The following is a 461,373-nucleotide window of genomic DNA, read 5'->3' as shown; positions in this document are numbered from 1 at the left end:
GATCGCATACGTAGTGCGTAGAAGCGACTGCCATCGGTGTGAAATTCGCGCCAAAGAGATAAGCTTCTCCCCCTTTCAGAATAACGTAGCTATCACCGATGTTAGCCTTACCAGCACGCAGGGATTTCACTTCCCAGCCTTGTAAGGCCAGCCCAGCCTCGTATTCATCTTCAATAAAATATTCATGGCGAGCGCGTTTATTCAGCGCGATAGTGGCAGATCCAGGTTTGTGAGCTTTTTTTTTGGTCATAATGTCCTGAAGTCATTGCTAAACGGGAATACAGTACCTCAATATTCTGCGAGGCGTGATACCCTATCTTATCATGAGTTGTGGCACTGCGTTTTTTTAGTATCAGATAAATGATATTATTTTTGCAATCGTGAGATATGGAATTTGCTATGCCTAAAATTAGCCGTACTGTGTTGGTGCCTTTCAGTGTGGAACAGATGTATCAGCTCGTCAATGATGTGCTGTCATATCCTGAATTCCTGTCTGGTTGTATTGGTAGTCGTATCATTGAGTCAACACCTACGCAAATGATAGCAGCGATCGATGTTTCCAAAGCTGGCATTAGCAAAACATTTACCACCCGGAACACCCTTATTCCTCATCAGAGTATCTTAGTCAATCTGGTCGATGGCCCGTTTAAAAAACTGACCGGTAGCTGGCAATTTACTGCCCTGAGTCCGGATGCCTGTAAAATTGAATTTCATCTCGATTTTGAATTCAGTAATAAATGGATTGAAATGGCGTTTGGTCGCATCTTCAAAGAGCTGGCGGTCAATATGGTGCAGGCTTTTACCATCAGAGCGAAAAAGATTTACCATGCTAGCTAAAAAATTAATGGTTGAAGTCGCTTATGCGTTATCACAAAAACAGTATCTGTTGCCTGTTTGCCTGGAGGAAGGCGCAACCGTCGAGCAAGCGATTATTGCCAGTGGTCTCCTGCGGCTGCGTGATGATATCGATTTGACAAAAAATAAAACAGGCATCTACGGGCGGCTGGTGAAGCTCAGCGATCCGGTGCGCGAGGGAGATCGGATAGAAATATATCGCTCACTAATCGCTGACCCCAGAGAGTTACGTCGTCAAAGAGCGAATCAGCTTATCCGGAACCGCAAGCAGTAATGTATAAACATCAACCAGGCAGGGTTCTCTTTGACGTCTGTTTTATTGATTCGTTCCCCCATTAATGTTTGGTTAACGCCGGTTTGTTATCAATATGTGTTAATACGCCATCACCATTGAACGTCAGCGTCAGGGTCTGTTGCGTGATTTCTTCATGTCCGGGTTGCTGACGGAAAACATAAAACCAGGTGTTCGTACCAAACGGATCTGACATCATTGGCGTCCCCAGCGCATAAACCACCTGCTGCTGTGTCATACCCGTATGTATCTTAGCGACATCGCCTGAGACTAAGTAATTACCCTGGTTGATATCAGGACGATAGACCACCCGCTCCAGAGTAGAACAGCCAGCGGTTAACATGAGAAGAACCGCTACGGCGGCAGTCAGCGTTTTACAGCACATAGTGATTTTATTCCTTGTTCGAACCAAACAGTGTATGACACATCTGTAATATGCCGATAATAATAGACCTTTAATCACTTGGAAACCTTCGGCTGCGCTTCTGACAATAATTTATTGTTTGCAATAATACGATGATACCTGAACCGGTTATGCAGCAAGCAACTCTTTTGCACTTGCCAGCGTATTGCGTGTTACCTCGCTCCCCCCCAGAAGACGCGCCAGCTCCTGTAATCTTGCACGTTTATCGAGAGGATACATATGGGTTTGTGTCATTTCCCCATCCGTTTCTTTGCAGACAAAATAGTGTTGATGCCCACAACCTGCTACCTGCGGTAAATGAGTCACACACATCACCTGGGTGGATTCACCCAGCTGACGAAGCAGCTTACCGACGATAACGGCCGTTGAACCACTGATTCCGGTATCCACCTCATCAAAAATTAACGCTGCGGATTTCATCTTTTGCGCTGTGATCACCTGAATAGCTAAAGCGATACGCGATAATTCCCCCCCGGACGCGACCTTAGCAACAGGCTGAATCGGTTGCCCGGGATTTGTGGAGACAAGAAACTCAACACGATCTGCACCGTCAACAGTGAGATAGCGTGGATCAAAAATAACCTCAATCGCGAATACACCATGGGGCATGGCAAGCGAATGCATGCTTTCAGTAATGCGTTGCGCTAATTCATGAGCGCTATGCTGGCGTACAGCGTGCAGTTGCTGAGCGGTTTCCAGTGCCCGCTGATGATACTCCACCGTCTGTTGACTGAGGGTTTCCAGGATATCAACGCTATCTTCTAACCGTTGTTGCTCTTCCAGCAGCGACTGATAAAAAGCAGGAAGTTCTTCCGGAGAAATTTGGTGCTTACGTGCCAGAGCAACCTGGCGGGAAATACGCTGTTCCAGTTCGAATAACCGATTAGGATCAAGATCCAGATGATCACTGAAATGGCGTAACTCATCACTGGCTTCATTGATCTGAATGGTGGCCTCTTCGAGCATATTCAGAACACCCGCCAGTTTGTTATCCATACCGGCCAGTTCAGCGACTAATTGCCGGGTGCCGTAAAGCTGACGCTGTAAATTGGTCTCTTCGCCATCGGCCAGTATCGTCAAGGCATGCTGACAAACAGAGAGTAACTGACCGCTATTGGCCAGCCGTTTATATTCTTCATCAATTTGCTCGAATTCGCCCGGCTGGGGGTTAAATTCATGCAACTCTTTCAACTGGTATTGCAATAACTCAGCACGGGCGGCACGTTCCTGATTCTGCTGCTGGCACTGCGCCAATTCATAACAGCTTTGATGCCATTGCTGATAATGCTCCGCCATGCGTTGAGTCATGGCGTGCTCTCCCATATAGCCGTCCAGTAATATTTTTTGCTGCTCAGACTGTGTCAATAACTGGTGCGTATGCTGTCCGTGAATCTGAATAAGGTATTGACCCAGTTCGCGTAGCTGAGAAAGCGGAACTGCCGTACCATTGATGAAGCCACGAGAGCGGCCATCGGCGTTGATCGTGCGGCGAAGCAGACACTCCTGCCCATTTTCCAGTTGGTTTTCCTCCAGCCAGCGCTGGGCGGCGGGGGTATCTTTTAAGATAAAACGTGTGCACAGATCCGCGCGCTTCGCCCCCTGACGTACCATGTCTGACTCTGCCCTGCCCCCCAGGCACAGGCTTAGCGCATCAATAGCAATGGATTTACCTGCCCCGGTTTCACCGGTGATGGCCGTCATTCCAGGGTGAAAATCAATTTCCAGTTCACGAACGATAGCAAAATTATTAATAGTGAGTTGCGCTAGCATAATCGCATTCCTGTATGAAAAAACATTACTGTGTTTTAATACAGTATAAGCAAGTTTTTTATTCAGTAAAGCAATACCGCGTAAATTCAAAACAATTTTTTCGACCAGCCTAATTTTGTACTCAATGTATTAAAATAACTGTAATCTTTTGGATGAATCAGCTGCAGATGATAGTCGCTGCGACGGATAATCACCTCTTCCCCATCCTCGACTGGCAGCGCTATCTGACTGTCACAGCTGATCTCCAGATTGCGACATTGCAAAGAGAAACGCAGGCAAATCGTGCTATCGCCATTAATCACCAGGGGACGAGCCGATAAGGTATGCGGAAACATCGGGACCAGTGTAATCGCATCTAATGAAGGCGATACAATGGGGCCGCCCGCCGACAGTGAATAGGCGGTAGATCCGGTAGGCGTTGAAATGATCAGGCCATCTGAACGTTGAGAGAAAGCAAAAGTATCATCAATATAGACTTCAAACTCTATCATATGAGCAATTTTGCCAGGGTGTAAAACCACTTCATTTATCGCTGTGCCAATGCGTTTCTGACTATTTTGCTGGCATACCTGAGCCTCCAGCAAAAAACGTTGTTCGGTGATATAATTACCTGTCAGAACATCAGCGAGTTGCTGGCGTGCATTGTCAGGATCAAGATCGGTCAGAAAACCAAGGTTCCCGCGGTTAATACCGATAACGTTAATATCATATCGTGCCAGCGTTCGTGCAGCGCCAAGCATATTGCCATCTCCGCCAACGACAACCGCAAGATCAGCCTGCTGACCAATTTCGGCTAACGTTCCGGTTCTGGCATTGCTAAACTGAAGTTCATGGGCGATTTGCTGTTCGACTATAACTTCATAACCCTGGCTGCATAACCAGTGCCAGAGCATTTCATGTGTGGTCAGCGCAGTTGGGTGGCGAGGATGTCCCACAAGGCCTATACACTTGAAATGATTTTTCATGTTATGAATGTCCTTGCATTAAATGTGTGGTGAGAATACTTCCCTTGAAACCAGGAAGTGAATCCCCATAATAATCCAGGTTAGCGAAATGAATGTAAAAAAACGCGGAGAAATTGATGAGTAGTGAAAAACAGAAAACAGCTGACGGGCAAGACCCGAAAGAGAGTATCGCTGAACATCACGAGGATATTGAGGCAGTAGAGCCTGACGTTTCTGTTGAGCAGGTTGATCCGCGCGATGAAAAGATTGTGAATCTGGAAGCACAGTTAGCCGAAGCGCAAACCCGTGAACGCGAAGGTGTTCTGCGTATTAAAGCAGAAATGGAAAACCTGCGACGTCGTACCGAGCAGGATGTCGAGAAGGCACATAAATTCGCTCTTGAGAAATTCGTCAATGAGCTGTTGCCGGTTCTCGATAGTCTGGATCGGGCTCTGGAGGTCGCGAATAAGGATAATCCCGATATGTCATCGATGGTTGAAGGGATTGAGTTAACGCGGAAATCGATGCTGGATGTGGTGCATAAATTTGGCGTTGACGTTATCGACAAGGTCAATGTTCCTCTGGATCCTAACATCCATCAGGCTATCGCAATGGTTGAGTCTGACGATGTTCCGGCGGGTAACGTCCTGAATGTCATGCAAAAAGGCTATACCCTGAATGGCCGTACCATTCGTGCAGCAATGGTAACCGTAGCGAAAGCGAAGTAACATCGCGAAAAGAAATCCGATAAACCCCATGCTTCTGGCATGGGGTTTTGTTTTTCCGTGCAACACCTCGTAGCAATAAAAGAATCCATCGCCACTCGCGCGAAAGAAAATCAGAACACGGGAATAAATACTGATATCGCAATAGCAACCTGCTATTTCGTCAGCCATTAATAGCGCAGATAGTTTGGCCACGGACCGTGCAGAGAAATCGTCATGGACAACTTCAGGCACTCTCCGTGGCCAGATGGCCTGAGACAGGCGTAAAATAACCTTATAACTGCATCCTATTTTTTAGACTGCACATACTCTTTATGGTATTGCTCCGCCAGGCCACGTAAAGCTTTACCAATAGCGACATACTGATATTCATACAAGTTAGCCAAAGAGGCACGCGCAGAAGGATGCAGGACACCAAATCCTTTGCCCGGCAGTAAAACAATACCCGTTTCACTGGCAATATGGAAAAGAATATCAAGGGGGTCCTGAGTTTTCATAATCCATTTAGCAAAGTCCTGACCATAAAGCTGCTGGCAGATCTTTTCCAGATCGAGCAGCGTATAGTAGTCGACGCTGTTTTCATTATCCGGTTGTGGGATCCCCAGATGATTATAGAGCGCCGCATGCCGCCGCCGGATTAAGGATTTGATCATCGCTTTATAGCTATTCTGGACATCCATCATTTCAAATAACGCAAATAAAACCATTTGAGCTTGCTGTGGTGTCGAGAGACCAGCGGTATGGTTCAGTCCCACTGCCCGGCTGTCAGCGACCATTCGATCAATCAATTTGATTTTTTCTGGTTCCAGCGTCAGGGAAGAGTAACGCTGATTGAGCACTTTAATTTCTTTCGCCGGTAAATGTGCGATTTTGTCATCGAGAATATTATCTTTGGTCAATGCAATAACGCCTAACCGCCAGCCTGTGGCACCAAAATATTTCGAAAATGAATAGACCAGAATCGTATTTTTCGGGCAGATAGAAAACAGCGAACGGAAATCATCTGCGAAAGTACCATACACATCGTCGGTCAGAACAATCAACTCAGGATGTTTTTTGATAATATCGACAAGAATATCCAGACTACGATCATCAATCTTCACGGAAGGCGGGTTGGATGGGTTAACCAGGAAGAATGCTTTAATTGCAGGATCTTCGAGTTTCCGCAATTCAGCTTCCGGATATTGCCAGCCCTTATTAGGGTCAGCTTCGATCATGATTTCAACCAGCTCATAATCATTCAATTCTGGAATTTCCAGATAAGGGGTGAAAATAGGTGCGCCTAGCGCAATTTTATCACCCGCTTTAATCAGATCATTTTCTTTCAGCGAATTAAATATGTAGGCGATCGCGGCAGTGCCCCCTTCGACAGCGAAGAGATCAAAATCGTGGGTACTGATACCGCGCATTCCCATTTCCTGCACCAGATAGGTTTTAATGATCTGTTCGCTCATTTCCAGCATACGATCCGGGGTCGGATAATTACAGCCGAGAATCGCCTCACTCATTTCCTTAATAAACAGATGGCCATCCAGTCCCATCTGATCACGTACGTAAGATAAGGCTTTGCCTAAAAATGTCACACCCGGTTTATCATGATTGCGACGAATAAAACCGGAAAAACGTTCCAGCAAGTCATGTTGTAACGGATATCCCCCCAATCCTTCGGGAATGAAAGAGAAAGACATTTCCGATTCTTCCAGCGCAAACAGGCCAAACTGAAAGAAAGCCTGTCGTGGTATCGTCGCCAGGAAATTAGGGTTACCACGCCCGGCATTCAGCATGCCACGATCAGTGACCGATTGTGCAAGACTAATCAGTTTATTCTTGAGTTCAAAGGGGCTTAGTTTGCTGTAAGTCACTTCGTCATTTTTTTTTGCCATGATATTTTGTTCCAGATTGATGAGTAATAACGTTTTTGCTATTTACGCCAGCGCGACAACCATTGGTCCTAGCAAAGTAAGGAAAACATTAGCCAAAGCATAAGTAATGGCAAATGGCGTAGTGGGTACTGAATTACCGGCTTTATCCAGAACGCTACCAAAAGCAGGATTAGCACTGCGTGAACCGGCTAATGCACCGGCGAAAATAGCCGTGTTTTTATAGCGTAAAATATATTTCCCGAAAGGAATGGCCAGTAATAAAGGAACGATGGTAACCACGACACCAATTAAAAATAGCGAGATGCCACTTTTTTCAATCGTGGTGATGGCCTGTAAACCCGTTTGTAACCCCACTGCGGCAACAAAACCAGAAAGACCAAAATCTTTCAGTAAATCAGAAGCGGCAATGGGCATATTGCCAATTAACTGATGGCGGCTACGGAACCAGCCAAAGATCAGACCCGATAATAACGCGCCCCCGCCTGCGCCGAGGGTAATGGGAATACCACTGATATTGATAACGATAAGTCCAATAATCAGTCCACAAACAATCCCGAAGCCGTGATAAATCCAGTCTGTTTTCGCGCTGATCGGAATCAGATCCCCTACTTCGTGAATAATGCTGCGTAAATCACGTTCCGAACCATAAAGTGACAGGATATCTTTGGGTTCCAGTACCGTATCGCTATCCAGAGGAAGTGAATTACCATCACGCTGGATCGCCGTCAGATATACCCCGTGGGCAAGATTGATGGCGGCTCCGATATGACGGAATTGACCCAGTTTGCAATGAGCATATTTCTGGTTGTGTAGCACCACTTCCCGTGAATCCATGATCACATCCATACCGGATTCATTTTCCAGCTCGGTCCCTAATTGCGGTGCGGCAGAGACGATGGCGGCACGAGAACCAACAACCAGAATAGTATCGTTATGGATCAGTTGAGTGTCTGGCGTAATATTGATAAGGCTATTGCGCCGTTTGATACGTTCCACCGTAATACCCGGTAGTAACTGTTCCAGGTCGCCCACGGTTTGTGGGGTGGTCATATTAAGCCGGTAAACCCTGCCCACCATTTCGGGTAAGCTGCTTACCTGACCATCATGAAGAACAATCGCACCTTTCAATTGCTCCATTTCAGCTTTTACCGCATCATCGCGAATACCGTTTTTCATAAAATAAGGCAGTATATTGACACAGATAATAATGGTGCCTAACGAGCCAAATATATATGTCACGGCGTAGCCAACCGCCACGTTACCTTGTAAAGTTTTAACTTCATCCGCTGATAATCCCAGGTGAGTCAGCGCATCGCTGGCCGTTCCGATAATCGCAGATTGTGTTAATCCTCCTGCGGCCAGCCCAGCGGCTAACCCTTTATCAATATGGAACCATTTCGCCATTACGATGACAGTAATCAGGCCAGCAATCGCGATAAACAGTGCCAGAAATATTTCGCGCAGAGTTTTGACGCCCAGCGATCGGAAAAATTGAGGCCCACTTTGAAAACCGACAGCATAAATAAATAGCGCAAAGAGTAAGGCTTCAATGCCGCTATCCAGCGATACGCCGAAGAGGCTGAATACCACCGCCGCTATCAATGATCCCGCGACTCCCCCCAGCTGAAATTTACCAAACTTAATTCTGCCTAATAAATAGCCACATGCAACTGAGAGGAAGAGTAATATTTCAGGGGAGTGCTGTAGTTCTTTTTGAATCCAGCTCAACATATCAATACCCCTCTGAGAACATCAGCAACTCATCCGCTGTGATGCTGGTTATTTTTGTTGTCATACGATATGTATCAAAGGGATAGATACTATTGGTCGTGCAACTCATAAACCGTCTCCTTTACAATTTATCGCGTTATCGCGGGTGATAGCCGTTTCCGCTCATCAATGTATTGATGACAAAACAAGCAACTTCATGGCGAAACAGATTCGATGAACATCACAAATCATTAATATCAACACCCGGTATCGATCGCTTAAATGTTTGTTTTTTGTTAAAAATAACTAACAATACATCTGATTATCTCACCGGCTTAGCCGGGAATAACCCTCATTACGTTATTGAATTACTGGCTCCTGAGAAGTGAAATTACAGGCTGAGTAACGCGGAAATCGTACGAATTACCAGATAGGGTATAGTACATGACGGGAAAAGAGACAAATTTACCCCTGAGCGATTTGGCGACAATAAAAGGTGATTTATCGGCGGAGACAAAAGAAACAAATTGATAACATTAACAAAACAAATAGTCAGTGGATGTTGCTTTCTGGCGTCATCTGCCTGTGGTCAATATCACGATACCTGAACGCATTCTGGTTGCGAATCCCGAAAGGCTGTGATGTTATAGCGCAGCTAACCATCACCACCAACAGACAGCGTACCCATTACAGCTGTTTTACTAAGAATGCGGAGCAGGAGGCAATGAAATATTTTCTGATGGGCGTTTCTTTTATTCTTATTATTTGGCTGGGAACGTTTGTTATGATGATTGAATAAAAGCGGGCTTCATCCGGTGACTGAGGTAGCGCTTCTGATGTCAGTCAGCGCAATGAAACCACGGTATACAGGGAGAGATGAACGCTTCTGGCGTCCGCCTGCGTCAGAATGTGAGAACAGCTGACCGCAGACAGGTTACCCGACACGTTCCATCACCGGAAAGGACATTAAAGACGCTGGCCCAGCAGCTGTCGCAGATAGGCGCCGGCACCTAACAGACCGGGGTTATCGTGAATGATCAGATAGACCGGAATATCCCTGACAAAGGATTTGAAACGCCCTTTATCCTCAAAACCATAGCGGAAATCAGAAGATTTAAAAAATTCAAGAAAGCGAGGAATAATCCCGCCAGCAATATACACACCGCCAAAGGTCGCCAGATTCAGCGCAAGATTACCACCAAAGCGTCCCATTATCACACAGAACAGGGAGAGTGCCCGGCGGCAATCCGCACAACGATTTGCCAGCGCACGTGCGGTAATATCTTTGGGCTGAAGTTTTTCTGGCACACGGTTCTCTGACTGCACGATAGCCCGATACAGATTCACTAATCCAGGCCCCGATAATATCCGTTCGGCGGAGACGTGTCCTAATTCTGCACGCAACGTGTTGAGGATGATGCACTCTTCTTCGCTATTCGCGGCGAAATCAACATGTCCCCCCTCCCCCGGCAAACTAATCCAGCGTTGATTAACCGACACCAGATGGGCAACACCCAGGCCGGTTCCGGCACCATAGACCGCTACCGGCTTGCCCGGCACGGGCTCCTTGCCGCCTAGCTGAATCAGATCCTCAGCTTGTAACATCGGAACAGCCATTGAAACAGCGGTAAAGTCATTGATAACTTCAAGATGAGAAAAGCCAAGATTTTTTTTCATCGTGGCAATAGAAAAGGCCCAGCTATGATTAGTCATCGCCACCCAGTCATCGGCAATCGGACAGGCAATCGCAATACATGCCGCTTTAATTTCGACATGCTGCTCCTGCAGATAGACCTCAATCACCGCTTCCAGACTGGGATAATCGAGTCCGTAATAGGTTTTGACAGCGGAGATTTTACCACTGGTCATTTCACATAATGCCAGTCGGGCATGGGTTCCGCCAACGTCTCCCACTAACGCAAATTTTGTCATTTCGCTATGGCTCCAGTAAAAGGCACACGGTCAATATAGAGAGTTACGCAAAAACAGTCGTTACCTGACAAGTTATATCATGTTTTATGGCAGCACCGTGTGGTAATCGCCAGACAGCAAATCAACGGATAAATTCATCTATCATTCCCATAGCGTACCGATCAGCAGCCAGCCATTCAGTGCAATCACAATAACCACGATCACCCATCCGGTGCGTTTTATCCATCGCGTATTGACTAAATCTCCCATCAGTCGGGCATCGCTGGTAAAGAGGAGTAACGGCACCAGTGCCAGCGCAATACCAAAACTCAGCAACACCTGACTCATCACCAGAATACGGGTGGGTTCCAGTCCCATCATGATGACGATAAACGATGGCAACATGGTCACCAGACGCCGTACCCAGAGGGGGATATGAAAATGAATAAATCCCTGCATCACCACCTGTCCCGCCAGTGTCCCGACAACGGTTGATGATAAACCGGCGGCGACCAGGCTGAGGCCAAATATCACGGCGGCGGCCTGACCTAATAATGGTTCCAGGGTGACATACGCTTCATCGAGATCGGCGATACCGGTATGGCCATGAAAATGAAAAGCGGCAGCCGCAGTGGCCATCATCGCCAGATTAACAAAGCCCGCAATCGTCATCGCAATGGAGACATCCCAGCGAGTCGCATGGTAGCGCTCTTTCCGTGTGCCATGAGGCAGGCTCTGTGTCAGTGATGAGTGTAAATAGATAACATGCGGCATAATGGTGGCGCCGAGCACGCCAGCCGCCAGAAACACCGCCTCACCATTGGGTAAAACGGGAACAATCATCCCTTCTGTCAACGGCAGTAAGGCCGGTTGCGAAAAAACCAGTTCTGCAATATAAGCGGCTGCCACAAATAACAATAATCCGCCGATCACTTTTTCCAGTAGTTTTTGTTTTCTTAGCTGCAACATCAAGATGAGATAAGTGGCTATCGCGGTTAATACCGTTCCCTGAAGCAGGGACACGCCGAGGATCAGTTTGAAGCCTATCGCTGCACCAATAAATTCAGCAAGATCGGTCGCCATCGCGATAATTTCTGCCTGTACCCAGTAAAACCATACTACGGGGCGCGGATAATGATCACGGATCTGCTCAGCAAGATTTTTACCGGTTGCGATCCCCAGTTTGGCAGAGAGTAGCTGAATCAACATTGCCATCAGATTGGCCCATACCACCACCCACAATAGCTGATATCCGAAGCTGGCACCGGCCTGAATATTAGTAGCAAAGTTACCGGGATCGATATAACCGATAGCCGCAATGAATGCAGGCCCGATCAAAGCGAGTTTTACTTTACGTGCCGCACGAGCACCACTTTTGTCGATGCCACTACTTGTCATATTCCGCCCCTAAATATAGCCTTTGCTATGTCTCATATTAGCAAAATGAGAATTATTATCAAGTATGTTTAGCGCTGATAATCATCATTGCTTTAACATACGGTTCGATAACGGTTAACAATAAAACATATATCAATTATGAAATAATTTATTAATATTAAATTATCATATGCGGTGATAGATTCATCCGATGATGAGTGATTAACAAAATGACATTACGCAATAATATTATTTGTTCTCGTTTTCTCTGCTTTTGTTACATAGAATATGCACAGATGTTTAACCCGCCTCATTTCTGGAGCAAATATGGACCGCGTCCTGCATTTTATTCTCGCGCTCGTCGTCATCACTGTCCTCGCCCTTTTGGTCAGTAAAAATCGTAGAAAAATTCGTATTCGCTATATTATTCAACTCGTTGTGATAGAGATATTCTTAGCATGGTTCTTCCTCAACTCTGACACTGGCGAGGGTTTTGTGAAAGGCTTTGCCGCTATGTTCGGGAAGCTGCTCAGTTTTGCCAATGTGGGAACCGACTTTGTATTCGGCAATATGAATGCTCAGGGGCTGGCATCCTTTTTCCTGAAAGTGCTCTGCCCGATCATTTTTATCTCCGCCTTGATTGGTATTTTGCAATATATCCGCATTCTGCCGCTCATTATTCGCGCTATTGGTACTGTGCTGTCTAAAGTGAATGGGATGGGTAAACTGGAGTCCTTTAATGCGGTCAGCTCGCTGATCCTCGGACAGTCAGAAAACTTTATCGCCTATAAAGATTTCCTTGGAAAAATGTCGCGTGATCGGATCTACACCCTGTCAGCCACCGCCATGTCAACGGTTTCGATGTCAATCGTCGGCGCGTATATGGAGATGCTGCAACCGAAATACGTCGTCGCAGCGCTGATTCTGAATATGTTCAGCACCTTTATTATTCTGTCACTGATCAACCCGTATCAGGTGGATGAAAGCAAAGACAATATGCATATGTCTAACCCGCATGAGGGACAAAGCTTCTTTGAAATGCTGGGAGAATACATTCTGGCTGGCTTTAAAGTGGCTGTGATTGTCTCGGCGATGCTGATCGGTTTTATCGCCTTGATCGCCGCACTTAATGCACTATTTGCGACTGTTACTGGCTGGTTTGGCTACAGTCTCTCCTTCCAGGGAATGCTGGGATATATCTTCTATCCTGTTGCCTGGGTGATGGGAATACCCGCCAGTGAAGCATTACAGGTGGGCAGTATTATGGCCACTAAGCTGGTTTCCAATGAATTTGTCGCCATGCTGGATCTGCAAAAAACGGCCGATATGCTCTCACCACGTTCAGTCGGTATTCTTTCCATCTTTCTGGTCTCCTTTGCTAATTTCTCCTCTATCGGGATTATTGCTGGTGCACTGAAAGGACTGAATGAAGAACAGGGCAATGTGGTATCGCGTTTTGGCTTAAAACTGGTCTATGGTTCGACACTGGTCAGTATTCTTTCTGCTTCTATCGCTGCCTTAGTGCTGTAAATCAGAGAGATGATACGGCCCGGTTATCCGGGCCGTCAGTGTTACTCTTTCAGGCTACCGCCATTGGTGGCGATAACTTGTTTGTACCAGTCAAAACTCTTCTTCTTTTTGCGTGCCAGCGTGCCTTTTCCCTGATCATCACGATCAACATAAATAAAGCCGTAACGTTTAGACATTTCCGCTTTTGAAGCGCTCACCAGGTCAATAGGCCCCCAGGTGGTAAAGCCCCATAGTTCCACGCCGTCATCAATGGCTTCCCGCACCTGAACCAGGTGATCATTGAGGTAGCTGATCCGGTAATCATCGTTAATCGTTCCGTCCGCTTCTACTTTATCTTTTGCCCCGAGGCCATTTTCGACAATAAACAACGGTTTTTGATAACGATCCCATAGCTCATTAAGCAGTGTACGCAGACCTAATGGATCGATCTGCCAGCCCCATTCCGAACTGGCCAGATGAGGATTAGGCACCATGCTGAGAATATTCGCTCGCGCTTGTTGATTCAGCTTTTCATCGGCGGTGACACAGCCGGTCATATAATAGCTAAAGGAGACAAAATCTACCGTCTCTTTCAGCGCCGCGCGATCAGCGTCAGTTATTTTTATCTCAATGCCCTGATCGCGGAAATAACGCAGCATATAGCCTGGATAGTTACCACGGCACTGTACGTCGCCAAAGAATAACCAGCTGCGGTTTTGCTGCAGGGTTTCAAACACATCTTCCGGTTTACAGCTGAGTGGATACATCAAGCCGCCGAGCAGCATATTACCGATTTTACCTTCCGGAACAATCTCATGGCAGGCTTTTACTGCCATTGCGCTGGCCACCAGCTGATGGTGTATGGCCTGATAAATCTCCGCTTTACTGCTCCCTTCCGACAGACCAACCCCGGTCAACGGCGCATGTAAAGACATATTGATTTCATTAAAAGTCAGCCATAATTTGACCTGATCTTTATAACGTTCGAACACCGTTCTGGCATACCGATCAAAGAAATCAATCACCTGACGGTTACCCCATCCGCCATAACGTTTTACCAGCGACCACGGCATTTCATAATGCGAAAGCGTGACCAGCGGGGTAATGTTATAACGCGCCATTTCAGCAAACAGTCGATCATAAAACTGCAATCCTGCTTCATTCGGCTGATCATTATCACCATCAGGAAAGATGCGTGTCCAGGCAATGGACACCCGCAGGCAACGAAACCCCATTTCTGCAAACAAGCGGATATCTTCGGGATAACGATGATAAAAATCGATAGCAATATCTTTAATGCCACTATCGCCCGCTACACGCTCAACGACACCGCCAAAAATACCTTGCGGTTGCACGTCGGAGGTTGATAAACCTTTGCCATCTTCCAGGTAAGCGCCTTCCACCTGGTTTGCCGCCACTGCGCCACCCCATAAAAACTTCTCCGGGAATCTCTTCATCTTTCTCTCCTGTGATTAATGGCTAACAGACAATAGCAACTGACCCGCGTCGACCCGATCCGTCGGGACAATATCGACCGCCTGATAATCATCGCTATTGCTAATAATAATGGGCGTTACCAGCTGATAACCGGCATCCAGAATAGCCTGCCGATCAAACTCAAGCAGTAAATCACCCGCCTTGATCTTATCGCCTTCTTTGACATAGGCAGTAAACGGAGCACCATCAAGCTTCACGGTATCAATTCCCACATGAATCAATAGCTCTATACCGCTATCGCTAAGCAGGGCAATCGCATGTTTCGTCGGGAATAATGATGCCACTTCGCCAGAGAAGGGGGCAATAACCTTGCCAACAGCAGGAACTATCGCCACCCCTTTGCCTAAAATACCGCTGGCAAAGGTATTATCAGGAACCTGATCCAGCGCCAGTACACTACCGCTCATCGGTGCCAGAATCTCACCTTCTGATGGCGGAGTCACCGGCTCGTCCGATACCACTTTCTGTTTTGTTGAGGATAATCCGACAAAAAAAGTTAATGTGCAGGAGATGACCAGTGCCACAATCATCCCGATGACCGCACCCCATACTGTGATATCAATGCCATGCTCTGGACTGATCATTTGAGCCAGGGTGAAGATATTGGCAAAACCAAAAGAGTAAACACGGCTCTTACACCAGCCGACAATAGCACCGCCTATCGCCCCAGCCAGACAGCCGAAGATAAAAGGACGGCGTAAAGGCAGATTCAAACCATAAATAGCCGGTTCTGTAATACCAAAAATCCCGGCAGATATCGCTGATCCCGCCAGCACTTTCTGCTGTGGATCGCGGGTGCGTAGAAAGATCCCCAGCGCCGCCCCCACCTGCCCCGTGACTGCGGGTAACAGCATGGGCAGCATCGTGTCATAGCCCAGCACGGATATGTTGTTTACCATCAATGGCACCAGTCCCCAGTGCAGACCAAAAATAACACATACCTGCCATAATGCGCCCATAGCAGCCCCCGCTAACCACGGTGCCACTGAATAAATCAGTTGATAACCATTCGCCAGCAACTGACTTAACCACGTTGCCACCGGACCAATCACCAGAAAGGTCAATGGTACGACGATCATCAGGCAAAATAGTGGGGTAAAGAAGTTTTTCATTGCCGAAGGCAACAGTGCATTACTCTTTCTTTCCAGCCAGCAGCTGGCCCATGAGGCAAGAATAATCGGGATGACAGAGGAGCTGTAATTGATAAAAGTCAGCGGGATCCCGAGAAAATACGCTACCGGTGCGCCTGGCACCTGGCTGGCTTCAAAGGCGCTAATCATCGTCGGATAGGTTAACGCCCCACCAATCACCATCGTGATAAAGGGATTACCGCCAAATTTTTTGCCGGCGGTATAACCCAAAAATATGGGGAAAAAATAGAACAGGGCATCACTGGCCGCAAACCAGATTTTATAAGTCGCCTGGTTGTCGCTCAGCCAGCCACAAACCAGCGCCAGCGCCAGCAATCCTTTAAGGATCCCCGATGCGGCCAGCACGCCAATAAACGGAGTAAAAATGGCGGATAAAATATCAATCAGTTTGCTAAACAAGGGGACTTTTTCCGCTTTTTCAGCCATCGGCGGTGGTTCGTCATCGCTCAAGCCCGCTTCATGGCACACAGCTAGCCAGACATCATGAACATGGTTGCCAATCACTACCTGAAACTGGCCACCACTTTCCACCACCATGATGACACCGGGATTCGCTTTCAGCCCTTCAGCATCGGCTTTTTTATTATTTTTAAGATTAAAACGAAGTCGTGTTGCGCAGTGAACCAGGCTCACAATATTTTCTTTTCCGCCAACCCGACGAATAATATCCTGCGCGAGTGCGTTATATTCCATACTTTCCTCTACTCCCGCTGCTCATGGCAACTGTGTGACAAGGTGTAAAAATAAAAAAACCCGAGAACAACACCGACTGGCGTTTTTCTCAGGTTTTGCCTGCTTGATGCAGTAACAATCCCGGATTGATTTATCAGGGATGAGAGTCCGACCCATCAGGCCCTGGGCAGTGCCCGAAATCCTCATGTATTCCAGCTACGCTGCCATTTTACCACGCTGTCCGTCCGGACTGGCTGGGTGAGATGGACTCTTAATCTCCCTCTTTTCTCACCCGTTCAATATGGATAGCGAGAAACATAATTTCTTCTGTCGTCAGCAATCGCTGATAATTTTTCTGCAGGTAACAGGCAACACTCTCTGCACAATCCCATGCCTGAGGATAGTTGTCTTTGACAACACTGTGCATCGTTGTATCGTCATCCTTAACCACTGTACGGGTTAGCATGCGCTGAGCAAAAAACTTCAGATGCGTGACAAATCGCTGGTAACTCAGTGAGTCCTCATCATACTCCAGCCGTAACCGATACTTCACCAGTTGCAGGATCTCCTGCATCACCCGTGTTATATGCATGACTTCCGGCATTTCACTATTAAGTTGTGCCGTCACCAGATGCAGCGCAATAAATCCGGCTTCATCTTCAGCGAGCTCAACCCCCAGTCGATGGGCAATGATCTCACGCGCGGCCTGCCCCAGCGAAAACTCCTTAGGATAGAGTCGTTTAATTTCCCACAATAATACGTTACGGATCATCATGCCGTTTTTTTGCCGTTCAATGGCAAAATGACAGTGATCCGTCAGGGTAATGTACAGGCTCTCCTGGAGTTTACCTAACCGCTCACGCGCCAGAACAATAATCTGATCACAGGTTGTCATCACTTCCAGTGGTATTTGATCGAGTAACTCCCCTAAACGCCTCACCAGTTCATCGCTCTGCAGCGCAAAAATTTTTTCAATTTTGCTGCTATCGAGTAAATCGCCGACACGTTTCTGAAAAGCGAGCCCTCTCCCCATCACTACCTGTTCACGCCGCTGTTCATCCAGAACAACCACCACATTATTATTAAGAACTTTGGCGATTTGCATATGCGCCCCAAAACAAAAAACCTGATCTCCGACAAACGCCGATAAATCAGGTTTTGCCTGCCGATACAGTCGCAATCCAGTATTAGCACTGTAACAATTTCATTCGCTACCTCAACCGGGTAAGCGGGAAAATGTGATGAAGATCGCAGCTAACCGATGATTTGTATAACACAAACCAAAAGCATTGCCGAATCGCACCGACTGAAAGTTGGGTTTTATCCCGGTAAAGCAGGGGATTGACTGTCATGCCACAAAGCGCAACACGGTAATAAAAAGGGAAAATAAAAGATGCGACAGGGATTGGTGGAGCTAAGCGGGATCGAACCGCTGACCTCTTGCATGCCATGCAAGCGCTCTCCCAGCTGAGCTATAGCCCCACGAAATGAACCTGCAAACCAACTCTGATGGGAACAGAGTTTGGTGGAGCTAAGCGGGATCGAACCGCTGACCTCTTGCATGCCATGCAAGCGCTCTCCCAGCTGAGCTATAGCCCCGAATTACAGGCGTACCTTAATTGGACGGGCGGCATAATATGAATTCCGCCATCAGGTGTCAACGGCAAAATCCATCACCAGTCATTAAGCGGCGAAAAAGAAAGCAATATCTATAGATTGCGAACTTTATCGCAATCAGGTATTAAACATATCACGCTTTCCTGTAAAAGGATGCTATAACATAGAAAACTAATTCCAGTAAAATGACTCAGGAAATTGTCTGTATGCTCAAGGAACGAATGACACCTGAAGAAATTGCACATCTTACCGGCTTCAGTCGGCAAACGATCAATAAATGGGCGCGTAAGGAGGGGTGGAAAACCTCACTGCGGCCTGGTGTGCAGGGTGGTAAGGCTCACCTTATCCATATCAATGAACAGGTCAGGGAATTTATCCGTAACGCACAACATGTCGCTGAATCCATGCCTGTTTATCAGGCTACTCAGGCTGATCTGCCGCCTTTGCTCACAACGCTGATAAAAGAGCTCACAGCTGATGAGCAAAAACAGTTAATTTCACTGCTTCTGCGTGAAGGTATTCGCGGAGTACTTCAGCGTCTTGGCATTAGAAATCAATAATAATATGATGAAATTAAAAGATAAAATGACTGCTGTCGAGCTGGCAAAATGTCTTGGCGTGACCAGACAAACCATTAACCGTTGGATCCGGGAGCAGGCATGGCGTACTGAAAAGATCCCCGGAGTAAAAGGAGGTCGTGCCAGATATATCATTATTGATAAATCGGTACGCGATTATCTCGCCAATGCGCCGAAGATCGACCTGTTACCCACTGATTCACAATTAGCGGAGCCGACGGCTCACTATTTTGTTAATGACGCAGATATCATCTGGCGAAAGATTACCGCAATCCTGCATGCTATGAACGCAGAGGAGCTACAGGGATTATGGGATTTTCTGGCGCGCGAAGGACTGAAAGGCTTTTTATCACGGCTGGATATTCATCAGTAAACAATCATAAAAGGGCAGGCTCCCCTGCCCTGAAGTGAAAGCGCTCAATCAGGATGCCTGACCTTCACGCTGTGTAATAAATGCCAGTGCTTTATTAATGCGATCTATGCTTCGGGATTGCCCTATCGCCTGCACAGTCACATCCAGCGCCGGTGACTGCCCTGTTCCTGTTACGGCAACCCGTAGTGGCATCCCTACTTTTCCCATTCCCACACTGAGTTCATCCGCAGTGGACTGAATAGCCTGATGAATATTTTCCGCACTCCAGTCACTGAGCGCCGCCAGTTTATCACGCACAAGCTCCAGTGGCTGACGCGCTACCGGGCGCAGATGTTTCTTTGCTGCCTCCGGTTCAAAGTCCGCGAACTCTTCATAAAAATAACGACAGTTTGCCGCCATCTCTTTTAGCGTTTTACACCGTTCGCCTAGCAAAGTGACCAGTTCAGGTAGTGACGGCCCCTGGCGGGTATCAATATTCGCCTGCTCAATGTGCCATTGCAGGTAGCTGGCAACATATTCCGGTGCCAGTGAATTAATGTATTGATGATTCAGCCACAGCAATTTATCGGTGTTAAACGCACTGGCTGATTTACTTACCGCAGACAGTGAAAACAGCTCAATCATCTCTTCACGACTAAAGATCTCCTTATCGCCGCTTGACCAGCCCAGGCGCACAAGGTAGTTCAGCAACGCATCCGGCAGATAACCATCGTCACGGTACTGCATCACACTTACGGCACCATGACGCTTTGACAGTTTTTTGCCATCATCGCCATTAATCATCGAAACATGTGCATACACCGGAACAGGGGCATTCAGCGCCCGCAGAATGTTAATCTGGCGCGGCGTGTTATTAATATGATCTTCACCACGAATAACATGGGTGATCGCCATATCCCAGTCATCCACCACCACGCAGAAGTTATAGGTGGGCGAGCCATCCGTACGACGAATAATCAGATCATCCAGCTCCTGATTGCTGAATTCAATGAGCCCACGGATCTGATCATCAAAAATCACCGAGCCTTCCTGTGGATTAGCAAAACGAACCACGCAGGGCTCATTATCGTCATGATGGCGATGATCATGACGGCAGCACCCGTCATAGCGCGGCTTCTCACCTCGCGCCATCTGCTCTTCACGCAGGGCATCCAGTCGCTCTTTAGAGCAGTAACATTTATAAGCGGTGCCCGCTTTCAGCATGTCATCAATGATCGCGTTATAGCGCGCAAACCGTTTCGTCTGGAAGTAAGGGCCTTCATCCCACCCGAGATCGAGCCAGTTCATACTCTCCATGATAGCGTCAATGGCTTCCGGCGTTGAACGCTCAAGATCAGTATCTTCAATACGTAATACAAACTCACCATCATTATGACGCGCAAAAAGCCAGGAATAGAGAGCGGTACGCGCGCCGCCAACGTGCAGATAACCTGTTGGGCTAGGCGCAAAGCGAGTTTTGATTTTCATGAAATGGCCTTACATTTAATAGCAGAGATGCCGATGGTCGGCAGAGTCCGTGGATTTTTATCAGCAAATATTCTAACACCCCCGACCGATTCCTCAACGTTGTTCAGATCTGAAAGCTATACCGCCCCTTTCTGCTTATCACAGCCTGGCCCATCAGGCGTTATTGAGGCACACGGACAGCGCGGAAAAACCGCAGCGTACAGGTATTTCGGGTACGGCCGAGGGCAAAAATGGCCAGTAAATTAGCCGGGTGGGCCAGGCGCTAAATCATGTATTGTGGACAATCGGCCATCGCTTTGCCCAATTTCACAACGAACAAACAAATTATTCCGAAAAGGCGTTGACTCATTTTCAACTCACCCTATAATGCGACTCCACACAGCGAGGGTGATTAGCTCAGCTGGGAGAGCACCTCCCTTACAAGGAGGGGGTCGGCGGTTCGATCCCGTCATCACCCACCACGACTGATGTCGTCGCCGTGTCACAAGAAATAAAGCTGTGGGTGATTAGCTCAGCCGGGAGAGCACCTCCCTTACAAGGAGGGGGTCGGCGGTTCGATCCCGTCATCACCCACCACTTTCTCACCAGTCGGTTTTCTTGTCGCAGCATACCATCACGCAATGGGTGATTAGCTCAGCCGGGAGAGCATCTCCCTTACAAGGAGAGGGTCGGTGGTTCGATCCCGTCATCACCCACCATCGTGGGTCGTTAGCTCAGTCGGTAGAGCAGTTGACTTTTAATCAATTGGTCGCAGGTTCGAATCCTGCACGACCCACCACAATATTCTTCCTGCACAGAGACTTAGAGCCTATCCCACCAGGCGTTATTGACGCAGCCAGTTTGGACACGGACAGCGCGGAGAAACCGCAGCGTACACGGAGTACGTGAGGATTTCGAGCACTGCCCAGGGCCAAAATGGCAAGTAAAATAGCCTAATGGGATAGGCTCTTAGTCATATTGAATTCCTGCGGCTTTCAGTCGGTATTATCAGCAATTCACCGCATACCGGACATAACAGCTGATCGTTTCTTTTAAACTGTGCTTCTGTCACCGGCGGTCAACGGGTAAAATCATCGTCCCGCTTAACCGGTGTGGCCATTGCATCATCTTTCTGTTGATGGAGAGATAACAAATCCATTTAATTCCACTGCACAAAAAAGCACAATAGCCCTATCGATTTTCAGGAGCCGCTATGAAACTTTTCCGTATTCTTGATCCCTTTACGCTTACTCTCGTTACTGTGGTTCTGCTGGCCTCTTTCTTTCCAGCACGGGGGGATTTTGTTCCGTTTTTTAATTACTTAACTACCGCAGCGATTGCCCTGCTCTTTTTTATGCATGGTGCCAAACTGTCCCGCGAGGCGATCATCGCGGGCGGCAGCCACTGGCGTTTACACTTATGGGTCATGTGCAGCACTTTTATCGTTTTTCCGGCTTTGGGGATACTGCTGGCCTGGTGGGCACCGGTGCCGGTCGCACCGGCGCTATATGCCGGTTTCGTCTATCTTTGTATCTTACCCGCTACCGTACAATCCGCCATTGCGTTTACTTCACTGGCTGGGGGGAATGTCGCGGCGGCGGTGTGTTCAGCATCGGCCTCCAGCTTGCTCGGTATCTTCATATCTCCCCTGCTCGTCGGTCTGTTGATGCATCTGCATGGTGCCGATGGCAGCAGCATGGAGCAAGTCGGCAAGATTATGCTGCAACTGCTATTGCCTTTTGTTCTCGGGCATCTGTCACGTCCCTGGACGGGGGAATGGATCACCCGCAATAAAAAGTGGATTGCCAAAACCGATCAGGCTTCAATTTTGCTGGTGGTATACTCTGCATTTAGCGAAGCGGTCGTTAATGGTATCTGGCATAAAGTCGGCTGGGGTTCGCTGCTTTTTATCGTCGTCGTCAGCATCGTACTACTGGCTATTGTTATCGTTATCAATACGGTCGTTGCACGAATATGTGGCTTCAGCAAAGCAGATGAAATTACGATTGTCTTTTGTGGTTCGAAAAAAAGCCTCGCCAACGGTATTCCTATGGCTAATATCCTTTTTCCCCCTGCGAGCCTGGGGATCATGGTACTGCCGCTGATGATCTTCCATCAGATCCAGTTAATGGTCTGTGCTGTGCTGGCTCGTCGCTACAAACGGCAAGCAGAAGCGACGGATAGCGGACAGAAAAAAGCGTAATAACGTCTGTATTACGGGCTGTATCAGAAGATTCAGCCCTTACAGTTCATCAACAGTGCGCCGGGTTATTCGCCAAGGCAACGCATCATTTCTGCTTCATCGATCACTTTTATACCAAGTTCCTGGGCTTTAGCCAGCTTGGAACCCGCGGCCTCCCCGGCAATAACCAGATCCGTCTTTTTCGATACGCTACCGGTTACTTTCGCCCCCAGCGCGGTCAGCCGTGCTTTTGCGTCATCGCGGGAAAGCTGACTGAGACTGCCGGTCAGAACGACGGTTTTTCCGGCAAAGGGACTGTCGATTTTCTCCGCGTTAATCATCACCGGTTGTGGCCAGTTGATGCCTTCAGCACGGAGTTGTGCGATCACATCACGATTGCGCTTTTCAGCAAAGAAATTAACGATATGTGTGGCCACCACAATGCCGACATCCGGCACTTCCTGCAGCGCGTCAATCGATGCCTGTTCCAGTGCTTCAGGATGAGTAAAATGAGTCGCCAGCGCTGCCGCCGTCGTTTCCCCGACCTCACGAATACCCAGCGCATACAGGAAACGGGCAAACGTGGTTTGTTTAGCCTTTTCCAGCGCGTTGACGATGTTTTGCGCTGACTTTGCTCCCATTCGTTCCAGTCCGCTTAATTGCGCGACAGTTAAGCGAAACAGATCAGCCGGGGTATCGACATACTCTTTCTCTACCAGTTGATCGATAATTTTATCACCCATCCCTTCGACATCTAAGGCACGGCGGGAAACAAAATGTTTTAACGCCTCTTTCCGTTGCGCCGCACAAATGAGCCCCCCGGTACAACGCGCGACGGCCTCTCCCTCTACGCGCTCAACATCAGAGTGACATACCGGGCAATGCCGGGGAAAAATAATTTCGCGCGTTTCCTGTGGCCGCTCGGATAACACGACATTGACCACCTGCGGGATAACATCTCCCGCGCGCCGGATAACGACTTTGTCGCCAATGCGCAGTCCGAGACGGGCGATCTCATCCGCATTGTGTAAAGTGGCATTGCTGACCTGCACCCCTGCCACATAGACCGGTTCCAGGCGTGCCACCGGCGTGATAGCACCGGTACGGCCAACCTGAAACTCAACATCACGCACAAAGGTCATCTGCTCCTGGGCCGGAAATTTAAACGCGATCGCCCAGCGTGGCGCTCTGGCGACAAAACCAAGCTGCTCCTGCTGTGCCAGTGAGTCTACTTTGATCACCACGCCATCGATATCAAAACCCAGATCGGGACGTGCTTTAGCAATCTGATGATAGTAGTCCAGCACCTCTTCCGGGCTATGACAGAGCTTAATGTGATCACTCACCGGCAATCCCCACGCCTTAAATTGTTGCAGGCGGCCTGAATGGCTGTCCGGTAACTGTCCCCCTTCCAGCACGCCGATGCCATAACAAAAGAACGTCAGCGGTCGTTTCGCCGTAATCCGTGGATCGAGCTGACGCAGCGAGCCTGCCGCCGCATTACGTGGATTAGCAAAGACTTTACTGCCATTGTGGCGCGCTTGCTGGTTGATCTTTTCAAAACCCGCCTGTGGTAAAAAGACTTCGCCACGGATTTCCAGGCGCGCAGGAATATCGTTACCCTGTAATTTCAGCGGAATGGCACGAATGGTTCTGACATTGGCGGTGATATCTTCTCCGGTTGTGCCGTCTCCCCGCGTTGCCGCCTGCACCAGTACGCCATTTTCATACAAAAGGCTGACTGCCAGGCCATCCAGTTTTAATTCGCAGCACCAGGTGACTTCAGCATCCGCCAGACGATCTTTCACTCGCTTATTGAAGGCCAGAAAACCCTCTTCATCGAAGACGTTATCCAGTGATAGCATCGGAACCTGATGGTGCACCTGGCTGAAAGCCGTCAATGGCGTAGCACCGACCCGCTGAGTCGGCGAATCGGGAGTAATAAGCTGAGGATACCGGGTTTCCAGGTCACGCAGTTCACACATCAGGCGATCATATTCGACATCAGGTATTTCCGGTGTATCCATGACATGATACAGATACTCATGATGACGAAGCATGGTTCGTAATTCAGTCAGTCGTTGTTCAATCGCTTCCATATCACACACTATCAATGATAAAAAACCCCGACAAAGCGGGGATTTAAGAGGCCAGAAGACACTGTATGGAATAATAGATCAGCGGCTTTCTTTTTGCAGTTTACGAATATCATCCTGATACTGACGTAACTTTTGTGGCGTCATCATCCGACGCTGATCATCCAGCACCACACCGCCGACTTCATCGGCGATGTACTGGGCAGATTGTAGCATCAGTTTGAAGTTTTGCAGATCGTCACCAAACGACGGCACCTGCATAAAGATAGTCACACCCGGTGTGACCATCTCTGCCATACTCTCCGGCCTGAAAGTACCCGGTTTAACCATGTTCGCCAGGCTGAATAATATTTTACCGCTACCATCCGGACGGAGATAACGATGGAATATTTCCATATCACCAAATTTAAATCCGGCCTGTTGTATGCTCTCCAGAAGCTGTGCGCCATGAAGTTGTGAACCATGATGCGCCGCAACATTCATCACAATGACCGCCTCATTACGCACGCTATCCTGTGATGATCGCTCACGCTGTACCGGTTGCTGAGCCTCTGTCGATGGTGTCGGGGCGGGCTGCGCCTGCTGAGGCGGCACAGGTTCATCGTATTGCGCTTCAGGCAGTGGCGTCTGGCGCGCCGGTTGTGGCACTTGACGCTCATAAGGCGGCTGGTACTGGTGCGGGGGCACCTGACAAGAAGACTCCGGCCTCTCCTGAGTGCCATTGACAGTATGGTTAGCCCGATGAACGCGAACTTCACCGACACCTTCAGCAACATCATCAAACTCTTCCTGCTCAGATTCTGAGTCATTGCCAGGCTTCATACGTTTTAATGGGCGATCGCGAAACATCGAAGAACGTTCTTTACGGCTGGTCCAGAAACCATGCACCAGTAAAGCCAGTATCGCGATCGCGCCAACAATAATTAATATCAGACGCAAATCCTGCATCATTATATTCTCTGTTGTTCTAACACTCTGCCACTACGGCAACATTTATTTATTCACTAAGAGTATTGGTCGATTACATCAAGTGCAAGTCCATCTGTGATTTTCACCGCACAAAGATGAATGCAGATGGATTTTTTGCTGCTTTTTCGAACATTTCGAGGCTGATTATTATCTGTCAAACCGATAAAATAAGCCAGTATTGACACTAAAGGTTAAAAAAGGAGCATGATTCATCTATGGGTTCAACATCCACCCCCCTCAGCCGTAGCGGTGCTGACTATTTCTGGCAAGGCTGGAAACTGATTACGATGCCGGGAATTCGTCGTTATGTTTTCCTGCCATTATTTATTAATACTTTACTGATGGGCGGTGCTTTCTGGTGGTTGTTCACCTGCATTGATAGCTGGCTCTCTTCTTTGATGCGCCACGTTCCGGACTGGTTACAGTGGCTAAACTATCTGCTCTGGCCGCTGGCGATCATTTCAATTCTGCTGGTGTTCGGCTACTTTTTTTCTACTTTCGCTAACTGGATTGCGGCGCCTTTTAGTGGTCTGCTGGCAGAACAGCTGGAGGCCCGCCTGACAGGCGCGATCCCACCGGATGTCAGCATCAGCGATATCATTAAAGATATTCCCCGGATTATGAAGCGTGAATGGCAGAAATTTATCTGGTATCTGCCACGGGCTCTCTTGTTGTTAGCGCTCTATTTTATTCCCGGTATTGGGCAGACCCTGGCACCGATATTATGGTTCCTGTTTAGTGCGTGGATGCTGGCGATTCAGTATTGTGATTACCCCTTCGACAATCACAAAGTCCCGTTCAAAAATATGCACACCGCATTACGTTCTCACAAAATGGATAATATGCAGTTTGGCGCACTGACTAGCCTTTTTACCCTGATCCCGGTGTTAAATCTGGTCATTCTGCCTGTTGCTACTTGCGGTGCCACTGCGATGTGGGTGGATTACTATCGCGACAAACACGCCATGTGGAAATAACGTTTCAATACCTGTCATAATGCATCACACCATCGACAGATGCATTATGATGATTCTTATCATTTTAATATCCTTATTATTATCACTCTTGCGCATATCGATATGCGAAATCTTTACTTCAGTCGCTCGCGAAAGCAGGTATGCTGAAGATATAATCTAAAATTACATACAGTAAGGATGTGCTATGAGTAAAATTTTTGAAGATAACTCGCTGACTATCGGCCATACCCCCCTTGTCCGGCTAAACCGGATTGGCAATGGCCGTATCCTGGCAAAAGTGGAATCACGTAACCCTAGCTTCAGTGTCAAGTGCCGCATCGGTGCCAATATGATTTGGGACGCCGAGAAACGTGGCTTATTGCAAGCCGGTATTGAGCTGGTAGAACCCACCAGCGGTAATACCGGTATTGCGCTGGCTTTTGTCGCGGCGGCACGTGGCTACAAACTGACGCTGACCATGCCAGAAACAATGAGCATTGAACGCCGTAAACTTTTAAAAGCGCTGGGCGCTAATCTGGTGTTGACCGAAGGAGCAAAAGGGATGAAAGGCGCGATCCAGAAAGCCGAGGAAATCGTCGCCAGCGCACCGGAAAAATATCTGATGTTGCAGCAATTCAGTAATCCGGCCAACCCGGCGATTCATGAAAAAACCACCGGCCCGGAAATATGGGAGGATACCGACGGACAGATTGATGTTTTCATTGCCGGTGTCGGGACAGGCGGGACACTGAGCGGTGTCAGTCGTTATATCAAAGAGACTAAAGGCAAGAAAGATCTGATCACCGTCGCCGTCGAACCCACCGGCTCCCCGGTTATCGCCCAGGCGCTGGCAGGTGAAGAGATTAAACCGGGGCCACACAAAATTCAGGGCATCGGTGCCGGATTTATCCCCGCTAATCTTGATCTGACACTGATTGATAAAGTGATCGGCATTACCGATGAAGAAGCCATGTCGACGGCACGTCAGCTGATGGAAGAAGAGGGTATTCTAGCGGGTATCTCTTCTGGCGCGGCTGTCGCTGCGGCATTAAAACTCCAGCAAGACGAAGCTTTTCATAATAAAAATATAGTGGTGATTCTTCCCTCTTCAGGTGAACGTTATTTAAGCACCGCGCTGTTCACCGACCTCTTTACTGAAAAAGAACTACGCCAGTAATATCAACAAAAATATAACAAAAAGCACTTTTTCAGGTGCTTTTTGTGGTATAGCTCAAAGTTTTACTTCTTCGCATTGATTGATCTGACAAGGTCTGGTATTTAACCAACTCATTTATTTCGATGCGCGAAATTATTCGTAACAGAATCAACATAAGCTGAATCGATTTTATGATTCAGTTCACTTTTTACTCTTACGGTATAAGGTGTAATGACTTATCAGATGATAGCAATCTGGTCGTCGGTATATCACCAGCGTCAGCACATAACACCCGCGCTAATAATACAAGCTAAAGGCTGTCCCGTGGGCTAGACTTTAGATTTACAACACTAAATTGATAAGTTGGAGAAACAAAATGTTCCAGCAAGAAGTCACTATTACCGCACCCAATGGCCTGCATACCCGTCCCGCTGCTCAGTTTGTCAAACAAGCGAAAGACTTCACTTCTGAAATCACCGTAACGGCCAGTGGCAAAAGCGCCAGCGCCAAAAGTCTGTTTAAATTGCAGACGCTGGGGTTGACTCAGGGCACGGTGGTGACGATTTCCGCTGAAGGCGATGACGAACAACAAGCCGTTGAGCATCTGGTAAAACTGATGGCTGAACTCGAATAAGTTGCCGGGTTTTTTTATATCAGTCACAAGTAAGGTAGGGTTATGATTTCAGGTATTTTAGCATCCCCTGGTATTGCTTTCGGCAAGGCTCTCCTGCTGAAAGAAGATGAAATTATTATTGATCGAAAGAAAATTTCTGCTGACAGGGTTGATCAGGAAATTGAGCGTTTTCTGAATGGTCGTGCCCAGGCCTCCGCCCAGCTAGAGATTATCAAAACCAAAGCGGGCGAAACTTTTGGTGAAGAGAAAGAGGCTATCTTCGAAGGGCATATCATGCTGCTGGAAGATGAGGAGCTGGAGCAGGAAATCGTCGCCCTGATTAAAGATAAACATATGACTGCCGAAGCGGCCGTGAGTGAGGTCATTGAAGGGCAAGCCACAGCGCTGGAAGAACTGGATGATGAATATCTCAAAGAGCGTGCCGCTGATGTGCGTGATATCGGCAAACGTCTGCTGCGTAATATTCTTGGTCTGACGATTATCGATCTAAGCGCAATCAATGATGAAGTTATCCTCGTGGCGGCCGATCTGACGCCATCAGAAACCGCGCAACTGAATCTGGACAAGGTGCTGGGTTTTATCACCGATGCGGGGGGACGCACCTCTCATACTTCTATTATGGCGCGCTCACTGGAGCTCCCTGCGATCGTCGGCACAGGAAATGTCACCTCGCAGATAACCAATGGCGATTACCTGATTCTTGATGCGATCAACAACCAGGTGCTGGTTAACCCGACTGCCGAAGAAATTGACACTTTACGCGCATTGCAGGCTCTGGTTGCGGAAGAGAAAACAGAACTGGCAAAATTAAAAGATCTGCCCGCTATCACGCTCGACGGCCACCAGGTGGAAGTCTGCGCCAACATCGGTACCGTTCGCGATGTGGAAGGCGCAGAACGTAATGGCGCAGAAGGAGTCGGGCTGTACCGTACCGAATTTCTGTTTATGGATCGTGATTCATTGCCGACTGAAGAAGAGCAATTTGAGGCCTATAAAGCAGTGGCTGAAGCCTGTGGCTCACAGGCAGTGATTGTGCGCACCATGGATATTGGTGGCGATAAAGAGCTGCCATATATGCATTTTCCCAAAGAAGAGAACCCTTTCCTTGGCTGGCGTGCAATACGTATTGCGATGGATCGTAAAGAGATTTTGCGCGATCAGATCCGTGCTATCTTGCGTGCTTCTGCTTTCGGTAAATTACGTATCATGTTTCCGATGATCATTTCCGTTGAAGAAGTGCGGTCGTTAAAGAAAGAGATTGATATCTACAAGCAGGAATTACGTAACGAAAACATCGCTTTTGATGAATCAATTGAGATCGGTGTGATGGTGGAAACTCCGGCCGCCGCGATGATTGCCCGCCATTTAGCTAAAGAAGTGGATTTTTTTAGTATTGGTACAAATGATTTAACACAATATACTCTGGCAGTTGACCGTGGTAATGATATGATTTCACATCTTTACCAGCCAATGTCGCCCTCTGTCCTTAATCTGATCAAGCGAGTGATCGATGCTTCTCATGCCGAGGGTAAATGGACGGGCATGTGTGGTGAGCTTGCTGGCGATGAACGTGCTACAATTCTATTGCTCGGAATGGGACTGGACGAATTCTCGATGAGCGCCATTTCCATCCCGCGCATCAAGAAGATTATTCGTAACACGAACTTCGAAGATGCAAAAATATTAGCAGAGCAGGCCCTGGCTCAACCGACAACAGATGAACTCATGACGCTGGTCAACAAGTTCATTGAAGAAAAAACAATCTGCTAATTGACAAGATGCGCGGCCCAAATTACTGCTTAGGAGAAGATCATGGGTTTGTTCGATAAATTGAAATCTCTGGTTTCTGACGACAAAAAAGAGGCGGGAACGATTGAGATTATTGCCCCACTATCAGGTGAAATCGTTAATATCGAAGATGTCCCCGATGTGGTTTTCGCAGAAAAAATTGTCGGTGATGGTATTGCTATCAAACCGACAGGCAACAAGATGGTGGCACCGGTAGAAGGTACCATTGGTAAAATTTTTGAAACTAACCATGCATTTTCTATTGAGTCTGATAACGGTATTGAGCTGTTTGTCCACTTTGGCATTGATACCGTTGAACTCAAAAGTGAAGGATTTAAACGCATTGCTGAAGAGGGTCAGCATGTGAAAGTCGGTGATACTATCATTGAGTTCGATCTCCCTTTACTGGAAGAAAAAGCCAAGTCAACCCTGACTCCGGTTGTTATCTCCAATATGGATGAGATCAAAGAGCTGGAAAAACTCTCTGGTAATGTCGTTGTGGGTGAAACACCGATTATTCGCATCAAGAAATAATACTCACCACAAAAAATGGCGTCATACTATCAAGACGCCATTTTTTGTCTTTTACCGATGAGTTGAATTCTGTCTCCCTTACCCGGCGATAACTTTTTAAGCTTTTTTCTCCCCGGCTGGCAGGATCAGTTCATCACAGCCCCGCTCCTGCGTCGAGATAATAACAGCCAGTACCCGCTGTGCCGCAGCACGTACTGCCTCCACCAGTGGCAGGCCAGAAACCAGACCACTCACTAACTCGGCACAAAACAGATCACCGGTTCCCTTCAGTTCGGTTTCTATTCGTCGATGTACCACCACATCCGCTGAATCGGCGGTGACAGCAATAACATTCATGGCATCAGGATCTGTTCCCGGAGCACTGGTAATCACTACCCACTTCAGTGAATCAGAGAGCAGACTCCGCGCCGCTATAATCGCCTGTTGTTGATTATGACAAGACATGCCACTGAGTTTTTCCAGTTCGAAAAGATTGGGCGTGATCCCCTGGGCCAGCGGTAACAGATGAGTGCGGCAGGCCTCCGGGATTTCTGCCGTGACATAAATACCGCTATCGACATCTCCCATCACGGGATCGACCAGAATACAGAGATCAGGGTGACTCTCGCGAACCGTTTGCAGCCACTGAGCCAGCAAGACAATCTGCCGCGCGTTACCCATATAACCGGTAATGACCGCACGAAGTTCACCTAACGCGCCACGCTCTTGCAGTGCCTGCAGATAACCACGAAACCACTTGTCCGGGATCACACCACCATAGAAGGTATCGTAATGCGGGGTATTGCTGAATAGCACTGTCGGCACCGCGATGACATGCAAACCATGCTGTTTTATCGCGGACACGGCAATACTGTTACCTACACTGCCATAAACAACCTGTGATTGTACGCTAACGATATCAACCTGTAATGCCCGATGCTTATCATTAAAAAGCACAGACTGTATTTCATCCGGGTGGCACATTCTTCTATCCTCTCGTAACGCCGTAGCCATCAAACTGGTTATTATTTATCCCATGCTAAAATTCATTCAGCCACAGGTCAATGTATAATAACCGGGAAAGTCATGGTAAAGTACGTTGATAATATCGGTTATACAGATAAAAAATAATCCATTAAAATCGGCGAGGCAGGGGCAGAATGTGACTACAAAGCAGACAACACCCTGTTTTATCCTCCCGCTCGCAAATTCAGAGCTGGTACACAGCAAAAACGATAAAGAGAATAAGACGATGCGACTCCATTTTATTATGCATGAATATTTTGAAACCGCTGGCGCCTGTTTGCGCTGGGCGCAGGAGCGTGGTTATACCACAAGCTGGTCACGCCTTTATGCGGGTGACCCGCTACCGGCGAATGCCGATGATTTTACCATGTTGATCGTGCTCGGTGGCCCACAGTCGCCGCGCACAACGGTCGCGGAATGTGCCTGGTTTGATAGCCATGCAGAGCAAAAACTCATTGCTCAGGCGATTGACGCTGGTCGTATTGTCATCGGTATCTGTCTGGGCGCGCAGCTGATTGGCGAGGCACTCGGTGCACCGGTGCTCAGCAGCCCGGAAAAAGAGATAGGCCACTACCCTATCACCCTGACCGATGCCGGTTTGCAGGATCGCTACCTTGCCCATTTTGGTCAGTCACTCATTACCGGGCACTGGCATAACGACATGCCGGGGCTGACCCCCTCCGCCAGCGTGCTGGCTACCAGTGCAGGATGCCCGCAGCAGATTGTAAAATACAGCGACCGGGTTTATGGCTTTCAATGCCATCTGGAGTTTGATCCAGAAACGATCAATCTACTGATCTCCCACGCCCAGGCGGAGCTAAATGCGGCCAAAGGTCAACGTTTCGTGCGTACTGAACAGGAGATGCTCGACTGGGATTATCGCGAAATGAACCAAAAACTCTGGACATTTCTTGATAATCTGGTAGCGGATTATCAGCCATAATCCGCCCAGTATACCCTTCTGATCAGGGGCGGTGAGAGGGTTGATCGAAAACACCGGTCGACAGATAGCGATCGCCGCGATCACAGATTATCGCCACTATCACAGCACCGGGATTGTCATGGGCAATACGTAATGCTCCGGCGACCGCCCCCCCGGAGCTGACACCACAAAAAATCCCCTCCTCTGTCGCCAGCCGTCGCATACTGTTTTCTGCCTCCTGTTGATCGATATCGAGTATGCTGTCAACCAGCGTTGAATCGAATATGCCCGGCATATATGCTGCGCTCCAGCGGCGAATGCCGGGAATACTGCTACCGATTTGTGGCTGTAACCCGACAATCGATACCGGCTGAGCCTGTTGGCGTAAATAACGGGATACGCCCATGACCGTTCCGGTGGTTCCCATACTGGAGACAAAATGAGTGAGCCGTCCTGCGGTTTGCTGCCAGATTTCCGGCCCGGTGGTCATATAGTGCGCATAAGCGTTATCCGGATTATTAAATTGATCCAGCCATTTTCCCTCACCACGCTGTGCCATTGCTTTGGCCTGATCACGCGCCCCTTCCATGCCTTGTTCCGGAGGAGTCAGGATCAGTTCAGCTCCATAAGCACACATGGCGGCCTTGCGCTCCTGGCTCATATTATCGGGCATCAGTAGCTTCATCCGGTAACCTTTCAGCGCCGCTATCATTGCCAGCGCAATACCGGTATTACCACTGGTTGCTTCCAGCAACACATCACCGGGTTTTATTTCACCCCGCTTTTCAGCCTCACTGATCATCGAACAGGCCGCCCGATCTTTCACCGAGCCTGCCGGATTATTTCCCTCCAGCTTAAGCCAGATTTCACTGCCGTTATCCGGCGTCATACGCTGTAATTTCACTAACGGAGTATGACCTATAGTTTGGACTAATGTATTCACAATATTGACCTGGTAAATTCTGCCATTATCCGTTCTGATTTGACCGGAAATAAAACCATCAGACTGACTCAGCAACCGTCCATTGTTTAACGGCTTCGATCCGCTGATCACCGTTGTATAATCGGGCATGCTGTAAACCGATGAACAGCCGCTGCCCCCGTGCCGGAACATGGTTGCCGGGGATCACCACGGTTAACACGCCGTCACTCCAGCCTGACGGCTGTACCACTAACTGGATATAGTGTCCTTTGGGACTGGCTTCGATAACCTGCACAGGCAACGGCGTCTCAAGGCTGGTCTGGTGACTGATATCTATCTCCCACGGACGCAGAAACAGATCGACGCTGCCCTGATAACAGGGGGTATAACCTAATGACCAACAATGCGCACCAACATGGACATAACTACCGCGCAGCATGCCGGACAGACAATTCACCTCCCCCATAAAGGACAGCACAAACCGCGAGGCGGGTTCGCGCCAGACCTGCTGTGGCACATCGGCCTGCTCAATATGCCCGTGACTCATAATCACGACTCGATCCGCCACCTCCATGGCTTCTTCCTGATCATGGGTGACAAAGACACTGGTAAACTTCAGCTCTTCATGCAGCTGACGTAGCCAGCGGCGCAGCTCCTTACGCACCTGAGCATCCAGTGCGCCGAAAGGCTCATCCAGTAACAGAATCTGAGGCTCCACTGCCAGCGCCCGCGCCAGTGCTACCCGCTGTTTCTGCCCGCCGGATAGCTGCGCCGGATAACGCTCAGCCAGCGGTGCCAGCTGCACCATCTCCAGCAGTTGATTCACTTTCGCTTTCAGAGCTGCCGCATTCGGCCGCTGGCGACGTGGCAGCACGGTGAGGCCAAAAGCGATATTGTCAAATACGCTCATATGGCGAAACAGGGCATAATGCTGAAAAACAAAACCCACTTTGCGGTCACGAGCATGCAGACGACTGACATCAGCGCCATGAAAACGAATGTCGCCGCCGGACTGGCTCTCCAGACCGGCGATGATCCGTAATAAGGTTGTTTTACCGGAACCTGATGGCCCCAGTAACGCCACCATTTGCCCGGAAGGAATATCCAGCGAGATATCATTCAGCACGGCAGTATGACCAAATGATTTATAAACACCGGCAATTTCAATGCTCATGATATCCCCGTCTGTGGTAGGTTTTTTTGCTGGCGCGCCAGACGCCATTGTAAAAGACTCTTTAATAACAGCGTCAGAATCGCCATCAAGGTCAGCAAAGCGGCGGCGGTAAAAGAACCGACCGTATTGTAATCCTGCTCAAGTAACTCCACCTGCAGTGGCAGAGACAGCGTTTTACCACGGATGGCACCCGAAACAACCGATACCGCACCAAATTCGCCGATCGCGCGGGCATTAGTCAGCACCACGCCATACAATAACGCCCAGCGAATATCTGGTAATGTCACGCGCCAGAACATCTGCCAGCCAGAGGCGCCGAGTAAAATCGCCGCTTCATCTTCCTGGCTTCCCTGGCTCATCATCACGGGCACCAGTTCCCGCGCCACAAAAGGACAGGTGACGAAAATAGTGACCAGCACCATTCCCGGCCAGGCAAACATGATATGCAGGTTCCAGCTTTCCAGCCAGCCCGCCAGCGGGCCATTGGCACCGTAGAACAACAGATACACCAGACCAGCAACAACCGGTGAAACGGCAAAGGGAATATCCAGTAACGTTAGCAGCAGCTGACGGCCTGGAAAGGTAAACCGTGTCACCAGCCATGCCAGCAGTATCCCGAATACCATATTCACCGGCACGGTGATTAACGCGATCATCACCGTCAGCCAGATAGCATGTAACATATCCGGATCAGCGAGATTACGCAGTACTGGCATTACCCCCTGGCTGAAAGCCTGCACAAAGATATATGTCAGCGGCACAATCAGGATAAACAGAGACACCAGCATTCCAGTGCTGATTAATAACCATTTCCCCGCATTAAAACGGAAAAATTTATCGTTGCGCAATGAAGTCACCCCGACCATTAGTCACCTGCTACACGTCGGCCAAAGCGGCTTTGCAGGGTGTTAATAGAAAACAGCAATAACAGGGAAGCTACCAGAATAACCGAGGCAATGGCGCTTGCTGCCGGATAATCAAACTCCTGTAAACGTATAAAGATCATCAGTGATGTCACTTCCGTTTTCCATGCAATATTACCGGCAATAAAAATCACTGCGCCAAACTCACCTAAACTGCGGGTAAAAGAGAGTGCCACACCGGCCAGCAGTGCCGGGGATATCTCTGGCAATACCACTTTACGAAAGCTCTGCAAGCGCGTCGCACCGAGGGTTTGCGCCGCTTCTTCATACTCCGGGCCCAGCTCCTCCAGTACCGGCTGAACGGTACGCACCACAAACGGAATACTGGTAAACGCCATCGCAACCGCGATGCCATACCAGGTATAAGTGACCTGGATATCAAACTTTGCCAGCCATGCGCCATACCAGCCATTGGCTGAAAACAGAGAAGCCAGGGTCAACCCCGCCACCGCGGTCGGTAACGCAAAGGGCAGATCCATCAGCGCATCAAGCAGTGTATGTCCAGGAAAGCGATAGCGCGTCAGGATCCACGCCATCAGTAAGCCAAAGAGACCATTAAATAGCGCCGCAGCAAACGCCGATAACAGGGTGACTTTATAAGCCGCCACCACCTGGGGATGCGAGATAACCTGCCAGTACTGCGCAAGGCTCATCTGCGCCAGTTGCATCAATAATGCGCTCAGAGGTAACAATAAAATCAAACAGATAAATAATAAGCTGGTGCCAAGACTCAACGTAAATCCCGGCAGCACCCGCTGAGATTTCCTCGTCAACATTACTGACGCCCTGCCGCCAGCAGCTTATCCAGCTCACCGCCGCTAACAAAATGTGTCGCCATCACTTGCGACCACGGGCCAAACTGTTGTGTCACCTCGAACAACGTCACTGACGGAAATTTATTCTCTAACTGAGCCATCATAGTCGGATTATTGACCCGATAGTAATAATCGGTGATGATCGTCTGCGCCTGTGGACTGTAAAGCCAGTTGAGATAGGCTTTTGCGGCCTTTTCGCTGCCATTCGCATTAACATTTTTATCCAGCCACGCCACCGGAAATTCCGCCAGGATATTGATCTGCGGCACCACCACTTCGAACTCCTGCGCCGGATACTGCTGGCGAATTTGATTCACTTCCGATTCAAAACTGATCAGCACATCACCCAGCCCATGATCGGCAAAAGTCGTGGTCGCACCCCGGCCTCCGATATCAAATACAGCGACATTTTTCAGCAACTGGATCATAAACTGCTCTGTTTTGATCTTATCGCCCCCGGCAGATTGACTGGCGGCCACCCACGCCGCCAGATAGGTATAGCGCCCATTACCGGATGTTTTCGGATTAGGAAAGATCAGCCTGACATCAGAACGCACCAGATCATGCCAGTGATGAATGCCTTTTGGATTTCCTTTACGCACCAGGAAGGCCATTGTCGAGTAGAAGGGGGAACTTTTATGCGGCAAACGGTCTTGCCAGTCAGCCGGAAGCAGATTGCCTTTGTCGTGCAGAATTTGCACATCGGTGACCTGATTGTAAGTCACCACATCCGCTTTTAAGCCCTGCAATATCGCCAGTGCCTGTTTCGACGAACCGGCATGCGATTGTTTAATAATCAGCTTATCGCCCGCATTGTCTTTTGCCCACTGCTGTTCAAAGACAGGATTGAGCGTCGCAAAAAGCTCACGGGAAACATCATAAGAGCTGTTGAGCAATTCACTCGCCTGCAGCTGGGCTGTCAGCAGCATTATCACTGCCAGCCATCCGTATGGTTTTTTCCCTATCTTTACGGTCATCATTCACCCTTATCAATAAGATGATTTTAACGCCTGGCCATCAGGCTAATTTACTTGCATTACGGCGGTCTGTTCGCGGAGGCCCGGCATACGACCCGCAAAGCGGTAATCTGAAAGAGGACAGATATCCTCATCATATTTATAACCGGTGTAAAAGGAGTAACGCTTTTATATACCGTTTGGTGATTGACAAGCAGAAAAGGGAATAAGTCATTATCAGCCAACGGGTTGGCTCTTTCGCTAACCGGAGAGAGCCAACCATCAGCGGGGGGTTATAGCGCCTGGAGCCGATCGAGAGAAGGGACAAAGTAGTAGCCACCACTCAGCGGTTTGGTAAATCGCAAAATGGCATCACATTTGCCGTCAGTATCGCCAAACATACTCAGTAGCTGTTGTTCAATATTATAGAGACTGGCGCAATAGGCACAGAAATAGAGGCCATGAACCCCACTGGCAGTCCCATAAGGCAGGCTCTGACGGACAATCTTCAGCGATTTGCCATCCACCGTTAAGTCCACCCGGCTGACATGCGATGTCGCCGGACGTTTATCGGCCGGGATCTCTTCACTGGTCGCTTTCGTTCTGCCAATCATCATCTCCTGATCCTTCAGATCAATATGGCTTAACAGCGACAGATCATGTTGCCAGCGCTGTACGAAGACGTAGCTGCCACCGGCATCGACACCATCTTTAATGATGGTGACTTCACGACGATTCTCAATCCCCGCCGGGTTTTCGGTGCCATCAATAAACCCACTCAGGTCACGCTCTTCAATCCAGCGAAAGCCGTGTATCTCATGTTGCACCTCGATACAGTCACCAAAAGCAGCCACCGCCGCCAGCGCAACAGAAAAATTGACCGCATGACTTGCCGAAAGAATATGAATCAACACATCATGCTGGCTGGCAGGTGCCATCCCGTGACCATAACCGGGAAAGTTTTTCAGCTCCTGGGCGCCGATACCGCCACTTAACTGACGCCAGACATCATGGCCAAACGCCACCACCGCACCCAGTTGCGCTTGCGGAAAACGTTGCTGCATGGCGATTAATTTGCTGACGAATACCCGACTGGCATCACGCAGGGCGTTAACATCGCCTTTAACATTGGCTTCTATCCAGATTGCCGCATGACAATGTTCCGGCAAAATGGCAGTTTGAATCTGAGACATCGCTCCTCCTGGAATACAAAAGCCACAACATGTGACGTTATAATTGCTGTTATTTTATCTATTGATATCTGGCAAAACCGAGTTTCCAGCCGCCACTAGCGCTGCCAGATGATTTGGCTGACCGGCCAGTTTTGCAGGCTATCATCCGGCGGTAGCAATCCTTGTGGGCCGTGCCACTCACCACTAAACACATAACTGATATGCTGACTCCCCTCAGCCTGACAAACAATGGCCATTGTCGTGCTGTGGTTTTCTTTCCGGCAGTGGCCAAACGCCCGGCGATATAATGTGCTAAATGGCGTGCCGATCCGCACACCTCCGGCGGTTTTAACGGCACTATCGGTTGTCGTAATCCGTGTTATCGTACCGCTGTGCCCTTCAATAGTCATCATGACCTGCCCCTCTTTCAGCGCCTCATAATAGGGCTCAATGTTACCGTTTACTGATTTCATGCCACGGCGTAAGCGATAATTGCCAGGCAAAGCATCACGGATAGCCTGTTCGCTCAGTGGGGTCGTCGCCGTGAGTTGGCCGACTCCCTGATCGCTCACTACTACCGAAGAAGTAAACCAGTTCCACGGCCAGAAAGCTGACACATTGATTGCACTCAGGGTTGAGCACCCGGTCAACAGCAGTAATAGAGGACAACACAGTAAATAGCGTAATGACATGGCGCGCTCTCAGGTTATTAATTGATAATCAGACTTGACTGGCACGGGTGACACAAAGAAGCCACCACTCAGTACCCCTCATCTTCAATAAGACGTTTCCCCATACAGAGGAGATCATCATTTTCGTAATCCAGGCGCTCATACATGCCCTGCAACAGGTCATTATCACTATCAATCATAATGTTAATTTTCGGACAACCACGGGCTATCAATTTTTTCTCCAGCCGGGTCAGTAAGGCATTGGCAATCCCACGACAACGATACTCCGGATCAACAGCCAGATAACAGGCGGAACCACGGTGACCGTCATAGCCCCCCATCACCGTGCCGACAATTTCGCCGTTAATTTCAGCGACCAGGAACAGGCTGACATCGTGGTTCATCTTACGCTCAATATCCATTTCGGGATCATCCCACGGATGTAAAAGCGCACAACGCTCCCATAGCGTAATGACTTCATCAAAATCCTGATGGCGAAAAACGCGGATCTCCATGATATTTCCTGTTGTTCAGCTGAAAGAGGCGATTATGACGTGATTTGATCAGATAGCCAATATCAGGCGCAATCAGCGAATAAAGATGACATAATAGCAACTTGTCATGTATTGAAATAAAAAGTAAAACAATTCTTTTTCCGCCTGTCCGGCACAAAAGACACGATACGATATAACATTAAACATCCTTTTTTATCACTCAGGCTGAATGAACACTTTTAATCTTTTAAAAATACGTGTATCACGTCGCCAGGTACTGAGAGCGGGACTGGCTATTCTCACGCTTTATACAACCGCGGCTCCCGTCACGGCGAAAGAGCCGCCGTTGAAAAAATCCGCTGAGCACAGTCGCACCGGGACTAAAAAGACGAAAGCCCGACGGATAGTGATGCTTGATCCAGGCCACGGTGGGATTGATACCGGCGCTATCGGCCCAGGGGGCGAAAAGGAAAAACACGTCGTTCTTGCGATTGCTAAAAATGTGCGCAGTATCCTGCGTGCCAGCGGTATCGAAGCTCGACTGACACGTAACAATGATACGTTTGTTCCACTCTACGATCGGGTTGAAATCGCTCATCAGCAGAAGGCGGATCTGTTTATATCGATTCACGCCGACGGCTTTACCAATCCTGATGTTGCTGGCTGCTCTGTCTTTGCCCTCTCTAATCGTGGCGCGAGCAGCGCGATGGCAAAGTATTTGTCGGATCGCGAAAACCGCGCCGATGAGGTGGCCGGTAAGAAATTCACTAAAAAGGATCTTCTGCTGCAACAGGTTGTGTTTGATCTGGTTCAGACGAATACGATTAAAAACAGCCTGACCCTCGGCTCGCATGTACTGAAAAAACTTAAGCCGGTGCATACGTTACACAGTCACGATACAGAACAGGCAGCATTCGTGGTGTTAAAATCCCCCTCGATCCCCTCCGTGCTGGTAGAAACCTCTTTTATTACCAATCCGCGTGAAGAAAAACTATTAGGCACGCCCGCATTCCGGCAGAAAATCGCCCAGGCGATCGCGGAAGGCATTATCAGTTACTTTCACTGGTTTGATAACAAGAAAACCCATGCGGTAAAGCGCAAATAAGCCCTCCCTGAACAACAAAAGGCAACCCGCAGGTTGCCTTAACGCAGTGACTACATGATGACTATGCCTGCATTTGTGCTTCAGCCACGGCCAGCGCGACCATATTGACAATACGGCGTACCGAAGCCTGCGGGGTCAGAATATGCACGGGTTTTGCTATTCCCATCAGCACGGGCCCTACGGTGACACCTTCCGACCCGGAAACCCGCAACAGGTTGTAGCTGATGCGCGCCGCTTCCATATTCGGCATGACGAGGATGTTGGCAGCGCCTTTCAGCGGACTATCCGGCATCCGTTCCTGACGAATACTCTCCACCAGCGCCGCATCACCCTGCATTTCACCATCGATCATCAATTCCGGTGCCTGCTCCTGCACCAGCGCCAGCACCTGACGCATTTTCACCGCCGCCGGGCAGTCCGAAGAACCAAAACTGGAGTGTGAAAGCAGCGCCACCCGGGGTTCGATGCCGAAACGACGAACACTTTCCGCTGCCATTAGCGTAATTTCGGTTAACTGTTCTGCCGTCGGATCATCATTAACATAAGTATCGGTAATAAAGGTATTTCCCCCTGGCAGCAATAACGCATTCATCGCACCAGCAGTATAAACCCCTTTACGATAGCCCAGTAATGACTGCACGATGGCGTAGTGTTCATGGTATTCACCGACCGTACCGCAGATCATCGCGTCGGCTTCGCCACGCAATACCATCAGCGCACCAATAACCGTCGTATTGCTCATCACAGTGTAGCGCGCCTGTTGCTGGGTGACCCCACGCCGTTTCATTAACTGATAATATTCATTCCAGTATGTTTTATAACGCGGATCGGATTCGTTATTGACGATCTCAAAATCGACACCGGCTTTGATCTGCAATCCCAGCTTACGAATACGCTGTTCAATTACTGCCGGACGGCCAATCAGGATCGGCTTCGCCACCCCTGATGAGACCAGCTCCTGAGTCGCATGCAGAATGCGCGTCTCTTCCCCTTCGACCAGCACGACAGATCGCGGATCTTTACGTGCCTGTGAGAAAACCGGCTTCATAAACAAATTCGTTTTGTCGATAAACGCCCGCAGTTTCTCAACATAAGCGTCAAAATCGGTGATCGGGCGGGTGGCTACGCCAGAGTCCATCGCGGCTTTCGCGACCGCCGGGGCAATTTTAACAATCAGCCGTGGATCGAACGGTTTGGGAATAATATATTCCGGGCCAAAGCTCAGGTCCTGATCACCATAGGCAGACGCCACCACCTCACTCTGCTCTGCATGCGCCAGCTCAGCAATCGCATGCACCGCCGCCAGTTTCATCTGTTCATTAATGGTTGTCGCGCCGACATCAAGCGCACCACGGAAAATAAACGGAAAGCAAAGAACATTATTCACCTGGTTGGGGTAGTCAGAACGCCCGGTACAGATAATCGCATCTTCACGCGCCTGTTTTGCCAGCGGTGGCAGGATCTCCGGCTCCGGATTCGCCAGCGCGAGGATCAGCGGCGCGCGCGCCATTCTTTTTACCATCTCAGCGGTTAATACCTTCGGCCCGGAACAACCGAGGAAAATATCGGCGCCATCAATAACATCATTCAGGGTACGTTTACCGTCATCTTTCACCGCATAAGCGGCTTTGGTCTCCGCCATATTGGCTTCACGACCCTGGTAAATCACCCCTTTGGAGTCACAGACCACGATATTGTGCTTATTCATGCCCAGCGCGACTAACAGGTTCATACAGGCGATCGCTGCCGCACCGGCACCCGATACCACCATTCGCACGTCAGCAAGCTTTTTACCGACTACGCGCAGGCCATTCAGAATGGCGGCGGTACTGATAATCGCGGTGCCGTGTTGATCATCATGAAACACCGGAATATTCATGCGCTCACGCAATTTTTGCTCAATATAGAAGCACTCGGGCGCTTTGATATCTTCCAGATTAATACCGCCAAACGTCGGCTCCAGCGCCGCCACGACATCGATAAACTTATCCGGATCACGTTCAGCGACTTCAATATCAAATACATCAATACCGGCAAATTTCTTAAATAATACCCCTTTGCCTTCCATCACCGGCTTACCCGCCAGTGGGCCGATATTACCTAATCCTAATACCGCAGTACCGTTAGAGATAACCGCCACCAGGTTACCTTTCGCGGTGTATTTATAGGCTGCTTGCGGATCTTTTTCGATTTCAAGGCAGGGGGCGGCAACACCGGGTGAATAGGCCAGCGCCAGATCATGCTGTGTAACAAGGGGTTTAGTCGGTACTACCTGGATTTTACCAGGCACAGGAAATTCATGGAAATCTAAAGCACTCTGTTTTAATTGTTCGTCCATCTCATTATTCCTTATTTCGTATCAGCCATGAGGCGGCGCGTAATGACCCGCCCAGCCGCTATATAAGCGTGGGGAGGTCATCATCAGATGTCGGCATGTTTTCGCCAGACGCAGGTTATTATAAAGATAAGCCATGAGCGAAGTTATAACATTACGCTTAATGATTATTCTCTCAGATTATTACAACTGGCCTGAAATCAGGTTATCAGGGCTGATCATGACAGATATCGCAACAAAATAACGGCTTTACCATCACAGTTCTCGTCACTGGCGACCATTTTTATCCCCTGGCGAAAAGCGCGCGCCAGCAACGCGTTATCATCGCCACCGCCAGGTGGCGCACCCTGCCTGATGACCCGTACCATAAAAAACAGCTAATCAACGGTACTATCACATTAATTTTTAAACGATTATTTATCGTATTTTCTATTTACATTGTGGCGATATATCGCATAACGCAAATAGATACAATGAGGTTTCAGTTCTGATGGCGAAATTTTTTATTGATCGCCCTGTTTTTGCATGGGTGCTGGCCATCCTGGTTTGTCTGACCGGGATACTGGCGATATTATCACTGCCGGTGGAACAATATCCCAGCCTCGCGCCGCCCAATGTGCGTATCAGCGCCAGCTATCCAGGCGCCTCGGCGCAAACTGTCGAGAATACCGTCACGCAGATCATCGAACAAAACATGAATGGCCTCGACAATCTGATGTATATGTCATCGCAAAGCAGCGCAACCGGACAGGCGGCGATCACCCTGAGCTTTAGCGCCGGAACCAACCCGGATGAGGCGATGCAACAGGTACATAATCAGCTACAGACGGTACTGCGCAAACTGCCACAAGCGGTACAGCAACAAGGGGTGACGGTACGTAAAACCGGCGAAAGCGATATTCTGACGCTCGCCTTTATCTCTACCGATGGCAGTATGGATCAACAGGATATCGCCGACTATATCGCCAGCCACATCCAGGACCCGATTAGCCGGATCAATGGGGTCGGCAATGTGGATGTTTACGGCTCACAATATGCGATGCGTATCTGGCTGGAGCCCGCCAAACTGAATAGTTATCAGTTAACCACCCGCGATATCATTAACGCGATCACCACCCAAAACGCCCAGATTGCGGTGGGGCAACTGGGCGGCACACCCGCCGTCGCGCAGCAAAGACTGAACGCCACCATCACCGCACAATCACTACTACAAACACCAGAGCAATTTCGCCGTATCACGCTGCGCGTCAATCAGGACGGTTCAGAAGTGACACTCGGCGATGTCGCCACCATCGCCATCGGTGCCGAAAAATATGACTATCTGAGTCGTTACAACCGCCAGCCAGCCTCCGGCCTGGGGGTAAAACTGGCCTCCGGTGCCAATGAGATCACCACATCCCAGCGGGTTATTGAGCGTCTGAATGAGCTGGCACAGTACTTTCCTCCGGGGCTGGAATATAAAGTAGCTTATGAAACCACCTCGTTTGTCAAAACCTCGATCTTCGATGTGGTGAAAACATTGCTGGAAGCGATTGTCCTCGTATTCCTGGTGATGTATCTGTTTTTGCAAAATTTCCGTGCCACGCTCATCCCCACCCTGGCGGTTCCGGTGGTATTACTGGGCACATTTACCGTGCTGTTGCTCTGCGGTTACAGCATCAATACACTGACCCTGTTTGCGATGGTGCTGGCGATAGGCTTACTGGTGGATGACGCCATTATCGTTGTCGAGAATGTCGAACGTATCATGCACGAAGAAGGGCTTTCACCACGGGAAGCCACCCGCAAATCGATGGGACAAATTCAGGGAGCCCTGCTGGGGATCGCGATAGTGCTCTCTGCGGTCTTTGTTCCGATGGCATTCTTTGGTGGCACCACCGGCGCGATTTATCGCCAGTTCTCGGTGACGATTGTCTCGGCGATGGGATTATCGGTGCTGGTCGCCATGATCTTCACCCCTGCGCTCTGTGCAACACTGTTAGTCCCTGTCTCACCAGCGGCCCGACAGCGACAGAGGGGTTTCTTTCACTGGTTTAATCACACCTTTGCCCGCGCTGCAGGGGGTTATGAAACCATTATCGCTAAACTCCTCCACCGCTCACTGCGCTGGATACTCATCTACCTGCTGCTTATCGCGGGGATAGTGTTACTGTTTATGCACTTACCGACCTCGTTTTTGCCACAGGAAGATCGGGGGATTTTTATCACTTCGATACAACTTCCGGCGAGCTCCACGCAACAGCAAACTCAGCAAGTCGTCAGGAAAGTAGAGGACTATCTACTGGAGCATGAGCAGGAGAACGTGGCTTCGGTATTCTCAACCGTCGGAACCGGGCCAGGGGGCAGTGGCCAAAATGTAGCGCGTCTGTTTATTCGTCTCAAAGACTGGGGTCAACGCCACCCGACAAGCGGTTCATCGTTTGCCATTATTGAACGATCGACTCAGGCGTTACACACAATAAAAGAAGCACGTATCTACAGTAGTAACCCTGCCGCGATCAGCGGACTGGGGAATGCGGCAGGTTTTGATATGATCCTCGAAGACCACGCCGGGCACGGCCATGATGCGCTGATGGCGGCCAGGGATAGCCTGCTGAATCTGGCAGCACGCCATCACAAGGTCACACGTGTGCGCCACAATGGTCTCGACGATAGCCCCCAATTGCACATTGATATTGATCAACATAAAGCCCAGGCGTTAGGCATTACGCTTGATGAAATTAATGCGACGCTGCAAACCACCTGGGGATCGAGCTACGTGAATGACTTTATCGATCGTGAGCGGGTGAAAAAGGTCTATGTCCAGGCCGCAGCCCCGTATCGTATGCTGCCAGACGATATTCATCAGTGGTATGTCCGCAATAAGAGCGGCACGATGGTGCCTTTCTCCGCTTTTGCCTCCTCATACTGGAAAAGCGGATCACCGCGTCTGGAACGTTACAACGGTTACTCCTCTGTTGCTATCGTCGGCGATGCGGCACCCGGCATCAGCACCGGCAGCGCTATGGATACGATGGCGACGCTGGTGCAGCAATTACCACGCGGTTTTGCGCTCGAATGGACCGGAATGTCTTATCAACAAAAACTGTCGGGTGCCCAGACCCCGGCGCTGTATGCGCTGTCGTTGCTGGTCATCTTCCTCTGCCTGGCGGCGCTGTATGAAAGCTGGTCGGTGCCGTTCTCTGTCATGCTGGTGGTGCCGCTGGGGGTTATCGGCACCCTGCTGGCGACCTGGATGCGTGGTCTGGAAAACGATATCTACTTTCAGGTGGGATTACTGACGGTTATCGGTTTATCAGCAAAAAACGCGATTCTGATCATTGAGTTTGCCAGCGAACTGAACGCCAGAGGGGAAGATTTACTCACCGCGACGCTGACCGCCTGCCGCCAGCGTCTGCGCCCCATTCTGATGACTTCACTGGCCTTTATCTTCGGAGTCCTGCCGATGACCCTCAGTACCGGTGCTGGCTCTGCCAGCCAGCATGCGGTCGGGACCGGGGTGATGGGCGGGATGATCTCCGCCACCCTGCTGGCGATTTTCTTTATTCCACTGTTTTTTGTCCTGATACGCCGCCATTTCCCGGCGCGCATAAAACCCCAATAACCGGGCAACCCGATGATCAAAAAAAGCGACCCACCCGGTCGCTTTTTTGCTTTGAGAATGCCATTCAGTCGCCTGATCTTATGCCTGACAGAAAACAAATTTATCCGCCTGCTGTGATTGGATCGAGACACTATTTGATGCAGACTGAGCGTTATCTGAAATCATTGATCAGGATATCATTATGCTGACACTTTACGGGATAAAAAACTGCGATACCATCAGGAAAGCGCGACGCTGGCTGGACGCTCATCAGATTGCCTACCGCTTTCATGATTACCGGCTTGATGGTCTGGACAGGGAATTATTAGATACATTTATCGCCGAACTGGGATGGCAGGCGTTACTCAACACCCGGGGGACGACCTGGCGCAAACTGGATGCCCACGTGCGGGACAGTATCGATAATGCCGATGCTGCGGCGACCTTAATGCTGGAAATGCCCGCGATCATCAAACGCCCATTGCTCTGCATCCCAGGACAGCCTATGCTGTTGGGCTTTAATGAACTCACTTATAACACGCTGATTAACGAGGTATAGTTATGTCTTGCCCGGTTATTGAGCTGGCTCAGCAGCTTATTCGCCGCCCTTCCCTCAGCCCCGATGACGCAGGCTGTCAGGCATTACTGATCGAACGTCTGCGTGCGATGGATTTTACCGTTGAAGAGATGAATTGGGGCGATACCCGGAACTTCTGGGCCTGGCGTGGCGAGGGAGAAACCCTCGCTTTCGCCGGTCATACCGATGTGGTGCCGACCGGTGATGCCACGCAATGGCTCAATCCCCCCTTTGCGCCGACCATTCGCGATGGCATGTTGTTTGGTCGCGGAGCGGCAGATATGAAAGGATCGCTGGCGGCGATGGTGGTTGCCGCTGAACGTTTTGTCGCCCGCTACCCGACGCATAAAGGCCGCCTGGCTTTTTTAATCACTTCGGATGAAGAAGCCAGTGGGCAACATGGCACGGTAAAAGTGGTTGACGCGTTGATGGCGCGTCATGAGCGTCTGGATTACTGTCTGGTGGGAGAACCCTCAAGCAGTGAAACCGTCGGCGATGTTGTCAAAAACGGGCGTCGTGGATCATTAACCGGCAATCTGATCATTCATGGCGTACAGGGACACGTCGCGTATCCGCAACTGGCCGACAATCCGGTGCATCGCGCAGCACCGATGCTGGCAGAGCTGGTCAGCATCCAGTGGGATAAAGGCAATGAATTTTTCCCCCCCACCAGTTTGCAAATTGCCAATATCCAGGCGGGTACGGGCAGCAATAACGTTATCCCCGGTGAACTGTCTGTACAGTTTAATCTTCGCTTTAGCAGCGAATTAACCGACGAAATCATTAAGGCACGCATCGTGGCATTGCTGGAAAAGTATCATCTGCACTACAGCATTGACTGGTGGCTGTCCGGTCAGCCTTTCCTCACCCGGCGGGGCAAACTGGTGGACGCGGTGGTCAACGCGGTGAAACGCTATAATGAGATAACACCGCAGCTGCTCACCAATGGTGGCACTTCTGATGGTCGCTTTATCGCCCGCATGGGTGCGCAGGTGGTTGAGCTGGGGCCAGTCAATAAAACCATTCATAAAATTAATGAGTGTGTTAACGCCGCTGAACTGCAACTACTGGCAAGAATGTATCAATGTATCATCGAACAATTGCTCCTCTGACGGGCACGGCACACAGGAAAACAAGATGGAATGGCTGATAAACCACATATGGATTGTTGTACCATTATTTTTAGTCGGTGTTATTATCAATGCCATTAAGGATCTGAATCGTCTTGATTATAAAAAATTTCTGCGCCATAAACCGAAACTTCCTCCTCATCGTGACTGTAACGATAAGTGGGATGACGACGACGATCAGCGACACGATACGCCGCGGAAATAGACTTAGCGCCTTTTAGTTACCGATAGCAAGCGAGATAATCTGCTGACATAATAAGGCAGCACGTGCAGCATCCAGCGCGGATAATGCCTGTTGTGCTTCATAACGCATGGCTGTCAGTAAGGCCTTTCTCCCGTTCAGCTGTAACCGGGTGCATATTTCTGCTTCACTCTGCCGTTGCAGACGCGCGCGTAAAGCGGGCAACGGCAGAGGGCTCAGCAATAACAGGCGGTTGAGGCTGCCCATTGTTGTCAGCAAAGGTCGATGGGCATAAGCAAATCCGGCCACCTCCTGCCAGTCTTGATCACTCAAGGTGTGATCAGCTGCCACGGTCAGCGGTAACGACAGCTCACGCCACTCACGCAGCCAGTATTCATCACGCATCAGGCGTTGTGACTGCTGCCGGGTCAACTCATGACCTGCTGCTGTCACCGGATATAACGCTATCGCACTGTAACAACCACTGCTTGCCTCACGATGCGTCCCTAAACGTACCAGCGTAAAGCCGCAGCGCTGCCAGAAATGCCAGAGATCGGCGGTATAACCAAAACTGACTGAAAAATAATCACAGCCGGCATCCTGCGCGATGGCCTGAGTCACCAGCGCCCGCCCCAATCCCTGACGCTGACGTGTCGGATGGACAGCGATGCGGCTGATCCGTTTGCCCGTTAACGTTGCCGCCAGAGGATCTCCCCCATGAGCGGCCAGCGACTGCGCCACCAGATTACCACGCGGGCGACGAAACCCGGCCCAGACCGCCTGACTGAGTCGCGCTGACAACCCACCCTCGGCCACCAACCATAATGCGCCCGCCATTCGCGAGTGACTCTCTGCACAGATAAAAGACTGTCCCGGCGCATCCATCATCCGCCGCAAATCCACGGGCGATGTACGATAGTGGGCGCCAGAGAGCAGTTGATACATCGCCACCATTTGCTCACGATGCTGCGCCCTCTGTTGCGGGTTGATGGTGGTCAGAGTGACGGCACCTGTCGGTGACTGACTAAACGTTTCATCGGTCAATAACAGTAACTGATTAATCCGGGCTTCGAGAGGACACCCCGCCGCCCAGCGGATCGGCCTGATCAGGCTGAATGAGAACAGATGCGGAAAGTGAGCGCAGAACTTAAACAAAAATCCTCGTCCCGTACCTTCATAACCCTGCACCGTGGTCATTAATAACGTATGTGGAAAACGCGCAACCAGTTGCTGAAGCACGGGCAGCGGGATCGCTGCCGCTTCATCGATAATCAGCCACTTCGCCTGAACCGCTGCGGTCAGTAAAGCATCCGGTGCCATAAAGTGAAAATCATCACCAGCGAAAGCGGCCATCACGGCTGTTGCCCGCCGGGCAGGCGCGGTCACGATCGCATCGCCAGCGAGCTGACGGATTAGCATCCCTGCCAGGGCAGACTTTCCCCGCCCACGTTCAGCGGTCACTACTGCGATACCGGGCGGAAGCGCTGTCAGACGATGAAGGATCGCCGCCTGCTGCTGTTGTGGTGATCCATCCGCCGGACGCCAGCGCACTCGCGGCGTGAAATCGGGCAAATACAACGGCTTATCCTGTTGCCAGATCACAACATTGTTATCGGTGAGGATCTGCTGGCAAAAATGATCAATAAAATGAGGTGTCGCTATCGGCTCCGGTGTATCACTCCAGCGCAGAGAATCCGCATCGGCTAATGTTGGCCAGCGCATCAACGGAGGAACCATCAGAATCAACCAGCTTCCCGCCCGCAGGGTGCCGCTCAATACCGCCAGTGCACTAACATCAAAGCCATAACGGGCATCAAAGAAGGCATGAAGATACTCCTGGCCCAGCAACGATTTGAGTGCATCGGGTGCTATCGAAGGCGGCGCAACAGCCGACTGCGTCCCAACCCACAACCTGTCCCCTGCCAGCCACTCACGCAACCGCTGAGCCTGTTCCAGACACCAGTCATCATCGCCACTGATCACCAGCAGGCGGCGGATACCTTCCTGCGCCATTTGTGCTGTCAGCCGCAACAGTTTTTGTTCAATCTCCACAGTGCGTTGCCTGTAACACCATCCAGACCCTCCGGCTGATTCATATAGCGGGAGATCGTAGGCAGATAACGAGGGAATTACCACTGGAAATAACAATGGCGATCAGCGTTTATCAGCCTGGATTGAGAAAAAATAGCATTGCGTTTTTGGCTAAAAATGATGATGAGGAACATCGGTTTTCTGTTGCTACATTAACAGGTTGGTGAAGTGTCTGATGTCTGAAATGGCCCCTCAGTGTCAGGATAGTTGTCACCCCCTCTGAAAAATCAGTCTGAGGGCATGGAGTGACAAATGAAACGTATTTCCTCTGAACGTAAAGCAGCGATACTGGCTAAATTATTGCCCCCCTACAACATGTCGGTTTCCACCGTTGCACAAATGGAAGGAATATCCGAAGCTACCCTCTGTAACTGGCGTAATCAGGCCAAATCAGAGGGGAAGCCCGTGCCCGGCGCAGAGAAAACAACCGACCAGTGGTCAGCAGAAGCACGCTTCGCCGTGATAGTCGAAACCGCCACACTCAGTGAGGCTGAAGTGGCAGAATACTGCCGTAAAAAAGGTCTTTATCCGGAACAGATTATTCAGTGGAAGCAGGCTTTTTTACAGATTTCCGCACCGGAAGATAAAGCGGCCCTGAAGCAGAGCCAGAAAGAGATTAAACAGCTGAAGAGAGAGCTGGTGCGTAAGGAGAAAGCTCTGGCGGAGGCGGCAGCGATACTGGTACTGCGAAAAAAGCTCAGGGATTACTACGGGGAAACGGACGGGGACGACTGACGCCTGCACATGAGCGTCAGCTGTTCATCCGGTGGATTAATGAGGCCGTCGCCGCAGGAGCCCGGCGCAGGGTTGCCTGCCGTGAAGTGAACCTGAGCCTTCGCACCTGGCAGCGCTGGCAAAAGCATCATGAAGATGGCCGTCTGACAGCCGTCAGGCCGGTGCCGGTTAACCGCCTGAGCGCTAAGGAAGAGCAGCAGATACGGGAGATATGTCATCAGCCTGAATATGCCAGTCTGCCGCCGTCGCAAATCGTGCCGCGTCTGGCAGACAAAGGCATTTATCTGGCGAGTGAATCGACCTTTTACCGCATACTGCGTCGTTCAGGCGAGGTTCACCGGCGGGGACGTCAGGCCCGGCGGCAGAAGGTGGCCGCCCCGACGACCTTTACGGCGACAGGTCCCTGCCAGGTGTGGACATGGGACATCACCTGGCTGCCCTCTGTGGTGAGTGGCCGCTGGTATTATCTGTATCTGATAACCGACCTGTACAGCCGAAAAATTACGGGTTACGAAGTGCATGAGACAGAAAGCGGTGAACAGGCAGCCGCCCTGATGCAGCGCAGTGTGATGCGGGAAGGCTGCTGGCGACAGCCGCTGGTCCTGCGGCTCAGGGGCTGACCATCGCCGGCATACTGCCACCGGGTGACCTGGCCCTGCGGGTCGCGCCAGGCGGTGAGCCTTTGCCAGCGGTCATAACTGAAGGTTTCCGTGCCGCCGTCAGGGTGAGTGATTTTCACCAGCAGGCCATCCTGACGGTGAAGCATCTGTGTGCGGTTGCCTGCGGCGTCAGTCTGCTCCCTCAGCCAGCCATAACGGTCATAGTCATACGTGGTGGTGCGACCACTGCAGTCAGTGTGGCGGGTGACCAGCCCGGCACTGTTGTAAGTGAGACGCTGAATACCGGAAGCAGCATCGCAAATCCTGGTCAGGTTGCCCTGGTCATCGTGGTTGTATTCGGTTATCCGTCCCGCTTCGTCCATCATGCGGATAAGATTACCGACAACATCATAGGTGAACTCCTGTCTGCTGCCGTGCATGTCAGTAATACTGCGCGGCAGGTTCCAGCGCGGGTGCCAGTCGAAGTCGGTGGTTTCACCGTCCGGGGCGATGATTTTCATCAGGTTGCCGCGTTCATCATAATAACAGCGGGTCAGCCGTCCGGCCGGGTCGGTCAGGCGCATTATCTGGCCGCGGGCGCTGCGCTGTATTCGTGTGCAGCCACCGCACGCATCGGTCAGGGCCAGCAGTTCATGGTTATCATCGAACTCATAGCGGGTGACTCTTCCCGGGGCATCGGTGACCGTGGTACTGGAGGTGTCGTAACGGAAGCGCCACTCGCCACCCTGGCTGTCGTAATGACGCAGTACCTTTCCCTGCGGGGTGTATTTATCATACTCATAGAAACAGGCCAGCTCGCCTGCCAGCCGGTGGGCCACCAGCATATGCTGCTGATAGCGAAACTCGCGCAGTACTGCTCCCTGGCCATTGCGCACCGCGATAAGGTCACCTTCCGGCGAGTAGTCATACTGGCACAGCTTTTCAGCACTGAGCGGGTCGGAGGGGTGGCAGACGCTAACCCCGGTGATGCGCTCAACAGTGCCACCACCGGTCAGCGACAGGGAGGAAAATTCAATCAAAAAGCGCCGTCTGGCGCTGTCGGTTATCTGCTCTGGCTGATTGCGGCTGTTGTAGTCAATGGTCAGGCGGTTTTCATTGCGGTCAGTGATTGCGGACAGCAGCCAGTGGCCTGGCCGGGGCTGATGGCTGAAGTGCCAGTGGCGGGATTCATCGGCGGCGGAGATGCAGACCGTGTCTTCCTCAGGTCGGCTGACCTTCAGCTGTTCATAACGATTCATCACCGGCAGTTCGCCGGGTGGCGGACAGGGGAAGCGGATATCCCAGCCCTGTTCGTCAGTGAATATCAGCATATCATCCTGCTGGCGCACACTCAGCGACAGTGGCAGAAACCAGCCCTGACCCAGCCAGCCGTTGCTGATTTCATCCGAGAAGTAGTAACGCTGCCATGTCAGGGGTATCGCGGCCGGAAAGTCAAAGTCGTTATCCTCATCGCCATACAACACCTTGATGCCCAGAATCGCGTTAACCGGGTGGCCAGTCAGTGGCGACAGTGGCTCGGCCGGGATTTTGCAGGGCTCGCTCTTGCGGCTGTTGCGACTCTGATGGCTGCCGCCCTTTTCACTGCCTGCTTTTTTGGCGCTGAGGGTATGACTGGCACTTTTTCCGGCTGCCCGGCTTTCAGCTTTTACCGCCGTCTTTTCTGCCTGGAGTGCGGTTTTCTCCACCGCTTTCACCGCACTGGTTTTACCGAGCGCCTTATTAATCCGGGCGGCCATTTTGCCAGCTTTAAATATGCCGCCCGCGCCGGGAACAAAGTTGACCACGGCCGAGCTGGCTGACAGCGCCGCCTGGTCATATTCCCCTTCAGCGGTATAGATAACCGCGTTCACACCATCGGCGAGAATACCCACCACCGGCACCGCGCCGATGATATCGAGCCCGCTGTGCACCATCTCACCCCGCTCGGTCCACCAGTCGTTCTTCACTGGCGGATTAGCGCTGCCGCCATCGACCGTGCCGAGCGGCGGCGGCACATACTGCAGTTTACCGATGGTGTTGCCTTTGCGCATGACCGTTCCCTGTGCTGAAGTAAGGCGTGGATGATTGATTCATAGGGTCTGAGTCTGCCACAGAGGAAGGTACATTACTATATGATTAAATAATAAGCGTGATAATGGTGATTTATTTTTACGCATAACAGGGATGGTTGGCGATGACCCTATTATCGTCAGCCCCCGCTTAACGGGGGCCCATTATCTGTTGACATCACCTGGCGGGTTAACTGGCGTTAATCACTACCCACATCGGCCCCTGGCCGACGGCGTAACGCCCTCTCTCCTGCAGTAAGCCCTGTTCAGCGCTAATCTCATAGACAGCAATATGGTGTGATTTCTGTCCGGCTGCGATCAGGTAGCGACCACGGGCATCAATACAGAAGCCACGTGGCTGTGTCTCTGTCGGCTGATAACCGCTCAGCGACAATTCGCTGCCATCCGCCGATACAGTGAAAATCGTGATGATGCTGGCTGTGCGATCACAGGTATAAAGATGACGACCATCCGGGGTCAGATGAATATCGGCTGCCCAACGCACGCCGTTAAAATCTGCGGGCATCATATCCAGCGTCTGGACAAGGGTCATTTTGCCATCAGCCCCGGGTAGCGCCCAGACATCCACCGTGCTATTTAATTCATTCAGGCAGTAAGCATAGGGCTGTCGGGGATGGAATACCATATGCCGTGGCCCTGCTCCCGTGGCGGTAGTGACAGCCGGAGGATCCTGTGCTATCAGCGTGCCATTGTCACGAAGATGAAATAAACAGATCCGATCCTGTTTCAAAGCGGGTACCCACAAGGTACGATTATCCGGAGAGATGTTCGCCGAATGGCAACCCGCTACTCCTTCGACAACTTCGACTGTCTCAGTGGGCAGGCCATTCATCAAGGGGGTGACGCTGACGCAGCCCGCATTATAAGAGGCACTGAAGATAAAACGTCCCTGATGATCGGTTGAAATATGGGTCGGACTACCCGGTAGTGCTGCCTCGCCCGCCAGAGTCAGTGCGCCGCTATCGGCAGCGATACGGTAAGCCAGCAGGCGAAATTCAGGGCGCACGCCGACATAGAGATACGCTTTATCGACGCTGATCACCATCGGCTGAACCTGGCCGGGGACATCAACCACCTGCACAGGCACCAGATTGCCGCTCTGCTCCAGTCGCCAGACATGGATTTGCCGACTTTCCGGACTGGCGGTATAAACGATTTGTTTCATTCACTGCTCCTTACGACTGCATATGGATTTCATTTATCCCTCTGAGCGGCAGGCAATTTTATTGGCTGCAGAGAGACAGCGGTGTACCATCAATGTCAGACGACTTTGTTATTTTATTAACCGGGGGTACTTCTCATGCGTTCACGTGTTATTGCGCTTGATTTAGACGGCACCTTACTGACCAGCGATAAAACTATCCTCCCTGCTTCACTGACGGCACTGTCTCGTGCCAGAGCGGCCGGTTTTCAGGTGATTATCGTCACCGGGCGGCATCATATCGCGATTCATCCTTTTTATCAGGAACTGGCGCCTGGGACACCTGTCATTTGCTGTAATGGTACTTATCTCTATGATTATCAGGAAAAAAAGGTACTACAAGCCGATCCTGTGTCGATAGAGGAAGCGCGCTGCCTGACTGACTGGCTGGCCGGTAGTGATATTCAGGCGCTGATGTACGTTGACGACGCGATACTCTACCAGCATCTCACCAGCAAAATAACCACGACTATCGAATGGGCACAACAGTTTCCTGTAGCACAACGCCCGGTTTTTACCCAGGTGAAATCACTGGCGCAAGCGATTCCCACCGTACAGTCAATATGGAAGTTTGCTCTGGCTGATCAGGATATTACGCGATTACAACAATTTTCTCAGCAGATTGCTCGCCTGCCCGGACTGACCTGTGAGTGGTCATGGTACGATCAGATAGACGTCACCCATGCCGGTAACAGCAAGGGGCGACGTCTGGCACAGTGGCTGGCCACTCAGGGATTATCAATGGATGATGTCGTTGCCTTTGGCGATAACCACAATGACCTTAGTATGCTGGAAGCGGCCGGTATCGGTGTCGCTATGGGCAATGCGGTCGAGGCGGTCAAAGCGCGTGCCGATGTCGTGATTGGCGATAATAACAGTAACAGCATCGCTGATTTTATTCAGCAAACGCTGTTGTCATCAGGCGATAATTGACACGCTTTTAATCTGCGCATACAACCACTGGCCAGCGGTGATCGCCAGCTCATCTCTGGCCCACGGACTGATGCGCGCCCACAGGATATGACCACTGACATTCAGCTGAACTTCAACCTGCCCCTTCACCTCGATGGTTTCAATGACCTGCGCAGCCAGAATATTACGCACACTGGTATGCTGAGGTTGTTGCAGCATCAGCGATACATCAGACGATGGTATCCGAATACGCACTGTTTCACCCGGTAGCCGATCAAGGTAATTGACCCATAACGGTTGTTCACCCAGTGCTAGCGCCGTCATCGCATAGTGTGGATGCTGGGCGATAACCGTCGCATTGAGGATGGTGCTTTGTTGCTCTTGCGGTAGCCAGGGATGCATCACGCTGCTTGCCCAGACTTGCTCCAGATTGCCATAGGCTTTGACTTTCCCTGCTTCCAGCACCAGGATGTCATCCGCCAGATGCTGAATTTCATCCAGCGAGTGGCTGACATATAACATCGGGATACGAATTTCCCGTGCTAATCGCTGCAGATAAGGAATAAGTTCTCGTTTGCGTGGAATATCAAGTGAGGCCAACGGCTCATCCATCAGTAGCAGTTCCGGTGCAGTTAATATGGCCCGGCCGATTGCCACCCGCTGTTTTTCTCCTCCGGACAAGTTCCCCGGAAAGCGTCCCAGTAAGGGTTCTATCCCCAGCAGGGTAACCAGTTTATCAAATTGATCGACCATGCCTTTCGCCATGCCGTACTGTAAGTTACCGCGAACGCTGTAATGGGGAAACAGACGCGCATCCTGAAAAACATAACCGATATGCCGCTTTTCCGGTGGCAGACAGATATGTTTCGCCACATCATTGAGCACCCGATCATTAAGAACAATCCGCCCGGTATGGGGACGGGTCAGGCCACTAATCACATTGATGAGCGAAGTTTTTCCGGCACCCGAGATACCAAATATGGCAGTGATACCACGGCCAGGTAACGTCACATCAATAGACATGTTATAGTTGCCCAGCGGCTGAGTGAAATTGAGCTCCAGCATGTTATTACCCCCGCCGTGCCCGGCTAAGACGCACCAGCCATTCCGAGATCAGCAGTGACAACAGCGCCAGAGCAATCGAGATCAGGCATAAACGCGCTGCCGCGTTTTCACCATCTACAGTTTGGATCAGCGTATACATGGCTGACGGAATAGTGCGTGTTTCGCCAGGGATATTGGAGACAAACGTAATTGTCGCACCAAATTCACCCAATGACCGGGCAAAAGCCAGCACCACACCGACAATAATACCCGGTAACATCAGCGGCAATGTGATGGTAAAAAACACCCGCCAGCGTCCAGCTCCCAGCGTGCGAGCCGCCTGTTCCAGCTTGATATCGACCTCTTCCAGCGCCAGACGAATGGCGCGTACCATCAGCGGGAATGACATCACTGCCGCCGCCAGTACCGCGCCACGCCAGCTAAAGGCGAAGCTCAGGCCAAACCAGCGATACAACGCGCTGCCGATAACACCATGCTGCCCCATAACAACTAAAAGCAGATATCCCACCACCACGGGCGGTAATACCAGCGGTAAGTGGATAAGACTATCGAGCAGTGCTTTACCCGGGAACTGGCGTCGTACCAGCAACCATGAGACAACGATGCCAAAGGGCAGGTTTAACACTACCGCAAGGGAAGAAACTTTCAGACTCAGCAGTACCGCCTGCCATTCGGGATCACTTAAAAACATTAGCGTGTGGTAAATCCATATTGTTTAAAGATAGTGGCAGCTTGCGGTCCTTTCAGATAGTCATAGAACGCTGTCACCGTCGCATTTTTATGTCCATCAATAATCGCCAGCGGATACTCCACTTGTTGGTGCGTGTCATCCGGAAAAACCCCGACAACTTTTACTTTTTTACTGGCCACGGCATCAGAGCCGTAAACAATGCCTAAGGGCGTTTCACGACGTTCAACCAGCGCCAGTGCGCTACGCACATCTTCCGCTGGTGCCAGTCTGGAGGTTAACGTATCCCATGCCCCCAGTTTTTTCAGTGCCTGTTCGGCATAGATCCCGACCGGAACATGTTCGGGGTTACCTACCGCCAGGCGTCCCCCTTTTAACAAACTGAGCCAGTTGGTGTGGTTGTTAATCGTGATTTCACCCTGTTCACTCTCTTTCGGCGCGACCACCACAAGGCGATTGCCCAGTAAGGTTTCACGTGTAGAGGTATCGATAACTTTTTTATCGACCGTATAGTCCATCCATTTCTGATCGGCCGAGATAAATAAATCCGCCGGTGCGCCAGCGGTAATTTGGCGGGCGAGAGTCGAAGAGGAGGCAAAAGAGGAGACAACATCAACATTAGTTTCTTTTTTATACTCTTTGGCGATCTCCTGTAACGCATTTGTTAATGATGCCGCAGCAAATACCATAATTTTCCCCTCTTCTGCCCGTACCGGGCTTGCCAGGGTGAATGTTAATACCGTTGCTGTCAGTAAACGTGACCATTGATATGTCATAGGTAACTCCTGTAGGTGCGTTATTTACGAAACAACATAACGATACAACAAAATTTTTCCCAATATCAATAAGGGGATAGATGCAGAGGAACATCAAAAACGAGAGGAATATAACAACAAATCTCACCTGACAGCAAATGAACATAATTAGTAAAATAAATGTTCATGTTATCAGGTAACGACTTAAGTTTATTCATATTTATCGATTCCGGCATCGGGAGCGCTCAGCGCTTTGTTATCATGCGGATGCTGAGCCGTTAATGAATGCCCCCAGCGGCGGCTTTGGGAGGTGTTATGGCGGTTGAAATAGCCAGTAAAATCAGCTAATAAGTCAGACGGTGAATCAGGAAACAACGACCAGAGGGTATCGCTGCGCTACGTTTTCGTTAACCACAGCAAAAACACACAGGGTTTCCCTGTGTGTCTGCAATCGGTTATCGGCTCAGGCTGGGGATGGCAGAGCGTTAATCAGTGGGTACGTTGACGATTATTACTGCGACCCACGCTGGACAACAGATTAAAGGCTTCGCCAAGACCATAAATTAACCCGAGGATGATACCCATCACCACCGGAACCATGACACAGGCAAAAACCAGACTTTCCAATAGCTGTAACATAGCGGACTCCATAACACTGACAGATCTTATTGTAATTCATTAAACGGCAAAAATACGTTCCATTTGTGCGGTCATCGATGAACGGAAATGACAGATGTATCTTGCAAGATAATCACTATCGGTCACAATACACTTTTTGCCAGGATCTCACTATGACGGCCGAAATTCTTCTGACCCTTAAATTACAACAACGTTTGTTCGCTGATCCGCGACGTATTGCCCTGCTAAAACAAATCGATAAAACCGGTTCGATTAGTCAGGGGGCGAAAAATGCGGCGATCAGTTATAAAAGCGCCTGGGATGCGATTAATGAAATGAATCAGCTCAGCGAACAAACCCTGGTTGAGCGGGCCAAGGGGGGAAAAGGGGGCGGTGGCGCGATCTTGACCCGCTACGGGCAGCGGCTGATTCAGCTTTACGACCTGCTGGCTCAGATCCAGCAAAAAGCGTTTGATGTGCTCAGTGACGATGATCGGCTACCGCTTGACAGCCTGCTGGCCGCTATCTCACGTTTTTCATTACAAACCAGCGCACGTAATCAGTGGTTTGGTACGATCACCGGTCGTAATCATCAACAGATACAACAACATGTCGAGGTTTTGCTCGCTGACGAGCAGACCCGTTTGAAAGTCGCCATTACTGCGCAAAGTGCCGATCGTCTCGGCCTGAACGAAGGTCAGGAGGTGCTGGTGTTGCTCAAAGCGCCGTGGGTGAGTATGACCCAGGATCGCGCTATCGCAGCGCAAGCGGATAATCAACTGGCTGGCAAAATCAGTCATATCGAATATGGGCCACAACAGTGTGAAGTGTTAATGTCGCTGCCCGACGGGCAAACGCTGTGTGCCACCCTGCCCCGCGATCAAGCTGATCAACTGAGCGAAGGCAGTGATGCCATCGCCTGTTTTAATGCCGATCATGTCATTCTCGCCACCTTGCGTTAATCACATTGACATCATGTCGCTGGCGTCGTATTCCTGTCATCACTGACAGGAATAAATGGAACAGATGATGTTATCGTTGCAGATTTCGCAAGGCGTATTTTACCTGAGCGCAAACAAAACATTAACTATCGCCCATCTGGCGATTGCCGCAGGCGAAAGCTGGGCTTTTGTTGGCAGTAATGGCAGTGGTAAATCGGCGCTGGCTCGCGTGTTATCGCGGGAGATTACCCGCTTTAGCGGCCAGTATGAAAATCATTTTTCCCGTATCGCTCGTCTTTCTTTTGAACAATTACAGAAGCTGGTGGGTGACGAATGGCAGCGCAACAATACTGACTTACTCAGCCCTGGCGAAGAGGATAGCGGACGGACGACGGCGGAGATCATTGAGCTTGAGCATCAGGATCCGGCCCGCTGTGCCACTCTCGCTGAGCTGTTTGGTATCACTCACCTGCTCCCTCGTCGCTTTAAATATCTCTCCACCGGTGAAACACGTAAAACGCTGCTCTGTCAGACGTTAATGACTCAGCCGGATTTGCTGATCCTCGATGAACCTTTTGACGGACTTGATGTAGCGTCTCGTCAGCAGCTTGCCGGCATACTGGCAACGCTAAACGAACAGGGTATCACCGTGATCCTGGTACTGAATCGTTTTAGTGACATTCCCGACTTTGTCCGTTTTGCCGGAGTGCTGGCGGATTGTACCCTGAGTGAGTACGGTGAAAAAAATAGCCTGCTCAACCAGGCACTGATCGCTCAACTGGCGCACAGTGAAAAGCTGGAGGGCATCACCTTACCGGAGCCGGATCTCCCCGCAGCCGGTCAGGTGCTGGCCGATGATACACCACGGGTCATTCTGCGCGATGGCATGGTGTCATACAACGATAAACCGGTTATTCAGCATCTCAACTGGACGGTTAATCCAGGCGAACACTGGCAAATTGTCGGCCCTAATGGGGCCGGAAAATCAACCTTGCTGAGTCTCATTACCGGCGATCATCCACAGGGGTACAGTAATGATCTCACCCTGTTTGGCCGCCGTCGCGGCAGCGGTGAAACAATCTGGGATATCAAAAAGCACATCGGTTACGTCAGCAGCCTTCTGCACCTCGAATATCGCGTCAGCACCACCGTGCGCAATGTGATCCTGTCGGGATATTTCGACTCTATCGGTATTTATCAGGCGGTTTCTGATCGGCAACGCCAGCTGGTACAGCGCTGGCTGGATATTCTGGGCATCGATGCCACTACCGCTGATGCGCCATTTCATACTCTTTCCTGGGGTCAGCAACGGCTGGCGTTGATCGTCAGAGCGCTGGTAAAACATCCGACCCTGTTGATTCTTGACGAACCGCTACAGGGACTGGACCCACTCAATCGCCAGCTGGTACGTCGTTTTATTGACGTGCTGATCCAGCAGGGCAATACCCAACTGCTGTTTGTTTCCCATCACCGGGAAGATGCGCCTGCCTGCATCACGCATCGCCTGATCTTCATTCCGGATGAAAACGGTTACAGTTATCAGTTCGAACGATGCGCTGAATAATATGCTGGCCTGGCAGCAATTTCAGATGTGGCTTGCCCGCAGATCAACGGTATAACACAGATCCGTCATCAGGGAAGATATCGCTCCCTGATGACGGGCTGATATCAGGGATAATGGCGTCGATATAAAAGAACGTCTTCTTGATTTTTCACCATAATAGAAATATTTTCATTAAACTCAATGAGCGAATAATAATTGCACATGTTGGTGACGTTTTCATTGTAAACGATTCCATACATTTGCGTTTAATCACACTTTTCTCCTCATGGTCATGCTATTTTTTTCAGGTAATAGCAGCCTTACGGAGTCCATTATGAAGGTATTAGTTACAGGTGGTAGCGGTTACATCGGAAGTCATACCTGTGTACAATTATTACGGCAAGGACATGACGTTGTTATCCTGGATAATCTCTGTAACAGTAAACGCAGCGTCGTGCCGGTTATTGAACAGCTGGGCGGGTCAAACATCACTTTTATTGCTGGTGATATTCGCGATGAAGCATTGATCACAGAAATCCTTCATGATCACGCCATTGAAGCGGTGATCCATTTTGCTGGCCTGAAAGCGGTCGGGGAATCGGTGGTCAAACCGCTGGAATATTATGACAATAATGTTACCGGCACCCTGAAATTAGTCTCTGCGATGCAGACGGCCAGGGTCAAAAACCTGATTTTCAGCTCCTCGGCCACCGTTTATGGCGATCAGCCACAAATCCCCTATGTTGAAAGTTTTCCGACCGGATTGCCGCAAAGCCCTTATGGCAAAAGTAAATTGATGATTGAGCAAATCCTGAGCGATGTACAGGCAGCGCAGCCCGAGTGGAGTATTGCATTATTGCGTTACTTTAATCCGGTCGGCGCCCATCCATCAGGGGAAATGGGAGAAGATCCACAAGGTATTCCCAATAATCTGATGCCTTATCTCGCTCAGGTGGCGGTGGGACGTCGCGAATCACTGGCTATTTTTGGTAACGATTATCCAACACCGGACGGTACAGGGGTGCGTGATTATATTCACGTCATGGATCTCGCGGATGGCCACGTAGTGGCGATGGAAAAATTAGCCCATCGTGCGGGCGTACATATCTATAACCTCGGTGCAGGGGTTGGCAGCAGTGTTCTTGATGTAGTCAATGCTTTCAGCCAGGCCTGTGGTCAGTCGCTCAATTATCACTTCGCCCCCCGCCGCGCAGGTGACCTTCCTGCTTACTGGGCTGATGCGCAAAAGGCTGAGCGAGAGCTCAACTGGCGTGTGACCCGAACACTTAATCAGATGGCTGAGGATACCTGGCGCTGGCAATCCCGCCATCCCTACGGTTATCCCGACTAAAGGAACGCTTATGGCGCAATTTAACCCTGTCGATCACCCCCATCGTCGTTATAATCCGTTAACCGGAGAGTGGGTTTTAGTTTCACCTCATCGCGGCAAACGTCCCTGGCAGGGGGCACAGGAGTCCCCTGCCTGCCTGACCCTGCCCGCCCATGATCCGCACTGCTTTCTGTGTCCTGGCAATACCCGCATCACCGGGGATGTCAATCCGCGTTATACGGGTACTTATGTCTTTACTAATGATTTTGCGGCATTAATGACTGATACCCCCGATGCACCAGCGAGTGACGATCCGCTGATGCGTTGTCAAAGTGCGCGCGGAACCAGCCGGGTTATCTGTTTTTCACCGGATCATAGCAAGACGCTGCCGGAATTAAGCATCACCGCCCTGGAGGGGGTAGTAAAAACATGGCAGCAACAGATGGCCGAACTGGGGAAAAGCTATCCGTGGGTACAGATTTTTGAAAATAAGGGTGCCACAATGGGGTGTTCCAACCCACACCCGCATGGCCAAATCTGGGCTAATAGCTTCCTGCCTAACGAGGCAGAACGGGAAGATCGTCTGCAAAAAGCCTTTTTCTCCCGCCAGGGTACGCCGATGCTGCGCGATTATGTTGAGCGTGAATTAAACGATGGCAGCCGTACGGTTGTCGAAACGACACACTGGCTGGCGGTCGTGCCCTACTGGGCAGCATGGCCCTTTGAAACCCTTCTGCTGCCGAAAGCGCATGTGTTGCGACTCACTGATTTAACCGCTCCACAAAGTCATGATCTTGCCATAGCACTGAAAAAGCTGACCAGCCGTTACGATAATTTATTCCAGTGCGCCTTTCCCTATACCATGGGCTGGCATGGCGCGCCTTTTAATGGGGCTGATAATGATCACTGGCAGCTCCATGCCCATTTTTATCCCCCTTTATTGCGTTCCGCCAACGTGCGTAAATTTATGGTCGGCTATGAGATGCTGGCCGAGACGCAGCGCGATTTGACCGCCGAGCAGGCCGCCAGACACCTGCAGGCGGTCAGTGATAGCCATTTTCGTGATTCCGGAGAGTTATCATGAATCTGCAAGAGAAAACTCGCACTCTGTTTGCTGAAAAATTCGGCTATCCTGCCAGTCATTTTATCCAGGCGCCTGGCCGGGTTAACTTAATCGGCGAACACACCGACTACAATGACGGTTTTGTCTTACCCTGTGCCATTGACTACCAGACAGTGATCGCCTGTGCCCGCCGTCATGACCAGTGTGTGCAGGTGATCGCTGCTGATTATGATAATCAGCGTGATCAGTTCTTTCTTGACCGGCCGATTGAGCCACATCCAGCCCAACCGTGGGCAAACTATATTCGTGGGGTGGTGACACAGTTACAGCGGCATCATCAGATGGGTGGCGCAGATTTGGTGATCAGCGGCAATGTGCCACAGGGGGCAGGACTGAGTTCCTCCGCCTCACTGGAGGTTGCTGTGGGGACAGCATTTCAGCAATTATACCATCTGCCACTGGATGGCAGACAAATCGCGCTGCAGGGTCAGCAGGCAGAAAATCAGTTTGTTGGCTGTCAATGCGGCATTATGGATCAGCTTATCTCGGCGCTGGGAAAGAAAGAGCATGCATTACTGATTGACTGTCGCACCCTTGAGACCCGCGCGGTATCGATGCCACAAGGTGTCGCGGTGGTCATTATCAATAGTAATTTTAAACGCACGCTGGTCGGCAGTGAATATAATACCCGCCGTAAGCAGTGCGAAGCAGGCGCTCACTTCTTCGGAAAATCATCACTGCGCGATGTCAGTCTTCGCGATTTTCACGCCGCTGCCCATCAGCTGGACCCACTGGTGGCGCACCGCGTTCGTCATGTGCTGACCGAAAATGCCCGCACTCTTGAAGCCGCAGAAGCGCTCGAAAAAGGCGATCTGCAACGGATGGGGCAACTGATGGCCGAATCCCACGCTTCGATGCGTGATGATTTTGCCATCACGGTGGCCCCCATTGATCACCTGGTCGATATTGTCAGCAATACTCTGGGTGACCAGGGAGGGGTGCGCATGACCGGTGGAGGATTTGGCGGTTGCGTCGTGGCGCTGGTGCCTGAACAGCGGGTTGATCCACTGCGACAAGCCGTTGCTGCTCAGTATGAAGCACTGACCGGTATCAAAGAGACATTCTATGTCTGCAAGGCTTCCGCAGGCGCGGGATCATATTAAATTTGGGTTTTGCGATAACTATGTCATCAGGCGGTAAATTTCGCTATGGTTAGGGATAACCATTGCCGTGGTGCAAATCACCGCAATATAATGAGAACAGTTATCAATCAATAGTAATGCATACACGCGGCTATCGGAATTAGCTCAGCAATATATCAGTGCGTTGCCGGGATAATCCGAAAGAGTATGTGTATCGAGGAGCGAAAGAATGGCTGTAACTAAGCTGGTACTGGTTCGTCATGGCGAAAGTCAGTGGAATAATGAAAACCGTTTCACCGGTTGGTACGATGTGGATCTCTCTGCAAAGGGGGTCAGTGAAGCTAAAGCGGCAGGGAAATTGCTAAAACAGGAAGGTTTCGTCTTCGATTTTGCTTATACCTCTGTGCTGAAACGTGCCATCCATACCCTGTGGCATATGCTGGATGAACTGGACCAGGTCTGGTTGCCCGATGAAAAATCATGGAAGCTGAATGAACGTCACTACGGCGCATTACAGGGACTGAATAAAGCAGAGACCGCAGAAAAATATGGTGATGAGCAAGTGAAACAGTGGCGTCGTGGCTTTGCCGTCACCCCTCCTGAGCTGAGCAAAGAGGATGAGCGCTATCCTGGTCACGATCCCCGCTACGCGGCACTGAGTGATAAAGAGCTGCCGGTCACCGAGAGTCTGGCACTGACTATCGAACGTGTTGTCCCTTACTGGAAAGACACCATTCTGCCACGGATGAAAAAAGGTGAGCGTATCCTGATTGCTGCGCACGGTAACTCACTGCGTGCGCTGGTAAAATATCTCGATAATATGAGTGAACAGGAGATCCTCGAACTCAATATTCCAACCGGTGTTCCGCTGGTGTATGAATTCGACGAAAACTTCAAACCGATTAAGCATTACTATCTGGGCAACCCCGATGAAATTGCGGCAAAAGCGGCTGCCGTAGCCAATCAGGGAAAGGCGAAGTAATTTTCAGCTGATCAAAACAAGCGTGGGTGATCCACGCTTGTTTGCTGAGGCGCTACGATTAACAGGCGTCCTGCGCCGGAATCCCAGAAAATTCTGCAGCTAAAAAATAAATATTTTCATAGTAAAATCAGGTAATGACTGATTTAGAGCCTGGCCCACCAGGCGTTATTGACGCAGCCAGTCAGGACACGGACAGCGCGGAGAAACCGCAGCGTACACGGTGCTCAGGGCCAAAATGACCAGTAAAATAGCCTTTTTCCAGCCTTCTGATTAAGTCATAATATCCATCATACTGATACTGAGAGACTCCGCGGCGCCGTCGGACAGGCCTGATGGTGCGCAGTACAGCAGGCGGACATCAAACTGATAGTTCAGCTGACTGTCGGCAAAAAAGTCCACACTCAGTTCGATTCCGGCCGGCAGCTTCGCCCGCGCTCGCACACAATCAGGAGTGGGTTATGGCGCATGATTCCAACCGAAAAATGTTGATCACCGCACTTGCCAGGTTCACGCTGGCGAACATATCCCTGGTGGCAGCTGCTACCGGAAACGCAAATGTGCAGGGTAAAAGTCGAATTCTGGTAGCGTACTTTTCCCGCAGCGAAAACACACGAGTGATTGCGGACGTCATTCACCGCAGCCTGAATACCGTTCTGTTTGAAATTGAACCGGCGACACCTTATCCGGAAAACTATTTTCAGACCGTTGAACAGGCGAAAAATAAGCGAGAGCAAGGCGTAAAACCCGCATTGAAATTTAGCAGGAACTTACGATTCACATTTCCAGCCAGGGTCGAAAGCGTCAGGCTGGTCAGTACCGCCAGTGCGCCGGAGACAGCAATCCCCTGCCCTGCCAGCCCCACCGTCACACCTGAATCACGGGCAATCGGCGTGAGCAGGCTGACGGGCATAAATTCAGAGGCAATCAGCATAAAAACGCACAAGGTTATGGCAAAAATGCCTCCCCATTATGCGTGCTGATGTTGAGATGATGGTGTTTGGCTCAGTGTCGACATAGTGATTCACAAAGATCAGGATAAAAGCCATCGGCCATAGATCGGTAGTTTTTGATCAATTCAGGAGAGGGGGTATTTCAGTTTGGTTTGAAAAAATTGTTCGAACTTCGCGAAAGGTATTTTTCCGGCAACGTTATCGTATAGATCCACATGATTTGCCCCAGGCACCACCACCAGCTCTTTATCTTTACTGCCGACCGCCTTGTAAGCATCTTCAGCAAAATAGCGTGAATGCGCTTTTTCACCGGTCACGATAAGCGTCGGAATGGTGATCTCACTGGCGTAGCTCAGTAACGGCATATTCATAAACGACAGCGGCATCGTTGCCGTCCACGCCCCAGTCGAGTTCACGGAACGCGCGTGGAAACCGCGCGGCATACGGTAGTAGTCAAAGAACTCTTTCAGTACCGGATGCGGATTTGCCGGGAGCGTTTCTGGCAGAATGCGCCCGCCCGCGCTGGCTTTGCCGTTGCTGTCGACGTTAATATCATGACCGCCGTGAGCGAACGTTCCGCTCTGTGCATCCTTCCAGCGCTGTTCATTCAGATACTGCAGAACAGCTCGACGGTCGACGGTTGAATAACGGTCTTTGCCATTTCCCACGCCATGCCCCATCGCCCGGCTCATATCGTACATCACGCTGGTGGCCACCGCTTTAACGCGGGTATCCATCGCGGCGTCGTTCAACGCCATGCCACCCCAGCCGCAAATACCGAGCAGCCCGATACGGTTGCGATCCACCTCTTTTTGCAGCCCTAAGAAATCCACCGCCGCACTGAAATCTTCCGTGTTAATATCCGGTGAGGCGACGTTTCGCGGATAGCCGCCGCTTTCCCCCGTGTAAGAAGGATCGAATGCCAGAGTAATAAATCCTTGTTCCGCCAGCGTCTGGGCATACAGACCGCTGGATTGTTCTTTCACCGCGCCAAAAGGCCCACTGACCGCAATCGCCGCCAGTTTGCGATCGCCACGATCTTTGGGCAGATAAAGATCGCCCACTAAGGTGATGCCATATCGATTCGGGAACGAGACTTTACGATGGTCGACTTTCTGGCTCTCAGCAAAGGTCTTGTCCCATTTATCTGTCATGGAAACAGGAGTATTCGGATGGGTTGAATCAGCATAACTCATTGTCGTGACTCCACTTAATGATGCGAATAACAGCATGGCCGGTATCGTAGTTTTTAGCGTTCGGGTGAAAGCTTTCATAAAAATCCCCATGAAAATCAACAGAGAGATACAAGTTTCCTACGGACAACGCTGCAGTGCTTTGTTTTGATGGGATCATTATAGTGAGCAGGATTAGTGCTGATTAGAGGGTGATTACTGCTAAGATTAATACCATATTGTTATAAATTAATACTGAGTTTGCTGTCATTCAGGGGGGATTATGCATGGCAAAAAGGGAGAACTACAACGAGTTGTATCTGTTTATGCAGGTGGTTCGGGAAGGTAGTTTTACCGCTGCAGCTCAGCGGCTGGGACTTGCTCAGTCAGGGGTCAGCCGTTCTGTTCGTGAGCTTGAAGAAAGGCTGGGCGTCCAGCTGCTGGTGCGCACCACGCGTAAACTGTCACTGACGCAAGCAGGCGAGCAGCTCTACCAAAAGACGGCGTCTGGATTTGATACGTTAGATCTTGGGCTTGCCACGCTGGCGCATTATCGTGAGACGCCCTCCGGCACGGTGCGAATCAATGCCAGTCAGCACGCGATTGATAAATGCTTGCTGCCAAAGCTAGCGGTATTTAAACAGCGCTATCCTGATATCAGGCTTGAACTGATGAATGAGAGCCGATTCGTCGATATCATCAAGGAAAGATTCGATGCCGGCGTCCGTCTGGGACCTGAAGTCGGCCAGGGCATGGTCGCGGTGCGCATCACGTCCGATATGGAGATGGCGATTGTGGGTACTCCGGGACATTTTCGACGCTACGGTTTTCCACAAACCCCGGCGGATTTAAAGGTGCATCCCTGTATCGCCTATCAGTTTGCCGACGGCAGCGTATACCAGTGGGAACTCAATCAGGATGATAAAATAATTACCCATCGACCTGAAGGACAATGGGCCTTATCTGACAGCTATATGGAAGCAGAAGCCGCCCGGCTGAGCCTCGGGTTAGCCTATGTCCCTGTTGAACTGGTCGCCGATGATTTAGAACACGGTAAGCTTATCAGAGTATTGCAGCGTTACAGTCTGCGAATGGAAGGATTATTTCTCTATTATCCTCATCGCAACGTCTCCCCCGCCCTACGGATGGTCATTGATACGTTAAAAATCTGAGAAACAGGTCGCTTAAATTAACCAGGGGTGACAACTGTCTTGACACTTACCGGCCGGAGCCCGGCGCAGGGTTGCCTGCCGGGAGGTCAGTCTGAGTCTGCGGACATGGAGAAGATGGCAAAAAAGTCCGGAAGATGGCCGTCAGACCGGTGCCGGTTAACCGCCTGAGTCCTGAGGAAGAGCAGCAGATACGGGAGGCCTGTCATCAGCCTGAATATGCCAGTCTGCCGCCGTCGCAAATCGTGCCGCGTCTGGCAGATAAAGGCATTTATCTGGCGAGTGAATCGACCTTTTACCGCATACTGCGTCGTTCCGGTGAGGTTCACCGGCGGGGACGTCAGGTCCGGCGGCAGAAGGTGGCCGCCCCGACGACCTTTACGGCGACAGGGCCCTGCCAGGTGTGGACATGGAACATCACCTGGCTGCCCTCTGTGGTGAGTGGCCGCTGGTATTATCTGTATCTGATAACCGACCTGTACAGCCGAAAAATCACGGGTTACGAAGTGCATGAGACAGAAAGCGGTGAACAGGCAGCCGCCCTGATGCAGCGCAGTGTGATGCGGGAAGGCTGCTGGCGACAGCCGCTGGTCCTGCACGCCGATAACGGTCCGGCGATGAAATCGCAGACGCTGCAGGTGAAGCTGCTGATAGCGAAACTCGCGCAGTACTGCTCCCTGGCCATTGCGCACCGCGATAAGGTCGCCCTCTGACGAGTAGTCATACTGGCACAGCCTGTCGGCGCTGAGCGGGTCGGAGGGATGAAAGACGCTAACCCCGGTGATACGTTCCACAGTGTCACCATTCGTCAGCGGCAGGGAGGAAAATTCGACCAGGAAGCGTCGCCCGGCGCTGTCGGTTATCTGCTCTGGCTGATTGCGGCTGTTATAGTCAATGGTCAGGCGGTTTTCATTGCGGTCAGTGATTGCGGACAGCAGCCAGTGGCCTGGCCGGGGCTGATGGCTGAAGTGCCAGTGGCGGGATTCATCAGCAGCGGAGATACAGACGGTATTATCGTCCGGACGACTGACCTTCAGCTGTTCATAGCGGTTCATCACCGGCAGTTCGCCGGGTGGCGGGCAGGGGAAGCGGATATCCCGGCCCTGTTCGTCAGTGAATATCAGCACATCATCCTGCTGGCGCACGCTCAGCGACAGCGGCAGAAACCAGCCCTGGCCCAGCCAGCCGTTACTGATTTCATCAGAGAAGTAGTAACGCTGCCATGTCAGGGGTACGGCTGCCGGAAAGTCAAAGTCGTTACATGTGGCAACTACTGAAACAGGTAAAGCAGTTTATGAAAGTTGCCTCCCCATTTCCCGGTAGCTGTCTGGGGCTGGCGAAAGTGGAGCGTTAATATGAGAAGTTATTTATTCATTACCTGGTTTAAAAATGGCGATTTTGACTGTCCTTGCTGGCATATCAGACAGCCGTGCCTTGATTCCAGGCCCTATATGGCGCAATGTCATGACTATTTCTGAATCAGCTAACAGTCAAACAATGACAATGTATAATGGATTAATGGTTTCCAGACCGGGCGCTATTATTGACTGGCGATATGTTGTGTCAGGCACAGGAAGTATGCCGGAGAAGGACGAGTTGAAAGTAGAGCACTATTCCGTACCGCTCATTAGCATTAAGATCGTGACTATGACTCACAACACGAATGGCATGTAAGCTTATTCAAAACTATATATCAAGGATTCGTCACTATTATGAACCTACTGCTCCGTCTGTTACCACTGGCTGCGTTGTTCCTGACTGCCTGTAACCTTAATCACGCCGAAGACCCGACTAAAACAGCGGATTCCCCCCAATGGCGTCAGCACCAGCAAGCTATCCACAATCTGACGCAATTTCAGACCCGTGGTGCTTTTGCTTATTTTAACAGCGATCAAAAAGTTTATGCCCGCTTCTTCTGGCAACAAAGCGGAGAAAATAACTATCGCCTATTACTGACCAACCCGCTGGGCGGTACGGAGTTGTCGCTGGTTGCTCAGTCCGATCATGTGACCCTGACGGATAATCAGGGGCAGACCTACACCGCTACGGATGGAGAAGAGATCGTCAGTCGTCTGACCGGAATCGCGATCCCACTCAATAACCTGCGTCAGTGGATTGTCGGTCTGCCGGGTAAAGCCAGCGATTATTCACTTGACGATGACTATCGTCTGCATAAGCTGACTTACCGCCAGAATGGCAAGACCTGGCATCTTATCTATAACGGCTATAGCCATAAAAGCCAGCCGCCGCTGCCAGATAATATTGAGCTGCGTAATGGTCAACAGCGTATCAAGCTAAAAATGGATAACTGGATAGTAAAATGATCACTCACTGGCCCTCTCCGGCGAAGCTAAATCTGTTCCTGTACATCACCGGACAACGCGCTGATGGTTACCATACCCTGCAAACGTTGTTTCAGTTTCTCGATTATGGCGACATGTTGATCATCGAGCCACGTTCTGACGGGATACTGCGCCTGCTGACGCCGGTCGCAGGTGTTGCCACTGAAGATAATTTGATTATCCGTGCTGCCCGCTTATTGCTGCAAGAGATGACCGCGCGTGGAGCGTTATCGGCTGGTCGCGGCGCAGATATTCATCTCGATAAACGGCTGCCAATGGGCGGCGGACTGGGCGGCGGTTCATCCAATGCCGCTACCACCCTGGTGGCTCTGAACCACTTGTGGCACTGTGGATTATCAGAGGATGAGCTGGCAATCCTGGGATTACAACTGGGGGCGGATGTCCCGGTTTTCGTGCGGGGTCATGCCGCTTTCGCGGAAGGTATTGGTGAGCTTTTGACCGCTGCGACACCACCGGAAAAATGGTATCTGGTCGCGCATCCCGGTGTCAGTATTGCCACACCACTGATTTTCCGTGATGCTAATTTACCGCGCAATACACCGGTCAGATCAATAGACAGGTTGCTGGACAGCCCATTTCATAATGATTGTGAAGCGATCGCAAGAAAACGTTTTCCTGAGGTTGATGTTGCACTTTCATGGCTGTTAGAATACGCGCCATCACGCCTGACCGGAACAGGTGCCTGTGTCTTCGCTGAATTTGATACTGAGGCTGCCGCTCGCCAGGTGCTGAAAAAAGCCCCGGAATGGTTACAATGCTTTGTGGCGCAAGGTGTTAATCGCTCGCCACTTAAGTTAGCCTTGTCACAAAATTCTGCCTGTTAGTCTGAATGATGTGACACACCGGACAAAATGAGTCACGCTGACAACGCCATATTTTGCCGACGTTGCCTCGTTCTCTTTAAACATATTATCTGGATAGAATAGCCCTCATCCCTGTCTTAATTATTCTGGTGCTATTTATCCACTACTGGACGCATGCCTGAGGTTCTTCTCGTGCCTGATATGAAGCTTTTTGCTGGTAACGCTACGCCGGAACTAGCACAACGTATTGCCGACCGTCTGTATACCTCTCTCGGCGACGCCGCTGTAGGTCGCTTTAGCGATGGTGAAGTCAGCGTACAAATCAATGAAAATGTACGTGGTGGTGATATTTTCATCATCCAGTCTACTTGTGCGCCTACCAATGACAATCTGATGGAGCTGGTTGTTATGGTGGATGCGCTGCGTCGCGCTTCGGCGGGTCGTATTACGGCCGTTATCCCTTACTTCGGTTACGCGCGTCAGGATCGCCGGGTTCGTTCTGCGCGGGTGCCAATCACCGCAAAAGTAGTCGCCGATTTCCTGTCCAGCGTTGGAGTCGATCGGGTTCTGACCGTTGACCTGCATGCTGAACAGATCCAGGGCTTCTTTGATGTTCCGGTCGATAACGTATTCGGTAGCCCCATTCTGCTGGAAGATATTCTGCAACGAAACCTCGACAACCCGGTGGTTGTGTCTCCTGATATCGGTGGTGTGGTACGTGCCCGAGCCATTGCCAAACTGCTTAACGATACCGAGATGGCCATCATCGATAAACGTCGCCCGCGCGCTAATGTTTCCCAGGTTATGCACGTCATCGGTGATGTTGCTGGCCGTGATTGCATCGTGGTCGATGATATGATCGATACCGGTGGCACACTGTGTAAAGCAGCAGAAGCACTGAAAGAGCGGGGAGCTAATCGCGTATTCGCCTACGCGACCCACCCGATATTCTCCGGCAATGCCCCCCAGAATATTAAAAATTCAGTGATTGATGAATTTGTTGTCTGTGACACTATTCCACTGACACCAGAAATCAAAGCACTCAATAAAGTCCGGATGCTGACACTGTCTGGTATGCTGGCAGAGGCGATTCGTCGTATCAGCAACGAAGAGTCTATCTCCGCGATGTTTGAGCATTAATCACGTCTGTTGACACAACCCGCCACGGCGGGTTTTTTTATTTTTGCGATATATTTGTCTGGCTTAGCAATACCGCGCCTGTGCTATTCATCTGGCAAATATTTCACCTGGGATGAAACGCTATTGTGAACCGTTTGCTTTCTTTACACGTCATGCCGTGCAGCGCGTTTATTGATGCCTGCTGGAAAGAAAAATATACCTTTGGCCGTCTGATACGTGATGCGATCGCCGGAATTACGGTAGGCATTATTGCGATCCCGCTGGCAATGGCTTTAGCGATTGCCAGCGGTGTTCCCCCCCAATACGGACTTTATACCTCCGCTATCGCCGGTATTGTTATTGCGCTGACCGGCGGTTCACGTTTCAGTGTCTCCGGCCCTACCGCCGCGTTCGTGGTAATCCTCTATCCGGTATCACAGCAATTCGGTTTATCAGGATTACTGGTTGCCACCTTATTGTCCGGGATATTCTTAATTCTTTTCGGTCTGGCGCGATTGGGTCGCCTGATTGAATATATTCCTCTGCCAGTCACGCTCGGTTTTACTTCCGGTATCGGTATCACGATTGCGACAATGCAAATTAAAGACTTTTTAGGTCTGCAGATATCACATATGCCGGAACACTACCTGCAAAAACTCGGCGCGCTGATAATGGCACTGCCAACAATCAATCCTTGCGATACGGCAATTGGCATCGTCACTCTCGGAACATTGATAATATGGCCGCGTCTGGGAATTCGCCTGCCAGGCCACCTCCCCGCCTTACTGATGGGCTGTGCCACGATGCTGATATGCCATCTGTTGGGAGGTCATGCCGCCACGATTGGCTCACAGTTCCACTATCTGTTAGCCGATGGCAGTCAGGGGAACGGTATTCCACCTTTGCTGCCACAACTGATGCTACCGTGGCAAATCCCCGGTGCTGATTTTACCCTTAACTGGCACTCGCTGAAGGCCCTGCTGCCGGTCGCCTTTTCGATGGCGATGCTGGGTGCCATAGAGTCCCTACTGTGTGCCGTGGTGCTGGATGGCATGACCGGCACAAAATATAAAGCAAATAGCGAGCTGGTTGGCCAGGGGATTGGTAACATCATCGCCCCTTTCTTTGGCGGCATCACCGCAACGGCCGCCATTGCGCGATCCGCAGCGAATGTTCGCGCTGGTGCCACATCACCGATTGCTGCGGTGATCCACTCACTTCTGGTGATCATGGCGCTCCTCGTGCTGGCGCCCCTGCTCTCATGGCTGCCTCTTTCGGCTATGGCGGCATTGCTACTGATGGTCGCATGGAATATGAGTGATGCACGTAACATCATTAATTTGCTGCGCCATGCACCGAAAGATGACATTGTGGTGATGCTGATGTGCATGTCTTTAACCATTCTGTTTGATATGGTTATCGCTATCGGTGTCGGGATTGTTCTGGCCTCACTGCTGTTTATGCGCCGCATTGCACGGATGACCCATCTGGCACCCGTCAATGTTAATCTTCCTGATGATGTTCTGGTCTTGCGAGTCATTGGGCCGCTGTTTTTCGCCGCTGCTGAAGGGCTGTTTAACGATCTGCAAAAGCGAATTAGCGGTAAGCGCATCGTGCTGCTGGAGTGGGATGCGGTTCCGGTACTGGATGCCGGAGGTCTGGATGCCCTTCAGCGTTTTGTTAGCAAGTTGCCTGAGGGCTGTGAACTGCGGATCGCCAGTCTTGAATTTCAGCCATTACGCACTTTTGCCCGCGCGGGCGTACAACCGATCCCAGGACGCCTGCGCTTTTATGCTGATCGTCATGCTGCTTTAGCGGATATTTTATCCTGATACGGTTTCAGCTATTGCGGCGTGGATCATGGCGACAGCGCTTATCATAATGACGTACCCACCAGTACCTGTCGTCAATCTGCTCATGCCCGCCAATGCGGGCTCCCACCAGCCAAAGGATCGCACCAACAAAGATGCCCAGTATCGCGCTATGTGAAAAAAGCTGCGGCATTTCAAGCTGGGGGAGCTGATTTAAAATGGCGCAGCCAATGCCGATGGACATAACCACTAACCCAGTGATTATCAATATATTACCGATAAACGAAGCCTGTTTGCGCGTCATATATTACCTCCGTAGTGCCCGATGCCATGGCGAGATTGATATCAGTTTACAGAATCAGTATAGACAAACCGCTAACATTGATTGCGTTATCGATCACATTCGTAAACATAAGACAAATGAATAATTACAAATAAAAAACAAAATGACATCAGACTATTTTCATCACTGGCGGGATAATCCTTTCCACGGGGCAATCTCAGCGCCTGAATTTTGCCAGCCAAATCGACACACAGTACACTATGGGCCATAAAATGTTTCCCGCAGGAAAATAATGTGACCATAAAACTGATTGTAGGACTGGCCAATCCTGGTGCTGAATATGCGGCAACAAGGCACAATGCCGGTGCCTGGTATGTTGATTTACTGGCTGAACGCTATCGGGCGCCGCTACGCGAAGAGAGTAAATTCTTCGGCTATACCGCACGGATTAATCTTGCCGATAATGATCTTCGCCTGCTGGTTCCGACCACCTTTATGAATCTGAGCGGTAAGGCCGTGGCAGCAATGGCGACATTCTACCGCATTAAGCCAGATGAAATTCTGGTGGCGCATGACGAGCTGGATTTACCGCCAGGAGTAGCCAGATTTAAATCCGGCGGCGGTCACGGAGGTCATAATGGCCTAAAAGATATCATCAGCAAGCTGGGAAATACCTCTGACTTTCACCGCTTACGTCTCGGTATTGGCCATCCTGGTGATAAAAATAAAGTGGTGGGCTTTGTTTTAGGTAAACCGACTGCCCGTGAACAGCCGCTGATTGACGAAGCGATCGATGAAGCAACACGCTGCACTGAGATCTGGCTAAAAGAGGGGCTGAGTAAAGCCACCCAACGTTTACATGCTTTTAAAGCCGCATAGCGGGCAGGATGCGGAATTTTTACCACACACTGTGTATAATAGGCGGACTATTTTACTTTTATGCAACCGGTGCATGTAACAGGTTGATTAGCAAAAGATTAAGGTAACTTAAATCATGGGATTCAAATGCGGTATCGTCGGTTTGCCTAACGTTGGCAAATCCACCTTGTTCAATGCGCTCACCAAAGCGGGTATTGAAGCAGCTAATTTTCCCTTCTGTACTATTGAGCCGAACACCGGTGTCGTGCCGATGCCTGATCCGCGTCTGGATAAGCTGGCCGAAATCGTCAAACCACAACGTATTCTGCCGACCACAATGGAATTTGTCGATATCGCCGGCCTGGTCAAAGGGGCGTCAAAAGGTGAAGGTCTGGGGAATCAGTTTCTGACAAATATCCGTGAAACCGAAGCTATCGGCCATGTTGTACGTTGCTTTGAGAATGACAACATTATTCATGTCAATAACAAAGTCGACCCGGCTGACGATATCGATGTTATCAATACCGAACTGGCCTTGTCCGATCTTGATACCTGTGAACGGGCTATCCATCGTGTACAGAAAAAAGCTAAAGGGGGGGATAAAGAGGCTAAAGCAGAACTGGCTGCCCTGGAAAAATGCCTGCCACAGCTTGAAAATGCCGGCATGTTACGCGCATTAAAAAGCCTGACCGCGGAAGATAAAGCGGCGATAAAATACCTGAGCTTCCTGACGTTAAAACCGACAATGTATATTGCCAATGTCAATGAAGACGGTTTCGAAAATAACCCTTATCTGGATAAAGTGCGGGAAATTGCTGCCGCTGAAGGTGCCGTCGTGGTTGCGGTATGCGCCGCCATTGAGGCAGATATTGCCGAACTGGATGATGCCGAACGTGATGAATTTATGGCCGATCTCGGGCTGAGCGAGCCGGGGCTGAATCGCGTCATTCGCGCCGGTTATGAGCTGCTGAATCTGCAAACCTATTTTACCGCTGGCGTCAAAGAGGTGCGGGCATGGACAATTCCGGTCGGTGCCACAGCACCGCAAGCCGCCGGTAAAATTCATACCGATTTCGAAAAAGGCTTTATTCGCGCCCAGACAGTCTCTTATGAAGACTTTATCGCCTGTAAGGGTGAACAGGGCGCAAAAGAGGCCGGTAAAATGCGTGCCGAAGGTAAAGACTATATCGTTAAAGATGGCGATGTGATGAACTTCCTGTTCAATGTCTGAATGAAATTTGTTGGTTTATGCGCTTTCATCCGATCTGGTGAAAGGCAAAAAACAGTTGGCTTAAATTAACCGCAGGTGCCAACTGTTTTGACACTTACCGCTTACGATAACTGTAAAACATATCGCGAAAGACATCTATTATGATTTTTCAGGTTTTCGATACGTTACTGAGTTCTTCAGACAGATTGAGCAAGCTGGTTTTGTGTTTGATGGCAGGATTGGTAGTATGAATCACGAGAGTTACCTCAGATTTTGTTTAAAAATTAAACGCCCATATCAAAACTGGTAACTCTCAACCTTTCAAGGCTTAGTGTCAGCTTAAGTCGCAACTAATACATATAAAACAAAAACTATCACTTTTTTAAAGTGATAACATGCTCGGATGTATTGCCTGCATCGTCAATATATTGCAGTGCCATTTTCAACGGTGCTACGGCATCTTTAAAATGGTAAAGATTTTTACCAAATGGCTTGATGAGATACTCTTCATTCGTTGCTTTAACTGAAGCCGCTTCGGACAGCCAGAGCTGAACATCGGTAACTGAAATATGAACAGGGGTCGGGTTATAACACGAAACAGACGCCTTATCGTATAAGCTGCACACGATTTTCTGTATTGCCTGATCAGAAGTCATGGTTAGGCCGTGGGGGCGATAAAATAATTTAATCTGTGTATTCATGGTCACCAGAACACTGTTATCCGCTGTCAGTTCCTTATGCTCAGGGGGTATTTCATACATATTAAACCAGAAAAGAGACTCTTTATCCTGCGGGAGTGCTGCCTTATTGTATAACACCCGAACCGCCTTGATGGCAGCGGGCTCAAGATAAAACAGCGGTGGAATACTGACAAAAGGCATATCCTGTATATCAGGCGAGCCCTCGCCATTATCAATCCAGGTCTGTACAACCACCGGATAATCATTGGTATTAACCAGCATGATGCTCGCATCTTTATTGTCAGAACTGTATATAATTCGTGACCGGGAGGGCATGATTCCGCCATGAGCACTGATCGACAAAATACCTAAAACCGCCAGAAGATATCGTGCTACGCTCATTGTACTTTTACCAGTACGGTGACGGTAGAACGAACTTTACCGGCGGTGACTGTCTGCCCCTCTATTTTTTTCAGTGATGCAATAAAATGGTAATTATAATCGGTATAGCCCGCAACTGTGCTGGCCGCTGCTTCGGCATTCTCCAGTACCGGATACCAGCCCGCCGCACGGCCCATATAAGCGCTGTTCAAAGGATTGGTTCCGAACTGACCAATGAAGGTCAAAGGCGTCGCTGGCGCATTGCTATAGGCAATGTTTATTCCTACACCATGCGCTGCCGTTGAAGCATTATAATTATCGGACAATAGCATACTCACCCCACCACTGTTATTCACGAGTCCTAATGTCTGGGCTGCACTGTAGGCACCAGCAGAAACCTGAAAACCTAGCGCGGTCTGAGAACTTGCCGTGCCCGAAGCTACATTATTACTGCACTCAACGCTAACAGAAAAGGAGGCGGTGCTGGTTTGTCCATTATTTAAATCATTAATCGAAATAGTGGGCAGTAATACAAGCGAGGTAGCGCTTTTTGCCACACAAGTAGGCGTGTTATACAGGCGATTGACTGAACGCATCCCATACCCAAAGCCATTATCCGCCCCCCAAAAAGAAAAGTTATCCTTACTATCTTCCCCCGCTTGATCATGAGTCAGGCCGGGGCCAACCAGTTGTATATAGGCATTCGGTTGAGCACAACTATAACCCGCACCGGTGGTGGTGCCATAGACAATACCGGAACCGGCATTATTATTATTACCACAATAACTTGAGGCAGCACTGGTACCCGGTAAAGTCGATACCCGATATAATTCAGCCTGAAGCGGGGGGATATCCTGTAATCTGATCTGAATTTTAGTCCCCGATGTGGCGTAACTCCTCACGGGTACTTTTTTCCAGTTTCGGCTGATAACAACGCTGTCCATGGTTTGTTTCAACCCAACGTATGCGAAATAGGTTGCGTAAACATCAGGGTTCCCGTCGGCTGCGCCAAGATCATAATAGCCCCCCACCCGATCGTCACCATTGGTCGCAACCAGAAAATAGATATCAGGCAGATCGGTGCTGTCACATGTCCATAATACACTCGAGGCTGTCGCGCCGCCATAAGTATAATTGGTGGGCGGTACCACCACGCTACTGATAAGAGCACCAACCGGCAAAAAATGAGTATCGAATAAATTGACTTTACCAAACGGAATTAATGCTGATCGGCCATCCTCTGTCTGGCTGACGCCTGATGAGGTACAGGTGGCCCATAAGGGGGATGAAAGCCCGCATAATACCAGCGCAGACAGACGTTTTAATAAAGAGAAATAGTGACTCATTGCGCATTCTCACTTTTCGGATCGATACAATCTAAAGTCAGATTAATCAGCGGGGATTTAGTATCCTTATTAGTCAAATCATAAGGGATCACACACTGATTATGCCCATGACGAACCCATAGTTTTCCTTTTGTTTGCTCGACGCGGACATAGACCTGCCCCCCCTGGCCGGTAATACCGACGACTTCATTTTTAGCGTTGTAAACTTCGGCGCCCATAGGAAGACTACTCCCATTTTTCATCAGGGTTTTTATCAGCAAGGCAGCGCCTGACCGGGTACGGAATTTAACTTTAACGCCCGCTCCGGCAACAGGTGCAACCCGTTTCTGGCTATCCAGCACTTCCGCATTACCCTCAATACCTTGTGGATCAAGCGAAACATTGTTGTAACGATATGCCGTTACTGTGGGAATCAGCGCATAACCTCTGCTGTCAATGGTTGTTTGCGTGGAGTTAAAAAGTTTTGCCCCTGCGGCGCCCTGCGCTTCAACCAGCGCAAAAGTATCGCCCAGGTAAGGCCCGAAGGTCACGCCGCCTGAATGAACAGCAAGTGCGCCTTGCGCATTGCCGCTGGCCTGCCAGTAATTCTTACCGCTGGATGCATTAAGACCCAGTGTGACTCGGGACAGACGCTGCTGAAGATTGGCACTAAAAACCGTCTGGTTATATTCCTGATCGCGCATGGCGCTAAGGTTATAACTGGCTGTCTGCGCTTCATCGATCATACCCGAAGCTGTCAGCTGATACTGGTCACCCCCGTTACTACTATGGTTATAAGAAGTGCTCAGGTTGACTCCGCGTGGGTTGCTGGTAAATAAGGGGATAGAAAATGCCAGCGCGGTGGCTGTTTCCATTGTCCCGCTATCATAAGAACTTCCTGTACGTTGCCGCGTCACCGATAAGTTCATATTAATATCGTAAGCAAAACTCTGGTTGTAACCAAACTGTAACTGCGTATCCCTTGAACGTCCGTTACGATAATTCTGTGTTGCGCCGGTAATAAAAAGATTACCGAACTCCTGCATGTTCTGGCTCACCGTGATGTCAAAACGTGAACGCTGTGAGTTGGCATAGCTCATCCAGTTAAGGCTTTCTGGATCGTTATCACGCGCTCCGGCAATATCAGTCAGCTCACGGTATCCGCTGGTTGAATAACGATAACCAGCAAGCGAAACCGTCGTTCCGGTAGGCTGAAATGATTTACTCCATGAGAGGTGTCCCATCCATCCTTCATGACGATTTTGCAATATTTTTGCGTGAGAAAACGTGGCATCCATCCCCACTGCCCCTATGCGGCTGGTATATACTGATCCTAATACCGCCGCAAAATAATCCTGTGCAATACGAATGCCGCTATTCGCTGTGATGGCGTTAGTCAGACCGCGTTGATAAATACCATCGGCAAAGGTTATTTTTTTTCGCGTATTGCGGGTACGACCTGTTGTCAGGTCATAATGAGATACGCCGGGTCGCATCGATTCAAGAACCGCAGAAAACGGCACCATAAATGTTTTTACTGTACCATCCGCCTCCGTCACCTGAATCTGCAAATCACCGCTATTGCTTGTCGGATACAGGTCGTTAATTTCAAATGCACCGGGCGGTACTGTGGTTTGATATATATTTTGTCCATTTTGACTGATGGTGACCCTGGCATTACTGGTTGCTATTCCTCTGACAATCGGAGCATAACCACGCATCGACTCAGGAAGCATCGCATCTGCCGTGGACAAATTAACGCCATTATAATTCATCCCTGAAAAGAAACGACCATTGGTAATCAGCTGACCAGCCATAAACTGACTGTTTATCATCGGGATGGGGCGTTGCACATAGCTTCTGATATTATCCCAGTTATGACCATTTTTCTCACGCCATGTGGCCGTACTTAACTGCCGGTATTGCCAGGTAGCAATATTTAACCCGCCATTAATCGAGAGCCACGCCGAGTTCTGATCACTGATATTATTACCTGAATAGGATACATGATAATAGTTTGTAATGTAATTAATGAATCCTATATTCGCACCGGTATCATAATTATCAGGATTAACATACCCCTGTGGTTTGTTTTTTAACAGTGCCTGCGGAACGATAATCGACAGCTTAAAGATGGACAAATCCGTTTTCAACCGCGCCTGTGGTGATATGGCAGACATAAAATAACATTTCTTCTCACTCCCCTCAGTGGTGATGTTGGTTTCTTTGAAATCAATATCACGAATTAATCCCGCACTAAAACAGGGAATCACCTTGTCATTATCATCAACGAAAGCAATCGTGTAGTTACCAATAAAAACCTGGTTAACATAAACATCTAATTTATACTCACCAGGCGCAATAGCATCCGGATGAGTCAGTTTCTCAAGCACCGATTGATCAAAATCACCGCCTTTAAACAGTGAGGGATCAAAAATATAATCATGATCCTTATCCGATAACTTCTTGCTCTCTTCATTGGCAAGAACACAGATGACTGGATTCAACACCAGAATAAACAGGATAAAACATCGTATATATAATCTTTCTGATACTAGTACGGGTTCTTCATAAAACTCTTTCTCTTTTGATGTCACCGCCATAGTCATTCACCAATATCAATTGCAATCGAGCGCCAGTTAATATCGTAATTTTTTCAGATAACGGCCATAATGTTTTTGATTTAGGAGAAAGCATAACACTGTCAGCAAGCTTTATGCTTTGACCATTTATTGATAATTTAGCTTCTCTTATCGACATATAAAAACCGGTCGGATTGTCGACATTGAATTTTCCATTGACGACACTGAAATTCAACGCCTGATAAGCATCATCCTGCATTCCTTCAAGCGAAACCGGACGATAAAATATTTTTACTCTGTTACGGACCGCAATGACCAGTTGATTTTGATCTTTTTGATCTTTTTGCAGAGCAGGCAACTGAGTGAAATCAAAATAGAAAACAGATTCTTTATCCTCAGGAAGCCCTCTGCCGGTGAAAATTAACCTCACTGACTGCCCGGTATTGGGTTCCATACGGAATACCGGCGGTAGCGGAGAGAATATTGAATTTTTATCTGCTTTACCATTCTCATCGGTCATCTGTAACTGGACGACATAAGGTTGTGGGTCCGGATTTTTCAACTGGATAGTTTTTTCCATGACCGATGATGGAAAAATAACTCTTGTTCCGGTCATCACCACGCTTGCATTAGCCATATCGGTCACAACGGCAATAAAAAAAAACCATAAAAAATTATATTTCATTGTTCTCTACCGGAATAAAACTGGCTGTAATTAATACAGCCAGTTTAATATTACAGATAACTTACCGCATATTCAGTAACAGCCGTAATTTTCCCTGTAGTACCGTTGGTACCTAAAGAATAATACTGCACAGCAAATTCATGGCTGGCAGAGGTTTGGTTTGCAGGTAATACCAGACCAGCAACCTCAGTGATACCATTTAAATGCACCACCGAACCACTGGTACCCGAAAGTAACTGGAGCGCAAATCCGCTGGCGGCGTCGCTTCCGGTTCTTGTGTTACCGAGAACACCTAATGTCGAATCCACATTATGACCATTGAACTTGGTTTTAATAGCCAGACTGGTTGATGCCGCTGTGCAACCCGTGACTGAAATAGTGAACGGAGTCAGCCCAGCAGTCTGACCCGCTGCAAGTGGCGATCCAAAATCACTCATCGCCACTGTAGGCAATAGGATCGAGGTATAATTATCTTGACCGTTAATCTGTACTGCACAAGTTTGAGAGGTGACTTCCCCCTCAAAAGTGATGGTTGGGGTTGCCATGACCGAATATGGTAGTGCGGCCATTGCAGTTATGGCGAACATCTTTGTCAATTTACTGTTCATACTTAATTTTCTCTCTCTTCATTAAACGCTATACGCATAACACAATATGACGAGTTATTCGCATATATGGATGACACGGCTTACAGAAAAGTAAGCATTTAGACAGGTAAATCCAGGCTTTAGAATATCGATCTGATTATTAAAAATACTCAATGTTAAATCAAAGGGATAACAGCAGATAACCATTTCATATCCCTCAAAGTATCACCCACACATTAAGTATATTTATCAGCTAGCTACTGTCACATATTTACTATCATGTTCCAGAAAGACCAGAAAAAAATCACATCAGCTCAATATCCTGCCTGTAATGATATACACGTTCTAAATAAGATATCAATACCTGGTATACCATGACGGGCTTGTAATATAGGGTCGCAGGGTAGAATAAAATCCTTATTAAATATGAAATATTGATTGTAACCAATTGTTAATGTTGATTATTAAGCTATCTTAGTTTTATTTTTTAACATTGTATAGAAGATTAAAAAAGTTAAAAAAAAGATAGTCAGTTGATCTCAATCAATACCATTAAATTTATCTGAGCAGCCCTGATTTAAATTTCATCTTATTTATAACCATTTTCTCATGGTGAAATCTGACGATCTATATTACTGATATGATGATGATAATTGATATAATGACCCGCGTTTTCAGCTGATTTGATTAAAAAGTTAAGACACAGAATTTTATCGGCAGGATTTTCAGTTGATTTTTTGCTGGTGTCAGTATTTCCATGAAGTTATCAGGGAGATTTCATTCCTTTTAGGTTTGTTTAAATAGATAACAAACTTCGAATAAGTTTATCTAAATATCTTTGCAGAATAAGAACCTGGCCCACCTGGTTATTGGCGCAGCCAGTCTGAACACCGATAGCATGGAAAAACCGCAGCGTACAGTTCGTATGTGAGGGTTCAGGGCACTGATGAGGAGCAAAAGGGCCAGTAAAATAGCCTGATGAAACCGCTCATTGCATCTGCTTGCTTTCCAGTGGCATGAGTAAAACGACCCGCTTTTGCCAGTCACCGGAGAAACAGTCGTTGATTAAAAATTTTTCAGCATGCCGTCTTCCGCTATGCCTGATAGATAGCAATGCTGCGCTGCATTGCAGGAAAATCCTTAGCGATGACCACGATCTGAGCCAATTAATCGCTGCCAGCACCGCAAATGCAGTAGCAAAAATAGCTGTTCTGAAGGTAGAGTGGGGACTTTGTATCGAGAATTTTTACCTTTATTCTGTCAGAGTGTGCATAATAAAAATATTCGGTCAGGAGAGACTATGTCACTGAAAAATTTAGCACGCTTCCCGCGTCTGTCATTAACGGGGGCACCAACACCACTGGAGTATCTGCCACGTCTGTCCAGCCATCTGAAACGTGAGATTTTTATTAAACGTGATGATTTAACGCCGCTGGCCATGGGCGGAAACAAACTCCGCAAGCTGGCATTTCTTGCCGCAGATGCCTTAAATAAAGGCGCAGATACGCTTATCACTGCGGGGGCGATTCAGTCAAACCATGTCCGGCAAACAGCTGCCGTCGCGGCGAAACTGGGGCTGCATTGTGTCGCATTACTGGAAAATCCGACAGCGACTCATGCCGCCAACTATCTGACTAACGGTAATCGGTTACTGCTGGATCTGTTTAACACCGAGGTTGAAATATGCGATGCCCTGACCTGCCCTGACAGCCAACTGCAGGAGCTGGCAATACGTATTGAAGCGCAAGGCTATCGCCCCTATATTATCCCGGTTGGCGGCTCCAGTGCCCTCGGCGCCTTAGGCTATGTTGAAAGTACGCTGGAGATCGCGCAACAATGTGCCGGGATGACACCGTTTTCCGCCGTCGTCGTCGCATCCGGCAGTGCGGGCACACATGCAGGGCTCGCGGTAGGTCTGGAACAACTGATGCCAGAAACGGATGTTATCGGCGTCACTGTCTCACGAACCGTTGCCGACCAGTTACCCAAAGTGGTCACCCTGCAGCAAGCGATAGCAGAGATGCTTGATCTGTCAGCAACCGCTGACATTCAGTTATGGGATGACTATTTTGCCCCCGCTTATGGTGTACCCAATGATGCCGGAACCGCTGCGCTAAAATTAGTGGCACAACTGGAAGGCATTCTGCTGGATCCGGTGTATACCGGAAAAGCGATGGCCGGGCTGATTGATGGCATTAATCAGCAACGCTTTAAGGATCAAGGCCCCATTTTATTTATTCATACCGGTGGCGCACCCGCGTTATTTGCTTATCATCCTCATATATAAAGCAGAACAGAGAATGCAACAGAGTATCCAACTGATTATCGAATCGGCACCCTCTTTATTCAAAGGTGCTATGTTCACATTACAACTCAGCATCGGTGGCATGTTTTTTGGCCTGATACTGGGTTTTATTCTGGCCCTGATGCGTATGTCATCCCACTGGCCAGTCAAATGGCTGGCAAGGATGTATATCTCTGTCTTTCGCGGCACCCCCCTGATCGCCCAGTTATTTATGATTTACTACGGCCTGCCACAGTTTAATATTGAGCTGGACCCCATCCCCGCCGCCATGATTGGTCTGTCGCTGAATACGGCCGCTTATACCGCAGAAACGCTGCGTGCCGCCATTGCCGCGATTGATAAAGGGCAATGGGAGGCCGCCGCCAGTATTGGCATGACCCCCTGGCAAACATTACATCGCGCCATCCTGCCCCAGGCGGCGCGTATCGCATTACCTCCACTCTCCAATAGTTTTATTAGCCTGATTAAAGATACTTCTCTGGCGGCAACGATTCAGGTGCCTGAGTTATTCCGTCAGGCCCAGCTGATTACTTCACGAACCCTCGAAGTATTTACCATGTATCTGGCCGCTTCGTTGATTTACTGGGTCATGGCGACACTACTCTCTGCATTGCAGAACTATTGTGAAAACAAACTGAATAGCCAGGAGCGAGATGCTAAATGAATGCGATTGACATAAAAGGTCTGGTAAAAAATTTTCATGGCCAGACAGTGCTGCATGGCATCGATCTTAGTGTGAAAAAAGGCGAAATCGTCGCGATTATCGGCCCCAGCGGTTCTGGTAAAACAACGCTTTTGCGCAGCATTAATCTGCTGGAGTCGCCGGAGAGTGGCACGATTCAGGTCGCTGATATCACTATCGATATTGCTCACATCGGCCAGCAAAAAAAGCTGATCCGCCATTTACGCCAGCATGTCGGATTTGTCTTCCAGAATTTCAATTTGTTTCCACATCGTACCGTGGTGGAAAACATTATAGAGGGCCCGGTGATTGTTAAAGGGGAAGATAAAAACGAAGCGATAATTCGTGCCAGAGAATTACTGGCCAAAGTCGGGCTGAGCGGTAAGGAAAACAGCTATCCTCGCCGTCTTTCCGGTGGTCAGCAACAGCGGGTGGCGATCGCCCGCGCGCTGGCCATGCGTCCGGATATTATCCTGTTTGATGAGCCGACATCCGCACTGGACCCGGAGCTGGTAGGAGAGGTACTGAGCACCATTCGTCAGTTAGCCGAGGAGAAGCGCACGATGCTGATTGTCACCCATGAAATGAGTTTCGCTCGCGATGTCGCAGACCGCGTTATCTTTATGGATCAGGGACGTATTATTGAACAAGGTGAGGCCAAAACGCTTTTTGCTCATCCGCAACAACTGCGGACACGTCAGTTTCTGGAAAAGTTCCTGGTGTCATAATCCCGCTCAGATCAGCAAAACAGTTCCCTGTCGCAAGGGAACTGTCTTTTTGCTGCCCGCGATGTCACTACCAGGGCCAATCTGAGCAGATATTGCCCATCGCCGATAAATTTACTGACGGTAATCGTGTTTAATTTGCTTAACCATATCGGTAAATATCGCCGCCTGAGCCTCATCATCCATTTGAGCGATCTGTTTTTCCATTTTAAGGATGACCCGCCCGGCATCAGCCTGCCCCATTGCCTGAAGTATCAGTGTGATCAGTGCTTGCAGACAAGCCACCTGCTGGGTCAATTTTTGATGACTTTCTGCGCTGGAAAAATCTGGCATACTCATGGATATCCTCGTTTGCTATTGCCACTTTACGTAACATGTACTGCCCAGGTGGCGCAGCATATCATAATCAATGACAAAAAGAATCGCCTGATTTATTAACAAAACAACAAATAATTTTTAATAAAATGATATTATTTTTGCATTTTTTGGTTAAAAAACATCTCACTTGTGTGCTAAAAACGGCCCGAACAATAAAAAATATTCTGAACCTATACTGGAACATAGTCATGATACAACTTATTGTTATATATAAAACTGTTATCATCACATACACAAATTGAGATCGCGAAAATGATGCCTTTTGCCAGACATTATTTTGTTTTTTAATGTGGCAATAAATCCCGATAATATGTATAAGATAAGGTATTAGTTATACGGTAGTTTACTGTGGAGATTATTCCTTTGATTAATGTTCTTCTTGTCGACGACCATGAGCTTGTACGCGCAGGGATACGCCGTATTCTGGAAGATATAAAAGGAATTAAGGTTGTCGGCGAATCCTGTTGTGGTGAAGATGCCGTAAAGTGGTGCCGCACTCATCCTGTTGATGTTGTCCTGATGGATATGAATATGCCGGGTATTGGTGGTCTGGAAGCGACACGGAAAATTGTCCGTTTTTTTACCGATACCAAAGTGATCATGCTCACTATTCATACTGAGAACCCTTTGCCGGCAAAAGTGATGCAGGCGGGTGCTGCAGGCTATCTGAGTAAGGGCGCTGCGCCACAGGAAGTCATCAATGCCATTCGTTATGTTGCCTCCGGTCAACGTTATATTGCCTCCGATATCGCACAACAAATGGCACTAAGTCAGATTGAACCCGAAAAAAGCCATTCACCGTTTGCCAGCCTGTCTGATCGTGAACTGCAGATCATGCTGATGATTACCAAAGGTCAGAAAGTCAACGAAATATCTGAACAGTTACATCTGAGCCCTAAAACGGTTAACAGCTATCGGTATCGTATGTTTAGCAAGTTAAACATTCATGGCGATGTTGAATTGACACATCTGGCCATCCGTCATGGTCTGTGTAATACGGAGTCTCTGGCAAATCAGTGAGTCATATTTTTGATGCTAAAGCTTTTCTAAAAACGATAACCAACCAGCCAGGCGTTTATCGCATGTATGATGCGACAAATACCGTTATCTATGTCGGCAAAGCAAAAGATCTGAAAAAGCGGCTAAGCAGTTATTTCCGGCCGAATCTGGCTTCGCGCAAAACGGAAGCCTTGGTGGCTCAGATTGCACAAATCGATGTGACTGTCACACACACAGAAACGGAAGCGCTGCTTCTTGAACATAACTACATTAAGTTATATCAGCCACGCTACAACGTCCTGCTACGTGATGATAAGTCCTATCCTTATATCTTTCTGAGTCGCGATCCTCATCCCAGACTGTCGATGCACCGTGGTGCGAAACATGCGAAAGGCGAATATTTCGGCCCCTTCCCTAACGGTTACGCGGTGCGGGAAACGCTCGCGCTGTTGCAGAAAATTTTTCCTGTTCGTCAGTGTGAAAATAACGTCTATCGCAATCGTTCACGCCCCTGCCTGCAATACCAGATTGGCCGTTGTCTTGGCCCCTGTGTCGCAGGGCTGGTCAGCGCAGAAGAGTATGCACAACAAGTGGAATATGTCCGTCTTTTCCTCTCGGGGAAAGATGATCAAGTTCTGACGCAACTGATTGCCCGGATGGAGAAAGCCAGCCAGGCATTAGCATTTGAAGAAGCGGCGCATATTCGCGATCAAATTCAGGCGGTTCGCCGGGTTACTGAAAAACAATTCGTCTCGAACACCGGTGAGGATCTGGATGTTATCGGTGTTGCATTCGATGCCGGAATGGCCTGTGTTCATGTCCTGTTCATTCGCCAGGGTAAGGTATTAGGCAGCCGCAGTTATTTTCCGAAGATACCAGGCGGTACAGCGCTGGGGGAAGTGGTCGAAACCTTTGTTGGCCAGTTTTATCTGCAGGGTAGCCAGAATCGTACCCTGCCTGGCGAAATCCTGCTCGACTTTAATCTTGATGATAAAACATTGTTAGCCGACTCGCTTTCCGCAATAGCAGGGCGCAGAATCAACGTCCAGACGAAGCCACGCGGTGATCGTGCTCGCTATCTCAAACTGGCACGGACTAATGCCACCACAGCGCTGAGCAGTAAGCTTTCTCAGCAATCGACGATCCATCAACGTTTACAAGCGCTAGCGACCCTGTTCAAGCTTCCAGCGATAAGGCGAATGGAGTGTTTCGATATCAGCCATACAATGGGTGAACAGACTGTTGCTTCCTGTGTCGTCTTCGATAATAACGGACCATTACGGGCAGAATACCGGCGCTACAATATCACTGGCATTACACCCGGTGATGATTATGCCGCAATGGATCAGGTATTGCGCCGCCGCTACGGTAAAGCGCTGGAAGAGAGCAAAATACCTGATATCATTCTGATAGATGGTGGCAAAGGTCAGCTAAGACAGGCAAAAAACGTCTTTGCGACCCTTGATGTCCCGTGGAATAAACACCATCCCCTCTTATTAGGTGTGGCCAAAGGAAGCGACCGTAAAGCGGGGCTGGAAACGCTCTTTTTTGAACCCGAAGGCGAGGGTTTTAGCCTCCCCTCCGACTCACCCGCACTGCATGTGATCCAGCATATTCGGGATGAATCGCATGATCACGCCATTAGCGGACATCGTAAAAAACGGGCAAAAGTGAAAAATACCAGCATGCTGGAGGCGATCACCGGAATAGGTCCCAAACGCCGTCAGATGCTATTAAAATATATGGGTGGATTACAGGGATTACAGAATGCAAGTATCGAAGAGATAGCCAAAGTACCAGGAATATCGACCGGCCTTGCAGAAAAAATCTTCTACTCATTGAAACATTAGAGGCTCTGTAGCAACATAGAGCTTATTTATATCTAACAAAAATCGTTATCTGTCATTATGCAATTAAATATCCCTACATTGCTGACTTTTTTTCGTATCATCCTGATACCTTTTTTCGTGCTGGCATTTTATCTTCCCTTCTCCTGGGCACCCTTCGTCTGCGCGCTGATTTTTTTTATCGCCGCGATCACTGACTGGTTTGATGGCTATCTGGCACGCCGCTGGAATCAAAGCACACGTTTTGGCGCTTTTCTTGATCCGGTGGCAGATAAAGTTATGGTCGCTATCGCGATGGTGCTGGTTGCCGAACATTATCATTCATGGTGGGTAACCCTCCCGGCGGCCACGATGATCGCCAGAGAGATCATTATTTCTGCCTTACGTGAATGGATGGCCGAACTGGGCAAACGTAGCCGTGTCTCTGTTTCCTGGGTGGGTAAAGTCAAAACCACCGCACAGATGACAGCACTGATATGGATGCTATGGCGTCCTGATATCTGGGTCGAATGGATCGGAATTACGCTGTTTCTCGTCGCGGCAGTGCTCACCTTGTGGTCGATGTTTCAATATCTCAATGCAGCACGTAGCGATTTGCTGGAGCAGTGATCGTTTCGGCGCAAATTTCAGCAAACAGTACAGAATTTTAAAAAATAACGTTGACTCACTGCGTCAGGTCAGTAGAATGCACCGCATCGGACAAGATGCCGGTTTTGATATACGATAGTAAATTCAAGTCATTGTAGAATTTATATCACTATTGCGGGAATAGCTCAGTTGGTAGAGCACGACCTTGCCAAGGTCGGGGTCGCGAGTTCGAGTCTCGTTTCCCGCTCCAGTTTAAGTAGTCAGTTGTTGCAGATACTCAGGTATTAAGGCGCGTTAGCAAAGCGGTTATGTAGCGGATTGCAAATCCGTCTAGTCCGGTTCGACTCCGGAACGCGCCTCCAGTTTATATGTCTGGCCCGGGTGGTGGAATCGGTAGACACAAGGGATTTAAAATCCCTCGGCGTTCGCGCTGTGCGGGTTCAAGTCCCGCCCCGGGCACCATACAAAAGATGATAAAAAATCAAAGAGAAGCAGTGTTATAAAACCGCCAGTCCAGGCGGTTTTTTTATGAGTTAAATTTGAGTTGTACAACCAAAGGGGCACATCCGTTTTTTATCTTTCCCCCGCACAGATATCGTTATTCGGTTACATCCACGCCAAACCATTTTTCTGATAAGGCTTTCAGACTACCATCTTTTCGCATATCCAGAATCGCACTGTCTATCACTTTTAATAGATCTTCATTGCCTTTACGTAAAGCCACCGCAGACTCCTGGCGGGAGAATGGCTCTCCAGTGACGGCCAGTGTATTACCTGTTTTTTTAACCAGATCCAACGCCGCCAGGCGATCAACCAGAATGACATCTATGCGGCCGACGCGCAGATCCTGATATTTTGTCGGATCATCATCATAAGTACGAATATCGACCCCTTCAACATTCTGACGCAGCCACTCTTCATAATTAGTGCCCAGACCTACACCCACTTTTTTGCCTTTCAAATCAGCCACTGTTTTAATCGTGTCTTCGTTGCCCTTTTTCACCAGCGCCTGAATACCCGATACCGTATAGGGCAGCGAAAAATCATACTTTTTCTTACGTTGCTCAGAAATAGTGACTTGATTGATGATGACATCAGCACGCTTAGCATCGAGAGAAGCCAGCATACCGTCCCATTTTGTCGGTTTTAGATCGGCTTTTACACCAGAACGTTGTGCCAGCATTCGGGCAAAATCGACTTCAAAACCAGTCAGATTGCCATCATCACCCTGATAGCTAAATGGTGGATATGTGCCTTCCAGACCGATGCGTAGCGTACCGCGTTCTTTAATCTGATCCAGCAAATGATCTGCTGCCAACGCTTTTGCACTTATACCAACAGCCAGAACTATCGCCAGAACCCCTGATAGTAGTCGCTGATGACGGCTAAATTTTAGTTTCATAAATTCTCCAGAAGATACATTTTCCCTTTAGTATAAGCAAGTTATGTCATATTGACTAACACCGACACACTACATCTTATGCAAATTTGTTATAAATAGCACGGCATTAATGAAATTTAACAATATAATAACAGTGATAAATATTATCAAAATAACTGAAAAGCTGAGTTGGCAACAACGAAACAGACAGGCACGTTCGGTAGCACAATAGCCATCAAAAAGCGTTACCTCTGCGGTCACGACTGATCGTTAATTCATGACTCTGCTTTCTCAACAAAAATGCCATCCGGATGGTTCTTTTCATTAAAAAACCAGATCCCCAATGGATAGTCCTGCAATGAAACCAGGTACATCGTCCCTTCATTAAAAGGCTCAACCGCCAGCACAACACCGATTCGGCGTGGACCATCACCGGTTTTCACTGTCACGCGATCATTGACCTGCATATCTTATCTCCTCTTTTTTCAGCCAGTGTAGAACAAAACCAGCTTCAGCACAGCCCCGGCTGTGACGCCCGGATCGCCGTCACACAGACCAAAAAAATCCCGGCTGATACCCCGCCGGGAAAATATAAAAAGCATTTGAAAATCACTACATCAGGGATCTGATGCAGATAAAACATTACTTTTAATTATCTTACGTGGCAAGTTATATTCACGATACCAATGATTAAACAGACAAAAGTTAACAGGACGTTATCTGATACTCGCCAATACCCTGAGTATCGATCTGCGCACAGCCATCACCACTACAAATCCATTCTTCCAGACGTTCAGCCAATGCCTTGTCACTGAGCTTAAGGCGTCCACGTAATGCACATTCCCACACGATCAGCACCCGCCACCCTGCCGTCCGTAATAATGCAATATTACGATTATCGCGGATAACATTACTGCCGATTTTATCTAACCAGAAACGAGTGCGGGTTGCTGGCACTTTAAATAAATAGCAATGGTGATGATGCCAGAAGCAACCGTGGGCAAAAATGATACAGCGGTACTGTGGTACAACAAAATCAGGGCGACCAGGCAACGTACTCTCCTGGGTAGTAAACAAAAATCCGGCTTGCGTGAGCAGCATTGCAAGACGTTTTTCAATCGCTGTATCACGATGGCCAATAGCACGCATATTTTTACTACGAGTGGTATTGTCATGGACATCCATCATAACTCCAGCGTCTTAAATTATCGGTGTGAATTAGAGCCTGGCTGTTAGTATACGCTATTTTTCACACTGTGGACTGACATCACTGGCATTCCCTGTGTACAGGCAGGGTAGATAAATCATAGCTGATAACTGGCGTATAAGTAATTGCCCTGCTCTGAAATAACCAGCAAAATAGTCCTGGTGAATCAGGTATTAAAGATAAAACTGTTTATTTATGGCAAAAGAACGGGTTTGTCAGTGCCAGATAAAATAGTCCCTTGTGACAGTAAAAACTCTCCTTTATTTTCATTACGTCCCTGTAACAATATTTTTGCCGTATCCTTTTTATAATCATGAACAGCCTGAGCGGAAAGTTTACCAATAATGCTTTGCGGTGACTGCAATCGATTTATAATCAAAACCAGACGGGTATCATCAAAATCTGACATCATATTCTGGTCGCCTTCGCTATCACCACAAACTAGTCCGGGGCCTTTGTTGTTATAATTTATTCGGATAAATTTATTGATGGTTTCTGTTTTACCCTTACCCTGAGTCTGGGGATAGAAAGAATCAAGACTGGAAGTCAATTTTCCCTCTTGATCATACAAAGGATGCATCGCATAGATATGAGAAGCCGGGATAGAGAAACCATATTTTTCCTGCATCATTATCGCCTTGATAACATCTAATGCTGAAGCGGAAACCACATACACATCGACACCAGCTTGTTGTAGTTTTTTATACAGATCCTGCATTTCAGGGATTAGTCTGAAACCATTTTTCCATACTGTTTTCACCACACCAGCCTGCCCCGCGAGACTATCCGGACTTTGCCATACGACCTTCTCAATCGGCTGCTGGCTTTGCCACTGAATGGTATCTTCAGCCAGCTTAGCCACTTCGTCTTTCGACATGCCGCAGAAAAGATATGTTACCCACGGATAGGATACCCTATGCTCGAAAGAGCCTCCAATGGCATCATACAAATAGCGCATCTTGACAATAAAGTTTTTATAATGGGCGGTTTGTTTTATTTCACTCAACGAGAGTCCACCCTGAAAGCCTTCATAATTATTATATAACCACGTATAGCTATCAAGAATATCCGCGCCAACTGCATCTATATTGACAGCGTGGTTTTCAAGATTATTATATTTTGATTTAAAACTGATTTTTGGTATATCTTTATAAATTACCGTGCGGAATACATCCGGGGTCATAGAGAATCGAAGATTCTCAAGCTGGTAAACCAATATCGCCTCTTCTATATCAAGAAAAGCCGTCGTGTTGTCGAAATCAAAAATAGCATAGCTTGAGTGTTCAGGACGATTTTGTGCCTCAAGCAAAAAATTATCCAGTTTCTTTTTGTTAAAATTATCCCAGTTCCCGTCGGCTAATATGACTGATGTTTGTTGTTCCTGACTTTTTTCACTGGCGATCACAACTTTCCCATACACCCCAATGAATAAAAAGGCAAGAGCACATAATGCTACTTTTCTCATAGTTAATACCCTTTTTATTGAAAGACTGGCATTCTAGAAAAATCAAATCTTAAAAACCAATATATTTATCTGAAATGTGATGAATGGCAGATTTTATTTAATTGTTACTTTGCGATAACATTAGAATAATATTCTAATAAACAGGCACGATTTCAGTATATTAAACTAAAAATTTAAATAACTCATATTTATATCACAAGAGTGATTTTTCTACGCCGACGTTTAAATTAGCGCTATTCCAGCAGGTGTTATTGCCGCAGCCCATCTGGACACCGACTGCACGAAGAAACCGCAGCGTAATGCAGTGGATAAGGATTTTGGGGACGGTCCAGGGCCAGAATGGCCAGTAAAATGATATGACGGGCGAGGCGCTTAGTAACTGTTTTAGAAATAACCTTATACAACCTACAACCACGGTTCATCAGCTTTACAGCAGCTAACGACCCCAATACTAAACATAATGGGTAGGACAGGTTTTTAAATGGCGGAGAGAGGGGGATTTGAACCCCCGGTAGAGTTGCCCCTACTCCGGTTTTCGAGACCGGTCCGTTCAGCCGCTCCGGCATCTCTCCGTAACAGGGTTGCTATAATGTCAGTTTTTTTCGCAGCTTCACAGTCCTGATGACTGATTTTTTTCCGTATGATTATTTTACGAGCAATATGCGCGTTTCCGATCTTGATAAACTGTTAACACCATACACGTATAGCTGTATCACCAGACGTTATTGGCGCAGCTAGTCTGGGCACGGGCAGCGCGGAACAGCCGCAGCGTACAGGTAATACGTGAGGATTTCGGGTACGGCCCAGGGCCAAAATGGCAACTAAAATAGCTTACTGGGCCAGGTGTTTAGCATCATCGTCAGGTAATAGTACATAAAAATAACGAAATGGCTTAATTTTAAACGTTCAGATCAGTAAGTTAATTTTAGTATTGACACAAAATTATAAGGCCAGTAGTATGCGCCTCGTCGAAACGATTCCTCTGTAGTTCAGTCGGTAGAACGGCGGACTGTTAATCCGTATGTCACTGGTTCGAGTCCAGTCAGAGGAGCCAGATTAAAGAAAGCAGACGTCATTGACGTCTGCTTTTTGCATTTATGTCAATGGGTTATTCCTCTTCAGTCGTTTACCCTCGTTCATTAAAAACCACTCGAAGCCATACTCTTCTGCTGGTAAAGCTGGTTCGATTTTCTTTTTACTAACAATCAGAGGTTCTTTCTGACTCTGTTTCACAGCCACCCTATCACCTGGCGAGGAGGTCAGTAAAAGCCCTGCTTCCACTGCGTCAGTTGCTCTGGATAAAGGCCTTTTTTACGCAGTATGCTACCTGGAAAGTGTCATGTGGTAAGAGGGCAGCAAATCACTCCATAGTCCGCAGACTAATTTTTCACAGGGTGATAACCAGGTGATGTATCCAATGTATTTATCTCGTCTCAAACATAATATTCGCGCTCAATAAAAGTACCAATGATCCTGTCATGCATTTCAAAAGATTTTGAGTACCCCAGAGTCTTACGATTCAGTCGCTTTAATCGGTTACGCAAATTCAGGTTTTCCCGTTCAATCCGCTGTGTATAAAGCTTACCCCTGATATGTTTTTCATCCGGCAGCAGATCATAAGCACTGAAGTTATCTGTACACCAGAAGGCAACATTAAAACCTGACAATAATTTCAGTAACCTGCGCAGTGTCTTTTTGCTTCTGCGTCCAAAAGTATGAGCAATAATTCGTGTGAGGCGAGGCTCCCATGCATACCACAGCCAGCGTTGCTGCTTTTTACTGCCGACAAAAGACCACATCTCATCCACTTCACAGATAAGCTGGATTTGCTGATTATCCAGCGGAAACGTGGTTACACATCGTGGGGCGAGTTTTTTAAAGTGCGGACAACGGCATTAATGCTGATATGCAGAGTCCTTGCGGTATCGCGGATACCGGCATTATTCATGGCAAGGTCAACAATTTGTTCTTTCATGCCGGGCAGGCAGGCACGGTAAGCGTAATCGACCTGGAAAGTACGGCAGCATGACTGACAGCGATAGCGCTGAAATCCAGCTTTGCCCAGACCATGCTTTTTAACGGGTTCAGTTTGTTGACAAAACGGGCATGTTACATCAATTTTAGCCATCTGGCGCACCTGTTAAAAAGAGTGATTATACAACATGATAAACACGTTGAATACATGACCCTTTTTCTTTTGCTGGTGCTGACATACCCCCCCCCCAGAATATTTTGATGATGAGTATATAGCATATTTTTTAAACATCAAGACAGACACGGGGTTTACGCAAAAGCTCCTGAAATCACCTCCTGTAAAAAATTATCCGCGCCTGCGAGCGCGGATAATCTTCGAACTCTTACTGATCAATGCGACGATTTTGATTGCTGCAAAAACTGCACCGCTTTATCCGGAAAATCACTGAATAAGCCATCGACATCAGCCTGATTGTATAGCAGATCGAAAAGCTGATTAACGTCGGTGACATACGCTGGCAACTTATCAGCGCGCACGGTATAAGGATGTACCATCAGATGCTGCTGATGCGCCTCTTTTACCATCGATGTCAGCGTCACCTGACCGGGTTTGGCTCCTTTCACCACCAGCATATGGTAATCTGGCCCGATGCCATCGGCATACTGCGCAATCTGCTTCATTGCTCCGGGCTGCAACATCCAGTCATAGCTGTAATTCACCCATGTACCATCCGCCTGACGCTGCTGAGTTTCATTCCATTTAGTATAAGCGATAAGCTGCACCAGATTCAGATCCATCCCCATTTTAGGTTCCAGTTCATTACGGATGCGCTTCAGCTCATCGGCATCAAAGCATTGCAGATAAACTTTATCCTGCTTCGTGGTATAACCGTACTTTTTCAACACCTGTAATACCTGAGTGCTGATATCTTTGCCCTCCTGATGGTGAAACCACGGCGCTTTGATTTCCGGGTAGATACCGATATTTTTCCCGGTGGAATGATTCAGCCCCTGAATAAACTCCAGCTCTTCTTCAAAAGTGTGAATACGAAAATCTGATTTTCCCATTGGAAAACGGCCGGGAAAAATCTGCTCATTATGACCCGCTTTTGGCTCAAACCCTTCGCTGAATTTCAGCGACTTCATCTCGGCAAGGGTAAAATCAATCGCGTAATAGCGACCATCGGCACGGGCGCGTTGCGGAAAACGTTGCGCCACATCAGTGACGCGATCAAGGTAGTGATCATGTAACACCACCAGATGATCGTCCTTGCTCATCACCAGATCCTGCTCAAGATAATCCGCCCCCTGCGCATAGGCCATCGCTTTCGCCGGTAAGGTATGTTCCGGCAAATAACCGCTGGCGCCACGATGGGCAATCACAATCTTATCGGCGGCGAAAGCCGTCGCACTCCATACCGAACCTGCCAGTAAAACGCTACTCATCAGAGCTGTTAAGGTCGTTTTCATATTCCTTCCTTATACATGTTTCACTTGCTGATGGCGTCGTTCGCCGATCATGACCACAATCAATAGCAATACCGACAGAACGCTACCACCCACCATGATCATAAAGCCGCCATCCCAGCCAAAAAGATCGACGGTATATCCCACTATTGCACTGGCTGCTACCGATCCTCCCAGATAACCAAACAGACCGGTAAAACCTGCCGCTGTCCCTGCCGCCTTCTTCGGTGCCAGCTCCAGCGCATGCAAACCAATCAGCATGACGGGGCCATAAATCAGGAAACCGATCACAATCATACAGACCATATCCACGGTCGGATTACCCGGCGGATTGAACCAGAAAACAATGGTGGCGATAGTCACCAGGGTCATAAAGAACACCCCGGTGGCACCCCGGTTTCCCTTAAAGACTTTATCTGACATCCAGCCGCAAATCAGTGTTCCGGGTATCCCGGCATATTCGTACAGAAAATAGGCCCATGAGGAGGTATCCAGCGAGAAATGCTTCACCTCTTTCAGGTAAGTCGGTGACCAGTCGAGGATGCCGTAGCGCAGGAGGTAGACAAACACATTCGCCAGTGCGATATACCACAGCAGCTTGTTCGGTAAAATATACTGATAGAAGATCTGTCTGGCGGTCAGCTCCTGTTCATCTTTTTCGCTATAGTCGCTGGGATAATCATTTTTATACTCTTCAATCGGTGGCAGACCGCAGGATTGCGGAGTATCGCGCATCATAAAGAAAGCGAATATCGCCAGTAAAATCGCCCCAAAAGCCGGCATATACAGTGCCGCATGCCAGTCATGGAACCAGGCCATTCCCAGCAGGAACAGCAATGGCGGAATACCACCGCCCACATTATGGGCGCAGTTCCATACCGACACGATGCCACCACGCTCTTTCTGCGACCACCAGTGAACCATCGTCCGTCCACAAGGCGGCCAGCCCATCCCCTGGAACCAGCCACAGAGAAACAACAGCACAAACATCACGGAGATACTGGATGTCGCCCACGGCACAAAGCCCATTATCAGCATCACTGACGCCGCGAGGATTAATCCGGCAGGCAGGAAAACACGCGGATTCGAGCGATCAGAGATCGAGCCCATAACAAATTTCGAGATGCCATAAGCAATCGAGATAGCCGAAAGCGCAAAACCGAGATCACCACGCGAAAACCCCTGCTCTATCAGGTAAGGGATTGCGAGGGCAAAATTCTTGCGTACCAGATAGTACGCCGCATAACCAAAAAAGATACCGATAAAGATTTGCCAGCGAAGACGTCGATATAACGGATCGATTTTCTCTTCCGCTAAACGTGCTTTATGTGGCTCAGGTTTAAAAATTGTTAGCATTACAGCCTCCGGGGCCTCTTCTGTTGGCAGACTAAAAATATCATTTCACTGCTCACTACTGATGCCGCGCAATCCTAAAGAAGCCTCTCGGTTAATACTGTGAATTAATGCAAAATTTGTAACAAAAACAAGACAATTAATCTATTTTGCGCGCAAAATCACATAAAGCAGCTAAAAATTACTGAAAAATATTCGTAATCAAACAAAATCACCAACTTCTGTGTTCAAATGATGGAAAACGAAAATGGGGAGAACAGCAGATGACAGGTAGCCATCAATGTGATGTCATCGTTATCGGCGGGGGGGCAACCGGTGCCGGGATCGCGCGCGACTGCGCATTACGCGGACTGCGTGTCACCCTGCTGGAACGTCATGATATCGCGACAGGCGCAACCGGGCGTAATCATGGCTTGTTACATAGCGGTGCCCGTTATGCGGTAACAGACAGCGAATCAGCACGGGAGTGTATCAGCGAAAATCAAATCCTGCGTCGCATTGCCCGTCACTGTGTGGAGCCAACCAACGGCCTGTTTATTACCCTGCCTGAAGATGATCTCGCCTGGCAGCAAAAATTTATCACCGCCTGCCAGCAAGCCGGGATCAGCACCCGTCAGCTCTCCCCCGATGAAGCGCGGCAGCTGGAACCGGCCGTCAATCCGACTCTGACGGGGGCGGTTCAGGTTCCCGATGGCACGATCGACCCTTTTCGTCTGACCTCTGCTAACATCCTCGATGCCAGAGAGCATGGCGCAACCCTGCTGACCGGCTGCGAAGTGACAGGTCTGATCCGCCAGGGCGATCGGGTCTGTGGCGTCCGTTTTTACCACCATCAACAAGGCGAAAGCCGTGAAATATATGCTAGCGTGGTGGTCAACGCGGCCGGGATCTGGGGGCAACGCATCGCCGAATACGCTGATTTACGGGTCGCCATGTTCCCGGCCAAGGGATCGCTCCTGATCCTTGAACACCGGATTAATCGTCAGGTGATCAACCGCTGCCGTAAACCGGCCGATGCCGACATTCTTGTCCCTGGCGATACCATCTCCCTGATTGGCACCACTTCCCTGCATATTGACGACAACGAAATTGATGATAATCGGGTAACACCGGAGGAAGTCGATATTTTGCTACGGGAGGGTGAAAAGCTGGCGCCGGTACTGGGCCGCACGCGGATACTGCGGGCTTACTCCGGTGTCCGGCCGCTGGTTGCCAGCGATAATGACCCCACCGGGCGTAGTGTCAGCCGGGGGATTGTGCTGCTCGATCACGCTGAACGTGATGGTATGGAGGGATTTATTACTATTACTGGCGGAAAATTAATGACTTATCGATTAATGGCCGAATGGGCAACCGACGCTATCTGCCGCAAACTGGCGATCACCGCCCCCTGTACTACCGCTGAGAGACCGCTGCCCGGCTCCGCAGATTCGCCGGAAGCGACAATAAAAAAAATCATCTCATTACCTGCTTCACTGCGTGGCTCTGCAGTCTATCGCCACGGCGACCGCACGCCCGCATGGCTGGGGGATAACCGTTTACATCGCAGTCTGATTTGCGAATGCGAAGCGGTCACGGCCGGGGAAGTTCAATATGCGGTGGAAAACCTGGCGGCCACTAATCTGCTCGATCTGCGTCGCCGGACACGCATCGGTATGGGCACCTGCCAGGGCGAACTCTGCGCCTGCCGTGCCGCCGGGTTGCTGCAACGCCTCAATGTCACCACCCCGGCTCAGTCACGCCATCAACTGGCGACCTTTCTTAACGAACGCTGGAAAGGGATACAACCTGTCGCCTGGGGCGATGCACTGCGTGAAAGCGAACTCACCCGCTGGGTCTATCTTGCGTTGTGTGGATTACAAAAGGAGGATCAGGATGAAATTTGATTGCGCCATTATCGGCGGTGGCTTCGCGGGACTCTTATGCGGCATCTCGCTCAACCAGGCGGGACGGCGTTGCGTGATAATCAGTCGTGGTGAAAGTGCATTACATTTCTCTTCAGGCTCGCTGGATCTGCTGACAACCCTGCCTGATGGCGAGCCGGTCACGGATGTCGCTGATGCGATCAGCCGCCTGATCAGCGCCTGTCCGGATCACCCCTACGCGAAACTGGGCACCGATAACGTGCTCAATTATGCGCTGCAAACCGAAGCGCTGCTGGCCAGCTGCGGCATCATGATGCAGGGACACGCCTATCAACCCCATGCTCGCATGACTCCCTTAGGCACCCTGCGCCCAGCCTGGCTCTCCCCGCTGGAAGTGCCGGTAATGCCGTTATCTGCGCGCAGCATTAGTGTTATCGGCATCAGCGGCTTTGCCGACTTCCAGCCTGCAATGGTGGCGGATTCGCTCAGGCAGCAAGGTTATGATGCGCAGGCGGAAGAGATAAGTCTGCCGGTACTGGACAGACTGCGCGAAAATCCGAGTGAGTTTCGTTCAGTCAATATCGCCAGGCTACTTGATCAGCAAGAACACTGGCCCGCCCTGCTGACCGCCCTTCAGCTGCTGGCGCAAAACCGTGATCTGCTGATCGTCCCTGCCTGCTTCGGCCTGGCGGATAACAGCTTATACAACTGGTTACAAGAGCGCTTACCGTGCCCGTTACGCCTGCTCCCCACTCTGCCACCGTCAGTGCCTGGAATACGCCAGCACAACCAGCTGCGACGTTACTTTATCGCCGGTGGCGGTACCTGGCTGATGGGCGATGAGGTCACCCAAATCAGTCATCAGGAGGGTGCAGTGACTGCGATCCATACCCTGCTGCAGGGTGATATTCCGCTCTGTCCCCGTTTTACCGTGCTGGCCAGCGGCCGTTTCTTCAGCAATGGGCTGATCGCCAGTCAGGATGATATTCGCGAACCGATCCTCGATCTCGAACTGATCGATCACACCCCACGTCGCGAGTGGTATCAGAACGACTTTTTTGCTTCGCAACCCTGGCAACATTTCGGTCTGAAAACCGACGCCTGCCTGCGCCCGCTGCACAAGGGGCAACCGTTAAATAATCTGTATGCCATCGGTTCGCTGCTGGGCGGCTATGACGCGATTCAGTCAGGATGCGGTGGGGGAGTATGTGCGGTCACCGCACGTCATGTCGCACAACAGATCCATAAACTTATCGGGGATGCGTAATGAGCGAGAACCATTTTGAAAACTGCATCAAATGTACGGTCTGTACCACCTGCTGCCCGGTCAGCCGGGTTAATCCGCTCTATCCGGGGCCGAAGCAGGCGGGCCCGGATGGCGAACGCCTGCGCCTGAAAGACGCAACCTTGTATGATGATGCCCTGAAGTACTGTATTAACTGCAAACGTTGCGAAGTGGCCTGCCCCTCAGATGTCAAAATTGGTGATATCATTCAGCGTGCGCGTATCCAGTACAGTCAGAAAAAACCGACACTACGCGATGCCCTGCTCAGTCACACCGATCTGATGGGGACGCTCTCGGTTCCGTTCGCCCCGCTGGTCAATACCATCACCGGACTCCAGCCGGTGCGCCGGTTGCTTGACAAGACACTCCATATCGATCATCGGCGCACTTTGCCAAAATACAGCGCGGGAACATTTCGCCAGCTTTACCGCCGTCAGCTTCCCAGCCAGGCACAATTTGCTGAACAGGTCGCCTTTTTTCATGGCTGCTATGTCAATTACAATAACCCGTCCCTGGGTCTGCACCTGGTTCGTGTACTCAATGCCCTCGGGGTTGGCGTACAACTGTTAAGCAAGGAAAAATGTTGTGGTGTACCGCTGATAGCCAACGGCTTCGCCCGCCGGGCACGTCGCCAGGCAGAGCATAATATCACCACGATGCGCGATAGCGGGTTACCGATCATTACCACCTCATCCACCTGTACCTTTACACTGCGTGATGAATATCCGGATGTGCTGGATGTCGATAACGGCGATGTCCGTGATCGTATTGAGCTGGCTACCCGCTGGATCTGGCGTCTGCTGAATAGTGGACGTCAACTGCCCTTGCGATCACTGCCGCTGAAGGTGGCCTATCATACCCCCTGTCATATGGAAAAAATGGGCTGGTCACTGTATACCCTCGAATTGCTACGACAAATTCCCGGATTACAGCTGACAGTGCTCGATTCGCAGTGTTGTGGCATCGCCGGGACTTATGGCTTTAAATCGGAAAACTACGCCACCTCACAGGCGATAGGTGCGCCGCTATTCCAGCAGATTGAAGAGAGCGGCGTCGATCTTGTCGTCACCGACTGTGAAACCTGTAAATGGCAAATTGAGATGTCCACCAGTAAAAGCTGTCAGCATCCGATAACCCTGCTGGCACAGGCACTGGATGCCGATACCGCCGTTTAAGTGATAAAACAGGATGCCGTGTTTTCATAACCTCGCGACGACATCAACCCAGCGGCATCCGCAGGTTACCGGCAAGCCCTGTAGCCAGCGACGCAACATATCCAGCGCCATCATCACACAAATCGCCTGGCGCACCGCGCAAGGGTAGTGGCTGGCGCGCAACTGCACCTGCATGCCCTGGGTGCCGTCAGCGGTAGCGAGGATAAAATTGAGGGCATCGCTCTCCTGCCCGCTGATGGTCAGGGCCAGGGCAGCCTTATGGTTAGCGCGCCGTGCCGCTGTCTGATCAGCGGAATCACTCAGTGACTGTTGCGTGCCGGGAAGTACCTCACTGGCCAGCAACGGTGCATGCGCCCGTGACAGCTCCAGCGCCAGCAAACCACCGGTAAACTGTTCGCTGACCGTCAGGCTGAGCTGACGTTGCGACAAATGGCGGGCCAGCTGCGCCGCTAAGCCTTCCGTCCCTTCAAAAATCAGGCTCTCACCGGCGACCTTTTTCACTTCTGACCACAGTGCTGACATCGCCTCACCTTGTGCCGCAGGCCCGGTCAGCTTGAGTTCGATCAGCGGTGTCGCTGAGCGATAGCCCATCACCACCCCCGGCGGTAACGGTAACCGATCAAGCGATTGTGCTAATTCGCTCTCCGAACGGCCAAACGTGGTCAGTCGCAGGCATAACGGCGGTTCTGGCAGCGAAAAATGCGCCCGCAGCTGGGGTAATATCGCCTGCTCGACCATCGCTTTAAACTCTGATGGCACGCCAGGAGTAAAAAACATCAGGCAGCGATTAAACGGCAACACAAAACCGCAGGCGGTGCCCAGCGGATTATCGATTATCGTGGCGCTGGCGGGAATAAGCGCCTGTTTGCGGTTGCTCTCCGCCATCGGCTGTCCGCGTTGGACAAACAGACGGCGCATGGTGGAAAGCCAGCCCTCATGCAGCACCAGGGGTTCTCCTTTCGCCAGCGCCGCCGCCTGGGCAGTCAGATCATCGCCGGTCGGCCCCAGCCCACCATTGACAATCAGCACATCGGCCTGCTCACTGCGTTCGCGCAAAATCGCCACCAGCGCGTTCAGATCATCGCCGATGGTATCGCGCCGGGTGAGCGGTAGCCCCTGATGAAAGAAAAAATCGGCCAGCCATGCGGCGTTGGTATCGACAATTTGCCCATACAACACTTCATCGCCGGTGGACAACATTTCTATCTTTAACATCCCCGACCTCCCCTTTACCCGCCAGTCTGCAAATGGGCACAATGACAGCTAACATCGCCCTGATAATCCCGATCTTAGCCCTCTGACAGCGCGCTTATCCGGATAAAACCCGCCGATCAGAAATGGGCGCTTACCCCAAGATACGCGCCATCGGCAATGGTGTTATCTTTATGACCATCCTTTCCCTGCAACGTCAGATAGCGATAACCGGCTCTGATACTCACTGGCGGTATCACCGTCCAGCTGCCCCCGGCCCAGGCTTCCTGATAACTGTCGATGCCACTGGAGAGCGAATCCGGCGAGTAGTAAAGCTCACCCGACAGGCGGATGTCGTCGCTGATGGGCCACTGTAATCCGCCGCCCGCTGCCAGCGCATAGCCTTCATTATTACTCTTCGGATTGGTGTAAATCCCTTTGCCACCGACCGTCGCCAGAAAAGGCCCCAGCGGGATATTCATGCCTACCGCTACACCGGCGGCATCACCATCATTATCACTGTGCGCCCAGTTACCGCTGACCGCCAGTCCGGAAGACTCGGTGCCAAAACCGACACCCAGATTAGTATAATGTTGTGCCACCTCACCGCTCACACTCACGGCATGTGCGGCGGCAGAATAGAACATTGCGCTGACAACACCCAAAAGACTGTATTTTTTCATGAAAACGCTATCCCTTAAGCTAAAAGCCAAATAATTCCTCTGATTGCAAAATTGTACTGTTAAATACTAAAGAATCAATAAGCTGAAGCTTCATTGACCCATTTCTGCAACTGGCGACGGGAGATTTTAATTCCGCCATTTTTCAGCCATGGCGGCAACGCCAGCCAGCGCACCGGCTGCTGAAAACGCGCCAGCTTATCCTGCGCCCAGCCCGCCAGGCTGGCGATATCACACTGCGCATCGCACTCCACCACTGCCACCGGACGCTGACCAAATTCACTGTCCTCCAGCGGCACCACAAAGACCTGACGAACCTGAGGATGACGGGCGATCACCCGCTCAACCTCTTCCGGCTGGACACCCTCACCGCCACTAAAAAAGAGATTGTCCATCCGGCCGAGGATCATCAGTTTGCCTTCACGCCACTCACCGCGATCACGGGTGGCAAACCATCCCTGTGCATTGACCAGCGGCTGTAATCTGCCATCATGCCAGTAGCCTGCGGCCATACTCTCACCGCGCAACCAGATCTCACCATCGACAATTTTGACATGGCGCCCAGGCAGCGGCAGGCCAACATCCGGCGCACTGTCCGCCGCTTTCGCACACACTGTCGAGGCAAATTCGGTCAGGCCATAGCCACACCAGCAGGCGATTCCCCTGGCGCGCGCCTGCGCCGTCAGCGCCAGCGGGATCGCCGCGCCCCCCAGCAACACCGCCCGTAATGTCACATCAGCATCATCCCTGAGCAAACGCCACAGCTGGGTAGGCACCAGCGAGGCGTGAGTACAGCCCTGTAATGCCTGCGCCAGTGGCTGTTTATCGCGTACTGTCAGACGCGATCCGGCCAGTAACCAGCGCCAGAGTATCCCCTGACCAGAGACATGAAACAGCGGCAGCGACAGTAACCAGTCATCGTCAGCGGTGAGCACTATCATCGTCAGTACCCCCTGCGCACTGGCCAGATGGGCATGACAGCTATGTACAGCAGCTTTCGGTAAACCGGTAGAGCCGGAAGTCAGGGTCATTGATGCCAGGCGCGCCGCATCCCACGGTACTGCATGGCTGCCGTTCGCCATTTGCAGACTCAGCGCAGGATAAGCGAGATCCAGCGCGTCCGGCTCAAGATCCAGCGCATAACGCAAATCCAGCTGCGGCAACAAGGTCGATAAAAGTGCGGGAGGAAGTTGTGGATTGATCGGCAATATGCGGGCACCACACTGCAATAACGCCAGCCACGCCAGTAAAGTAGCTGGTTGATTGCTGGCGCGTAATAGCACACCCTCGCCGATCGCCACCCCTTGTGCACAAAAGCCCTGCGCTAGCCCATCAACCCGCGTGCAGAGCTGTTGCCAGCTCAGGATCTGATTATTCAGACGCAAGGCGGCAGCATCACCACGTTGCTGGCACCAGACGCGCCACGGCCAGTCACTGAATACCATTACTGCGCCTCCAGAGCATCATGACCGAGACAAGGCAGCGTGCTATCCGGCCAGCGGCGCAACAACTGCGCACACATCAGATCGAGGGTATCCAGGCCCGGGATGGTCTCAGGGGTCAGCCAGCTGGCAAGGCGCGCCAGTTGTGTCAGGCCAAGGCTCGACTCCAGCGACGAACTGATCACCGCCGTCAACCCCAGCCGATGCGCCTCAGCCACCTGTTGCTGCACTTTTTGCAAACTGCCGGTCAGGGTGGGCTTAATCACCAGCGCACGAACACCGGGCTGTGGCTGCCAGCAAAAGTTGTCTTCACGCAGGCTCTCATCCCAGGCAATGGCGATCCCGGTCATTCTGGCAAACTTCAGCGACTGTTCGGCGGTTTGACACGGCTCTTCGATAAAGGCGATCCGCGAGCGATGATTGGGATGAACATAGCGCGCAAACTGCAGGGCTTTATGGGGTGTCCAGGCGCGATTAGCATCAAGGCGTAATGTCAGATCAGGGATACAGTCCAGCAACAGATTGACCATCATGCCATCACGGACAGCTTCATATAATCCGACTTTCACCTTTGCCACTTTTTCCCCCGGCATCGCCGCCAGCCGTACCAGCAAAGCGTCAGGATCGCCATTACACAAGGGGACCGCCTGATAATTGGCCTGAATCGGCAACAGGCCATCGCGCTCCGCCAGAGCACAACTGATGCCGAATGCGACGGATGGCAGCGCGGGATAAGGCACCTCCTGCCCCTGTGACCAGGCCGTTGTCCACTGCTGGAGCGCCTCCTGCGCTTCGTCCAGTGTCTCGTGACTAAACCCCGGTAGCGGGGCGATTTCCCCCCACCCCTCGCGGTCGTCTTCTTTGAGATGTAAAAACAGCCCTTCGCGCGTTTTTAACCGCTGGTTGCGCAGCACCACCCCGGCATCCATCGGGAGTTGCCAGCGATATACCTGTGCCTGGCGCATCAGGGATTCCGTTTAAATTTGCTGAAGTCTGGCTGACGCTTCTGATTAAATGCGTTACGCCCTTCCTGACCCTCTTCCGACATATAGAATAACATGGTGGCATTGCCTGCCAGCTCCTGTAGCCCGGCCTGACCATCGCAGTCGGCATTGAGTGCCGCTTTCAGGCAACGCAATGCCATCGGGCTGTTTTGCAGCATTTCACGACACCAGCGCACAGTCTCTTTTTCCAGATCTGCCAGCGCCACCACCGTATTGACCAGCCCCATCTCCAGCGCCTGTTGGGCATCGTACTGGCGACAGAGGAACCAGATCTCACGCGCTTTTTTCTGTCCCACGATGCGCGCCATATAAGAAGCGCCCCAGCCACCATCAAACGACCCCACTTTCGGGCCGGTCTGACCGAAAATGGCATTATCAGCGGCGAGGGTCAGATCACACATCATATGCAAAACGTGACCGCCACCGATGGCATAGCCCGCCACCATCGCCACCACCGGTTTTGGACAGGTGCGGATCTGGCGCTGAAAATCAAGCACATTAAGGTGATGGACCCCGGAGTCATCCTGATAGCCGCCATAATCACCACGCACTTTCTGATCGCCTCCGGCACAGAACGCTTTCTCTCCTTCGCCGGTCAGGATGATCACGCCGATCGTTTCGTCATAACGCGCATCGGCCAGCGCCTGGATCATCTCTTTGACGGTCTGGGGACGAAAAGCGTTACGTACCTGTGGCCGGTTAATCGTAATCTTCGCTATTCCGTCAGCGGACTTATGGTAACGAATATCGGTATAGTCTGCGGAACAGTCCTGCCACGCTACCGGGGCGTAAAGCAGCGTTTGATCAACGGTTTTCATAGGGTATCCTTGAAGTTAAATTGACGAAAAACTGCGCCAGGCATCCGGCGACCATCGCCGGATTATCGCGATGTGCATTATGCCCGGCATTATCAATAAGCTGTATCGTTGCGGTGGTTTCAGCGGCCAGCGCGCGAAATTTGTCATCATTTTCGCCGCAAAGATAGTAAAAAGGGAAAGGAAAGCTCTCTGCTGTCGCCCGTAAATCGGGCTGTGCCGCCAGTGATGTCGCTTCCAGCATCGCCGCCAGCGTGTGGCCTTGATTGTGGCGACGCAGGTCAACCAGCGCCTGGCGCTGGGCGGGGGTCAGGGAAGCGAAAACCGGCTGCTGATACCAGTCAGTAAACACCTCGCTCAGTGGCTGATGGCGGAATCGCGCTGCCCAGCGGGCATCATTCTGACGGCGCAACTGCCGTTGTGCCAGCTCCTGCAAGCCGGGGTGGGCTCCCTCCACCACCAGTCCACACAACCCCACCGGCTGCTGACTGGCGAAGTACCATGCCAGACGCCCCCCCAGCGAATAACCGATCAATCCGTACTCACTGATCGCCCAGGCAGCGAGGGTTTGCGTCAATTGCTGGCTGAACTCATCAAAACCCTGTGTGGCAATATTCGACGATCCACCATGGCCTGGCAAATCAACATACAACCGGGGATACGCTGCCAATTGCTGACCTATCGGCAGCCATTCCCGGTGATCACCGGAAAAGCCATGCAGAAAAACCAGCCAGGGATACCCCGGTTGCCCCGGCTGAGACAGCGCATGCAGGATCATAACTGGCTGACTTCGGTCAGTAATTGTTGTAACACCGCGGCACCTTCTGTTTCCTCAACCACCAGTTCGATGACGGTTGTCTGAGGTAAACGCCAGCTCTCCGCCAGCACGGTTTCCAGTGACGACCAGTCCGCCGGGCAGGCATAGCGCAGGTCAAACATCGCCGCCGCATGGGCAAAGCTGACATTCTGAGGCAACAGATAAAATTGTCGGCGCTGCGCCTCTGGCGTCGGCAACAAGGAGAAAATTTGTCCGCCATTGTTATTGACCACCACCAGCACCAGCGGCGCGCTCACCTGACGTAACAGCGCCAGTGAGTTCAGATCATATAACGCAGAGAGATCGCCGACTATCGCCAGGGTCGGGCGGTTATTGGCTCGCTGCACACCGGCGGCGGTTGCCAGAAGGCCATCAATCCCGCTGGCACCGCGATTACTGTAAACCGGATATCCCACCGGCAAGCGGGCCAGGGCATCAATCAAGCGCACCACCAGACTGTTACCGACAAACAGTTGCCCTTCAGGGGGCAGATAACGGGCAAGATGGTGGGCAAATCCCGCCTCACCAAATGACTGACAGCGTTTCACCACGCTCTGCCAGGCTTGCTGTGACAACGCTGGCAGGGTCATCGCCCACGGCTGATGATGCTCCGCCGGATGCTGTATCAGCCACTGTTCCGGCGCACAGACCAGCCGCCGCCCGCGATGATGCGCCGGGTCGAGACGCCCCGCGAGCGAATCCACCAGCCAGTACTCCTGCGGTGTACAGGCCGCCTGCCACTGCAGCAACCGCTTTCCGGTCAGGCTGCTTCCCAGTTGCACCACAATCTGTGCCTGCTGCAACTCCGCCAGCGCTTTCTCGTTGCCCAGCCACAGATCGGCACACGGCAGCGGTTGCCCGGTTTGCGATAACACATCACTGATCAGTGGCCAGCCCAGTGTCTGCGCCCACTGAGCCACTTTTTCCCCAGCCCCGGCAGGCATCCGTCCCGCCACCACCACACCGCGTTGTTGTCGCCAGTATGACCAGTCAGGCTGTGGCTCGCTCGCCAGATGCAGGGACTGACGTAACCAGGGCATATCACTTTGTCTCCAGTCACCCAGCGCCTGCTGCCACGCCTTGCCATGCTCACTCTGTTCGCCATACAGCGGTTCAGCGAACGGGCAGTTAATATGGACACCCCCTCCCTGTAGCGTTTCCAGCGCCTGATCAATCGCCGACACCAGCCAGCGAGCGGGCACATCAGGTGAGGGACGCGGCAATGACAGAGTGTGCGTCGGATGGCTGGCAAACATTCCCGGCTGGCGAATGGCCTGATTGGCGCCACAATCGATTAATTCCGGCGGCCGATCCGCGGTCAGCAAAATCAGTTTCTCACCGGTCAACCCGGCTTCAATCAGCGCCGGATAGAGATTGGCGGCGGCCGTTCCCGAAGTCACAATCACCGCCACGGGCTGGCCGCTGGCTTTCGCCACGCCCAGCGCCAGATAACCCAGCCCCCGTTCATCAAAATGGGTATGGGTAAGCAGCCGGTGATCCTCGGCCGCGGCCAGCGTTAAAGGGGTTGAACGTGAACCTGGCGCAATACAGACATGCCGTACACCGTGGCGAGTTAAGGCTTCCAGAATCACCGCCGCCCAGCGTCGGTTAAATGCGCTTACTGACATGAAATTATCCGGTATCTACTATTGCGGCATAAAAGTCTGCAGCATAAAGGCTGCGATTATACGAGGTACTGCCATCAAATTGCAGTACCTGTAACCAAAATCATACCCGCAATAGCACAGCAATTCATTTGTTTACCTGTGGTTAATATTACCCATGCGACCACGAGGAACCAGTCGTGATAAGCAAATAATTAGCTTCTTTCTTCTTTTTTATCTGCCTCTGGCTGATAAATCATCCTGATATGGGCAATTCCATCTTCCAGATAGCACTCCCCCACGGACTGAAAGCCCAATCGGCGATAAAAAGGTTGCAGATGCGCCTGAGCAGAAAGGGCAATATTCTTTTGCGGCCAGTGTTGCTGGCAACAGGCCAGTGCCTGTTCCAGTAACGCATACCCCAGCTTCTCACCGCGTGCGGTCGGCGCAACGATAACCCGGCCAATCATCAGCGGCTGATCCGCTTTATCGCTATGCAGAATCCGGGCACAGGCCACCAGCTGCTGATCACGCCAGGCGAGAATATGCCGGTTTTCACCACGTAAATCTTCACCGTCGATATCCTGGTAAAGACAGGATTGCTCGACAATAAACACCGCGCAACGTAACTGTAATAAGGCATACAGTTGCTGAACACTCAACGCCTGATGGTGAAGATCCTGCCATGTGATCATCAACGACTCCTGTATACTCTGTTTTTTTCCTGCCTGAAGGAGGCAAAAACGTGGAACTACTCTTTTTAGGCACATCGGCCGGTGTGCCTACCCGCAGGCGTAATGTCAGCGCACTGCTGCTCAACTTGCCGTCACACACGGTAGCACAAATGTGGCTCTTTGACTGCGGCGAAGGCACCCAGCAACAGTTTCTCCACACCCCTTACCATCCCGGCAAACTCAACAAGATTTTTATCAGCCATTTGCATGGTGATCATCTGTTTGGCCTGCCGGGTTTACTGTGCAGTCGTTCGATGCAGGGCAATTCGCTGCCACTGACCCTGTACGGGCCTACCGGATTGCAGGACTTCGTTGATACCACCCTGCGTCTGAGCGGTTCGTGGACCGATTATCCGCTGACTATTGTCGAAGTGACGCCCGGCCTCCTGTTTGACGAACAGGGATACCGGGTAAGCGCCTGGCCGCTGAATCATCCGTTAACCTGTTATGGCTACCGTATTGAGCAGCATGACACTCCCGGCGCACTGGATGCGGCGCGGCTGAGGGCGGAAGGTATTCCCGCCGGCCCGCTATATCAACGCTTAAAACAGGGGGAGACCCTGCGCCTGGCCGACGGCCGGATCATCAACGGTCAGGACTATCTTGCGCCTGCCACCGCGGGAAAAAAACTGGCGATATTTGGTGACACCGCCCCTTGTGCGACAGCACAGGCGCTGGCGCAGGACGTCGATGTGATGATCCATGAAACCACCCTCGAACATGCGATGGCGGAAAAAGCCAACAGTCGTGGCCACTCCACCACCCGACAAACCGCGATGCTGGCACGAGACGCCGGAGTGGGTACGCTGATCGCCACTCATATCAGTTCACGTTATGACCACCAGGCCTGCCAGCGGCTGCTGGCGGAGTGCCGGGAAATTTTCCCCCCCACCCTGTTAGCTGAGGATTTTATGCGTTATCCACTGTAGTGGATCACAAAACCGGTTTTCCAGACAATACCGTTCAGCCACTGCTATTTCGCTTTCAGCCCTGGGATGAGTGCACAGATTTGACGGAAATGTTGCTCATCCACAAGGGTGCAGTTTGCGTATTTCTTTCCCTGTTGCCAGCGGAGAGATAGCGGCTCACCGTCTGGCTACTCTTCACCCACCCTGCTCAATCATCAACCGATCAAAATTGCATCTCTTGCCCGTTTTTGATATACAAAAAAGCGCTATTTTTTATGCCTTATTCTGCGGATAAAAAATCTTTTAAATCATTTTGTTTTATGCTTCAGCAAGCCAGCTTTCTGATACGGATATGAAACAAAAATAAAAACAATATTTCACAAACAACATCAGCACTACCCGCAATCTGGCGGCCATATAAAAATAAAATGGATATCACAGGGAGCAATATCACAATGGCATTTCGGTATTCACCATTAACCGAAAGGATTATTTTTTCTGTCACCAGTCTGCTGATCAGCGGCACTGTTTTCGCCGCCGCGAATGACGAGCAATTTATCCTGCAACAAAAACGTCAGCAGATACTGGAACAGCAACTCACGCCGTCCACCCCGGACGTTAATCTCGGCACCCCACTCCCCACCAGTGACCGGCTGGTCTTTCCTGAAGAACAGCCCTGCTTTCCCCTCCAGGATGTCATCCTGAGCGGTCAGCAGGATCTGCCGCGCTGGCTGCCGTTACAGCGCCTGGCTGATCAGGCGGCAGGCCACTGCCTCGGAAGCCGGGGCATCAATCTGCTGATGAGCAACCTGCAAAACCGCATTATCGACCACGGCTGGGTCACCACCCGGGTGCTGGCACCGCCGCAGGATTTGAAAAGCGGCCATCTGCAGCTGGTGGTGGTGGCCGGGAAAATTAACCAGGTGACCCTGACGCCAGAAAGCAGCGACTATCTCTGGCTATACAGCAGCTTTCCGGCGCATGCGGGTAATGTGCTGGATCTGCGGGATATTGAGCAGGGGCTGGAGAACCTGCAACGCCTGCCCACCGTGCAGGCGCAAATGGAGATCCTGCCCGCCGCAAACGCGGGCGAGAGTGATATTGTCATCCAGCGTCAGCAGAGCAAATTCTGGCGCCTGGGGCTGGCGCTTGACGACTCCGGCAGTGAAGCCACCGGGCGATATATGGGCACCATGACCCTGTCGCTGGATAATCCGCTGGCCCTCAGTGACCTGCTGTGGTTCTCCATCAGTCACGATCTACAGCCAGGGTCGGAGAAGAGCAACCAGAACCTCAGCGGCCACTGGTCGGTGCCGGTGGGATACTGGTCGTTTGGCATCACCGGCAGCGACTACCACTACCATCAGACCATTGCGGGCAATACCAGCGACTATCGCTACAGTGGCAAAAGCCAGACCCTCACCGGCCAGCTCAGCCGGGTGCTCCATCGCAGCGGCGCGCAGAAAACCACCGCCTCGCTTGAGATCCAGGGGCGCACCACCCGCAACTATATCAATGACACCGAAATCGAGGTCCAGCGCCGCCATACCGCCTCATGGAAAGCGGGTCTGCAACACCGGCACTATCTTGGCCCGGCGACCCTCGATGCCGGGATCAGCTATCAGCGCGGCACCCGCTGGTTTGGTGCCCAGCCTGCGCCGGAAGAGCTTTTTGATGAAGGCACCGCGCTGAGCCGCATTCTGCGCGAAGAGGCACGACTGAGTCTGCCCTTCAGCCTTTACCAGCAGGGACTGCGCTATGACGTCGCCTGGCAGCACCAGAGCAGCAATACCCCGCTGACCACCCTTGATCAGTTCTCGATCGGCGGGCGCTACACGGTGCGCGGGTTTGACGGCGAACGGACACTCAATGCCGATCGTGGCTGGTATGTGCGCAACGATCTGTCATGGCAGACCCCGGTGCCCGGTGCTGAACTCTATCTGGCGGTGGATTATGGCGAGGTGGCGGGCAAAGGCAGTGAATATCTCGTCGGTAACCATCTGGCCGGTGGCGCGCTGGGGCTGCGCGGCAGTGTGTGGAAAATCGGCTATGACGCCTTTGCCGGTATCCCCTTCTCGCGGCCTGACGGTTTCAAAACCAGCCCGGTCACCCTCGGTTTTAGTCTCAATATGGATCTGTGATGATGCGCGACGGTAACTATTTTATCCAGGCTCCCCTGTTGCTGGGGGGTGAAGTGTCACAGGCGGAAATCTTCGGCGCGGCGGTCTGGCTGTGGATGCACTCGGTCAGGCATCGCGATGCGCCGCTGTATGTGCTGCCTGCGGTGCTGCTGCCGATTGTAAAACGCCAGCAATATGTGCTGGTGTCCGAAGGCACCCGCCCGGTGTTCTTCCTGAGCTGGATGTGGCTCAACCCGCAGAGCGAGCAACACTACCTGACTGATTCAGTCCTCTCGATAACAGAAGAGGAGTGGTGCAGCGGCAACCGGATGTGGTTTCGTGACTTTATCGCTCCCTTTGGTCATACCCGGGCGATGAGCCGTCTGCTGCGCAGGGTTATTATGCCGGAAACCTGCGCCCGCTACCTGTGGCACCGGGGCCTGGCTCATGGCGGAAAAATCCGCGCGTTTCGTGGCGATCAGGTCAGCCTGGCCGACTTCCGCGCCTGGCAGGCTGCCACCGCGCCCGACCTGACTAACAATAATCAAAAATAATAAGGATTAAGCTCATGAACAGGCTGTTTTACCGGATTATCTTTAATAAAACCCGTGGCATGCTGATGGTGGTGGCGGATATCGCGCACCCGCGCCGGGGTCTTTCTCCCGCCGGAAAGGGCACCCCGCTGCTTTCTCAGCAGCTCAGCCGGCTCAGCGCCCTCACCTTCAGTCTGTGGCTGGCGCTTGGGGTGGTCAGTCCCGCCGGGGCGGCGATTGTCGCCGATAACCATGCGCCCGCGCAGCAGCAACCCACCGTCATCACCAGTGCTAATGGCCTGCCACAGGTCAATATTCAGACGCCTTCTGCCGCTGGCGTGTCGCATAATACCTATCAGCAGTTCGATGTTGATCACCACGGCGTGATCCTGAACAACTCCCATGCCCCGGTTAACACCCAGCTGGCGGGCATGGTGGCAGGCAACCCGTGGCTGACACACGGCGAAGCCACCATTATCCTCAACGAAGTTAACAGCCGCGATCCCAGCAGGCTTCATGGCTATATCGAAGTGGCCGGGCGGCAGGCGCAGGTGATCATTGCCAACCCCTCCGGCATCACCTGTAACGGTTGTGGTTTCATCAACGCGAACCGCGCCACCCTCACCAGCGGCACGCCGCAGCTGCAGAATGGCGCCCTCACCGGCTACCGGGTCAATGATGGCCGGATTGTGGTGGAAGGGAACGGCATGGACAGCTCACGCACTTCTCATACCGATATTATCGCCCGCGCGGTACAGATCAACGCCGCCATCCATGCGCAGGATTTACAGATAACCGCCGGGCGCAACCAGGTGGACGCCGCCCATCAGCAGGTCAGCGCGCTCGCCGGGGATGGCTCTCCTGCGCCACAGCTGGCGATCGATGTTGCCCAGGTGGGCGGGATGTACGCCGGTAAAATCCGCCTGCTGAGCACCGAAAAAGGGGTCGGGGTCAGCCATGCCGGGCAGAGTGGCAGCGAAGCCGGGCTGGTGACCATCACCGCCGATGGCCGGATTGACAACAGCGGCCATCTCAGCAGCCGCGACGGGCTGCAGCTCAGCGCCAGCGGTGATATCCACAACAGTGGTCAGATCCAGGCCCGGGAGGCCGTCACGCTACACAGTGACGGCACCATCAGCAACAGCGGTAGCCTGTGGGCAGCGAAGGACACCCGCGTGCAGGCGGCAGACGCAGTGACAAACAACGGAGCGCTGCTGGCCGGAGAGCACCTGGCGATCAGTGGCCAGCAGATAACCAGTAACCAGGGCAGTATCCTTGCCGCTGGTGTGCAGAACGATGGCCGGGTCGGCACCCGTGGTAACCTGACACTCAGTGCCGGTGATAATCTCGCGATCCACGGCCTCGCACTCGCCGGGGGCGATATCGACGCCCGCGGACAGGGGCTGGATGCCAGCGGCAGCCAGATCGAGGCGAACAATATTACCCTCGACAGTGGTCAGCAAAACCTGAGCACCGCCGGGGGAAAAGTGACCGCAGCACAGCAGCTCGCGGTCACGACTGCCGGAACCCTTAACAACCATGGCGGGTTGCTGGCGGGCGATAAACTGACCCTCCGTGCCCCGCGACTGGACAACTCCGCCGGGCAGATCATTCAGAGTGGTGGTGATCCGCTGACACTCCACCACCAGCAGGGCATTGATAACCACGGTGGCACCATTGCCACTAACGCCCGCGATATGACGCTGACCACCGACTGGCTGGATAACCGTGAAGGCACCCTGACCCACGCCGGTAACGGCACCCTGACCCTCGCGGCCACCTCTGTCAGCGGCGCCCGGGGACATATCACCTCCGGCGGCGCGCTGACCCTGCGCGGTGAAGATATCGTTCTTGATGATGGCGCACTGAACGCCAGCCAGCTGGATATCGACGCTACTAATCTCTCTAACCGCCACGGCCAGCTGACCCAGAGCGGTCACGGCACGATGACCCTGAATGTGCGCCAGCATACCGACAACAGCGGCGGCACCCTGGCGGCAAATGGCAGTGTGGCACTGCATACCGCCACCCTCGACAATCAGCAGGGGCAGATTCAGGCGGCCGCGGGTGGCAGCCTGACGGTGGATGCGCACCAGACCAGTAACCAGCACGGCCTGCTGGCAGGCGCAGAACATCTCACCCTGCACAGTGATGCGCTGAATAATGATAACGGGCAGATTATCGCTGATCGCGGCAACGTCACCCTGACCAGTAGCCAACCCCTGAGCAGCCAGGAGGGGCTGATCGCCGCCGCCGGTGATCTCCATATCACGGCCCAGGGACTGAATAATCTGCAGGGCCGACTGCTGGCTCAGCAGATGACCCTGGCGCTGCATCAGGGGGCGCTGAATAACCAGAACGGGATTATCGCCGCGCAGCACGCCCTGACGCTGGACAGCGGTGCGCTCAGTAATGATCGTGGATTACTGCAGTCGGGGGGAAATATGCGGCTGGACACTCACGGCCAGCGCCTGAGCAACCGCGACAGCACCAGCGATGGCGGCATCGATGCCCGTGGCATGCTGCAGCTGAGCAGTGGCGTGCTGGATAACACCGGGGGGCACCTGACCGCCGCCGGTGACGCCACTCTCACCAGTGAAGCGCTGGACAACCAGCACGGCCAGATAGTGAGTGCCGCCACGCTGAACCTCAGCACTCAGGGCGAGGTGAATAATGACCAGGGGCTGATCCAGGCCGGTGGCAATATGCAGCTGAACAGCCACGGCCACAGAGTCAGTAACCGCGATACCCGTGACAGCGGCGGTCTGCTGGCGGGCGGTGCGCTGACCCTCTCCGGCGGTGAGCTGGATAACCGCCACGGGTTGCTGCTGGCAGCGCACGGCGACCTGTCGGTGACCAGTGCGGCACTGCACAGTGCGGGAGGCGCGCTGGTCAGCAGTAGCGCACTGCAGCTGACGGCCAGCGGCGAGCTCGATAACAGCGAGGGGCTGATCCAGGCGGCACAGGATATGACGGTCAGCGCGGGCGCGCTGGATAACCATGACGGCAAAATCATCGCCAGCGGTGCCGCACGCCTGACCAGCGACGGGCTGAACAACCAGCGCGGGCGGATACAGTCAGCCGGTGATCTGATCCTCAACACCCGGAGTCAGGCGCTCGATAACCACGATACCCGCACCAGCGGTGGCCTGATAAGCCTCGGCAGCATGACCCTCAGCAGTGGTGCGCTGGACAACAGCAATGGCCAGACTCTCGCTGCCGGTAACAGTCAGATCGACGCGCAGTCGCTGGATAACCGCAGCGGGATACTCTCCAGCGAAGGGCAACTGACGCTGACCCTCGCCGATACGCTTGATAATCAGCACGGCAGCGTCAGCAGTGGTCATACCCTGGCGCTGACCGCAGCGGCGCTCGATAACCGTCAGGGGGTGATGGCGGGCGATGGTGCCGCCGTGCTGAACGTCACCCGCACCGATAACCGCGCGGGGCAGCTTGCCGCCCGTGGCCCGCTCTCCCTTTACGGCCAGAGCGTGGACAACAGCAACGGTGGTCTGCTGCAGAGCGGCGGTGACCTGCTGATGCTGCTCGACACCCTGCGTAACCAGGACAGCGGCGATCACGGGGGGATCACCAGCCAGGGGAAAATGACCCTCGCGCTCACCCAACTGAACAATGACCGTGGCCTGCTGCTCAGCCAGCATCAGGCGACGCTGACGACGAATGATTTCAGCAATGTCAGCGGCACCCTGGTGTCCCGGGAGGGTCTGCAGCTCACCAGCCACCGCGACAGCGATAACCACGGCGGGCTGATCCAGGGCAGCGGCGTGGTGATTGACACCGATGGTCAGTCACTGAACAATCAGGGCGGCACCATCAACAGCCTCGCCGCCCTGCAGCTGAGCGGCGGCGCACTGAACAATCAGCAGGGCACCCTGGGGGCAAAAGGCGATGTCACCCTTACCGTCAGTGCGCTGGACAACCGCGATGGTGGCCGGGTGGTGAGTGAACAGCGCACCACCCTGACCACCGGCCAGCTCTCTAACCAGCACGGACAAATCCAGAGTGTCGGCGATCTGCGCATTGATGCCCTGCAGGGGATCATTGATAACACCCTCGGCCTGCTGCGCAGCGGCGCAAGGGTGATCCTCAGTGCCGCCTCCCTGTACAATAGCGACACCCGCCAGGCGGACAAGGGGATTGAGGGGCAGCAGCTGGTGATCAACAGCGGTGCGCTGGATAACCATAACGGCTCGCTGCTGGCGGCAGAAGACCTCAGCCTGACCAGCGAAGGCACCCTCGATAACCGCGATGGCGCCCTCAGCGCCGGTCATGCCCTGCAGCTGCAGGGAACGGCGCTGGATCTGCGCAACAGCGGCGGCACCGTGGGAGCGGGCCAGCAGCTGACCCTCAGCGCTGACCGGATCAGTGGCGACGGCCGCTTACTCTCAGTCGGCAGCCTTACCCTGAACAGCCGCCAGCGGCTCGACAACCAGGGGGAGATCATCGCGGGCGACGCACTGAGCCTCACCAGCCAGGCACAGATCACCAACAGCGGTAAACTGCTGGCGGGCGGCCTGCTGACCCTCAGCGCAGACAGCCTCAGCAATCAGGCCAGCGGCGAGATCAGCGGTGATAACACCCGCCTGACGGTCAGCGACACCCTGAACAATCAGGGCATCATTGACGGCCACAACACCCGTTTACAGGCCTCCACCCTGACCAACAGTGGCAGCGGGCGGATTTACGGCGACAACCTGGCGACGTTCACCACCACCCTTAACAATCTGGCAGAAAACGGCACCGCCGCCACCCTCGCTGCCCGTGAGCGGCTGGATATCGCCACCACCACGCTCAGTAACCGTGATCACGCGCTGATTTACAGCGGCGGCGCACTGGCACTGGGCGGCAGCCTCGATAACTACGATCACGCCAGCGGTCAGGCCAGCGTGCTGAATAACCACAGCGCCACCATCGAGTCTGCCGGAGAGATGGCGCTCGGCGTCAATACCCTCAACAACATCAACGACCATTTCAGCACCGAAATCGTCACCGTCTCTCAGGAGACGCATCACGAATACCGCCACCGGGGCTCCTCCATCCGCTGGGATGCCGACACGGACGGCGTGTATGTTGACCATAACTCCTCTGACGGGCTGCTCAACCTCAACACCCCGGATAAACATGGCTCCGGCCATGATAACTTCTACGAATATCAGTACACCCGCACCATCGAAGAGGAGCAGATTAAAGAGAGCGATCCCGGCAAAATCCTCGCCGGTGGCCGTCTCGCCATTCAGGCCATGCAGGTGCTGAATGACAAGAGCCAGATTGTCGCCGGCAGTGCGCTCGATATCGTGGCCACCACCATCGACAATATCATGCCCGAAGGCCAGCGCCGGATCACCGACAGCGGCACCGTCACCCACTTCTGGCGTAAGCAGCAAAAAGGCCATGATCAGCAGAAGCGCGATCGCGAGCGTTATCAGCCACCGGTGGTCATCGACAGCATCACCCTCCACCCCGGACGGCTGGAGGGCAACAGCACCGCCACTGGCAGCGGCCTGCAGCTCACGGCATTAACCCAGACTGACGCGCCTTCCGTCAGTGCGCTCACTGGCGCAGTCAGTGCCGGGCTGACGGTCGCTGACCCGGCCACCCTCGCCCGTCCGATAGCGGATATCCCGCGGCCTGAGCTCAGCACGGCCACCGCTGCCGCTGAGAGGCCGCCAGAGCAGCCGGTGGTGCTACTCCCCGGCCAGACCTTCGAGGTGGCGCTCAGCAGTGGCGGCGTCAGCAGTGACACGGTGACGGTGATTAAGGTCAGCGGTGCCAGCACGCAGCTGCCGGACAACAGCCTGTTTGTCACGCATCCGGATGTCCAGGCGCCGTACCTGGTAGAGACCGACCCGCGCTTTACCGACCGTAAAAAATGGCTCGGCACCGATTATATGCAGAACGCCTTTGCCCAGGACCCGGCAAACATCCATAAACGCCTCGGCGACGGCTTTTATGAACAGCGGCTGGTGCGCGAGCAGGTTATCGCCCTTACCGGCGGGCGCTATCTCGGCGACTACCGCAGTGATGAGGCCCAGTTTAAGGGGCTGATGGATGCCGGTATCGCCTTTGGCCAGCAGTATGACCTGATACCTGGCGTGGCGCTCAGCCCGGCCCAGATGCGGCTGCTGACCCACGATATCCTCTGGCTGGTCGACACCCCGGTGCAGCTCCCCGACGGCAGCTGGCAGACCGTTCAGGTGCCCCAGGTCTATGCCCGGGTGAACCCCGATGCCCCTGACGGTGCCGGGGCACTGCTGGCAGGCCGCGAGGTGACCCTCAATCTCTCCGGCGACCTGCTTAACCACGGCACGATTTCCGGCCAGCAGGTGCGCCTGACGGCCGATAACCTGATAAATCAGGCGGGCACGGTGCACGGCGCGGATGTCAGCCTGCAGGCGCGCACCGATATCATCAGCACCGGTGGCCTGCTCAGCGCCACCCACAGCCTGCTGGCGGCGGCCGGACGTGACATCACCCTCACCTCGCCCACCGTCAGCGCCTCGCGCCAGGACGGCAGCAACAGTTACGACCGTACCACCATTCAGCGCACCAGCGGCATCCAGGTTACCGGTGATGGCGGATGGCTGCAGCTCGCCGCCGGGCGCGATATCACCCTGACCGCCGCTGAGGTGAACAACCAGGCCAGCAACAGCCAGAGCTGGCTGACTGCCGGTCATGACCTTATCCTCAACACCGTCACCACCTCTGCCCGTGACCATCTGGTATGGGACAAGGATAACTGGCTGAGCAGTACCGACACGCAGCAGAACGGCAGTACCATCAGTGGCGGCGGACGTCTCACCCTGCAGGCCGGACATGACATCAGTGCCACGGCGGCCACGGTCAGTGCCGGACAAAACCTCGGTATTGCGGCGGGCAATGATATCCGCCTTGAGGCCGGTATTAATACCACCGACTATGAAGAGCATCAGCGCCACAGCGGCAGCAACGGCGCTTTCTCGTCCACCACCACCACTACCGTCGACCTTCTGCATCAGCAGCAGGCTCAGGGCACCCTGCTCTCCGGCGACACCGTTACCGTCCAGGCCGGACATGACCTGACCTTTACCGGCAGTGACGCGGTCGCTGAACATCAGCTGTACCTCAGCGCCGGGCATGACCTGACGCTGACCACGACTGCGGAGCACGGCAGTGAATTTCACCAGACCGAAGAGAAGCACTCCGGCCTCTCCGGCAGTGGCGGCATCGGCCTGACCTACGGCAGCCAGAGCCAGAAAGTCACCGACAGCGCCCAGACCCTCACTCAGCACGGCAGCACCGCCGGAGCCACTCAGGGCGATGTTATTCTCCATGCCGGGGATGTGCTGACAGTTAACGGCTCAGAGCTGATTGCCGGGCACGATATGGTGCTCAGCGGGCAGAGTGTCGCCCTCACTGCCGCCACCGAACACAGCCAGCAGACCCACAGCGTTGAACAGCGCACCTCCGGCCTGACCCTCGCCCTCTCCGGCAGCGCGGGCACTGCCCTCAGTAACACTGTGCAGTCGGTCAATCAGGCAAAGGGGCGGGATAATGACCGTCTCCAGGCGCTGTATGCCGTCAAAGGCGGCCTCTCTGCCATTCAGGCCAGTCAGGCGGTGCGCCTTGATGAAGCTCAGGGGGCGGCAGCCGAAAACGACAATACTATCGGCATCAGCCTCTCTTATGGCAGCCAGTCATCCAAATCAACCCAGCAGCAGACGCAGTATTCGGCCGCCACCAGCAGCCTCACGGCCGGGCATGACCTGACAGTGATTGCCAGTGGTCAGGACGGAAAAGGCAATATTCTGGCTGAAGGCAGCCAGCTGCAGGCCGCCCACGATATCACCCTCGACGCACAGCACGACATCACCCTGCTGTCAGCACAGAACGCCTCCTCGCTCACCGGCAGTAACCACAGCAGCGGCGGCAACCTCGGGATTGGTATCGGTGTCGGCTCCGGCGGCTGGGGTATCCACATCTCCGCCGGGGTCAACGCGGGCAAAGGCAGTGAGCGCGGCAACGGCACCACCCATGATGAGACCATTATCGGTGCTGGTCATCAGCTCTCGCTGCACAGCGGTAACGACACCACCCTGCAGGGGGCGCAGCTCAGCGGTGACCGCCTGCTGGCGGATATCGGCCATAACCTGACCATCTCCAGCGAACAGGACAGCGACCACTATCACAGCCAGCAGCAGAACATCAGCGCCAGCGGCTCCTTCACCTGGGGCTCAATGTCCGGTTCCGGCAGCATCAGTGCCAGCAGGGATAAGATGAACAGTGATTTTCTGTCGGTGAATGAACAGAGTGGCCTGTTTGCCGGAAACGGTGGTTATGACATTACTGTCGGCAGCCACAGCCAGCTCAATGGTGCGGTGATTGCTTCCACCACAGACAAAAACCGTCTCGACACCGGCACCCTCGGCTGGGGCAGCCTGCACAACAGCGCAGAGTATGATGTCGAGCACAGCAGTGCCGGAATGAGCTCCGGCGGCAGCATTGGCAGTCAGTTTTCTGGCAACATGGCCAGCAGCCTGCTGAACGGCCTCAGTGACCACGGCAAGGCGGACGGCACCACCCAGTCTGCGGTCAGTAACGGAACACTGATTATCCGGGATAAAGACCACCAGCAGCAGGATATTGCCGGCCTCTCCCACGACACGGAGAAAGCCAACGGCAGCATTCGTCCTATCTTTGATAAAGAGAAAGAACAGGATAAAATCGAACAGGCGCAGGTTATCGGCGATATCGGGAATCAGCTGGCTGATATCGGCCGCACGGAAGGCAATATCCGCGCCACTCAGGCCGGTAAGCTGGAGCTGGCGGGAAAAGGCATTTATGAGCCGGAACCGGGAGCCAGTGCTGAAGACCGGGAGAGGTACAACACCCTGCTTGCGAACACAGAAGGCTATAAAGCCGAACAGCAGAAATGGGGCACCGGCGGCAGTTATCAGCAGGCCATCCAGGCCACTACCGCAGCCCTGCAGGGGCTGAATGGCGGTAGCGTGACCGCAGCGATTGCCGGGGCAGCTGCGCCCTACATTGCTGAAATCATCGGCCACCATGCCGGGATTGATAACAATGACGAGGCAAAAGTCGCCGCCCATGCGGTGGCGAATGCGGTACTGGCCTCGCTCCAGGGACAGAGTGCGCTGGCCGGGGCTGCGGGTGCCGCAACCGGCGAACTCGCCGGTATACTGGCGATGCAGATGTACGACAAACCAGTCAGTGAACTGAGCGAAACCGACAAACAGACCATCAGCGCGATGGCGACTCTGGCGGCAGGGATTGCGGGCGGGATAGCCGGAGACAGCACCGCTGCCGCAGTAGTCGGGGCGCAGGCCGGGAAGACGACGGTTGAGAATAATGCGCTGGGAGCAATGGCCGGTGGAGGCTTAGGCTTGTTGCTGGGGAACACACCGGACTGTGATGAAACCTGTAAGGCTAAACTTGCCGGGGATGTTGCTAAGGGAAATCTGGTTGTGTCCGTAGATATTGCAGGAACCACAGGCCTCGCAACCCTGCCATCCGGTGCCATTGTTACTGCCGTTATTGGTGGCGGTGCCAATTCTCTGATTCAGTATGTTGCCAATGGTGAAATAAATTATACCGATGTAGTCATAGCAAGCTGGGTAGGAGCGGCTACCAGTGAGACTGGCTTTATAGGAACAATAGGCTGGAATGCAGCAGGAGGGGCTACTTCAAGCTACATTAAAGGGGATGATCCTTTATGGGGAGCATTAATAAGTGGTGGCTCTGCTGGCATTGGATATGGATTGGGACAGGCTGTAAAAACTCCTCTTAATAATGTACTTAATCCGAACTGGAAAAACTGGGAGTGGGTGGATATAGGTTTAGGAATAAGTAAACCAATGCCTTTAGACCCTCGCCCTGCAGTAATAGGAAATATTATCGCCTCTGGGGTAACGGAGAGCATTGGCCAGGAGGGGCCTAAACTTATTGATTCACAAAAAAATGAGGTGAAATAATGAATAACCTCATTAGATTAATGATTACCATATTAATAGTTATTTTTGTTGTTACTATCGGGGTTTTTATTAGCCGTATTCTAATTTATTCTCTTGAGTTCAGAAGTTTCAATATACCTTTTATTGAAATTATGAAGATTAGTATTAAAGTAGGATTAGCAGGAGGCAGTGTTGGTGGGATCGGGATCTATTTGATCCCCTATTTTTCCAGAAAAAGATACAAATGATAAACATGGCATAATGGTGTAATTTTTGACTGGGAAAGCCAGTACCGCTCCCATACTGGCTTCCCTACAGGAACAGAATGCACTAGCCGGTACGTCTGGTGCAGCGACGGGAGAACTCACCGGTATACTGGTGATAATTCAAGAACAGATTAAAACTCACAAGGAGAAGGAATGATGAATTATCAATCACTTCTTCTGCGTTTTTTAATAAGTTTATTGATATGGTTCTTTACCATATTCTTTATGGCGATAGTGATGTTTTTTATTGCGAGGGTTTTTGCTTTTTATTTAATTGGAGGTGATTTCCTGTTTTCTTATATGGATATTGTAAAGTCTTTTAAAATAGGTGTCTGTTGTTCTCTGTTATGTAACACAGGAATATGGGTTTTATTCTGGTGTAATAAAAGAAATTAAAGATTTTAAATCCCGCACTCAAGTGCGGGAAAATTTTAATGATCCCGTGCAGCTATAAGTTCCCTGGCGGGTGGCGTATTTGGAAAATATGCACCAGGCATTATACATTCAGCAACGGGTAAAGTTTTGCCTGGATTTATTATTGATTATACAGGTTCTTTTGGTAGTGCAGTTCTTGGTGGACAGATTAAAGATGGGATCAATGATAAACAACTCCCCTACAATAACTCGCAACAAAAGGATAAAAAATGATTTCCTATATTAAATTGTTAATATATTCATGCATTTTTTGTGCCTTGCTTGGATTTATTCTTCTAGGTATTGGGTCTTTGTTTATCTTTTTCACAAAAGATTATTTGTTTTTCCCACTTTATCATGTGAAAAGGATGTTGGTATTTAGCTGTATATCAGGCACGGCTATCACATTAGCCACAATAGTATTTAATTTAATAGATAAGTTCAGGACTAAAAAATCACCGCCACCTAATTCTAAATAAGTCTCTCTCCCGGTTCAGCTCGAACCGGGAGTTCTTTGGATTGTAACCATCCGGCAAACTCATATTTTCTTAATTATTTCATCAGGTAATATCATCCCCAATACTTCATCTCCTGACGAAGGTTTTCCATAATCCTGGCGATCTGTCAATGTGAGTTTACCGGATGGTTACAATAAATCCACGATCTTTTCTGTTTTTGCGTACCCGCTCGTAATTCTGCAATTATTTTCCCCTGCCACATCAGTTCTGGCCTAATATTCATTCTGAAACATGTTTCATATCTGTGTCAGCTATTTATGTATCCATTCATTATCTAAAGGAAAAAATCTATTTATATGAAAGTTAACCCTTCATTGAATATAATATTCACTGAAAAAAAACGTGACATAAATACGCCAGCAATGAAACTTAACATAACCATCGACATCAACAAACCGGTTTGCATCCTGATCGCTTTAATAAGCAGCTTAGCTGGTTATGTGCTCATAACAATTTGAATAAATTGATGAATATACACTTTTCCCGGAAAGTTCACTTTCCGGGAGTTTCCGCTTCTGACAGATGATTTTCAGTAATATCAGTAGCCACGCTTTATTTTCGGAATATCTCCGGTATCATTCAGCGCGCCGGGAAAGTTTTTCAGCCACTGCTTCACTTTTTCCTGATTAATACTGACCACACTCAGCCCTTCTGCGCAGCCCCATAATTCCCGGCTGTTCTGGGTGGTGATAACAATACAGTCCGGCATCACCCTGATTTTTACCGGCATATTGGGAATAAATCCCGCCCGTGAAAACCACTCACCCGACAGTGGTAAATAATTGACCCGCATCCGGTCATAAAACTCCATCCGTGCCAGCGGGGAGGATAATTCTGATTCAGGACAGTTTTGCAATGTTTCTGTTTCAATTTTGCGTGCCTGCCCGCGCTTTTGCGGTTTACTGCTTTCTGTCGCAAATTTCGTTTTGGCAACAGCGGATTCTGGCTTAACATCTCTCTTAGCCATATTCAACTCCTGGTTAGTTGTTTGTGGTCAGCGGTGTGAAGGTGGTGGTACACCTTCACACCGCGCTAATTTAACAGAACAGTTTTCTTTATAACTCATGCTCCGGTTAACGGGTTGCTCTGTGCGCTATTATACCGCACTGAATAAAAACACAGGGCTGTTTTTATCGTGGAAGTTTATTAATGCGATACAGCTCCGGAAATTAATACAACACCATGTAACGTTATCGTGTTAATTCTCATGTTGAATACTTTATCAATACAGCGGAAGTTTATAACAACGGACAGCTACGATAACCACGATGGCACCATCAGCGCCGGGCATGACCTGACGCTGACCACGACTGCGGAGCACGGCAGTGAATTTCACCAGACCGAAGAGAAGCACTCCGGCCTCTCCGGCAGTGGCGGCATCGGCCTGACCTACGGCAGCCAGAGCCAGAAAGTCACCGACAGCGCCCAGACCCTTACCCAGCACGGCAGCACCGCCGGAGCCACTCAGGGCGATGTTATTCTCCATGCCGGGAATGTGCTGACGGTGAACGGCTCAGAGCTGATTGCCGGTCACGATATGGTGCTCAGCGGGCAGAGTGTCGCCCTCACTGCGGCCACCGAACACAGCCAGCAGACCCACAGCGTCGAGCAGCGCACCTCCGGCCTGACCCTCGCCCTCTCCGGCAGCGCGGGCACTGCCCTCAGTAACACTGTGCAGTCGGTCAATCAGGCAAAGGGGCGGGATAATGACCGTCTCCAGGCGCTGTATGCCGTCAAAGGCGGGCTCTCTGCCATTCAGGCCAGTCAGGCGGTGCGCCTTGATGAAGCTCAGGGCGCTGCGCCCGAAAACGATAACACTGTCGGCATCAGCCTCTCTTATGGCAGCCAGTCATCCAAATCAACCCAGCAGCAGACGCAGTATTCGGCGGCCACCAGCAGCCTCACGGCCGGGCATGACCTGACAGTGATTGCCAGTGGAAAGGACGGAAAAGGCAATATTCTGGCCGAAGGCAGCCAGCTGCAGGCCACCCACGATATCACCCTCGACGCACAGCACGACATCACCCTGCTGTCAGCACAGAACGCCTCCTCGCTCACCGGCAGTAACCACAGCAGCGGCGGCAACCTCGGGATTGGTATCGGTGTCGGCTCCGGCGGCTGGGGTATCCACATCTCCGCCGGGGTCAACGCGGGCAAAGGCAGTGAGCGCGGCAACGGCACCACCCATGATGAGACCATTATCGGAGCCGGTCATCAGCTCTCGCTGCACAGCGGCAACGACACCACCCTGCAGGGGGCGCAGCTCAGCGGTGACCGCCTGCTGGCGGATATCGGCCATAACCTGACCATCTCCAGTGAGCAGGACAGCGACCACTATCACAGCCAGCAGCAGAACATCAGCGCCAGCGGCTCCTTCACCTGGGGCTCAATGTCCGGCTCCGGCAGCATCAGTGCCAGCAGGGATAAGATGAACAGTGATTTTCTGTCGGTGAATGAACAGAGTGGCCTGTTTGCCGGAAACGGTGGTTATGACATTACTGTCGGCAGCCACAGCCAGCTCAATGGTGCGGTGATAGCCTCCACGGCCTCCGCTGATAAAAACCGCCTCGACACCGGCACTCTCGGCTGGGGCAGCCTGCACAACAGCGCAGAGTATGATGTCGAGCACAGCAGTGCCGGAATGAGCTCCGGCGGCAGCATTGGCAGTCAGTTTACTGGCAACATGGCCAGCAGCCTGCTGAACGGCCTCAGTGACCACGGCAAGGCGGACGGCACCACCCAGTCTGCGGTCAGTAACGGAACACTGATTATCCGGGACAAAGAGAACCAGCGGCAGGACATTGCCACTATCTCCCACGACACGGAGAAAGCCAACGGCAGCATTCGTCCTATCTTTGATAAAGAGAAAGAACAGGATAAAATCGAACAGGCGCAGGTTATCGGCGATATCGGTAATCAGCTGGCGGATATTGGTCGCACGGAAGGTAATATCCGCGCCACTCAGGCCGGTAAGCTTGAGCTGGCGGGAAAAGGCATTCATGAGCCGGAACCGGGGGCCAGTGCTGAAGACCGGGAGAGGTACAACACCCTGCTTGCGAACACAGAAGGCTATAAAGCCGAACAGCAGAAATGGGGCACCGGCGGCAGTTATCAGCAGGCCATCCAGGCCACCACAGCAGCCCTGCAGGGGCTGAATGGCGGTAGCGTGACCGCAGCGATTGCCGGAGCGGCCGCGCCCTACATTGCTGAAATCATCGGCCACCATTCCGGGATTGATAACAATGACGAGGCAAAAGTCGCCGCCCATGCGGTGGCGAATGCGGTACTGGCCTCGCTGCAGGGACAGAGTGCGCTGGCCGGGGCTGCGGGTGCCGCAACCGGCGAACTCGCCGGTATACTGGCGATGCAGATGTACGACAAACCAGTCAGTGAACTGAGCGAAACTGATAAGCAGACCATCAGTGCGATGGCGACTCTGGCGGCAGGTATTGCAGGCGGGATAGCTGGGGACAGCACTGCTGCCGCAGTAGCCGGGGCGCAGGCCGGGAAGACCACGGTTGAGAATAATAATCTGGGTCTGATTGCCAGAGGGTGTGCCATAGCAGCCCCCTGCCGGACAAAAGTTGCAGAGCAACTTTTAGAGATCGGTGCTAAAGCCGGAATAGCAGGACTTGCTGGTGTTGCGGTTAAAGACATTGCTGACAAAATGACCTCAGAGGAACTGGATCATCTGATTACTCTGGAAATGGTAGGTAATGATGAGATTACCCGGAACTACCTGAATTCACTACAGGATAAGTATGCACCTTCGCATACAGGAAACAATGATATTCAGATTAATACCGGGCCTAATCATACGGGAGGCAACCAGACTGCAACGGGCAATGCGCCTAATCATACGGGGAACACCGACAATTTAACTGATACCGGACCGAATCATACTGGTAGTAATAATCCATTGCCTGTCTCTCAATCCCCTAATCACACCGGGAATACAGATGACACTCCGGCATTACCAACACATATGGATAGCGCAGGATATGACTCCAGATTACCAATACCAGAGGTCACTACGGCCAGTAATGGACTAAAGGTAGAATCGAATTCTAAACATACCCCTGGCGCACAAGGTTTCAGACCTAATGCAGGTATTGAGCCAAGAAATTCCTTGGATCTTTTTGGAAATTCAGTATCAATTGATGGTAACAAAGCACGTTATAGTATGGGAAATGACGGTTCTATCCATCGATTCTTCCCCGATAATACAGGGGTATATCATTGGTCAGGTAGCACAGGAGATTTAAGAAATCCTATGCAATTAGATAATAAAACTAAAGCTCAACTACACAAGCAAGAAGGATGGAAAATAAAATGATAATAGGTAATCCTTATCAAATTGCCATACAAATTGAACAGATTGATACTTTGTGTTCACCTAGTGGATTATTTAACTTCATTATTAATGATGTGCTTATCCCCGGAAAAGGAGTGACTATAGATCTTTACATTGTAATATCTTCGTTAAAAGAAAGTTTAGAGGAGGGTCTAAAAAAGACAACCCAAGATATTGGTAATATTTCCATAGAAAATATGGATTTTTCAGAAGGGGAGCCTCAAAATTTAATACCATTGAATGTTGCTGAGTTATATGATTATGGTTGTAATTTTTGGTTGGGTTTTGATTATAATGAAGAACGTTTGATTTATACTTTAGACTTTGAAAATAGCTTCATAGAAAATCGCTTCCCTAAAGGCACAATAGAGAAATTAATTAAAACATTACCTCCAGCAGATATGTTAATTATGAATAAAATTAATAATATTATAATTACAGAGGTAAGTTAATTTATCTTCGGAAGATCAGTGCCGGGCTGATGGGCACTGTAAACATTAATGTAGTGAGTGACGGCATATCCAGTACGATTAAAGGAGATGACCCACTGAAAGGGGGCTTACTTAGCGGCGCTGCGGCTGGTTTTGGTTATGGAGCAGGCAAACTGGTACAGTACCCGCTTGATCTACACTATAACCCAATGAAGCCCTGGAAAGACTGGCTCTGGACTGATATAGGGATGGGGATATCTAAGCCTTTGCCGATTGATTCATTACCTGGAGTTGTTGGCAATATGTTCGGCTCTGGTACAACTGAACTTACAAACGATCAGGCTGGGAAATGGACATCAGAACATAAGGAAATAAAGAAATGAAAAACAGGTTCTATTTTTTGATAGTGTTTTTATATCTTAATATAGCTCTTATGATCATTTTTCCATTATGGTTCATGCTTGTTCAGATTATAACCGAATTCTTTTGTTCATTATATTATGATGGTCAATTTAACCTTTCGAACATTCATTTTATGAAAGCAATAAAAACAGGTCTTTTTTGTGGAGTCCTTTCAGGATCTGGTTATTTTTGGTTATATTATAAACATCAAAGGAAGAAAATATGATCACTCTATAATATAATATTCTGCTTTATAATCCTACATTAAGTAAAGTCCCGATTCAGCCCGAATCGGGGATTCTTTGTCATGATTACATACAGCATAGTAATAAGGCATGAGATCAAAAAATTTACTATTCATCCTTTTTTATTTACTAATATCCTGTATTCAAATATTATGATTGTAATTGTATTTATAGCCACCGGATTGTTTTTTCTTATTTTTTACAATGTGCCATTTGAAATGGATTCTCATGATTTAATAAAATATATTAAGGCGGCTTCTTTTACTGGATGCATAGTTGCAGTCGGTAACTGGTGGATTTACTTTAAACACTACAGGAAATACGGATGATCCGTCTGTAAAAGCCAGAATAATCAGGATTGTTAACTACAATCCTGCGTTAAATAAAACCCCGATTTAGTCTGAGTCGGGGTTTCTCTTTTATTATCGTAACCATCCGGTAAATTCATATTTTCTTAATTATTTCATCAGGTAATATCATCTTCCAACGAACGTCCTCCATAATCCTGGCGATCTGTCAATTATCGGTGTCGGCTCCGGAGGCTGGGGTATCCACATCTCCGCCGGGGTCAACGCGGGCAAAGGCAGTGAGCGCGGCAATGGCACCACCCATGATGAGACTATTATCGGTGCCGGTCATCAGCTCAGCCTGCACAGCGGCAACGACACCACCCTGCAGGGGGCGCAGCTCAGCGGTGACCGCCTGCTGGCGGATATCGGCCATAACCTGACCATCTCCAGCGAGCAGGACAGCGACCACTATCACAGTCAGCAGCAGAACATCAGCGCCAGCGGCTCCTTCACCTGGGGCTCAATGTCCGGCTCCGGCAGCATCAGTGCCAGCAGGGACAAGATGAACAGTGATTTTCTGTCGGTGAATGAACAGAGTGGCCTGTTTGCCGGTAATGGTGGTTATGACATCACTGTCGGCAGCCACAGCCAGCTTAATGGTGCGGTGGTAGCCTCCACCGCCCCTGCCGACAAAAACCGTCTTGACACCGGCACCCTTGGCTGGGGCAGCCTGCACAACAGCGCAGAGTATGATGTCGAGCACAGCAGTGCCGGAATGAGCTCCGGCGGCAGCATTGGCAGTCAGTTTACTGGCAACATGGCCAGCAGCCTGCTGAACGGCCTCAGTGACCACGGCAAGGCGGACGGCACCACCCAGTCGGCGGTCAGTAACGGCAGTATTATCATCCGCGACAAAGAGAACCAGCGGCAGGACATTGCCACTATCTCCCGCGACACGGAGAAAGCCAACGGCAGTATTCGTCCTATCTTTGATAAAGAGAAAGAACAGGATAAAATCGAACAGGCGCAGGTTATTGGTGATATCGGGAATCAGCTGGCGGATATTGGTCGCGTGGAAGGTAATATCCGCGCCACTCAGGCCGGTAAGCTGGAGCTGGAGGGAAAAGGCATTCATGAGCCGGGGCCGGGGGCCAGTGCTGAAGACCGGGAGAAGTACAACACCCTGCTTGCGAACACAGAAGGCTATAAAACCGAACAGCAGAAATGGGGCACCGGCGGCAGTTATCAGCAGGCCATCCAGGCCACTACCGCAGCCCTGCAGGGGCTGAATGGCGGTAGCGTGACCGCAGCCATTGCCGGAGCGGCCGCGCCTTACATTGCTGAAATCATCGGCCACCATGCCGGAATTGATAACAACGATGAGGCAAAAGTCGCTGCTCATGCGGTAGCCAATGCAGTGCTCGCCTCGCTTCAGGGACAGAGTGCATTAGCGGGGGCTGCAGGTGCCGCGACGGGCGAACTCACCGGTATACTGGCGATGCAGATGTACGGCAAACCAGTCAGTGAACTGAGCGAAACTGATAAGCAGACCATCAGCGCAATGGCAACCCTGGCGGCAGGAATTGCGGGCGGGATAGCCGGGGACAGCACCGCTGCCGCAGTAGTCGGTGCGCAGGCCGGGAAGACGACGGTTGAGAATAACTTCCTGAACAGCACAGAAGCCAGAGCGCTTGATAAAGAGCTATCTGACTGTAAAGCCTCGGGCGGTGATTGTCAGAAGGTTGTTGAGAAATACCTTGAAATCAGTAACAAGAAAAGTAAAGAGCTGACTGAGGCCTGTACTGGTGGTGGTGTTACCTGTGTGAGCTGGGAGGAGTTAATCCAGGGGGCAACGAATGTTGCAAATGATGCAAATCCATTACAAATAAGGCTGGATGAAAAACTGAAAGATCCTGATGCAGCCGCATTGGTAAACTATCTCAATAGCACTGATCTGAAATTTCTGAATGATAATATAACACAAGGAGATCGTGTATTATCTGTTGTTAGCGATCCGACATCATGGCCGGTGCTGGTCATGGGTGGAAAAGCGATCCTTACTAATGCGGTCAATAATACCAAAGAGCAGCTTATTGCGGTTGGTGTAGGTGCCGGATTAAGTGCAGGTATACAGTATGGTACAACCGGAGAAGTAAAACTTTCAGACCTAATCGGGTCTGTAGTTGTCGGAGGAATAACAGCAGGTAAAGGTTATAATCCAACGGTGACATGGAATGCCGCAGGTGGTTATTACCAGGCAGAAATCAGCGGTAATGATCCATTTATGGCGGCATTAGTGGGCAAGGCTGGTGCTTCTGCTGGTTATGCAGTAGGTAACGTTATCAAAGTACCAATGGATAAGGTTCTTAATCCAGTATCAAAGCAATATGAATGGGTTCCTACTGGCGTATGGACAATAACCAAACCAGCCCCCCAAAGCTCTGTACCATCAATCATGGGGAATTTAGGAGATACTTTTGTTTCAGGGTTAACCGGTGATGTTTTACAGAAACCTAAATCTGGGGATAAAAATGAAACTAAATAGTCCCCAAAAACCGATATGGACATTGTTTTTTATATGTTTCCTAATGTGTATGGCATTAATTTTTTTAGGTTTTTTTTCATATCTCCTAAAGGGATGGTTTATTTGGGATTTTAATAAACCGTTTCCTTTTGGAAAAACAGAGATCGTTACGATCCTAAAAATCAGTCTGCTGGGTATTCCCACCGGTTTGGTCTTTTGGATATTCGATATTCGTTAATCTGTACCACTACTGAAATATCCCGGTCACCGAATCGGGATATTTTTACCTGACGGTTGCCAGTACGGCCTGACAGTGGTAGTCAGGGGTAACCATCCGGTAAACTCATATTTTCTTAATTATTTCATCAGGTAATATCATCCCCAATACTTCATCTCCTGACGAAGGTTTTCCATAATCCTGGCGATCTGTTAATGTGAGTTTACCGGATGGTTACGATAATTTCACGATCTCCTCTGTTTTTGCGTACCCGCTCGTAAATCTGTAATTATTTTCCCCTGCCACATCAGTTCTGGCCTAATATTCATTCTGAAACATGTTTCATATCTGTGTCAGCTATTTATGTATCCATTCACTATCTAAAGGAAAAAATCTATTTATATGAAAGTTAACCCTTCATTGAATATCATATTCACTGAAAAAAAACGTGACATAAATACGCCAGCAATGAAACTTAACATAACCATCGACATCAACAAACCGGTTTGCATCCTGATCGCTTTAATAAGCAGCTTAGCTGGTTATGTGCTCATAACAATTTGAATAAATTGATGAATATACACTTTTCCCGGAAAGTTCACTTTCCGGGAGTTTCCGCTTCTGACAGATGATTTTCAGTAATATCAGTAGCCACGCTTTATTTTCGGAATATCTCCGGTATCATTCAGCGCGCCGGGAAAATTTTTCAGCCACTGCTTCACTTTTTCCTGATTAATACTGACCACACTCAGCCCTTCTGCGCAGCCCCATAATTCCCGGCTGTTCTGCGTGGTGATAACAATACAGTCCGGCATCACCCTGATTTTTACCGGCATATTGGGAATAAATCCCGCCCGTGAAAACCACTCACCCGACAGTGGTAAATAATTGACCCGCATCCGGTCATAAAACTCCATCCGTGCCAGCGGGGAGGATAATTCTGATTCAGGACAGTTTTGCAATGTTTCTGTTTCAATTTTGCGTGCCTGCCCGCGCTTTTGCGGTTTACTGCTTTCTGTCGCAAATTTCGTTTTGGCAACAGCGGATTCTGGCTTAACATCTCTCTTAGCCATATTCAACTCCTGGTTAGTTGTTTGTGGTCAGCGGTGTGAAGGTGGTGGTACACCTTCACACCGCGCTAATTTAACAGAACAGTTTTCTTTATAACTCATGCTCCGGTTAACGGGTTACTCTGTGCGCTATTATACCGTACTGAATAAAAACACAGGGCTGTTTTTATCGTGGAAGTTTATTAATGCGATACAGCTCCGGAAATTAATACAACACCATGTAACGTTATCGTGTTAATTCTCATGTTGAATACTTTATCAATACAGCGGAAGTTTATAACAACGGACAGCTACGATAACCACGATGGCACCATCAGCGCCGGGCATGACCTGACGCTGACCACGACTGCGGAGCACGGCAGTGAATTTCACCAGACCGAAGAGAAACACTCCGGCCTCTCCGGCAGTGGCGGCATCGGCCTGACCTACGGCAGCCAGAGCCAGAAAGTCACCGACAGCGCCCAGACCCTCACTCAGCACGGCAGCACCGCCGGAGCCACTCAGGGCGATGTTATTCTCCATGCCGGGGATGTGCTGACGGTGAACGGCTCAGAGCTGATTGCCGGTCACGATATGGTGCTCAGCGGGCAGAGTGTCGCCCTCACTGCGGCCACCGAACACAGCCAGCAGACCCACACCGTTGAACAGCGCACCTCCGGCCTGACCCTCGCCCTCTCCGGCAGCGCGGGCACTGCCCTCAGTAACACTGTGCAGTCGGTCAATCAGGCAAAGGGGCGGGATAATGACCGTCTCCAGGCGCTGTATGCCGTCAAAGGCGGGCTCTCTGCCATTCAGGCCAGTCAGGCGGTGCGCCTTGATGAAGCTCAGGGGGCGGCAGCCGAAAACGACAACACTATCGGCATCAGCCTCTCTTATGGCAGCCAGTCATCCAAATCAACCCAGCAGCAGACGCAGTATTCCGCTGCCACCAGCAGCCTCACGGCCGGGCATGACCTGACAGTGATTGCCAGCGGAAAGGACGGAAAAGGCAATATTCTGGCTGAAGGCAGCCAGCTGCAGGCTGCTCATGACATCACCCTCGACGCACAGCACGACATCACCCTGCTGTCGGCACAGAACGCCTCCTCGCTCACCGGCAGTAACCACAGCAGCGGCGGCAACCTCGGGATTGGTATCGGTGTCGGCTCCGGCGGCTGGGGTATCCACATCTCCGCCGGGGTCAACGCGGGCAAAGGCAGTGAGCACGGCAACGGCACCACCCATGATGAGACCATTATCGGTGCCGGTCATCAGCTCTCGCTGCACAGTGGTAACGACACCACCCTGCAGGGGGCGCAGCTCAGCGGTGACCGCCTGCTGGCGGATATCGGCCATAACCTGACCATCAGCAGTGAGCAGGACAGCGACCACTATCACAGCCAGCAGCAGAACATCAGCGCCAGCGGCTCCTTTACCTGGGGCTCGATGTCCGGCTCCGGCAGCATCAGTGCCAGCAGGGATAAGATGAACAGTGATTTTCTGTCGGTGAATGAGCAGAGTGGCCTGTTTGCCGGTAACGGTGGTTATGACATCACTGTCGGCAGCCACACCCAGCTCAATGGTGCGGTGATTGCTTCCACCACAGACAAAAACCGTCTTGACACCGGCACCCTTGGCTGGGGCAGCCTGCACAACAGCGCAGAGTATGATGTCGAGCACAGCAGTGCCGGAATGAGCTCCGGCGGCAGCATTGGCAGTCAGTTTACTGGCAACATGGCCAGCAGCCTGCTGAACGGCCTCAGTGACCACGGCAAGGCGGACGGCACCACCCAGTCGGCGGTCAGTAACGGCAGTATTATCATCCGCGACAAAGAGAACCAGCGGCAGGACATTGCCGCTATCTCCCACGACACGGAGAAAGCCAACGGCAGTATTCGTCCCATCTTTGATAAAGAGAAAGAACAGGATAAAATCGAACAGGCGCAGGTTATCGGTGATATCGGGAATCAGCTGGCGGATATTGGTCGCGTGGAAGGTAATATCCGCGCCACTCAGGCCGGTAAGCTGGAGCTGGCGGGGAAAGGCATTTATGAGCCGGAACCGGGAGCCAGTGCTGAAGACCGGGAGAGGTACAACACCCTGCTTGCGAACACAGAAGGCTATAAAGCCGAACAGCAGAAATGGGGCACCGGCGGCAGTTATCAGCGGGCCATCCAGGCCACCACAGCAGCCCTGCAGGGGCTGAATGGCGGTAGCGTGACCGCAGCGATTGCCGGGGCGGCCGCGCCCTACATTGCTGAAATCATCGGCCACCATGCCGGAATTGATAACAACGATGAGGCAAAAGTCGCTGCTCATGCGGTAGCCAATGCAGTGCTCGCCTCGCTTCAGGGACAGAGTGCATTAGCGGGGGCTGCAGGTGCCGCGACGGGCGAACTCACCGGTATACTGGCGATGCAGATGTACGGCAAACCAGTCAGTGAACTGAGCGAAACCGACAAACAGACCATCAGCGCGATGGCAACCCTGGCGGCAGGTATTGCTGGCGGGATTGCTGGTGACAGCACCGCTGCCGCGGTAGTCGGGGCGCAGGCCGGGAAGACGACGGTTGAGAATAATAATCTGGGTCTGATTGCCAGAGGGTGTGCCATAGCAGCCCCCTGCCGGACAAAAGTTGCAGAGCAACTTTTAGAGATCGGTGCTAAAGCCGGAATAGCAGGACTTGCTGGTGTTGCGGTTAAAGACATTGCTGACAAAATGACCTCAGAGGAACTGGATCATCTGATTACTCTGGAAATGGTAGGTAATGATGAGATTACCCGGAACTACCTGAATTCACTACAGGATAAGTATGCACCTTCGCATACAGGAAACAATGATATTCAGATTAATACCGGGCCTAATCATACGGGAGGCAACCAGACTGCAACGGGCAATGCGCCTAATCATACGGGAAATGATCAAGCTCCTGTTCCAGGAGTGACAAACACCGGAAATACAGATAGTGTACCCGTTAGCGGTGGTACTACCACTGTAACTCCAGCTCCTGATGGACATAATAAAGATGATTTTATTTATTTATCAGAAGGTGATAGACCAGCAAATATGGCTCCTGAGGGTTCTGCCAGAGCTGGTGCTTTTAAAGAAGCCAAGCGAAAATCAGGCATCCCTGCAAGCCAAAGCCCGAGTAAAGTTTATCCGAATGTAGATAAACGTGGCAACCCGCAACCAGGTTATATTTATGAATTTGATATTCCCAAATCTGGTGGAGGAACTCAAAAAGTCTATATTCGTGACGATGCTAGCGGTCATTTTTTTGGAGAGGGAAATTCCCAAAATCGTGGGCCACACTTCAATGATGCTAAAGGGAATCATTATGATTACTAACATTGTTAAAAGATATGCAGAAGACATTTCATATAATAATGAAATTGCAAATTTCAGTTCCAGATATTTTATATCTGGAACAGGAATCTCTGCTTTAAGCTGGGAGTTACCAGGATGCTCAAGAAATCTATATGGAGAAAAACTTTTAAAAGAAATGATATTAAATGTATCATCGCTTAATAAGATTACCTATATAGGCGTAATGGTTGAATTATCATCCGAGCAACCAGATTCAGCAATTGTCAATTATAAAAAAACATGGGGATTACTTAAAGAGCGCGGAGTAAATAGTGAAAAGATTGTTGATAAGATAAACTTTATAGAGAAAAGACAAAATGGACTTAAACTTTCTGGCATTGGATTTATACACATAAATCAAGATAATATATTTCAGGAGTTAATCAATTCAGGGGAAAATATATATTTCTTCTTACTTGATTCCATGCATAATGATTTGAGTTCAATTAATCCACCTCGAAATGTAAATGATGTTATAGATCGCGAAGGAATAATATTTATGTTGCTTGGCTATATTGATGAACCATCATGTGAAGTTGTTGCCTTGGGTCTTAACAAGATTTTGCGTGAAAAAAATTATAGCTAGGCTGTGTCCCTTAACCTAACAACCGCCTTAAAAACAACCTGATTGCCCCCAGTTTTAGCATGCTCAGATAGTTTCTGGCTGTTTTTTCTGAGCGCGTGGCTATTCGACGGTTTTCTTTCAGTATTGCAAAGCAGCGTTCCACCACATTGCGCTTTTTATATAACTGACGATCCAGTGTTCGACGACCATCACGGCTTGCTTTTTCGTTTGATTTGAAAGGAATAACTGCCTTTATTCCCTTCGTTTTTAAATAAATACGAAGATTACCGCCTGAGTATCCTTTATCCGCCAGCACAGCTTTGGGGCGCGACTTCAGACAACCACTTTTTCGAATAACACCGATTTGTCTGAGTAAGGGTTTTGCGTACTGACTTTCGTGAGCCTGCCCACCGCTCAGGCAGAAACTTAAGGGTAATCCTGTACCATCTGTTGCCAGATGGATTTTGGTGCCAAAGCCGCCGCGTGAGCGACCCAGCCCATGGTCATCTGAGTCATCGGGATATTTTTTTTTGCACCCGCAGCCGCTTTCAGGGCCCTGATGTTACTTCCGTCAAGTGCGATGACATCCCAGTCAATTAACGATTTTTCATCAAGTATCTGAAGTAATTTATTGAAAATACTGTTCATTACGCCACTTTTTGACCACCGGTTAAAACGGTTATATATCGTTTTCCAGCAGCCGTAACGTTCAGGTAAATCCCGCCATGGGGCACCGGAACAAAGGATCCAGAATATGCCATTCATGACGTGTCTGTGAGAAAAATAAGGGCGTCCCCCTCTGGAAGAGGCTTTTTCAGGTGGTAGCATGGGAGAAATCAGTGCCCACGCCTCATCCGGGAAATCGTAGCGAGCCATATCTAAAGGACTTTCTATAGTGAGACAGATACCAGATTGTACAAAAAATAGTTACGGGACACACCCTAATATTAGCGACTCAATAAATCCTGGTCACGCAACTCAGGGACAGAGTGCGCTGGCCGGGAAGACGACGGTTGAGAATAATAATCTGGGTCTGATTGCCAGAGGGTGTGCCATAGCAGCCCCCTGCCGGACAAAAGTTGCAGAGCAACTTTTAGAGATCGGTGCTAAAGCCGGAATAGCAGGACTTGCTGGTGTTGCGGTTAAAGACATTGCTGACAAAATGACCTCAGAGGAACTGGATCATCTGATTACTCTGGAAATGGTAGGTAATGATGAGATTACCCGGAACTACCTGAATTCACTGCAGGATAAGTATGCACCTTTGCATACAGGAAACAATGATATTCAGATTAATACCGGGCCTAATCATACGGGAGGCAACCAGACTGCAACGGGCAATGCGCCTAATCATACGGGAAATGATCAAGCTCCTGTTCCAGGAGTGACAAACACCGGAAATACAGATAGTGTACCCGTTAGCGGTGGTACTACCACTGTAACTCCAGCTCCTGATGGACATAATAAAGATAATTTTATCTATATGTCCGATGGACATATGTTAGGCGCAAATGGAGTTAAAGTCCCAAGTCAAACTATTTGGAAAGGCGAAGGAAAAGAGCGAATCGATGTAGAAAACCCAAACCCAGGACAAAGACCGGGACAAATACATTATCAAGACAATAAAAATAATAAATATTATTATGACCCAAATAATAATAATTTTTATAGCTTTGACTCATCAAAAAATAAGATTCCAGCGCCAGCATCAATAAACAACATGCTTGACAATCCAAAATTTAAGCAAGCCATAGATAAAGGTATGAAACAGTACCTCGGAGAAAAATGATTATTTTTAATAAATATTTTGAAACGAACATATTAAACAAGGTATCTCCTTCATGTTCTATACCTATCAATCTTTTAACATTGATTAATCATGGGTTTGTTCTTCACTCTAATGGTTGTGTATTTTTTAAGCTTAAACAGCCTGTTGATATGGGGATTGATAAAGGCGATTTTTTTGATAAAACCGATCAAGAGTGTTTATATAATGAATTAAGAATTAGTGATTACACCAAAGATAACATTATATCTGTTGCTGTTAATGCATCAGAAATGATTGCCAATAAGTTGCATGAGGCAATGCCATCAGAACACTTTGAAGTGATTACTTCTTTTGATGATTTTAATAACGAAATTGATGCGGTAATTAAATTTCATACACTAAGAAAAGAAGAAGTACCATATATTGATCTGGAGTCTATAGAAGAATACCAACAACCTATTTTTATATGTCGAACAGATAAATAAGAGTATTGATTTATCATCGGTGGCCGTTACCAGCTGGCCACCATAATAGAGGATCTTTGTGACGATGTTAAATAACTTCGCAAAATAATAGATCACTTTGAGGGAACTCAGCCCGGATTTTGCGATCTGATCAATCGCCAGACATCACAAATCACAAACCGGACTGAGCGATGCCGATCATAGCAGCTATTTCTCCTGAAGAACGACGTTTTATGCGTAAAGAAGCACAGCAGACTCGCGATAAAAACGATGCACGGCGGCTAATCGCTATGCTTATGTTGCATCAGGGAATGACTGTTACCGATGTCGCCCGGCTGCTCTGTGCCGCCCGTTCATCTGTGGGCCGCTGGATAAACGGGTTCACGTTATAGGGTACTGAAGGCCTCAGAAGCCTCAGACCCGGACGAGAGCAGCACTGGCCTGTTACCGATATCTTACGGGTTCTGCCATTGCTGATTCAGCGTACCCCGAAAGATTATGGCTGGTTACGTTCACGGTGGAGTACAGAATTGCTGGCCCGTATCGTCAACCAGGTTTTTAATATAACGCTTCATCGTTCAACGCTGCACCGCTACCTGAAACAGGCGGGAATAGTCTGGAGAAGAGCAGCACCCACGCTGAAAATCAGAGACCCGCATTATGATGAAAAACAGTCCGCTATAGAGCAGGCTCTGGCTCAGGATCAGGCAGAAAATCCGGTGTTTTATCAGGATGAAGTTGATATTGACCTGAACCCAAAAATCGGCGCTGACTGGATGCTCAGAGGACAACAGAAACGAGTTGCCACGCCGGGACAGAATCAGAAGCATTACCTGGCCGGGGCGCTGCATGCAGATACAGGAAAAGTTCATTACGTCAGTGGCAGCAATAAGAACTCTGATTTATTTATCCGTTTGCTGGAAACACTCCGCCGCACATACCGTCGGGCAAAGACCATCACGGTGATAGCAGATAACTACGTTATTCATAAAAGCCGGAAAGTGGAGCACTGGCTGGACGGGAATAAAAAATTCAGGGTGTTGTTCCTGCCGGTATATTCACCATGGCTGAATCCAGTAGAACGGTTGTGGCTGTCCTTACATGAAACGGTCACACGGAATCATTCGTGCCGGTACATGTGGCAGCTACTGAAACAGGTAAAGCAGTTTATGAAAGTTGCCTCCCCATTTCCCGGTAGCTGCCCGGGGCTGGCGAAAGTGGAGCGTTAATATGAGAAGTTATTTATAACCATCGACATCAAAAAACCGGTTTACATCCTGATCGCTTTAATAAGCAGCCTGGCTGGTCATATGATCATAACGATTTGAATCAATTGATGAATAAATACTTTTCCCGGAAAGATTACTTTCCGGGAGTTTCCGCTTCTGACAGATGATTTTCAGTAATATCAGTAGCCACGCTTTATTTTCGGAATATCTCCGGTATCATTCAGCGCGCCGGGAAAATTTTTCAGCCACTGCTTCACTTTTTCCTGATTAATACTGACCACACTCAGCCCTTCTGCGCAGCCCCATAATTCCCGGCTGTTCTGGGTGGTGATAACAATACAGTCCGGCATCACCCTGATTTTTACCGGCATATTGGGAATAAATCCCGCCCGTGAAAACCACTCACCCGACAGTGGTAAATAATTGACCCGCATCCGGTCATAAAACTCCATCCGTGCCAGCGGGGAGGATAATTCTGATTCAGGACAGTTTTGCAATGTTTCTGTTTCAATTTTGCGTGCCTGCCCGCGCTTTTGTGGTTTACTGCTTTCTGTCGCAAATTTCGTTTTGGCAACAGCAGATTCTGGCTTAACATCTCTCTTAGCCATATTCAACTCCTCGGTAGTTGTTTGTGGTCAGCGACATGACGGTGGTGGTACACCTTCATGTCGCGCTAATTTAACAGAACACTTTTATTTATAACTCATGCTCCGGTTAACAGGTTGCTCTGTGCGCTATTATACCGTACTGAATAAAAACACAGGGCTGTTTTTATCGTGGAAGTTTATTAATGCGATGCAGCTCCGGAAATTAATACAACACCATGTAACGTTATCGCGTTAATTCTCATGTTGAATACTTTATCAATTCAGCGGAAGTTTATGACAACAGGCAGCTTCAATCCCCACGGTCAGGCCAGCGTACTGAATAACCACAGCGCCACCATTGAGTCTGCCGGAGAGATGGCGCTCGCCGTCGATACCCTTAACAACATCAACGACCATTTCAGCACCGAAATCGTCACCGTCTCTCAGGAGACGCACCACGAATACCGCCACCGCGGCTCCTCCATCCGCTGGGATGCCGACACGGACGGCGTGTATGTTGACCATAACTCCTCTGACGGGCTGCTCAACCTCAATACCCCGGATAAACATGGCTCCGGCCATGATAACTTCTACGAATATCAGTACACCCGCACCATCGAAGAGGAGCAGATTAAAGAGAGCGATCCCGGCAAAATCCTCGCCGGTGGCCGTCTCGCCATTCAGGCCGGACAGGTGCTGAATGACAAGAGCCAGATTGTCGCCGGCAGTGCGCTCGATATCGTGGCCACCACCATCGACAATATCATGCCCGAAGGCCAGCGCCGGATCACCGACAGCGGCACCGTCACCCACTTCTGGCGTCAGCAGCAAAAAGGCCATGATCAGCAGAAGCGCGATCGCGAGCGTTACCAGCCACCGGTGGTCATCGACAGCATCACCCTCCACCCCGGACGGCTGGAGGGCAACAGCACCGCCACTGGCAGCGGCCTGCAGCTCACGGCATTAACCCAGACTGACGCGCCTTCGGTCAGTGCCGGGCTGACGGTCACTGACCCGGCCACCCTCGCCCGCCCGATAGCGGATATCCCGCGGCCTGAGCTCAGCACGGCCACCACTGCCACTGAGACACCGCCAGAGCAGCCGGTGGTGCTGCTCCCCGGCCAGACCTTCGAGGTGGCGCTCAGCAGTGGCGGCGTCAGCAGTGACACGGTGACGGTGATTAAGGTCAGCGGTGCCAGCACGCAGCTGCCGGACAACAGCCTGTTTGTCACGCATCCGGATGTTCAGGCGCCGTACCTGGTGGAGACCGACCCGCGCTTTACCGACCGTAAAAAATGGCTCGGCACCGATTATATGCAGAACGCCTTTGCCCAGGACCCGGCAAACATCCATAAACGCCTCGGCGACGGCTTTTATGAACAGCGGCTGGTGCGCGAGCAGGTTATCGCCCTTACCGGCGGGCGCTATCTCGGCGACTACCGCAGTGATGAGGCCCAGTTTAAGGGGCTGATGGATGCCGGGATCGCCTTTGGCCAGCAGTATGACCTGATACCTGGCGTGGCGCTCAGCCCCGCCCAGATGCGGCTGCTGACCCACGATATCCTCTGGCTGGTCGACACCCCGGTGCAGCTCCCCGACGGCAGCTGGCAGACCGTTCAGGTGCCCCAGGTCTATGCCCGGGTGAACCCCGATGCCCCTGACGGTGCCGGAGCACTGCTGGCAGGCCGCGAGGTGACCCTCAATCTCTCCGGCGACCTGCTTAACCACGGCACGATTTCCGGCCAGCAGGTGCGCCTGACCGCCGATAACCTGATAAATCAGGCCGGTACGGTGCACGGCGCGGATGTCAGCCTGCAGGCGCGCACCGATATCATCAGCACCGGTGGCCTGCTCAGCGCCACCCACAGCCTGCTGGCGGCGGCCGGACGTGACATCACCCTCACCTCGCCCACCGTCAGCGCCTCGCGCCAGGACGGCAGCAACAGTTACGACCGCACCACCATTCAGCGCACCAGTGGCATCCAGGTTACCGGTGATGGCGGATGGCTGCAGCTCGCCGCCGGGCGCGATATCACCCTGACCGCCGCTGAGGTGAACAACCAGGCCAGCAACAGCCAGAGCTGGCTGACTGCCGGTCATGACCTTATCCTCAACACCGTCACCACCTCTGCCCGTGACCATCTGGTATGGGACAAGGACAACTGGCTGACCAGTGCCGACACGCAGCAGAACGGCAGTACCGTCAGCGGCGGCGGACGCCTCACCCTGCAGGCCGGTCATGACCTCAGTGCCACGGCGGCCACGGTCAGTGCCGGACAAAACCTCGGTATCGCGGCGGGCAATGATATTCGCCTCGACGCCGGTATTAATACCACCGACTATGAAGAGCATCAGCGCCACAGCGGCGGCAACGGCGCTTTCTCGTCCACCACCACCGTCGACCTTCTGCATCAGCAGCAGGCTCAGGGCACCCTGCTCTCCGGCGACACCGTCACGGTTCAGGCCGGACACGACCTGACCTTTACCGGCAGTGACGCGGTCGCTGAACATCAGCTGTACCTCAGCGCCGGGCATGACCTGACGCTGACCACGACTGCGGAGCACGGCAGTGAATTTCACCAGACCGAAGAGAAGCACTCCGGCCTCTCCGGCAGTGGCGGCATCGGCCTGACCTACGGCAGCCAGAGCCAGAAAGTCACCGACAGCGCCCAGACCCTTACCCAGCACGGCAGCACCGCCGGAGCCACTCAGGGCGATGTTATTCTCCATGCCGGGGATGTGCTGACGGTGAACGGCTCAGAGCTGATTGCCGGTCACGATATGGTGCTCAGCGGGCAGAGTGTCGCCCTCACTGCGGCCACCGAACACAGCCAGCAGACCCACAGCGTTGAACAGCGCACCTCCGGCCTGACCCTCGCCCTCTCCGGCAGCGCGGGCACTGCCCTCAGTAACACTGTGCAGTCGGTCAATCAGGCAAAGGGGCGGGATAATGACCGTCTCCAGGCGCTGTATGCCGTCAAAGGCGGGCTCTCTGCCATTCAGGCCAGTCAGGCGGTGCGCCTTGATGAAGCTCAGGGGGCGGCAGCCGAAAACGACAACACTATCGGCATCAGCCTCTCTTATGGCAGCCAGTCATCCAAATCAACCCAGCAGCAGACGCAGTATTCGGCGGCCACCAGCAGCCTCACGGCCGGAAATAACCTGACGGTGGTGGCCAGTGGAAAGGACGGAAAAGGCAATATTCTGGCTGAAGGCAGCCAGCTGCAGGCCACCCACGATATCACCCTCGACGCACAGCACGACATCACCCTGCTGTCAGCACAGAACGCCTCCTCGCTCACCGGCAGTAACCACAGCAGCGGCGGCAACCTCGGGATTGGTATCGGTGTCGGCTCCGGCGGCTGGGGTATCCACATCTCCGCCGGGGTCAACGCGGGCAAAGGCAGTGAGCGCGGCAACGGCACCACCCATGATGAGACCATTATCGGTGCCGGTCATCAGCTCTCGCTGCACAGTGGTAACGACACCACCCTGCAGGGGGCGCAGCTCAGCGGTGACCGCCTGCTGGCGGATATCGGCCATAACCTGACCATCAGCAGTGAGCAGGACAGCGACCACTATCACAGCCAGCAGCAGAACATCAGCGCCAGCGGCTCCTTTACCTGGGGCTCGATGTCCGGCTCCGGCAGCATCAGTGCCAGCAGGGATAAGATGAACAGTGATTTTCTGTCGGTGAATGAGCAGAGTGGCCTGTTTGCCGGTAACGGTGGTTATGACATTACTGTCGGCAGCCACACCCAGCTCAATGGTGCGGTGATTGCTTCCACCACAGACAAAAACCGCCTCGACACCGGCACCCTCGGCTGGGGCAGCCTGCACAACAGTGCAGAGTATGATGTCGAGCACAGCAGTGCCGGAATGAGCTCCGGCGGCAGCATTGGCAGTCAGTTTACTGGCAACATGGCCAGCAGCCTGCTGAACGGTCTCAGTGACCACGGCAAGGCGGACGGCACCACCCAGTCTGCGGTCAGCAACGGAACACTGATTATCCGCGATAAAGACCACCAGCAGCAGGATATTGCCGGCCTCTCCCACGACACGGAGAAAGCCAACGGCAGTATTCGTCCCATCTTTGATAAAGAGAAAGAACAGGATAAAATCGAACAGGCGCAGGTTATCGGCGATATCGGTAATCAGCTGGCTGATATCGGCCGCACGGAAGGCAATATCCGCGCCACTCAGGCCGGTAAGCTGGAGCTGGCGGGAAAAGGCATTTATGAGCCGGAACCGGGAGCCAGTGCTGAAGACCGGGAGAGGTACAACACCCTGCTTGCGAACACAGAAGGCTATAAAGCCGAACAGCAGAAATGGGGCACCGGCGGCAGTTATCAGCAGGCCATCCAGGCCACTACCGCAGCCCTGCAGGGGCTGAATGGCGGTAGCGTGACCGCAGCGATTGCCGGAGCGGCCGAGCCCTACATTGCTGAAATCATCGGCCACCATGCCGGAATTGATAACAATGACGAGGCAAAAGTCGCCGCCCATGCGGTGGCCAATGCGGTACTGGCCTCGCTTCAGGGACAGAGTGCGCTGGCCGGGGCTGCGGGTGCCGCCACGGGAGAACTCACCGGTATACTGGCGATGCAGATATACGACAAACCAGTCAGTGAGCTGAGCGAAACCGACAAACAGAACATCAGCGCGATGGCAACCCTGGCAGCGGGTATTGCGGGCGGGATAGCCGGAGACAGCACCGCTGCCGCGGTAGTCGGGGCGCAGGCCGGGAAGACGACGGTTGAGAATAACTTCCTGAACAGCACAGAAACCAGAGCGCTTGATAAAGAGCTATCTGACTGTAAAGCCTCGGGCGGTGATTGTCAGAAGGTTGTTGAGAAATACCTTGAAATCAGTAACAAGAAAAGTAAAGAGCTGACTGAGGCCTGTACTGGTGGTGGTGTTACCTGTGTGAGCTGGGAGGAGTTAATCCAGGGGGCAACGAATGTTGCAAATGATGCAAATCCATTACAAATAAGACTGGATGAAAAACTGAAAGATCCTGATGCAGCCGCATTGGTAAACTATCTCAATGGCACTGATCTGAAATTTCTGAATGATAATATAACACAAGGAGATCGTGTATTATCTGTTGTTAGCGATCCGACATCATGGCCAGTGCTGGTCATGGGTGGAAAAGCGATCCTTACTAATGCGGTCAATAATACCAAAGAGCAGCTTATTGCGGTTGGTGTAGGTGCCGGATTAAGTGCAGGTATACAGTATGGTACAACCGGAGAAGTAAAACTTTCAGACCTAATCGGGTCTGTAGTTGTCGGAGGAATAACAGCAGGTAAAGGTTATAATCCAACGGTGACATGGAATGCCGCAGGTGGTTATTACCAGGCAGAAATCAGCGGTAATGATCCATTTATGGCAGCATTATTGAGTAAGGCCGGTGCTTCGGCTGGTTATGCTGCGGGTAATGTTATAAAAGTCCCATTTGATAAAAAATTAAACCCAATATCAAAACAGTATGAATGGGTTCCTACTGGTATTTGGACAATAACAAAACCTGCTCCACAGCATCCGTTGCCATCAATAATGGGTAATATTGGCGATTCTGCTGTATCAGGTATGATTCAGGATAAGCTGAAAGATAGCGGAGGTAAGTGATGAAGGATAGCACTAAGTCATTACTTAACCTTTTATTCTTATGTTGTTATATGAGCCTGGCATTGTTTGTACTGACTATGTTTGGTCGCTTATTAGGAGCATGGTTAGCCTGGGATGTAAATGGAAGTTTTCCATTTTCATTAAAAGATTTCATTGATTGTCTCAAACTAACCTGGATGGGCGTACCTGCTGGATTTGTTTTTTGGTATTTTTATTATCGATGAGTCGGGTACGTTTATATGATCGTAGCTCGGTAGGCCTGATGTCACCGTCGGGCGGTAGCGTGACCGCAGCGATTGCCGGAGCTGCCGCCCCCTGCATTGCTGAAATCATCGGCCACCATGCCGGGATTGATAACAACGATGAGGCAAAAGTCGCTGCCCATGCAGTAGCCAATGCGGTACTGGCCTCGCTTCAGGGACAAAGTGCGCTGGCCGGGGCTGCGGGTGCCGCGACGGGGGAACTCACGGGTATACTGGCGATGCAGATATACGGCAAACCAGCCAGTGAGCTGAGCGAAACCGACAAACAGACCATCAGCGCAATGGCAACCCTGGCGGCAGGTATTGCAGGCGGGATTGCTGGTGACAGCACCGCCGCTGCGGTAGTCGGGGCACAGGCCGGGAAGACCACGGTTGATAACAACAACCTGGGTAGTGCGGCTGGTTCAGGTCTGGGGTTCTGGTTAGGTAAGACGCCGGACTGTGATGCCGCCTGTAAGGCTGATATCGCTAAAGGCGTCGCTGAAGGAAATCTGGTGGTTTCAGCAGGCGTCGCCACCGTTGCCGGGGGCGCAGTTATAGTTGGCGCTACACCGGAAATCACGGCAGCAGCGAAAGCCGCCCGGCTTTGTTGAATAAATAGATATTATGCTGCGTGCCTACAAAAACATCGGTCTTCCTCAACGTAAAATCAGAAGGTTAAGGTCAGGGTCGGAAGCTTCTCGCAGTAGAGACCAGCATTTATGACCAAAACAGGTGTGATAAAACAGCATGGTTCACTATTATTCAACAAAGCTAAGCCGCCCTTGAAGGTTGTGCTGCTTCGCCGGTAATATGCCTCAACAACGCTGGCTTGCAGGTGGCAGAAGCGGTAACACCAGGTGGTATTGGTGCGACAGGTGCTATCGGGGTTGGTAAAACGGCTGCTGAAGCGGCAGCGGCTAAAGCGGAAGCGACAGCAGTCAGTGCAGCGAAGAATAGCCAAATAATTAATGGCTCCAAACCGCTAAATATTGCAGAACAAATAGGAATACTACGTGATGCAGCTAAAGGTAATAAAGGGTACTTTGGCTTAGGAAGTGCCACTGCTAATGAGGCTAATGTATTAGGAGAAGCATGGGTTGGTCCAGGTTATAGAATATCTAAAGATGGGACATCGTGGGTAAGCGCTGATGGGCTGAGAGTTTATCGGCCACCTTCAGCCAAGCCAAATAGTACGCATGCAACGACAGGTATTCAGGCTAACTTTGAGCAAAAATTAACGCCTGGGGGAAGACCAATTAGTAACGGACACTTGGATATAACTAAATGAAAGCTTTATTAAAAAAATTATGGTCGTTAGAAATAGAGGATGAACTAATCAATTATTGGCCTGAAGATCCTGAAATTTTCGGGAGTTGGATTAGGGCAATGATTGGGCCTGATGATGAAGAGGGGGCTGAATGTTTCGACATGCTAATTTGCACTCCCAAATGGTTACAGAATGAAGCTGTAAAAAATAATATCTTCTTGGGTACAGGGATGATCATTATTAATGAGTATGATTACGATAAGATCATCGCCTTTGTAAAAAAGCAGATTGCTGATTGTCACGCTGATACCTGGCCAAAAATAGCCCAAAAGTTAAGTCGTTTTAGTTTTTGGGAATATGAGGATTATCAGCCTCGCTAGAATGAATTCCAGCCCTCAGCGGCTGGGATTTTCACTTTAACGTGAAGGTTGCGCAGCTTCACCGGTAATATGCCTCAACAATGCTGGCTTGCAGGTGGTAGAAGCTGTGACATCGGGTGGTATTGGTGCGGCTATAGGTTCCCTGGCGGGTGGCGTTTTACCGAAGGTGTTAATGATTCCTTGAAGAATAAAAAGGAGCAGAAATAATGAAACGCAAATACAGGGGTGTTATTGTGTTAATTTATTTATGCACATGCCTTTTTCTTGCATTTTTTATTATGTCCATATCATTTAGTCTTCTTGGATATTGGGTGGGCGGTGGTAAAGACATAATTGACTTTTTTACTACAAAACTTATTACTTATTGCAAGGTGGCTTTAACTGGCCCACTTATAGGAGTAATTACATGGTTTTTTTATTATCGCTAACCCGACAGCATTGATAGTCAGTTTGCCAGGAAAAAAGCAAAACTCGCCACCCATGCGGTGGCGAATGCGGTACTGGCCTCGCTTCAGGGACAGAGTGCATTAGCGGGCGCGGCAGGTGCTGCAACCGGCGAACTCGCCGGTATACTGGCGATGCAGATGTACGACAAACCAGTCAGTGAACTGAGCGAAACCGACAAACAGACCATCAGCGCGATAGCAACCCTGGCGGCAGGAATTGCGGGCGGGATAGCCGGAGACAGCACCGCTGCCGCAGTAGTCGGGGCGCAGGCCGGGAAGACCACGGTGGAGAATAATAATCTGGGTCTGCCATCAGGGCTGACGAGTTATGGTCAGGCTGTCGCCTCCTGGAATCAGTATGCCCAGGATAACAACCTTTCACCAGAACAAACCCAGGAAGGCATAGATAAACTGGCAACAGGAGAGTTGCCGGAAGGAGCCAATATTGCTCAGACCATCGTCAATGGCTATAAAGATGGCGCATTGATAGCCGGAGCCTGGTATTTAGGGCCTGCGGCTTCGGTGGGGAAAGTGGTTAGTGGTGTAGGGTGTGTCCCGTAACTATTTTTTGTACAATCTGGTATCTGTCTCACTATAGAAAGTCCTTTAGATATGGCTCGCTACGATTTCCCGGATGAGGCGTGGGCACTGATTTCTCCCATGCTACCACCTGAAAAAGCCTCTTCCAGAGGGGGACGCCCTTATTTTTCTCACAGACACGTCATGAATGGCATATTCTGGATCCTTTGTTCCGGTGCCCCATGGCGGGATTTACCTGAACGTTACGGCTGCTGGAAAACGATATATAACCGTTTTAACCGGTGGTCAAAAAGTGGCGTAATGAACAGTATTTTCAATAAATTACTTCAGATACTTGATGAAAAATCGTTGATTGACTGGGATGTCATCGCACTTGACGGAAGTAACATCAGGGCCCTGAAAGCGGCTGCGGGTGCAAAAAAAAATATCCCGATGACTCAGATGACCATGGGCTGGGTCGCTCACGCGGCGGCTTTGGCACCAAAATCCATCTGGCAACAGATGGTACAGGATTACCCTTAAGTTTCTGCCTGAGCGGTGGGCAGGCTCACGAAAGTCAGTACGCAAAACCCTTACTCAGACAAATCGGTGTTATTCGAAAAAGTGGTTGTCTGAAGTCGCGCCCCAAAGCTGTGCTGGCGGATAAAGGATACTCAGGCGGTAATCTTCGTATTTATTTAAAAACGAAGGGAATAAAGGCAGTTATTCCTTTCAAATCAAACGAAAAAGCAAGTCGTGATGGTCGTCGAACACTGGATCGTCAGTTATATAAAAAGCGCAATGTGGTGGAACGCTGCTTTGCAATACTGAAAGAAAACCGTCGAATAGCCACGCGCTCAGAAAAAACAGCCAGAAACTATCTGAGCATGCTAAAACTGGGGGCAATCAGGTTGTTTTTAAGGCGGTTGTTAGGTTAAGGGACACAGCCTAGTTATTTCAGAAATCGCTAATGGTACATATCAGTGGTTCGATTTGAGTAGGCCCGGTAATGAAAATAAAACATGGGATTACTGGGGGAGTGTGTCAGCAGGTGTTACTGGTGGACTGGCACCGGGTCGTGATGTATGGCAGAACGCAGGCATTGCAGTAGGAGGGACACTGTTCACCGATGGCCCTGATAAAGGTGCCATGATTGGTACTGGTGCTAAATAGCTGCGCCAAATAGTAGATCACTTTGAGGGAACTCAGCCCGGATTTTGCGATCTGATCAATCGCCAAATATCTCACATCACCTACCGGACTGAGCGATGACAATCATAGCACCAATACCCCGTGACGAACGACGCCTGATGCAGAAAACTATCCATAAAACACGCGATAAAAACCATGCCCGCAGGCTGACCGCCATGCTGATGTTGAGCCGCGGGTTCAGTGTCAGCGATGTTGCCCGAACTCTCTGCTGTGCCCGTTCATCCGTCGGGCGCTGGATTAACTGGTTTACCCTGTATGGCGCGGAAGGCCTGATATCACTGAGTCCGGGCCGTGAACGCAAATGGCCATTTGAACAAATCTGCAAACTGCTGGTTCTGCTCGTCAGCCGCTCTCCCGGTGATTTCGGTTATCAGCGCTCCCGCTGGAGCACCGAACTGTTAGCAATAAAAATCAACGAGATAACCGGATGTAAACTTCATCCCGGTACAGTCCGCCGCTGGCTGCCTTCCGCGGGGCTGGTGTGGCGCAGAGCAGCACCCACTCTGCATATACGCGATCCGCATAAAGAAGAGAAAATGGCGGCAATCCATAACGCGCTGGAGCAATGCAGCGCAGAAAACCCGGTGTTTTACGAAGATGAGGTGGATATTCATCTCAACCCGAAAATCGGTGCTGACTGGCAGTTACGCGGGCAGCAAAAACGGGTGGTCACACCCGGTCAGAATGAAAAATATTATCTGGCAGGTGCATTGCATAGTGATACAGGAAAGGTCAGCTATGTAGGCGGCAGTAGCAAATCCTCATCTTTATTTATCAGTCTGTTAGAGCATCTGAAAGCGACGTATCGCCGTGCAAAAACGATAACGCTCATCGTGGATAACTACATTATTCACAAGAGTGAGAAAACACGAAACTGGCTGAAAGCGAACCCGAAGTTCAGAGTAATTTATCAACCTGTATACTCGCCATGGGTGAATCATGTTGAGCGGTTATGGCTGGCGCTTCACGATACGATAACCCGAAACCACCAGTGCCGTTCGATGTGGCAACTGTTGAAAAAGGTTCGCCATTTTATGGAAACCGTCAGCCCATTCCCCGGAGGTAAACATGGGCTGGCGAAAGTGTAGCGGTATTAGGCGCAGCTATTTAGTTGGGCATTTGGTACAGTAGTTGGAGTAGTCGCACCGTCTGCATTGAGTCCCGTTTTAGGCTCAAGCTCTGGTTTTGTTGGTGATGTCATTGGCTCTACTGGTGGTCAATTTATTGGTAATAAAGTTAAAGATAAAATAAACAAAAAGGGTTCTAATGATGCAGAAAAATAAGAATATAAAGCTGAGACTTTTATTTTTAAGTATTGCATATCTTGTTTTTTGCTGTTTCATTCTTTTCTTTATGGCCAGTATTGTTATTGACTTAATTTTTGATGGTAAGGTTAATTTAACGCGAGAAGTAATTATAGATATCATCGTTGTAAGCACTATCGCAGGTACTGCGGGAGGGCTGGGTTCATGGATTTTTGCCAAAATAGATGAACGTAAAGCTCGAAAATCGCCTCCATCAGATTCTGACTAATGATCAGTGATGGCGGTAGCGTGACCGCAGCGATTGCCGGAGCGGCCGCGCCCTACATTGCTGAAATCATCGGCCACCATGCCGGAATTGATAACAATGACGAGGCAAAAGTCGCTGCCCATGCAGTAGCCAATGCGGTACTGGCCTCGCTTCAGGGACAGAGTACGCTGGCCGGGGCTGCGGGTGCCGCAACCGGCGAACTCACGGGTATACTGGCGATGCAGATATACGGCAAACCAGTCAGTGAACTGAGCGAAACCGACAAACAGAACATCAGCGCGATGGCGACTCTGGCGGCAGGAATTGCGGGCGGGATAGCCGGAGACAGCACTGCTGCCGCGGTAGTCGGGGCACAGGCCGGAAAGACGACGGTTGAGAATAATGCGCTGGGTAATGTGCTGGCTGCGGCTAACAAGCAGAAACCCGGTACGATAGAGAATTATCAGACGGTGACACAGGAAGCAATCAGGGAAGCCTATAGTGGCGGAACACCGGTTTCCTGTGAAACTCTTGTTGCCGCAATGGGCAGTGTCATGGTCTGGCCTTTATTACCTGAAGCGGCGATGACGACCAGCCTGATCGGTGCCGGAGCTAATGCGGGCGTAGGTCTTCTGGTTAATGGTGAGGTCAACCCTAATGATGTTATTCTGGCTTACTGGACGGGTGCACTCACGGCCAATACCGGACTGATGGGTACTGTCGGCATTAATGCAGTGAATGGCGGCATATCCAGTGCGATTAAAGGGGATGATCCACTGAAAGGAGGCTTCCTTAGCGGGGCTGCGGCTGGTGTGGGTTATGGTGCAGGCAAACTTACTCAAAACCAACTCAATTATATTATTAATCCGAACTGGAAAAACTGGGAGTGGGTGGATATTGGAATGGGAATATCAAAACCAATGCCTTTAGATCCATTACCCGGTGTTATTGGAAATATGGGAGGATCAGCCTCTACCGAATATATAAACAATCACATAAGTAACTCCTTGAGCAGTAACCAAGGAGAGAAAAAATGAGATATTCTGAACATAGAAGGATATGGATACTCTTAATATATATGATAGGTGGTACAGCCATTAGTATTTTTATAACGATATTTTTCATGTCTTTATTAGTTGATCTATATCTTTATTTCACAGCGGGAATAAAAATAAGAATATTTTTTTGTGATCTTTATAAGATTCTAAAGATAAGTGTGTGCTGTGGAGTTATAGGTGGCGGAGGGTGCTGGTCACTTTATTATCGGAAATATAGAAAAATATACGGTAAGAAATAGTAATCTAAAATAGGGAGCCAGTGCTGAAGAGTGGGCACAGTACAACGCCCTGCTCATGGACATAGAAAAATATAAAGCCGGACAGCAGAAATGGGGCACCGGCGGCAGTTATCAGCAGGCCATCCAGGCCACCACAGCAGCCCTGCAGGGGCTGAATGGCGGTAGCGTGACCGCAGCGATTGCCGGGGCGGCCGCGCCCTACATTGCTGAAATCATCGGCCACCATGCCGGAATTGATAACAACGATGAGGCAAAAGTCGCTGCTCATGCGGTAGCCAATGCAGTGCTCGCCTCGCTTCAGGGACAGAGTGCGCTGGCCGGGGCTGCAGGTGCAGCAACGGGAGAACTCACCGGTATACTGGCGATGCAGATGTACGGCAAGCCGGTCAGTGAACTGAGCGAAACTGATAAGCAGACCATCAGCGCAATGGCAACCCTGGCGGCAGGGATTGCGGGCGGAATAGCCGGAGACAGCACCGCTGCCGCGGTAGTCGGGGCGCAGGCCGGGAAGACCACGGTTGATAACAACAACCTGGGTAGTGCGGCTGGTTCAGGTCTGGGGTTCTGGTTAGGTAAGACGCCGGACTGTGATGCCGCCTGTAAGGCTGATATCGCTAAAGGCGTCGCTGAAGGAAATCTGGTGGTTTCAGCGGGTGTTGCCACTGTTGCCGGGGGCGCAGTTATAGTCGGTGCCACACCGGAAATCACAGCAGCAGCGAAAGCCGCGCTTGAAGGTTGTGCTGCTTCACCGGTAATATGCCTCAACAACGCTGGCTTGCAGGTGGCAGAAGCGGTAACACCAGGTGGTATTGGTGCGGCAGGTGCTATCGGGGTTGGAAAGACAGCGGCAGAGGCTGCGGCGGCTAAAGCCGGGGCAGTTAACGTAACAAAGAGTGGCGGACTAAATGTAATTAAAAATACCGCCGAAACACAAGCAAGTATTGAAAATAAATTATCTAATTATTTATTAGCAAAAGAACATCCTGTTGGGGGGAGTAAGGCTGACTGGTTCGATAGCGCTCTTGGTTTTAATAAAGCAAATTCAAGCGATCTTGCAAAGCAAATTATTTTCGATCCCAATAAAGCTATCAAGACAACAGAAACACAGTTTGGCACTAAGTATGATCAAGTAATTCCAATAACTGGTGCTAATGGTCGTGTTATTAGTGTTAAATTTGGATGGATAAAAAATAATGATGGTGTTGTTAGACTTGTAACAGCCATTCCGGCCAAGAAATGAACTATCGGTGTTTATTATGATTAAAGAATATGATGTAGTTAGAGCAACAAAAACTTTATCAAATAAAGTGCTAAAAGGATGTGTAGGAACAATTTTGATGATATATAACAATCCCACTTTAGGGTATGAGATTGAATTTGTTGATGAAAATTGTAATACCTTAGATGTTCTAACGGTTTCTCCAAAAGATATTGAACCATTAGACAATTTGTGCTCGCGTGATATTAACTGTTAACATCGTTAGCGGAATAGTCGATGGCAGCACTGCTGCCACCGTGGCAGGGGCACAGGCCGGGAAGACCACGGTTGAGAATAATAATCTGGGTCTGCCATCAGGGCTAATGAGTTACGGTCAGTCGATACAGTCTTACGAAAAATATGCCCAGGATAAGAATCTGCCACCGGAGCAAATACAGGCCGATTTGGCTCAAATGGTGAAAGGTGATTTGCCAGAAAGCGCGGATATTATTAAAGCTATACTGAGTAATAACCCCGGTTCTGATACTGTAATGGCAGTATTGTCAGCACAGGACGCAAAAGATTATGCTCTGGCACTATTGACATCGATCCCGGCAGAAAAGGTGCTGTCACTGGTTGGTAAAGGCCTTAATGTCATTGATAATAAAATTCTGATCAGTGCTGCTGAGAAGATATCAACGGCGAAGCCGGGCCAACAGTTTACAGCACCAAGAGATCTGAATGAGCAACTTTTGTGGAATCAAGTTAAGGATAACCCGGCAGCAGGTCAACCACTTAGAGGTATGAATAATGACCCTCGTTTCCCCACAAGTGCAGGCTTCCAAAAAATGCAGGTAGTCCAGAAAAATTCCAAAGGGGAATCGATCACTATTCATTACCAATACAATGTGAATACTGGTAAGGCTTATGATGTGAAAATCACGACTCCGCAGAGAGTTAACTCTAATCCAGCGGAAGTGATCAATTCAATAAAGGATAAAGTGAAGTGAAAATAAGAGATGGTTATGAAAACATTAAAGTTTATGCGATCTATTGGATGAATAATAAAACGTACTTCTATGGAATGTCTAAAGGTTATGAGGGTCTTTTATCCTACGATTCTTCAGAGGTGCAAATTACCGATCCAATATTATCTGGCAACTTTATCTATTTAAAAGATGGTATTTTTTATAAACCACTGATAGATGAAAATCTGCTAGATAACTTAGTTGAAGGGTTGCCTGATTCCTATAACCGTTTTCTTGAGATCCTGAAAGCAGAAGGTCAGGTAGATCCTGACTTCTATTAACCATTAAAGCTCCCGTCCATCGAGCCGGGAGCTTTTTATCTGCCTCTCACGCTTCAGCCAGCCGGATAATCAGCTGCCCCGCTTTCGGGAACACTTCGATCTTCTGGCCGGTGCTGAAGCCAAAATCCGCCATCCAGTGCCCCTTCAGGGTGATGGATGGCGATGGCTGAAACTTACGCTGATCCCGGATATATCCCACGGTATAACGCCGGGCTTTGGTTAAAACCTGTTCTGGCTTATGATGTTGTGCAGCCATAATAACTACCTCTCTTAGTTGTTGTGGTCAGCGGTTAAGGCAGGTTGCCGCCTGTCTTAACTGCGTTCAGTTATCTGTTTAGCCTGATACTTCAGTATCATCCCGTCCAGTAATGCCTTGATAATCCGGCGTTCTTCTTCCGGCATCCCACTGATGGCCTCAAACTGCAGTGCCATATCGTCAGAGGGGCCGCGCTCATGCTCCTCAAATACCAGTTCATCCAGTGAAACATGCAGCACCTTAGCCAGCCGGATCAGGGCGTCTAAGGTCGGTTGTGCCGACCCCGCCTCATATGGACGTCAGGGCGTGGCCGCCGCCCGGCCATTAAACATAATGTGTGGGTATTATGCGCAGTCGCCCCGCTCCCCTTCTCAGCCTGCCCTGCCCTTAATGTGCGGGCCGTCTTCGCACAATACACATTATGTCTTGCGCCCCCGCATTATCGTCCGGGTGCGGCCGCCATCCCTGGCGGCTTCCTGCGCCTTCACCGTGTTCAGCCAACAGCAACAAGGCAGGTCGGCCTGACGGCCTCCGCTTAACAACTTCATGCCCGCCCGGCTGCGTCTGTCTGCGGCGGCTCGCACTGCGTTGCTCGTTCCCGCCTCGCCAGCTTCCGCTCCCGCCCCGGTTCAGTGTGGTCATGCAAAATCAAACCCCGGTCATACAAAGTGCCACAGAGTGCCGTACCGGCCCTTGCGGGCTTCGCCAGCCCGCACCCGGCAGACGGTTCGCCAGGCCACAGCAAGCTGTGACCTGGCTCCCGCCGCGATGAATAACAGGTAATGACAACCGGAGTGATGTTGTTAAAATGCGCGTGTGCAGGCGGGATGCCAGGGTATAGCGGTAGCGTGTCCGGAGCGAAAAAGCGCGTCGGGAAAAAAATGGTAGTCCTGAAAATACACCAGAGAAAATACAGCTCGCTGGCCGGGTGTGCAGCAGGAAAAGTTGTTGTTGATAACAACAACCTGGGTAGTGCGGCTGGTTCAGGTCTGGGGTTCTGGTTAGGTAAGACGCCGGACTGTGATGCCGCCTGTAAGGCTGATATCGCTGAAGGAAATCTGGTGGTTTCAGCAGGCGTCGCCACCGTTGCCGGGGGCGCAGTTATAGTTGGCGCTACACCGGAAATCACGGCAGAAGCGGTAACACCAGGTGGTATTGGTGCGACAGGTGCTATCGGGGTTGGTAAGACAGCAGCAGAGGCTGCGGCGGCTAAAGCGGAAGCGACAGCAGTCAGTGCAGCGAAGAATGGCGGAAGGGGAACTTCTGTAAGTTCTGGTGCAGAAAACATCGCAACTTATCCTAAGTTGAAAGATGAGCTGATACAGCAGAATCTGAATAACATTGCTAAGCATGATCCAAGGCTGGAGATTGCCATTAAAGGTGATGGTTCAGGTAAAATAGATTTTTCTATGGGGAAAGGATCAAGGGCTGAAGCTGACAGGTTAGGCCAGATATGGCTCGGTGAAGGTGCAAAGCAGACTAGTGGGGGTGGCTGGATCAGTGCTGATGGTACGCGTGGGTATCGCTCTCCTTTTGCAGCAACAGGTATACAAGCAAATTTTGAAACTTATAAAATCAATCCGATGGGTAAGCCAGTCAAAGTTGGTAATGGCCATCTGAATATTTTGGATTAAAAATGAAAGCAATACTGAAAAATATTGATTGTCTTCATCATGAACTTAATAGTTACAATCAGGAGCTTGATGATATTGCTATAACATTAACTCTAACGATAGGTATTCCTGATTTACCTGGTGGAGATAATTTTGATGTTTTCATCTGCACTCCAGAGTGGCTCTGTAAGAATCAGTGGCTACCAGAACTGATGCGGCATACTCTTCTGGTACGTAAATACGATCTGAATGAGATCAAAAAAATCATCGCAGATTATATAGATCAATGTGAAGGTAATGACTGGATGGAAATAGCGCAAAAACTCTCTCGCGTTTTTGCCTGGGAATTTGAAGATTACCAGCCATAGTGAACTGAGTTGTACTAAGGACGAACAGAAATGGGGGTATCGGTGGCAGTTATTACCTGGTCATCTAGGCCGCCACCGCGGTCCTACAGAGACAGAGGCTGAATAGCGGTAGAGTGAACAGCCATTGCCAGGGCGGCCGTGCCCTACATCGCTGAAATCATCGGCCACCATGCCGGAATTGATAACAATGACGAGTAACCATCCGGTAAACTCACATTGACAGATCGCCAGGATTATGGAGGACGTTTATAAGGAGGTGAAGTATTGTGGATGGTTACGATCAGGCAGGAAAAATTTCGAGAGTAATAAAAAATGAAAAAAATCACCTTAAAATGGCTATTTATTTTCATTTACCTCATGATATCTATCCCGGCTGGAATATTTATTTCAGCTGTAATTACACAGATAGCTATTAGAGTATTTTACTGTCTATTTTCTGATGTTGCTTTAGATATATCTACCATAGACTATATAAAAATCCTGAAAGGGAGTGTAGCTGGAGGTTCCATAGGAGCAATAGGCTGCTGGTGGATTTACTTTAAACACCACAGGAAATACAGATAATCCTCCTGTAAAAATCAGCATAATCAGGATCGTTAACTACAATCCTGCGTTAAATAAAACCCCGGTTTAGTCTGAGTCGGGGTTTCTCTTTTGCCATCACTCAGTAACGTGTAACCATCCGGTAAACTCATATTTTCTTGATTATTTCATCAGGTAATATCGCCCCCAATACTTCATCTCCTGACGAAGGTTTTCCATAATCCTGGCGATCTGTTAATGTGAGTTTACCGGATGGTTACGATAATTTCACGATCTCCTCTGTTTTTGCGTACCCGCTCGTAAATCTGTAATTATTTTCCCCTGCCACATCAGTTCTGGCCTAATATTCATTCTGAAACATGTTTCATATCTGTGTCAGCTATTTATGTATCCATTCACTATCTAAAGGAAAAAATCTATTTATATGAAAGTTAACCCTTCATTGAATATAATATTCACTGAAAAAGAACGTGATATAAATACGCCAGCAATGAAACTTAACATAACCATCAACAAACCGGTTTACATCCTGATCGCTTTAATAAGCAGCCTGGCTGGTCATATGATCATAACGATTTGAATCAATTGATGAATAAATACTTTTCCCGGAAAGTTCACTTTCCGGGAGTTTACGCTTCTGACAGATGACTTTCAGTAATATCAGTAGCCACGCTTAATTTTCGGGATATCTCCGGTATCATTCAGCGCGCCGGGAAAGTTTTTCAGCCACTGCTTCACTTTTTCCTGATTAATACTGACCACACTCAGCCCTTCTGCGCAGCCCCATAATTCCCGGCTGTTCTGGGTAGTGATAACAATACAGTCCGGCATCACCCTGATTTTTACCGGCATATTGGGAATAAATCCCGCCCGTGAAAACCACTCACCCGACAGTGGTAAATAATTGACCCGCATCCGGTCATAAAACTCCATCCGTGCCAGCGGGGAGGATAATTCTGATTCAGGACAGTTTTGCAATGTTTCTGTTTCAATTTTGCGTGCCTGCCCGCGCTTTTGCGGTTTACTGCTTTCTGTCGCAAATTTCGTTTTGGCAACAGCGGATTCTGGCTTAACATCTCTCTTAGCCATATTCAACTCCTGGTTAGTTGTTTGTGGTCAGCGGTGTGAAGGTGGTGGTACACCTTCACACCGCGCTAGGCTGTGTCCTTTAACCTAACAAGCGCCTTAAAAACAACCTGATTGCCCCCAGTTTTAGCATGCTCAGATAGTTTCTGGCTGTTTTTTCTGAGCGCGTGGCTATTCGACGGTTTTCTTTCAGTATTGCAAAGCAGCGTTCCACCACATTGCGCTTTTTATATAACTGACGATCCAGCGCTCGACGACCATCACGGCTTGCTTTTTCGTTTGATTTGAAAGGAATAACTGCCTTTATTCCCTTCGTTTTTAAATAAATACGAAGATTACCGCCTGAGTATCCTTTATCCGCCAGCACAGCTTTGGGGCGCGACTTCAGACAACCACTTTTTCGAATAACACCGATTTGTCTGAGTAAGAGTTTTGCGTACTGACTTTCGTGAGCCTGCCCACCGCTCAGGCAGAAACTTAAGGGTAATCCTGTACCATCTGTTGCCAGATGGATTTTGGTGCCAAAGCCGCCGCGTGAGCGACCCAGCCCATGGTCATCTGAGTCATCGGGATATTTTTTTTTGCACCCGCAGCCGCTTTCAGGGCCCTGATGTTACTTCCGTCAAGTGCGATGACATCCCAGTCAATCAACGATTTTTCATCAAGTATCTGAAGTAATTTATTGAAAATACTGTTCATTACGCCACTTTTTGACCACCGGTTAAAACGGTTATATATCGTTTTCCAGCAGCCGTAACGTTCAGGTAAATCCCGCCATGGGGCACCGGAACAAAGGATCCAGAATATGCCATTCATGACGTGTCTGTGAGAAAAATAAGGGCGTCCCCCTCTGGAAGAGGCTTTTTCAGGTGGCAGCATGGGAGAGATCAGTGCCCACGCCTCATCCGGGAAATCGTAGCGAGCCATATCTAAAGGACTTCCTGTAGTGAGACAGATACCAGATTGTACAAAAAATAGTTACGGGACACACCCTAATTTAACAGAACAGTTTTCTTTATAACTCATGCTCCGGTTAACGGGTTACTCTGTGCGCTATTATACAGTACTGAATAAAAACACAGGGCTGTTTTTATCGTGGAAGTTTATTAATGCGATACAGCTCCGGAAATTAATACAACACCATGTAACGTTATCGTGTTAATTCTCATGTTGGATACTTTATCAATTCAGCGGAAGTTTATAACAACGGACAGCTACGATAACCACGATGGCACCATCAGCGCCGGGCATGACCTGACGCTGACCAGCACTGCGGAGCACGGCAGTGAATTTCACCAGACCGAAGAGAAGCACTCCGGCCTCTCCGGCAGTGGCGGCATCGGCCTGACCTACGGCAGCCAGAGCCAGAAAGTCACCGACAGCGCCCAGACCCTCACTCAGCACGGCAGCACCGCCGGAGCCACTCAGGGCGATGTTATTCTCCATGCCGGGGATGTGCTGACGGTGAACGGCTCAGAGCTGATTGCCGGTCACGATATGGTGCTCAGCGGGCAGAGTGTCGCCCTCACCGCCGCCACCGAACACAGCCAGCAGACCCACAGCGTTGAACAGCGCACCTCCGGACTGACCCTCGCCCTCTCCGGCAGCGCGGGCACTGCCCTCAGTAACACTGTGCAGTCGATTAATCAGGCAAAGGGGCGGGATAATGACCGTCTCCAGGCGCTGTATGCCGTCAAAGGCGGGCTCTCTGCCATTCAGGCCAGTCAGGCGGTGCGCCTTGATGAAGCTCAGGGGGCGGCAGCCGAAAACGACAACACTATCGGCATCAGCCTCTCTTATGGCAGCCAGTCATCCAAATCAACCCAGCAGCAGACGCAGTATTCGGCCGCCACCAGCAACCTCACGGCCGGAAATAACCTGACGGTGGTTGCCAGTGGTCAGGACGGAAAAGGAAACATCCTGTCACAAGGCAGTCAGCTGCAGGCCACCCACGATATCACCCTCGACGCACAGCATGACATCACCCTGCTGTCAGCACAGAACGCCTCCTCGCTCACCGGCAGTAACCACAGCAGCGGCGGCACCCTCGGCTGGGGCAGCCTGCACAACAGCGCAGAGTATGATGTCGAGCACAGCAGTGCCGGAATGAGCTCCGGTGGCAGTATTGGCAGTCAGTTTACTGGCAACATGGCCAGCAGCCTGCTGAACGGCCTCAGTGACCACGGCAAGGCGGACGGCACCACCCAGTCTGCGGTCAGTAACGGAACACTGATTATCCGGGATAAAGACCACCAGCAGCAGGATATTGCCGGCCTCTCCCACGACACGGAGAAAGCCAACGGCAGTATTCGTCCCATCTTTGATAAAGAGAAAGAACAGGATAAAATCGAACAGGCGCAGGTTATCGGCGATATCGGGAATCAGCTGGCGGATATTGGTCGCGTGGAAGGTAATATCCGCGCCACTCAGGCCGGTAAGCTGGAGCTGGCGGGAAAAGGCATTTATGAGCCGGAACCGGGAGCCAGTGCTGAAGACCGGGAGAAGTACAACACCCTGCTTGCGAACACAGAAGGCTATAAAGCCGAACAGCAGAAATGGGGCACCGGCGGCAGTTATCAGCAGGCCATCCAGGCCACTACCGCAGCCCTGCAGGGGCTGAATGGTGGTAGCGTGACCCGCAGCCAGTGCCGGGGCGGCTGCGCCTTACATTGCTGAAATCATCGGCCACCATGCCGGGATTGATAACAATGATGAGGCAAAAGTCGCTGCCCATGCTGTAGCCAATGCAGTACTGGCCTCGCTTCAGGGACAGAGTGCGCTGGCCGGGGCTGCAGGTGCCGCCACGGGAGAACTTACCGGTATACTGGCGATGCAGATATACGGCAAGCCAGTCAGTGAGCTGAGCGAAACCGACAAACAGAACATCAGCGCGATGGCAACCCTGGCAGCGGGTATTGCGGGCGGGATAGCCGGAGACAGCACCGCTGCCGCGGTAGTCGGGGCACAGGCCGGGAAGACGACTGTTGAGAATAATGCGCTGGCTAATGTGCTGGCTGCGGCTAACAAGCAGAAACCCGGCACGATAGAGAATTATCAGACGATAACACAGGAAGCAATGTAACCATCCAGTAAACTCATATTTTCTTAATTATTTCATCAGGTACTATCAGCCTCTCTTTTAACTGACGAGAGGCGTTTACCAATGAAAAGAAAATGGTGCATTGAACAAAAAAAGCAACATGTCGCTGACTGGCGCGCCAGCGGTCTTACCCGCAGACAATACTGCGTGCTTAACGACATTTCCTTTGCTTCCTTTCGTGACTGGCCCCGGGATGTCGCCCGGGCTGAACAACCTGCCAGGGCTCCCGCTGTACTGCCTGTTCATCTCTCCGGCTCATCATCCCCTGTGGCTGGAACCGTGACATTCTTTCTGCATGGCGGAATTCAGCTGCGCTGTCTTCCTTCACAATTTAAACATCGGTTCCGTTAGCGGGAGAATTGTCTGGCAGTGAAACTGCCAGACAAAACCACTCACTACCGTCGTTACATTAAAGGTTGTGCCAGTTGTACCAGGTTGATTAATGGCTGCGGCCAGAGACCGAGGAGCAGCACCAGCAAGGCAGAGACCAGCACCACGATACCCCCCACACTGATCGGTCCCGGCGCAGCAATCTCAAGCTGCGGCGCTGACGGTGCTTTCAGGAACAGGCTGACCGCGACACGCAGATAGTAGTACAGGCCGATAGCCGATCCCAGCACCACTGCGGCCACCAGCCACCACAGATGCGCATTAAGCCCGACCGCCAGTAAATAGAATTTACCGATAAAGCCCAGGGTCATCGGCACCCCGGCCAGTGACATCATCGCCACCGCCATCACTACCGCCAGACAGGGACGCTGCCAGAACAGGCCGCGATAAGCAGAGAGCGCGTCGACATCCGGCCCCTGACAGGGGCTGGAGATCAGGCTGACCACACCGAACGCCGCCAGACTACTGAACAGATACCCCGTCAGATAGATAGCCACCGCTTCTGTCGACAGCGTGCCACTTTGTAACGCCACCAGCGCCACCAGTAAATAGCCCAGGTGCGAGACAGAAGAGTAACCCAGCAGGCGCTTGATACTGTGCTGGCTAAGCGCCATCAGGTTGCCGAAGAGAATAGAGGCGCAGGCCATCAACGTCAGCACCACCTGTACCGCTTCACTACTGGCGATCGGGACATACAGGAACAGGCGCATTTCAACCGCGAAAATAGCGATTTTGCTGGCGGTGGCCAGTAACACCGATACCGGCGCAGGTGCCCCCTGGTAGACATCCGGCGTCCACAAGTGGAACGGCACCAGCGATAGCTTAAAGCCGAGGCCGACGATCATCATCCCGGCTCCGGCCAGTAACAACGGCGACCGCAAAGCCTCATCGCTCAGGTTCTGACCTAATGTCAGGAAAGCGAGGCTACCGCAATCGGCGTAGATCAATGCCATGCCAAATAACAGAAACGAGGAGGCCGCCGCAGAGAGCAGCATATATTTAATGCTGGCCTCCAGTGAGCGTTGCTGTCGCCAGGCATACCCCACCAGGCCAAACAGCGGGAGCGAAATTAATTCGATACCGAGGAACAGCGCCGCCAGATGGTTCGCGCCAGCGAGAAGAAGACCGCCAAGAGTGGTGATTAAGACCAGCAGGTAGAACTCTTCTTTATTATCCTGATAGCCGACAAGCCATGGATAAGCCAGGCAGCAGGTCGCGAGGCTCGCCAGCAAGACCAGCCCGCTATAGAACAGCGTGTAACCGTCTACCCGAATCAGTGGCGTGACATCAATCGCCCCGTTTTGTCCGGCGCAGAACAGCGAAATCAGCGCAGCGCTCAGCCCGATAACCGATAGCGTGGCAGTCAGAAAATGATTACGTCGCCACGCAATGGAAAGCATCACAACGACTACCGTCAGGCCGACGATCAGCAACGGTAGCAGTGCGTTCAGTTGTTGTGGAGTGATGGTCATGGCGAATTACAGCCCTGTAGTAGAAACAGAATGAATAACCCACTGCTGGATGTTGCTCATCGCAGCACTGGACGTGTCGAGCACCGGCTGTGGGAAGACACCAAGCAGCACCAGCAGCACCGCCAGCAGCAGGACGATAACGCATTCACGCACCGACAGTCCCGCTAATTGCTGGCTGGCGACGTCGCTTTTCGGCTGACCAAAAAAGACGCGACGAATCATTGACAGTGAATAAATCGAGGCGAACACCAGCCCCAACGTGGCTATCACCGTGATCAGCGGCACTACCTGATAGCTGCCGAACAACAGCATAAATTCACCGACAAAGTTACCGGTTCCCGGCATCCCCAATGTCGCGACCGCAAAGAACAGGGTCAGCCCCGGTAGCCAGGCGATTTTATTCCATAATCCCCCCATCTGACGCATATCGCGGGTATGCAGGCGTTCATAGAGCTGGCCGCAGAGCATAAACAGCCCGCCCGCCGATAGCGCATTGGTAATCATCTGGATCACCGTTCCCTGATACGCCAGCAGGTTGCCACTGTAGATAGCGATCATCAGAAAACCCATATGCGAAATAGAGGAGTAAGCCACCAGCCGTTTGATATCGGTTTGCACAAAGGCCATCCATGCGCCGTAAAAAATACCGACGACGCCGAGCCACATCGCCACCGGCGCGAACTCTGCCGAAGCATTGGGGAATAGCGGCAGTGAAAAACGCAACAGACCATAGGCGGCAGTTTTCAGTAAGATGCCCGAAAGATCGACCGAGCCCGCCGTTGGCGCAGCCGCATGGGCATCCGGCAGCCAGCCATGCAGCGGTACTACCGGCATTTTCACCGCGAAAGCGATGAAGAAGCCCAGCATCAGCCAGTATTCCATACTGCGCGACATCGGGGTGTTGAGCAGCTGGTTATAGTTGAACGTCCAGCTGCCGGTGGCATGGAAACAGGTAAGTACCAGTCCAAGGATCGCCACCAGCATCACCAGACCACTGGCCTGGGTATAGATGAAGAATTTGGTGGCCGCCGCGATACGTGTCTGGTGGTCATCTCCTTTATGTCCCCACAGGGCGATCAGGAAATACATCGGCACCAGCATCATTTCCCAGAAGAAGAAGAACAGGAACAGATCGATGGCGATAAATAAGCCAATAACGCTGCCGAGGATCCACATCAGGTTGAGATGAAACAGCCCCTGTTTTTGACTGATTTCGTTCCATGAACTGAGCACCGCCAGCAGACTGAGCAGCGCGGTCAGCACCACCATCAGTAATGACAGGCCATCCAGCGCCAGATGAATACTGATACCGAATTGCGGTATCCACGCGCGGATATATTCCACCTGCCACTGCGGCAGACCGACAGCAGAGGTCTGGGAATAATCGCCCTGTAACCAGAGTTGCAGCGCCAGTATCAGCGTGAACCCCGCCGTGAGCAGGGCCACTGCGCGTGGCATCCTGGTGCCAAAGCGTTCACTCTGCCAGCAGAGAAACCCACCGATCAAGGGGATGAGTATTAACCAGGGTAATAGCATAGCTACGTATGTCCCTTATCTTAATTTCCGACTCACCGTCAGAAATAACTTTCTAAAATATGATTTCATCCGGAGCAAACCCGCTGCTCCGGTAAACCGACAATCTCAACGCAAGACCATGAGCAACATCAGCACGATAATCGCACCGATGCCCATCGATGCCGCATACCAGCGCACATAACCGTTCTCGCTAAGCAGCAACCCTTTTCCGGCAACACGGGCGAGGATCGCCGGGATATTCAGCAAGGCATTCAGCGGATCGCACTTCAGCAAGCGGGCGATCGCGAGGAATGGCTGCACAAAGACTTTGTCATAGAGCCAGTCAAATCCCCAGCCACTGAGCCACCAGCGATCGAGCAGACGACCCGGCGCACTGTGGGCTATCGCCGTCACTAGCTGGCGTTTACCGAGCCATAATGCCGCCGCGAGGGCAATGCCGAGGATCGCCACCGTTGCGGAGAGCACCTCCAGCATCAGCAGCGTGCTATGTGACAGTTCGCTGGTCGCGGGCAGCACATTGCGCAGTGGCGGGGTGATCAGTGCGCCGACGAAAGTCGATAATATCATCAACACGATCAGCGGCAGATTGTGGGCGATCCCCTTCCCGGCATGAGCCTGAATCTGGGCTTTACCGAAGAAGACGATAAAGATCATCCGGAAGGTATACAGGGAGGTCATAAACGCCCCGAACAGACCGGCGATCACCAGATTAAAGTGACCATTCGCCAGTGCCCCGGCCAGAATTTCATCTTTACTGAAGAAACCGGCGGTGATCAGCGGCAGTGCCGACAGCGCCCCACCGCCCACCAGGAAGCAGAGATAGGTCAGCGGGATAGACTTACGCAGGCCACCCATTTTGAAGATATTCTGTTCGTGATGACAGGCGAGGATCACCGAACCGGAAGCCAGGAACAGCAACGCTTTGAAGAAAGCATGGGTCATCAGATGGAAAATCGCCGCATCCCAGGCCTGCACCCCCAGCGCGAGGAACATATAGCCTATCTGGCTCATCGTCGAGTAGGCCAGCACCCGTTTGATATCGGTCTGTACCAGCGCCGCAAAGCCAGCCAGCACCAGAGTGACCGCACCGATAACGCCTACCAGCTGGAGGATCTCCGGGGTCAGCAGGAACAAGCCGTGGGTGCGGGCAATCAGGTACACCCCGGCGGTGACCATTGTCGCGGCGTGGATCAGGGCCGAGACCGGCGTCGGCCCGGCCATCGCATCGGCAAGCCAGGTCTGCAATGGCAACTGCGCAGACTTACCGACCGCGCCACCCAGCAACATTAGGGTGGCCCAGCATAGCATCTGATTGCCTGCGGCAAAGTGCTGCGGTGCCAGCGCGACCATTTCACGAAAGTTGAGGGTTCCCAGCTCGTTGTAGAGAATAAATAAGCCAATCGCGAGGAACACATCACCGATGCGGGTCACGATAAAGGCTTTCATCGCCGCCGCACCGTTTTTAGCCTCGCTATAGTAGAAACCGATCAGCAGATAGGAGCACAGCCCTACCCCTTCCCAGCCGAGGTACATCAGCAGCAGGTTATCCGCCAGCACCAGCACCACCATGCTGGCGATAAACAGGTTAGTGCAGGCGAAGAAACGGGCGTAGCCCGCTTCACCACGCATATACCATGAGGCGAACAGGTGGATCAGAAAACCCACCCCGGTGACTATCAGCAGCATGGTCAGCGAGAGGCCATCGACGATCAGGTTAACGTCGATATGAAATTTGCCGACCGATATCCACGTCCACAGCGGAACACTGACCGCCTGTTGCTGGACGGTGAAGAAATCGATCGCGACAAACAAGCTCACCAGCGCGGCCAGCCCGACACTGCCGACACCAATAGTCGCCGAGAGATTTTCTGACCAGCGATCACGGGAAAAGGCCAGTAAGAGAAAGCTCAGTAATGGCAGAAGAACCGTTAATGGCAACATATTCATCCGTGCAACTCACTTACTGAATCGATATTCAGATTCTGACGGCGGCGATGGAGCTGTAGCAGCAACGCGAGACCAATACTCGCTTCCGCCGCCGCAAGGCTGATGGTGAGAATGTACATAATCTGTCCATCGGCCTGGCCCCAGTAGCTGCCAGCGACGACGAACGCCAGCGCCACTGCGTTGATCATGATCTCAAGGCTAATCAGCATAAACAGCAGATTACGCCGGATAATCAGCCCGCAGAGACCGAGGACAAACAGGACAGCGGCGAGGATCAGTCCGTGGGTTAAGGGGATCATAGATGTTCCTCCGTTTTGGTGATATCGCTGTCGTTCTGACGCGGGTTTGACGCTTCAGCGGTGCGTTCTTCGCGGCCAATATGGAACGCGACAACCAGCCCGGCCAGCAGCAGCATCGAGGCCAGCTCCACCGCCAGGACATAGGGCCCGAACAGGGTCATCCCCACCGTTTTCGCGCTGATGACGCCATTGCCAATGCCCTGATCAGGCAGCGAGCCAATCGCATAAATCATCACCGCAAGGAGTATCGCGGCAAGCACCGCGGGCCCCATCCAGCTTGCTGGCTGTAGCCATTGACGCTCCTGGGCGATTTCACTGCCACCGAGATTGAGCATCATCACCACGAAGACAAACAACACCATAATCGCCCCGGCATAGACAATAATTTCCAGCGCCCCGGCAAAGTAAGCCCCCAGCGCGAAAAACACTCCGGCGATCGCCAGCAGCGAAATAATCAGATACAGCAAGGCATGCACCGGATTGGTATGGGTTACCACCCGCAGGGTAGCGAGGATGGCGATCAGGCCACAAAGATAAAATGTAAATTCCATTGCCCCTCCCTACGGTAACAGGCTCTTGACATCGACCGGCTTCGCTTCATGTTCTGCGTCGCCTTTATCTTTGCCATCGATGGCCATACCCGCCATCCGGTAGAAGTTATATTCCGGGTACTTACCCGGCCCGGAAATGAGCAGGTCCTGTTTCTCATACACCAGGTCCTTGCGTTTGTACTCGCCCATTTCAAAGTCGGGCGTTAACTGGATCGCGGTGGTCGGGCACGCCTCTTCACACATGCCGCAGAAGATGCAGCGTGAAAAGTTGACGCGGAAAAATTCCGGATACCAGCGGCCATCCTGCAACTCCGCTTTTTGCAGAGAGATACAGCCAACCGGACAGGCGACTGCACAGAGGTTACAGGCGACACAGCGCTCTTTACCGTCCGGATCACGGGTAAGCACAATGCGTCCGCGATAACGGGGAGCCAGATAAACCGGCTCTTCCGGATACATTCGGGTTTCACGTTTATCGAACGCGTGTAGCCCGGTGAGCCAGATACTACGAAGCTGGGTGCCAACCCCCACCAGTAATTCTTTTAAGGTCATGGTCAATTCACCCCTTATTGCGCCTGCCAGAGAATGACAGCCGCCGTTACCAACAAGTTGATCAGCGTTAACGGCAGGCATATCTTCCAGCCAAAAGACATCACCTGGTCATAACGCGGGCGCGGTAATGACGCGCGGATCAAAATGAACATCATCATAAAGAACGCTGTTTTCAGCGCGAACCAGATGAAAGGCGGTAACCACGGGCCATGCCAGCCACCGAAGAACAGCGTGACGATCAGTGCCGAGATGGTCACAATCCCGACATATTCGCCGACGAAGAATAAACCAAACTTCATCCCGGAATATTCGATGTGATAACCATCGGCCAGCTCCTGTTCCGCCTCCGGCTGATCGAAGGGATGACGGTGACATACCGCCACTCCAGCGATAGCAAACGTGATAAAGCCGAAGAACTGCGGGATCACATTCCACAAATGCGCCTGGTTGTTGACGATATCGAGCATATTGAACGATCCGGCTTTCGCCACTACCCCCATCAGCGACAGACCGAGAAATACTTCATAACTGAGGGTTTGCGCCGAAGCACGCATCGCCCCCAGCAGGGAGTATTTGTTATTGCTTGACCAGCCTGCAAATAGCACCGCATAGACCGCGAGGCCAGCCATCATCAGAAAGAATAAGATCCCGATGTTCAGATTAGCGACGCCCCATGTCGGGGTGATCGGCACAATGGCAAAGGTCAGCAATAACGAAGTAAAAGCAATAACCGGGGCAATGGTAAAGATCACCCGATCGGTAAAGCTCGGTATCCAGTCCTCTTTAAAGAACATCTTGATCATATCGGCGACCAGCTGCAGCGAGCCGCCCCAGCCGACACGATTCGGCCCGTAACGATTCTGGAATAATCCCAGCAGGCGACGTTCAAAGAAGCTCATGAACGCGCCACAGGTAACCACTACTAACAGGATCACCACCGCCTTCAGGACGCTGACGACAATATCGATGAGATCCGGTGTTAACCAACTCATACCCTCGCCTCCTGCAGAGAATCAATATATTTCCCGGCTAAGACCGGTGCGATACCTGGCATCCCTAGCGGTAAACCGACCTGCCCGGCCGTCAGCCCCGGCGAAATCACCAGTGGCAGGGTGAATGTCTGCCCTTCGAGCTGAAAGACCAGCGACGTTCCCGGCTGCCATCCCAGCCGACTGGCATCTGCCGGATTGAGCGTGATGCAGGATGACGACATCCGTTGCTGGAATACCGGCGAACGCTGGGATAACTCTTCGCTGCCAAACAGGCGATAGTAAGGGGCGATACGCCATTTTCCTTCCCCGGCTTCAAAAGCGGGGGGAATGGTGGTGAAATAATCCATCCGCTGATCCGCCGCTTCAAACAGACGCACCCCCGGATCACCGAAGCGCAGCGAACCGCCGACTTCGGCCTGGAATTTATTCCACGCCTGGGGTGAGTTCCAGCCCGGTGCCCAGGCAAACGGAATTTGCGAGCGCGGTGCGGTCGGCTGGTTGTTTCCTTCCATCGAGAACGCAAACATGGTGTCTTTATCCTGCGGCTGACGCGGTTCACTGACCGTGATATTGGCAAGGATAGAGGTACGGCCACTGTAACGCTGCGGCTCACGCGCCAGCTTCTGACCATGAATACGGAAAGCCGCATCCGGCGCAGCCTGTTTGATCGCCGCCAGTTGTGGCAGCTCAGCGACCACCGCGTCGATCACATGATCCAGTTGCGTCCAGTCCAGCAGATTATCGTTGACCAGACTGTACAGTGCGCGCAGCCAGCGCCAGCTTTCCAGCATCTCGATCTGCGGGTCGTAGTAGGTGGGATCATAAACCTGGAAGAAACGCTGGGCGCGACCTTCACAGCTAATCACCGTACCATCTGCTTCGGCAAAGCTGGCGGCAGAGAGGATCAGGCTGGCGTGCTCCATCACAGCGCTGCGCTGATGGTCAACCACGATCACCTGCGTGGCTTTCTTCAGCGCGGCATTAACCCGCGTCGCGCTGGCGTGACGGTATAAGTCGTTTTCCATCACGATCACCACATCCGCTGCCCCGCTTTCCAGCTGGTCAAGCGCCGCCTCCAGCGAGCCTCCGCCGATCAGACCGACACCGACGCTGTTCACCTCCGGGGCGATCAGCGTGATACCGACATCCTGACCGCGATTTTTCAGCGCGCTGGCGACATTCGCCGCCGCCTGCAACATTTCATCGCTGCCTGACTGGGTGCCGGAGATAATCAGCGGTTTCTTCGCCCCGAGCAGCGCCTGGACAATAACATCGATTTTCGCTTGCAGATCATCGCTTAGCCCTTCGACCACGGGCGCGCCGCTATCAATGGCGTGGGCGATCGCAAATCCCAGCCGGGCCTGATCCGCCACCGGCGCGCGATAAGTCCATGCCGCGATATCATCAAGACGGGTATCATCAATATGGGTGACGAACAGCGGATGTTTCGCGTGCTGACCGATATTGAGGATCGCCGCTATCTGCCAGTCAGCCACTTTCTGCGCGGCGGCCATCTCCCGCGCTTTGCCTTTGACCGCCTGACGCACCGCCAGTGCCACCCGCGCACCGGTCTGGGTAATGTCTTCGCCCAGCACCAGGACCGCATCGTAAGATTCCATTTCGCGCAGGGTCGGGGTGTGAACTCCCCCTTCGCGCAGGATGTGCAGCATGGTTTGCAGGCGCTCCTGCTCACTCAGTGCAAGACCGCTATAGAAGTTGTCGACACCCACCAGTTGCCGCAAGGCAAAGTTGCTTTCAATGCTGGCGCGTGGCGAACCAATCGCAATGGTTTTTTTCGCCTGGCGTAGTATGTCTGCCGCCGCCTGTTGTGCCTGACCGGCGCTGAGGGTGATCAGCTGATCGCCACGACGCTGCATCGGCTGGCGTGGGCGATCTTTGAGGTTGACATAACCATAGCCAAAACGGCCGCGATCACAGAGGAAATAGCGATTGACGGTGCCGTTATAGCGGTTTTCTATCCGCCGGATTTCGCCATAACGTTCACCGGGGCTGACGTTGCAGCCGACCGAACATTGCTGGCAAATACCGGGCGCAAACTGCATGTCCCATTTGCGGTTAAAGTGGGCAGAGTAGGTTTTATCGGTGAAGACCCCGGTCGGACACACTTCCACCAGATTACCGGAAAATTCACTTTCCAGTACCCCATCTTCGGTACGACCAAAGTAGACGTTGTCATGGGCACCATAGACACCGAGATCGCCGCCATCGGCATAATCTTTGTAGTAACGCACGCAGCGGTAGCAGGCGATACAACGGTTCATTTCATGGGCAACAAACGGCCCCAGATCCTGATTGCGGTGGGTGCGTTTGGTAAACCGGTAGCGGCGGAAACGGTGACCGGTCATCACCGTCATATCCTGCAGGTGGCAGTTGCCCCCTTCTTCGCAAACCGGACAATCATGAGGGTGGTTGGTCATCAGCCACTCCACCACGCTCTCACGGAATTGCTTTGCTTCTTCGTCTTCAATCGAGATATACGTGCCGTCAGCGGCGGGTGTCATACAGGACATCACCAGCCGGCCACGGGTATCGTCTGCGTTCTGATATTGCTTCACCGCACACTGGCGGCAGGCCCCGACGCTACCGAGTGCCGGGTGCCAGCAAAAGTAAGGAATATCAAGCCCCAGGGAGAGACAAGCCTCAAGCAGGTTGTCGGCTCCGTTAACTTCATACTCTTTGCCGTCTACATGAATCGTAGCCATTAGCGTGCTTCCAGATAAGTCATTCTTATAATATTACCAGCGGGTATTCAGCAGATTGGGCTGTATCCCATTGATAGTATGGGTATTGCCAGACGGTTGCTTAATGCCTGCGGCAAATTCGTCGCGGAAATATTTAATCGCGCTTTGTAACGGTTCTACCGCCCCAGGCGCATGGGCACAGAAGGTTCTTCCCGGTGCCAGCGAACGACACAGATGCTCAAGGGTTTCGATATCCCCCGGCTGCCCTTCGCCCCGTTCCAGCGCGCGTAAAATTTTGACACTCCACGGTAAACCATCGCGACACGGCGTACACCAGCCGCAGGATTCACGGGCGAAGAACTCTTCGAGGTTACGTACCAGCGAGACCATATTGATTTGGTCATCGACCGCCATCGCCAGCGCCGTGCCCAGACGACTGCCCGCTTTGCCGATACTTTCAAACTCCATCGGCAAATCGAGGTGGGCTTCGGTAAGAAAGTCAGTCCCGGCCCCCCCCGGCTGCCAGGCTTTGAATTTCAGGCCATCGCGCATGCCACCGGCGTAGTCTTCCAGAATTTCACGCGCGGTGATGCCGAAGGGCAACTCCCACAGACCGGGGTTATTGACCCGCCCGGAGAAACCCATCAGCTTGGTTCCGGCATCTTTGCTTTTCGAGAGGTTCTGATACCACGCTACCCCGTGCGCGAGGATCGCGGGCACATTGCATAACGTTTCCACGTTATTGACGCAGGTCGGTTTGCCCCATGCCCCGGAGGTCGCCGGGAAGGGCGGTTTGGATCGCGGATTGGCTCGTCGTCCTTCGAGGGAGTTAATCAGTGCCGTTTCTTCACCACAGATATAGCGCCCGGCCCCGGTGTGCACAAACAGCTCGAAGTCAAAACCGCTGCCGAGAATGTTTTTACCCAGCCAGCCCGCTTCCGTGGCTTCGACAATCGCCCGCCGCAGATGCCGGGCGGCATCGACATATTCACCGCGCAGGAAGATATAACCGCGATAGGCTTTCAGGGCAAACGCCGAAATCAGCATGCCCTCGATCAGCAGGTGCGGCAACTGCTCCATCAGCAGACGGTCCTTATAGGTGCCCGGCTCCATTTCATCGGCGTTACACAACAGGTAACGGATGTTCATCGATTCATCTTTCGGCATCAGGCTCCACTTCAGCCCGGTAGAGAAGCCCGCCCCGCCCCGCCCTTTCAGGCCAGAGGCTTTCACCTCGCTGATGATCTCGTCCGGCGATAGCTCACTGAGCGCTTTACGCGCCCCCTGGTAGCCGTTTTTGCTGCAGTATTCATCCAGCCAGACCGGTTGCTGGTCGTCACGCAGACGCCAGGTCAGCGGGTGGGTTTCGGGAGCACGAATGATATTTTTCATTTATAACGCTCCAGTAAGTCAGGGATCTGTTCCGGGGTCAGATGAGCGTGGGTATCTTCATCAATCATCATATTCGGCCCTTTATCGCAGTTACCGAGGCAGCAGGTGGGCAACAGCGTAAAGCGGCCATCAAAGGTGGTCTGTCCCGGTTTGATATTCAGTTTTTTCTCCAGCGCCGCCTGAATGCCCTGATAGCCATTGATATGGCACACGACACTGTCGCAATAGCGGATCACATGACGGCCTACCGGCTGGCGGAAGATCTGGCTGTAGAATGTCGCCACCCCTTCGACATCGCTGGCCGGGATACCCAGCACATCAGCAATCGCGATGATCGCGCCATCCGGTACCCAGCCACGCTGTTTCTGCACTATCTTCAGCGCTTCAATGGACGCCGCACGCGGATCTTCGTAATGGTGCATTTCGTGTTCGATAGCCTCACGCTCTGCCGCACTTAGCTCAAACGCCTCAGCTTGTGGTTGTTGATTCTGGTGCATAATTAGCGATCCACATCTGACATAACAAAATCAATACTACCCAGGTATACGATCAGGTCAGAGACCAGGCTACCGCGGATCACCGAGGGGATCTGTTGCAGGTGCGCATAGCTCGGTGTACGAATACGGGTGCGATAACTCATGGTGCTGCCATCACTGGTCAGGTAGTAACTGTTAATTCCCTTGGTGGCTTCCACCATCTGGAAGGACTCGTTAGCAGGCATCACCGGCCCCCAGGAAACCTGTAAGAAGTGGGTGATCAGGGTTTCGATATGCTGCAGAGTGCGCTCTTTCGGAGGTGGCGTGGTCAAGGGATGGTCAGCCTTGAAGGGACCCGCGGGCATATTATCCAGACACTGCTGCAGAATACGCAGGCTCTGACGCAGCTCTTCAACTTTGAGCATCAACCGGGTGTAGCAGTCCGATACCCCGCCACCGACCGGCACCTCAAAGTCAAAGTTTTCATAACCTGAGTAGGGACGCCATTTGCGCACGTCAAATTCAATCCCTGTCGCACGCAGCCCGGCTCCGGTGGTGCCCCAGGCCAGCGCGTCTGCAGCACGATAGGAGGCCACCCCCACCGAACGCCCTTTCAGAATGGTGTTCTGCAGCGCCGCTTTTTCGTAAGCTTTCAGTCGTTGCGGCATCCATTCGAGAAACTCACGCAACAGGCGATCCCAGCCCTGCGGCAGATCGTGCGCTACACCGCCAATACGATACCAGGCCGGATGCATCCGGAAGCCGGTAATCGCCTCCACCAGATCGTAGATCTTCTGCCGATCGGTAAAGGCAAAGAACACCGGCGTCATCGCCCCGACGTCCTGAATAAAGGTCGAGATATACAGCAGATGGCTGTTAATCCGGAACAACTCTGAGAGCATCACCCGGATCACCTTGACGCGATCCGGCACCGTGATCCCCGCCAGCTTTTCGACCGCCAGCACATAAGGCATCTCATTGACGCAGCCGCCAAGATACTCAACGCGATCGGTATAGGGAATGTAGCTATGCCAGGATTGCCGCTCGCCCATTTTTTCAGCACCACGGTGGTGATAGCCGATATCCGGGACACAGTCGATAATCTCTTCCCCATCAAGCTGTAAGATAATGCGGAAAGCACCGTGCGCCGAGGGATGGTTGGGGCCGAGATTAAGGAACATAAAATCTTCGTTTTCCGTTCCCCGCTTCATCCCCCACTCATCAGGCTTGAAGGTTAAGGCTTCCATTTCCAGATCCTGCCGCGCTTTGGTCAGCTCAAACGGGTCAAATTCCGTCGCCCGCGCCGGGTAATCCTTGCGCAGCGGATGGCCTTTCCAGGTCGGCGGCATCATGATCCGCCGCAGGTTCGGGTGACCGTCAAAGACGACACCAAACATCTCCCAGGTTTCCCGTTCATACCAGTTGGCGTTAGGAAACAGACCGGTGAAAGTGGGAATATGTAGATCATCTTCGCTGACCGCCACTTTGAGCATGATATCGCGGTTACGCTCGATGGAGATCAGATGATAAAAAACAGAAAAATCGGCCGCAGGCAGGCCATTGCGGTGAGTACGCAGGCGCTCATCCATGCCGTGCAGATCGAACAGCATGACGTAAGGTTTAGCTAACTTTTTCAGGAAGTCGCCCACCGCCAGCAGCTGTTCACGTCTGAGCCATACCACCGGAACGCCCGTGCGGGTAGGCTGAACGGTAAAGGCATCAGGGCCAAAACGGTTGCGCAATTCGCTAATCACCGGATCATCAAGGTGATCGCAGGTTTGCCAGCCAGCGGTGGCATTATGCGCGCTTAATTCGGTCATATTGTTCACCATTGCAAAAAGTCGGTGGTGGCTGTCGGGTGGCACTTCACTGTTGTCGTCAATAGACGGGTGAAGCCGGTTTGCCACCCACAGGCAATCAATTAAATCTGGTCAGGGGTGCGCAAGTTGGTGACGGCAATGCGTTCACCCCGTTTGCGCTCACGTTCTGATGGCATATTGGCGCGATAGACCCCCTGATCGCCCACCACCCATGACAATGGCCGACGCTCTTTACCAATGGACTCTTTCAATAGCATCAGCGCCTGCATATAGGCTTCCGGGCGCGGCGGACAACCGGGAATGTAGACATCGACCGGCAGAAACTTATCCACCCCCTGAACCACAGAGTAGATATCGTACATGCCACCGGAGTTGGCGCAGGCGCCCATCGAGATGACCCATTTTGGCTCCAGCATCTGGTCATACAGACGCTGGATCACCGGCACCATTTTGGTAAAACAGGTGCCGGCGATCACCATCAGATCAGCCTGACGGGGCGAGGCGCGCAGCACTTCAGCACCAAATCGGGCGACATCATGCACCGCGGTAAACGAGGTCACCATTTCGACATAGCAACATGACAGACCGAAGTTATAAGGCCAGATGGAGTTCTTGCGTCCCCAGTTCACCATGTTATGTAGCGCGTGTTCCAGTTTGCCCATATACACGCTTTTATTAATTTCCTGCTCCAGCGGATCGTTAACAGTCACCTGCTGTTGCAGGGGATAACGGTCATTCTCACCATTAGGATCGATGCGGGTGAGCGTATAATCCATGTTGTTGCCTCGCTTTTACTGCAAATGACGATGAGTGTAACTGTCGGTTTCGGGATTAGCTTGTGTGCGACGAGAGCGGGCTGGCGTCCAGTCCAGTGCGCCAATCCGAACGAGATAAACCAGGCCGGCCAGTAACACTGAAATAAAAATGGTTGCTTCCACGAACCCCAGCCAGCCGCTTTCACGGATAGAAACTGACCATGCGTAGAGATACAGCGCTTCGACGTCAAAGATGACGAAGAACATCGCAACCAGGTAAAATTTCGCCGACAAGCGTAAGCGAGCCGAACCAACGGAGTCGATTCCCGATTCGAAGGGGGTGTTTTTGCTGCGTGCGCGTGCGCGACCGCCGAGATACCAGCCACCCAGCAACATCAGGCCACACAGGCTGATAGCAACAATGATGAATACAGCGAATGCCCAATGATGAGCGATAACTTCAGTGGATATTGACATACGCATTGCTTAACCAAAAAAGTGTAACGTTAACGACTCTGCTCTTTCTGGCAGATAAACGCCACGGCGTTAATATTAATAAGGTGGCGTTCAGGTTGCGAAATCGGGCTGTTTTCCAGCATAACCTGAATGCTCCGTCGGTATTACCCATCTATTTTGACAGGATTTAACGGCGATTCCTCCCCCTAATGGTACGTATTTTTTGATCCATAGCAATTTTCTACTCTCAGGTACGATGAAATAAAAAGTTACAAAGGATAGATTTAACATTTTTATATCATATTTTAAACGCTGATCTCTGGCGATAAACTGGTGATAAAACAGGCGTAAATCGATAAAAAATATGATAAATATAACCTAATCATCCAGGAACAAATCACCACCAGCATGATCTTATTTTCAACATTTTTCCGCTTTACATTTTGTTACCAGTTTTTTTAGCCGCTGGCAAATAGTCGCCTTGATATCCACGTCATCCATCACACTTTTGCGTCGTTATGGCAATGATCGTCATCCCCCATTCTCGCGGCGAAATTTAGTGCAAAAATTTAGCACAATCCTCTACCCGACTCCCTTCAAAATACTGAAAATCAAGAGTACATTAATTTCTTTGACTGCCAGTGCAGCCAGTGGCGATTACAGCTAAAAGGTTAACGACTCATGCCATCTATCGAAAAATCCAGCAAGTTAGATAATGTCTGTTACGACATTCGCGGCCCGGTTCTGAAAGAAGCTAAACGTCTTGAGGAGGAAGGTCATAAGATCCTGAAGCTGAATATTGGTAATCCCGCCCCTTTCGGCTTTGAGGCCCCCGATGAGATCGTCGTCGATGTTCTTCGTAATCTGCCGACAGCGCAAGGATATTGCGACTCGAAGGGTCTCTATTCCGCACGTAAAGCGATTATGCAGCACTATCAGGCGCGTAATATGCGCGACGTCACCGTCGAAGATATCTATATCGGTAATGGTGTTTCAGAGCTGATTGTCCAGTCGATGCAGGCGTTGCTGAACAGCGGCGATGAAATGCTGGTGCCCGCCCCCGATTACCCGTTGTGGACGGCGGCGGTATCGCTGTCAGGGGGCAAAGCGGTTCACTATTTGTGTGATGAAAGTGCTGACTGGTTCCCGGATCTCGACGATATTCGCGCTAAAATCACCCCACGCACCCGTGGCATCGTGATCATCAACCCCAATAACCCTACTGGTGCGGTCTACCCGAAAGCACTGCTGATGGAAATCGTCGAAATAGCCCGTCAGCATAACCTGATCATTTTTGCTGACGAAATCTACGATAAAATTCTCTATGACGGTGCCCAGCATCACTCTATTGCCGCGCTGGCCCCCGATCTGCTGACCGTGACGTTCAATGGCTTGTCGAAAACCTATCGGGTGGCGGGGTTCCGCCAGGGCTGGATGGTGCTGAACGGGCCGAAAAAGCATGCCAAAGGCTATATCGAGGGGTTGGAGATGCTCTCCTCAATGCGTCTGTGTGCTAATGTTCCAACCCAACACGCTATTCAGACGGCGCTGGGTGGCTACCAGAGTATCAATGAGTTTATCGGCCCCGGTGGCCGACTCTACGAGCAGCGCAATCGAGCCTGGGAGCTGATCAACGAGATCCCTGGTGTCTCCTGTGTGAAGCCACAAGGTGCGCTGTATATGTTTCCCAAAATCGATGCCAAACGCTTTAATATTCATGATGACCAGAAAATGGTACTCGACTTTCTGTTACAACAGAAAGTGCTGCTGGTTCAGGGGTCAGCCTTTAACTGGCCGTGGCCGGATCATGTGCGTATCGTCACCCTGCCACGAGAAGATGATTTGCAAACCGCGATTTCGCGCTTTGGCAATTTTCTCGCCACTTATCATCAGCGCTGATTACGTTTCACTTGCCGCCAGTCTCTGCCGCTGGCGGTACGCTTTTTTCTGATCAAAGGTATTTATGAATCAAAGCCATTTTTTTGCCTATCTCTCCCGTCTGAAATTGATTAACCGCTGGCCGTTGATGCGTAACGTGCGTGCTGAAAACGTCTCGGAACACAGCCTGCAGGTGGCGATGGTGGCGCATGTGCTGGCCGTCATTAAGAACCGCAAGTTTGCAGGCCAGCTGAATGCGGAACATATTGCGCTATTAGCGCTGTATCACGACGCTTCAGAAGTCTTAACCGGCGATCTGCCCACCCCGGTAAAATATTTCAATTCACAAATTGCGCACGAATATAAAGCGATCGAAAAAATTGCCCAGCAAAAGCTGATCGCCATGCTGCCCGATGAACTGCAGGATATCTTTACGCCACTGATCGACGAGCAATACGCCAGTGACGAGGAGCATGCGATCGTCAAACAGGCTGATACGCTTTGCGCCTACCTGAAGTGTCTGGAAGAGCTGGCGGCCGGCAATAATGAGTTTTTACTGGCGAAAAGTCGGCTTGAAAAAACACTGGCGGAACGTCGTAGCGAAGAGATGGACTATTTTATGCAGGTGTTTGTCCCCAGCTTTCAGCTCTCACTGGATGAAATTAACGCCGATCCGCTGTGAGCCGCCAACTCTGGCGGCTCACGGTTGATATCCGCTACTGAAATGGAAACAGCAGCGGAATTAACACGATACAAACGCCCATCACCAGTATGGTAAAAGGAACACCCATTTTGACAAAATCACTGAAGGTGTATTTTCCCGGTGCCAGCACCAGGGTATTGACCGGTGAAGAGACCGGTGTCATAAAAGCGGCGGAGGCGGCGATCGCCACCGCCATGACAAAGGGATAAGGAGAGACATGCATCGACTCTGCCGTTGCCATCGCAATTGGCGCCATCAGTACCGCTGTCGCGGTATTGGAGATAAACAGCCCGATTGTCGCACACATCACAAACAGACAGCCCAGCATGACATAGGGGCCTTTACTGCCCGCCACATCCATTAATCCTTTGACCACTAAATCGACACCACCGGTTTTTTGTAACGCCAGCGCAAAGGGCATCATGCCGACAATTAAAATGATGCTCGGCCAGTGAATCGCCTTATAGGCGCTTTCGGCATCGATACAGCGAAATTTCCCCATCAGCAAACAGGCGAGGATCGCGGCGATCGCATTGGGGATCTCATCGGTGAGCATCAGTGTCACCATCAATACCAGACAGAAGATGGCGTGCGGTGCCTGGCTGTGTGCCGGTGAGGCATCCTCAACTTCAACGGGCATATTGAGTACCACCAGATCACGCCCGCGTTTTGCCAGCATACTGATCTGGCGCCAGATCCCCACCACCAGCAGAATATCACCTAGCTGGAACGGTTGATCAATCACCGCGCCTTCCAGCGCCTGCCCGTTGCGTTTTATTCCGACAATATTGAGGCCAAAGCGGGTACGAAATCCGACATCCCGGGCAGTTTTACCCATGAGTTCTGAGTCCGGGATCAGTGTCACCTCTGCCATACCGACGTCCAGTGCCTGGTCAGAGAAATATTCGCCACGCAGCACCATCGGTTCGAGCATTTGCTCACCACAGAACTCGCGCAAGTCAACATCCGAAGCGGACATGTCGATCAGCAAAACATCACGGGGACGAAATTCAGAGACACCATTGACGTTGACAATCACCCGGCGAAAGTGCCGCCAGCGCTCGACGCCGATGATATTGGCGCTGTATCTTTCGCGTAATTTGAGATCGTCCAGCCGTCGGCCAATCAATGGCGAACCGGTACGGATCGCCAGACGACGGGCGCGGCCGGTTAAATGGTATTCCCGGATTAAATCACGAAAGGTGCTTTTTTTACTGCTATCACGCTGCTGTTCGCTTTCTCGCCCGCGCAGCATTCCACGCGCCATCAGCATATAAATGATGCCAAGAACCAGTACCACCATACCTATCGGTGTTACGCTAAAGAAACTAAATCCGTTGAGCCCTTCCCGTAACAGTTCGCTGTTGATCACCAGATTGGGCGGGGTGGCCACCAGAGTCATCATGCCACTGATCAAACCGGCGAAACTGAGTGGCATCATCAGGCGCGAGGGCGAGATATTCATACGAGCCGAGACGTTGAGTACCACCGGAATAAAGATCGCAACCACACCGGATGAACTCATAAACGCGCCCAGGCCGGCCACAGTAAACATCAGAAAAACCAGCATTTTTATTTCGCTGTTGCCCGCCACCTGCACCAGGTAGTTACCCATATTGATGGCGACGCCGGTGCGCACCAGCCCTTCACCGATGATGAATAGTGCCGCGATCAGGATCACGTTCGGATCGCTAAAACCGGAAAGCGCCTCGCTCAGGGTTAAGGTGTGACTGAGCACAAAAGCAACAATAACCAGCAGTGCGATCGCATCCATACGCACTCGCCCACTGGCAAAGAGGGCAACCGCAACGGCCAGCAAAGAAAGTACCCAAATCAGTTCACCGTTCACAACCTGTCCTTGTCTGAAAATAGCAGCAAAATTTTTATCCAGTCTTGATATCAGTTTGATGCAGTATATCTGCAATATCTATGCAACGCTGTGATAACAAACAATAAAATGACATTATTATGATATCAGCAAGCAACACATGGAGCACAATAATCAGCGGCGGAACAGCAAGAGTAGCCGGTATCCGCCAGCCAGGGTGATCGGTCAGGCATTAATGATCTGGTTAATTTCATTGCTGCTTAAATGATACTGCCGCGGGCAGCCATGCCAGCAGCTCAGCATCCGCTGGTATTTATCCCACATTGGCGTCTGGGAGTTGAAGCCATGGGTCCCGGCATCAAAGTCTTTATAACGCCCTTCGACATTAACCAGAAAACGAACATATGCCAGAAAACGCGCTTCGGTGGCGACATCAAAACCAGGAAAAGTGATCCGCCGCAGGTCAATATCGTCAGCGTTATTCAGATTGGCGCGGGAAACCGACAGCGCATGGTACATTTCCAGAATATCAATGATTGTCCGGCAGGTTTCTTCGCTCAGCTCACCAAATTCATGATCCAGTTCGTGCATTTGTAAGCCATAACCGCGTTCAATGATGGTTTGTAAACGTCGGTAACGTTCAGCGTTACCAGGATCAAGCAGCGTCATTATCCTGTACTGATTAGATAAAATCAGGCGCTGTGCGTTAGTCATTTCCATTATGGGCTCCTGTAGAAAGTCTGGTGACAGCATAAAAAAACAGTCAGGGAGGTACTTTTGTCCGCTGACTGGGCTATGCCGATTGTGCTGATAGCCTATCCTGTTTGCGTGATCGCTGCCAGCCCCTCTATCAGCATGCGCTACCGATAGCGTGACGATGCGATTCATGTCAGCATGGGTTGTGTATTCAACATGGTCAACATATTGAATACACAACCAACGCATAGAAAAACTATATTTTCAGTAGCAACGCTTTATGGGTCATGTATTCAACGTGTTTATCATGTTGTATAATCACTCTTTTTAACCGGTGCGCCAGATGGCTAAAATTGATGTAACATGCCCGTTTTGTCAACAAACTGAACCCGTTAAAAAGCATGGTCTGGGCAAAGCTGGATTTCAGCGCTATCGCTGTCAGTCATGCTGCCGTACTTTCCAGGTCGATTACGCTTACCGTGCCTGCCAGCCCGGCATGAAAGAACAAATTGTTGACCTTGCCATGAATAATGCCGGTATCCGCGATACCGCAAGGACTCTGCATATCAGCATTAATGCCGTTGTCCGCACTTTAAAAAACTCGCCCCACGATGTGTAACCACGTTTCCGCTGGATAATCAGCAAATCCAGCTTATCTGTGAAGTGGATGAGATGTGGTCTTTTGCTGGCAGTAAAAAGCAGCAACGCTGGCTGTGGTATGCGTGGGAGCCTCGTCTCAAACGTATTATTGCGCCTACTTTTGGGCGCAGGAGCAAAAAGACACTGCGCAGGTTACTGAGATTACTGTCAGGTTTTCATGTCGCCTTCTGGTGTACCGATAACTTCAGCGCATATGACATACTGCCGGATAAAAAACATATCAGGGGTAAGCTTTACACGCAGCGGATTGAACGGGAAAACCTGAATCTGCGTAACCGGTTAAAGCGACTGAATCGTAAGACACTGGGGTACTCTAAATCTTTTGAAATGCATGACAGGATCATTGGTACTTTTATTGAGCGCGAATATTATGTTTGAGACGAAATAAACACATTGAATACATCACCCGGGATCAGGTAACTTTTAGTCTGACTGCTATTGTCCGGAGCAGAGAATAAACTTGCTTTTTTATTAATTAATGACTCCTCTTTGCAATTGTATAAGAATGATAATATTGCATTCTGGACAATTTTTCTGTTATCTTTATTTTCCCGCGCTAATTGCTGATATTTATTTATATTTTCTCTGGAGGGAGCATCACAACGAAGCATATTTCTTGCTTCTGTGGTATCAAGCAAAGAAAGTTTACTTATCATTTTATTGATTGCAGGTCGCGCAGATTTAAAATCAAAAATATCAGCATCAGCTTCTTCAGAACTGGCCAGCACATCTTTCCCTCCAGTCCAGGTATACGAGCATGCCCATCCATCCCAGTCGCTTACAATACACCCATTACTCATATCAACAACACTACAATAAGCTCTGTCTTTATATTCCGAAGTTCCATCTCCGAACTCAACAAATCCACCTGATACACTAATAACAATCAGATATCTCCCGGAAGGCGAGAGTTCTGAAGAACCATTTTCGACGTAATACCGGTCATCCCAACTGAGATCAGCAGAGTAATTTTTACTGGAAAAAACAATTTTACCCCATGCATTACCGTGTGAATTCTCATCATAATGTCCACCACTTTTTTTCTGTGAAAAGATTAAGCTCCCTCCAGTTGCTGATCGAATTATAATATCAGCATCGTATTTTTTATGTGCTGAGGATTCTTTTACTGAGACTTGCACTGACTTTTTAAATAATATTACTTCAGATACAAACATGTTAGCATTTACAAATGGGGTGGAATTAGTAATAGTATATTTAAGCATATCCCTTTCAATTGATATGGTTGCCTGACCAATACCCCCAAATGTACTTTCAAAGTCTACAACTCCAATATTATTTTTTATTATACCATTAATATTCCTGTCATTACCCTCAGAACAGTCAATTCTATTCCCGTTGTTAGTTATAAAGCAATAATTTCCAGTAAGATGAGCACCATCTTCGACTAAATCCAGTGTTAGCGATTGTGAGTCGTTCTCATTTACCCAATGACCGGAAAAATTAGCCATTGAATAAAATGAAATGAAAGCTAAAAAAATAATATCTTTTTCATATCTCACCCCTCAAACAATCATTAACTCTATTTATTCAGCCATCAAGGAATCTAATCTGTGTATTAGGTTCACCGTTAGTTATGGTTAAAGAACGGTAGTAGTCCTTTCTGGTTTCTGCAATACGTGACAGCAACTGTTCCTGATCTTCAACCGCGTTTATACAATGGATCATGTCATCATCCATTATATTATTCACTATTAGATGATTATTGTATTCATCATGAAGCATTTTTCGTATTTGTTTAATGGCTCGACCTGATGTAATTGTCCAATCATAAACCATCAAGGCTATCTTGATATTTTCAAGCTTACAGAATCCTTTAGGTTCCCAATAATGATTATAATAAATGATTTCTGCTTGTTCCCTGGTAATATTTCTGAGAGTGTCAGAAGTAGCTTCGATTCCCAGATCAATAGGGGCGTACGCCCTCCAGGTCGCAATAGTGATTCCCATATTTGTCTCACCACCACGATCATTTGGATCATTAATATATCCCCCTTCATGTCGAAGTATGACTCTGGATATTTTAGAGAATAGCTCTCTACATCTTTCTTTTACACGAAGCGCCTCCAGAAACACCACCGGATGCATATGCCAGACTTCCGGGCCCAGTCTTCCCCCTTTGTCAGACAAAGCCTTCATCCACGTCATCCTGTCCAGAAACGTTTCCAGATATTTTTTCCGCAGCGCGTCACCCTTGTCGTAATACCATTCACTGGCATGCCTGACGATTATCCGGTACAGATGGTCGCGGTAAGAAATATTATGTATCGCCTGAAGGTACTCCTGCTCCGAATAATAACCGTCCCGGTTACTGTCAATCATCTCCAGCAGCCACCGGTAGTTGTACTTATTGAGTACATGGATAGTGTCTTACGGTATATATTCAATATTACTTATTAACAATATTGTAGCGTGAATTTTTCTTATTAAAGCGATAATTGACACTCACTTCCGGTCTAATACTATAACAATTTAGACTAATTTGGGAACCATCCTTCTCTATATTTTGAAAAATAGTTGTCATATAAAAACCAAAGTTACAGTTATTTAACTGCGGGTTGATAACCTGAATTATCTCACCATTTTTCTTATCAACAACATTCACTTTATTAATTACAATACCTTTAATACCCATCTCATAAATACCAATAAAACTATGTCGCTTAGTCTGTCCCCAGAATGGAATATCAAGCTCTTCAGACGCTCCAGTTACCACATCATCACTCAACCTGACCATTTCCTTTAAATTCACTTGCAATACTGACCGTTCATTACGCCACTCACCCGATAAACCCGAAGTGTTCCGCGTTAATCTGAAAGGGCATTTTGAAATATCATACTCCTCCCCCCTGAGCATATATTTATAAACATTTTCATCGTTAACAGCCTCACACAATATAATTGAATTCGATTCATTTATACCATATAAAGCAATAGGAGACCTGTGATTATCATAATAATAACTCCCCTCAACGTTTATATATTTACCGAAATCATAATACTGGAGTGACATATGCACAGGATATTTTTCAATATGACCTTTATAATTACTTACAACATATGGCATGCCTGTAGCATAAGCACTCAGACATAACGTAACAACACCAAAAACCGCCTTTATTGTAGTCATCTATTAACCTCGATTTTTAATTAAAAAGCATCTTTAAAAATGTCATTTAATTTAATTCGTCTAAAATGATTCCGTCGTTTTGCATAACTGTTTGTATTCAGATTCACTTTTGCTGTAATTTTATCTACTATTGCATCTGTATCTCCCTGATCGGCAAGCTCATAAAGTTTTTCACGAAGCCAGAAGTAAATGGCCGAACGTACACAGTAGATTCCTTCTTCAAGTAAAGAAGGATTATTTATAAAATCAACATTATCACCCCAGTATTCTTTATAGTAATCAGTGAACCCCTGATAATTATTTTTTCCAGTAAGATGAATACCTCCCCTGCCTCTGTAGGTACTGCCATCACCTGACGAAATATCTCTATTCCCTAATCTATTTGCATACACCCTATCAGCGATCGCAGTTTCATTTGCATGTTTTGTAATTCTTCCATTAACTTTTGTATATGAGTATTCTTTTGCTTCTACAGGATTAATTTTAAAATATCTGAAATTAGCCTTTAAACCTTCTTCGCTATAATTAAGACTTTCAACAGGACTGGCTGTACCACCCATTTCTTCTCTTATTTGCGCGAAGAAATGATTAACTCTTAATATGTTATCTAATTTATATTCACTTGCATGATTATTAATTTCATCTGCAATTTCCTGAAGAAAAAGACGTTTTGCAGGTGAATTTAACTCATTGAAGACGTAATAAAGCATGTCCAGAGTTATATGGATAGTACCTTTTTTATCCCTAAGCGCCTCCAGAAACACCACCGGATGCATATGCCAGACTTCCGGCCCCAGGCTCACTCCCTTGCCAGACAAGGCTTTCATCCACGTCATCCTGTCCAGAAACGTTTCCAGATATTTTTTCCATAACGGGGCGTCCCGGGTTAAGGTATCCAGATAATTTTTCCGCAGCGCATCACCCTTGTCGTAATACCATTCACTGGCATGCCTGACGATGATACGGTACAGATGGTCGCGGTAAGAGATATTATGTATCGCCTGAAGGTACTCCTGCTCCGAATAATAACCATCCCGGTTACTGTCAATCCTTTCCAGCAGCCACTGGTAGTTGTACTTGTTCAGGATGTGTGTGATGCGCGTTTCCTCCTGTGCTGCCTGGTATAAATGCTCCAGTATCCCCTTTACCATATTATCCGGCCGCCTGAAGCCATCAATCAGGTCAAAGTTCTCCGGCGCCTGATTCAGCGTCACAAATCCCAGTTCGCCCGGCGCATACTGCGCCACTTTCTGTACACTGGCCGCCGCTAACCAGCCCCCTTCCTGACGTATCTGAAAATAAGCCGCATCATGGTTATCCGGCAGTATCTTTCCCTGCACATCCGCACCCGGCACTTTTGTCAGAGTCACCACGCCCGATGTCCGGGTTTTCCGGCTGCCCGCAGCCATTCCCTGCTCGCCCTTTTCATACAGCGGCGCTTCTCTTTGCCAGGTCAGATACACCGGCGTATCCACCCCCACTCCGCCGGGGTTAGTGAGGAACTTTTCCATATCATCCATGCTCAGGCACTCGATATGCACCTGGTAGCGCGAAAGTTTGCCGTTTTCTTCCGGAAGCTGATAAAAGCCCATATGCCCGAGACCGTCTCCGGCACTGACCGGGACAGGTTGCGGTGGTACACACACGGTATTAAATCCCTGTTCACCACCCGATGCCGCTGGCACAACCGGGGTCAGGCTGTCGCCGTCTGATACCACCCACACCCGGTCGCCCTTCTTCAGTTTGTCCTTATCGCGACCGAGAGTCACCAGACTGAATGTCCGCGCCTCTTCATTCGGGTTCCCGCCCGGACGGGTAACCTGTTGGGCCGTGTTGCCAGGTTCGTAAGAGAGCGGAAAACCTGCCGCCAGTTTGCCCGCTTTGTTATTCTGCAGTACATCATCACGGCTCAGATAGTATGCCCAGTCCGTCCGTGAGGTACAGTTCACCACACCTTCCGGCTGAGCGGTACAGGCAGGTGCGCATTTTGCCCACCATGACGGAACAGGAACAGAATCCATTGCTTTCAGACTTCCCCGGTCTGACACCGTCCAGACTCTGGTTCCCGCCGGGAGTTCCTCTCCTTCTGCATTTCTCACCGCGGCTTTCAGCGTCACTTCGCTAAACTGGCGCTGGTCCCTGCTGCGGCTCACTGTATTGTCACCCAGCGTGACAGGGGTATCCTGTTCCAGTTTTCCCGCCACCCGCTTTGCCTGCACATCATCCGCACTGAGGTAATAACGCTGGACTCCCGCCACCTTTCTGTCTGAACTGCCGCCCGGCTGTTTATAAGCACTGTACGGTGCCAGGTGCATATACAGCGTGTAAAACGTCAGCCCGCTTGCTGTACTCTCTCCCGGCTGGAGATAGTGTTTTATCAGCACAAAGGAGTCTGAAAGCAGCAGTTTTTCATTACGCCAGTCAATCCCGGCACGTTCATAGCTCTCACATATCCGCCAGGCAACAATCTCACCATCCGCCATACAGCGAATAAACTGCTCGCCCTTATAAAGCTCACGGCAGTATTTACGCTCCTCTTCGCTGTCCGTGCTCAGGGCACACCAGGGCACCGTCGCATTGGTGATGTGAATACCCCCGTGCCACATCCCCTGACAGCCCACCAGATACAGGCCTGAGCTTTCCCCGGCGAGTACCGCCAGCAGCTCTTCCGCTGAGGAAAAGGGATGACCGTTTTTATTCGCGGGGACGGGAAAGCTGATTCCGGGCATCCTGGCAGTCATAATGGACCCTCCCTTTTATTCACTGCCCCATCCACTGGCTGGCACCAGACAGCCTGATATCTTCATGATGAAATTACCGGCGGAATCGTGTTTAATTTTGACCATCGTATTACGGGTGTGGTAAGTGTCAAGACATCACCCATGGTTAATTTAAGCCACCTGTTTTTCCCGTAGGTTTTTAGCGAAAACGCTATACAACAGGGAGTAGAAAAACTTCGCCAGCGCCCGGCAGGAGCACCTATAGCAGCCCTGCAGCGACCCGTTGCTGAAAACTTTGGCTAAAGGTCAACATGCCTGCTTGCTGGCTGGTTTGCATCACCCCCGTTAACTGATGGCTTTTCCCCTCACGGATCAGGTTGGCGACGGCGGGCGTGTTAATCAGCAGTTCATAGAGGGCCACGCGTCCTCCTGAGGTTGCTGGCAGTAATTTTTGTGCCACCACGGCACATAAACTACCCGCCAGCTGAGTACGGATCAGTGCCCGCTCCTGACTGGGGAAGACATCGGCCAGCCGTTCAACCGCCTGAGCCGCACCCCGGGTATGCAGTGTCGCCATCACCAGATGACCGGTCTCGGCGGCCGTCAGTGCCAGACGGATCGTTTCGCTATCACGTAACTCACCCAACAGGATAACATCGGGGTCCTGACGCAACGCGCCCCGCAGTGCAGAGGCAAAAGAGGGAGCATGTCCCCCGATTTCCCGCTGCTGGATCAGACAGCGATCGCTTTGGTGGATAAACTCGACTGGATCTTCCAGCGTCAGAATATGGCCATCCGTATGCCGATTAAGATGATCGACCATCGCCGCCAGTGTCGTTGATTTACCACTGCCAGTCGCCCCGGTCACCAGAATTAAGCCGCTCTCTTCATTTAACAGCTCCGGTAATGCCTGGGGCACGCCGAGTTCTGCCAGCCGGGGACAGTTTTCTGGCAGAATACGTAACACCAGCGAAATGCCCCGGGTATGAGAAAATGCGCTGACTCGCAAACGCTGTCCTCCAGCAAGCGTTAAGGCAAAATCCACCTGCCGGTTAGCCTGCCAGCATGCTAACTGTTGCTCATTGAGCCAGTGAGTTAGCCACTGCGCGAGATCGGGAGTATCAAAAGGCGCGGCTTCCAGTTTGCCTTGCCGACGCCAGCGTGCAGCTGTCGCATTGCACAGGTGTAGATCAGAGGCATTATGCTTTACACTAAGGGTTACGATTTCTTCCAGATCCATAACTTATCCTCAGAATATGAACGATATTGCATACAACCTGGCACAAATCAGGGACAAAATCTCAACAACCGCTGTACAGTGCGGCCGTGATCCAAAAGAAGTGACACTGCTTGCAGTCAGCAAAACGAAACCTGCGAGCATGATTGCAGAGGCTATTGCTGCCGGGCAACAGGCTTTTGGCGAAAACTATGTACAGGAGGGCATAGAAAAAATCCGCCATTTTCAGGCGCTCGGCGTCGGACATCTGCAGTGGCACTTTATTGGCCCGCTGCAATCCAACAAGAGTCGTCTGGTGGCAGAACATTTTGACTGGTGTCATACCGTCGATCGGCTGAAAATTGCCACCCGACTGAGTGAGCAGCGCCCGCAACATCTCTCAGCGCTTAATATTCTGATCCAGATAAATATTAGCGATGAACAGAGCAAATCGGGCATTCTGTTATCACAACTGGATACGCTGGCAGCCGCCGTTTCTGAACTACCCCATCTGCGGTTACGCGGGTTGATGGCCATCCCGGAACCCGAAGTAACCTATGATCGGCAGTTTGCCGTCGCGCAGAAAATGGCTCAGGCCTTTGCACGCCTGAAAACAGATTACCCACAGATCGACACGCTATCTCTGGGAATGTCAAATGATATGGCAGCGGCCATTGCCGCAGGCAGCACGATGGTACGTATTGGTACTGCGATCTTTGGTGCACGCGACTACAGCAAACCGAAAGGAATTTAAGGAAAACCATGAAGACGTTGACTTTTTTACTGCTAACCGTGATTGAGATTTACACCATGATCACGTTACTGCGGGTCTGGATGCAGTGGGCTCGCTGCGATTTTTATAACCCCTTTTCTCAGTTTGTTGTTAAAGCGACACAACCGATCGTCGGGCCACTGCGACGTTTCATTCCGGCGATAGGCCCTATTGATAGCGCCTCATTATTAATATCCTTTGTGTTATGTATCATAAAAGCGATCCTGCTATTTATGGTCATCACCCTGCAACCCCTGATCTGGATCTCGGCGCTGCTGATCCTGTTTAAGACTATCGGATTGCTGATATTCTGGGTTCTGCTGTTAATGGCACTAATGAGCTGGGTAAGCCAGGGACGCAGCCCGGTTGAGGTGGTATTTATTCAGTTAACTGAACCCTTGTTACGCCCTATCCGCAATCGGCTGCCAGCAACTGGTGGCCTCGATTTCTCACCGATGGTGCTGGTGTTGCTGTTGTATGTGCTGAATATGGGGATCACGGAATTATTACAGACCACCGGCGTTCTGCTACCCGGTATATGGCTGACCTCATGAGTGCGGTTGAAGTCTGTGATGACGGGCTCAGATTGCGCTTATATATCCAGCCCAAAGCCAGCCGTGACACGATCGTCGGACAACATGGTGATGAGATCAAAATCGCCATTACCGCTCCGCCGGTGGACGGTCAGGCCAATGCTCATCTGGTAAAATTCCTCGCCAGGCAGTTCCGGGTCGCCAGAAGTCAGGTACAAATAGAAAGAGGGGAAAACGGGCGTCACAAGCAGCTAAAAATCATTCAGCCGCAACAAATTCCGACACTCATCGCAACACTGATAAAATAGACAAGGTCGATCATGCAAAAAGTTGTTCTCGCCACCAGTAATCCGGGAAAAATTCGTGAGCTGGACTCACTGCTTGCCGCAGTGGGTATTGATATTGTTGCGCAAAGCGATCTCGGCGTCGATTCCGCCGAAGAGAACGGGCTGACCTTTATCGAAAATGCCCTTCTGAAAGCACGCCATGCGGCAGAAATCACCGGGTTGCCCGCCATTGCGGATGATTCCGGCCTGGCAGTCGCGGCATTAGGCGGCGCACCGGGGATCTATTCCGCGCGTTACGCCGGAGAAAACGCCAGCGACCAGCAAAATGTACAAAAACTGCTGACCGCCTTGCAGGATGTCCCGGACAACCAGCGTCAGGCACAATTTCACTGTGTTCTGGTCTATCTGCGCCATGCGTCTGATCCGGTTCCCATCGTCTGTCATGGCGTCTGGCAGGGCAGTATTACCCGTCAAATGAGCGGTAACGGTGGCTTTGGTTATGACCCGATTTTCTTCGTTCCCAGCGCCGGGAAAACAGCCGCCGAACTTAGCCGTGAAGAGAAAAGCGCCATCTCCCACCGTGGGCAGGCACTAAAACAGTTACTGGAAGCACTACGTCATGGCTGATTTGCCGCCGATCAGTCTCTATATTCATATTCCCTGGTGCGTACAGAAATGCCCCTACTGTGATTTCAACTCACATGGGCTAAAAGGCGAAATACCTGGCGATGAGTATGTTCAGCACCTGCTGAATGATCTGCGTGCGGATGTCGACTGGCTACAGGGGCGGCAAGTCAGCTCCATTTTTATCGGCGGCGGCACGCCGAGTCTGCTCACCGATATAGCGATCCAGACTTTGCTTGATGGTGTGCGCGCTACGCTCCCCCTTGCCGCCGATGCCGAGATCACGATGGAGGCCAATCCCGGCACCCTCGAGGCAGAGCGGTTTGTCGGCTATCAGCATGCAGGGGTGAATCGCCTCTCTATCGGGGTACAAAGTTTTAACGACAAAAAACTGCAACGTCTTGGCCGTATTCATGATGCTGCCGAAGCGAAACGGGCAGCATCGCTGGCCAGCCGTCTGGGATTGCGCAGTTTTAACCTCGATCTGATGCATGGTTTACCGGATCAATCTTGCGCTGAGGCACTGGATGATCTGCGTCAGGCGATCGATCTTCGTCCTCCCCACCTTTCGTGGTATCAGCTCACGATCGAACCGAATACCCTGTTCGGCTCACGACCGCCCCGATTGCCGGATGAAGATGAATTATGGGATATTTTTGCCCAGGGGCACCAATTGCTGATCACCGCAGGTTATCAGCAATATGAAACTTCTGCTTACGCCAGAGCGGGGTATCAGTGCCAGCACAATCTGAACTACTGGCGTTTTGGTGACTACCTCGGCATCGGCTGCGGCGCACATGCTAAGGTGACATTTGCCGATGGACAGATCCTGCGGGTCGCCAAAACGCGCCATCCCAGGGGCTATATGCGCGGAAATTATCGCCAGCGCCAGCACTATGTGACCACAGCAGATAAACCATTCGAATATTTTATGAATCGTTTTCGTTTGCTGGAAGCGGCACCGCGCGATGAATTTAGCCGCTATACCGGTCTTGATGAAAGCACCATCCGCCAGCAAATCGATACCGCTATCGCCCAGGGATATCTGACGGAACAGCCCCAGTCCTGGCAGATAACCGAGCAGGGTAAACTGTTTTTAAACACATTACTGACCCTGTTTCTGGCTGACGATGAGCCACGGAATCAATAGCAGACGACTATTTTAACGAGTTAACCAGCGCCTCACGGCGCTTTTCCAGCCGCGCGATACGCTGACAGACATCCTGACCAAACTGGCGAACATCAGCTTGCTGCTGATGCCACCCATTCTGAATCGCGGTTTGCAGATGAGCGAAGCGGCTAAGCATGCTCTTTAGCCCATTGCCCTCCCCTGTACCAGCAGCCTTGATTCCGGCGTCGTTAATGCTGTCCTGCAGCAGTCCGCCCATCGCCTGGTTAATCAATTGCTGACCATCGGCACGTATCTTATCAATAGCCTGATAGTGAAATGCCAGCCCCTCATGGCGATGTTCAATCACACGGTTAATTTGCATTTTAAGCTGGCTATCAAGCCGGGACAGGCGATCCTGCATCGTGCTGCTGTTACCTGCCTGTTGAGCTATGATCTCACTCAGCATCTGACGTCCCTTCTCCACCCGGCTGTGTATCCCGTCATCAACCCAGCGCAGGTTATGACGCAGTTCGCTCTGGTAATTTTGCGCCAGGGCATGTTGTGTGGCTGTCAGCGGGTATTGTTTGCCATTCCAGCTCAGATTGCCGTCCGGCATAATCAGCAGATCGCCATGTTCACCTTTCACCTGTACATGCTGCGGCGTCAGGATGATATCGTCACGTAACATGACCGGACACGGATAACGCGCCCAGGCGGGCAACAGGGTAAGAAAAAGAGATAGTGCCAGTAACCCACGGCAATACTTGCTGACCATTATTTGACCCTCTCAAACATTAAATCCCATACACCATGACCAAGACGATGGCCGCGCTGTTCAAATTTAGTTATCGGACGTGAGGGGGGACGCGGGACATAATCGTGGCTGACCGACTGATTACGGTATCCCTCCAGGGATGACATCACTGCCAGCATATGCACAGCATAAGCTTCCCAGTCTGTCGCCATATGGAAAATCCCTCCCAGCTTTAATTTACTTTTCACCAGTTCGGCAAACGGCGCCTGCACGATCCGCCGTTTATTATGCCGCGCTTTATGCCACGGATCAGGGAAAAAGAGCTGCACACAATTCAGCGAATTATCCGGGATCATCCTCTGCAAGACTTCGACCGCATCATGACACATCACGCGCAGATTCTGTACACTTTCCTGCTCAGCCAGCGCCAGGCATCCGCCGACGCCAGGTGAGTGAACCTCAATACCGAGAAAATTTTGTTCCGGCGCGGCTTTCGCCATTGTCACCAGCGAAGTCCCCATGCCAAAGCCGATCTCCAGTGTCACTGGCGCTTCACGACCAAACAGCGCCGGAAGATCGATAAAGGCATCGTTAAAGTCAACGCCGATCACAGGCCAAAGGGTCTCCAGCGCATATTGTTGTCCTTTCGTCAGGCGGCCCTGGCGACGGACAAAGCTACGAATACGGCGCAACGGGCGACCGTTTTGATCAAATTTGGCAGATATGACGTCGTTTTTCATAATCATTCAGTCTGTTAGTGAAAGTGGGCATTATCCAAAGTTACTTAAGGGATGCAAGGGTTTACACACCTGTTGTCATATGCTGCAATAACCACTCTATTATCGTTATTGCGGAGTTGTTGCGTTGACCTTTCCCGCCGTACAATTTTCAGCCCAGGTACTGGAGTGGTATGACAAATATGGGCGTAAAACCCTGCCCTGGCAAATCGACAAAACCCCTTATAAAGTCTGGCTCTCTGAAGTCATGTTGCAACAAACCCAGGTCGCCACGGTAATCCCCTATTTTGAGCGTTTTATCGCCCGTTTTCCGACGATCGCTGATCTCGCCGCCGCACCGCTTGATCACGTTCTGCACCTGTGGACTGGCCTCGGTTATTACGCCCGCGCCCGTAATTTACATCAGGCCGCCATCGAGATGGTGACCCTGCACAATGGTGAATTTCCACATGATTTCGCTGCCGTTGCCGCATTGCCCGGTATCGGTCGTTCCACCGCCGGGGCTATCTTATCGCTCTCGCTTGATCAGCACTACCCGATTCTTGATGGTAACGTCAAACGTGTGTTAGCCCGTTGCTATGCCATCGGCGGCTGGCCGGGGAAAAAAGAGGTCGAAAACCGCTTGTGGCAACTGAGCGAAGCCGTCACCCCGGTGCAGGGCGTGGCGCGCTTTAACCAGGCGATGATGGATCTCGGCGCGATGGTCTGTAGCCGCACCAGGCCGCAGTGTGAGATTTGCCCGTTAAAGCAGGAATGTATCGCCTGTGCCAGCGCTACCTGGTCTCAATATCCTGGCAAAAAACCGGCGCAGTCGATTCCACAACGCACAAGCTATTTTCTGTTAATACAACAGGGTAATGAGGTATTACTCTACCAGCGGCCACCCGCCGGTTTATGGGGTGGATTATTCTGTTTTCCACAGTTCAGCACTGAGCGTGAACTTGATCACTGGTTGCTTAGCCACCAGATAGAACGCCATAATTTACAGCAACTTACCGCCTTTCGTCATACTTTCAGCCATTTTCATCTGGATATTATTCCCGTATGGATAACCGTAAATTCATTTCGCACATGTATGGATGAAAACGGCGCGCTCTGGTATAACTTAGCCCAGCCACCGTCGGTGGGATTAGCGGCACCTGTAGAACGCCTGTTGCAACAGTTGCAGACCGGTCAGCCTGCATAGCGCGGAGTGAAAAAGAAGGCAATCCATGAGCAGAACCATTTTTTGTACTTTCCTGCAACGCGAAGCGAAGGGGCAGGATTTTCAGCTATATCCCGGTGAGCTGGGAAAACGAATCTATAATGAAATATCGCAAGAGGCGTGGGCCCAATGGCAGCATAAGCAAACGATGCTGATTAACGAGAAAAAGCTCAATATGATCAATAGCGAACACCGCAAACTGCTGGAGCAGGAGATGATTAACTTCCTGTTCGAAGGTAAAGATGTGCATATCGAAGGTTATACACCGCCAGAAAAATAGTCACCATCAGATAATTTTTTAGTATCAAGAAACAACGCACTGTTCTGGAATGATGAAAAAATATTTAGCGTTCGCGCTGATTGCGATTTTACTTGCCTCGTGTTCCAGCTCCAATAAACAAGATGTCGTGGATACGGTAGCCGAAGAAAAAGATACCAATGCCTTTGATATCCTGATGGGGCAGTTCGCCCATAACATTGAAAACATCTGGGGCTATAACGAGCTACTGCTCGCAGGGCCGAAAGACTACGTTAAATACATCGATCAGTACCAGACCCGCAGCCATATTAATTTTGTCAAAGGCACCATCACGGTTGAGACCATCGCCGGCATCAACCCGATGGGTCAGTTACGTCAGGCGATTATCAAAACCCTGATGATGGGCGATGATCCCGGTTCGATTGATCTCTACTCTGACGTTGATGATATTCAGATTTCCAAAGAACCCTTCCTCTATGGCCAGGTGGTGGATAATACCGGCCAACCCATCCGCTGGGAGGGGCGTGCGGCAAACTTTGCCGATTATCTGCTGAGAACACACCTGCAACGCCGCAAAAGTGGCCTGCGGATTATCTATAGTATTACCATCAAACTGGTCCCGAACCACCTTGATAAGCGCGCGCATAAATATCTCGCGATGGTGCGCCAGGCTTCCAGTAAATACAGGATCGATGAATCGCTTATTCTTGCCATCATGCAAACGGAATCTTCGTTTAATCCTTATGCCGTCAGCCGTGCTGATGCGCTGGGGTTGATGCAGATTGTCCAGCATAGCGCCGGGAAAGATGTTTTCCGCGCCCAGGGGAAAGCCGGATTGCCGGATCGCAGCTATCTGTTCGATCCCGAAAAAAATATTGATACCGGCACCGCCTACCTGGCGATACTGAATGACACTTATCTCTCGGCGATCAATAACCCGACCTCGCGTCGCTATGCGATCATCACCGCTTATAATGGCGGTGCCGGTAGTGTATTGCGGGTTTTTTCTCAGGATAAAGCAAAAGCGGCGGAGATCATTAACAGCATGGAGCCAGGCGATGTTTACACCAAGCTTATCAACCAGCACCCTTCAGAAGAGTCGCGTCGCTATCTTTATAAGGTGAATACCGCCCAAAAATCGTATCGCCGGAAATAACGGTGAGGTATTCAATATGTTGATCATCTCAAACATCATATTCGCGCTCAATAAAAGTACCGATGATCCTGTCATGCGTCTCAACAGATTTTGAGTACTCCAGCGTCTTACGATTCTGTCGCTGCAAATTCAGGTTTTCCCGTTCAATCCGCTGCGTGTAAAGCTTACCCCTGATATGTTTTTTATCCGGCAGTATGACATATACCCTGAAGTTATCGGTACACCAGAAGGCTACACATCGCGGTGCGATTTTTTTAAAGTGCGAACCACGGTATTGATGCTGATATGCAGAGTCCATGACCAAAATGGTAAGTAAAATAGCTTCATGAGCCAGACGTTAAATCTGGCCGCCAACGCCTTTAAACTTTTCAATAAAGGCACTTATCTTTTGAAAAACGGCCTGTTTTTTGGTTTTGTACTGCGGATTTAATGGACTCAGTTTCGGCAGCGCATCATTCAGTGCGGTGCCATTTTCCGTGGCATATTCTCGTTTCAGCGAGGTTCTGATATAGCGTCTGGCAGCCTCATCATTCAGGTTTTCTTCCCTGATTAAGGTATCCGCTTCATGCCGCTGGACCTGCTGGGCAAAGGTGTAGAACGCTTCAATAATCCCCTCTTTATCCGCCATCTCATCAAGGTTACTCTGCTCGATAAAATTGACGATCAACCCCTCTTTTGCCCGGTTGTCGACACTGGCACGGATTAACCGCTTCACTTCATCCTGCAGAGTGGCTTTATCGGTATGCTTTTGATGGTAGTCGTAAATCAGTCCCAGAATATAATCGAGGTTAATCTCCTGTGATTTCAGTAAATCTACCTCAAAGACCACGTCATCCCAGTCAACGGTATGGCTCTCTTTTTTACTGGCTTCACGTTCACGGTGCTGCCATTCGCGGATATCGTGGTAGCAGGAACGATAGTCCTGAATTTTACGCTCAGCCGGTAAGCGGATGACCTGTAACCGGGCAAATTGTTGATCGTCCAGATAGTGTTCGGCTTTAAACGCGGCCGTGGCGACAGGATCGCTGAGGTCAACGGTTTGCAGGGCTTTTAGGGTGGTAAATTCATCGTAGTTTTGCAGTATGTTCTCTGCCCGCAGGTATTCGCCAAACAGTTTGACAAAGGCTTTTTTCTCTTTTTCGGATTGAATCTCTGCAGGATCAGGAAAGCGGGTCTCCAGTTCACTCACAATATCGATAAAACCGCGTCTTGCCTCGCCGGTCAGGGTGTCGGTAAAGCCGTTCATGTATTCGCTGTAGCTTTTTTCCATCACCACACTGCGGGTATTGCTTTTTCCGAACAGCGTGATGGCATCGATGGTGTCCTGCTCTAAGTCACGGAAGGTGACAATATTACCGAAGGTCTTGGTGGCATTGTAAATCCGGTTAGTGCGGGAAAAAGCCTGCATCAGCCCGTGGTAGCGCAGGTTCTTGTCGACAAATAGCGTATTGAGTGTCGGGGCATCAAAGCCGGTCAGGAACATACCGACCACGATCAGCAAATCAACTTGTTGCTCCTTAACTCGTTTCGCCAGGTCGCGGTAGTAGTTTTGAAAACTGTTGCCATCGGTACTGAAATTGGTTTTAAAGATAGCGTTATAATCGCTAATCGCTGAGGCGAGAAACTCCTTTGCACTGCTGTTCATCGCCGTCACATCAAAGCTTTCGTCACGGATATCGCCGACCGCATCCTGCTCTTCATTGGCAGCAAAAGAGAAGATGGTGGCTACCGTCAATGGCCTGTAACGGCTATCCTGCGCCACCATTTCCTGCTGGATATCGCGAAAAGCTTCATAATAGGCTTTTGCTGCCTCGACACTGCTGACGGCAAACATCGCATTGAAACCGGTGGTAGCGGAAAAGGCACGGTGGGTTTTCTGGCGGAAGTTTTTCAGGATATAGTGCGTGACTTCGCTAATCCGCATCGGGTGCAGCAGGGCCTGTCTGTTTTCAGCGGCATTGAGCTTTTTCTCATCACTTTCTCTTTCCAGTGCTTTAAACTGCGGACGGACATCATTGTAATCGACCTTAAATTTCAGCACTTTTTCATCACGAATGGCGTCGGTGATGATATAAGCGTGCAGCTCAGTGCCGAAAACCGTTGACGTATCTTCAGTCCCCAGCGCATTTTTACCGGCAAAAATAGGGGTGCCAGTAAAACCGAACTGATAAAAATATCTGAATTTCTTTGTCAGGTTCTTCTGTGCTTCACCGAACTGACTGCGGTGGCACTCATCGAAAATAAAGACCACCTGTTGCTGATAGACCGGTAAATCAGCTTCCGCTTTGATCAGATTGTTCAGCTTCTGAATGGTGGTGACAATAATTTTGTTATCGTTTTTCTCCAGGTTTCTTTTCAGGGCTGTCGTATTGTCAGAACCATTAACGCTGTCCGGCGAGAAGCGCTGGTACTCTTTCATGGTCTGGTAATCAAGGTCTTTCCGGTCTACGACAAAAAAGACTTTATCGATGAAGTCCAGTTCGGTTGCCAGACGAGCAGCCTTAAAGCTGGTCAGGGTTTTACCTGATCCAGTGGTGTGCCAGATATATCCCCCGCTTTCCGGTTTTGACCAGTTCTTTGCTTTAAAGGAGCTATTAATTTTCCAGATGATCCGCTCAGTGGCGGCGATCTGATAGGGGCGCATCACCAGCAGTGTCTGATTACTGTCAAACACGCTGTAATTAAACAGCACATTGAGCAGGGTATGCTTCTGCAAAAACGTGGCCGTAAAATCCTTGAGGTCTTTAATCAGCGTGTTATCAGACTTCGCCCAGTTCATGGTGAAATCGAAACTGTTCTTATCCCTTTTGGTGGTATTGGCAAAATAGCGGCTATCGGTGCCGTTAGAAATGACAAACAGTTGCAGATATTTATAAAGAGAGTGGTCACTGTTAAAGCTCTCCTTGCTGTAACGGTGTATCTGATTAAAGGCTTCACGTATCGCAACACCGCGCTTTTTCAACTCGATTTGCACCAGCGGCAGACCATTCACCAGCAGGGTGACATCGTAGCGATTGGCATGGCTACCCGTTTGTTCAAACTGCCTGATCACCTGCAATTTATTGCGAAAAATATTTTTTTTGTCCAGCAGATAGATGTTCTGAATACGGCCATCGTCAAAGACGAAATCATGCACATAATCGTCATGAATTTTACGCGCTTTCTCGACAACACCTTCGCTGGCGTTGTCCATCCAGCTGTCAACAAAGCGATGCCATTCAGCATCGAGAAAGGTGACATTGTTAAGGGTTTGCAACTGTTGCCTGACATTCGCAAGCATCGCGCTGCTGTTGTTCAGGACGGGCAGGTATTCATAGCCCTGGTTAACCAGATCCTGGATCAGCTCACGTTCCAGATCACTTTCGCTTTGATAGCTCGCGCTGAGCTGCCATTGCGGGCTGTATTTATCCAGCACGATGAAATGATTGGTTTCCGCAATCGGTGTGGTGATCTCACTCATTTTTTTGTCCTTGTTGCCAGAAGCCACAGTTGCTCTTCAGGTGATCGAGTAACAGTTTGACCGTCGCCTTCTCCGCTGGCGTTGGCGTGGCAACCGCTTCATTCGATAGCGTGCTGTGACTGGTGAAATTGATGATTCTGCTCAGATAAAGCTGCTTGTCGTCAGGCAACAGTTCAGACCATTTCGGGTAACCAAGAAAACTGGCTGTTTTCTCATAAAGATTGCGCAGTAACATAAAGTGATATCTTTCAATATGGTTGTCCGCAATCGCCTGTTCGATTGTCTGCTTCAGATGGAGATGGTAGGAAAAACGTTTGTTAGCATCCCCCTTTTTTTCGCTCAGGGTAAATGTGCCATCTTCACATTGCTCCAGCATGTAGCAGGTTTTACTGTTCAGCTCATTGAACAGGACATTATAAAATGCCGGGCTATGGGTGGTGATAATGAACTTCAGATCAGATTCGCTCGATTTGATCAGTTCGGCAAGATTAACCGCCAGCTCAATCAAATGGTTATCATCAAGAGAGCTGACGGGATCATCAATGAATACATATTGCAGTTGATCAAATGCGCGGGTTTCGCGCGCATCCGGCTCGGCAACATTGAGAATGGTGACCACTTGATCCAGCAAGGTGTAAAAGAGACTCCAGATAAAGTTGCTTTCTTCACCTTTGGATAGCTTGATATGGGCGGAACGCTCATCGTTGCCGCGCGCGAGGGAAAAAGTGATTTCGCTAAAATCGGCATTGAAGTGTGGCGTTAGCTTGTCGTTGGTATAGCGCTGGAAATAACGAGCAATATTGCCATCCTGGCCCAAATCTTTAAGCAATGTCAGCAACCAGTTGGTATAGGAATTAGGCTGCACCTTTAGCTTCGGCTCGGCATCTTGCTGCAGATCGTTATCCCAGTAAAACAGATCCTCGGTAAAAGCATTGTAATAGATGATTTTTTTATGCGATACGTCAGCCTGATGCGTACCCTGGGAGTGATTCCCTTTAGGCGCAATCAGTTGCGTGAAATAGCGCGAAAGGCGTGTCTTCCCTGTGCCATTAAAAGCGTAGATGAGCTGCACTTTTGGCACCGCCTTGATCTCTTCCACCTGGCTGGTTTTTCCAGCAACCGTTTTTCTGACTTTTTCAGGAGTGCTTAGCTGCCGGGCGATTTCCTCAAGTGTCTTGCTCATATTATGCCTCTGCCACTTCCGGCTTCGGGAAGCTAAATAACATATCCCGGTAATATTCGTACTGTTTCTGGCGTAGCTCGATTTCGCGGGGCAGACCTTCGGTGATGGAGTGGGTCAGGGTGTCGAATTTGTCGAGGATACTAACAATTCTATCTTGTTCTGTTAATGACTTTTTCGGGTTTTCTGGATAAGGCACAGGAATTGATATTTTTGAAAAACCACTAATTAATAATGTATTCACTTTTGTTCTGGCAACATATTTTGCTTTTTCGGTAATAAATGATGAAGTTTGCATGCAATAGGAAACAAACTTTGGATTCATTGAATGTCGGAAAGCATAACAGTGATCGTGAATAGCAACTTTTTCATCTCCAATCCATGCAACCGCTTTACCAACATCTTCAACAGTCTCTCCCACGTCAGTTATAACAACATCACCTGGCTCAGCGTAACGTAGTGACTTTTCCATATCAGCCCTAACTTGCGAGAACGAAGCGGCAGCATAGACACCGAAACGAGTATATATTTCACCATAGTGAATGACACCGATGCCTTTTTTCACATAGTCAGCTTTAGTAAAGCGCTTTCCACGAATAAACTTACCAATGTCACCTAATGCCTTCCACTCAACCGCCCCTTCATCAAAACTCAGCAACTGATCGCGATAGTAGTTGTACTGTTTTTTACGCATGATAAGCTCAGCGGTAAGCTCAGCGGTAAGCTCAGCGGTAAGGGCGCTAAATGTATCCAGAATCCGAACAATTTCAGACTGGATGGCAAGGGATTTTTCCGTATCGTCCGGACAGGGGATTGGGACTTTATATGCTGAAATCATTTGTAAATTCAGTCCACCACGACCACTGTTTCCAGATGATATTTGACGCAGGCTCTCATACTGGATTTCTAAAAAATAGAATATATAATCAGAATTAATTTTTTTTTCATCAAATGTAAGTGCTGCAAGTGATTGATTAGTAGCTAATGTAATGCGGATTCTTGCTACTTTACCACGAGTTTTTCCCTGCCCTGCTAAGGCCATAACAATAGAGTTTTTAGGGACTAACTTAGCACTTGAGTTATTTAATCCGACCTCAGTAATGTATTTCTCAGTTTCTTTAATGGTTTTTAAATTCACCTCTCCTGAACTCATCCAAGGGACTGTTCCGCCTTCCCAATATTCTGTTTTTTTAGTATCAGGTGTACCGCCAGAGTAAATTTTTTCTGCAACCTCACCGAGGGTTTTCCACTCAACCTCAACCCCATCCAGCAATTTATCCAGATAACTCAACGTGCTCATTGCTGCCCCTTACTACTATCTTTACTTTCACTACCTTCAATCTCTGCCACAATCGCATCAATCTCTTTACGTAACTGGTCGATTTTGCTGACGGTGGTTTTCAGCTCCGCATTCAGCTCACCGATATCGATGATTTCACGGTTATCTTTCGCTTCTACATAGCTGCTGACAGACAGGTTGTAATCACTGGCGGCAATCTTTTCAAAGGCCACGGATTTCGCCAGATGATCAACATCGGCTTTGCTGCTGAACAGCTGCATAATCTGAGCGATATGCTCATCGGTCAGAATGTTGTTATTGGTCTCTTTCTTAAACAGCTCGCTGGCATCAATAAACTGAATGTGGCTATCGGTCTTATGTTTTGACAGCACCAGAATGTTAACCGCAATGGTGGTGCCAAAGAACAGATTCGGTGCCAGTGATATCACCGTTTCAATATAATTGTTATCAACCAGATACTGACGGATTTTCTGCTCCGCTCCCCCGCGGTAGAAAATACCGGGAAAGCAGACTATCGCCGCGCGGCCTTTAGCAGAGAGATAGCTCAGCGCATGCAGCACAAAAGCAAAATCGGCTTTCGACTTCGGCGCCAGTATCCCCGCCGGGGCAAAACGCTCATCGTTAATCAGTGTCGGGTCGTCACTGCCGGTCCATTTCACGGAATAAGGCGGGTTCGAAACAATAGCATCAAAGGGTCTTTCATCACCGAAATAGGGGTCAGTCAGGGTATTGCCAAGCCGGATATCAAATTTGTCGTAGTTGATATTGTGCAGAAACATGTTCATCCGCGCCAGGTTGAAGGTGGTATGGTTAATCTCCTGACCGAAAAAACCCTCCTCAATCAGATGGTCATCAAACTGCTTTTTGGCCTGCAGCAGCAGTGAGCCCGAGCCTGCCGCCGGATCATAGATTTTGTTGACATGCGTCTGTCCGTGGATGGCCAGTTGCGCAATCAGCTTCGAGACGTGCTGTGGCGTAAAGAACTCGCCGCCAGATTTACCGGCATTCGCTGCATAATTAGAGATCAGGAACTCATAGGCATCGCCAAACAGGTCAATCTGATGATCGTCAAAGTTGCCTAGTTTTAAGCCTTCGACACCTTTCAATACGGCGGTAAGACGGCTGTTTTTATCTTTAACCGTATTCCCCAGACGGTTACTGGTGGTATCAAAATCAGCAAACAGACCTTTGATATCCGCTTCCGATGGATAACCATACGCAGAACTTTCAATGGCGACAAAGATGCTGTTTAAATCCGCGTTCAGCCTGTCGTTGGTATGCGCTTTAGCGACGACATTGCAGAAAAGCTGGCTCGGATAAATAAAATAGCCTTTGGTTTTGATGGCATCATCTTTGATTTCGTCGGTAATGATACTGTCATCCAACGCAGCATAGTGGACGCTGTCATCACCGGCTTCGATGTAGCTGGAGAAGTTTTCACTGATAAAGCGGTAAAAAAGCGCACCGAGGACATACTGTTTGAAATCCCATCCATCTACCGAGCCTCTGACTTCATTGGCGATTTGCCAGATTTGGCGGTGTAGTTCTGCACGCTGTTGAAAGCTTGTCATTCTTTATCCTGTGTTCGGTTCTTAGCAACGGCTGTTAACAGGATTTTATCGCAATTTATTCATCATGGCTGTAGCTGTATTCACATCGCGGGGTAAATCGCTTCATGGTGGAAGATAAGCGATTAACAGCAGAACAGACCATTGTGCCGTTTTGGTTTTGATCTCAAGGAAGGCATGATGAAAAAGCCGTTTAGCGCCTGAATCGCCCGGCGGATACGGATAAGCGCCGGGCAACCGCAGCGCAGATGTAACCGTCCGTAAGGATTCCGGCCACAGCGGAGGCAGCCGAAAAAGATCAGCCGCAGTGTACCAACACCCACGCTACAGACAGCAGATCGGCACTTCCTCCTGGGCTTAAATGGCGAGCGTTCAGATCATCGTCCATCTGCGCCAGGCGGTTATCATCCCAGCCGGTTTTTAGCAGTTTCTGTGCATACGATTGCACATATCTTAATCCGTTCATGCCACCGCGTGAAACCAGGTTACTGTCGGGATTTACCGCCATCAAGCGCAACAGCGCATGATGCAAACGCCTTTCGATCGGCACCTGATACCAGTACGGTAAGACGTCGCGCCGGAGGGTGCTAAATCCCTGCTCTGCTTCTCCCCGCGCGCCGGTGAGGCGATACTGACGGTATTGCTTTTCGCCTGCGGTCATCGCCTGGCGACAGGCCATCAGCTCTTTCGCCACCAGCCCGTGGCACAGTTCGCTGACGGTCAGACACAGATTATCAGCCGATACACACCTGCCCTGCCGCTGCAGCCGTCCGGCGGCAAAACAGAGCAACCCCAGCGAAAATATGCCCCCTTTGTGCGTGTTAACCCCCTGGGTCGCGTGATACATCGCCTGTTCACAGGCGATGCCCATTGGCCGCAGGTGGCATAACTGCCCTTCTGCCGGTTGTTCGCCCTGGGTAAAACCCAGTTCGGTAAAACGCGCAAACCACGGTGCTATCGCCCTGATACTACGACTAAACAACGCATAGTCCATGTCGCTGTGCGCACCGCTATTTCGCTTATCTACCAGTCCGGGTTTCGGTGTCAGCCTCAGTTCCTGCCACAACGCTTCCTCGGCCAGTTGTGGCACAGTCAGCCTGTTTTGCTGCATCGCCAGCAAACCACTCATCGATCATTTTCTCCACACGTTCTGTCACCTGTTCTGTCGGGTGCCGACGTGAACGGGAACAGGCATGAGCGGGCTCATGACATAACAGACAACGACGTCCAGCCCAGCCCAGCGACTGACGACTCAGTGACCCGCTCTCCAGGCAGATGACATCAAAGTCCCACAGCCGCCCCAGCGGATGCAGCTCCTCCAGGGTGATACAGCCTCTTTTGATCCCTTGCGCCGGATGTGCCACACACCAAAGGGCTTCGGGGCCGGTCTCCAGCCATAAAACCTGCTGTGCTTTGACCGGCCAGTGATATTCCCGCAGCATCTGTTCACACTGTTGCAACGCAACCTGCATGGTATTGCGGTACCTGGCCGTGTCTTTTACTGCCCCCGGCGTAACCAGCGTCAGAGAGATAACGGGCTGTTGATAACGTGTCAGCCACGCCTGCTGTCGTGCGGCACGAGCCTCTTTCGCTGCCAGCCATACCGCCAGACTTATCTCTGTTGCTGCAGGTACCGTTTCTGTCATGAGATTACGCCTTCACCTGATGTACCTTGTCGATCACCCGACCGTCACGATAACGGATCACGCCAACCACTTTATCGGTAAACTCAATCGGTTTCGGTTCACCGGTCAGCGAGATTGCCCGCTGATACAGCGCTTCAATATCGACGATCTTCATTCCTGCCGCTTCCAGCCGGGCGCGAACTTCCGGCCGCGCCGGATTGACCGCGATACCGTGGTCAGTCACCAGCACATCAATGCTTTCACCGGGAGTCAGTCGCGTGGTCACCCGTTTTACCACGGTCGGGATACGACTGCGCAACAGCGGTGCGACCACGATGGTCAGATTGGCGGCGGCGGCCACATCACAGTGTCCCCCTGAAGCGCCACGCATCACGCCATCAGAACCGGTTATCACGTTGACATTAAAATCGACATCGATTTCCAGCGCACTCAGGATCACCACATCCAGCAAGTCACAACTGGCGGCTTTACTGCCAGGATTGGCATACACATTGGTGGAGATCTCGACATGATCCGGGTTGCGTGCCAGCGATGCTGCGGCCTGACCGTCAAAACACTGCGTATCGAGCAACTTCTCAACCAGTCCTTTCTCATGGAGATCCACCAGACTGCCGGTGATCCCGCCCAGCGCGAAACGGGCTTTTATCCCCTGACGCGCCATCTTTTCCCCGAGGAAGCGGGTACAGGCGGTGGCAGCTGCACCGGAGCCGGTCTGCATCGAGAAGCCCGGTTTGAAGTAACCCGAATGTTCGATCACATCCGCCGCATAACGCGCGATCATCAGTTCGCGCGGGTTACTGGTCACCCGAGCCGCACCGACGCTGATTTTCGCCGGATCGCCGACGCTCTCGACCTGCACGATATAATCGACCTGATCCTGGACGATACTGGCTGGCATATTGGGGAATGGCACCAGTTCTTCACTCAGCAGAACCACTTTGCGGGCAAAGTGAGCATCGACCATCGCATATCCCAGCGAACCGCAGCAGGACTTGCCGTGAGTGCCGTTGGCATTACCAAATTCGTCACTGCATGGCACCCCGAGGAAAGCGACATCGATCTTCAGTTCACCATCCTGAAGCAACTTCACCCGTCCGCCGTGCGAATGGATCTGTACCGGCTCATCCATCAGGCCATGTGAAATGGCATCGGCGAGTTTACCGCGCATACCGGAGGTGTAAATCCGGCTGATAACGCCATTTTTAATATGTTCGATCAGCGCATCGTTACAGGTCATCAGCGAGCTGGAAGCCAGCGTCAGGTTCTTAAAGCCCATCTCTGCCAGCTTGGCGACCACACTGTTAATCACCTTATCCCCTTCACGGAAGGCGTGATGAAAGGAGATGGTCATCCCGTCCTGCAAACCACTGCGTTTTATTGCCTCTTCAAGGCTGGCACACAGCTTGCGATGACGTTTTTGCTCTGCATCCGCCAGCCAGGGGGTGGCAGTGAAAGCCGACTCAAAAGGTTTTAATGCCGGAGTCTGAGATTTGTCTTTATCGGAAAGCACTTTCTTATTCATCATTTTTATCCTTCACGACGTACACCGGAGGCAGCCGCACGCTCCAGCACTCTCTTCGCGTGGTTAATAATCGGGGCATCGACCATTTTGCCATTCAGTGAAATCACACCCAGGCCTTTACGTTCCCCTTCCTCGGCCGCTTCAGTCACTAATTTCGCGTGATCGACCTCTTTTTGTGTCGGCGCATAAGCGTTATGCAGCAGGTCAATTTGCCGTGGATTAATCAGCGACTTGCCGTTAAAGCCCATCTTACGGATCAGCTCAACTTCCCGCAGGAAACCGGCCTCGTCGTTGACGTCTGACCACACCACGTCAAAAGCGTCGATCCCGGCCGCACGGGCCGCGTGTAAAACTGCGCAGCGGGCATAAAACAGCTCGGTGCCATCACCGCGTTCTGTCTGCATGTCCATCACGTAATCAAAGGCCGCCAGCGCAATCCCCACCAGCCGTGGTGAACGGCGAGCGATGGCAACCGCGTTAATCACACCGGTGGCCGATTCAATCGCCGCCATGATGCGGGTCGATCCAACTTCACGTCCGCATTCCCGTTCGATGCGAACCAGATGGCCTTCCAGTTCGTCAATATCCTCCGGGGTATCGGTTTTCGGCAAACGCACCACATCCACCCCACCCCGCACCGCGGCTTCCAGATCTGCGAGACCAAAGGGAGTATTGAGCGGATTAATCCGCACCACCGTTTCGATGTCCTGATACATCGGATGTTGTAAAGCATGCCAGACCAGCAGACGAGCGGTATCTTTTTCACGCAACGATACCGCATCTTCGAGATCAAACATGATAGAGTCAGGACGATAGATAAACGCGGTGGAGAGCATGGCCGCGTTTGAACCTGGCAGAAACAGCATGCTGCGACGCAGTGAACTTAACATAATTTCCTCCAGTCAATCTGCGATTCATCCGCCGCACGCAATACGGCACTTTGCAGACGTGCGCGGATCACACAATCCAGCGCACCTTTATCATCAATCACAATCAATCCTTCCTTAACCTCCATAGCACGCAGAGTTTCTTCTGCCACCTGGCGGATCTGATCGCCAAACTGTTTAATGACTTCACTTTGGATGACAATCTCCAGCTCGCCTTCGGCGGGAGAGATTTTCACCATCAGGTCGCTGGATTCCCGGGTTCCGGCCAGCGCCTCCCTGACTATTTTCATCATATTTTTTCCTGATAGTTATACGGGTTGTTTGCAATAATGCGCCTCGAGATACGCAAAAGTCGTTTCTGGTACTCTCTTGCGAATAAGAGAGAACTGCTGGGCAGCAAGCAAACGGCGAACTTCCGAAGCGGATATGGCGACGCCGTCCGCACTGATGCGCGGGATCTCGACGACCGCAATATCTCCGCCCAGCAAGGTATGTAACGTCTGGTTATACTGTCGGGTGGTATCACAAAAGGGTTCCGCGCCAACAAAGCGATGGGTGATCCCCAGCGCAGGTACGATAAAGTCACGAAAGATAAGCACATCCGTTTCGCTCCATGCCTGTTGCACCTTAGCGCGCTCTTTAAGAAAGTAGGCCGGAAAGGTGGCGCAGGAGAGGATATACGGCGATCCTTCATGCACAATGACATTTTTCAGATCTGCCACCCCCTCACGCACCATTTTCAGCCGGGCGCGAAATGGAAAATATGAGGCGTCTTCACGCACGACAAACAAATGCAACCATTGACAAGACTTCGCCGCCTGTTCCACCAGATAGCGGTGCCCGAGGGTAAAGGGGTTAGCATTCATCACAATCGACCCGATGCGTTCACCGGGCCGACGCTGCTGGCTCAGAGTACGGCAGTAACGTGTGATCCCTTGCGGCGTGTTTTCCATCAGTACCGTATGCTGGCTGCTGCGAACCACAGGCCAGAAACCACACTGGGCAAAACGCTCTGCGTTAGCTTCTCCGGTACACAGAAACAGATGAAAATGGCCACGCGCCAGCGCGATATTTTCCACTTCCGCCAGTAACCGGGCACTGAGATTGAGGCCACGTTGCTGCTCATCCACCGCCACACATTTGATGATATTGCCAGCCAGCCCGGCACAGCCCACCAGCCGGGCCCCGGCCCATGCTTCGACAAACAGTGTGATATCGTCATCCATTCCCAGCTTATTATCCGCCAGTAACTGGCGGATCGCGGCCAGGCGTTCCGGATGCTGTTTTACATCCGTCAACCGGAAGTCGGGTTCGGGTAGCAAATCCATCGGGTGATCTCGCTTTAGTGCGTCGCGCTCAGTTCGGGAACGGGTGCTTGTGCAATAACATTACTGAGGCGACCAATACGCTCAATTTCGACCTCAATACGATCACCGGCCTGCATAAACAGTGGTGGATTACGTTTTTTACCTACGCCCCCCGGCGAGCCGGTGATGATCACATCACCCGGACTTAATCGCGTGAAGGTGCTGATGTATTCAATCAGTTCCGCCACCGGGTGGATCATGTGGCGGGTATTGTCATCCTGCACCATCCGGCCATTCAGCCATGTGCGGATCATCAGTTGATTGGGATCGGGGATCTCATCGGTGGTCACCAGCCACGGCCCGAAGGCTCCGGTCTGTGGCCAGTTTTTTCCAGCGGTGAACCAGCTATGCTGCCAGTCGCGCGCTGAACCATCCATGTAGCAGCTATAACCAGCCACATGACTCAACGCCTGGTCACGGGAGATATTTTCGCCGCCAGTGCCGATGATCACCGCCAGCTCGCCTTCATAGTCAAACTCGCTGGAGTGGCGGGGTTTGATAACCGGCGCGTTATGCGCGGTCTGCGAATCAGGAAAACGAATAAACAGCGTCGGAGCCGGATCATGCTGATCAAACTCCTGGCGTTTTTCGGCATAGTTCATCCCGACACAGAGAATTTTTTCTGGCTGGACAATCACCGGCAGAAACGTGACGGCCGCCAGTGGAATATCTGTAGCCTCATTCAGGTAGTGACGAGCTTCTTCCAGTCCTTTGCCATGCAACAACGCTTTCAGGTCGCCGTGACAGTCGCCGAAACGGCGACCGAGATCAATGATTCCTTCCGCTTTGACAATCCCAAAGCTACGGACACCCTTATTGATAAAACTTACAACTTTCATGATGTTTTCCTGAAAACCTAAACGAGGAAGTTACCCAAAATCAGTAATGAGACAGAAACATTAATCGCCCCCCCGATGCGCGTTGCAATCTGGGCAAATGGCATCAGCACCATACGATTACCTGCTGTCAGAATAGCGACGTCCCCGGTTCCACCCTGTCCACTCTGGCAGCATGAAATAATAGCGACATCAATGGGATACATGCCAATCTTTTTGCCAACAAGGAAACCTGTTGCCACCAGAGTCACAACGGTACTAATAATGACCAGCAGATTGGTGAGCGTGAAAGCGTTAACCAGTTCTTCCCACGGGGTAATCGCCACACCGACAGCGAAAAGAATGGGATAAGTGACTGATGTCTGGAAGAATTTATACACTACTTGCGAACCTTCGAGCACCCGTGGTGAAACGCCGTAACACAGTTTCACCAGCACTGCGGCGAACAGCATACCCACCGGCGCAGGCAAGCCGATAAGTTTATGACCCAACATGCCGACCATATAGAGCAATACTGCCAGCAATACCCCGGAGGCCAGTGTGGTAACGTCTAATTTACCTGAAGAAGCGGTTTGCGTGAGACTTCCGCCACTATTCTGATGATTAGGCATCAACTGACCTTCGCCTGTCAGCTGCGGATAACGCTTGCCAAGCTGATTCAGACAACCGGAAATAATAATGGCGGTGAGACTACCCAGCATGACCATCGGCAGTAAACGGCCTAATGCTACCCCTTGCTCGATATTCAGTATGGCTGCATACCCCATCGACAGCGGAATCGCCCCTTCACCGACACCACCCGCCATAATGGGCAGAATAATAAAGAAGAAAATCTGGAACGGTTCAAGACCCAGCGCCATGCCGACGCCCATACCCACTACCATGCCAGCGATTTCACCACACAGCATCGGGAAGAAAATACGCAGAAATCCCTGAATCAGTACTTCACGATTCATACTCATGATACTGCCAACAATAATGCAGCAGATATAGAGGTACAGAATATGCGTTGATTTATAGAATTTGGTCGTGGAGACAACCACAACATCCGGCAACCAATGATAATAAACCAGTGCCGAAGGAATAAAGGTGGCACAAATCGCTGCCGCACCCAGTTTACCGACTATCGGTAAACGCTTGCCAAACTCACCACAGGCAAAGCCAAAAAATGCCAGCGTGGCGACCATCACGACAATGTCACTAGGCAATTCGCCGTATAAACACTCAATCCCAATCAGCACACCCGCCAGAACAAAGAGTGGCAAAGGAATAATACCAATCTTCCAGTTATCCATAATATACCACCAACGCTCTTTGAGCGAAGATTTGGCTAGCCGAGCGGATTTCTGGTCAATAGAAAATGAATTGTCATTCGCACTCATAAATCAAACCTCTTGGTTATTTTATGGTGATTAGCCTAAATGACAGATCAGACAGTGAGTGTGAGGACTGGCATATTAAAAATGAAAACTTTATGGGTTGTATGGTTTTAATGGGTTGTATGGTTTTAATGGTTTATATAGTTTTAATGGTTTGTATGGTTTTAATGGTTTGTATGGTTTTAATGGTTTATTTTATTGAGTGCGTTCATGTCGTTTTTTATTAATTTGATTTTCATTAAAATGGGAGTAAACATCCGCCATAGATCCCCCTGCTGGCGACAGGCCACGGGTAAAGTATCGTGGTAGATTGATCACAAGTTTCGCAGCCAAAAAACTCCCGGCCAGAGAAAAATGATACATTAACGCTCCCGAAGCCATCCTGTGCAACCATTATGAAAGTATCATTTCAGATAAAATTATTTATCTCGCTGGCTGTCTTTTTTTCCGGGCTATTCATACTGCTCAGTGGCTACTATTATATTGATATCGAAAAACAGCTCTATCAGGAAATGAGCATCCGGGCAAAATTACAGGCACAATACATTGCCAGTATCCCGTCATTGCAGCAAAGCACCAGCCAAAAAGATATTACGGCTATCGCTAATTTTATGCATAAAATAACCTCCTACAGCGATGCCAGCTTTATTGTTATTGGCGATAATCAGGGACGTCATTTGTTTCATTCCGCATCCGCTGACCGGGTTGGTACCCTGCTGATTGGCGGCGATAACGAAGACGTTCTGCTGGGTAAAACCACCACTTCCATTCGCCAGGGGGGGTTGGGGGTTTCCCTGCGCAGTAAAGCACCCATAATGGATAGTCATAACCAGGTCGTCGGTATTGTTTCGGTGGGTTATCTGATCAGCTATCTTGACAGCATTACCGTGAGTAAAGTGGTGAATATCCTGATTGCCACCTTACTGTTACTGATCGCACTGTTCATCTTTTCATGGTTTTTTACCCGCAGCATTAAAAAACAGATATTTTCACTGGAACCACGTGAAATTGGCCTGCTGGTGCGTCAGCAAAAAGCGATGATGGAATCGATTTATGAGGGCGTGATCGCCATTAATAATCACTCACAAATTGAAGTGATCAACCAGGCGGCGCGAAAATTACTGGATCTCAATTTACCCGCCCGTGAGATACGCAGCCAGCCGATTAACCAGGTGATAGCCAGCGTGCCTTTTTTCGCGCCGTCGGTGATGTTGCAACAGGATACACATGATGAGATATGTCGTTTCAATGATCTGACCGTGATCGCCAGCCGTGTACGGATCATGCTGGAAAACAGCTTACAGGGTTGGGTGATTACTTTTCGTGATCGTAAAGAGATAGATACCCTTAGCGCCCAGCTTAGCCAGGTAAAACGCTATGTCGATAATCTGCGGATCATGCGCCACGAACAGCTTAATCGTATGGCGACACTCTCCGGGCTGCTGCATATGGGACGCTACGAAGAAGCCATCCATTATCTGCAAGCGCAATCGGAATATGCCCAGGAGCTGCTGGATTTTATCTCCTCGCGTTTCAGTTCACCGACACTTTGCGGTTTACTGCTGGGCAAAGTGGCGCGGGCGCGGGAAAAAGGCGTCGAAATAAACTTTGACCCGGCCTGCACCATGACGCGAGCTATTACCTCCCTGAGCGAAGCAGAGCTGATCTCCATCATTGGTAATTTACTGGATAACGCCATTGAAGCAACCCAACGCGCGCCTTTACCTCATCAACCGATCGAAGTGCTGATTAAGCTGAATAGCCACGAACTACTGATTGAGGTGGCCGATTGTGGCGTGGGCATCCCCCCCGACTTGCGGGAACACATCTTCGAACGTAATGTCACCACCAAAACACACGGTGATCATGGTATTGGATTATATCTGATCGAGAATTATGTCACTCAGGCCGGTGGTACTATCGAAGTGACAGATAACATCCCCCAGGGCACGATTTTCTCACTTTTCATTCCCATCACGGGAGCTATCCAGCACCCGATACAAACACCTACGGGAGCGGACTATGCAACATCAACCGATTAATGTGCTGATTATAGAAGACGAGCACAAGCTGGCACAACTGATTGCCGAGTTTGTCAGTAAACAACCAGGGCTGCGGCTGGCGGGGATCGCCGCAACCCTGACCGAAGCGCAGGTACAAATAGCCAGTAAAAATGTGCAGCTTGTCCTGCTGGATAACTACCTGCCAGATGGCAAAGGCATCACCCTGATCGGCAGCACACTGCTGGCACAGGCGCACTGTTCAGTCATTTTTATCACCGCGGCCAGTGATATGGATACCTGTAGCCAGGCGATCCGTAACGGTGCCTTTGATTATATCCTCAAACCCGTTTCATGGCGTCGCCTGAGCCAGTCGCTGGAACGTTTCATTCAGTTTGCTGAACAACAACGGGTCTGGAAAATTGTGGATCAGCAAAACGTCGATACGTTATATCAGCTACAGGCGAAAAATTATCGCCAGGATAACGGCAGCAAAGGGATTGAAGAAAACACGCTGGCCCGGGTACAGCAACTCTTTACCGTCAATACCACACACTGCTTTTCTGTCGATGAGGTGGTCAACGCCACCGGATTAAGTAAAACAACCGCACGCCGTTATCTGGAACACTGTGTCGGCACCGGTTTTCTGAGTGTCGAAATACTGTATGGCAAAATTGGCCATCCACGACGACTGTATAAGCGTAACGCGGTATAAGCGCCTGGTGCTAAGTCTGGCTGTAGCACGCCATTTCTCATAACCAGCCCGAAGCGATAATATAAATAATTGATATTTATCAATGTATTATTCCATGAAGGCTATTCAGGTGCATAATAAACTTCTGTCAGTTGCTATCAACAGGAGTTGTATTGTGGTTACCGGGCCTTTTATTAATGCCAGCGCACTCTTTCTCGGCGGTGTACTGGGCGTGTTATTAAGCGAGAGACTCCCCGAACGCATTCGCACCGCGATGGTCTCTATTTTTGGCCTGTGCTCTATGAGCATTGGTATTTTACTGGTCATCAAATGCGCTAATCTGCCCGCGATTGTCTTCGCGGTACTGGCTGGCACCTTGCTGGGTGAGGCCTGTAACCTGGAGAAAGGTGTTAATACCCTGATTAGCAAGTTGCAGCGTATGCTGTCACCTAAAAGCAAAACCAGAGAGCCTGCCAGCAATACCTTTATTCAGAATTATGTTGTGGTGATTGTCCTGTTCTGCCTGAGTGGTACCGGGATCTTCGGTGCGATGCATGAAGGGATGACCGGAGATGCCAGTATTCTGATTGCTAAATCTTTCCTCGACTTTTTCGCAGCGATTATTTTCGCCTGTAGCCTCGGATTTGCCGTTTCGGTTATTTGTATCCCGATGCTGATAATCCAGCTGACGCTGGCGGCCTGTGCATCATTAATTATGCCCTTAACCACACCGGTGATGATGGGAGATTTCAGCGCTACAGGTGGCATGTTACTGCTGGCAACCAGTATGCGAGTCAGCGGAATTAAAATGTTCGCCGTGGTTAATATGCTGCCTGCACTGGTGTTAGCGATGCCGGTCTCGGCATGCTGGACGGCGTTTTTTTCCTGAAACGGGCTGTTTTCCAGCAAATCTGCTGACAGAGCATACAGTCTGTCACATTTTAAATAAATTTCATTGACGCCATACAGCGAATCAGCTTTAATGCGCCCCATTGCCCGGATAGCTCAGTCGGTAGAGCAGAGGATTGAAAATCCTCGTGTCCTTGGTTCGATTCCGAGTCCGGGCACCACTTTCACTTCTATGTACGTCTCCCAAACTCCACAAAACTCAAGTATAATCACTGCCATACATCACTTTCTGACATTTCGAACTCCACTGACCTCAACCCAACTCTCTCTAAATCAAGTTGCATCTGGGGGCTTTTCAGGGGGCTCTTTGTGTTCAATGAAAATTGAGGCCCCCATATGGCACTGACAGCCCGGCAGGTCGAGACTGCCAAACCCAAAGAGAAGGACTATAAACTCTCTGACGAACGTGGCCTTTTTCTCCTGGTAACCACCACAGGAAAACGATACTGGCGAATGAAATACCGTATCGCCGGCAAAGAGAAAAAGTTATCTATCGGCGTTTATCCTGACGTCTCTCTGGCTGATGCGCGTGTAAAACGCGATGAAGCCAGAAAAGTGATTGCTGATGGCGGCGATCCGGGTGAGAAAAAGCAGCTCGAAAAACTCGCCAAAAAAATATCCGTCGTAAATACCTTCAGGGCGCTCGCCATGGAGTGGCATAAGCATAAGTGTATCTCATGGTCGGAAAGCTACGCAGAGAGCGTTCAGGAGGCTCTGGAGAAGGATATTTTCCCGTATGTGGGCAAACGCCCTGTCGCGGAGATCCTGCCTCTGGAGATGCTGGAAGTTTTACGGCTGATTGAAAAGCGAGGTTCGCTGGAAAAACTCCGTAAGGTCAGGCAGTACTGCAATCAGATCTTCCGCTACGCCATCGCAACCGGGCGTGCGACGATTAATCCGACTGCGGAACTAACCGGTACGCTGACTGCGCCAAAAACAGAACACTTTCCTCACCTTCAGGCATCGGAATTACCCGCATTCCTTTCCTGCCTTGCCGATTACCACGGCAGTTGTATTACGCGTATGGCAACCACTCTGCTTCTATTAACGGGAGTGCGTACGATTGAACTTCGTGCTGCAGAGTGGCAAGAGTTCGATCTGGAAAATGCGTTGTGGACAATTCCTGAAAGCCGCATGAAGAAGCGCCGTAAACATCTGGTGCCTTTGTCAGACCAGGTTCTGGCGATACTGCAGGAGCTCCGTACCTACACCGGCCAGTACCAACTGGTATTTCCGGGGCGTTGCAATATCGACAAACCAATGAGTGAAGCCAGTATTAACATGGTGATCAAACGTATCGGCTACGATGGTAAAGCTACCGGCCACGGCTTTCGGCACACCATGAGCACCATTCTGCATGAGCAGGGATTTAATACAGCCTGGATCGAAATGCAACTCGCGCATGTGGATAAAAACAGCATTCGTGGCACATACAACCATGCACAGTATCTGGATGGGCGGCGGGAAATGATGCAGTGGTACGCTGATTATATTGGTAAATTGGAAGGTACAAATACCGCAGCATAAAAGCTCAGCCCCTTAATGGGCTGAGTTCCAGTGTGTTTTTTCTTTTTGTAAGCCAATGTTTTTCTATCAGATGCAGATGTCAGGGTAGCATAATTCCATTGAATTCTTCCTTATCAAAGTCAAGAACAGGCTGAATAGGATCACTACCGTAAATAGATGGCAAGGTTTTGGTTATGGTGAGCGAGGCACAATGCAGATCTGGAATGCGCCTCGCAAAACACGCCGGGGATTATTTGACCGTGACCTGACCGTTCATAAGCAGGGGGAGGAGCCAGTCACGAAGTTTTATTAGAGATTGATTTTCAAGGCTACGCGTGAAAATCATTTTATTGTATTCTGAGACGATAGCGTCATATCGTTCCAGTAATTCGAGTTCAGGGCAAACGACTTGCAGCGAATGTAAATCATCTTTTGTAATAGAACCAAATGTTGTCCCTTCCGCATTGCGACGATCAAATACCTGTTTGAAATACTTCATCACGTAGAATAAAAAACCATCGGAGCGACTTTTGCTGTTTAATGCCGCGAGCCCTCGTCCAATACAACAATCGTCATTGGCAATATTCATATCACCGACAGGTGCACGAACACTAAGTAAAATATCCCCTTTCCTCGCCATTCTCGCAGGTGATGTTGTGTACTTGCGGGGAGTTGGGAAAAGCCAGCCAAAGTCTGTTGAACCTTGGAAAAATAGCGTTCCAATCCCATCTTCGTTATAAGACGTCCCTGCTGGAGATTGCCCCATTGTGATATTCGCTATTTGAGACAGCGTTTGGACTGTCCATCCCGCCGGGATTTCTCGTTTCAGCGTGGCATTATACTCCATCTTACCGCCGGAGGCTTTATACGGCTTTCCGTTGCCATCAGGGAAATCAAACTGTACAAACCAGTAGTCGTACAGCGTTTTCGCCATCGCTTCCAGTTCGGCGTTGATGCGGTTATTGAGGGCTATTTTCTGGTTTAATAAATATAAAAAATTACCTGCTTTTTTTTGTTCTGAATATGCAGGTAATAAAAGTTCAAGATAAGAGAATATTGCTTCGTTCAGACTAGCTCTCAGCGTCATGACTGCATTGTTAGTCATTGTTTTACGGAACATAGGGCTTCTTAAATAAAAAGCCATAAACTTAGGGTAAGTAATATGATCTTGGGTTGGCCGTAACCGTTTAAGAAAACCGCTAAAAGTTGCATTAGGATAATCTTTGACAGCCACACAACTCATCGCTAGTTCGTCAACAACCTCACTGGTTCTGGTTAAAAAAATATCACCAGATTTAATGGAGTATGTTTCTTTTTCCTTTTCTGATGTGTCCATCAGATCATTAAGGACATCAGGAACAAAATAATTATTGAATACTACTGAGAAAGACAGAAATGGACTTCCATGACCAGATTGTTCTTTAGTCGAAGATATTCCAGAGGCTATGCTATACAAGTCGCTAAACTTATATTTAGTTAACTTACTCATACTTCAGCCCTGCCATCTGCTTTTTAATCTCCGCTTCCATTTCGCGCGACTGGCTAAACAAACCTTCCAGATTCTCCGTAAATCCTTTCATCTTCGCGGCAAGCTGTTCCGGCGTCATATCGGTGTATTCAATTTTTACATCAAAATACTGCCCGGCACTGAACGAGTAATTTTTCGCGGCGATGTCGTCATAGCTGACCACCACCGAGAAATCCTCTTCGCTCCACTTATTGTTGAACACTTCGCAGATACGCTGCTCTTCTTCTTCGGTCAGTACCGTTTTCTGGTTTTTGCCGTCTTTGACTTTTTCACCTAAATTCGAGGCGTCGATCAGCACAACTTTCTCTTTGTTGCTGGCATCAATAAACAGGATCGACACGTTGGTGCCTGTGGTGGCGAAGATATTCGATGGCATGGAGACCACGCCCGCCAGCATTTTGTTTTTTACCAGATGCTCGCGAATACCTTTATCAATGCCGGACTGGGCGGTGATAAAGCCGGTCGGCACCACCACTGCTGCCTTGCCACCCGGTTTCAGTGAGAAAATGATGTGCTGCAGGAACAACTGGTAAATCTCCATTTTATCCCTGGTTTTAGGTTTAATTTTCGGGATCCCGGCAAAGAAGCGTTGCTGATTTTCCTTGCTGTCCAGCGAGTCACGGAAGTCGCTGAAATCCATCTTAAACGGCGGATTAGAGACGATGTAGTCAAAGCGTTTCAGCGCACTGCCGTCCTTATGGAACGGATGCAGAATGGTGTTGCCCTGGATAACGTTGGGAATCGAATGCACCAGATTATTGAGGATCAGGTTCAGGCGCAGCAGGCTGGAGGATTTCTGCGAAATATCCTGCGCAAAGATGCTGCAACGATCTTCCCCGATGGCGTGCGCCACGTTCATCAGCAGCGTACCGGAACCGGCGGACGGGTCGTAACAGCTTACATCGCGTACCACGCCCTGCTGCGCTTTCGGCACCAGGATTTCCGCCATGATGCGTGCCACGGCGTGGGGCGTGTAGTATTCAGCGTATTTGCCACCGGAGTTGCTGTTGTAGTCTTTAATCAGGTACTCAAAGATGGTGGCATAGAAGTCGAATTTCTGCGTGAAGATACGTTCGAAGCTGAAATCGGCCAGTTTGTTGATGATGGCGCGGCAGAAGTCATCGCGCTTTGATTCATCGGCGATATACTGGCTGAGGCGTTCAAACAGCACCACTTTAGCGCCACCGTCGGTTTTGACCGCGAAGACGTCGTTGTTGGTGGCGGCGATGTCCATCAGGGTGTCGTCAAAGGTGGTGGCGAAATTGGCCTCATTTTGACGATTGTATAAATACTGAATGAAGTGATGCGGCTTCAGCCGCGCGGTGTCGGCGCTCATCTTCAGTTGCAGTTTATCCCGCTGTTCTTCACTCATCTGATTGAGCGCGACTTCCCATTTTTTGGCGTTGGCGATGCTTATATCCACCTTTTTGGCTTCAAAGGCGAATTTGTCGTTCAGGAATTTGTACAGGAATGCCTGAGTGATGATTTTGAATTCGTTACCGTCGTTGCCCAGACCGTAGTTAGCACAAATGCTTTTCAGGCTGTCGATCAGGGTTTTGGTTTTATCTCTAAATTCCAGTTCTACCACGTACGTGCTCCGGTATTAAATTCGTTCAGGTATTCCGCCACAATCAGGCGGTTGATGTCGCCAGCCGCTTTTGCACTGAGGGTGATCTTCTGCTGATTTTCAAAGTGTTCCAGCACGCATGACACGATCTGGCGTTCAAAGTAGCTTTCATTGTTCAGTATCTGGCTATTATTAAGCACTTTTCCATCCGCATCCTGCTTGACACCGAGCAGTGCTTCGAAGATTTTACGCTCCGGCTCGCTAAGGCCGCCGTGTTCGCGCAGGCGTTTGTGGGTACGCGCGTATTTCACATCGCCCCGGTATTTCTGGCGTAGCAGGTTGTTCTGACGGTTCAGCTCTTTGATGCGGTCATGAATTTTATTGAGTGTGCCAATATTCGCAACCATTTCTTGCTGGGTGACTTCGCTGAGTTTCTTTTTCCTGAACAGGCGCTCCAGTTCGTCTTTCAGACTGACGAACTGCGGGTCCTGCTGGTCGAAGTTGGCTGCCAGCGCCTCACGGGTTCGGCGCAGCGTCTCTTTGAGTTCGTCGGCCAGTATCAGCTCTTCTTCACCCACTTTATGAAATTCAAAGATCACCTCTTCCAGCGCCCGATTCAGCAGGCCGGAGAGGTCAACGCCCTGTTCCAGATCCGCTTTCAGGTTGAGTAAGTCGAGTCGGCGGCTGGCTTCGCGGTAAAGGATGTTGAGTTTGTTGAAGTCCAGCGCCTGGAGAAACTCAGTGTTGCCCTGGAGGCGGATCAGGTTGTACAGGCTGCGGGCATCGGCCAGCGCGTTTTTCAGCGCCAGTGCGGTTTCCCGGTCCTGGATCTGGTTTATCTGGTCAGTGAAAATTTCCGCGTTTTCCGTATCGAAGCTGAACAGAACGTCTTTGATATGCTCAATTTCTTCACGGATCTCTTCCGCCGATTTGAACAGGCGGGAGTAGTGCTCCATTTCGTCGCCCAGTTCGGCCTGTAACTCTTCAAAGTAGGCTTTGTTGGTGGCATCAAATTCCTGGCGGATGTCAGCAAAGTCCACCACGTAGCCGTAGCGGAAGTGGTTGTAGGTTCGGTTGACGCGAGTGAGCGCCTGAAGCAAGTTGTGCCTTCGGATCACGCGACCAAGATAAAGTTTTTTCAGCCGTTTGGCGTCAAAGCCGGTGAGCAGCATGTTGTAGACGAACAGCAGGTCAATCTCGCCCGCCTTGAATTGCTCCACCCACTCTTTGCGTTCCTGCTTGCTGCCGATGTCGTGCAGGATCAGGGCGGCGCGTTTGATTTTCCGTGTTTCTCTGGCGTGGATCTGGTAAACGGCAGCGGGTTCTGTGGCCTGTAATACAGGCATTTCATCGGTGACGGTGAGCGATTCGGCGTAGTCAGCATTGAACAATTCAAACATCTGTTTTGCCTGTTCAGCGCTGTCGCAAATCACCATGCCGCCGATGGTGTCATCATTCAGCACGCCCCGGCTTTTGGCAAAGTCGGTGACGATGTAGTTCAGCATCGGTTTGACGAAGCTGGGATGAGCGTAAATGTATTTGCGATCCACATCGCCCATTCTGACTTCCACATCTTTTAGCGCCTGTTGCAGGAGCATCCGGTAGTTGGTGGCGATCTCCTCGCGGATTAGGCGCAGCGTGTAGCCATCGGCAATGGAGGCGTTGTAGTAGTATTTGTGGATGTAATCGCCGAAGAGATCGCGGGAATTGTAATCCGTTCCCAGCAAAGGCGTACCGGTCAGGCCAATTTTGATGGCATTGGTGTCCGACTGGCTTAAGTTTGCCAGGAAACTCCCTTTGGGATTGTAGCTGCGGTGTACTTCATCGAGGAAGTACACACGCTGAATATTGATGTCGTAGTCTTTGGTGGTGACGACGTCCGGGTCATCGCGGAATTTCTGGATATTGACGACGGTGATTTCCGCTTTGCCGTGGTGGTTGTGCAGTGCCTGCGTCGCTTTGATGTCACGGGCGAAAGCTTCGCGAGAGTCGATAAGGTGAACGATTAATCCACGGGCGGTAAATTCGCGCTGCGCTTGCTGGAGCAGATCCAGACGATCAACAATAAAGTAGAACTTGGGGATCACCTGCTGATTCTGGAAGTAATCCGTCAGGAAGCGCACGTTGTAATAAGCCAGCGCGGTTTTTCCGCTGCCCTGGGTGTGCCAGATGATGCCTTTTTTCACGCCAGCGTTGAATTTGCGCTCGATTGCTTTGGTGGCAAAGAGCTGCGGGTAACGCATGATGTGTTTCTGAATGCCGCCTAGTTCGGCGACGTACACCAGCGCATAGCGCAGGATAAATGCCAGCCGATCCCGACTCAACAGCGCGGTACACAGGCGGTTGGTCGGGCGGTTGTGATCTTTGTTGGTCTGAAATTCCGGGTTGGTGCGGATCACTTCCAGGTTGTTATCTTTCAGGACGGCGATTTCGGTTTCTTCTGACAGCGGTTTCAGTATCGCGGTCAGGTTGAAGAGTTCTTCTTCGCGGAAGTAGTTGAATACCGGGTTGCTGTAAGAACTGCTGGCGTAGAATGCCCCCTGAATCGGTTCTGGATCACTGTCGTCATACTCCATGTTGTTGGAGAAGATCATGAACTGGGTGATGTTGGCGAAACGTTTGAATTTGGGGTTCTTAAAGCGCTCGTTGATGCGGTTGCGTTCTGCGACGATGCCTTCACGGTTGTTGGGCTTTTTCACTTCAATAAAGATCAGCGGCATACCGTTGATCAGGAGCGTGATATCCGGACGGAATTCTTCATCGCCGTTTTCGCAGGTCAGTTCAGTGACGACATGGAAGCTGTTGTTGTTGAAGTTGTCGAAGTCGATCAGTTTGATGCCGGAACGGTCGCTGAGTTTTTCGAAGAAGGCGCGACCCAGGTCGTCGTTGTCGAGAAGCAGCGTGAGGTCTTTTAACAGGCGTACGATGTCGTCAGGCACAATTCCGGGGTTAATTCTGCTAACTGCGGCAGTGAAAAGGTCAGGAAAGATGTTGGTTTCTTTGTCCCAGCGTTGTTCTTTCAAGGACAGGTAGTGGTATCCCAACCGTATCAGGTGGAGGATGACGGGGATTTTTACCCGGGTGTCTTCGGTGAATTTCATCGTATACCCTGTTTTGATTTTTATCACGTCTCAGGCCATGCAGCGCCCCATAACCCCGGACCTGCCCCTACCCGCGTAATGTGGGCACGCCCCTAAGCGAGTAAATTGTTCCGGACTGAGCCCGCCACAGGCACTGTGACGTCGCCATTGATTGTAATCGCACTCGATATAATTAAATACCGTCGCCCGCATCATTTCTCGCCTGTTAAAGCGTTCACCATGGATATCATCTAATACATCACAGCGTAGTATCCCTGGAAAGGTCACGTTTTTTTGAGTAAACGTTCGCGTGCCTTTTCCACCGCTCTTTTGGTCCTGTCTGGAAACAAAGTAGCCTGTTGCTCAGCCACACTCAGATGCATATTCTTTTCCAGAAGAGTCCATTCTTCATCGCTCCAGGGACGAAAACCGGCTTCGCTGCTATGGGATTTCTTCAGCCCCAGCCTCCTGGCCATTATTCTGACGGATACTGCATTTCTTCCCGGAAGACGTTCAGTTACCGCCGTCCCCACCCTCGGGTAGTTTGCTTTAAGAATTTCGAGCTCGGCATCCCCCCAGAAACGACCACTTTGCACCCTCAAGGTCTCCGCCATCGAAAAGATAGCATTGACACTTCTGCCTGGAAGTAACCGTATAAGGGACCTGGCTTCGGTCCCCCGGGCATAGTAGCCACGAATAATATCCATTTCAGCCTCACTCCACCGTACATTTTTCTTTCTACGGCACCCGAGCTTATCAGCCATCAATCCCACCGCACCTGGCGTCCGCCCCAGCCGGTCTGCAATATCAGCAACTGACATGGAAGAATAGTTATTCTCCAGAAAGGTTAAATCCCCGACGGTCCATCTGGCACGGTTATTACGGTAACGAACTGAATCACCCATAATTTTTATCACCGTTTCTATTCTGACGCATTCTGTTTGATTTCAGCATAGCGGGCTGTCAGTTGCTTCAGATGCATTTCCAGTTGAGCCCTGCCAGCAGCAGGTAAGGGGACTCCCGCAGGAGCTTGTGACAATACCCGCAGTTGCTCCTCAACCGGTATGGACTGATTAAATGACTGTATGGTAGAAAAGACCACTGATTTCAGTTCACTGACCGTCATATATCTGCCCTTCTGCTCATCAAGCCCGTTCAGACGGTCACTCAGTTTTTGTAACGTTGTCATCCCCTGAGACCAGCCATTGAGTTGTTCTGTCGGTAATGCAGCAGCATTAAGTTGTTGTTGCCACTGTTGTACCAAAGTCTTTGCCTGCTCCGGCCACAATGCCTGAGCCTGTTCTGTAAGTTGTCGACTGTAGTCAATATTCCAGTCAGGAGGTAATTTATCCAGCCGGGCAAGCTGTTGCTGCGTTTGTGTAATTACCGTTTGTGGTAACGGGGATTGCTGGCGCAACATAACCAGTTGTTCAGGTGTGAGAGGTGCAGGTAACGGTGCCAGGGAGGCTGCAAGCTGAGTCTGTAACGGGTCTGGCCGGTGAAGAAGATGCCAGCTCCATACCGTTGCTGCACTTATCACCAGCATGGTACACATCCCGGCGACGAAGGATTTCCACTTTTTAACCGGAGCAGGCATTGCCGCCAGTACTTCCACGCTCGGCTGCTGTTCCTGTTGCGCGACATATACCCACTTCACTGCACTGCCTGGTACCTGGAAATCTTCATCTAGACCACCAGCAAGGTCTCTCGTGGATGCTGTCGCAGCATTCATCACGGTGGCAGGCAACACAATACCAGGCTGAATGTTCGGCCCGGCGCTGGTTGTGTTATCACTGTTTTCCAGCCGGACAGCACTGTTGTGCATCATAGTACGCAACGTATCGAGCTGGCTGAGATGCTTAAGCTCCAGACGCTGCAGCACCTCTCCCAGACCCGTAAGCAGTTGCTCCGCCCGGTACAGCTGGCTGAGGTCGCTGTAATTCAGCGGGAGCGAACGCATCCGTTGCTGCAGACGCTGACTCAGACTGCTGAGGATTTCCATGCGGGCATGGACGGGCTGCGGCCACAGAGCCCCCCACTGATGGCTTATCAGAGCCTCGAGTATCGTCAGCCCTTCATTGAGCCCGAATAAACCGGCCAGCTGCGTACGCGCAAGCGTATACCAGGCTGCTGTTTGTAATTCCACGCCGTTCTGCTCAAACAGTGAGAGGCAGAGTTTTTCGGCATAACGCCAGTTCACATCTGGGCGAGCCGGATGTGTCAGCTTACTCAGCTCATCACGCAGGGCGGCATAATCTGGCAGCAGTCGCGGGTCGCCGCCGGTTTTTAACGTTTTATGCATAGTCATCCTGTTGCTCCTGCAGATCCACCCCGGCAAATTTTGTCAGTTGACGACTGATGCTGTTTTCTTTGTAGCAGGTCACCAGCAGCGAACGCGTCGCACGGGTAAACGCCACATAAAGCGCCGGGATGGCTTCCGACTCATCCTCAGCAGCTTTATGAACAAAAGACGCATTGATGACGGCAACATAAGGAAACTCAAGACCTTTACTGCTCTGAAAGGTCATAAGGTGTACAACATTGTCGCGATGTGAATAAGCTTTTTTATCCCCGGGGGTAAAACTAAAGGCGGTGGGTATCTTATGCTGCTCCAGCAATACGGTGAGCCTGTCTGCTGAATAACGCGTCGGGCACAGTACCGCCATATCTCCCCAGCGGCCTGCAACCGCCTGCTGCTCCTTAAGCCATGCCACAACACGGCGGGCCTCCTCCGCTTCCGACTGGCATAATTCAATATCAGGAATATCCCCTTCCTCTCCGCAGGCTTCCGGCAGCACCAGAGGGAGCTCCTGATTATGATGGCTGTCAAAATAGTCACGAGAGAAGGCATAAGCGAAATTGAGAATGCGGCAGGGATTACGATAGTTAACCCGAAGGACAGACGTGCGCCCCTGGGCCTGGATACCCACACTCGCCAGCGAAAAGTTAAGTGCTCTCTCACGTCGGTACAGTGACTGGGCATCATCGTACATCAGCAACAGCGAGCGGGATGTGTTATCAAACAGTCGGGCGATTAATGCAAGCCAGCGCTGGTCGAAATCATGTCCCTCGTCAATCAACACTGCATCATAACCACTGTCTGTTACGGCTCCGCTGTTAACCGCATTTTCCAGCGCGGCAAAACAGTTATCAAAGAACAACCCTTCCCGGCTCACAGTGAGTTTAAATTTTCGGGCAGCACTCGCACACCAGTCGTGGAAATGATACACGTGCACTTTATCCGACAGCCCTCTTTCGGCAATGCATTCACGGATATAGTTTGCCAGAATAATATTAAAGCAGAGCACTAATACAGGACGCGCTGTCGTTTCTGAAAGATACAGACAACGGTAGAGTAAAATCAGCGTTTTGCCGGAACCCGCCACACCATGTATGACGCGGTGCCCTTCCATCTGCTCCTGAAGCTGCGTTATTCTCAGGCGAAATTCTGCGATATCGGCCTGAGTCTTGCAGGTAAACGAGACCGGGGCAGACTGTCTGGCCTGCAGTTTTTTGAGGAACTGTGATTTTACTGACATGGTGTTCTCTGGCCTTACAGACGGGTTGTTGTGTCAAGATACTGCTGTTGCTTAAGATGTCGCAGGAGAACCCGCCCTTCCGGCACAAACTCGGTGCCATAGCGAACCAGTCCGATGTCCCTTAGTTCGGCATCGATGGCATAGCGCAGTTCCCCGGGGATGTGCTGATCGAGCAGTACGACATCAATGGATTTCAGGCGGGGCTCATATTTCAACAGAACCGCTGACAGGGCCGACATCAGTTTATGTGCGGTGCCGGGAAGCCCCTGCAGTATAGTGGTCATCTCCGGCAGACCGTAGTCCGGCAGATGTGCCAGCGTGCCGGCACGGCAGTTAAGGATCCGTTGCATATTATCCAGCACCGACAGGATGACCTGATTTTCTTCACTGATATGCTGAAGGTCGAGATCGCCAACAAAATTACCGTAAAGCATCTCGCATAATGAGGGCGAATTACGCGACATGAATCAATCTCCCTCATCTGGAGTCACAGCAAATACGCTGCCACCATCATCTCTTTCCAGCAGCGACCAACGGGCCGGGTGCTTCTTACCATGCTTATCTTCAAACTCCGGCATAATCTGCCCGTCGCGGGTTTGGGTGTACTGCGTCGTCCCGTTAACAATGGTGGCCCATCGACCTTCAAACTGAGATTTTTCACCACTCCAGCAGGTGATCCTGACCGGCACCCAGGACTTACCTTCATCTTCTTTATCCAGCGCAGCACTGGCTCCATCGAAGCGAGCAAACCATGCCATGGAGGATTCTTCCTCAAACTGGAAATTTTCATGTTCGGAGTAGAAATGCAGGCCGTTATGCCCGTCGTATCTAATAGGTTTAATTAACTGATTCACTTTTACCAGTAATGGCGGTAAAGCTTCGGTTTTAGTTTCTCCGAGCGCTGGCGGCATTGCTCCAGCCTTAAGGATAATGCCGCCGTTATAGGACAGCAGTTCAATCTCAGGAGTCTTCTTCAGACGGTGAGCCAACGTGTCTGTACCACCGAGCTTTTCCTGCCAGGGATTACCGAGAATGGTGTACCAACAAGGGCCTTTTACTCCCTCCACTGCCTCACCGCCTTCCAGGGTTCCCAGAGAATCCACCATCACGCCCGGAAAGCGCTGAGCCAGTTTGTATTCGTATGGAAACATTCGCTCAAAAGCGTAAGGAAGAATAAATGACAACCCCGCATAACCGCTTTCAACGTTGAAGGTATTACAAAGCCACATCAACCAAGATTGATAACGTTCCTTACCCTCAGGCTCTTTCAGCAGTGTTAACGGGAACACCAGCTTAATGACAGAGCGGTCATTATCGTTATGGAAAATCCGAGTGTTCATAACCAAGATGCTGTAATCAGGAGACAAATAATCTTTCTCAGCACTGCCCAGATACCACGAATCGGTCTCTTCTTCTGTCAGTTCTAAAAATTCCAGGCGATTTCTTTTGTAATTTTTGTCTGTTATAGATACCCATTTAGGGGCAAGTGTTTTTTTGAGATGTGGCTTAAATTCATCGTAATAGCGATCTACGCACTCCACCATTTTACGACGAACCTCGGCTGTATGACCGTCTTTAAAAAAAACGGTGATAATCAACCCCAGATTCACCGCCTGGCTACCATCCTTGTATTTTACCGATGCTTCCGGCAGCCACTTCTCTATATAACTCAGATCAAAATCCTGCTGTTCCATTATCTTTCCTTATTGGATTGCCAGTGTACCAACAGCGGTACCACTGAGAACCAACGCCAGCGCTTCCCAGGCAGTGATTGCCAGACGCACAATTAGTAAAAATGCCGCCAGTAAGGCTTCCGGGATACCGAGTGTGACCACCAGAACACCCACGCCGACAGCAACCAGCACCACACCGACAGTTATTGCCACATCCGTCAGTACCTGCACCCAGTCGACCTGTCTCAGCATATCCAGCGTCATATCGGTGGCTTTCTGGATTTTAAGCCATGCAGCCCGAAGCTGTTCATCCGTCCAAGAAGCCACTGCGCGTCCTGTCTGACTGACCCAGCGCCATGCCTGGCTCCCCTGAGAATATACCCATTCCCCACTGTCGTTCAGCCAGCCCGCAGCCTGACTTAGCTTTTGCTGCATCTCTTCTGACAGCGCATGCCAGCCGGCGGCGATATTGTTGACAGCTCCTTCGCTGAGGCCAGCTACGGCTTTCCCGGCCCAGGTCCACGGCTCTACTCTCGCTGGCGCAGGTGTCGCCGGTGGACGAGGAGTGAATATCGGCGGGTAGAGGAATAGAGGCCAGTACTTAGCTCCGCTGGTCTTCCAAGCTTTCATCGTCACGTTCACCACCTGATCGCTCCACTGTTGTTCTTCCGTGCGACAGTCATGGATCTCTAGGATAGTCATGCGATTACGATCTCTACCCACGATGATCATGTAATCTCTATATTGGCTGTCCTTAAGTACATCCCCCGGAAACTTCACCTCTACCAGGCGCTCCAGATTATCAGCGTGCATCAGTCCTTCCGTATCCGGTCCAGCAAGCCCCGGCCAGCGATCATTCATGTTTTTTACAATAATGACATCCGGACGACGGTAAATCCCCTTGCCCGGCACCGGGAAGGGGTTGCTGGTGTGCCGCCTGCCGGCACCTTCGTCCAGTAACGTGCTGCTGAGAAACGGGCGTGGCGGAGTGGTGCGCATATCAAATGGGACTTCGGCTTTGTACCACCACCGGTAATCACGGGCGATTTCATCCACGCGGATAAGCCCGCTCATCATGAGCTGCTTGAGGCTCATCTGGTAGCTTTTCCCGTTACGTCGAATTTCCGTGGACAACCGGGGAAAGCGCATGGCGTACTCCACCTTGATATGCAGGTACTGCCGACTGTTAGTTGTTGGCAGACGGGACTGCTTCTCCACCATTTCAACGCCGCTGGTCGTACAATCCCACGGTTGATTATTGGTGGCGGTGGGAATATCAGCAGTCGGGGTATCGGGTAAATCAGGCAGTTCCATTACACATTCTCCCTGAATTCGGTTGTCAGTTGCTGTTGGTCACCATCACCGATAAACCACATGGATTCTTCCGGCTGCGGCTTGTCCGGTACGACATGCAAATCCACCGCTTCCTGTTCGCGGGTATAAACTGCAACAGTCCGGCCTTCTGCGTCACTGTACCCAGTAGCGTCCTGTCCGGACGGCGTTTTCAGACGATAAGGCATTCCTGCGAGAGGTTTGCCCTGCTCATCCTGCAGCTGGTAAACCGCAGAATAAATATGTGAGGTTCCCATGAGAGGGAACGAGATGTTCTGACTCGCCGGACGGAGCTTCTGCGTACGCTTGATGTTGCGGGTATAGGAGTGCGGCGTTCCGTACTCAATGCCCCCCGCTTCTATCTTCACGTAACTACCACCGCCAATCAGCGTCACCTTCTTCTTACCGGCAAACAGGATGTCGCTCATACTGCTGATGCTGAGCTTCTGCGCCGCACTCAGATGCAGGGCACCGTTCTGTGCCTGCACCTGTACCGGCCCCTGGTCGGAGATAAGACTCAGCTTACCGTTTTGTGCAAACAGCCCGAGGGTCTGCCCTGCCAGCAGTGCTGTATTGCCCAGCGAACCGGTACTGATATCGCCCCCGGCATTGATGCCGATATTGTCGGTTGCGGCCAGTTGCAGATGTTCATCACTGGTAAACGCCATGCCTTCCGGGGCCGTGAAGTGAATCACCTCGTTCAGCGGTTTCAGTCGTTCACTGAACATCGCTATCTGGCTGGCCACATCCGCTTCCAGCGCCAGTGCCTGTCGTTCTGCATCTGCCAGTTGGGCCAAACGCTGACGGCCCATATCGATTTCTCTCAGGGCTTCATCCATGCTCAGCACATCGCCTTCGGCTTTGGTCTGACCCGTCGCCGTTACCAGCAGCCCTTTCGCCACACGGATAACCCCGAATTCATCAGTACGCAGCTCAAACCCGGTACCGCGGAGTTCATTCTGTGCATCCACGACGTGACCCTGGTTCAGCGCCGTGGCCCCAAACGGCGTATTCAGCGCGATATGCTCTGCCTGACGCTGGTCTTCCATTCGCAGTTCATTATCCCCGGCGGTGCGCAGGATGTTCTGGCTACGGTTGTCGCGGGTGACCACATCGGCATGCTCTGAGTCATGGAAGGCATGGGCGATATACGGGCGGTCCGGGTCACCACCGTCAAAGGCGATACCGACTTCCGTACCGGTGATAAGCGGGGTATGCCAGCCGTACGTATCCCCGGCATAGGGTTTGGCCTGGCGTACCCAGAGGTAGTTATAACCGGACTCTGCGTCTTCGCGGCTGAAATCCAGTTTCACCCGATAGCGGCCCTGGCTGTCCAGGTGCGCATATGGGTCATTCTTCTCTTCACTCTCCACGCGAGCCATCAGCGTTCCGGCAATCACCGGGCGTGACGCCGTTTTCGGGCGGAAGCAGAACTGCTCGCTGTAAGGCATACCCCACACTGAGACATGAAGACGGGTGTCACGGGCCGCGCGGAAGGTGGCAAGCGTTATCACCATCCCCTCTTTCAGCTCCGGTACCTCACTGTCACCGGTCTCCAGCACCATGCCCGGCGTCAGGTGGCTGGCATTGCTGAACAGATGCAGGCGAATGGCCCTGTTCAGTTCACGTTCATGATGAATACGGGCATAAAACGCCCCGCTTTCGGTTTCCGGTTCAGAGGAGGTGTCATCCCCGGCTTCGCGGTACGGGGCCGCATAACGGTAGTGTTCTCCAGTGGTGGCCGCCTCGTTTCTGACGCTGACGACGGCATCCATTGGCGTGCTGGCGGTGCGATAGTTGTAATCCCGGGTGGCCACGCGACCGGTCACCGTGTGGTGCCACACCCGCGCATCCCATACGGCCTCGACCGCACCGTCATGCAGCGCCGACGGCTCCCGGTACGGAAGATGAACATGAAACTGGTACTGCAGCTGGCTGTCGCCAAAGGTCACCGTGTCCAGCCCGGTGGTGGTGTTCACCCCGGTGCGGAACCAGATACCGTCTTCGGCAAGGATGCGCAGGATAAACTGCAGGTCGGTCTCCCGCCACTGGGTAATAAGTTCCCTCTGTGGGTAGGTGCGTTCCAGCCGGAACGCAAAGTCTGAGCCCTCCAGACCGTGGGCGCACAGTATCTGCTCTACCAGTTCCGGTACCGAAACATTCTGCCAGACCGCACAGCGGCGAGTGTGGCTGAGTAACGCCAGGCGCGAGGAGAGCGTTACCGTAAAATGCGTCTGGTCTGCGGTTTCTTTCAGATGCTTAAAGCCGGTAATGATGCCCTGCACCACACGGCCAGAGCGCATGCTGAGCGTGGCATACTTCAGCATCACATCCTGGCGGGTAATGCCTTTCTGGGGTGTGGTGAACTCAATCCGCCATTCGGACGGCGCATTCAGCGCTTCGCGCCCGTGGAAGTTCAGCACATCCGGCTTCAGGATGCTGTCGTTAATCTCAAGCGTATAGCGGGTCTGCCCGTCAAACAGGGCCAGCCAGTTATCCTGCAGGGTGTCCATGAACTTACTCCTTCACCGGCACCAGGGTCAGCCCGGTGCTGTTCAGCTGAATGGTACGCGGTTTATCCGGGTCGAGGTCATCGCGGCTCAGCACCAGACGCCAGCTGTTGTTGCTGATATCCGGGCGGTTGAACAATCCCACCACAGCCACGAACTTTGCCTCTTCGTTCATTGGCATATTGAGCGTCACGCTGCCTTTGGGCATTACCAGTAATGACTTGCTGGTGACGATGTCTTCTTTCAGTGTGGTGTCCGCATCGCGCAGCAGTTTCTGATAGTCAGCGGCGTCCACCTTCTGGCGATCTTTAAGCTGATACACCTGCACCATGGTGGCCAGCGGCGTCTGGCTTTCATCGGCATTGGCAGCGGCACGTGGCTCGAAGTCCAGGTGCAGCACCTTTATTTTTTTGTAGAAAATGGCTCTGGTTGCGCTGACGGTGCCGTCCGATACGGCCTGAGTCAGGCCACATGCCGTAAGCAGGGAGCAGAGCAGCATCAGTGCAGCGCTGCGCGACAGGGAAGCGAAAGTCATTCGTGGAGTCCTTTTCAGCCTTCAGAAACAGGGGTGTGTTGAATGTGTCTGGTGTTAGGTATTGCGTTCCGGAATATCAGTCGAAACGGTAGCCACCGGACTCTGCCGGTCGCAGGGTCTCACAGGTCAGGCCTTCATAAGTGCCCAGACTCACGGTGAGGTGCGTGCGGGTTGCCGGACGGTCCCGCTTCAGGCCCAGCACGCCGGTGCGGCCCAGCTGTACCCGGCTTGTCTTGCCCAGACGGGGTTCAGGCAGACAGCTTACCGGTACCGTGAGGCGAAGGCGTACATCGGAGCGATAACCCATGTACACCCGCAGCAGCACCATCATATCAGTGTGCAACTGACCACCGGGCAACCAGCCCTGCGCCTCGTCCGGATTGTCAGTCGCCAGCATCAGCAGGATACGGCTGCAGGCCTCTTTGCCGGTTTTGCCGAGCGTGGCCCGCTGTGACAGCGACACGCGACTGGCTTTGCCGAGTCCACTCCGGCTCTCCACGGGGACTTTCACCGGGTCCGGGCTGATAACCGTGCTCAGGGTGTCCGGGGCCAGCAGACTCACCAGCTGGCGGATGCCTTCGGCGTTTCGGGTTGGCAACCGCATGGTCCCCAGTAGCGCCAGGAAGCGGGAGACCGGCGTGGCAATCTGCTCCGCCGTACCCGGGATACCCAGCCCAACCAGACCCAGCAGGCACTGCGAGGTCTCATCCATGCCGCCAGCTTCGAAGGTTGCCGGGTAAGCGTATTTGCGCCAGATGCGGTAGTACTGGGTGTGGATACGGTGGCTGAAGATATCGAGAAACGCGGTGGTGGCTTCATACCCCTCCCGGCGCTGCGCAATATCATCGAGGTACGCCGTCGGCAGCGGGGAGTCTACCCCGTACAGCCCGAGAAAGGTCGTGCGCACCGTCGGCGACAGGTCCGGGTGGTCCTCATCGGTTTCAACCGCTTTGAGTTCGCTGACCGGGAAGCCCATTCCCGGCCACGGGCGAAAACGCACCGGGTCAGCAGAGAGCTTTTCGGTGCTGCCGAGCTTCGGCGCATCCGGGTTTTCCTGTTCAAGCAGCTGACAGTAGCGGTAGAAATTAACCCGCCAGATGTCACTGGCAAGCCGCTCCGTCAGCCCGGAATGTGCTGGCTGTGATTTTCTTTCCATCGCAGTCGTTTCCCTGTGGGTTGCAGGACCAGTGTGAGCTGGTTGAAGAGGTGGACATCGGCATAGAGGGCAAAAAAGCGGTGCAGCATTTCACCAAACAGGGTGACATCCCCTTCCCCGGCAAAATTGTCGGCATTCAGGGTGATTTCGATATCGACCCCACGCAGCATAAAGCCCCGTTCGAAACGGCGGATAAGCGTGTGCTTCACAGCCACAATCGCTTCCAGCCGGCGGCGGTTCATCTCATCATCAGTCCAGTCATACAGCGCCAGCGTGCCACGCAGCACTTCCGGGTTATCCATCATGCTTAAGAAACTGGAGCCCAGATGGCTCATGACCCGCCAGTGGAAGCGGTCGTTCGCCGGTGGGTAAAGCGGCAAAGTCGGCACCTTCAGGTTCATGACCCGAACCGGCACCTTGCCGGCTTTCACCACCCGGTCCAGCAGGGTGCTTTCAAGCGACCGGCGCGGCAGCTGACCGTTGGTACCGGTAATGCGGATGGAAAGCGACTCCGGGCTTTGTGACAACTGCTCAAGCTCGAAGGACTTCCCGCCAAGGATAAGCCAGGTGTCATACAACCCCGAAGGGCCGCGCTTTACACGGGTGTGGAAGTAACGCTCCGGCGCGTCATGGCGCATCATGCCGCCACGGTGGCGGAAACTGGTGAACGGTACGTACGGATGTTTGCCGTTTTTCACCGCCCCGTGAATGGCATCCACACTGTAGATTTCCGTATGGCCGTCCTGCACGCGCATCGGCCGCAGCAGGTATTCGTTCTGCAGCGGGTCAGGCGTCAGCGGGTCCGCTTCCAGTGAGAACAGGTTAATGACCGGCGCGCAATGCAGACGGAAGTTTTCGGTCTCAAACGGCAGGTCTGACGGCCAGCCGCCGTCGAGCACAATATCAGTTTCAAACCAGGTGGTTTTCTGACTCAGCCCGGCAAACTCCAGCCCCTTAAGCTCCACAAACATAAACTTCTCGCGGAAGCTGAAATACTCCAGCAGCAACTGGTAGCCGCTGAACGCAGAATCGCCCTTTGGCCACAGGCGGTCACTATCGTCAAAGCCCATTGGTTTACACCAGCCGTCGAAGCGGACCCGTTCCGTGTGGGTTTCAGCATGGCGGACATACATTGCCTGCACCCGGCGTGTCAGCGCCAGGTGCAGGGCCGAGGCCACCGGGCTGTCAGCATCGAGGTAGATAGCGACCTTATCGATACCGGCTTTTGACCAGTCCACTTTGTCCGGGCAGTCGAAACGCAGACGAATGGCAGCACGGCCATCCGGTTCGGTCTGCAGGCGGGCCTCACTCAGATGCAGCGGCTGCAGCGGCACCTCGCGGGTGGTGCGGTACTGACAGACCGTCTTCTCCGGCCCGATCGGGCGCGACAGCACGGAGAAGCCTTCTTCCAGCATTTCCATTTTGCGCAGTTGCTGCCACTCCGGGCTAAAGGCCACCACGGAGAGCGAAGGAATGGTACGCATGTAATGTGGCCACAGCAGGCTGACCAGCCCTTCGGTCAGTTCCGGCAGGTCATCATCGAGCTTTTCGCGCAGGCGCCCCATAAGGAAGGCAAAGCCTTCAAACAGACGCTCCACATACGGGTCGCGTGCCCCGGTTTTGTCCAGATTGAGCATCGCCGCACGGTCCGGGTGGGCGCGGGCAAATTCTTTACCGGCTTCGCGCAGATAGCGCATTTCGGCTTCGTAATAACGCAGGGTTAAATCATCCATGTACGGACATCCTGAGTGGAAAAATCATCAAAAGAAAGACGTCATCAAGAGGACAATCGTTAACTGAAGCACAGTGGCGAACGGGGATTTACCCGCACAGCACCATCGCACGGGCCGGGTCGAGGGCAATCAGCCCCGCCAGCAGTGACTCCATTTCCGGGGTGAGTCGGGTTTTGTCGCTTTCGCTCCGTCCGGCCTTCAGGCGCAACAAGCGAAGTCGACGGGCCTGCACGTCAAACAACAATCCTGGCTCCCAGTCGCTGAGGGTCAGCTGCGGCGCACTGGCGGTGAGTTCACCGAGCAGGTGCAATGCAAGTTCGTTGCGCCCATACTGCTCGGCCACCCGTGCCATGAGTAAACGGAGTAACCAGCGGCTACGGGGGGAGTCCATGCCCGGACGACTCTGAAGCCAGCTTAGCGCCGCTTCCGGGCCTTCGCTGTCACCCTTTTCCATCGCCTCTGCTTCCAGCGCAAATATGTCATCGGTCTGAGTTCCCTGCAGGACGGCGGGCTCTTCATTGAACCCGGGCATGTCGTTGTTAACCTTTTCAGCAATCCAGCCAAGCGTCACCTCATCAGCCAGCGGCGTACCGTCATTCCAGGCGAGAGTTTCCAGTCCTGGCAGGCGTTTTAGCATCAGCTTCAGGTCGCTGAGCACGTAATCGGCCCAGTGCTCCCAGGGGGCACCCGCGCGACTCAGGCTCTGCCACAGGTACCACTGCAAATCGAGCCAGAAGCGGTTGCCGCCTTCGGTGAACATCACATCCACCTGTTCAATCAGTTCGGTCCAGCTCTGCTGCAGGTACAGGCGTTTCAGTTGCGCACGGTAGTCCGGTTTCGGGGGCAGTAAACGAGTCCGGCCGCTGGCATCAAGCGCCGGTAACTGTGTCACCAGGTCCCAGCGGGCGGCTTTCATCATCCGGTGAGCCGCAAGCCAGCCCTGCGGCTGCTCCACCACCCAGCCGGACAACACGCGCAACTGGCGGACCAGCTCCACTTCCGATTTAACGGCGGTCGTAGCCGGTACGGCACTGCCTGAGGTCGCGAAGGTTCCGACGTCGGTGGTTTCCTCCTGATGTGAGGTAGCCACCGGAGTATCAAGTCCGCCAACGCCGGCCAGGCGGGTTTCAAGAGTACGCAGCAGGCCGGTAAATGAGGGTTGATCGCTGTCTGACATCTTTGCCACAGCCTCTTCCAGCAGACACAGTGCGGCTGCCGTTCGGGCGGTATCTTCCCGCGTCACATCCGGCCAGCGCGAGAACGCGTCCAGCACCTTGTCACTGTTCAGCCATTCCAGTGCCGCCAGCCGGGCATTGCTGCGCAGGGGGTGACAGTGCTGCCCTGCCTGTTTCAGCATGGCGGTAAGCAGCATCAGGCCATCAGCCAGCCCGCTGTCGCCATCACGCTGCAGACGGGCAAAGACATACCAGGTAACCACGCGGATATCACGGGCCTGGCAGGTCACAACCTGTTCAGCCAGACGGCAAAGCGTATCGGTATCGGTACCTGAGAGTTTGTTGATTTCCTCACGCATCAGCTGGAAATCATCCTCATAGGTCGGATCGTCTCCTGCCCCGTTACCGGTTGAAAGCGGTATCAGCCAGTTGTTCCAGAGCGAAAGACTCTCCCGGGAATGTGCGAGCAACGCAGCGCGCTGAGTAGCATCCGGGAGACACAGGGTCAGTAACGTTTCTGCCGTTGCCATTTATTCGTCTCCCGCCAGTGTCAGTGTGCTGTCGGCAACACCAACGGCAAAAATGTTCTGCGGCAGGCTGAAACCCTGCAGTTTGAGCAGCGCCAGCGGCCCGTCACCGAGCTCGCTGCGCAGGATAAATTTCAGCGGATTACCGTCCGGGGTGATCCACACCAGCTGGGTGCGGCTGCTGTCGAGCGGAGTGAGCAGCGCCTTATCCAGCAGGCGGATAAAGCCCCAGTTCCCCTGGTTGCTTTCATACAGGCGCATTTCGGTGTTCACTGAACGCCAGCTCAGGTCCACACCGGGGTAATACGTGTTACCCGGCCAGGTGAAACTCTGCCAGCTTTCCATCTGGTTGAAGTAATCCAGCTTCTGGCCATCCAGCGTCAGCTGGGTGCGGGCCACATCACGCGATGGTCGGGCCATCAGTTCAAAATGCACCCCCGCATCGCCCTGGGCGAAAACGATATCGGAAATGTCGGCCAGCTTGTTGATAGCCGAAAGGAACGCCGGATTGACGGTCATCCCCTGGCTCGCCGCAGGATCCACCACCCAGTGACTACCTTCCTGATGGAGGATGCCGCCGAGGTTAGTTTTGATAAATGCTGCGATACGCCCGGAATCGCTGCGCAGGAACTGGGCCAGCAGCGGCAGTGAGGCATCGCTGCCGGTGGCCTTAAACGGATAGCGTCCGGAGAAGGCGGTGTTCCACTGTGACACAATGGTGCTCTGCCAGCGGGCGTTAAGGCTACCTGCAGCTGGCGCCAGCACCTGACGCCAGGCCAGATCGAGTGGCTGCACAAACAGCGCCTGCCCGAAGCCGTTCCACTCCTGCCCGAGGCTTGCCGCCACCAGAGAGCCATAATCACGGGTGTCGGTCAGGTCAATGGCTTTGCCCTGGAAGACGGTCTGGGCCAGCATCTGCGCCATCGCCTGCGGATCAGGGGCACTGGTCACCTGCTGAAGCTTGAGACGTACCTGAGTCACGCGGGCAAGCCAGGACTGGAAGCTGAGGTTACCGTTTGAGCCGGTACCGTCCTTGCCGGCCATCAGACCCGTGAGCGGGCCAAACACGCCGTCCAGCGGGCCTTTGGGGCCCTGCGCCTGTTCGATAAACTGTTTTGCGTTCTTATTACGGCCCACCAGTTTTTTAGCTGAGTCCACCAGTGAATCGGCAAGCCGCTCGCCTTTAGCCCCGGTCTGGCCCTGCCAGGCAAGGGTGTTCATCAGCGCCACCAGAGGGGACTGACGCACATCGGCCAGCAGGTTCAGCTGGGCGATAGCTTCAGAGAGCGAGGTCGCTTCCTGCCACTGAATACTGTTGGCCATGTTCAGCCACGCATTACCAAAATCAGTAAAGTAACGCTCAGTGAGTCGCTGCTTCAGGGCTTCCGGTGAGATGTCACTGCCGGCCTGCTGCTTTTTGTCCGTCAGCACCCAGTCAATTTCATCACGGCGGGTTTTCACCACCTCATCAATGGCCTCCTGCACCTGTTCTTCCCATGCCTGACGGGTGAACATGCCCGGCACCACTTCTTCAGAGAAAAACAGCGTCGACGCATCCGTATCACCGGTCATGTCGGCCAGCGTTAAATCCGGCCAGTTGCGGGCGATGCGCCCCAGCATTTCCTGATACAGGCCAGACTCGGCATTACGCTGACCAATCTGCTTGAGCAAAATCTGGCGTACGGTGCCCACCAGTTCACGGTCGGGAGTGATTTTCCACTCCGGGTGCGCCGGTAAGTTCTGGGCATAAAACCCGAGCAGCTTCGGTGCCTGTATCTGCCATACAGTGTCCGATACGCCGGAGCGTGACGGCCAGGCTTTGACCATATTACCGGCCAGCCAGTTCGCATCCGCTTTGTCCGGACGCGCCAGCATCAGATACCCTTTCAGCAGGTTATAGGTCTTCTGGGTGGCGGAGGTACGCGCATCACTTGCCGGCGGCAGCTGCACAAAATCATTTAGCTGGCGGTGAAGCTCACTGACCAGCGCATCGCGCATCAGCGTCTGGTTGTTTCGGGCGTACAGTGGCCACAGCATCTTCAGCGTGTCGCTGTCCTGATTCAGACCAAACCGGGTGTACCAGGGCGCACCATGAGCTTCCCGGTTCTGTAGACGGGCAATGGTCTGCTGCAGGAGAAGCTGATTACGCAGACGTTCGGGCAGTGGCTGGCGGGTATCGGCGGCGGTGCGCGCGGTATCCTGCGCCAGCCAGATTTGTGTACGATTGACAGAAAGTGACAGCAACGTACCCGCGCCCCACAACAGAATCAGTCCCAGCAGGACCAGGCGCAGGATTTTCTGCCAGTGGACACCGATTTTACGGGCATGCACCTGCAGGCTGTCTTCTTCCAGCGCCTGCCAGACCGGCGGCGACAGACGCGCATGAGGAACCGTAGTGGCACCCGGCAATGCCGGGCTGAACATCACCCCGCGCAGGCGGTACGGTGCCGGGCCGGACATCAGCACGTTGAGTAATGACAGCAGAGAGCGACGAAGACGACCCCGCAGTGCGTCAGAAAGGTTTAACAGCCAGTGGTGCTGCGAATCGTCAAGCAGGGCTGCCACGCCAGCCCCCTGCAATTCGGACGACAGGGCCGCAAGCGTGGTACGGGTCTCATCTGCTGTGACACCCGGGCCAAACAGAGCTCCCGTTGGTGGAACGCCTTCACCATCATGCGCCCATGCACCTTCACGGACGACCCACAGCCAGACCGGCAACTGCCAGCCCAGCAGGGCATCGGTTTTCTGGCGTACACGCGTCAGCGTATCCTGTTTTGCGGTATCCGGCAGTGCTGCAGCATTCATCACCTGCACCACCCCATCGATTGGACGCTGCGGGTGAACCTGTTTCAGTACCGACAGAAACTCGTCATCCGGCACGCTATCAGACAGGCCGCCGTGGATCAGCACAATCCCGTCACTTTCCTGCCAGTGGTCACGTTTCAGCCCTGGCACCACCTTCTCAATATCGTTATCGCTACCCTGCACCAGCAGCAGACGGACTTTTACTTTCCAGCGGCGACGGTAGCGCAGCTGCAGGTGATCGATCAGAGCTTCAGCACTGAAACTTTTCTCCGCCCGCTCTTTTTCGTCAACAAAGGTATTCGCGGCGTTAATGTCCGGGAGGGGGACCGGAGAGGCTTTGTTGCGCCCCCAGGTTCGTCTCGCCCCTTTCCTTCCGGAGATGAAGAACAGTTGTTCCAGCCCCCAGAGCAGGGTCAACAGGAAGACGCTGACGATCGCACAGAGCGTCACGATCCATTCAAGCGGATACGGACCAAGTCCAAACGTCCTGGCGATAAAGTCACTGCCGATTGTCAGCGTAAAAACAATTATCACGGAGACAAATATCAGCGCCAGAACAGCGAGTCCAAGCAAGGATTTTGGTTTGGTTTTGGTCTTGTCTTTTTTATCGCTGCTCATTCCCTGTTAACGTCCTTTTCTCGTTCTTCTGCCGTCATTGATGTCAGCCAGATATCGTCACATCCGGGATCCGGTTGCGCAGCAACCAGCTGCGCGCCCTGCTCCGAAACTTTGCCCGCAGCCAGCGCCACCGCTATCCACGGCGAGGCCTGTCCGGCGTACCCGAGCGTGGCGTCGATATTTTTGATGCCGTCCGTCAGGCTCAGTGTTAATTTATTGTCTTCACAGGATTGATTCAGACCCGGCCTGTCAGTGACGACCTCGCCGGTGATCCAGATACCTTTGATCTCATCTGGGGATAATTCAGCCCAGCGTAGAGCATGTGCCATGTTGTGAGTCAGTGTTTCCGGGCTGCTCTTTTGCGGGCGATGCAGCCGGACCGCATCCGGAAACCGGTGACTCTTTCGGTTACACAGCACCATTGCCGCTATGGCTTCCGCATCATTTTCCTGCGGTGATGGCCGAAGCGAGAGTGTCAGAACAACCAGTGCAGCGGGTTTGTCCCAGCGATGGTCCAGCCAGTAATCCAGCGCATTCATGCCCTGCCCCGGTATCTGGCGCAGCGCTCTGCCGGATTTATTGGTGACCAGCTGTAGCAGCCCGGCTTCATGCTCCACCGTGACGTCAGCGTCACATTCGAACATCAGCCAGCACGGCAGCTTCTCCGGCAGGCGGGCCAGCGTTTTACTGATGCGAAGTGCCGCTTTTTCGACGGCTTTTGTCAGGGCCTCCGGATCGCCATCAAACTCCGTTATCCGGGCATGCCTGACAGGCTCTCCACCGGCTCGCGGTTTGGCCGTTTTCAGGAGCAACGTGCCTGATGCCATTGCCGCACTCAGACTTCCTGTCCCCCGGCCAGCCGGGGTCTGCACCCAGGTATCAAGAACCCAGGCAAAGCGCCTGCCGCGCAAGATTTCGGTGTCTTCAAGATCATCACACTCGTAGTTCCAACCGGCTTCACCATTGAGCTCAAGGCGGTACCCGATATGCCGAAAAACAGCCAGAATGCCCCACAGGCAAAAAGGCAGACCCAGCGCCGTAAACCAGAATGAAATCCCGCGCCGCTCACCGGTCCATTGCCACAGGGTCAACACCACACCTGCCAGCAAGATGACGACCAGAAAAATCACCCAACGTATCGTCACCGGACGTGAAATACCGTCAACGCTATCAGGAACTTCATCCAGATAAATCGGCATTGTCAGCCAACCTTTGCCGCAGAAAACGAACTGATGAGCGTACACCCACAGCCACATTTGTGGCCTTCGAATGCCACAGGGAGACCATCTTCATCCAGATAGTTTGGGTTGCCCTCAACAATGGTCGTTTCCCCGTGTTCAGGGCAGGAGACTTTATCGCCTTTACGAGCTGCGCCAATGCCACCGTACTTCATTGTCGTGGACGCAGTTAATACCGAACCACCGTGGGTCGTTTTATCCCCTTTACGAATAATCTTTAACATTTCCGTTCCAATTTTTACTCAGCGATTAATTTTCACAACCTCACGCAGATAATACCCACTGCGTCTTAACCCATGGTCATTTAAGATCGAAATCATCTGATTTGACCCAATACACCTTACTCTTCCCGCTGGCTGGTTTGTAATTAATTTTATAAAAGGAGCCATCCTCAGACATATCAACAAGTGAGAAAGCATCCCCTTTAATTAGATACGCTTTCGTTTTTTTTGATTCATCAGGAGCAGAATATAAAAATGCTTTATCAACAGAGATGCCACCATTTAATGGTTTTCTATTTTTATAATCGTCACCTCCAGTCATTAACTCCTCATAATCTTTAACACCATTTTTGTAGTGTATTCTTTTTACTTGCTGGCAATCGGCACAAGAATCTGTAAAAAGCAATGACCACTCATCATCAGAGGAAACCCGATAAACATCGTTGAACCAAACACCCTGGTCCCTTCTGGAGCTAATTACACGCCCATCATTTCCCGTTATATTACAGAGTTTCCCATCCGCGCCCGCAGACGGAGTATTTTCTATACTGTCATTATTCACCTTAAAAACCACTGAGCATTTATTGACATCGCTCTCACTACTCAGATATAGATATTTAGTATTATTCAAAAGGTTCACGGAAACATTCGAGTAACCTTTAGATACAAAATCCTTCGCAGCTTCAGTCAATGTCAGTCCATCGTATGTTGTAGGCACTCTTCCTGCTGAGTTAGCAAACACACTGAAAGTTGAAAGGCTCAGCAAGGCTATCAAACTAATTTTACTTAATGTCATTATTTTAAGCCCCATTCCTTTTTAATTGATTCGAAATATGATTTTCTTTCATCTAAGCCATTTTGCCCGCCATTGACGGCAAGAGTAACTAACTCTACATTATCCTTCTCATTATCGATTAGTATGTTAATATCGCCCTTAGCATTATATTTTTTATGAACGCCGCCATTATTCCGCCAAAACCAACAAGATGCTTTAATCGCATTAACCATTACTGATGCAACCAAATCAGAATTGCTAACACAATCGATGCCGGCATATTGAGAAAAGTGTTGGTAATTCTTCTTCCAAGTTAGTTGGATTAGTCCCCTCCCTTTATATCGAGGTCCATCTCCAACAACTGTATTACCATTCTTGATCGCATCTTTATGTTGCCCAGGGTCATAGTTATGTCCAGAGCCGAACTCAATGGTTGTATCTAAATGTGCAGACTCATGGAGGCATTGTGACAAAAAGTGAGCCTTGTGATAAGGACCAGTAATTCCGTATTCAGCCAGTTGCTCGTTAAGAAGATTAACAAAGTTTTGCTTGTCGAACTCATAAACCGCAGGATAGGTATTCTTAAAATGAGTAGCGAAAGCTTTCCCTCCTCTCTTTCCTGTAAACCACGGATTTGCATGTTGCAATAGTTTCTCTATCAGTTCGACTGTGATTTCATGTTCTGGAACACCTTTCATTGCCCCTAAAAACTCCACCGGATGCATATGCCACAAAGAAGAACCAAGCTTTAATTTACTGGCATCTTGCATCCACACCATCTTATCAAGATAGCCTTCACAGTATTCTCTCCACTCCGGTGCATCACTCGTCAGCTTGTTCAAAAACGACTGCCAAATCGACGTATCCTTTTTGTGGTACCACTCACTGGGGTGCTTCACGATCATCTTATTCTTAACATCACGATAAGACGGGTTATGGATAGCGCTCAGATATTCCTGTGATGAATATGGGCTGACGCTACTGTCGATCCGATTCAAAAGCCGTTGATAATTGTACGGGACAGTACGATGAGTTAACCGCGTGTCAGCGCTTGATGCCTCCAGCAATCGATTCAGAATACTGCGAACCACCCCTTTGGGCGATGTTGTACCATCAAGGTGATCAAAGCTCGGTGCCTCGTCCACAGTGGTTGTGAATCCGAGTTTACCGAGATCGTACTGAGATAGGGTTTCAACCGACGTGTTACTTTTCGGCACATAGCCGTTCGCCCAGGGTAAAAACCAGTATTCCAGCCCCTGCGCATCTTTTTCTGTTTTCACCTGACCCAGTTTAAGGACCGACTCGCCCTGTGAAGTTCTCCCACTGCTGACCATGGCTTTTATCTTCAGATCTTTCGAGAACAACGGCAGACCGGACGGGCATTTCAGGTAAACAGGCGTGTTCTCCCCTACCTTCTCAGGATTTTTCAGGAAAGCGGGTAACGTGTCATCATCACTCAGGCATTCGATGTGTACCTGATAGCGGACATCATACCCACCCTCTTTCGGGATCTGGAAATAACCCAGGTGGCCGATACTCTCACCGGCACTGATTGGGTACGGTGTGGGGCAGACAACAGCGTCAAACTGCATCGGCTCTGCATAAGGTGGCAACAGATGCGACCACCACGACGGACGCGTAGCCGCACCGGATGACGGGACAAGATTATCTCTGTCCGTCAGGATCCAGTATTGTTGCCCTTCTACCAGACGGGTCTTCGTGCCTTTAGCCTTCGCTTGATCGGATAGCCCTTTGAACGTGACCAGGCCATAACGGCGCGCCTTAGGCCCGGTAGCACTGCCGCTTGCTTCTGTTGCATTCCATTCAATCAGTGAACCTTTCGGGATTGTGGCTACACGATAGGTGTTTCTGCTCTCAGCACTGGCATCAGGCGTCCATTCACGGCGAAATACAGGCAGCTTATCATTCACAATCCAGTGGGTTTCGTTTTCACTGGAAGCGTAAGCGGAGTAGGGTGCCAGGTGCATATACAGCGTATAAAAATGCAGGCCGTTCTCTTTTTTCTCGCCCGGCTGAATGTAGTGCCGCACCAGAACAAAAGAGCCTGAAACACTGAGAGGGCCCGTTTCCCAGGGAACCGTCAGGTAATCGCGACAAATCCGGTACGCCACCACTTCCCCGTCGGCCATACAGCGCACGCTCTGTTCACCTTTGAACGGAACAGGGAAATCCAGCAGCTCGGAAGCAGTCTTACCGCTCAGCGCACACCAGGGTGTTGTGGTACTCGTGATATGAATACCCCCGTGCCACATTCCGTTGCTTCCCACCATATACCAGCCCGTCGCTTCCCCTTCCAGGTGCGACATCAGATCTTCCTGGTTAGCAAAGTTATTGCCACGATTAGATGGCACCGGCCAGCTGATTTTAGGTAATACCGACATGTCTGTTCCCTCAGTTGCTCAGTGGTTTGCTGATGACGCGTTTAACTTCGGCTATCTCAGTGCTGTTGAAATCCGGTGCAGAAAAGGGCATATCGCCGCCACTCCCTGGCACCAGGTATTCCCCCACCTTCATGGTCAGGTCACCTTTCGAGCCGTGCTCAATACCACTGTCGCTGAGTTTCAGGTAAGAGCCGCCGCCATTCACCGTCAGGGCTTTAGGGGTACTGATAACAATTTCATCGTCAGTACTGGTGATGGTCAGTTCTTTTTGCGCACTCATGTCCAGCGTGTTGTGGCGGGCATGCATTTCCACGTCACCAAGGTTGGCTATCATTCGCGCACCCGCTTTGTGTGCAAACAGCCCCAGTTCATTCTCAGCACTCAGGGAGATGTTTTTCATTGCTCCCATATCGAGATGCTTACCGGCCGTCAGCATCGTATTCTGTGTGCTGGTAAGCTGAAGGTGCTCACCTGAGGTAAAGGCGATCCCCTGCGGGGCAGACGCCAGCAGGACCGCCGCCTGCAACTCAGCAATACTCTGCGTCACCAGATTGTTTTGTGCCTGAATATCACTGACCAGCGCTTTCGCCGCTTCAGCCGCATTGTTCAGTGCCTGCATTTCGCTGTTGGCCTGCCTGATGCGATTGACTGCCGGCGCCATTTCCAGCATTTGTCCTTCACCTTTTGCCTGCGCATCCGCGGTCAGGAACATGCCTCTTCCAGCACGTACGGCACCGTATTCATCGGTACGCAGCTCAAAACCGGTCCCGCGTTGCTCACGCTGGTTGTCCACGACGTGACCACCATTTAATTGGGTCTTACCAAACGGGGTGGCGAGCTTGAAGTGCTCTTCCTGACGCTTATCTTCCAGGCGAAGTTTGTTGTCCCCCGCCGTACGCCAGACGTTTCGCGTGTGATTGTCGCGGGTGACATGATCCGGGTGCTCGGAATCATGCTGGGCGTGGGCGATGTAGGGCCTGTCCGGATCCCCGCTGTCAAACACCACCGAGACTTCGGTACCGTCAAGCAACGGGGAGTGAAAACCGTAGGTATCCCCGGCATAGGGTTTGGCCATCCGCAACCAGAGGTAGGCATAGCCCTGTTCCGTGCTGTTGCGGTCAAAATCAAGTCTGACCCGGTAGCGCCCCTGGTTGTCCAGGTACGCATAGGTGTCGTGTTTCTCGTCGCTTTCCACCCGGGCAGGGAGAGAACCGGCAATCACCGGGCGGTTGATTAATGCCGGACGATAACAGACGGTTTCACTGTAGGGGATCCCCGTGAAACGCAGCTGAAAACCTTTATCGCGTGCCCCGGAGGTATGAACACCGGTGATGACAATGCCATCTTTCAGCGATTCAGGGACATTGCCCTGGGCTTCCAGCACTTCGCCGGGGGCCAGAACCGGACTACTGGAACGCCCGGTAACAAGCTGTTGTGCGTTGAGCGCGCGCTCATGACGGAGACGGGCAAACCAGGAGCCACCTTCCGGGGTGTCAGCATCACCCTCACTCAAAAACGGCTCCGCATAGTGGTAGGTCTCGCCGGTGGTGGCACCGCCTTCCTGACGAACGGTCGCTGAGCTGTTCTGCGGCGTCAACGCTTCACGGTAGTTATAGTCGCGGTTAGCCACGCTTCCGGTGACCACATGGTCTTCCGGGCTGATATCCCAGACGCTTTCCTGACCGTTATCACTGGTGCGCGAAGGCGGAATTACCGGGAGTTTTACGCCAAACTGATACTGCATCTGGCTGTCCTGGAAAATCACCACATCCTGTTCGATACGGCTGTCCATCTCAAAGCGCCAGAAAATGCCCACTTCCGCCAGCAGGCGCTGGATGAATTCGAGATCCGTCTCGCGCCACTGGGTGATCAGTTCACGGACCGGGTAATGCTGCGACACGCGAAACTCAAAGTCCGCCCCCTCGAAACCGTGGGAGCGGAGAATTTGCTCCACCACTTCCGGCACCGACTGATTCAGATACACCTCGCTGCGCTGAGTGTGCTGCATCAGAGCAATACGCGGCACGATGCGCAGGGCATAGGTGATTTCATCCCCCGACATCGAGATCCGACGGAATGTATCCACCACGCCGTATACTGTGCGTACCGGCACCGCTGGCGTACCATCAAACAAAGGTGTCTGGAAGGTGAAGGATGCCGGTTTCAACATGACTTCAGTACTGGCAATACTTGCCGCACAGGTAACGGTGACCTCGTAACGCCACGGCTGGCTGAGTGATTCGCTGGCCCGAAAGCGCAGCACGTCCAAGAAATGCGGACACTCATGCACATCCACCCGGTAGCGTGACAGACCCAGGGCTTCATCAATCGCCTTCTGCGCCAGGCTCATAACATCACTTCTCATCCTTTACCTCCCTTACAGACACCTGTAACCGTCAATTAATTATCGCCATTAAGGAAAGCAATGCGGTCATTGGTCATTTTTATCTGGCACTGATAAATTTCGATACGATGTTTAATATCTACACTGTGCGATTCTGCATCCGACAATTTGCCGCATTTAGTAACTTTTTCATTAACCCATGCCAGCTGTTCTTTTTTCAGCGCATTTCGCGAAGAGTCCGGGAGTTCTCGCCACACTGAATTCAGGTTTCGGTCGGAGTTTTTATATTCAGCCTTCGCAGAATCCAGATTGTCTTTGGACTGAGCATTAATAATCTGGCTTTTATTGACGGACAATACGCTGATATTAAACAACGCATTTGACAGATCCGTTCGGTTAAAATTGCTAAAGATTATATCTTTACCATTGTCCGCAAGTTTGGCGCTGTAACTGACATCACTCCAGACCACACTGCCATTATTGAGCTTACCGTAGGTCCCGGTCACGAAATGCAAATAGTTTGGGTCACTGCTGACGACATCCAGAGCTTCCTGTGGCACTTTCACTGAGACAGTCGCGCTACAATTCAGGCCATAACTGCCATTACCAGAAGTAGAGGCATTACTCACGCCAACCACCAGACTATTTAATTTATTCTGATAATCAGCAACAGGTTTATCATAAGTGTATTTAGACTTTGTCAGATAATCACTTTGCAGCAATCCAGAAGCATCACTGCTGAAATAATGCCCGAGGGCTTGAACTGCATCTTCCCTGCCACATTTAAAATCATCGGATGAACTAAAAAACCCCGCATATGCATTTGCTGTACAGGTCAGAGCAATAACCGCCGGGATATATTTCATCAACTTCATTATCTGGTTTCCTTTTTATTAGTTGTAGCAGCAACATACCGTTGCCCGAATGAATACTTCAGAGGGGTCTTATGGTTTTCCTTACTCAAAATCCAGCACGATCCCTTCTTCCTCGTCCCAGGAGAGAGTGAGTGACCGTGGCTTCTGTTTCGCCGCTATGTGAGTGAGCAGTTGCTGACTCAGGACCGGCAGAATTTGCTGATTGAGCAGGCTGTCGACATTACGCGCCCCGGTATCCGGCAGCAGGCAGGCGGCCGTCAGCGTGTCATACAGGCTCTCGCCAATCTGCGTGGTCAGGCCGTAGTGACGGCTGAGGCGCTGGCTCACCTGGCTGAGCTTCATCTCCACGATGGTACGCATGGCAGATTCGGCCAGCGGACGGTAAATCACGGTCTGGAAACGGGCCAACAGCGCAGGCTGGAAGTGGTCACGCAGGATCGGGCGTAGCAGTTCATGCAGGTCGCTTTCGCTGGCATCCGACCGTTCATCCAGCAGTTGCATCAGGTGGTCGCTGCCGAGGTTGGAGGTCATCAGGATCACGGTATTGCGGAAGTCGATTTCACGTCCTTCGCCGTCGCGCATAAAGCCGCGGTCGAAAACCTGATAGAACAGGTTCATCACGTCGCGGTGCGCTTTTTCCACCTCATCAAGCAGCACCACGCTGTACGGACGTTTTCGTACCGCCTCGGTCAGAATACCGCCCTGGCCGTAACCCACATACCCCGGCGGGGAACCTTTTAGTTGGGAAACGGTATGTGGCTCCTGGTATTCGGAGAGGTTGATGGTGATAAGGGATTTTTCACCGCCGTACAGCACATCCGCCAGCGCCAGCGCACTCTCGGTTTTACCCACGCCGCTTGGGCCGACCAGCAGGAACACGCCCTGAGGACCGTTTTCCGAAGTCAGGCCAGTTTTGGCCGCGCGCAGGCGCTGGGCGATGGCATTCAGCGCCACATCCTGGCCGACAACACGCTTACCGATTTCATTTTCCAGGGTCAGCAATTCAGTCTGCTCGTCTTTCATCAACGAGGAGAGCGGCACGCCGGTCCAGTCAGCAATCACGTTCGCAACGGTTCGTGTGTCCACATCCAGCGACAGCAGCGGCGAGTTGCCCTGCAGCGCCGACAGCTGGTTTTGCAGAGTGGTGATATCGGTCTGGCGGCTGATGTCCTGACGCACTTCCAGCAACTGTTCCGTCAGGCTCAGCTCGCGACCGTACTGGCTTTCCCGTTCGTCGAGTTCGACAATCAGGTCGTTCTGCTGCTGTTCAATGGCGGTCAAACGTTCGCCGTGCTGGTTGCTGCCCAGCGCGATATCTTCCAGCAGCGCCTGCTTTTCGATTTCAAGCGAGGTGAGCTGCGCACGGTACTGCGTCAGCGCTTCCGGCACGGTATCGAGGCTCATGCGCACACGTGCGCTGGCGGTATCCAGCAGATCAACGGCTTTGTCCGGCAACTGGCGACCCGTCAGGTAGCGGCGTGAAAGCGTAACGGCGGCGCGTACCGCATTGTCAGTAATATGCACGCCGTGGTGTTCGGCGTAGCGGGATTTCAGGCCGCGCAGCATCAGGCAGGCGGTGTCGTCGTCCGGCTCGTCCACCTTCACCATCTGGAAGCGACGCTCCAGGGCTGCGTCGCGTTCAAAATACTGTTTGTACTCGCTCCAGGTGGTAGCGGCGATAGTGCGCAGTTCACCACGGGCCAGGGCCGGTTTCAGCAGGTTGGCCGCATCTGCGCCGCCCGCCTGGTTGCCCGCGCCGATGATGGTGTGCGCTTCGTCGATAAACAGCAGAATGGGGACCAGCGACTGCTGCACGGCATCAATCACGTTTTTCAGGCGCTGTTCAAATTCGCCCTTCACGCCTGCCCCCGCCTGTAACAAGCCAAGATCAAGGGTGCGCAGCATAACAGGCTTGAGGGATTCCGGCACGTTGCCTTCGGCGATGCGTAATGCCAGCCCTTCCACCAGCGCCGTTTTGCCGACACCCGGTTCACCGACCAGAATCGGGTTGTTTTTGCGACGGCGGGAGAGAATGTCCACCATCTGACGGATCTCAGTATCGCGACCAAATACCGGGTCGATTTTTCCTTCTTTCGCTTTGGCTGTGACGTCGAGAGTGAACTTATCCAGGGCATTCTGCAGGGCCGGTGACAGTTCACCGTCCTTTATAGTTGTGTTATCACTGGCACCGACCGGACGGCCGACTATTTCCACATCTCCCCCCGTGTGGGCCAGTTTCGCGTCCTGCTGCACCTCCGGACGTTCGTCCGACTGCGCATCGAGCAGCGGACGCAGACGCTCCAGTTGACTTTGTGCCAGGGTCAGCATCGGCCACAGACCGTCACAACGCAGCAGTTTCGGTTTACCGGTCAGGGCCATCAGCAGATGAATGCCGCGAATGTGCTCTTCACCATTGAGAGAGGCCAGCAACCAGGCTTCCTGCATCAGCATCTGAATGTTTTCCGAGAGCTGTGGGCGGTGGCGCACCGAGCGCGGTTGATTATCCAGCCAGCCGAGCAAATCCTGCCACAGCGCATCCATATCCCACTCATAGCGACGGGCGAGCACCGTCAGGTCACCTTCACCCTGCTCAAGCAGCTTCAGCAGCCAGTGCTCAGGCAGGATTTCCGCATGCGCCCGGGTCTGGCAGAGCGAGGCCGCCCCTTCCAGCGCACGGGCACAGTAAGGATTCAGGCGACGTAACAGAACGGCTGGATTTTCCATGGATTTCATTCCCTCTCTTTTTGACACGCTACCGCCCCTGGCCGTTAACCGATGCCCATAAGGTCAGTGCTGATAAAATGTGTGACTGCTTTGCAGAACGTCCGCGAGGCAGGCGTTATGCAAAACAAAACAGCGGACAGAGAGACTCCGTCCGCTCGTGACTTACGCGGTGGCGCGTTCGTTCCAGGAATCGGAATGAATGATGTTGCCGTCTTTGTAAGTCCAGGTGATTTTTTCGTAACGCAGTTCGATCTGCTCAAGGTGGTTGTGCTTCTCGTAAGAAGGATCCTTGATGTCATGCATGACCGGGTTCACTTTCACCACCTTCACGTTTTCAAGCTTGGTGTTGAAGTACTCCACTTCCTGGCCAGCGTCGTTGATTTTGTACCACTTGAATTCGGCAGACTTGAGGGTCTGACCGGTGGTCACCGCCTTGTACAGATACGGGCTGGACGAATCGATTTCCTTGGTGAACAGGAACGGAGTGTGGATACGGGTACCGGTCAGCTTTCCGGTGTTGTTATCCGTCGGGATGTACAGGTTATGCTGCTGCGCCACCACTTCGATGCTGCCGTCGCGATCCTGAACGTCCACAGACCCTTTAATGTCCGCGCCGCCGTCGTCTTTCAGCCAAAGGTAAACTGGAATTGCCATGGAATTACTCTCCATTGTGTAGTGAAGCGTCATCATCCTGCGATGACGCTGAGGGTTTGCCCGGTATCTGGCAGGCATCGGCCTGCGGAACCAGACTGATTTCGACACGACGGTTAAGCGCACGCCCTTCCGTTGTGTCATTGGTTGCGACGGGACGGTCCTGACCGTATCCCTGAACCGCAAAACAGCTTTCCGGCACATCGCCGGTATCCCGCATCCAGTTGCGTACCGATTCGGCACGCTTCAGGGACAGCGTCTGATTCAGTTGCGGGTTACCGGTGTTGTCGGTGTAACCACTGACCACAATCAGCCAACCCGGTTTGGCCTTGATCCCCACCAGGGAATTGACCAGCATTTTGGTCGAACCGCTCTTCAGCTCAGACTTGCCGGAATCGAACAGCGACATGCTGTCGAGACGAATAATCTTCGGCACCGGCTTTGGTTTCGGCTTCGGTGGCGGCGGTGGTGGTACATAGGTATCGATAGCCTGCTGAACCGCGAGCCACAGACGCTCGCCCGGATACAACCCCAGATCATAGCGATGTGGCACGCCCTGGCGTTGCCAGCGCTCCAGTAACAGCGCATCCTGCTGCAGGGCGTGTAGCGACCGGGCTTTCGGCGCGTAGTGCTCCATCGGAATAGCCTGCCAGCGGTGCAGATCGGCAGCCACCCGGCGGATCAGGGTCTGGTTATGCTGGACAGACAGCGCGAGGGCACCGAGGGCGCACAGCAGCAGAACCACCACCACCCGACGTCCTGTTTTACCACCCTGCAACGGTGTGGTGTACGGCATCAGCAGCGGCAACACCGGATCGGCAAAATGCCAGCGCGGTTCATGCACACAGACACGGTTCGCAGGAGAAATGCGGGTCAGGCGGAACAGCCACTGCGACCACAGAGCGCTGGCAGCAGTCTGTATCAGCCCCAGACGCAGGGTGACGGCAAACGGGCGTATCGCCGGACACAGCCGGTCGGATTTGCCCAGCTCATCCAGCATGACCGAGTGAAGCATCGCGGTCGCCTGGGTCAGAAATGGCTGCACGGTGGCAGTCTGTGCCGTACGCTGCCATTCACTGAGCGTCATCGCCGGTTCGTCTTCCGGGCACACCAGAGACGTTGTACCCCGTACCACTATCCACGGCGTCTCCGGACCACTGAACTCTGCATTCAGTACCACCGGAACGTCATACCCGGTCAGTCCACGAAGCTGCTTCACCTGCAGGCGCAGTGCTTTCAGGGACGCCCGCAGCAACGCCTCGTCGTCATGGCGGTCTGGCAGGCAGCGGAACATTACCGACAACTGCCCGGCCATCACCGGGGTGCGGGCCAGCAGACGAGTGGCGAGCGGCATCAGCTCAGTCAGCTCTGCCACCCGGAGGTACCAGCCCTGGGTCGTGCGCCGGAAGGGTCCCAGGGCAAACATGTTGTCATCCACATCCCCGCAGACCAGCACCACCGGTCCGGTATGGTCTTCCGGTGGAAAGTCACCGGCATCCTCCACCTGTTGAGCAGGCTGCAGGTGACGGTAACGTCGGAGGATTATCCACCCGCAAACCAGCAGCGCCGCCAGCGTCAGCAGTGATTTACCTGTTCCCCCCCAGGCCAGAAAGCCCCATACCAGCCACAGCACGGCAGCCAGACAAACCAGCACCGGTAACGCCGCACGGGCAAGCGTTCGTCCTCCCATCAGCGCAGCTCCGGCAGTTGCTGGTGCAGCAGGTCCTGCAGCCAGAGATGACCACCCAGCCACACCGCACCGGTCAGTACGACGGCCAGCACAATCCAGAACCAGACCGAGCGCAGCAGGTTATAGCGACGACGACCGGTTTTGTGCACCACCAGGGAGGCAGCGATTTCCAGCGCCGGGACGCGTTCATTAAGTGCAGCGATCACCTCATCACGGCGGGACTGTCCCACGCCTGACAGGCTGTACTGCCCCTGGAATCCCAGCGCCAGTACCCGCTGGTAGCACGTCAGCACCGCAGGCTCCGGAGCGGGCTGGCGCAACACTTCTGCGATACGGTCGTACAGCGCACCACCGGCACGCAGGGTGCCGAAGTAGACGGTCTGTAACGGCGCTGAACGCCAGGCTCTCTGGGCCGCATCCAGCGTGACGGCCGGCGTTGTGTCTGCTTCTTCAGCCACTGCCGACGGCAGCTCACCGGCCCCGGATGCAGGCGACTTATCTACAGGCTTGCGGTTCAGGACAGTTTCATCCAGCAGGGCACACTGGGCATAAGTGATGTGATCAATGCTTTCACTGTCATACCCGGCACGCTCCAGTGCCTCACGCACGCTGTCCACCTGCCCTTTACAGGCAGCGTAAAGCGCCGGGCCATCGGTGACCTCACCACCGTGACGCAGTTGCGCCACGGTGAGCCAGGTTTCAACCATCAGGGCATCGATATCGGTGTCTTTTTTCATGAGCGCAGCACCGCAAACAGTTCCAGCTCCAGCTCACCGAGCACGGACGGAACATAGAACACACAGACCCCCTGATCGAGCATTTCACGCGCGGCATCGCTCTCCATATCCAGCACGAAGTACTGGTTCTCCAGACGAACCGGTAGTGCGGCCGGCACGCGGCTGAGCGCAATCAGGCTAATCCCCTCCACGGCCACGCCCGACACCTCACCGACGCTGGCTGGCGCTCCGGCAATGCAGACTTCCGCAAAGCGTTCAGCAATCTGCCAGGCAGGCTGGTTAGAACGAACAGACAGATAGAAATCGGCTTCATCGCGCAGACGGATATCGTGCAGCACCGCTTTCCAGGTTTCCGGATCCATCCGGTCCATTCTGACCGCCACCACGCGTGACGGCAGGCTGGCTTCCAGCAGTTCGCTGATGAGATCAAATAATGGCGGGAAGGTGTTTTCCGGCAGGCGGTGGTCATACCCCGGAATGGCATCCAGGTCATGCTCCAGCGAGAAGGTCAGCATACTGCCGGCAAGACGGGTGAGTTCCGCCCAGACCTGTTCAGGATGTCGGTCCGGGAAGCGCTCATATTCCGAGAGCACACGGGCATGGGAGTTCAGCGCATTGAGTAGCCAGAACAGCGACACGTCGGCGACCGCAAAATCGGCCATCCGGTCATTACTCTCGCGGCGCATGGACATCAGACGCTGACGGCGTGAGCGCAGCTGACGGTTTAACAGCGCCAGGCGCTCACACAATCCACGGCTGGCCGAGAACAGCGCCATTGGCGGGATGAATTCCGGATCCTGACGCCAGCCCCCCTGCCCGTCCCGTAACAGACGGGCAACGGCGCAGGTATCCCATGCGCCGTTGTCTTCATGTCCGAAACGAAAGGCCAGATTAAAGCGGGCCACCGCCATCGACTCTTCTTCCTGACCGAAACGATCGGCGATCGTCTCCCAGGCTTCCCGATAGCGCAGCGGACGCTCTGCCGGAACCGTGTCAGACTGCACATTCACGATCCCGACCTGCATCACCGGCAGCGCCACATACACCGTCACCGGGCCAGAAGCCGGAGCCTCGATTTCTCGCGGCTCCGGTGGCAGGTCGCTGAACCGGGTATCAACCAGCGTGTCATCCGGAAGCCACAGACGCAGCGACTGCGCCTGGACCCGACCGGAGGCCAGCATCGCCTCATCCAGCGCTATCTGACCGACGCCCCAGGGGAACGCACTGCCACGGGCGGCAACACCGGCCCGTGAAAGTGCGTCCCACTCAGACTGCTGCTGGAACTGTTGCGGGGCCAGCAGGGCCCCTTCGTTCCATAACGGACGATGAATTTTCATCCCTGATTTCCCCTCGCCTTACGATTTGGCTTTCGGCATCTGGGAAACCAGTGACAGGTTGACGTCCATCCCTTCCACCTGGAAGTGCGGCACGGCATACAGCTTCACGCGGAAGAAACCCGGGTTGTCTTCGATGTCTTCCACCACCACTTTCGCATCGCGCAGCGGGTGGGAAGCCTGAAGCTCGTCGCCAGGGTCGGTCATTTCGGTCACCAGGCTGCGCACCCAGGTGTTGAGCTCAAGCTCCAGCAGACGGCGGTCTTTGGTGGTGCCAATATTTTCGCGCTGGATAAGCTTCAGGTAATGCGCAATACGGGACAGCAGGAAAATGTACGGCAGACGGGCGTTGATACGGCTGTTGGCCGTGGCATCCGCGGTGTCATACAGTGCCGGCTTCTGGGTAGAGTTAGCGCTGAAGAAGCAGCTGTAATCGCGATTCTTGTAGTAGGACAGCGGAATGAAACCGAGGTTGGCAAATTCAAATTCGCGGGTTTCCGGGATCATCACTTCTGACGGGATCTTGACCTGATTGCCGGTGCCCAGGTCATACAGATGGATTGGTAAGTCCTGGACGGCACCACCCGCCTGCGGGCCACGAATTTGCACACACCAGCCGTTATTAATAAAGCTGCGAACCATGTTGGATGCAAAGGCAAACGAGGCGTTGGTCCACAGGTATTTGTCATGATCCGGACCCTTCACTTCTTCAACGTAGTTGAAGCTGCGCACCGGCACGGTGTCCGGGCCATACGGCAGGCGACCCAGCACGCGCGGCATCACGAGGCCGATATAGCGGGCATCGTCCGTCTCGCGGAAGGATTTCCACTTGATGTACTCCGCACGGTCGAAGTAGTTACCAATATCTTTGATGGCTGCCACTTCCTCCATGCTGTCTTTCAGGAAGAATTTCGGGCCGGCGGAGCCGATAAACGGCATGTGGGCAGCGGCAGACACTTTTGAAATATTGCGTAGCAGGGCAACATCCTGCGCAGACGCATCAAACTCGTAGGCAGAAATCAGCGCGGCAATCGGCTCACCGCCCGGGGTGTCATACTCATCGATATATGTATGTTTATACAGTCCACTCTGAATGATTTCCGGACTGTCTTCGAAGTCCTGACGCAGGTCTTCTTTTGACATATCCAGCAACTCAACCTTCACGTTCTGACGGAAATCGGTTTTGTCGATCAGGGATTTCACGCCGCGCCACAGGCTCTCCACCGCCTGGAATTCTTCGCTGTGCATCACAGCATCCAGCTGACGGCTAATCTGGTAGTCCAGCTCTGCGATATGGTGGTCAATCAGGTTTTTGTCGAGTTTTTCAACTTTTGACCCCGATTTTGTCAGACACTCCAGGAACACCTGCATCTCCGCCGTCAGACGCTCATCCGCAGTCGCATCCGACATCGCCTGTGCATCCTGCCAGATATCCAGCGCACTCAGCTCGGACACCGGGTTCAGGTTGATTTTTTCAAACAGGGACGCATAAACCCCACTTGCTGCAGGACGTTCCAGCACCACGCTTTCGCCACCAGCCGCATTCTCATTTTTTACAGACATCAGCATCTTCCTCATTAATCCGTTAAATCATCAGTGACCGTTATGGCTGTTTCGGTGCCAGGGCTGAAAGTTCAGCTCTGAGTTCTGCACTTAACGCCGGGTCGAGCAGAATTTTTTCCAGCTCCTTTCGGAAAGCCTGATTGTCCAGCAGGTTCGCTTTTAAATCGCGCAGCAGGTTGCGCATGGAAAGCATGGCCTTCAGCTGAGGGATTTGACGGGATACCTGTTCCGGGGAGAAGTCCTTCATGCTCCGGAAGGTCAGACTAATGTTGTCTTCACTGCCATCATCAGCCAGCGTGTTTTTAACGGTAAGATTGACTTTTGGGGAATATTCGGATAACACCGCATCAAAATTATTTTTATTTAAATCAACTTTTTTGCGCTCAGACAGGGGGGCAGACTCCTGGCCATTACTGAAGTCGCCCGCCACGAGCAATTTCAGGGGGAGCTCCGTTTTCTTGCTCGCGCCACCCGTATGCAAATCGAGTTTGAGATTAATACGTGCTTTAGGGATTTCGGACTGAAAGGAAGAGTTAGACATGGCTGTCCCTGTTCTATGGAGTAATAGAAACGGTCAATGCCAGTGAGAAATAAATAAGAAAAAATTACCCTGCCAGAACAACTTTCCGGTTCGCGTCATCCGACGTAAATAAAAATCCCGGAACTAAAAAGCGGGCGCATTCCATCCACCAGCATGCCGACACTGTACTTTGAGTATTTGTCTGAAATGAAAAATTTCGGATAAGACCCAATAGCGGGAGTATAGGAACGTTCGCTTCCCGATCGGAAATGAAAAAATGTAACAAACCTTTACATTTCTGGCCTTTAACAAAAAAAGATCATCTTTCTGATTTATAAGAATTTTCTCGCATAACCCCTTCAAGCCCTGTGGAATAAGGGTGTGCAGCAAATGATCAGTTTAGCTTAGGGAACATATCTGTGCGAAATACCACCAATCGCGTGAAATCTCTGGTTTTGTATTTTTATCGAAAAATGTGAAGCCGGACATGACTGAGCATGTGAAAATTGACGACATTTTCAGGTTTTCATCATTTTTTATTATTCACTTAAACGGGGCTTCTTTGTTTTCGCCAGAAGAAAGGAAATGTCGCAGCTGCCCTTTATACATGCCTCAATACCAGGAGGTAAGCATGACCTGGATAGCCTCCATTCTGGAAATGGGTAGTGATCAGACTGGCTAATGCGTTGCGAATGTTTGTTCTATTGCTCAGGATGTAATGCGATCCGGTTCGATGCCATTATGGCTAAAGGGAGTGCATGGGCTTGGAAAACCGCCATACAGGCTGACAAATCACCCGTCACCAGAAATTCCACCGGTGCCATCAGCTTGCCCTCATCTGAAAATCCACAGGTTACTGCTGACTTCCTTACCAGTAGTGCATTAGTTCCGCGGTATTCCTGGAGCAGAGCCGCGTCATTGTCCCAGTCCCTGTCACTTACCACCGCATTGACCCAGCCCTGCGATTTAAGCTGTTCAATTGCGTACGTCAACCGATACAAATCCGACTGCGCAGACACCGGTCCGCTGCACGAGTCGGGTAAGGACAGACCATTACTGGTCCATCCTCCCCTAAGAACGGAGCGTGCGACTTTCACCGCACTCCGCTCAAGCCTTTCAAAGCCCGCTTTCGCGGGCCGGTTTCACTACTGCCAGAGTATTGGCATGGATTTGGTGATGACAGTCTGGATGAGTCATAACAAGATTGGTGCTTCTGTCGCTTCCACCATCGACACGTTTGACAAGGTGGTGAACAACCCATCCGCTATCAGATGTAATGGTTTCGTGGCAGACAGGACATTTCCCGTTCTGGCTTAACAGAATGTTTAGCAGCTTTTTCCGACCTTTCAATGAGTTCACTAGTTTGAGGGTAAGTCGTTTCTCAAAATATATCTCCCATCGAGGGTCGAATATGCAGGCGTCCAGTTTCAGCACCGTATGCCGCCTTATTTGCGTATCCGATGCTTTACGCAGACACAAAAGGGGGCCTGAGGAAACCTGGGCCCCTTTTTCTGCAAAGATCCAATCACATCCCTTCACAGTATGAAAATAACGATCTTTAATCCATCGTCTACCTTTCTGTGAATGTCGGCGCTTACACCATTGCCATAATGCACGCCAGATCTCATGATCAACACGTTCGAAGATTTCTTTTGAAACAACGTGTTGATGGTAGTTTGCCCATCCCCGAATCATGGGATTAAGACGCCAGATTAAATTTTGCTGGCTGGTTGTCTTGTTCCCTTTTATCGTTGAGCGCACTTTAGCCAGAAAATCTGCTGTATTCGCTTTAGATGGCTTAATCAGAAGCTTGCTGCCATACTTGCGAATATTCTGCCCGAGGAAGTCAAATCCATCGTTGATGTGAATTATCCGGGTTTTCTCTGATGACAAAGTGAGACCTCTTTCCCGCATAAACCGTTCAACAAGTGGAACGACTTCATTTGTCAGGGTTTCTTTCGAGTCCCCGGTTATGATGAAATCATCCGCGTAGCGGATATAGTTCACCTTTTTACAGGGACGAGCCGTTACCTTGTCAAAATGGGAATCCAGTATGGCTTCCAATCCATCAAGAACCATATTCGCCAGAGTGGGAGAGATTATTCCCCCCTGTGGAGTCCCGGCTTGAACCGGATAGAATTGCTGATTTTCGATATAACCGACTTTTAACCACATCTCCAGAATCTTGCGATCCATCGGAATATGGTTCAACAGCCAGCTATGACTTATATTGTCAAAACAGCCTATTATATCACCTTCCAGAACCCATTGTGCCGAGTTCTTTTTGGCGAGGCTGTTGAAACATTGTTCTATAGCATCCGCCGTGCATCTTCCGGTGCGAAATCCGAATGAGCGCCGATCCGCTGTAGTTTCCGCGACAGGTTCCAGAGCCAGCAGGTAGAGAGCGTGCATGGCGCGGTCTTTCATCGTTGGGATCCCCAGAGGTCGGTTTTTACCGTTGGATTTTGGAATATAAACGCGTTTCAGCGGCAAAGGGGAGTACCCGTGCCGCCTGAGTGACAATATGGCCTGAGATTTGGCTCCGGGTGTTAACCATTTTATCTTATCAACCCCCGCTGTTTTACTACCCTTATTTTCAGTAACTCGTTTGACGGCTAATGCTTTGCCACTGAACGAGTGGGTCAGGATCCACTGTAAGGACTTTACCTTCCCATGCCTCCCTTCCCGTGTCGCCTTTGCGATACGCACCTGTAGCTTTCTCACTTCACAGTGACATTTTTCCCAGTTAATACCGGGCCATATAACCGATTCGTGTGAGGGTGCACCCGCGCAAGTATTTTGCGTAGTCATCTGCAATTCCCTCCTTTAAGAAAGTTGGACAAGTTATCTCGCAACGAAAGACCCTGTGGAAGTCAGCCCGCTTTCGCGTGAGATGATGTTACCGGGCGGCTCAATCTCTGTCCGCTTCATTACAGAGCGGCATTCGCTTTTTCCACACTCCTTTACCCGCACCACTAACAGCATTCCTTACGGTTTTCCTGCCTTTTGAGGCAGTGATACGGGCTTACCATGTTCCGCTTAATTAACAAGAGTGGGTTAGACTCTGCCTTTTCACCGGCGGCTTATTGCCCGTGTGTTCCCATAGACTATGAAACAACCAGCCGCATACCTTTTGGTTCAAGCCTGTCAGCATCTTTGGCTTGTTATATCTAACGATGTTTATCAGCAGTTCACCTATGTTAGTCATACCACCCAGCCTTGCGCTGCATCCGCATGATGCTCGCAGAGGTCCCCCTGACCTCACGGTTCAGAGGTAGCCAGAGAAAGGCCAGCTACGTTGTCCCGGCAGCTTCACACAAGTCAGTTACCTATCCTGCATGTGCCGGTAGGCTACTGATGACGGAACATCAGGTTCCCTTACCATTTATGGCTGGAACAATTAACTAAGCGACCTCATGTCGCACAGACCAGAGATATTCCAGACGACTGAATAAACTTGCGGCAGGACCTTTCTGGCGCCCCAGTACAACCAGACTCTCAATATCGGATGCGATTGCACGCGGAAACCGTTTTTGCTTCTGTACCGTCGTAAGCCAGCGCAGCAAAAATGCGTGCGTGCTGAGTGGCGACAGCGCCTGACCATCCTGCTGAGCGGTACGTAAGGCGACAAGGGCGCACCATGCAAAATGTGCCAGTGCCGTGACGGTTTGTTCCGGGGGTAAGGTATCGTGAACTTTTTTCATTCAGAAATTATATCGGCGCAGCAGAGATCGGGGAAGACCTGTTGCGACTGAGAGGAATAACCGCCTGTCGATGAGAATGTGACGTGGCTACGGGAGAGAACGTGGCTCAGAAGCAGCCTTCTGAACGAACCTTCCGGTGGTCAATCTGCTGATGTCGGGGATGCCGAAGCAACAGGATACTGCACCTTTACGAGGTTGTTTACCTGATTATTCCCCCGTAAAATCAATGCTCTTTTTTTCGCCACGGAGTCACCGGCCATGAAAATTTGCCTCTACCACACCGTCAATCCGGAAGGTATTCCGGGCTACAAAAAATTTGCGCAGGCCATCGCGGCGGATAATTTCATTCAGACCGATGTGCGTAAAATTGACACTAACCTTTACCGGGCACGCCTCAGCATCCGGGACCGGCTGCTGTTTTCCTTCTACCGCTATCGTGGTGAAACCGTCTGCCTGGTGCTGGAGTATCTGCGTAACCATGCCTACCACACGTCGCGTTTTATTCGCAAAAATGTGGTCATTGATGAAGAACGACTGCAGCCGGTGCTGGCTCCTGATGATATTGACGCTGAGCCCCTGACGTACATTAACCCGTCGCATGGCCGCTTCCACCGGCTGGATAAGATGCTGTCGTTTGATGATGACCAGCAGGCGTTGTACGAACACCCGCTGCCGCTGGTGATTGTCGGCTCGGCCGGCAGCGGCAAAACAGCGCTGGTACTGGAGAAAATGAAGCAGGCCGTCGGCGACATTCTGTATCTCAGCCTCTCCGCCTTTCTGGTGGAAAAAGCCCGTACGCTCTATACCACCAGCCACGAGGAAAATAGCGCACAGAATATCGACTTCCTCTCGCTGAGTGAGTTTCTGGAAACCCTGCGTATCCCGGAAGGCAAAGAGGTGACCTTCCGCGCTTTCAGCGACTGGTTGCCTCGTAATAAGACGACGGCATCCCTGGGGTCTGCCCATACGTTATACGAAGAGTTTCGGGGAGTGATTGGGGCAACCGTGTCTGATACGGGTCCGCTGCGCCGGGAGGACTATCTGGCGCTGGGTATCCGGCAGTCGCTCTACCCTGCCGATGACCGAGAGACGGTCTACTCGCTGTTTGAGCGCTACGTTGCCTGGCTGAAACAATCCCGGCACTTTGATACTAACCTGCTCAGCCATCAGTACCTGCCGCTGGCAACGCCCCGCTACGATGTTATTTTCATCGATGAAATCCAGGATATGACCCCCGTTCAGCTGTTGCTGGTCCTGAAAACCTTACGCCACCCGGGCCAGTTTTTGCTCTGCGGCGATGCCAATCAGATTGTTCACCCCAACTTTTTTGCCTGGAGTACGCTCAAAAGTCTTTTCTTCCACCAGCATCGCGGCAATGAAGCCGCCATTAATATCTTACAGGCAAACTACCGCAACGCACCGCACGTCACCGCACTTGCCAACCGTCTGTTACGACTCAAGCAGGCGAGATTCAGCGCCATTGACCGGGAAAGCCATCACTTCGTCAAAAGCTGCGGTCAGGCGGAAGGCGTCGTCAGACTGCTGGAAGACCGTGAGGCAATAAAACAGGAACTGAACGCCAGAACCGCACGCTCAAACCGCGTAGCGGTGGTGGTCATGTATCAGGAACAAAAAGAACAGGCCCGTCGCTGGTTTAACACCCCGCTGATATTCTCGGTCCAGGAAGCCAAGGGGCTGGAATACGAAACGGTGATTTTATTCAACATGGTCAGCCATGCCCGCCAGGCGTTTGACGATATCTGTGAGGGCATAACCCCGGCGGCGCTTGAAGATGAAGCGCCGCGTTATACCCATACCCGCCCGCGCGACAAACAGGACCGCTCGGCTGAAATTTATAAATTTTTCACCAACGCGCTGTATGTGGCGCTCACCCGCGCCACCCATAACGTGTATCTCGTCGAGCAGCATGTGGAGCATCCCCTGTGGTCATTGCTGGCACTCTCCCGTGAGGAAGCGCAACTGAATATTCAGGAAACCGCGTCAAGCCTTGAGGAATGGCAAAAAACCGCCCATCTTCTGGAAAAGCAGGGGAAACAGGAGCAGGCCGATGCAATCCGCGAGCAGATACTCCAGCAGCGCCCCGTGCCCTGGCACATCACTGAACCTTCTGAAGCCCGCCAGTGGACGCCGCAGATACTGACCGGCACCGCCAGCAAAGCCACGCAGCTACAGGCGCTGGAGTACAGCCTGATATATTCTGCGTTCCCGATGTTCAATGCCCTGTACCGCTCGGATTTTAAGCCCGCCCTGCAGCCACGGGAAAAAAGCCTGCAATTGCTGGAGCAGAAGTATTTCCGGACGTACACGATGAACAACCCGGCAGCCGTACTGCGGGATGTTGAACGTTATGGCATCGATCACCGCACGTCGTTTAACCTGACCCCGCTGATGGTCGCCGCCCGGGTAGGTAACACCGGGCTGGTTCAGCAGCTCATTGACAAGGGGGCCAACCCTGGCTTAACCGGCAACGACGGGTTAGCGGCTTATCATCACGTTCTGTCCACCGCCATCCACTCCCCGCGTTACGCACAACAAAAAAGCGCTCAGCTGTATGCGCTGCTGAAACCAGAGAGTCTCTCGCTGCAGGTGAACGAGCGGCTCATCAAACTGGACGACCGGCATATGGAAACGTTCCTGGTGACGCTGATGCAGGCGCTGTTCTATACCCATCTGGGGAATGCGCTGATCCACAATTTCGCCTTTAGTGCCGCCCAGCTGGCAAAATGGGTGGCCCATTTACCGGACGACATTCTCCCCGCCAACCGCAAACGCCAGAATTACATCAGCAGCCTGCTCTCACAGCACGAAGCCAGCAGTAAAAATGCGTACGGCAAAAAGCTGTTTCTGAGGCTGCTGCATGGGCAGTATATTCTTAATCCGGCACTAAAAATCCGGCAGGGAGAAGAATGGGTGCCGGTCTATCAGCAGCTGTCTCTGGACGATATGACGGCGAACCTGCAGGCTCTTCTTCATGGTTTCCCGGGAAGCCTGGACGATACCCGCACGGCCAAAAACATTTACCACGAACGCATTGGGAACATAATAACCTACTGGACCGGGGTCATTAACAAGGCCAGCAAAAACCAGGGTCAAAGCAGGTAATACCGCTCTCGCTGAAATTTTCGTTGCGGCGGGTCACGGGCATCTGCCCGCCAGAATGACCAGCATACCGACGAAAATCGCTGCCCCCCCTGCCCCGACCTCCCGTGCTGATACTGATGTTGATTCAGTCTGTTGCGGGGGCGCATGTTATGGGGAGGCGGATAACACCAGTGGAATTCAGCGGGATACGCAGGAACCTGGAGCACCACGCTGGGGAGGTTAACCTGACGCAGGTTAACATCACGCATCTGCTACCAGGACTGGCAGGACGATGTGCTGGTCTTACCGGCGTATGGCCTCTTTGCAGAGAAACGCATTACCCTCAGCCCTGTAGTACGCGTTATTATCGGCCAGCGTTGAAGACGATAATGGCATACACCTCCTGCTGCACACCATCAGTGGATGATTCGTTTTGCGCCACGCCCGGCATATCCATGTTCATCATCAGCACTATTTTGCATTCCGGTGCACTGACCACTTCCCTTATACCAACGGACAGACAGACATCCTTGCCCGACAGTGTGATTGTTAGATATTTTTAGCTACTTCATTGAATTTCTCTCGTAAGTAGTCTTTTACCCGCAATATCTGCGAAATCGCACTATCGGCGTTATCCAATTGATCCTGGATAATCTGCAGTTCAGGTGGGAGTGGGATCTCCATATTGGCAAAATGCGTAGCAATATAGGGTTCCATATGTTTCATCCATTCTGGTTTTTCCCCTATACGCTCTTCTAACGTAAGAGAAGCCGATAAGCGTCGATTAATCTGATCACTCAGACTGTCGCCCTGTTGTTTAGCGATTTCGCTGAGGATGCGTTTAATTTGATCATCCAGCATAATATTTGAACGTGTTTTCATACAACCTGAACCCCATCCGTTTTGTGTGTATACAAACAACAATACACACCAATCATGCGCATGTAAAGATCGATTATTTTTGTGATGGTAAGCCCCGAACTCACCAGAAGACAGTGGCAGATCTAATGTCCATGCGAGGCTAGTGACGGGCGGAGTACTCAGGTATTCGTGGAAATAGCCGGGGGCTTCGGTCAGCACTTCGTCATGTACCGTCAGTATGACGGTCATAACCGTTAACTCCCGCTCCAGTGCAACCAGTATGAAAGTAGTTTCCTTCGACGAGAACATTCGTGATGATATCCAGTTCGCTTAAAAGACAGCACTATCGCATTTTACCCGCCCTTTGTTTTATGCTTAAAGGAAAATAAACAAGGGGTACAACGTGAATAAAAATGATTTAACCTGGGTGGACAGAGCCCCCCGTCCTGACCTTTCCGACTATCCGAGTGAACGGTCATTGCCTCCTTATCCGGTCTATCTTTTCCCGGAAATATTATCGAAGCCTCTTGGTGCCTTACATCATGGCACTCAAATCCCTGTTGAGTTAATCGCAAATACCGTACTCACCGCAGCTTCGCTTGCCTGTCAGTCGCTCATTGAAGTGATCCAGCCACACACAAATACACCAACCCCCTGCTCTCTCTACTTTTTTTCAATTGCAGAATCTGGTGCAGGGAAATCCACTGTCAAAAATATCATTATGAAACCTTTCTATGATTTTGATGAAAGAATGCGGCACGAATACAGTGATAAAAAAGCGGATTATGATGCAAAAATAGAGGTATGGAAAATAAAGAACAAAACACTCATTAGAAATCTCCGCAAGGCCATTGACAAAAATTTCAATGGAGAATTCGAATCCAGAAAAATTGTTGAGCACACCAGGTCAAAACCCCGGGAGCCAGTACCGCCTCAGATTATCTATAATGATACTGCAGCAACCGATCTGATTTATGGCCTCAGCCGATATCCCAATGCCGGGCTCATTACCGATGAGGCGATAACTTATTTTGGTAATCGCCCCAAGAACAAGATAGGTTTTTTAAATAATGCCTGGGATGGTAGTTCCTATCACTTCCGTCGGGGTGGAACAATAGACTGTCATTTTACGCCCTGTTTAACAGCGTCACTCATGACACAACCCGGGGTGTTTGAAAGCTTTATGGAGGTACACGGTAAAATATTCAAAGAAAGTGGCTTTTTATCCCGTTTTTTATTCATCAGAACGGATAACCTTGAACACTACGGTGCTGAGGCATTAGCACATGGAGAGCACTGGTCAGAAATCAGAGAATTTCATGAAAGGCTGGATTTACTGCTTAGCAAACAAAAAGAACGCATTGATAATAATGAAACAGCAAAAACGCAGTTAACACTGTCAGATAATGCACTTAATATCTGGAAGAAACACAGAGAGTCATTATTAAATAATATAAAACCAGGTAACGAGCTTTATTACATTCGCGAATTTGCAGTTAAATCCAGCACAAATACACTAAGAATGGCTGCCATCTTTCAGTACATCTGCAACGAGAGCGCAAATGAAATCAGTGAAGATATCATGGATAACTGTATTGAAATCACTGACTGGTACCTGAATGCAACTAACCGTATTTTCTTTGACACCCCTGAGCGTATTGAATTTACACAGGACGTCCTTAAACTGTACCAGTTTATACTGTCCCGCTCTAAAAAAGAGAACGGAGCCATAACAACAGGTGAGATTGAACAGTATGGACCAAATAAGCTAAGAAAGGTGGAGAAGCTGACGCCAGTCCTGAATCACCTCGTTGGCCAGGGAGATGTTATACTCTACAATTCAATATCCAACGACACCATTTATATTTCAGCACTTAATCATGATGGTCTCTACCCGCAACCAAGAAACACTCCCGCCCATAATATACGTGCGGCAGACTCTACAGCTTTCAGACCCTGTTTCCACATCGACTTATCAGATATCAGATTAAAAGCAAAATAATTTACAAAACCAAAAACACCTTCATATGAAGGCTGGGCACCACAGCCATGACAGTACAATAAACGAACAATTATTTATCTTTTACTGTATTATTTATTCTTAAAACCCGCTATTTCATACGTTTTAGCGGGTTTTTATATATTTGAATTATAAAAATTACACACAAACGCTCAAAAAACAGACATTCAACATTCGTACCTTAGAATCGTTCTCTGTAAGATATGCGCCACACTCTCAAATTCGAAAGCACAAGAATGCGGTGAAGGAGTGCAACTCTCATCCCCTACGCCTCTGTAAAATTATATTTAAATAAACATACTATTTATTTTATAAGAATACACAACGGTATTCTGGCAACATTATACCAGGTTGCAACAGGCGTAGCACCGCTATAAGTCGCGAGAGATTGTAATACGCTCCAGCACCCAGACTTCGATTTCACTTTTAAGCCAGCGAGAGCTACGCCCGAGCTTAATAGGCTTAGGAAACTGACCGTCCTGTATTAATTTGTAGAACCATTTATCACTTAACCCGGTGAACTCAGTGATAAAAGCCATATCCACGAGTTTATCACTCAGCAGACTGGTATTAGTGTTAGCAGTTGTCATGACGTTTTCTCTCTGTCTTAAGGAAAGGGAAGACAGGAGCACCGGTAAATGTTAATCCGGCACTCTGTCATAACATCTGCGGTACGGATAAAAAAATACTTATACGTAATCAGTACTGGCTACACCCGAAATTACGCTGACCGTCTGAATAGTCCTTGCTGTATTCTTTAGCCAGGTAATTAATACGAGTCGTCACTTCAGCGTACTGCGTGGTAAAATCAGCACTGTTTTTACTGAGGTGGTAATAACCATTGTCAGGAAACTCCACCAGTGAGTAATACTGCTCATCGTTTAGCCTCAGTGCCCGTACCCAGGCTTCCATAATCATCAAGGCCAGATTGTGTGAATACTCACCGTTTACTGACCGATAATTCCCCGGATACGCAAAGTTTTCACGATTGAGCAGTAATGCAACATGATAGTGTTTCTTACCACAGTTACCGAACTCACGGGTCCAGATATAACGAACCCGACAAGGATGAACCCGCTTACCTGCATTCTGTCTGTTCAGTAAATTTGTATTAACCTGAGCGTTCAGGGAGGCAATGAATCGGGTAATTAACGATGAATCAGCGTTATAACAGGCAGTATTGAAATCAGGTAGGCGTAAATCGACCCTCAGGACTAATGTACGGGAATATTCATCAAGTGATTTATTCAAGGTGTCCTGAATACGTTTAACATGGTTCCGATTCAGTGGGTAGTGGTAGTGCGTATTGAAACTCATGAGTACTGTCCTTAAGTTAGTTGTTCAATAAGATACAATGCTGGAGTAATAAATTACTTTTAAAGAGTGATGAGGAGATATAGCAGGTCTGTGACCAGACCACCTGCGTACTTTATGACTGTCAGGAGTATGCTGTGGGTGTAATGCCCTTCAGTTGGACACAGCAAACAGTGTGTTTAATACTTGTTGAATAAGGATATTCTTATAATGAAATCTTTAGAATAACCCCCTGTCAATTGCACTTCTTATTTCAATAACAACAGTCTGATAATAATATCCATACAGTGATATCCTTCTATATAGGTATATTACCAACCCGACAGGCAAAAGCTTAATATCGACAAAACTACAATAGAAGAAGAAAATATCAATCAACGTTATTTCAGGATAAACAAATCGATTATTTTACTCTCAAGTTAACGTTAATCACTCATATAATATAACAACCTATATGATCATAATTTAACCGTCTAACAGGCAACATTTACGCCACGCAAAATACCTGATATTCGACAGATAATGCCCCGGATCCACACAGCGACGTAGGCCGCTTAACGTAAATGCCACTGAGCACACCTTCCTGTAGGCCCCACACTTTCCAGCAAATTTTCAGATACACATCACCCTTCTGCAACAGGGCCAGGTAATCGTTAAATCTGCCTGCTTTTCGATAAGCATTTTGCTCAACCACGATCGATTTTGTCGATCGGTTCGATCGAATTTCATCGTTATCCACCGCACTTTTGTGGCTATAGAATCCTCAGGGGCTTTCTGTAGCGACCTGAGTTTCATTAAAAATCATACAGATAAATAAAAATCCCGGTACGGAAGCTGTGCTTTCGGGTTCCCGGTAAGGAGATAAAGAAATGAAAAGAAAACTAATAAACACCGCTTTAATGCTGACCTGTGCGCTGGTGCCCACCATGGTACAGGCCTTTGGTAATCATGAGACGTGGAGCAAGGGCTGGGCCCAGGGGACGTCTGAGTTTGTGATTCTGGGTAAGGGGCAGTCACAGCTGTATCTGGCCTGCGATGATTACGGCTCTCAGCCTGCCAGCGTCATATTCACGGACGCCACGGGACTACAGGTCAGCATGGACAGCGGCAAAACGCTTCAGGTCCGGGTTGACGGCGGTGAACCCATTGACATCAGCGACTCTGACAATCATGCAGGCGATAGCAGCCTCACGTTTGCCTGGAACGCACTGCGCACCGGTAAGCAGGTGCTGGTCACCGGTGATGGCGTCCGCCCTGCCCTGTTCACACTGAATGGTGCCGGTAAAGTCCTGCCCGCCTTTAACACTCACGGGTGCGTATCAAAATTCGCACTCTGACCCTGAATGTCAGGCAATCGTCTGACTTATCACTAAAACCAGTAAGGATACATGTTGTATGAACGATATTTCTCTCCTCAGCCAGCGACTGGCAACACCCACCCTGCATTTTGTTCTGCTCAGCATCGTCACCTTCGGTGTCTGGCCGCTGCTCTGGCTGTACAAAAAGCAGGAGATTATCAGCGAGACAACGGGATATCCGCTTTACGGCAATCTGTTCATCATCTGGCTGGCCGTCTGCTTTGGCGTCGGGCGACAGATGGCGGCAATGGCCTCTCCGGACCTCGCAGGCTACGACCCGACCAGCGATGCCCTGCTGGGGTTAAGTGCGGTGCTGTCACTTGCCTGTGCCGTCATGTATATCGTCTGGGCTTTCAAAGCCCGTACTGCACTGCGTCACTATGCGCTGAACACCTTCCGCTTTGACCTGAAGATGAACGCGTTCTACACCGTGGTTTTCAACGTTTTCTACATCAACTACTGCATCAACGATATGCCGCAGGCCCTGGCAAAGCACCGCATTATTCATCAGCAGGTTCAGACGACGTCCGATACCCCACCTCAACCGTAACCCTCAGCACATTGTCACGCAGCTGCGCTTATATCAGCTTTAACCCAAAAGACGGGTATCAGCGCTCTGGCGTGGCTCCTCTAAGGAATACATTATGAATATCAAATACGGGTTGATACCCGCTTTACTTTTACTGCCGGCATCGGTGATGGCCGCTCCGACGCCTCCGATAAAAGTGGAGACCAGTAATCAGGTTCACCCCGCCGGAACGCGCTACGTCACTGTAGTGGTCACCTCCCTGGATGACAGTATCAAAGTTGAAAACATAGACGTGAACCGGGGTAATTGTCGCATCGATAACAAAAAGTTTATGTCCTCCGTGAACAAAGAAACTATTCTGCCTGCCACCCTGCACTACGGTCAGTCAGTCAAAGTGAATTTTTATAATAACTGCGTGGCTTCAGAAGTCATCGTGACTACTGATAAGGGAGGATGGCGTTACACCTACCACTGAGCCTTCCAGCTCTGATTTAAAATCACCTGTTAAAAAATGTCACATCACCCACGGGCTGCCTCTGCGCAGTCCGGAGCCAATCCTATGACCTTTCTGAAAATGCTGGTGACCGCCCTGGGTCAGGCACTGACCTGGTGTGGCGGGCATCAGGCCCGACAATATATTGAAATCCGCTTTCGTCAGGCCGGTTACGATGACGACAGCATTGATGCCGCCAGGGAAGCCGTGACGCTTCTGGTTAGCGCACTGATAACCGCACTGATGACGCAGATACTACAGCTTCTCGACCCTCTCTGAATTTTAGCTGTTTTCCATAATGTACACCGCCCCTGCCTCCTCACGGAGCAGGGGCTTTTGCTTTTATGCCGTTAAATCAACCATAAGGAATTAACTATGCGTTTAGCCAGCCACTTTGGGCGAACAAATCAGATCCGCCGCGATCGTCCGTTAACCCGTGAAGAACTGATGCAGGTCGTTCCCAGCGTCTTCAGTGAAAATTGCCACGGATCCAGGAGCGAAAAATACGCTTATATACCCACCATTACCCTGCTCGAAAACCTTCAGCGCGAAGGCTTTGAACCGTTCTTCGCCTGCCAGTCACGCGTTCGAGACCCGGGCCGCCGGGAGCACACCAAACACCTGCTGCGCCTGCGTCGTACCGGCCAGATAACCGGTCAGCAGGTTCCCGAAATCATTTTGCTTAACTCACACGATGGCAGCAGTTCATACCAGATGCTGCCGGGGCTGTTCAGGGCCATCTGCACCAACGGGCTCGTCTGCGGACAGTCGTTCGGTGAAATTCGTGTACCGCATCGTGGCGATGTGGCCGGGAAAGTGATTGAAGGTGCGTATGAAGTACTCGGCGTCTTTGATCGGGTGGAAGAGAAACGCGATGCCATGCAGTCGCTGCAGTTACCACCACCTGCACAACACGCCCTGGCAAACGCCGCACTGACCTACCGCTTTGGTGAAGAACACCAGCCGGTCACCGCCACGCAGATACTAACACCCCGCAGATATGAAGATCGTCAGGACGACCTGTGGACCGTTTATAACCGTATTCAGGAATCATTGCTGAAAGGCGGACTGAGCGGACGCACCGCAAAGGGTAAACGTACTCACACCCGCGCAGTAAACGGGATTGATGGCGACGTTAAGCTCAACCGTGCGCTCTGGGTGATGGCGGAAGAACTGCAGCAGGCCCTGAGCTGATGCAGCACATTCCTGCTAATGCTCACCAGGCAGAAATCTGGCCTGTCTCCCTGCAAAACCAGCCCAGCAGCCGTTCCATCTCCGACGATGACCTCTGTGCCTGGTGCAGGAATCTCTGCTACCGGCCTGGCGAACTCAGCTTGTGCCGATTGTCTGTGGCTGACGGCATCTGGCCCTCACAGTGCGATGCCGATGGCTATGCACAATCCTGCCCACAGTTACGCCTGAACGCACTACCTGCAGATATCACCAGCCGGTAAAACGGCGCGCCTGTTACCAAAAAAATCAAGCGACTTACACGCTCCTGCTCAGCGGGAGTGCGCTTATGACCGTTACAAAAGGAACAACTGACATGACCGACATTATCAACCTTAACGATAACAACCTGTTACGCCAGAAATCTGCCAGTGAAGTCTCCACACTGACCGCCACCCTCGTACAGGACGAACAGCGTGTTGGCTTCTGGCCACAGCACTTCGGCAACATACCGCAGTGGATAATCCTTGAACCCACCGTCTTTGCCTGGATGGACCGCTTCTGCGCGGACTACAGCGGCGGCATCTGGAATTTTTATACGCTGAGCAACGGCGGCGCATTTATGGCCCCGGAAGCAAATGAGGAAGCCGATGATAAATGGTCACTGTTCAACACCATGAATGGCAACGGTGGCGAACTCAGCAGTGAGGCCGCCGGAATAGCCGTCTGTCTGATGACTTACAGCCACCACGCCATGCGCACCGAATGCGACGCCATGACGGAGCACTATTACCGTCTGCGGGACTAAACCACGATATCCCTGAACCCTGGTGGGGGCTTAAACGCAGTATAACGCCCTGTTTTGGCGCCCGCCTGGTGCAGGAGAACAACCACCTGCATTACCTGGCTGACCGCGCCAGTATCACCGGCACCTTTAGTGACGCGGATTTACGCCATCTCGACCAGACATTTCCGCTGCTGCTTAAACAGCTTGAACTGATGCTGGTTTCCGGTGAACTCAATCCCCGCCATCAGCACGGTGTCACGCTCTACGCAAAAGGGCTGACATGCGATGCCAACACCCTGGGTAGTTGCGGCTATGTCTATATTGCGCTTTACCCAACACCTGCAACAACCGCGTAAATCTTCTTGCTACTTATCTTCGTTTTAACCCATCAACAAAGAGATCCAGCTATGCAAACTCAACAACTATCCTCAACGGGGGAGACCTCACCACGCCCGTCACCGGTGGAGATCTGGCAACGGCTTCTGAGCCACCTGCTGGATCGTCACTACGGCCTGACGCTCAACGACACGCCTTTCGGCAATGATGGTGTGATCAAGGAACATATCGAAGCCGGTATCTCACTGTGCGACGCCGTGAATTTTATCGTGGAAAAGTACGATCTGGTACGTACCGATCGCAGTGGTTTTAACACAGAAACCCAGTCGCCACTTCTCACCAGTATCGATATTCTCCGCGCCCGCAAAGCCACCGGGCTGATGACCCGCAACGATTACAAAGTAGTGACCGATATCACTACCGGCAAATACAGCGGGCGACTCAATGAAGCTGTCCTTCACCGTGGAGGCCGATAGCATCAATGTACTGGCCCTCAACATAGGCCGGATCGTCGTGGATATCGATGGGGTTGAACTGGCTGACCTGATCAATGTGGTCTGTGACAACGGTTATTCACTTCGTGTTGCTGATGCTCCAGGAAAGCTGGTCGTTGAAGATCCGCTTCCGCCCATAGCCCGCGTTAACGGTATCCAGTGCAGTACCGCGCATATCACCGAAGCCGATAACACTCTGCTGTTTTCCCTTTCACACCAGAACGAAGACTTTGGCGACAACGAGTGGATTCTGTACACCGGGTCGGGCTATCTGCTCCACCTGGGGGCGTGGTCGTTTCCGGTATTACGCCTCAAACGTCTCGGCCTGTCGAAAGCCTGTCGTCGCCTGGTGGTAACGCTGATGCGCCGTTACTCCGCTGGCATTATTCACCTTGATGCCTGTGGCGAAGTGTTGCCCGGCGTTGCTACCTTTGACTGGTAACCCAGCCTCAATCACCACATGGAGTTCTAATGCCAGAATTAACCACTGAAGCCGCTCTCAACATTCTGATTGGCTGGCTGCGGGACAATATCGATTGCGATACGGAGATCATCTTCGACAACGACGAAGATAACACCGACTCAGTAGCCCTGTTGCCCTGGATTGAACAGGCGCTCAAAGATGTTCGCGATCTCCGTCATCTTCAGCTTCTGCAACAGTCCAGGACAGATTAGCCAGCAAACTATACTTTGAGCGCGACAGCTCAACGGCTGGCGCTTTGATTTATATCGATCGTTGCTGTCCTGACGAAACGGGAGAGTAATAAATTTTACGAGCCAGCTTCAGGAGGAAAAAAGCATCGCTCAGGCTGCTTATGCCGGGCAGTAACTGGCGAAAGGTTATCCGTGCGTAAAAGCTGATACGCAGCGCTTGCTGGTTACTGACTCTGCGACGGTAGAGTCCGAGAAAATGGCGGCACTCTACCAGAGCATGCCTGACCAGGGCGCGTCGTGTAGCACTGTGTTGCTGTTGCGTACTGAGAGCGAGAATCTCCGCGATCACATCAATATAGCTGGCCGCGCGGATATCGTAATAATCCTGACGATGGGTAATGGATGCGGGATTGCTTATGTAGGTGTAGTCCCTGCGATCTGCGAAATAAAACCGGCCGTTTCCGGCTGCGAGGTGGATTGTCCAGAGAATATCTTTGTGGCTTTTACCTTCCTGGAATCGCAGGTCATGCTTGCGGATATACGCCGAACGAGCGAGCTGTAGCCACAGGTAGTGCGGCCATTCGCGCTGTTTCACGCAATGGCGTATCCACTCATGGCCGGTGAGCGTCTGACCGTAAGGTTGTTTGCGGTGTACGGGGGCGAGTTGGTGACCGGTACCGTCGGCCCGCCAGCCATTGAACACGGCAACATCGGCCTGAGCTTCATGAGCCGCGTGCAATCGTTCCTGCAAAAATCCGTCGGCTACCTGATCATCGGCGTCCAGAAACACCACCCACTCACCACGGTGCATTTCCAGCGCAGCGTTACGTGCGGCATACACGCCCTGATTTTCCTGATGGATAAGAATCAACCGCTCATCGGTGATAGCACTGAGAATATCCCACGTCCCGTCGGTATCAGGCTCGTCTATCTAACTGAAGCCCACCAATATCAACATTCTTGTGACTGTAGAATCACCTGCATGTTGATTCAATAATACCAATATACTCGCGGCTGTATATGGAAGGATTACCAATTCTGAATACCAAAGTACATTCTGCAACACTTGAAACAAATACAGGAGCAACCGGAAAACTCGTTACCGGCACGCAGTTCCTGATTATCTTGCTGTAGTCCACAAATCCTACCCAGAAATGTTATCCACTAAACAATGAGGAGCCCTGTTATGCTACCCTTTTTAAGTACTGGCGGTGCTAACTACGATTCCGTAAATGGTAAGAACACCGTGCCATCAAATAGCATTCAGATAGATGTAAAAGTTCCTGTTCAACCATCAAATTTTGTCGTTTTGCAGGAGGGGGCCTTAATGGGGGCCTTTTTATTTATGAAATACGATAAAAACCATTATAATCAATGTAATTATAAGCCAAAAACGATTCCGAGTCCGGGCACCAAATTCATATCAACGGACCTCCACGGAGGTCCGTTTTTGCATTCTAAGTCCGTCAAAACCAATACTTCTACAATCCCTTAACTCCACCCAACTCAATCAACTTCAACCCACATCAAGTCCCTTGCGAGGGTACAACTGAGGGTAATGGGTTACAACACGAAAGTAGATGTATGTGGCCATGGCTTCAGGGCAATGGCCTGCAGCTCGCTGATTGAGTCAGGATTATGGTCCAGGGACGCTGTGGAACGCCAAATGAGCCATCAGGAACGTAATGGCGTACGTGCGGCCTATATCCATAAAGCGGAATTTCTGGATGAGTGCAGGCTGATGCTGCAATGGTGGGCTGATTTCCTGGATGCCAACAAAGATAAATCAGTTAGCCCATTTGACTTTGCAAAACCCCAGTCCCGATAGCAACGCCCCAAAGCCAATAAGAAAAATGCAGGATTCAAAACGCGTGGGTCGCAATACTTCCTCGTGCATCTGCTGGAAGTCATCGTTATAGCCCGGGTCTTCGCCAGCGGGCAATTACCCGGACAGCGGTTGCAGCCAGCTGTCCCACTGCGCCACACGCTCACGGGTTACGACAAGTCATGGTTCCTGTTCTGTCTGGCAGGCACTGAGTAAGGCATTGCGCGTGCTCATCAGTAGACCTCCTCTGCATCACTGGCCGCGCTGGTGGACATGTCTGACGCGACCACGCCGGTCGTGCTGAAGATGGTTTCCGGCAGGCGGAAATTACGCAGCTTCAGCAGCGCCAGCGGACCCTCACCAGCTTCGGTACGCAGGGTGTAATTGAGCATACGACCATCCGGTGCCTTCCAGCTCAGGCTGTAACTGCTGCCCACGCCCGGATAGGCACTGATGGTGGCTTTATCGAGCAGGCGGATAAGCCCCCAGCGACCCGGAATATCGGCGTACTGACGGGTTCCGTCCTGCGTGCTAATCCAGCTCAGGCTGGCCCCCGGGGCGTCAGTATCCGCAGGCCAGGTGAACCGCTTCCATACTGGCATCTGGTTCACATAGGTCAGCTTCTGGCTGTCGATAATCATGTCGGTCTGCATCACCCCACTGGCGGTGCCCGGGCGCAGTTCGAAGTTCAGACCGGCATTGCCTTCGGTAAAGGCCACATCCGAGATGCGACTCAGGGTGTTAATGGCGTTGAGGAATGCCGGGTTAAAGGCGAGCCCCTGCGAGTTGATGCTGTCAGGCACCCAGTGGTTGCCCTCTTTGTGCAGCACACCTTTGAGGCGGGTCTGCAGGAACCGGGCGATACGTCCGGAATCCGCATTAAGGTATTTAGCCAGCAGTGGCAGGGAAACATCGCTGCTGGCGTTATTGAACGGATAACGGCCACCAAAGGCACTGTTCCACTCGGCCACCACCGCCTGCTGCCACTGGGCATTAAGGCTGTCGGCTGCCGGGGTCAGTACCTGTTGCCAGGCCTGCTCCATCGGATTCACAAACACCGTGCGCCCAAATCCGCCCCACTCCTGCCCCAGACCGGCAGCAATCAGGCTGCCGTAGTCGCGGGTTTCGGTCAGGTCAACGGCTTTACCCTGGAATACGGTCTGGGCGATGGTCTGGGTCATTGCCTGCGGATCAGCGGCATTAGTCACCTGTTGCAGGCGCAGTCGCACCTGGGTCACGCGGATCAGGTATGACTGCAAACTCAGCGACTGTACTCCGGTGTTGCTTTTATCCATCAGTGCCAGTACCGGACCAAAGGTCGCATCCAGTGGGCCGTGTACACCAGCACGCTGGTCAATGGCATCCCTGTTGTCACCACCGAGCAGATTTTTGGCTGATTTCACCAGGGAGTCGGAAATCGCCTCGCCAGTCTGCCCGGTGCGCCCCTGCACGTTCAGGGTGTTCATCAGCGCCACCAGCGGTGACTGGCGCACATCGGCCATCAGGGTCAACTGGTCAATCGCGTCCGACAGTGTGGCGGCCTGGTTCCAGCGCAGGTCGTTGAGAAACGCCAGCCACGCCCCGCTGAAGTCGGCAAAGTAACGCTCCGTCAGGCGCTTTTTCAGCGCTTCTGGCGAGATCTCGTCCTGTTTATTCACCTGATGCTTACTGTCAGTCAGCACCCAGTCGAGTTCGTCCCGGCGGGCTTTCACCACTTTGTCAATCGCGGGCTGCACCGCCTGCTCCCAGGCCTGGCGGGTAAACATCCCCGGTACGGTTTCCGTAGAGCTGAAAAGCCTTGAGGCATCCGTATCCCCGGTCATGTCTTCAAGCCGCATATCGACATACAGGTGCGCCACCTGAGAGAGCATTTTCTGGTACAGGGATGATTCGCTGTTACGCACACCCATCAGGCGAACCAGCAGGGAACGCGCCTGGCTGACCATGTTTTCATCAGCATGCAGTTTCCACTCAGGATGTGTGGTCAGTTGTGCGCCATAAAACGATAACAGCGACGGGGCCAGGCCCTGCCAGACACCGTCTTTCACACCATCACGTTCTGGCCAGTCGCGCAGCAGCGCAGCGCTGAACCAGGCGGCTTCCATATGCTCCGGACGGGCCAGCATCAGGTAGAGCTTGAGCTGCTGCCAGGCGGTTTTTGCCATCTGCTCACGCAGCGGGCTGTCAGGCGGCAGTGCATTAAAGGCATTAATCTGTTTTTGCAGATGGTTTGCAGAAGCATCCCGCAACAGCGGCAGTGCGCTGTCCTGATAGTGTGGCCAGAGTGCTGCCAGCAGGGCATTATTCTGACTCAGCCCGGCCTGCTGATACCATGGCACACCATGCTCAGCGCGGTATTGCAGACGGGCCAGCGTTTTCTGGAGTTCAGACAGCGCGTGCAGACGCTGCGCCAGCGGTTGATTCTGTCGGATGGCAAGTTCGGCCTGAGCATGCGCAGCATTAATCTGGTTGCGGTTGGTGACATACGCGATGCCCATCCACACCGCCCAGCCCACCATCGCCAGGGCAGCAACTGGCGCAAACACTTCACGCCATTGCATGCCCGGCTTGCGCGGACGCAGTCCGGCAGGAAGCATGCGAACAGATTCAGGCAAAATATCCCAGCATCTATCCATGCTCCAGTGATGCGTCATCGCAGGTTCGTCACTGGCAGAGGCCTGACTGAACATCACACCGGCCAGCGGCAGCGGGCGGTACGGATTGAGCATCACCGACAAGGGCGCGGTTACACTCTCCGGTTCATCAATCAGCTGCCCGGCAAGCGACAGCAGAAAGTGGTGTTTAGCATTATGACAGCTCTGTTGCACACCAGCGAAGTCAGATCCGGCGTCAGGGCGGAGAGTTGATCTGCCAGCGCTTCAGCACCACAACCGGCAGGCAACAGGCAGCCTATCGCCTGCACGATACGACCTTCCCGCTGACCGGCGCGCAGATGCAGGGACCAGACATACAGGGGAAGTTTACAGCCAAGCATTTCCATCCGGGCGCGGATGGCATGAGACAGAGAGTGCATAGTGCTTTCTGACGGTATCGGTAATGGCTGCTCCAGACCCAGTACTGACAGCCGATCGAATGCCGAGGTCACCCACACCAGACCATCCAGCGGACGGCGGCGCAGTTTACGCAGCGCAGTCAGCCAGGCACTGTCCGCTGGGGTATTAAGGTCTCCGCCCCACAGCAACAGCGTGCCCCGGTCTTCCTGCCAGAGCTGGCTGGTGAGGCCGGGAGTGAGTTGTTCCACATCGCTGACTGTGCCGGTGATGATCAGAATACGAATTTTGCTGGCCCAGTTGCGGTGATAAATAGTGCGAAGAGACTGGCGGATTTCTTTAACAACCTCAGAATGTCGGTTGTTATTCTGTTCATCCTCAGGCTGTTCTGGTTGCATCCCTGTCAGGGCTTTAAATCTCTGCATAAAACGTAAAGAAACCAGCCACTCCCATAACTGCGCCAGCAGCGTGTCAAACAGTAAAATCCCGAGGCAGACAGCGACCACAATAAGTGATGCCATCATTTTTTTCTCTTGCCCGGCAAGCCTGACGAACGGATTGTTTAACCAGATTAATCCAGCACTCACGACAAGAATAATCGCAACAATAAGCCAGGTGCTGATTCGTTTTTTCTTTATCATGCTGTTTTCCTTCAATATTATCCCTGACGCACGATTGCCTGATGCGTGGTTTTATCGGTCATCATTACCCACTGAGGTTTACCGGATGTTATGGCGTGCTCACAGGCACAGAGCAATGCAATATTTCCCAATGCCGCTCCGGGATGACCAAACAGATCATCCGTAATATAGCCTTCGTCCTGTCCCGGGGAAAAACCAAGCCTTTCTGACTGCTGAATTAACCGCGTCATCGCCTGTTTATCGACCTGCCACCGCCAGAGCGTGTGGGCTTCATCCGCAGACAGCTTTCCCCAACGCAACATATCTTCCAGGGTACAGGCATCTTCCGTGGCGATGACGGGACGATGAATGACGGCCTCAGGTTTAACCTCATGTTGAGCGAGCCACGACGAAGAAGCCAGCAACAGTGCCGATATCGATTCAGACTGATAATCACGGGGCTCCATAAACAGATTGATTTCAACAGAAAGCATCAGCGCCGCCTCATTCCGATCGAGCCACGCATCCAGCCACATCATGCCATCGTCTTCCTGCTCTGCCACAAACGAATCCACGGGATATGACGCCGGAAATATGGCCTGCCAAATCCGGGTGATTTGCGCATTATCCAGAGAGCCATCGTGCCGGAGACGAACAGACAATCTGTCTACAGGTAGCATGGACAAATCCGGCTCCAGCATGCGCAGAAGCCGGGTGATATATCTGGTTAACCGCGTACTGTAGTTTTCCTTTGAGAATTGCGAAGTGGAAGGCTCAAGTCGGGCCGTCGTCAGTGCGTGCTGAAACGGAGCAAAACAGGTTGATTGCAGCTGACTACCATGGTTTATCAGGGCAGAGGCCAGTTTATGACAGGCAATGGGGGTGATATACGCTTTCCCCAAAACGCCTGCCGGACGCTGTCCTCTCGTCACTTGTATATCATGCTGCTCCTGATGAAGATGATTCCAGTAGCTCACGCGATCACGTTCATTTTCATAAGTGCGTAGCCGAAAGGCAAAACAGGCCAGTCCGGCAGACAGCGGTATGGCAACAAGACAAAACCAGAACCATGCAGAGTGCGTGGACATTTTCTCCGGCCATAAATAAAGCGCCAGGATCCCTCCCGATACGGCTATCAGCATAATCGCAATAAGCCACCGGAATGCTGAAGGCGGTTCAGGAAGCAGGATTTTCTCTGGTATTTTTTTTAATTCAACGGGCATAACTAACGCCTTCCGGCATGGGGGAGAGAGGTAATTAAGGTACAACCGCAACCACAGCGATGTCCGTGAAGGGCAACCGGTTTACCATTAATTTTTGAGCCTTCATCACCTTCAGCGATAGATGTTATTCCATGAGCAGGACATGACACTCTGTCCCCCTGGCAGGATACCTCTTTCCCCTGAAATTTAACCCCACTGCTGCCTTGCAAAACTCTTCCGCCACTTGAGGTGGCATCACCGATTCGAATAACACCAGGCATAATTTATTCTCGTTTATAAAATTTATTTTACATTTTCATCAGTAACAATCATGGTCGAACCTGAGATATTAATATCCTGTAATAGAGATAACCTCTTCACTTTGCTATCAGGTTTAGAGCCTGGCCCACCAGGCGTTATTGGCGCAGCCAGTTTGGACACGGACAGCGCGGAGAAACCGCAGCGTACACAGAGTACATGAGGATTTCGAGCACTGCCCAGGGACAAAATGGCAAGTAAAATAGCCTGATGGGCCAGGCGCGTCATTTCCGTAAATTACGCTTCGTACATATATTGCACGCTATTTTACCGGGCAAGTAAAATAGCCTGACTGGCCAGGCTATTACTCTTTAACAACGGTATTCTTTATGACCCCCCCTCTATTTCACCGCTTGTGGGCTGTTAACGACACAGCGAACTGTTTTATCAGTAAGCACGTCAGTTTGGGGGTTTTGGCCAAATCGGGCAACCGTCAGGCCATTAAGGGGGCCAGAACGGCTAACCCCTCGTAATACTTTATTGTAATTACCTTCATAATCTTTATACACTGGCTTTTCTGGGCCCCGGGGATCAACAACCGGAGAGTGATGGTAATAGTCCGGATCATACCAGTCATTGATCCATTCAAGGCCATTACCCGCCATATCGTAGAGTCCCAGCGGGTTAGGGGGATAACTGTCCACCGGTAAAGCAACCCCGGTTCCGCCAGCCAGACCCATTTTCCTGGCAAAATCTTCACGATCCATTGAGCCAGAGATATTAATCCCATGGTTAATATCCTTCATCTCCAGTACACCACTGTTGGTGCCCACAATAATGAACTGTCCCCGACTACGGGCCACATACTCCCACTGCGCTTCTGTCGGCAGGGCAAACGGCAGGCCACTGACCTTTCCCAGCCAGGCGCAGTATTTCTCCGCATCGTACCAGTCCATATGCGCAGGCGTATCCGGCAGCTTATTTAACGAATCCATTCGCTTTTGTGTCAGTGAGTTATCCTCTTTTTTTAGCTGTAAACCATTCAGCTTCAGATAAAGCTGATATTCCTGATTGGTGGTTTTAAATTTACTGATCGAGTAGCTGGTTAGCGTCACTTTATGCAGCGGTTTACTGTCCTTCCTGGTGTCGAGCTGGATCTTCTCCGGGCCATATTTTGCCCCGAAGTCGCCCATCAAAAAATCACCGCCTTCGACAAAGACCAGATTCGATTTGACCTGGTGAATCAGGCGCTGTAATTCCGCGTTATGCTGTGTGTTCTGTCCGCTGTCCAGCGCGGGCTTTATGGCGGGATTATTATCACAGCCGCTCAGCAGTAACAGCGCCAGTAACCCGGTTCTGTATTTGTTCATTATTGTCTCCTTAAGCCATTTGCATCATGGTGGCTTCGCTGGGACCAAACTCACCGCGCTGTGGAAAGTGGGGATTCGGTGCACGATTCAGGTTATACCAGTAGGTGTTATTCATCGCCAGCGCATAGCCCAGGGAGCGCTCCTGTTCGGTTTTCAGGCGCTGGTAGATTTCTGACAGCGCCTGCAGCGCCAGTTCAGCAGCCCTGCGCTTCATATCCTGGTCACGATTAAAGCCTTCCTGAAGAAATTCTTCTAACTGCCGCTCCTGCTCCTTTAGCACCCGCTCCTCATCGTCATTCTGCGCAAGATCGGAACCGTCCTTATTACGATGACACATCACCTTAGTCCACTCACGCTGGCTCTGGATGCTGTACAGTACCTGAAGAACCGCCTCTTTCCGGCTGGAATAGATATCCAGCAGCAGGTTGCCGCGGTTGCCTGGATCAACATGATCCCACAGTCCATGACGGGTCAACAGATATAATAAAATCCCTTTCGCCTCCGGGGTATAGATTAATAGCACTTCTGGATCAGCGATAATATTTTCCGCTAACTGATTGCGTTTTTTAGATGCCTCCCTGTTTTTATTGCTTTCATCAATTAAATTCTCCACAAAGCGTTCAAATTTTTTCTGAACGGCATCCATATTATTTTCCATTGCATTAAATGTGGCATAAACATCTTCCTCCAGATCCACCATCTTCATCACACATATTCGGGTAAAGGTTTCAAATGCCTCTTTTACCACCAGGTCAAAAAAACGATAGCTCAGAACATACAGCTGATAGGCCAGCCAGCCGCCAAACTCCGCCAGGGATTTGGCCCCCACTTCACAAATAAACGCCCCTTTTGCGCCGACACCACAGCACAGGCTGGCGGCAACCTTAAAGCAGAATTTACCATTAATAAAGGTGCACAAGAATTTAGCCCCTGCCCCAATCCCCGCCAGGCCAGCAATGCTGGCACCAATCGTGGCAAAATCGGTAAATTCCCCGGTCGTTTTGGTGATAACGGTACTGTCCGCAGAGGGCGGCGGCGTGGGCTTCAGCCACTGAAGGGCGCCTTTAAGCGCGTATTCAGCACTGGCCCCCGCAAAGACCTCTGCGGAAACAGTCACGCCTTCATCCTCTTTTTTCATTTGCCGGTAAAACTGGCCGCTGCGGCCTGACTGACGCTCATGAAAGCGCGGCAATCGCCCCTGGGGCTGACCGGTAACAATCTGCAGCACGTCATCCTTCAGCATGACCTGAAGCTGGCCCTCTATCTGGACCGAAGCACCGACAAAACCAATGAGCTGGTTTTCAATGTAAATCCGCACCACGCCCATATTCAGCCCGGTTAATACCTGCTCCATCTTAGCGGCCTCACTCTCCTCCCCTGGAATATAACGTAAATCCCAGCCCAGCCGGTCCGGAATATAAAAGTCGGCGCGTCCGATACCTGATGCGATCGAAACCGTTGTTTTTGCTTCCCCTTTAACTTTCAGGCTTCCTTCATTGAAGTCAAATTCCGCCTCTGCGCCAAGATTAGAAATAAAGCGCATAAACTGTGCGGCACCCGACAGTTCAATACCGTTATCAAAACTATGCGAACCAGCCACGCTGTCATTCCAGCTTTTCGCCCAGTCAAATAATGTCTCATCCAGATTATAATCATCCAGATTGACATAATCTTTAAGTTCCGTTTTTAATTTCGGTAATAACTCCCCGCTTAACTGCTCTTTCAGTTTTGTGGTATCAATCTTTCGACGACCGTGACTGTCAACCGTATAGATACTCTCTTTTCCGGTTGCGGTGTCCTTATTCTTCAGTTGGATAGTACGCCACTGCTTTCTGGCGCCAGCCTGAGAACGCCCGCCGGGGCATTCAGAATGGCGCTCAGCAGTAGCGGAACCAGTAACCAAAAAGCTATCCGGAATATCATAACCCCCCTCTATTTCACCGCTTGTAGGCTGTTGACGGCACAGCGAACGGTTTTATTAGTCAGCACGTCAGTTTTGGGATCTTTACCAAATCGGGCAACCGTCAGGCCATTAAGGGGGCCAGAACGGCTAACCCCTCGTAATACTTTATTGTAATTACCTTCATAATCTTTATACACTGGCTTTTCTGGGCCCCGGGGATCAACAACCGGAGAGTGATGGTAATAGTCCGGATCATACCAGTCATTGATCCATTCAAGGCCATTACCCGCCATATCGTAGAGTCCCAGCGGGTTAGGGGGATAACTGTCCACCGGTAAAGCAACCCCGGTTCCGCCAGCCAGACCCATTTTCCTGGCAAAATCTTCACGATCCATTGAGCCAGAGATATTAATCCCATGGTTAATATCCTTCATCTCCAGTACACCACTGTTGGTGCCCACAATAATGAACTGTCCCCGACTACGGGCCACATACTCCCACTGCGCTTCTGTCGGCAGGGCAAACGGCAGGCCACTGACCTTTCCCAGCCAGGCGCAGTATTTCTCCGCATCGTACCAGTCCATATGCGCAGGCGTATCCGGCAGCTTATTTAACGCATCAGCCAACTCCTGACTTAGTGAGTTATCCTCTTGTTTTAGCTGTAAACCATTCAGCTTCAGATAAAGCTGATATTCCTGATTGGTGGTTTTAAATTTACTGATCGAGTAGCTGGTTAGCGTCACTTTATGCAGCGGTTTACTGTCTTTTTCGGTGTCGAGCTGGATCTTCTCCGGGCCGTATTTTGCCCCGAAGTCGCCCATTAAAAAATCGCCCCCTTCGACAAAGACCAGATTCGATTTTACCTGGTGAATCAGGCGCTGTAATTCCGCGCTGTGCGGTGTGTTCTGTCCGCTGTCCAGCGCGGGCTTTATCGATGGATTATTATCACAGCCGCTCAGCAGTAGCAGGGCCAGTAACCCGGTTCTGTATTTGTTCATTATTGTCTCCTTAAGCCATTTGCATCATGGTGGCTTCGCTGGGACCAAACTCACCACGCTGTGGAAAGTGGGGATTCGGTGCACGATTCAGGTTATACCAGTGGGTGTTATTCATCGCCAGCGCATAGCCCAGGGAGCGCTCCCGCTCGGTTTTCAGGCGCTGGTAGATTTCTGACAACTCCCGCATCGCCAGTTCAGCGGCCCTGCGCTTCATATCCTGGTCACGATTAAAGCCTTCCTGAAGAAATTCTTCTAACTGCCGCTCCTGCTCCTTTAGCACCCGCTCCTCATCATCATTCTCTGTAAGATCGGAACCGTCCTGATTACGATGACACATCACCTTAATCCACTCACGCTGGCTCTGGATGCTGTACAGTACCTGAATAACCGCCTCTTTCCGGCGCGGATAGATATCCAGCAGCAGGTTGCCGCGGTTGGCCGGATCAACATGATCCCACAGTCCATGACGGGTCAACAGATATAATAAAATCCCTTTCGCCTCCGGGGTATAGGTTAATAGCACTTCTGGATCAGCGATAATATTTTCCGCTAACTGATTACGTTTTTTAGATGCCTCCCTGTCTTTATTGCTTTCATCAATTAGCGTATTTACAAAGGTGTTAAACTTACTTTTAACGTCATCCATATCATTTTTTATTACATTAAATGTGGCATAAATATCTTCCTTCAGATCCGCCATCTTCATCACACATATTCGGGTAAAGGTTTCAAATGCCTCTCTTACCACCAGGTCAAAAAAACGATAGCTCAGAACATATAGCTGATAGGCCAGCCAGTAGCCAAACTCCCCCAGGGCTTTACCCCCCACTTCACAAATAAACGCCCCTTTTGCGCCGACACCACAGCACAGGCTGGCGGCAACCTTAAAGCAGAATTTACCATTAATAAAGGTGCATAAGAATTTAGCCCCTGCGCCAATCCCCGCCAGGCCAGCAATGCTGGCACCAATCGCGGCAAAATCGGTAAATTCCCCGGTCGTTTTGGGGATAACGGTACTGTCCACAGAGGGCGGCGGCGTGGGCTTCAGCCACTGAAGGGCGCCTTTAAGCGCGTATTCAGCACTGGCCCCCGCAAAGACCTCTGCTGAAACAGTCACGCCTTCATCCTCTTTTTTCATTTGCCGGTAAAACTGGCCGCTGCGGCCTGACTGACGCTCATGAAAGCGCGGCAATCGCCCCCGGGGCTGACCGGTAACAATCTGCAGCACGTCATCCTTCAGCATGACCTGAAGCTGACCCTCTATCTGGACCGAAGCACCGACAAAACCAATGAGCTGGTTTTCAATGTAAATCCGCACCACGCCCATATTCAGCCCGGTTAATACCTGCTCCATCTTAGCGGCCTCACTCTCCTCCCCTGGAATATAACGTAAATCCCAGCCCAGCCGGTCCGGAATATAAAAGTCGGCGCGTCCGATACCTGATGCGATCGAAACCGTTGTTTTTGCTTCCCCTTTAACTTTCAGGCTTCCTTCATTGAAGTCAAATTCCGCCTCTGCGCCAAGATTAGAAATAAAGCGCATAAACTGTGCGGCACCCGACAGTTCAATACCGTTATCAAAACTATGCGAACCAGCCACGCTGTCATTCCAGCTTTTCGCCCAGTCAAATAATGTCTCATCCAGATTATAATCATCCAGATTGACATAATCTTTAAGTTCCGTTTTTAATTTTGGTAATAATTCCCCGCTTAACTGCTCTTTCAGTTTTGTGGTATCAATCTTTCGACGACCGTGACTGTCAACCGTATAGATACTCTCTTTCCCGGTTGCGGTGTCCTTATCCTTCAGCCGGATAGTACGCCACTGCTTTCTGGCGCCAGCCTGAGAACGTCCGCCGGCTCGTTCAGAATAATAACCCTGGCGGGCATAGACATAACGCCGACCCAGCCGCTGATTCCCCGGTCCCCTTCTGCGGGTATCGAGTAACGGCAGCAGCTCCACCACATCCTGATATCCCATATTATTGGTTTCTCCATCCTTAAGTTTATCCAGCAACGCTGCCCGCTTTTTTTCCAGCGTGGTTTCTGCGGCAACAACCTCCGCCGCCTGGGCGTCAGTATCCGCACCGCCCTGCTGTCTTTGCTGACCATATTTTTCCACTGCCGCAGAATAAGCATGGTTTGCCCGATGGAACTCATCAACACACACCATCATCTCCAGACAGTGCGTTTCAAACTCGCCCGCGTCCTGCGCAGGAATGACAATACATTCTTCAGTTGCAGGACGAAAATAGAGCTGCCCTGATTCGTGACAGACTTGTGTGATATTATTGTCAGATTTACTGAGCCGACATTCAGCATCAGCATTCGCTTTCGTAACCATATTCTGACCACCTTAATTTATTCAAAAAATAACTTAATATTTTGCGGGTCAATACCATAGTGTTTTTGTGTATAGCCATTTTCATCGGTCCTGCCGCGCAGGATTTTGCCCTCAGGTGTTTCTATCCGATAAGCCATCCAGGGTTTGGGAGTTTGAGTCACCTTGTCGACGACCTGAAACCCACCATTCACAGGAAACTGATACTGCGGATCTTTTACGGTTGCTGGCTTCAGCGCCTGTTCCAGAGAGGCACTTCCCCCCCACAGAACATTGGTACTTTTCAGATCAATTTTTCCGGGTGCGCCAATTTCCACCGATCCATCCTTGATTTTGATGTAAGCACCGCCTTTAGTGGTCAGGGTAATCCCCTGGGCCGCATTCAGTACCATTTCACCATTAGTGCTATTAATGGCCATCTTCTGAGCGGCCTGAAGTCTCATGGCATCAGATTGTGCCTGAATATCCACCTCGCCCCGTGCCGCAATGATCTTCATGCCCATTTTCTGGGCAAACAGGCTGATGGCTTCACCTGCCGCAACGGTAAACCGTTTGAAAATCGTCATATCCGCATTTTCACCCGCTGTGGCCGTCAGGGTGTGGCCCGCGGCAAGTTGAATATTTTCAGGTGTCGTCGCTCCAATCCCCGCAGGGGCAGATAACAGTAATCCGGCGTCTTTGAGCTGATTCAGTGCCCGGGCAAGTTGCTGTTGTGAAGCGATATCCGCATCCAGTGCGCCGGAAGCTCCGGCACTTTGAGCCAGTGCGGTGACCCGTTGTAACGCACTCTGTAACTGGGCAACTGCCGCATTCATATCCAGCATTTCACCCTGTGCTTTGGGCTGTTTATCCGCCGTAATAAACACCCCCGCCCCACCGCGAATGGAAACATGCCGGTCAGTTCGCAGCTCAGCACCTTCGCCGCGCAGCTTCCTGGATGCGTCTACGTTGTGACCTAAATTGAGTTGCGTCTTGCCGCCGTACTCGGTACTGAGCTTGACATGCTCCTGGCCGCGCTTGTCCTCCATCCGAAGCTTGTTCAGGCCAGCAGTACGGATAACATTGCGTGTACTGTTAACCTCAGTGACGTGGTCAACGTGGCGGGAGTCGTGCAGGGCATGGGCAATATACGGGCGATCGGGATCGCCTTCATAGAAGGCAATCGCCACTTCAGTCCCCTGTATCAGTGGAAAGTGGAAGCCGTATTTGTCACCACCGTAGGGTTTGGCAAAGCGCACCGGCATACTTTCCATCCCCGGGTGTTTGTCGTCGCGGTCAGCATCAAATTTCACCCGGTACATGCCCGATGCATCCTGCCAGGCGTAGATGTCGTCATCTTTTGCGCTGGTCACGCGCGCCGTCAGCGTACCACTCACCACAGGGCGCTTTTTAGCCGCAGGACGCCAGCAGCGGTTGTCGTAGTACGGCATCGCCGCCCATTCCACTTTCAGGGCATTCTTACGGCTGGCGGAGTAACTGGCGCTGATGATGGCAAGCCCATTTTCGGTTTCACGCGGCAGTGTCGGCGGGATAGCTGTTTCGGTAATCGTCAGCACCTGGGCTGGCCCCAGGGTGTGGTCGGTACTGCTGCCGGTCACCGTGGTCTGGGTGGACAGGAAACGTTCATGCTCCAGACGCGCCCAGAAGTTACCGGTTTCTGCTGCCGGCGTGATTTTGTCGCCAGGTTCAAGGTGCCGCGGGCGATAATGGTACACATCCCCATAGGTATTCCCTTCCCCTTCACCGCGTGTCATGTCTGCAGCAACGGATGTCAGGATTTTATGGGCTTCGCGGTGGTTGTAGTCACTGGCCGTAACCGAATGCGCCACCACGTTATGCCGGACCTGCACGTCCCATACCGAATCCGTCGCATTGTCATTCGCCCCTGACGGGCTGTTCAGCGGGAGCTTTTTGCCAAACGTCCATGCGCTCTGCCTGTCCGCGAAATGCACCACTTCGGTCCGGGTGTCCGGCTGCAGGGTGAAGAAGTAGAAAATCCCCACCTCAGCCAGCAGACGTTCAATGAAGGCGAGGTCGCTTTCCTGATACTGGTTAATCTGCTCACGCTTTGGATAGTCGGCTCTGAGGGTAAATTCATATTCCCAGCCTCTCAGCCCATGCTCCGTGAGCACCTCAGCCACCACTTCCGGCACCGATTTATTGACGAAAAAACGATGGGTACGAAACTGGTTCCCCAGCAACGCCAGGAACGGTTCCAGCACGATGCAGTACCGCGCTTCATCCGCAGAGCCACCGGTTCGCTCAAAGTGAGTGACCACCCCGTGAACCACCTTGCGTTCCGTCAGCGCGAGCAGCTTACCCGCCCCCATGGTCAGCGTTGCCGATTTGCGCAGCATCTGGCGGGCATCAATGTTCTTGCTGATACTGGTGAAGTTGATGGTGTACCTGTACAGCATACTCATCGCTTCTGAACCGCTGAAACTTTCCACGTCGATATTTGCCGTACATGACGGAATATTCAGTCGGTAACGGTTTAGCGGGGCTGGAATTAAACGGCTCAGTGCATCTGTCAGGTTCACGATTTTTACTCCGTGTTATATTTCAGCATCCTGAGTGACCAGTGATGGAAAGAAAGACAGCACGCAGAAACCGCAGCGTACAGGTCGTACATGAGGATTTCGGGCACTGCCCAGGGCCTAAATGGCAAGTAAAATAAATAGCCTGGAGCGCCAGGCGCTAAGCCGCTCCACCGTATTAGCCAGATAACTCTATACCTGCTGGCGGAATGTTGTAAATATTTTCCGGATTGATTTTCCGGGAGTGACAATACCGTATGGTTATTCATCATGAACAAATGTATAAGCGAATCGATATATATTAAGATAACCTGTAAAAAAGACTGATATAGCTCTGGATACTATTGCTTCGCCCGGTTTTACACCCGTTAATTTTCAGTAAACGTCATTTTCTCCATGAAACAAACCGGAAACATTTTTCACGACAGAAGATATATTTTCGGCGTGAATATGTGAAATAAAATATTCAAGAGAGATCTTGATGATTTGCTCAATAATCTGATGATTAAATACACCCTTTTTGTAGTGGATCACAAAATCAGGATACCGGTCTAAATAGATACGCGGAATAGTGCTCCACTTTACATCCATCAGCCTTTAGCACCACGAAGCAGCTCTTCGGTGCTCAGATCCTCATCCAGGTCAGGCCAGTGGATACCATACCCGGCACCACAAAGCACCCAGTTTTGTCGTTGCTCAGCCGTACCGGCAGCAAGACGAGGGAACCAGGCAACAGGAACAGAGATGCTACGACCATCCATGAGATCAACCGTCAGGCAATCATCATCAATGCAAACATTCATGACGCGAATATCATCCTTACTTTGTAAAGTAAGCATCCCAGCCCTCCTGGAGTATTATCTGATGCTCTTTCACCCAATGTTGTCATTCACGAAGTTCATGCGAAGCAAACCCCATACTCCGCGCGACGCTGATATCATGTAACCATATGGACATGCGATGGCTCATTAGATTCATGGCTGTAAAAGTAGAATCGATAAGTGCCGATCCTGAGTGCGGTAAGCACACTCTTCTCCTGGTCAGATTTCGTGTATGGTCACCCGATTAACGCCGTAACCATAACCAATAGCGTACTCCAGGATCCTGGCCTGAATGGCAAGTAAAATAGCCTGATGGGCCAGGCGCTAAGCAGCTGGCTCGTCAAACAATCTGCTGCTCTCACTCAGTAGCGATCGACGAAAAAGTTATCGGAACGATTATTGAAAAATACATGTTCCATCACTGGAAGCATCCCCCCATATTTTATCAATCTCAGAATATCGGCGGTCAAACCAGAAAGGCCCGGCAAGGAATTTTAACTGTCGATCGTTCTCCACTTTACAGGCCATTTACGTAATGTGATACTAACATATCTTTAACTCATGCCAAAAATATATATTGACAGCTCAGCATAATCAAAAATATATTTTGATTAAGAAGTCTGGGATTAATACAATATACATTCTGTTATTATTATTTAACTTAGATTTAACTTAGAGCCTGGCCCCTGGCGTTATTAACGTAGCCAGTCTGGACACGGGCAGCGCAGAAAGACCGTAGCGTACATCCGGTACATGAGTATTTCGAGCACTGCCGGGCCAAAATGGCAAGTAAAACAGTCTAATGGGTCAGGCTCTTTGTGTATAAATTATACGATTTATATTACATACATAAGAGGCATTAATGAAACGTTATATAAAATGGTTTGCGATCACAATTATCATCGGTATGTTAAGTGCTTGTTCTCGTACTGCGCCAGTACAACAGATCAGCACCACTGTCAGTGCGGCTCATACTCAGGAACAGGTTAAAAATGCCATTTTGAAAGCGGGTGCACAACGCGATTGGATTATGACACAAGTGTCTCCTGGCGTTATTAAAGCGCGCTATCAATCACAAAACCACGTTGCAGAGGTTCGTATTACATATACTGCTACCAGTTATAACATCAATTATGACAGTAGCCTGAATCTGCAAGCTTCTAATGGCAAAGTCCACAAAAACTATAATCGCTGGGTACGTAACCTGGATAAAGATATACGGGTTAACCTGTCTACGGCAGCAACGCTGTAATGATGCTGATATCAGGCCGGATATGGCCTGATATTATTTAATTTTCTCTACGATTGTGATTCTATATGTACGAACAGGACACGCTCAGCGCGCTGGATGCCATCACTGAGGCACAAAGGATTGCTTTTGCTCCTATGCTTTTCCAGGCTGCTTTATGCTTACGCAATGCAGGAATATTAGATTATTTGGATCAACAAGGTAAACAGGGCGCTTCCCTTAACGCAATTGCTGAATACACAGCGCTGAATGAATATGCCGTAAGCGTGTTACTGGATATGGGCTTAAGCGGGCGAATGATTACCTGCAAAGAGGAAGTCTATTACCTGGCAAAAATCGGCCATTACCTCCTGCATGACACCATGACACGCGTGAATATGGATTTCACCCAGGATGTCTGTTACCAGGGACTCTTCTTCCTCGCTGATTCACTCAATGAAGGGAAACCTTGCGGATTAAAAGTATTTGGTGACTGGCCGACGATATATCCGGCACTTTCGCAATTACCTGACGCGGCACGTAAAAGCTGGTTTGCGTTTGATCATTACTATTCCGATGGCGCATTTAACGCCGCACTACCTTATGTATTCGCCAGCAATCCCGCAAGATTGTACGATGTCGGCGGTAATACCGGTAAGTGGGCTTTGCGCTGCTGCGAATACAATGAAAACATCACTGTTACGTTATTAGATCTGCCACAACAAATCGTGCTCGCAAAAGAAAATATTGCGAATGCTGGCTTTTCCGATCGTATCGATTTTCATGCCCTGGATATACTGAGCGATGCGCCGTTACCGAACGAGGCGGATATCTGGTGGATGAGCCAATTCTTAGACTGTTTTTCACCCGAAAAGATAATTAAAATACTCAGCAAAGTCGCCAGTGTCATGAAGCCTGGGGCAAAGCTTTGCATTATGGAGTTGTTCTGGGATGCACAGCGCTTTGAAGCGGCATCGTTTAGCCTGAATGCGTCCTCGCTTTATTTTACCTGCATGGCAAACGGTAGCAGCCGTTTCTATAGTGCAGAGAAATTTTACCACTATCTGGATAAAGCAGGATTCCAGGTAGCAGAGCGCCACGATAATTTAGGCGTTGGGCACACTCTATTGATATGCCAAAAGAAATAATCGTTACTTAATCATTTTTGGTTTACCGCGGCGCGCGTTGATGAAATTTACATTAAATATTACTGACTGGCAGGCACTGGCACCCGGGCTTAGTGAAGCACAGCAATGGCAAGCATGGTCGCGCCAGCCGTGGGCGATTGACCATGATGCACCACTGGCAAAATTAAGCGAATTGCCAATGATGACTGCCCGCCGTCTCAGTTCAGGCAGCAAACTGGCCGTAGAATGCGGCCTGGCCATGCTACGCCGCCATCAGATAGACGCCGTTTTGTATACCAGTCGTCATGGCGAACTGGAGCGCAATTATCGCATTGTTCATGCACTGGCAACCGCCCAGGCATTCTCTCCGACCGACTTCGCACTCTCTGTGCACAACTCTTCCGTGGGGAACCTGACCATTGCGGCCAAACAACCGATTGTTTCATCATCGCTTTCGGCTGGCCGCGACACTTTCCAGCAAGGTTTGTATGAAGTGCTTAGCCTGTTCCAGGCGGGATACCCGCGCGTGTTGATGGTCGATTTTGACGGTTTTGTGCCCAGCTTTTATCACCCGCAACTGCCCGCAGAAATGCCGACCTGGCCGTATGCCGTCGCGCTGGTGATTGAAGCTGGCAATGAGTTGCAATGTGAAATGCAGCCAGCCATGGCGGGCAATGAGATAACACTGCCGCAAAGCATGTTGTTTTTACAGTACTATTTACAAAATGCAGACACATTTTCACTGCCTGGCGAGCGTGTTCAGTGGTGCTGGAGCCGCAGATGAGGAAGCTGATGTCGCGCCTGGAGTGGGTATGGCGACTGGTCATGACCGGGTTATGTTTTATCCTGTTTGGTCTCGGCGGTCTGTTACTTTCTGTGGTGTGGTTTAATGTATTATCGGTTTTGGTATCGGATGCTTCCCGCCGCTGTCGTCTGGAACGTCGCAGTATTGCCGCCAGTTTTCGCCTGTTTTTAACCATCGCGAAAGGCGTTGGCGTGCTGGATTATCGTATTGATGGGGCTGAAATCTTACGTCAGGAACGTGGTTGCCTTATCGTAGCCAATCATCCTACGCTGATCGATTACGTGCTGCTGGCGTCAGTCATGCCAGAAACGGACTGTCTGGTGAAAAGCACGCTGTTAAAAAATCCTTTTCTTGGCAACGTCGTTCGGGCAGCAGATTATTTAATCAATAGCCAGGCTGAAACCCTGTTGCCCTGCTGCCAACAGCGACTAGCGCAGGGGGACACTATCCTGATTTTCCCCGAAGGCACGCGCACCAGGCCCGGTGAAGCAATGACGTTGCAGCGCGGAGCGGCGAATATTGCCGTGCGCTGCGCCAGCGATTTACGCATCGTGAAGATCAGCTGTAGCGAGCATCTGCTGGATAAACAAAGTAAATGGTATAACGTTCCGCCTGAGCGGCCGTTTTTTACCGTTGAAGTCCGCGATCGGATAGAAATCAATAAATTTTACGATGCAACTTCACAAGAACCGGCACTGGCAGCAAGGCAGTTAAACCGGCATCTTTTGCTTCAATTACAACAAGGTTGTTTACCTCTCTCAGGAATAAATAATGCAAGAGCTTTATCTGGAAATAAAAAACCTCATCATCAGCACGCTCAATCTGGACGAGTTGAGCGCTGATGATATCGATACCGACGCCCCCCTGTTTAGCGACGGTTTGGGGCTGGACTCTATCGATGCACTGGAACTGGGGCTGGCAGTAAAAAATAAGTACGGCATCGTGCTCTCAGCGGAAAGCGAAGAGATGCGTCAGCACTTTTTCTCCGTCGCCACTCTGGCTTCTTTTATTGCTGCACACCGCGCTTAAGGAGAGACATCATGACAGACCAACAAACCATTTATCAGGAAGTCTCTTCCCTGCTGGTAAAGCTGTTTGAAATCGAGCCACAGCTCATCAAACCTGAAGCGCGCCTGTACGAAGATCTGGCACTGGACAGCATCGACGCCGTAGACATGATTGTGCACCTGCAAAAGAAAACGGGTAAGAAAATCAAGCCGGAAGAATTTAAAGCAGTACATACAGTCCAGGATGTCGTCGAGGCTGTAGAGCGTCTGCTAAAAGAAGCCTGATCTGATGTCGGGCACTCGCTCACTATCCATGATTAAGCTGCTGACCGGATTATTACTGATCACCTGGCCGTTTGTGATTTGGTTTGGTTTGGCACATAACGGCCTGCACTGGCTGATGCCGTTAATGGCGTTGCTGTTTTTGTTGCGCCTGCACCAAACCCGTCGTCAGGCGGGGTCGCTACAAGTCGTCACACAAATCGTCGCTGGCGTGGGGATCGCATTATGTGTTGCCAGCTTTCTGTTGAAATCACACCAGTTACTGCTGTTTTACCCGGTGGTGGTTAATGCAGTCATGCTGGCGGCTTTTGGCGGTTCACTGTGGTCGGCGATGCCGATTGTGGAGCGACTGGCACGATTGCAACAGCCAGACCTGCCGGAAAAAGGCGTACGTTATACCCGCCGTGTCACGCAGGTCTGGTGCCTGTTTTTTATCTTCAACGGCAGTATTGCGTTATTTACCGCGCTGCTGGGCAATATGTCCTTATGGACCGTCTGGAACGGTGTCATTGCCTATCTTCTGATAGGTTCCCTGACAGCAGGGGAATGGCTGATACGTCGTCAGATGATCACGCGGAAAACATGATGAATCAGACTCTCTCACTTTCACAGTGGCTGACAGCCCCCCGTCCTGTAACAACCCCGGTTGCCTGGCTTGGGGAAGACACCTGGACGCTGGGACATCTGCGTCATGATGTAGCACTTGTGATCGACCATTTACGCCAGCAGCCGGGCAATCGCTGGGGGCTTTGTTTTGAAAACAGTTATCTGTTTATTGTAGCGTTATTGGCTACGCTACACTCCGGGAAAATCCCGGTCATCCCAGGCCATAACCGTGCCGTTTTACTCAATGCGCAACGCGCTTTGTTTGATGGCATCCTGAGTGATAAAGCGCTGGACTGGCGCGGCCCTCAGTTTCTTGTCAGCACATCGCACCAGATGACCACCGATACGATAGCCTTTGACGACATTGCTTCTGACGCATTTATTGAGCTGTTCACATCGGGCTCAACCGGACAACCCAAACAAATTGCAAAACCTGTTACCCTCCTTGATCAAGAGGCAAAAATGCTGGCAGGTCGCTTTGCATATCGGCTACAGGGCTGTCGGATTGTGGCATCCGTGATGCCACTGCACCTGTATGGACTGACTTTCCGGATTTTTTTACCTATGGCACTGGGGCTACCACTGCATGCCGCTATGCTCTGGTATGCTGAGCAACTGGCCGCATTAAGCCATGGGCATCGCTATGCCTTTGTCAGCAGCCCGGCGTTTCTGAAGCGACTCGACCCTCATCTGACACCGCCTTCTGTGGCGATGATTCTCTCGGCAGGCGGTATGCTCCCCTGGCAGGATGTGGAGAAAACGTTCACCTGGTTGAATATCTGGCCGGATGAAATTTATGGCAGTACCGAAACAGGTATTCTCGCATGGCGTTATCGTCAACAGGATAATATCCCGTGGTTTACCTTTCCTGAGGTACATCTTTCACCGGAAGATGAGAATGTTCGTGTCTTTTCGCCACTTATCCCTGCTGAGGGATTGGTGCTTGACGATATGCTGCAGTTCAATGAAAACGGTCAGTTCCACCTTCTTGGACGACGTGATCGGGTGGTAAAAATTGAAGAGAAGCGGATATCACTGAATGAAGTTGAACAGCGATTGCTGGCGCTTGATGGTATTCTCGATGTCGCTGCAATCCCATTAATGCGCGGTGGTCGCCAGGCTATCGGTGTCGTGTTTGTACTGAATGAAGAGGCCCGTCAAAAATGGCAATACGCCGGGAGAAAGGCGCAGGAATTGTCCTGGCGCAGAGCACTATTACCCTGGCTTGAATCCGTTGCCGTACCTCGTTACTGGCGCATTGTTGATGAAATCCCGGTTAACAGTATGAACAAGCGTATCTATGCGCAATTACAGGAGTTATTTCATGAGACCCCATGAAATTGAGCGCCATCAGGTTCAACCGCAGGTAATGGAAATCTGCCTGTATATCGACCCAACGCTCTTCTGGTTTAACGGTCATTTTGCCATACAGCCGCTGTTACCTGGTGTGGCACAACTGGACTGGGTCATGCATTATGCGACTACGCTGCTTGCCCCGGGATGGCATTTTCATAGTATCCAAAATGTTAAATTTCAGGCACCGCTTTTACCTGGGACGACCACCACCCTGCACTTAACATGGCAGGAAACCAGTCAGGTACTCGCTTTCAGCTATCAGCGTCACGACGGTGACGAGCGCCACACGGCCAGCAGCGGGAAGATCCGTCTATGCCGGTAAACTTTTCTCCCTGCGTGTTGATCCCCTGCTACAACCACGGCGCAATGATGCCGGGCGTGCTGGCGCGTGTTAAGCCATTTAATCTGCCTTGTATTGTCGTGGATGACGGCAGTGATGCCGTCACGCAACAGCAACTGGATAACCTGATTGCCGGGCAACCGGGCGTGACCTTAATTCGCCTGGCACAAAACGCAGGCAAAGGCGCGGCGGTGATGCGCGGCTTACAGGCGGCGGCAGACGCGGGGTACAGCCATGCGGTGCAGGTGGATGCTGACGGTCAGCACGCGATTGAAGATATCCCCAAACTGCTGGCACTTGCCGAACAGCATCCCGCGGCACTGATCTCCGGCCAGCCGATTTACGATGAATCCATTCCCCGCTCACGGCTGTACGGGCGCTGGATAACCCACATCTGGGTCTGGATCGAAACGCTTTCCCTGCAACTGAAAGACAGTATGTGCGGCTTTCGCGTTTATCCGGTTGCGCCAACGCTGCAACTGGCAAAACACGCCACCATCGGCAAGCGGATGGATTTCGACACCGAAGTGATGGTGCGCCTCTACTGGCAGGGAAATACCAGCTATTTCGTGCCGACCCGCGTCACCTATCCGCTGGACGGGCTGTCGCACTTTGATGCCCTGAAAGATAACGTCCGCATCTCGCTAATGCACATGCGTCTGTTTTTCGGCATGTTGCCGCGTATACCTTTACTACTGAGGCGCCACTCTTCCAGCCACTGGGCACGGCAGAGTGAAGTGAAAGGGTTATGGGGAATGCGTCTGATGCTGCTGATCTGGCGCCTGCTGGGAAGAACAGTGTTTAGCGCGTTGCTTTACCCGGTGGTGGGTGTCTACTGGCTCAGCGCCAGCCGTGCGCGCAAAGCATCGCAAGACTGGCTCGCCCGTGTGCACCAGCGCCAGCCACAGACGGCAAAACTCAACAGCTATCAGCATTTCCTGCGTTTCGGCAACGCCATGTTCGACAAAATCGCCAGCTGGCGCGGCGAACTGCAACTCGGGCGTGATGTGCTATTCGCGCCAGGTGCAGAAGCGGCGTTCAACGTCAGCGATCCGCGCGGTAAATTGCTGCTGACGTCACATCTTGGCGATGTGGAAGTGTGCCGGGCACTGGCGCAAATTCAGGGCTACAAAACCGTTAACGCGCTGGTGTTTAGCGAAAACGCGCAACGCTTTAAACAGATAATGCAGGAAATGGCCCCGCAGGCTGAAATCAACCTGATATCGGTGACGAATATCGGCCCTGAAACCGCCATCCTGCTCAAAGAGAAGCTGGATGGCGGCGAATGGATAGCGATTGTCGGTGACCGCATCGCCATCAACCCACAACGCGGCGGCGAATGGCGCGTCTGCTGGAGTCTGTTTATGGGTCAGCCTGCGCCTTTTCCACAGGGGCCATTTATTCTCGCGTCCATTTTGCGCTGCCCGGTAAATCTGATTTTCGCTCTGCGCCAGCACGGCAAGCTGCATATTCACTGCGAAACCTTTGCCGACCCGCTGCTGTTGCCGCGTGGAAAACGCCAACAGGCGCTGCAAAACGCGATCGACCACTACGCCGCGCGTCTGGAATATTACGCGCTCCAGTCGCCCCTCGACTGGTTTAACTTTTTCGATTTCTGGCAACTGCCGGAAGTCCAGGACAAGGAGTAAAAGGTGCTTAACGACCCCCGATTTACCGCTGAAGTCGAGCTGACCATTTCATTTCACGATGTCGATATGATGGGCGTGGTCTGGCACGGTAACTATTTTCGCTACTTTGAAGTGGCACGCGAGGCACTGCTCAACCAGTTCAATTACGGCTATCGGCAGATGAAAACGTCCGGTTATTTGTGGCCCGTGGTCGATGCACAGGTGAAATATCGCCATGCCATCACCTTCGAGCAGCGCATCCGCGTGCGGGCGCATCTCGAAGAGTTCGAAAATCGCCTGCGGATTGGTTATCAGATTTTCGATGCCGAAACGGGAAAACGCACCACCACCGGATACACCATCCAGGTTGCGGTCGATGAGCAAAGCCGTGAACTGTGCTTAGTCAGTCCCGATATTCTGTTTGAACGCATAGGAATCAAAGCATGAAATTTTTCCCCCTGCTGGCGTTACTGATAAGCCCGTTTGTCAGCGCCCTGACGCTGGACGATCTTCAGCAACACTTTACCGAGCAGTCCGTGATCCGTGCCCATTTCGATCAAACCCGGACAATTAAAGATCTGCCGCAGCCGCTGCGTTCTCAGGGTCAAATGTTGATCGCTCGCGATCATGGGCTGTTATGGGATCAAACCGCACCGTTCCCGATGCAATTATTGCTGGACGATAAACGTATGGTGCAGGTGATCAACGGTCAGCCGCCGCAAATCATCACGGCGGAAAATAACCCGCAGATGTTTCAGTTCAACCACCTGCTGCGTGCGCTGTTCCAGGCTGATCGCAACGTGCTGGAACAAAACTTCCGCGTCGAATTTGCCGATAAAGGCGAAGATCGCTGGACGCTACGCCTGATACCGACCACCACGCCGCTGGATAAAATTTTCAATACGATCGATCTCGCGGGACAAACCTATCTGGAGAGCATTCAGCTTAATGATAAACAGGGCGATCGCACCGATATCACCCTCACCCAACATCAACTAACACCCGCGCAACTGACCGATGACGAACGCCAACGTTTTGCCACCCAGTAAACGCCCCGCGCTGTTATGGGGGATCCTTTGTCTGCTCATGGCGGCGGCGTTGCTGATCCTGCTGCCGCAATCACGGCTGAACAGCAGCGTGCTGGCGATGTTACCCAAACAGACGATGGGCGATATTCCTCCGGCGCTGAATGACGGCTTTATGCAGCGTCTGGACAGGCAACTGGTGTGGCTGGTCAGCCCCGGTAAAGAGGCCAATCCCAGGGTGGCTCAGACGTGGCTGACACTGCTGCAAAAATCCGCTGCGCTCGCCGAAGTTAAAGGTCCCATGGATGCCGCCAGCCAGCAGGCGTGGGGGACATTTTTCTGGCAGCATCGCAACGCGCTGATTGACCCCGATACCCGCGCGCGCCTGCAAAACGGCGGAGAAGCGCAGGCTCAGTGGATCCTCTCCCAGCTTTATACCGCATTCGCCGGGGTAAGCGGCAAAGAGTTGCAAAACGATCCGCTGATGCTGATGCGCGGCTCGCAACTGGCGATGGCGAAAACTGGCCAGCGCTTGCAACTGATGGATGGCTGGCTGGTGACTCAGGATCCACAAGGCAATTACTGGTATCTGCTGCACGGTGAACTGGCGGGATCGTCGTTTGATATGCAGCAAACCCACCAGCTCATCACCACCCTGAACAGGCTGGAAAAAGATCTGAAAACACATTACCCGCAGGCGCAGTTGCTCTCCCGCGGCACCGTGTTTTACAGCGATTACGCCAGCCAACAAGCAAAGCAGGATGTCTCCACCCTGGGTGTGGCAACACTGCTGGGGGTGATATTGCTGATTGTGGCGGTGTTCCGCTCTTTACGCCCGTTGCTGCTTTGCGTGATCTCTATCGCCATCGGCGCAGTGGCGGGAATGGTCGTCACCTTATTGGTTTTCGGCGAATTACATCTCATGACGCTGGTGATGAGCATGAGCGTTATCGGCATTTCCGCTGACTATACGCTCTATTACCTCACCGAGCGGATGGTGCACGGTAACGACATTTCGCCGTGGCAAAGCCTGGCGAAAGTACGCAATGCGCTGCTGCTGGCGCTGCTCACCACGGTGGCGGCATATCTGATTATCATGCTCGCCCCCTTCCCCGGTATTCGCCAGATGGCGATTTTTGCTGCCGTCGGGTTGAGCGCCTCTTGTCTGACTGTCCTGTTCTGGCATCCGTGGCTGTGCCGTAACCTGCCGGTGCGTCCGGTTCCGGCAATGGCGCTGATGCTGCGCTGGCTGGCGGCATGGCGGCGCAATAAAACACTGCGCCGGGGTCTGCCCATCGCGCTGGCGCTGTTTTCACTGGCAGGGATGTCAATGCTGCGCATAGATGACGATATCTCGCAGTTACAGGCGCTACCGCAGCATATTCTGGCGCAGGAGAAAACCATCACCGCCCTGACCGGACAGAGCGTCGATCAAAAATGGTTTGTGATTTACGGCGATGCGCCACAGCAAACATTGCAGCGGCTGGAGAAATTTATCACCTCGCTGGAGAAGGCGAAAAAAGAGGGTCTTATCAGCAGCTATCGCACCATTCCACTGAACTCCCTGGCGCGCCAGGAGGAAGATTTACAGCTGCTGAAAATGGCGGTCCCGACGGTAACGAAAGCGCTGCAAAACGCCGGACTGACGGCGGTCAATCCGGATCTCAACGCTATGCCAGTGAAAGTCGATGAATGGCTGGCAAGCCCGGCCAGTGAAGGCTGGCGTTTGCTGTGGCTAACGCTGGAAAACGGCGCAAGTGGCGTACTGGTACCGGTCGAAGGGATTAAAAATAGTGCGGCGTTACGGGAAATTTCCACCTCTTACCCTGACGGCATTGCCTGGGTTGATCGCAAAAGCACCTTTGATGAGTTGTTCGCACTTTACCGTCATGTCTTAACTGGCTTGTTGCTGGTAGCGCTGGCGGTGATTGCCTGCGGCGCGGTGGCCCGCCTCGGCTGGCGTAAAGGGCTTATCTGCCTTATACCTTCTGTGCTTTCGCTGGGCTGCGGTCTGGCGGTACTGGCGATTATCGGGCAGGCAGTCAATCTCTTTTCGCTACTGGCGCTGGTGCTGGTGCTTGGCATCGGCATCAACTACACGCTATTTTTCAGTAATCCGCGCGGCACACCGTTAACTTCGCTCCTGGCGATCACTCTGGCAATGCTCACCACTTTGCTGACGCTGGGAATGCTGGTATTCAGCGCCACTCAGGCCATCAGTAGTTTTGGCATTGTGCTGGTCAGCGGTATTTTCACCGCCTTCCTGCTTTCGCCCCTGGCGATGCCCGATAAAAAGAGAACCCAAAAATGATCAAACCCACATTCTGGCGGGCGCTCGCCCTGACTGCCACGCTGATCCTCACCGGCTGTAGCCTCTCACAACCGGCGCAGAAAGGTCGTCCACAGGCCTGGCTGCAACCAGGCACACGCATCACGCTGCCTGCGCCAGGGATTGCGCCCGCCATCAATTCCCAACAACTGTTAACCGGCAGCTATAACGGCCAAACCCAGTCGCTGTTAGTGATGCTTAACGCCGACGACCAGAAAATCACCCTTGCCGGACTGTCGTCGGTCGGCATTCGCCTGTTTCTGGTGACCTACGATGCCAAAGGGCTACGCGCCGAGCAATCGATCGTCGTTCCGCAGTTACCGCCCGCAAGTCAGGTTCTGGCTGATGTCATGCTCGGCCACTGGCCGATCAGCGCCTGGCAGCCGCAACTCCCCGCAGGCTGGACGCTTCGCGACAACGGTGACAAACGCGAACTGCGTAACGCCAGTGGCAAGCTGGTCACGGAAATCACCTATCTGAATAACAAAGGCAAACGCATGCCGATCAGTATTGAGCAGCATGTGTTTCAATACCACATCACCATTCAATACTTAGATAACTGATATGATTTATATTTCCGCTGTTGGCATGATCAACGCGCTGGGAAATAACCTGGATGAGATCGCGGCCAATCTGACTCGCGGCGTCGCCCCCGGTATGCGTCCACGCGCAGGCTGGTTGCAGGGACATCCGCAGGCAATCTTAGCTGGCGTGGATGGCGAGCTTCCGGTTATCCCCGAAAAATTCGCTGCGCACCGCTCACGTAACAATCAGATCCTGCTGGCGGCACTCGCACAGATCCAGCCGCAGGTTGATGATGCTATTGCTCAATATGGCCGCGAGCGCATCGCGATTGTCCTCGGCACCAGTACCTCCGGTCTGCATGAAGGCGACACACACGTTAACCTGTGCACCCACGGGCAGCCAAGCACCTCGTGGCAATACGCACAACAGGAACTCGGCGATCCATCGCGCTTTCTCAGCCACTGGCTGGCGCTCGACGGGCCAGCCTATACCCTTTCAACCGCCTGCTCTTCCAGTGCCAGAGCGATAATCAGCGGGCGCAGGCTGATCGAAGCGGGACTGGTCGATGTCGCCATTGTTGGTGGCGCAGATACTTTAAGTCGGATGCCCATTAACGGTTTTCACAGCCTTGAATCGCTGTCGCCAACTGTATGCCAGCCGTTCAGTTGTGACCGCGCAGGTATCACCATTGGCGAGGGGGCGGGACTGATGTTGATGACCCGAGAACCGCAGCCCATCGCGTTGCTGGGGGTCGGTGAATCGAACGATGCTTACCATATTTCTGCCCCGCATCCGCAAGGTGAAGGGGCGATTCGCGCCATTAATCAGGCGCTGGTGGACGCGCAGCTTACGCCGGATGACGTAGGCTATATCAACCTGCACGGCACCGCCACACAACTCAACGATCAGATTGAATCAAGGGTGGTTAATACCCTGTTTGGCGAACGTGTACCGTGCAGTTCAACCAAACATTTGACCGGCCATACACTGGGCGCGGCGGGCATTACCGAGGCGGCAATGAGTATGTTGATCTTACAACGTGATTTACCGCTTCCCGCCCAGGATTTCAGCCTGTCGCCACGCGATCCAACGCTGCCACCGTGTGGCATTATCGACAAACCGCAGCCGCTGGCACGTCCGGTGATCCTGTCCAATTCCTTCGCCTTTGGCGGTAATAACGCCAGTATTCTGCTCGGGAGGGTTTCGTGAGCCACTATTTATCACCCGGCGCCTATCTGCCCCACGACGCGCCCATGTTGCTTCTTGAAGAAGTGGTGAGCGTCAGCGATGACAGCGCGGTGTGCCGTGTGACGGTCTCGCCCAGTGGCGTACTGGCCCCATTTCTCGACCAGGACGGCAATCTGCCTGGCTGGTTTGCCCTCGAACTGATGGCACAAACCATCGGCGTCTGGTCTGGCTGGCATCGCCGCCAGCAGGGCAAAAACAGTATTGAGTTAGGGATGGTACTGGGCGCGCGTGAATTGTGTTGCACGACTGGCATTCTGGGTGCAGGTCAGACGCTGATAATCACCGTCAAACTGCTGATGCAGGATGAACGCTTTGGCTGTTTTGAATGCAGCATTAATGACGGCGAAGCGACGGGCCGCATTAACACCTTCCTGCCGACCGCAGAACAACTTTCCACCCTGTTTCAACAAGGAGCGTCCTGATGAGTCGTTCAGTTCTGGTTACCGGTGCCAGCAAAGGCATTGGTCGCGCCATCGCCTGCCAGCTGGCGGCAGATGGCTTTCATATTGGCGTGCATTATCACCATGACGCAGCAGGTGCTCAGGAAACGCTGAACACTATTCTCGCCAACGGGGGTAACGGGCGTTTGCTTAGTTTTGACGTCGCTAACCGCGAACAGTGTCAGGAAGTGCTGGAACACGAGATCGCGCAACACGGTGCCTGGTACGGTGTGGTCAGTAACGCTGGGATCGCCCGCGACGCCGCCTTTCCGGCTTTGAGCCATGACTACTGGGATGCGGTGATCCACACCAATCTCGACAGTTTCTACAACGTTATTCAGCCGTGCATCATGCCGATGATCGGCGCGCGCCAGGGCGGGCGCATCATCACGCTGTCGTCAGTTTCCGGTATCATGGGGAATCGCGGCCAGGTGAATTACAGTGCCGCCAAAGCGGGCATTATCGGTGCCACCAAGGCACTGGCTATCGAACTCGCGAAACGCAACATCACCGTCAACTGCATCGCGCCGGGGCTCATTGATACCGGAATGATCGAGATGGAAGAGCGCGCGCTGAAAGAAGCGATGTCGATGATCCCGATGAAACGCATGGGCCAGGCGGCAGAAGTTGCCGGACTGGCCAGCTATTTAATGTCTGATATTGCGGGTTACATCACTCGCCAGGTTATTTCCATTAATGGAGGGATGTTATGACACGTCGCGTAGTGATTACAGGAATGGGCGGCGTAACTGCCTTTGGTGAAAACTGGCAGGACGTTTCTGCACGCTTACTGGCGTATGAAAATGCGGTGCGCAAAATGCCGGAGTGGCAGGTATACGATGGTCTGCACACCTTGCTTGGCGCGCCTATTGATGATTTCAAACTGCCGGAGCACTACACTCGCAAGCGTATCCGTTCGATGGGCCGCGTATCGCAAATGTCGACCCGAGCGACAGAGCTGGCATTAGAGCAGGCAGGGTTGATTGGCGATCCGATATTAACCAACGGCGAAACTGGCATTGCGTATGGTTCATCGACCGGTAGCACCGGGCCGGTGAGCGAATTTGCCACCATGCTGACTGAAAAGCACACTAACAACATCACCGGCACCACCTATGTGCAGATGATGCCACACACAACCGCCGTTAACACCGGGCTGTTTTTTGGCTTGCGCGGGCGGGTGATCCCGACCTCCAGCGCCTGCACGTCAGGCAGTCAGGCGATCGGTTATGCGTGGGAAGCGATTCGTCACGGTTATCAAACGGTGATGGTTGCCGGTGGTGCCGAAGAGTTATGCCCTTCAGAAGCGGCCGTTTTTGATACACTTTTTGCCACCAGCCAGCATAACGATATGCCGAAAACCACACCATCGCCGTTCGATACAAATCGTGACGGGCTGGTGATTGGTGAAGGCGCAGGTACGCTCATCCTCGAAGAACTGGAGCACGCCAAAGCACGCGCCGCGACCATTTACGGTGAAATCATCGGCTTTGCCACCAACTGCGACGCCGCGCATATCACCCAGCCGCAGCGCGAAACCATGCAGTCTTGTATGGAGCAAGCGCTGAAAATCGCGCAATTAAGCGCCAGTGATATCGGCTATATTTCGGCTCATGGTACGGCGACCGATCGTGGTGATATGGCAGAAAGTCTGGCAACAGCAGCCATTTACGGTAATAAGGTGCCGATCTCCTCGCTGAAAAGCTATTTCGGTCATACGCTTGGTGCCTGTGGCGCACTCGAAGCCTGGATGAGTCTACAAATGATGCGGGAAGGCTGGTTTGCGCCTACGCTAAACCTGAATGAACCAGACCTTAACTGTGGCGAGCTGGATTATATCATGCATCAAGCGCGCAATATTGATTGTGAGTTTTTGCAGAGTAACAACTTTGCTTTTGGCGGTATTAATACATCCATCATCATTAAACGCTGGTCCTGAGTGTATATCACCACATGGTATATCTATGTGGTGATTCTTCATAAAAAATTCATCAGGATAAATGAACATCCCCAGCGTTCAACCGTTCTTCTCACTGGCTGTTTGTCGACGATCCTTCAGATATATGATAACCGACCTGTACAGCCGGAAAATTAGCTCAGATTATAGTTCCGGGTAATAATCCTGATTCAGGATCTGCTCTGCGGTCCAGATGCAGGAAGCCGGTAATTTATCCAGGCCGATCCCCGTTTCTTGTGATGCTATAGCCAGCGCATCAAACCAGGTATCTTCTAACCACTCCTGATCGACCATCGTCATCTTCAGGCTGGGCGTTTTCTTGATACGACGCTCAATCAGACCACGTTGTCCTTTAATAGTCAGTTCCCAGCTTGTCCCGCGATGGGTAGGTTGAAATTGCCACTTCAGAAGGTGAGCCAGTAAAACCGCCATCCGGCTGGCCAGTTCGCGCTTTTCACTCTCGCCTACGTCCTCTATCTCCTCGGCAATGTTGTCAATATCCAGCTGGCTGAGTTTACCGGCACGCAGTAACGCCGCCTGTTCATTCGCCCAGGCGACCACGTCGGTATCGTAACGAGTTCCCATGGGAGCCTCCGGTATAGTAGATAGAAAAACTGCACACAGCAGATGCTATGTGCAGTATGTCAATGAATGTCACCCAGATCAAAACAGGATGTTATCATCAAAGTCCATCGGTAGTTCATTGCCTGCAGATGGCTTAGCCGACATACCGCTGTGGTTCGGTTGCCGGCGCTGCCCCCAGACACCAGACGCTGTATCATGGATCAATAAGTGTGTGGGACTAAATTGGGTGTATTTACACTTACCGAAGCGGTGCCCGGTACAGACAAAACTGTGAATCGTGTCTGCAGAGGCCCGCTTCGCCGCCATCATGGCAATCGTGACGCTTGTTGATTTACAAGGTGACACCACTTTTAAAAATGGCCAGTTCGCGGAAGTCATTCACTTCATTACAGGTTAACTTACCGTTAACCACGCTGACCGTGTAATCAATAAATTTATTCAGTAGCTCATCCATCGATACACCATGTAGCAATTGCCCGGCATCAAAATCTATCCAGTGCGGTTTTTTCACCGCCAGTTCACTGTTGGTTGCCAGTTTCATCGTTGGAACGAATCCCCCGTAAGGGGTGCCCCGACCGGTAGAAAACAGCACCATATTGCAGCCCGCTCCCGCTAAAGCACTGGTTGCCACCGCATCATTACCGGGGGCGCTCAGCAAAGTGAGACCATGTTGTTTCAGGCGCTCGCCATATTTAAGGACGTCAACCACCTGACTGGTACCTGCTTTTTGCGTACAGCCGAGGGACTTCTCTTCCAGAGTGGAAATCCCCCCCGCTTTATTTCCCGGCGATGGGTTTTCGTAAATCGGCTGCTGGTGGGCGATAAAATAGCTTTTAAATGCATTAATCATATTGACCGTTTTTTCAAAGGTCTGTTGATCACGACAATGATTCATCAGCATCTGCTCCGCACCAAACATCTCCGGTACTTCGGTTAATACTGTGGTGCCACCGTGCGCGATCACATAATCAGAAAAGCGTCCCAGTAGCGGATTAGCGGTGATCCCTGACAGGCCGTCAGACCCCCCACACTCAAGGCCAAAACGCACTTCGCTCAGTTTACCCGCCTGACGACGATCATGACGCATGACCTGATACAGCTGATTAAGGTAATTAACCCCTGCTTCTATTTCATCATCACATTGCTGGCAGATCATAAAGCAGGTGCGTGACTCATCGATCTCGCCGAGGGTGCGGCGAAACTCATCGACCTGATTATTTTCACAACCCAGCCCAATCACCAGGACTGCGCCAGCATTAGGGTGGCGCACCATATTCTGTAACATGGTTCTGGTATTCTGGTGATCATCCCCCAACTGAGAGCAGCCAAAAGGATGGTTAAATAACCAGACACCATCAATATCGTTTAAATCAGCATGCTGTTGCTTAAAGCGCTGAACAATCTGACGGGCAATGCCGTTGACACACCCCACGGTGGGGATCACCCACAGTTCATTACGGATGCCAATCTGGCTGTTGCTACGACGATAGATGTTGACCTCACGGTCTGGTATGCGGGAAGAGACAGTAATATCAGCCGGATGATACTGATAGCTATCCATCTTACTTAAATTAGTTTTAAGATTCTGCGAATGGACATGCTCGCCGACAGCAATAGGCTGTATGGCATGACCGATAGGCTGGCCGTACTTAATCACCGAGTCTGCCACCGCGATGGCACTAATGGCAAATTTATGCCCTCTGCTCACCGGCTGTTTGAGTACTACCGATTGACCATCGATATCCACGCTATAACCCGCCGGTAAATCCTCAAGAGCGACTGCAACGTTGTCAGCAGGATGAATTTTAATCGTTTTTTTCATAGTTAATCTTTGTTGTCAGTCATTAGCAAACACAATACTGCTGTAACGCCATTCTCATTCCGTTTTGCTGAATCGACTGAAGCTGTTCAGTCACCTGTGATACCAGCTCAGGGACAGCGGTTAAATCCTGGCCCCAGTGTGCTGACTGAGACAGCACATCATTCACCAGATCCCTCAGCGAAATGTGCCCTTCCTGCTGTTGTGTCCAGAGTCTGGCATAACGGGTTAACCAGACTTCGTCATCCTGTAATGGTGTGGTCTCTTCACCACGCTTACCGCTATAAAAAGCAATCAGTGCCGCCAGCGCGAACGTTAGATGGGTGGGTAACTTGCCATAATGGCGTTGATACTGAAGTAATTGCGGCAAAATACGGGTGCGGTATTTGGTCATACCGTTCAGTGAAATCGATAATAGCTGATGCTGAATAAAGGGATTGCGGAAGCGGTTGATCACCGCGCGGGCAAATGAGTTCAGTTCATCCTCTGGCAGCGATAGCACAGGAATAATTTCATTAAAAATAGTCTGTTCTACAAAGCGGTTAATTTGCTCATCGTCCATCGCCTGGCCGACATAATCAAGCCCCGCCAGATAAGCGACCGGCACCAGCGCGGTGTGGGCACCGTTGAGGATCGCTACTTTACGCTCTTTATAAGGTTTGATGTCATCAACGATCAGAATATTTAGTTTCAGCTGATCAAGACGCAGCATCTGTTTCAGCCAGCCTGGCCCCTGGATCACAAACAGGTAAAAATATTCGGCGGTATCGAGAAACGTATCCTGATAGCCCAGTTCCTGCTGCAGTGCATCGGCTTCATTGCGGGGATAGCCGGTCACGATCCGATCCACCAGGGTTGAGCAGAAGATATTGTGTTGCTCAAGCCAGGTGATAAAAGCTGCCGGTAATTGCCACTGGGCAGCATAGCGCAGGACTAATTCACGCAGTGCTTCGCCATTATAGTCAATCAGTTCACAGGGAAGCAGTACCCATCCTTTATCCGCCGCACCGTTAAAATGAATAAAACGCTCATACAATAAACGTGTCAGTTTAGCCGGATAGCTGGCAGGAGGGGCATCATCCAGTTTATCGTCAGGATCAAAGCTGATACCAGCTTCGGTGGTATTGGAGAAGATAATTTGAATGTTTTCATCCCGCGCCAGCGCCAGATATTGATCAAATTGCTGATAAACATTAATTTCACGGTTAACTGAACGAATCAGGCGAGTTTGACGAATGGTTTCACCCTGCTCATTTAAACCGCGGATAATGGTGGTATACAAGCCATCCTGCGTATTTAGCGCAGGCGGGAGATCGCTATTAATCGGACGAACGACCACCACACCGGCATTCAGATCGGTTTTTTCATTTAATAAATCAATCTGCCAGTCGATAAAGGCGCGTAGAAAATTCCCTTCGCCAAACTGAATGATTTTATCCGGATACTGAGCGCCGGGGAAATTGTGACGATTTAAATTCTGCATAGTTTACCTCAATTCTACGAACCGAAGGAGAGTGCTAAGACTCTCCTTCTGATGTGCTGATAACGCAATCACGCTGCTGTTATATCATTCGAGTTCAATCGCGAAATAGCGCTTAGCATTATCAAAACAAATATCTTTTACCATTCCGCCAAGCAGCGTGATATCTGCCGGCGCTTCGCCATCCTCGACCCAGCGGCCAATCATCTGGCAGAGAATACGACGGAAATATTCATGACGGGTATAGGACAGGAAACTGCGGCTATCAGTCAGCATACCGACAAAGTGGCTTAGTAACCCTAACTGGCTGAGCTGAGTCAGCTGGCGTTGCATACCGTCTTTCTGATCGTTAAACCACCATCCGGAACCAAACTGCATCTTGCCCTGGATACCTTCCTGCTGGAAGTTACCGCACATGGTCGCCAGCACTTCGTTATCGCGAGGATTGAGGCAATAAAGGATCGTTTTTGGTAAGGTATTGTTTGCCGCTTGCGCATTAAGCAGACGAGAAAGCGGCAGCGCCACCGGTGCATCGTGAATAGAGTCAAAACCGGTATCGGCGCCCAGACGCTGTAACATCAGGCTGTTATTATTACGTAATGCGCCGATGTGATACTGTTGCACCCACTGACGCTGGTGATACTGACTGGCTAAAAACAGCAGCACACCGGTTTTAAACTGAGCCACTTCCTGCGCCGACGGTGTCTGCCCCTGCAGCCGTCGGGCCAGAATCGCATCTAATTCAGCTTCATCGGCCTGATGATATACCACCTCATCCAGCGCATGGTCAGCAATACGACAACCGTGGGCGGCGAAATGATCCAGACGTTTATTTAGCGCATCACACAAATCGCTAAAGCGATGAACAGGCTGATCTGCTGCGGCTTCCAGGCGGTGAAGGTAGTCAACAAACCCTGGCGAATCAATATTGAACGCTTTATCCGGTCTCCAGCTTGGCAACACTTTGATATTAAAACTACTGTCCTGAGCGATCGCTTTATGGTGTTCCAGTGAGTCAATCGGATCGTCGGTAGTGCCTGACATCCGGACATTCATCTGCTGCATAATGCCACGGGCAGAAAAACTGTCCTGCGCCAGCAATTCGTTACAACGATTCCATAACTCATCCGCCGTTGCAGAAGAGAGCAAGATCCCGGTAATGCCAAACGGACGGCGCAGTTCCAGGTGCGTCCAGTGATAAAGCGGATTGCCGATAGTATGGGGAACCGTCGCGGCCCATGCTTTAAATTTTTCATAATCTGAAGCATCGCCGGTACATAAACGCTCAGCTACGCCGTGAGTACGCATCGCACGCCATTTATAGTGGTCACCTTTTAACCAGATATCATATAAGTTCTTAAATTTATAGTCGTTGGCAATCTGCTCTGGCGGCAGGTGGCAATGGTAATCAAAAATCGGTTGTTCTGCGGCGTAGCCATGATACAGCTGACGCGCAAATTCGGTGTCCAGTAAAAAATCTTCACTTAAAAATGCAGGCATATTATATCCTTACCTTATATATTTTATAAAAGTGGCAAGTAAAATAGCCTGATGGGTCAGGCTCTCATTTTACTGACCAGTATTATCTTCTAAGTCAACACCCTCTTTTGTGACGGCACTCATCTTTTTACTAAGTTGTATGACAACTTTACCTTGTTAGTGACAACGGGTACAGCAAATTTGACTGCTCGCAGATAGCTCTCCCCAGGCAACCATGCCATCCGCGCGAATTTTCGCCGCCACAGAAAACCAGTCCGATTCTGTTACACCATGAATAACCCTGTCCGCTCGGATTAGCAAAAAATGACACATATCGAGATGCCCGTTGTAATAACATGATTAAAATCATAACATTATTAGTTATACGCTCAGGCACGAATGGTATAACATGTCAGCTATCTGTTCAGCTTGTTTTTACATTCAGTTCCTGACAGCGATCCGTTTTATACTGAGATGGCGCTCGCACTGAATAGGGGTTGCGGATTGTCCTGCACCTTACGGCTGCGCTTGTGATACAAGGGATTTTTCATTATCGACAAGAGTCTTAGGTACAAAAAATACATATAACATATTGAATATTATCAATAAAATTATTAACTTTTATTATCAAACTGGACAGTTTCTCCCCCCGAATAAAGAGGGTTTATGATGGAATTAATAGAGACAAGCAGGTTATATCAGCAACTGGCTTCAACATTAAAACAACGCATCGAGTCTGGTATTTATCCTGTCGGCGGAAAATTGCCTGCCGAGCGCATTATTTCAGAAGAAATGAATGTCAGCCGAACCGTTGTCCGTGAAGCGATTATTATGCTGGAAGTCGAAGGGTATGTGGAGGTACGCAAGGGATCGGGTATTCATGTTCTCGCCAGTCAAGCGAAAGGCGTGATCAGCCACGGGAGACTTTTTGAGTTTGAAGCCGCCGGGCCGTTTGAATTATTGCAGGCGCGTCAGCTGATTGAGTGTAACATTGCTGAATTTGCCGCCACCCAGGTCACCAAACAGGATATTGTGAAGCTGATGGAGATACAGGAAAAAGCATTACAGGAAGACCGATCCCGTGATTCCCAATGGGATCTTCAGTTTCACGTCCAGATTGCGATGGTGACTCAGAATACCGTGATGACCACGATCGTGGAAAAAATGTGGCATCAGCGGTTAAAAAACCCCTACTGGCATAAATTGCATGAACATATCGGCGATCAGTCGATGGGGAGCTGGTGCGAAGATCACGAATTAATACTTAAAGCCTTAATGCGTAAGGACCCGGATGCGGCCAAGTTAGCAATGTGGCAACACTTAGAAAACACCAAGCGAATGTTATTTGACGCCACAGCAGACGATTTTGAGTTTAACGTTGATCGCTATTTGTTCACTGAAAATCCGGTAGTCACGCTGGCCAGCGATCCAGTAACATCAAAATAAAATGATACTCTTCATAGAGTTATGAAAGCATCATCATGCGGATGAAATACGATATCGCGTTAAGCAATGATTATCAGCGTGGCGTATTTTTCATCTGCAATTCAGCCATGTTTTCATGGTGAACTTTTGTCTCCCTCTGTCGTGGAGAGATATTATACCAAATGCCCTTTAACACTGCGCTAAAATCATCCGAATCTCCCTTCTTCTTACTGTAATCCGGCCAAAAATTCGATAACAACAGAAAGTACAAGTTTAATGTACTGGTTTTGTGATGTGCGTCAAACACCAAAGTTGTAATACAACTTATCATTAGGTCATACCAATATAGTTACACCATAACTAAATAGCTGTTCCTGATTGTGCTACACCTTGCATCAGATCTTGCTATACAAAGGATTGTTCATTATCGACAAGGTTTCCAGTGACCACATAGCGCCGCTGACCATCACGACCTGCTGGGTGAAAAACAGACAAAAATCACCCACCGAAGCAGTTTTTGGGACAGCTATTTAGCCGTGATTTGTCAATAATGAAGGATACTTTGTATGAAAAAAATAATAAAATTAAGATGGTATATCGTATTTACCATCTTAATTGGTACCATTCTTAACTATCTTGCACGGAGCTCTTTGTCGGTAGCAGCGCCAACCTTAACGGAGGAATTTGCCTTAACGACGGAGCAATACTCTTATATCATCGCATCGTTCCAGGCGGCCTATACCATAGCACAACCTTTAGCTGGCATGGTGATTGACTTAATCGGTGTGCGTGTCGGCTTCTTTATCTTTGCTTTCGGCTGGGGGATCTCCTGTCTATTACATGCGTTCGCGACCAGCTGGCCGGCGCTAGCGACATTTCGTGGCATGCTGGGTCTATCCGAAGCAGCGATTTTTCCTGCCTCAATCAAATCCGTTTCTAGCTGGTTTCCGCGTAAAGAACGCTCTATTGCAATTGGCTGGGTTAATTTTGGCACCAGTATTGGTGCGATGATTGCCGCACCGGTTATGGTTTTCTTTATCATTAATTATCACTGGCAATATGGTTTTCTGTTTATCGGTGGTCTGGCGGTATGCTGGGCTTTAGCATGGTTATACTTTTATCGTGATCCTGAAAAGAATAAATGGTTGACCGATGCAGAACTCAAATACATTATGCAGGATCGCGCAGAAAATGATCCGGTTCACAATGGAAAACCTATCACTCTCGGACGGTTATTTGCAAAAAGAAATTTCTGGGGGATTGCAATTCCTCGCTTTCTGTCTGAACCCGCCTGGCAGACATTCAATTTCTGGATACCTATCTATCTGGTAACTGTCCGTCATATGGATTTGAAAGAAGTCGCTATGTTTGGCTGGTTACCCTTCCTTGCGGCTGATTTAGGTAGTATTTCAGGAGGCTATTTAGCCCCGCTCTTCCGTAACTATTTTAAACTCGGCACGTCTGCCTCATACAAGTTGACACTGGCTTGTGGCGCTTTATTTATGGTTGGCCCTGCCTGTATTGGTTTGGCTGCCAATGTGTATGTTGCGATTGCGCTGTTTTGTATTGGCGGCTTTGCCCACCAGATTATTTCAACCTCGCTTTTTGCATTAACTTCGGATAGTTTTGCTGAAAAAGATGTCGGTAAAGCGACCGGTGGTGCCGGGATGATGGGATATTTAGGTGGCACGATCTTCTCACTGATTGTGGGTAGTCTGGCGACAACCATTGGCTATAATCCATTATTTGTTTGCCTGACTATCTTTGATGTTTTAGCTGCCATTGTAGCATGGAAAACATTAAAACCTGTCATAAAGCAAGCGCGCAATAACGCTTAATCATTCGGTTGCTGCTGACAAATTTATTACCGCTGTTAGCTCATTAAATTCTGTCAGCAGCACTATTCCACTAACAGCCAATCCTCTCAGTGGTTTTGTGTGTCAGCATCATCTGTCTGGTTATCGCCATATTTCTGATCATTATTTTACCGTTCTGCTGATTTTTTAAGCCATAATCCTCTGTACTGGAGATCATCGATAAGAGAACTGTCATTCTTGATTTATTAAACACCCGATGATATTTGTTGATAAGCAAGCAAATTATGCCTTGAAAAAATGGATCTTATTTTTAGATAAATAGCGTTTTATGATTGCGGTCACTTAATGGCTATTGATGACCATATACTGAACAGGTATGATAAAGTATATATAGAGATAATGGATAAAATAAATCAAGTGGAATTAGTTTCTTCTGTCAGCAAAGTATTTGGTATTTTAACCGCATTGAGTGAACAAAAAGAAATCGGACTGAGCGACCTTTCTGCGCGTTTGATGATGTCAAAGGCAACAACATATCGCTTTTTGCAAACAATGAAATCTCTTGGTTTTGTTTCCCAGGAGGGTGAAACAGATAAATACGCATTCACTTTAAAATTATTTGAGTTAAGTGCAAAATCCCTCGATTACGTTGATCTTATCGAAATCGCAGATAAAGAGATGCGGCGAATTGGTGAGCTGACCAATGAAACCGTTCATTTAGGGACATTCGATGAAGATGCGATTGTCTATGTGCATAAAATTGACTCAACATATAATTTACGGATGTATTCCCGGGTCGGCCGTCGTAATCCGTTATACAGTACTGCGATTGGTAAAATTTTACTTGCATGGAAAAGTGATGAATTTGTAAAAAAATGTCTCAGCGCCATTACTTTTGTCAGGCATACCGAGAATACGTTAGAAAATACTGCACAATTTATTGCGCAATTAAAAAAAGTTCGCCAGCAATTTTATGCCGAAGATAACGAAGAGCAGGAGGCGGGGTTACGTTGCATTGCGGTGCCTGTCTACGATCATTCAGGCACTGTCATTGCCGGGTTATCAATCTCATTTCCCACCATTCGCTTCGATGAAAATAACATCGATGAGTACGTGAACTTAATTAAAAAGGCAGGAAAGAATATCTCTGAAAAAATGGGATTTAATGCTTATCCATAGCACTATTGTCGATCACGCTTTGATGATATCCCTCCTCTGCTCCCGATGCACAGTCGGTAACGGTGGCAATCTGCCCGTTTGACCGCCTGTACCATACGCAATCACCACTCATAAACGGCGATATTTCCGAGAGTGAAAAAACAGCCGGTCGCCGATAGCAGCCCCGCAATGAACGTCGCTGATGATCCGGCAGGATCTGTTATCAGCCTGTTGAAAAACATAAAAAAATGGTTGTATAGTAAAGTACATAACGAAATATAAATTCAGGGATGTACTGATGATCTTTATCTCGCAACATCAGATAGACAGCTGGCTGCTCGAAGATATTCAGGGTGGCGATATCACAACGCGCGCATTAGATATCGGCCAGCGACACGGCGTGATGACCTTTAGCCATCGACAGGGAGGATGTGTCAGCGGTATTGCTATTGCTCTCCAGATGTTGCGGACACCAGGGCTTGAGGTGATGGTCAATCTTCGCGATGGTGATATCGCTCAGCCCGGTGATCAGTTATTAAGCGCCCGCGGCACTGCATCAGGGCTGGAAAGTTGTGCAAAATGTCCTTGAGTGGAGCTGTGGTGTCTCGGGGTATCTTGCCAGCATGCTGGCAACATTACGTCAGGCTATACCGGACGGCCAGATTGCCTGTACGCGAAAGTCCATCCCTGGCACCCGCCAGCTGGCCACCCAGGCGGTTATTGCTGCTGGCGGGATTATTCATCGTGCGGGGTGTGCAGAAACGGTACTGCTGTTTGCCAATCATCGTCGCTTCATGACACCTTCTGACGACTGGCATGGCACCATTCAGCGTCTGCGGCAGCTTTGTCCGGAAAAGAAAATCGTGGTCGAAGCCGATACACCGGATGAAGCACATGCGACGTTGCTGGCACGCCCGGATGTTCTGCAACTGGATAAATTCACCGCCGATCAGATTCGTCAGGATAAAGCCGCTGGCATTAGCACCTTTGCGGATCTGGCGAAAAGTGATCTGAAACTCGGCATGGGCGATCCACAGGCCATCGCGCTGGGGAGAAGTGGTGAGAAATTATTAGCGCTTTCCGGCTATGGTGAGCCGTTGCGCGATAAAGTGGTTGTCAGAACGGCAACCATTAAACAACTGGTGATGTATCTGCTTAACGGTGATATCGATGCCGCCATTATTGGCCGCACTGACGCCGTGAAAAACAAAGATAAGCTGGTTTTACTGCCGACGCCGACAGGAGCGCCGGATGAAATCGCCACCCTGGCGATCCTGCAGACCAGTCAGCACCCTGACGAAGCCAGTCAGCTGGCGGAGTATTTTACTTCCGCCCGGGGTATCAGGATCTTCACCGATATGGGCTATCTGCCCATTAATCAATAACGACAGTGGCTAAGCTGACATTACTGCCGCTGGGTCTTCTGCTGGCTCTGATGCTGGGATCGTTATTATCGCTGGTGTTTGCGTTGGATCTGAGCACCCTTCTCCAGGTTTTGCAGGAGTCGAAGCTGTTTTTTGCTGTCATGTTATCGCTGACAACAGCTTTGCTCTCTCTGACGCTGTCATTATGTATTGGCATCCCTGCCGGGTGGGCGCTGGTGCGGCTCAACTGCAAAGGCAAAGGGCTGATTAATACATTGCTTGATATTCCGCTGGTGATGCCACCTTTGATCGTCGGTATTGGTTTGCTGCTGTTACTCGGACAGCGTGGACCCCTGACGACAATCGTGCCGGACTTAGCGGGGAGCTTATTTTCTCCCTTCGGTGTGGTAATTGCTCAGACTTATGTCGCCAGTGCGATTATTTTTCGTTCTGCCAGTGCGGCATTTTCTTCCATCGAACCGGCATTGATCACGACCGCCTGGAACCTGGGACTGACGCCATTACGCGCGCTAGTCATGGTGGAGATCCCGTTGTGCTGGCACGCGCTATTAGCAGGGAGCATTCTGGCGCTGGCCCGGGCGCTGGGAGAACTTGGTGCGACATTAATGCTGGCTGGAGCAACACGGCTGAAAACAGAAACACTGCCGATCGCCGTCTATCTGAATATCGCCAGTGGTGATTTTTCTCTCGCGATTGGCTGCGCGCTGTTATTGATTCTTCTGGCCGGACTGTTGTTGCTGGTATTACATTGGGTACAGCATGTTTATCAGGACAAAGATAATGCTGCGCATTGAGCATTTAACCACCCAGGCGTTCAGGGAACTGAATCTTCATGTTGCGCAAGGAAGCTGTACCGCCATCATCGGCCCCTCCGGTTGTGGTAAAACCACATTACTGAATGCGATAGCGGGGACTGTTCCTTATCAGGGCGATATTAACTTCGATGGAAAATCCATCAATGCCCTGGCTCCCTGGCAACGTCCCTGTCGCTATCTTAACCAGCGACTGTATCTGTTTCCTTATCTGACCGTGGCGGGAAATCTGGCGCTGGCGCAGTATGCAGCCGGATTACCACGTTCGAAACAAAAGCAAATATCCCTGCTCGAAGAGATGGGTATTGCCTATCTGGCACACTGTTATCCGCGACAAATTTCAGGCGGTGAACAGCAACGCGCGGCTTTAGCCCGGGCGATAATATCACGCTCCTCTCTGTTACTGCTCGATGAGCCTTTTTCAAATCTCGACTGGAATACCCGTTCACGTTTATGGCAAACAGTAAAAAGGCTACGACAGTATGATATGACCGTCCTTCTTGTGACCCACGAGCCCAAAGAGGCTAAGTTTCTTGCTGAAACACAATGGATCTTCCGGCAAGGGAAGCTGAGTGAGATACCTTTTTAGCAGCAAGCCGCTGAGCAGGTGGTTAAATATCAACAGACCACTCACAACAACCGTGCTTCGGGCATAGCAATCTGCTCACAGGCAATAGCTAATTCCCTCCCAGCGTGAAACTGATCGCAAAATAAGAGCCTATCCCATTAGGCGTTATTGGCGCAGCCAGTTTGGACACGGACAGCGCGGAGAAACCGCAGCGTACACGAAGTACGTGAGGATTTCGAGCACTGCCCAGGGCCAAAATGGCAAGTAAAATAGCCTAATGGGATAGGCTCTAAGCCTGAGAATGATTAACGGAATAATAATATCATCGTGATTATTGTGCCTCTGTGGCAGACTCAGGCTATTGAGGTGTCCGGAATAACTGATCCACTACATAATGAGGCCGTCGCAGCCGGAGCCCGGCACGGGATTGCCTGCCGGGCGGTCAATCTGAGTCTGCGGACATGGAGCTGTTTCATCAGTGCTACCGCTTATAACCCTAATGCGTATTTCAGCGCCTGTCGTTTCAGTCCCCCTGCCCGCTCTGCTGCCATCAACCCGATATTGCGCAGTAGCCGTATCGCGGGCAGATCGTTACTGAATCCGGCATAAAACAGATCCATTCCCGACTGCATAATCAGGTTATCGACCCGGCGTCTGGCCTGATAGCGTTTGAGTACCGGTAAACTGGCCCATACCTCCCCCTGATTTTTCGCGGTGGTTAATACCGTCAGCAACGCATCAACATCGCGATAGCCAAGATTAACGCCCTGCCCAGCCAGGGGATGAATGGTGTGCGCGGCATCGCCAACTAACGCCAGGCCGGGTTGCACATACTGCAACGCATGGCGGCGGGTCAGCGCAAATGCACCACTATGACAGGGAGTTACGAGCCCGACCCGGGAGGGGAAATGAAGCCGGATTTGCTGTTGAAGCTGCGGCAAACTCATTGCCTGCAACTGACGAATACGCGCGGGCGTGTCATACCATACCAGCGATGCCCAGTTATCAAACAGCGGGAGAAAAGCGCGCGGTCCGCTCGGGGTAAATTGTTGCCAGGTGCTGGTTCCAGGGTTATCCGCACACTGTACGCTAATCAGTAAGCACGCCTGTCGATATTGCCAGCCATGCACCCCGATTCCCGCTAACTGACGCAGGGGAGAGTGAGCGCCATCAGCGCCAATCACCAGCCGGGTAACACACTCACTGCCGTCACTCAGCCGCAAAGTGACCTGATCCTGTTCGCGGTGCATGTCCTGCAGGTTGTGACCTGAACAGATCCGGATATGTTCATCTGCGGACAACGCCTGCCACAGAGCAAGCTGCAATACGTTGTTTTCGACCATATAACCCAGTTGCGGCAGATGCAAATCGGCCGCATCGAAAATAACATGGGCATTTGTCCACTCCCAGGTTTCCAGCCGTTGCCAGCCATGCGCACGCATAGCCTGTACTTTATCCCAGACAGCAAGCCGTTTGAGCAATTCCACTGAGGCCATGCTAAGCGCGGAAATTCGCACATCCGGCATCGAAGCGCGATCAAACGCCGGGGGGACGGTTTTTTCTATTAACGTGACCTGGAACCCTTGTTGTGCCAGTCCCAGCGCCAGAGCACCGCCGACCATCCCACCACCGATAATGGCAATCTCTGTTGTATGACTTGTCATCACAATTATCCTTCAACCTGAATCAGTAAATAGTCTGGTCACGCTGAGCTGACTCGCGGCAGCGCGATAAAATCCATCGCCCTCATGCTGGCCTCTGTTTTTCGTCTCACGCCCGGAGCCAGGTAACACGCGCAATCGCGATGCGATGATGAGGCAGGCCATCAGTTTACCGGATTTTTCGCCGCAAAGGGGGATAACACGCACTGGTCAGAGGGCAACCAAAGCATTACAATACGCGCCCTACTGAATATCGCTAACCTGGCATGAGCAAATCGATGACCAAAAAACTCCATATTAAAACCTGGGGCTGTCAGATGAATGAATACGATTCGTCGAAGATAGCCGATCTGCTGAATGCCACACATGGCTATCAACTGACAGATATCGCTGAAGATGCGGATGTGTTACTGCTCAATACCTGCTCTATCCGTGAAAAAGCCCAGGAAAAAGTTTTTCATCAATTAGGCCGCTGGAAGCTGCTGAAAGAGAAGAACCCGGCGCTGATTATTGGCGTCGGCGGCTGTGTTGCCTCACAAGAGGGGCAGCATATCCGTCAGCGTGCTCACTACGTCGATATTATTTTCGGACCTCAGACACTCCATCGCCTGCCAGAGATGATCAACGCGGTAAGTCATAACCGCAGCCCGGTGGTCGATGTCAGTTTCCCGGAAATTGAAAAGTTTGACCGTTTGCCTGAGCCACGCGCGGATGGCCCTGCCGCTTTTGTTTCTATTATGGAAGGCTGTAATAAATATTGCACTTACTGTGTGGTCCCCTATACCCGTGGCGAAGAAGTGAGCCGCCCTTGTGACGATATTCTGTATGAAGTCGCGCAACTGGCCGCGCAGGGGGTACGGGAGGTCAACCTGCTGGGACAAAATGTAAATGCCTGGCGTGGTGAAAATTATGATGGCACAACCGGCAGTTTCGCCGAACTGCTGCGTCTGGTGGCCGCCATTGATGGCATCGATCGTGTCCGTTTTACCACCAGTCATCCGATCGAATTTACTGATGATATTATTGAGGTTTATCGTGATACGCCGGAACTGGTCAGCTTCCTGCACCTGCCAGTGCAGAGCGGGTCTGACCGGGTGCTGACCCTGATGGGACGCACTCATACCGCGCTGGAATATAAATCAATCATCCGTAAATTACGCCAGGCACGTCCGGATATTCAGATTAGCTCAGACTTTATCGTCGGTTTTCCCGGCGAAACCGCCGACGATTTCGCCAAAACCATGAAGCTCATCGCCGATGTCAATTTTGATCTCAGCTACAGCTTTATTTTCTCCGCACGACCAGGAACACCGGCGGCAGAGATGGTGGATGATGTCAGCGAAGAGGATAAGAAACAGCGGCTGTATCTCCTGCAGGAGCGTATCAATCAACAGGCGATGGCCTGGAGTCGTCGTATGCTCGGCACCACCCAGCGTATTCTGGTCGAGGGCACCTCACGCAAGAATATCATGGAACTTTCGGGTCGCACCGAGAACAATCGGGTGGTCAATTTTGAAGGCACGCCCGATATGATCGGCCAGTTTGTCGATGTGGAGATCGTCGATGTCTACCCTAACTCATTACGCGGTAAAATAGTCCGCCGCGAAGCGCAGATGGGGTTACGTATTGCCGAATCGCCACAAGCCATCATTGCCCGTACCCGCAAAGAAGACGAGCCTGGTGTCGGAATTTATCAACCCTAATCCCTTCAGACCTGCCAGCACTGGCAGGTTCTGCCTCTCGCCTTACCCCGGAATATCACCAACAGGGCTTGCACCCCATAGCGATGAAGTTAATAATTCCCTGACAAGTCCGTGATGATGACCGCCCGGTAACATATATTAAAGAGGAACAGTTTGAATATAGAAAATCGTGAGATTATCCTGGAGCCAGCGGATAATGCGCGTTTGCTGGGACTTTGTGGCCCGTTTGATGACAACATTAAACAGCTGGAACGGCGCTTAGGTATCGAAATTAACCACCGCGATAATCGTTTTACGCTGACGGGTCAGACACGCTGTGTCAACGCCGCCGCTGATATTCTGCGCCGTCTGTATGTTGATACCGCACCACAACGTGGACACATTCAGGATATTGTCCCGGAGCAAATCCATCTGGCTATCAAAGAAGCGCGTGTTCTGGAACAGAATGCCGACAGCGTACCGGCTTACGGTAAAGCGATTAATATCAAAACCCGGCGTGGCGTCATCAAGCCCCGCACCCCCAATCAGGCACAATATATCGCGCATATTCTTGATCACGATATTACCTTCGGTATCGGCCCCGCCGGAACCGGAAAAACCTGGCTGGCTGTGGCGGCAGCGGTAGATGCGCTCGAACGCCAGGAGATACGCCGCATTCTTCTTACCCGCCCGGCGGTTGAAGCGGGAGAAAAGCTCGGTTTTCTTCCCGGTGATCTGAGCCAGAAAGTCGATCCTTACCTGCGCCCGCTGTATGATGCGCTGTTCGAAATGCTTGGCTTTGAAAAGGTTGAGAAATTAATCGAACGTAATGTTATAGAGGTCGCACCACTGGCCTATATGCGCGGCCGTACCCTCAACGACGCCTTTATTATTCTTGATGAAAGCCAGAATACCACCATCGAACAGATGAAAATGTTCCTGACACGCATTGGTTTTAATTCCAAAGCGGTGATCACGGGCGACGTTACTCAGATTGATTTGCCACGGAATGCCAAATCGGGTCTGCGTCATGCCATTGAGGTACTGTCCGGGGTCGATGAAATCAGCTTCAATTTCTTCCACAGTGAGGATGTGGTGCGCCATCCGGTGGTAGCGCGTATCGTCAACGCTTATGAGGCCTGGGAAGAGGCGGAACAAAAACGCAATGCAGAACAGCAGCGTCGCTGGCATCAACAGGAAGATAAGCCACAGGAGTCGCAATGAATCCGGTTATTCTTGATTTACAACAAGCCTGTGCCGATAGCCGTGGTCTGCCGGATGAGGCTGATTTTCAACGCTGGCTTAATGCGGCTATTCTGCCATTACAGCCTGAGTCGGAAGTCACAGTCCGTCTGGTCGATACAGCAGAAAGCCAGCAACTGAACCGGACTTATCGTGGCAAGGATAAACCGACCAATGTCTTGTCGTTCCCCTTTGAGGCACCGCCGGGGATCACACTGCCGCTGCTGGGGGATCTGGTGATTTGCCGCCAGATTGTGGAACAAGAAGCGCAGGAACAGCATAAACCGCTGCAAGCGCACTGGGCACACATGGTCATTCATGGTAGTTTGCACCTGTTGGGCTATGATCATATTATCACTGAAGAAGCGGAAGAGATGGAGCGCCTCGAAACAGAGATAATGCTTGCTCTGGGTTATGAGGACCCCTACCTTGCTGAGAAGGACTTACCGGTTACCAGGTAACGGACAACCGGTCTCGATGCCGTCCGACGCAAAAATATTCGCGCGACGAGCGATACATTAACTGACATGAGAATCTCTACGACGCCATGAGCGACGACAATTCACACAGTAGCAACGCCATACACCACAAGAAGGGGTTTTTCTCCCTGTTACTTAGCCAGCTTTTTCACGACGAACCAAAAAATCGTGATGAACTCCTGGCATTAATTCGTGATTTCAGACAAAACGATCTTATCGACGAAGAAACCCGTGATATGCTCGAAGGGGTGATGGATATCGCTGACCAGCGCGTCCGCGATATTATGATCCCACGTTCGCAGATGATCACCCTGAACCGTAACCAGTCTCTGGATGAGTGCCTCGATGTGATTATCGAGTCCGCCCATTCCCGTTTTCCGGTGATCAGTGAAGATAAAGATCATATCGAAGGGATCCTGATGGCCAAGGACTTACTGCCCTTTATGCGCAGTGGTGCTGGCTCATTCAGCATGGAACAGGTTCTGCGTCCGGCGGTGGTAGTGCCAGAAAGCAAGCGGGTCGATCGGATGCTGAAAGAGTTTCGTTCACAGCGTTATCATATGGCTATCGTCATCGACGAATTTGGTGGCGTTTCCGGGCTGGTCACGATTGAAGATATCCTCGAGCTGATTGTCGGCGAAATCGAAGATGAATATGATGAAGAAGATATCGATTTTCGCCAGCTCAGCCGTCATACCTGGGCGGTACGGGCGCTGGCCTCCATCGAAGACTTCAATGACGTTTTCGGCACCCACTTCAGCGATGAAGAGGTCGATACTATCGGCGGCCTGGTGATGCAGGCTTTCGGTCATCTGCCCACCCGTGGGGAGTCTGTCGATATCGATGGCTATCATTTCAAAGTGGTGATGGCGGATAACCGGCGCATCATTCAGGTGAATGTCACACTGGCGGATGATGCACCACAACCCAAACTGGACAATGAATAATTAATAGAAGGACGATTAACTGCAATGGCATTAGCCTCTTTTGTCGTCCGCCAGCGTGGACGACTGCTGCTGGCGTTGTTATCAGGAGCCTGCGGCACACTGGCGTTTTCTCCCTATGAAATCTGGCCAGCGGCGCTTGTTTCGCTTATCGGCCTGCAAGGACTCACCTTTAACCGTCGCCCGTGGCAAAGTGCGTGGATCGGTTTTTTCTGGGGACTGGGGCTGTTTGGCACCGGGGTTAACTGGGTATACGTCAGTATTGCCCAGTTTGGTGGTATGCCCGACCTGATCAACATACTGCTTGTTGTGCTGCTGAGTGCCTATTTGTCGCTATATAGCGGGTTGTTCGCTGGCGTAGTGGCGTTGCTATGGCCGAAAACCCACTGGCTGCGTGTGGTTATCGTCGCCCCCATTGTCTGGCAAATCTGTGAATTTCTGCGGGGCTGGGTGTTAACCGGGTTCCCGTGGCTCCAGTTTGGCTACAGCCAGATTGATGGCCCCCTCAGAGGCGTGGCTCCGGTTATGGGGGTTGAGTCGATCACTTTTCTTTTAATGATGGTCAGTGGACTGCTGGCGCTAGCTCTTGCGCAACGCAACTGGCGACCTGCGTTTGCGGCTGTCATCCTGTTCACCCTGCCGATGCCGCTACGCCATATTCAGTGGTTTCAGTCACTGCCACAACAGGCGATTAACGTCTCACTGGTACAGGGCAATATTCCCCAGAGCATGAAATGGGACGAAACGCAGCTTGCCGATACCCTGAAAATTTATCTCGCGCTGACACAGCCACATATCGCCTCGTCACAGCTGATCGTCTGGCCGGAATCGGCTATTCCGGATCTGGAAATTAACCAACAGGATTTTCTGAGCAGACTGGACGGCCTGCTACGCGCAGACAACAGCACGCTGATCACCGGGATTGTCGATGCCCGCCTGACGGCCAGAGATCACTATGCCACCTATAACACCATTATTACCCTCGGCAAAGATACGCCCTATTATTACGACTCCCCCAATCGCTATAACAAAAATCATCTCGTCCCGTTTGGTGAATTTGTACCGCTGGAATTTCTGCTGCGCCCGTTAGCCCCCTTCTTCGATTTACCGATGTCCTCTTTCAGTCGTGGCGCATACCTGCAACCGCAACTGACCGGGGCGAACAGGAGGCTGACGGCGGCCATCTGCTATGAAATTATTCTTGGTGAACAGGTTCGTGATAATTTTCGTCCGGATACCGATTACTTGCTGACAATTTCCAACGATGCCTGGTTTGGTCAGTCTATCGGGCCGTGGCAACATTTCCAGATGGCCAGGATGCGTGCGCTGGAGCTGGGGCGTCCGTTGTTACGCAGCACCAATAACGGTATTACGGCCATTATTGGCCCACAAGGTGAAGTTGAGGCTCGCTTACCTCAGTTCACCCGCGCGGTGCTGACCGCGAAAGTGGCCCCCGCCACCGGCCTGACCCCTTATGCCCGTGCGGGAAATCGGCCACTGTGGCTATTGATGGCGTTTCTGGGCCTGCTGGCACTGCTCATCAGCATAAAGAAATATCTCGTTAAATCTGGCTCGCATTCCTGATGAGACAGCAAAAACGGCGGATCGCACCGCTTTCCGCAATGCGATCCGCTAATCTCACATCAGGGATTAAAAGGAATGCGCTGAAAACGGTCACCACCACATTGCGGGCAGTGGGGTAATATCTCCGGTGCATAAATAGTCATCCGATAATGGCAGATTTCACATATCATATTTCCCAGTCCGACTACGTCTCCACTGTGGTAAATACCCTGATGATCGATATCGTCGAACATTTCGTGCCATTCCAGTTGTGTCTGATCGGTGATATCTGCCAGATCCTGCCATAAACTCTGTTTTATCACCCGCATAAAGACGCTGTTGGCCAGATCATCACGGTTCTCTTGGTAACTGTGGGCGAACTCCTGCAAATCACGCCTGACCGCCTGCATCAGTGATGCCAGTTCATGTTCTGTTAATGCCCCGGAATGATTAATTTTTTGCTTTGCCTGATCGAGTAGCGCATCAATATCACGTTCGCCCTCGCGCAACCGTTCACTGAATGCTAATACCAGCTCACGATAAAACTGAGTCAGCTTGTTCATTATTTCACCTCCGGGATCATCAATTGCTGTTAATAGTAGACATGATAACGTCACTGCCACCGGTTAATGGATAAAAAGAGGCACGCTCTTCTACCGCTTTTAGCGATGTTAGCACCTGAAAGGCTGTTTTGCCGCGCATGTTTGGGCTATGCTATGCCGATCTGATCACGCATTGTCTATTGGCTACGTTTTTTCGTAGCGGTAATTGAAAACAGGACCTTTGTCTGCCATGCAAGAGCAATTCCGACCGGAAGAGATAGAATCTAACGTTCAGCGCCACTGGAACGATAATCGTACATTCGAAGTTAAAGAAGACGAAAACAAAGAAAAGTATTACTGCCTGTCGATGCTACCTTATCCTTCTGGTCGACTGCATATGGGTCATGTGCGTAACTACACTATTGGCGATGTTATCGCCCGTTATCAGCGCATGCTGGGTAAAAATGTGCTGCAACCGATTGGCTGGGATGCGTTTGGCCTGCCCGCCGAAGGGGCAGCGGTAAAAAACAATACCGCGCCTGCGCCGTGGACCTACGACAATATTGCTTACATGAAAAATCAGCTAAAAAAGCTGGGTTTCGCTTACGACTGGCATCGTGAGGTCACGACCTGTAAGCCAGAATATTATCGCTGGGAGCAAAAATTCTTCACCGAGTTGTATAAAAAAGGGCTGGTGTATAAAAAGACGTCAGCCGTAAACTGGTGTCCCAACGACCAGACCGTGCTGGCCAATGAGCAGGTTATTGATGGCTGTTGCTGGCGCTGCGACAGTAAAGTCGAGCGTAAAGAGATCCCACAATGGTTTATCAGGATCACCGCTTATGCCGAAGAGCTGCTCAATGATCTCGATAAGCTGGATCACTGGCCGGATACCGTTAAAACGATGCAGCGTAACTGGATTGGCCGTTCTGAAGGTGTCGAGATCACTTTCGATGTCAATGACTACGCTGACAAACTCACCGTTTATACCACCCGTCCCGATACGTTTATGGGATGCACTTATCTTGCGGTTGCCGCAGGTCATCCTCTGGCACAACAGGCTGCCGCCAGTAGTCCCGCCCTTGCCGCCTTTATTGATGAATGCCGCAATACCAAAGTCGCAGAAGCCGATATGGCGACAATGGAGAAAAAGGGCGTCGATACCGGATTTAAAGCCATCCACCCACTGACCGGAGAAACCATTCCCGTCTGGGCGGCAAACTTTGTGCTGATGGAGTATGGCACCGGCGCAGTCATGGCTGTCCCGGCACACGACCAGCGCGACTATGAGTTCGCCAGCAAATATGGTCTCAGTATCAAAGCGGTGATTCTGACCGCCGAAGGTCAGCCCGCCGATCTCTCCAGTCAGGCGTTAACCGAAAAAGGGGTGCTATGCAATTCGGGGGAATTCAGTGGCCTGAACCATACAGAAGGTTTCAACGCCATTGCCGATAAATTAACAGCGCTGGGAGTCGGCAAACGTAAAGTTAACTATCGTTTGCGCGACTGGGGCGTCTCCCGCCAGCGCTACTGGGGTACACCGATCCCGATGGTGACCCTGGAGGATGGCACCGTGATGCCAACCCCGGACGATCAACTGCCGGTTATTCTGCCGGAAGATGTGGTGATGGATGGCATCACCAGTCCGATCAAAGCCGATCCTCAGTGGGCAAAAACCACGGTTAATGGTCAGCCTGCACTGCGGGAAACCGACACCTTCGACACCTTTATGGAGTCATCCTGGTATTATGCGCGTTACACCTGCCCGCAGTACGATAAAGGCATGCTCGACGCTGAAGCGGCAAACTACTGGCTACCGGTGGATATCTATATCGGTGGGATCGAACATGCCATTATGCATCTGCTCTATTTTCGCTTCTTCCATAAACTGCTGCGCGATGCCGGAATGGTCAACTCTGACGAGCCAGCAAAACAGCTCCTCTGTCAGGGCATGGTTCTGGCCGATGCTTTCTATTATGTGGGCGAAAACGGCGAGCGTAACTGGGTCTCACCGATTGATGCCAGCGTCGAACGTGATGAAAAAGGGCGCATCATTAAAGCCGTTGATCCGCAAGGTCGCGAACTGGTCTATACCGGTATGTGTAAAATGTCCAAGTCAAAGAACAATGGCATCGATCCACAGGTAATGGTCGAACGTTATGGCGCGGATACGGTACGACTGTTTATGATGTTCGCCTCACCGGCAGAGATGACCCTCGAGTGGCAGGAGTCCGGCGTAGAAGGGGCCAATCGCTTTCTGAAACGTGTCTGGCGACTGGTTTATGAGCATGTGACCCAGGGACCGGTAGCGGCGCTGGATATCGCCCATCTGAATCAAGAGCAACAAGCACTGCGTCGGGATGTCCACAAAACCATCGCCAAAGTCAGCGATGATATCGGCCGCCGCCAGACGTTCAATACCGCCATCGCCGCAATCATGGAGCTGATGAACAAACTGGCAAAAGCGCCGCAGGAGAGCCAGCAGGATCGTGCGCTGATGCATGAAGCGCTACTGGCAGTGGTTCGCATGCTCAACCCCTTCACACCACATACCTGTTTCACGCTCTGGCAGGAACTGGGCGGTGAAGGTGATCTCGATAACGCTCCGTGGCCAGTCGCAGACCCGAAGGCGATGATTGAAAACACCACCCTGGTGGTGGTTCAGGTCAATGGTAAAGTGCGCGGTAAAATCACCGTTGCGGTTGATGCAACACAGGAACAAGTGCTTGAGCGGGCACGCGAGGAGCCGCTGGTGGCGAAGCATCTTGCTGACTTCACCGTGCGTAAAGTGATTTACGTTGCTGGCAAACTGCTCAACCTGGTTGTGAATTAAGGACGGGAGAAAAATATGCGCTATCTGGCAACAGGGTTATTATCCCTGCTGATACTCACCACCACCGCCTGTGGCTGGCATTTGCGCAATACCACCCAGGTTCCGGTGGCGATGAAAACCCTGATCCTGCAATCCGGCGACCCCTATGGCCCATTAAGCCGTGCGGTTCGTAATCAGTTGCGACTGAACGGGGTAACGCTGGTCGAAGCCAGTACCCTGCGCCAGGATATTCCGCAATTGCGCCTTAACTCCGTGGCTATTCAAAAAGATACCGCTTCTGTTTTTCAGGATGGCACCACGGCTGAATATCAGATGGTGATCACGGTTCAGGCCAGCGTATTGATCCCGAATGATGATATCCATCCGATCACTGTCCGGGTTTATCGCTCCTTCTTCGATAACCCACAGACTGCGTTAGCAAAAGATGCCGAGCAGGAGCTCATCATCAAAGAGATGTATGACAAAGCGGCAGAACAACTGATTCGCCGACTCCCCGAAGTTCGGGTCGCGAACCATGCTCAGACTCATCAGAGCGAGGAAAAAACCACATCGGCTCCCGCTGATTCAGGGCGTCGCCCTTCGCCAACACAGGCCCCCTGATGATTCGGTTGTATCCGGAACAGCTCCGTGCGCAGCTTAATGAAGGGCTGCGCACGGCCTATTTATTACTGGGCAATGATCCTTTACTTTTGCAGGAAAGTCAGGACGCTATCCATGCCGCCGCCGCCGCTCAGGGATTTACTGAACACCATACCGCAACGCTCGATGCCAGCACTGACTGGCAGGCACTGTTCTCATTCTGCCAGGCAATGAGCCTGTTTTCCCCCCGTCAGACCCTCCTGCTGATCCTGCCGGAGGGGGGAACCAGTGCGGCGATCAATCAGCAACTCGCCACACTGGTGACGATGTTGCATGATGATCTGCTGTTAATCGTGCGTGGTAATAAACTGACCAAAACCCAGGAGAATACCTCGTGGATGACAGCACTGACCCATTGTGCGGTTCAGGTCAGTTGCCAGACCCCGGATCATAGCCAACTCCCACGCTGGCTGGCGGCACGCGCCCGGCAGGACAAGATCCAGCTTGATGAAGCGGCCAGTCAGTTACTGTGCTATTGCTATGAAGGTAATCTGCTGGCCCTGAGCCAGGCACTGGAACGGCTCTCATTACTGTGGCCGGATGGCAAACTGACCCTCCCGCGTGTTGAGCAGGCGGTCAACGATGCGGCGCACTTTACTCCTTATCACTGGCTGGATGCCTTACTGGCCGGAAAAAGCAAGCGGGCTTTGCACATTCTGCAACAGCTACAGCGGGAAGGCATCGAACCCCCTATCCTGCTGCGCACCCTGCAGCGCGAATTATTGCTGCTGGTGAATCTACAGCGTCAGTCGGTTAATACGCCCTTGCGTGCGCTGTTTGATAAACAGCGTATATGGCAGAACCGCCGCCCGTTATTAAGCGATGCACTGGCACGTCTGGATGCTGAGCTACTACGCCAGGCAGTCGCGCTGCTGGCGCAGATGGAAATCACGCTGAAGCAGGATTACGCCTCGCCGGTCTGGCAGGAATTAGAAAGCCTCTCCTTGCTGCTCTGCCATAAAGCGCTGGCAGGGGCATTTATAGATGTTGACGACTAATATGAATCAGTTGCAGGCCATGTACGGTGGCACTTTCGATCCCGTCCATTACGGTCATCTCAAACCGATAGAAATTCTGGCTCATCAGCTCAATCTTGAGAAAATCATTATTGTTCCCAACAATGTGCCACCGCACCGGCCACAGCCTGAAGCGACCAGTGACCAGCGTCGGCAAATGCTGACGCTAGCTATCGCCGATAATCCGCTGTTTCTGCTTGATGATCGTGAACTGCAACGCCCGACCCCCTCGTATACTGCGCAAACCATCGCTGACTGGCGCCGGGAGCAGCCCGCCAGCCAGCCGCTGGCCTTTATTATTGGCCAGGATTCCCTGCTGACCTTTCCCGCGTGGCACAACTACAGCACCATCCTCGATAACGCCCATCTGATTGTTTGCCGGCGACCGGGATACCCACTGGTGATGAAAAACCCGCATGATCAGCAATGGCTGGATAGCCATCTCACCGATAATGCTGAACATCTGTATACACGTCCCAATGGGGTGATCTACCTGGCAGAAACCCCGTGGTTTGATATCTCCGCGACGCTGATCCGCCAGCGTCTGCAAAGTGGTGGTTCCTGTGCGGATATGTTACCTGCACCGGTACTGGATTATATTAACCAGCACCATCTCTATCGTTAAGGGGGTCGCATGAGATTATGGCTGGTGCGTCACGGTGAAACTGAAGCTAATGTGGCCGGTCTCTATTGTGGTCACTCCCCGACCCCGCTCACCGCACACGGCATTCGCCAGGCACAGACAGTGGGACAATGCCTGCAGTCAGTACCTTTTGATTATGTTTTCTGTAGTGAACTGGCGCGCACACAACATACTGCCCGCCTGCTGCTGGGTGATCGCCCTGTTGCCTGCCAGATCCACCCCGAACTGAATGAGATTTTCTTCGGTGACTGGGAGATGCGTCACTATCAGGATTTACAGCGCGAAGATGCAGCAAACTACGCCGCCTGGTGCGCCGACTGGCAGCACGCCACGCCCCCGCAGGGTGAAGGTTTTCAGCATTTCGCCCGGCGTATCACTACCTTTGCCGATAAACTGGCTCAATATCAGGATATTCATCATCTGCTGATCGTGGGGCATCAGGGAGGACTAAGCCTGTTGATCGCCCAGCTACTCGGCTTACCGGCCGCCGCAATGTGGCATTTTCCCATTATGCATGGCGCATGGAGCGCCCTGGATCTCCAGCCTGACTTCACCACCTTGCGGGTACTGAATAGCCAGGCGAGCTGGCAAAGAGAAGAATAAATCCATCCCAATCATTGACAGCTTAAAGCAGGCTGCTATCCTCCGCTGCCTGAAAAGCATTTATCCCATGACTGATACAAGTTCAGGTATACTGTCAGGCTGATACCGCAGCGTACACGCAGTACGTGAGGATTTCGGGCTCTGCCCTGCGCCAGAATGGCAAGTAAAATAGCCTGAAGAACCAGGCACTAAGTCAACTTCACTCAGGAGGAACCCTTGCAGGATAAAACCCAACAGCGCTTTATTATCGACCAGATCGATGATCTGAAAGGCCAGGATATTGTCACCCTTGATGTGCGCGGTAAATCCAGCATCACAGATTATATGATTATCTGTACCGGCACCTCTTCGCGTCATGTGGCAGCGATAGCCGATCATCTGGTGCAGGCATCACGTGCTGCTGGCATGTTACCATTAGGGATGGAGGGTGACACTAGCGCTGACTGGATTGTTGTCGATCTTGGCGATGTTATGGTTCATATCATGCAGCAAGAGAGTCGTCATTTGTACGAGCTGGAAAAACTCTGGAATTAACCGGTGAAGCTGCAACTGGTCGCTGTCGGCAGTAAGATGCCTGAGTGGGTGCAGCGTGGTTTTAGTGAATATCTGCGCCGCTTTCCCAAAGATATGCCGCTGGAACTGCAGGAGATCCCAGCAGGTAAACGGGGCAAAAATGCGGATATTAAGCGCATCCTTGAAAAAGAGGGAGAAATGATGCTGGCAGCCGCCGGGAAGAACCGCATTGTGACCCTGGATATTCCCGGTAAACCGTGGGATACCCCGCAGCTTGCTCATGAGCTGGAGCGCTGGAAACATGACGGGCGTGATGTCAGTCTGTTGATTGGTGGCCCCGAAGGTCTTTCTCCGGCATGTAAAGCCGCGGCAGAACAGAGCTGGTCGCTCTCGGCGCTGACTTTACCTCACCCGCTGGTGCGTGTATTGGTTGCCGAAAGTCTGTATCGTGCGTGGAGCATTACGACCAATCATCCTTACCATCGTGAATAATCATGACCAGAGCAGGCTAAGCAGGGTATGAAATTAAAAGATTATTTCCGCGACTATACTGCGGAATCCTCGCTATTCATGCGCCGGGCGCTGGTCGCTTTCATCGGGATTTTACTGCTTACCGCGGTTCTGATTGCCAATCTCTATAATGTGCAGATTGTTCGTTACCAGGATTATCAGACTCGCTCCAACGAAAACCGGATTAAACTGGTGCCGATCACCCCCAGTCGTGGCATTATCTACGATCGTAACGGCACAGCGCTGGCGCTCAACCGCACCATCTACCAACTGGAGATGATGCCAGAAAAAGTGGACAACGTGCAGCAAACGCTGGATGCGTTACGCGATGTTGTCGATCTCACTGATGACGATATCGCCAGTTTCACAAAAGAGCGCACGCGCTCCCATCGCTTCAGCTTAATTCCAGTCAAAACTAATCTCAATGAAGAGCAGGTTGCCCGTTTTGCGGTTAATCAACACCGTTTTCCTGGTGTTGAGGTCAAAGGCTACAAGCGCCGTTACTATCCCTATAATTCCGCCCTGACCCACGTGATTGGTTATGTCTCCAAAATCAACGATAAAGACATCACTCGTCTGGATAAAGCCGGTAAACTGGCTAACTATGCGGCGACTCATGATATCGGAAAACTGGGGATCGAACGCTACTATGAAGATCTTCTGCATGGTCAGACGGGCTATGAAGAGGTGGAAGTCAACAACCGTGGGCGTGTTATTCGCCAGCTCAAAGAGGTGCCTCCGCAAGCAGGCAGAGATATCTATTTAACCCTTGATCTTAAGCTCCAGCAATATATCGAAACCCTGCTGGCTGGCAGCCGCGCTGCCGTGGTAGTCACCGATCCGCGTAATGGCGACATCCTTGCGCTGGTCTCGACGCCCGGTTATGACCCCAATCTGTTCGTTAACGGCATCTCCAGTAAAGATTATGCCGAACTGTTAAACGACCCGGATACCCCCTTGATCAATCGGGCGACACAGGGCATTTATCCCCCCGCGTCAACGGTCAAACCCTATATCGCGGTATCGGCACTCAGCACCAATACCATTACCCGTAATACCAGTCTGTTCGATCCGGGGTGGTGGCAACTGCCCGGCACCGAAAAACGTTATCGTGACTGGAAAAAATGGGGACATGGTCATCTGAATATCACCAAAGCGCTGGAAGAGTCAGCGGATACGTTTTTCTATCAGATCGCTTACGATATGGGGATCGACCGGCTCTCTGAATGGATGACAAAATTTGGTTACGGTCACTATACCGGCATCGACCTGGCCGAAGAGCGTTCCGGGAATATGCCGACCCGGGAATGGAAACTCAAACGTTTTAAAAAGCCCTGGTATCAGGGTGACACTATCCCGGTCGGGATTGGCCAGGGCTACTGGACAGCAACCCCTGTTCAGATGAATAAGGCATTGATGATTTTGATTAATGACGGCGTCGTGAAAGTGCCACATCTGCTAAAAAGTACCCTCGAAGAGGGCAAACAAATACCATGGGTGCAACCCTATGAACCGCCTGTTGGCAACATTCGTTCCGGCTTTTGGGAAATTGCCAAAGATGGTATGTATGGCGTCGCCCACCGTAGCAACGGCACCGGTTATAAATACTTCGCCAGCGCACCTTATAGAAGTGCGGTCAAATCCGGTACGGCCCAGGTATTTGGCCTGAAAGCCAATGAAACTTATAATGCCCACAAAATAACAGAGCGTCTGCGTGACCATAAACTGATGATCGGCTTTGCCCCCTATAATGATCCCCAGGTTGCTATTACTATCATTCTTGAAAATGGCGGCGCAGGTGCCGCTGTCGGTACGGTTATGCGCCAGATCCTTGATCACATTATACTGGGAGATAACAACACTCACTTACCCAGTGAAAACCCGGCCGTGACCGCAGGGGAGGATCAATAATGAGTGATAACGCCAGCAAGAAATCACTGTGGGATAAGATCCACCTCGATCCGATGTTGATGTTGATCTTACTGGCGCTGCTGGTTTACAGCGTGCTGGTTATCTGGAGTGCCAGCGGTCAGGATATCGGCATGATGGAGCGTAAAATAAGCCAGATCGCGATGGGAATGACCGTGATGGTCATCATGGCGCAAATTCCGCCGCGTGTTTATGAAGGCTGGGCACCCTATCTCTATTTTTTCTGTGTGATATTACTGATCGCCGTCGATACGTTCGGCGTTACCGCCAAAGGGGCAAAACGCTGGCTGGATCTGGGGATTATTCGTTTTCAGCCCTCAGAAATTGCCAAAATTGCTGTCCCGCTGATGGTGGCGCGTTTTATCAATCGCAATGCCTGTCCCCCCTCATTGAAAAATAGCGCCATTGCGCTGGTCCTGATTTTTGTCCCGACGCTACTGGTCGCTGCCCAGCCAGATCTGGGAACATCGATTCTGATCGCATTATCCGGTCTGTTCGTCCTGTTTCTTTCCGGATTAAGCTGGCGCTTAATCGGTATCGCAGTGATCCTGCTGGCAGCTTTTATCCCGATTTTATGGTTTTTCCTGATGCATGACTATCAGCGTCAGCGGGTGATAATGTTACTCGATCCGGAAACTGATCCGCTGGGGGCCGGTTATCATATTATTCAGTCAAAAATCGCCATTGGTTCCGGTGGGCTACGTGGTAAGGGCTGGCTGCATGGCACACAATCACAACTGGAGTTTCTGCCAGAGCGCCATACTGATTTTATCTTCGCCGTTCTCGCCGAAGAACTCGGTCTGATTGGTATCCTTATCCTGCTGGCACTCTATATTTTACTTATCATGCGCGGATTATGGATCGCTGCCCAGGCACAAACGACGTTCGGTCGGGTCATGACCGGCGGTCTGATGCTTATTTTATTCGTTTATGTCTTTGTCAATATTGGTATGGTCAGCGGTATTTTACCTGTCGTCGGGGTGCCATTACCGCTGATCAGCTACGGTGGCTCTGCGCTGGTGGTATTAATGGCTGGGTTTGGTATTGTGATGTCAATCCAGACTCACAGAAAAATGTTGTCGAAAAGTGTGTAAGGAGTGTGCAATGCGTAAGCAATGGCCAGGGATTTGTCTGATAACCGTCTTACTGACGGCATGTATTCATGAAAATGAACAACAAAAGACGATCAGCGTACCGCAACCGGTGGTATGTCATGGCCCGGTGGTCGAAATTAGTGGTGTTGAGCCCCATTATGAAGCCCTTGTGGTCACGGCAAATCAGGATTATGAGCATCATAGTGAGCGTTATAAAATTGTCAGCGATCCCGCACGCTTTACTCAAACCGGGCTGGCTGCGATTTATGACGCAGAACCGGCAAGCAACCTGACGGTCTCGGGTGAACTTTTCGACCCCACACAACTGAGCGCTGCTCATCCCACCCTACCGATTCCGAGCTATATCCGGGTCACCAACCTCGCCAATGGTCGCATGCTGGTGGTACGGATTAATGATCGCGGGCCCTACGGCAGTGATCGTATTATTTCGCTGTCACGCGCTGTCGCTGATCGTCTGAATATGTCAAATAATACCCGGGTACGGATCGATCCGATTATTGTCGCCGAAGATGGCTCACTCTCTGGCCCAGGAATGGCCTGTACCACGGTGGCAAAACAGACTTATGCGCTACCCCCACGCCCGGATCTGAACGCGGGTACGGATACCATGCCTGTATCGCCCGCCCCCACCGATATCCACGCTGTCAGTGATACCACATTAACGCCACCAGAGAGTATCAGCGCTCCGCTTACCCATAGCGATATCCCCGATACCCCTGTGTCACTGACCCCCCCTGTTCCGCAGAGCAAAGCGCCGCACAAAGCAGCAACCACCGCAGTCAAACAAACGCAGGTCAGCGCCCCACCATCTCGTATCGCGGGTAACATCGTGCTCCAGGTGGGTGCCATCAGCGACCCAAACCGGGCGCGGCATTACCAGCAAAAACTGAGCCAGCAACTTTCTGTTCCCGGTCGTGTTGTACAGAATGGCCCGCTCTGGCGCATTCAGCTGGGGCCATTCAGTAACCGGGAACAGGCCAGTACATTGCAGCAACGTCTGCAAAACGAGATGCAGATCCCGTCGTTTATTACCGCTGCCCAGTAAAAATAGCTGTGGCAATGAAAACGCTATTAACAAACTCATGCATAATGCCAGATGCTGGCTTAGCTTCCTTTTGTTATAGTTAACTACTCCTTTTTAACTCCACCACGGATGCCGTTATTCAGACCATGAAGATCTTTTGCAGCGCACGTCTATTCCTGACTACTCTCTCCATCGCAGCGCTCTCCTGGAGTGCCCATGCCGATGACCTGAATCTCAAAACGCTGATCCCAGGTGCGCCACAAATTGATGCCGCGTCCTGGATACTAATCGATTATTACTCCGGTCAAGTGCTGGCAGAGAATAACGCTGACGCCCGTCGCGATCCGGCAAGCCTGACCAAAATGATGACCAGCTATGTCATTGGCCAGGCGATGAAAGCAGGTAAATTTAAAGATGCCGACCTTGTCTCGGTGGGAAATGATGCATGGGCGACCGGCAATCCAGTATTCAGAGGCTCTTCATTGATGTTTCTCAAACCGGGTATGCAGGTCACCGTTTCCCAGCTGATCCGTGGGATTAATCTGCAATCGGGCAACGACGCTTGTGTCGCGATGGCAGACTATGTCGCCGGTAGCCAGGATGCGTTTGTCACGCTGATGAATGGCTATGTCAAGAAGCTCGGTTTGCAAAATACGCACTTCCAGACAGTACATGGTCTGGATGCTGATGGTCAGTACAGCTCTGCCCGTGATATGGCCTTAATTGGCCAGGCGCTGATCCGCGACGTACCCAATGAATATGCGGTCTATAAGGAAAAAGAGTTCACCTTTAACGGCATTCGTCAGCTCAATCGCAACGGCCTGTTATGGGATAAAAGCCTCAGTGTTGATGGCATCAAAACCGGCCATACCGACAAGGCGGGTTATAATCTTGTTGCCTCTGCGACGGACGGACCGATGCGTCTGATCTCTGTGGTCATGGGCGGGCGTACTTTCAAAGGCCGGGAGGCAGAAAGTAAAAAATTACTGACGTGGGGATTTCGTTTCTTTGAAACCGCGACGCCATTAAAAGCGGATAAAAAATTTGCTTCAGAGCCAGTGTGGTTCGGTAATACCGATCGTGCTTCTCTGGGGGTAGAGAAAGACGCTTATATCACCATCCCCCGTGGACGGATGAAAGATCTGAAAGCCAGCTATATTCTGAATAGCAATGAACTGCACGCTCCGCTACAGAAAAACCAGATTGTCGGCACCATTAATTTCCAGCTGGATGGCAAAACGATCGATCAACGCCCGCTGGTGATCCTGCAGGAGATCCCGGAAGGTAACTTCTTTAGTAAACTGATTGATTATATTAAGTTAATATTTCATCGCTGGTTTGGTTAAAAATCATGTACTTGAAAGTATAACCTGCGCCCCCATATGCAAAACAGCAGCCTGACACGGCCGAAGTTAAAATGGCAAGGAGAACGCCATTCCGCTGTCAGGCACTGAATCACTGGATAACGCTCACGATCCTGTGGGTGGTTATTTCGCCGTAATACCGGAGCTGACATGAAAACCAAACTGAATGAACTGCTTGAATTTCCTACGTCATTTACTTACAAAGTCATGGGACAGGCCTCCCCTGAGCTGGTTGATCGCGTGGTGGAAGTCGTGCAGCGCCACGCGCCCGGTGATTATTCACCCCAGGTCAAACCCAGCAGTAAGGGCAACTACCATTCTGTTTCTATTACCATTAATGCCACACATATCGAACAAATTGAAACCCTGTATGAAGAATTAGGCAAAATCGATATTGTGCGGATGGTGCTGTAATCATTTCCTGCCGCCCGGTACTCTCCCCGGGCGCGCTTACCAGGCAGCCATGATATACTCCCACTGACTGTTTCGCTCTGTGGAAGATGCTATTTTGCAGCAAAATAAGATTATTATCCGTCAGCTTGGTCTGCAGCCTTACCAGCCGGTGTCACAAGCCATGCATCAGTTTACCGATTGCCGTGATGATAAAACCCCGGATGAAATCTGGCTGGTAGAGCATTTTCCTGTTTTTACCCAGGGTCAGGCGGGTAAAGCGGAACATGTGCTGGCTGCGGGTGATATTCCTGTGATTCAGAGCGATCGGGGGGGACAGGTGACTTATCATGGTCCCGGGCAACAAGTCATGTACGTGCTTCTTGATCTCAAACGACGTAAGCTGGGTGTCCGCCAGCTCGTTACGCTATTAGAGCAGACGGTGATTAATACACTGGCTGAATATGGTATCGCCTCTCACGCACGCGCTGATGCACCGGGCGTGTATAGCGAGGAAAAAAAGATCTGTTCGCTCGGCCTGCGCATTCGTAAAGGTTGTTCCTTCCACGGCCTTGCACTCAATATCGCGATGGATCTGTCACCATTCCGCCGGATCAACCCTTGCGGTTATGCCGGTATGGAAATAACACAAATGCGTCACTGGCTGCCGGATATTCAGCCACAGACCGTTGCGCCACAGCTGATCGCGCATCTGCTGACTTTACTGGGTGATCCCCCCTGTGATTATCAGACGCAACAACAAACGCTGTCATGAATCACCATCATGCTGTTTTTATTCAGCAGACGCGCGGCTATCAATGCTATACTGCCCTTTTTATTAAAAAATAGTTTACATTTTCAATAGCTATTTGAATTAGTTAGCTTTTTTCTCTTATCTGCAACGGAAACCAACAGGCATACTATGAGTAAACCTATTGTAATGGAACGCGGGGTCAAGTACCGCGATGCTGATAAAATGGCTCTTATTCCGGTGAAAAATGTCGTGACGGAGCGTGAAACCCTGCTCAGAAAACCGGAATGGATGAAAATAAAACTGCCTGCTGACTCTTCCCGTATTCAGGGGATTAAATCAGCAATGCGTAAAAATGGCTTGCACTCAGTCTGCGAAGAGGCCTCCTGCCCTAACCTTGCGGAGTGCTTTAATCACGGAACGGCCACTTTTATGATCCTCGGCGCAATCTGTACCCGTCGTTGTCCGTTCTGTGATGTGGCACATGGACGCCCGCTTAGCCCGGATCCTGACGAGCCACAAAAAATGGCGCAAACCATCGCTGATATGGGATTGCGCTATGTGGTTGTCACTTCCGTTGACCGTGATGATCTGCGTGATGGCGGCGCGCAACACTTTGCCGATTGCATTACCGCCATCCGTGAAAAAAATCCGGCGATTAAAATTGAAACCCTGGTGCCTGATTTTCGCGGACGGATGGATCGGGCACTGGCTATTCTCAAATCTGCCCCACCGGATGTCTTCAATCACAACCTGGAAAATGTGCCCCGTCTGTATCGTCAGATTCGCCCTGGCGCTGATTATCACTGGTCACTGAAACTTCTGGCACAATTTAAACAAGCACATCCGGATATTCCGACTAAATCGGGATTGATGACCGGGCTTGGTGAGACCAACGAAGAGATTATTGCTGTGATGCGCGATCTCCGTCGCCACGGGGTGACGATGTTAACCTTAGGTCAGTATCTGCAACCGAGCCGCCATCATCTGCCTGTTCAGCGCTACGTGAGTCCGGATGAATTTGCCGCCATGAAAGCCGAAGCACTGGCAATGGGATTTACCCACGCTGCCTGTGGCCCCTTTGTGCGCTCATCTTATCATGCTGATTTACAGGCCAAAGGCGTAGAAGTGAAATAACAGTGGCCTGCCTGCTGCGGGTGGCTCACATCGCAAATTACGAATACACCTGGTGTGCAACCGATATAACAAAAGCGCCGTGTGTGGCGCTTTTTACTGCCGTTATTTTTCAGACTGTGCGTTGCGACACCGGCCGCCGGCAATCGTCCCCTGGGTTACTCTTTATGAGACAACTTCTGAGCCGACGCTTCTTCTTCGACATGAGTTGGCTTTACGCTATCGTCATCATTCATGGCTTTCTTAAAACCTTTGATCGCAGAACCCAGATCCCCACCGAGGGTGCGTAATTTTTTGGTGCCAAACACCAGCACAACCAATGCGGCGACAACTAATAATTTGGTAATACTGATCTCACCCATAACTCAACCTTTTCTCTCAAACACGCTGTAACTAATCTATTAACGGCTATTTACCAGATTGACACAATAGCAATTTGTAACAATGTGCATCAGCAATCTATCTGAAAAACACCGCTATCATGACAAGGAAGTCAGCCTGTGGCTGATATCACCGGATATGCACGCCCCTTTAGCTGTCTATTTTTACATATATTGCGCAATTAACAAATAACTGATACGTAGCCAGCGCGGACTGATAACGATTAAACTGGTCACTAATTCGAAGCTAATCGCAGGAGAGACAAGTGTTGCGACTCATGTTAGCCATTTTTATTGGTGGTGGTAGCGGTAGTCTGTTGCGCTGGTGGTTAGGTATCAAACTCAATGCGATGCACACCGCCATTCCCGTTGGCACGCTCGCCGCGAATCTGTCAGGAGCATTGATTATCGGTGCCGGGCTGGCGTGGTTTCATCGTCTGCCTGATATCGATCCGCTGTGGAAGCTGCTGATCACGACCGGTTTTTGTGGTGGACTGACAACGTTTTCAACATTTTCCTCCGAGGTTTTTCTGCTACTGCAACAAGGGCGCATCCACTGGGCTTTACTCAATATTCTGCTCAATATGGCGGGCTCACTGCTCATGACAGCCAGTGGATTCTGGCTCTTTTCTCATGCTACGGGTCGATAACAGAACAAAAAAACCCGCTAATGCGGGTTTTCATATCTGTTGCCACAATACTCAGATAGCGTTGACGTTAGCCGCTGAAGGTCCTTTGGCACCGCTAGTAATTTCGAACTCTACGCGCTGACCTTCCGCCAGAGTTTTAAAACCATTGGACTGAATGGCAGAGAAATGAACAAACACATCTTTACTGCCATCTTCAGGCGTAATGAAACCGAATCCTTTGGACTCATTAAACCACTTAACGCTACCTTTAATCTTAGACATCAAAATTACCTTTTATGAAAAACGACATCAGTATTATGCCAAGCGTCAGTACATCAATTGTCGTACTTTTTGTCCAGCCAAAGTTTACTAAAAAATGACAAAAGTCTATATTTTTTCAGCTGATCGCATTTTATTTACTGTTTTTACACAGAAAATGCACTTATTTCATTTATGACTAAGATATAGCGAATATCGTTAAAACTGGATACGCGCCCAGGCAAAGCAGACATTGCCATTGTTATAGGTGCCTGGGATATAGGTCATCTGGAAAGTTACCGGCCCATAACCCACAGACGCTAACGGTAAGGCTAATGGCACCGGAATATAGCGCCAGTTATGACGTGCCGTCACCCCTACGGTATAACCCAAGCCCAGACGAAAATGATTATCGGCGAGGGGATACCAGTTTTTCTCCCAGCCATAACCGCCTATCGGTTCCCATTTATTAAAAGAGTCTTTAAAGGCCATTAAGTACAGACCATGCCAGTTCCCTTTATCATCCCAGCGTGAAATTCCTCCTCCGGCTCCCCACGGACGTTCGTTATATTTATCGATTTTTTGTCTGTCATAGGCAAAGCGGGCATGCCATGTAATCGCCGGGAGATATAAATCGTAGTGCTCATCGTGCTGCCACGTTTTTTCAATGTTATCGCTTAATGTATTGTAACCTTCACGGAGAGTCGAGGAAAATGAGGCAACTGCCTGGTGACAGGATAACAAAAAACATGTAAAAACAAATAAATAAGTTAAAGCCTGATTTTTTTTCAGCACGGTATTATCACCAATATCTATTTCCAGAAAGATTAAAATAATATTAGGCTGTGTCCTTTAACCTAACAAGCGCCTTAAAAACAACCTGATTGCCCCCAGTTTTAGCATGCTCAGATAGTTTCTGGCTATTTTTTCTGAGCGCGTGGCTATTCGACGGTTTTCTTTCAGTATTGCAAAGCAGCGTTCCACCACATTGCGCTTTTTATATAACTGACGATCCAGCGCTCGACGACCATCACGGCTTGCTTTTTCGTTTGATTTGAAAGGAATAACTGCCTTTATTCCCTTCGTTTTTAAATAAATACGAAGATTACTGCCTGAGTATCCTTTATCCGCCAGCACAGCTTTGGGGCGCGACTTCAGACAACCACTTTTTCGAATAACACCGATTTGTCTGAGTAAGGGTTTTGCGTACTGACTTTCGTGAGCCTGCCCACCGCTCAGGCAGAAACTTAAGGGTAATCCTGTACCATCTGTTGCCAGATGGATTTTGGTGCCAAAGCCGCCGCGTGAGCGACCCAGCCCATGGTCATCTGAGTCATCGGGATATTTTTTTTTGCACCCGCAGCCGCTTTCAGGGCCCTGATGTTACTTCCGTCAAGTGCGATGACATCCCAGTCAATCAACGATTTTTCATCAAGTATCTGAAGTAATTTATTGAAAATACTGTTCATTACGCCACTTTTTGACCACCGGTTAAAACGGTTATATATCGTTTTCCAGCAGCCGTAACGTTCAGGTAAATCCCGCCATGGGGCACCGGAACAAAGGATCCAGAATATGCCATTCATGACGTGTCTGTGAGAAAAATAAGGGCGTCCCCCTCTGGAAGAGGCTTTTTCAGGTGGTAGCATGGGAGAAATCAGTGCCCACGCCTCATCCGGGAAATCGTAGCGAGCCATATCTAAAGGACTTCCTGTAGTGAGACAGATACCAGATTGTACAAAAAATAGTTACGGGACACACCCTAGTCTATATTCTGAGTCACTTGCGCCACGGCACTAAAATAGTGAATAGAATATTCTCAGCCGAAATAGATCGCTGGCATCTCAGAGCGCCTGTCTGGCAAGCGTGACTATAGTACCTTGTCTTCATGGCAGGCGAAAAGTATGCTCACCCTGACCGTACCCTTTTATGTTTTGATCATTGACTGTTTGTTTATAACAAAGAATGAATATGGCTAATAACAATCTCATTGCTATCGTTTTTTTGCTTATCTCCGCACCACTGAGCGCCACTCCCCTTATTGCCACACAATATAGCGATTTTAATCATTATGTCCTTGCCCTCTCCTGGCAAGCGGGGTTCTGCCATAGCATGAATCATCAGGCGATGATCCAGCCGCCAGCGGAGTGCCGCTCACCCGGCCAGTTATCCCATACCACTGACCTGCTTAGCGTGCACGGTTTATGGCCAGATTTACCTGAATCTGTTGCGGCTTATGGGGTCGATCAGCGACGCTGGCGACGTTTTGGTTGTGCCGCCCGTCCTGTGCCTGATATGCCAGAGGTGAGATCGCGCGATAAATGCCAGGCCGCAGACACGGGAGTGTCAGCGGAAATCATGCGTCAACTCAGTAAAGTGATGCCGGGGGCTGGCGCCGGTTCATGTCTTGAGCGCTATGAATATGCTAAACATGGTGTCTGTTTTGGTTTCGATCCGGACGCTTATTTTGCCACGATGATCAGATTTGATGATGAAATAAAGCACAGCCCGCTGGGTACGCTGCTGACCCACTATTATGGCCAATATATCGATCGTGAAACTTTTGATGTTACCGTAGCCGGGGTTTATGGCGAACACAGCGTCAACGCCTTTAAACTGATCTGTCACGGTTATCCCGCTCATCTGACCGGGATCCAGGTCTTTATTAAAGCCACTGCCATCAATGCGCCACTGACAGACCATTCATTTCAGCCGCAGTTTGATCGGGGAAATTGTGGCGAACGATTCATGGTTGATCCGGCAGACCGCTAGCACCACGAGAACAAAAATCACCTGCGTTTATCATCTGCCTACGGGCAGATGTCATCATTGCGGTTATTGATCCGTGGCGCTGCCTGGCATGGGGGGCTATTTGCCCTTTTTGATATGTTTAATCAAGCGTTTACGTTTACGTAGCTGATTAGGCGTCAGTGTATTGCGCTTACCGGCAAAGGGATTTTCGCCTTCCTTAAAACGAATGCGAATAGGTGTTCCCATGACTTTCAGTGATTTACGGAAATAGTTCATCAGATAACGCCGGTAAGAATCGGGTAAATCATTCACCTGATTACCATGTATCACCACAATCGGTGGATTGTAGCCTCCGGCATGTGCGTATTTCAGTTTTACCCGTCGCCCACGCACCAGCGGCGGCTGATGTTCTTCCGCTGCCATTGTCATAATCCGGGTCAGGATGGCTGTCCCGACACGGTTCGTCGCGCTGTCATAAGCCTCTTTTACCGACTCAAACAGATTCCCCACGCCGCTACCATGCAACGCAGAAATAAAATGCACACGGGCAAAATCGATAAAACCCAGCCGGAAATCCAGTGTTTCCTTCACCTGTTGCTTAACTTCCTGACTCAGGCCGTCCCACTTGTTGACCACAATCACCAGTGAACGGCCACTGTTGAGGATAAAACTCAGCAATGAGAGATCCTGGTCAGAAATCCCTTCCCGTGCATCAATCACCAGTAACACCACATTTGCATCTTCTATTGCCTGCAGTGTTTTGATCACCGAGAATTTTTCTACTGTCTCGGTGATTTTTCCACGTTTACGCACGCCCGCCGTATCGATCAATACATATTCACGATCATCGCGCTGCATGGGAATATAGATGCTATCACGGGTCGTCCCCGGCATATCGTAAACCACCACCCGATCTTCACCCAGAATACGATTAGTTAATGTCGATTTCCCGACATTTGGACGACCAACAATCGCCAGTTTGATCGGCAAATCCTGTGGATTAAACGCTTCCTCCGCCGCTTCACTCTCTTCATCATATTGCTGCATCGTTAATCCAGTCAGATCTTCCTCTTCAGCTGACTGATCGCCTGAATTTTGCTCCGCCATCCAGGGCAGAAGCACTTGTTCCAGCAAACTGGTCACTCCGCGACCATGTGATGCCGCAATAGGATGGATATCCCCCAGCCCCAGTGACCAGAAATCGGCTATTGCCTGATCGGCGTCAATACCATCGGTTTTGTTGGCTACCAGAAAAGTTGGCTTTTCGCGGGCACGCAGATGTTTCGCGATGGCAATATCGGCGGGCATCAGTCCGGCACGGGCGTCCACCATAAACAGCACCACATCCGCTTCTTCAATCGCCAGTAGCGACTGTTCCGCCATACGGCTTTCCACGCCCTCTTCTGTTCCTTCGATACCCCCGGTATCGATGCAGATAAATTCGCAACCATCGACCTCAGCACGACCATATTTACGATCGCGAGTCAGCCCAGGGAAATCCGCGACCAGCGCATCACGAGTCCGCGTTAAGCGGTTAAAAAGCGTGGATTTCCCAACATTAGGGCGCCCGACAAGCGCGACCACTGGTATCATGTTAAAAGCCTCATCAAATCACTAAGCAACGTCATTAACCGACGTTATCAAAAACAGTATAAAACGGCCCCTGTCTGTCAGGGGCCGTTTCGCATTCATATCACTGCCAGACTGATTAATGCGTCATCGCATACAGCGTGCCATCTCGTGCCTGGATCAGCAATTGACCTTCGGCGACGATCGGCTGACTATGAAAACCGGAACTGTCGACTTTCTGCTGAGCGACAAAGTGACCATCCTGGGCACTTAGCCAGTGCAGATAGCCTTCGCCATCACCGACCACCAGATAACCATTATACAACACCGGTGCGGTCAGCAAGCGATGCAGAAGGTCGCTCTGTGTCCATATTGTGATGCCGCCTTCAGTGCTCAGTGCCAGTAAACGATCATTCTGATCGACCAGATAGATACGATTACCATCGACAATAAAATCGCTGACGGAACCCAGCTCACGCTTCCAGATAATTTGCCCACTACGTAAATCGAGCGCCACCAGATTACCATTGTAGGCCAGCGCATAAATAACACCATTGACCACCACAGGGGTGGTGTCAACATCGTTCAGGCGATCGATTTCTGTTATTCCACTGGCCTGCGAAATGCGCTGCTGCCAGATAATCTGCCCCTGCTGCATCAGTACCGCACTGACACGGCCATTATCGCCACCGACAATCGCTGCACCATAAGCGACGGCCGGTGCCGACTCACCACGCAGAGAAAGCGCTGGCATATCGAGATTGACCGTCCACTGTACGGTGCCATCGGCGGTGTTCAGCGCCTGAAGCTGGCCATTACTGGTATGAACCAGCACCATGCCATCGCTGACTACCGGCCGGGAAAGCGCTTCGCCAGCCACCTTTGTCTGCCAGGCAACGCTACCGTCGCTGGTGTTCAATGCATACAGCTGTGCTTTTTCGCTGCCAACATAGATATGACCACCGGAGACCGTCAGCCCACCAGAAAGCAGTGCTGACTGGCGCGAAAACCAGCCCTCTTTTTCAGCCAGGTTAACCGACCATATCGCTTTACCATCACCGGTATTCAGCGCGCTGACCGTACCGTTACGATCTGCGGCATAAATGATGCCATCGGCGAAAGCCGGATGCAGACTGGAGTAAAACTCACCAGTGCCATGACCTACCGATGTGCTCCAGGCGGTAGAGGGGGTGAACTGATTCGTCACCGATGGCAGAGGCGACATTTTTACCACATCTTCTTCGCTATTAAACAACGAACAACCGCTTAATAAGCTAATGGAAAGCAGCCCTGGTAAAAGTAATTTACGCAATCGCATCACGCCCTCTCAGATGGCTAAATTATTAATTTTCATCAGCATAACTTCACTGAACTGCGGGGAAACGCTATTTTTGACACCCTCTTCCCAGGCAGCGCGAGCCCCTTGCTTATCGCCTTTATTCAGCAGAATATCGCCACGCAGATCAGCAACCCTCGCCTCCCAGCCCGCACTTTTAATACTATCAAGCGTTTTCTGCGCGTCATCCGCTTTTTTCAACTGCTGTTGTACGCGCGCAAGACGTATCGCAATAATCGCATGCAGATTGTCATCTGACACCGCCGCTAAACCTTGCTGAAGCTGTTTCTCAGCATTTTGCCAGTCATTTTTATCGCCAAAATACTGCGCCAGTTTCAGCGAGGCGAAAGCACCGTAACTGTTTTTGTTATCGGCCACAAACTGGCTCGCCATCTTCACCGCTTCTGGTTTATCCGAGGCAAGCGCAGAAGTGACTTTTTCATAGGCGAGCGAGGCTTCTCTCGCCGAATCCTGTTGATAAGTACTCCAGTAGCGCCAGCCCACCAGCGCAGCAATACCGATAATCGCGCCAATCGCTAATGCTTTACCGTTATCGATAAAAAAATACTTCAGGGCTTCGATCTGATCATGTTCGTTATTATACGTTTCCACGTTTTCCTTCTCCTGATTCAGGATCTGCGGGAATTAACCTAAAATCGCCAGTAAATGCGCAGCGATATTATCCTGGGTGACGGTAGTTTGCTGACCTGAACGTAGATCTTTGACCACTACATTATCGGTTGCTATTTCTGACTCGCCAATAACCAGCGCCACACACGCTCCCCATTTATCCGCGCGGGCAAACTGTTTCTTAAAGTTGCCGCCACCGTGATTAACCATTAATTTGATCCCCGGTAACTCATCACGAAGCCGCTCAGCCAGGCGCATTGCGACAAACTGAGTATCTGCACCACTGGCGACCAGGTAGACATCCACCACCGGATCAGCACTAAATTCAGGATTGACCGCCTGAACCAGCAATACCAGACGTTCCAGCCCCATAGCAAAACCGACGGCGGGCGTTTCCCGTCCTCCCAGTTGCGCTACCAGACCATCATAACGGCCTCCCGCACAGACTGTCCCTTGCGCACCCAAGGTAGTGGTGACCCACTCGAATACAGTACGATTATAGTAATCCAGGCCACGCACCAGACGCGGATTGACGTGGTAAGCGATACCTGCGTCATCAAGCAGTGCGCACAACCCGCTGAAATGGGCGCGATCGTCTTCATCCAGATAGTCGCTCAATACCGGTGCGTCGTTCAGTAACGTCTGAACATGTGGATTTTTCGAGTCAAGGACACGCAGTGGATTGCTGTACATGCGGCGCTGACAATCTTCATCAAGTTGATCTTTAAATTGCTCAAGATAAGCCACCAGCGCATCGCGATACGCGGTGCGCGATGCCAGCGAACCAATAGAGTTCAGCTCCAGCGTCACATGCTGAGCGATCCCCAGCATCCGCCACCAGCGGGCAGTCAGCATAATCAGTTCAGCGTCAATATCAGGCCCCTGCAGACCAAACACTTCGATACCTATCTGATGAAACTGACGATAACGTCCTTTCTGCGGCCGTTCATGGCGAAACATCGGCCCGATATACCACAGACGCTGTTCCTGATTGTATAACAGCCCGTGTTCGATACCCGCTCGCACGCAACCGGCGGTTCCTTCGGGGCGTAAAGTCAGGCTATCGCCGTTACGATCCTCAAAGGTGTACATCTCTTTTTCAACCACATCGGTCACTTCACCGATAGCGCGTTTAAATAACGGAGTCTGCTCAACAATCGGCAAACGAATTTCGCTGTAACCATAGCTGCCAAGCACTTGTTTCAGTGAGTTTTCAATACGTTGCCAGAGAGCGGTCTCGCCCGGCAGATAATCGTTCATGCCACGGATAGCCTGAATATTCTTAGCCACGTTTAATCTCTTTATTAATATACAAAAATAACCCCTGATATCTTATGCCTGCGGAATCGATCCTGCACGAAAAATACCCTACGGGATGGATTACTCTTTTGTATCCTGCTGAATATTGATGCGACGTTGCTGATCGAGCATCGATGCCTTTGCCCGAATACGGGTTTCCAGTTGTGCAATCATATCGTTGTTATCCAGCCGATCTTTTCGCACACCATCTTCATAAAGACCACTCTTTTTATTACCACCGGTCACCCCAAGGGTCGAAACCAGCGCTTCACCCGGACCATTAACCACGCAACCAATAATCGAAACATCCATCGGGGTGATAATATCCTCCAGACGCTGCTCCAGGGCATTCACCGTACTGATAACATCAAACTCCTGGCGGGAACAGGTGGGACAGGCGATAAAATTAATCCCACGTGAACGGATACGTAACGATTTCAGAATATCAAATCCGACTTTGATCTCTTCTACCGGATCAGCCGCCAGCGAAACACGCAGGGTATCGCCGATCCCCTCGGCTAACAGCATCCCAAGACCAATCGCCGACTTCACCGCACCACTCCGTGCGCCTCCTGCCTCGGTGATCCCAAGATGTAAAGGCTGTTCTATCTGTTTAGCCAGCAAACGATAGGATTCGACCGCGAGAAAGACATCTGACGCCTTGACACTGACTTTGAACTGATCGAAGTTGAGCCGATCGAGATAGTCGACATGCCGCATCGCGGATTCCAGCAGCGCCTGCGGGACGGGTTCACCATATTTTTCCTGTAAGTCTTTTTCCAGTGAACCGGCATTCACCCCAATACGGATCGGAATATTTTTATCACGCGCACAATCAACCACCATCCGGATACGCTCTTCACTACCGATATTACCGGGATTGATACGCAGGCAATCGACGCCATATTCCGCCACTTTCAGCGCAATACGATAGTCAAAATGGATATCGGCAATGAGCGGCAGCGAAACTTGCTGCTTAATCAGCCTGAACGCCTCTGCGGCATCCATCGTCGGCACCGATACCCGTACAATATCGGCCCCCACTCGTTCTAATGCTTTGATTTGGTTAACTGTCGCAGTCACATCGGTGGTGCGGGTATTGGTCATTGACTGTACAGCAATGGGCGCGCCATCACCGATCGGTACACGACCCACATAGATCCGCTTTGATTTTCTGCGTTGAATAGTCGCTTGATTATGCATGAAAAATCTCCCGCGTTACCCGTTTATTACTGTGCCGATGAGGATTCATCGTTAAGGGTCAAACGCGCAACCTGATGCGCTTTGATGAAGCGGCTTAAGTCGACAGCTTTCCCCCGATAGAGGATTTGTGTCGCTGCCGGTGCGCCAATCGTCAGCTTATACGGTGCCTGGCCATTCAGATTCAGATGCTCCCCTTTATGTTGCAAACCGCTGAATAATTTTTTCCCGCGCGCATCGCTCACTTCCAGCCAGCATTCATCAGAAAAATTGATCACTAAATCCTGCGTGGTGTCAGGCTGCGTGCTGCTATCTGCCGCCACGGCTGGCAACGCTGTGGCAGGCGGGATGGCCGTTGGGGTATTCACTTCAGTCTGAGCCGGGGCGAGCGTAGGCTTACCGGGGGTGGTCGGCAGTGTGGTGTTCTGCGCAAGGGGAGCCACTTCAGTGGCCGTATCCACAGGATGAACAGTTTCCGATACAGCCGGGCGACGCTCCGGCACGGCAGCCGGTATATGCCCGGCGGAGTTCAATTCAATCGCCACAGGCTGGCCTGCCATCGCGCTAATCTCTTCCTGTTGCGCTTTATGCTCCTGCCACCACCAGATACCACTCAGGCCAACGACTACAAATAACACCAGGCAGGTGATACCCATCAACCAGCCATCGCGTTTTTTGCGCTTTTTTCCCAGCATAACCTTCTGTACTGGCTTCATTTTAACCGTATTCACGGGCGACTGATTTTCTATTATCGGTAGCAGTTCATCTTCCGGAATATGGACAAGACGCGCATAAGAACGAATATAGCCACGTAAAAAAGTGGCAGCCAGTTCAGTCGGCGCGATATCGTCCTCAATGTCACGCACAGTGGAAATCTTCAGGCACAGACGTTCCGCTACCGTTTTCTGGCTGAGTCCAAGTTGTTCACGTGCGTGACGCAGGCGCGCGCCTGCAGTAGTGAGTTCCTGGTGATCTTGAGTGGCTTCAGTGTTCATTCGACAACTACTGGTACATGAATTTAAAATTCAGCGCCGGTTCACCCTGCGCCGCGAAATTATCTTTAATTATCCGATACTTAATATAAAAATAAGCATAGCCCTGTCTGCGTGATGACCAACTGACTCTTGTCAACAGGGAACACCAGTCAATTATAAGTATCACATACTGCCTCAAAGCGGATAAAAACGCACTGTAATTATTGATAAACCTGTTTCTTTTGCCAGACTGCCAGTTCTCCAGCGCTGGCATTGCGCAAATACTGCGCATAGCGGTTCTTACGACGCGGATCTCTCCCTGACCGGGATCACTTCACCCTGACTCATTTTGCGCAACGTCCGTTTGGTGCGGTCAATCACATCTCCCGCCAGTTGCCCACAGGCTGCATCAATGTCGTCACCACGGGTTTTACGCACAATGGTTGTAAAACCATATGCCATCAGCACTTTAGCAAAGCGATCGATACGACTATTGGAACTTCTGCCATAAGGTGCGCCAGGGAAGGGATTCCACGGGATCAGATTAATCTTACAAGGTGTCTCTTTTAGCAATGCGGCGAGTTCGTGGGCATGCTCAGTATCATCGTTGACATGATCCAGCATCACATATTCGACCGTAACGCGCCCCTGGTTAGCATTAGACTTCGCAATATAGCCGCGCACCGATTGCAGAAAAGTCGCGATATTATATTTCCTGTTGAGCGGAACGATTTCATTGCGGATCGTATCATTAGGCGCATGTAAAGAGATGGCCAGCGCCACATCAATCATATCCCCGAGCTTATCCAGGGCCGGAACCACGCCGGAGGTGGAAAGCGTGACACGACGTTTAGAAAGACCAAAACCGAAATCATCAAGCATGATTTCCATCGCCGGAACCACGTTGGTCAGATTCAGTAATGGTTCCCCCATTCCCATCATAACCACATTGGTAATCGGCCGCTGACCGGTTATTTTTTCGGCACCAACGATTTTGGCGGCCCGCCATACCTGACCGATAATTTCAGAAACCCGTAAATTACGGTTAAAACCCTGTTGTGCCGTTGAACAAAACCGACACTCCAGCGCACAACCTACCTGCGAAGAAACGCATAATGTGGCCCGATCATCTTCCGGAATATAAACCGTCTCCACCCGTTGATCGCCGACAGCAAGCGCCCATTTAATCGTACCATCGCTGGAACGTTGTTCCTCAACCACTTGTGGCGCGCGGATTTCAGCCACCTGGTGTAATTTAGCACGCAATACTTTGTTGATATCCGTCATCTCATCAAAGTTATCGCTGCAATAGTGATACATCCACTTCATCACCTGATCGGCGCGGAAGGGTTTTTCACCCATCGTGATGAAAAACTCACGCATTTGCTGACGATTGAGATCGAGCAGATTCACTTTGCTCTCTTTTTCCGGCGTCGTCAGCGCGACGTTAGTGGGGGTGATAATTTGTTGTGACATGATTTATTCCGGCCTCGTTGTGACACATTATGGCCCCTGAAAGATGGCAGACACGCCGCTGGGGGGCAGCATTGTACAGGCTCTGGCGCTGGGATACCACGGCTTGATACCCCAGCCACGCAATAAAGTGTAAAAAATCGCGTGTTAATCGCGGGCAGCACTTAGCGCGTGCGCGGGCAAATTTCATCTTCAGCAAAAAAATAGGCGATCTCGCGAGCCGCCGACGCCTGCGAATCAGAACCATGCGTGCCGTTTTCAGTGGCGCTATCGGCATAATCAGCGCGCAGTGTCCCGGTCAACGCCTGGGCCGGATTGGTCGCACCTAACAGATCACGGTGGCGCTGCACGGCATTTTCCCCCTCCAGAACAGTGACCACAATCGGCCCGGAGGTCATAAATGCCACCAGTCCATCAAAGAACGGGCGTCCCTGGTGCTCGGCATAAAAACCGCGCGCCTGTTCAGCCGTCAGATGGATCATCTTAATCGCCACGATGCTAAATCCAGCGAGCTCAAAACGGGAAAAAATAGCGCCAATCACATTCTTGGCTACAGCGTTAGGTTTAATAATAGAAAGTGTACGTTCAATCGTCATTGATGACCTCTTATCCGATAGGGGTGATAACTCAGGGATGCCAGTGATAATTACAGATAATACAAAAAATTAACATCCTGTTTTATCACCTTAGCGCCGGGCTCCTGCCGCGACGGCCTCATTAATCCACCGGATGAGCTGCTAACGCTCATCCGCAGGCGTCAGTCGTCCCCATCCGTTTCCCCGTAATAATCCCTGAGCTTTTTTCGCAGTACCAGTATCGCTGCCGCCTCCGCCAGAGCCTTCTCCTTACGGATCAGCTTTCTCTTCAGTTGTTTATTCTCTTTCTGGCTCTGCTCCGGATAAAGGTCTTTTTTACGGCAGTATTCTGCCACTTCAGCCTCAGAAAATATGGCGGTTTCCACGATGGCGGTGAAGCGGGCTTCCGTAGGCCACTGTTCACTGTTTTTGTCTGCGCCGGGCACGGGTTTCCCCTCCTGTTTAGCCTGATTACGCCAGTTATAGAGGGTAGTTTCGGATATTCCGTCCATTTGTGCAACAGTGGAAACCGCCATGTTGTAGGGAGGCAGCAATTTAGCCAGTATGGCTGTTTTTCGTTCAGGGGAAATACGTTTCATTTGTCACTCCATACCCTCAGACTGATTTTTCAGCGGAGGTGACAACTATCCTGACACTGAGGGTATACGGCTTACCCACTTAAAAGAACGGTTAACTTATCATCAAAAAGGGCTTGTAACTCTTACACAGTACCACTAAGATAAACTCATACAGTGTGCGAGTGAGATAAAATTAAAGGAATGAATTTACTACACTTCATTGAAACCAAAGTCTTTCAGAGAGTAATCGATGGATTGCTTTCACCCGACGAACTCCGGGAGTTTCAGGAAGTGCTAAGGCAAAATCCCACCGCAGGCGATACCATATCAGGTACGGGCGGTTGCCGTAAGATTCGCTGGGCTTTGCCTGGTATGGGTAAGAGTGGTGGTATCAGGGTCATATACTACTATCTGACAGCAGATAACGAAGTATTCCTTCTTATCGCTTACCCAAAGAACGAGAAAGACAATCTCACTAATGCTGAAAAGAATCAGTTGAAGAAAGCCGTAGAAGGTATAGAGCAAGCCTCCCAGGAGGCAAGGGGGATGAAATGAGAAAAGAACTCTTTGACGAGCTGATCGAGAGTGCCAACGAAGCCGTAGCCATCAAACGGGGTATTGTTGCCCCAGCTCGTGTTACGACCTTTGAGATGCCCGATGTGAAAGCTATCCGCACAAAAGCGAAGCTCAAACAAAATGAGTTTGCCCAGGTAGTGGGTGTCTCTCCTTCTCTGGTACAAGCCTGGGAACAGCAAAAGAGAACTCCCACCGGTAGCAGTCTTAAACTGTTGCGGGTCATTGAAAAGCATCCAGATATGCTTAACCTGTTCAGAACAGCATAAGCCCCTTAGCTGGGGCTTTTTTGTTTAGAGCCTATCCAACCAGGCGTTATTGGCGCAGCCAGTTTGGACACGGACAGCGCGCAGAAACCGCAGCGTACACGGAGTATGTGAGGATTTCGAGCACTGCCCAGGGACAAAATGGCAAGTAAAATAGCCTAATGGGATAGGCTCTTAATCTGTATTACCCAGGGAACAGCAATGATAAAGAGATACAGTGAAAGACCTGCAGAACTGGAACTATTACAAAACAGACTGTTGCTGTCACTCCGAACGGATGACAACGATTATATTTTATCTGTATGCCGTCAAATCAGCGATACAGGGCTAAATCTCAAATACAGAATACAGATTATATTTTTCATTACATAAACTGTTGCTCTTACCACAGCGGTAAGTGTCAAGACAGTTGTCACCCCTGTTTAATTTAAACTGCCTGTTTTTCCTGTTCCGGATTTAATGTCACCGGGCCTTCCGGCTGCCAGTTTCTTGTCTTCCCTGACCCGCGCTCCGGATGCGCTTTCTGTGCCTGACGATACAGTTCATCACGCTGTTTCAGCAGGGCCCTGTCTTCACCACGATGCCGTTCTGCGGGCGTGACATAACATATCCCGCTGTGACGGTGCTCTTTCTCAGGACTCAGACGGTTAACCGACACCGGCCTGACGACTGTCAGACGGCCATCTTCATGATGCTTTTGCCAGCGCTGCCAGGTGCGAAGGCTCAGGTTCACTTCACGGCAGGCAACCCTGCGCCGGGCACGGGTTTCCCCTCCTGTTTAGCCTGATTACGCCAGTTATAGAGGGTAGCTTCGGCTATTCCTTCCATTTGTGCAACGGTGGAAACCGACATGTTGTAAGGAGGCAATAATTTAACCAGTATGGCCGATTTTCGTTCAGGGGAAATACGTTTCATTTGTCACTCCATGCCCTCAGACTAATTTTTCAGCGGGGGTGACAATTATCCTGACACTGAGAGATAACGCGCCATCACCAGTACTGGCAGAAGAATCGTGAAGACGGCCCCCGACAGAACAAGCGGCTGCCCCTGTCGGAGTCCGTCATTCGGGAATAGAACATGTCAATTTGCTACAAAATCAACAACTGCAGACAAAATATTTTATAAATAGCTCATCTAAATCCTATTAATTTGATTTTATACATTTAAAATGTCCTGCATGTTTTTCATTGTATTTATAACGTCTTTTGCCATATTTAGAAAATTTTAATGCTGGAAATTATCAATATTACCTGTGAGCGAGATGATAACGTGTTGTTTAGTGAGGTTTCTTTTACTTTACAGCACGGTGAAGTCTTACAAATTGCCGGACACAATGGTGCCGGAAAAACGTCGCTATTACGCTTGCTGGCAGGAATAGCGCGGCCTGATCAGGGGCAGATATTATGGCAAGGGGAGCCGCTGTTCCACCAGCGGCAAGCCTGGTATAGCCATCTGCACTGGCTCGGCCACCGTACTGGCATTAAAGGCACCATGACCGCCGATGAAAATCTGTGTTTTTATCATCCCCGTCATTCGCGACAGCAACGCTGGCAAGCGCTGGCACAGGTCGGGATGGTAGGCTATGAAGACGTTCCCGTCGCCTTGCTTTCCGCCGGGCAACAACGTCGGGTGGCACTGGCCAGGCTGTGGTTAACCGATGCTCCATTCTGGATCCTTGATGAACCATTAACTGCACTTGATCAACAAGGTATCGAGACCATTACTACACGAGTGGAACAACATGTCCGGCAAGGCGGAGCGGTGATTATCACTACGCATCAACCCTTACGCCCGCTCAGTGTCCCTTTACGCACACTGCGACTCAGTACTCACGAAATAATGCCATCATGATAAAACCTATTTTCTGGCGCGTTTTCTGGCGTGATTTACATCTCGCATTTCGTAATAATGCGGAAATTTTTAATCCTCTGTGGTTCTTTGTGATCGTCATCACTCTCTTTCCGCTTGGTATCGGCCCGGAACCTCGCGTATTGACACAGATTGCACCAGGGATTGTCTGGGTTGCGGCACTGCTGGCCGCGTTATTAGGCATGGACAGGCTTTTTCGTGATGATTATCTGGATGGCTCGCTGGAACAGATGATGTTGATGTCAACACCACTTTCCATCATCGTTATGGCAAAAATCGCTGCGCACTGGGTGGTCACTGGCCTCCCGCTGCTCTTATTGTCGCCGCTGGTCGCACTGTTATTCGGTCTCTCCTGGCAAAGCTGGCAGACGTTAGCCTTAACACTGTTATTAGGGACACCGACCTTAAGTTTTATCGGTGCCATTGGCACCGGTTTGACCGTCGGTTTAGGTCGTAGCGGCGTTTTATTAAGTCTTCTTGTCCTGCCGTTGACAATTCCGCTATTAATCTTTGCCACTGCCGCGGTAGATGCGACGCAAATGCAGTTGCCGATCGCTGGTTATCTGGCTATCCTCGGCGCTTTTCTGGTCGGCAGTGCGACGCTGAGCCCTTTTGCCACCGCTGCTGCACTGCGTATTAGCATACAATAGCCGCCGGATTCAGCTGGCGTAAGACACAAATGGAACACCATTTTTATTAGTAATTTGAGCAAATACTATGAAGGCATTACATCAATTCGCCCAGCCCGAGCGCCTGTTTCGGTTCTGCGGTCTTATCCTTCCCTGGCTGGCAGGTCTGAGTATTGCCCTGCTGGTGGTGGGTTGTGTCTGGGGATTCGTCTACGCACCGGCAGACTATCAGCAAGGACAGAGCTATCGCATCATGTATTTACATGTTCCGGCGGCTATCTGGTCAATGGGAATCTACGCCTCAATGGCCTGCGCGGCATTTGTCGGCCTGGTCTGGCAGTGGAAAATGGCAGATCTGAGCGTCGCCGCGATGGCGCCGGTGGGTGCGATATATACCTTTATTGCGCTGGTCACCGGGGCTACCTGGGGCAAACCAATGTGGGGAACCTGGTGGGTCTGGGATGCGCGGCTGACCTCAGAACTGGTGTTGCTGTTCCTCTATATCGGGACTATCGCCCTCTATAACGCCTTTGATGACCGTCGCCTTGCCGGTCGTGCCGCCGGGATCCTGGTACTGGTGGGTGTCGTCAATCTGCCGATCATCCACTTTTCCGTCGAATGGTGGAATACCCTGCATCAGGGATCGACCAATATTCAGAAAACGATCGATCCCTCTATGCGTATGCCATTACGCTGCACCATTTTCGCCTTTCTTTTATTATTTTTGACATTTACCTGTATGCGCTTACGTAACGCAATTTTATTACTGGAACGGCGACGTCCGTGGGTCATCGCGCTGGCAAACCGACAGGGAGGCGTCAATGAGTAGTGCTTTTTCTTCGTGGCATGAGTTCTGGCTGATGGGCGGTTACGCTTTCTATGTCTGGCTGGCGGTCATTTTTACACTGTGTCCCCTGCTTGCCCTGGTGATCCACACCCGCCGACAGCAAAAGCGTCTGTTACGGGAGATTCGCCGTCAGCAGGATAATGCACGCCGCATTTCTGCCGCACGCCGTCAACAATCCGTCAAAGAGGAGACAGCATGAATCCTCGTCGTAAAACACGGTTATGGTTAGCGCTGGCGGTACTGGCCGGCCTGACACTCACGGTACTGCTGGTGCTCTATGCGCTGCGCGCCAATATTGATCTGTTCTATACTCCCGGTGAAGTCATCTACGGCAAAAAAGAAAGCGGTCAGAAACCCGAAGTCGGCCAGCGTTTGCGCATTGGTGGTATGGTGATGCCAGGCAGTGTGCAACGCGATGATCATTCATTAAAGGTGACATTTAAACTCTATGATGCTTGTGGCGTTGTCGATATCAGCTATGAAGGGATCCTGCCGGACCTGTTTCGTGAAGGACAGGGGGTCGTGGCGCAAGGGGAATTAACCGCCCCTGCCACCATTACCGTGCGTGAAGTGCTGGCTAAACATGATGAAAACTATACGCCACCGGAAGTCAAAGCGGCGATGGAAGAACAACACGCGGCGGGCATGGAGGGACAACATCCATGATGCCGGAATGGGGCAACTTTTTATTGTGCCTGGCGCTGGGGATCGCCGCGTTATTAAGTGGTTATCCGCTATGGGGAGTCAGTCGCCAGGATAACCGTATGATGGCGCTGGCGCGTCCGTTAAGCTGGGCGCTATTTTTAGCTATCCTCTGTGCTTTTCTATTGCTGGTATATGCCTTTATCAGCAACGACTTTACCGTTGCTTATGTCGTCAATAACTCCAACACCCAGTTACCGGTCTGGTATCGGGTCGCGGCCACCTGGGGTTCCCATGAGGGATCACTGCTGTTATGGATGCTGTTGATGAGCGGCTGGACTTTTGCCGTTGCCATATGGAGCCGTCATATTCCTCTTGAGGCCGTCGCGCGCGTACTGGCGGTGATGGGGATGATTAACACCGGTTTTCTGCTATTTATTCTGTTGACCTCTAATCCGTTCCTGCGCACCCTGCCGGACTATCCAATTGAAGGCGCGGATCTTAATCCGATGCTGCAGGATATTGGCCTGATCTTTCATCCTCCATTGCTGTACATGGGATATGTCGGCTTTTCCGTCGCTTTCGCATTTGCTATCGCCTCCTTAATGGCTGGCAGGCTGGACAGCGCCTGGGCACGCTGGTCACGTCCCTGGACCCAGGCAGCGTGGTTATTTCTCACCCTCGGCATCGTGCTGGGTTCTGGCTGGGCCTATTACGTGCTGGGTTGGGGGGGCTGGTGGTTCTGGGACCCGGTAGAGAATGCCTCCCTGATGCCGTGGCTGGTGGGAACGGCATTGCTGCACTCGCTGGCGGTCACCGAAAAGCGTGGCAGTTTTAAATCGTGGACGATTCTGCTGGCGATTGCCGCGTTTTCACTCTGTCTGCTGGGCACCTTTCTGGTGCGTTCCGGGGTGCTGGTTTCGGTTCACGCCTTCGCCTCTGATCCGGCGCGCGGTATGTTTATTCTGGCCTTTCTGGTGGTGGTCATCGGCGGTTCTTTGCTGCTGTATGCCCTCAAAGGTGGCAAAGTGCGTGCCAGAGTGCGCCATGAGTTCTGGTCGCGTGAAACGCTGCTGCTGGCAAACAATCTGCTGCTGGTCGCCGCTATGCTGGTGGTGCTCCTCGGTACGATTCTGCCATTAGTCCATAAACAGCTCGGCCTCGGCAGCATTTCTGTCGGCGCCCCCTTCTTTAACTCCCTGTTTTGCCTGTTGATGGTGCCCTTTTCTCTCCTGCTCGGTATCGGGCCAATGCTGCGCTGGCGACGTGATGATCCGCGACGCCTGACAAAACGTCTGGCCGTCGCATTGCTGGTCACACTGATCCTCTCCCTGGCCTTACCGTGGCTGCTGCAGGGTCATATTGTTGCTCTCACCGTTGTCGGGATAGTGATGGCGCTGTGGATATTTTTCCTGTCAATGGCCGAAGTGGTCGAACGCGCCACCGATCGTCACACTCTGTGGCAGGGCGTGTGTAAGCTCAGTTGCAGCCACTGGGGTATGGTCGCGGGTCATGTCGGTGTCGCCATCACCGTGATCGGTATTGCGTTCAGCCAGAATTACAGTATTGAGCGTGATGTCCGCATGAAGCCTGGCGATAGCGTCGATATTCACGCTTATCGTTTCATATTTAAAGAAGTTCATGACATCGCTGGCCCTAACTATAGCGGTGGCGCGGGCGTCATCGAGGTGCTGCGTCACGGGCGACCGGAAGCGACACTCAAAGCCGAGAAACGCTTTTATAACGCCAGCCGGATGGTCATGACTGAAGCGGCAATTGATGGCGGTATCACACGCGATCTCTATGCGTCATTAGGTGAGGAGTTGAAAGATGGTAGCTGGGCGGTACGTCTTTATTACAAGCCCTTTGTTCGCTGGATCTGGTACGGCGGTGGGCTAATGGCGTTTGGTGGCCTGCTTTGTATGCTCGATCCCCGTTATCGTCTGCGCAAGTCGCTAAAGAGGGCGTAATGAAGCGCAAGATCTTATTTATTCCCTTAATCCTTTTCTTAGTGCTGGCTGGCATATTACTCTGGCAGTTACAACGTAATAGCAGCGGGGATAATCCTGCCGACCTTGAATCAGCATTAATTGGTAAACCGCTGCCCGTTTTTCGTCTTGAATCGCTGGAAACAGCGGGTAAAGTGTATGATCGTACTGCATTAATCAGCGGTAAACCGTTACTACTGAATGTATGGGCAACCTGGTGCCCAACCTGTCGGGCTGAACATCAATATCTTAATAGCCTCAAAGCGCAAGGGATCACGATTGTCGGCATGAATTATAAAGATGATCGCCAGAAAGCCAGCCACTGGTTAGCAACCCTCGGTAATCCTTATACGCTGAGTCTGTTTGATCACGACGGTATGCTGGGACTGGATCTTGGCGTTTACGGTGCACCAGAAACTTTTTTAATCGATGGGCAAGGCATTATTCGTTATCGTTATACGGGTGCGATAAACCGACAGGGCTGGCAACAAAAACTACAGCCTTTATGGCTCCAATATAGCCAGGAGGCACAATGAAAAAGCAGTGGCTGATTCTGTTAATCATTTTTATTAGCGGCCAGGTAAGCGCGGTGATTGATACCTGGCAATTTAAAGATGAAGCGCAGGAGCAGCAGTTTCGTAGCCTGACCGAACAACTTCGTTGCCCGAAATGCCAGAATAACAGTATCGCCGACTCTAATTCGATGATTGCCGCCGATATGCGGCAAAAGGTTTTCGAGTTAATGCAACAAGGTCAGAGTCATCAGCAAATTATCGATTACATGGTGGCGCGTTACGGTAACTTTGTTACCTATGATCCTCCCCTGACCGCTGCGACGCTGATTCTCTGGCTGGCACCGATACTTTTTATTCTCTCCGGCGGCATGGTTATCTGGCGTATCACTCGTCGCCGTCCAACGACGGATCAGCAGTCATCCGATTTAAATGCCGCAGAGCAACAACGCCTGAAACAGCTACTGCAGGACAATACGAGGACGCCACCACAATGATATTGACCTTTTTGATGATGGCGGTGTTACTGATCGCTTGTGTTTCATTATTATTCATTCCCTGGCAAAGCCAGGACAGTATCAGCCGTGATCAGCTAAATAACCTGATTTATCAACAGCGATTACAGGAGCTGGAACAGGAATCGTCGCTCAGCGACAGCCAGCAACAGACGATGTTAGTGACCGATCTTCAGCGTAACCTGCTGGAAGATATCCCGGTAACATTAAAAAACAAATCAACCCCAGGAAATGACTGGATTTATCTCCCCGGTGTTATTATTCTCTCATTACTCACTTTTGGTATGTTTTTTAAAACAACGAGCATTAAACAGGTTGATGAATGGCTGCAAGTCACAACACAAACCCCGCAGCTGATACAACGTGCCCTCTCTGCCGATGCGCGATCACTCAGTCAGGAAGATCTAGCCCGTCTGGCACTCGGATTACGCACTCGCCTGGCCCAGTACCCGGATAATCTCTCTGGCTGGATGTTACTGGAGCGTGTCGGTATGGCATTAAACAACTTTACTCTGGCTTCTCAGGCGGTTGAAAGAGCGTATCAATTAGCGCCGGAAAACAACAAGGTAAAGATAAGCTACGCGGAAGTATTAAGCCATTCCCCACATCCTGCTGATAATCTGCGTGCCGGTATCTTATTAAATGAACTATTAAAAGAAGACCACACTAATATTCAGGTACTGAGCTTGTTATCCTTTCACGCTTTCGGACAACAAAACTATCAGCAAGCGATTGCCGCCTGGCAAATGATGCTGCGTCTTTTACCGGCTGATGATAATCGGCGTCCGCTAATTGAGCGTAGTATTAGCCAGGCAGAACAACAGATAACAGCGGGGTGAGCAAGGGAGAATGATAATTACCGTTATTAATATATTTATATAACGGTGATTATTTCATCAATACGTTAGAAAGATCTTAAATAATAATGATATCGACTATCTTTATTAATTTACTTATATATCGGTGATTATTTCACCCTGTTTTTTTATCAATACGTTAGAAAGGTATGGCGTTATAATGATATCTATTATCGCTATTAATTTAATTATATAACGATGATTATTTGACCTGCTTTTATTAATAATTAAGAAAGGACTGAAGCTGTAATGAGCAATTATCCATCAAAACGTCTCAGCAGACGTAAAATATTAATTGTGACCCTACTGATCGGTATCGTCATTGGGATCATATTATTAGCCGGAACGGCAACAGTCATGCACAAAACCAGCGATACCGAGTTTTGTGTTTCCTGCCACACCATGCAACAGCCACTGGCCGAATACCAGGGCAGCATCCATTTCCAGAACGACAAAGGCATCCGTGCCGAATGTGCTGATTGTCACGTTCCTCATCAACCGGTCTCCTATCTGGCAACCAAAATTGGTGCCTTAAAAGATGTCTGGGGTGAAATGACCGGCAAGATTGATACGCCGGAAAAATTCGAAGCACATAAACTGGAGATGGCACAAAACGTCTGGGATGATCTGAAGAAGAGCGATTCAGCCACCTGCCGCTCCTGCCATGACTTCAAAGCAATGGATATTCTGGCTCAGTCTCCGACAGCACGTAATCAGCACCCGGAAGCCATCAAAGACGGCAAAACCTGTATCGATTGCCATAAAGGCGTGGCGCACATCCTGCCTAATATGAGTGGTCTGGCCTCTGCCGGTGCCAGTCAGCTTGCCAGCGCCGCCGCCAATACACCGGCTAGCGCTACCACGCTCTACACGATTCAGACTCAGCCTTTCTGGCTGACGGATAAAATCAGCGATCACAATGATGGCAATCTGATGCCGTCTACCGAAGTGAAAGTCATCAAGCGTGAAGGCGATATGGCGCTGGTAGAAGTCGATGCCTGGCAGCAGGAAGGCATCAATGAAGCGCTCTATGCCGCGCAAGGCAAACGTATTCTGAGTGTTCTGTTAGGCGAAGAAGCCCGCAAAAATATTAAAACCATCAGCACGATGACCGATAAAGAAACACAACAGGTCTGGCGTCAGGTGGCATTGCAGGTCTGGTTACCAGGTAAAACCCTGATTGATGATCAGCAAAAAATCTGGCACTACGCTTCTGATCTGATGGCCAATAACTGTACGGGCTGTCACGGATTAACCGCCCTGGATCGCTTTAACGCTAACCAGTGGATCGGCGTCGTTAAAGGCATGGCCGCCCGAACTTCTCTGACGGAAGAGCAATTACGTGTTCTGACTCAGTATGTCCAGAAAAACGCCAGTGATATGCAACCTGCGACCACAACGGAAAAGTAATTAAGGAATCATAATGAAAAATAATAACCTGATCGTCACTGATCAACAGCCAGCGATGTCACTCACCCGCCGCCGTTTTTTATTAGGTGCAGGTGCGCTGGCCACTGTTCCGTTACTCGCTGGTCTGTGGCCAAAATCAGCTCTCGCGCAAGCGATTAGCCAGGCATTACCGCAATTTACCGCGTTACGCCAGGCACAAAAGGGCATCCTGACAGGAGCCCACTGGGGTGCTTTTGAAGCTATCGTCAACAATGGCAAAATGGTCAGCACCCAGCCTGTCAAAGACGACCCGTTCCCCAATGAATTGATCGAAATGGCACCTTACCAGGTTCATGCCAGCAATCGTATTAAATACCCCATGGTACGTAAAAGCTGGCTGGAAGGGGGCGTTGCCAACAGTCACCCGGAATTACGCGGCCGGGATGAATGGGTACGAGTCAGCTGGGATAAAGCCTTTAGCCTGGTGGCAGAACAGATTAGCCGCCTGCAAAAAGAACATGGTCCACAATCTATCTATGCTGGTTCATACGGCTGGAAAAGCGTCGGCATGTTCCACAACTCCCGTACCCTCCTCCATCGCCTGATGAATCTGGCTGGCGGCTTCCTCGGTTATGCCGGTGACTACTCTACCGGGGCAGCACAAGTCATTATGTCGCATGTCGTCGGTTCGGTTGAAGTTTATGAGCAGCAAACCGCGTGGCCCAATGTTATCGATAACAGTCAGCTGGTGATCTTGTGGGGATGTAACCCGATGATCACCCTGAAAAATAGCTGGAATATTCCCGATCATGTCAGCCTGACTGGCTTTGAAAGCCTCAAGAAAAAAGGCACCCGAATGATCTGTATCGATCCGGTTCATACCGATAGCGCTCGTGAGCTGGGCGCGGAGTGGATCAGCCCGCATCCTTATACCGATAGCGCGATGATGATCGGTATTGCACATACCTTGCTGGAAGAGAAGCTGCATAACCCTGACTTCATCAAAAACTATACTGTCGGCTTTGATAAATTCGCCGACTATATCCTCGGTAAAGAGGATGGGGTGGTAAAAGATGCCCACTGGGCCGCTGATATCTGCGGTGTCGATGCAGAAACTATCAAAAAGCTGGCCCGCGAGATGGCACAAAACCGCACGATGATCGTTGGCGGCTGGGGGATTCAGCGCCAGCATCACGGTGAACAACAGCACTGGTTGCTGGTCACTATCGCCGCGATGCTGGGTCAGATCGGTCTGCCGGGCGGTGGCTTTGGCTTTAGTTATCACTACTCTTCCGGTGGTAGCCCGACGGCACGTGGCGGTATCCTTAGCGGTATTTCTGCCGGTAGCCCGACCACCGAAGCGGGCCGTAAATTAACCCCTGTTCCGGTCGCTCGTATCGCTGATTTCCTGGCTAATCCAGGCAAAACCATCGACTTTAATGGCCGCAAAGTGACTTATCCGGATGTCCGGATGGTGTATGTTGCAGGCGGTAATACCTTCCACCAGCATCAGGACACCAATAACCTGGTGAAAGCCTGGCAACATCCTGAAGTGATTGTGGTCAACGAGCCTTACTGGACTGCAACGGCTAAACATGCGGATATCGTGCTGCCCGCCACCACCACTTATGAGCGTAATGACATGGATATGGGGGGTGACTACTCCCGGCTGTATGTCTTCCCGCTGCATCAGTGTGTGCCGCCACAACACGAAGCCAAAAATGACTTTGATATCTTTGCCGGTATCGCGGAAAAGCTGGGATTCCGTGATGCCTTTACAGAAGGTAAAGACGAAACCATGTGGCTCAAGAGCATGTATGATGACATGAAACTCCAGGCACGTAACGCCAAAGTAGCGTTACCGCCCTTTGATATGTTCTGGTCGTCAAACAACTACATTCGCTTCCCGATCCCGGAAGCGAACAAACAGTGGGTACGTTTTGCCGACTTCCGTGAAAACCCGTTACTCAATCCATTAGGTACGCCTTCAGGTAAGATTGAAATCTACTCGGATACGATCGCTAAAATGGGTTATGCCGACTGTAAGGCGATTCCGACCTGGATGGAGCCGCATGAATGGTATCGTGGCCCGGAAGCAGAAAAATATCCTTTATCACTGAATACCGGACACCCGATTAACCGTCTGCATTCACAGCTCGACAATACGCCATTACGTAAAAAGTATGCAGTTGCCGACCGTGAAGCGATCTGGATCCACCCACAGGATGCAAAAGCACGTAATATCAATGATGGTGACTTGGTACGTGCCTTTAATGATCGTGGTCAGATCCTGGTGGGCGCGGTGGTTACTGAAAACGTGCGTAGCGGTGTGGTTCGTATCAGTGAAGGTGCCTGGTTCGACCCGGCTAATCCGGCTGAGGATAAACCGCTGTGTAAGAATGGTAATGTTAACTGCCTGACTTTCGACATCGGTTCATCCAGCCTCGCGCAGGGTAACTGCGGGCAGATGTCACAGCTCGAGATCGAAAAATACACCGGTCCTGTACCGGAAAACACCGCCCATAGCGTACCTGCTGGCGCGTAATAGCCACCTGCGGGGGATCTCTTTATGTCCCCCTCACCGGTGGTAAATACCTTGTCTGATGCCGGACAAGGGTATCAGCCAACACCATGGCCCGGTTTTCCTGACCGGGCCATGATGTTTATTATTGGGGTCTGAAGCCTAACCGAACGAAAACGCACGCAAAGTCCGTTTTTTAACTAATTATGTATTCTCTTCTCGTTAGTGTCAGAGGAGGTATTTGTCCCCTCTGATACCCTTAGTTGTCAGGCACAACAGCGATTATTCCATGAGTCACGATAGATGATATTACCTTCCGTATACTTCCAGGTAATAGCTTCATAGCGTAACTCAATATTTTCTATATGCGTGCTTGTCATTCCATTTGGGTGTAAATACGGCGAAATGGTTGTGATTTTTACGTTTTCCAGAAGCATATTAAAATATTCGCTCTCAAGCCCAACATCCAGAATTCGATACATTTTGATTATTGCCGATTTAAATGTTCGACCTTCGCATAGTGCGCGAAAAAGAATCGGTGTGGTTTGATCAAATTCTTTCTGCATAACAATAGGTGTGTGTACCCTTGTACCAGTAAGCTTTCCACTGTTAGGATCTACGGGGATAGATACGTTGTGCGTAACCGATTTTAATTCAATTGAACCAAGTCTTGTTGGCATTAAACATCCACCGACAACTGGTGATCCATTTTCATCTGTTAACCAAATATGAGCTGGAGTTGATATTTTAATATCCTTTTAATTTCATCGAGAAAAATAAAAAACAGCGACTAACATTAAAATAAAAAACACCCCTATCGCTTGCATTGCAATATCAGGGAAGTAATGAACCATGAAAAGACCAAAGATTACAGCTAGTATTATTGGAATGTAAGTCCAAATAAAAAAAGATAACTGTTCTTTTAACCACTTACTTAAAAATTTAATCATGCTGCTTACCTGATCATACGAAATATTGCATTAGCAACATCATCATCTGATGATAGGTTAGTTATAAATGAATGGGCCTTCATGAACATGGGTTCAACAAGGAAATACATTATTTCTAACTTCCGCATGTATAATGCCTGGTAATAAACTGGGCACATAATCTGTAACCGCTCAGCACTCTCAGCCGCTTCCTGTATGTAGCCGTAAAGGCCTATAGCAGCAATAGAAAGACCTGAGACTTTACTAATCTTCCTGACGATTCCAGTACTAACATTAGAGCCAAGACATATTGCCATAGTAACACCCAGAGCAAACGATTGAGTAGTTAAAGAACTTGTTGATATATTTACACTCATTTTCATCAATAAGCGTTTAATGTGCTCTAATTGTTGCGTGGTTCTGTTTTTTAAAAGTAACTCAACGTATATCTGAATGAATTCTGAAATCATTCTCCGGTCTTTAACCAGTTGATAGAATGCTTCAAAAAAACGCACATCCTCATTTTTTAATTTTGAGCAAACATCCTGATAGTTATCAGTAAAGCAAGAAGTATAATAAGCCATCCTTGTGGCACCATCCTGAATCCTGGCTGCCTGTTCGATAAGCTGCTCTTTAACACCGGAAAGAGCATTCTCTAGTTTTCTGGCAAGTATTTTATCACTCGCCATTTTACTGATAATTGCGTCACTATAGTACATAACAAAACCTCTCAGTTAATTCCCCCTTAATTTATAATAGATATCAGATGCCTCCGCAGTAACTATTTTTCACTGCATCAATATATTTGTAGAGAGCAGGCCTTGATACTCTCATTAGTTCACAAATTTGTGCAACCGCATTTTTTTCATCATGCCGCTGAACAGCCAGAGCTTGTTTAGCTTTATTCAGCACTTCAGGTTGTCCTCCTTTTCGCTCTCTGGCTCGCGCAGCCTACTGAAAATTAAGATTCTGGTCATCGGTTGAGACCTGGGCATATCCGACTAACATGATTTCACCTGCATATCGTTAATATGCGCGACCACCGGATTAGCCAGCTGTGCCTTGCCCGTCGCCTTGTCGAATGTTACATCTTCATCGGCTACAGTGGTTTTATGCACAGCCGGATCAAGCACGTTAATGACCAGAACGGTGCCTGCCCCATGGTCGTAGATCGCATCCAGCGCCTGCGGAATGGTAAAGCCGGTGAGCTGGCTGCCAAACGCCGCTGCATCTTTCTCAGACAGGCACTGCACCAGCGTATTGACGTCCCCCATCGGGGCAGTACCAATCAGGCCAATGACGGCAGACTTCACCGTTTTTACCGGGCGGGCACCGTTTTCCACCTCAATGGTTTCGACGCCATGCAGATAGTTAGCTGCCATGGGAGTCCTCCGTTTTCACATCGCTGTCGCCGACGTTCCTGCGCTTTGGTGACTGCACAACCGGTGTGCTGGCGGGTTCGCGAAGCCCGCGAAACCAACGCAGCACAACAGCGCGTACTGGCCGACAAAAACGAAAAAATCGACTCACTTTCCACAAAACTGGAGAAGAAATCCCGTATCCAGCCGCCTAAGCCTGACGAAGAGGTGAAGAAGATGCGGGCAGAAGTGACGGCGTTAGCGGTTGAGGCGGAATCTGCCATCGCGGTTCGACTGTCCAGTGCCTTTGAGACCCTGTACGCATACTGCGCTGAAAACATGATTGATACCCCCAGAGACTTTATGGCCGGTCTGGTCTGCCAGCTGGAAAGCACCGCGCGTAGCCTGCGCTCCACATTTGACCTGCCGGATGAGCCGACAGGTAACGCCGCCCCTTCATGGCTGACTGACCCGACGCCACAGATTAACGGGCAGGAGGCATAACCGATGAGTGCCGCCCTGACTGAACGACTGGTTTATGTTGCCCGCGCGGCACGTGACGCGGGGCATGGTAAGCGCGGTGCGATATACGACGCCGCCTGCGCTGAACTGGGCATGTCCCGCGCCACCCTGCTGCGCAAGCTAAAGGAGGTATCAGTGACTGATAAACGTAAAAAACGCGCCGATGCCGGGCGCAGCGCCCTGAGCCGCGACGAAGCCGCGCTGATATCTGCCACGCTGCGCGAGGCCACCCGTAAGAACGGCAAACGCCTGTATTCCATCGCAGATGCGGTGGAGACCCTGCGGTCAAACGGCTTTATCACCGCAGGCAGAACGGACGAGGCCACAGGCGAGTTTTTCCCGCTGTCCGAGGACACCATCAGCCGTGCCCTGCGTAATTATGGCCTGCACCCGGAACAGCTGGACGCGCCAGCACCGTCTTCCGAGATGGCCAGCCTGCACCCCAACCACGTCTGGGAGATTGATGCCTCACTTTGTACGCTTTACTACCTGAGCAACGGCCATAAACGGGTGTTAAACAGTGAATTCAAAATTGGAGGTCAGGTTGAGTTAAGTTATAAAGATAAAAGCACATTCATTAAATACCCAATTGAGGCAATCACCGAACAAGAAGATGGTCAAGAACAGCCGCAATGGGAGACTAAATAATGATGATGTTACGCAAGAAGAAAGCACCGAGCCATTGCCGTACATCTGCCAAATATCTTTTTGCCCGTGCCTTTTTTAAGAATGTCAGACCGGGTATTCAAATTGGAGTTATTGCCGGACGTGAACAGGTAAAAAACTACATGTCAGGTTCCTGGTGGAATAACGACCCAGTTCTTGCGGCCCGCAATATTCATATTAACTGGGGAGGAATTCATCATGATCGCTGAATCTATTGTATGTGCCTTGTTCTGGTATGGCCTCGTAGGTTGGTGTACTGCTGAACTGCACCGCCGTTCAGGGTTTTACTCACGTTGCAGCGGTGCCGGACACCGGATCAGTTGGACCGTTATGTTCCTGTACTGGCCTGTCGCGCTTCCTTTATATGTCGACTATATCGGTGGCGCAGGTAAAAGGAGTGGCGATGATGACTAAGCAGCGTCTTATTCAACTCATTCATATTGCCCGCAGCGACCTCCAGATGGATGAGGACACTTATCGCCAGATGCTACAGGGACTGACCGGCATAGCCTCAACCAAAGGGATGGATACCCCACAGCTAAACCGCGTGCTGGAATCCATGAAAAAGAAAGGCTTTCGCGTTAAGCCTGCCGGAAAAGCCAGGTCCGGCTTACCGCTGGATAGCCATCCGCAGTCAAAGAAAATCCGTGCGCTATGGCTTGAAATGGCTTCTGCTGGCATCGTTCGTGACAGTTCAGAACAGGCGCTGGCGCGATGGATTCAACGAGAAACAGGCATCAGTGCGTTACACTGGCTTAGCACTGAACAGGCCAGCAGTATTATCGAGAAACTGAAGAAGTGGCAGCGCAGAGCAGGAGTAAAAAATGAGTGATCTGAATCAGTTTCGTAGTAAAGGACCGGAGTTGCTGGTTGAACTGGCACAGCATACATCCGATACTGTCCGTGAGATTATTGATATTGATCCCGCCTTTGCTGACCAGATTGGTCAGGCTGTCGCTAACCGCATGATGCAGGTATGGGGTGGGCAAAACGTCTATTTTTCCAATGGGGATGGTCTGGAAAATCAGCCAGCGTGATCGGGATATTTTCCAGAAATTTAACGGACGCAATCAACATGAACTGGCCCGCCAGTTTGGCGTTTCTCTGCAGTGGATCTACAGTGTGGTAAAACGGGTCAGAAAAGAAGAACTGGATCGTATGCAGGGCAAGTTGTTTGATGGTGACTCTGATACCACGGAAGAAAAGAAGTAAAACTTACCAATCAGACTGGCACGAGTTCTGTTTTTTTCGGGTCAGTTTGATTTTCACATACTGTAAAGTTATTGCACATTCCATCCAGTTTATTCCCATGTCGACCCAGTTCTTCCCACAATTATCTCACTGAACCCTGTATATTTATCTCACGTCTAATCACAATTAACAGAATAATCGTTGGGGGGTGAGCTTATTTTGTCGGGCGTTTGTGCCGGGCGCGGCATAATGGTGTCGGAATGGTCATCATAGTAAAGGCAGCATACCCGTTCCTGGAGATAATGATATCGAAGACACAGCGCAAACCTGCCACGCCTGCAGCAATGCTCTTGTTTTATCAACACGCGAAGGCGCTTTTTGGCGCCTTAAGTTAAAAGCGAATTTTATGTCTTCCAGCCAGGGAGTGTGAGAGCGTCGTACCATCAACCATCTCCAGTTCTCCCCCTACCGGTACACCGTGCGCGATACGGCTCGCTTCCACGTTATACTGTGCACAAAGTTCGGCGATATAGCTGGCCGTCGCCTCGCCTTCTACTGTCGGATTGGTCGCGAGGATAACTTCCCTGATAGCTTCATCACGCAGCCGTTGTTCCAGTCGGCCCAGGCCAATATCTTCCGGCCCGATCCCGTCCAGCGGTGATAAATGCCCCATCAGGACAAAATAGCGACCGGAAAATTGTCCAGTCTGCTCAATGGCATAAATATCAGCCGGGCTTTCTACTACACAGATCTGGCCATTTTCACCACGGCGTGGATTGCTGCAAATATTGCATAACTCCTGCTCAGTGAAAGTACGACAATCCGCACAATGACCAATTTCAGCCATCGCGCGTGTCAGGGACTGAGCCAGCCGCATCCCGCCGCTACGATCACGCTGCAGTAGTGTAAACGCCATCCGCTGGGCTGATCTCGGACCGACGCCCGGCAGACAGCGCAAAGCCTCCATAAGCTGAGTTAACAACGGGCTGGTTTGCATCAGAACGGCATCTTAAAGCCAGGTGGTAACGGAATACCGGAAGAAACTGACGCCATTTTTTCTTTCTGAACCTCTTCAATACGCCGTGCCGCATCATTGAATGCCGCCGCAATAAGATCTTCCAGCATCTCTTTATCGTCTTCCAGTAACGCTGGCGCAATTTCCACCCGGCGGCAATTATGAGCGCCATTTATGGTGACTTTTACCATACCAGCACCCGATTCGCCGGTCACTTCCAGTTGTGCGATCTCTTCCTGCATTTTCTGCATCTTTTCCTGCATTTTCTGGGCCTGTTTCATCAGATCACCCAGTCCACCTTTTCCACCAAACATATGCTTCTCTCTCAGTCAATTATCGTTAAAAATACTAATTACAAGTCAAACCTGTAATCAAATGGGACGAATACTGTCTTCATCCAGATCGGCATCAAAAAAACGACGCAGCATCTGAATGTTGTTATCTGCCATTATCGCTTCGCGTGCCTGTGCGAGCTTCTCTTCATAAATCGCCTGCCGCCACTCTTGTGGCGTGCGCATAGCCGGATTATCGTCTGCCACCACGGTCAGTTCAACTGTTGTACCGGAAAACGTACTGAGCGCCTGCGCCAGCTTTTTGCGCGTATCCGCGGTATTCAGATGTTGCTGACCTGAACGAAGATGCAAACAGATGCGGTTTCCTTCCTGTTCTTTCCATGCGTTCAGCGCCACCTGCTCGACCAGTTTTGGCATCGTGAGTTGACTGATTTCCGCCGCCCAGCTATCACGCGCCGCCGCTTCAGACGCCAGTTTAGCGACCATTTCTGCTGTTTTTTCGTGTTCGAGCGCTTTTTTGAGTGCTTTTGGCGTGGCAATGTCCTGTTTTACCGTTTCGGTATGGGTCGTCGCTTTCCAGCGATAGGGCTCTTTTGTCGTGGTGTCACTTTCCTGTTCCACCGCTGCCGGACGCACCACCGCATGCCCGCTAAGGGTATGTAGCCGCTCCTGGACTGTGGTATTTTTCGGCCGTTCGCGGGATAAAACGACCGGATCAGACTTTTTTGCTGCCGTTTCTCCCTGGCGCTGCTGTAGCAGGCTACGCGCGGCCAGTACCTGGCTGGTGGCGGATGGCAAAACAGGATCATCTGACACATCTGCTGAAGCGGAAGAGGAAACAGGCGGTGAAGCGCTGACCGTTGCCTCAGCCGCTACCGACGAGGCTTGCGGCTCCGGTAATGGCGCTTCGGGATGGAATGCCAGCGCACGCAGGAGGGTCATTTCTACGCCCATTCGTCTGTCTGGCGCATAAGGTAACTCCTTACGGCCAATCAATAACGTTTGATAGTACAACTGGACATCCGTGGGGGGGATAGTGCGCGCCAGTTCACGTATTCGCCCTTCTGCTGCTGTCATCTCAGGCGCTAAAGCTGAAGTTGATAACTGAATCATGGCGATTTGATGTAGCAGGCTCTGCATGCCGACTAATAACGCTTCCCATTCGACACCCCGTGAAGCCACTTCACTGACACCTGCCATCACGCGCTCACCATCGGCCATCACCAGAGCTTCAAGCAATAAAAGCGCCTGATTATCATCAAGGGTGCCCAGCATTGCGCTGACAGAGGGGTAGCTGATGTGCCCGTTGCCGCTGGCAATCGCCTGATCCGTCAGGCTTAAAGCATCGCGTAAGCTACCGTCGGCGGCTCGCGCCAGTAGCGGCAGGGCGCGAGGTTCAAAAGTCACATTTTCCGCCGTCAGGATATGTTCAAGCTGATGCTGGATCTGTTCACTATCCAGCGCTTTTAAATGAAATTGCAGACAACGGGAGAGGACAGTTATCGGTAACTTTTGCGGATCAGTGGTCGCTAACAGGAACTTGACATGTTCCGGCGGTTCTTCCAGCGTTTTCAGTAACGCATTGAAGCTATGACGCGATAGCATGTGGACTTCATCGATCAGGTAGATCTTAAAGCGTCCACGTGCTGGCGCGTACTGGACATTATCCAGTAATTCCCGGGTATCTTCGACTTTAGTGCGGGAAGCCGCGTCAATCTCAATCAGGTCAATAAAACGCCCCTGCTCTATTTCACGGCAATGGCTACAAACGCCGCAAGGCGTCGCCGTAATACCGGTTTCGCAGTTCAGCCCTTTTGCCAGTAAACGGGCGATGGACGTTTTACCAACCCCGCGCGTGCCGGAAAAAAGGTAAGCGTGATGGATACGTCCCAGTGTCAGGCTATTTGCCAGTGCTGTCAGCACATGTTGCTGACCGACAACATCAGCAAAGGTTTGTGGGCGCCATTTACGGGCTAAGACCTGATAACTCATGGGCTGGCTCTGCAACGTGAAAAAGAGAGATGCACAAAGCATTGATGCTATCACAGCCCCGGCCGATCAGCGAGGCTGCGGGTCAGGAATATTTAGTGGCCGGAGAAAGAAATCAGGCTATAGCAGCAGATCCCTGCTTCTTTCAGCCGTTCTTCACCTTCGAGATCAAAAAGATTAATAACAAAAGCAGCATCATGGACATCACCACCGAGACGACGGATCAGTCTGACCGTTGCTTCGGCTGTCCCACCGGTCGCCAGCAAGTCATCGATGATCAGGACTTTATCGCCCCGTTTAATCGCATCGACGTGGATTTCCAGTTGGTCAGTGCCATATTCCAGTTCGTAGCTCTCTGAAATCGTTTGCCGTGGGAGTTTATGCGGTTTACGTACCGGAACAAAACCGACCCCTAACGCCAGTGCCACTGGCGCACCAAACAGGAAACCACGCGCCTCAGTCCCCACAACTTTGTTAATCCCGGCATCTTTATAGTGATCGGCCAGCAATTCTATACTCAGCGCGTAGGCTTTCGGATCTTCCAGCAAGCTGGTGACATCACGGAAAAGAATACCGGGTTTAGGGTAATCCTGAATACTCTGGATGCTGTTCTTGAGATATGCAAGCTGCTGCGCGGTTGCGGTCATATGTTTATGCCTGATAAAATACTGTATTACTCACGAATAGCATTTAACACAACAAAGAAAAAGCCGCTTACGCTTTGACCATGACTATCCGTGCTCGAAAAGGCCAGAATTTACTGTTTGCTGACAATAAATGCAACATTCATTACGATGGATTAATGTGTTTTTTTCGTTGTATCGGGCCGTAACCTGTATTATGGTAACGCTCCCGTTGATCATCGTGAGGTTAATCCGCAACGTCGGACGACACATCATGGCGGAAATAGTCTGTTTTTTCCTGTCAGCGCACCATTATCATATCAGGCAGAGAGAGAAAGCGTATTGAAGTCCCGCCAACTGTTACGCACCCTGGAAGCGCAGATCGATCAACTGACCACCCGTGTTGCACCACTGGCGCATCACGCGACGCTCAGCGCACGTTTTGATCACCAGCTATTCTCTACCTGTAGTAGCGTAATACAGTCTTATCTTGATGAAATTAAATATAATTTTTCCACTCTGCAACATGCGGTTCGCCATCAGCGATTGGCGCAGGTTTGCTGGCTGACACAGCGACTGAGCGCTCAAATGACAGCGCTTAACCGGGAAGCCGCTACCTGGTCATTGCGCCGCTGGGATAGTCCATCCGCGAAGATAAATCGCTGGCAGCAGCGACGCCTGATACACCAGCAGTATGAGCATCGCCTGGCGACCATGTATCATGAGCATCAACAACAACTGGCGCAGGCCACGACGTTTGCCGAACAGCAACGCTTAGCCCGGGAAGTCGATATTTATGCCGGGCGGCTGGCGAACTGTCGTGCCGCGCTGCAAAAAATAGAACGCGTGCTGGCACGCCTGACACGATAGAGGCAGGAAATAAGATGTCACTGGAAAATGCCCCTGATGAGATTAAACTTGCCGTCGATTTAATTATGTTGCTTGAACAGAGCCAGCTGCCCGCTCAGACGGTGTTAGAGGCGCTGGAGATAGTGAAGCGTGATTATGAAAAGAAATTAAAAGCCGCCGGAGAGTCCGATACGGCTTGCGGTTAAGCATTCAGGCCATCAGGGCGATATTCATCGCCCTGATGTGCGATCACCCCGCTATCGGCGCACTATCATCCCCACCGATATTTCGCCTGACTTCGGTGACGTCCTCGCCATTTTCATTGTGTAAATGAACTTCTAATTGATTGAACGCGATATCGATATTGTTAACCCGACAGAGGTGATCAATCGTCCGGTTGAGTTCATCAACCGTACAGCTACGATCGCGCAGTTCCCGCACATATACCCGCAGCTCATGGTCGAGGGTACTGGCTCCGAAAGTGGTAAACAGCACAGATGGTGCTGGTTCTTTCATGACTTTAGGATGATCATGCGCCGCTTTCAGCAATACCTGTTTGACTTTATCAAGGTCAGAGCCATAGGCCACACCGAGCTGGATCACCACCCGGGTAACCGTATCGGAAAGCGACCAGTTAATCAGTCGTTCAGTTACAAAAGCTTTATTGGGAATAATCACTTCTTTGCGGTCAAAATCGGTAATCGTCGTCGCACGGATCCGGATTTTACTGACTGTGCCGGAAAAAGAGCCAATCGTGACGGTATCACCAATACGCACCGGGCGTTCAAACAGGATGATCAGACCGGAAACAAAGTTACCGAAAATCTCCTGCAAACCAAAACCTAACCCAACAGACAGCGCGGCGGCCAGCCACTGTAATTTATCCCACGATACCCCCAGGGCACCAAATACCGTCATGGCACCCACGGCGATAATCGCGTAATTGAGTATCGATGTAATCGCATAGGAAGCGCCCTGGCGCATATTGAGCCGCGATAAAACCAATACCTCCAGCAAGCCCGGCAGGTTGTGGATCAAGGCCCACGCAACAATGGCAGCGATAATCGCAAATAACAGATTCCCCAGCGTGACACTTTTTACCACGCTGTCTCCGGCTTCATTGCCGTTGTAGTGCCATAGCGTAATGCTGTCGAGGTAAGCAAATACGCTGATAAGATCCGACCAGATTAGCCAGAACAGGACACCAAACAGGGCAATCATCACCAGCATGGTTATACGTAAGGTTTGCTGACTGACCTGTTCCAGCGCAATCACTGGTTCTTCCTGGGTCTCTACCCCTTCGACTCCCTCTTTGATCAGTTTCTGACGACGCACCAGCGCACGCCGCATCGCGATACGTCGTGCGGCGACACTCAAACCACGCAGTACTGTCTGGTAGAGCAGGTTCCACATCATGACCAGATAGACCGTGTCAATCCAGCGACCAGAGAGACGCAATGTGGTATAGAAATAGCCCATGGCGGTTAAAGCCATCAGCAAGACAGGCACGATCGAGAGCACGGTAACAATCAATAAACGCAGACCGTGTGACTCTTTATCACGCCAGCTTTCACGGCATATTGGCCATACCAGCACCGCGATGAGTAACAGATTGAGAAAGATGACTAGCTGCCCTAATACATCTTCCATCAGGCTTAACGGTGACAGTTCTGACAGCACCGACCAGAAATTGAGCGGCAGCAGAGCCAGTGTGATGCGAACAATTTGCCGACGCCAGTGGCTGGTCAATTCGGGCGGCATATTAAAGTGTCTGATCGCGACACCATTGTTCTCCAGCACCTTCCAGCACAGGCCAAATATCAGCCAGAACATCGCCAGTTTTTTACTATACGCCCATAACAGATCGCTGATATTCAGCTGCATGGTCAGCAATATCAATCCTGCCGCCAGAATCACTAATACGACCGGTAAGGCTCTGATCAGATCGATCAGGATCGCCTTGAGGGTATGCAGCTGGCTGTCATGACGTAAATCTCCGACCTGAGACGCCAGCTGATCCTGATAGCGACGTAGCCACGGCAGACGCCAGTGGATAAGCGCTGCGATCAACAGCAACGGTAAACCGGCGAGGAAAGCAACAAATACCGCAGGCCATGCTTTGTGCCAGTTAACGGTGATTTTCATTGCGTTAAATTCATTTTTTAACGCCCCCGGAAATGACTTAATCCACTCCCAGTTCATCGGTCTGTTGCTGTTGACCCAAAAAATCTGCTGCGTGAGGATGGCTTTCAGGTTGCCTGATACGCTGATCAGCTGCTGCTGATTGATTTGCAGGTTAATCGCGACCATCAACTGATTGCCAAGCTGTTTATTCAGCTGATCGAGCAATTCACGGCGCATATCGATAATGTCCAGCAGAGCATCATGCACCGCAGGGGTTATTTCGCCACGGTGTCCCTCTTCCAGTCTGGCGACAAAGGCATCACTCTGGAACAAGGCGTCACGTTGTTGATTGATCTCAAACTGTTCGAGACGCATATCGGCAATCTGCGTTGCCATATCTCCCAGCTCTTCCGCTGACGGTAAGGTCTGTTGCTGTTGATACAGGATACGTGACAGCAACAGGCTTCCTTTAAGGATGGAGATTTGTTCTTTGATATCGCGTTCAGATTGCAACGCCCGATCAAGCCAGTTTTTTACCTGAATATTACGCTGGACCAGCTGATTACCCTGCCCGGTGACCCGCACCAGCTTCTGGCTGAGCTGATGGTTAATATCCAGTTCCTGGATGATCAGTGGGTTGCTCTGCAGTGTCGAGGTTTCATTGGGCGTCACCGCTTCACGCGCCGTCTTTTCTGTTAACAGTAAACGTTTACTGTTAACCACCTCCTGCAACAGCTGCAATTGATGTTCCAGACGCTGACTGTTGGCACTGACGTAATCACGCTGCTTTTGTAACGTGTCCTGGAGAAGAGTGTTGCCTTCGAGGCTTTTACGCTGCAGATCAATTTGCGCATTCAGCAATGTCTGTTGCGCTAACAGCAATCCCTGCAGTTCAGGTGGTAATACCTCATCACCGGTCACCACAGAGGCGCTATTCAGGCGATTGCGAATTTGCTGAAGCTGCCGGGAGGCGGAATACATCGCATTTTGCGCCCGTTCTGGCTGCGTTTGCAGAGCGACCAGTTGACTATTGTAAGTTGACAGATCAGTCTGTGCCGTTTGTAAGTCATCCTGCAGCTGAGCGACGCGGGATTCCAGTTGCCGCAAAGAGAGCGTCGTCAGCGTTTTGCGTATTGTTTCATCGTCAGGCTGATTACTGAGGGCATTCAGGTTATTCACCGCCTGACGCATTTTAGCTGGTGCCTGCTCAATCTGTTGCCGTAATTGCGCGCTATCGGATTTTATTTGTTCTATTTTATCGAGTGTGTCAAGGGTCTGCGACAGATCCTGCTGCACCCGTTTGTCCTGTGCAGAGAGATTTTTTTGTTTACTCAACACCGTAAGTTGATTCTGAACAACCGAGCGATCCGGAAGATCCACCGCCAGCGCGGGCATATTGCCTACCCAAAACAGCAAGATCATAACAAAAACAGAGCAGGCACTGCGCCAGCGGAAAGTATGCAGCATATTCATTCAGATGAGCCGTCACTAAAACCGGAAATACCGGAGGTTGTTGTTGTTTTCAGATTAACATTTCTACCGTAGCACGAATAGCCACAACGGTGGACAGAAATGGCCTCTTTTACTGGCTTTTCTGCTTGACTGGCTGATCGGCAGCCTGGAGGAAAACGGGGCCATCGTGGTCATGCCATTTTTATCATAATGCTGACAAGGATAACGGAAAGTGGATCGTTGGCGCGTTTTACCTGATACTCAATCTCAAGCTCGCTGATGCGGCTTCCGGTAGTATGGCGGTTTTATTAAAGTCAGCAGGATCTATTTTTTACTATTTCCATCAATGTCCCTTCTGGCGTGATAGCGGTCATTTATTGCTAATGGGGTACGAAATCGGTGATCTGTCGCGCGCAGAAAAAACGCAAAACATTAGCCAGAATAGATATTCAGGTTTGCAGAAGTCCGTTGTTTAGTTTTTCGTGCCATAGATCGATGGGTTAACCGCAGTTACGCTTACATACATTTATGAATGTATGTACCATAGCGTAATCATAAACAGAAACATAATAGTGGGTTTGTGGTCGTTTGAGCCACTGAACAAATTGAAACTGGATACTCGAGGTTTACATATGAACAAAAACAGAGGGTTAACGCCTCTGGCGGTCGTTCTGATGCTCTCAGGCGGCTTAGCGCTAACAGGATGTGACAACAAACCTGCTCAACAAGGGGATCATCAGCGCATACCGGAAGTCGGTATCGTGACGCTTAAATCAGCGCCTTTGCAAATTACCACTGAGCTACCTGGGCGCACCAACGCTTATCGGGTTGCAGAGGTTCGTCCCCAGGTGAGTGGAATTATCCTGAAACGTAACTTCATTGAAGGTAAAGATGTTCAGGCCGGCGCATCGCTTTATCAGATCGATCCTGCGACATACCAGGCTAGCTATGAAAGTGCAAAAGGCGATTTAGCTAAAGCGCAGGCAGCGGCGAATATCGCGCAGTTAACGGTTAAACGTTATGAGAAACTGCTCGGCACGCAATATATCAGCCGCCAGGAGTACGATACCGCGATTGCCAACGCCCAACAGAGCGATGCCGCCGTGGTTGCGGCTAAAGCAGCGGTTGAAACGGCGCGGATTAATCTGGCTTATACTAAAGTGACCTCACCCATCAGTGGCCGTATCGGTAAGTCAACGGTGACTGAAGGGGCACTGGTACAAAATGGCCAGCCTGCCGCTCTGGCAACCGTTCAGCAACTGGACCCTATCTATGTTGATGTGACGCAATCCAGTAATGATTTTCTGCGTCTGAAGCAGGAGCTGGCCGACGGTACGCTGCAACAGGAGAATGGTAAAGCTAAAATAGAACTGATGACCGATGACGGGATCAAGTATCCGCAAAGTGGTATCCTGGAGTTTTCTGACGTCACCGTTGATCGGACGACGGGCTCTATCACGTTACGCGCCATCTTCCCCAATCCGGACCATACTCTGCTACCCGGTATGTTTGTTCGTGCTCGTCTTCTTGAGGGAACCAACCCGGATGCGTTGTTAATTCCACAGCAAGGCGTGACCCGCAACGCACGAGGAGAAGCGAGTGTTATGGTGGTTGGTGAAGGCGATAAAGTCGAAGTTCGTCAGGTGACCGCCGTTCAGGCCATTGGTGATAAATGGCTGGTGACCAGCGGTGTGCAAAACGGCGATCGCGTGATTATCTCCGGCCTGCAAAAAATCCGACCCGGCGTGCCGGTAAAAGTGCAGGAAGTGACTGCTGACGATAAACAGCCAGCCGCAGGCCATGCTCAGTCAGCATCACCACAGTCTTAACTTAAACAGGAGCCGTTAAGACATGCCTAATTTCTTTATCGATCGTCCTATATTCGCATGGGTGATCGCCATTATCCTCATGCTTGCTGGGGGACTGGCGATCCTGAAGCTGCCTGTTGCACAATATCCAACGATTGCGCCACCTGCTGTTTCAGTCTCCGCCAACTATCCTGGCGCAGACGCCAAAACAGTGCAGGATACCGTTACCCAGGTTATCGAACAAAATATGAATGGTATCGATAACCTGATGTATATGTCCTCCGACAGTGACTCCACGGGGTCAGTACAAATCACGCTGACGTTCGAATCCGGTACTGATGCCGATATCGCTCAGGTACAGGTGCAGAATAAATTACAGCTCGCCATGCCGTTACTTCCACAGGAAGTTCAGCAACAGGGCGTGAGTGTGAAAAAGTCTTCCAGCGCCTTTCTGATGGTTGTCGGTATTATCAATACCGATGGCTCTATGTCGCAGGACGATATCGCTGACTATATTGGTTCTAACCTGAAAGATCCGCTCAGTCGTACTGCCGGGGTCGGTGACGTTCAGCTATTTGGTGCCCAGTATGCGATGCGTATCTGGATGGACCCCAATAAACTGAACAATTTCCAGTTGACTCCCATTGATATCGTCAATGCCATTAAAGCGCAAAATTCTCAGGTCGCAGCCGGTCAGCTGGGCGGCACACCGCCCGTGGAAGGTCAACAACTTAACGCCTCTATCATTGCGCAAACACGTCTGAAATCGGCTGATGAGTTCAGTAATATTCTGCTGAAAGTTAATCAGGATGGTTCCCAGGTTCGTCTGCGCGATGTCGCCAACGTCGAACTCGGTGGTGAAAATTATGACGTTATAGCCAGATATAACAACATGCCAGCCTCGGGGCTGGGGATCAAGCTGGCCACCGGTGCGAATGCACTGGATACCGCCGCCGCTGTTCGTGCCGAACTGGATAAACTGAAGCCGAGCTTCCCGGCAGGCATGAAGATCATCTACCCGTATGACACCACCCCCTTTGTTAAGATATCGATTAATGAAGTGGTGAAAACACTGGTTGAGGCGATCATTCTGGTCTTGCTGGTAATGTACCTGTTTTTACAAAACTTCCGTGCAACGCTGATACCGACCATCGCGGTGCCGGTTGTTTTACTGGGGACCTTTGCCATTCTGGCTATTTTTGGCTACTCAATAAATACCCTGACCATGTTCGCTATGGTGCTGGCGATAGGCTTGCTGGTCGATGATGCCATTGTGGTCGTCGAAAACGTCGAGCGTATTATGGCCGATGAGAAACTACCCCCCAAAGAGGCGACCCGGAAATCAATGGGGCAGATTCAGGGCGCACTGGTTGGGATCGCGCTGGTACTTTCGGCGGTATTTATTCCAATGGCTTTCTTTGGTGGTTCTACCGGGGCTATTTATCGTCAGTTCTCGATTACTATTGTTTCAGCAATGGTATTGTCAGTGCTGGTGGCATTAGTTCTGACACCCGCTCTGTGCGCCACGATGTTAAAACCGCTCCCGCAAAATGGTCATACTGAGCATAAAGGGCTATTTCGCTGGTTCAATCGTATCTTTGAAAAGAGTACCAATCATTATACCGATAGCGTCGGCAATATTTTGCGCGGCACCGGTCGTTATCTGGTGATATATCTCATGATTGTCGTCGGTATGGCGCTGTTGTTCATTCGTTTGCCAACGTCATTCCTGCCAGATGAAGACCAGGGCGTGCTTTTGACCATGGCGCAATTACCCCCTGGCGCAACCCAGGAACGAACTCAGAAGATCCTCGATCAAGTGACGGATTACTACCTCACTCATGAAAAGGATAACGTTGAGTCTGTGTTTGCGGTTAATGGCTTTGGTTTCGCCGGACGCGGTCAGAATACCGGTCTCGCTTTCGTTTCCCTAAAAGACTGGAGCCAACGCCCAGGCGCACAGAATAAGGTCGAGGCTATCGCAGGCCGCGCAATGGCACAATTTTCACAAATTAAAGATGCCATGGTTTTTGCCTTTAACGTGCCGGCGATTGTCGAGCTGGGTTCAGCGACCGGGTTTGACTTCGAACTGGTCGATCATGGCGGTTTAGGCCATGAAAAACTCACTCAGGCGCGTAATCAGTTATTGGGTGAAGCGGCGAAACATCCCGATATGCTGGTCGCTGTTCGCCCCAATGGGCTGGAAGATACACCACAGTTCAAGATCGACATCGACCAGGAAAAAGCACAGGCTCTGGGGGTATCCATCAGTGATATTAATATCACGCTGGGCACCGCCTGGGGGGGAAATTACGTCAATGATTTTATCGACCGTGGTCGTGTAAAGAAAGTGTACGTTATGTCCCAGGCGAAATATCGTATGCTTCCGGAAGATATTGGTAACTGGTATGTGCGCGGCAATGATGGCCAAATGGTGCCCTTCTCTGCCTTCTCAACATCACGCTGGGAATTCGGTTCGCCACGCCTGGAACGCTATAATGGGTTGCCATCAATGGAAATTCTGGGCCAGGCGGCACCGGGAAAAAGTACCGGTGAAGCAATGGCAATGATGGAGCAGCTCGCCAGTCATCTACCAGAAGGGATTGGTTATGACTGGACCGGAATGTCTTATCAGGAACGGTTGTCCGGTAATCAGGCACCCGCATTGTATGCGATTTCACTTATTGTGGTGTTCCTGTGTCTGGCGGCACTTTATGAAAGCTGGTCAATTCCGTTCTCGGTAATGCTGGTCGTTCCTCTGGGGATTATTGGTGCATTGCTGGCGGCGACACTACGTGGTCTGACCAATGACGTCTATTTCCAGGTGGGTCTGTTAACAACCATTGGTCTGTCGGCGAAAAACGCGATACTTATCGTCGAGTTTGCTAAAGATCTGATGGATAAAGAGGGGAAAGGACTGGTTGAGGCCACTCTGGAAGCGGTACGTATGCGTTTACGTCCTATTCTGATGACTTCGCTGGCCTTTATCCTTGGGGTCGCACCACTGGTAGTCAGTACAGGTGCCGGTTCTGGATCACAGAATGCCGTCGGTACTGGTGTTATGGGTGGGATGGTGACCGCTACGGTTCTGGCTATTTTCTTTGTTCCTGTATTCTTCGTCGTGGTTCGTCGACGCTTCAGTAAGAAAACAGAGGATATTGAACACAGTCATCCACCCGTACATCGTTAAATCCCTCTTCAGAAAGGGCCGCAGATGTGCGGCCCTTTTTTATATTTATCAACGTCATCCCCTGTCTTTTTCATCTGATATGCATGATATAAACCCACCAGAGAGCGGGAGAACAAAACAGGCATATCGTATGTGAGCGCTGCGGTCACCATCCCCCCAATCGACAGGATCAGTGAATTAACACCCGGACAAAAGTCACGCTTCCCGCATCCCTACACGCCAGAAAAAACCACCTATGGTTAATTTATAACCGGACAGATATGTCTTAAAGAGCGACATTTTTGATAAATTGATTAACTGATATTGATTATCAGTAATGTCTTAGATGTAAAAAAATAACCAATAAATTCAAAATTATAGCGAAAAATATTTTACATATGATATACTCAAGTATAATTAAACATAATACGATTTAAATATAAATAAAAAGTAACAATTGTAATTTTTGGTAATAGAGCAGTGAAATTCTCACTGGAGTAGCTTATAGTTGTGTCAAGTGTTATATAGTCAGACTGCTCAGATTACATTGAAGCGAAAAATGAAGATATTCCAGGGAACACCGATAAGGGTATTACCAGGACTTCGTTGTATAGCTCACGGCGAGATCGTTAAAAAATGGCGGGGATAAGAAATATATCAACCGATTTAGAGCCTCTCCCATCAGGCGCTCCTGGCGCAGCTAGTCTGGACGCGGACAGGGCGAAGAAACCGCAGCGTACAGGTAGTACGTGAGGATTTCGGGCACTGCCAGGAACCAGAATAGCAAGTGAAATAACCTAATCGGTCAGGCTCTTATTCGTCATGTTCATTTCATAACAGTGCTTATATATCCACGTTTATTCAAGTTATTCGAGGCAACAAGTGAGGAAATCCCCGACAACATAGATAACTATGTAAGTTGTGCTTCTGTGTGCTACCAACAGAGAGGTCACCAGGAGAATGACAGCGAAACTCCACCCTCGGCATAACTCTATATGGGGATATATTATGGATGAGTACTCACCAAAACGGCATGATATTGCGCAACTGCGCTTTCTTTGTGATACTTTGTACCACGATTGCCTGGCTAATCTGGATGAGTGCCGTCGTCGCGGGATCAATGATCCGACGTCCATTATCAACTTTCAGATTAATGAATTGATCGAACATATTTCTTTATTTGCGCTTAATTATCGAATTAAGTTCGCCACTGATAATAATAATAAGCTACTCGCTCAGCTAGAGGACTATCTGGATAGCTCTTTTATGCTGTTTAGCCGTTATGACATTAATAGCGCTGATCTACAAAAATGGCGTCAGGCAAAAGATCGATTATTCAGAAGCTTTACTCACGCCGATCTTAACAATCTGATAAATATTTATTATTAATATTTTTACAAATAAGGTGAATTTATGTCTGCAGAACCATTAACAAAAACAGATTACTTAATGCGTTTACGTCGTTGCCAGACGCTCGATACGCTGGAGCGCGTTATTGAAAAAAACAAGTATGAGCTTTCTGATAACGAGCTCGCGGTATTTTACTCTGCAGCAGATCACCGTCTTGCTGAGTTAACCATGAATAAACTTTATGACAAAATTCCTGCTTCAGTCTGGAAGTTTATCCGCTAATGTGTCTGATAGATTAATCATCGTTTTTGAATGAATAGCTATACCAGGGAATGGTATCTGTCACAGATTATTATGTAGTTATCATCAACTGGCCGTGAATAGCAACAGAACTGGCATATTGTCATACGCCGGTCACTGAACCGTCTGCCATCGAAAATACATACTGTCGATCCCGGTTTTATTATTCCCCGATATGACGGAATAAGCATATTGATAGCGTAAAAATTGTGACACTGCGCTTTAGTCGTCACTGTTCTGAACCCGGTCTCGTTTTATTGCCTTATTGATATCATTCGGCTATTGTGCCGTTCCACTTACCAGGCAATATTGCCTGTACCGTAACCCGACGTTTAAATAATAATTGATAACGGTCTGGCTGCGTCAGTGCGCCTGATGAAATGAACCATTCAGTGATAGTGGTATCGCTGCTGCGATGATCGGAGGCTGAAATGGGCGGGGGCTCTGCCAGCCACATCCCGGCACACACGTCGTCTGCTCTGGCTGCTTCCTTCCGGACCTGACCTGGTAAACAGAGTAGCGTTGCGGGAGAACCAACCGAGCCCCCATTGCGGGCATTCGTTGTTAACGAATGCGGAATGCATTATCGCTACTGAACAAGCAGATTGCAAGCTTGCCCCTGTCAGATGCTGGTTTATTGCACGAGTCGATAGCGATGTGTTCTGTAACAAGAATAAGTGCTGTGCAATGTATTGATCTGCGTTTATTCTGTATTTTTACAACCTGCAAAGCATATTATGGACTCTCAGGATACATTTACTCAGCGTATCTGGCAGATTGTTGCTGCTATTCCACAAGGTTACGTCACTACTTATGGTGATATTGCACTTCTGGCTGGCTCACCGCGCGCGGCACGTCAGGTGGGTGGCGTCCTCAGTCGCTTGCCTGAGGACTCCTCGCTCCCCTGGTATCGGGTCGTCAATCGCCACGGTGATATCTCCCTGAGTGGCGCGGATCGACAGCGTCAGCGCGAAGCCTTGCTGGCTGAAGGCATTCAGGTCTCCGGCAGTGGTCATATTGACCTTCAACGCTATCGCTGGATTTACTAACGCCATTGACGCGGGTCAGGGAGATATCACAACAGCATCATCTTTCAGCTGTTATAAGCATTTTCACCGTGACTGTTGACATCCAGCCCTTCCCGCTCCTGCTCTTCCGGAACACGCAGCCCTACCATAATATCCGCCACTTTGTAACCCATAAACGCGACGATAGCAGACCAGATAAGCGTTATCACGATACTTTCCAGTTGCACCAGTAACTGACTCCCCATATTCATTCCCGCTTCATACCCCACCCCGCCGAGGGAAGAGGTAGAAAAAATCGCCGTTAAAATACACCCCATCATACCGCACATGCCATGTATCCCAAAGACATCACAGGGATCATCAACACGTAGCCAGCGTTTCAGCACGATAACCCCCCATAGTCCCGTCAGACTCGCGAGAATGCCAATAATCAGGGCACCACCGACAGCGACATAACCACAGGCAGGTGTAATGCCGACTAACCCGGCAATCGCGCCAGAACAAGCGCCTAATAGCGAGGGTTTACCGCGGATCGTCCATTCACCGAAGGTCCAGGCAAGAATGGCGGCGGCGGTTGCCATCACCGTATTGATAAATGCCAGCGCTGATATTTCATTCGCTGTACCGGCAGAGCCTGCATTGAAGCCAATGCCAGCCAATGTACAGAATTGCCGTACCGGTAAATACCATCGGTAAATTATGAGGTTTGAATGCCTCCTTGCCAGAACCTAGGCGTTTTCCTGTCATCCAGGCACCTGTCAGCCCAGCAACCGCAGCATTAATATGAACCACTGTGCCACCGGCAAAATCGAGCGCACCATGTGTCGCTAATAGTCCATCTCCCCATACCATATGAGCCACCGGGATATAGGAGAATGTCAGCCATATTACGGTAAAAATCAGCACCGCCGAGAAGCGAACCCGCTCCGCGAGTGCTCCCACCACTAAAGCCACCGTGATGCAGGCAAAAGAGCCCTGGAAAGCAATATGAATATATTGATAAAACGTGCCTGTCTGTGCCTTAATATCAATCCCTTTCAATAATAACCATTCGAGACCGCCGAAGAATTGTCCCCCTGCTCCGAATGTCAGTGTATAGCCGTAAACCACCCATAGTACACATACCAGCGCAAAGGTCACAATCACCTGAGTCAGTAGCGAAAGGACGTTTTTTCCACGAATCAGTCCACCGTAAAATAATCCAATACCCGGTATAGTCATAAAGAGTACCAGTGCGGTACAAATCATCATAAAAGCATTATCAGCGTTATCTGCCACTGCTGGTTCGCCAGCGATTACCAGCCCAGGCAGAAAGGCTAATACGGCTGAAACTGTTTTCTTCATTGTTCTGTTTCCTTGTCATCGTATACGCTGATAATTACAATGCAGCTTCATCGTATTCACCGGTGCGAATACGAATAACCTGCTGTAATTCAAGAACAAAAATCTTACCATCGCCTGTTTTTCCGGTGTAAGCGGCTTTGGTAATACCCTCGACCACTTCATTCAGCTGATCATCCATAATCGCGATATCAATTTTCACTTTCGGCAGAAAATTAACGCTATATTCTGCACCACGATATAACTCGGCATGCCCTTTCTGTCTGCCAAATCCTTTTACCTCCGTTACGGTCAGGCCATTAACGCCCAGCGCGGATAACGCTTCACGCACTTCTTCCAGTTTGAAGGGTTTGATTATTACGGTCACCAGCTTCATAAATGACTCCCACACTTCATTGATCAATCGCTATGGTTAATAAAAGCAAAGACTATGCCAGAAGTGAAAAAAGTGAGCTGGCGGTATTTTCGCGAATAAAAAAGAAGGAGGGGTAATTAAAGCAAGCGGAATAAAATTCCCTAAAAGAGAGATAATCGCACTGGAATGGTGCATTATGCCGCTCTGCTATACATGATGCGATAATTCAGGAAATAGTAAAATCGAAGCAGCCCAACGGCGTTGGGAAGTTTACTTTGGTCAATAGCTCATTAGTAAAATTTGTATAAATTTTCCTCCTCTTCTTTTTAACTCTCTGCGATGATTATGGTTTCAGGGATTTTACTTAAGGAAAGACGATGAACATACGTTATCCAGTACGGAAATCCGACGGACGGGAGTATAAGAACTATGACGAGCTGCTGACCGATATCCGCAAGAATGCCCATGGCTGGTGGTTACTCGGCATTAATCGTTACTGGCATGGAGGCATCCATATCGGGACGTCATCGTCCCCGGCTTCGGTGCTGGATCAGGACACGCCGGAAAAATCGGTGCCGCTCCAGTTCATGATGGACGGTGAGGTGGTGGCATGGCGGGTTAACCGCGATTACGCGGCTATCGAGTGTTATCAGAAACGCCCCTTGCGCCAGTCCGGCACCTTTGTGCTGGTCAAATCGGTGTACAAGCCCGACGAACAGGATGAATCCTGCTGGCTGACGCTGTATCAGCTTTACATGCACATCGCGCCATTGTCAGAATTTCCGAAACGTCCCCTTTACCGGGTCACCCAGCAAGGCCACGGGGTGCGGATGCGTCAATACTCCCGCCACGATGACAGCCGTGAAATCGCGCCGGAGGTGCTGACAAACAAACAGGGCCATGCCAGAACGCTCGTTCAGGATGACATGCTTGCCGTACTGCAACAGAAATCGTTTTTACTGGAACAACAGCCGGAGCCGTTCGCCCTGGTGCAGCATCTTCAGGACGGTAAACCCGCAGGCGATCTGTTCTGGGTCTCGATGCGTCCGGAATATCTGGAGTCTGATGGCGAATGTTACCTGTTTCTGCCTGACTGGATGCACAACGCACTGAATCATGGCGTGTTTGATGATGTGGTGGTGCCACCTGCGCCGCTGAAAGTGATGGTAAAAGCAGGGGATGCAGTCGGGTTTCTCGGTGCTCAGGATCAGGCTAGCGAAGATAACTATCCGCAGACTATCACTACCGACTATAAGGCCCATATCGAGTTGCTGAGCCTTGATAAGCATGTGCCGGATTTGGTCGCAAACACGAAGGGGATTAAAACAGGTAAACAGTTCATCAAGCTGAAGCTGAAACGGCCGCTGTACCTGCGTAACGGCGAGGGAGAGGAAAGTACCTTTGTGCAGACGATTGCCGTTACACTCGTTGATGCCGGGAAAATTATTCCGCGTGATGCCACGTACCCGTTCACGGATAAAACCGGAGTCACCTACTTTCAGATCCGCCCGCATACGTGGATGCACCAGGACGATGTGGAGCAGCTCAGCCAGCATGATTTAGCCGGGCTAAATTTTCACTGTATTGAAGCTGAACCCACCACCGATTTTACCCGCACGCTGGATGAACGCTGGATTATTGATGCCATGAAAAGCATCTGCTCGCACTTTAACGGTGAAAAAGGCCCCGAATCGGCACAGGCAAAAATATTTTATGACAGCCTGATCCGCTGCGCTGAAAACAGAAGACCGCCCGCCCCGTATCCTGATAAATCCCAGGATGAATCACTGTTTGGCGCACTGCATACCAGCCAGATGAATATCCCGGAATATGCGCGACGGCTGATAGTGAAACACGACAGCGACTGGCACAGTACCTGCGAAGATACACGCTGGTCATCGATATTTAAGGCCAGGGATGAAAGTCCTGTGGTGAAAATGGCTAACGGAGGATTCCTGGACGCCACGCGCTGGATGGATAAGGTGCCACCGTTTGCCAGTCAGCGGTCAGTATGGCATTTTCATCCGCTGGAGTTTCTGGAGATGTTAAGAAAAGCAGAATTTCCCAGGACGCCAGTTAATGGAGAATTAATTCCTTTAGAGTTCATCAATTTCTACAATGGGGATAAAATAGAAGAAACTGATTACGAAGAGGCTGCGAAAAAGTTAAATTGCGAAGTTGCTGCAATTAAGGCAGTGGCAAAAACTGAGACTGGCAATTATGGTTCTTATTTTATTTTTCAGCAAGATGACGATTATGTTCCTGCCATATTATTTGAAAGACATCATTTCCACAAATATACAAATGGAACACATGATAAGTATTCAGATATATCCAAACCTAATCCGGGAGGATATGGGGCTATATCTGAGCAATACTCAAAATTACTTAGAGCATATGCACTTGATAAAAAGGCGGCATTGAAATCAGCGTCCTGGGGTAAATTCCAGATTCTTGCATCAAATCACGTTGTAGCTGGCTATGCCAGTCCTGAAGATTTTGTTTTCGCTTTAAGCAAATCTGAGAAAAATCAACTAAAAGCGTTTGTTAGTTTCATCAAGGCGGACAGTGTTTTACTGGAATCGCTCCGTTCTAAGGATTGGCTTTCATTCGCCCAAAGATATAACGGAAAGAGCCAAAAAGGATATGATTTAAAAATGGAGAAAAATTATAATGCTTCATTATAAATTTGTGGTGTTAATTTCGATATTTCTATGCGGCTCATCGTTTGCAAATGATGAGTATTTCTCATGCGAAACAGCAAAGGGAACCATTAAATTAGATGTAAACAAGGGTACACTCCAGTATACTTTAACGAAAGACCGCAAAAGTGAATTTAACTATAAGTCAAAAGGTAATGATTTTTTAGGATTCAAATACAATCATTATTCGCGATTTCAAACTAATTACTTCAACGTGTCGTTTGTCAATGCAGGTTATAAATACACGATATTCAGTAATTATGAAGATGAGAATGAAAGTCCTGGGGTTAGTGTTACGAATCTGAAAACCAAAAAAGAATCTGTTTACGATTGTAAGTCCGTTGGTATTGACCGCCTTAGCGATTTATCGTCAAAACTAGCCTGTGATAAAGACTCTGCTCTTGGTTGTGAGTAGAATCTGAGTAAGAGCCTATCCCAGCAGGCGTTATTGACGCAGCCAGTTTGGACACGGACAGCGCGCAGAAACCGCAGCGTACACGACGGAGTACGTGAGGATTTCGAGCACTGCCCAGGGCCAAAATGGCAAGTAAAATAGCCTAATGGGATAGGCTCTAAGGTTCAGATGTTCAATATGAAAGGGTCACGGCGGGGAAGTCTCTCACGCAGTGACCTTTCGCAGAAAATATCACGTCGTCACACAGCCAGCCATGGAAAAGTGACTGATATAAAAAGTAAAGTCAATGCACTGGGTTAACCAGGAGAAGGGTAACGCCTTCCTTCATATAGTTATTGACATTAGGGTGTGTCCCGTAACTATTTTTTGTACAATCTGGTATCTGTCTCACTACAGGAAGTCCTTTAGATATGGCTCGCTACGATTTCCCGGATGAGGCGTGGGCACTGATTTCTCCCATGCTACCACCTGAAAAAGCCTCTTCCAGAGGGGGACGCCCTTATTTTTCTCACAGACACGTCATGAATGGCATATTCTGGATCCTTTGTTCCGGTGCCCCATGGCGGGATTTACCTGAACGTTACGGCTGCTGGAAAACGATATATAACCGTTTTAACCGGTGGTCAAAAAGTGGCGTAATGAACAGTATTTTCAATAAATTACTTCAGATACTTGATGAAAAATCGTTGATTGACTGGGATGTCATCGCACTTGACGGAAGTAACATCAGGGCCCTGAAAGCGGCTGCGGGTGCAAAAAAAATATCCCGATGACTCAGATGACCATGGGCTGGGTCGCTCACGCGGCGGCTTTGGCACCAAAATCCATCTGGCAACAGATGGTACAGGATTACCCTTAAGTTTCTGCCTGAGCGGTGGGCAGGCTCACGAAAGTCAGTACGCAAAACCCTTACTCAGACAAATCGGTGTTATTCGAAAAAGTGGTTGTCTGAAGTCGCGCCCCAAAGCTGTGCTGGCGGATAAAGGATACTCAGGCGGTAATCTTCGTATTTATTTAAAAACGAAGGGAATAAAGGCAGTTATTCCTTTCAAATCAAACGAAAAAGCAAGCCGTGATGGTCGTCGAGCGCTGGATCGTCAGTTATATAAAAAGCGCAATGTGGTGGAACGCTGCTTTGCAATACTGAAAGAAAACCGTCGAATAGCCACGCGCTCAGAAAAAACAGCCAGAAACTATCTGAGCATGCTAAAACTGGGGGCAATCAGGTTGTTTTTAAGGCGGTTGTTAGGTTAAGGGACACAGCCTAGGATAAATGATGAAAAAAGTAGTTTTGTGTTTAGCTATTATTTCTTTCCCTGCTGTGGCTGGTATGACTGACATCACAATAAGGCCAGTTGCATTAATAGCGTTGAAAAAAAATAGTGCTCAATATGTTAATATTTGCAAAGCGGTTGATGATTCCTGTAAAGAAGGGACTTCTATCTGGAAAGAAAAGAATACGGATAGTATCTTCTATTTAACAACACCACCTCTTCAGTTAAATAAGCTGAAAAAAAATGGTAATGTGTATTCTAAAATAGCTTCGTGGGATTTCACTAAAGAAACTAAAAATGAGGATACTCCTGACGATGAACTTACCAAAAGTGATGAATATATATATCCAGCTTTATATCCTTTAAGTAAAGTTAAAACGGCCGTTGCGTTAGTATCGAAATGGTCAACAATTTATTCCGGAGGTGGGCGAGAGGAAGAATACGCCAATTTCATGATGATTAATGATGATGGTACATATCAACCAGCCTTTAAAAACATCCCATTTTCATCAAGAGAAATGATAAAAGCTTGCTTTACTGAGGATGATTATGCAAAACAATCACATTGTCACGATGAAAGCTGGAGCATCTTAAACCTTAAAATCACCGATGATTCGAAGGATTATTACCTGTGGAAATTCATAACAAAATCATATAACTGGCCTGCATTTAAAGACAAGGCATCTACTCAGGTAAGCATTAACGAGAGCGTTGCATATCCATTCCAATCGCAGCCACAACATAACAAATAAACACCCATCCTTATTTGATGCGCATGTAGTACGCGTTATGATAAACAGGCGGCTTAAATTAAACAGGGGGACAACTATCTTGACACTGAGGGGGTATAACCGAAAGCAAATTGATGAAATTACAGTAATCTTAAACAAGTACACGAATAGTTATGAAAAAAGATATAATAATCTCGTTTCTTTTTTGGACAAAAAAAATTTTGCTGATGTGTTTTAGCTGACGAAAATAAACTGCCTTTAATATAGAGGCAGTTTATTTATTATTGATGTTCATCGTCAATATCAAGGAGGTTCCCTTTAATTGAGCTATTTTTACATTTCAGATTCGCCAGGAACTCATTGTTTTTTGAAACAATAATACCGGATTGTGATAGGTGTTCCTCGGTTAACCGATCTGTACTAGTGAAAACATCGTAAATGTATGCTCCATTTTTAAATGGAACACTGGTAGTTATCCCTGAACCGTTAGGTTCACTAAAAACGATATTCATTGACTCAATTTTATTCTTTACGTAAAGTTCTAATTTATTGTTTTTATTATATATTCATCCTGAGCGCCATCCTTTATGACTTTGATTAATTTTCCGTTATCAGTAATACACGAAAAAATAAGTTCACTGGCTGTGGCGTGACCGATGGATAAAGCAATAGTAATAAATAAAATGAATGAACTCTTCACATGTTGCTCCGTAGGTTTTTTTTCGCACAAAGCGGACAATTCTTCGTATCCTTTTTTGATACGCATAATGTAACACACGTTATGTTGAACAGGCCACTGCGAGAATCGATCACCATAACGGCCTATTTACACATAGCCTCATTGTGAAAACCAAATCACCTGGTTACACCAGATTCGAGGCAAGTGAATAGAACAGTTCTTTGGTAAACGGACGGCGGCTCCCTCCTCGATTGTTACCATCAACCAAGGTGTGTCCCGTAACTTTTTTTGTACAATATAGCACTATTACATGGGTGTAAAAACCATCACAAAAAGTGCATTTATCAGTCAATATTACCTTTTTAGAGATAATTTTTGCTTTCCATCCTGACCTTCAACTTGCCATTCTGACCCCTGGCAGTCTCACGTACTGCGTGTCCGCTGCGATTTTTCTGCGCTGTCCGTGCCCCAGCTGACTGAATTTGCTGATATCACGACAATTCGGCTGGTCGTCATATGCCTTAAACGTTATCCTGTTACCCCCCTTCGATTGATAACCAGGATGACCATGAAACGCGCTGTTGTTGTCTTTAGTGGCGGACAGGATTCCACTACCTGTCTGATACAGGCTTTAAGGCAATATGATGAAGTACATTGCGTCACCTTTGATTATGGCCAGCGTCACCATGCAGAAATTGATGTCGCACGCACCCTGGCATATGATCTTGGTGCCGTCGCCCATAAAATACTGGATGTCAGGGTACTTAACGAGCTTGCTGTCAGTAGCCTGACACGCGACAACATTCCCGTCCCGGATTACCAGCCCGATGCCAGCCAGCTTGCAGATACTTTTGTTCCTGGCCGTAATATTCTGTTTTTAACCCTGGCAGCCATTTATGCCTGGCAAGTTTCCGCACAAGTCGTTATTACTGGCGTTTGTGAGACGGATTTTTCTGGTTACCCAGACTGCCGGGATGAATTTGTTAAAGCGCTCAATCATGCGGTTAACTTAGGTATGGCAAAGGATATTCGTTTCGAAACTCCCTTAATGTGGTTGAATAAAGCCGAAACCTGGGCTCTGGCAGACTACTGGGGACAACTGGATCGGGTTTGCAACGATACCCTGACCTGTTATAACGGTATTAAGAGCGAAGGTTGCGGGCAATGTGCCGCCTGCCATCTGCGCGCCAACGGACTGAAGCAATATCGGGCCAACAAGACTGCTATCATGGCAACGATGAAAAGCAAGACAGGGTTGAAATAACCTTACGGTTTTTCACCCTGTTCCTGATGAAACTATAATTTCAGATGAGATAAATTTCTCTCAACCAGCGAGTTCCCCATTCCAGGAACTTGCCGGAGATCGTCAATAGTTTTAAATGGCCCGTTTTCTTCCCGATAACTGACAATGGCCTGTGCTTTTTTCATTCCCACCCCATTTAGCGCCTGTGCCAGTTCTTCCGCACTGGCACTGTTGATGCTGACCTGTATACTGCCACTGGTGGTTATTTTCTCCGTTTCCGATAGTTTTACCGACGCTGACTGCACATTTTCTTTCGCTGTCAATGTTCTGCCTGTGGATGGGGCTGCCAGAACACCATGAGCACTTACGGCACAAGCCAGTAATAGCGCGATAATGCCTTTTTTCATTTCTCTGTTCATACTGTTATCTCCTCATTTTTAGATCACAAGGTCACCATAACAGCGACAAATCTCAGGTACAAAAAGCAAATTCCATAAACAGAAAGGGCCGCGCAAGCGACCCTTGAGAATTACATCATATTACTTATTTTTGCGCGTTATCACGCAACTATTGTTGTTGATCGCCAATATCGCCGGTTTTTATTTCTGCTGGCTGGCGCAGATTATTCATCAACACCTCAAAAGCAGTCAGAGCATCGTTCTGTATCATACTCTGAATCATCGTTTTCTGTTGTTTTTCCGTCATATTACCGACTTTAGTTTCCTCAAATGCCAGCAACACAACGTTGCCTTGCCTGTCATGACCAACACCGTAACTAGCTTTACCGACAGAGGGTAGCGGCAGCGTAAATATCGTTTGGCTTAATGGATCTTCGCTGTTACGTTGCCATGTTTGCGCGCCAGCAAAATTCAGACCAGCTGCTTTCATGGCGGCCTCACCTTTGCCATCTTTTAGTGCCAGCAATATATTACTGGCCTCTTGTCTGGCCTGCTGTTCCGCTTTATTGTGCTGCACAATAGCAATAATTTGTGCTTTGACATCCGCCAGTGGCTTGACGGCTTCCGCTTTATGGTCGCTGATACGCAGAATAAACGCGCGATCCCCCTCAACGGTGATAATCCCGGAGTTAGGTCCTGGTACACCCTCCTTAGCCACCAGACTGCCATTGAAGATCGCTGCAGAAACAGGTTTAAAGTTCAAATCCTGCGGTAGATTATTACGGCTAAACCAGCCTGTTTCGACAATTTTACTTCCCGCCACCTGAGCCGCACTGGCTAAAGACTCATTATCATTGCTGGCAGCATCGCTGACTTTTTGCTGAAGTGCAAAGTAAGCGTCCAACGCTTTTTCCTGTTTTACTTTTGCGGCGATATCATCACGCACTTCTGCCAGTGGTTTCACTGTCGCTGCCTGAATATCATCAAGACGTGCGACCAGAAAACTGTCTGAAGATTTAATCACGCCAGAAAGCTGGCCTTTTTCTTTTAAGCCTGCCTCTTTCAGCTCCGGGATTGTCGTGGCATCTTCTATCCATCCCAAATCGCCCCCTTTACGGGCGGAAACGATGTCAGTCGATTTTTCTTTTGCCAGGGTCGCGAAATCAGCACCTTTTTTTAGCGCATCAATCACTGCTTCAGCATCTGCCGCCGTTTTAGTCTGAATCACGTGATAGTGATTACGCTGCGGTTGCGTAAACTGAGCCAGATGCTGATCATACCAGCGCTGAATATCTTCATCCGTGACGGGCTTCTGCAGGCTGGCGGCATCCAGTTTGATATAACTGACACGGAACTGCTCCGGCTGCATAAAGCGAGCCTGATGTTGTTGATAGTAGGTATCAACCTCGGCATCACTTGCCGCCTGTTTTTCTGCCAGCGCATTGACATTAATCGTTGCCTGGCGTACTACCCGTTGTTGCGTAATCAGTGTGACAAGCTGCGTCGCTTCATCAGGTAACATAAAGTTAGTATCAACAACCGCCTCCGCCAGTTGCTGTGTGGTCAGCTGCGTGCGTAACGCCTGGGCAAACTGCTCCGTCGTTATGTCCATACGCCTGATGGTCTCGGTAAAACGTTTATTATCAAATTTATCGTCAGTCTGGAAGACCTGGGCCTGCAAAATAGCTTGTTTAACCTGATCATCACTGACAGTGATCCCCAGTTTGCGAGCATACTGGTCAAGGAGTGCTTCATCGATCAAACGGTTTAATACCCGCTGCCGCAGAGATTTCATATAGTTTTCATCAGCCGCCAGCTCAGCGAACTGCTCGCCCGCTTGTTGCTGCATCTTGCTGCGTTCAGTAGCAACAGCATTCTCAAAAAGCCGCCTGCTGATCTCCTGACCATTAACTTTCACGGCATAACTTTTACCATTGCCAATCAGGTAACCACTGACGCCAGTCAATACGAATGAGACAATGATAATAACGAAAATAATCTTAAGCACGACGCTACCAGCAGCCGTGCGTAGGTTGTCCATCATGGTGTAACAACGCTCCGCTTTAGATGACTTTTGCTCGCACAGCATAACATGTGATAGCTGCTGCACGGGAGGATCTATTTTGACAAGAAAACAGGATGATTGTCAGCTTAAAGTGTACATAACCAGAGATAAAATCTGCTTTTGTACCCCGGGCAAATAGCCCGTTATCCCGACGCCTGCAATCAGAAAACCATGCTTACTGATATGGCCGTTCTGTATAAAAAAGGCACATCTTACGATGCGCCCTTAAGCATAGTCATCATTCCCGAAGGGAAGTTGAATCAGTTGACTGCATCTTTCAGTGCTTTACCGGCACGGAAACCCGGAACTTTAGCCGCAGCGATAGTAATTTCTTTACCGGTTTGCGGATTGCGGCCAGTACGTGCAGCACGTTCTTTCACGGTGAAAGTACCGAACCCAACCAGCGCAACATCTTCTCCAGCCTGCAGAGATTCGGTAATGGCGGCAATGAATGCATCTAACGTCCGTCCAGCCGTAGCTTTAGAAACATCAGCACCTGTAGCAATTTTGTCAATCAGTTGAGATTTGTTCACTGTTTCTCTTCCTCTCTTTATAATTTATATCACACCCGAATCCTTCATGTGTGTGACCGCGCAATAGTTATACCTGTTATGTCTCAGGTTGCAAGTGCATTTGCTGCAGATTACCTTAACACATCGATTTTGCCATTCACGACTGTCACATCCTTTTCGGTTCGTACTCTTACCGCTTTGCAGGCACCTAAACTAGCGATACCTAAAAAGACTGGCAAGTGCCAATCCACTTACCGATCTTATTTTTTTTAGCATAATTTGCGTGGCGTCACTATTTAGTGCTCATCACCTGCATACCCAACGGCGCATTCTGCAATGCCAGGGTCAAAACTTCTTCGATACATTTTACCGGATGGATATCTAAATCCGCGATCACGTTCTCTGGAATTTCTTCAAGGTCACGTTTGTTTTCATCAGGGATCAAAACGGTTTTGATTCCACCACGGTGTGCGGCCAGCAGTTTTTCTTTCAGACCGCCGATCGGCAATACCAGCCCACGCAAGGTAATTTCGCCTGTCATCGCGACATCAGCACGAACCGGGTTACCCGTCAGGCAAGATACCAGTGCGGTACACATGGCGATACCCGCACTGGGCCCATCTTTCGGTGTCGCACCCTCCGGAACATGGACATGGATATCACGTTTTTCGTAAAAGTCTGGATTAATCCCCAGTTTATCGGCACGCGCACGTACTACCGTCAATGCGGCCTGGATGGACTCCTGCATCACTTCACCCAGTGATCCGGTATAGGTGAGTTTACCTTTTCCGGGAACACAGGCGGTTTCAATCGTCAGTAAATCGCCGCCGACTTCGGTCCATGCCAGTCCCGTTACCTGGCCAACCCGGTTTTCGCTATCGGCACGACCATAGTCATAGCGCTGCACACCGAGGTAATCATGGAGATTATCACCGGTAATCGTAATATGTTTCAGATCTTTATCCAGCAGCAGCTGTTTGACTGCTTTACGACATAATCGCGAGATTTCTCGTTCAAGACCACGCACCCCCGCTTCACGGGTGTAATAGCGAATAATGCCGATAATCGCGCTATCTTCAACGGTGAGTTCGCCTTTCTTTAACGCATTACGCTCAATCTGTTTCGATAACAGATGGCGTTTGGCGATATTCAGCTTTTCGTCTTCGGTATAACCAGAGAGACGAATCACTTCCATACGATCCAGTAAAGGAGCTGGAATATTCATCGAGTTCGAGGTCGCGACAAACATGACATCACTGAGATCGTAATCCACTTCCAGATAATGGTCGTTAAAAGCAACATTTTGCTCAGGATCTAACACCTCAAGTAGTGCGGATGCCGGATCACCACGCATATCAGAAGACATCTTGTCGATCTCATCGAGCAGGAATAACGGGTTTCTTACCCCGACTTTTGCCATTTTCTGAATAAGTTTACCTGGCATAGAGCCGATATAAGTCCGGCGATGGCCACGGATTTCTGCTTCATCGCGTACCCCGCCCAGCGCCATACGCACATATTTACGTCCGGTTGCTTTGGCAATAGATTGTCCCAATGAGGTTTTTCCGACCCCCGGAGGCCCTACCAGGCACAGGATCGGCCCCTTGATTTTATTGACACGGCTCTGTACCGCAAGGTACTCAAGAATGCGATCCTTGACCCGTTCGAGGCCATAGTGGTCAGCATCCAGCGTCTCCTGCGCCTGACGCAGATCTTTTTTAACTTTACTGCGCGCATTCCACGGTACTTGCACCATCCAGTCGATATAGCCACGGACTACGGTCGCTTCCGCAGACATCGGCGACATCATTTTTAGTTTTTGCAGCTCGGCTTCCGCTTTCTCTTTTGCCTCTTTCGGCATTTTGGCGGCTTCGATCTTGCGCTTCAGAACTTCGTTCTCGTCCGGCGCATCTTCCATCTCACCCAGCTCTTTCTGAATCGCTTTCATTTGTTCATTCAGATAGTATTCACGCTGGGATTTTTCCATCTGTTTTTTCACCCGATTGCGAATACGCTTTTCTACCTGCAACAGGTCGATTTCCGATTCCATCATCGCCATCAGGTATTCCAGGCGTTCGTTGATGTCTGTCATCTCCAGCACAGATTGCTTATCTGCCAGTTTGAGTGGCATATGTGCGGCGATGGTGTCAGCCAGACGTGCCGGATCATCGATATTGTTCAGCGATGCAAGGACTTCCGGGGGGATCTTTTTATTCAGCTTAATATAGCCTTCAAACTGCCCGAGCGCAGTGCGTACCAGGACTTCCTGTTCACGCTCATCAAGGGTCGGTGATGAAAGATATTCCGCTTTTGCAGAAAAATACTCACCATTATCAGATAATGCAGAAATGCGTGCCCGTTGCAGCCCCTCTACCAGGACTTTGACCGTACCATCAGGCAACTTTAACATCTGTAAAATCGATGCCACAGTACCGACAGCAAATAGATCATTGACCCCCGGTTCATCCGTAGAAGCCTCTTTCTGTGCGACCAGCATAATTTTTTTATCGCGGTCCATCGCTGCGTCAAGACAACGAATGGATTTTTCCCGTCCGACAAATAAGGGGATCACCATGTGTGGATAAACCACCACATCGCGCAACGGCAAGACGGGGATTTCGATGCGTTCAGAACGCTCAGGATTCATAGAGCTCTCTCTTATTTAAACTCCGCCAGACCAGATAAGCCGACGGTACGGCTCCTCACCGTGTCGTGGTTAACATATGTGTCATCTATATGGGGATTAATTCAACACATTCAACGACAGAAATGCAGGATAAATAAAAAGGGGATCGTGCCCCCTTTTATTTAACAACATGAGCAAGTTAGCTGATTATTCACCCGATGCTTGTTGCGTTGCCGCTGCGCCATACATTAACAGTGGTTTACTCTGCCCTTCGATAACAGAAGCATCAATCACCACTTTTTCGACATGTTCCATTGAAGGTAAATCATACATTGTATCGAGTAAAGCCGCCTCTACAATAGAGCGTAATCCACGTGCTCCGGTTTTACGCGCCATCGCTTTTTGCGCAATCGCATCCAGTGCTTCATCGCGAAATTCGAGTTCCACACCTTCCAGATTGAACAACGCCTGATACTGCTTAGTCAGGGCATTTTTCGGCTCTTTCAGAATCTGAATCAGCGCTTTTTCGTCCAGCTCATTTAAGGAAGCCACGACTGGTAAACGACCAATAAATTCAGGGATCAAACCGAATTTAATCAAATCCTCCGGTTCCACCTGAGATAATAATTCACCCTCACTGGCTTTATCAGCCTGTGATTTGACTGTCGCACCAAAACCAATCCCAGAACCCGTCTCTACACGATGTGATATCACCTTGTCGAGACCAGCGAATGCGCCACCACAGATGAACAGGATTTTTGATGTGTCGACCTGTAAAAACTCCTGTTGTGGATGCTTACGCCCCCCCTGAGGAGGTACTGCCGCGACGGTGCCTTCAATCAGTTTCAGTAATGCCTGTTGTACACCTTCACCCGAGACATCACGGGTAATCGATGGATTCTCTGATTTACGGGAAATTTTGTCGATTTCATCAATATAAACAATACCGCGCTGTGCTTTTTGTACATCATAATCACATTTCTGCAGCAGCTTCTGAATAATATTTTCGACATCTTCACCCACATAGCCAGCTTCCGTCAGTGTGGTGGCATCGGCCATAGTAAAAGGTACATCCAGCAAACGCGCCAGGGTTTCTGCCAGCAATGTTTTCCCTGATCCTGTCGGTCCGATCAGCAGAATATTGCTTTTTCCCAGCTCGACACCGTTATTAGTATCACCATTGCGCAAACGCTTATAGTGATTGTATACGGCGACGGCCAGCACTTTTTTTGCCTGCTCCTGGCCAATAACATAGTCATCAAGATGACGACGGATTTCGTGTGGTGTCGGCAGCTCACTGCGTTCTTGATGCTGCGCGATATCTTTAATCTCTTCGCGAATAACGTCATTGCATAAATCAACGCATTCATCGCAGATATACACGGATGGCCCGGCGATAAGCTTACGCACTTCATGCTGACTTTTGCCGCAAAAAGAGCAATATAACAGTTTGCCCGAACCATCTTTGCGTTTATCTGTCATCAGTCCAAACCTCTTTATCAGTTCTTTGTGCCACATATCGTGACACAAATGCTATCCTCAGACGCCATTTGCCTGTTGTCGTTCTGACTTTGAAATAAGTATAGCGCCACTATTTATACCCTGGCTTTCATTGACGATGGGTTAAAATATCGTCCACCAGGCCATAATCAACAGCTTCCTTCGCTGACAGGAAACGGTCACGTTCAGTGTCGCGTTCGATCTGTTCAAGAGACTGTCCGGTGTGATGTGCCATCAGCTCATTCATCCGCGATTTCACTTTCAGGATTTCACGGGCATGGATTTCGATATCTGTTGCTTGTCCCTGAAAACCGCCGAGCGGCTGATGGATCATGACCCGTGAATTAGGCAGGCAAAAACGCTTGCCTTTTGCGCCCGCGGTCAACAAAAAGGCACCCATAGAAGCGGCCTGCCCCATGCAGATAGTGCTGACATCCGGTTTGATGAATTGCATGGTATCGTAAATCGACATGCCCGCCGTAATGACGCCACCGGGAGAATTAATATACAGATAGATGTCTTTTTCCGGGTTTTCTGCTTCCAGAAACAACATTTGCGCGACAATCAGATTCGCCATGTAATCTTCGACCTGACCGGTCAGAAAGATGACTCGTTCTTTAAGCAGACGAGAATAAATATCAAAAGAACGTTCACCGCGTGAAGTCTGTTCAATGACCATCGGTACCAGGGCCATCTGGGATGCATGGTTATCTTGTTCACCACTGTATGACATTTCCGTCTCCTGAATTAATTTTAAAAAAGTCTGCCACGCTGATTGTAACCTTTCAGACGGATAATCAGCCAGAGTTTCTATTCATATACTCAAAATCGTTCTGGTTACGTCAGGGTGACATAACGCAGTGATATCGCAGTCAGTAACCACAATTATGCACAGGATAACAGGTATAACACGCTTTCACTATGCGCTACCCGCAGCGAGGACAGATCTGCAATGAGGCCAATAAAAAATAATACCCGCCCGTGATGCATACAAAAAAAGACCCGTTGCCTTATCGGCAACGGGTTCTGCTGTAAACGTTACATCGTGACAACGTTACGCTTGCTGATTGAGCAGTTGGCTAAAAGCCATTTCTTTTTCAGTGGCTTTTGCTTTCTCAAGGACTAATTCAACCGCCTGCTCTTCCAGAGCCAGGCTGCGCATATTATCCATCAGTTCTTTATTTTTACTGTAATATTGAACGACTTCCTGTGGATCTTCATACGCTGAAGCCATCTCGCTGATCAGATCCTTGACTCGATCTTCGTCCGCTTTCAGCTCATTGCTGCGGATCACTTCGCCCAGTAGCAAACCGACCATAACCCGGCGTTTCGCCTGCTCCTCGAACAGTTCACGTGGCAGTTCATGGGCTTGTTTTTCATGGCCACCAAAACGCTGAGCCGCCTGGCGACGCAAGACATCAATTTCGCTGTCGATCAACGCTGCGGGCACTTCAATAGGATTGGCTTTTAGCAGACCTTCGATAACCTGAGATTTCACGCGATTACGGACAGCGCCTTTGAGTTCACGCTCCATGTTTTTACGTACTTCGGCACGCAACCCTTCCAGCGACCCATCTGCGACGCCAAAACGCTGAATAAATTCAGCGGTCAGTTCCGGTAATTCACGCTCTTCGACCTTTTTCAGATCAATAACGAATTTAGCCGCTTTACCTTTCAGGTTTTCTGCGTGGTACTCTTCCGGGAAAGTCACATCAATGGTGAATGTTTCGCCCGCTTTATGACCCTGAATACCTTCTTCAAAGCCCGGGATCATCCGTCCCTGTCCCATCGCGAGGATAAAGTCAGAGGCTTTTCCGCCGTCAAACTCTTCACCATCAACAGAACCGGTGAAATCAATCGTGACCCGATCTTCTGTTGCAGCTACACCGGCTTTTTCTTTCCAGTCAGCCTGTTGTTTACGTAGCGTCTCCAGCATGGCGTCGATATCTGCTTCGGTCACTTCAACCATCGGTTTTTCTACTTCGATGGTATCGAGTCCCTGCAACGTCACTTCCGGATAGACTTCGAACTCTACCGAGTAAGTAAAGTCTTCGCCTTTTTTGTATTCGCCAGGAACATAGTGTGGCGCACCCGCCGGATTTATTTTCTCTTTGATGATCGCATCAATGAAATGACGACTCATCAGATCACCCAGTACATCCTGGCGAACAGAAGCGCCATAACGCTGAGTCACCACATTCATCGGCACTTTTCCTTTACGGAAGCCATCAATACGTACTTTTTTCGCTACATCGACCAGTTCTTTTTTGACAGCACTCTCGATGCTATCAGCAGTGATGGTAATCGTTACCCGGCGCCCAAGGCCCTGAGTGGTTTCAACTGAAACTTGCATCCTGTTACCTCAAAAAAATCACCATGCTCGGTTAATTCTGAAAGCGGATTGTTACATCGCTTCACAGAACCGGGATGTATTCTGTCATCAGAATCACACGCCTGGCATCAGAATCACCCCGAAGACATTCATATAATAAGACGCGGCATTATACCGATATCACTTTGGTGAGTCGAGAACGGTTGTCGTTTACTGTTACCGTATGCGTTACTTTTTAGTCACGCATGTTGCCGGAAAACCTTCGTTATGCGTATCTGTCTCAGAAAACGCGCATTTTGTTATATGATGAAAGAACAGATCAACGAGGTTTGATACCATGCTTTGCCTTATGTCAGTCGGTTGCGGAAGGTAAAAATGGACGTCGATAAAACAAACAATGTGACGAATTTACTGCCATTGCTACTTCCTCTTATCATTAGCAATGATATGATGTTAATCAATTTCCTTTAATAAAAACATCATCTGTTGAGGCTCTGTAGATGCTTAAAAAATTATTTTTTCCTTTTATCGCTCTGTTTTTACTCGCCGGGTGCACCACTCCACCAGCAACCATTAATGTGTCACCCAATATCACTCTACCGCAACAGGACCCTGGCCTGATGGGGTTGACGATCAGTATCAATGGGGCTGATCAACGGCCGGATCAGGCGCTGGCGAAAGTCACCCGTGACAATCAACAGGTTCCCCTGAGTGCTTCGCGCGATCTGCGTTTTCTGCTCCAGGAAGCCCTAGAAAAACAAATGACAGCGCGCGGTTATATGATTGGCCCCAATGGGGTTGCCGATTTACAAATCATTCTGAACAAGCTGTATGCTGATGTCTCCCAGGGAGACGTGCGTTACAGTATTGCGACTAAAGCAGATGTCTCGATTATTGCCACCGCTGCCAACGGAATGAAAATGACCAAAAATTACCGTGCCAGTTACTCGGTCGATGGCGCATTTAAGGCTTCTAACCAGAATATTGCCAGTACCGTGAACAGCGTCCTTAGCGATATTATTGCCGATATGGCACAAGACATCAGCATCAATGATTTCATCAAAAAGAATGCACATTAACTGATGACCCGGCCTGGCGCCGGGTCTAAATCATAAACCATGACCCTTTATTCTTATTTACGTACTCTTCAACGACCCATTTCAGCGATTTTGTTGATCCTGGGGTTTTCTTCCGGCTTACCTCTGGCGCTGACGTCTGGCACCCTTCAGGCATGGATGACCGTTGAAAATATCGACCTGAAAACGATCGGCTTCTTCTCGCTGGTCGGCCAGGCCTACGTGTTTAAATTTCTGTGGTCACCATTAATGGATCGCTATACCCCTCCTTTTCTGGGCCGACGTCGCGGCTGGTTATTGATTACCCAGGTCTTGCTACTGATCACGATTGCCATCATGGGGTGCCTGCAACCTGCCAGCCAGCTTCACTGGATAGCCATCTTCGCGGTGGTAATTGCTTTCTGCTCTGCTTCCCAGGATATCGTGTTCGATGCCTGGAAAACGGATATCCTGCCCGCCGAAGAGCGCGGTACGGGCGCGGCCATCAGTGTCCTGGGTTATCGCCTTGGGATGCTGGTTTCCGGGGGATTAGCACTATGGCTGGCCGATCGCTGGCTTGGCTGGCAGGGAATGTACTGGCTGATGGCCTGTTTGATGATCCCTTGTATCATTGCCACGCTGCTGGCCCCCGAAGCAGACAATATCATCGCGGTTCCCGGAACGCTCGAACAGGCGGTGGTCGAACCCTTGCGTGATTTCTTTAGCCGCAATAATGCCTGGCTTATTCTTCTGCTGATCATCTGCTATAAGCTCAGCGATGCATTTGGCATGAGCCTGACAACCACATTTCTGATCCGTAGTATCGGTTTTGAGGCCGCTGAAGTCGGTATGGTCAATAAAACCCTGGGATTGCTGGCCACCATTGCTGGCGCGCTTTTTGGCGGCGTGTTGATGCAGCGACTCAGCCTGTTTCGTGCGCTGTTGATTTTCGGCATCTTGCAGGGGGCCGCTAATGCCGGTTACTGGCTACTGTCGCTCAGTGATAAGCATCTTTATTCTATGGCGACGGCGGTATTTTTTGAACATTTATGCAGTGGTATGGGCACTGCGGCTTTTGTCGCACTGTTAATGACATTGTGTAATAAATCATTTTCCGCTACCCAGTTTGCGCTGTTATCGGCGTTATCGGCTATTGGGCGCGTCTATGCTGGCCCAATAGCCGGTTGGTTTGTCGAGGCACATGGCTGGTCAGCTTTTTATCTCTTCTCGGTAGTGGCCGCTATCCCGGGTATTCTGCTATTACTGGTTTGTCGCCGAACACTGGAGTATACACAACATACGGCGAGTTTTATGCCGCGCAGAGACTATCAACGCGCTTATACCCTGGCGTTGTGGATTCTGGCAAGCGGATGCCTGTTACTGGTGACAGGATTGCTGTTAATGATGCTGAATACACTTAATTACACCATGTTTCTCTTCTTGCCAGCTTTATTAAAGATTGCCACACTGACGCTGCTCATCGGCATACTTCTTGGTAGTCTGCTGGATTACCTGGCCTTACGTAAGTGCGCAAGAGGATGATCGACTAATCCCTGGTAATCCCTGGATGATCGCCCTTTTTATCCTTTTCATACCAGGATACAGCAAATGGAACGCCACTTGTTGACAGCGCCAGGCCAGTTATATTCACGGTTATGGAGAAAAGTTTTCTCTGCTGAATAATATTATCGCAACATTTGTTAAGTAAACATTTATTTACGCTTTTAGTTACCATCATTACACTAGTGACAGTTTTTTTAACTGAGGTGGTCATGAACGATAATAAAATGACGCCAGGAGAACGGCGCGCAACCTGGGGTCTGGGAACCGTATTTTCACTGCGTATGCTGGGTATGTTTATGGTTCTGCCGGTACTGACCACATATGGTATGGAATTACAGGGTGCCAGTGAGACGCTTATCGGCCTGGCGATCGGTATTTATGGCTTCACTCAGGCCATTTTTCAAATTCCCGTTGGTCTGCTTTCTGACCGGGTTGGCCGTAAACCATTGATCCTCTGTGGTCTGTTTATCTTTATGCTGGGCAGCATCATTGCCGCATCCAGCGCAACGATCTGGGGTATTATTCTCGGTCGTGCACTGCAAGGTTCCGGGGCCATTGCCGCCGCGGTGATGGCGTTACTCTCTGATTTGACCCGCGAACAAAACCGCACAAAAGCGATGGCTTTTATCGGTGTCAGTTTTGGTATCACGTTTGCCATCGCTATGGTTCTGGGCCCGATTATTACGCATCATCTGGGGCTGCATGCCCTATTCTGGATGATAGCGGCGATGACGATAATCGGTATCATATTAACCTTGTGGATTATACCTGACAGCCATCATCATGTGCTGAACCGTGAATCCGGTATGGTGCGGGGTTCCTTTAATAAGGTATTTGCCGATCCAAAGCTGTTAAGGCTTAACTTCGGCATTATGTGTCTGCATACTATTCTGATAGCGACTTTTGTTGCCTTGCCCGGCCAGCTGGAAATGGCGGATTTTCCCGCCGCAGAACACTGGAAAATTTATCTGTTCACGATATTAATTGCCTTTGTTTCCGTTCTGCCGATTATCATTTATGCAGAAAAGAAACGCAGGATGAAACAAGTTTTTCTGCTATGCATCGCCCTGCTGCTGGTAGCGGAAATTATTCTCTGGGGTGCCGGAACCTATTTCTGGGCGCTGGTGGCGGGTGTCCAGCTGTTTTTTATCGCGTTCAATATGCTGGAAGCCCTGCTGCCCTCACTGGTCAGTAAAGAGTCACCCGCCGGGTATAAAGGCACCGCAATGGGGATCTATTCGACCTGTCAATTTATTGGCGTCGCGATTGGCGGTCTGCTGGGCGGCTGGATCGATGGTTTCATTGATTCGCAAACCGTGTTCTTGCTGAACACCCTGCTGGCATTTTTATGGCTACTGGTGGCCAGTATGATGAACGAGCCAGCTTATGTCAGCAGCCTGCGAATCGAAATCCCCCCTCATATTAAGATAAAAGAAACACTACAGGATGATCTGCTGGCGCAAAAAGGTGTCGCCCAGGCGCTGGTTATCGCCAGTGAACATTCCGTGTATGTCAAAATAGACAGCAAGGTCACAAATCGTACTGAGCTTGAACGTGTCATGCAGGAGATGCAGGCCGGGGCTGTTTAGCAATGCACCCGGCGATAACCGCCTGTGGTACTGATTTTTATCTTCTGCCAGGCAATCAGGAATAAATGGGAGGTATTCTCTGGTTGCCAGCAAAAAACGGGGCACAATCATCAATCGCGGAAATTTTTAAACTGAAACGGCTGACCTAAATTGCCGCCACGAACCAGCGCCATGACCGCCTGTAAATCATCGCGGGATTTACCGGTGACCCGGATCTCCTCGCCCTGAATCTGCGTCTGGACTTTGAGTTTGCTATCTTTGATAAGCTTGACGATTTTTTTCTGAATGGCGCTTTCAATGCCCTGTTTCAGTTTTGCCTCAACAAACCACTGTTTGCCGCTGTGGATAAACGCCTCCGGCACCTCAATCGTGCTGCCTTCAATCCCTCTTTTTAATAACTTCGCCCGCAAAATATCCAGTAACTGGTTAACCTGAAAATCAGATTCACTGAGCACCTTAATCGTTTTGTCTTTTTCGTTCAGGGCAAAAGTAGCCTCAACATGGCGAAAATCAAAACGCGACTCTACTTCACGAACCGCATTTTCTACTGCATTGCGAACTTCCTGAAGATCAACTTCAGAGACAATATCAAACGATGGCATCTTTTCCTCTCATGTTGTTTTCTGTAAGTTGCATAATACCGATAACATCATATAACTCAACTTGTTCTCCCGGAAGTTTAGCACCCGGTGCCACAAGCGTGACGGATGACAGACACAGCTAAGGAGCAAAAATAATGAAAATAACCCTGCTGGGATGTGGTGCGCTGGGGCAAGTATGGCTCAGTGCATTACATCAACAGGGGCATGAAGTTCAGGGTTGGTTGCGTGAGCGGCAGCCATGCTGTCATGTCGATGTGCGAAAAAAAGAGGGGGCTGTATTCAGTCACACACTGACCGCCAATGATGCTGACTTTCTCGCCAGCAGTGACCTGTTATTAGTAACGCTAAAAGCCTGGCAGGTTGCCAGTGCGGTCAACCGTCTGGCTACCACCTTACCCCCCTCCTCACCGATCCTGCTTATCCACAATGGCATGAATCCGGTTGACGAGCTGCATAACGTGCCGCAACCGCTGCTGCTCGGTGTCACCACCCATGCCGCACGTCATGACGATGATGCTATTGTCCATGTCGCCAGTGGCATAACCCATATCGGGCCGGCAAAACATCCTTACCGGAACGGCCACAATCTGACCGCTATTCTGCATCAGGCCCTGCCGGAGGTGATATGGCATGAGAATATCTATCCTGCCGCCTGGAGTAAACTGGCGGTCAATTGTGTTATCAATCCATTGACAGCACTAAAAGGGTGTCGTAATGGTGACTTACGTCACTATCCAGGAGAGGTGGCCGCCATCTGCCAGGAAGTGGCGGCGGTTATGGCCTGCGAAGGGATACCGGTCTCAGCGGAAAATCTACTCGCTGATATCAATAAGATTATTGCCAGCACAGCGGAAAATATTTCATCAATGTTGCAGGACATCCGGATGCAACGTCGGACGGAAATCGACTATATCAGCGGTTTTTTACTCAAGCGCGCACAGGCTCACGGTCTTGCCGTACCGGTAAATAGCCATTTATATGCCCAGGTAAAATATAAGGAGAAAACCTATGAGCGCATCCGCACTCCTCTGTCTCGCACCCGGCAGTGAAGAGACCGAAGCAGTCACGACGATTGATCTTCTGGTTCGCGGCGGTATTAACGTCACCATTGCCAGCGTTGCTGACGACGGTGACCGGACGATTACCTGTTCACGCGGGGTTAAACTGCTGGCTGATGCGCCGTTAGTCGCGGTTGCCGACGGTGATTTTGATATCATTATCCTGCCCGGTGGCATCAAAGGCGCAGAGTGCTTGCGCGATAATCTATTGCTGGTGGAAACCATCAGGCAATTTCATCGCTCCGGGCGAATTGTCGCCGCGATCTGTGCGGTTGCTGCCACGGTATTGGTTCCCCATCATCTTTTTCCGCATGCCAATATGACGGGCTTCCCGTCGCTTAAAGCACACATTCCCGCCGACCAGTGGCAGGATAAGCGTGTCGTCTGGGACCCACGGTTTAAACTGCTGACCAGTCAAGGGCCTGGAACAGCGATTGATTTTGCACTCAAAATTATTGACTTACTGGCGGGCCGTGAAAAAGCACATCAGGTCGCCTCACAACTGGTACTGGCGGCGGGGATCTATAACTATTCTGCAGAATAGTCCCGTGAGCCGATAACCGGGAACAGTCACTGTTGCCGTTCCCGGTCACCGCTGAGCGGTGATTATGGACGGTACACTTTGACGTTATGGTATCCTTGCTCACGCAGATACAGCGCCTGCAGACGACTCATCACGCCACGCTCACACCATAATAACCAGGTTTTACTCTGGTCGAGATCAGCAAACTGACTGCTGAGTTTGTAAAATGGCAGGGATACCACCGTGACGCCCGCCAGTGTTAGCGGTTTATCTTCCTGCTCATCAACCGAACGGATATCGAGCACCACATCATTAGCGCCAAATGAACTCACCGTTTCTACTTCCACCACCTCCTGTTGTGTCTGACGGCCAATCTCTCTGATATCAATATTGCTGGCTTCCGCCACCACGTTGTCGAGGATGGTGAAATCAAAACCGGCTTCTTCTGCTTCAATTTTTTCTTTTACCGCTTTTACGGTCGGACTGCGGGAGATAACTCCGCAATACTCCGGCATCGTGCGGGCAAAATCTTCCGTGCCAATCTCCCGCGCCAGATTGATGATATGCTCTTTGTCGTAAGCGATTAACGGCCGCAGGATCAGCGTATCAGAGACATTATCGATCAGGCGCAGGTTGGTCAGCGTCTGGCTGGAAACCTGGCCTAAGGCTTCTCCGGTCACCAGCGCCTGGACATCATAACGTCTGGCGATCATTGATGCGGCACGCATCATCATGCGCTTCAGTACCACGCCCATCTGGCTATCATCAATTTTTTCAAGGATCTCCGCCACGACCGGCTCAAAATTAATCGCTACAAATCGTACCCGATGAGAGCGACCAAAACGGTTCCATAAATAATGGGCAACCTGACGAACACCAATTTCATGGGCCGCACCACCAAGATTAAAGAAGCAGTAATGCACGCGGCAACCACGACGCATCAGCATGTAACTGGAGACGCCGGAGTCAAAGCCACCGGAAATCAGTGATAACACATCCTCCTGGGTGCCGATAGGGAAGCCACCAATACCTTCATAGCGCCCTTTCACCAGTAACAGACGATCATTATCAATCTCCAGATTAACAGTCACATCCGGATGGGTCAGTTTCACCCGTGCGGTGGCAATGTGCTGATTCAGGCCGCCACCAACATAACGTTCAATATCAATAGAGGTGAAGGGATGTTTACCGCGCCGTTTTACCCGTACACAGAAACTTTTACCCACCAGCTGATCCTGCCACAGAGGTAATGTTTGTTCAAAAATATCATGCAGCGAGGTGAAAGGGACATCTTCCACCTCCAGAATATGGTGAATGCCGGGGATCCGGGTTAACGCGTCGCGAATAGGCAGGCGCTGATTTTCGTCTTTCGCACGCACCTCGATATGATCCCAGTGGCGAACTACGGCAAGTGTCTGATCATAATCCTTAAGAACATTACGAATGTTCCCGGTTAAGATTTTAATAAAGCGCAACCGCACAGATTGGCTTTTGATCGTAATTTCCGGGAATAATTTAATGATAAACTTCATGGCGGCAATCGTTCATTGAGACAAGCCTGATAAGGCTTTCAGCAAAAAGTTGTCAAGCAGTGCATTCAGATGCCTGCATCCAGGGCGCGGAGTATACCACTATTGCATCATTTTCACCTGGTGTTACGTGTTATTTGCTTAACGGCCTAACTTCGATACCATATTGATCACTGCCACAATAAGAGTCGATATTCACTATGCCAAAGAAAAATGGGTCCCCGGTCAGCTTTGAAACCGCCCTTGACGAACTGGAACAGATCGTCAGTCGTCTGGAAAGCGGCACACTGCCATTAGAAGAGGCGCTCAGCGAATTTGAGCGTGGCGTACAACTCGCCCGTCAGGGGCAGGCCAAACTGCAGCAGGCTGAACAGCGGGTACAGATCTTACTGACTGAAAGCGAAGAAGGCGCATTAACCCCCTTTATGCCGGATAGTGAATAAATGGATTTATCACAACAATTACAGGTCTATGCTGAACGCACCAACAATGCGCTACAACATTTCTTTGCTGATCTCCCTTTTCAGCAGATGCCGCTGGTCGCCGCGATGCAATATGGCGTCCTGTCGGGGGGGAAACGTCTGCGCCCGTTTCTCGTTTATGCCACCGGTGAGATGTTTGATATTCCCTGTGCCACACTGGATGCGCCAGCGGCGGCTATCGAATGCATACATGCCTACTCTCTGATCCATGATGATCTACCGGCCATGGATAACGACGATCTCCGGCGTGGTGTCGCGACCTGTCATATTAAATTTGGTGAAGCGAATGCGATTCTCGCCGGGGATGCGCTACAAACACTGGCATTTTCTATCCTTAGCGACACCCCCATGCCCGGTGTACCTGACAGCGCCCGACTGGCGATGATCGCTGAACTGGCCAGAGCCAGTGGGGTTCGTGGCATGTGTGGTGGACAAGCGCTGGATCTGGTGGCAGAAGGTCAACAGGTTAACCTGCAGGCGCTGGAGCGCATTCATCGCCATAAAACCGCCGACCTGATTGGCGCGGCAGTACGTATGGCCGCCCTTTGTGCCGGTGATCGGGGGCGTAACGCGATCCCGACACTGGATAACTTCGCCCAAAATATCGGCATCGCATTCCAGGTCCAGGATGATATTCTGGATGTGACCGGTGATACGGCTATCCTTGGCAAACGTCAGGGTGCCGATCAGCAGTTAGGCAAAAGCACTTACCCGGCACTACTGGGGCTGGAATCAGCCCGGCAAAAAGCGCATGATCTGATACGAGACGCTCGTCGGTCGCTTGCTCAACTGAGCGCACAGTCGCTGGATACCACAGCACTGGAAGCGCTCGCCCATTACGTCATTGAACGTAATAAATAAACGATAAGAGTTTCTGATGAGTTTTGATATTGTCAAATACCCTCTACTGGCACAGATCGATTCCCCGATGGCATTACGCTTATTGCCAAAAGACAGCCTGGTGAAACTGTGCGACGAACTACGCCGTTACCTGCTGGATAGTGTCAGTCGTTCCAGTGGCCATTTTGCCTCCGGGCTCGGTACGGTTGAGTTAACCGTGGCGCTGCATTATGTTTATCACACCCCCTTTGATCACGTCATCTGGGATGTCGGTCATCAGGCTTATCCGCATAAAATCCTTACCGGACGCCGCGATAACATCGGTACTATCCGTCAGAAAGGGGGATTGCATCCTTTTCCGTGGCGTGAGGAGAGTGAATACGATGTTCTGAGCGTCGGCCACTCCTCGACCTCCATATCGGCCGGGATTGGCATGGCGATCGCCGCTGCCAGAGAGGGGAAACAGCGCCGTACTGCCTGTGTTATCGGTGATGGTGCCATTACCGGTGGTATGGCTTTTGAGGCGATGAATCATGCTGGCGATATCAGGCCCGACCTGCTGGTGATCCTCAATGACAACGAAATGTCAATTTCGGAAAATGTCGGTGCGCTGAATAATCATCTGGCACAACTGCTGTCTGGTAAGCTGTATTCCACCTTGCGCGAAGGCGGAAAAAAAGTCTTCTCCGGCGTACCGCCGATCAAAGAGCTGCTCAAACGCACTGAAGAACATCTCAAAGGCATGGTGGTGCCCGGCACGCTGTTTGAAGAGCTGGGTTTTAACTATATCGGCCCGGTAGATGGCCATGATGTCATCGGCTTGATCCATACACTAAAAAACATGCGTGATCTGAGCGGGCCGCAATTTCTGCATATTATGACCAAAAAGGGTCGTGGCTATGAACCGGCAGAAAAAGATCCGATCACTTTTCATGCCGTACCCAAATTCGACTATACCCGTGGCGTTCTGCCGCAAAATAACAGCGAAATCCCGACTTACTCACAGATTTTTGGCGACTGGTTGTGTGAAACCGCCGCCAGCGATAATAAACTGATGGCGATCACCCCTGCTATGCGCGAAGGCTCTGGGATGGTGGCGTTTTCAAAAAAATACCCTGATCGCTATTTCGATGTCGCCATCGCTGAACAACATGCGGTTACCTTTGCCGCAGGACTGGCGATTGGTGGTTATAAGCCGGTGGTAGCGATTTACTCCACTTTCCTGCAACGCGCCTATGATCAGATCATTCACGATGTCGCGATCCAGAAGCTGCCTGTCTTATTCGCCATTGACCGCGCGGGTATCGTCGGTGCCGATGGTCAGACGCACCAGGGCGCTTTCGATCTCTCTTTTTTGCGTTGCATTCCCGATATCGTCATTATGACCCCCAGCGATGAAAACGAATGCCGACAGATGCTGCATACCGGTTATCACTATCAGCAAGGCCCCACTGCGGTACGTTATCCGCGCGGAACAGGCACAGGGGCGCAGCGAGAGCCACTCACCTGCCTGCCGATCGGCAAAGGGGTGGTGAAACGACGCGGCAAAAAAATGGCCATTCTCAATTTCGGCACCCTGCTGCCCGAGGCGCTCCAGGTCGCCGAAAAACGCGATGCCACGCTGGTCGATATGCGTTTTGTCAAACCGCTGGATAATGCGTTGATTTTACAGTTAGCCGATGAACACGAGATGCTGATCACCCTGGAAGAAAACGCCATTATGGGTGGCGCAGGCAGTGGTGTTAATGAACTGATCATGGCTCATCGCTGTGGTGTGCCGGTACTGAATATTGGTCTGCCGGATTTCTTTATTCCACAAGGTACTCAGCAAGAGATACGGGCTGATCTGGAGCTGGATGCGGCCGGGATCGAAGCCCGAATCGACGCCTGGCTTTCTCTTTCTCCCGCGACATGAAACGCGCGGGGAAAGCGATTATTCCCCGCGTAGCGCAAAATGATCATAGCCCGGAAAATCGAGATCAACCGGCTTGCCTGCCTGTAACAGCAGTACCTTTCCTGCTTCAGGGCTGACCTGTCCGATACAGGTAAAGCTGATGCCCGAATGCGCCATCGCCACATCCAGCGCGCCACGGTTGAGTTCCGCAACCGTAAAGCACAGCTCGTAATCTTCACCCCCCGATAATGCCCAGTGCAGTGCCTGTTGTGCTGGCACATGATGGCGCAGCGCGGTCGATAGCGGCAGCGCGTCAAGATTGATCCGCGCACCGCAACCACTGGCATCCAGGATATGGCGCAGATCCGCCAGCAAACCATCAGAAATATCAATCGCGGCACTGGCCAGATCACGCAACGCCTGGCCTTGCAGCACCCGCGGCTCAGGACGCAGATGACGCTGCAACAAATAGCGGGCATCCTCTGGCTGATTCACCACTAATCTGTTTTGTAAAATCGCCAGTCCTGCGGCGCTATCGCCCGGTGTACCGGTGACATAAATCCAGTCTCCCGATTTCGCACCGCTGCGTTTTAGCGCTCGTCCTTGTGGTACAAAGCCATGGACCCCCAGCGTCATCGCCAGCGGGCCACGGGTGGTATCACCGCCAATCAGCTGCATGTCATAATAATCAAGCTGAGAAAACAGACTATCGCTGAATGCCGCCAGCCAGGCTTCATCCACTTGTGGCAATGTCAATGCCAGTGTCAGCCATGCCGGTTCAGCGCCCATTGCGGCAAGGTCGCTAAGATTCACCGCCAGCGCTTTACAGGCCAGATCCGCAGGATCGATATCCGGTAAAAAATGATGACCCTCGACCAGGGTATCGGTGCTGATAGCCAGCGTTTTTCGCTCCGCGATATTGAGGAGAGCGCAATCATCGCCAATACCGGTTTCGACATCAGGGCGTCGGTTTTTGACACGATCAAAATAACGGGCAATCAGGGAAAATTCGCCGCATGACATAGCGTTTGCCTTAGCAAAAGAGAGGAAGGTAAGATTTTGCGCAGTCGCGGCTGCGCAAAACCGCTTTGCTATCTATTTTTTATGCGGGCGAATAACGGGAGCCGCTTTATCGAGGACACCGTTGACAAATTTATGGCTCTCTTCAGCGGCAAAAGTTTTTGCCAGCTCAATCGCTTCGTTGATCGCCACTTTATAGGGAACATCGCTACGTTTTTCCAGTTCGAACAACGCCACGCGCAGTATTGCTTTCTCCACCGGCCCCAGCCCATCAAGCTGGCGCGACAGATAGGGCTTCATCAAATCATCAAGATGAGCACTGTTCATGACCACACCGGCCAGCAGCTCGCGGAAATATTGCACATCGACATCTTTCATATCCTGTTCCGCCAGGAACTGAGATTCGATATCAGCGATATCGTTGCTGGATAACTGCCAGGAGTAAAGCGCCTGGACAGCGCATTCACGAGCGCGACGACGAGCAGCAGGTTTCACGAAATTCCCCTTACAAAAAAATTAAGCCTTGATAGCTGTTAATACGTTAATCATTTCCAGCGCGGTTAAGGCCGCTTCGGCCCCTTTATTACCGGCTTTCGTCCCGGCGCGTTCGATGGCCTGTTCAATGCTTTCGGTGGTCAATACACCAAAAGCAACCGGGATCTCGCTCTGCTGAGCAATTTGCGCCAGCCCGCTACTGGCTCCCCCCGCGACATACTCAAAGTGAGCCGTGCCACCACGGATCACCGTTCCGAGGGCAACAATAGCGTCATATCGACCAGTTTTCGCCAGTGCGCCAGCGGCCAGTGGCAGCTCATAGGCACCAGGAACCCACACCACCGTAATATTCTCATCCTTTACCTGGCCAATCCGCTTTAACGCATCAACAGCGCCTTCCAGCAGACTGTCATTGATAAAAGCGTTAAAACGCGCAATGGTAATCGCGATACGCGCATCCGGAGTCGCCACATTAGCTTCAATAATCTTCATACACTTCCTTTCGATTCAGGGCCCCCGATAAGGGGGGCGGATTCTATCATAATAATTGGGGCTCTGCTGCTCTTTCAACCCAGGCCGTCAGACGGGGTTAAATGCAGGCAAAGATCCGACCCGACCTGACGTATCTCGCTGAATTCAAATTGTGGCGCATCCGCCAGCCGCTCAAGTCCCGGTAAGAGACACAAACCACGCGCATCACTGCCCAATAGTTTAGGCGCAATATAGAGAACCAGCTCATCGACCAGCCCGGCCTGTAACAGGGCGCCTGCCAGCGTCGGGCCTGCCTCTACCCAGATGCTGTTAATCTGGCGTTTCCCCAGCTGGATCATTAATGACAACAGATCGAGATGACCGTTATGTTCCGCCAGAAAAAGTGTTTCGACATTTTGCGGCCATTGTCGTAAATCAGGATCTTTACGGACAAATAGTGTGTTGCCAGGCTGATGCACAATGCGATGCTGGGGCGTCACACGATTGTGACTGTCGATCACGATACGCCATGGCTGGCGCACATTTTGTTGCGGATAGTGCGCCTGTATCTCTGTCCCCAGCGCCTGCCAGCGAACGGTCAATGCCGGATCATCGGCCAGCACGGTCGCGCTACTGGTCAGAATGGCATGACTTTGCGCCCTCAGGCGCTGGACATCATGGCGTGCCGCGACTGCGGTAATCCACTGACTTTCACCGCTGGCCATCGCGGTACGGCCATCGAGCGACATCGCCATTTTCAGCTGCAGATAAGGAAAGCCTGTGCGCATACGCTTCAGAAAGCCCTTATTCAGCGCTTCCACTTCGGCCATCATCAGACCATGACTGACCGCGACACCCGCTTGTTGCAAACGATAGAGCCCGCGTCCGGCGACTTGTGGATTCGGATCCTGCATCGCCGCTACCACGCGGGTAATGCCCGCGGCGATCAGCGCTTCGCAACAGGGCGGAGTACGACCATAATGGCTGCAGGGCTCCAGGGTGACGTAGGCGGTAGCGCCTTTTGCCTTTTCACCCGCCATGCGTAATGCATGTACTTCAGCATGATCCTCACCAGCGCGATAATGAAAACCTTCACCGACAATTTCGTTATCTTTGACGATCACACAGCCGACGTTAGGATTAGGATGGGTAGTAAAACGACCACGAGCCGCCAGTTTGAGCGCTCGCGCCATATAGATTTCGTCATGCATGATTTAATCCTGCAAACGGGCGATCTCTTCGCCAAATTCTTTAATATCTTCAAAACTACGATACACGGAAGCAAAGCGAATATAAGCGACCTTATCGAGCTTTTTCAGCTGTTCCATCACCAGGTTCCCCACCATTTTGCTGGCAACTTCACGCTCCCCGGTACCGCGTAAATAGGTCTGGATATGACTAATGGCCATTTCTACATCATCAGCACTGACCGGACGTTTTTCCAGTGCTTTCAGCATGCCGCCACGCAACTTATCTTCATTGAAGGGTTCCCGCACATCATTGCTCTTGACGATACGTGGCATGATCAGTTCTGCCACTTCAAACGTCGTAAAACGTTCATGACAAACCAGACACTGCCGCCGACGGCGCACAGAAGATCCCTCACTCACCAGACGAGAGTCAATCACTTTGGTATCGACAGCGGAACAGAAAGGGCAATACATAGCGCATCCTGACAAAGAGTGAAACCGGATTATAGTTTACCGCGAAGTGGCGTAACGACAAAGAAAGCACTTTGATGATCGGGATGCGACGGCTGATCGACTGGTGTAGCAGGCGATCAGCAACAGGGAGGCAGGCGCTAATAGTATTGAATGAAAACAATCAATTTTAATGGCTAAATAACTTCTCATATTAACGCTCCACTTTCGCCAGCCCCAGGCAGCTACCGGGAAATGGGGAGGCAACTTTCATAAACTGCTTTACCTGTTTCAGTAGCTGCCACATGTACCGGCACGAATGATTCCGTGTGACCGTTTCATGTAAGGACAGCCACAACCGTTCTACTGGATTCAGCCATGGTAAATATACCGGCAGGAACAACACCCTGAATTTTTTATTCCCGTCCAGCCAGTGCTCCACTTTCCGGCTTTTATGAATAACGTAGTTATCTGCTATCACCGTGATGGTCTTTGCCCGACGGTATGTGCGGCGGAGTGTTTCCAGCAAACGGATAAATAAATCAGAGTTCTTATTGCTGCCACTGACGTAATGAACTTTTCCTGTATCTGCATGCAGCGCCCCGGCCAGGTAATGCTTCTGATTCTGTCCCGGCGTGGCAACTCGTTTCTGTTGTCCTCTGAGCATCCAGTCAGCGCCGATTTTTGGGTTCAGGTCAATATCAACTTCATCCTGATAAAACACCGGATTTTCTGCCTGATCCTGAGCCAGAGCCTGCTCTATAGCGGACTGTTTTTCATCATAATGCGGGTCTCTGATTTTCAGCGTGGGCGCTGCTCTTCTCCAGACTATTCCCGCCTGTTTCAGGTAGCGGTGCAGCGTTGAACGATGAAGCGTTATATTAAAAACCTGGTTGATGATACGGGCCAGCAATTCTGTACTCCACCGTGAACGTAACCAGCCATAATCTTTCGGGGTACGCTGAATCAGCAATGGCAGAACCCGTAAGATATCGGTAACAGGCCAGTGCTGCTCTCGTCCGGGTCTGAGGCTTCTGAGGCCTTCAGTACCCTATAACGTGAACCCGTTTATCCAGCGGCCCACAGATGAACGGGCGGCACAGAGCAGCCGGGCGACATCGGTAACAGTCATTCCCTGATGCAACATAAGCATAGCGATTAGCCGCCGTGCATCGTTTTTATCGCGAGTCTGCTGTGCTTCTTTACGCATAAAACGTCGTTCTTCAGGAGAAATAGCTGCTATGATCGGCATCGCTCAGTCCGGTTTGTGATTTGTGATGTCTGGCGATTGATCAGATCGCAAAATCCGGGCTGAGTTCCCTCAAAGTGATCTATTATTTTGCGAAGTTATTTAAGCTCTTACTCTTTCCTGCGGAATTAATCATTGTGCTATTTTATTTACATAATTTACTGATTTTATGTTTTTTTTAATTTACAATTACTTATTAATAACAAACAATCGACTTATTTCTTCCGTATATTAAACAGCGTCCAGATTAAGAAATATAATAATGCTGCGGATGCGACAATACATATCGCAAGGTCATATTGATAACCCAGGTCATAATAAGCACCGGGTTCTGTCATCAAATTAATAAGACTTAATTTATATGCTGATAATAATAACATAAATAATATCACTCTATATAAAAATAAAAACATAATGAGCGATAATTTTCATTATCTCTCATTAAGGATGGTAGAACTATTATATAATGTATCTCTCTTCTGGTATTTGTCAATGAATGTCACAGACTCTTAGAGCCTATCCCACCAGGCGTTATTGGCGCAGCCAGTCTGGACACGGACAGCGCGGAGAAACCGCAGCGTACACGGAGTACGTGAGGATTTCGGGCACTGCCCAGGGCCAAAATGGCAAGTAAAATATCCTAATGGGATAGGCTCTTATTGTTGAGAACACGATGCTGACTATGCCTCGCGTTTCACTTTACGCAGAAAATCACTTAACGAACGATCCGCCTGCTCATTGAAATGCCGTTCGACTATGGCGATCTCCAGACAGCGATCAAGACGAAAGCAGCGATAATCCATCCGCAACTCACACCAGCTCACCAGCAACCAGCGCTCTCCCCAGAAGAAAAGTCCCAAAGGTAATACCTGACGTTGCGAACAGTGGCCATTTTCATCACGATAGTGCAACGCCAGAACCTGACGGCCAGCTATCGCCCGATGAACTAAATCAAACTGATCTTTGCAATAGCCCTGTGTCCCCATATCCGGGGCAAACAATTGGGACTGTTCTGCCTTACGCCGACTGTGTTCCGGTAAAATCGCCAGTATTTTTTCCTGCGCCGACTCCAGTACCTGAGACAAGGATGCCCCGCCCCAGGTGTGTAACAGACGAATCGCCACCACCAGTACTTCAGATTCAGCGGTTGTCAGCATCAACGGGGGTAAATGATAACCGGCCAGCAGGCGATAACCACTGCCCGCCTCCCCTTCGATCGGCACACCCGACAGTGACAGATCACGAATATCACGGTAAATCGTGCGTTCTGATACGGCGAGGCGTTGTGCTAATAAGGCCGCCGTTGTCAGTCAGCCTTCTTCCACGCAGGATCTGAACAATCTGGAAAAGACGATCAGCACGGCGGCTCATAACAGAGTGATTCCCTTATTTTGGCTGATGCAGGCCAATATGATTACCTTCGCTATCGATAATCAACGCGATTTTACCGATATCCTCTTCCAGTTCATGCACGGGCCAGAGACAGCGGCTACCCGCCTCGTCAACCCGCTCAAGCGCGGCATTCAGATCATCGGTATGCAGATAAATAATAATCCCCTGATCACCGGGTTTTATCCCTTTAATTTTCGCCAGTGCCCCGCCGGTTGCCGGTGATTGATAAGGAAAGATGGCCATATCAGACTCATTGAGCTCACCTCGTTGTAGCGTTATCTGCAATACATGTTGATAAAATTTTATCGCCCGATCCAAATCGGCTACCGGAATTTCAAACCAGTTAATGACATTATTCATACTTTCACTCTCCTGTTCATCTTATGAATCAGGCAGAAGTGTATGTCAGCCCTGCTGACAGCATTATGTCAGCAGAGCACTGACCAGAGCAAAAATAGTGTATAAAAAAATCCCGATCATCAGACCGGGATTTTTTATTGCAGACCGCAGCGCTATAGTAGCATAGAGGGTTGGTCAGCCCCTTCTTTCTCGACTTTTTGCGGTATCATATGTTCGCGCTTCATTCCCAGCTTCAGCGCGAGGGCTGAGGCGACATAAATTGAAGAAGCCGTACCGATCGAGACACCGATCAGCATCGTCAGCGAGAATCCCTGTAAGACCGGGCCGCCAAAAAGATACAACATCAGGATCACCACTAATGTGGTACCGGAAGTTATCAAGGTACGATGCAGTGTCTGAGTCAACGAGATATTGAAGATCTCATAAGGCGTACCACGACGGATCCTGCGGAAATTTTCACGAATACGGTCAGATACCACGATGCTATCATTCAGTGAGTAACCAATGACTGACATCAGGGAGGCGACAATGGTCATGTCAATTTCGATATGAAATAACGAAAGCAGCCCCATCGTGATTATCACATCGTGTGCCAAAGCCAGTACCACCCCGGTCGCCAGACGCCATTCAAAGCGTAAGCCAACATAGATCAGGATACAGACCAATGCGCTCAGAAGTGCCATGATGCCACTCTGCTCCAGATCCGCCCCGACGGTTGGCCCGACAAACTCGATGGGCTTTGTTATCCTCGCGTTTTGCGTCGTCGCCTGGTTGATGACGTTGATAACCCGGTTAGCTAACTCCTCACTGCTTTTGATATCAGGCACCGGCGGCATACGGACGATAATATCGTGGCTACTGCCAAAGTTTTGCAACTGCGGATCGTGAAACCCAGCGTGTTGCAATGCCTCGCGTATTTTGTCCATCTCAGCAGGTTTTTCCAGGGTGATCTCCATGACGGTACCGCCGGTAAAATCCAGCCCCCAGTTAAAGCCGCGTACCCCCATCACCACGATGGCAGCGATCAGCAACAAACCGGAGATGCCGAAAGCCCAGTAATCCCAGCACATAAAGTCATAGACTTTACGGCCGTGATTCAATTGTTCAATGGTATATTCCTGTGCCACAATGCACTCCTCAGATAGACAGCTTTTTAATCCGCTTGCCACCGTATAGCAGGTTCACAATGGCGCGTGTACCAACGATAGCGGTAAACATTGATGTTGCCACACCAATACCGGTCGTAATTGCAAATCCTTTGATCGCCCCTGTACCCACCGCATACAGAATGACCACTTTAATCAACGTGGTTATGTTCGCATCGAAGATAGAGCTAAAAGCGCCCCGGTAACCTTCATCAATCGCCTGCTGAATCGATCGGCCATTGCTCAGTTCTTCTTTGATACGCTCATTGATCAGCACGTTAGCATCTACGGCTACTGCAAGGGTTAATACAATACCTGCGATTCCTGGCATGCTGAGTGTGGCACCCGGCAACAGAGACATCACCCCGACAATCAGTATCAGGTTGGCCACCAGCGCAGTCGTGGCAATCAGTCCGAATTTCTTATAGAAGAAGATCATGAACAGAATAGAAACCACCAGTCCGGCAAGACATGCTTCGAGACCCTGCTTAATATTCTGCATCCCCAGTGTCGGCCCGATAGTGCGTTCCTCGACAATCTGGATCGGTGCGATCAACGCGCCAGCGCGGAGTAATAAGGCCAGCTGTCGTGCTTCATTCGCATTACTGATCCTGGTAATGCGGAAACTGTTACCAAGACGCGCCTTAATATCAGCGATGTTGATCACTTCTTCCTGTTTCATCAGGATCACACGACCACTGGCCTCTTTTTTGCCGCTGTCCTTATATTCGACAAAAAGCGTCGCCATCGGTTTACCAATATTGTCTTTAGTAAAGCTGGACATGATGTTACCACCCGCATTATCCAGTGAAATATTCACTTGCGGCCGATTAAATTCATCCATACCGGAGGTCGAATCAGTGATATGGTCACCGGTCAGGATCACCCGCTTATACAGCACCACAGGCTGGCCTTCACGGGTATATTTCACTTCCGAATCGCCGGGGATGCGCCCCATACTGACCGCTGCCGGATCAATGTTAGTATTGACCAGACGGAATTCCAGCGTCGCTGTCGCACCGAGGATCTCTTTTGCCCGCGCCGTATCCTGAATACCGGGTAATTCAACCACGATCCGATCCGCACCCTGACGCTGCACCAGTGGCTCGGCGACACCCAGTTGGTTAACACGATTACGCAAGATACTAATGTTTTGCTGAACGGCGTATTCGCGCGCTTCTCTCAGCCGTTCATCGCTCATCACCGCTTTCAGCGCCTGATTTCCCTGACTGGAAATCACCAGATCCTGATGACGGGAACTCAGCCAGGAGACAGCCTGATCACGGGCGTTGCTGTCACGAAAGGTCATACTCAAAGCAAAATTATCTTCTTTACGCGCCGAGGAGTACGGGATACCTTTTTCCCGCAACTCACTACGCAGATTATCGATATTTTGCTCCTGCAATTTACTCAGCGCGGTTTCCATATCCACTTCCATCAGAAAGTGAACGCCACCACGTAAATCAAGCCCTAACTTCATAGGTTCAGCGTGGATCGCCGCTAACCAGCGCGGTGTTGCCGGCGCGAGGTTGAGCGCGACAACATATTTATCCCCCAATATCGTCATCAACGCTTCACGCGCCCGTAACTGAATATCGGTGGTATCAAAACGCGCAAGGACAGCGCCCTCTTCCAGGGCCACTGACTTCGAAGTTATTTTTTCTTCCTGTAATATTTTCTGAACCTGGATCAGCGTTTCCTCACTGGCGGCGCTGCCGCGCACGCCGGTGATTTGAACAGCGGGATCCTCACCATACAGGTTGGGAAGTGCATATAACAGACCGATGATAAGCACCACCACCAGCATGATATACTTCCACAAAGGATAACGGTTTAACACGGCAATTCCCTTAGAGAAAAGTGGATCACAGCGCCTTCATGGTGCCTTTCGGCAAGACTGCGGCAACAAAGTCACGTTTGATAACGACTTCCGTAGTATCATTCAGGGCGATGGAAATATACCCGTTTTCTGCCACTTTGGTGACCCGTCCGACCAGACCGCCACTGGTTAGCACTTCATCTCCTTTGCTGATAGAACTCATCAGATCCCGGTGTTCTTTACTGCGTTTCTGCTGAGGGCGCAGGATCATAAAATAAAAAATCAGAACGAATGCGACCAGCATCATCACCAGTGACATCGGACTCCCCTGCTCTGCACCACCGGTTGTTGCCAGCGCATCAGAAATAAAAAAGCTCATGCAAACTCCCTCACTATTAAAATTAATCAACGTTCATCGGTGGCACAGGTCGCCCCTGACGTTGGTAAAATTCGGCCACGAAGTCGTCTAATTTACTCTCTTCAATGGCCTTGCGTAAACCCGCCATCAAGCGCTGATAATAACGCAGGTTATGGATGGTATTGAGGCGCGCACCCAGTATTTCATTGCAACGGTCGAGATGATGCAAATAAGCGCGTGAATAATGGCGGCAGGTATAACAATCACATTCAGCGTCCAGCGGCGCGGTGTCACTTTTATATCTGGCGTTACGAATTTTGACGACCCCATCGGTGACGAACAGATGACCATTGCGCGCATTGCGTGTCGGCATCACACAGTCGAACATATCGATACCGCGCCGTACCCCCTCAACCAGATCCTCAGGCTTACCCACCCCCATCAGATAGCGGGGTTTATCCGCCGGGATCTGCGGGCAAACATGTTCCAGAATACGGTGCATCTCCTGTTTCGGCTCGCCCACCGCCAGGCCACCGACAGCGTAGCCATCAAAGCCAATCTCCACCAGCCCTTTCACTGAGATGTCACGTAAATCTTCGTAAACACTGCCCTGAATAATACCAAACAGGGCATTGGGATTCCCCAGCTGATCAAAGTGGTCACGACTGCGGCGCGCCCAACGCAAAGACATCTCCATCGAACGCTTCGCATAATCCCATTCTGCCGGATAGGGTGTACATTCGTCGAAAGACATTACGATATCGGAACCGAGATCAAACTGGATCTCCATCGACTTTTCCGGATCGAGAAAAATCGGATCACCATTTATCGGATTGCGGAAATGAACACCCTGTTCGGTAATTTTACGGATTTCGCCAAGGCTGAACACCTGAAATCCGCCGGAATCGGTCAAAATCGGCCCCTGCCACTGCATAAAATCGTGTAAATCGCCATGCTGCTTGATGACTTCCTGACCCGGACGTAACCAGAGATGGAAAGTATTACCCAGTATGATTTGTGCACCCGTGGCAGTGACTTCTTCTGGCGTCATCCCCTTTACTGTACCGTAAGTTCCCACCGGCATAAATGCGGGCGTTTCAACCACGCCGCGCTCAAACACCAGACGACCGCGACGTGCGCGGCCATCGGTGGTTTCCAGTTCAAATTTCATCTTGACTCCTGCGTCAGAAATACAGTCTGACGTTAAAAACGCGCATCGCGGGCGGACGCCGCGACACGTTCAAAAACGGCTTGCGGATTGTACGTGATAAACATCGCATCGCCGTAACTAAAAAAACGATATTTGTGCTCTACCGCCACCTGATAGGCATTCATGGTGTGTTGATAGCCAGCAAACGCCGAAACCAGCATAATCAGTGTCGATTCCGGCAGATGAAAATTGGTCACCAGCGCATCCACCACCCGGTATTGATAACCCGGATAGATAAAAATTTGTGTCTCGCCGCAAAATGGCGCAATCAGATCGGCTTTTGCGGCCTGTGCCGCGCTCTCCAGCGAACGTACCGAGGTAGTGCCGACCGCCACCACACGATTACCACGGGCTTTCGCCGCCTTCACTGCCGTCACCACCTCCTCGGGCACTTCAGTATATTCAGCGTGCATCACGTGATCCTCAAGGGTCTCAACGCGCACAGGCTGGAAAGTTCCGGCGCCCACATGCAGTGTCACGAATGCCATTTCGATACCTTTATCACGCAATTGCGTCAGCAGCAGATCATCAAAATGGAGTCCGGCGGTGGGTGCCGCCACCGCGCCGGGGCGGCTACTGTAGACGGTCTGATATAACTCACGATCGGCCGCTTCATCCGGGCGGTCAATATAAGGTGGCAGTGGCATATGACCGATAGCATTAAGGATCTCCAGCACCGTCCGTGGGTCGTTAAACGCGACTTCAAACAGCGCACCATGACGTGCCACCATCGTTGCCTTGACGTTTCCCTCCTCCCCCAGCAGCAGTTCGCTGGCTGGTTTGGGGGCTTTAGAGGCGCGAATATGTGCCAGAACCCGTTTATCGTCCAGCACACGCTCCACCAGCACCTCAATCCTGCCACCACTGGCTTTGCGACCAAACAGGCGCGCCGGGATCACCCGGGTATTATTAAACACCAGCAGATCACCGGGGTTGAGCTTATCGATAAGATCGGTAAAAGTATTATGCGCCAGCGCCCCTGTCGGCCCATCTAACGATAGCAAACGGCAATGACTGCGCTCAGGCACAGGATAGCGCGCAATCAGAGATTCAGGTAATTGAAAGGAAAAATCGCTCACGCGCATATCAATAACTCAGGCTCAATACTCAATGAAGCGGGTAGTCTAGTGCCGTGAGGGGTTCCCTGCAACTATTGCCCCTTAAGGAAGGTTAATAAACGATGAATTTTCTCGCTCATTTACATCTCGCCCACCTGGCGGGCAGCTCATTGCCGGGTAATCTGGTCGCCGATTTTATCCGTGGCAATCCCACAGCACGCTATTCTGCTGAGATCGTCGCCGGGATCTTTATGCATCGTCGTGTGGATGTCTTCACCGATAACCTGGCACAAGTCACGGCGACGAAAGCGTGGTTTCGCCCGCTCACACGCCGTGTGGCTCCGATTGCGCTTGACATCATATGGGATCATTTTTTATCGCGCCACTGGGATCGCCTGTCGCCTGCCCTCACGCTGGATCAATTTAGCCGCTATGCCGAAACGCAGATCAGCGCCTGTGACGCTGATTTTCCGCCTGCTTTCACCCGACTGAATGCCATGCTGTGGTCTGAACGCTGGCTGGAACGGTATCAGGAGAAGGACTTTATTCAGTCCGTCCTCAATGGCATGGCCCGGCGTCGGCCACGCCTGCAGGCACTGAGCGATTGCTGGCAGGATTTCCATACTCACTACGATAAACTCGAACAAGGCTTCTGGCATTTCTATCCACAGATGATGGCGCTGGCGCAGCAGCAAAAGCTGTAATCCCTGCCAGACTCTAAAGGTCATAAAAACTGTATCGGCGAGATGCAGAACCTGGCAAAAGTGCGCAGGGGTTATGCACTCCATGTCATGCCTTTAGATTTAATGCCAGAACTGGAACTGGTAAAAAATTACCACAATTATAGTGACTTTTATCAGATAACCGAATTACCGGAATTGAAACACCGTGAGATCCCTGATGAAATAAAATTTCATGCCAAAAAATATAAGTTATTTCTCCTGCTGCTGCGGAAACAGTTGAGTCGATAATAAAATATTTATAATTTATCTGATGAATAAATTATAAAAAGTATTATTCATGTGGGTAATAAGATCACAGGCTGTAGTCGGGTCTTAAGTGGTTCCACGAAAATGAAGTTTCATAGCACTGGAGTGGCCCGGTGAACTGTGCCATCCAGGAATATGACCAGATGGCACCTGAACCAGCATTCATTACAGATACCAGTAAAAATGAACTGCGAAACCAGTATAACGCCCTGCTTAACGGCCAGACAGATACAGAGACAGACAAGGAGGAAAACGAATGAATATCCGGGATATTATTGCCCCCGTTAAACCCGATGTGACCGGTCAGTGCATGTTGCCTCTTCCGTGGATTGAAGGGAATCCACAGGCGCAGGCCTATCTCGGGGAGAAGTTGCTTCCTGCTGATATGGCACCGGATGTCTCCCGGCAGTTGCGGCGTTGTGCTGCTGAACAGGGAGAAGGAGAGGCGGCTCGGGATTTAGGTATTAATTTAAAAAACCGTCAGCAATATCAGGAAGCCCTTGAGGCTTTTCAGTTAGGTGTAGCAGCCGGAACAACAGGGGCAGCTAGCTTTCTGGAACATGGATTTCGTGGTGTCGAACCAACAGATGAGCTTTACTACTTAGGTCAGCAGAAGGATGAAGAACGTTCCCGTCGCTATAAAGCCATTGGTGATGTGTTGTCAAGATACTCCTACGTCCACCCCAAAGTCCCGGAAATCAATGAAATCGTTCCGCTGCCGCCTGCGCCGCTTCCGGCCTGGATGGCAAACTGAAATGGATAGAGGAGTACGATGCCAATGTCGAGCCCCCGCAGCCCAGATTCCAGCTGATCTTCGACCTGGCCAAAGCCAGGCAACTGAATCCACAAACCGGACGGCCACTACCCAGCTCGCCGGACTTCGCCAGCAACAGCGTCCCCCGCATCCTGTGCCGCACCGGCGAACCCTGCCCGAAAAGTGGTTACTGGAAAATTGCCTGGATACCGAATGTGGGCGTCAGTAAAGAAGAAACGCGCTACTTTCGCGAAGGGCAAATCATGCCCACCGACCGGGTCGTCAAAGTCATCCATCGCCCGTGGCCGTTTAAAACCAAATGGCTGCAGGAAGACCAGCATGTGGACTGGAAGTTTATGGGCGAAGCATAAAGAGCATGAATCGTCTGACCCTGCTGCTGGTAGCCTGTGATGGCGCCAGCACCCCTTTTGTTATTTCAGATAAAAAAGCGGCTCAGAGGGAGCCGCTGAATGATATCAATGCCCGGATAGCGTAGCACGGGTAAGCCATAAAACAGGCTATGTAACGAAGCCAGGTTGTTATAAATATATGCAAAGTCAATAAGCTAAAGTACTGACAGGCAGAATCGACTCTCTGTAAACCCGACAAATAGCTGGCCTATAGCAAGTCATGACCCTAATGAGGCCAGAGAGTACGAATTTTTATCAGGGTTCATGTCCATATAAGCTATTTAGCCACGCCCTGACGGTGAACGATGACGCCGCGTTTTGAGCTGCCAGCCCACCAGCAATAACACAATCCATATCAAGCCAGCATACAGCGAAATACGGGTATCAGGATGGTAGCCAATCAATACGATAATAAAGACGAGAAACACCAGCCCCAGCAGCGTGGTCGCCACGCCTCCCGGCACTTTGAAGTGCAACGCCTTGATCTCGTCAGCGGATAAACGGCGACGAAAAGCGACTTGCGACAACAGGATCATGATCCATACCCAGACGGTCGCAAATGTCGCCAGTGAAGCAATCACCAGAAAAACATTTTCCGGCATCACGTAGTTCAGATAGACCGCCAGCAATAGCGCAACGGTCATCACGACCACCGTTACCCACGGAATACCATGATGCGAGGTTTTAGCAAAAATTTTCGGCGCGTTGCCCTGTTCAGCCATCCCATGCAGCATACGGCCTACCCCGAAGACATCACTGTTGATGGCGGAAAGCGAAGCGGTAAGCACGACGAAATTCAGAATACTGGCGGCAAAGGTAATCCCCAGATGTTGAAAAGTCAGGACAAATGGACTGCCGTTGGTACCCACCTGATCCCACGGATAAAGTGACATGATAACGAACAGCGTACCAACATAAAAAATCAGTATCCTCAGCGGAACCGAATTAATCGCCTGCGGGATCGATTTTTGCGGATCTTTCGCCTCACCGGCGGTGATGCCAATAATTTCGATGCCACCGTAAGCGAACATCACCATCTGTAATGACATCACCATTCCCAGCCAGCCATGACTGAAAAAACCACCATGACGCCACAGATTATCAATACCGGTAGGCTGTCCCCCGTTACCGATACCCCAGAAGATCATCCCCAGCCCGGCGACGATCATGATGATAATCGTGGCAACTTTAAAAAATGAGAACCAGAATTCCAGCTCGCCAAAAACCTTCACACTCATCAGATTAATCATACAGATGAGCAGCACCACACTGAGTACCCAAATCCAGTGAGGTACGGTCGGGAACCAGACTCCCATATAGATCCCAAAGGCGGTAACATCGGCGATAGCAACAATCAAAATTTCAAAACAGTATGTCCAGCCAGTAATATAACCTGCCAGCGGGCCAAGGTAATCCTGTGCATAACGAGAAAACGAACTGGCGGCCGGATTCTGTACTGACATCTCGCCGAGGGCGCGCATGATAATATAGGCGACAACGCCGCCGATCATATAAGCCAGCAGGACACTGGGGCCTGCCATCTTAATCGCATCGGCCGATCCATAAAACAGGCCGGTTCCAATAGCCGAGCCCAGCGCCATAAAACGAATATGCCGGGCGTTTAGCCCGCGCTTCAGTACGTTACCACCTTTCATCTTCTTTGTTACCATGCCAGTTAACGTGGGCGGGAGATCATCTGGCATGCAACAATACGATCCCAGATGATCGCTACAATAAGCATCACTACCGCCGGTACGACCCAGACCATCTTATGCTCTGCCAGCGGCAATTGTGCCGTCCATGCAGGCAATATCCACTCGACAACCGACGATTTAATGCCATCAATCATACCAAATAGCAGGCTAATAAACACCGCAGGCGTAATCACATGGCGGGGATTACGCCACCATTGACGGGTAAAACTTAATAATACCAACACGATACAGGGCGGATAAATGGTGATCAGCACCGGAATGGATATCTCAATCAAAAGAGTGAGCCCCAGATTGGCGATCATCATTGAGAAAAAGCCAATAAAAAACACCAGTGTACGATAAGAGAGAGGCAGATATTGAGAGAAAAATTCAGCACAGGCGCAAGTCAATCCGACAGCGGTCACCAGACAGGCGATGAAAATCAGCGCCGCCAGCATCGCGCTACCCGCCCCGCCAAAGGTGTGCTGTACATAAGCATGTAAAATAGCGGCACCGTTGGCCGATTGCGCCACTAAACTGGCGCTGTCTGATCCGAGACGAAAAAGTGCCAGGTAAAGCAAGGTCAAACCGACCCCCGCCATCATACCCGCGAGGATGGTATAGCGGGTTAACAGAAGGCGATCATTCACCCCTCGGGAACGGATAGCGTTAACAATAACAATGCCGAAAACCATCGCCCCGAGGGTATCCATGGTCAGATAACCATCGACCACACCACGGGTAAAGGGGGCGCTACGATAAGCCTCCAGCGCATGGCTAAGCGGGCCAGCAGGCCAGATAATAACGGCAACAGAGAGTAAGGACAGTGCGATAATTTTCAGCGGGGCCAGAAAATTACCTACCGTATCTAATAATTTACCGGGATACAGCGCGACCAGTACCGCCAGTGCGAAATAGATGATACTGTAAATCATCAGTGGCATCGTCCCATCGCTACCGGTTAATGGCGCAATACCTACCTCAAAAGAGACGGTCGCCGTTCTCGGGATGGCAAAAAGCGGGCCGACGATCAGATAACACACCACCGCAAGCAGAAGACCCGCCGTTTTGCCGATCGGCGAACTCAGACTTTCAAATCCGCCCCCCGCCTTCGCCAGTGCGATCACAGTCAGAACCGGCAAACCCACCGCGGTTATCAGAAAACCGATCGCGGCGAGCCAGACATGCTCTCCCGCCTGTATCCCCACCATCGGTGGGATAATAATATTGCCAGCACCCACAAATAACGCAAAGGTCATAAAGCCCAATGCCATAATATCGCGAAATTTTAACTGATGATTCATAGAATTATTACTGCCTGTGGATATCGATAGATTAACAAGTGAGCAATGGCGTAGACCCTTTGTGGGTAAAAGGTTTGAACATGACGATAATGTTAAAGAAATTAACCATAGCTTGCGGGTAAGAAGAGTGAATAATGGTATTACAGGAAAAGAAATTTAAACGTTTATCCACTGTCAGTGCAATACATGAAGAGTATGAAAGCAGATTATTATTCGATAAAAAATAAATATATCGTCATAACTGACTACATATTATCCATTTTCATCACTAATAACGTACTGCCTTCCACCTGAGATGACAATAACTGTTTTGCTGCTGGCGATAGCAGGTTGATCTTCTGTCACCTCTCGCTGGCATTGGCGACAGAAAGGTGACGAACAGAGCGACAATTCGCTATCATGCCAGGCTAAATTTGATGATAACAACGTGGATACGCTCATGCTGTGGTTCAGAAACTTAATGATTTACCGACTCAATCGCGATACCGCCATACGCGCCGAAGAGATGGAAAAACAGTTAGCCGGACTGGCTTTCACCCCTTGTGGTAGCCAGGATAGGGTGAAGATCGGTTGGGTTCCCCCGGCAGGATCACACAGCGAAGTTTTAGCTCATACGGTTAACGGCCAGATCATGATTTGCGCAGGTAAAGAGGAAAAAATTCTGCCCTCACCGGTGATTAAACAGGCACTGGAAGCCAAAATCCGCAAGCTGGAGGCGGATCAGGGGCGAAAGCTGAAAAAGACAGAAAAAGATTCGCTGAAAGATGAAGTATTACACTCTCTGTTACCGCGTGCTTTTAGCCGTTATAGCCAGACGATGATGTGGATAGACAGCGTTAACAACCTGATTATGATCGATTGCGCCAGTGCTAAAAAAGCCGAAGATGTGCTGGCGCTGTTGCGCAAAACCCTGGGATCGCTACCGGTCGTTCCTTTAACGCTGGAACAGCCTGTTGAATTGACGCTCACCGAATGGGTCCGCAGTGGTCACGCAGCACAAGGATTCCAGCTACTCGATGAGGCCGAACTACAGGCGATACTGGAAGAAGGCGGCATGATCCGGGCAAAAAAACAGGATCTGCTTAGCGATGAAATTGCAGTACATATCGAAGCCGGCAAAATGGTCACTAAACTGGCGCTTGACTGGCAACAACGCATTCAGTTGCTGCTATGCCACGATGGTTCCCTCAAACGGCTCAAATTCTGCGATGAACTGCGCGATCAGAATCAGGACATCGCCCGGGAAGATGTCGCCCAGCGTTTTGATGCCGACTTTATTCTGATGACCGGAGAACTGGCTGCATTAATCAATGACCTGATCACCGGGCTGGGGGGAGAAGCTGCGCGCTAAACAGATATTGATATTCCTCCTGCTGGCGCAGGAGGGTGAGTGCTCACAGATAAGAGATCCCACCACGGATGGCATTATGTGTGCATTGCCTACTTATAATTTATAATAGCCACATTAATTTTTTATATGATAGAATAATTATATTATTCATTGATATCAAGGGATTGTTCATGGCTATTCCAGCTTATCTGTGGCTTAAAGACGATGGCGGTTCATACATCATGGGGTCTGTGGATGTGAAGGATCGGGACGGAAGCATTGAGATTTTAGGCTTCGGTCATGATGTGTTCCTGCCAACTGATGCATTAACAGGGAAGATCACATTCACCCATAACATTTGAAAAAGAATTCGACAGCTCAAGTCCATATCTGTACAAAGCAGTAGCCACAGGTCAGACACTCAAATCAGCAGAATTTAAATGGCACAGAATTAACTACTCAGGGCAAGAAGAAGAATACTTCAACATGTTGCTTGAAGGTGTGAGAGTAGTTGCGGTTTGTCCATTGATGCATGATTGCAAAAACCCAGTGGCAGAAAAACATAATCACCTTGAATCTGTATCGTTAAGCTACGAAAAAATCACATGGAAACATAACGACGGAAACATTATTTTCACTGACTCATGGAATGACAGATGATTAGATGCACGTTCAGGCTAAACGGTCAGAATATGTCTACTTTCAGTTGTCCAGGTGTAGGCTTTTTTCCTGCGTACTCCGGCTACGCAGGGTCCACTCGTAATAATCCAAATGCTATTGCTATTCCAGGCTCGGGGCCATTACCGACAGGACGTTATTACATCGTAACGAGGCCGACAGGGGGCATATTATCACCAATAAGGGATGCAACTTCATCCATTCTTAGTGGTTCGAACCGTTTTACCTGGTTTGCCTTATATAAAGATGACGGAAAAATAGAAGACCATACTTTTATCGGAAATGTTGAGCGTGGTAACTTCCGTTTGCATCCGGCTGGATACAGGGGTATATCAGAAGGTTGTATAACCTTTCCGAATCGTTCAGATTTTGAGATCTTACGTCATGCACTATTACAGACATCAACATTCTACGTAAGCTCATCACTCGTCGCTTTTGGCACAGTACAGGTGTACTAATGAGTGCGTTTAAATTTTCATCATTATGGCTATTATTTGCTACTACCTACGTCATTTTTTATGCGCTGATTTTCTCATTTTTCCCTGAACTATGGCTACATAACTTATTCAGGGAGCATTATCAGCAAGTTATCGAAGATGGCTCGTGGGACACAATTTTCATGTTAACGGTCCTGTTGTCAGCGCTGGCAGTTAACCTGGTATTTATATTCCTGGCGTTCGCCATAACACAGCGGCGGCAAAACAGAAGAAATTTGAGTACCCGGTCAGAATAGTTAATCGTCTAGATCCAGTGACTTCCTCATTTCCTAAGACGAATACACAACCGTCTCACCACGGCAAACACATGTAGCAGTTTCTGTAGAAAGGTAATACTCTTCCAGATACGCCAGTATCGCTTCCCGCACATAGAATGTCTTTGTTCTGCCAGTTTGCTTCGCCAGCAAGTCCAGACGAGACTCAATATCATCAGATAATCGGATAGCCAGCATACAGATCTACTGAATCCATAATTGCTATACATGTATATCAGTTATATGCCAGCCGATTCTAAAAATCATTGTGCTATCAACAAAAGACCAGGCCATGAAGCGCCTGGCCAGGAGGGTGAGTACTTACAGATAACGGCACAAATAAGAGGTCGCTTCCGCGACCCGCAAATGAAACTGACTGTGGGCAGGCACATGAAAAACGCTCCCCGTTTCGTAAACCCGCCAGTCACTTTCGCCTGGCAGCAGAACATTAAACGCCCCACTCACCACCGTCATCTCTTCTGCCTGCCCGGTACTGAAAGTGTATTCGCCTGCCGCCATAACACCGATACTGGCACGTCCGGTGCTGCTACTGGAAAAGCCTATCGATTTTACCTGTCCATCAAAGTATTCATTGCATTGCAGCATACATAAATCCTGGTGATCGTTTATCAATATCTCAATATAGAAGGGATTCTGGTTCGCTGTCACGCAAAATCGTGATGACAGCGAACCGGAGGTGTTACTGGCGGCAGGGAGAGCAATGAACAGAGAGCGCCATGATGTGACTGACCACCCTGTCGGCAGGCATGGTGGCATCAATAATATAATGGGCCGTTTCCCGATACAGCGCTTCTCTTTGCGCCAGCACTTCGCTCACTTCGTCACACAGTGATTTGCCGGTCAGCGTCGGGCGTTGTTCTGCCTGAGGTGAAGCATTAAGACGTTCGACCAGTACCGAAACCGGCACCTGAAGATAGATAACGGCACCATTTTCACGCATATGCTGGCGATTATTTTGCGCGAGGATTATCCCACCGCCGGTGGCGATAACCGTCGCTGGCTGCGTGGCGGCTTTCAACACGCTGGACTCCAGTTCACGAAAACGCGCCCACCCTTCCTGCCGGACAATGGCTGTCACCGTGCGTTGTTCACGCTCCTGCAAAACATGATCCGTATCGGTGAACTGATACTGACATTGTTGTGCCAGCGCAGCGCCGATTGTCGTTTTACCGCAACCACGCGATCCGATGAGAAAAATTGGCAGTGTCATTACTGAAATCCTCTGCTTTCGCAATGCCGGAAAAGAAAGACTAAAAACCAGTGATGATAAAAACAGATTACAATAAACGTTACATCAGATTGACCGACTTTTCCCCTTGTCGATAACAAAGCCACGTCGGCTATCAACCATCATGGTCGGGGATTTAGCGATTGTCAGGCGTAAATCGTAGCATATCATATAAAGCAGTGATGGCGGTGACGGACCGGAACCTTATCCGGCGATGAGCCACTTCTCCAGCGCGGCAGCAAATTGTTGTCGATCGCGCTGCGAGAAACTCTGAGGGCCGCCGGTTTGTACACCGCTGGCACGCATCGTGTCCATAAAATCACGCATCACCAGCCGTTCGCGGATCGTCGCCTCATTATAACGTTCACCACGTGGATTTAATGCCGCGCCCCCTTTTGCCAGTACTTCTGCCGCCAGCGGAATATCGGCCGTGACCACCAGATCGCCGGGCTGGCACAAACGCACAATTTCATTGTCGGCGACATCGAATCCCTGGGAGACACATAATGTCCGGATAACCCGGGAAGGCGGGACACGCAACGAACGATTAGCCACCAGTGTCAGCAACGTTTGAGTTCGCTCAGCCGCGCGAAACAAAATTTCTTTAATCACATTGGGACAGGCGTCCGCATCCACCCAAATTGCCATTCTGGCTCACACCGCTAATTCAAAAAAAGAGACACTATTATTGTTACTTGTTTTTCTTCTCCTGACAACGCGCTTGAGTGATAAGCTTAGGCATTCATAACACAATAAACACAGGAAATAGTGATGGAAAAGAAAATAGGATTTATTGGTTGCGGGAATATGGGGAAAGCGATTCTGGAGGGGCTGCTGCGCAGTAAACAGATCCAGCCGAATCAGATCTGGGTCTATACCCCCTCTCCGGAGAAAGTGGCACTGCTGCATGATCAATACGGGATCAATATTGCACAAAGTGCGCAGGAAGTCGCCCGTTTAACCGATATTGTCTTTGCCGCGGTCAAACCGATGATCCTCACTGCGGTGATGAGCGATATCGCCGCCAGCCTGAATAAAGAGTCGCTGGTGATCTCTATCGCGGCGGGTGTCACACTTGATCAACTGGCCAGCGTGCTGGGTAATGAACGCAAAATCATCCGCGCGATGCCCAATACCCCCGCGCTGGTCAATGCCGGTATGACCTCACTGACCCCTAACGCCCTGGTCACCTGTCAGGAGATTGCCGAAACACTGACTATTTTCCGCTGTTTTGGCCAGGCGGAAGTGGTCGCCGAGCCGATGATCCACCAGGTAGTGGGCGTCAGTGGTTCCGCCCCTGCCTATGTTTTTATGTTTATCGAAGCAATGGCAGATGCCGCTGTACTCAATGGTATGCCACGCGCTCAAGCTTACCAATTCGCTGCGCAGGCGGTGATGGGATCAGCCAAAATGCTCCTTGAGAGCGGTGAACATCCTGGCACACTGAAGGATCGTGTCTGCTCACCCGGTGGCACCACCATTGAAGCGGTGCGGGTACTGGAAGAAAAAGGATTTCGCTCTGCGGTTATCGAAGCAATTGTTCAGTGTATGAAAAAATCAGAAGCGCTGGAACGCTCCTGATTACGAAGACAGAATCAAAGAGCTATAGCGGCTTGTCGTATATAGCTCTTTATATTGATACCGGCACAGGCATCCCCTATAACGTGGGATTACTAGTCTTATCAGAACATGATATACGGCGGCTGCGTCTTAGCATAATCGTCAATTGCAGCAGATTCAGTAACACAATCAGGGCAGTGACGATAAATACCCAGCGAAATCCCAGCATCGCCGATACCGAGGCACCGGTTAGCGGCCCGACGACATTACCCAGGTACATAAATGACTGGTTATAACCAAAAATACGCCCAGTAATACGATCGCTACTGTATTTGAGCAACAGCGTTTGTACCGCAGGCAACATCGCGCCATCGGCAAAACCGAGCAGAAAACGCAGGATACCCAGCTGCATGGGGGTGGTTACCCATGACATCGCAAAAAACATCACCACCGCACAGCCCAGTGTCGCCAGCAGGATGCGAGATGTGCCAATCCGATCGCCCAGTTTGCCCAGCCGGGGGGCGGAAAACAGCGCCGAGACGCCTGGCGCGGCGGCAACCATACCGGCAAGAAAAGCGATATTGTGGCTGTCCGGCACCATAGATTTGATAAACAGTGCCAGAATCGGCCCGATGGAGCCATTACAAAGCTGGATCACCAGGGTCGTGAAAAACAAGCTGATCACCAGCCCTGGACAGGATAATGAGGCAAAAACGGCGCGACCGCTCAGCTGTTCACTTTTGCTGATCGGCGGTCGCCCACTCTCTTTAATTAAAAAGAGGGTCACCAGAAAACTGACCATCAACAGACACGCGGTCAACAGAAAGACCGTGCGCAGTCCCATATAATCCGCCAGAAAGCCCCCCAGCAACGGCCCACCGATCACCCCGCTGATTTGTGCTGTCGCCAGCGTACTGAGCGCCCAGCCACTGCGCTCACGCGGCACCTGTGATGCTACCAGCGCCATCGCATTGGGAATATAACCGGAGGTCAGCCCCATCACCGCCCGTAAAATGAAAAGCTGCCAGACATTGGTGGCAAAAGCCTGCAACAGAATGGCTATCGCCATCCCCATGGAGGCGCGCAGTAACATCAGTTTGCGCCCTTTCCGATCCGCCAGACTTCCCCACAAAGGCGCGACAATCGCTGAGACCAGGAAAGTGACACTGAATGTCAGTCCTGACCACATTGATAACGCTTCGTGAGAACTCACCCCGAGGTGGGAAATATAGAGTGGCAGGAAGGGGAGGATCTGGCTAATCGCCAGACCGGTAAAAAAACATCCCAGCCAGACAGAGATAAGATTAACTTTCCAGGATTCCATCACAACCTGTATTTATTCATTTTTCACTTGCAATAACAGGGACGCCATTTCTTTTCCCTGTCCTGCTGCCAGAAACCGACTGATATCAGTTTAGCGCTTATCGCTCGATAACCCTATCGATTCATCATCAACTGTGCAGAATAAAAAATTCTGGCAGTTATATTATGATGTGACATGTTATCTGCTTCATTATCATCAGGATAAATTTTGAAATGGCTAAAATGAGGGTTGGGATCGTTTTTGGCGGCAAATCAACCGAACATGAAGTATCACTACAATCAGCAAAAAATATCGTCGAGGCCATCGATAAGACACGCTTTGATATCATGCTGCTCGGCATCGATAAGCAAGGATTATGGCACATCAATGATCTGCACCATTATCTGCTTAATCCACAAGATCCTGCCCACATCGCCTTACACGCTTCCAATGTCACGCTGGCTGTTATTCCCGGCCGTGAATCACAGCAATTGATCAATGCCGATAATGGCCAGCCGCTGGCCGCTATCGATGTTATCTTTCCGATTGTTCATGGCGCACAAGGGGAAGATGGTTCACTACAGGGGGCGCTACGGCTGGCGAATCTGCCGTTTATTGGTTCCGATGTATTAAGCTCGGCAGTGTGTATGGATAAAGATGTCAGCAAACGCCTGCTGCGTGACGCAGGATTATCGGTGGCCCCCTTTATCACCCTGACTCGTGCCCATCGCCAGATGTTCAGCTTTGCCGAGGTAAAAGAGAAACTGGGGTTACCGCTGTTTGTCAAACCGGCCAGTCAGGGCTCTTCCGTTGGGATCAGTGAAGTCGAGAATGAAGAACAGTTTCAGCAGGCCGTCGACCTGGCTTTTGAGTTTGACCACAAAGTGATCGTCGAACAGCGCATTCAGGGACGGGAAATAGAATGTGCCCTGTTAGGTAATGACGATCCTCAGGCCAGCACCTGCGGTGAAATCATTGTTAACCATGGATTCTATGCCTATGATACGAAATATCTTGCCCATCAGGGCGCGCAAGTGATCGTCCCTGCCGTTATTGATGCTGAAATCAACGATAAGATCCGTCATACGGCGATTCGTGCCTATCAGACATTAGGCTGTTGTGGAATGGCGCGTGTTGATGTTTTCCTGACCGCCAGTAATGATATCATCATAAACGAAATCAATACGCTACCTGGCTTTACCAACATCAGTATGTATCCCAAATTATGGCAAGCCAGCGGGCTGGATCACACCAGCCTGATTAGTCGCCTGATTGATCTGGCGCTGGAACGCCACCGCGCCGATCGCAGCCTGAAAACCTCTGTCGCGCCCTGAGCCTCACCCGGTAGCGAACCACGCAACCGGGCGGTTACTGATCGGATTTACAGGCTGTCCGCTTCGTGTATCACCTGGCTATCCAGCTGCTGCTCAAAACTGCGCAGACGTTTATAGATGGACATCAATTCCACCAGGGTCTTCCATGAGTAAATCAGATACTGAAATGCATTACGCACCTGACTAAAGACATTGGTAATCTGAGTCATCAAACCTAAGGTGATAGCACCTGCGACAATGGAGGGAAACAACAGAAATAGACCAAAAACATTATCCACCTGCAGATAAAGAATGCGCACAATATTAAAGTACATATAGTGGAAATAGAGACGAAAATAGTTGTGGCGCACGGCGAGAAAAAGCTCACGAATGGTTGGCGGCGTGGCGCGGGTGGGATCATCTTCACCATAAACCAGCTCTTTACGATAGGCCGCTTCAACACGCTGATTTTTAAATTCAAGTCCTGGCAGCTTAATGCCGACCACCGCCAGCAAGCCGGTTCCCAGTAACGACCATACCACCGCTGCTATCACCAGACCATAGGGCACATGGCCAATGATCGGCAGTTCAGTCACATGGGAAGATAACGCCACCAGTACAGGCAGAAAGGCAATAAGCGTCATCACGGCATTGATAAAACTGGCTCCCATACTCTCCAGGGTGGACGCAAAGCGCATCGTATCTTCCTGCACACGCTGCGCGGCACCTTCAATATGGCGCAGATGATGCCAGTGCGTGATATAGTATTCATTCATCGCCGTACGCCAGCGAAAGACATAGTGGCTGACAAAAAAGCTGTTCAGCACCCCCACCACTACGGCGATCAACGCAATTCCCAGAAACACACCAATTTCCTGATAAAACTGATGAATACTCACTTTATGAGGGGTGGACAGTGCCGCCTGAATCAAATCATAAAAAGGCGCGTACCAGGCGTTGATCGCCACACCGACTTCGACCTGAAACCAGGTGACGAAAATAATCAATGACGTACCGAGGATCGACCAGCACTGCCAGCGGTGGGGACTGTAGAGAAACCAGAACAGGGCAAAAACGCCGACACAGAAAACATACCAGGCATAAAACAACAGATAGCTGAGCGATAAAAACTGTGATGCCCCCACCGGCACGCCAGGCGATACACCCGTCACACGCATAAGCCAGTCACCGCCACCCGCCTGCCAGATGATCACCGCCAGCAACGCCCAGATAAAGGCAGAAAGAAAAAACAGGGCGGGCTTAGGAAAAAAAGATTTAAACATCATTAACTCCTGCTAACTTTTTTATCGTTCTGATGATACGGGATCTCTCTGCCTGTCATCAGCAATCCGTGTACTGACAATAAATAAAGCGCTCATCATACCTTATTCACGCTCTGAAACGGATATCAGCAGCGTAAAAGTATTTTGTATGCCCGCGGCAAAATGGTGTTAAATAGCCCGGTTATCGCGCCTGTGGATTACCTTATTTCGTAGTATAAATAGACGCTCTGTTTTGTTATTGCATGATAGGTATTTCAGTTGAAACGTAGTCTGCTTATTTTCACTGCACTGTGGGTGTTATTCCTGACACCCGTCGAGGCAGAATCTTCCCTGGTGCCCCCTGAGTTTTCTGACAGCATTGTCGATCGCTACGCCCGCCAGATCTATGCTGATAGCGCGGCCACAGGCATGGCGCTGGTGGTGATTGATGGCAATCAGCGTATCTTTCGTAGCTATGGTGAAACACGCCCAGGCAATAATCAGCCGCCACAACTGGATTCGGTGATCCGCATTGCTTCACTGAGCAAATTAATGACCAGTGAAATCCTGGTCAAAATGCTCGATGAGGGCATCATCAAAGCAGATGATACACTGAGCCAATATGCCCCCGCTTATGCCCGGGTTCCCACTTACCAGGGGAAGCCCATCACCCTGCTCCATCTGGCAACCCATACCAGCGCCCTGCCACGCGAACAACCTGGGGGGGCGGCAAATCGACCGGTTTTCATCTGGCCGACACGCCAGCAACGCTGGTCATGGCTATCAACCGCGTCACTGAAAACCGCGCCGGGTTCACAGGCCGCCTATTCTAATCTTGCTTTTGATTTGCTGGCCGATGCGCTTTCTGCCGCAGCGGGCAAACCCTACCCACAGTTATTTGCTGAGAAAATCACCCGCCCGCTGGGGATGAAAGATACCACCTTTACCCCCAGCGCCAGTCAGTGTGCGCGTTTGATGATCCCCCGGCAGAAACCCAGTCCTTGTAACAATACGCTGGCGGCTATCGGCAGTGGCGGCGCATACTCCACCCCAGGTGATATGATGCGCTGGATGCAACAGTTTCTCTCTTCCGACTTTTATACTCGCGGGCAGCAAGCCGATCGTATGCAAACCCTGTTATATCAACGTGATCAACTCTCCCGGGTTATTGGGATGGATGTTCCCGGTAAAGCAGATGCCCTGGGACTGGGTTGGGTCTATATGAAGCCGCAGAATGGCCGCCCTGGCATTTTGCAGAAAACCGGTGGTGGTGGTGGGTTTATCACCTATATCGCGATGAATCCCTACGCGAACGTCGGTGTTTTCGCCGTCGTAACCCGCTCACCGCAGACACGTTTTAGCCATATGAGTAACGGTGTTAATGATCTGGTCAGTGAATTAAGCGGCGCGGTCATCGAAGCCGAGGGTCAGTAATCCATAACCGTTTTTTCGTTGATCAGTCAGCTGAATGCATTCTCTGGCAGACTATCACTGTGCAATTTCGGGTAGACTATCACTTTACCAATGACAATATCAGGCCAATCATGACAGATTTAATCACTCGTCCACGTCGTTTACGCCAGTCTGCAGCACTGCGCGCAATGTTTGAAGAGACAACATTGCGTCTGAACGACCTGGTGCTACCCATTTTTGTCGAAGAAGAGAGCGATGACTATCAGGCTATCCGCGCTATGCCTGGCGTCATGCGCATACCGGAAAAAAAACTCGCCCATGAAATTGAACGGATTGCCCGCGCCGGCATCCGTGCTGTCATGACCTTCGGCATCTCTCACCATACCGATGACACCGGTAGCGATACGTGGCATGAAAACGGTCTGGTGGCACGCATGGCGCGGATCTGTAAACAGACGGTTCCCGAAATGGTCGTCATGTCCGACGCCTGTTTTTGCGAATATACCTCGCATGGCCACTGTGGTGTTTTGTCTGGTCACATTGTGGATAACGATGCCACACTGCAAAACCTCGGTAAACAGGCCGTCGTCGCAGCGGCGGCGGGTGCAGATTTCATCGCTCCTTCCGCCGCGATGGATGGCCAGGTGCAGGCGATTCGTCAGGCACTGGATGGGGCCGGGTTTAGCCATACCGCGATTATGTCCTATTCGACTAAATTTGCCTCTTCCTTTTATGGGCCATTCCGTGAAGCGGCAGGAAGCGCGTTAAAAGGCGATCGTAAAACCTATCAAATGAACCCACTGAACCGCCGTGAAGCTATCCGGGAGTCCCTGCTGGATGAAGCTCAGGGGGCTGATTGCCTGATGGTGAAACCTGCCGGTGCCTATCTAGATATTCTGCGCGATATTCGTGAACGCAGCGATTTGCCACTGAGCGCTTATCAGGTCAGTGGCGAATACGCGATGATCAAATTCGCTGCCCAGGCGGGCGCGATTGATGAAGAGAAAGTGGTACTGGAAAGCCTTGGCGCCATTAAACGTGCTGGCGCCGATTTAATCATCAGTTATTTTGCCCGCGATTTAGCTGAGCATAAAATTCTGGGTTAGTCTGCCCGACGGCGTGCGCTTCGCACAGGATCACAGGCGAGAAAATCCCCGGCCCGAGCCGGGGAAGCAGGCAATTCAGCGCTGGCGACGTCCCCATAGCCATAACGCCGCGATAGCCAGCGCAAACAGGGCACCAAAACCGATACCCACGCTGATAACCGGAATGCCGATCCACACCGCCAGCGAATAGAAGCCCAGCATCAACAGCATCGCCACATTTTCACCGAGGTTTTGTACCGCAATCGCATTACCTGCACCTACGGTCTGTTTACCGCGTTGCTGCAACAGCGCATTGAGTGGTACGACGAAGAATCCTCCCAAAACCCCCAGCAACAACAGCAGTAGCAGTGACGGTATTAACGCATGCTGAACGGCGAAAATTATCACCACGACACCAATCAGCACACCGGCTGGTAAACAGCGTGAAACCGTTTGCAGCGTGATGAACTTCGCTGCGGCACCGGCACCCAGCATAATACCCACCGCGACCATTGCGTTCAGGTAGGTCGGCATCGCGTTACTGTCGATGCCTAATGCGATCGGCACCCACAATACCAGCAGAAAACGCAACGTCACACCTGCGCCCCAAAACAGGCTCGTCCCTGTCAGAGAGAATCGTGTTTCACTGTTATGCCATAGTGTATGACAGGCACTGAAGAAGCGGTGTGTCATCGACCTGAAACGCCAGGACTGCCCAGGGTGCGCAGCCGGTAATTTCGGTATCCACATATTGGCGATCACCGCCCCGGCATACATTAGCGCAGAAATCACTAAGGCAATCAGAATATGCCAGTCAGCCAGAACACCACCGACCATCGATCCCAGCAGAATAGCGGCAATCGTCGATGACTCGATTAAGCCGTTGGCTTTTACCAGCTTATCGCCACTGGTCAGCTCACCAAGAATGCCATATTTCGCCGGGGAATAAGCCGCGGCACCAACGCCCACCAGGGTATAGCAGAGAAAAGGATCATAGCCACAACAGATACCCACCGCCCCCAGCAACTTCATACTGTTAGCTACCATCATCACGCGTCCTTTGGCAAAACTATCGGCAAACTGACCGACAAAGGGCGCAAGAAGGATATAAGCGCCGACAAATAACATCTGAATAACCGGCTGAGTCCAGTCCGGATAATCAGACGCTTTCATCAGCGCCAGCGTGGCAAATAACAGGGCGTTATCGCCGAAGGCCGAGAAAAACTGAGCGCCAGTAACGGCAAGCATACTTTTCGAATAGAGAGCGCTTTTTCTGTCTGCGGATTCACTCATTTGAATCCTCCTGTTGATCGGTCATCGCTTTTAGCGTCACAAAATCGGGCTTACCGCTGCCCAGCAAAGGCAATTGCTTCAGCCAGCGAATATCGCGCGGAACTGCCAGCTCGGGAATACCCTGCTCACGGGCGTGCTGGCGTAGCGCTTCGCGATTTAGCGCTCTGTCGGTGGTAAACAGCACTAATCCTTCGCCTTTATCAGCATCCTGTTTCAGAACCACCGCATGCATTGCACCAGGAGAGAGCGCCCAGGCCATCTGTTCAACGCCCTCCAGCGATACCATTTCACCGGCAATTTTGGCAAAGCGTTTCGCACGTCCCTGAATACGGACATATCCTTGTGGGTCAATGGTGACGATATCCCCCGTGTCATACCAGCCGGTTTCCATTTCACCTTGCTGATTCGCTGCCGATGGCGTCTCCAGCACCCCCGGATTGTCCACCCGCAGATAGCCCTTCATAATATTCGGCCCTTTTAATTGCAGGCAACCCCCTTCAGCAATACCGGGCACCGGTAACAAACGCGCGACCATCGTGGGAACCAGGCGACCCACGGTGCCCTCTTTTGCCGCCATAGGCACATTAATTGACACCACCGGCGCGCATTCGGTGACGCCATAGCCTTCAAGAATACGCAAGCCAAATTTCTCCTGCCACAGTTGCTTTGTACTCTCCTGAAGCCTTTCAGCCCCGGCGACCACATAGCGCAGGCGATAAAAATCATAAGGATTGGCAAAGCGTGCATAGTGAGTGAGGAAAGTCGATGTACCAAACAGAACCGTACAGCTACGGTCATAAACCAGCTCCGGAACGACGCGATAATGTAGCGGGCTGGGATAGAGAAAAATTTCAGCCCCTGCCAGGATCGGCGTAAACAGCCCTGCTGTCAGACCAAAAGCATGAAACAGTGGCAGCGCCGACATAAATCGGTCATCGGTGGTAAAATCGGCGATAACTTTAATCTGTTCAACGTTAGCCAGAATGCTTTTATGGCTATGCACCACCCCTTTCGGATTACCTTCCGAGCCAGAGGTAAAGAGGATAAAAGCGGCATCTTCCGGTTGCTGCTTGATCTGCGCTGACTTTGGCCGCAAAAGATGACGGAAAACCCAGAGTTTATCACTGAAGGTGATATCACCTTTCACATCTTCAAGAAATACCCAGCGTACCTGTGTCAGCTGCTCAGGCAGATGCCCCAGCTTGCCTTTATCGAGAAAGGTACGGGAAGTAAAGATAGTTTTAATTTGTGCCGCAGTAATCGCGTTACTCAATCCTTTAATACCGGCAGTGTAGTTCATCATCGCCGGAATGCGCCGTCGGGCAATCGCGGCAAAAATCATCGCCACACTGACGCTGGCATTAGGCAACATCAAGCCGATATTCTCACTCTCAACACTGTGCTTTTCGAGGATACGGGTGAGAAAAAGGATTTTAGTCAGTAATTTACGATAACTATCTGGCTGAAAGCTGGTATCTTCAACGCAGTTTTTACCGGCGCCAAAGCGATATTGCGCAGCCAGCAGCGATTCATATAACGTTTCATGTGGCAGAGTCGTTATCCGCGCTTCCATCATAATCTGATGCAGCTTTTCACCCGCGATCCTGCGTCGTTGGCGAGCACGCGGGGCGTCGGGCATGGTGATGCAGGTGGGCGGTAGTACATGCAGCCGAATCTGCGGAAACAGGCGACGTTTCACCCGCCCTTTAAGACGGCTGAATAATGTCAGCTCTGCGCCTTCGATCCATACCGGAATCACCGTCGCCTGCGATTTTGCGGCAACAAACGCGGCACCATCATAGATTTTCATTAATGAACCGGTCACCGTGATCCGTCCTTCCGGGAAGATAACCACTGGCCGTCCCTGCGCAACCTGATGCACCAGTAGCTTAATCGACATCGGATTCATGGGGTCGAGAGGAACGAAATCGATAAGTGGTGCCAGTAAACGCATATACCAGCGCTGGCTAATAGAGGTATATACTGCAAAAACCGGTCGTACAGGGAGAAACAGCGATAATAAAATCCCATCAAGAAAAGAAACGTGATTTGGGGTGATCAATACACGCGGTTGCTGCAGGGCTTGCGTATTCCCCGTTAATCTGACCCGATATAATACCCTGAACACCCACCTGAAAATGCTTAACAGCATGATGACTCCATTAACATTCATTCCGTGCTAGCAGGTTACACGAGAAAACAGTTAAAAAGCAGTACACTGTTTACTTTTAGTATAAAATATTGTTTTTATTTAAAAAAATACAATAATAAACCAAGTTTATGACACCGTACATCATGGCGCTTTCTGTATATTCCTGTACAAAGTCGCGAGAAAATCCTTATCGCTATCAATATTTATGGTCTGGTATATTTGACGCTCTTGCCAGTTACGTAGGGTTCAGGCGTTTGCTGACAGGGAGAGTCGATCCAATCTGGCACTACTGGCGCAGCCCATCTGGATACGGACAGTGCGCAGAAACCACCGCGTACAGGTCGCGGGTGAGAATTTCGGCCACGGCTGGAGAGAAAATAGCAAGTAAAACAGCCTGATGGGACAGACGCTCAGTTCTGTTCGCATTAATGGTGCCTGTTATTCAGGCAGAAAGTCTACCGTAGATATTACCGGCAGGCAGTATAGACTAAGTGTACAAAAACGATTTTATCGCGAATCGCTGGCAGGCAGAGCCAGAAGAAACGGCTTCCCTGCTCCCACTGTTTACACCGATGGTCTGGTAGGGAGTATCAGTAAAGGATGATTAAATTAGTGGCGGATCTGCGCAAGGTCGTCTTCCGTCAAACCGGTCATTTTAATGACGGTATTGCGGTCAATGCCATTCTGCAGCATGGTACGGGCCACTTCGAGTTTTCCTTCATTACGACCCTTCTGAATGCCCTGTTGGATACCCTGCTGAATGCCTTTTTGTTCAAGCTGTTGTGCAATGGTCATAAATGCGTCTCCATGTTGCGGCACACGCCGTGCCAGTTCGCGTACAAAGGCTTCGGCGTCGGCTGTTTCGCCTGCGTCGGGTAAGGATACGACATTACTGTCGTATCCTCCCCTAAGAACGGAGCGTGCGAGTTTCCCCGCACTCCGCTCAAATCTCTAGAAGCTCATCTTGTTTGATTGAGCCAGCATTCTGACTGTGTATTTGTCGATGGCAGTTAGGATGAAGTAGAATCAGATTACTTAGATGATCTTTTCCACCTTCACATTTTGGGATCAAGTGATGTATGTGCCAGCCTGACTCCTGTGAGATTTTCTGGTTACATGCAGGGCAGAATGTTCCTTGCCGTTTCCATAATTCTACAACTTTTTTCCTTCCATGCTGACTCTGTAACCAAAGATAATCCATGCGTTTTTCAAAGTAAGGCTCCCAAGCTGGATCGTATGGGTTTGCCTGACCTTTTATCTTTACATGACGCTTTATTGGTGTGGAAGATGCCAGCTTGAGCGTATGTACCTTCCCTTCAACATCCCTGTCACTGAATATCCAGTCTTTCATATCCTTTCTTATGAAGTACCGTTTTTTTATCCAGAGACAGTTCTTTTTAGGTGTCTTCTTCTACACCAACGCCATAGCCTTTGCCAGATTTCATGATCAACACGACAAAAATAACTTTTGAGTTCACATGTCGGTGATAGTTTACCCAACCTATAATAATGGGATTGAGTAATCTGATCAGGTTGACTTGTGTAACCGTTTTGTTATTTTTAACAACTCCGCGTATCTTATTAAGGAAAATTTTCAGGTTCTTCTTTGATGGTTTTATGATTAACTTACCATCGTACCTTCTGATATTTTGTCCTAAAAATCGAACCCTTCCGCTACATTTGTTATCCTGGTTTTCTCTTGTGACAGAGTAAGTCCTCTCTTTGCCATAAATGCTTCAATGATTGGTTTTACCTCATTTTCAAGCAATTCCGGTGAGATACCAGTACAGATGAAATCATCTGCATAACGTACGTAGTTTACCTTGTGACTGTTGGCCTTTTTTGTTCCTTTCCGACCAAAGTGATCGATAAGTTCCTTTTCCAGACCATCAAGGCACATATTTGCCAGAACAGGAGAGATAATACCGCCCTGTGGCGTTCCGGCCTTTGTTTGGAAAAAGCTCCATTTTCCATGAATCCAGCTTTCAGCCATTTCCTCAGCACTTCCTTATCCATAGGGATATTAGAAAGTAACCAGTCGTGGCTGATGTTGTCAAAGCAACCTTTTATGTCCCCTTCCAGTACCCAATCTGCTGCGATCTTCCTCGCAAGGAGGATATGCAACTGAACAATTGCATCAGCCGTACATCTGGCTTTTCGAAACCCATAGCTGTTATCGTCTGCTGTTGATTCTGATACTGGTTCAAGTGCCATCAGGTGTAAAGCCTGCATAGATCGGTCAAGCATCGTCGGTATCCCTAAAGGTCGGCGTTTGCCGTTTGCTTTTGGGATATAGATCCTTCTGAGAGGACGTGGTTTGTAGCCTGTCTTTTTCAGAAGTACGACGGCTTTCCATTTTAAAGTCGGGGTTGTCCATACTTCGCCATCAACACCGGGGGTTGTTTTCCCTTGTTTTCAGTAACTCGTTTTATAGCAATTATTTTTGCTGAAAAGGAGCGAACAAGCATACGCTGTAAAGATTTAACCTTGCGCCACTGCTTATTCCTGGCTGCTTTCGCGATACGTAACTGTAGTTTTCTCACCAATCGGTAATGAATTTCCCAATCAATCGAGTGCCATCCTTCAAGGCGCGGAGCCGCAGATACATGGGGAAATGTATTCATCTTGCCTGCTCCCTTTTGAAAACTTTACAGCTATTTTCACGATTAGAGACTCGACGGAAGTCTGCATATTTTCATATTAGGGCAAAGTTCGAACCCTTATTCGCTCCATTACAGAGTGACATTCGCTTTTTCCGCCATCCTTTACCCGCATAACTAAAGGCTTTCCTTACGGTCAGCTTGCCCATTAGGCAGTGATACGGGCTTACCGAGTTCCACTTAACATACAAGTTCTGGGTTAGGTTCTGTCTGTCCGCCGGTGATTCTGATGCCCATGTGTTCTTTGTACAAAGAAGAACAGCCTGATCACTTACCTTTTGGTTCAAGCCTGTCATCATCTTTGGCTTGTTCTATCTAACGACGTTTATCAACAGTTCACTTGT

386 protein-coding genes, 12 tRNA genes, 1 other RNA gene and 33 pseudogenes (1 of these 432 cut by a window edge) are annotated in these 461,373 nt (G+C 50.7%); 212 read left to right on the top strand and 220 right to left on the bottom strand.

Annotated features, from left to right (window positions below):
• On the bottom strand, positions 1-250 hold the 5' portion of the coding sequence (gene smpB / locus PT300_08895) for an SsrA-binding protein SmpB (GenBank protein ID MDF7680693.1). 233 nt of this gene lie to the left of the window's left edge; the window shows 250 of its 483 coding nt (coding positions 1-250); it begins with the start codon at positions 248-250; its stop codon lies off the left edge, out of view.
• A 149-nt stretch (positions 251-399) separates the two neighbouring features.
• Here smpB and PT300_08890 point away from each other — a divergent pair, with 149 nt between their 5' ends.
• Together PT300_08890 and PT300_08885 are read left to right on the top strand one after the other, a co-directional pair.
• A complete protein-coding gene (locus PT300_08890) occupies positions 400-837 on the top strand; it encodes a type II toxin-antitoxin system RatA family toxin (GenBank protein MDF7680692.1) in 438 nt (145 codons plus the stop codon).
• Complete coding sequence (locus tag PT300_08885; protein ID MDF7680691.1) at positions 827-1,129, top strand: RnfH family protein; 303 nt, start codon at positions 827-829, stop codon at positions 1,127-1,129. The genes PT300_08890 and PT300_08885 overlap by 11 nt, the downstream gene beginning before the upstream one ends.
• 61 nt (positions 1,130-1,190) lie before the next feature.
• Here the strand turns inward: PT300_08885 and bamE are convergent, their stop codons facing one another.
• From bamE to nadK, 3 genes are all read right to left on the bottom strand, one after another.
• Entirely contained in the window at positions 1,191-1,532 is a 342-nt protein-coding gene (bamE, locus tag PT300_08880) for an outer membrane protein assembly factor BamE (protein MDF7680690.1), read from the bottom strand.
• Positions 1,533-1,679: 147 nt separating this feature from the next.
• A complete protein-coding gene (gene recN, locus PT300_08875; GenBank protein MDF7680689.1) occupies positions 1,680-3,341 on the bottom strand; it encodes a DNA repair protein RecN in 1,662 nt (553 codons plus the stop codon).
• An 86-nt stretch (positions 3,342-3,427) separates the two neighbouring features.
• On the bottom strand, positions 3,428-4,306 hold the full coding sequence (gene nadK, locus PT300_08870; protein MDF7680688.1) for an NAD(+) kinase: 879 nt from the start codon (positions 4,304-4,306) through the stop codon (positions 3,428-3,430).
• A gap of 116 nt (positions 4,307-4,422) precedes the next feature.
• Here nadK and grpE point away from each other — a divergent pair, with 116 nt between their 5' ends.
• Positions 4,423-5,013 (top strand): nucleotide exchange factor GrpE, encoded by a 591-nt coding sequence (grpE, locus tag PT300_08865; protein MDF7680687.1) that lies wholly within the window; start codon positions 4,423-4,425, stop codon positions 5,011-5,013.
• A gap of 284 nt (positions 5,014-5,297) precedes the next feature.
• Here grpE and PT300_08860 read toward each other — a convergent pair whose 3' ends face one another.
• From PT300_08860 to PT300_08845, 4 genes are all read right to left on the bottom strand, one after another.
• Positions 5,298-6,893, bottom strand: coding sequence for a bifunctional aspartate transaminase/aspartate 4-decarboxylase (locus PT300_08860; protein MDF7680686.1), 1,596 nt, complete (start codon positions 6,891-6,893; stop codon positions 5,298-5,300).
• A gap of 42 nt (positions 6,894-6,935) precedes the next feature.
• A complete protein-coding gene (gene aspT, locus PT300_08855; protein ID MDF7680685.1) occupies positions 6,936-8,624 on the bottom strand; it encodes an aspartate-alanine antiporter in 1,689 nt (562 codons plus the stop codon).
• A gap of 945 nt (positions 8,625-9,569) precedes the next feature.
• Positions 9,570-10,535 (bottom strand): glucokinase, encoded by a 966-nt coding sequence (glk, locus tag PT300_08850; protein MDF7680684.1) that lies wholly within the window; start codon positions 10,533-10,535, stop codon positions 9,570-9,572.
• Positions 10,536-10,676: 141 nt separating this feature from the next.
• Positions 10,677-11,912: an Nramp family divalent metal transporter gene (locus PT300_08845; GenBank protein ID MDF7680683.1), complete on the bottom strand. Its 1,236-nt coding sequence runs from the start codon at positions 11,910-11,912 to the stop codon at positions 10,677-10,679.
• 306 nt (positions 11,913-12,218) lie between these two features.
• Here PT300_08845 and PT300_08840 point away from each other — a divergent pair, with 306 nt between their 5' ends.
• Positions 12,219-13,421, top strand: a complete 1,203-nt coding sequence (locus PT300_08840; protein MDF7680682.1) for a NupC/NupG family nucleoside CNT transporter — start codon at positions 12,219-12,221, stop codon at positions 13,419-13,421.
• A 41-nt stretch (positions 13,422-13,462) separates the two neighbouring features.
• Here the strand turns inward: PT300_08840 and ascB are convergent, their stop codons facing one another.
• From ascB to PT300_08815, 5 genes and pseudogenes are all read right to left on the bottom strand, one after another.
• A complete protein-coding gene (gene ascB, locus PT300_08835; protein ID MDF7680681.1) occupies positions 13,463-14,857 on the bottom strand; it encodes a 6-phospho-beta-glucosidase in 1,395 nt (464 codons plus the stop codon).
• A gap of 15 nt (positions 14,858-14,872) precedes the next feature.
• A pseudogene (gene bglF, locus PT300_08830) lies at positions 14,873-16,849 on the bottom strand (PTS beta-glucoside transporter subunit IIABC).
• A 142-nt stretch (positions 16,850-16,991) separates the two neighbouring features.
• Positions 16,992-17,825 (bottom strand): transcriptional antiterminator BglG, encoded by an 834-nt coding sequence (gene bglG / locus PT300_08825; protein MDF7680680.1) that lies wholly within the window; start codon positions 17,823-17,825, stop codon positions 16,992-16,994.
• Positions 17,826-18,126: 301 nt separating this feature from the next.
• Positions 18,127-18,202 (bottom strand) — tRNA-Ala (locus PT300_08820).
• A gap of 41 nt (positions 18,203-18,243) precedes the next feature.
• A tRNA-Ala gene (locus PT300_08815) sits at positions 18,244-18,319 on the bottom strand.
• 224 nt (positions 18,320-18,543) lie between these two features.
• On the opposite strand from PT300_08815, the gene PT300_08810 reads away from it, so the two are divergent.
• Positions 18,544-18,897, top strand: a complete 354-nt coding sequence (locus PT300_08810) for a putative DNA-binding transcriptional regulator (protein ID MDF7680679.1) — start codon at positions 18,544-18,546, stop codon at positions 18,895-18,897.
• A 4-nt stretch (positions 18,898-18,901) separates the two neighbouring features.
• The gene (locus PT300_08805; GenBank protein ID MDF7680678.1) at positions 18,902-19,288 is read left to right on the top strand and encodes a putative DNA-binding transcriptional regulator; all 387 of its coding nucleotides are present in this window, start codon (positions 18,902-18,904) and stop codon (positions 19,286-19,288) included.
• A gap of 48 nt (positions 19,289-19,336) precedes the next feature.
• Here PT300_08805 and gltX read toward each other — a convergent pair whose 3' ends face one another.
• On the bottom strand, positions 19,337-20,755 hold the full coding sequence (gltX, locus tag PT300_08800; GenBank protein ID MDF7680677.1) for a glutamate--tRNA ligase: 1,419 nt from the start codon (positions 20,753-20,755) through the stop codon (positions 19,337-19,339).
• A 385-nt stretch (positions 20,756-21,140) separates the two neighbouring features.
• Here gltX and PT300_08795 point away from each other — a divergent pair.
• The 5 genes from PT300_08795 (at position 21,141) to PT300_08775 (ending at position 22,937) form a co-directional block, all read left to right on the top strand.
• A tRNA-Val gene (locus PT300_08795) sits at positions 21,141-21,216 on the top strand.
• Between the two features lie 39 nt (positions 21,217-21,255).
• Positions 21,256-21,331 (top strand) — tRNA-Val (locus PT300_08790).
• A 46-nt stretch (positions 21,332-21,377) separates the two neighbouring features.
• A tRNA-Val gene (locus PT300_08785) sits at positions 21,378-21,453 on the top strand.
• Between the two features lie 4 nt (positions 21,454-21,457).
• Positions 21,458-21,533, top strand: a tRNA-Lys gene (locus PT300_08780).
• A gap of 414 nt (positions 21,534-21,947) precedes the next feature.
• Positions 21,948-22,937 (top strand): bile acid:sodium symporter, encoded by a 990-nt coding sequence (locus PT300_08775; protein ID MDF7680676.1) that lies wholly within the window; start codon positions 21,948-21,950, stop codon positions 22,935-22,937.
• Between the two features lie 65 nt (positions 22,938-23,002).
• On the opposite strand, the gene ligA is transcribed toward PT300_08775, so the two are convergent.
• Both ligA and zipA read right to left on the bottom strand, forming a co-directional pair.
• Positions 23,003-25,015: an NAD-dependent DNA ligase LigA gene (gene ligA, locus PT300_08770; protein ID MDF7680675.1), complete on the bottom strand. Its 2,013-nt coding sequence runs from the start codon at positions 25,013-25,015 to the stop codon at positions 23,003-23,005.
• Between the two features lie 78 nt (positions 25,016-25,093).
• Complete coding sequence (gene zipA / locus PT300_08765) at positions 25,094-25,963, bottom strand: cell division protein ZipA (protein ID MDF7680674.1); 870 nt, start codon at positions 25,961-25,963, stop codon at positions 25,094-25,096.
• A 233-nt stretch (positions 25,964-26,196) separates the two neighbouring features.
• Here zipA and cysZ point away from each other — a divergent pair, with 233 nt between their 5' ends.
• The 5 genes from cysZ to crr all read left to right on the top strand — a co-directional run bounded on the left by cysZ (position 26,197) and on the right by crr (position 31,049).
• Complete coding sequence (gene cysZ / locus PT300_08760) at positions 26,197-26,958, top strand: sulfate transporter CysZ (GenBank protein ID MDF7680673.1); 762 nt, start codon at positions 26,197-26,199, stop codon at positions 26,956-26,958.
• Between the two features lie 184 nt (positions 26,959-27,142).
• Positions 27,143-28,114 carry a cysteine synthase A gene (gene cysK, locus PT300_08755; GenBank protein MDF7680672.1) on the top strand — a complete coding sequence of 324 codons (972 nt, stop codon included), beginning with the start codon at positions 27,143-27,145 and terminating at the stop codon, positions 28,112-28,114.
• 355 nt (positions 28,115-28,469) lie between these two features.
• On the top strand, positions 28,470-28,727 hold the full coding sequence (ptsH, locus tag PT300_08750) for a phosphocarrier protein Hpr (GenBank protein ID MDF7680671.1): 258 nt from the start codon (positions 28,470-28,472) through the stop codon (positions 28,725-28,727).
• Positions 28,728-28,769: 42 nt separating this feature from the next.
• Entirely contained in the window at positions 28,770-30,497 is a 1,728-nt protein-coding gene (ptsI, locus tag PT300_08745) for a phosphoenolpyruvate-protein phosphotransferase PtsI (protein MDF7680670.1), read from the top strand.
• A 42-nt stretch (positions 30,498-30,539) separates the two neighbouring features.
• Entirely contained in the window at positions 30,540-31,049 is a 510-nt protein-coding gene (crr, locus tag PT300_08740; protein MDF7680669.1) for a PTS glucose transporter subunit IIA, read from the top strand.
• Between the two features lie 96 nt (positions 31,050-31,145).
• Here crr and pdxK read toward each other — a convergent pair whose 3' ends face one another.
• On the bottom strand, positions 31,146-32,012 hold the full coding sequence (pdxK, locus tag PT300_08735) for a pyridoxine/pyridoxal/pyridoxamine kinase (protein MDF7680668.1): 867 nt from the start codon (positions 32,010-32,012) through the stop codon (positions 31,146-31,148).
• Between the two features lie 268 nt (positions 32,013-32,280).
• Here pdxK and PT300_08730 point away from each other — a divergent pair, with 268 nt between their 5' ends.
• Complete coding sequence (locus PT300_08730) at positions 32,281-32,997, top strand: type 1 glutamine amidotransferase (GenBank protein ID MDF7680667.1); 717 nt, start codon at positions 32,281-32,283, stop codon at positions 32,995-32,997.
• Between the two features lie 22 nt (positions 32,998-33,019).
• On the opposite strand, the gene cysM is transcribed toward PT300_08730, so the two are convergent.
• From cysM to PT300_08690, 8 genes are all read right to left on the bottom strand, one after another.
• The gene (gene cysM / locus PT300_08725; protein MDF7680666.1) at positions 33,020-33,919 is read right to left on the bottom strand and encodes a cysteine synthase CysM; all 900 of its coding nucleotides are present in this window, start codon (positions 33,917-33,919) and stop codon (positions 33,020-33,022) included.
• A gap of 58 nt (positions 33,920-33,977) precedes the next feature.
• Complete coding sequence (gene cysA / locus PT300_08720) at positions 33,978-35,072, bottom strand: sulfate/thiosulfate ABC transporter ATP-binding protein CysA (GenBank protein MDF7680665.1); 1,095 nt, start codon at positions 35,070-35,072, stop codon at positions 33,978-33,980.
• A complete protein-coding gene (cysW, locus tag PT300_08715; protein MDF7680664.1) occupies positions 35,069-35,938 on the bottom strand; it encodes a sulfate/thiosulfate ABC transporter permease CysW in 870 nt (289 codons plus the stop codon). Before cysW ends, cysA begins: the two co-directional genes overlap by 4 nt.
• Positions 35,938-36,771: a sulfate/thiosulfate ABC transporter permease CysT gene (gene cysT / locus PT300_08710; protein ID MDF7680663.1), complete on the bottom strand. Its 834-nt coding sequence runs from the start codon at positions 36,769-36,771 to the stop codon at positions 35,938-35,940. Before cysT ends, cysW begins: the two co-directional genes overlap by 1 nt.
• A complete protein-coding gene (gene cysP, locus PT300_08705; protein ID MDF7680662.1) occupies positions 36,771-37,787 on the bottom strand; it encodes a thiosulfate ABC transporter substrate-binding protein CysP in 1,017 nt (338 codons plus the stop codon). Before cysP ends, cysT begins: the two co-directional genes overlap by 1 nt.
• A 272-nt stretch (positions 37,788-38,059) precedes the next feature.
• Positions 38,060-38,959, bottom strand: a complete 900-nt coding sequence (locus PT300_08700) for a Dyp-type peroxidase (protein MDF7680661.1) — start codon at positions 38,957-38,959, stop codon at positions 38,060-38,062.
• A 95-nt stretch (positions 38,960-39,054) separates the two neighbouring features.
• Entirely contained in the window at positions 39,055-39,630 is a 576-nt protein-coding gene (locus tag PT300_08695) for an RpoE-regulated lipoprotein (protein ID MDF7680660.1), read from the bottom strand.
• A 68-nt stretch (positions 39,631-39,698) separates the two neighbouring features.
• On the bottom strand, positions 39,699-40,124 hold the full coding sequence (locus tag PT300_08690) for a GNAT family acetyltransferase (protein ID MDF7680659.1): 426 nt from the start codon (positions 40,122-40,124) through the stop codon (positions 39,699-39,701).
• Between the two features lie 208 nt (positions 40,125-40,332).
• Here PT300_08690 and amiA point away from each other — a divergent pair, with 208 nt between their 5' ends.
• A complete protein-coding gene (gene amiA, locus PT300_08685) occupies positions 40,333-41,208 on the top strand; it encodes an N-acetylmuramoyl-L-alanine amidase AmiA (protein MDF7680658.1) in 876 nt (291 codons plus the stop codon).
• A 61-nt stretch (positions 41,209-41,269) separates the two neighbouring features.
• Here amiA and maeB read toward each other — a convergent pair whose 3' ends face one another.
• Together maeB and PT300_08675 are read right to left on the bottom strand one after the other, a co-directional pair.
• Complete coding sequence (gene maeB, locus PT300_08680) at positions 41,270-43,546, bottom strand: NADP-dependent oxaloacetate-decarboxylating malate dehydrogenase (GenBank protein MDF7680657.1); 2,277 nt, start codon at positions 43,544-43,546, stop codon at positions 41,270-41,272.
• Positions 43,547-43,761: 215 nt separating this feature from the next.
• Complete coding sequence (locus PT300_08675; GenBank protein ID MDF7680656.1) at positions 43,762-43,911, bottom strand: hypothetical protein; 150 nt, start codon at positions 43,909-43,911, stop codon at positions 43,762-43,764.
• Positions 43,912-44,033: 122 nt separating this feature from the next.
• Here PT300_08675 and acrD point away from each other — a divergent pair, with 122 nt between their 5' ends.
• The 4 genes from acrD to PT300_08655 all read left to right on the top strand — a co-directional run bounded on the left by acrD (position 44,034) and on the right by PT300_08655 (position 49,038).
• A complete protein-coding gene (gene acrD, locus PT300_08670; GenBank protein MDF7680655.1) occupies positions 44,034-47,147 on the top strand; it encodes a multidrug efflux RND transporter permease AcrD in 3,114 nt (1,037 codons plus the stop codon).
• 181 nt (positions 47,148-47,328) lie between these two features.
• Positions 47,329-47,685 (top strand): ArsC family reductase, encoded by a 357-nt coding sequence (locus tag PT300_08665; GenBank protein MDF7680654.1) that lies wholly within the window; start codon positions 47,329-47,331, stop codon positions 47,683-47,685.
• A gap of 2 nt (positions 47,686-47,687) precedes the next feature.
• Positions 47,688-48,815, top strand: coding sequence for a succinyl-diaminopimelate desuccinylase (dapE, locus tag PT300_08660; protein ID MDF7680653.1), 1,128 nt, complete (start codon positions 47,688-47,690; stop codon positions 48,813-48,815).
• Positions 48,816-48,840: 25 nt separating this feature from the next.
• On the top strand, positions 48,841-49,038 hold the full coding sequence (locus PT300_08655) for a YpfN family protein (protein ID MDF7680652.1): 198 nt from the start codon (positions 48,841-48,843) through the stop codon (positions 49,036-49,038).
• 12 nt (positions 49,039-49,050) lie between these two features.
• Here the strand turns inward: PT300_08655 and PT300_08650 are convergent, their stop codons facing one another.
• Entirely contained in the window at positions 49,051-51,060 is a 2,010-nt protein-coding gene (locus PT300_08650) for a GNAT family N-acetyltransferase (GenBank protein ID MDF7680651.1), read from the bottom strand.
• A 297-nt stretch (positions 51,061-51,357) separates the two neighbouring features.
• Here PT300_08650 and PT300_08645 point away from each other — a divergent pair.
• A pseudogene (locus PT300_08645) lies at positions 51,358-52,445 on the top strand (transposase).
• On the opposite strand, the pseudogene PT300_08640 reads toward PT300_08645, so the two are convergent.
• Both PT300_08640 and pgl read right to left on the bottom strand, forming a co-directional pair.
• Positions 52,445-54,490: pseudogene (locus PT300_08640) on the bottom strand (DUF6531 domain-containing protein). The pseudogenes PT300_08645 and PT300_08640 sit on opposite strands and share 1 nt — an antisense overlap.
• A gap of 208 nt (positions 54,491-54,698) precedes the next feature.
• On the bottom strand, positions 54,699-55,694 hold the full coding sequence (gene pgl, locus PT300_08635; GenBank protein ID MDF7680650.1) for a 6-phosphogluconolactonase: 996 nt from the start codon (positions 55,692-55,694) through the stop codon (positions 54,699-54,701).
• Between the two features lie 135 nt (positions 55,695-55,829).
• Here pgl and PT300_08630 point away from each other — a divergent pair, with 135 nt between their 5' ends.
• A complete protein-coding gene (locus PT300_08630) occupies positions 55,830-56,663 on the top strand; it encodes a pyridoxal phosphatase (protein MDF7680649.1) in 834 nt (277 codons plus the stop codon).
• Here the strand turns inward: PT300_08630 and modC are convergent.
• From modC to PT300_08610, 4 genes are all read right to left on the bottom strand, one after another.
• Positions 56,649-57,707 carry a molybdenum ABC transporter ATP-binding protein ModC gene (modC, locus tag PT300_08625; GenBank protein MDF7680648.1) on the bottom strand — a complete coding sequence of 353 codons (1,059 nt, stop codon included), beginning with the start codon at positions 57,705-57,707 and terminating at the stop codon, positions 56,649-56,651. The genes PT300_08630 and modC overlap by 15 nt on opposite strands.
• A 4-nt stretch (positions 57,708-57,711) precedes the next feature.
• On the bottom strand, positions 57,712-58,398 hold the full coding sequence (gene modB, locus PT300_08620) for a molybdate ABC transporter permease subunit (protein ID MDF7680647.1): 687 nt from the start codon (positions 58,396-58,398) through the stop codon (positions 57,712-57,714).
• Positions 58,398-59,171 (bottom strand): molybdate ABC transporter substrate-binding protein, encoded by a 774-nt coding sequence (gene modA, locus PT300_08615; protein MDF7680646.1) that lies wholly within the window; start codon positions 59,169-59,171, stop codon positions 58,398-58,400. Before modA ends, modB begins: the two co-directional genes overlap by 1 nt.
• 468 nt (positions 59,172-59,639) lie before the next feature.
• Positions 59,640-59,789: an AcrZ family multidrug efflux pump-associated protein gene (locus PT300_08610; GenBank protein MDF7680645.1), complete on the bottom strand. Its 150-nt coding sequence runs from the start codon at positions 59,787-59,789 to the stop codon at positions 59,640-59,642.
• 152 nt (positions 59,790-59,941) lie between these two features.
• Between PT300_08610 and modE the strand changes: the two genes are divergently transcribed.
• The 6 genes from modE (at position 59,942) to gpmA (ending at position 66,769) form a co-directional block, all read left to right on the top strand.
• On the top strand, positions 59,942-60,730 hold the full coding sequence (modE, locus tag PT300_08605) for a molybdenum-dependent transcriptional regulator (protein ID MDF7680644.1): 789 nt from the start codon (positions 59,942-59,944) through the stop codon (positions 60,728-60,730).
• 67 nt (positions 60,731-60,797) lie between these two features.
• A complete protein-coding gene (modF, locus tag PT300_08600) occupies positions 60,798-62,273 on the top strand; it encodes a molybdate ABC transporter ATP-binding protein ModF (protein MDF7680643.1) in 1,476 nt (491 codons plus the stop codon).
• A gap of 313 nt (positions 62,274-62,586) precedes the next feature.
• Positions 62,587-63,603, top strand: coding sequence for a UDP-glucose 4-epimerase GalE (galE, locus tag PT300_08595; protein ID MDF7680642.1), 1,017 nt, complete (start codon positions 62,587-62,589; stop codon positions 63,601-63,603).
• 10 nt (positions 63,604-63,613) lie between these two features.
• On the top strand, positions 63,614-64,666 hold the full coding sequence (galT, locus tag PT300_08590; GenBank protein ID MDF7680641.1) for a galactose-1-phosphate uridylyltransferase: 1,053 nt from the start codon (positions 63,614-63,616) through the stop codon (positions 64,664-64,666).
• Complete coding sequence (galK, locus tag PT300_08585; protein MDF7680640.1) at positions 64,663-65,808, top strand: galactokinase; 1,146 nt, start codon at positions 64,663-64,665, stop codon at positions 65,806-65,808. The genes galT and galK overlap by 4 nt, the downstream gene beginning before the upstream one ends.
• Before the next feature lie 208 nt (positions 65,809-66,016).
• Positions 66,017-66,769, top strand: coding sequence for a 2,3-diphosphoglycerate-dependent phosphoglycerate mutase (gene gpmA, locus PT300_08580; GenBank protein ID MDF7680639.1), 753 nt, complete (start codon positions 66,017-66,019; stop codon positions 66,767-66,769).
• A gap of 757 nt (positions 66,770-67,526) precedes the next feature.
• Here the strand turns inward: gpmA and PT300_08575 are convergent.
• Both PT300_08575 and PT300_08570 read right to left on the bottom strand, forming a co-directional pair.
• Positions 67,527-67,727 (bottom strand): annotated as a pseudogene (locus PT300_08575) (MFS transporter).
• Between the two features lie 117 nt (positions 67,728-67,844).
• Positions 67,845-68,915: an alpha/beta hydrolase gene (locus PT300_08570; protein MDF7680638.1), complete on the bottom strand. Its 1,071-nt coding sequence runs from the start codon at positions 68,913-68,915 to the stop codon at positions 67,845-67,847.
• Positions 68,916-69,178: 263 nt separating this feature from the next.
• Between PT300_08570 and PT300_08565 the strand changes: the two genes are divergently transcribed.
• Together PT300_08565 and PT300_08560 are read left to right on the top strand one after the other, a co-directional pair.
• Positions 69,179-70,063 carry a LysR family transcriptional regulator gene (locus PT300_08565; GenBank protein MDF7680637.1) on the top strand — a complete coding sequence of 295 codons (885 nt, stop codon included), beginning with the start codon at positions 69,179-69,181 and terminating at the stop codon, positions 70,061-70,063.
• Between the two features lie 46 nt (positions 70,064-70,109).
• Positions 70,110-70,692, top strand: a pseudogene (locus PT300_08560) (DDE-type integrase/transposase/recombinase).
• Between the two features lie 18 nt (positions 70,693-70,710).
• On the opposite strand, the pseudogene PT300_08555 reads toward PT300_08560, so the two are convergent.
• Positions 70,711-71,319 (bottom strand): annotated as a pseudogene (locus PT300_08555) (DUF6531 domain-containing protein).
• 130 nt (positions 71,320-71,449) lie between these two features.
• Here PT300_08555 and PT300_08550 point away from each other — a divergent pair.
• From PT300_08550 to dauA, 5 genes are all read left to right on the top strand, one after another.
• Entirely contained in the window at positions 71,450-71,734 is a 285-nt protein-coding gene (locus tag PT300_08550; GenBank protein ID MDF7680636.1) for a hypothetical protein, read from the top strand.
• 38 nt (positions 71,735-71,772) lie between these two features.
• Positions 71,773-72,384 (top strand): lipoprotein insertase outer membrane protein LolB, encoded by a 612-nt coding sequence (gene lolB, locus PT300_08545; GenBank protein MDF7680635.1) that lies wholly within the window; start codon positions 71,773-71,775, stop codon positions 72,382-72,384.
• Positions 72,381-73,247, top strand: a complete 867-nt coding sequence (gene ispE / locus PT300_08540) for a 4-(cytidine 5'-diphospho)-2-C-methyl-D-erythritol kinase (protein MDF7680634.1) — start codon at positions 72,381-72,383, stop codon at positions 73,245-73,247. Before lolB ends, ispE begins: the two co-directional genes overlap by 4 nt.
• 171 nt (positions 73,248-73,418) lie before the next feature.
• Positions 73,419-74,366: a ribose-phosphate pyrophosphokinase gene (locus PT300_08535; GenBank protein MDF7680633.1), complete on the top strand. Its 948-nt coding sequence runs from the start codon at positions 73,419-73,421 to the stop codon at positions 74,364-74,366.
• A 125-nt stretch (positions 74,367-74,491) separates the two neighbouring features.
• A complete protein-coding gene (dauA, locus tag PT300_08530) occupies positions 74,492-76,177 on the top strand; it encodes a C4-dicarboxylic acid transporter DauA (GenBank protein MDF7680632.1) in 1,686 nt (561 codons plus the stop codon).
• 7 nt (positions 76,178-76,184) lie between these two features.
• On the opposite strand, the gene ychH is transcribed toward dauA, so the two are convergent.
• On the bottom strand, positions 76,185-76,460 hold the full coding sequence (gene ychH / locus PT300_08525; GenBank protein MDF7680631.1) for a stress-induced protein YchH: 276 nt from the start codon (positions 76,458-76,460) through the stop codon (positions 76,185-76,187).
• Positions 76,461-76,733: 273 nt separating this feature from the next.
• Here ychH and pth point away from each other — a divergent pair, with 273 nt between their 5' ends.
• The gene (gene pth / locus PT300_08520) at positions 76,734-77,318 is read left to right on the top strand and encodes an aminoacyl-tRNA hydrolase (GenBank protein ID MDF7680630.1); all 585 of its coding nucleotides are present in this window, start codon (positions 76,734-76,736) and stop codon (positions 77,316-77,318) included.
• 115 nt (positions 77,319-77,433) lie between these two features.
• Positions 77,434-78,528, top strand: coding sequence for a redox-regulated ATPase YchF (gene ychF / locus PT300_08515; protein MDF7680629.1), 1,095 nt, complete (start codon positions 77,434-77,436; stop codon positions 78,526-78,528).
• Between the two features lie 353 nt (positions 78,529-78,881).
• Here the strand turns inward: ychF and PT300_08510 are convergent, their stop codons facing one another.
• The 5 genes from PT300_08510 to PT300_08490 are packed head-to-tail and all read right to left on the bottom strand — an operon-like array spanning position 78,882 to position 84,768.
• Positions 78,882-79,589, bottom strand: a complete 708-nt coding sequence (locus tag PT300_08510; GenBank protein ID MDF7680628.1) for a molecular chaperone — start codon at positions 79,587-79,589, stop codon at positions 78,882-78,884.
• Complete coding sequence (locus PT300_08505; GenBank protein ID MDF7680627.1) at positions 79,586-80,914, bottom strand: fimbrial protein; 1,329 nt, start codon at positions 80,912-80,914, stop codon at positions 79,586-79,588. Before PT300_08505 ends, PT300_08510 begins: the two co-directional genes overlap by 4 nt.
• Entirely contained in the window at positions 80,911-83,403 is a 2,493-nt protein-coding gene (locus tag PT300_08500; protein MDF7680626.1) for a fimbrial biogenesis outer membrane usher protein, read from the bottom strand. Before PT300_08500 ends, PT300_08505 begins: the two co-directional genes overlap by 4 nt.
• Before the next feature lie 58 nt (positions 83,404-83,461).
• A complete protein-coding gene (locus tag PT300_08495) occupies positions 83,462-84,160 on the bottom strand; it encodes a molecular chaperone (protein ID MDF7680625.1) in 699 nt (232 codons plus the stop codon).
• Between the two features lie 50 nt (positions 84,161-84,210).
• Positions 84,211-84,768, bottom strand: a complete 558-nt coding sequence (locus PT300_08490; protein ID MDF7680624.1) for a fimbrial protein — start codon at positions 84,766-84,768, stop codon at positions 84,211-84,213.
• 1,279 nt (positions 84,769-86,047) lie between these two features.
• On the opposite strand from PT300_08490, the gene dcyD reads away from it, so the two are divergent.
• Genes dcyD through yecC form a run of 3 tightly spaced genes read left to right on the top strand, consistent with a single transcriptional unit; the run spans position 86,048 to position 88,462 of the window.
• On the top strand, positions 86,048-87,034 hold the full coding sequence (dcyD, locus tag PT300_08485; protein ID MDF7680623.1) for a D-cysteine desulfhydrase: 987 nt from the start codon (positions 86,048-86,050) through the stop codon (positions 87,032-87,034).
• A gap of 13 nt (positions 87,035-87,047) precedes the next feature.
• Positions 87,048-87,716, top strand: a complete 669-nt coding sequence (gene tcyL, locus PT300_08480) for a cystine ABC transporter permease (protein MDF7680622.1) — start codon at positions 87,048-87,050, stop codon at positions 87,714-87,716.
• Positions 87,713-88,462 carry an L-cystine ABC transporter ATP-binding protein YecC gene (gene yecC / locus PT300_08475; GenBank protein MDF7680621.1) on the top strand — a complete coding sequence of 250 codons (750 nt, stop codon included), beginning with the start codon at positions 87,713-87,715 and terminating at the stop codon, positions 88,460-88,462. Before tcyL ends, yecC begins: the two co-directional genes overlap by 4 nt.
• A gap of 111 nt (positions 88,463-88,573) precedes the next feature.
• Here yecC and PT300_08470 read toward each other — a convergent pair whose 3' ends face one another.
• The gene (locus PT300_08470) at positions 88,574-88,798 is read right to left on the bottom strand and encodes a DUF2594 family protein (GenBank protein ID MDF7680620.1); all 225 of its coding nucleotides are present in this window, start codon (positions 88,796-88,798) and stop codon (positions 88,574-88,576) included.
• Positions 88,799-89,200: 402 nt separating this feature from the next.
• Between PT300_08470 and uvrY the strand changes: the two genes are divergently transcribed.
• From uvrY to PT300_08440, 6 genes are all read left to right on the top strand, one after another.
• Entirely contained in the window at positions 89,201-89,857 is a 657-nt protein-coding gene (gene uvrY / locus PT300_08465) for a UvrY/SirA/GacA family response regulator transcription factor (protein MDF7680619.1), read from the top strand.
• Positions 89,854-91,686, top strand: a complete 1,833-nt coding sequence (gene uvrC / locus PT300_08460; protein ID MDF7680618.1) for an excinuclease ABC subunit UvrC — start codon at positions 89,854-89,856, stop codon at positions 91,684-91,686. The genes uvrY and uvrC overlap by 4 nt, the downstream gene beginning before the upstream one ends.
• A gap of 57 nt (positions 91,687-91,743) precedes the next feature.
• Positions 91,744-92,292, top strand: coding sequence for a CDP-diacylglycerol--glycerol-3-phosphate 3-phosphatidyltransferase (pgsA, locus tag PT300_08455; GenBank protein MDF7680617.1), 549 nt, complete (start codon positions 91,744-91,746; stop codon positions 92,290-92,292).
• Between the two features lie 153 nt (positions 92,293-92,445).
• Positions 92,446-92,521: transfer RNA gene (locus PT300_08450), tRNA-Gly, on the top strand.
• Between the two features lie 38 nt (positions 92,522-92,559).
• Positions 92,560-92,633 (top strand) — tRNA-Cys (locus PT300_08445).
• A 13-nt stretch (positions 92,634-92,646) separates the two neighbouring features.
• A tRNA-Leu gene (locus tag PT300_08440) sits at positions 92,647-92,733 on the top strand.
• A 136-nt stretch (positions 92,734-92,869) separates the two neighbouring features.
• Here the strand turns inward: PT300_08440 and tcyJ are convergent.
• The 5 genes from tcyJ to PT300_08415 form a co-directional block, all read right to left on the bottom strand.
• Positions 92,870-93,673 (bottom strand): cystine ABC transporter substrate-binding protein, encoded by an 804-nt coding sequence (gene tcyJ, locus PT300_08435; GenBank protein MDF7680616.1) that lies wholly within the window; start codon positions 93,671-93,673, stop codon positions 92,870-92,872.
• 254 nt (positions 93,674-93,927) lie between these two features.
• Positions 93,928-94,119 carry a protein DsrB gene (gene dsrB / locus PT300_08430; GenBank protein MDF7680615.1) on the bottom strand — a complete coding sequence of 64 codons (192 nt, stop codon included), beginning with the start codon at positions 94,117-94,119 and terminating at the stop codon, positions 93,928-93,930.
• Positions 94,120-94,357: 238 nt separating this feature from the next.
• Positions 94,358-94,840, bottom strand: coding sequence for a very short patch repair endonuclease (locus PT300_08425; protein ID MDF7680614.1), 483 nt, complete (start codon positions 94,838-94,840; stop codon positions 94,358-94,360).
• 212 nt (positions 94,841-95,052) lie between these two features.
• On the bottom strand, positions 95,053-96,324 hold the full coding sequence (locus PT300_08420) for a haloacid dehalogenase-like hydrolase (protein MDF7680613.1): 1,272 nt from the start codon (positions 96,322-96,324) through the stop codon (positions 95,053-95,055).
• Positions 96,325-96,806: 482 nt separating this feature from the next.
• A tRNA-Ser gene (locus PT300_08415) sits at positions 96,807-96,896 on the bottom strand.
• Between the two features lie 406 nt (positions 96,897-97,302).
• On the opposite strand from PT300_08415, the gene PT300_08410 reads away from it, so the two are divergent.
• A tRNA-Asn gene (locus tag PT300_08410) sits at positions 97,303-97,378 on the top strand.
• Positions 97,379-97,757: 379 nt separating this feature from the next.
• Here PT300_08410 and PT300_08405 read toward each other — a convergent pair.
• From PT300_08405 to glpT, 3 genes are all read right to left on the bottom strand, one after another.
• A protein-coding gene (locus PT300_08405) for an IS1 family transposase (GenBank protein ID MDF7680612.1) occupies positions 97,758-98,452 on the bottom strand; the annotation gives its coding sequence in 2 pieces (ribosomal slippage) (positions 97,758-98,203 and positions 98,203-98,452; 696 coding nt in all).
• Positions 98,453-98,688: 236 nt separating this feature from the next.
• Positions 98,689-99,768, bottom strand: a complete 1,080-nt coding sequence (gene glpQ, locus PT300_08400; protein MDF7680611.1) for a glycerophosphodiester phosphodiesterase — start codon at positions 99,766-99,768, stop codon at positions 98,689-98,691.
• A 9-nt stretch (positions 99,769-99,777) separates the two neighbouring features.
• Positions 99,778-101,121, bottom strand: coding sequence for a glycerol-3-phosphate transporter (gene glpT, locus PT300_08395; protein MDF7680610.1), 1,344 nt, complete (start codon positions 101,119-101,121; stop codon positions 99,778-99,780).
• Positions 101,122-101,381: 260 nt separating this feature from the next.
• On the opposite strand from glpT, the gene glpA reads away from it, so the two are divergent.
• The 3 genes from glpA to glpC are packed head-to-tail and all read left to right on the top strand — an operon-like array spanning position 101,382 to position 105,443.
• A complete protein-coding gene (gene glpA, locus PT300_08390; GenBank protein MDF7680609.1) occupies positions 101,382-103,004 on the top strand; it encodes an anaerobic glycerol-3-phosphate dehydrogenase subunit A in 1,623 nt (540 codons plus the stop codon).
• Complete coding sequence (gene glpB / locus PT300_08385) at positions 102,994-104,250, top strand: glycerol-3-phosphate dehydrogenase subunit GlpB (protein ID MDF7680608.1); 1,257 nt, start codon at positions 102,994-102,996, stop codon at positions 104,248-104,250. Before glpA ends, glpB begins: the two co-directional genes overlap by 11 nt.
• Entirely contained in the window at positions 104,250-105,443 is a 1,194-nt protein-coding gene (gene glpC, locus PT300_08380) for an anaerobic glycerol-3-phosphate dehydrogenase subunit GlpC (protein MDF7680607.1), read from the top strand. The genes glpB and glpC overlap by 1 nt, the downstream gene beginning before the upstream one ends.
• A 24-nt stretch (positions 105,444-105,467) precedes the next feature.
• Here glpC and PT300_08375 read toward each other — a convergent pair whose 3' ends face one another.
• From PT300_08375 to PT300_08340, 8 genes are all read right to left on the bottom strand, one after another.
• Positions 105,468-106,658: a nicotinamide mononucleotide deamidase-related protein YfaY gene (locus tag PT300_08375; protein MDF7680606.1), complete on the bottom strand. Its 1,191-nt coding sequence runs from the start codon at positions 106,656-106,658 to the stop codon at positions 105,468-105,470.
• A gap of 116 nt (positions 106,659-106,774) precedes the next feature.
• A complete protein-coding gene (locus PT300_08370) occupies positions 106,775-107,317 on the bottom strand; it encodes a YfaZ family outer membrane protein (GenBank protein ID MDF7680605.1) in 543 nt (180 codons plus the stop codon).
• A gap of 74 nt (positions 107,318-107,391) precedes the next feature.
• Positions 107,392-108,759 (bottom strand): o-succinylbenzoate--CoA ligase, encoded by a 1,368-nt coding sequence (gene menE, locus PT300_08365; GenBank protein ID MDF7680604.1) that lies wholly within the window; start codon positions 108,757-108,759, stop codon positions 107,392-107,394.
• Complete coding sequence (menC, locus tag PT300_08360) at positions 108,759-109,721, bottom strand: o-succinylbenzoate synthase (protein ID MDF7680603.1); 963 nt, start codon at positions 109,719-109,721, stop codon at positions 108,759-108,761. The genes menE and menC overlap by 1 nt, the downstream gene beginning before the upstream one ends.
• Positions 109,721-110,578, bottom strand: coding sequence for a 1,4-dihydroxy-2-naphthoyl-CoA synthase (gene menB / locus PT300_08355; protein ID MDF7680602.1), 858 nt, complete (start codon positions 110,576-110,578; stop codon positions 109,721-109,723). Before menB ends, menC begins: the two co-directional genes overlap by 1 nt.
• Entirely contained in the window at positions 110,565-111,353 is a 789-nt protein-coding gene (gene menH, locus PT300_08350; GenBank protein MDF7680601.1) for a 2-succinyl-6-hydroxy-2,4-cyclohexadiene-1-carboxylate synthase, read from the bottom strand. Before menH ends, menB begins: the two co-directional genes overlap by 14 nt.
• Entirely contained in the window at positions 111,350-113,020 is a 1,671-nt protein-coding gene (gene menD, locus PT300_08345; GenBank protein ID MDF7680600.1) for a 2-succinyl-5-enolpyruvyl-6-hydroxy-3-cyclohexene-1-carboxylic-acid synthase, read from the bottom strand. Before menD ends, menH begins: the two co-directional genes overlap by 4 nt.
• Positions 113,021-113,211: 191 nt before the next feature.
• Positions 113,212-113,691, bottom strand: coding sequence for a GNAT family N-acetyltransferase (locus tag PT300_08340; GenBank protein MDF7680599.1), 480 nt, complete (start codon positions 113,689-113,691; stop codon positions 113,212-113,214).
• Between the two features lie 50 nt (positions 113,692-113,741).
• Between PT300_08340 and rnz the strand changes: the two genes are divergently transcribed.
• The 4 genes from rnz to PT300_08320 all read left to right on the top strand — a co-directional run bounded on the left by rnz (position 113,742) and on the right by PT300_08320 (position 127,280).
• Entirely contained in the window at positions 113,742-114,659 is a 918-nt protein-coding gene (gene rnz / locus PT300_08335) for a ribonuclease Z (protein MDF7680598.1), read from the top strand.
• Positions 114,660-115,093: 434 nt separating this feature from the next.
• A complete protein-coding gene (locus PT300_08330; GenBank protein ID MDF7680597.1) occupies positions 115,094-116,779 on the top strand; it encodes a ShlB/FhaC/HecB family hemolysin secretion/activation protein in 1,686 nt (561 codons plus the stop codon).
• A complete protein-coding gene (locus PT300_08325) occupies positions 116,779-117,312 on the top strand; it encodes a toxin-activating lysine-acyltransferase (protein ID MDF7680596.1) in 534 nt (177 codons plus the stop codon). Before PT300_08330 ends, PT300_08325 begins: the two co-directional genes overlap by 1 nt.
• A gap of 14 nt (positions 117,313-117,326) precedes the next feature.
• Complete coding sequence (locus PT300_08320; GenBank protein MDF7680595.1) at positions 117,327-127,280, top strand: hemagglutinin repeat-containing protein; 9,954 nt, start codon at positions 117,327-117,329, stop codon at positions 127,278-127,280.
• 1,715 nt (positions 127,281-128,995) lie between these two features.
• Here the strand turns inward: PT300_08320 and PT300_08315 are convergent.
• Positions 128,996-129,424 (bottom strand): SymE family type I addiction module toxin, encoded by a 429-nt coding sequence (locus tag PT300_08315; protein MDF7680594.1) that lies wholly within the window; start codon positions 129,422-129,424, stop codon positions 128,996-128,998.
• A 240-nt stretch (positions 129,425-129,664) separates the two neighbouring features.
• Between PT300_08315 and PT300_08310 the strand changes: the two genes are divergently transcribed.
• The 4 genes and pseudogenes from PT300_08310 (at position 129,665) to PT300_08295 (ending at position 136,724) form a co-directional block, all read left to right on the top strand.
• Entirely contained in the window at positions 129,665-132,793 is a 3,129-nt protein-coding gene (locus PT300_08310; GenBank protein ID MDF7680593.1) for a hemagglutinin repeat-containing protein, read from the top strand.
• Entirely contained in the window at positions 132,778-133,263 is a 486-nt protein-coding gene (locus tag PT300_08305) for an Imm42 family immunity protein (GenBank protein ID MDF7680592.1), read from the top strand. The genes PT300_08310 and PT300_08305 overlap by 16 nt, the downstream gene beginning before the upstream one ends.
• A 29-nt stretch (positions 133,264-133,292) precedes the next feature.
• On the top strand, positions 133,293-133,625 hold the full coding sequence (locus PT300_08300; GenBank protein MDF7680591.1) for a hypothetical protein: 333 nt from the start codon (positions 133,293-133,295) through the stop codon (positions 133,623-133,625).
• Positions 133,626-134,390: 765 nt separating this feature from the next.
• A pseudogene (locus tag PT300_08295) lies at positions 134,391-136,724 on the top strand (hemagglutinin repeat-containing protein).
• 840 nt (positions 136,725-137,564) lie between these two features.
• On the opposite strand, the gene PT300_08290 reads toward PT300_08295, so the two are convergent.
• Positions 137,565-137,993, bottom strand: coding sequence for a SymE family type I addiction module toxin (locus PT300_08290; GenBank protein ID MDF7680590.1), 429 nt, complete (start codon positions 137,991-137,993; stop codon positions 137,565-137,567).
• A gap of 240 nt (positions 137,994-138,233) precedes the next feature.
• On the opposite strand from PT300_08290, the gene PT300_08285 reads away from it, so the two are divergent.
• Complete coding sequence (locus PT300_08285) at positions 138,234-141,317, top strand: hemagglutinin repeat-containing protein (protein ID MDF7680589.1); 3,084 nt, start codon at positions 138,234-138,236, stop codon at positions 141,315-141,317.
• Entirely contained in the window at positions 141,307-141,921 is a 615-nt protein-coding gene (locus tag PT300_08280) for a hypothetical protein (protein ID MDF7680588.1), read from the top strand. Before PT300_08285 ends, PT300_08280 begins: the two co-directional genes overlap by 11 nt.
• A gap of 10 nt (positions 141,922-141,931) precedes the next feature.
• Here the strand turns inward: PT300_08280 and PT300_08275 are convergent.
• Positions 141,932-142,776, bottom strand: a protein-coding gene (locus PT300_08275) for an IS5 family transposase (protein ID MDF7680587.1) whose coding sequence is annotated in 2 segments (ribosomal slippage) — positions 141,932-142,431 and positions 142,431-142,776 — 846 coding nt in all. Because the reading frame shifts where the segments join, the coding sequence is not laid out codon by codon here.
• Positions 142,777-142,795: 19 nt separating this feature from the next.
• Here PT300_08275 and PT300_08270 point away from each other — a divergent pair.
• From PT300_08270 to PT300_08260, 3 genes and pseudogenes are all read left to right on the top strand, one after another.
• Positions 142,796-143,689 carry a hypothetical protein gene (locus PT300_08270; protein MDF7680586.1) on the top strand — a complete coding sequence of 298 codons (894 nt, stop codon included), beginning with the start codon at positions 142,796-142,798 and terminating at the stop codon, positions 143,687-143,689.
• Complete coding sequence (locus tag PT300_08265) at positions 143,686-144,153, top strand: hypothetical protein (protein ID MDF7680585.1); 468 nt, start codon at positions 143,686-143,688, stop codon at positions 144,151-144,153. Before PT300_08270 ends, PT300_08265 begins: the two co-directional genes overlap by 4 nt.
• 170 nt (positions 144,154-144,323) lie before the next feature.
• Positions 144,324-145,361, top strand: a pseudogene (locus PT300_08260) (IS630 family transposase).
• A gap of 179 nt (positions 145,362-145,540) precedes the next feature.
• Here the strand turns inward: PT300_08260 and PT300_08255 are convergent.
• A complete protein-coding gene (locus PT300_08255) occupies positions 145,541-145,969 on the bottom strand; it encodes a SymE family type I addiction module toxin (protein ID MDF7680584.1) in 429 nt (142 codons plus the stop codon).
• Between the two features lie 273 nt (positions 145,970-146,242).
• Between PT300_08255 and PT300_08250 the strand changes: the two genes are divergently transcribed.
• The 14 genes and pseudogenes from PT300_08250 (at position 146,243) to PT300_08185 (ending at position 160,964) form a co-directional block, all read left to right on the top strand.
• Entirely contained in the window at positions 146,243-151,579 is a 5,337-nt protein-coding gene (locus tag PT300_08250) for a hemagglutinin repeat-containing protein (protein ID MDF7680583.1), read from the top strand.
• 202 nt (positions 151,580-151,781) lie between these two features.
• Positions 151,782-152,435, top strand: a complete 654-nt coding sequence (locus tag PT300_08245) for a VENN motif pre-toxin domain-containing protein (protein ID MDF7680582.1) — start codon at positions 151,782-151,784, stop codon at positions 152,433-152,435.
• Positions 152,436-152,659: 224 nt separating this feature from the next.
• Positions 152,660-153,112: a hypothetical protein gene (locus PT300_08240; protein ID MDF7680581.1), complete on the top strand. Its 453-nt coding sequence runs from the start codon at positions 152,660-152,662 to the stop codon at positions 153,110-153,112.
• Positions 153,109-153,471: an immunity 8 family protein gene (locus PT300_08235; GenBank protein ID MDF7680580.1), complete on the top strand. Its 363-nt coding sequence runs from the start codon at positions 153,109-153,111 to the stop codon at positions 153,469-153,471. The genes PT300_08240 and PT300_08235 overlap by 4 nt, the downstream gene beginning before the upstream one ends.
• Positions 153,472-153,956: 485 nt before the next feature.
• Positions 153,957-154,478 (top strand): VENN motif pre-toxin domain-containing protein, encoded by a 522-nt coding sequence (locus PT300_08230; GenBank protein ID MDF7680579.1) that lies wholly within the window; start codon positions 153,957-153,959, stop codon positions 154,476-154,478.
• Between the two features lie 51 nt (positions 154,479-154,529).
• Positions 154,530-155,374, top strand: a protein-coding gene (locus PT300_08225; GenBank protein ID MDF7680578.1) for an IS5 family transposase whose coding sequence is annotated in 2 segments (ribosomal slippage) — positions 154,530-154,875 and positions 154,875-155,374 — 846 coding nt in all. Because the reading frame shifts where the segments join, the coding sequence is not laid out codon by codon here.
• A 13-nt stretch (positions 155,375-155,387) separates the two neighbouring features.
• Positions 155,388-155,609, top strand: a pseudogene (locus PT300_08220) (adhesin).
• A gap of 95 nt (positions 155,610-155,704) precedes the next feature.
• A complete protein-coding gene (locus PT300_08215) occupies positions 155,705-156,736 on the top strand; it encodes an IS630 family transposase (protein MDF7680577.1) in 1,032 nt (343 codons plus the stop codon).
• Positions 156,737-156,914: 178 nt separating this feature from the next.
• The gene (locus PT300_08210) at positions 156,915-157,181 is read left to right on the top strand and encodes a hypothetical protein (protein MDF7680576.1); all 267 of its coding nucleotides are present in this window, start codon (positions 156,915-156,917) and stop codon (positions 157,179-157,181) included.
• A complete protein-coding gene (locus tag PT300_08205) occupies positions 157,181-158,197 on the top strand; it encodes a VENN motif pre-toxin domain-containing protein (GenBank protein ID MDF7680575.1) in 1,017 nt (338 codons plus the stop codon). The genes PT300_08210 and PT300_08205 overlap by 1 nt, the downstream gene beginning before the upstream one ends.
• Before the next feature lie 315 nt (positions 158,198-158,512).
• Positions 158,513-159,697 carry a VENN motif pre-toxin domain-containing protein gene (locus tag PT300_08200; GenBank protein MDF7680574.1) on the top strand — a complete coding sequence of 395 codons (1,185 nt, stop codon included), beginning with the start codon at positions 158,513-158,515 and terminating at the stop codon, positions 159,695-159,697.
• A 16-nt stretch (positions 159,698-159,713) separates the two neighbouring features.
• The gene (locus tag PT300_08195) at positions 159,714-159,932 is read left to right on the top strand and encodes a DUF4926 domain-containing protein (GenBank protein ID MDF7680573.1); all 219 of its coding nucleotides are present in this window, start codon (positions 159,714-159,716) and stop codon (positions 159,930-159,932) included.
• Positions 159,916-160,665, top strand: a complete 750-nt coding sequence (locus PT300_08190) for a VENN motif pre-toxin domain-containing protein (protein ID MDF7680572.1) — start codon at positions 159,916-159,918, stop codon at positions 160,663-160,665. The genes PT300_08195 and PT300_08190 overlap by 17 nt, the downstream gene beginning before the upstream one ends.
• Positions 160,662-160,964 (top strand): hypothetical protein, encoded by a 303-nt coding sequence (locus tag PT300_08185; protein MDF7680571.1) that lies wholly within the window; start codon positions 160,662-160,664, stop codon positions 160,962-160,964. Before PT300_08190 ends, PT300_08185 begins: the two co-directional genes overlap by 4 nt.
• A 46-nt stretch (positions 160,965-161,010) precedes the next feature.
• On the opposite strand, the gene PT300_08180 is transcribed toward PT300_08185, so the two are convergent.
• Together PT300_08180 and PT300_08175 are read right to left on the bottom strand one after the other, a co-directional pair.
• On the bottom strand, positions 161,011-161,220 hold the full coding sequence (locus PT300_08180; protein ID MDF7680570.1) for a SymE family type I addiction module toxin: 210 nt from the start codon (positions 161,218-161,220) through the stop codon (positions 161,011-161,013).
• 56 nt (positions 161,221-161,276) lie between these two features.
• Positions 161,277-161,501, bottom strand: a pseudogene (locus PT300_08175) (transcriptional regulator).
• A 516-nt stretch (positions 161,502-162,017) separates the two neighbouring features.
• Here PT300_08175 and PT300_08170 point away from each other — a divergent pair.
• From PT300_08170 to PT300_08160, 3 genes are all read left to right on the top strand, one after another.
• Complete coding sequence (locus PT300_08170) at positions 162,018-162,854, top strand: hypothetical protein (protein MDF7680569.1); 837 nt, start codon at positions 162,018-162,020, stop codon at positions 162,852-162,854.
• A 2-nt stretch (positions 162,855-162,856) separates the two neighbouring features.
• On the top strand, positions 162,857-163,201 hold the full coding sequence (locus PT300_08165; protein MDF7680568.1) for an immunity 8 family protein: 345 nt from the start codon (positions 162,857-162,859) through the stop codon (positions 163,199-163,201).
• A gap of 312 nt (positions 163,202-163,513) precedes the next feature.
• On the top strand, positions 163,514-163,765 hold the full coding sequence (locus PT300_08160; protein ID MDF7680567.1) for a hypothetical protein: 252 nt from the start codon (positions 163,514-163,516) through the stop codon (positions 163,763-163,765).
• Positions 163,766-164,404: 639 nt separating this feature from the next.
• Here the strand turns inward: PT300_08160 and PT300_08155 are convergent.
• Together PT300_08155 and PT300_08150 are read right to left on the bottom strand one after the other, a co-directional pair.
• Positions 164,405-164,833 carry a SymE family type I addiction module toxin gene (locus PT300_08155; GenBank protein ID MDF7680566.1) on the bottom strand — a complete coding sequence of 143 codons (429 nt, stop codon included), beginning with the start codon at positions 164,831-164,833 and terminating at the stop codon, positions 164,405-164,407.
• Positions 164,834-164,912: 79 nt separating this feature from the next.
• Positions 164,913-165,757, bottom strand: a protein-coding gene (locus PT300_08150; GenBank protein MDF7680565.1) for an IS5 family transposase whose coding sequence is annotated in 2 segments (ribosomal slippage) — positions 164,913-165,412 and positions 165,412-165,757 — 846 coding nt in all. Because the reading frame shifts where the segments join, the coding sequence is not laid out codon by codon here.
• Between the two features lie 240 nt (positions 165,758-165,997).
• On the opposite strand from PT300_08150, the gene PT300_08145 reads away from it, so the two are divergent.
• The 3 genes from PT300_08145 to PT300_08135 all read left to right on the top strand — a co-directional run bounded on the left by PT300_08145 (position 165,998) and on the right by PT300_08135 (position 168,281).
• The gene (locus tag PT300_08145) at positions 165,998-167,506 is read left to right on the top strand and encodes a hemagglutinin repeat-containing protein (GenBank protein ID MDF7680564.1); all 1,509 of its coding nucleotides are present in this window, start codon (positions 165,998-166,000) and stop codon (positions 167,504-167,506) included.
• Between the two features lie 154 nt (positions 167,507-167,660).
• Complete coding sequence (locus tag PT300_08140; GenBank protein MDF7680563.1) at positions 167,661-167,912, top strand: VENN motif pre-toxin domain-containing protein; 252 nt, start codon at positions 167,661-167,663, stop codon at positions 167,910-167,912.
• A gap of 81 nt (positions 167,913-167,993) precedes the next feature.
• Positions 167,994-168,281: an IS66 family insertion sequence element accessory protein TnpB gene (locus tag PT300_08135; GenBank protein MDF7680562.1), complete on the top strand. Its 288-nt coding sequence runs from the start codon at positions 167,994-167,996 to the stop codon at positions 168,279-168,281.
• A 53-nt stretch (positions 168,282-168,334) separates the two neighbouring features.
• Here PT300_08135 and nuoN read toward each other — a convergent pair whose 3' ends face one another.
• The 13 genes from nuoN to nuoA all read right to left on the bottom strand — a co-directional run bounded on the left by nuoN (position 168,335) and on the right by nuoA (position 183,297).
• A complete protein-coding gene (nuoN, locus tag PT300_08130) occupies positions 168,335-169,792 on the bottom strand; it encodes an NADH-quinone oxidoreductase subunit NuoN (GenBank protein MDF7680561.1) in 1,458 nt (485 codons plus the stop codon).
• A gap of 6 nt (positions 169,793-169,798) precedes the next feature.
• A complete protein-coding gene (gene nuoM, locus PT300_08125) occupies positions 169,799-171,328 on the bottom strand; it encodes an NADH-quinone oxidoreductase subunit M (protein ID MDF7680560.1) in 1,530 nt (509 codons plus the stop codon).
• Positions 171,329-171,433: 105 nt separating this feature from the next.
• On the bottom strand, positions 171,434-173,275 hold the full coding sequence (gene nuoL / locus PT300_08120; GenBank protein MDF7680559.1) for an NADH-quinone oxidoreductase subunit L: 1,842 nt from the start codon (positions 173,273-173,275) through the stop codon (positions 171,434-171,436).
• A complete protein-coding gene (nuoK, locus tag PT300_08115) occupies positions 173,272-173,574 on the bottom strand; it encodes an NADH-quinone oxidoreductase subunit NuoK (protein ID MDF7680558.1) in 303 nt (100 codons plus the stop codon). The genes nuoL and nuoK overlap by 4 nt, the downstream gene beginning before the upstream one ends.
• Positions 173,571-174,125 carry an NADH-quinone oxidoreductase subunit J gene (gene nuoJ, locus PT300_08110; protein ID MDF7680557.1) on the bottom strand — a complete coding sequence of 185 codons (555 nt, stop codon included), beginning with the start codon at positions 174,123-174,125 and terminating at the stop codon, positions 173,571-173,573. Before nuoJ ends, nuoK begins: the two co-directional genes overlap by 4 nt.
• Before the next feature lie 9 nt (positions 174,126-174,134).
• Positions 174,135-174,677 carry an NADH-quinone oxidoreductase subunit NuoI gene (nuoI, locus tag PT300_08105; protein ID MDF7680556.1) on the bottom strand — a complete coding sequence of 181 codons (543 nt, stop codon included), beginning with the start codon at positions 174,675-174,677 and terminating at the stop codon, positions 174,135-174,137.
• Positions 174,678-174,691: 14 nt separating this feature from the next.
• Positions 174,692-175,669, bottom strand: coding sequence for an NADH-quinone oxidoreductase subunit NuoH (nuoH, locus tag PT300_08100; protein MDF7680555.1), 978 nt, complete (start codon positions 175,667-175,669; stop codon positions 174,692-174,694).
• Complete coding sequence (gene nuoG / locus PT300_08095) at positions 175,666-178,392, bottom strand: NADH-quinone oxidoreductase subunit NuoG (GenBank protein MDF7680554.1); 2,727 nt, start codon at positions 178,390-178,392, stop codon at positions 175,666-175,668. Before nuoG ends, nuoH begins: the two co-directional genes overlap by 4 nt.
• 33 nt (positions 178,393-178,425) lie before the next feature.
• The gene (nuoF, locus tag PT300_08090; GenBank protein MDF7680553.1) at positions 178,426-179,763 is read right to left on the bottom strand and encodes an NADH-quinone oxidoreductase subunit NuoF; all 1,338 of its coding nucleotides are present in this window, start codon (positions 179,761-179,763) and stop codon (positions 178,426-178,428) included.
• The gene (nuoE, locus tag PT300_08085) at positions 179,760-180,260 is read right to left on the bottom strand and encodes an NADH-quinone oxidoreductase subunit NuoE (protein MDF7680552.1); all 501 of its coding nucleotides are present in this window, start codon (positions 180,258-180,260) and stop codon (positions 179,760-179,762) included. The genes nuoF and nuoE overlap by 4 nt, the downstream gene beginning before the upstream one ends.
• Positions 180,261-180,262: 2 nt before the next feature.
• Positions 180,263-182,071, bottom strand: a complete 1,809-nt coding sequence (gene nuoC, locus PT300_08080; GenBank protein MDF7680551.1) for an NADH-quinone oxidoreductase subunit C/D — start codon at positions 182,069-182,071, stop codon at positions 180,263-180,265.
• An 89-nt stretch (positions 182,072-182,160) separates the two neighbouring features.
• Positions 182,161-182,835 carry an NADH-quinone oxidoreductase subunit B gene (locus PT300_08075; protein ID MDF7680550.1) on the bottom strand — a complete coding sequence of 225 codons (675 nt, stop codon included), beginning with the start codon at positions 182,833-182,835 and terminating at the stop codon, positions 182,161-182,163.
• A 15-nt stretch (positions 182,836-182,850) separates the two neighbouring features.
• Positions 182,851-183,297 (bottom strand): NADH-quinone oxidoreductase subunit NuoA, encoded by a 447-nt coding sequence (gene nuoA / locus PT300_08070; GenBank protein MDF7680549.1) that lies wholly within the window; start codon positions 183,295-183,297, stop codon positions 182,851-182,853.
• A 654-nt stretch (positions 183,298-183,951) separates the two neighbouring features.
• Between nuoA and PT300_08065 the strand changes: the two genes are divergently transcribed.
• Positions 183,952-185,169 (top strand): pyridoxal phosphate-dependent aminotransferase, encoded by a 1,218-nt coding sequence (locus PT300_08065; protein MDF7680548.1) that lies wholly within the window; start codon positions 183,952-183,954, stop codon positions 185,167-185,169.
• A 64-nt stretch (positions 185,170-185,233) separates the two neighbouring features.
• Positions 185,234-185,830, top strand: coding sequence for a 5'-deoxynucleotidase (yfbR, locus tag PT300_08060; GenBank protein ID MDF7680547.1), 597 nt, complete (start codon positions 185,234-185,236; stop codon positions 185,828-185,830).
• Positions 185,831-185,864: 34 nt separating this feature from the next.
• Here yfbR and PT300_08055 read toward each other — a convergent pair whose 3' ends face one another.
• Both PT300_08055 and PT300_08050 read right to left on the bottom strand, forming a co-directional pair.
• The gene (locus tag PT300_08055) at positions 185,865-187,700 is read right to left on the bottom strand and encodes an SLC13 family permease (protein MDF7680546.1); all 1,836 of its coding nucleotides are present in this window, start codon (positions 187,698-187,700) and stop codon (positions 185,865-185,867) included.
• Between the two features lie 204 nt (positions 187,701-187,904).
• Positions 187,905-188,399, bottom strand: coding sequence for a YfbU family protein (locus PT300_08050; protein MDF7680545.1), 495 nt, complete (start codon positions 188,397-188,399; stop codon positions 187,905-187,907).
• Between the two features lie 319 nt (positions 188,400-188,718).
• Between PT300_08050 and PT300_08045 the strand changes: the two genes are divergently transcribed.
• Positions 188,719-189,413 (top strand): IS1 family transposase gene (locus PT300_08045; protein MDF7680544.1). Its coding sequence is split into 2 segments (ribosomal slippage): positions 188,719-188,968 and positions 188,968-189,413, totalling 696 coding nucleotides; the frame shifts between segments, so codons are not numbered across the junction.
• On the opposite strand, the gene PT300_08040 is transcribed toward PT300_08045, so the two are convergent.
• From PT300_08040 to PT300_08020, 5 genes are all read right to left on the bottom strand, one after another.
• Positions 189,404-190,555, bottom strand: coding sequence for a hypothetical protein (locus tag PT300_08040; protein ID MDF7680543.1), 1,152 nt, complete (start codon positions 190,553-190,555; stop codon positions 189,404-189,406). The two genes, PT300_08045 and PT300_08040, sit on opposite strands and share 10 nt — an antisense overlap.
• 28 nt (positions 190,556-190,583) lie before the next feature.
• The gene (locus PT300_08035; GenBank protein MDF7680542.1) at positions 190,584-191,375 is read right to left on the bottom strand and encodes a glycosyl hydrolase 108 family protein; all 792 of its coding nucleotides are present in this window, start codon (positions 191,373-191,375) and stop codon (positions 190,584-190,586) included.
• A gap of 67 nt (positions 191,376-191,442) precedes the next feature.
• Entirely contained in the window at positions 191,443-192,183 is a 741-nt protein-coding gene (locus PT300_08030; GenBank protein MDF7680541.1) for a hypothetical protein, read from the bottom strand.
• A 20-nt stretch (positions 192,184-192,203) separates the two neighbouring features.
• Complete coding sequence (locus tag PT300_08025) at positions 192,204-194,924, bottom strand: hypothetical protein (protein ID MDF7680540.1); 2,721 nt, start codon at positions 194,922-194,924, stop codon at positions 192,204-192,206.
• A 238-nt stretch (positions 194,925-195,162) separates the two neighbouring features.
• Positions 195,163-196,143 (bottom strand): type IV pilus twitching motility protein PilT, encoded by a 981-nt coding sequence (locus PT300_08020; GenBank protein MDF7680539.1) that lies wholly within the window; start codon positions 196,141-196,143, stop codon positions 195,163-195,165.
• A gap of 16 nt (positions 196,144-196,159) precedes the next feature.
• On the opposite strand from PT300_08020, the gene PT300_08015 reads away from it, so the two are divergent.
• Genes PT300_08015 through hemW form a run of 5 tightly spaced genes read left to right on the top strand, consistent with a single transcriptional unit; the run spans position 196,160 to position 199,485 of the window.
• Positions 196,160-196,873, top strand: coding sequence for a YggS family pyridoxal phosphate-dependent enzyme (locus PT300_08015; GenBank protein ID MDF7680538.1), 714 nt, complete (start codon positions 196,160-196,162; stop codon positions 196,871-196,873).
• Between the two features lie 8 nt (positions 196,874-196,881).
• Entirely contained in the window at positions 196,882-197,445 is a 564-nt protein-coding gene (locus PT300_08010) for a YggT family protein (GenBank protein ID MDF7680537.1), read from the top strand.
• A complete protein-coding gene (gene yggU / locus PT300_08005; protein ID MDF7680536.1) occupies positions 197,442-197,732 on the top strand; it encodes a DUF167 family protein YggU in 291 nt (96 codons plus the stop codon). The genes PT300_08010 and yggU overlap by 4 nt, the downstream gene beginning before the upstream one ends.
• Before the next feature lie 12 nt (positions 197,733-197,744).
• Positions 197,745-198,338, top strand: coding sequence for an XTP/dITP diphosphatase (locus tag PT300_08000; GenBank protein ID MDF7680535.1), 594 nt, complete (start codon positions 197,745-197,747; stop codon positions 198,336-198,338).
• On the top strand, positions 198,331-199,485 hold the full coding sequence (hemW, locus tag PT300_07995) for a radical SAM family heme chaperone HemW (protein ID MDF7680534.1): 1,155 nt from the start codon (positions 198,331-198,333) through the stop codon (positions 199,483-199,485). The genes PT300_08000 and hemW overlap by 8 nt, the downstream gene beginning before the upstream one ends.
• Positions 199,486-199,492: 7 nt before the next feature.
• On the opposite strand, the gene PT300_07990 is transcribed toward hemW, so the two are convergent.
• On the bottom strand, positions 199,493-200,221 hold the full coding sequence (locus PT300_07990) for a DUF2884 family protein (protein ID MDF7680533.1): 729 nt from the start codon (positions 200,219-200,221) through the stop codon (positions 199,493-199,495).
• Entirely contained in the window at positions 200,221-200,940 is a 720-nt protein-coding gene (trmB, locus tag PT300_07985) for a tRNA (guanosine(46)-N7)-methyltransferase TrmB (protein MDF7680532.1), read from the bottom strand. Before trmB ends, PT300_07990 begins: the two co-directional genes overlap by 1 nt.
• A gap of 124 nt (positions 200,941-201,064) precedes the next feature.
• On the opposite strand from trmB, the gene mutY reads away from it, so the two are divergent.
• The 3 genes from mutY to mltC are packed head-to-tail and all read left to right on the top strand — an operon-like array spanning position 201,065 to position 203,556.
• Positions 201,065-202,123 (top strand): A/G-specific adenine glycosylase, encoded by a 1,059-nt coding sequence (gene mutY, locus PT300_07980; protein MDF7680531.1) that lies wholly within the window; start codon positions 201,065-201,067, stop codon positions 202,121-202,123.
• A gap of 25 nt (positions 202,124-202,148) precedes the next feature.
• Positions 202,149-202,421, top strand: coding sequence for an oxidative damage protection protein (locus tag PT300_07975; protein ID MDF7680530.1), 273 nt, complete (start codon positions 202,149-202,151; stop codon positions 202,419-202,421).
• A gap of 52 nt (positions 202,422-202,473) precedes the next feature.
• Positions 202,474-203,556, top strand: coding sequence for a membrane-bound lytic murein transglycosylase MltC (mltC, locus tag PT300_07970; protein ID MDF7680529.1), 1,083 nt, complete (start codon positions 202,474-202,476; stop codon positions 203,554-203,556).
• Between the two features lie 28 nt (positions 203,557-203,584).
• On the opposite strand, the gene PT300_07965 is transcribed toward mltC, so the two are convergent.
• From PT300_07965 to PT300_07905, 13 genes and pseudogenes are all read right to left on the bottom strand, one after another.
• Positions 203,585-203,854 carry an IS1 family transposase gene (locus tag PT300_07965; protein ID MDF7680528.1) on the bottom strand — a complete coding sequence of 90 codons (270 nt, stop codon included), beginning with the start codon at positions 203,852-203,854 and terminating at the stop codon, positions 203,585-203,587.
• Positions 203,855-203,893: 39 nt separating this feature from the next.
• A complete protein-coding gene (locus PT300_07960) occupies positions 203,894-207,016 on the bottom strand; it encodes a type I restriction endonuclease subunit R (protein MDF7680527.1) in 3,123 nt (1,040 codons plus the stop codon).
• Entirely contained in the window at positions 207,009-208,199 is a 1,191-nt protein-coding gene (locus PT300_07955; protein MDF7680526.1) for an AAA family ATPase, read from the bottom strand. The genes PT300_07960 and PT300_07955 overlap by 8 nt, the downstream gene beginning before the upstream one ends.
• A 1-nt stretch (position 208,200) precedes the next feature.
• On the bottom strand, positions 208,201-209,496 hold the full coding sequence (locus PT300_07950) for a restriction endonuclease subunit S (GenBank protein ID MDF7680525.1): 1,296 nt from the start codon (positions 209,494-209,496) through the stop codon (positions 208,201-208,203).
• Entirely contained in the window at positions 209,493-211,067 is a 1,575-nt protein-coding gene (locus tag PT300_07945) for a type I restriction-modification system subunit M (GenBank protein MDF7680524.1), read from the bottom strand. The genes PT300_07950 and PT300_07945 overlap by 4 nt, the downstream gene beginning before the upstream one ends.
• A gap of 295 nt (positions 211,068-211,362) precedes the next feature.
• Entirely contained in the window at positions 211,363-212,193 is an 831-nt protein-coding gene (citG, locus tag PT300_07940; GenBank protein MDF7680523.1) for a triphosphoribosyl-dephospho-CoA synthase CitG, read from the bottom strand.
• Positions 212,174-212,710: pseudogene (gene citX, locus PT300_07935) on the bottom strand (citrate lyase holo-[acyl-carrier protein] synthase). The gene citG and the pseudogene citX overlap by 20 nt, the downstream one beginning before the upstream one ends.
• Positions 212,711-212,714: 4 nt before the next feature.
• The gene (gene citF, locus PT300_07930) at positions 212,715-214,232 is read right to left on the bottom strand and encodes a citrate lyase subunit alpha (protein MDF7680522.1); all 1,518 of its coding nucleotides are present in this window, start codon (positions 214,230-214,232) and stop codon (positions 212,715-212,717) included.
• Positions 214,233-214,237: 5 nt separating this feature from the next.
• Entirely contained in the window at positions 214,238-215,122 is an 885-nt protein-coding gene (gene citE / locus PT300_07925; protein ID MDF7680521.1) for a citrate (pro-3S)-lyase subunit beta, read from the bottom strand.
• The gene (citD, locus tag PT300_07920; protein ID MDF7680520.1) at positions 215,116-215,409 is read right to left on the bottom strand and encodes a citrate lyase acyl carrier protein; all 294 of its coding nucleotides are present in this window, start codon (positions 215,407-215,409) and stop codon (positions 215,116-215,118) included. The genes citE and citD overlap by 7 nt, the downstream gene beginning before the upstream one ends.
• 18 nt (positions 215,410-215,427) lie before the next feature.
• The gene (gene citC / locus PT300_07915; GenBank protein MDF7680519.1) at positions 215,428-216,441 is read right to left on the bottom strand and encodes a [citrate (pro-3S)-lyase] ligase; all 1,014 of its coding nucleotides are present in this window, start codon (positions 216,439-216,441) and stop codon (positions 215,428-215,430) included.
• A 20-nt stretch (positions 216,442-216,461) separates the two neighbouring features.
• Positions 216,462-217,325 carry a fumarylacetoacetate hydrolase family protein gene (locus PT300_07910; GenBank protein ID MDF7680518.1) on the bottom strand — a complete coding sequence of 288 codons (864 nt, stop codon included), beginning with the start codon at positions 217,323-217,325 and terminating at the stop codon, positions 216,462-216,464.
• Positions 217,326-217,342: 17 nt separating this feature from the next.
• The gene (locus PT300_07905) at positions 217,343-218,704 is read right to left on the bottom strand and encodes a 2-hydroxycarboxylate transporter family protein (GenBank protein MDF7680517.1); all 1,362 of its coding nucleotides are present in this window, start codon (positions 218,702-218,704) and stop codon (positions 217,343-217,345) included.
• Between the two features lie 392 nt (positions 218,705-219,096).
• On the opposite strand from PT300_07905, the gene PT300_07900 reads away from it, so the two are divergent.
• From PT300_07900 to PT300_07880, 5 genes are all read left to right on the top strand, one after another.
• A complete protein-coding gene (locus tag PT300_07900) occupies positions 219,097-220,743 on the top strand; it encodes a sensor histidine kinase (GenBank protein ID MDF7680516.1) in 1,647 nt (548 codons plus the stop codon).
• Entirely contained in the window at positions 220,724-221,416 is a 693-nt protein-coding gene (locus PT300_07895) for a response regulator (protein MDF7680515.1), read from the top strand. Before PT300_07900 ends, PT300_07895 begins: the two co-directional genes overlap by 20 nt.
• 154 nt (positions 221,417-221,570) lie before the next feature.
• The gene (locus PT300_07890; protein MDF7680514.1) at positions 221,571-222,284 is read left to right on the top strand and encodes a DUF554 domain-containing protein; all 714 of its coding nucleotides are present in this window, start codon (positions 221,571-221,573) and stop codon (positions 222,282-222,284) included.
• A gap of 105 nt (positions 222,285-222,389) precedes the next feature.
• Positions 222,390-222,465 (top strand) — tRNA-Phe (locus tag PT300_07885).
• Positions 222,466-222,640: 175 nt separating this feature from the next.
• On the top strand, positions 222,641-223,831 hold the full coding sequence (locus PT300_07880; GenBank protein ID MDF7680513.1) for a tyrosine-type recombinase/integrase: 1,191 nt from the start codon (positions 222,641-222,643) through the stop codon (positions 223,829-223,831).
• Between the two features lie 229 nt (positions 223,832-224,060).
• Here the strand turns inward: PT300_07880 and PT300_07875 are convergent, their stop codons facing one another.
• The 32 genes and pseudogenes from PT300_07875 to PT300_07720 form a co-directional block, all read right to left on the bottom strand.
• The gene (locus tag PT300_07875; protein MDF7680512.1) at positions 224,061-225,299 is read right to left on the bottom strand and encodes a restriction endonuclease subunit S; all 1,239 of its coding nucleotides are present in this window, start codon (positions 225,297-225,299) and stop codon (positions 224,061-224,063) included.
• Positions 225,292-226,926 carry a class I SAM-dependent DNA methyltransferase gene (locus tag PT300_07870; GenBank protein ID MDF7680511.1) on the bottom strand — a complete coding sequence of 545 codons (1,635 nt, stop codon included), beginning with the start codon at positions 226,924-226,926 and terminating at the stop codon, positions 225,292-225,294. The genes PT300_07875 and PT300_07870 overlap by 8 nt, the downstream gene beginning before the upstream one ends.
• Positions 226,920-230,006 (bottom strand): type I restriction endonuclease, encoded by a 3,087-nt coding sequence (locus PT300_07865; protein ID MDF7680510.1) that lies wholly within the window; start codon positions 230,004-230,006, stop codon positions 226,920-226,922. Before PT300_07865 ends, PT300_07870 begins: the two co-directional genes overlap by 7 nt.
• A 30-nt stretch (positions 230,007-230,036) precedes the next feature.
• Positions 230,037-230,240: pseudogene (locus tag PT300_07860) on the bottom strand (IS3 family transposase).
• A gap of 29 nt (positions 230,241-230,269) precedes the next feature.
• Positions 230,270-230,890 (bottom strand): hypothetical protein, encoded by a 621-nt coding sequence (locus tag PT300_07855; protein ID MDF7680509.1) that lies wholly within the window; start codon positions 230,888-230,890, stop codon positions 230,270-230,272.
• Between the two features lie 17 nt (positions 230,891-230,907).
• The gene (locus PT300_07850) at positions 230,908-232,293 is read right to left on the bottom strand and encodes a VasL domain-containing protein (GenBank protein ID MDF7680508.1); all 1,386 of its coding nucleotides are present in this window, start codon (positions 232,291-232,293) and stop codon (positions 230,908-230,910) included.
• Positions 232,280-233,395, bottom strand: a pseudogene (locus PT300_07845) (3'-5' exonuclease). The gene PT300_07850 and the pseudogene PT300_07845 overlap by 14 nt, the downstream one beginning before the upstream one ends.
• A gap of 143 nt (positions 233,396-233,538) precedes the next feature.
• Positions 233,539-233,988 carry a type VI secretion system baseplate subunit TssE gene (gene tssE, locus PT300_07840; protein MDF7680507.1) on the bottom strand — a complete coding sequence of 150 codons (450 nt, stop codon included), beginning with the start codon at positions 233,986-233,988 and terminating at the stop codon, positions 233,539-233,541.
• A 3-nt stretch (positions 233,989-233,991) separates the two neighbouring features.
• Positions 233,992-235,218: a DUF3396 domain-containing protein gene (locus tag PT300_07835; protein ID MDF7680506.1), complete on the bottom strand. Its 1,227-nt coding sequence runs from the start codon at positions 235,216-235,218 to the stop codon at positions 233,992-233,994.
• A 9-nt stretch (positions 235,219-235,227) separates the two neighbouring features.
• Positions 235,228-236,511: a VRR-NUC domain-containing protein gene (locus tag PT300_07830; protein MDF7680505.1), complete on the bottom strand. Its 1,284-nt coding sequence runs from the start codon at positions 236,509-236,511 to the stop codon at positions 235,228-235,230.
• A complete protein-coding gene (gene vgrG / locus PT300_07825; GenBank protein ID MDF7680504.1) occupies positions 236,511-239,042 on the bottom strand; it encodes a type VI secretion system tip protein VgrG in 2,532 nt (843 codons plus the stop codon). The genes PT300_07830 and vgrG (PT300_07825) overlap by 1 nt, the downstream gene beginning before the upstream one ends.
• Positions 239,043-239,046: 4 nt before the next feature.
• Positions 239,047-239,574, bottom strand: a complete 528-nt coding sequence (tssJ, locus tag PT300_07820; GenBank protein ID MDF7680503.1) for a type VI secretion system lipoprotein TssJ — start codon at positions 239,572-239,574, stop codon at positions 239,047-239,049.
• Between the two features lie 76 nt (positions 239,575-239,650).
• Positions 239,651-240,730, bottom strand: a complete 1,080-nt coding sequence (gene tssG / locus PT300_07815; protein MDF7680502.1) for a type VI secretion system baseplate subunit TssG — start codon at positions 240,728-240,730, stop codon at positions 239,651-239,653.
• Positions 240,694-242,463, bottom strand: coding sequence for a type VI secretion system baseplate subunit TssF (gene tssF / locus PT300_07810; protein ID MDF7680501.1), 1,770 nt, complete (start codon positions 242,461-242,463; stop codon positions 240,694-240,696). Before tssF ends, tssG begins: the two co-directional genes overlap by 37 nt.
• Before the next feature lie 88 nt (positions 242,464-242,551).
• The gene (gene tssA / locus PT300_07805; protein MDF7680500.1) at positions 242,552-244,168 is read right to left on the bottom strand and encodes a type VI secretion system protein TssA; all 1,617 of its coding nucleotides are present in this window, start codon (positions 244,166-244,168) and stop codon (positions 242,552-242,554) included.
• Positions 244,169-247,588, bottom strand: coding sequence for an ImcF-related family protein (locus PT300_07800; protein MDF7680499.1), 3,420 nt, complete (start codon positions 247,586-247,588; stop codon positions 244,169-244,171).
• Positions 247,585-248,787, bottom strand: coding sequence for a hypothetical protein (locus tag PT300_07795; protein ID MDF7680498.1), 1,203 nt, complete (start codon positions 248,785-248,787; stop codon positions 247,585-247,587). The genes PT300_07800 and PT300_07795 overlap by 4 nt, the downstream gene beginning before the upstream one ends.
• A gap of 2 nt (positions 248,788-248,789) precedes the next feature.
• Positions 248,790-249,050, bottom strand: a complete 261-nt coding sequence (locus tag PT300_07790) for a PAAR domain-containing protein (GenBank protein ID MDF7680497.1) — start codon at positions 249,048-249,050, stop codon at positions 248,790-248,792.
• 76 nt (positions 249,051-249,126) lie between these two features.
• The gene (locus PT300_07785) at positions 249,127-249,843 is read right to left on the bottom strand and encodes a hypothetical protein (GenBank protein ID MDF7680496.1); all 717 of its coding nucleotides are present in this window, start codon (positions 249,841-249,843) and stop codon (positions 249,127-249,129) included.
• A complete protein-coding gene (locus PT300_07780; GenBank protein MDF7680495.1) occupies positions 249,843-252,224 on the bottom strand; it encodes a hypothetical protein in 2,382 nt (793 codons plus the stop codon). Before PT300_07780 ends, PT300_07785 begins: the two co-directional genes overlap by 1 nt.
• Before the next feature lie 10 nt (positions 252,225-252,234).
• Positions 252,235-254,589 (bottom strand): type VI secretion system tip protein VgrG, encoded by a 2,355-nt coding sequence (gene vgrG, locus PT300_07775; GenBank protein MDF7680494.1) that lies wholly within the window; start codon positions 254,587-254,589, stop codon positions 252,235-252,237.
• Between the two features lie 35 nt (positions 254,590-254,624).
• Positions 254,625-255,443 (bottom strand): lysozyme inhibitor LprI family protein, encoded by an 819-nt coding sequence (locus PT300_07770; GenBank protein MDF7680493.1) that lies wholly within the window; start codon positions 255,441-255,443, stop codon positions 254,625-254,627.
• Between the two features lie 81 nt (positions 255,444-255,524).
• Entirely contained in the window at positions 255,525-258,167 is a 2,643-nt protein-coding gene (gene tssH / locus PT300_07765; protein MDF7680492.1) for a type VI secretion system ATPase TssH, read from the bottom strand.
• Between the two features lie 162 nt (positions 258,168-258,329).
• Entirely contained in the window at positions 258,330-258,821 is a 492-nt protein-coding gene (gene hcp, locus PT300_07760) for a type VI secretion system effector Hcp (protein ID MDF7680491.1), read from the bottom strand.
• Between the two features lie 4 nt (positions 258,822-258,825).
• Positions 258,826-260,508, bottom strand: a complete 1,683-nt coding sequence (locus tag PT300_07755; protein MDF7680490.1) for an OmpA family protein — start codon at positions 260,506-260,508, stop codon at positions 258,826-258,828.
• Entirely contained in the window at positions 260,508-261,245 is a 738-nt protein-coding gene (gene tssL / locus PT300_07750; protein ID MDF7680489.1) for a type VI secretion system protein TssL, short form, read from the bottom strand. Before tssL ends, PT300_07755 begins: the two co-directional genes overlap by 1 nt.
• Entirely contained in the window at positions 261,242-262,582 is a 1,341-nt protein-coding gene (gene tssK / locus PT300_07745) for a type VI secretion system baseplate subunit TssK (protein MDF7680488.1), read from the bottom strand. The genes tssL and tssK overlap by 4 nt, the downstream gene beginning before the upstream one ends.
• 18 nt (positions 262,583-262,600) lie before the next feature.
• Complete coding sequence (gene tssC / locus PT300_07740; protein ID MDF7680487.1) at positions 262,601-264,148, bottom strand: type VI secretion system contractile sheath large subunit; 1,548 nt, start codon at positions 264,146-264,148, stop codon at positions 262,601-262,603.
• 34 nt (positions 264,149-264,182) lie between these two features.
• The gene (tssB, locus tag PT300_07735) at positions 264,183-264,683 is read right to left on the bottom strand and encodes a type VI secretion system contractile sheath small subunit (GenBank protein MDF7680486.1); all 501 of its coding nucleotides are present in this window, start codon (positions 264,681-264,683) and stop codon (positions 264,183-264,185) included.
• A 680-nt stretch (positions 264,684-265,363) separates the two neighbouring features.
• A complete protein-coding gene (locus PT300_07730; protein ID MDF7680485.1) occupies positions 265,364-265,681 on the bottom strand; it encodes a DUF2913 family protein in 318 nt (105 codons plus the stop codon).
• A gap of 97 nt (positions 265,682-265,778) precedes the next feature.
• Complete coding sequence (gene ltrA / locus PT300_07725; protein MDF7680484.1) at positions 265,779-267,473, bottom strand: group II intron reverse transcriptase/maturase; 1,695 nt, start codon at positions 267,471-267,473, stop codon at positions 265,779-265,781.
• 593 nt (positions 267,474-268,066) lie between these two features.
• Positions 268,067-268,366, bottom strand: coding sequence for a DUF2913 family protein (locus tag PT300_07720; GenBank protein MDF7680483.1), 300 nt, complete (start codon positions 268,364-268,366; stop codon positions 268,067-268,069).
• Between the two features lie 258 nt (positions 268,367-268,624).
• Here PT300_07720 and PT300_07715 point away from each other — a divergent pair, with 258 nt between their 5' ends.
• Positions 268,625-271,489, top strand: a complete 2,865-nt coding sequence (locus tag PT300_07715; GenBank protein ID MDF7680482.1) for an AAA family ATPase — start codon at positions 268,625-268,627, stop codon at positions 271,487-271,489.
• Positions 271,490-272,017: 528 nt separating this feature from the next.
• Here the strand turns inward: PT300_07715 and PT300_07710 are convergent.
• Positions 272,018-272,638: a hypothetical protein gene (locus PT300_07710; GenBank protein MDF7680481.1), complete on the bottom strand. Its 621-nt coding sequence runs from the start codon at positions 272,636-272,638 to the stop codon at positions 272,018-272,020.
• Positions 272,639-272,732: 94 nt separating this feature from the next.
• On the opposite strand from PT300_07710, the gene PT300_07705 reads away from it, so the two are divergent.
• Complete coding sequence (locus PT300_07705) at positions 272,733-274,331, top strand: YfjI family protein (GenBank protein MDF7680480.1); 1,599 nt, start codon at positions 272,733-272,735, stop codon at positions 274,329-274,331.
• A gap of 389 nt (positions 274,332-274,720) precedes the next feature.
• Here the strand turns inward: PT300_07705 and PT300_07700 are convergent, their stop codons facing one another.
• Both PT300_07700 and PT300_07695 read right to left on the bottom strand, forming a co-directional pair.
• Positions 274,721-274,939 carry an AlpA family transcriptional regulator gene (locus PT300_07700; GenBank protein ID MDF7680479.1) on the bottom strand — a complete coding sequence of 73 codons (219 nt, stop codon included), beginning with the start codon at positions 274,937-274,939 and terminating at the stop codon, positions 274,721-274,723.
• A 109-nt stretch (positions 274,940-275,048) separates the two neighbouring features.
• The gene (locus PT300_07695) at positions 275,049-275,666 is read right to left on the bottom strand and encodes an inovirus Gp2 family protein (GenBank protein MDF7680478.1); all 618 of its coding nucleotides are present in this window, start codon (positions 275,664-275,666) and stop codon (positions 275,049-275,051) included.
• A gap of 866 nt (positions 275,667-276,532) precedes the next feature.
• Between PT300_07695 and PT300_07690 the strand changes: the two genes are divergently transcribed.
• The 11 genes from PT300_07690 to PT300_07640 all read left to right on the top strand — a co-directional run bounded on the left by PT300_07690 (position 276,533) and on the right by PT300_07640 (position 281,505).
• Positions 276,533-277,000, top strand: a complete 468-nt coding sequence (locus tag PT300_07690; protein MDF7680477.1) for a hypothetical protein — start codon at positions 276,533-276,535, stop codon at positions 276,998-277,000.
• Positions 277,001-277,058: 58 nt separating this feature from the next.
• Entirely contained in the window at positions 277,059-277,571 is a 513-nt protein-coding gene (locus PT300_07685) for a DUF4234 domain-containing protein (protein ID MDF7680476.1), read from the top strand.
• Between the two features lie 94 nt (positions 277,572-277,665).
• Positions 277,666-278,025 carry a hypothetical protein gene (locus PT300_07680; GenBank protein MDF7680475.1) on the top strand — a complete coding sequence of 120 codons (360 nt, stop codon included), beginning with the start codon at positions 277,666-277,668 and terminating at the stop codon, positions 278,023-278,025.
• Between the two features lie 84 nt (positions 278,026-278,109).
• On the top strand, positions 278,110-278,322 hold the full coding sequence (locus PT300_07675; protein MDF7680474.1) for a hypothetical protein: 213 nt from the start codon (positions 278,110-278,112) through the stop codon (positions 278,320-278,322).
• A 96-nt stretch (positions 278,323-278,418) separates the two neighbouring features.
• Complete coding sequence (locus PT300_07670; GenBank protein ID MDF7680473.1) at positions 278,419-279,237, top strand: DUF932 domain-containing protein; 819 nt, start codon at positions 278,419-278,421, stop codon at positions 279,235-279,237.
• The gene (locus tag PT300_07665) at positions 279,237-279,497 is read left to right on the top strand and encodes a hypothetical protein (GenBank protein MDF7680472.1); all 261 of its coding nucleotides are present in this window, start codon (positions 279,237-279,239) and stop codon (positions 279,495-279,497) included. The genes PT300_07670 and PT300_07665 overlap by 1 nt, the downstream gene beginning before the upstream one ends.
• Positions 279,498-279,589: 92 nt before the next feature.
• Complete coding sequence (locus PT300_07660; protein MDF7680471.1) at positions 279,590-280,021, top strand: antirestriction protein; 432 nt, start codon at positions 279,590-279,592, stop codon at positions 280,019-280,021.
• Positions 279,979-280,356 carry a type IV toxin-antitoxin system YeeU family antitoxin gene (locus PT300_07655; GenBank protein MDF7680470.1) on the top strand — a complete coding sequence of 126 codons (378 nt, stop codon included), beginning with the start codon at positions 279,979-279,981 and terminating at the stop codon, positions 280,354-280,356. Before PT300_07660 ends, PT300_07655 begins: the two co-directional genes overlap by 43 nt.
• 51 nt (positions 280,357-280,407) lie before the next feature.
• Positions 280,408-280,812, top strand: a complete 405-nt coding sequence (locus PT300_07650; protein MDF7680469.1) for a TA system toxin CbtA family protein — start codon at positions 280,408-280,410, stop codon at positions 280,810-280,812.
• Positions 280,781-281,272 carry a DUF5983 family protein gene (locus PT300_07645; protein MDF7680468.1) on the top strand — a complete coding sequence of 164 codons (492 nt, stop codon included), beginning with the start codon at positions 280,781-280,783 and terminating at the stop codon, positions 281,270-281,272. Before PT300_07650 ends, PT300_07645 begins: the two co-directional genes overlap by 32 nt.
• 29 nt (positions 281,273-281,301) lie before the next feature.
• Positions 281,302-281,505 carry a DUF957 domain-containing protein gene (locus PT300_07640; GenBank protein MDF7680467.1) on the top strand — a complete coding sequence of 68 codons (204 nt, stop codon included), beginning with the start codon at positions 281,302-281,304 and terminating at the stop codon, positions 281,503-281,505.
• Between the two features lie 49 nt (positions 281,506-281,554).
• Here PT300_07640 and PT300_07635 read toward each other — a convergent pair.
• A pseudogene (locus tag PT300_07635) lies at positions 281,555-282,547 on the bottom strand (glycosyltransferase).
• Positions 282,548-282,670: 123 nt separating this feature from the next.
• Here PT300_07635 and PT300_07630 point away from each other — a divergent pair.
• Entirely contained in the window at positions 282,671-282,979 is a 309-nt protein-coding gene (locus tag PT300_07630) for a hypothetical protein (protein MDF7680466.1), read from the top strand.
• A 54-nt stretch (positions 282,980-283,033) separates the two neighbouring features.
• Positions 283,034-283,312, top strand: a pseudogene (locus PT300_07625) (integrase).
• 230 nt (positions 283,313-283,542) lie between these two features.
• Here PT300_07625 and PT300_07620 read toward each other — a convergent pair.
• From PT300_07620 to PT300_07580, 9 genes and pseudogenes are all read right to left on the bottom strand, one after another.
• Positions 283,543-286,961 (bottom strand): annotated as a pseudogene (locus tag PT300_07620) (ImcF-related family protein).
• Between the two features lie 17 nt (positions 286,962-286,978).
• Complete coding sequence (locus PT300_07615; protein ID MDF7680465.1) at positions 286,979-288,163, bottom strand: hypothetical protein; 1,185 nt, start codon at positions 288,161-288,163, stop codon at positions 286,979-286,981.
• A gap of 2 nt (positions 288,164-288,165) precedes the next feature.
• The gene (locus PT300_07610) at positions 288,166-288,423 is read right to left on the bottom strand and encodes a PAAR domain-containing protein (GenBank protein ID MDF7680464.1); all 258 of its coding nucleotides are present in this window, start codon (positions 288,421-288,423) and stop codon (positions 288,166-288,168) included.
• 378 nt (positions 288,424-288,801) lie between these two features.
• Entirely contained in the window at positions 288,802-289,770 is a 969-nt protein-coding gene (locus tag PT300_07605) for an SUMF1/EgtB/PvdO family nonheme iron enzyme (GenBank protein MDF7680463.1), read from the bottom strand.
• Positions 289,771-289,780: 10 nt separating this feature from the next.
• Entirely contained in the window at positions 289,781-291,673 is a 1,893-nt protein-coding gene (locus PT300_07600) for an ATPase (protein MDF7680462.1), read from the bottom strand.
• 29 nt (positions 291,674-291,702) lie between these two features.
• The gene (locus tag PT300_07595; protein MDF7680461.1) at positions 291,703-292,671 is read right to left on the bottom strand and encodes an SUMF1/EgtB/PvdO family nonheme iron enzyme; all 969 of its coding nucleotides are present in this window, start codon (positions 292,669-292,671) and stop codon (positions 291,703-291,705) included.
• A gap of 10 nt (positions 292,672-292,681) precedes the next feature.
• Positions 292,682-295,015 (bottom strand): ATPase, encoded by a 2,334-nt coding sequence (locus PT300_07590; protein ID MDF7680460.1) that lies wholly within the window; start codon positions 295,013-295,015, stop codon positions 292,682-292,684.
• 17 nt (positions 295,016-295,032) lie between these two features.
• Positions 295,033-297,552: a type VI secretion system tip protein VgrG gene (vgrG, locus tag PT300_07585; protein ID MDF7680459.1), complete on the bottom strand. Its 2,520-nt coding sequence runs from the start codon at positions 297,550-297,552 to the stop codon at positions 295,033-295,035.
• Positions 297,553-298,139: 587 nt separating this feature from the next.
• On the bottom strand, positions 298,140-298,388 hold the full coding sequence (locus PT300_07580; protein MDF7680458.1) for a DUF2442 domain-containing protein: 249 nt from the start codon (positions 298,386-298,388) through the stop codon (positions 298,140-298,142).
• 308 nt (positions 298,389-298,696) lie between these two features.
• Here PT300_07580 and PT300_07575 point away from each other — a divergent pair.
• The 19 genes and pseudogenes from PT300_07575 to PT300_07485 all read left to right on the top strand — a co-directional run bounded on the left by PT300_07575 (position 298,697) and on the right by PT300_07485 (position 314,255).
• Positions 298,697-298,789, top strand: a pseudogene (locus tag PT300_07575) (IS1 family transposase).
• 443 nt (positions 298,790-299,232) lie between these two features.
• Positions 299,233-299,622 carry a hypothetical protein gene (locus PT300_07570; protein MDF7680457.1) on the top strand — a complete coding sequence of 130 codons (390 nt, stop codon included), beginning with the start codon at positions 299,233-299,235 and terminating at the stop codon, positions 299,620-299,622.
• Positions 299,623-299,687: 65 nt separating this feature from the next.
• Entirely contained in the window at positions 299,688-300,746 is a 1,059-nt protein-coding gene (locus PT300_07565; GenBank protein ID MDF7680456.1) for a methyltransferase, read from the top strand.
• 40 nt (positions 300,747-300,786) lie between these two features.
• Positions 300,787-301,509: a beta-ketoacyl synthase chain length factor gene (locus tag PT300_07560; protein ID MDF7680455.1), complete on the top strand. Its 723-nt coding sequence runs from the start codon at positions 300,787-300,789 to the stop codon at positions 301,507-301,509.
• On the top strand, positions 301,506-302,372 hold the full coding sequence (locus PT300_07555) for a lysophospholipid acyltransferase family protein (GenBank protein ID MDF7680454.1): 867 nt from the start codon (positions 301,506-301,508) through the stop codon (positions 302,370-302,372). The genes PT300_07560 and PT300_07555 overlap by 4 nt, the downstream gene beginning before the upstream one ends.
• Positions 302,302-302,559, top strand: coding sequence for a phosphopantetheine-binding protein (locus PT300_07550; protein ID MDF7680453.1), 258 nt, complete (start codon positions 302,302-302,304; stop codon positions 302,557-302,559). Before PT300_07555 ends, PT300_07550 begins: the two co-directional genes overlap by 71 nt.
• A gap of 11 nt (positions 302,560-302,570) precedes the next feature.
• On the top strand, positions 302,571-302,822 hold the full coding sequence (locus PT300_07545; GenBank protein MDF7680452.1) for an acyl carrier protein: 252 nt from the start codon (positions 302,571-302,573) through the stop codon (positions 302,820-302,822).
• 4 nt (positions 302,823-302,826) lie between these two features.
• A complete protein-coding gene (locus PT300_07540) occupies positions 302,827-303,405 on the top strand; it encodes a hypothetical protein (GenBank protein ID MDF7680451.1) in 579 nt (192 codons plus the stop codon).
• Entirely contained in the window at positions 303,405-304,763 is a 1,359-nt protein-coding gene (locus tag PT300_07535; protein ID MDF7680450.1) for an AMP-dependent synthetase, read from the top strand. The genes PT300_07540 and PT300_07535 overlap by 1 nt, the downstream gene beginning before the upstream one ends.
• Entirely contained in the window at positions 304,750-305,103 is a 354-nt protein-coding gene (locus PT300_07530; GenBank protein MDF7680449.1) for a hydroxymyristoyl-ACP dehydratase, read from the top strand. The genes PT300_07535 and PT300_07530 overlap by 14 nt, the downstream gene beginning before the upstream one ends.
• Entirely contained in the window at positions 305,094-306,770 is a 1,677-nt protein-coding gene (locus PT300_07525) for a glycosyltransferase (protein ID MDF7680448.1), read from the top strand. Before PT300_07530 ends, PT300_07525 begins: the two co-directional genes overlap by 10 nt.
• A gap of 3 nt (positions 306,771-306,773) precedes the next feature.
• Positions 306,774-307,196, top strand: a complete 423-nt coding sequence (locus PT300_07520; protein ID MDF7680447.1) for a thioesterase family protein — start codon at positions 306,774-306,776, stop codon at positions 307,194-307,196.
• Complete coding sequence (locus PT300_07515) at positions 307,193-307,798, top strand: outer membrane lipoprotein carrier protein LolA (GenBank protein MDF7680446.1); 606 nt, start codon at positions 307,193-307,195, stop codon at positions 307,796-307,798. Before PT300_07520 ends, PT300_07515 begins: the two co-directional genes overlap by 4 nt.
• On the top strand, positions 307,767-310,085 hold the full coding sequence (locus PT300_07510; protein ID MDF7680445.1) for an MMPL family transporter: 2,319 nt from the start codon (positions 307,767-307,769) through the stop codon (positions 310,083-310,085). Before PT300_07515 ends, PT300_07510 begins: the two co-directional genes overlap by 32 nt.
• On the top strand, positions 310,082-310,666 hold the full coding sequence (locus PT300_07505) for a DUF3261 domain-containing protein (protein ID MDF7680444.1): 585 nt from the start codon (positions 310,082-310,084) through the stop codon (positions 310,664-310,666). Before PT300_07510 ends, PT300_07505 begins: the two co-directional genes overlap by 4 nt.
• 1 nt (position 310,667) lies before the next feature.
• The gene (locus PT300_07500; GenBank protein MDF7680443.1) at positions 310,668-311,837 is read left to right on the top strand and encodes a beta-ketoacyl-[acyl-carrier-protein] synthase family protein; all 1,170 of its coding nucleotides are present in this window, start codon (positions 310,668-310,670) and stop codon (positions 311,835-311,837) included.
• Complete coding sequence (locus PT300_07495) at positions 311,834-312,298, top strand: 3-hydroxy-fatty acyl-ACP dehydratase (protein MDF7680442.1); 465 nt, start codon at positions 311,834-311,836, stop codon at positions 312,296-312,298. The genes PT300_07500 and PT300_07495 overlap by 4 nt, the downstream gene beginning before the upstream one ends.
• Positions 312,298-313,029 carry a 3-ketoacyl-ACP reductase FabG2 gene (locus tag PT300_07490; protein ID MDF7680441.1) on the top strand — a complete coding sequence of 244 codons (732 nt, stop codon included), beginning with the start codon at positions 312,298-312,300 and terminating at the stop codon, positions 313,027-313,029. The genes PT300_07495 and PT300_07490 overlap by 1 nt, the downstream gene beginning before the upstream one ends.
• Complete coding sequence (locus PT300_07485) at positions 313,026-314,255, top strand: beta-ketoacyl-ACP synthase (protein ID MDF7680440.1); 1,230 nt, start codon at positions 313,026-313,028, stop codon at positions 314,253-314,255. The genes PT300_07490 and PT300_07485 overlap by 4 nt, the downstream gene beginning before the upstream one ends.
• Before the next feature lie 162 nt (positions 314,256-314,417).
• Here PT300_07485 and PT300_07480 read toward each other — a convergent pair whose 3' ends face one another.
• From PT300_07480 to uxaC, 4 genes are all read right to left on the bottom strand, one after another.
• On the bottom strand, positions 314,418-314,858 hold the full coding sequence (locus tag PT300_07480) for a DUF29 domain-containing protein (GenBank protein MDF7680439.1): 441 nt from the start codon (positions 314,856-314,858) through the stop codon (positions 314,418-314,420).
• A gap of 331 nt (positions 314,859-315,189) precedes the next feature.
• Positions 315,190-316,680 (bottom strand): altronate dehydratase family protein, encoded by a 1,491-nt coding sequence (locus tag PT300_07475; protein ID MDF7680438.1) that lies wholly within the window; start codon positions 316,678-316,680, stop codon positions 315,190-315,192.
• Positions 316,681-316,702: 22 nt separating this feature from the next.
• Complete coding sequence (locus tag PT300_07470) at positions 316,703-318,160, bottom strand: tagaturonate reductase (GenBank protein ID MDF7680437.1); 1,458 nt, start codon at positions 318,158-318,160, stop codon at positions 316,703-316,705.
• Between the two features lie 84 nt (positions 318,161-318,244).
• Entirely contained in the window at positions 318,245-319,657 is a 1,413-nt protein-coding gene (uxaC, locus tag PT300_07465) for a glucuronate isomerase (GenBank protein ID MDF7680436.1), read from the bottom strand.
• A gap of 648 nt (positions 319,658-320,305) precedes the next feature.
• Here uxaC and exuR point away from each other — a divergent pair.
• The 7 genes and pseudogenes from exuR (at position 320,306) to PT300_07430 (ending at position 326,822) form a co-directional block, all read left to right on the top strand.
• Positions 320,306-321,082: a transcriptional regulator ExuR gene (gene exuR, locus PT300_07460; protein MDF7680435.1), complete on the top strand. Its 777-nt coding sequence runs from the start codon at positions 320,306-320,308 to the stop codon at positions 321,080-321,082.
• Positions 321,083-321,627: 545 nt separating this feature from the next.
• Positions 321,628-322,899 (top strand): MFS transporter, encoded by a 1,272-nt coding sequence (locus tag PT300_07455; GenBank protein ID MDF7680434.1) that lies wholly within the window; start codon positions 321,628-321,630, stop codon positions 322,897-322,899.
• A gap of 378 nt (positions 322,900-323,277) precedes the next feature.
• On the top strand, positions 323,278-324,057 hold the full coding sequence (gene kdgR / locus PT300_07450; protein MDF7680433.1) for a DNA-binding transcriptional regulator KdgR: 780 nt from the start codon (positions 323,278-323,280) through the stop codon (positions 324,055-324,057).
• Positions 324,058-324,334: 277 nt separating this feature from the next.
• Positions 324,335-324,980 (top strand): annotated as a pseudogene (modD, locus tag PT300_07445) (ModD protein).
• Complete coding sequence (locus PT300_07440; protein ID MDF7680432.1) at positions 324,960-325,421, top strand: substrate-binding domain-containing protein; 462 nt, start codon at positions 324,960-324,962, stop codon at positions 325,419-325,421. The pseudogene modD and the gene PT300_07440 overlap by 21 nt, the downstream one beginning before the upstream one ends.
• Before the next feature lie 5 nt (positions 325,422-325,426).
• Positions 325,427-326,215, top strand: coding sequence for an ABC transporter permease (locus PT300_07435; protein ID MDF7680431.1), 789 nt, complete (start codon positions 325,427-325,429; stop codon positions 326,213-326,215).
• Complete coding sequence (locus tag PT300_07430) at positions 326,202-326,822, top strand: ATP-binding cassette domain-containing protein (GenBank protein ID MDF7680430.1); 621 nt, start codon at positions 326,202-326,204, stop codon at positions 326,820-326,822. Before PT300_07435 ends, PT300_07430 begins: the two co-directional genes overlap by 14 nt.
• Positions 326,823-327,289: 467 nt before the next feature.
• Here PT300_07430 and ubiF read toward each other — a convergent pair whose 3' ends face one another.
• Positions 327,290-328,465 (bottom strand): 3-demethoxyubiquinol 3-hydroxylase, encoded by a 1,176-nt coding sequence (gene ubiF / locus PT300_07425; GenBank protein ID MDF7680429.1) that lies wholly within the window; start codon positions 328,463-328,465, stop codon positions 327,290-327,292.
• Between the two features lie 275 nt (positions 328,466-328,740).
• Here ubiF and miaB point away from each other — a divergent pair, with 275 nt between their 5' ends.
• The 5 genes from miaB (at position 328,741) to lnt (ending at position 334,393) form a co-directional block, all read left to right on the top strand.
• On the top strand, positions 328,741-330,165 hold the full coding sequence (gene miaB, locus PT300_07420) for a tRNA (N6-isopentenyl adenosine(37)-C2)-methylthiotransferase MiaB (protein MDF7680428.1): 1,425 nt from the start codon (positions 328,741-328,743) through the stop codon (positions 330,163-330,165).
• Positions 330,166-330,318: 153 nt separating this feature from the next.
• A complete protein-coding gene (locus PT300_07415) occupies positions 330,319-331,368 on the top strand; it encodes a PhoH family protein (GenBank protein ID MDF7680427.1) in 1,050 nt (349 codons plus the stop codon).
• Positions 331,365-331,847 carry an rRNA maturation RNase YbeY gene (ybeY, locus tag PT300_07410; protein MDF7680426.1) on the top strand — a complete coding sequence of 161 codons (483 nt, stop codon included), beginning with the start codon at positions 331,365-331,367 and terminating at the stop codon, positions 331,845-331,847. The genes PT300_07415 and ybeY overlap by 4 nt, the downstream gene beginning before the upstream one ends.
• 86 nt (positions 331,848-331,933) lie before the next feature.
• Positions 331,934-332,812 carry a CNNM family magnesium/cobalt transport protein CorC gene (gene corC, locus PT300_07405; protein MDF7680425.1) on the top strand — a complete coding sequence of 293 codons (879 nt, stop codon included), beginning with the start codon at positions 331,934-331,936 and terminating at the stop codon, positions 332,810-332,812.
• Positions 332,813-332,836: 24 nt separating this feature from the next.
• Positions 332,837-334,393 (top strand): apolipoprotein N-acyltransferase, encoded by a 1,557-nt coding sequence (gene lnt / locus PT300_07400; protein ID MDF7680424.1) that lies wholly within the window; start codon positions 332,837-332,839, stop codon positions 334,391-334,393.
• A 59-nt stretch (positions 334,394-334,452) separates the two neighbouring features.
• On the opposite strand, the gene PT300_07395 is transcribed toward lnt, so the two are convergent.
• Positions 334,453-334,935: a zinc ribbon-containing protein gene (locus tag PT300_07395; GenBank protein MDF7680423.1), complete on the bottom strand. Its 483-nt coding sequence runs from the start codon at positions 334,933-334,935 to the stop codon at positions 334,453-334,455.
• Positions 334,936-335,164: 229 nt separating this feature from the next.
• Here PT300_07395 and leuS point away from each other — a divergent pair, with 229 nt between their 5' ends.
• The 14 genes from leuS (at position 335,165) to lipA (ending at position 349,381) form a co-directional block, all read left to right on the top strand.
• A complete protein-coding gene (gene leuS, locus PT300_07390) occupies positions 335,165-337,747 on the top strand; it encodes a leucine--tRNA ligase (protein ID MDF7680422.1) in 2,583 nt (860 codons plus the stop codon).
• 15 nt (positions 337,748-337,762) lie between these two features.
• Entirely contained in the window at positions 337,763-338,347 is a 585-nt protein-coding gene (gene lptE / locus PT300_07385; GenBank protein ID MDF7680421.1) for an LPS assembly lipoprotein LptE, read from the top strand.
• Positions 338,347-339,384, top strand: coding sequence for a DNA polymerase III subunit delta (gene holA / locus PT300_07380; GenBank protein ID MDF7680420.1), 1,038 nt, complete (start codon positions 338,347-338,349; stop codon positions 339,382-339,384). The genes lptE and holA overlap by 1 nt, the downstream gene beginning before the upstream one ends.
• A gap of 1 nt (position 339,385) precedes the next feature.
• A complete protein-coding gene (gene nadD, locus PT300_07375) occupies positions 339,386-340,027 on the top strand; it encodes a nicotinate-nucleotide adenylyltransferase (GenBank protein MDF7680419.1) in 642 nt (213 codons plus the stop codon).
• 9 nt (positions 340,028-340,036) lie between these two features.
• Positions 340,037-340,648 carry an adenosylcobalamin/alpha-ribazole phosphatase gene (locus tag PT300_07370; GenBank protein MDF7680418.1) on the top strand — a complete coding sequence of 204 codons (612 nt, stop codon included), beginning with the start codon at positions 340,037-340,039 and terminating at the stop codon, positions 340,646-340,648.
• A gap of 216 nt (positions 340,649-340,864) precedes the next feature.
• On the top strand, positions 340,865-341,182 hold the full coding sequence (gene rsfS, locus PT300_07365) for a ribosome silencing factor (protein ID MDF7680417.1): 318 nt from the start codon (positions 340,865-340,867) through the stop codon (positions 341,180-341,182).
• 3 nt (positions 341,183-341,185) lie between these two features.
• Complete coding sequence (rlmH, locus tag PT300_07360) at positions 341,186-341,653, top strand: 23S rRNA (pseudouridine(1915)-N(3))-methyltransferase RlmH (protein MDF7680416.1); 468 nt, start codon at positions 341,186-341,188, stop codon at positions 341,651-341,653.
• A gap of 27 nt (positions 341,654-341,680) precedes the next feature.
• Positions 341,681-343,582, top strand: a complete 1,902-nt coding sequence (mrdA, locus tag PT300_07355; GenBank protein MDF7680415.1) for a peptidoglycan DD-transpeptidase MrdA — start codon at positions 341,681-341,683, stop codon at positions 343,580-343,582.
• On the top strand, positions 343,582-344,694 hold the full coding sequence (mrdB, locus tag PT300_07350; protein ID MDF7680414.1) for a peptidoglycan glycosyltransferase MrdB: 1,113 nt from the start codon (positions 343,582-343,584) through the stop codon (positions 344,692-344,694). The genes mrdA and mrdB overlap by 1 nt, the downstream gene beginning before the upstream one ends.
• Positions 344,695-344,704: 10 nt before the next feature.
• A complete protein-coding gene (gene rlpA, locus PT300_07345; GenBank protein ID MDF7680413.1) occupies positions 344,705-345,760 on the top strand; it encodes an endolytic peptidoglycan transglycosylase RlpA in 1,056 nt (351 codons plus the stop codon).
• A gap of 125 nt (positions 345,761-345,885) precedes the next feature.
• A complete protein-coding gene (dacA, locus tag PT300_07340; GenBank protein MDF7680412.1) occupies positions 345,886-347,085 on the top strand; it encodes a D-alanyl-D-alanine carboxypeptidase DacA in 1,200 nt (399 codons plus the stop codon).
• A 168-nt stretch (positions 347,086-347,253) separates the two neighbouring features.
• Complete coding sequence (ybeD, locus tag PT300_07335) at positions 347,254-347,517, top strand: DUF493 family protein YbeD (GenBank protein ID MDF7680411.1); 264 nt, start codon at positions 347,254-347,256, stop codon at positions 347,515-347,517.
• A gap of 94 nt (positions 347,518-347,611) precedes the next feature.
• Positions 347,612-348,268 carry a lipoyl(octanoyl) transferase LipB gene (gene lipB / locus PT300_07330; GenBank protein MDF7680410.1) on the top strand — a complete coding sequence of 219 codons (657 nt, stop codon included), beginning with the start codon at positions 347,612-347,614 and terminating at the stop codon, positions 348,266-348,268.
• 147 nt (positions 348,269-348,415) lie between these two features.
• On the top strand, positions 348,416-349,381 hold the full coding sequence (gene lipA / locus PT300_07325; GenBank protein MDF7680409.1) for a lipoyl synthase: 966 nt from the start codon (positions 348,416-348,418) through the stop codon (positions 349,379-349,381).
• Positions 349,382-349,536: 155 nt separating this feature from the next.
• On the opposite strand, the gene tatE is transcribed toward lipA, so the two are convergent.
• On the bottom strand, positions 349,537-349,740 hold the full coding sequence (gene tatE / locus PT300_07320; GenBank protein MDF7680408.1) for a twin-arginine translocase subunit TatE: 204 nt from the start codon (positions 349,738-349,740) through the stop codon (positions 349,537-349,539).
• A gap of 284 nt (positions 349,741-350,024) precedes the next feature.
• Between tatE and crcB the strand changes: the two genes are divergently transcribed.
• Positions 350,025-350,408, top strand: coding sequence for a fluoride efflux transporter CrcB (crcB, locus tag PT300_07315; GenBank protein ID MDF7680407.1), 384 nt, complete (start codon positions 350,025-350,027; stop codon positions 350,406-350,408).
• 51 nt (positions 350,409-350,459) lie between these two features.
• Here the strand turns inward: crcB and cspE are convergent, their stop codons facing one another.
• From cspE to PT300_07300, 3 genes are all read right to left on the bottom strand, one after another.
• Positions 350,460-350,669, bottom strand: coding sequence for a transcription antiterminator/RNA stability regulator CspE (gene cspE, locus PT300_07310; protein MDF7680406.1), 210 nt, complete (start codon positions 350,667-350,669; stop codon positions 350,460-350,462).
• Positions 350,670-350,864: 195 nt separating this feature from the next.
• Positions 350,865-351,482, bottom strand: coding sequence for a lipid IV(A) palmitoyltransferase PagP (gene pagP, locus PT300_07305; GenBank protein MDF7680405.1), 618 nt, complete (start codon positions 351,480-351,482; stop codon positions 350,865-350,867).
• Positions 351,483-351,497: 15 nt separating this feature from the next.
• Positions 351,498-352,342 (bottom strand): IS5 family transposase gene (locus tag PT300_07300; protein MDF7680404.1). Its coding sequence is split into 2 segments (ribosomal slippage): positions 351,498-351,997 and positions 351,997-352,342, totalling 846 coding nucleotides; the frame shifts between segments, so codons are not numbered across the junction.
• Between the two features lie 274 nt (positions 352,343-352,616).
• On the opposite strand from PT300_07300, the gene PT300_07295 reads away from it, so the two are divergent.
• Positions 352,617-353,417, top strand: a complete 801-nt coding sequence (locus tag PT300_07295) for a ribonuclease I (protein ID MDF7680403.1) — start codon at positions 352,617-352,619, stop codon at positions 353,415-353,417.
• A 96-nt stretch (positions 353,418-353,513) separates the two neighbouring features.
• Here PT300_07295 and der read toward each other — a convergent pair whose 3' ends face one another.
• The 9 genes from der to PT300_07250 all read right to left on the bottom strand — a co-directional run bounded on the left by der (position 353,514) and on the right by PT300_07250 (position 363,051).
• Complete coding sequence (gene der, locus PT300_07290; protein ID MDF7680402.1) at positions 353,514-354,980, bottom strand: ribosome biogenesis GTPase Der; 1,467 nt, start codon at positions 354,978-354,980, stop codon at positions 353,514-353,516.
• A gap of 124 nt (positions 354,981-355,104) precedes the next feature.
• Positions 355,105-356,283, bottom strand: coding sequence for an outer membrane protein assembly factor BamB (bamB, locus tag PT300_07285; GenBank protein MDF7680401.1), 1,179 nt, complete (start codon positions 356,281-356,283; stop codon positions 355,105-355,107).
• A 9-nt stretch (positions 356,284-356,292) separates the two neighbouring features.
• Positions 356,293-356,913: a YfgM family protein gene (locus tag PT300_07280; GenBank protein MDF7680400.1), complete on the bottom strand. Its 621-nt coding sequence runs from the start codon at positions 356,911-356,913 to the stop codon at positions 356,293-356,295.
• Between the two features lie 33 nt (positions 356,914-356,946).
• Positions 356,947-358,221, bottom strand: coding sequence for a histidine--tRNA ligase (gene hisS / locus PT300_07275; GenBank protein ID MDF7680399.1), 1,275 nt, complete (start codon positions 358,219-358,221; stop codon positions 356,947-356,949).
• Between the two features lie 90 nt (positions 358,222-358,311).
• On the bottom strand, positions 358,312-359,433 hold the full coding sequence (gene ispG, locus PT300_07270) for a flavodoxin-dependent (E)-4-hydroxy-3-methylbut-2-enyl-diphosphate synthase (GenBank protein ID MDF7680398.1): 1,122 nt from the start codon (positions 359,431-359,433) through the stop codon (positions 358,312-358,314).
• A 26-nt stretch (positions 359,434-359,459) separates the two neighbouring features.
• Complete coding sequence (gene rodZ, locus PT300_07265) at positions 359,460-360,425, bottom strand: cytoskeleton protein RodZ (GenBank protein ID MDF7680397.1); 966 nt, start codon at positions 360,423-360,425, stop codon at positions 359,460-359,462.
• Between the two features lie 279 nt (positions 360,426-360,704).
• Positions 360,705-361,880 (bottom strand): bifunctional tRNA (adenosine(37)-C2)-methyltransferase TrmG/ribosomal RNA large subunit methyltransferase RlmN, encoded by a 1,176-nt coding sequence (locus tag PT300_07260; GenBank protein MDF7680396.1) that lies wholly within the window; start codon positions 361,878-361,880, stop codon positions 360,705-360,707.
• Between the two features lie 161 nt (positions 361,881-362,041).
• Positions 362,042-362,473 (bottom strand): nucleoside-diphosphate kinase, encoded by a 432-nt coding sequence (gene ndk / locus PT300_07255; protein MDF7680395.1) that lies wholly within the window; start codon positions 362,471-362,473, stop codon positions 362,042-362,044.
• 161 nt (positions 362,474-362,634) lie between these two features.
• Positions 362,635-363,051: a transposase gene (locus PT300_07250; protein MDF7680394.1), complete on the bottom strand. Its 417-nt coding sequence runs from the start codon at positions 363,049-363,051 to the stop codon at positions 362,635-362,637.
• A 180-nt stretch (positions 363,052-363,231) separates the two neighbouring features.
• Between PT300_07250 and PT300_07245 the strand changes: the two genes are divergently transcribed.
• Both PT300_07245 and nadS read left to right on the top strand, forming a co-directional pair.
• On the top strand, positions 363,232-363,585 hold the full coding sequence (locus tag PT300_07245) for a type II toxin-antitoxin system RelE/ParE family toxin (GenBank protein ID MDF7680393.1): 354 nt from the start codon (positions 363,232-363,234) through the stop codon (positions 363,583-363,585).
• Positions 363,582-363,872 (top strand): NadS family protein, encoded by a 291-nt coding sequence (gene nadS, locus PT300_07240; protein ID MDF7680392.1) that lies wholly within the window; start codon positions 363,582-363,584, stop codon positions 363,870-363,872. The genes PT300_07245 and nadS overlap by 4 nt, the downstream gene beginning before the upstream one ends.
• Before the next feature lie 424 nt (positions 363,873-364,296).
• On the opposite strand, the pseudogene PT300_07235 reads toward nadS, so the two are convergent.
• Together PT300_07235 and PT300_07230 are read right to left on the bottom strand one after the other, a co-directional pair.
• A pseudogene (locus PT300_07235) lies at positions 364,297-364,497 on the bottom strand (IS3 family transposase).
• A 125-nt stretch (positions 364,498-364,622) separates the two neighbouring features.
• Positions 364,623-364,784: pseudogene (locus PT300_07230) on the bottom strand (transposase).
• Positions 364,785-365,096: 312 nt separating this feature from the next.
• On the opposite strand from PT300_07230, the gene ccmA reads away from it, so the two are divergent.
• The 11 genes from ccmA to torA all read left to right on the top strand — a co-directional run bounded on the left by ccmA (position 365,097) and on the right by torA (position 375,662).
• Complete coding sequence (ccmA, locus tag PT300_07225) at positions 365,097-365,720, top strand: cytochrome c biogenesis heme-transporting ATPase CcmA (protein MDF7680391.1); 624 nt, start codon at positions 365,097-365,099, stop codon at positions 365,718-365,720.
• Complete coding sequence (gene ccmB, locus PT300_07220) at positions 365,717-366,388, top strand: heme exporter protein CcmB (protein MDF7680390.1); 672 nt, start codon at positions 365,717-365,719, stop codon at positions 366,386-366,388. The genes ccmA and ccmB overlap by 4 nt, the downstream gene beginning before the upstream one ends.
• A gap of 67 nt (positions 366,389-366,455) precedes the next feature.
• Entirely contained in the window at positions 366,456-367,196 is a 741-nt protein-coding gene (locus PT300_07215) for a heme ABC transporter permease (GenBank protein ID MDF7680389.1), read from the top strand.
• The gene (gene ccmD, locus PT300_07210; protein MDF7680388.1) at positions 367,189-367,413 is read left to right on the top strand and encodes a heme exporter protein CcmD; all 225 of its coding nucleotides are present in this window, start codon (positions 367,189-367,191) and stop codon (positions 367,411-367,413) included. The genes PT300_07215 and ccmD overlap by 8 nt, the downstream gene beginning before the upstream one ends.
• Positions 367,410-367,880, top strand: coding sequence for a cytochrome c maturation protein CcmE (gene ccmE, locus PT300_07205; GenBank protein MDF7680387.1), 471 nt, complete (start codon positions 367,410-367,412; stop codon positions 367,878-367,880). The genes ccmD and ccmE overlap by 4 nt, the downstream gene beginning before the upstream one ends.
• Positions 367,877-369,826: a heme lyase CcmF/NrfE family subunit gene (locus tag PT300_07200; GenBank protein MDF7680386.1), complete on the top strand. Its 1,950-nt coding sequence runs from the start codon at positions 367,877-367,879 to the stop codon at positions 369,824-369,826. Before ccmE ends, PT300_07200 begins: the two co-directional genes overlap by 4 nt.
• On the top strand, positions 369,826-370,380 hold the full coding sequence (locus PT300_07195) for a DsbE family thiol:disulfide interchange protein (GenBank protein ID MDF7680385.1): 555 nt from the start codon (positions 369,826-369,828) through the stop codon (positions 370,378-370,380). Before PT300_07200 ends, PT300_07195 begins: the two co-directional genes overlap by 1 nt.
• On the top strand, positions 370,377-370,853 hold the full coding sequence (locus PT300_07190) for a cytochrome c-type biogenesis protein CcmH (protein MDF7680384.1): 477 nt from the start codon (positions 370,377-370,379) through the stop codon (positions 370,851-370,853). Before PT300_07195 ends, PT300_07190 begins: the two co-directional genes overlap by 4 nt.
• A complete protein-coding gene (gene ccmI, locus PT300_07185; protein ID MDF7680383.1) occupies positions 370,850-371,710 on the top strand; it encodes a c-type cytochrome biogenesis protein CcmI in 861 nt (286 codons plus the stop codon). The genes PT300_07190 and ccmI overlap by 4 nt, the downstream gene beginning before the upstream one ends.
• Before the next feature lie 267 nt (positions 371,711-371,977).
• Positions 371,978-373,138, top strand: a complete 1,161-nt coding sequence (locus tag PT300_07180; protein ID MDF7680382.1) for a NapC/NirT family cytochrome c — start codon at positions 371,978-371,980, stop codon at positions 373,136-373,138.
• Positions 373,139-373,151: 13 nt separating this feature from the next.
• Positions 373,152-375,662: a trimethylamine-N-oxide reductase TorA gene (torA, locus tag PT300_07175; GenBank protein MDF7680381.1), complete on the top strand. Its 2,511-nt coding sequence runs from the start codon at positions 373,152-373,154 to the stop codon at positions 375,660-375,662.
• Positions 375,663-375,904: 242 nt separating this feature from the next.
• On the opposite strand, the gene tssD is transcribed toward torA, so the two are convergent.
• The 5 genes and pseudogenes from tssD to PT300_07150 all read right to left on the bottom strand — a co-directional run bounded on the left by tssD (position 375,905) and on the right by PT300_07150 (position 377,949).
• A complete protein-coding gene (gene tssD, locus PT300_07170) occupies positions 375,905-376,384 on the bottom strand; it encodes a type VI secretion system tube protein TssD (GenBank protein ID MDF7680380.1) in 480 nt (159 codons plus the stop codon).
• An 18-nt stretch (positions 376,385-376,402) separates the two neighbouring features.
• Entirely contained in the window at positions 376,403-376,588 is a 186-nt protein-coding gene (locus PT300_07165; GenBank protein ID MDF7680379.1) for a hypothetical protein, read from the bottom strand.
• A gap of 5 nt (positions 376,589-376,593) precedes the next feature.
• Positions 376,594-377,286 carry a hypothetical protein gene (locus tag PT300_07160; GenBank protein ID MDF7680378.1) on the bottom strand — a complete coding sequence of 231 codons (693 nt, stop codon included), beginning with the start codon at positions 377,284-377,286 and terminating at the stop codon, positions 376,594-376,596.
• Between the two features lie 43 nt (positions 377,287-377,329).
• Positions 377,330-377,479: a helix-turn-helix domain-containing protein gene (locus PT300_07155; GenBank protein MDF7680377.1), complete on the bottom strand. Its 150-nt coding sequence runs from the start codon at positions 377,477-377,479 to the stop codon at positions 377,330-377,332.
• A 188-nt stretch (positions 377,480-377,667) separates the two neighbouring features.
• Positions 377,668-377,949, bottom strand: a pseudogene (locus PT300_07150) (phage tail sheath family protein).
• 75 nt (positions 377,950-378,024) lie between these two features.
• Between PT300_07150 and PT300_07145 the strand changes: the two are divergent.
• From PT300_07145 to PT300_07120, 6 genes and pseudogenes are all read left to right on the top strand, one after another.
• A pseudogene (locus PT300_07145) lies at positions 378,025-378,429 on the top strand (DUF3102 domain-containing protein).
• A 3-nt stretch (positions 378,430-378,432) separates the two neighbouring features.
• Positions 378,433-378,954: pseudogene (locus PT300_07140) on the top strand (integrase).
• 140 nt (positions 378,955-379,094) lie between these two features.
• Positions 379,095-379,322: a hypothetical protein gene (locus PT300_07135; GenBank protein MDF7680376.1), complete on the top strand. Its 228-nt coding sequence runs from the start codon at positions 379,095-379,097 to the stop codon at positions 379,320-379,322.
• Positions 379,312-379,527, top strand: a complete 216-nt coding sequence (locus PT300_07130) for a hypothetical protein (GenBank protein MDF7680375.1) — start codon at positions 379,312-379,314, stop codon at positions 379,525-379,527. The genes PT300_07135 and PT300_07130 overlap by 11 nt, the downstream gene beginning before the upstream one ends.
• Entirely contained in the window at positions 379,520-379,945 is a 426-nt protein-coding gene (locus tag PT300_07125) for a regulatory protein GemA (protein ID MDF7680374.1), read from the top strand. The genes PT300_07130 and PT300_07125 overlap by 8 nt, the downstream gene beginning before the upstream one ends.
• Positions 379,938-380,325: pseudogene (locus PT300_07120) on the top strand (Mor transcription activator family protein). The gene PT300_07125 and the pseudogene PT300_07120 overlap by 8 nt, the downstream one beginning before the upstream one ends.
• Positions 380,326-380,695: 370 nt before the next feature.
• Here PT300_07120 and recR read toward each other — a convergent pair.
• The 4 genes from recR to apt all read right to left on the bottom strand — a co-directional run bounded on the left by recR (position 380,696) and on the right by apt (position 384,248).
• On the bottom strand, positions 380,696-381,301 hold the full coding sequence (gene recR, locus PT300_07115; protein MDF7680373.1) for a recombination mediator RecR: 606 nt from the start codon (positions 381,299-381,301) through the stop codon (positions 380,696-380,698).
• Positions 381,301-381,633, bottom strand: coding sequence for a YbaB/EbfC family nucleoid-associated protein (locus PT300_07110; protein ID MDF7680372.1), 333 nt, complete (start codon positions 381,631-381,633; stop codon positions 381,301-381,303). Before PT300_07110 ends, recR begins: the two co-directional genes overlap by 1 nt.
• A 57-nt stretch (positions 381,634-381,690) precedes the next feature.
• Positions 381,691-383,604 carry a DNA polymerase III subunit gamma/tau gene (gene dnaX / locus PT300_07105; protein ID MDF7680371.1) on the bottom strand — a complete coding sequence of 638 codons (1,914 nt, stop codon included), beginning with the start codon at positions 383,602-383,604 and terminating at the stop codon, positions 381,691-381,693.
• Between the two features lie 92 nt (positions 383,605-383,696).
• Complete coding sequence (gene apt / locus PT300_07100) at positions 383,697-384,248, bottom strand: adenine phosphoribosyltransferase (protein MDF7680370.1); 552 nt, start codon at positions 384,246-384,248, stop codon at positions 383,697-383,699.
• A 318-nt stretch (positions 384,249-384,566) separates the two neighbouring features.
• Here apt and PT300_07095 point away from each other — a divergent pair, with 318 nt between their 5' ends.
• Both PT300_07095 and rsmS read left to right on the top strand, forming a co-directional pair.
• Positions 384,567-385,094 carry a primosomal replication protein gene (locus PT300_07095; GenBank protein ID MDF7680369.1) on the top strand — a complete coding sequence of 176 codons (528 nt, stop codon included), beginning with the start codon at positions 384,567-384,569 and terminating at the stop codon, positions 385,092-385,094.
• A 14-nt stretch (positions 385,095-385,108) separates the two neighbouring features.
• Positions 385,109-385,279 carry a pleiotropic regulatory protein RsmS gene (gene rsmS, locus PT300_07090; GenBank protein MDF7680368.1) on the top strand — a complete coding sequence of 57 codons (171 nt, stop codon included), beginning with the start codon at positions 385,109-385,111 and terminating at the stop codon, positions 385,277-385,279.
• Between the two features lie 43 nt (positions 385,280-385,322).
• Here rsmS and mscK read toward each other — a convergent pair whose 3' ends face one another.
• Complete coding sequence (mscK, locus tag PT300_07085) at positions 385,323-388,664, bottom strand: mechanosensitive channel MscK (protein ID MDF7680367.1); 3,342 nt, start codon at positions 388,662-388,664, stop codon at positions 385,323-385,325.
• A 617-nt stretch (positions 388,665-389,281) separates the two neighbouring features.
• On the opposite strand from mscK, the gene acrA reads away from it, so the two are divergent.
• From acrA to PT300_07065, 4 genes are all read left to right on the top strand, one after another.
• Positions 389,282-390,478, top strand: coding sequence for a multidrug efflux RND transporter periplasmic adaptor subunit AcrA (gene acrA, locus PT300_07080; protein MDF7680366.1), 1,197 nt, complete (start codon positions 389,282-389,284; stop codon positions 390,476-390,478).
• Between the two features lie 22 nt (positions 390,479-390,500).
• Positions 390,501-393,647 (top strand): multidrug efflux RND transporter permease subunit AcrB, encoded by a 3,147-nt coding sequence (gene acrB / locus PT300_07075; GenBank protein MDF7680365.1) that lies wholly within the window; start codon positions 390,501-390,503, stop codon positions 393,645-393,647.
• A 987-nt stretch (positions 393,648-394,634) separates the two neighbouring features.
• Positions 394,635-395,015 carry an Hha toxicity modulator TomB gene (gene tomB, locus PT300_07070; protein ID MDF7680364.1) on the top strand — a complete coding sequence of 127 codons (381 nt, stop codon included), beginning with the start codon at positions 394,635-394,637 and terminating at the stop codon, positions 395,013-395,015.
• Positions 395,016-395,039: 24 nt separating this feature from the next.
• On the top strand, positions 395,040-395,258 hold the full coding sequence (locus PT300_07065) for an HHA domain-containing protein (protein ID MDF7680363.1): 219 nt from the start codon (positions 395,040-395,042) through the stop codon (positions 395,256-395,258).
• 460 nt (positions 395,259-395,718) lie between these two features.
• Here PT300_07065 and ffs read toward each other — a convergent pair.
• Positions 395,719-395,815: signal recognition particle sRNA small type (ffs, locus tag PT300_07060), an RNA gene on the bottom strand.
• Positions 395,816-396,013: 198 nt separating this feature from the next.
• Here ffs and PT300_07055 point away from each other — a divergent pair.
• A complete protein-coding gene (locus PT300_07055; protein MDF7680362.1) occupies positions 396,014-396,325 on the top strand; it encodes an MGMT family protein in 312 nt (103 codons plus the stop codon).
• Positions 396,326-396,369: 44 nt separating this feature from the next.
• Here PT300_07055 and amtB read toward each other — a convergent pair.
• Both amtB and glnK read right to left on the bottom strand, forming a co-directional pair.
• A pseudogene (gene amtB, locus PT300_07050) lies at positions 396,370-397,648 on the bottom strand (ammonium transporter AmtB).
• A 34-nt stretch (positions 397,649-397,682) separates the two neighbouring features.
• The gene (gene glnK / locus PT300_07045; protein MDF7680361.1) at positions 397,683-398,021 is read right to left on the bottom strand and encodes a P-II family nitrogen regulator; all 339 of its coding nucleotides are present in this window, start codon (positions 398,019-398,021) and stop codon (positions 397,683-397,685) included.
• 356 nt (positions 398,022-398,377) lie between these two features.
• Between glnK and PT300_07040 the strand changes: the two genes are divergently transcribed.
• The 5 genes from PT300_07040 to queC all read left to right on the top strand — a co-directional run bounded on the left by PT300_07040 (position 398,378) and on the right by queC (position 405,065).
• A complete protein-coding gene (locus tag PT300_07040) occupies positions 398,378-400,687 on the top strand; it encodes an N-acetylmuramidase family protein (GenBank protein MDF7680360.1) in 2,310 nt (769 codons plus the stop codon).
• A complete protein-coding gene (locus PT300_07035; protein ID MDF7680359.1) occupies positions 400,674-401,117 on the top strand; it encodes a hypothetical protein in 444 nt (147 codons plus the stop codon). Before PT300_07040 ends, PT300_07035 begins: the two co-directional genes overlap by 14 nt.
• A 410-nt stretch (positions 401,118-401,527) precedes the next feature.
• Positions 401,528-402,371, top strand: a protein-coding gene (locus PT300_07030) for an IS5 family transposase (GenBank protein MDF7680358.1) whose coding sequence is annotated in 2 segments (ribosomal slippage) — positions 401,528-401,871 and positions 401,870-402,371 — 846 coding nt in all. Because the reading frame shifts where the segments join, the coding sequence is not laid out codon by codon here.
• Between the two features lie 19 nt (positions 402,372-402,390).
• Positions 402,391-403,143 carry a hypothetical protein gene (locus PT300_07025; GenBank protein MDF7680357.1) on the top strand — a complete coding sequence of 251 codons (753 nt, stop codon included), beginning with the start codon at positions 402,391-402,393 and terminating at the stop codon, positions 403,141-403,143.
• Positions 403,144-404,369: 1,226 nt separating this feature from the next.
• Entirely contained in the window at positions 404,370-405,065 is a 696-nt protein-coding gene (gene queC, locus PT300_07020) for a 7-cyano-7-deazaguanine synthase QueC (GenBank protein ID MDF7680356.1), read from the top strand.
• Positions 405,066-405,097: 32 nt separating this feature from the next.
• On the opposite strand, the gene PT300_07015 is transcribed toward queC, so the two are convergent.
• The 7 genes from PT300_07015 to tig all read right to left on the bottom strand — a co-directional run bounded on the left by PT300_07015 (position 405,098) and on the right by tig (position 414,498).
• Positions 405,098-405,451, bottom strand: coding sequence for a helix-hairpin-helix domain-containing protein (locus PT300_07015; protein ID MDF7680355.1), 354 nt, complete (start codon positions 405,449-405,451; stop codon positions 405,098-405,100).
• Positions 405,452-405,611: 160 nt separating this feature from the next.
• Positions 405,612-407,486 (bottom strand): peptidylprolyl isomerase, encoded by a 1,875-nt coding sequence (gene ppiD / locus PT300_07010; protein MDF7680354.1) that lies wholly within the window; start codon positions 407,484-407,486, stop codon positions 405,612-405,614.
• Between the two features lie 281 nt (positions 407,487-407,767).
• Complete coding sequence (gene hupB, locus PT300_07005) at positions 407,768-408,040, bottom strand: DNA-binding protein HU-beta (protein ID MDF7680353.1); 273 nt, start codon at positions 408,038-408,040, stop codon at positions 407,768-407,770.
• 271 nt (positions 408,041-408,311) lie between these two features.
• The gene (gene lon / locus PT300_07000) at positions 408,312-410,666 is read right to left on the bottom strand and encodes an endopeptidase La (protein MDF7680352.1); all 2,355 of its coding nucleotides are present in this window, start codon (positions 410,664-410,666) and stop codon (positions 408,312-408,314) included.
• A gap of 186 nt (positions 410,667-410,852) precedes the next feature.
• Positions 410,853-412,127, bottom strand: coding sequence for an ATP-dependent protease ATP-binding subunit ClpX (clpX, locus tag PT300_06995; GenBank protein ID MDF7680351.1), 1,275 nt, complete (start codon positions 412,125-412,127; stop codon positions 410,853-410,855).
• 127 nt (positions 412,128-412,254) lie between these two features.
• Entirely contained in the window at positions 412,255-412,878 is a 624-nt protein-coding gene (gene clpP / locus PT300_06990) for an ATP-dependent Clp endopeptidase proteolytic subunit ClpP (protein ID MDF7680350.1), read from the bottom strand.
• A gap of 321 nt (positions 412,879-413,199) precedes the next feature.
• The gene (gene tig, locus PT300_06985) at positions 413,200-414,498 is read right to left on the bottom strand and encodes a trigger factor (protein MDF7680349.1); all 1,299 of its coding nucleotides are present in this window, start codon (positions 414,496-414,498) and stop codon (positions 413,200-413,202) included.
• 479 nt (positions 414,499-414,977) lie between these two features.
• Between tig and PT300_06980 the strand changes: the two genes are divergently transcribed.
• The 3 genes from PT300_06980 (at position 414,978) to PT300_06970 (ending at position 418,684) form a co-directional block, all read left to right on the top strand.
• Positions 414,978-415,556: a lipoprotein gene (locus PT300_06980; GenBank protein MDF7680348.1), complete on the top strand. Its 579-nt coding sequence runs from the start codon at positions 414,978-414,980 to the stop codon at positions 415,554-415,556.
• Between the two features lie 39 nt (positions 415,557-415,595).
• Positions 415,596-417,074: a muropeptide MFS transporter AmpG gene (gene ampG / locus PT300_06975; protein MDF7680347.1), complete on the top strand. Its 1,479-nt coding sequence runs from the start codon at positions 415,596-415,598 to the stop codon at positions 417,072-417,074.
• A 230-nt stretch (positions 417,075-417,304) separates the two neighbouring features.
• A complete protein-coding gene (locus PT300_06970; GenBank protein ID MDF7680346.1) occupies positions 417,305-418,684 on the top strand; it encodes an MFS transporter in 1,380 nt (459 codons plus the stop codon).
• Between the two features lie 110 nt (positions 418,685-418,794).
• Here PT300_06970 and PT300_06965 read toward each other — a convergent pair whose 3' ends face one another.
• On the bottom strand, positions 418,795-419,286 hold the full coding sequence (locus PT300_06965; GenBank protein MDF7680345.1) for a YajQ family cyclic di-GMP-binding protein: 492 nt from the start codon (positions 419,284-419,286) through the stop codon (positions 418,795-418,797).
• A 134-nt stretch (positions 419,287-419,420) separates the two neighbouring features.
• On the opposite strand from PT300_06965, the gene panE reads away from it, so the two are divergent.
• Both panE and yajL read left to right on the top strand, forming a co-directional pair.
• On the top strand, positions 419,421-420,335 hold the full coding sequence (gene panE / locus PT300_06960) for a 2-dehydropantoate 2-reductase (GenBank protein MDF7680344.1): 915 nt from the start codon (positions 419,421-419,423) through the stop codon (positions 420,333-420,335).
• Entirely contained in the window at positions 420,295-420,888 is a 594-nt protein-coding gene (yajL, locus tag PT300_06955; GenBank protein MDF7680343.1) for a protein deglycase YajL, read from the top strand. Before panE ends, yajL begins: the two co-directional genes overlap by 41 nt.
• 62 nt (positions 420,889-420,950) lie before the next feature.
• Here yajL and thiI read toward each other — a convergent pair whose 3' ends face one another.
• A complete protein-coding gene (gene thiI, locus PT300_06950) occupies positions 420,951-422,399 on the bottom strand; it encodes a tRNA 4-thiouridine(8) synthase ThiI (protein ID MDF7680342.1) in 1,449 nt (482 codons plus the stop codon).
• A gap of 197 nt (positions 422,400-422,596) precedes the next feature.
• On the opposite strand from thiI, the gene xseB reads away from it, so the two are divergent.
• From xseB to dxs, 3 genes are read left to right on the top strand one after another with little or no spacing between them, the layout of a single operon-like run.
• Positions 422,597-422,839, top strand: coding sequence for an exodeoxyribonuclease VII small subunit (gene xseB, locus PT300_06945; GenBank protein MDF7680341.1), 243 nt, complete (start codon positions 422,597-422,599; stop codon positions 422,837-422,839).
• Positions 422,840-423,739 (top strand): (2E,6E)-farnesyl diphosphate synthase, encoded by a 900-nt coding sequence (gene ispA / locus PT300_06940; protein MDF7680340.1) that lies wholly within the window; start codon positions 422,840-422,842, stop codon positions 423,737-423,739.
• Between the two features lie 16 nt (positions 423,740-423,755).
• Positions 423,756-425,633: a 1-deoxy-D-xylulose-5-phosphate synthase gene (gene dxs / locus PT300_06935; GenBank protein ID MDF7680339.1), complete on the top strand. Its 1,878-nt coding sequence runs from the start codon at positions 423,756-423,758 to the stop codon at positions 425,631-425,633.
• 18 nt (positions 425,634-425,651) lie between these two features.
• Here dxs and thiL read toward each other — a convergent pair whose 3' ends face one another.
• The 13 genes and pseudogenes from thiL to queA form a co-directional block, all read right to left on the bottom strand.
• Positions 425,652-426,635, bottom strand: coding sequence for a thiamine-phosphate kinase (gene thiL, locus PT300_06930; protein ID MDF7680338.1), 984 nt, complete (start codon positions 426,633-426,635; stop codon positions 425,652-425,654).
• A 72-nt stretch (positions 426,636-426,707) separates the two neighbouring features.
• Positions 426,708-427,127 carry a transcription antitermination factor NusB gene (nusB, locus tag PT300_06925; protein MDF7680337.1) on the bottom strand — a complete coding sequence of 140 codons (420 nt, stop codon included), beginning with the start codon at positions 427,125-427,127 and terminating at the stop codon, positions 426,708-426,710.
• A 21-nt stretch (positions 427,128-427,148) separates the two neighbouring features.
• Positions 427,149-427,619, bottom strand: coding sequence for a 6,7-dimethyl-8-ribityllumazine synthase (gene ribE, locus PT300_06920; GenBank protein ID MDF7680336.1), 471 nt, complete (start codon positions 427,617-427,619; stop codon positions 427,149-427,151).
• Positions 427,620-427,693: 74 nt separating this feature from the next.
• Positions 427,694-428,809 carry a bifunctional diaminohydroxyphosphoribosylaminopyrimidine deaminase/5-amino-6-(5-phosphoribosylamino)uracil reductase RibD gene (ribD, locus tag PT300_06915; GenBank protein MDF7680335.1) on the bottom strand — a complete coding sequence of 372 codons (1,116 nt, stop codon included), beginning with the start codon at positions 428,807-428,809 and terminating at the stop codon, positions 427,694-427,696.
• Between the two features lie 3 nt (positions 428,810-428,812).
• Positions 428,813-429,262 carry a transcriptional regulator NrdR gene (gene nrdR / locus PT300_06910; GenBank protein MDF7680334.1) on the bottom strand — a complete coding sequence of 150 codons (450 nt, stop codon included), beginning with the start codon at positions 429,260-429,262 and terminating at the stop codon, positions 428,813-428,815.
• A gap of 190 nt (positions 429,263-429,452) precedes the next feature.
• Positions 429,453-430,490, bottom strand: a pseudogene (locus PT300_06905) (IS630 family transposase).
• 677 nt (positions 430,491-431,167) lie between these two features.
• A pseudogene (locus PT300_06900) lies at positions 431,168-431,858 on the bottom strand (YafY family protein).
• Positions 431,859-431,873: 15 nt separating this feature from the next.
• Positions 431,874-432,239: a VOC family protein gene (locus tag PT300_06895; GenBank protein MDF7680333.1), complete on the bottom strand. Its 366-nt coding sequence runs from the start codon at positions 432,237-432,239 to the stop codon at positions 431,874-431,876.
• 152 nt (positions 432,240-432,391) lie between these two features.
• On the bottom strand, positions 432,392-433,366 hold the full coding sequence (gene secF / locus PT300_06890; protein ID MDF7680332.1) for a protein translocase subunit SecF: 975 nt from the start codon (positions 433,364-433,366) through the stop codon (positions 432,392-432,394).
• A gap of 10 nt (positions 433,367-433,376) precedes the next feature.
• A complete protein-coding gene (secD, locus tag PT300_06885) occupies positions 433,377-435,224 on the bottom strand; it encodes a protein translocase subunit SecD (protein MDF7680331.1) in 1,848 nt (615 codons plus the stop codon).
• A gap of 25 nt (positions 435,225-435,249) precedes the next feature.
• Entirely contained in the window at positions 435,250-435,582 is a 333-nt protein-coding gene (yajC, locus tag PT300_06880; protein MDF7680330.1) for a preprotein translocase subunit YajC, read from the bottom strand.
• Between the two features lie 22 nt (positions 435,583-435,604).
• On the bottom strand, positions 435,605-436,732 hold the full coding sequence (tgt, locus tag PT300_06875; protein ID MDF7680329.1) for a tRNA guanosine(34) transglycosylase Tgt: 1,128 nt from the start codon (positions 436,730-436,732) through the stop codon (positions 435,605-435,607).
• Between the two features lie 32 nt (positions 436,733-436,764).
• Positions 436,765-437,856, bottom strand: a complete 1,092-nt coding sequence (gene queA, locus PT300_06870) for a tRNA preQ1(34) S-adenosylmethionine ribosyltransferase-isomerase QueA (GenBank protein ID MDF7680328.1) — start codon at positions 437,854-437,856, stop codon at positions 436,765-436,767.
• A gap of 95 nt (positions 437,857-437,951) precedes the next feature.
• Here queA and PT300_06865 point away from each other — a divergent pair, with 95 nt between their 5' ends.
• The gene (locus PT300_06865) at positions 437,952-438,533 is read left to right on the top strand and encodes an ACP phosphodiesterase (GenBank protein ID MDF7680327.1); all 582 of its coding nucleotides are present in this window, start codon (positions 437,952-437,954) and stop codon (positions 438,531-438,533) included.
• A gap of 616 nt (positions 438,534-439,149) precedes the next feature.
• A pseudogene (locus tag PT300_06860) lies at positions 439,150-439,943 on the top strand (DUF6396 domain-containing protein).
• Positions 439,944-440,263: 320 nt separating this feature from the next.
• Here PT300_06860 and proY read toward each other — a convergent pair.
• Both proY and brnQ read right to left on the bottom strand, forming a co-directional pair.
• Positions 440,264-441,637, bottom strand: coding sequence for a proline-specific permease ProY (gene proY / locus PT300_06855; GenBank protein ID MDF7680326.1), 1,374 nt, complete (start codon positions 441,635-441,637; stop codon positions 440,264-440,266).
• 20 nt (positions 441,638-441,657) lie between these two features.
• Positions 441,658-442,980 carry a branched-chain amino acid transport system II carrier protein gene (brnQ, locus tag PT300_06850; protein MDF7680325.1) on the bottom strand — a complete coding sequence of 441 codons (1,323 nt, stop codon included), beginning with the start codon at positions 442,978-442,980 and terminating at the stop codon, positions 441,658-441,660.
• A gap of 439 nt (positions 442,981-443,419) precedes the next feature.
• Between brnQ and rdgC the strand changes: the two genes are divergently transcribed.
• The 4 genes and pseudogenes from rdgC (at position 443,420) to PT300_06830 (ending at position 445,721) form a co-directional block, all read left to right on the top strand.
• Positions 443,420-444,331, top strand: coding sequence for a recombination-associated protein RdgC (rdgC, locus tag PT300_06845; GenBank protein MDF7680324.1), 912 nt, complete (start codon positions 443,420-443,422; stop codon positions 444,329-444,331).
• Between the two features lie 170 nt (positions 444,332-444,501).
• Positions 444,502-444,970 (top strand): annotated as a pseudogene (locus PT300_06840) (Hcp family type VI secretion system effector).
• Positions 444,967-445,446, top strand: a complete 480-nt coding sequence (locus tag PT300_06835) for a DUF2778 domain-containing protein (GenBank protein MDF7680323.1) — start codon at positions 444,967-444,969, stop codon at positions 445,444-445,446. Before PT300_06840 ends, PT300_06835 begins: the two are co-directional and overlap by 4 nt.
• Positions 445,446-445,721, top strand: coding sequence for a hypothetical protein (locus PT300_06830; protein ID MDF7680322.1), 276 nt, complete (start codon positions 445,446-445,448; stop codon positions 445,719-445,721). Before PT300_06835 ends, PT300_06830 begins: the two co-directional genes overlap by 1 nt.
• Positions 445,722-445,754: 33 nt before the next feature.
• Here PT300_06830 and PT300_06825 read toward each other — a convergent pair whose 3' ends face one another.
• The 4 genes from PT300_06825 to PT300_06810 form a co-directional block, all read right to left on the bottom strand.
• Positions 445,755-445,937, bottom strand: coding sequence for a ribbon-helix-helix domain-containing protein (locus tag PT300_06825; GenBank protein MDF7680321.1), 183 nt, complete (start codon positions 445,935-445,937; stop codon positions 445,755-445,757).
• Positions 445,938-446,060: 123 nt separating this feature from the next.
• The gene (gene ppnP / locus PT300_06820; GenBank protein MDF7680320.1) at positions 446,061-446,345 is read right to left on the bottom strand and encodes a pyrimidine/purine nucleoside phosphorylase; all 285 of its coding nucleotides are present in this window, start codon (positions 446,343-446,345) and stop codon (positions 446,061-446,063) included.
• A 94-nt stretch (positions 446,346-446,439) separates the two neighbouring features.
• Entirely contained in the window at positions 446,440-446,970 is a 531-nt protein-coding gene (gene aroL, locus PT300_06815; protein MDF7680319.1) for a shikimate kinase AroL, read from the bottom strand.
• Between the two features lie 222 nt (positions 446,971-447,192).
• On the bottom strand, positions 447,193-447,636 hold the full coding sequence (locus PT300_06810) for a YaiI/YqxD family protein (GenBank protein MDF7680318.1): 444 nt from the start codon (positions 447,634-447,636) through the stop codon (positions 447,193-447,195).
• A 123-nt stretch (positions 447,637-447,759) separates the two neighbouring features.
• Here PT300_06810 and proC point away from each other — a divergent pair, with 123 nt between their 5' ends.
• Complete coding sequence (proC, locus tag PT300_06805; protein ID MDF7680317.1) at positions 447,760-448,569, top strand: pyrroline-5-carboxylate reductase; 810 nt, start codon at positions 447,760-447,762, stop codon at positions 448,567-448,569.
• A 76-nt stretch (positions 448,570-448,645) separates the two neighbouring features.
• Here the strand turns inward: proC and PT300_06800 are convergent, their stop codons facing one another.
• The gene (locus PT300_06800) at positions 448,646-449,872 is read right to left on the bottom strand and encodes a multidrug efflux MFS transporter (GenBank protein ID MDF7680316.1); all 1,227 of its coding nucleotides are present in this window, start codon (positions 449,870-449,872) and stop codon (positions 448,646-448,648) included.
• Between the two features lie 212 nt (positions 449,873-450,084).
• Between PT300_06800 and ddlA the strand changes: the two genes are divergently transcribed.
• Complete coding sequence (gene ddlA, locus PT300_06795; protein MDF7680315.1) at positions 450,085-451,185, top strand: D-alanine--D-alanine ligase; 1,101 nt, start codon at positions 450,085-450,087, stop codon at positions 451,183-451,185.
• A 47-nt stretch (positions 451,186-451,232) separates the two neighbouring features.
• Here ddlA and sbmA read toward each other — a convergent pair whose 3' ends face one another.
• Positions 451,233-452,447: a peptide antibiotic transporter SbmA gene (gene sbmA, locus PT300_06790; protein ID MDF7680314.1), complete on the bottom strand. Its 1,215-nt coding sequence runs from the start codon at positions 452,445-452,447 to the stop codon at positions 451,233-451,235.
• A gap of 258 nt (positions 452,448-452,705) precedes the next feature.
• Here sbmA and ampH point away from each other — a divergent pair, with 258 nt between their 5' ends.
• Both ampH and hemB read left to right on the top strand, forming a co-directional pair.
• Positions 452,706-453,860 (top strand): D-alanyl-D-alanine-carboxypeptidase/endopeptidase AmpH, encoded by a 1,155-nt coding sequence (gene ampH, locus PT300_06785; GenBank protein ID MDF7680313.1) that lies wholly within the window; start codon positions 452,706-452,708, stop codon positions 453,858-453,860.
• Between the two features lie 110 nt (positions 453,861-453,970).
• Positions 453,971-454,945: a porphobilinogen synthase gene (gene hemB, locus PT300_06780; GenBank protein ID MDF7680312.1), complete on the top strand. Its 975-nt coding sequence runs from the start codon at positions 453,971-453,973 to the stop codon at positions 454,943-454,945.
• A gap of 75 nt (positions 454,946-455,020) precedes the next feature.
• On the opposite strand, the gene lplT is transcribed toward hemB, so the two are convergent.
• From lplT to PT300_06740, 8 genes and pseudogenes are all read right to left on the bottom strand, one after another.
• Positions 455,021-456,217 carry a lysophospholipid transporter LplT gene (lplT, locus tag PT300_06775; protein MDF7680311.1) on the bottom strand — a complete coding sequence of 399 codons (1,197 nt, stop codon included), beginning with the start codon at positions 456,215-456,217 and terminating at the stop codon, positions 455,021-455,023.
• Complete coding sequence (gene aas / locus PT300_06770) at positions 456,210-458,369, bottom strand: bifunctional acyl-ACP--phospholipid O-acyltransferase/long-chain-fatty-acid--ACP ligase (protein ID MDF7680310.1); 2,160 nt, start codon at positions 458,367-458,369, stop codon at positions 456,210-456,212. Before aas ends, lplT begins: the two co-directional genes overlap by 8 nt.
• Before the next feature lie 609 nt (positions 458,370-458,978).
• Positions 458,979-459,383 (bottom strand): annotated as a pseudogene (locus PT300_06765) (Rpn family recombination-promoting nuclease/putative transposase).
• A 31-nt stretch (positions 459,384-459,414) separates the two neighbouring features.
• Positions 459,415-459,570, bottom strand: a pseudogene (locus PT300_06760) (HNH endonuclease).
• 176 nt (positions 459,571-459,746) lie between these two features.
• A pseudogene (locus PT300_06755) lies at positions 459,747-459,946 on the bottom strand (group II intron maturase-specific domain-containing protein).
• Positions 459,947-460,023: 77 nt separating this feature from the next.
• Positions 460,024-460,362, bottom strand: a complete 339-nt coding sequence (locus tag PT300_06750) for a reverse transcriptase/maturase family protein (GenBank protein ID MDF7680309.1) — start codon at positions 460,360-460,362, stop codon at positions 460,024-460,026.
• 59 nt (positions 460,363-460,421) lie between these two features.
• Positions 460,422-460,601: pseudogene (locus tag PT300_06745) on the bottom strand (reverse transcriptase domain-containing protein).
• A gap of 125 nt (positions 460,602-460,726) precedes the next feature.
• Positions 460,727-460,993, bottom strand: coding sequence for a reverse transcriptase N-terminal domain-containing protein (locus tag PT300_06740; GenBank protein ID MDF7680308.1), 267 nt, complete (start codon positions 460,991-460,993; stop codon positions 460,727-460,729).
• Between the last annotated feature and the right edge of the window lie 380 nt (positions 460,994-461,373).

The organism is Enterobacteriaceae bacterium ESL0689 (assembly GCA_029433525.1).
GTDB lineage: Bacteria > Pseudomonadota > Gammaproteobacteria > Enterobacterales > Enterobacteriaceae > JAQTIF01.
Note: the sequence above shows the minus strand (reverse complement) of the source record. Positions and strands in the feature narration are given on the sequence as shown.

Bases quoted from the DNA above. Each gene is read 5' to 3' on its own strand.
- PT300_08890 (MDF7680692.1), top strand. From the start codon at position 400: ATGCCTAAAATTAGCCGTACTGTGTTGGTGCCTTTCAGTGTGGAACAG.
- PT300_08885 (MDF7680691.1), top strand. From the start codon at position 827: ATGCTAGCTAAAAAATTAATGGTTGAAGTCGCTTATGCGTTATCACAA.
- bamE (MDF7680690.1), bottom strand. From the start codon at position 1,532: ATGTGCTGTAAAACGCTGACTGCCGCCGTAGCGGTTCTTCTCATGTTA.
- recN (MDF7680689.1), bottom strand. From the start codon at position 3,341: ATGCTAGCGCAACTCACTATTAATAATTTTGCTATCGTTCGTGAACTG.
- nadK (MDF7680688.1), bottom strand. From the start codon at position 4,306: ATGAAAAATCATTTCAAGTGTATAGGCCTTGTGGGACATCCTCGCCAC.
- grpE (MDF7680687.1), top strand. From the start codon at position 4,423: ATGAGTAGTGAAAAACAGAAAACAGCTGACGGGCAAGACCCGAAAGAG.
- PT300_08860 (MDF7680686.1), bottom strand. From the start codon at position 6,893: ATGGCAAAAAAAAATGACGAAGTGACTTACAGCAAACTAAGCCCCTTT.
- aspT (MDF7680685.1), bottom strand. From the start codon at position 8,624: ATGTTGAGCTGGATTCAAAAAGAACTACAGCACTCCCCTGAAATATTA.
- glk (MDF7680684.1), bottom strand. From the start codon at position 10,535: ATGACAAAATTTGCGTTAGTGGGAGACGTTGGCGGAACCCATGCCCGA.
- PT300_08845 (MDF7680683.1), bottom strand. From the start codon at position 11,912: ATGACAAGTAGTGGCATCGACAAAAGTGGTGCTCGTGCGGCACGTAAA.
- PT300_08840 (MDF7680682.1), top strand. From the start codon at position 12,219: ATGGACCGCGTCCTGCATTTTATTCTCGCGCTCGTCGTCATCACTGTC.
- ascB (MDF7680681.1), bottom strand. From the start codon at position 14,857: ATGAAGAGATTCCCGGAGAAGTTTTTATGGGGTGGCGCAGTGGCGGCA.
- bglG (MDF7680680.1), bottom strand. From the start codon at position 17,825: ATGCAAATCGCCAAAGTTCTTAATAATAATGTGGTGGTTGTTCTGGAT.
- PT300_08810 (MDF7680679.1), top strand. From the start codon at position 18,544: ATGCTCAAGGAACGAATGACACCTGAAGAAATTGCACATCTTACCGGC.
- PT300_08805 (MDF7680678.1), top strand. From the start codon at position 18,902: ATGATGAAATTAAAAGATAAAATGACTGCTGTCGAGCTGGCAAAATGT.
- gltX (MDF7680677.1), bottom strand. From the start codon at position 20,755: ATGAAAATCAAAACTCGCTTTGCGCCTAGCCCAACAGGTTATCTGCAC.
- PT300_08775 (MDF7680676.1), top strand. From the start codon at position 21,948: ATGAAACTTTTCCGTATTCTTGATCCCTTTACGCTTACTCTCGTTACT.
- ligA (MDF7680675.1), bottom strand. From the start codon at position 25,015: ATGGAAGCGATTGAACAACGACTGACTGAATTACGAACCATGCTTCGT.
- zipA (MDF7680674.1), bottom strand. From the start codon at position 25,963: ATGATGCAGGATTTGCGTCTGATATTAATTATTGTTGGCGCGATCGCG.
- cysZ (MDF7680673.1), top strand. From the start codon at position 26,197: ATGGGTTCAACATCCACCCCCCTCAGCCGTAGCGGTGCTGACTATTTC.
- cysK (MDF7680672.1), top strand. From the start codon at position 27,143: ATGAGTAAAATTTTTGAAGATAACTCGCTGACTATCGGCCATACCCCC.
- ptsH (MDF7680671.1), top strand. From the start codon at position 28,470: ATGTTCCAGCAAGAAGTCACTATTACCGCACCCAATGGCCTGCATACC.
- ptsI (MDF7680670.1), top strand. From the start codon at position 28,770: ATGATTTCAGGTATTTTAGCATCCCCTGGTATTGCTTTCGGCAAGGCT.
- crr (MDF7680669.1), top strand. From the start codon at position 30,540: ATGGGTTTGTTCGATAAATTGAAATCTCTGGTTTCTGACGACAAAAAA.
- pdxK (MDF7680668.1), bottom strand. From the start codon at position 32,012: ATGTGCCACCCGGATGAAATACAGTCTGTGCTTTTTAATGATAAGCAT.
- PT300_08730 (MDF7680667.1), top strand. From the start codon at position 32,281: ATGCGACTCCATTTTATTATGCATGAATATTTTGAAACCGCTGGCGCC.
- cysA (MDF7680665.1), bottom strand. From the start codon at position 35,072: ATGAGCATTGAAATTGCCGGTGTTTATAAATCATTTGGTCATACTGCC.
- cysW (MDF7680664.1), bottom strand. From the start codon at position 35,938: ATGGTCGGGGTGACTTCATTGCGCAACGATAAATTTTTCCGTTTTAAT.
- cysT (MDF7680663.1), bottom strand. From the start codon at position 36,771: ATGTTGACGAGGAAATCTCAGCGGGTGCTGCCGGGATTTACGTTGAGT.
- cysP (MDF7680662.1), bottom strand. From the start codon at position 37,787: ATGACCGTAAAGATAGGGAAAAAACCATACGGATGGCTGGCAGTGATA.
- PT300_08700 (MDF7680661.1), bottom strand. From the start codon at position 38,959: ATGTCTCAGATTCAAACTGCCATTTTGCCGGAACATTGTCATGCGGCA.
- PT300_08695 (MDF7680660.1), bottom strand. From the start codon at position 39,630: ATGTCATTACGCTATTTACTGTGTTGTCCTCTATTACTGCTGTTGACC.
- PT300_08690 (MDF7680659.1), bottom strand. From the start codon at position 40,124: ATGGAGATCCGCGTTTTTCGCCATCAGGATTTTGATGAAGTCATTACG.
- amiA (MDF7680658.1), top strand. From the start codon at position 40,333: ATGAACACTTTTAATCTTTTAAAAATACGTGTATCACGTCGCCAGGTA.
- maeB (MDF7680657.1), bottom strand. From the start codon at position 43,546: ATGGACGAACAATTAAAACAGAGTGCTTTAGATTTCCATGAATTTCCT.
- PT300_08675 (MDF7680656.1), bottom strand. From the start codon at position 43,911: ATGGTACGGGTCATCAGGCAGGGTGCGCCACCTGGCGGTGGCGATGAT.
- acrD (MDF7680655.1), top strand. From the start codon at position 44,034: ATGGCGAAATTTTTTATTGATCGCCCTGTTTTTGCATGGGTGCTGGCC.
- PT300_08665 (MDF7680654.1), top strand. From the start codon at position 47,329: ATGCTGACACTTTACGGGATAAAAAACTGCGATACCATCAGGAAAGCG.
- dapE (MDF7680653.1), top strand. From the start codon at position 47,688: ATGTCTTGCCCGGTTATTGAGCTGGCTCAGCAGCTTATTCGCCGCCCT.
- PT300_08655 (MDF7680652.1), top strand. From the start codon at position 48,841: ATGGAATGGCTGATAAACCACATATGGATTGTTGTACCATTATTTTTA.
- pgl (MDF7680650.1), bottom strand. From the start codon at position 55,694: ATGAAACAAATCGTTTATACCGCCAGTCCGGAAAGTCGGCAAATCCAT.
- PT300_08630 (MDF7680649.1), top strand. From the start codon at position 55,830: ATGCGTTCACGTGTTATTGCGCTTGATTTAGACGGCACCTTACTGACC.
- modC (MDF7680648.1), bottom strand. From the start codon at position 57,707: ATGCTGGAGCTCAATTTCACTCAGCCGCTGGGCAACTATAACATGTCT.
- modB (MDF7680647.1), bottom strand. From the start codon at position 58,398: ATGTTTTTAAGTGATCCCGAATGGCAGGCGGTACTGCTGAGTCTGAAA.
- modA (MDF7680646.1), bottom strand. From the start codon at position 59,171: ATGACATATCAATGGTCACGTTTACTGACAGCAACGGTATTAACATTC.
- PT300_08610 (MDF7680645.1), bottom strand. From the start codon at position 59,789: ATGTTACAGCTATTGGAAAGTCTGGTTTTTGCCTGTGTCATGGTTCCG.
- modE (MDF7680644.1), top strand. From the start codon at position 59,942: ATGACGGCCGAAATTCTTCTGACCCTTAAATTACAACAACGTTTGTTC.
- modF (MDF7680643.1), top strand. From the start codon at position 60,798: ATGTTATCGTTGCAGATTTCGCAAGGCGTATTTTACCTGAGCGCAAAC.
- galE (MDF7680642.1), top strand. From the start codon at position 62,587: ATGAAGGTATTAGTTACAGGTGGTAGCGGTTACATCGGAAGTCATACC.
- galT (MDF7680641.1), top strand. From the start codon at position 63,614: ATGGCGCAATTTAACCCTGTCGATCACCCCCATCGTCGTTATAATCCG.
- galK (MDF7680640.1), top strand. From the start codon at position 64,663: ATGAATCTGCAAGAGAAAACTCGCACTCTGTTTGCTGAAAAATTCGGC.
- gpmA (MDF7680639.1), top strand. From the start codon at position 66,017: ATGGCTGTAACTAAGCTGGTACTGGTTCGTCATGGCGAAAGTCAGTGG.
- PT300_08570 (MDF7680638.1), bottom strand. From the start codon at position 68,915: ATGAGTTATGCTGATTCAACCCATCCGAATACTCCTGTTTCCATGACA.
- PT300_08565 (MDF7680637.1), top strand. From the start codon at position 69,179: ATGGCAAAAAGGGAGAACTACAACGAGTTGTATCTGTTTATGCAGGTG.
- PT300_08550 (MDF7680636.1), top strand. From the start codon at position 71,450: ATGGCGATTTTGACTGTCCTTGCTGGCATATCAGACAGCCGTGCCTTG.
- lolB (MDF7680635.1), top strand. From the start codon at position 71,773: ATGAACCTACTGCTCCGTCTGTTACCACTGGCTGCGTTGTTCCTGACT.
- ispE (MDF7680634.1), top strand. From the start codon at position 72,381: ATGATCACTCACTGGCCCTCTCCGGCGAAGCTAAATCTGTTCCTGTAC.
- ychH (MDF7680631.1), bottom strand. From the start codon at position 76,460: ATGACGCGCAAACAGGCTTCGTTTATCGGTAATATATTGATAATCACT.
- ychF (MDF7680629.1), top strand. From the start codon at position 77,434: ATGGGATTCAAATGCGGTATCGTCGGTTTGCCTAACGTTGGCAAATCC.
- PT300_08510 (MDF7680628.1), bottom strand. From the start codon at position 79,589: ATGAGCGTAGCACGATATCTTCTGGCGGTTTTAGGTATTTTGTCGATC.
- PT300_08505 (MDF7680627.1), bottom strand. From the start codon at position 80,914: ATGAGTCACTATTTCTCTTTATTAAAACGTCTGTCTGCGCTGGTATTA.
- PT300_08495 (MDF7680625.1), bottom strand. From the start codon at position 84,160: ATGAAATATAATTTTTTATGGTTTTTTTTTATTGCCGTTGTGACCGAT.
- PT300_08490 (MDF7680624.1), bottom strand. From the start codon at position 84,768: ATGAACAGTAAATTGACAAAGATGTTCGCCATAACTGCAATGGCCGCA.
- dcyD (MDF7680623.1), top strand. From the start codon at position 86,048: ATGTCACTGAAAAATTTAGCACGCTTCCCGCGTCTGTCATTAACGGGG.
- tcyL (MDF7680622.1), top strand. From the start codon at position 87,048: ATGCAACAGAGTATCCAACTGATTATCGAATCGGCACCCTCTTTATTC.
- yecC (MDF7680621.1), top strand. From the start codon at position 87,713: ATGAATGCGATTGACATAAAAGGTCTGGTAAAAAATTTTCATGGCCAG.
- PT300_08470 (MDF7680620.1), bottom strand. From the start codon at position 88,798: ATGAGTATGCCAGATTTTTCCAGCGCAGAAAGTCATCAAAAATTGACC.
- pgsA (MDF7680617.1), top strand. From the start codon at position 91,744: ATGCAATTAAATATCCCTACATTGCTGACTTTTTTTCGTATCATCCTG.
- tcyJ (MDF7680616.1), bottom strand. From the start codon at position 93,673: ATGAAACTAAAATTTAGCCGTCATCAGCGACTACTATCAGGGGTTCTG.
- dsrB (MDF7680615.1), bottom strand. From the start codon at position 94,119: ATGCAGGTCAATGATCGCGTGACAGTGAAAACCGGTGATGGTCCACGC.
- PT300_08425 (MDF7680614.1), bottom strand. From the start codon at position 94,840: ATGATGGATGTCCATGACAATACCACTCGTAGTAAAAATATGCGTGCT.
- PT300_08420 (MDF7680613.1), bottom strand. From the start codon at position 96,324: ATGAGAAAAGTAGCATTATGTGCTCTTGCCTTTTTATTCATTGGGGTG.
- glpQ (MDF7680611.1), bottom strand. From the start codon at position 99,768: ATGAAAACGACCTTAACAGCTCTGATGAGTAGCGTTTTACTGGCAGGT.
- glpT (MDF7680610.1), bottom strand. From the start codon at position 101,121: ATGCTAACAATTTTTAAACCTGAGCCACATAAAGCACGTTTAGCGGAA.
- glpA (MDF7680609.1), top strand. From the start codon at position 101,382: ATGACAGGTAGCCATCAATGTGATGTCATCGTTATCGGCGGGGGGGCA.
- glpB (MDF7680608.1), top strand. From the start codon at position 102,994: ATGAAATTTGATTGCGCCATTATCGGCGGTGGCTTCGCGGGACTCTTA.
- glpC (MDF7680607.1), top strand. From the start codon at position 104,250: ATGAGCGAGAACCATTTTGAAAACTGCATCAAATGTACGGTCTGTACC.
- PT300_08375 (MDF7680606.1), bottom strand. From the start codon at position 106,658: ATGTTAAAGATAGAAATGTTGTCCACCGGCGATGAAGTGTTGTATGGG.
- PT300_08370 (MDF7680605.1), bottom strand. From the start codon at position 107,317: ATGAAAAAATACAGTCTTTTGGGTGTTGTCAGCGCAATGTTCTATTCT.
- menE (MDF7680604.1), bottom strand. From the start codon at position 108,759: ATGGTATTCAGTGACTGGCCGTGGCGCGTCTGGTGCCAGCAACGTGGT.
- menC (MDF7680603.1), bottom strand. From the start codon at position 109,721: ATGCGCCAGGCACAGGTATATCGCTGGCAACTCCCGATGGATGCCGGG.
- menB (MDF7680602.1), bottom strand. From the start codon at position 110,578: ATGAAAACCGTTGATCAAACGCTGCTTTACGCCCCGGTAGCGTGGCAG.
- menH (MDF7680601.1), bottom strand. From the start codon at position 111,353: ATGATCCTGCATGCGCTGTCTCAGCCGGGGCAACCGGGGTATCCCTGG.
- menD (MDF7680600.1), bottom strand. From the start codon at position 113,020: ATGTCAGTAAGCGCATTTAACCGACGCTGGGCGGCGGTGATTCTGGAA.
- PT300_08340 (MDF7680599.1), bottom strand. From the start codon at position 113,691: ATGATCACATGGCAGGATCTTCACCATCAGGCGTTGAGTGTTCAGCAA.
- PT300_08330 (MDF7680597.1), top strand. From the start codon at position 115,094: ATGGCATTTCGGTATTCACCATTAACCGAAAGGATTATTTTTTCTGTC.
- PT300_08325 (MDF7680596.1), top strand. From the start codon at position 116,779: ATGATGCGCGACGGTAACTATTTTATCCAGGCTCCCCTGTTGCTGGGG.
- PT300_08320 (MDF7680595.1), top strand. From the start codon at position 117,327: ATGAACAGGCTGTTTTACCGGATTATCTTTAATAAAACCCGTGGCATG.
- PT300_08315 (MDF7680594.1), bottom strand. From the start codon at position 129,424: ATGGCTAAGAGAGATGTTAAGCCAGAATCCGCTGTTGCCAAAACGAAA.
- PT300_08310 (MDF7680593.1), top strand. From the start codon at position 129,665: ATGTTGAATACTTTATCAATACAGCGGAAGTTTATAACAACGGACAGC.
- PT300_08305 (MDF7680592.1), top strand. From the start codon at position 132,778: ATGGAAAATAAAATGATAATAGGTAATCCTTATCAAATTGCCATACAA.
- PT300_08300 (MDF7680591.1), top strand. From the start codon at position 133,293: ATGGGCACTGTAAACATTAATGTAGTGAGTGACGGCATATCCAGTACG.
- PT300_08290 (MDF7680590.1), bottom strand. From the start codon at position 137,993: ATGGCTAAGAGAGATGTTAAGCCAGAATCCGCTGTTGCCAAAACGAAA.
- PT300_08285 (MDF7680589.1), top strand. From the start codon at position 138,234: ATGTTGAATACTTTATCAATACAGCGGAAGTTTATAACAACGGACAGC.
- PT300_08280 (MDF7680588.1), top strand. From the start codon at position 141,307: ATGATTACTAACATTGTTAAAAGATATGCAGAAGACATTTCATATAAT.
- PT300_08265 (MDF7680585.1), top strand. From the start codon at position 143,686: ATGATTATTTTTAATAAATATTTTGAAACGAACATATTAAACAAGGTA.
- PT300_08255 (MDF7680584.1), bottom strand. From the start codon at position 145,969: ATGGCTAAGAGAGATGTTAAGCCAGAATCTGCTGTTGCCAAAACGAAA.
- PT300_08250 (MDF7680583.1), top strand. From the start codon at position 146,243: ATGACAACAGGCAGCTTCAATCCCCACGGTCAGGCCAGCGTACTGAAT.
- PT300_08235 (MDF7680580.1), top strand. From the start codon at position 153,109: ATGAAAGCTTTATTAAAAAAATTATGGTCGTTAGAAATAGAGGATGAA.
- PT300_08215 (MDF7680577.1), top strand. From the start codon at position 155,705: ATGACAATCATAGCACCAATACCCCGTGACGAACGACGCCTGATGCAG.
- PT300_08210 (MDF7680576.1), top strand. From the start codon at position 156,915: ATGATGCAGAAAAATAAGAATATAAAGCTGAGACTTTTATTTTTAAGT.
- PT300_08205 (MDF7680575.1), top strand. From the start codon at position 157,181: ATGATCAGTGATGGCGGTAGCGTGACCGCAGCGATTGCCGGAGCGGCC.
- PT300_08200 (MDF7680574.1), top strand. From the start codon at position 158,513: ATGGACATAGAAAAATATAAAGCCGGACAGCAGAAATGGGGCACCGGC.
- PT300_08195 (MDF7680573.1), top strand. From the start codon at position 159,714: ATGATTAAAGAATATGATGTAGTTAGAGCAACAAAAACTTTATCAAAT.
- PT300_08180 (MDF7680570.1), bottom strand. From the start codon at position 161,220: ATGGCTGCACAACATCATAAGCCAGAACAGGTTTTAACCAAAGCCCGG.
- PT300_08170 (MDF7680569.1), top strand. From the start codon at position 162,018: ATGTTGTTAAAATGCGCGTGTGCAGGCGGGATGCCAGGGTATAGCGGT.
- PT300_08165 (MDF7680568.1), top strand. From the start codon at position 162,857: ATGAAAGCAATACTGAAAAATATTGATTGTCTTCATCATGAACTTAAT.
- PT300_08160 (MDF7680567.1), top strand. From the start codon at position 163,514: ATGAAAAAAATCACCTTAAAATGGCTATTTATTTTCATTTACCTCATG.
- PT300_08155 (MDF7680566.1), bottom strand. From the start codon at position 164,833: ATGGCTAAGAGAGATGTTAAGCCAGAATCCGCTGTTGCCAAAACGAAA.
- PT300_08145 (MDF7680564.1), top strand. From the start codon at position 165,998: ATGTTGGATACTTTATCAATTCAGCGGAAGTTTATAACAACGGACAGC.
- PT300_08140 (MDF7680563.1), top strand. From the start codon at position 167,661: ATGCAGATATACGGCAAGCCAGTCAGTGAGCTGAGCGAAACCGACAAA.
- PT300_08135 (MDF7680562.1), top strand. From the start codon at position 167,994: ATGAAAAGAAAATGGTGCATTGAACAAAAAAAGCAACATGTCGCTGAC.
- nuoN (MDF7680561.1), bottom strand. From the start codon at position 169,792: ATGACCATCACTCCACAACAACTGAACGCACTGCTACCGTTGCTGATC.
- nuoM (MDF7680560.1), bottom strand. From the start codon at position 171,328: ATGCTATTACCCTGGTTAATACTCATCCCCTTGATCGGTGGGTTTCTC.
- nuoL (MDF7680559.1), bottom strand. From the start codon at position 173,275: ATGAATATGTTGCCATTAACGGTTCTTCTGCCATTACTGAGCTTTCTC.
- nuoK (MDF7680558.1), bottom strand. From the start codon at position 173,574: ATGATCCCCTTAACCCACGGACTGATCCTCGCCGCTGTCCTGTTTGTC.
- nuoJ (MDF7680557.1), bottom strand. From the start codon at position 174,125: ATGGAATTTACATTTTATCTTTGTGGCCTGATCGCCATCCTCGCTACC.
- nuoI (MDF7680556.1), bottom strand. From the start codon at position 174,677: ATGACCTTAAAAGAATTACTGGTGGGGGTTGGCACCCAGCTTCGTAGT.
- nuoH (MDF7680555.1), bottom strand. From the start codon at position 175,669: ATGAGTTGGTTAACACCGGATCTCATCGATATTGTCGTCAGCGTCCTG.
- nuoG (MDF7680554.1), bottom strand. From the start codon at position 178,392: ATGGCTACGATTCATGTAGACGGCAAAGAGTATGAAGTTAACGGAGCC.
- nuoF (MDF7680553.1), bottom strand. From the start codon at position 179,763: ATGAAAAATATCATTCGTGCTCCCGAAACCCACCCGCTGACCTGGCGT.
- nuoE (MDF7680552.1), bottom strand. From the start codon at position 180,260: ATGCACCAGAATCAACAACCACAAGCTGAGGCGTTTGAGCTAAGTGCG.
- nuoC (MDF7680551.1), bottom strand. From the start codon at position 182,071: ATGGTGAACAATATGACCGAATTAAGCGCGCATAATGCCACCGCTGGC.
- PT300_08075 (MDF7680550.1), bottom strand. From the start codon at position 182,835: ATGGATTATACGCTCACCCGCATCGATCCTAATGGTGAGAATGACCGT.
- nuoA (MDF7680549.1), bottom strand. From the start codon at position 183,297: ATGCGTATGTCAATATCCACTGAAGTTATCGCTCATCATTGGGCATTC.
- PT300_08065 (MDF7680548.1), top strand. From the start codon at position 183,952: ATGCCATCTATCGAAAAATCCAGCAAGTTAGATAATGTCTGTTACGAC.
- yfbR (MDF7680547.1), top strand. From the start codon at position 185,234: ATGAATCAAAGCCATTTTTTTGCCTATCTCTCCCGTCTGAAATTGATT.
- PT300_08050 (MDF7680545.1), bottom strand. From the start codon at position 188,399: ATGGAAATGACTAACGCACAGCGCCTGATTTTATCTAATCAGTACAGG.
- PT300_08035 (MDF7680542.1), bottom strand. From the start codon at position 191,375: ATGATTGACAGTAACCGGGACGGTTATTATTCGGAGCAGGAGTACCTT.
- PT300_08030 (MDF7680541.1), bottom strand. From the start codon at position 192,183: ATGACTACAATAAAGGCGGTTTTTGGTGTTGTTACGTTATGTCTGAGT.
- PT300_08025 (MDF7680540.1), bottom strand. From the start codon at position 194,924: ATGACTGCCAGGATGCCCGGAATCAGCTTTCCCGTCCCCGCGAATAAA.
- PT300_08020 (MDF7680539.1), bottom strand. From the start codon at position 196,143: ATGGATCTGGAAGAAATCGTAACCCTTAGTGTAAAGCATAATGCCTCT.
- PT300_08015 (MDF7680538.1), top strand. From the start codon at position 196,160: ATGAACGATATTGCATACAACCTGGCACAAATCAGGGACAAAATCTCA.
- PT300_08010 (MDF7680537.1), top strand. From the start codon at position 196,882: ATGAAGACGTTGACTTTTTTACTGCTAACCGTGATTGAGATTTACACC.
- yggU (MDF7680536.1), top strand. From the start codon at position 197,442: ATGAGTGCGGTTGAAGTCTGTGATGACGGGCTCAGATTGCGCTTATAT.
- PT300_08000 (MDF7680535.1), top strand. From the start codon at position 197,745: ATGCAAAAAGTTGTTCTCGCCACCAGTAATCCGGGAAAAATTCGTGAG.
- hemW (MDF7680534.1), top strand. From the start codon at position 198,331: ATGGCTGATTTGCCGCCGATCAGTCTCTATATTCATATTCCCTGGTGC.
- PT300_07990 (MDF7680533.1), bottom strand. From the start codon at position 200,221: ATGGTCAGCAAGTATTGCCGTGGGTTACTGGCACTATCTCTTTTTCTT.
- trmB (MDF7680532.1), bottom strand. From the start codon at position 200,940: ATGAAAAACGACGTCATATCTGCCAAATTTGATCAAAACGGTCGCCCG.
- PT300_07975 (MDF7680530.1), top strand. From the start codon at position 202,149: ATGAGCAGAACCATTTTTTGTACTTTCCTGCAACGCGAAGCGAAGGGG.
- mltC (MDF7680529.1), top strand. From the start codon at position 202,474: ATGAAAAAATATTTAGCGTTCGCGCTGATTGCGATTTTACTTGCCTCG.
- PT300_07965 (MDF7680528.1), bottom strand. From the start codon at position 203,854: ATGGACTCTGCATATCAGCATCAATACCGTGGTTCGCACTTTAAAAAA.
- PT300_07960 (MDF7680527.1), bottom strand. From the start codon at position 207,016: ATGAGTGAGATCACCACACCGATTGCGGAAACCAATCATTTCATCGTG.
- PT300_07955 (MDF7680526.1), bottom strand. From the start codon at position 208,199: ATGAGCAAGACACTTGAGGAAATCGCCCGGCAGCTAAGCACTCCTGAA.
- PT300_07950 (MDF7680525.1), bottom strand. From the start codon at position 209,496: ATGAGCACGTTGAGTTATCTGGATAAATTGCTGGATGGGGTTGAGGTT.
- PT300_07945 (MDF7680524.1), bottom strand. From the start codon at position 211,067: ATGACAAGCTTTCAACAGCGTGCAGAACTACACCGCCAAATCTGGCAA.
- citG (MDF7680523.1), bottom strand. From the start codon at position 212,193: ATGAGTGGTTTGCTGGCGATGCAGCAAAACAGGCTGACTGTGCCACAA.
- citF (MDF7680522.1), bottom strand. From the start codon at position 214,232: ATGAATAAGAAAGTGCTTTCCGATAAAGACAAATCTCAGACTCCGGCA.
- citE (MDF7680521.1), bottom strand. From the start codon at position 215,122: ATGTTAAGTTCACTGCGTCGCAGCATGCTGTTTCTGCCAGGTTCAAAC.
- citD (MDF7680520.1), bottom strand. From the start codon at position 215,409: ATGAAAATAGTCAGGGAGGCGCTGGCCGGAACCCGGGAATCCAGCGAC.
- PT300_07910 (MDF7680518.1), bottom strand. From the start codon at position 217,325: ATGAAAGTTGTAAGTTTTATCAATAAGGGTGTCCGTAGCTTTGGGATT.
- PT300_07905 (MDF7680517.1), bottom strand. From the start codon at position 218,704: ATGAGTGCGAATGACAATTCATTTTCTATTGACCAGAAATCCGCTCGG.
- PT300_07900 (MDF7680516.1), top strand. From the start codon at position 219,097: ATGAAAGTATCATTTCAGATAAAATTATTTATCTCGCTGGCTGTCTTT.
- PT300_07895 (MDF7680515.1), top strand. From the start codon at position 220,724: ATGCAACATCAACCGATTAATGTGCTGATTATAGAAGACGAGCACAAG.
- PT300_07880 (MDF7680513.1), top strand. From the start codon at position 222,641: ATGGCACTGACAGCCCGGCAGGTCGAGACTGCCAAACCCAAAGAGAAG.
- PT300_07875 (MDF7680512.1), bottom strand. From the start codon at position 225,299: ATGAGTAAGTTAACTAAATATAAGTTTAGCGACTTGTATAGCATAGCC.
- PT300_07865 (MDF7680510.1), bottom strand. From the start codon at position 230,006: ATGAAATTCACCGAAGACACCCGGGTAAAAATCCCCGTCATCCTCCAC.
- PT300_07855 (MDF7680509.1), bottom strand. From the start codon at position 230,890: ATGGGTGATTCAGTTCGTTACCGTAATAACCGTGCCAGATGGACCGTC.
- PT300_07850 (MDF7680508.1), bottom strand. From the start codon at position 232,293: ATGACTATGCATAAAACGTTAAAAACCGGCGGCGACCCGCGACTGCTG.
- tssE (MDF7680507.1), bottom strand. From the start codon at position 233,988: ATGTCGCGTAATTCGCCCTCATTATGCGAGATGCTTTACGGTAATTTT.
- PT300_07835 (MDF7680506.1), bottom strand. From the start codon at position 235,218: ATGGAACAGCAGGATTTTGATCTGAGTTATATAGAGAAGTGGCTGCCG.
- PT300_07830 (MDF7680505.1), bottom strand. From the start codon at position 236,511: ATGGAACTGCCTGATTTACCCGATACCCCGACTGCTGATATTCCCACC.
- vgrG (MDF7680504.1), bottom strand. From the start codon at position 239,042: ATGGACACCCTGCAGGATAACTGGCTGGCCCTGTTTGACGGGCAGACC.
- tssJ (MDF7680503.1), bottom strand. From the start codon at position 239,574: ATGACTTTCGCTTCCCTGTCGCGCAGCGCTGCACTGATGCTGCTCTGC.
- tssG (MDF7680502.1), bottom strand. From the start codon at position 240,730: ATGGAAAGAAAATCACAGCCAGCACATTCCGGGCTGACGGAGCGGCTT.
- tssF (MDF7680501.1), bottom strand. From the start codon at position 242,463: ATGGATGATTTAACCCTGCGTTATTACGAAGCCGAAATGCGCTATCTG.
- tssA (MDF7680500.1), bottom strand. From the start codon at position 244,168: ATGGCAACGGCAGAAACGTTACTGACCCTGTGTCTCCCGGATGCTACT.
- PT300_07800 (MDF7680499.1), bottom strand. From the start codon at position 247,588: ATGAGCAGCGATAAAAAAGACAAGACCAAAACCAAACCAAAATCCTTG.
- PT300_07795 (MDF7680498.1), bottom strand. From the start codon at position 248,787: ATGCCGATTTATCTGGATGAAGTTCCTGATAGCGTTGACGGTATTTCA.
- PT300_07790 (MDF7680497.1), bottom strand. From the start codon at position 249,050: ATGTTAAAGATTATTCGTAAAGGGGATAAAACGACCCACGGTGGTTCG.
- PT300_07785 (MDF7680496.1), bottom strand. From the start codon at position 249,843: ATGACATTAAGTAAAATTAGTTTGATAGCCTTGCTGAGCCTTTCAACT.
- PT300_07780 (MDF7680495.1), bottom strand. From the start codon at position 252,224: ATGTCGGTATTACCTAAAATCAGCTGGCCGGTGCCATCTAATCGTGGC.
- vgrG (MDF7680494.1), bottom strand. From the start codon at position 254,589: ATGAGAAGTGATGTTATGAGCCTGGCGCAGAAGGCGATTGATGAAGCC.
- PT300_07770 (MDF7680493.1), bottom strand. From the start codon at position 255,443: ATGAAGTTGATGAAATATATCCCGGCGGTTATTGCTCTGACCTGTACA.
- tssH (MDF7680492.1), bottom strand. From the start codon at position 258,167: ATGGAAAATCCAGCCGTTCTGTTACGTCGCCTGAATCCTTACTGTGCC.
- hcp (MDF7680491.1), bottom strand. From the start codon at position 258,821: ATGGCAATTCCAGTTTACCTTTGGCTGAAAGACGACGGCGGCGCGGAC.
- PT300_07755 (MDF7680490.1), bottom strand. From the start codon at position 260,508: ATGGGAGGACGAACGCTTGCCCGTGCGGCGTTACCGGTGCTGGTTTGT.
- tssL (MDF7680489.1), bottom strand. From the start codon at position 261,245: ATGAAAAAAGACACCGATATCGATGCCCTGATGGTTGAAACCTGGCTC.
- tssK (MDF7680488.1), bottom strand. From the start codon at position 262,582: ATGAAAATTCATCGTCCGTTATGGAACGAAGGGGCCCTGCTGGCCCCG.
- tssC (MDF7680487.1), bottom strand. From the start codon at position 264,148: ATGCTGATGTCTGTAAAAAATGAGAATGCGGCTGGTGGCGAAAGCGTG.
- tssB (MDF7680486.1), bottom strand. From the start codon at position 264,683: ATGTCTAACTCTTCCTTTCAGTCCGAAATCCCTAAAGCACGTATTAAT.
- ltrA (MDF7680484.1), bottom strand. From the start codon at position 267,473: ATGACTACGCAAAATACTTGCGCGGGTGCACCCTCACACGAATCGGTT.
- PT300_07720 (MDF7680483.1), bottom strand. From the start codon at position 268,366: ATGAAAAAAGTTCACGATACCTTACCCCCGGAACAAACCGTCACGGCA.
- PT300_07715 (MDF7680482.1), top strand. From the start codon at position 268,625: ATGAAAATTTGCCTCTACCACACCGTCAATCCGGAAGGTATTCCGGGC.
- PT300_07710 (MDF7680481.1), bottom strand. From the start codon at position 272,638: ATGTTCTCGTCGAAGGAAACTACTTTCATACTGGTTGCACTGGAGCGG.
- PT300_07700 (MDF7680479.1), bottom strand. From the start codon at position 274,939: ATGACAACTGCTAACACTAATACCAGTCTGCTGAGTGATAAACTCGTG.
- PT300_07695 (MDF7680478.1), bottom strand. From the start codon at position 275,666: ATGAGTTTCAATACGCACTACCACTACCCACTGAATCGGAACCATGTT.
- PT300_07690 (MDF7680477.1), top strand. From the start codon at position 276,533: ATGAAAAGAAAACTAATAAACACCGCTTTAATGCTGACCTGTGCGCTG.
- PT300_07685 (MDF7680476.1), top strand. From the start codon at position 277,059: ATGAACGATATTTCTCTCCTCAGCCAGCGACTGGCAACACCCACCCTG.
- PT300_07680 (MDF7680475.1), top strand. From the start codon at position 277,666: ATGAATATCAAATACGGGTTGATACCCGCTTTACTTTTACTGCCGGCA.
- PT300_07675 (MDF7680474.1), top strand. From the start codon at position 278,110: ATGACCTTTCTGAAAATGCTGGTGACCGCCCTGGGTCAGGCACTGACC.
- PT300_07670 (MDF7680473.1), top strand. From the start codon at position 278,419: ATGCGTTTAGCCAGCCACTTTGGGCGAACAAATCAGATCCGCCGCGAT.
- PT300_07665 (MDF7680472.1), top strand. From the start codon at position 279,237: ATGCAGCACATTCCTGCTAATGCTCACCAGGCAGAAATCTGGCCTGTC.
- PT300_07660 (MDF7680471.1), top strand. From the start codon at position 279,590: ATGACCGACATTATCAACCTTAACGATAACAACCTGTTACGCCAGAAA.
- PT300_07655 (MDF7680470.1), top strand. From the start codon at position 279,979: ATGCGACGCCATGACGGAGCACTATTACCGTCTGCGGGACTAAACCAC.
- PT300_07650 (MDF7680469.1), top strand. From the start codon at position 280,408: ATGCAAACTCAACAACTATCCTCAACGGGGGAGACCTCACCACGCCCG.
- PT300_07645 (MDF7680468.1), top strand. From the start codon at position 280,781: ATGAAGCTGTCCTTCACCGTGGAGGCCGATAGCATCAATGTACTGGCC.
- PT300_07640 (MDF7680467.1), top strand. From the start codon at position 281,302: ATGCCAGAATTAACCACTGAAGCCGCTCTCAACATTCTGATTGGCTGG.
- PT300_07630 (MDF7680466.1), top strand. From the start codon at position 282,671: ATGCTACCCTTTTTAAGTACTGGCGGTGCTAACTACGATTCCGTAAAT.
- PT300_07615 (MDF7680465.1), bottom strand. From the start codon at position 288,163: ATGCCCGTTGAATTAAAAAAAATACCAGAGAAAATCCTGCTTCCTGAA.
- PT300_07610 (MDF7680464.1), bottom strand. From the start codon at position 288,423: ATGCCTGGTGTTATTCGAATCGGTGATGCCACCTCAAGTGGCGGAAGA.
- PT300_07605 (MDF7680463.1), bottom strand. From the start codon at position 289,770: ATGAACAAATACAGAACCGGGTTACTGGCGCTGTTACTGCTGAGCGGC.
- PT300_07595 (MDF7680461.1), bottom strand. From the start codon at position 292,671: ATGAACAAATACAGAACCGGGTTACTGGCCCTGCTACTGCTGAGCGGC.
- PT300_07590 (MDF7680460.1), bottom strand. From the start codon at position 295,015: ATGGTTACGAAAGCGAATGCTGATGCTGAATGTCGGCTCAGTAAATCT.
- PT300_07580 (MDF7680458.1), bottom strand. From the start codon at position 298,388: ATGCTTACTTTACAAAGTAAGGATGATATTCGCGTCATGAATGTTTGC.
- PT300_07570 (MDF7680457.1), top strand. From the start codon at position 299,233: ATGAAACGTTATATAAAATGGTTTGCGATCACAATTATCATCGGTATG.
- PT300_07565 (MDF7680456.1), top strand. From the start codon at position 299,688: ATGTACGAACAGGACACGCTCAGCGCGCTGGATGCCATCACTGAGGCA.
- PT300_07560 (MDF7680455.1), top strand. From the start codon at position 300,787: ATGAAATTTACATTAAATATTACTGACTGGCAGGCACTGGCACCCGGG.
- PT300_07555 (MDF7680454.1), top strand. From the start codon at position 301,506: ATGAGGAAGCTGATGTCGCGCCTGGAGTGGGTATGGCGACTGGTCATG.
- PT300_07550 (MDF7680453.1), top strand. From the start codon at position 302,302: ATGCAAGAGCTTTATCTGGAAATAAAAAACCTCATCATCAGCACGCTC.
- PT300_07545 (MDF7680452.1), top strand. From the start codon at position 302,571: ATGACAGACCAACAAACCATTTATCAGGAAGTCTCTTCCCTGCTGGTA.
- PT300_07540 (MDF7680451.1), top strand. From the start codon at position 302,827: ATGTCGGGCACTCGCTCACTATCCATGATTAAGCTGCTGACCGGATTA.
- PT300_07535 (MDF7680450.1), top strand. From the start codon at position 303,405: ATGAATCAGACTCTCTCACTTTCACAGTGGCTGACAGCCCCCCGTCCT.
- PT300_07530 (MDF7680449.1), top strand. From the start codon at position 304,750: ATGAGACCCCATGAAATTGAGCGCCATCAGGTTCAACCGCAGGTAATG.
- PT300_07525 (MDF7680448.1), top strand. From the start codon at position 305,094: ATGCCGGTAAACTTTTCTCCCTGCGTGTTGATCCCCTGCTACAACCAC.
- PT300_07515 (MDF7680446.1), top strand. From the start codon at position 307,193: ATGAAATTTTTCCCCCTGCTGGCGTTACTGATAAGCCCGTTTGTCAGC.
- PT300_07510 (MDF7680445.1), top strand. From the start codon at position 307,767: ATGACGAACGCCAACGTTTTGCCACCCAGTAAACGCCCCGCGCTGTTA.
- PT300_07505 (MDF7680444.1), top strand. From the start codon at position 310,082: ATGATCAAACCCACATTCTGGCGGGCGCTCGCCCTGACTGCCACGCTG.
- PT300_07500 (MDF7680443.1), top strand. From the start codon at position 310,668: ATGATTTATATTTCCGCTGTTGGCATGATCAACGCGCTGGGAAATAAC.
- PT300_07490 (MDF7680441.1), top strand. From the start codon at position 312,298: ATGAGTCGTTCAGTTCTGGTTACCGGTGCCAGCAAAGGCATTGGTCGC.
- PT300_07485 (MDF7680440.1), top strand. From the start codon at position 313,026: ATGACACGTCGCGTAGTGATTACAGGAATGGGCGGCGTAACTGCCTTT.
- PT300_07480 (MDF7680439.1), bottom strand. From the start codon at position 314,858: ATGGGAACTCGTTACGATACCGACGTGGTCGCCTGGGCGAATGAACAG.
- PT300_07475 (MDF7680438.1), bottom strand. From the start codon at position 316,680: ATGAAAAAAACGATTAAAATTCATCCTGCTGACAACGTTGCAGTCGCT.
- PT300_07470 (MDF7680437.1), bottom strand. From the start codon at position 318,160: ATGCAGAATTTAAATCGTCACAATTTCCCCGGCGCTCAGTATCCGGAT.
- uxaC (MDF7680436.1), bottom strand. From the start codon at position 319,657: ATGCCTGCATTTTTAAGTGAAGATTTTTTACTGGACACCGAATTTGCG.
- exuR (MDF7680435.1), top strand. From the start codon at position 320,306: ATGGAATTAATAGAGACAAGCAGGTTATATCAGCAACTGGCTTCAACA.
- PT300_07455 (MDF7680434.1), top strand. From the start codon at position 321,628: ATGAAAAAAATAATAAAATTAAGATGGTATATCGTATTTACCATCTTA.
- kdgR (MDF7680433.1), top strand. From the start codon at position 323,278: ATGGATAAAATAAATCAAGTGGAATTAGTTTCTTCTGTCAGCAAAGTA.
- PT300_07430 (MDF7680430.1), top strand. From the start codon at position 326,202: ATGCTGCGCATTGAGCATTTAACCACCCAGGCGTTCAGGGAACTGAAT.
- ubiF (MDF7680429.1), bottom strand. From the start codon at position 328,465: ATGACAAGTCATACAACAGAGATTGCCATTATCGGTGGTGGGATGGTC.
- miaB (MDF7680428.1), top strand. From the start codon at position 328,741: ATGACCAAAAAACTCCATATTAAAACCTGGGGCTGTCAGATGAATGAA.
- ybeY (MDF7680426.1), top strand. From the start codon at position 331,365: ATGAATCCGGTTATTCTTGATTTACAACAAGCCTGTGCCGATAGCCGT.
- corC (MDF7680425.1), top strand. From the start codon at position 331,934: ATGAGCGACGACAATTCACACAGTAGCAACGCCATACACCACAAGAAG.
- lnt (MDF7680424.1), top strand. From the start codon at position 332,837: ATGGCATTAGCCTCTTTTGTCGTCCGCCAGCGTGGACGACTGCTGCTG.
- PT300_07395 (MDF7680423.1), bottom strand. From the start codon at position 334,935: ATGAACAAGCTGACTCAGTTTTATCGTGAGCTGGTATTAGCATTCAGT.
- leuS (MDF7680422.1), top strand. From the start codon at position 335,165: ATGCAAGAGCAATTCCGACCGGAAGAGATAGAATCTAACGTTCAGCGC.
- lptE (MDF7680421.1), top strand. From the start codon at position 337,763: ATGCGCTATCTGGCAACAGGGTTATTATCCCTGCTGATACTCACCACC.
- holA (MDF7680420.1), top strand. From the start codon at position 338,347: ATGATTCGGTTGTATCCGGAACAGCTCCGTGCGCAGCTTAATGAAGGG.
- nadD (MDF7680419.1), top strand. From the start codon at position 339,386: ATGAATCAGTTGCAGGCCATGTACGGTGGCACTTTCGATCCCGTCCAT.
- PT300_07370 (MDF7680418.1), top strand. From the start codon at position 340,037: ATGAGATTATGGCTGGTGCGTCACGGTGAAACTGAAGCTAATGTGGCC.
- mrdA (MDF7680415.1), top strand. From the start codon at position 341,681: ATGAAATTAAAAGATTATTTCCGCGACTATACTGCGGAATCCTCGCTA.
- mrdB (MDF7680414.1), top strand. From the start codon at position 343,582: ATGAGTGATAACGCCAGCAAGAAATCACTGTGGGATAAGATCCACCTC.
- rlpA (MDF7680413.1), top strand. From the start codon at position 344,705: ATGCGTAAGCAATGGCCAGGGATTTGTCTGATAACCGTCTTACTGACG.
- dacA (MDF7680412.1), top strand. From the start codon at position 345,886: ATGAAGATCTTTTGCAGCGCACGTCTATTCCTGACTACTCTCTCCATC.
- ybeD (MDF7680411.1), top strand. From the start codon at position 347,254: ATGAAAACCAAACTGAATGAACTGCTTGAATTTCCTACGTCATTTACT.
- lipA (MDF7680409.1), top strand. From the start codon at position 348,416: ATGAGTAAACCTATTGTAATGGAACGCGGGGTCAAGTACCGCGATGCT.
- tatE (MDF7680408.1), bottom strand. From the start codon at position 349,740: ATGGGTGAGATCAGTATTACCAAATTATTAGTTGTCGCCGCATTGGTT.
- cspE (MDF7680406.1), bottom strand. From the start codon at position 350,669: ATGTCTAAGATTAAAGGTAGCGTTAAGTGGTTTAATGAGTCCAAAGGA.
- PT300_07295 (MDF7680403.1), top strand. From the start codon at position 352,617: ATGGCTAATAACAATCTCATTGCTATCGTTTTTTTGCTTATCTCCGCA.
- bamB (MDF7680401.1), bottom strand. From the start codon at position 356,283: ATGCGATTGCGTAAATTACTTTTACCAGGGCTGCTTTCCATTAGCTTA.
- ispG (MDF7680398.1), bottom strand. From the start codon at position 359,433: ATGCATAATCAAGCGACTATTCAACGCAGAAAATCAAAGCGGATCTAT.
- rodZ (MDF7680397.1), bottom strand. From the start codon at position 360,425: ATGAACACTGAAGCCACTCAAGATCACCAGGAACTCACTACTGCAGGC.
- PT300_07260 (MDF7680396.1), bottom strand. From the start codon at position 361,880: ATGTCACAACAAATTATCACCCCCACTAACGTCGCGCTGACGACGCCG.
- ndk (MDF7680395.1), bottom strand. From the start codon at position 362,473: ATGACGATTGAACGTACACTTTCTATTATTAAACCTAACGCTGTAGCC.
- PT300_07250 (MDF7680394.1), bottom strand. From the start codon at position 363,051: ATGAAACGTATTTCCCCTGAACGAAAAACAGCCATACTGGCTAAATTG.
- PT300_07245 (MDF7680393.1), top strand. From the start codon at position 363,232: ATGAATTTACTACACTTCATTGAAACCAAAGTCTTTCAGAGAGTAATC.
- nadS (MDF7680392.1), top strand. From the start codon at position 363,582: ATGAGAAAAGAACTCTTTGACGAGCTGATCGAGAGTGCCAACGAAGCC.
- ccmA (MDF7680391.1), top strand. From the start codon at position 365,097: ATGCTGGAAATTATCAATATTACCTGTGAGCGAGATGATAACGTGTTG.
- ccmB (MDF7680390.1), top strand. From the start codon at position 365,717: ATGATAAAACCTATTTTCTGGCGCGTTTTCTGGCGTGATTTACATCTC.
- PT300_07215 (MDF7680389.1), top strand. From the start codon at position 366,456: ATGAAGGCATTACATCAATTCGCCCAGCCCGAGCGCCTGTTTCGGTTC.
- ccmD (MDF7680388.1), top strand. From the start codon at position 367,189: ATGAGTAGTGCTTTTTCTTCGTGGCATGAGTTCTGGCTGATGGGCGGT.
- ccmE (MDF7680387.1), top strand. From the start codon at position 367,410: ATGAATCCTCGTCGTAAAACACGGTTATGGTTAGCGCTGGCGGTACTG.
- PT300_07200 (MDF7680386.1), top strand. From the start codon at position 367,877: ATGATGCCGGAATGGGGCAACTTTTTATTGTGCCTGGCGCTGGGGATC.
- PT300_07195 (MDF7680385.1), top strand. From the start codon at position 369,826: ATGAAGCGCAAGATCTTATTTATTCCCTTAATCCTTTTCTTAGTGCTG.
- PT300_07190 (MDF7680384.1), top strand. From the start codon at position 370,377: ATGAAAAAGCAGTGGCTGATTCTGTTAATCATTTTTATTAGCGGCCAG.
- ccmI (MDF7680383.1), top strand. From the start codon at position 370,850: ATGATATTGACCTTTTTGATGATGGCGGTGTTACTGATCGCTTGTGTT.
- PT300_07180 (MDF7680382.1), top strand. From the start codon at position 371,978: ATGAGCAATTATCCATCAAAACGTCTCAGCAGACGTAAAATATTAATT.
- torA (MDF7680381.1), top strand. From the start codon at position 373,152: ATGAAAAATAATAACCTGATCGTCACTGATCAACAGCCAGCGATGTCA.
- PT300_07165 (MDF7680379.1), bottom strand. From the start codon at position 376,588: ATGATTAAATTTTTAAGTAAGTGGTTAAAAGAACAGTTATCTTTTTTT.
- PT300_07160 (MDF7680378.1), bottom strand. From the start codon at position 377,286: ATGTACTATAGTGACGCAATTATCAGTAAAATGGCGAGTGATAAAATA.
- PT300_07135 (MDF7680376.1), top strand. From the start codon at position 379,095: ATGATGATGTTACGCAAGAAGAAAGCACCGAGCCATTGCCGTACATCT.
- PT300_07130 (MDF7680375.1), top strand. From the start codon at position 379,312: ATGATCGCTGAATCTATTGTATGTGCCTTGTTCTGGTATGGCCTCGTA.
- PT300_07125 (MDF7680374.1), top strand. From the start codon at position 379,520: ATGACTAAGCAGCGTCTTATTCAACTCATTCATATTGCCCGCAGCGAC.
- recR (MDF7680373.1), bottom strand. From the start codon at position 381,301: ATGCAAACCAGCCCGTTGTTAACTCAGCTTATGGAGGCTTTGCGCTGT.
- PT300_07110 (MDF7680372.1), bottom strand. From the start codon at position 381,633: ATGTTTGGTGGAAAAGGTGGACTGGGTGATCTGATGAAACAGGCCCAG.
- dnaX (MDF7680371.1), bottom strand. From the start codon at position 383,604: ATGAGTTATCAGGTCTTAGCCCGTAAATGGCGCCCACAAACCTTTGCT.
- apt (MDF7680370.1), bottom strand. From the start codon at position 384,248: ATGACCGCAACCGCGCAGCAGCTTGCATATCTCAAGAACAGCATCCAG.
- rsmS (MDF7680368.1), top strand. From the start codon at position 385,109: ATGTCACTGGAAAATGCCCCTGATGAGATTAAACTTGCCGTCGATTTA.
- mscK (MDF7680367.1), bottom strand. From the start codon at position 388,664: ATGCTGCATACTTTCCGCTGGCGCAGTGCCTGCTCTGTTTTTGTTATG.
- acrA (MDF7680366.1), top strand. From the start codon at position 389,282: ATGAACAAAAACAGAGGGTTAACGCCTCTGGCGGTCGTTCTGATGCTC.
- acrB (MDF7680365.1), top strand. From the start codon at position 390,501: ATGCCTAATTTCTTTATCGATCGTCCTATATTCGCATGGGTGATCGCC.
- tomB (MDF7680364.1), top strand. From the start codon at position 394,635: ATGGATGAGTACTCACCAAAACGGCATGATATTGCGCAACTGCGCTTT.
- PT300_07065 (MDF7680363.1), top strand. From the start codon at position 395,040: ATGTCTGCAGAACCATTAACAAAAACAGATTACTTAATGCGTTTACGT.
- PT300_07055 (MDF7680362.1), top strand. From the start codon at position 396,014: ATGGACTCTCAGGATACATTTACTCAGCGTATCTGGCAGATTGTTGCT.
- glnK (MDF7680361.1), bottom strand. From the start codon at position 398,021: ATGAAGCTGGTGACCGTAATAATCAAACCCTTCAAACTGGAAGAAGTG.
- PT300_07040 (MDF7680360.1), top strand. From the start codon at position 398,378: ATGAACATACGTTATCCAGTACGGAAATCCGACGGACGGGAGTATAAG.
- PT300_07035 (MDF7680359.1), top strand. From the start codon at position 400,674: ATGCTTCATTATAAATTTGTGGTGTTAATTTCGATATTTCTATGCGGC.
- PT300_07025 (MDF7680357.1), top strand. From the start codon at position 402,391: ATGATGAAAAAAGTAGTTTTGTGTTTAGCTATTATTTCTTTCCCTGCT.
- queC (MDF7680356.1), top strand. From the start codon at position 404,370: ATGAAACGCGCTGTTGTTGTCTTTAGTGGCGGACAGGATTCCACTACC.
- PT300_07015 (MDF7680355.1), bottom strand. From the start codon at position 405,451: ATGAAAAAAGGCATTATCGCGCTATTACTGGCTTGTGCCGTAAGTGCT.
- ppiD (MDF7680354.1), bottom strand. From the start codon at position 407,486: ATGATGGACAACCTACGCACGGCTGCTGGTAGCGTCGTGCTTAAGATT.
- lon (MDF7680352.1), bottom strand. From the start codon at position 410,666: ATGAATCCTGAGCGTTCTGAACGCATCGAAATCCCCGTCTTGCCGTTG.
- clpX (MDF7680351.1), bottom strand. From the start codon at position 412,127: ATGACAGATAAACGCAAAGATGGTTCGGGCAAACTGTTATATTGCTCT.
- clpP (MDF7680350.1), bottom strand. From the start codon at position 412,878: ATGTCATACAGTGGTGAACAAGATAACCATGCATCCCAGATGGCCCTG.
- tig (MDF7680349.1), bottom strand. From the start codon at position 414,498: ATGCAAGTTTCAGTTGAAACCACTCAGGGCCTTGGGCGCCGGGTAACG.
- PT300_06980 (MDF7680348.1), top strand. From the start codon at position 414,978: ATGCTTAAAAAATTATTTTTTCCTTTTATCGCTCTGTTTTTACTCGCC.
- ampG (MDF7680347.1), top strand. From the start codon at position 415,596: ATGACCCTTTATTCTTATTTACGTACTCTTCAACGACCCATTTCAGCG.
- PT300_06970 (MDF7680346.1), top strand. From the start codon at position 417,305: ATGAACGATAATAAAATGACGCCAGGAGAACGGCGCGCAACCTGGGGT.
- PT300_06965 (MDF7680345.1), bottom strand. From the start codon at position 419,286: ATGCCATCGTTTGATATTGTCTCTGAAGTTGATCTTCAGGAAGTTCGC.
- panE (MDF7680344.1), top strand. From the start codon at position 419,421: ATGAAAATAACCCTGCTGGGATGTGGTGCGCTGGGGCAAGTATGGCTC.
- yajL (MDF7680343.1), top strand. From the start codon at position 420,295: ATGAGCGCATCCGCACTCCTCTGTCTCGCACCCGGCAGTGAAGAGACC.
- thiI (MDF7680342.1), bottom strand. From the start codon at position 422,399: ATGAAGTTTATCATTAAATTATTCCCGGAAATTACGATCAAAAGCCAA.
- xseB (MDF7680341.1), top strand. From the start codon at position 422,597: ATGCCAAAGAAAAATGGGTCCCCGGTCAGCTTTGAAACCGCCCTTGAC.
- ispA (MDF7680340.1), top strand. From the start codon at position 422,840: ATGGATTTATCACAACAATTACAGGTCTATGCTGAACGCACCAACAAT.
- dxs (MDF7680339.1), top strand. From the start codon at position 423,756: ATGAGTTTTGATATTGTCAAATACCCTCTACTGGCACAGATCGATTCC.
- thiL (MDF7680338.1), bottom strand. From the start codon at position 426,635: ATGTCATGCGGCGAATTTTCCCTGATTGCCCGTTATTTTGATCGTGTC.
- ribE (MDF7680336.1), bottom strand. From the start codon at position 427,619: ATGAAGATTATTGAAGCTAATGTGGCGACTCCGGATGCGCGTATCGCG.
- ribD (MDF7680335.1), bottom strand. From the start codon at position 428,809: ATGCATGACGAAATCTATATGGCGCGAGCGCTCAAACTGGCGGCTCGT.
- nrdR (MDF7680334.1), bottom strand. From the start codon at position 429,262: ATGTATTGCCCTTTCTGTTCCGCTGTCGATACCAAAGTGATTGACTCT.
- PT300_06895 (MDF7680333.1), bottom strand. From the start codon at position 432,239: ATGAATAATGTCATTAACTGGTTTGAAATTCCGGTAGCCGATTTGGAT.
- yajC (MDF7680330.1), bottom strand. From the start codon at position 435,582: ATGAGCTTTTTTATTTCTGATGCGCTGGCAACAACCGGTGGTGCAGAG.
- tgt (MDF7680329.1), bottom strand. From the start codon at position 436,732: ATGAAATTTGAACTGGAAACCACCGATGGCCGCGCACGTCGCGGTCGT.
- queA (MDF7680328.1), bottom strand. From the start codon at position 437,856: ATGCGCGTGAGCGATTTTTCCTTTCAATTACCTGAATCTCTGATTGCG.
- PT300_06865 (MDF7680327.1), top strand. From the start codon at position 437,952: ATGAATTTTCTCGCTCATTTACATCTCGCCCACCTGGCGGGCAGCTCA.
- proY (MDF7680326.1), bottom strand. From the start codon at position 441,637: ATGAAAGGTGGTAACGTACTGAAGCGCGGGCTAAACGCCCGGCATATT.
- brnQ (MDF7680325.1), bottom strand. From the start codon at position 442,980: ATGAATCATCAGTTAAAATTTCGCGATATTATGGCATTGGGCTTTATG.
- rdgC (MDF7680324.1), top strand. From the start codon at position 443,420: ATGCTGTGGTTCAGAAACTTAATGATTTACCGACTCAATCGCGATACC.
- PT300_06835 (MDF7680323.1), top strand. From the start codon at position 444,967: ATGATTAGATGCACGTTCAGGCTAAACGGTCAGAATATGTCTACTTTC.
- PT300_06830 (MDF7680322.1), top strand. From the start codon at position 445,446: ATGAGTGCGTTTAAATTTTCATCATTATGGCTATTATTTGCTACTACC.
- PT300_06825 (MDF7680321.1), bottom strand. From the start codon at position 445,937: ATGCTGGCTATCCGATTATCTGATGATATTGAGTCTCGTCTGGACTTG.
- ppnP (MDF7680320.1), bottom strand. From the start codon at position 446,345: ATGCTGCAATGCAATGAATACTTTGATGGACAGGTAAAATCGATAGGC.
- aroL (MDF7680319.1), bottom strand. From the start codon at position 446,970: ATGACACTGCCAATTTTTCTCATCGGATCGCGTGGTTGCGGTAAAACG.
- PT300_06810 (MDF7680318.1), bottom strand. From the start codon at position 447,636: ATGGCAATTTGGGTGGATGCGGACGCCTGTCCCAATGTGATTAAAGAA.
- proC (MDF7680317.1), top strand. From the start codon at position 447,760: ATGGAAAAGAAAATAGGATTTATTGGTTGCGGGAATATGGGGAAAGCG.
- PT300_06800 (MDF7680316.1), bottom strand. From the start codon at position 449,872: ATGGAATCCTGGAAAGTTAATCTTATCTCTGTCTGGCTGGGATGTTTT.
- ddlA (MDF7680315.1), top strand. From the start codon at position 450,085: ATGGCTAAAATGAGGGTTGGGATCGTTTTTGGCGGCAAATCAACCGAA.
- sbmA (MDF7680314.1), bottom strand. From the start codon at position 452,447: ATGTTTAAATCTTTTTTTCCTAAGCCCGCCCTGTTTTTTCTTTCTGCC.
- hemB (MDF7680312.1), top strand. From the start codon at position 453,971: ATGACAGATTTAATCACTCGTCCACGTCGTTTACGCCAGTCTGCAGCA.
- lplT (MDF7680311.1), bottom strand. From the start codon at position 456,217: ATGAGTGAATCCGCAGACAGAAAAAGCGCTCTCTATTCGAAAAGTATG.
- aas (MDF7680310.1), bottom strand. From the start codon at position 458,369: ATGCTGTTAAGCATTTTCAGGTGGGTGTTCAGGGTATTATATCGGGTC.
- PT300_06750 (MDF7680309.1), bottom strand. From the start codon at position 460,362: ATGGCTGAAAGCTGGATTCATGGAAAATGGAGCTTTTTCCAAACAAAG.
- PT300_06740 (MDF7680308.1), bottom strand. From the start codon at position 460,993: ATGAATACATTTCCCCATGTATCTGCGGCTCCGCGCCTTGAAGGATGG.